The sequence below is a fragment of the Paenibacillus sp. FSL H8-0332 genome, from assembly GCF_037963835.1.
GTDB classification, from domain to species: domain Bacteria; phylum Bacillota; class Bacilli; order Paenibacillales; family Paenibacillaceae; genus Paenibacillus_AQ; species Paenibacillus_AQ rhizoplanae.
Window position 1 is genome coordinate 4,034,984 of sequence record NZ_CP150145.1, and the last position, 461,373, is coordinate 4,496,356.

Genomic DNA, 461,373 nt, shown 5'->3' on the forward strand with positions numbered 1-461,373 from the left:
GCGCGAACGGCGCGGTGCGGTCTGTATTCAGCAGCAGCTGCTGGCCTGTCAGCTGCTGCACCAGCTGGCCCGCGGCTTCCTTGACCGCGGGCGGAGCCTCGCTGCTGCCCAGCACCTGCAGCAGCACGCCCTTGAGCGTACCGGCGGCATCTTCTGTGCCGCCGGACGCTGCCTGCGCGGTGTGCGCCCCGCCGCCGCGCAGGATCTGCTGCTCGTGCTCCGCACCGAGCAGCTTCAAGATCCGCCCCACCCAGGGGTCTGTCCCCTGGGTGGCGGCGGGTTCCCCCTGCGGCTGCGCCGCCGCAGGGGCTGCACTGCCGCCCGCCGCGCCGGAGGCGGGCGGCGCTTCGGCGAGCTGCGGCAGACTGCCGCGCAGCTCGGAGAGCACGCCCTGCAGCTTCGCGAGCAGGGCAGGCCCCGCAGCGCTCTGCGCCTGCGCGGCTACGCCCGCGCCCTCACGCACTCCAGCTGCGGTCCCCGCACCTTCACGCATTCCAGCTGCGCTACCCCGCGCTCCCGCCGCGTTACCCGCACCTTCTCGCGCTCCCGCCGCGCTTCCCGCACCGTCACGTAATCCCGCTGCGCTTCCCGCGCCTTCACGCGTTCCCGTGGCGTTCCCAGCGCCGTCACGCGCTCCACCCATGTTTGCCGCGCCGTCACGAACTCCTGCCGCATTCTGCGCGCCTTCGCCACGCGTTCCCGCTACGGTACCCGCACCTTCTCGCGCTCCAGCTACGTTCCCCGTACCTTCGCCACGCATTCCCGATACGGCACCGGTACCTTCTCGCACTCCAGCCACGTTCCCCGCACCTTCTCGCGCTCCAGCCACGTTCCCCGCACCTTCTCGCGTTCCAGCTACGTTCCCCGCGCCTTCTCGCGCTCCAGCCACGTTCCCCGCACCTTCTCGCGTTCCAGCGGCGTTCCCCGCGCCGTCACGCACTCCTGCCACGTTCCCAGCACCTTCTCGCACTCCCGCCGCATTCCCGCTTCCCCCAAGTCCCTCATCTCCCGCTGGTACTAATGCAGCTTGTCCATTAGCACCGGTAGCCTGTGAAGTTCCCGCACTGCCGGTTTGCGCTGCCTGAGCGTTCGCCCCGTTAACTCCTCCCGGAAGAGCTCCGGCTGCTGGAGTATTGCCAGCCAGAGTCACATTCGCTCCGCCTGTCAGCAGCCCTGCCGCAGGTCTGCTATTCCCCACAGCTTGACCTGGTCCGTCGCCGTCCGCACCTTGCTGCACCCAGACGTCAAGCGCAGTCTCCAGCTTCGCCAGCAGATCATGCAGCTTCGGTCCGAATACAGCCTGCTGTAGCCCCTTCACCGTCTCAGCCGTTACAGGCAAGCCGCGTTTCACTGAGATTACAGCCGCCTCCAGCCACTCTGAAGCAGGCACACCGGGAGGTTTGGCATTCATGACTGCGTCCAGCTTCGCTGCAGTCTCTTTGGTGAAAGCCAGCCCTCCGGCCTGCATCGCCTGAACAATCTCCCGTCCCGCCTTGGAATTGGCAAGTCCAAGCGACTCCAGTGCCTCGCCCATACTCTGCGGCGAGACCATAGCCGCCTCCCCCAGAGAGACCGGCTTAAGCACCGGCAAGCCGCCTTCTCCTGGTGCACCCACCTGCAGGTTCAGCGTCTGACCGGCTGCCAGCGGTGTTTCCAGTTCAGCCCGTACCGGCGTTCCCTGAATCTGCACCACAGCTTCTTTTCCGGAATCGGATACGCTTAGCACAACGCCGCGAACAACCTGACCTTCCTTAAGCTCTACAGATTTGGCCTCCCCCGCCTTGCTGTCGCCAAGCAAACCGCGAACCAGTGATCCGATGTTCATGTTGTCCGCCTCCCTTCTTTCTATTTATATCGGTATTTCGCCTTCATTTGTGATTATCTCCATGACACTTAGAATAAAGATAGCTGTTCCTGCTCCGCAAGAATATTGCCAATGAAGCTGCGCCGGTGCATCGGAGTTACGCCCAGTGCCTTAATTTGTTCACGGTGCAGCTTGGTAGCATATCCCTTATGTACTTTGATCCCGTAATCCGGGTATAATTCCTCCCACAAGCCTTCACAGAGCCGGTCACGTGTCACCTTCGCTACAATGGAGGCGGCAGCAATCGACTGGCTGTTGGCATCCCCTTTAATGATGGCACGCTGCGGCAAGGGCAGGTCCACCTTCTCCGCATCAATCAGCATATAGTCCGGCTGCTGGCTTAATCCCTCTACCGCCAGGCGCATCGCCAGACGCGAAGCCTGCTTAATATTAATTTCATCAATCACCGCCGCCTCCACATGCCCTAAGCTTACCGCCAGCGCCTGGTCCATAATGGTCTCATACAGAGCATCTCGCTTTTTGGCCGTCAGCTTCTTGGAGTCATCCACACCCTCAATAATCAGCCCCGCCGGCAAAATTACCGCTGCAGCCACCACATCTCCGAACAAACAGCCCCGGCCCACTTCATCCACACCCGCGATGTGACGGAAGGATTGCTGCCAGCCTTCTTTTTCATACCCAAGCATATCTATCTCACTCACTGTCTCTCCACCTGCCCATTAAAATTAAAGTAAGCTACATCTATGATCTTCCTATGAATATATATGACATAACGTGAATTCCAAAGAGCTTCGAACTTGCACTCATTTCCAACCAATCCCAGTCTCCGAATCTTAAAATTCTGCACCAAATGCAACAATCCCTTCATTAATACTGCGCAAATCCAAAAAAGTTGTATGAACACGCAAAAAAGAGCCACCCACATTCACGGATGGCTCTTCCATTCCACACTACATTCTACTATTCAGGTGTCTCCAACGTGAAGCGTCCAAGCTTTCCTGCACGAAGCTCATGCAGTAGCGCGCGTGAAGCCTTCTCCAGATCTACACGGCCGCCGCTCATTAGACAACCGCGCTTACGTCCAACCGCTTCCATAACGGCCACGATTTCGTCCGGGTTCTCCAGATCCTCCGGCAGCTTGTCGATACCGAAGCGCTCCTGGAACCGGCTTCCGTAATCCTTCACCAGATATTTCACCGCATAATAAGCGACATCCTCAATATTCAGGATTTCTTCCTTGATCGCCCCGGTTACTGCCAGCTTATAGCCTACCGCCTGGTCCTCGAACTTCGGCCAGAGAATCCCCGGCGTATCCAGCAGCTCCAGATTACCTCCGGTCTTGATCCATTGCTGGCCCTTAGTTACCCCCGGCCGGTCACCGGTAATCGCAATACTTTTTCCTGCCATCCGGTTAATGAGAGTCGATTTGCCTACGTTAGGGATTCCCACGATCAATGCCCGCATAGCGCGCGGGTTAATGCCTCTGGAAATTTGCCGGTCAATCTTATCCTTCAGCAGCAGCTTAACCTGCTCCGGGATTTCCTTAATCCCAGTGCCAGTAGAAGCATCTACGGGATAAGCAATATGACCCTGCGCCTTGAAGTAAGCCAGCCACTTGCGTGTAGCTTCCGGATCGGCCAGATCCGCTTTGTTCAGAATAATCAGCCTTGGCTTGTCCCGCAAAATATCGTCAATCATCGGATTGCGGCTGGAAAGCGGCAAACGGGAGTCAAGCAGTTCTATTGCAACATCAATCAGCTTCAGCTTATCCTCGATTTGCCGCCTAGCCTTCGTCATATGACCAGGAAACCATTGAATGGCCAATGCCGTCACCTCCTTTGACTTCTGTCAACTTAATGTTAATTAATGATTTATTAATGAGATATTCTTCACCGGCCAGAAAATAAGGTCTGCACGGCCGACAATATCCCCTAGCGGCACATAACCGATCATCCGGCTGTCCGTACTGTCAGAGCGGTTATCCCCCATCACGAACACATGGCCTTCCGGCACCTTGTTGTCCGTAAACTGCTCATTTGGGAAGTTCTTATTGTTATACAAAATGTTGTTATTATGCGCATCATCAATGGCACCCTGGATATACGTTTCGTTCACGGGCTCTCCGTTCACCGTAACGACATCTCCTTCAACCTTGACGGTGTCGCCCGCCACACCTATGACACGTTTAATGAAGTCCCGGCCTTCTGAAGGCACATGGAACACAATGACTTCCCCGCGCTCCGGCTTACGGATATCGTAGAGAATTTCGTTAACAATTACACGTTCGCCGGTATGGAAGTTAGGCTTCATGGAAGGACCGTCTACGATAAACGGTTTGAACAAAAGCCAGCGTATTAGAATAACCAGAACCAATGCAATCGCAATCGCTTTAATCCATTCCAGGACTTCATTCTTTGGCTTCCGGGGGCTCTGGCCGTTAGACTCAATAACTTCACCTTGCCCTTGCTGCAAATCCTGCTGCATAGTTCACCGTCCTCTCCATCAATTGTTATCTCCACTATACAATACAAAAAAGCTCCTGCCAAAAACTCCCCCGCGAATACTCCTTCAGGAGGCCTTTTCGGAGAAGCTGTTCCTAAGGCACATATGTCTAAGTTCATTGATTTTCATAGAGATCAAAGAAATAAACGAAAGGGGCTTGAATTCAAGCCCCTTTCCCTTGTCACTATTCTAGCGACGAATTTCTTTAATTCTTGCAGCTTTACCGCGCAGGTCACGAAGATAATACAGCTTCGCACGACGCACTTTACCACGGCGAGCTACTTCGATTTTCTCGAGTTTAGGGGAGTTGACTGGGAATGTTCTTTCCACACCAACACCATAAGAGATTTTACGAACCGTAAAAGTCTCACCGATACCGCCGCCGCGACGTTTAATTACAACGCCTTCGAACAACTGGATACGCTCACGAGTTCCTTCGATAACTTTTACATGCACCTTCAAAGTGTCACCCGGGCGAAAACTCGGGATATCTGTACGAAGTTGCTCTTGTGTAATTGCTTGTAGGATATTCATTAAGGACTTCCTCCTTCCGTACAGGTGTTCTTGCCTCTTCCGGAGAGCCATTGCTCTCCCTCATTATCCGCAGAGGACCACCGTATTCCACACAACAAAAGTAATTTTATCACAAAGAATAGGCTAGTGCAACATATATTTATTCATTAAAGCGGCAGCATATCCCGTTTCTTCGCCTTCACCTTGCAATCCTTGCAGAGCCCGATCACACTTCCATCATCTTGTGCATAAAAGATCAGCTTGCCATTCTTCTTCTTGCAGGAAGAGCATAGCTGATCCGCAGCATTCTGCTTGGCCTTACGATGCCCTTCCATCGAGATCACATTGCTGGCCTTGCCCTGCTTCGGCGGGTCAGACTGTTCTTGGCTCATCCGGCTGCGGTACACGGTATAGACAACTGCACCCACCAACAAAATAATCAAGAATGCTGCATATTGCATTGGATTCATCCGCCCCTCTGACTTCTTCAGTCACAATAGTAACAGACCGAATTACGGTCTGCTTCCGTGCCGGCACTCTCCAGCTGTCAGAATTAATCTTTCCGGTCCTTATTATAAAGCTAGTGTAACATAATGGACTGTTGAAATGTAGTCACAGGCGTACTGGACTTTGGTCTAGTAGAACAACCCGCCGCCAGCCTGTTATCCAGTGTTTTCCCATAATATATAATACGTAGTATACATAAGCAAATGATCAAGCCTTTAGGAGGGCATATATAATGAAGAAACATCACAGCACAGCAATTATTGCAGCAATGGCCGTATTCTCTATTGCATTAGCCGGCTGCCGGGAGCTTCCAGGCAAGGAAGCGGCAGATAACCAATTGGAGCAGACGATCTCTGGCAGCTTCAAGCAGGGAGCGGCAGAAGCCGTGAAACAGAGTCTCAGCGATGCCAGTGCTGCTGTAGGTGACGTAATCCAGAACACAACGGGCATGATTGAAGAGCAAATGAACAGCAACGGAATCAGCCGGGAATTCTCCACCTCCCTGCCTGTTGATTCTGCTTCCGTCCTTAAGCTGGATAATGCGGTGGGAGAAGTTGTAGTAGTGCCCGCTTCAGGTGACAAAATCGAAGTCAAGGCTACCGTCATTGTTCACGAACAGACGGGCCACAAGCTGGTAGCCGGCGTGCTGGATCATGCGGAGGTATCTATCGAACATAAAGGGGACGCCCTGACCGTCACCACTCACAGCGCAGACAGCCCGAAGAAGAGTCTCTGGGACTGGGCCCAGAAAGAATACGGGGATTCCAATTTCAGCATAAATTATGTAATCGAGCTTCCGGATACGGTCAGCAGATTTGAGGTTGAGAATAATGTAGGAGCCGTTAAGCTTCGTGGACTCAAGGGAACGTTTGATATCGTCAGCAATGTCGGCAGCATCGTCCTTCAAGACACCACCTTCACAGGCAAGTCCAGTGTGGAGTCGAATACGGGAAGTATTGAGCTTGGGGTGGCTGGTATGAACCAGGGCAGCAGCCTTAAGGCCAAGAGCGATATCGGAAGAATCTCCGCCGATCTGTCAGCATCCACCGAATGTACGGTCAAAGCCCGCAGTGAACTCGGCCACATCTCCGGCGCTAACAACGGTAAATCGAAGGATTATAACGGCGGTGGACCGCTGGTGTCGTTAACCACGCAGATCGGAGCCATATCCGTTAACCAGTAGCTTCAGCCTTGAACGCATTTCACCCTTTAGCCAGATCAGTGGGCCCCCTGACTTCCAGGAGCCCACTTTTGTGTTGTTCAGGCAGTCGTCAGATTAGGGCGATCGCCAGAAGCGTAAACAGGCTTAAGGTCAGGATCTGGCTGCCGTAGCCATAATAGCCGCCATAGTAGTTCCCCGCACCGCCCGGATAGAATGCCGAGGTTTGCATTTTTCCATTGCCTTTTGTTTTCAGATACACATTATTCCGGTCCACATCCACAATAATTCCTTCATGGCGTTTGCCGTCAGTGGTCAAAATACGCACACGCTTTTCCTTGCAATGGAGACAATTATAATAAGCTTCCATCTGCTGTTTCCTCCTTAATCGTGTTTCTGTATCTTATGAGGGGAGGGATAAGCCGGTAACGGCTATAGTCACGCAGCAGCTGTCTATAATAAAAACAGTTGTGAAATGAAGAACTTGTGAACATTGTGTATCAATTTTATGTAAAAGGGGGTAATATTAAAGTAACAAAAACAATTAACCGCTTACGGTTGTGAACAATCTTCAACAATTCATAAGGAGGCAGGAATCATGAGTACAGCAAGCAGACGTTTCATTAATGAAGGAGTACTGCGGATCGCCTGGTTTATCATTTTCGCTTCGCTCACCTACACGGTGCGCAATTATACTTGGGCCATTGTATTGCTTATGGTTGTTGCCTTGTATTCACTGGTTACGGGAGTCATCATGCTTACCCGCCGGGATAGAGACAGGGGCAAGTTTTAGCTCAACAACACATGAGTCTCACCCTCCAAATAAAAACACTTCCTACAGAGCGTGATGCGCTGACGGAAGTGTTTTTGCGTTATATGAAAACGGAAATAATCGGAGTAACAGGATTTGAACCTGCGACCTCACCCACCCCAAGGGTGCGCGCTACCAGGCTGCGCTATACCCCGACAATTCAATCCATACCGCATCCCTACGATTAAGATACGTTCATCTAATGAATAATATGCCAGAAAGCGGTTACTTGCTGCTTATACTATAAATATACCTCACTATTGCAGCAGTTTCAAATAGAGTTTAGTATTTTTATTGAGTTCAATATTTTTTACACGTCATTAAAATTTAATGGATTTTCCGTAAAAGCTGTGCTATACTCTTGGCACAAGGAAAGGAGGTGCGTTCACATCAAGCATGACATGCTGAACGTATCCCTTACCCGGACCAACGGCTGAATGTTTTAGCCTTGGTGGCGCGGGATACGGAGCAAAGTTTCAAACTAGCGCCTCGGGTAGAGAGACCGTCTTCGGACGGTCTTTTTTTTGTTTGCCCGCACTCTTCGAACTCCAACAAACAAATAACCGCCCAAGCCTGCGAACCTGGGGTTCGTCTGTCTTCAGCGGTTATTTGTGGAATTTGCTGTATTACTGAGCCTATTGAACCTGCTTCCAGGGTCTAATTCATTTCTTGGATTATAAGATTACGATTTACGATTCTTATAAAAATCAATAATATCGTTTACCGTGCGGAGCGGCTCCGCCTCTTTGTGGACAGTGTCCACGGCTGGCTTGAATGGTTCATGCGTATTCGTAGTCACTTCAGTCATTCCTTTCGATAATTAAGCTAGCTGCGTCTATAGCTGCATGTCTACTTGCGGCGCCTCTATTCATTACCCTAGAAAAAGGGTATTGACGCACATCTGCTCGTATTTATTTTGCTGGCAAAACTTCTACTCTGCTATCCGTTCTAGTTCGCAATTCCTGTTCCCGGTTCTCAGTACACAGCAAAAAACGCCTCCCTAACGTAATATACGTTAAGAAGACGTCAGCTATGACTCTATTCAGGCCCAAATTTACAGTTAATTCTTCTGAAGGCTTGCCTGCTCCTGCAGCCGCTTCAGCGTCTGCTTGTCCTTCACCGTCAGCTCAGCCGTCTCCAGCAGATCCGGTCTGCGTTCAAGGGTACGCTGCAACGCCTGTTCACGCCGCCACACCTCGATATTGGCATGGTGTCCGCTGAGCAGCATGTCCGGGACCTTCCAGCCCCGGAACTCTGCCGGGCGGGTATAATGCGGGTACTCCAGCAGCCCGGTACTAAAGGAGTCGGAGATTGCGGAGGTCTCGTTACCCAGTGCCCCCGGCTGCAGCCGCACTACTGAATCAATAACGGTCAAGGCAGGCAGTTCACCGCCGGTCAGCACATAGTCGCCAATTGACAGCTCATCCGTCACCAGATGCTCACGGATTCGCTCGTCATAACCCTCATAGTGACCGCAGATGAAGATCAGATGCTGCTCCTGTGCCAGCTCTTCGGCGATCTGCTGGTTATACGTCCGGCCCTGGGGGCACATCAGAATAATGCGCGGCTTCATCGCCGCTGTGTCCTCAGCAGCGTTCCCCTGCTCGCCGCTATTACTACTCTGAGCCAGCACATGCTCCACCGCTGCGAAAATAGGGTCAGGCTTCAATACCATGCCTCCCCCTCCGCCGTAAGGCGTATCATCCACACTGTTATGCTTGTTGCCCGAGAAATCGCGGAAGTTCACTGTGTTCAGCGAAGCGATGCCTTTCTCACGGGCCTTACCGAGAATGCTCGTGCCGAAGACGCCTTCACACATGTCCGGGAACAGCGTCAGCACATCAATCCGGATCATGGAAGCAGCCCTTCCATGATATGCACGGTGATTTTTTTGGCCGCAATATTTACGTCCAACACTACATCGTTAATGACCGGAATCAGAATATCCTGACCCTTCGCCGGCTTTACGACCCAGACGTCATTGGCTCCGGGCTGCAGGATCTCCGTAATCATCCCCAGCGGCTGGCTGGCATCTTCATCCGTGTAGACTTCGCAGCCTACGATTTGGTGGAAGTAATATTCGTTCTCCGGCAGCTCGACCAGATCATCACTAGGCACCTTAAGCAGGCTGCCTTTGTATTTCTCAATCTCGTTAATATTCGTATACCCCTTGAGCTTGGCGATATACATCCCTTTATGCTCTTTCGCTGATTCTATCGTAACCTCGAATTTCGGGCTTCCGTCTGCGGGAATCAGCAGCAGCTTGTTGCCGGGTGCAAACCGCACTTCCGGGAAATCGGTATGCGACAGGATTTTGATTTCTCCGCGAATACCGTGCGTATTCGCCAGCCTGCCTACGGTTAACTCTTCAGTCATGTGTTCATCTCCTTCACCTTGGTCGCGTGTAGCTTATAAATTCTTATATTTTCAACAAAAAGGAGCCGGGATATACTATCCCTAGCCCCTCCTCGTGCGCATCCTTAAGATAAAATATCCACGGTAACGCGTTTATCACTTTTGACTGCTGCAGATGTGACTACGGTACGAAGCGCTTTGGCGATCCGCCCCTGCTTGCCGATGACCTTACCGACATCATCAGGATGCACGGAGAGCTCATAGACAATCAGGTGATCCTTCTCCACGGTCCGCACGGCCACATCCTCCGGATGATCCACTAAAGCCTTAGCAATAACACCAACTAATTCTTCCATAGAGGACCCTCGCAATCAGTCATTATTTCTGAAGCTTTGACTCATGGAACTTCTTCATCACGCCAGCTTTGGAAAGCAGGTTGCGGACGGTATCAGATGCTTGTGCACCTGTCTGAAGCCATTTAAGAGCCTTCTCTTCGTCAATCTTAACGACTGCCGGTACTTCGATCGGATTATAATAACCGATTTCCTCGATAAAACGGCCGTCACGAGGAGACCGGGAATCGGAAACCACTACACGGTAGAAAGGCGCTTTATGTGCTCCCATTCTTTTCAAACGAATACGTACTGCCACGAAATTCACCTCCTTAAAAGAATATCGTTTTCGATCCCTCCCAAACCCTCCCTTCCCCAAGGGAGGGCCCCAAGGGCTCTGCCCTCTGGACACCCGCTAAGTGCAACTGGCGTAGGCGTTCAGACTGGCGGGACTTGGAATGAGTTCGGGGGAAGACCGCTTTTCCTCCCTGCGGGATACGCTTGATTGGCGGCGTTCCCTGGCAACGGGGGGAAGAGATTTAAACATTAAGATCAAAAGATCAAGATCAAAAGAATAAAGTCAAAAGATTATTCGATCTTCTGATGTTGTACTATATCAGATCTATGGGTAAACCTTAAATCTTAGAGATTAAGATCAACGGAAGGGGAATTTCATTCCGCCTTTACCGGCAAGGCCCTTGAGCTGCTTCATGGCGTTCTTCTTACCGCCCTTGCCGCCTCCGCCGCCCATCATGCCAGAGAACTGCTTCATCATCTTGCGCATTTCATCGAATTGCTTGATGAGCCGGTTCACCTCAGCAACGTTGGTACCGCTGCCTGCTGCAATACGCTTGCGGCGGTTGTGGTTGATAATCTCTGGCTGGGCTTTCTCGGCCTTGGTCATGGAATGAACAATGGCTTCGACGCGGCCCATCTGCTTATCATCCACCTTCAGGTCCTTCATGCCCTTGGCCTTGTTCATGCCAGGCAGCATATCAAGAATCTGGTCGATCGGGCCAAGCTTCTTCACTTGATCCATCTGCTCCAGGAAATCATCGAACGTGAACTCTGCATTACGCATCTTACGTTCCATTTCCTTGGCCTTCTCGGTATCGATGTTGGCCTGAGCCTTCTCGATCAGCGACAGCATGTCGCCCATGCCGAGTATCCGTGAAGCCATCCGCTCCGGATGGAACGGCTCCAGTGCATCGATCTTCTCGCCGAGAGCAGCGAATTTGATTGGGCAGCCGGTAACCGCCTTGACGGATAACGCAGCACCCCCACGGGTGTCGCCGTCAAGCTTCGTAAGCACTACGCCGGTAAGCTCCAGCTGCTTGTTGAAGCTATCCGCCACATTCACGGCATCCTGACCGGTCATGGCATCGACTACCAGGAGCACTTCGTCCGGAGTTACCACGTTATGGATCTGCTTCAGCTCTTCCATCAGCTCTTCATCAATATGCAGGCGGCCTGCCGTATCGACGATGACATAATCCAGGTTGTTATCCTTCGCATGCTGAACACCTTGTCTGGCAATCTCTACCGGACTGATCTGATCACCCAGCGAGAAGACCGGAACCTTGATCTGTTCTCCCAGCACCTGCAGCTGCTTGATCGCAGCCGGACGATAGATATCGGCGGCTACGAGTAACGGGCGGTGATTACCCTTCTGAAGCAGCTTCGCCAGCTTACCAGAAGTGGTCGTCTTACCTGCGCCCTGCAGACCCGTCATCATAATGACCGTCGGCGGCTTGTTCGACTTAGCCAGCTTCGCCTGGCTTCCGCCCATCAGCTCGGTCAATTCCTTATTAACAATATCGATGATGACCATGCCTGGCGTAAAGCTGTCCATGACTTCCGTACCGATGGACTTCTCCTTCACCTTGGACACGAAGTCCTTGACGACCTTGAAGTTAACATCGGCTTCCAGAAGGGCCAGCCGCACTTCACGCATCGCTTCGTTTACGTCATCTTCGGATACTTTCCCTTTGCCGCGCAGTTTGCTGAACACATTCTGCAATCTTCCGGTTAATCCTTCAAATGCCATAGGCGGCTCGCTCCCTTCTTCCTACTCTAACCTCTGCAGCCGGTCCATGAGTTCCATGAACTGCTGTTTATATTGCTCAGGCAGCATTACCGTATCAGGCAGTCTGCGCAGTTCTTCTAAGTATTTGTTACGTTCTTCATGCTTGGACAGGAGTCCAAGCTTCTCTTCATAATTATCAAGCACTTGCTCCGCCCGCTTGATATGCTCGTACACAGCCTGGCGGCTAATTTCAAATTCCGCTGCGATCTCCCCCAGGGAGAAATCATCATGGAAATAATATTTGAGAAACGTCTGTTGCTTATCAGTAAGCAGCCGTTCATAGAAAGCAAATAACAGGTTGATCCGGTTGGTTTTCTCGAGCCTATTCTCCTGACTCATTAAGGGCACTCCCTTCGTCAAGGAAAAACACTTTACAGCTTCACAACGTCCCTTATGATACCGAAAACAAAGAAAGATGTCAAGTCTTTTTACTTGTCATCTTTCACTTTGCCCGAAACCGGCATTCCGGCGCTGAAATCCAGCACCATTCCCGCTTCATACCTCCACCATTAATGAATAGGCAGGATGTATAACAATACAACGAAGAAGTGCAGAATGGTTCCCGCAAGCACGAATAAATGCCAGATCGCATGATGATACGGGAAGCCGCGCCATACATAAAACACGGTGCCCAGAGTGTACAGCAGTCCGCCAATCATCAGCAGAGTCATCCCGCCGCTGGCGACGGCCTGGGACAGAGGGCTCCAGGCGATTACGATCATCCAGCCCATCGCAATGTAGAAGACGGTGGACATGAACAGGAATTTTTTGACGAAAAAAGCCTTGAAGAAAACACCGAATACCGCCACTCCCCAAGCGATACCGAATAACGTCCAGCCCAGCGGTCCGCGGATCGCCACCAGCATAAACGGGGTGTACGTTCCGGCAATGAATAAGTAAATCGAAGAGTGGTCAAGGAATTCAAAGAAGTCCTTCGCCTTGCCGTCTCTGAGACTATGCACCATCGTTGAATTAAAATACAGGATCAGCATAGTAGCGCCGTAAATGGAGAAACTGACTACATGCCAGGCTGTGCCGTTCTGAACAGCATATACGATCAGCAGAACCAGCGCAGCAATACTTAATAGAGCGCCGATCCCGTGTGTAACCGCATTTGCTACTTCTTCCTTACGGCTGTAAGTGTGAGTATTTGCCATACCATATTCCTTCCGTCTTGCGGTTTCCTTCTATTATAGCCGTTTCCCTGAAGTCCTTCCAGCTTACTTAAGCTGGTACAGCTCGGTATACTTCGCTTCCAGATAATCTGCCAGATAATCAGGATTCAGCGGTTCGCCTGTAACTTGCTCAATAATCTGCGAAGGGGTCAGGCTCTGGCCGTAGCGGTATACCTTGTCTGTAAGCCATTCCTTGATCGGCAGCAGGTTGCCCGCGGCAATCAGCTCTTCGAACTCCGGCAGTTCCTTACGCAGAGTGTTCAGCATCTGGGCCGCATACATGTTACCCAGAGAATAGGAAGCGAAATAGCCGAAGTCTCCACCGGACCAATGAACGTCCTGCAGTACGCCAAGCGCATCCGTAGGCGGTGTAATACCTAAGTATTCCTGATACTTCGCATTCCAGGTCTTAGGCAGATCCTTCACTTCAAGCCCTTCATTGAAAATCAGCTTCTCAATCTCATAGCGCACAATGATATGCAGGTTATACGTCAGCTCATCGGCTTCGATCCTAATGAAGGAATTGCCTACACTGTTGATCGCCCGGTAAAAGTCTTCCATCTCCACGTTCGCAAGCTGCTCCGGGAAATGCTGCTGCAGATCGCCGTAGTAACGCTGCCAGAAAGCCCGGCTGCGGCCGATCATATTCTCCCACAGTCTGGACTGGGATTCATGAATTCCCATGGAGGCGCCCTGTGCCAACGGTGTACCAATCAGCTCTTCCCCGAAATTCTGCTCGTACAGGGCATGTCCGCCCTCATGCAGTGAGCTGAAGATGGAGCTGGTCACATTATCGAGCAGATAGTTCGTTGTAATGCGGACATCGCCGGGGTTCAGCCCTGTAGCGAACGGATGCACACTCTCATCCAGACGTCCTGCCTCGAAATCATAGCCCATCTGTTCGAGTAAGAAGAGGCCGAATTTCTCCTGCTGCTCCTTAGGGAAGATCTGGCTCAGGAATTCGGTGTCCGGCTTGTTCGGCGAAGCATTGATCGCTTCAGCCAGCGGAACAAGACGGCTGCGCAGACGGGTGAAGATCGCATCCACCTTATCCACGGTCAAATCCGGCTCGTACATATCCAGCAGTGTGTCATATCGCGAGCCTTGTACACCCCAATAATCAATGAACTCTTGTTTGAAGGCCACAATCTTGCTCAGATAAGGCTCGAAGGAGGCAAAATCATTATCATCCTTAGCCTCTTCCCAGATCGTCTGCGCATGGGCGGTGAGAACAGAATACTCCTCGAAGGTCTTGGAGGGAATGCTTTTGCTGCGCTGGTACTCCTTGCGGGTATCCTTCACAATCTTATTCTGATTACTATCTAGCTGCTCCGCCACTTCCGGGCGGCTGAGATACTCTGTGAACGCCCCGATCTCCTCCGATACCTGGAGTCTGAATGCCTCTGCACTCAGCATACCCAGCGTGGCGGAACGGGTCTCTACGCCTTTGCGGGGCGCGCCTGTACGCAGATCCCAGCCCAGAAGTCCAATTGCTTCATAATAGCCTCTGATTTTGAATAATAGCTCGCTGAATTTATCCCATTGTTCCCGGACCTGCTGTTCCATGTCTGAGCACCTGCCTTGTCATTTTTTTCTACTCCTCTTGATGATACTTTTTATAATCGTTATAATCAAATTCGGGCTGTATCTCTTCAAATTTGAAGTAGTTAACGGCCCACAGGCGCGGAGACAGACTCTGCTTACATTTTGCAATATTTGATTACAGGAAGTCCTTTATGTTCGCGGCAAGACGCAGTACAATGGATTACAGTTTAATCTTAAGGAGGCACATGGCTTATGAGTCAGGTTACAGACATTATGGAGTTCAACAAGCATTTTGTAGAGGAAAAGGCATACGAGAGCTATCTGACCAGCCGCTTCCCGGATAAAAAAATGCTGATCATCACCTGTATGGACACACGGCTTGTTGAGCTTCTGCCCAAAGCAATGAATTTCAAGAATGGTGATGTCAAAATCATCAAAAATGCCGGAGCCATAATCTCCCAGCCGTTCGGAAGCGTCATGCGCAGCGTAATGGTTGCGCTATACGAACTGGACGCTGACGAAGTGATTGTCGTCGGCCATTATGAATGCGGCATGGCTTCCCTGAATGCTGACCATATGATTAACTCCATCAAGGAACGCGGCGTGTCCGAGGAAGTACTCAGTACTTTGGAGAATTCGGGGATTAAGCTGACCAAATGGCTGCGCGGGTTTGACAACGTAGAGGAAGGGGTAATTCAGACTGTGGAGCTGATTAAGCGCCATCCCTTACTCCCCCCAAACGTACCTATTCACGGCATGATCATCGATCCGGCTACCGGAGCGCTTGAGCTTGTCTCGGACGGATACGCGGACTAAGGCAACTCTCTGATACTGCTGTTTGCGCGGGTCCCGGACCCGCGCTTTTTTTGTGTCCGGGGGTCCGGGCCAATGCCGGATGATAACATTTATATTTGTGATTACAAGTGGAAACGGCTTTGCCGTCCTTTAAAGGACGGTACCGTTTCAGCGAGAAATAGAAGGATAAGTTATCGTGTGAAACATATAAATTCTTATATTTTAAAAATTGAAACCTTAGCCTCCGCTCTGCGTATTACCGGGCAACAGCCAGGTAAACTGGGTGTTACCAATACTTCTAGGAGGTTCTCGTACTCGATGAAACCAATGAAACGTGTAATGATGATCGTCATGGCCTTCACACTATTCTTCGCCGTCACTGTTCCTGACTTCGCAGATGCCCGCCGCGGCGGGGGCTTCAAATCAGGAAGCCGGGGATTCACAACGACCCCGAAGAAATCAACCACTGATAATGTGAAAAAAAGCGATAGCACCAAAAGCAACACCAACGGAACTGCAGCGAATGCGAACCGCGGCTTCTTTAGCGGCGGCGGACTGATGAAAGGCCTGATGATCGGCGGGATCGCCGGCTTCCTCTTCGGCGGAATGTTCGCCGGAATGGGCGCTTTAGGCAATATTATCGGATTCATGATTAACATGCTGGCCATCTACTTCGTCGTGATGCTGATTATGAACTTCTTCAAGCGCAGACAGGAACGACGCAGAATGCAGGAAAGAGACGGACGCTACTAATGGGTGTTACCGTACTCAGCATGGACGAGATTATCAATGCGATCTGCCTGCATATGGCGGAACGCAAGGCTGTACGGGTGGAGGAAGTCCAGGTGGAACTCAGCTGTGACGAGGACACCGGCTACACAGCAGAGGTCTGGATACAGGGACGCAGCCAGTTCCTGGTCGAGTCCAACATGATTGAGTCCATTCTTCGCTACGTGCACAGCGAATACGGCATCCGTGCCTACCGTGAAGATGTACGGCTGGAGTTGGACGAAGAGATTACAGCAGTTGTGAACACGTAAGTGTTGCAAGACTTGATCGAATAAAGGGATGACCCCGGGTAGCGGGGTCATCCCTTTTGTTTTCTCTACCTTTTATTGTCACTGCCTTATATTCACAAAATAACTTATCCTTCCGGCGTATGGAATCCGGCCAGCACATCGTCCCTGCCAACCCGCGCAGTGTCGCTGCTGTGCAGCTCAGCCCAAGGCACACGCTGCTGCCGCAACGTCGCCGCTGTTCCTTCCGATGTGTACTCCTCATACCTGACCGTCTGCTCATTGGCAGGCTGGCCCCAATGATCCCAGCCTTGGGGGTGGATGTGCTGGCCCATCCGGCAATCCACAAAGGCTGTCTTGGCATGCTCCCGCCATGGACGGCCCAGGAATACCGGCGCTGTGCCCGGCTCAGCGCTTAGATAACAATGACTGAACACGTAGCCGTAGGCCTGCCCTTCGGGAGTGGAGGCTGCCGTGATGTAGCCTGCATGGCCTCCGCTATTCCGCAGGCTGTGCAGCGTACAATGCTCGAAGTAGGCCGTTGCTCCGCCAAAGATATAATCTACGGTTCCCTCAATATAACAGTGCTGGTACAACTGGCGGTACTGCGCGTGATGCTCCCGCAGCGGAACGCCGCCGAACAGCAGGCGCTCTCTGGGGGCCGGCGGCAGCGGACCGGTGAACAGCGTGTCCTGATGGCCCTTGAATGTACAATTCCGGAATACCGTCTCATCACAATGGGCGTACACCGCCACTGCCTGCCCTACCTCACCGCCTTGTCCTGCTGTATTGGAGACAGTCAGATTCTCCAGCACCAGCTTCCTGCCGCCCAGGAACAGGGTGGGAGTGGCAAAGGTCCCGATCTCTTCCCCCTGCTCATCCAGCTCCCGGGCATAGCGGTTCATCGTGATCTCCACTTGTCCGATGCCGATGATACGGAGACAGGAGCGGTAGATCCGCACCTCCTCCTTATACACTCCCGGCATAATGTAGAGTGTTGCCTCTGTATCCGGGTCCAGCCGTTCCAGGGCATCGACTGCCGCCTGAATGGTAGAGTAATCACCTAAGCCCTCCTTGCCCACCAGCATCCCTTTTCCCATCCTCTCTCACGTAATGGCCTTCACTTAAAGCCTGCTTACTTACTTCTGTGTCAGTTTATATGCAGCTTCATATTCCTCGGTGATCTTGGTTCCGCCGGAATCCTTCCAGGTCTGCACGGCTTTCTTGAAGGCCGCCTCATCCGATTGGCCCATGATATATTTGAAGGTAGCATCTGTGATGATCTTTTGCAATTCCGTTCCCTGCTCATTATTGGTTGCCGAATCCAGCGGAACGGTTGGGTCAAGCACAGCGAACTTGTCATTCTCGCGGATCAGCTCATTAGCCAGCTGCTTCTCAGGGTTCGCATCCGGCACCAGCTCCATGCCCGGCTGCAGATCCTGCGCCAGTGTTCTCAGACTGGAGATGTCCACCATACCGGTATAGATCCCGGTCTTCCCCTGCGCGAATTGCTGCTGCTGATCCGTTTTGGCTGTAACTGCGAAATCCTGCGCCAGGTGTGTCCATATATTCCGGTGTATCGAATTCAGGGATGAACTTGCCGCTATAGTCTACTCAGATCATTGTGTTTCCCCTTTGATTTGATAGACTCTTTTAAATTATAGCGTTTTCATGAATGCGGTTCCATGATTATTTTCACGTGTGCAATTAGCAAAAGGGCTCTGTGAAGCCGTTCATCCCCCTCCTTCAGCGTAGTAGATCATGCAAAACAACCCCACAAAGTGGGGCTGTAGCTTCGATGATGACTCAGGCTATGAGCCTTGCCTAGAGTAACGAAATCGCCAGCAGCTCATACAAGACCAGCGGCAGAATAACGTTGCTATTCACTGTACCGGGATACGGATAGCCCGGGCCCGGATATCCCGGACCTGGATAGGGCTTGTAATACGGATTGTAATATCCGCGTCCCATCTCCATGGTTAGGGTTACGGCCAGGTACATATGCTTGCTGTCCATACCGGCAATCGTACCCTCATGCATCTGACCGTCAAGGGTCTGCACCTGCACTTTATGATTCAGATATGGCTTACAGGACTGGTGAAGCGAATCGCGGACCCCGTTCAGATGCTGAACCACCGCAGGGTCTGCCTGATAGATTACCGACGTTTGCGGGCCGGATGAAGTTGTCGACATAAGTGTAGGACCTCCGTGTAATTGGATTTGCTTCATACTATGCACCTGCCCAGTCCGGTGTGCCTAGCCTGCTCCCCGGCGCTCATTCGATCCGCATACGCAAGCCAAACAGCCGTACACCGGAAAGTCCGGTATACGGCTTAGTGATCACTTTTCTACAAGTGCTGTGCTCTCTGCTTAAAAAGCCACTCCAATCCCGCCCTGGCCGGCATAGGTTCCCATCACAGGTCCCATCGTGGACAGCAGAACCTCCTTGAAGGGATGCTTCTCCAGAATACGCCGCTTGATCTCCAGCGCCAGCGTCTCACAATTGCTATGGACAATGGCGATTACCGCCTGTTCATAATCATGCTGCTTCTGGTCCAGCTTGGCCAGCAGATGAGTCAGCGCCTTAGGCAGGCCGCGCGTCTTCTCGACCACTTCAACGACGCCCTCGTCGCTGATCTTCAGCAGCAGCTTGATGTTGAGCACGGAAGCCACAGCGCCGGAGATCCGGCTCAGCCGTCCGCCCTTGATCACATTCTCAAGGGTATCCAGCGTGAAGTATGCAGTCGTCTCTTCGACCTTGCTCAGCACTCTGTCCTTCAGTTCAGCCAGACTTGCGGCAGTAAGTGACCATTTGGCCGCCATGGCGACAATCAGGGTCAAGCCGCCTGAGAACAGCTTGGAATCTATAATTTCAATCGCATTCGGATGTCCTTCTTCCTCGTACATCTCCATGGCAATCATTGCGGTCTGATAAGTACTGCTAATATTAGAGGACATGCAGATGACCAGAATGTCAGTGCCTGCTTCCACTTGCTTGAAGCTGTCCAGGAAGGTCTGCGGACTCGGGCTTGCGGTAGTCGGCAATTCCTTCGATTGATGCATTCTGTCATAGAAATCCTTCGCATTCATATCATCCGGCATCAGCTCATGGCCGAAATGGACCGGCAAATGAACAATGGAGATGTCATACTGCTTCGTGTATTCAGGGGGTAGATCCGAACCGCTATCCGTAATTATCTTGATGGGCATCAGAATGCTCTCCTTTCAATTCTATACCATTATAGTTACCCTTTTTGGAGATCAATAGTACAATTTATAACTTGTCAAAATCGGGTTTTTGTGCTTAATCCCACTTGTGATATGGTTGAAGCATAAGCCTACAGAAATGGAGTGTACCTGATGAGCAAGAATAAAGTATGGAACCGGGGCAAGCACAATGGAGCCGGCCTGTCCAAAAAAGCCCCGGCGGCAGTAGAATCCGAGGTAGCTCCCGAAGCTGTTACGGCTGAGAATCTCAGCAGCGAGGTCATTAACGAACGGACGGATACAGTCAAGCCGATGAACCGCAGCAATTGGGTCACCCGGCCCGCCCGCGTGAAGCCGCAGAACCCGGAACGTAATAAGAAGTAACATAACCGCTGACATGCTATTGTATTCCATGGAAGCCAACACAAACGGCTACGCCGTCCTTAGGAGGACGGCGTAGCCGTTTGTGTTTGAACTGGACGGAGAACTTTTGTGAAGGTGAATTCCGGCTGGGTATCTGCTACAAGGATTCAGACAGACTATCCGGCACATACCGGTTCTCCCTCATCAGCGTCCGGATCGCCTTCAGCGTGTTCCTCTGAATCGGGACCCCGGTTGTCCGGTGCAGATGAAGCCAGCGCAGGGCGGCCAGTGCCTCGAATAGCTCCAGCTCTGCCGGGCTATAGCTGCTCTTAGCTTCAAAGGCTGACCGGTAGATGCTGGCATTCCGCTCCGCCAAATACACTCTAAAGAGCAGAATAGACCACGCAATATCATACCTCGGATCGCCAAGCTGGACATTGGTCCAATCGATGATGGTGAACGCCCCGGAGGCCTCCAGAATATTACCCAGATGATAATCACCATGAATGAGCTGATGAGCGGTTAGCTCGGCCTGCTCCGCCAACTCCTGCGCCAGTGTTCGGATCTCAGGCTGCTCCGCCCAGGCAGGGAAGAAATAATCTGCAAAATCATAAGCCGGTACCTTCAAGCCGCTGGACGAATCGATCTGCAGCTTATGTACATCGAGCAGGTTGGCTGCTATGGCTGTTAGGCTGTCTGGATTGACCTTCTTGACTGGCACACCATCGAAGCTGGTTAACAGCACCTGATGGTCCCCAGCATCTAGACCCCAGGCATACGGCCGTGAAACCGCGCAGCCCTGCCGGATCAGCTGCTCCAGCACTTGATACTGAATAGAGACATCCGGCCGGGAGTCGCGGTTCCATATTTTCAGCACAAGCTTCATATCCGGCAGTGTAATTCTGCATACCTCGGCTTCCAGTCCCCCCTTCATCCGGGTGATGGCCGCCTCTTCCAGCCTTGCCAGCAGCGCTTCACTCTCTGCACCCTGCTCTTGCCAGCGGATACCGCTCAGAATCTTATTCATAGTTATGATCCCCCTCTCCAAGGAACGATCTGCTGCTCAGTACGCTGCTGCGAATCCCTTAGACCATATTCTAGGCATTTTCCCTATTCCAATGAATAACATATTCCAACTATACAAATCAATAGAGAATTGAGGGATGCGAAATGGAACATTGGATTAGAGTAGAACCGAATGTGAAGGTGTATGTGAATGATCTTAACCCGCTTGGCAACAAAACGATACTCTTCATTCACGGCTGGCCAGCAAATCACCAGATGTTCGAATACCAGTACAATCAGCTAGTGCCCATGGGCTACCGCTGCATTGGAATGGATATGAGAGGCTTCGGCCGGTCTGACAAACCGCTTGGCGGTTACGACTACAACCGTCTCGCAGATGATATCCGCTGTGTGATCGGCGCCTTGGGACTGCACAATATTACACTCGGCGGGCACTCTACCGGTGGAGCTGTAGCGATCCGGTATATGGCCCGGCACAAGGGATATGGTGTCTCCAAGCTGGCCCTGTTCGCTTCGGCAGCCCCCAGTCTGATTCAGCGGCCGGGCTTCCCTTATGGCACGACCAGAGAAGCTATAGAGCAGATTATCCAGTCCACCTACAAGGACCGCCCCAAGATGCTGCATGATTTCGGCGATATTTTCTTCTATCAGCCGGTATCACAGCCGTTCTCGGACTGGTTCTTCCTGTTAGGGCTGGAGGCGGCAAGCTGGTCCACCATCGCGGTCTCCGAGGCTTGGCTGGCCGAAGAGTTGTTCAACGATCTCCCCCGGATACAGGTGCCTACCCTTATTCTGCACGGGGTTCATGATCAGGTGTGCTTCTTCCCGCTGGCCGAGGCGCAGCATCAAGGGATCAGGAATTCGGTCCTTATTCCCTTTGAGAACAGCGGCCACGGTTTATTCTATGACGAGCGGGACCGGTTCAACCGGGAGCTGGCGGGGTTCGCCGGGTAGATTTTCCGCACAGCCAGAACAGGACTGCCCGAGAAGAAATAGCTTCATGGGGCAGTCCTGTGTTGATTCGCAGGCGTAGGTGCGTGTGCGAATGAGAAGCTCTACAACTCCAGCGTCTCACCATATGCAAGTGCCGAGCCTCTGATCCCCGCCTCCTCCAGCGCCTGAACGAAGGCCCCGGCATCCTGCTTGATCGGCGGGAAGGTATTATAGTGAACCGGAAGCACCTGTCTTGCGCCCAGCCACTTCGCCGCGATAAGCGCATGCTCCGGTCCCATGGTGAAATGTCCGCCGATTGGCAGGATCGCGAGGTCGATCTCATACAGCTCCCCGAACATTTTCAAGTCACCGAACAGCCCTGTATCCCCTGCATGCAGCACCGTGTGTCCGTCCGCCTCAATAATGAAGCCCGCCGGGGTTCCGCCATAGATCCTCTGTCCATCCTCCAGCGTGATGCTTGAGGTGTGGAAGGCATGAATCATCGTCGCCTTGGCAAAACCAAGGTCCACCGTACCTCCAATGTTCATCCCGATGGTCTTTTTCGCTCCCTGGCCCCCCAGATGGCTCGCCAGTTCCACGTTGGCTACAACCACCGCCTGATTCTGCTCGGCAATCGGCAGAGCGTCCAGGATATGATCCATATGGGCATGAGTCAGCAGAACAGCATCTGTCTTAATATCCTCTACCTTCGTCACCGCCGCAGAGTTACCGCTAATGAATGGGTCGATGATCAGCGATTTGCCGTTCACCTCAATTTGAACACAGGAATGGCCGTGGTAGGTAATTTTCATAGAATTCCTCTCCTCTTCTTGATTAGATTTCAATAGATCCTAAGGAATGCATCGTGCAAAAACCCAAGGTTTACGATACAATGACACCAAGTTGCTCTAAATCAAAATCCAGCAGTGCGATTGACGAATATAACATAAATAATTACGTTCGTTGTTTTTTATGATATATATATTCCTGCCAGCTGTCAAGAGAGGTGTGAAGAAGTTGCTGTCCGTTGAGAAAACAATGCTGTTTCTGTTATCTAAGGTGAAGCAGATGGGCGCCCAGCAGATTGTCGAGATCTATGAACAAAGGGGGTACACCTCCACCTATATCCGCAATGCCCTGTCCCGCTTGAAAAAAGAGGGCTATATCGCATCCCCGGCACGCTCCTGGTATAACGTCACTGCCGAGGGGCTCGCCTACATTAAGGCGATTAACAGCAAGCCGGCCCGTTATCAGGAGCAGTGGGACCATACCTGGGATGTGGTGATGCTGGAGGTTCCCGAATCCGAACGCAAGAAGCGCGACCTGTTCCGCTCAGCACTCGGGCAGCTGGGTTACGGGCTTTTATATAACAGTGTGTACATCTCACCGTGGAACTATCAGGATGAAGTCGCAGCCCAGATCCAGAAGCTGGAGCTGGATGGCAAGGTGTCCATCCTGCAAGGCCAATTTCAGGAAGGTATGATTACACCGCTCAAAGCACAGGCCATCTGGCACCTGAACGACATCGAAGCCTTATACAGGAAGAAAGCAGTCTGGCTGAAGGAAGAATTCGCTCCGCGATTAGCAAATACCCTTCAGGCGGGGCAAGCGTTACAGCTGTTCCTGCTATATTTGCAAATGGGCGAGGAGTTAAGCGGACTGTTCATGGCCGACCCCTATCTCCCGGATGAGCTGCTGCCGGACCACTGGCCAGGCAAACAGGTCCTCTCAGACATGAGAGAATACATGGTTAAAGCCGCGCAGGCGATACCTGCGGATTCGTTCTATGCACCCTTCGTCCAATAAGGTATGGCAAAGAGCAGCCCGGACTCCGGGCTGCTCTTCGTATATAAACCTACTCCGAATGGCTGCCGGAAGCCAGCAGCTCCCGGACTGCTTCCTTATTCGTAAGCGGGGCACGGCAGGCGAAGTTGCGGCAGACATAGGCGGTGGCTTCACCGCGGATCGCCGGTTTGTCAGCCAGATGCGGCAGCAGGCGGAGCATCTCCCCGCTGTCCCCTTCCCAGTTAACGATGAGCGCTGCGTCCGGCAGATAGGTCTGCTGGACCTGAGCGAGCATGGCGTGCAGCGCGGGATCTTCTTTTTTGCCGGAGAGGACCCATTCTCTGCCGCCGGAGACCATCCCCAGATGGGCCTGCAAATACATCGCATATCCCGGCGGATACTCCGAAGCAGCGGAAGCAAGCACCGCAGCGGTGCGCTCCGCGATCTCTTTCAGCTCCATATCCTGCGTAATGACCGACAGCTTCCACAAGAGCTTCGCCGCCACCGAATTCCCGGAGGGAATCGCGCCGTCATACAATTCCTTCGAGCGGACCGGCAGCTTCTCCCCGTCATGCCCGGTGAAGAAGAACCCGCCTCCTTCGGTATCTAGGAACAGCTCCAGCATCCCATCCTTAAGCGTCAGCGCCCGCTCCAGATAGACCGCTTGACCTGTAGCTTCATATAATTCGCTGAGTCCCCAGATCAGGAAGGCATAATCATCCACATACGCCGGAATCGCCGACTCCCCGTCACGGTAACGGGCCAGCAGCCGCCCATCTTCACGCCGCAGCTTGTCCCAGATGAAGTCCGCTGCACGTTCGGCGGCCTTGGCATATTCCGGCTTCTGCAGGGCTTTGGCTCCCAGGGCCAGCGCAGCAATCATCAGCCCGTTCCACGAGGTCAGCACCTTGTCATCCTTAAGCGGATGAATGCGCTGCTCCCGGTACTCGAACAGCTTCGTACGCCATTCCTCCATCCGGGTCCGCAGACCAAGCGGATTCATGCCCATACGCTCCGCAATCTCTTCCGGCAGACCGTGAAGGAGATTCGGAATATTTTCCCCTTCGAAGTTGCCCTCCGGCGTAATCCCGTACACATTGCAGTAGGAATGCATATCCTCCAGCCCAAGCGCTTCCTCAATCTCCTCACGGGAGAAGACATAGAACTTGCCTTCCACCCCTTCGGAATCGGCATCCTCCGCAGAGTAGAAAGCGCCTTCCGGTGAAGTCATATCGCGCAGCACATACGTGAAGATCTGCTCGGCAATCTCCGCATACAGCGGCTTCCCCGTAAGCTGGAAGGCTTCCAGATAGACGTTGGCCAGGAGAGCGTTATCGTAGAGCATTTTCTCAAAATGCGGCACCAACCACTCCCGGTCAGTCGAATACCGCGCGAAGCCGAAGCCCACATGATCGTACATGCCGCCCTTATACATCGACTCCAGCGTATGCTCGACCATCCGCAACGCTTCCGGCTGATCATGCAGCTGGCTGTACGCCAGCAGGAAGGACAGATTATGCGGCGAAGGGAACTTCGGCGCATTGCCGAACCCGCCGTACTCCTCATCGAACTGCCGCCGGTAGAGCTCATACGCCTCATGCAGCAGTTCTGCACCAGGAATGCCGCCTGCGGCTTCAGGATTGTACGCATTCTTGCGGTCAAGCGTGTGCAGCTCAGCCAGCAGATCATCGCCCAGCTTATCCAGTGCTTCGCCATCCTGGTCCCACTTCGTGTGGATCTGCTCCAGTACATCCATCAGCCCAATCCGCCCGAACATCTGCCGCTTCGGGAAATACGTCCCCGCATAGAACGGCTTCTTCTCCGGCGTCAGCAGCACCGTCAGCGGCCACCCCCCGCTCCCCGTCAGCGCCTGACACACCGACATATACAGCGCATCAATATCCGGCCGCTCCTCGCGGTCTACTTTGATCGCTACGTAGTGATTATTGAGGAGCTGGGCGACTTCTACGTCTTCGAAGGATTCTCGTTCCATTACGTGGCACCAATGGCAAGTGGAATAGCCGACGGATAAGAAGATCGGTTTATTCTCGGCTTGCGCTTTGGCAAAGGCCTCGTCTCCCCATGGATACCAATCCACGGGGTTGTAGGCGTGTTGGAGCAGGTAGGGCGATTTTTCGTTCGCTAATCTATTGGGTGCGTTATGAGTCGTCACCAGGCGTCCCCTCATTTCGGATGATTTGGGTAAAGTGTTGTCTAGGGATAGTTTACCCAATTTGGTGGGGGAGGTCTCAGAGGAGGAATATCATACCTCCTATTTATAGACTCAGTCTTAAGTACAATAATCCTAAATTAACCTTTAAACATTTTCATACTTCTCAAAAATATCCAGAAGTTTTCGATCAACTAACTCTATAAGCTTTTTATTCAAACTAATAATACTTTTTAGTGTATTTTGTTTTTCTTTTATTCTTTTATCTTGATAAAATAAATCAATAAAGTCTTCATATGATGCAATATAGTATTCTGGGGGCAAATTCATTTCGCCATTTGAAATTCTTTTTGGAGAGTATTTTTTATTTCTATCCGCTAAAGCAAACTCGAACATCGTTAGTAAAGATTTATTATATAACTCCCCATCATACTCACAAAAATCATCTTGCTCCTTGAGTGCCCCAGAAATTAATATTTCATCATAGGCAATTAGTTTGATAAGCTCATACTCTTCCGGATAAACCTTTTCATAATAAATTAATTCATCATCATAATATATGGGGATTTCTCCTTCTATAATTTGACCATACAAATTTTCGAATCCTTTAATAAAAAACTTTATTATAATGTCACCACTTATATTATAAATATTAGGCACATTAAATAATTCCACTAGGTTTTTCAGTTCAATTAATTCACATAAAAAATTATTTGGAATTCTATGGTTATGTTGATTTTCTATTATTTCAAGTATGAAATCTATCTTTATCTTTTTAAACAAGTCATTTTCTCTACACACTAATTCTAAAATTTTCAATTCCTCTATAAGTGGAATATAAAGATTATTTTTTATTGCCATAACTACATTTACATTTAAACCTTCATCCCTTGCAATTCCTAAATACTTTTGTCTCAAGTCTTGATTATTTTTTTGATCTAAAGATCTCGCAATAGAATTATTAGTAATTAATTTAAATTGAATACTGTTTTCTTCGCATAACTTTTCACATTTAATCACTTCTTCAGGTTGGCGTTCTGAAGATACAAACGCGATACATAGAGCATTTTCTAAAACATCATCCATCATAAGTTTCTTTATGCTTTTCTCTAAATCTTCTAACATTTTCCCTTGCCTTGCATCTGCTGTAACTTGAATATATATGAAATTTCCTTTTTTTGTTTTCTTCCAAATATCAGGTGTTCCTTTTCTTGTTTGAGATGTACCTTCAACATTTCCACTATGTATCAATTCATCCCACTCATAATTCAAACGAGGAAGTAAAGATGCAGCTAATTGCTGCAACTGACCACCGCTCAAGCCACGTAGTATATACTCTGTTTGATTCATATTCCCCTCCCATTTTGTGCAACATTAATCATTTTCTTAGCAGATATCCTTTAAAAATCATATAGATGAACATGCACACCTGTCTCTATCATTTATTCTAGAAGGAATTTTTCTAATTATTTAAACGCAACGTTAATTAATCAATTATAAATCGTTTTTTCACTAAAAATTCAGGAAGTAAATAAGAAACTGAGTTGTTTTCACAATCGTATCTAAAATACCAACAAAATTTATAAATAATTAACTTTTTTTATATATTTAACAAGTTTATCTAATCCATTAAGGAGATCATCAATCATTGCATGATCAGGATGCGATATTATAGTGTTTTTTAGTAAATGTTTTACTTCAAAATTGTTATAAACAAATCTTGCAAGCTCATCTTTGTGTTTAACTGCACCACTATCTGTAGATATACTAGAAAGACCTCTGCTTTCCAATATACTTCCAGCTCCTTCTGTAGATGAATATACATTCCAGTCCTTAACAGATGCAGTACCAGTTATTTTAGAAGCATGATGCTGTTCTTTTTTTGAATAAAAAGCTTTCAATAAATCAGGGTGAGCATAATTTTCAAGTTCTCTACCAGCTAGAACCCAAAAATTTGGTATTTTATTGTATTGACTTTCTATGTCCTCATCGTCCAAAGTTTCATTTTTTAATAAAGTATGAGTTTTGTTCTGTCGGTTTAACTCCGATGAAATTCTTATAAATCGCTTGTATTTTTTCGTTGTTTTATTGACATTATCAGAATCAATCATAACAAAAGGATTAGGATTTACTTTAAGTACTTTTAAAAGAGTATCTTCTTCAATATCTTCAAGAGAGAATACATCTTCTTCAAATGAATAATGAGAAATGGTACTTCCACCAGTCATAAGCAAAGAATAATGAAGCCCCTCTAATAAATATGCATCTAATTTTTTTTCTGCAATCATATAATCGCAATAGGCCTTTATCCAAGCTCTTAACCAAAAAACTTCAGAAGGACCCTCCACCCATATAATGCTATTACTTAACAAAACGTCCCCAGGAAGTACACCTAACTCATTACAAACTTCCCTGGCAATTTTTGCTCCTGAAGAATCCGTTTCTATATGTTTGAAAAAGCCACTATATGAGCATACTCCAACGTTTTTTTGAGAACGATATAAATAATCATCTTCCGTCGCGGTTTCAATTGCAATAGGTGAGTGGGTAGAAATGATAAATTGAGCATAACCAATTTCCTTTATTATTTTCATTACTTCTCTAACAAGTCCTGGTTGTAAATGACTTTCAATTTCATCTATTATTATTAATTTCTTATCATTTCGAACTAATTCCATTAATAGAATATATAACATTGTATAACCAGTTCCAACCTCCTTAGACGATAGTTCTAAATTCCCCGTAAAAGTAAACCTCAGTTCTTTTTGGTTCACATCTGACGAAACTGCAACTGGTGAATCTAAATGAAGCTGTTTTTCAATATATTCCTGTACTTTTCCTTTTGCATTTCTTTTTTCAGAAGGGTGATCTTTTTCATTCAGCCAATTTACAAGTTCAAGGCCACTTACTGAAAGACTATCTTCTCCAGCACGATCAAACGCTCGAATAGGATCAAAGACAAGCACGCTTTCTTGCAATGCCTTATATAAGGTATTGGATATCTTTAAAACATCTTCATCTTTAACACTAAATTGATAAAAAAACTCTGAGTTAAACTGCACATCAAGTGCCAGATTGTTGTTTGAACACACATGAGAGTTCACACCATTTATACATAAGCTAATATTTCCTAAATATTGTTTATTGCACTTATGAATTTGTATTACCATATCAATTTCATTGAATCCAATTATCTTATTTATGTTGGGGTCATTATAATGGATCAGCATTTTCTTATCAATTGTAAAACCCATTATGATAGGTTTACCTGTATCTAAGTTGTAAAAATCATTATCTGTTATTTTTTCCGCCTCAAACCTCATAGTATTTCTAGACATGCCATCTATATTATACTGAAATATACGAATAAGCCGGGACAATAGAGATTTACCTGAGTTGTTAGGGCCAATGATAAATGTAGCATGATTAATCTTTGCCAATAAAATTTCTTGACGATTTTGCAGCCCTTTATAATGCTCAATAAAAATTTTCTTTATAAAATATGACATTATTTCACATCCCACCAGCGATGTATTGTGTCTTTAACTTTATAGTTAATCAGTCTCTTTTTCCAAACTGAACTAAATTTAACATCACTTGAATTAGGTTCTGGGAAGGGAGGATTAATAATAACTTTAGTTGGGATAGTTACACATTCTCCTGCAATTAAACACTCTCCATTTTGGAAAAAGGGAATCATGCTTGATAATGTATTTAAATGGTCTGGGAGTACTTGATTTATAAAAGATTGATCATTAGGATTAGTAACTCTCATAACAAAAAAATTCGAACACTGTGATATAATCGTTTCGCACAAATCTGATGGTCGCTGGCTTACTATTAACTGATTTATTCCATATTTGCGTCCTTCCTTTGCAATTCTGGATAAATATTTTTTAGGAAGTCGCGTAATAGAAGTCGTTTCTTTAGGTATGTAATTGTGTGCCTCTTCAAATACGAGATATAATGGTAGTTTTTTAGGATTAGAATCCCATAACTTGTACTCAAAACATATACGAGATATGACTCCGATAATAATGGGCAATACTTCTGAAGGGAGAGTTGATAAGTCAAATATTGTAAGTTGATTAGCCTTACCATCGGTTGGAACTGATAATAAGCTCTCCATAAATGAATAAAACAAAGTTGAATTTGCGTTATTCATTTCACTTGGGAATAAAAATTGATACCTCCGATCAGAGAATACGCTTTGCAGCTTTTCAATGATCTGATCTAGCTCACCATAATAATTTTTATCCTGATGAACCTTGTCATTTTTACCATCTCTATTAACATTAGTATTACCTGAGCTTGGCAAAAATCCACCTGTTTCAATATCTATGGCAGGTTCATTATCTGAACTCCAAATAGTTCGTTTATTTAGCTTAATTAAAACGGGCAACAAATCCTCATGAAAGGAGAAATAAAGCGGCGCATTAATATTCACTTTTGAAATTTCTCCGACAGCATTTTTCAACTCTTCTTGCTTGCTTTCTTTTAAAGTAACGATTACCTCTTTTAATATGCGAATACCATTACTATTTTTATTAGCATCAACTTCTCCAAGAAATATTGATTGAAATTCATCAAAGTTTAATAACCAATAAGGAATACTTAAATCATTTGCATTTATTTTATTAACTTTATAACTTCCTCTTTTGTTAGGAAAAGCGGTGTCATATTCATCATGAGGATCAAAAAAAACTATATGACTATATTGGTGAGTTTTTAAAACACTTTGCATAATACTTGCAACGGTAGAAGATTTGCCCGAGCCTGTTGAGCCTAAAATTACAGAATGTTTGCCTAAAAACTTATCAATATGAATAGAAACTTCCTCATCTTGAACTCCAGATGCTCTTCCAATTGCAATCCCAGCACCCTCATCTAAAGAAAAAAGTTGTTTTTTTTCTTCTGGAGTCAACAGATAACTTTTTGCGTTAAATTTTGGGTAATGCCCAACGCCCCGCATGAATTTAAGAGAATTTTTCTCTTGAAAATCCTGGTAACCAATAACTTTTGCAACCGCAATCGCCTTATTTTTATATTCATTGTTCGGATAATTATACGGATCTTGTTCAAATGTTGAAATAAGTTTTATTTCCTCAAAAATTCCGAAATGCATTACCTGATGAGTTGAAGTTCCACCTATAAGGAAGATATCACCAACCGTTCCTACATTGAGTTTAATATTTTCTCCAATCCCTAAAACTTTTTCTTGCTCTAAGTTATCTGCTAATACCGATTGATAAATTTCTATGGTTACACTCATTCCAGTGATTGAAACTATTTGGCCAAATGGCTTATCTTTCATCAAAATTTCCATACTTTCCCTCCTTTTGTTTTATGCTATGAGAAGTTAGATCAAGACAAAATATCTGAACTGGCATTATTTAATAATGCTTTCTTCATCTAACATTATTCGCCAAATAGCACCAAAATTCCTTTCTGTTAGCTAACTATATTAGCCTAGACCTTCAGACCTAGAAACTAATATATCTATCTCTACCTTCTCAATTCAAAACAAGATATAATTAGAGTCTTCAGTTCTCATAATTTGAGCCTTCAAATATTTCCTTAGAGACTTAACGTTTCGATAATTGGCATTCAATTATGCGATTTATATTCTATATAACAAACCACCAACTTCTTCAACGCCTGTTTTCTTCTATTCACTTGTTACCGCTCATCCCACAACTCCATAAATTACTCAATCCGCTCAACGATTTGCTCCATCGTAGGATTATTGCTTTCATACACTACCATCTTCCTAAAATCCTTCAACTCTTCAACCAATTTCTGAATCTGTCTAGTTCTAAATATTTTCCGCTCCATGAAGACCAGTTATGTAATAATGTCTTCTTCATAGGATTCATGTAGTTTATCTAGTGCTAGTTTATGCTTTTGCAGTTTCTGCTCCTTCACGGCAATCATTGACTTATGATCCATTCATATAAAGCATCAAAAGATTCTTCGTCCCCACCTCGCCCCTCTAATCACATTTGCTGACATTCTTATAATACTGATATTATAAACGCACCCATATTGGCCCTTTGTTTACTCTTCCTACTCTAAACTGCATTCTACAGCCGTAACACTCACAGTATAGTAGCCCCCGACAGAAGGGAATTTATTTTCTCTGGCTATTGGGATTCATAAGCCTGTTTTTCACTTTAAGTTCTTTGATTGCATCACGTTATTCCATTCTTCAATTTTTCATTTGTTTCCATGTCCTTGATATATTCTCCTTCAGGGAAATCTACAATTGGCCTGAGTAGAAGTTTAAGTATCTTGTTATCCGTTAACCGTATTGTAATATTCCAAGATTGATTAAACTCTATGGCCCGGTAAATTCTCTTTAAGAACCCAAACCCTAAGCAAATAAAAGAAGCCAATGCATAAATAAATATACGCAATGGCTTCTTTACCTCAAACTCCCGCTCCACTTTTTCCAACTGCTTTAAAGAATTCTCGAAAGAATACGGAAACTTACCTCTAAGTTCAATCAGTTTATCAACCTCTCCCAAAGCAATAGCTTCCCTAATGGCAGGAATCCACTTTTCTTGAACAGTGCCCCAACTTTCTGCCTGAAGAAGCTTGTCGATCAGCATAGGCAACTTAGAATTAAAAGTATCATAACTCTCTCTCCTATCCAACTTTATTGTTCAAAGATCAACTTCTTCTTAATATGTATAGTATTTACTTATGCTCCAATACTTCTACGAGCAGCGCCGCTCCCGTTCTGAATCCAAGAGTATAGGCAGAAGCGGATGAGATAGAGATCAGTAGACTGTTCAGATCCATTATTTCTTCCAGCATAGTGAAGTCTTCTGGAGACAACTTTGCTTGCAGGATGTTTATGCGTTCCGAGATCAGCTTAGAGTTCTGTGCATACTCGGGATCATTTAAACAGATTTGTTCATTTGGGCAGATTTTTCCGTAATATAGATCTTCTAAAAGACTCACTTATAACCCCTCCCAAATCATCTTCTTGATTATCTTAGTGAATTTTTCGCTAAAAATAAACAGCGAATAATTCGCTAAGATATGCTTGCGTTGGAGGTGTTCAAATATGTATCAACGTATCCGGGATTTACGCGAAGATAAGGATTTGACGCAAACTCAAATGGCGGAGTATTTGCAATGCAGCCAGCGGATTTATAGTAATTATGAACGCGGAGATGTCGATATTCCCACGGCGATTCTGATCAAGCTGGCAGATTTTCATATGACGAGTACTGACTATCTACTTAACCGAACGAACCAAAAGAAACCTTATCCCAAAAGTTAAACTAATCTTCGTAAGCGCCATAAACTAAGTTTATAGCGCTTACGAAAAACTCCGGAGGACTTAATGAAATGAAGAAACTTCTGTTTATTATATCTGTTTTCTTTCTTTTATTAGGATGCTCAAATGACAAGGTTACAAGCAACAATAATATGTCCAATAGCGATCCCGTCACTTGGCTCACAATTGGTGGAAACAAATACTACTACACCACTACTTATGACAGTATGGATGAGACCACACTAGTTGATACGGGAAACGTAACTGATGAGGAAGATGGAATTCAACTAGGCCTTAAAATCTACAAAAGCAATGTCTTTGAGGACCGTTACTTCATAAAAAGCCAAGATTATGAAAACGCATGGCGAGAGTATAAATTACGCGATTAACATTGTTCATATCAACACATGTTTTACACTTCTAACCCTAACCGCAAAGCCAAGCCCGCGCAGAATTCTTTTTGCGAATCCAGCTTCAGTTCGTTATGCACTTTAGTCATGCAAGCCTGTGCTTGTTCCATATCACCTGTTAAGCGATAGAGTGCTGTTAAGTGATGCGGGTTCTCGTATATTCCAGCTTTCTCCCTCAGCTTCATTACCCGAATGACATCTTCAACCTCTTCAAACTGCCGCAGGTGAGGAAGTATATACTCTGAAATGTCTTCCATTATTCTTCGTTTAAATTCCTCAACGTTTGAATCAGAGGTCAATTTGTACCAATTACCGTTCTTCGTCAGTTCAGTACCGCGTATCTGTAGAACTGAACTCACGACTGTTGGAAAAGCTGGTTTCGGGTATAAAAAAACTTTTCCGAATAATTCCTCCATATAGATTCCAGTATTGAAACAGAATTCAATCTCATCTTGTGTGTTCCACTTGGATGCCTGAATGTTCGCTGTCACCGAGAAGTTAGGTGTAATGCGTGCAAAATTATTGCCCCGCCTCATAAACCCTTCTCCTTTAAACAAAGGAGCAATGGCCTCTTTTATAACATCCTTAAGTACTTCCTGCATTCCCACTCCCCCATCCCCCAAAACAATTCAAATCCCCAAATTCTCATTCACATACAGCTCGCTAGGTTGAATTCGATGCTTACCTGTGTGCAACAGCTCTGGCAAACGCCCTACGCGCTCAGCCAAGCGGGATAGTTGTTGCTCGTGAAAATAAGATAAGCCCGTATGAATCCGGTCCTGGAAAGGGTCAAGCCATCTCGCTTCCAAGCTGTCCGGGCCGAAATACACCCCGAGCAGAGATCCAGCTGTTGCTCCGAAGCTGTCAGTATCGTTGCCTTGCATGACCTGCTTGCATATTCCGTCACCAACATTGTCAGCAAATCGAAATGTATTTATCAAGGTGCCGATTTCCTGATAAACCTGACAGTGGGAATGATTCGCGTACTTGTGATGAATGCTCTGATAAGCTTCCAGCCAGTTATCTGCATTCGCTACGATCTGGAGACAATCCGCAGTAATCTCATAGAATCGGCTCCTTCTAGGGACGAATTGCAGTGCAGTTCTTATGATTTCAAGCCGATCGCGCAGCACATGTGCGGCAGCAATTGCAGCGGCAATTGCAGCGGCAATGAACATCGTGGCATAGATTCCCGTCCGCCGATGTGTAAAACTCGCATCACGCCAAGCCAGCTCGGCCGCAAGAGCGGGTTGACCAGGACAGGCATAGCCGTAAGCATCTGCACGAATCGCCGCCCCGCATAATTCTGTATCTTGCACCAGGAAGTCGGGCCAAGCCTCTATTTCAGAAGGGCTGAATAGTTCCCTGTCATGCTCCAAATAGCTAATCCCCGACCGAATCAGGATGGCCCTCTCCGGCCCCCATGTTGTACTTATCGGAAGATGATTAATCCATAAATCTCTTAGGTTTCTTTTAGTAAAACCCTCACCGAATTGTTCTAAAGCCATCATTCCCATTAAGGTGTAGTTGATATCATCATCAGGTGCCACATAACGAATCCGCCCCCGAGTCGTCTCGAACCAGGACCAATGACGACGCTCCAACGCATGGAGAGCTTCTTCCGAGATATAATCATTCAGCGGCCATTCCCCTACAGAGGTAAATACTTGACGCAGTTCGGACAAGTTAGGATTAACCTCAATTGGCTTTCCCAGCATTGAACCACAGACTGAAGCGAGGAAGCCCGCCTCCACACGCTTGGAACTGTCCTTCAGATTCAAGACTCCGATCTGGCCTAAAGGTCTATTCGGGTCGCATTCCCGCCATATCTCATCCAACTCGTCCGGCTCATAGTAAGGCCAGTTGTCCCGCATTGGAATATCAGCCAAGCTATGGGCGAATTCCAGATAAGCATCATAGCTGGCTGGAAGCTGTTCCAATCGGGCTAAACAACCGGAGGTTTGGTGCCCCTGTGCAAATTTATTACGTAGAATTCCCTCTAATTGATGTTTCAGAAACGTTAGTGATGGCAGTATGTTATATCTCCTTTATTATGATTATCACAAAACCCCAACAAATTAGAAAAATAAACGGATTTCAAAAGTTCACTGTTTATCGCTTGAATCTCCTTAACAAATTCAATAATTCTAGTTCTTATCTCATTTATAAATTCACTTTTGTGTACTCTAATATTTGAGAATGACCCGTATGGTGCATCGATCAATAGGAACTTATCCGTTTGAATTAAATATCTATAGGGTATTTCATGATTTAACTCGCTTAAAATTAGAACCTCATCATCCACTTGTATTTCTAACCAGGTCCAGCAATTTTCAACATACTTCAAGGCTAAGTATTTATGCGAATTTAAGTAGTTGCAGGCATCAACAAGCAGATCTAAATTGGTTAGAATGAGTTCAGAATACAGATCTTTTGCTGATAAAGGCATGTCTGGAGGCGGATATGGAATGAATTCATGTCCATCTACAATCACGGTAAATGGCCCATAGATCTGATGCCACTCTTTATCAAATGTCGCTGTATCCACCGTCCTCAGTTCCTCTACCTGATCTTCAAGCAACTCATACTTGATCTCAAATACAGGGTGCTTAGACACTATTACTTTCACCTCTTCTAGGATTTCTCCCAATACTCTATCGTCACATCTGAATATTCATCTTCGCTCAGAACAAATTTTTTTAATACGCTCATACACTTTTCTACGAACTTCCTCAGATCTTTGATAATCAACGTAGTCCTTTCATTCACTCTAAACTACCCTCTTCACACCTGCTAAACATCACTTCAAAGTCACCGCTAGTTATAAAGTGTGCAATAACCTCTTCAATCCGTCTACGGCTGCATTCGTCCACAAGCACCATGTCACTTCCCCAAAGATACTTTCCGTGCAAGCACTCACCCGTTAGTTTATTCTTGTCAGCCAGTGTCTGAATGTTCTGGTATGTAAAAAATGAAGCCACCCACCTTGAGCTGTCTTCAAAGGTTACTATAGCATCCGTGTTACCATCAACGATGTTCCATTCCCCTTCAGCCCATTCTTCAGCTTCAATCCAAATAGAATACTTCATTCCATTCATCCGCTCCCTCCCCCGCTAATCCCTATCATACTTCTTCAAAATCCCAACAACATATGCCTTAAACCCCTCCCTGATCTCAGGCGGTCCCAGCACTTCACACTTATTTCCAAAAGTAAGCAGCCGGTCATAGCCATAGTCATTCGCAATAATGGGATACTTGGCCCAGCAGTGGTGTTCATCCACCCGCAGGATATGGTCGGCACCGAACCGTTCGATCACCCGATCCATGACGGAGCGGTCTAGCCGAATCGTAACCTCCACCCAGCCCTGACTTAGCCAATCTCCTCCGTCCATGGGGAGAGGGGTGAACGCTCTTGGAACGAACTGCTCCTTCGTCACTTGGAGACCGCTCATTCTGGCCAGCTTGAAGATGCGGTAGTCCTGCTTATCCAGACAATAGGCTTGCAAGTACCAGCTACTCTCCTTGAAAACCACCTGATACAGCTCCGCCCGCCGCTCACTAATCTGCCCCCGCGCATCCGTATACGCAAATGTGAGCACAGCGTGCTCATTCATCGCCGTCTCGATCATCCCGAACAGGCTGCGTAGCGATTCGTTCCCTTGATTCAAGGACAGATCCATGACGAACGGCGCACTCGGCTTGCGCTCTCCGTTGGCCGGGTAGAGAGCGTTCAACTTCTCCGCTGCATACACCATTTCCCGTCTCCCAAAAAGCTGCTTGTAGCTGTTCAATCCATTCTGCAGGTTCTGAATTTCTTGAGGGGTGAACAGGGTTTTGCCCACCTTGTAGGATTTCATCAGGCCGACACCGCCCCATGCTCCCATGAGTGTATAGATCGGCAGGCCGGCTCTATTCAGCGTTTCAATATCCCGGTAAATCGTTCGTCTGCTGACTTCGAGACGCTCTGCTAACTCGCGCGCACTAATCTGCTCATGCTCCAGCAGGATCATAATGAGCGCAATCAAGCGATCCATTTTCATGATGACCACCTCTAATCAAGTATGCCATACAGGTGTCACAGTTGGTAGATTATGCTTGCTTGGAATACACCAATCCCACTATCCAGGAGGTACATTGTCATGATTTCGACCAGAATTGAAACGAAGGAAGCATTCCGCATCATTGGGTTCAAGGCCACACTAAGTGAAGATGGAGCAGTGCACGATCCAGCGTATTCTCCGCTCAAAACGGCTTTTTTCAAAAGCACGCTGGAGAACGGCTCTATGGCCTCCCTGCGTCCTCTGTCCGAAAGCCCCTACGGCTTCGCCGCGATTACCCAGGAAGATGGAAAGATCCTGTATGTTGCAGGCGTTCAGTCGCCCAGGCCCCAGCCGGATGTAGCGGTTGAAGTACTTTTTCCGGGAGGAGAGTATTTGGTGTTGTCGGGTCAGGGCGGCTTGTCGCGTCTCGCGTTTGACCGGCTGGAGGATGAGGCATTCGATGCCATCCTGAACGATAACTATGAGTATGTGTACACCGGATACCCGATTGCGGAGGTACTGACCAATGGCAACCCTATAGATGCCGAAGTCGAAGTGTGGGTGCCGGTGAAGAAGCGGGATGCGGATTGAAGATTGTTTTTGAGGAAATAAGGTAGGGTATATGTAAAAGTGGCTTCGTTGCGTTGTAGCGCGTTGGATCAGCGGCACTCAGAGTTTGAGGTGTGGCTGATCCAGCGCTCAACCACCTGCTCATGTCTAGCGGCTTTCGCGCTGACCAGCCCAGTATGTTAAGGTACAGGCGTATAGGATGATAAAGGCTGTGATGATTAGGACAACGGGGATAACAAAATTAATGTTAAGCAGAGATATCATATTTAGCTGAACGACGGATAACAGGATAACGAACAAGAAGCTTGCTGTAATCATAAAATTCGACCAGGCACGGCGGTAAGTTAAGTCTTCCCTAACCTGCTGCTTCCCTCTGCGCATTCTCCAATATTCATATATGAACAGAAGGGTTCCTAACACCTGCATGATCGTAGGTATAAACACGATACTATAAGATTTATCTACATAGCGGTCTACGGTCCAACTGCCGTTGAAATGGACCGGAAGCTGGTCAGGCATCAGATCGTAGTTGCGCAGCACTGTTACAATACTAACCACAATAATAACAGCATGAATGAGGAACCAATGACTGGGCAGGCCAACATTTCCTTTCCGCAATCCAGGTTCCATCCCTATGACCGATGATTCGGGAGCAGAAGGCAGCATAGACAGTACACTTTTCATTTTCAAATGATACCTAAAGTTAATGACCAGGGAGATTACGAGCATGGCGAGTGAATAGAAGATAATGATCCAACTGACTTGCTTGGAATGTTCATCACTGTAGATTAGGCATAGGATGCCAACAATGAATAGGATGGTATGTAGAATAGCACTAATCCTGGCATATGACCTCCGCATCTGGCGCAGCGGCTCACTGAGGAATTGTACAGCGCTGACGGTGACTCCGAAACTAATCGTCTCTTTTGTTAAATACGGCATACTCACGATGAGTACAATAGAAGGTACAAACACTAAGATAAATATGATAACAGGCAGTATCGTCATATCATTCACCTCATTTTATATGTATCTTATTTTACATAATCCTGGAAATAGATCTTATACTCTGCATATTTTTCAGGATTACTTTTTTCAAATACTTTCAAAGAAGCAGGTTCCCGAAAATCTATATCATTGACTGAAAAATTGACACTCTTCATATCTCCATTCGCATTATTTTCAGTCTTGTATGGTTGTATTATTCTACCTTCCTGTATCATTTCAATGGCTAACATCTTAGCCCATCCACGCGTCACATAAGCAGAGAATGAAATATGATCATAGCTGATAAATCTCCACACTTCTTCTATAGATGACGTCCTATCATATTTTGCGTATTGATTACTTGAATGTATTGCCACATATCTGTAAGGTGTATTAATAAATACGTCCCTGTATTCAAATGTACTATCGTTGCTGGTCGATGATAATAAGGGTAATTTGAAGTCTTCACCGAAATATGCACCATCTTTTTTCCCTTCATTGATCGCCTTCATGATTTGATCATCCGTTAGACTATAGATATATCCGTAACCAGATTTTATTTTCGCTTCTATGACATCTTTATCTAGTAATGTCAATGAATCTGCTGCCATATTTGTTTTAGGTAAACTTGTGTTAGGTACATCAATAGAAGTTGAAATTGACTTATTGATACTCGAAATTGTACTTCCTTTCTCAACTAAATCATACTTCGATAATCCATAAAATATCACTACATTTAGTGCTAATGAAACGGACAATAATATAAATAAAATCTTAACCTTCATTATGTATGCCACCCTCAATTTCCGCGTAATGCAATAACCCTACCATATTATAGGTTATCTGTCACTTTGCTGCCCCTCCCCATTTAGACAAGCCTGTGCTACTTACTTCAGGAAAAAAAGGCTGTAACAAGTCACTCTTCCACTCCCCCGTCACAGCCCCTAGAATGTACCCTCATCATCAGAGCAATTCTTTAACCGAAACCTGATACAACATATCATCTGCACAGAACAGCACGCGATCTTCCCGAAAATCTTGCGTCACTGGTACAAGCGGCTCAGATTTTTCATTAAGGAACTGTATCTTATGCCCTTTGGTCAGGCTTGCTTGTTCATGTTTTTTGATATAATAGTCTCCGTGTTTGCCGTAACCGCCATCGAACAAGAAGTGACAACCATCCGTGCAGAACCCGGCCGAACCGGAAATCTCAGGATTCATAAATGTGACCTTGGGCTGAGTGGGTCCGCCTGAGATGCAGCCGAGCAAAAAGTCCGTATAATAATAAAACCAGACCTCCTCTTCACGGACAACATTCAATGCGTAACAATCGGCAATATCCGACACATGATCTTCGTATACTTTGTTGCCATGCTCATCCCAGGCCACAAGGCCGTGTGCACCGACAGGTTGATCCCACCCGTTATTCCCGAACACGCCTTCGTCAAAATAACTGGTCCAGATGGTGCCTTTCTCCGTCACTTGAACCTTCTGAATCCCGTCCCCAAGCAGGAACTCACGAACGGTACGTCCTTTATAATCACACACTTTGGCGTTCAGATCATATGTGCCTGCACCATAATACGAGCAGCGCGCTCCAACCAACAGCAGATGTCTGCGGAGCGGCTGAACATAATGATAATTAAAATGCTGATCCTCAATCAAAATCTCATCGATATAATGTTGACTTTCTATCATCAAAACCTTGTAAGTATGCGGTTGCTTCAAAGCCGGTTGGACGAACATTCCTCGTTTCCGTTCCGGGATCTGGTTAATCAGCAGGACATATACGCATCCATCTCCACCGAGTTGAGCCGAGACGATCTTGAACCCTTTAGTATACACCGAAATATCTGCAAAAGGCTGCAGCGTCACTGTTTTATGAAACATGCCTATTCCTCCTTAAGAGCTGATGTAAAACCATCCTCTGTTCTATTACCGTATTATGTCAGAGTAGATGGAACCAGAACATGGCGGAAGTATGGCGAAGGTAATCAGATCAGTATTTTTTATAAAAATAAGGTCCACTAAATGATTCATGAGTGTTAACATACGTCCATTGAAATTCCGTGTCGACGATATAAATATCGTCTTCATTTTTAAAATCATCCGCAACAATGTTCTTCGCATTCTCTATAGTTAATGCAAGATCAGAATGTTGGTAAAATACATACACGCGATTCTTTATTTCGTTATTAAAAGCAAGTTTTGCATGGTCCTTTTCGTAGGCATTTACTTTACTGTAGCTGAATAGATTCCATAAAAAGTCGTGCAAATATATTTTCCTTTTTTCATCACTGCTTATAGCCTCAGCAAATTCCTTCTCCCAGATGCCTCTAAGGTACTTCCCCCATTTACCAATCTCAGTATATTTAATATTTCGTTTATGAAGTATTTCTGTAAGCTTTGTCTTTGTCATCACGTATCATCACTTTCGCTACTATTTAGCATATAGTTGAATATTCATTTCGTAATTATATTGTATAGAAGGCTCGATGAAGCTGGCAGTGGGGATATTATTAATAATATTCAGAAATCCCCATCATAAAAGGAGATAGATGAACAGAACCAGATTCACAAAATTACTATTATTATTTTTGTTTGTACTTTTGATTAGTTCATGTCAATCCTCGACTGAACCTAGTACCGGAAACAATAGCAATACTGGAGATTGGCCTTCTTACACCTTTGAAGAATTGTTATCAAATTCAGACTTGGTTGTTTATGGAGAAATCACTGACACTAAAAATCTTGACGGTGACCCTCCTTCACAAGAATCAAATCTGAATGTTTTGAAAGTGTTGAAAGGTGACGAAACGAATAAAACAATATCCTTAAAACTAACAGACCCTTTATATTATGTTAGTTCTGATTCTAAGTATGTTATGTTCTTAGAGGATACCGGCTCTTACTATACACAAAAAACGTACAACTCCCTTTTAATCGAAAAAAATGGAGTCATCTCATCTAGTCTTCAAGGATTAAGCCGCGAATTTACAATAGATGAGGTTCAAAATCAGATTTCTAGTGTTATGGAAAAATGATTATTAATGAGTCTTAGAGGGGCAGTTTTTTTCTGCTCCTTTTTTTGGTTTAACCGATATGATACTAGGAGTAATGTGATGCACCCGACCGCCGTTCTATTCGGAGACTGGATAGGATTCGAGCAGATCAAAGTTCTCGTGATTCCCGTCAATAAACAGGGTGGTCCATGGTTTCTCAGTCAACCATTTTAGCCAAAAGCGATCCTCCGCATCATCTGCCCACAGCAAGCCGAAGTCCCCAACGATAATAACATAATCCTGCTTCGTCAGCGCCCTGCCTTCAGGAAAGTTCCCCTTTCAGTGAGCGCTTGATTGGATCGCAAAAGCATATTTCTTCTCCTGCTTCTCCCAGATTGCATTTATGATAAAACCTCTATATTCCTTTTTATCTTTTTCATAGTAAGAGCTTAAGGAAGAAGCGATGTGCGTTTCTAAATTGAAGCTATACACGCCTTTCTTTGTAACATAGGGAACGTCGGTTATTAATTTGGATGTATATAAATAATCTCCATTAGAATCAAGTAATCCATCGCTTATGGAAAGTGTGTCAGGCGGATTTGATCCAAAATCAATTGAAATCTCTTCGCCAATTTTCAAATATTGAATTTCCGAAGTGTTCTCTTCCTCGAATGCAAAAGAAAACGGTGAAGCTGTCTGATCGGATAAAGAAGCCTTTTGATCACTATTCAGATTCGCATATTTAATATTCTCTTTTCCGCCAACAATGGTAACACTACTCTTAGGACTACCATCACAGCCCGTAAATGCCACAATTGAACCTCCACACCCTTAAAAGGGTGGGATTCTTAGCTAGTTAGCGGGCGCATACGTTTCCGCTTTGCCCTACTGCTAAGTTAAGGGCGAGTTCATTCGCCCATCCTAGATCAGAGCTTATAGCTACCTAGGCTGGCAGACTGTTACCATCTGCCACAGGTTGACGCATGATGTTGATGGCACCGACCCGATCCCGATGTGCTGTATAACCGCAGTTGCAATGATACGTTCGATCCTTTGCTTTGTTCCGCTCTCCACAAGAGGGACAGCCTTGCGAGGTGTATGCCGGATTCACTTCAACCACTTGGATTCCAGCAAGTGTCGCCTTATATGCGATGAACATTTGCAACTGATAGAACGACCATTGATGCAGATTTTTAGCGTTTTTACGACTTGTTCTTGTCGTCTTACGAATATTCGTCAGTTTCTCTAGCTTGATGACAGACACCTTTTCTTGAATCGCCATATTCACGATCTGGCGGCTGATTTTGTGATTCTGATCTTTCATAAAACGACTTTCCTTGTCGGTCTGTTTACGGATCGCGGATAACTTTTTAAGCTTTCCTAATTTGCGGCGATAGCTGCTGTACTTACGGCGAACAAATTTGTTTTTACGTCCATTTCCGCAAAATTTTGTCTTGCCACTTGAGGTTACGGCAACAGCAGGCACTTTCAAGCCTAGATCAATCCCCATCACTTCATCACCATCGACTGGTTTGGTGGGGCGTTCGATTGAAATTTGAACAAACCATTTCGCTGATTTTTGAACCACGCGCAGAAGTCCAAGCTTCCCATTCGAAAGGTTGTCTCGCTCCCGATCCGAAAGAAGCGCAGGGACCACAAGACGTTGTACTTTTCCATCCAGGATCACGGGGAAAGAAATGTGGTTGCCCCAAATCGTATAATTTTGATTGTTCACGTAGTACACCCTCTTTTGGAGAAGAGGCCGTTTCTTCGTTTTCTTGAACCGCTGAAACAGGCTTTTGGCGTCTCGAATCACTTGATTCTTTACGGCAGAGGGTAGATTGGCATGGACGGTTTTTGAAGTTAATTTCGGAAACGTTCCAGACCTTTCGGCTTGCTCCGTTAATTCGTTGACGGTTCGAATGTATTCGTTCCCCATATTCACCAATACAGACGGACGGGGTGGAATCGTTACGGTTTGCAGGGTTTCACCCCCTTGTTTTTTGTTCCTCGACATATCGTTTGATCGTTTCGCTTGAAACGTTCCCTGCCGTACTGACCAAGTAGGCACGAGTCCAGAGGGAAGGCATGATAGTTAATTAATGATAAGGTAGTTTTGGTATTTCTGTAGAATTGTCAATTTTGACAGCATAAGGATGTCCCTTAAACAAAGACGATTCATCCCACCCCTAAAGGAGTGGGATTTCTCGACCAATTTCTGTAATTATAATTCACCAATAAAGGCCAGCCCAGCACGAATAGTAACAACAGCGCTCTGATTAGCAGGGTAACACGGGCCTTGATCTTTTGGCGGCGGATTCCCTTCTCTGTGGCAAAATCGCTTCTCCCTCCTGCCAGCCGGATGAGCTTAAACGCAATCCCAATCACAGTTAACACTACTAAAAGCGAACCTATCCCGTCCATTAGGATATAGGTGTCGTCATACTTTAAGGTCTTCATCGGCTGCCCTTGCATCTGGTCATAGATATTCTGAGCAATCAGCGTAGGTGCGGTAGAGTTCAGATTAGCCAGTACGAACACCCCCTCCTTACGTTCTGGATCGATGATCGCCTGGGAAGAATAATTCGGGTTGCTTCCACTATGACGGATCACCCTCGTCTCCCGGTCTTGGCTCCAGCCGAAGGCATAGAATAGATTTTCACTTTCATCTCCCGCTGTACTAAGGTCAGGCTTATGGGATTGTTGAATGGCCTTTCTTAGATTATCCGGGACCTCGCCGCTTCCAATCTGAGCGTTGACCCAGTGCTGCAAATCCTTCAGATTGGTCACCAGATACCCTGCGGCTATATTTCCGTAGTATCTGGGAGCATCGTAGGCTATGCTTTTGCCAAAAAACACCCGATACCCCTGCGCTAGCTGCTCCGGCTTCCGTTCCTGTCCTGTCGAGAAATAGCTGTCGTTCATCCCCAGCGGCTTAAGGATCTGCTCGGTCACATAATCCTGATAGCTCATCCCCGTAACCCGTTCAATAATCGCTGCCAGAATATCGTAATTCACTGTTGCATACTGATACGCATTGCCCGGCTGGGTATCCAGCGCAAGGCTGGACATTTTATGTATGGTCGCTGCAAGCTGCTCCTTATCTGAACCTTCGGGGATTAGGCGGATGCTCCATGACGGTATGCCGCTGGTATGTGATAGTAGCTGGTTAATTGCGATCTTAACCTTCTCCCCCTTATAGGTTGGAGCAAACTCTGGTAGATACTGCGAGACATCATCGGTATAAGCCAAAGCCCCCTGATCCTGTAATATAATCACAGCCAGAGCCGTAAAGGCCTTGGTCGTTGAGCCTAGTTCAAAAAGCGACTCCGCCGTAACCGGCCTTCGCTGCTCCTTATCGGCGTAGCCGTAGGTTTTGAATTCGGTCTTGCCCTTGCTAGCGGATAGAATCGCTACACCTGGAGTAGCTGTTTTGTCCATGATGCTCTGCACCATGCCGGACTCACTATCAATCTTCCCTGAAGCCAAAAGAGTTCCAATCTCATGCCAACATGCAGCCGTAGCAAGGATTACGATCAGCAGCATCGCAATGCCTTTTAGCAGCATTTCTTTTCTTCGCGTTGTTCTCTTCATGATTATGCTCCTTCAAGTTCGGTCATCTGGGTCAATTTACACTTATCTAGTATGACGGCTTGACGCAGCCGTTCCCTGCACAACGAAGGTAAATCCCAAAGCTTCTGAATAAAACGCTACTGCCATATTTAATTTCTCTCCCTGCCTTGACCTTGAAGTATACTTCAACCCTTATAGTGAAATATAGTTAATGGTACACTTAAAAACGGGCATATATGCTTATAACGAGAGAGGTATATTATGAGAAGTAAATTTAATGGAGAACTGCCGGGGATTCTGTTCCTGATTCTAGCACTTGGTGCTTCTGTATTTATCGGAAAAGAAATGTTGTTCGCTGTACTAGCAATAATCGTGCTATTGGCACAATTAGGTATTTATACTTTTCACCTCAAGAGAAGAGGTAAACTGTTTTGGGTCTATGCAGTTGCCCTGGTAACAGAGATTGTATTCTTAGTCACTAATGCGTTTTGGATATTCACACTTGCTAATCTACTGCTGATAGTAGCAGGGGTATGGAATGTGTTTTTTGCTGGTGGAGTGCGTAAGAGCGGCAAGGTCTTGCTAGTGGTTCGGAGAGTGTTGTTTGGTATTATCGCTTTAATTGCCACTGTGGTTTGGATCGTTAACATATATGTTCAGCCTATTACGAGGTCCGTTACTCTGCCAGCTGAATTGACTGCTGAAATCAACCATGACCAGCTTGATTCTCCAACCACCATGTTGGAAAATATTAAGAAAATGAATTCTTTTGGCAGCCGTACAACAGGATCTGAAGGTCACAATAAGTTCATTGCATGGTTACAGCAGCAGGTAACGGATATGGGCCTTACTGTGTACCGTGATAAGTATACTTTTGATCGCTGGGAAGAGAAGAAAAGCTCTGTGACCATCGATAACCAGGAAATTCATGTATCCTCTGCGTTTCCTTACTCAGGCGAGACCGATACAAATGGAGTTACCGGAGAGTTTGTCTACACCAAACCTGGTAAATATGAGGAAGCCAAGGGCAAAATAGCCGTCGTAGAAATCAAGAACTTTAAGAATTTTCCCCTGGCACTGGTTATGAATATACGTGAAAAAGTTGGGGCGCCGGGCGGTATTCCTTCAGATGAGGGCGATCTGGTCCTTACCACAGCTTTGAAGCACGCTAAATTGGAAGAAGCCAAGGAACAGGGCGTCAAAGCAGTCATTATCGTCTGGGATGGTGTTTCAGATGAAAAGGCTGAGAAGCAATACCTCCCCTTCACCGAGCATTATTTCGGAATTCCAGCAGTTTGGATCAATAAAACAGCAGGGCAAAAGGTAATCAACGCAGCTAAGGCACATAAGGCGGGCACAGTGATTTTAGAGGCAGAAACACAGGAACATGCACCGACCGAATCTTTTTATGTGAAAATTGAAGGAAAGAATAAAAAGGAATCGATCATTATAAATACGCATACCGATGGTGTGAATGTGGTAGAAGAAAACGGTGCGATTGGAATGCTCTCCATGATTCGTTACCTGCAGCAGCAGGAGCAGCCAGAACGGACTATGATCTTCACCTTTGTAACAGGACATTTCAGATTGCCCGAATTCAAAGGTACGTCGCAGGCAACCTCAACCTGGATGCAGGCTCATCCTGAGCTGTGGGATGGTAAAGATGGACACCTGAAAGCCGTGGCAGGACTCACTGTAGAGCATCTAGGCAGCTTAGAATGGAAGGACAATGCTTCTGGACAATATGGACCGACTGGCAAAATAAGCACAGAATTCACCTATGCAGGAAATGAAAGAATGGAAGCTATTTGGATGAAAGCTGTTGAAGATAGAAATAACACCCGGACAGTTATCTTGCGCGGACATAATAAGTTTCAATTCGGTGAGAGTCAGCCCCTGTTCAATGCCGGGATTCCAATGATTGGACTTATACCCATCCCAGACTATCTCCTGGTAGATAGCGCAGACAGAGAAATGGATAAATTCGATGTGAACCTGATGCACGAACAAGTCGGGTCTCTATTGAAAGCATTACAGCTTATGGATAGTACAGCGACTACTGAGTTGGGTACGGCAGATCGGTATTCGTTTTTCATTGGACGGACAAAGTAGTTGAATGATAGCAAAGAAAGAAGGTATACACATGAAACTTTGTGGAGTCTGTATCCTGACTGATAATGCGCCTCGCCTTGCTGCTTTTTATGAAATTGTACTCCAGGAGTCTCCGGTTGTTGAAGGACAGCATTACGGATTCGACAACGCCCAACTTGCGGTCTACAATCCGGGCCAAGTGAATGTGGTCAATGACAAAAATATGTCTCTAATGTTCTATGTCCATGATGTCTTGGCTGAATATGACCGTCTAATGCAAGCCATCCCCGGCATCGGGATTACCTCTCCTCCTGAGCGTAGACCATGGGGTGCCTATTCTTTCTGGTTCCTTGATCCGGACGGAAATACGGTGAGCTTCATCGAGAAGAAGGATCTTGAAAGCTAGATTATCCTCTCTGATTTCTTCAAAACTTATGGCGTACACAAGCAAATTCATTTTATATTTGGCTTTCGCTTAATTCGTAAAAGCTTTTCCATATCACAAAACAGGGAAGTGTCCTTCAATTCAAACATCATCCACTTCCCATCATGATAGGTGGTAGATTCATCGTATACCCGTTGTACTTCTAAGGAATAATTATTTCTATCTGCCTCAAATTTAACTCTTTCATCCTTACCGAAAATAATCAGGAATCCAAACGCATCTTCTTTTGCGTATAAGGTACATAAGGTTTTGCCACCCCTGCGATACTTATACTCATAAGTCCATCTTTTCCCTCCACTGTTCCAAAGATGTTCCATGTCGTATTTTGTTTCAACTAAATGGGTTAGCTTGGTCCATACATCGAATAATGATTGACCAAGTAAAGAAATCAATTCTTCATTGGTAGGTACCTTCACGGGCATTTTATTCCCTCCATGATCTCTTTTTTCTATACTGCGATATACCAGTACACGCCGTATTTATCGACAACTTCAGCACAGCAGGAACTCCATGGAAGGGCGCCCAACGAAAATAACACCGTGCCACCCTTCGCTAGCATTTCATATGCCTTTTCCACTTCTTCATCACGCTCAAAGTTAATCCCATAACTCATAGTTGGGCGTGATCCCTCTAGTGATGATGAGAGCATGATATTAATAAAGGTATCATTATGTGATTCACTGACAGCAAATATTTCTTGTCCGTCTCTAAGTAAAGATGCGTGCATAAATGTGCCATCCGGGAATTTCTCATGGTATCCCAGGGTAAGTCCAAAGGCTTCTGAATAGAATGCTACAGCTTCAGTGGTGTTCTTGATGTATAGGGTTGCTGCTAGTTTCATGGTGTAGACTCCTTATTATTATATTTAATTCCTTTCCCCGCCAAACACCTCAATAATCATTAACGCACCTATTTTGTAGCCTTGGATTGCCAACTACAATAATTTACCAATAGTCCTTACATATTCTATTATCCATGATGAATCCGTTTTTTTAGGTTCAAGCTCAGATGGCTATAACGTATAAATAATTCTTTTTCTCATAAATGCCCTTCTTTATCAATATGCACAATAATCCTTCGTTTAACTAATAGTAGTGAACCAATACATATCTCTGTTTAAGCCTCCTCTGATTATAATGATGGCGCTTGTAGGAAATCCATTAGAAAAATGAATATAAATGGTTTTAATATCATTCAACTTTCATCCATAAAGCATTCTGCCGATCATCAGTACTGGACAAAACTATCATTCCAGATTCATGACCTTCAGGGATTAAAAATCCAACCCAACCGTTAAATGGTTTCCCTTCAGATACACTGGGAGAATATTTGGGGAACATAAAAGAAGGAGTTCTCTTTAGAGTTACTGAATCAATATATTCAAACCTATAATTATTCATTGACAGCAATGCCCCCGGCTTTTCAGATGCTAAGATATGAAGGTTCACTTTTATAAGAACATAGGAATACCCGCTTGGAGCAGGTTCTTTTTTCTCCTGAAAGACTTTCAGAGCATCCTTTCCTTTGCTCGTTTCTTCAATGGAGACTGAACCAATGAATTTATTAAAATTTTCATTCATTTCAAAATATGCTTTTGAACCAGAATGTAATGGATTGGACTCAGTGTACCCGCCGTACATGCTTATGTCTCTTCTCAAAATACTGATTGTATTCGACTCCGGCATGACATGATATGACCCTTCCATCCCTTCAATAACTGTGCGCAAAGGTACATAAGTCACTCCATCAATAACCTTTGCTTCCCCTTTAATTGCAATCCCATTTACCCTTAAAGAGAATCCTGTAGTGGCCGCATAGACCGTAATAGATAGACATACTACTGAAAACATAATGAGAAAACTTGATATCACTAACTTTTTGTTCACTATTGACACACTCCTTGACCTGAATATATCTTTCTTTACCCTGAACTATCATGAACACACGCATACTCCATTCTCTTTTTAATATTCGACAAGGTACCCATCTCCCCTTCCAAAAGAACTAAATTTCTCCATGTGAAATAAACACTAGTGTTTTTCCAGAAGTTGTTCTATGACCTTAATCTACTATTAATACCACTCATAATTTCCGCACAAAAAAACCGAAACAAATTTACGCTTCGGTTCCTTTACTACTAAATTTATGTGCCTCTTTAAATGGAGCTTTTGTCCCCGCCAAAAACCTCAATCATAATCAATGCACCTATTTTGTAACCTTGGATAAAAGATGCTGCCGAATGCAGCGAGCAGGATTCACTATGTAGCTCCAGCAGTTCCTCAACCTGAACAAAATCTTCTTCGGGTAGTCTCTCTTTTAGCATCTGTAATGAATCAATAATCCGCTGATTAATCCTTCGCGATTCAGGATCGTTTGGTTTTATCCGCTCATTGGGACGTAAACTCCCATAATACAAATCCTCCAAAATAATAATCATCAGGCCTCCCTTTGTATGTGCCGCGATACTTGTAGACAATAGTGATCCTCCCAACCAAGTTTACTTGATAAAGTAGGTATATATTGTTTTTTATGCAGTATTCGCATAGGAGCTTAACCTCAACAAAAACAAGCTTATGTGGAGGCAGAAGTCTATAGAAAATAAAGTATTAGACTTGTGTGGACGCTTTACTAAGCTAACGGGCAGGATGGATAGCGCAATGACCTGGCCGCTTGGCTTCCCCAGGTTATGGTAAAATGTTAATAATAACTTCTGCATTTTGGGCAATTGTAAAATGGAGGGCAGCAAAATGAATAAAACTCATGGAATAATTTTGTTCGGGGCAAATGGAAGCGGAAAGACTACTCTTGGATGTAAACTGGCGCATATATTGAACTTTAAGCATATGGATCATGAGAATTACCACTTTAAAAAATCGGTAATTCCATATACCGCAGTCCGTCCTTATGAGGACTGTTTGAGTTTAATACTTTCCGACATTGAGAAATATCGTTCGTTTGTCCTCACCGCTGTCACGGGTGATTTTGGCGACACAATTCCTAAGTTTTACGACCTCGCTGTATTTATCTCAGCACCGATTGAACTGCGTATGGAACGTATAGAGCAACGTGCGTATAACGAACATGGAGAACGTATCCGCAAAGGCGGTGATATGTACGAGCAACATTTGAAATTCACAGATTTCGTGGCTTCGCGTTCGCTGTCAAGAATTGAACAATGGGCGCAAACCCTAACGTGTCCTGTAATACATATTGACGGTGCAATTGATTGGCACACGAATGCGACGAATATAGCAAAACGGTTTTATGAGATCGAATGGCAAAAACAATAAAACAGATAATAGTAGAAAGATATATTGAAATATTTGAAGTTATAAATTACCCATAAGACGCGACTGGGCAAACGGGAAACGCAAGTTGAACTTACCCAACCTTCTTCCAAAAACTAAACCGCGCCCCGCCCAGCTCCGAGCGGGAATAGGTCAGCTCCCCGTTCAGACGAGCCGCTATCTGGCGGCAGATGGCGAGGCCGAGGCCGGTCACTCCGTTCGCTCCGGTATAGAAACGCTCGAAGAAGGATTCCCGCTCCTCCACATCCAGTCCCGGACCGTTATCTTCAATCACGCGGCTCCCGGCACCTCCGGGTTCACCCGGATGACCACTTGATCTGTCGTATGCCTAACCGCATTCTGATCAAATACATGAACATCCTTATCCAGCCTTTCCGATCTTACTTCTCTAGAAAAGCCACGTTCGAGTGATTTGTCGTGATTGTCGTCGGCTTCATGCTGCGCGCCGACCATCTGGACGTTACTTCGGTGATTCGATATCTCTCGCTGAATCCCCAGTGTTACAAAACGCTCATTCATTTCTTCCATTAGTCGGGCTGGTCCCTTTCGTCGCTGCGGCAGAAGTGGCTCCAGATCGTGCGCCAGCATGCACCTCTCTTGGTGGTGAAGGATCGCGTTGTCCTGGTCGGAGATGGGATGAAACAAGCCAAGGAAGGCCGCCGGATGCCAGGGGTCAAGAAGCTCCACCAGGAATCGGAAAATGTCTCCAAGGATGACTATATCTTTGGTCATTTGTTCGGTGCCATCGGCATTCTCGTCGGCGATTCCCAGAAGTGGTCCTGCTTGCCCTTGTTCATTAATCTACAAGATAGCATCCAAACCATTCTGGGCTGGAAGAAGGCCGAGGGCGAAGCAGTGACACCTTTCCACGTTGTTCAGATGATTGAACAAGGCTTCGAAGCGGCCAAAGGCTTCGGTCAAGCGTTACTGCTCCTAAATCGGTACTTCTTGTCCGTTCCGGCCTTGGAGCGGATGTAGAACTTTTGACTTTCCAGTAAACCTATAACAGTCATTACTATTAACCATTTTATTTTCATTTCTATTCCTCTCAATATGCTATTCATACGACAACCGCCTGGAAGATACATGGGGTGAAATTACTCTTCCATCCCAAGTACCCGTTATCCCTAACTCATTGGGGGTGATTTTCTGATAGCCACCTTCCATTCCTTCTATCTCAATATTGCATTGGTCATCAATGGATATAATCGCCGATAATGGTTGGCTATGTAAGATAATATCTTTGAGAAATGGATATTTGTCGTGAATATCACGGGAATAGCAAAAGTGTTCTAATTCCGGACCAAACCATTTGTAAGATATGGAGTTAAGGGTGAGGTAATACGTTTTATTGATTTTTTCCATTGAATCGGTATGGTCGTGACCATTAACACAAAGTAATATTCTCTTGCCATTAGCTGTTGCTTGATTAATAATTTGTTGTACTTCTTCTCGGTTGGATACACCACGTTTTCTAAAGCTGTTCTCTAAGCTGTGATGCGATAATATAACGATGGGCAGCAAGCTTTCTGAGATTTCTCGTTGCAGCCAAATTAATTCGTAATCCGGTATGAAGGAATTGATAAAGGCTGTGTCGAGTACGATAAACTTTACATTTCCACATTCAAATGAATAGTACGTGTTCTCCATACCCAGCCAATGTTTACCCTCTTCTTTCGTACACAGGTCAGAATCATGATTGCCTATTACGTGGTAATGTGGCTTTTCAAATCCATTAAATAGGGATCGCAATTCTTCGTTCTTCTCGCATGGATGACAGAAATCCCCAAGCTCAATGATAAAATCGACCTCTGCTTCACGTGCCCTCGTTAAGAAATGATTTAATCGTTCTCCCCCATCTGGAATCACATCATGATGTAAATCTGCAAATAGTGCAAATTTCATACCACCCATTGGATGACCTACCTCCTGTCACGAATATAATTTTCCAAGAAAGCCTGCGCCAAGCTGTCCTTTTTAATATTCTCTCTGGCTTCTGCGATGGAAACCCACGTTGCCGCATCAACCTTTTCCGTTATTCCATCTAACCTCTCATCCAAAACCGTACAGATATAGTTAAAAATCAGTGTATTGCTTTTCTCGAAATACTGGCTACTGTTATACCTAAGATCTGAAACCTGCATCCCTAATTCTTCGATTTCACGCACCACGGCATGTTCCGCATTCTCGCCTGGACAGTCAAAAGTTCTTGTCGAAAAATAACTGCATAGAAAAATAACCCAATTGAGCGAAGGTCTGATATCTTTAAGTTCTCACACTAAAAGGAAGGACCGCCAAATGGGTTACAAGAAGCAGTTTACCCCATTTCCGAGCAATTGACCATAACTATGCTTATATACATGAACAACCTTACCCAGCCTTTCCGTTCTTGCTTCTCTAGAAAAGCCACGTTCGAGTGGTTCGTTGTGATTGTCGCCGGCTTCATGCTGCGCGCCGACCATCTGGGCGTTACTTCGGTGATTCGATATCTCTCGCTGAATCCCCGGTGTTACGAAACGCTCATTCATTTCTTCCATTCGTCGGGCTGGTCCCTTTCGTCGCTGCGGCAGAAGTGGCTCCAGGTCGTACGCCAGCATGCGCCTCTCTCGGTGGTCAAGCAGGCCACCTCGGGGCTGTTTTTCCGCTATCTGCGAACGCCCTCCCATGCCGTAGTCTCTGAAGCCAGTGTGGCCACCTATTTACGCAAGTCTATTTTTCACCTGTTTGCCCAAAATCCGCACATCCATTCTTACATATCCGCAGACTGACCGTCACAACATGTCTCACTCCTCAATAGTATAAAACTAAAGGGGGAGTGATTATGACTCGAAGGGTTAGCAGATTCCTCTCATTCCTACTGGCTGTTGAGGCTCTAACATTGGGCATCCATATAGCCGCAGCTTCTGCCGTCAGCAAAGTGTCCATTACATCCACGACTGTCACCAAATCCGGCATTGAGGTTCGGCCTTACACCAGCAACCCCGCATTATCCAAAGAAGATCAAGCAAAAGCCTATCGTGATTATAAAAATCTGACACGTGTCGTTATGGTAGAGAAGTATGTACTGTCCGGCGAAGGAGCCAAGACAAAGATAGGCATTGGTGCAGGCTTCATGTTACCTGGAGGATATATTGTCACTAATAATCACGTGGCCCCCACCAGCTATAATGGAAAGAAATTACGATTCCAAATCACCTTTTATGCGCAAAAATCGGACGGGTATCTGCTTGGCTCACTAGTGGCAACAGATCTTAAGGATGACCTCTCCCTGCTGAAGATTGACGCTAACAAAATCCCCAAGAGCTATCAGGACAGCTATTTCAAGGAGTTCAATCTTGTACCAACGGCCAACGAAAAGGTGACGGTCATCGGGCACCCTACTAAGCCAATAGGAAATTCAGACACTCTGACTACCAAGAGGTACACCTGGACACCGCTCTACGGAACATTCACCGCCGATGATGTGGCCGTTATCCGCAAATCGAAAAATGCATCAACACCCGATGTGTACACGCACTCCATGGAATTCAATGTGCAGACCTGGCCCGGAAATAGCGGCAGTGCAGTCATAGATTCGAGCGATAAAATAGTCGGCGTAATCTCCTCCACCATCCTTGGTAAACCACGGTCCTTTGCCACCAGTTCGAAGCTTATTTTACAGTTCATAGAGAACAACAATTTGTCTGAAGCCATTTTTGGACACGCCGCTGGCGGAGGTCAGAGTTAGTTAGATGTATAGAACAAAGGCGGGACTCTTTATGAGCCCCGCCTTCTGTATTATAAGTATGCTACTGCGGAAGTCTGCAATGAATGCATTATTTCTTCTTTGGTGTAATAATGATCTTCATAGAATGTGAACGGTGGCAACGTCCTTACCTGCCCACAGATTGAAGCTGTAGCCCGGTACCCACAAATGCCACGGTGCGGCGTCAACAAAAAAAGCCACATCCGCATAAGTATCCCAGGTACCCTCCACTTGACTTGTGATCCTGACCAATACGGTCCAGGTATCCCCATGCATGACCCCGTCAATGGCCTCCCCATAGTTTACAACAATGTCCCGTATCCATTCATTTCTTGAGAATTTGCTGGGGTCGCGGTGCCAGGTTATTAGAGCTTGTGCGTGTCTTATGTCGTTCATGGGGTTACCTCTTTTCTATTTGTTGTATAATAAATCAAGCAAACTAATTGGATGTGAGGTGGAATATGAGGAAATATTTATATATGGTGATCATTTATGCTTTAATTCTTACGATCGCAGGTTGTGCCAATGATGAGCAGGTTACATCCGATACGCTGGCGATCAGAGCAGCAACAACTGAATTAGGGATCAAACCTTCCACAAACCAAGTGGAGGATTTTCTTAATAAAAACCGGAAGTTCATCTCCAGCTATGACACGGATACTTGTTTTAACATTACCCCGGACTTTGTTGCGGAAAATTCTGAATTCTCTGTATTCAAATACTCTATTTCCTCAGGATCTTTTCTTCTATATGATGGCGAATTTTACTCTTTAGGTATGTTTGGCGGGTTGACTAGTGTAGCGCTTGCCGATCTGGATAGGGATAGCCGGTATGAATTATACTTTACCTCTGGATGGGGTTCCGGGATTTACCGCTCACAGATCGGCTACTTCAATCCTGCTACGAAAAAGGTCACTGTGTTTGATTTCCAGTACTTTGACCATGACATGATACTGACCACCGACGAGCCAGGAACTTCTCTATTCGTTAAGGAAGCAGCTATTGAATATGTATCACTAGTGGATTTAAAATTAAAATCCGACAATAAGCTAATTGCCACTATTGTTTCGGAAAAGGGTAAAATTAAATTAAGTTATTGGAAAACTCAATACAGCCCCAGACCGTTCATTACATAAGGACGAACATTGTCTACGAGCACTTCGGTTTGATTCTTATCCCCGGCATTTAACCAATAATGCGCAGCGCCATAGATCGCTGAACCTGTCATGGCCGCCATGATTTTGATATGATGAATGTCCATCCCAGGGTGGGTATTGCCTTTCAGAAAAATGCTTTCTATGGTTTGCTGCAGCATTTTCTTTATTTTGTCATCGACCAGCTTAGCCATCGGATTGGAATCTATTCTGCAGATCCGATAAAAATCCGTGATATATTGATGCGTCATTATGATCAACTGATCACATATATCGTCCGTGAACTCCTGTGCATTCACCACTAGCTCAGGAATCCTCTCATAAAACGCCATTTCTGTAACTTCGTCCAGCAAAGCATATTTATCTTCAAAATGAGCATAAAAGGTGGCACGGTTAATGGTGGCTTCCTGAGCGATATCTTTGATCGTGATTGCATCAAATCCTTTTCTCTGCAACAAATCTCTGAACGCTGTTCTAATTAACTGTCGAGTGCGCAATACCCTAGGATCTTCCTGATTTACCACTTCTATATCTCCTTCTTAAACATCAATGATTACAATGTGTTGCCTATGCAACGTTCCTCTAACTCTGCCGGTTGAACTCTCAAGTCCTCAATATTATTATCTTATCAAACAGATGTTGCTTAAACAATTAGTGTTCAATTTACGAGGAGGATCATCATGAAAGCTATTGCTTTGACAAGCTTTGGAATTCCCGAAGCGCTAGAAGAACTGGAAGTACCCGTTCCCACACTCACCGACACACAGGTTCTCGTCGAAATGCGCGCCTCATCCATCAATCCCGCAGATCATCTGTTTCGCAGCGGCGCAATTCTTCAGAGTCCGATGGCCGATAAATTCCCGGATCAATTTCAATTGCCGCTTGTTCTTGGTAATGAAGTAGCCGGCATCGTTAAAGAGGTTGGCGGGAACGTGAAACATTTCAAGCCGGGGGATCGTGTCATGGGTATGGTTCAGAGGGGCTCCTACATGGACTATGTTGCGGTGGAGGAGGATCTCCTTGCCGTCATTCCTGAGAGTCTGTCCTTCGAAGAGGCTGGCGCCGCGCCTACGGTTGCCCTGACCGCCTGGCAAGCGCTGTTTGAGCATGGCCATCTTCAACCGGGTCAACGTATTCTTGTTCAGGCAGGTGCAGGAGGCGTGGGACATGTGGCGGTCCAATTGGCCAAGCAGCATGGAGCATACGTTATCGCAACCGCGAGGGACTATAATCATGATTTTGTCAAAGGGCTCTGTGCAGACGAGGTAATCGATTATATGAAAGCCGACTTTGCCTCCCAAATCACAGAGCCTGTAGATATTGTTTTGGATTCTGCTATGGACCCATCCAGTTTCGGTACCGGGTTACCGGGAGAGATCGGACAGAAAAGCTACTCGGTCATCAAGGATGGCGGCACCTATATTTCAGTGGTGGCATTCGCGCTCAATCAATATCCGAAGGTCCGCGGCATTAACGCCTATTTCTTCCAGGCAAGACCTAACCGTAGCGATTTTGAATCCATCGTTCGCGAGATGAAAGAGAATAAACTGACTATCCATATCAATGAGGCTTACCCCTTTACTGCTCAAGGCCTGCTCAAAGCGTATCGCCAAAGCGAAGAGTCAACCAAACGGGGGAAAATCATCATATCGAAAAATCTTGGATAAATGCCATGACTGGTGGAATGGGAATGTGTAATCTGCATGAAGAAAGCTCTATCCCCTAAGGATTAGAGCTTTCATATCTCATCCATCGATCAATGATCGGCTGGCCGCTCAGGTGCAGCACGTCATGGTGATCTTCGCTGAGAAGCCATTGGTACTTTTTGGAGATCAGGTAATATTCATTGATGTGCCATACCTCAGGGATCACCTGGAGAATCGTCGCCGTCTTCCCCTCATAGAGCCACAGCTTATCATAACAGTCCTCTGCAATGAACCAAATGAGATCATCTTCAATCGGACAGATAGGGAATCCACATCTGCACCTTATTTCCAGCTACTCGGATGGACTTCACTAGCACTTTGACCTCCATTCTGTTATCCCTTCTCCCCTCTCATCTGAATCACCTTATATTTGAACAGCAGCGTAATCCCCAGATTCATCAGAAAATGGACAAGGATCGGGACCAGCAAATTATGCGTCTGCACATAGATCCAGCCGAAGACCAGACTTGGGATGGTGATGTTCAGCAGCATTAGCGGCTTGCTGTAGTACTGGACATGCATTCCCACAAACAGCACTGTGGTGATTCCGATGGCGAGCCAGGGCTGGGGAAGGTAGAGATTCAATACATTTTGTATAATTCCCCTGAACAACAGCTCCTCAAATAAAGCCCCTGCCAATGTAAAGCATACAATCGCAGCGAGTGAATAGTTCTGATAGCTCTTGTTCGTCTCGTCAATGTAGCTGGCAGGCGTAAGCAGGGTCAGGACATCGTAGATGACAAGGGCAAAGATAACGGCTGCACTGATCAGGGCGAAAACGAGGAAGACCAGAACAGCGTCTTTCGGCTTGAATTCCTTTTTGGCTTGTTGCGGGGTTTGGGTTGAATGATCCATGACTTCCTCTCTCCTCCTCTTCTTGAATGACTACGTAATTTACAATCTTCAAAAGCAAAGATAACATAACAGACATTATTACCACAAGAATGAGCCTGTTACGCGCCGTACAGAGGGCAATATCTTCAAGACTTATCATCTTCTTAAGCACAAAAAAGCTCCCGTGATCGCCACAGGAGCTCCCTTCATCTTTTTGCAGACCATGTTATCTGCCGCTTTACGCTGAATAGCTTATTGCATCCCCTGCATAATGGCATTGATAATGCCTTGCTGGGTGACGGTGTTGTTGTAGCGGTTGAACAGAGCGAAGCCGTGCTGGCCGTTATAGCCATTGTCCCAATAGACCGGTACGGCCTTGTACTTCTTGGCGGTTGCGATTACGGCTTTGGCATAGGCGGCGCGGTAGTTATTATTGCTGGAATCGTAGGATGATTTGTCAATCGAGCCGAATTCTCCGATCACTACAGGGTAGCCCTGGGTCGTGAATTTATTGTACATGGATTGGAGCTGCGAGTTCAGGTAATCCTCCTGTCCCCAGGTTGATTTCTTGGAAGGGTTTGTCGCTGACGCTCCCCACTGCGTGATATTCCCCGATTCCTCACCGGCAAAATCCCAAGGGGAATAGTAGTGGGCGGAGATCATGATTCTTTTTTCCGAGCCGGGTATGGCGGATGATCTGTAATTGTCAGTTGGGAGTACGAAGCCGTAATTGCCCGCTGTGTAGTCGATATTCGTGTTCCAGCCCGGAATCAGCAGCCATCTGGCGCTATTGTTGCCGCCTGTCTGTCTGACCGTATCCACGAAGATCTGATTGTAAGCATTCAGGTTGGCGTAGTAAGCGAGATTCGGGTTGTTGTAGTTGCCGTCAAACACCTCGTTCATCGACTCCAAAATAAGCCGCTCCCCATAACCAGCGAACTTATTCGCGATCTGCTGCCAGACCTTCTGGTACTTCTGCTTAATGGCCGTCTGGTTGCCGCTGTTCACTAACAGCCAGCTGCCTTGAACGGAATTAAAGCCGTCCCCGTGAATATTAATGACGACATACAAGCCTTCATTGTATGCATAGTCAACGACTGCCTTTACACGATCTAGCCATGCCGAGTTGATCGTATAGCCGGGAGCGTTCCCTATATAATTCAGGTAGGAGACCGGGATGCGGATGGTTTTGAAGCCTGCTGCTTTGACCTTCTGGATCAACTGCGGCGTAATGGTCGGGTTATTCCAGGCGGTCTCACTGGGGATCCCGTTCACCGAAGCTTCGAGCGAGTTGCCCAGATTCCATCCGGCCCCCATTTCGCTGACAATCTGCGAAGCCTGCAACGATCTGAAGTCCGAGGTCAGCGCAGCTGACGCCTCTTCCGCAGATGCGCGGGAACCCGAGCTGCCTAGCAAGGTGGATGCCAGTAATACTAGAGCAAGGCTGTAGGTTCCGTACTTTTTGATTTTGGCTAACATATTAGTACCTCCGTTCCTTAGATTGAATTCTAACTACAAGGCAACACACAAGCATCGCTATGGAAATCCCGAACATCAAAATGTATCCATTATAAAACAGAGTATTGGTATACTGATTAATCCAGCCGAAACGAAAGACTACGGAATCCTTACTATTTGTGAAGCCTTTTAAGTTTTGTTCTAATGCACTAATTTTGTTTAGTTCACCAAATATCATGAGTACTAAAGTGACAAGCGAAAGAAATGGAATAACTATCGTTGTGACTGTTGGGGGCAGCTTTCTAAGAGATTCAATAGATTTCAAAACCAAGAGTATGAGGAAGATGGCCAGCAATAGCAGACTAAGAATCAAAACTACTATGCCGGGATTTCCGTTACCTGATGTCCCTTTTCCAAGTCTATATTTAATAGTAGTAAGATCGGCCACAAAAATACAAAGTACATTTAACGCCAGCAGGATGATTGTTGACCCATACCTTCTTTTCAAAATAACACCTCCGGTATAATGTACTCCCCGCCAAATCACATCATTTCATGACTTAGCGGAGAATGGGTCAACAGCAACGGTTGAGGACGCTTAAGGCTCCATCCCCCACACCAGTTGCCCGTTCACATATGCTGTAACCTGCTCATGATCCGCAAACTGGGTGCTGACAGCGTTGAAGGAGTAGTCGTTCGCCTGATTGTAGCCCGACCAGTTGACCTTAGCGAAGCGGGTCTGGATCTCGGCGCTCTGGCCGGGGTTCAAGGTGCCCGCAGCACTGGTGAAGCCAATCTCCAGCGCATAATCGGCACCGGCGGCCGGAGTGTCCAGCTTCACGAAGGTCCCGGTGACGTTCGCATTTCCGATGCTGGCCCAGTCGGTCCAGAAGCTCTGCTGCTGCTCGCCGTCAATCGTGTAGTAGTACCGGAGCTTCACATTGCTGAGCTGGACCGGCGAATTCCCGGTGTTGACTACTTTGAACTTAGGTGCGATTCCGTTGGTCGAAGCACCGGTACTGCCGTTGTAGGCTTGGATGGTCAAGTCGCCCGAAGGCTGCGGAACGCTGCTATCCTCTACGTTCACAGTAAGCACAACCTCTGCGCCTCCGCTAAAATGAAAGGTGATCGCATTCTGGCCGAGCGGCAGCGTGGAGAGATAAGCTTTTCTCAGAACAACCGCAGTGTCAGTGGCCGTGTAGTCCTGACCGGGGACAAGCGTGTAATTGCCGCTCTTCAGGCTTGTCAGCTGATGCCCCTGTAAGGTAAGCGCTACAGAAATATCCTGTGCAAGATTCGCCGCCCGGTCAAACAGCGCATGGTCTGGTGAGATGGCAACGCCTGGTGTTGTATCGATGACTTTTACTTTTAACACGGGATCTTGGCCCTGATTGAAATCCAGGACGATAGAATGCTCGCCAACCGGCAGCGTTGCCAGGAACGCCTTAGTGAGCAGCAGGGTGTTCCCGCTTACTGTATAGTCCTCGTTCTCAGTCAAAATGGCGGTGCCAGAACGAAGGGCCGTTAACGTGTTGCCGTTCAGATTCATAGTGACGGTCTGGTCGGTCTGATGAGCCGGAGCTTTGTCAAATTCGACCATGGATGGTGTAATGGTTGCGCCCGGATGAGGATTATTCCCCTTCAGATCGGGCAGCTCGTCCAGCGTAATAACATAATCACTCTGGTACAGAGTGGTCAGCGTAGCCGGATAATTGAACGCCGTGCTCATCAGATGCTCTCCGTACCATGGGAGGAAGTAGAGCCAGCCCGCTTTTTCATCGGTCAGATTCTGCACGCTGGGAACGGTGTCGTTCTCGGTCATGGCTACCATCTTCTTGCCACCAGTTAAGTCCACCAGCTGATAAAAGGTCGAGCTAATCGCGTCCTCATTCGGCACGCCGGATAGTCCGTCATAGCGGTTGTAAATCGTGTTGTATTTATCGTAGCCGACAATATCCACCTGGTCATCCCCTGGATACCATGCGGGAGAAGTGCTGTACACATAGCTGTTATAGGTCCAGATCAGGTTGTGCAGGCCGTAAGTCTCCGTAAGCTCGGTGTAGAGCTGATCCCAGAGCTGCTTGTACACCTCCGCACCTGCCGAAGCCCACCAGAACCACGCCCCTTCCCCATTCAGCCCGCCGTTGCCCTCTGCCTCATGGTAAGGACGGAAGATCACGGGCACGTTGTTCTCCTGCAGAATCTGCAGCTGCTCCGCCAGATCCTGAATGGCCAGTTGCAGGTATTGGTATTCTTTCGTTCCCGGAATCACAGCATTTGCAGTATTGAAGTTAGTTTCGGTAGGCTTATAGGTAGCCTTCTTCCAATCCACAAATTCCCCTAACTGGTAGGCGGTGAAGTCACGGGGAACGGTAAGATGCCAGCTATTGGTCGCAATCCCGCCCTTGGTATTCACCCAGTCGATCATGCGGGCGGTAGTGCCGTCCTCCCAGCCATACAGCGGATTATAGTTCATAAGGTCAAACCCGCGGACTGCCGGAAGCTTGCCTGTCAGGTTGTGAATCCAGTCGAACTCCAGCTCGGAGTTGCCGTCATTCCCTCCGCCGTAGATCTCCTGCTGGCCCGAGAGCATATGCTTCCCGTACACCTCCGTCAAATAATTCATCAGGAGCTGCGTTTCGGGCGTGGCCTGAGCATCAGAGAGAACGGGCTGCACAACCAGGGGGTCCAGGTTCGCATGATCCACCGTGAAGGTGTCGAAATAAGCGAATCCCCAGCCTGCTTTTACCTGAATGGTATTGCTGCCTTGATTCAGCTTGTGGTAGCCGAAATTGAAATCCTTCCACGTAGTTGTGTAGGGCAGCATATACGAACCCTTGGCAGCACCGTTAACGATTAATGCCTGCTGTCTGCCATCCGGGCTCAGCTCCTGCATATAACGGGTGGAGATCGTATACATGCCGGTTTCCGGGACAGTTACGGTGTAAGTTAGTGTGCCGGAGTTCTGCATCCAGACAAAACCGCTTCCCGAATAGCCGGGCTTCGGCGTTCCGTAAATCTGGGTCGTCACTTGCAGATCCGGGGTGAGCTGGGCATCCTCGCTTTCGATGGTGATCAATGCAGGGTCAGCGTGGGCCACAGGCGGGGCGTTCATCCCTCCAAGCAGCAGCGTACAGGCCAGCAGCAATGTTCCTGTTCTTTTGAGCCATTTCTTCATTTTCTTCTTTCCTCCCCATGATAAAAATGGTAAAACCTTGGTTAACCTATCAGATCATGGTTGCGCTTTCATAGCAAAGATAACATGTATACCATAATTTGTAAATACAAATTAGCAAGTGTGCTCAACGGTATGAATTGCCGGAGGGTTGGAATGTTAAGTTCATCGTGCGGGGAGGGAATCTAGTGGAAAAAGTACAACTATTCGAGCACCGATGTGGTACTTGCGGGTAGCAGTTGGAGAAACAACACTTAATTTGTGCAAATTCCGCCGATTTCATAGAATCGTTAAAATTAAGTGCCTTTTTTCCAACTGCTGCTTGAAGCGGGGGTGGTTTGGCAGGAGCAGGTGTACTTTTTCCAACTATGTTCCCTTGTTGATTGGCCTCCAGACAGGAGTTTTCGTAAAATGCCTCTCCCGTAAGCCGATGCGATTCTATCAAAAGCTTGTCCCTACCAGAGTCAACTCCCTGCTCAAGGTGCAAAAACCTCCGGGTTGTCGCTCCGCCAAGCGCCGATGCAGCCGATTAGGCAGGCGGTATAGGTTCGTAGCACTCTACCTTCCCCGCTATACTCGTATTCTAATGCGATGTTTATGCCCTCGCCCCGCCAGGCGATAATGCGGCCGGAAAATCCGGGCCATTCACATTCTTCATCCAGCTGCGCAGGACCATAGGCAGCGATCGATTCCTCAGGCGAAGAGTTCATCGTAATGCCCTCAGGTAAAATAACGGGATAAGGCACTTCGATCCGGTCGCCCGAACCAGGGGGAAGAAAGTGGATGGCGCCGATGATCCATTCATCGGGATTCGTATACTGTAGTCCGGTCAGCTCATTGATTTTGGGTATACGGTAGAGATCCATCCTTAGAGATGCTTTTGTGCACGAGATCATGGTATCGTTGAAATAGCTCTTCGCCGCCGGCATGCGCTTAACGCCATAGGGCTTGAGCAAGGCTTGGACCCTCTTGGGATCATACGGCTGGCCCAGCATGGCAATAAGCTGAACGGCGGGTTCATTCATATTCATATCCAGGTTCATATTCAAATTCATATTCATGTCCTCCCCTTCGCCTGACTTGTAGTCTATTCATCCGCTCCCATTATAACAAAAACGCACTCCCCGATATATCTCAAGAAGTGCGTTAACGTTTCATTTTCTTTTCTTTAACGCCACAGCATCCGGTCAAGGGTTACTTGGTATTCTGGAACTTCAGGCCGTCGGCATTCAGCTCGAAGCCGTACTCTTCCTTAGAGCGTTGCCCTCGCGAGAGCTTCTGCCTATCATCAGTTGTACCGCGATCATAAGTACAGTGACCACAGCCATGCCGATCAGCGCGGGCTGGAATGAACCCGAGGCATCGTAGATACGGCCAACCGCGAGCGGTCCCAAAGCTCCGAGAAAATACCCGCCCCCCTGGTTAAGCGACGACCAGGAGCTGGCCTCTTCCGCCCGCTCTGTCATTAAGAGCGGCAGCATCAGAGCCAGCGGGAATAACCCGCCAGCACCAATACCGAGCAGCACTGCGCTCAGCAGCGGTGAGGCTGAGCCCAGAAGGAGCAGCAGTCCGCTTAGCTCGAACAGACTGCACAGCACAAGCCATAACGTGCGCCGCTGGAATCTGGCCACAAGGATGGGCACGAGGATGCTTACCGGAATCTGTATCAAAGTGAAAAGTGTGAGCAGATTGCCCGCTTCATGCTTGCTATACCCCATGGATGCGGCCATCGGGGCCAGCCAGGCAGTCAGCGAATAGAAGATGCTCGCCATAAGACCGAAGAACACGGTCAGCAGCCAGGCTCTGCCGTTAGACAAGGGCAGCCGGGCATGTGCAGCCTGCTCCTTCAGCGGTATGGACCGCGCCGCAATCCTCCACCAGACCGGGAGAGCGGCAAGCGACAAGACTGCCCATACCGCCAGGGACAGCTGCCAGGAATTCTCCAGCCAGGTATAGACCGGAACAGCCAGCCCGGCTGCGAGCGAAGCGCCCACCACCATTGAGGCGGAATACACGCTAACCATCGCTGAACGGCCGGGAAAATGACGCTTAATGAAGCCGGACAGCAGCGGTCCGGCAATTCCGATCCCTACGCCTGCTGCCAGTGCCGTCAGAATGAGTCCGGACGATGAAGACAGGAACCCGCGTGCGGCTGTCGCCGCCCCGATCAGTACCATGGCCCCGAAGATCGTGCGTTCCAGACCAAAGCGGCGGCTGATGCTCACGGCAAGGGGTGCGAATATCCCCATACACAGGACTGGCAGTGTTGTCATCAGGCTGGCCTGCAGGCTGTTCATCCCCAGATCACTCTGAATGTTACCCAGCAGCGGTGAGACCGAGGTGATTACCGGACGCATATTTAATGAGGCTGCCAGCAAGGCAACGAATAATAGTAAGAAAGGCATTTCCATCACTCCATATCTGTATTTTGTATATAACCTGAGTATACGGAGATGTCATATATTGATCAATACTATTGTTTATATTATTATAATAGCAATTGACTATGATCTTATCCCGAATGGAGTGAATTACATGGAAACCCGTCACCTGCACTATTTCATGGCCGTCTGCGAAGAACTGCATTTCACACGCGCCGCTGAGAGGCTGGGCATTAGCCAACCGACACTAAGCCAGCAGATTAAAGTGCTGGAAGGAGAAATGGGCATGCCCCTGTTCGACCGGATCGGCAAGAAAATCGCTCTTACCGAAGCGGGGGCCCTCCTGAAGGACTACGCAGCCCGGATGATTCAGAATGAGCAGAATGCCAAGGCAGCGATTAATGAGCTGCGCTCCGACAACCGCGGCATGATCCGGCTTGGGGTGCTACCCTCTGATCTGGACTACCGTCTAACGCCGATGCTGGTCAAATTCCATGCCGATTTTCCAAATATCCGGCTCCAGGTCTTCGCTTCAACGCTTATTCAACAGGAGGTGCTGGAGAACAAGCTGGACATCGGCATCTGCCTTCCGGGTCCACGTGATTCCATGCTGACTCAAGTGGACTTGGGCTGGGAGCCTTATCATCTGATTGTCCGCGAAGATCATCCTTATGCCGCGATGAGCCACATTGAGCTGTCCTCGCTTCAGCAGATCCAGCTTGTGATGTATCCGCGCACCTACATCGGTAGAGAGCTGGTGGAGAATACCTGCCGAGAAGCTGGCTTCGAGCTGGAACCGATCATGGAGACCGGATCAGCCACCTCGCTGCTTCAGCTGGTCAAGGCCGGGATTGGCGGCACCGTACAGCCGCGCGGACTGCTTGAAGGCATGGAGAACAGCGGACTTTGCTCCATTCCGATCCTGAATACCGCCCCCTGCCGCAACCTCAGACTGATCTACCGGGCAGACCGCTATATCAGCCACGCCACCCATACCTTCATCAGCAGCCTACGCCGGTTCCTGATCGACAATCTCCGGCTGGAGGACGGGGGATAAAGACGATCCACTGGACAAACAGAGCAGGAGATAAATTCTTTCAGAAAGTAAAGAATGCATCCTATGGGCGGGTGCTCCAAAATAAAGAGCTGTCCCAAGCAGCCATTTCATGACTTTTAGGACAGCCCCCTTCTATACAAAGGTTCAACATCAGTCATTCAAAACTTCAATCATCTGCCTAGTCTTCGCCAGCTGCTCCACAGTAAAATCATGCTGGGCAGAAGCATATACGCTAAAGACTATATCAAGCACGAATAATTGGGCAAATCTTGAGCTGGTTGCCGCACTGCGAAGTGTGGCTTCCGGGGCTCGTGATGTAAATAAAGAAACATCCGCCAGCTGGGAAAGCTTGTTATTTCCAGGACGGGTCAGGCTGATGGTTTTGATCCCATGCTCCTTGGCCCGTTTGGTTAACTGAATGACCTCGCCCGTCTCCCCGCTATACGAAATCCCCCAGAAGACAGCGTTCTCTGACTTCGTAGCCATAGCTGCCGCCAATAAATGACGGTCAGAAATAGCATATACATTTTTACCGAGCCGCAGCCATTTCTGTGCCGCATCCTCTGCAATAATGAAAGAAGCCCCTATCCCATACACATAAATAACCTCTGCCTGCTGTAACAGGCTCACGGCCTGCTCAATCGAATGCGCGTCCAGTTGACTGGCCGTATTCTGAAAGGTCAATATGGTATTCGACAACATTTTATCAATGATCGAATGCACCGTCTCATTGGATTCAACATCAAAGTAGCCCACATAACTCGTGTTCTCTACTTCAGCGGATAAACGGATTTTGAGCGCGGGGAAGCCCTCGATGCCCACGGACCGGCAAAAACGGACAACCGCCGCACTGCTTGCCACCGCTTTCGCCGCTAACTCATGTATAGACATATGCATCACTTCTTTAGCATTGGCGAGAATGTACTCGGCTACCTTTTTTTCTGACTCAGGCAGTTCATTTAAGACCAGTTCAATCTGAGAAATCATACTTCCTGCTGCCAAGTTCTAAACTCCTCTCCTCAGTCTATTCTTCTTATTGTAACAAAACAGAGGGGAGTAATCATTAAGTAGCAGCAGTGAAGCAGAAGCGCCTTCCGCCTTGTCTGACGTAGTCCAATAGAGGAAGGTCCTCTTCGATCACATGACCAATCACATTAACCGCTTCATGTGCCGGCAGATCTCTTAATGTGACCTGTAACTCATGTTCATAGCGGCCATATAAATTATTATCGACGGTAATCGTCCCTCTGGGCCGCTTGTTCGTATGCATAGGCGTAATACTTCGGGTCATTCCATAACGTTCCTGATCTGTCCGTGCACTCTCAGAGCGAATCACATCACGGGCCGCATCAAGCCGGTTCCGGTGGACCTTATCCCATAAGGCATAAGGCGATGCCTGGGTAACCCGCAAGGGAATAACCCCTTCCTCATACCGCTGAAATTGAATCTGTGACCCTTCTGAAAGGGTTAAATCGCCAACGAAAATTTTGTCCACGGCACAATCCTGCTCTAATTCCAGGTAGGCCAGAAAAGAAGATTGATTCCGGTGCTTCTCTAAGGTAGGCAGACTTTGAAATAACGGTTTTCTCTTCAGTCCGTCTCCCGGAATAAAGGCCATCGTCGTAATCCCTTCCGCTTGCAGCCACCTGTTCTTCGCGATGAACGATTCTTTCTCCAGACCTGTCTCCGGGCGGGGATAATAATTATGCCAGGCTTCAATGTTCTCAAGACAAATCGAATGCTCCTTCAATGCTGCTAAGAATTCCGGGGTTAAGGTACTGGCATTTAAGGCAATTGTCATTCTGTTGGAGTAGGCGGCAATGTCACGGGGCTCGAAGCCGAAATCCATCCGCAAACCTGTAACACCAGCCTCCAACAGAAAGGGCAACGAAAAGTTCTCCAGTGCCTTCCCGGAAATATCCGCCATCAGGTCCATTCCTAACCGCCGGGCAGTCTTTGCAATCTCCAGCAGTTTCTCCTTCAATACTCCAATATCATCTTCCGGCATATGAAGAGAGGTGAATATTTCGGTACAGCCTGCAGCCTTCATGTGTTCCATATACTTCACATTGTCTTCTAATGTGCGGTCCGCTACAAAAATTGAAATTCCGAGCACTGGAATCACCTCAATATCTCAGAGTCGCTTAATCCTGTTCTGCCATAGCCTCTTTAGGTGTACCGAACAGATAAGTGGCAATGAATCCGCCAGCGTATGCTGCGATTAAGCCTATTACATATTTCAGCCATAATCCATTTGCAATCAAGGGAATTAACGCAACCCCGGAAGGACCAATGGCAATGGCTCCAACGTTGCCGAATAAACCGATGACCGCACCACCAATCCCGCCGCCAATACAAGCTGTAACAAACGGACGGCCCAGCGGTAAAGTAACCCCGTAAATCAAGGGCTCGCCGATTCCCAGAATACCCACCGGAAGAGCGCCTTTAATCATGTTCGTCAGTGATTTGTTCTTCTTGCAGCGAATCCATAAGGCGATGGAAGCCCCAACCTGACCTGCCCCAGCCATAGCCAGCATCGGAAGCAGCAGCGTCATCCCTGAATCATTGATCATCTCAATGTGAATCGGTGTCAACACCTGATGCAGCCCTAACATCACCAGCGGCAGGAACGCTGTTCCTAATACAAAGCCTGAGAAGGCTCCGCCCACTTCTAACGTCCAGTTAATCGCTCCGATTAAATTACTGGAGATGAATCCGGCGAACGGCATGATGAAAAAGATGGTAATCAGCCCTACGGCCAGCAAGGCGATTGTAGGGGTAACGATAATATCAACCGCATCAGGAATCACTTTGCGCAAATATCTCTCCACGATGGACAGAATCCATACGGCGATGAGAACGCCGATCACTCCGCCTTGACCTGGTGTCAGAGGTGTACCCGTAAATATATTAGTTATGGTCAGGTCCGCTGTAACCCCTGTTAACAGCGTTACCCCGCCGATTACTCCCCCGAGAGCAGGCGTAGCTCCGAATTCTTTGGCGGCATTAATACCGACATAAATCACCAGGTAACTAAAAATCGCATTTTTAATGACATTTAAGATCGTCACATATTGCTGCCAGGTTGCTGTGTCTAAATTACCCGCTGTAATATTGTTTGTCAGAATCGAGCCAATACCGGCAATTAATCCAGCTCCTACGAATGCAGGGATAAGCGGGATGAATATATTTCCGATCTTCCGTAAAAAGTTTTTGAACGGAGTATCGTTCTTCTTTTTTAGCTGCGCTTTCATTTGTGCGCCTTTGGCCTGTAATTGTTCAGCCGAAGTGGAAGGATCGCCCTCAGGACCGCTTGCTTCCAACACTTTACCGAATTCTTCAGCTACTTTGGTTACAACTCCTGGTCCGAGAATGACTTGATAGGTTTCATCATCCACTACTCCCAGAACCCCGTCGATTTGCTTCAAGTCTGCTTCAGCGATTCGGCTGCGGTCCACAACGGTTACACGAAGACGAGTCATGCAATGGGTGTACTCGGTTACATTTGCACGGCCGCCGATAGCCCCTAATATGTTGACCGCTAAATCATGATATTTACTCATGTTGATTGCCCCCTTCTTCTGATCGTATTATTGAATCGCCTGACGGACGAAGCCTTGTGATTCTTCCAGCCGCTGCACAGCTTCTTCTTTCGTTAGCCCCGCAAGGATCATTACAATAGCAATCTTAGGCTTCTGATCTGCCTGCTTCAGAACACGCTCTGCCGTTTCAGCATCACATTCTGTCGCATCCATGACAATCCGTTTGGCACGTTCTACAAGCTTTTCATTGGTTAACTGTACATCCACCATTAGATTTCCATATACTTTGCCCGTACGAATCATTGAAGCTGTGGATAACATATTGCAGATTAATTTCTGCGAACTTCCGGCCTTCAAACGTGTTGACCCGGTTAACACCTCCGGTCCATTCACGACTTCGATCGCAATCCCGGCAATTCTGCCAATCGCTGAATCTTTGTTGCAGCTCACGGCTACAGTGGATGTTCCAATAGACTTGGCATATTCTAATCCGCCGATCACATAGGGTGTGCGTCCGCTGGCGGCAATGCCGACGACAACATCTGAGGCTGTCAGCTTAATATCCTGTAAATCCTGTACCCCTAATTGTTCATTGTCCTCTGCACCTTCGACTGCTTTGATGAACGCCCTCTCTCCCCCGGCAATTAGCCCAATGACCTCCTCAGGTGCTGTTCCAAAGGTTGGCGGACATTCAACAGCATCCAGCAGGCCGATACGTCCGCTTGTTCCAGCCCCCATGTAAATTAAGCGTCCGCCTTGTCTGATCGCCATTGTAATCACTTCCACGGCTTCGGCAATCTGCGGAATGACTTGTTTCACAGCTTGTGCGACCTTGTGATCTTCTTCATTCATCACTTCCAGAAGCTCCAGCGGCGTTAATTCATCCAGATTCATGGTGTTCTTATTGCGGGTCTCCGTTGTCAGATGCTCTAACATGATTTCCATCATCCTTTTCCGTTTATGAAATCGCTCTCTAAATGCAGAATACCATTACTGAAATATTATTTCAACATTATTATTATTTTATTGAAATTAAATATCATCAAAAAAATTGAACACATACAAAAACAAACCCCTGCGATGCACACAGGAGCTTGTTCATGTATCCTTCTTCTATATTCACCCTTCACGCCTCCATCACCCCCTCCTAACCGATAAGTAAAAGCCTTCTTCTCCTTCTTCCTACCGGTGAACTCAAACCGCAGTTCTGATTCCCCCTCACTACTCCTTGCGAATTTAAGGCTATCGGATTTAAATCTCTTCATATCCAACGGATCAATTCCGAATTCCTTGTAGAGGAGAACTGTTAGCTTAGCTGCTGTATCTATTAGCGTCAGCATTCCTTCCATCGAAGAACGGGCAATCAGATAGTTCTTGTTCGGTGAAAATATAGTATTAGACTGCCGCTGTGGTCGTTCAACTAACGTATCCCGTTAGCGCAACTTTTTATATGGTCGTGGAGTTAATTCAGGTTTCTCTTTTCTCCACCATTGTACGGTCTGAGTAAGTTGTTTTATCGAAACTACTCGGTAAATCTCTTGCAAAACAACTAATTAAAATACAGCCATCCCATTCAACAAAATGGCGTATTCATCGTTATTACTAGCCCCTGAAGGTTTGGTTTTAAGCAATAGTGTAGACATCGCTTCATTAGTTATCATGGTAACCTCCAAGGTAATTGAATGAATAAATGTATTGAACAAACGTTTCCTGTTAGTTGATCAATAAAACGTTACCTTGACATTAGCTTATTCGCGTTTATGATCTAGCCCTTTCCCAAAACAAGTCTTTTGAGGTAAATCCATATTGTTGTATGATTCGAGTAATTCAGAACGAATATCCAGTGTTTTAATAGTGAGTATATATCCATTTATCGTGTTAGCAATCAATTCAATTTCAGATAAATTGTATGAAGTTATATCCATTTTCGAAATGATCACTTGCTTACCAAGCACTTTTGATAAAGAAGAGGTGATTTGTTTCTTTAAATCGTCATTTAAACTTTCAAACTGGAGTACAAGGTTTTCAAGGTCATCCTTACTACCTTTCATCAAACTGTGGGATTGGATAGCACTCTGCTTTGGAGATGAAGACTTGATAGCATAAATCTCAATGATGTCATCCATTTTAAATTTAACGTTTATGCCTTCTTCTGTTTCAACGAATAGGTAGCCCTCATTTAGTTCTCTAGAAACACCACGGAAAAATTCATCTTGATTATTAACCTTAAATACTACAGAACGTCGTTCTTTAACTGTCATCTCAATAAATTGCCTCTTATTCATCATATCATGCAATGTGTTCCCCTCCCTTTTAGAGATAAAGTATTCTATATGAGGTGTGTTATTCCCTTGTCATTAAACTAACCTGCCCGTTAGCTTAATGAAGTATTGACAGTCTAATACTTTATTTTCTCAGGCTAGAACTTTATTATCTTTTGACAGTTCTCGCCTATGGCTTCGATAGCATAGGTATTATCTTGCCTTCTCCCAGCTTCGACAAATTCCAGTTTGGATTGGCGCAGAATCGCCCCTTTTGTCACAAACAGGTGGTATATCGACAGGTTCATTGCGGGTTCACCGTTAGAGTTCTGAATCGTCACCAGGTCCGCATCCTCAGCAATCTTCACCGAGCCTGCGTGCCCTTCACCACATTCAAGAAAACCGCATCCTTATCACTCATACCGTCTCCGACAAAATGAGGATAGCTGATGAACGCTTCACGCTTCTTAGCATTCCAGTCCAGTGAGAGCATCACGGTACCATTCATCAGTGTGGCCCCCCTTGCGGAGGTGGTAATCGGCGAGTTATTCAGATAGATTTGAATCGCGGGTAGCTGGGCGGTTTGAGTGGAACCGGAAGCTGCGATCATAAAGTGCCCTACTCTCTCAGAAAACACCATATTCCACATCATAGCTTAAAGCGGATGGAACAGCAGAATATTACATGGTAGACTGAGAAAAAAATGCCCGCATTCATCCGTTGGATGAAAAGCGGACTTGGGAGAGAGCTTCAAATGGCAAAATGGGATAATATGCTGGCTATGTTATGGATGCTGCGGTCCGGCAAAAAGCTCACTGCCGCACAGATTGCGGACAGTCTGGAGATCAGCGTCCGTACCGTGTACCGGTATATCGATGCGCTTGGTGCCAGTGGTGTGCCGGTGGTAGCCGAATCCGGACATGACGGCGGAGTGTATATTCTGGACAGCTTCAGCGAGACGCCCCTGTTCTTCAACGCGTTAGAGCTGAAGGCGCTTGTGGATGCTTATAAATTCGCGGTCGGTGCAGGCTATCCATATGCGAAGGAGCTGGAGAGCGCCCTCAAGAAGGTGGAGAACGGACTGCACGAAGAACAACGCCATGACTTGTCCCTGCAAACAAGCGGCCTCGATGTCATTGCCCCGTCCCGTGCGCCGTCTGTGGTTCCCTTGTTGCGGGAGCTGGAGCAGGCTGTGAAGGCGGGCCAGACGGTGCACCTCACATACCGTAAATTGAATACTGCACAGGCTGAGGAGCGGGAGGTCGATCCGTATGGTCTGGCTTACGACCGTTCGGAATGGTATATGGTTGGGTTCTGTCACCGGTCACAGGCCATGCGGACCTATCGTGTGGACCGCATTGTCAATCTTACGTTAACGGAAGCCAGCTTCCCTAAGCCGGAGCCCTTCTCGGTATCTGCCTATTTCCGCAGCCAACTGGAGCCAGAGCCGGAAGCAAATGCCCCTCTGCTCGTGATCCGTATCGAAGGGGATCCGGATGCGCTGAACAAGCTATGCGGCAACTGGCATCTGCGGCACTACCTGACGGAGCGGACCGACCGGGAGGCGCGGTTCCTGCTCGATGCTCCCTCCATGAACAAATACCTTCCCAAGTATCTGTTAAGCTTCGGCACTTCCATCCGTATTCTGGAGCCGCTGGAGCTGAAGGAGCAGATTCAGGAATTAGCCTGTGAGGTTACCAGACATTACATAAACGATGGGGATTGAACTTCACTGACAGCCTCTGTCAGTAAAGCTGTTATAAGATGGAGACAAGATTACTAAGCCAGACTGTATACATCTGGAGAGGAGAATTTACCCATGATTAAGCAGCCCTATGCCTTGTATGATTTCCATATTTGGGCCTATGCCCGGATATTCAACCATCTGGAGGAGTTACCGGAGGAAGTATTTCACGCGGAAGTAACAAGTGTGTTCCCGTCCGTGGCCCAAACCTTCGGACATCTGTATGTGTTCGAGCGGCTCTATCACTCTGTGCTGTCTGAGGTGCCTATTGAAGAGATTTTTCCGCATATTCCCGTCTGGACTGCAGAAGCGAAGGACATTCCGGTGGATGGCATGCGGAGATTATTTGCCGGTGCCGCTGAGGAGTTTCATGTTCTGATGGAGCATACCCCCGACCCGGACAAGGCCATGACTATTGTTCATCCGTCCTACGGCAGTCTGGATACCTGCTTCTCGGACATCCTGCGGCATGTGGTCAATCATGGCACCTACCACCGGGGCAATGTCACCGCCATGCTGCGGCAGCAGGGATATTCCGGCGTTCCGACGGATTATCTGTTTTTTTTGATGGAATGCAGCAAGAAATGACTAGGGTATTCTGCCCAATGAAGCAGCTCCTGCGGCATATTCGCTGCAGGAGCTGCTTTTTCACCTTGTACACTGAGGATTTATTGCAATTAAGCGCCTGCCAAGGCCGTGACCTGAACCTTAAGTTCATTGACCTGCTTGCGCATGTCTTGAGCTTCCTTCTGCTGCTTCTGGACTACCGTGGTCAGTACGCCGATGATGTCCATCAGCACTACAGACTTATGATCGGCAGTGGAGAAAATCTGCGGCACATCCTCGGCAATGAAGCCGATATTCTGCTTCTTGCCGTTCTCTGTCTTGTAGTTGAAGGTCACCGGCTTCAGCTTGTTCAGCAACTCCAGCGCCTTCTTCACCGGCAGGCTGGCGATGTTCTCCTTGTAGGTCCGGGAGGAGGTCTGCGCGAAGTTCGTTGCCCGCAGGTTGCCGTTCACATCCAGCTTGTAATTATCCGCGGGCGCTTTGCCAATGCCAATATTGCTGCTGGAATCTAGCGTTAATGCATCTGCCACCTGGACCAGTTCATCATAGACGGAATCCTGGCAGACCAGCTTCTGCATACTTCCCTCAATGCCCGCCTGCCATGCATTTGCCGTAGCATCCCAGAGAATCTGTGCCTTCTTATCCTTGCCCCTGTCAAGCTCGATCCCCCGGGTAACCGTCAGGCTTCCGCTGATTATGGCATCCTTCACGTTTAGTGTATCGCTGAGAGTCAGGTCCTTCGCTGACAGCGCGCCGCTGACTATGACGTCCTTAGCAGTGAACGATCCAGTCACTTCGGCATCTGCAGCCGTCAATAAGGTGTTGATTACAGCTTTCTTTGCATTCAACGTTCCGCTAACCGTAGCCTCCTTCACCTCGGCTGTGCCACTCAGCATTGCGTCCTTAGCGGTTAACGAACCGTTCACAACGGCGTCAGTGACCGTTAACTTCCCGGATACTAGGGCATTGCCGTTCACATCCAGCTTGGCGGCTGGTGCGGCGGTGCCGATTCCGATATTGCCGGAAGCCACCTTCAGCACAGCATTCAGATCCGTAAGCTCCTTATGCGTATGACCGCTGTAAGAGAGCTGCTTAAGGCTTCCAGCAAGTCCCATCTGCCATTCAGCCAGCGCTTCGTTCCATACAATCTGTGCCTTGGCGCCTGTGCCTCTACCCACATTAATACCTTGGCTAAGAGTAAGGCTGCCCGTAATTGCAGCGTCCTTCGCGGAGAACGTTCCGCTTACCTCGGCATCCGTAGCCGTTAATACGCCGCTGACGTTTGCGCGCTTAGACGTTAACGTTCCGCTTACAGCGGCGTCCATAACGGTTATCCCGCCGGATACCGCCGCATTGCCGTTCACCTCAAGCTTGGCCGTTGGCGCTGCGGTGCCAATTCCGACATTCCCGGAGGCGATCTTCAGCACTCCGGTCAGCTCCGACAGCTCCTGGTGCGTATGGCCGCTGTAGGAGAGCTGCTTCATGCTTCCTGCAATACCCGCCGTCCAGACATCCTGGACTTCATCCCAGAGCAGCTGTGCCTTCTGATCCATTCCCCTGTCCACTGTAATCCCATGGCCTAGCGTAAGACTTCCGGTGACGGTGGCGTCCTGTGCAGTGAAGCCTCCGCTGACGGTGGCATCCTGAGCAGTGAAACCTCCGCTAACCGTGACATCCTGTGCGGTGAAAGCTCCGCTGACCGTAACATCCTTAAGCGCAGCCAGGCCGCTGATCTTGGCACTTGCTGCTGCTAAGCCTCCGCTTAACGAAGCCTCTGTGACCGTCAATGATCCGCTGACCACGGCACTCCCTTTGACCTCCAGCTTAGCGGCTCGGGCATCCGTACCAATCCCGACATTGCCTTCGTCAACAGTGATCGCCCCCGACAGCGAAGCATACTCGGGGTGGGTATGGCCCTTGAACTCAATAGCCTTCAGGGTATTCGAGACTCCGGCCAGCCACTCATCGGCGTTCTCATCCCATAGCAGCTGGGCTGGAAGAGCGGTGCCGCCGCGGAATACCTCCAGACCGGCATTTTGAACAATCGGTGTCTTCTGAGGCGCATACTTGTTGACTCTTATGATGTTGTCTTCAACCTCAAGGGTAGCCGCATTAATCGTCACCATGTCGCCATTCACCGTCAGATTGCCGTTCACGGTCAGATCCTTGGATATGGCGGCGCTGACTGCGCTAAGTTCCCCGTTAATTGCCGCATTGCCTTGTACATCGAGCTTGGACTTAGGATTGAAGGTCCCTATACCGACCTCTCCGCTGTTGGTAACGCTGAAAGCACTGCTTCCTCCCGGTACCTGCACATCCAGCAGCGCCAGCGGAGTCGTTGTTCCGATACCGACATATCCCTTCGCATCCGAGAAGAGGGCAATCGTATTGCCGAGTGAATTGAACAGCTTGTTCTGGCCGCCCTTCCCGGTGCCGAATTCAGAGAAGGTGACCCCGTCGCCATAAAACCAGGCATTCTGCTCATTATTCCAGTAGATCCGGGCATTCTTCTGTGGGCTTCCGTCTTTGTTCAAGCCGCGCAGAGCTTCAAACCCCCCGGCAGTCACATTCCCGGACACCACCGCATGATTGCTAATCACGGCACCTGCTGCATTAATCCCTTTGTTAAAAGAAGCGGAGCCCTCGAATACAGCATCACTATGAGCGGTCAGCTTACCCGAGAAGGATGCCGCGCCAGAGAACTCTGTCTCCGTCCGGAAGACCGCTTTGCCTGCCACATCCAGCACTTCGGTAGGATTATCCGTGCCCACTCCCATCTTGCCGCTGCGGGTCAGGCTGAGTACCGTTCTGCCGGCAGTGCCCAGCTTCCAGCGGTCCTTAGCCCACTTGATCTGCGCGTTGGTCTCGGTGCCCTGCTGCACCTCAATGCCGTCTCCGACCGTCACTGTTCCCGCAATTGCTGCGCTGGCTGCAGTCACTGCTCCTGTAATCGCAGCACCCGCAGCCTTCAATATGCCGGAGGCCTGGACATTGCCGGACGAATCCACTACCAGCGCCGCACTATCCGCAGGTGTTGCAAGCTGCCACTGGTCCTTGACCTCATCCCAGGCAAGCTTGGCCGGATTCTGATCCGGGCCGCGATAGATCTCAATTCCGCCACCTGCAAGCGACTTGACTGTACCCGCATCCTTGTTGATGGTAATCCAGGGACTGCCGATATCCAGCTCATCTGTGGCGATTGTGGCAGAAGTTCCCCGGACCTCCAGATCTCCGGCTACCGTCAGGTTGCTGCCCACCGTCAGGTCATGGTGAACATCTACATCCCCTTCGGCGCTGGCGCTGAGTGCCAGGATGTCACTTTTCGGATTGTACAGCTGGCTATGAAGATGCAGAGCATCCGCACTCGCCATCTGCGTCAGCTTGTCCCAGGAGCTGCCGCTGGCGACATTCTCCAGTGAATTTCCGATACCCACCTTCCACTTCCGCTCGCTTTCGTTCCAGAACATTCTGGCTGGCGGCTGCGATTCTCCCCGGAAGACCTCAATGCCGCTCTCGGGGGCTGGCGGGGTATCCCCTGCGAATTTGTTGATCTCAATGACGTTATTGGTGACGACCAGATCTTCACGGTTAAGCGTGGTCGTGGTACCTTTGACGATCAGGTTGCCGTCTACCTTAACCAGGCCCTGAACCGCCAGACCGCCGCTGACTTCCGCCCCGTTGTTGACAGTTAGGGTACCCTGCACCTCTGCATCATTGATTATTTCAATATCAGCATCTGCAGTAACCTGGACAGCCGTGTTGCCCGCGCTATCGCTCAGGGAATTGTGCCGGTGCAGGCCATCGGCATCTGAGCTGACGCCTCCGGTCAACGCATCCCAATTGCTCCCGTAAGCAATATTGGACAGCTCATTGCCAAGGCCCAGCTTCCATCTGCCATCCGTCTCGTCCCAGAGCAGCCTGGCGCTCGGGTTCAGCTTGCCCCGGTAGACCTCAATGCTGCTCTGCTTCAGGGAGGAACTGTTCCCCTCGAATTTATTCAGCTCAATCCGGTTGCTGACCACCACCAGATCTTCCTTTTTGACGAAGGTCGTAGTTCCCTTGACCGTCAGATTGCCTTCAATCGTGGCCGATCCTCCCACATTCAGATCGGACTTCATCGTTGCACTGCCCTTGGCTAACAGCGTACCACCAAGCTCCATATTCCCGGATGCCGACAGCTTTCCCTGTCCGTCTGCCGACAGAATCGTTCCGCCGGACGGTGTGCTCAGTGTGCTGTGCTTATGGGAAGCATCCGCTACAGACCCGTTCGTCAGCGAGTCCCATTTGTTCCCGTAGGGAATGTCCGACATGCTGCCTTCAAGCCCGATTCTCCACTTGCGGTCTGTTTCATTCCACTCCATGCGTGCTGCCGGAAGCTGGCTGCCCCGGTAGACATCCAGCCCTCCCTTGTTACCCAGAGCTGTGTGGTCTTCCGCCTTATTGACCGTAAGGAAGCTGTCTGCTACCTCCTGCTCAATCTTCCGGATTACCACCTCTTCTTCCCGGACGATCAGCTTGTTCACGGTCAGGGTCTCGCCGACCATCAGCTCATGGGGGATATTCACATTGCCGTCCGCACCGATCTCCAGCGCAAGCAGGCTCTTGTCTTCGTTATGGAACTGCCTGTGGGTATGCAGAGCATCTGCGTTCCGGTTGCCGCCGGTCAGCTCCACCCACTGCTTCCCGTCAGGAATATTGGTCATATCCCCATTGGCGGTGCCGGTCTGCCAGGATTTCGCGGCTTCATTCCAGGCTATCTTAGCATTGGGCAGCGTGGCTCCCCGGAAGACCTCCAGGCCATCCTTCTGGGATACCAGTGTCCCGGATATGCTCATCCCCCGGTCAACCAGAATTGTGCCGGAGTTATCCGTACGAAGCACCGGTGTCCCGTCCGCAGCCTTCAGCTGGCTATGGCTATGCAGACTATCTGCATTCGCGCCGTGATGCAGCTGCTCCCAGTCTGCTCCGTAAGCAACCTTGAACATGCCGCTGGCCTTGTCACCCTCCAGCGCTTCGGTTCCGATCATCCAGCTCTCATTCTTCTCATCCCATTGCAGCTTGGCACTGGAATGATCCTTACGCAGGATCTCAAGGCCCATCCGGTCTTCTTCAGCGGCATTCTGATTCAGGGTAACCTTGCTTCCGCCGATGATAACCTGGGGAACATCCAGCACCGCCATTCCTCCGCTGACTTCAATCCCTTGCTTCGCGGAGAAGGGCCCCTCCATAGTCGACGCGCCGGAGACCTCCAGATCGCCGGACTCATTCACCTTGAACACCGCTGCGCTGCCCGAGGTTACAGATAGCGTGCCGTCTATATCCACCGCTCCATAAGTGCTGATGGCTCCTGCCTTGATATCGCCAGTGAACTCCGTCAGCGCAGCGTGAACATTGAGCCGGCTCCCTGCCTCACCGTCCAGTTCTTCCGAATTGCTAAGGAAGGGCGTCTCGGGCTTCTTCTCTTTGCCGATAATGATCTGATCTGCCTTAAGCACCGTCCCGCCTGCGGCCCTGGTCACCAGCTGAGACCCGTCTACATCCGTCTCATAGATCCCGCCGATCGTTAAGGACCCGTCCTGGGAATGCTTCAGATTCACCCGGGCCAGCAGGATGTTCTGGTGTACATCTGCGGGCTTCCGGGAGCTTATATCAATGTTCGCCTGCTCCAGCACATGGATGGGGTTGCCTCCGCCCTTGAGCAGATCTGTATCCGTCAGCTTTTCCTTATAGCTGATAGAAATATAGATCTGATCCGAAGTGCTGTACCCGGAGAGATTAATCACCCGATCCGGGTGAGCGTCACTGACCATAATTTCCTGGCTGATCTCCTCATTGTGCTCCGGGTCGGTGACACGGTTGAGGGCAAAGCCCGGAGCGATCTCAACGGTTATCCCGTCCCGCATGGTGACCTTAAGGCCATCCACGACTCCCCAATCATGAAAATGACGGTTGTGCAGCTGCCGCACACGCTTATGGTAATTCTGATCCAGCGTCAGATCCTCTTCCTTCAGCAGCAGCCCGTTGAAATAATTCATGCGTTTCATATCCTTTGGCACAATCCCACTCCTCCCAGCTCTTCATAGTTACAGCTAGCTTAGGCCTGAACGGACTCCTCTTCTGCGCCAGCCAGCTCCTCCAGCACCTGGATGGCCCCGCTGATGCGTGTTAAGGTATATCCCAGATTGGTACGCTTCTCGTCCAGCTCCTGGATCATCTGCCGCCCGGTTTCAAGCTCTGCCTTCAGTTCGTTCATGCGTGCTTCTAATTGTTCTTTCATGAGTTCATCCTCCTAAGGTTTAGGCACCCTGCAGGGTGTCGATTTGTTTTTGCATTCTTGTGATCGCTTTCTGCTGATCCTTCATCACGCTGGTCAGCACAGCAATGATATCCATCCCGCTGATCGCCCGCTGATCTGGATCGGCCAGAACGGCTGGCACTTCCTCTGCAATAAAGCCGAGTGTCTTTTGCTTAGTGCTTCCTTTGTATTTAAAAGAGACCGGGTTTAGCCCGTCCAGCAGCTGCTTCGCTTCCTTAACCGGAATGTCGGCAATATTGTCCTTCAGCTCGCGCGAAGACCACCAGTACATGCTGCCGTTGGCATAGACCCCGCCGCTGGCATGAAGATAGATACGGTCGCCGGCATCATTAGAGACTCCGATGTCCAGCACGCAGTTCTCCCCGCTGGAGGGATAGTACTTGATCCAGGCCGAATCGCCGCTGCCGCCCCCGGGATCGGACGGGAAGATAATCCCGTTGTTGCCGCTGCCCGCGCTCGGGATCAGGGCATTTCTCACTTCCAGGCTGCTGTGGACAGAAGCATAGGACCAGTCGTTGCCGTAATTGAGCACCAGATGGCTGCCGTTATCGACCAGCGCCCGGCCGGGTGCCCCGCGGCGTCCGGGATAGCCGATGTAGAAATCAGCGCAGCGTACAACGGCGGCGAATTCCTCAGCCACATCCAGTTTTTTGAATTTGCCGGCGAAGTTGAACACCTCTGTCTTGATGCTGCCTTTAATCTCAAGGTCGCCGCCAATATATGCCCCTCCCTTCACCTGCAGGGAGCCATTCACATCCAGGTTATCCCAGATGGAGACTCTGCGGGCTCCTGATTTCCCGTTTCCCGCGATCATCAATGAATTGTAGTTCGTAGTATCGTTACTGATCTCGGCATTGTTGGGCGATTGACCTGTGAAGCCTGTCCAGCCAGAGGTGAAGCGGACCGGATTCTGACCGCTCAGGATACGTAGCTCCCCTGCCACATCCAGCTTATCGGCAGGCTCCAGCGTTCCGATGCCCACGTTGCCGGATGCTATCAGGGAGATATGGTCACTCCTGTCATTGGAGGTGCCGATCTCCAGCGTGCAATCCTCGCCTGTACGGGGATAGTACTTGATCCACGCCTGGTCCGCTCCGCCTCCGCCCGGATTGGCCGGGAATATAATGCCGCTGTGCTCCCCGTTCCCCGCGCTTGGAATAATCTCCTGGGAGGCCTGCATGGTGCCGTTCACATACAGAAATCCGTTCACATCCAGCCGGTCCCAGATGGCGACCTTTCTCTTCTGCCCGGCAGAGTTATTGCCGACTATCATCAGCGCCTTGTAGTCTGTAGTATCGTTACAGATCTCCGCACCGTTCATCTGTTTGTCAGGAAAACCCGTCCAAGCGGAGGTGAAGCGGAGCGGATTCCGGCTGCTTAGCAGGCGCACACTACCCTCGACATCCAGCGAATCCTCCAGTACCTTCTGCGGTCCGATGCCGACATAGCCGTTCTTATTCCAGGAGAGCGCCTGCTTATCTGTATGGGAGCCATCAGCGTTAACCGTCCGGGTGCCTAGTGCCCCGCCGCTGCCGCCAAATAATACCGGACCATCCAACTCTGCCATCGCAAAGGGCTTTCCGGCTCCGAACCACCCCAGGCCATGCGAATGGTCAACCGTATCGGGGTTCGTCCCTTTCAGCAGCAGGATTCTGTCGTCCTGCAGGGCAAGATCAGCATCACTGTACAGCTTGCCTGCCCCGGTGAAGCCGAAGCTTTGGCCTGCTGATGAAGACAGCTTACTGTGCCGGTGCAGCAGATCAGCGAATTCAGACTTAATCAGGCTGTCCCACTCGTTGCCGTAGGCGATTTTCTTAAGATCGTTACCGAGCCCGGCCTTGAAGCATTTATCCTCCTCCACCCAGACAATCCGCGCATCCTGCTTGCCCCCGTCGCCCCGGTATACCTCCAGACCGCCATCACGCGCACCGGGGAATACATAGTTCGGGTCATCCGTGTTGGGGCTGTTCACCTCAACGAAGCTGTTCATAATCCGCATTTCGCTCTGGGCCTTGTCCTTGCTCTTCAGAATCAGCTCGCCCTCAATCGTCAGCGCTCCGGCAACGCTCATAGCCCCGGTGAAGCGGGTCTCAGGAGCTCTGATCTCCAGCACTTTACCGGCCTGCAGCGCAGACATGGACGGCATCGCTGCCAGAACCGCTTCATTCAGCCCCGCGCTGTCCATACTGTCTTCACTCTGAACCGGGATCACCAGCTTCTCTGTGACCAGCTTCTTGCCGGCGGCACCTGCATAGGTTCTTAAGGGCGTCCGGGCCGCATCGCTGTCGTAATCGTAAATACATGTACTGTCGATCGTAATACCCGCCCCATCTGTACGGGGAACCACCCGGGCAAGAAGGATCGTATCCGTACCCTCAGGCTTGGTGGTCCCGTGGCTGATTTTTCCCCGCTCCCAGATATGGATCTGCTTCCCTTGACCACGCTCAATGCTGTATTCGGCCCCCACCTCTTCATAGCTGACCCAGATGTAGATATTCTCGTTGGCGTTATACTCGGAGAGGTTGACCGGATTATCCGGATGCCCCTCATAGATCAGGATTTCCTGGCTGATGCTCTCATACTTGTCTCCGCTCTTGACCAGCACCAGATTCAGGGCCAGTCCCTCCGTAATGCTCACCTTCATGGATTCTCCCGGCTTCGCAGAGGGCAGAACCTTGAGCCCGCAGACAATCCCCCAGGTATGCAGATAACGGTTATGCAGCCGCTTCAGACGCAGGTGAAACTCCTGATCGAGCTTGTAATCCTCAGCGTTCAGGAAGAGCCCGTCAAAGTAGCTCATTCTTCTTAATTCTTTTCCCATGATTCGCTTGCCTCCCGATCTATAATCTCTATTGCTCTGTCATACCCCCGACTAAGGTCTCCATCCCCACACGCCCATAGACCCCCAGACGCATAGACGGAACTTCAATATTCAAGCTGGAATTGGTGTAAAAGGGCCGCTCCTTCCGGATCACCTCCTGCAGATTCCGCACCTTCTGCTGCAGCAGGCTCCGGCTGAACGCCGGGAGAATGATATGGACGGAGAAATAACTCGGCTCGGCCGCCCCAACCATCGTATTGATGCCTATACGCCGGGCATTACCGAGACGGACAGGCTCCTCGTAGCTATAGATATGGATGGCAGCCTCTTCACCGGCGTGAACCTGCAAATATTCTGCCAGACCGCCCAGGGTTCCGCGTTTCTTGTAGAGCTGGACGATGCTGCTGATCAGCTTGCGGTTAACGGTGCTGCGGGCGTCTGCCAGCGGAAGAATCTGCATGGGGGCAAGCGTGCGCTCCAGGTTATCCTCCACACCGTCATACTCTACGCCTTCGGCCAGTTGGAGTCCCACCCAGCCTGCAAGCCAGGGCAGAAACTGTGAGGGAGCCGTCTGCGGATCGAAATACTGATGCAAACCGTCCAGCAAGGCCTCCATTCCCACAGATTCCGCACCGGCCGTCCCCGTGTTGCCGGAGAGCATGGCTTCGAAGGCCTTCAGGAACCGTCCCAGAAAAAACTGTTCATCCGCCTCACCCGATTTCTGCTGGAACACCCGGGGGAGATACTGCACATAACTGTACCCGTCTGTCTTGCTCATGCTTCCACCTCAACCTTCAGTTCCTTCAGCTTAAATAACTGGAACGGCAGCAGGTCAGGCGAGTCCAGGTTCACGCTGGTCACATGATCAATTCCGGCGATCCCCTCCACCAGATGATACAGATCCGAGGCGTACAGCTTCCTCCCCGGATGCCAGCCCTGTCCGTGCTCCCCCCCGTTAACCGGGTCCAGGAACTGTACAATGCTGTCGTTCACGATGCTCCCGATGCTCTGATTCCCGGCGGCAACCGTCATCTCAATCACAACATCCCGGTAATCAGGCTCAACGACATGGACACGGGTCGTCAGCAGCTTGCTCTTCTCCAGGAAGGCCTTAACCTGCTGCTTAATCTCCGCCATGTCTCTGCGCAGATCCTGCTGATTCGCGGTCTGGAGCACCAGAACCACCGAGACATGCCCGAAGGCTTCTTTATTCCGCCCGGTGCCGTTCTCCATATCCGTATTAATCAGACAGAGCGTACGGACCGCAAGGTCGGGATAGGTGCTCCGAATCCCAGGGATATCCAGCAGGCACTGCCTCGCCAGCAGCTGGTAATCTTCTGCCGTCACAGCCCTGTAGCATTCGGAGAACTGCTTCGCCCCGCGGGATATTCCGCTCGCCAGCTCCTCCCCGTCCTCCAGGGTGATACCCAGCAGCTTGAGGAATTGCTCCTTGCTCTCATCGGTCACCTGGTCAAGCCTGTAGAGAACCATCTCCGTGAAATAGGCGAACAGCTCCACCAGCGTAATGCCGGGATCGGAGGGATTATAGTTCGTCCATTCCGGGTCGTAGAGCGGAATGAGCGCAGTGGCATCGGCCACAAGCTGGTCAAAGCCAAGATCATCCAGCTTCAATACTGGAAGCGGCATAGGTTCTTCCTCCTTTCTGTAGTTACGTCTCCAAGGCATTACAATGCGGACACCGCGCCACTGTGTCCGGTATCCCGGACAGCTCCGTCAGATACCTCCGCTCTTCCATGCGGATAGCCTCCAGCCCGCACGCTGCTGTGGTTGCGGTCAAATCATGCAGCAGGCCCGCACGCTTATCCATAAGATATGGAAAGGGATGCTCCTCCGGCTTGTTCACCAGATGCAACCCGCCGCAGATCAGCTCATCCTCTTCCAGATGAATATTGCCGCTGCCAATGGTGCGGATCTTGAGCGGTGTGGTGTTGATATATTCATCCGTCCGGCTCAGGAAGACAATATCCTTCTCCTTGAATACAGCGGTCTTCACCACAAAGGTTACCGACCCCGAATCCAGCCTATTGAGGATATACGTCCGGACCGTCAGATCATCGGTGACTTCAAATTCCAGATCGCTGCCCTCGGGATAGCTCTCTGCAAGCGGTTCTTCGTTCAGGGTCTGGCATTCGAGCATGTCACCGTCGATAGAGAGGACGATCAGCTCTACAGGCTCCCGGGATCTGTAGCGGAGCCTGATGATTCCGTTCTCCTTGAATCCTCTGAGCACCAGCGATTTCACTTCATCCCCGGCATCCACCGGCTCGGCAAGGGCAAATTGAAGCGCGTTGTCCTCAGAGCGGACCAGGCTGTATTTCGGATAGGCAGCGTGGGGCTTATACGGTCCGTTCTCAAGCGGCTCCAGCTTCAGCGTGAAGCATTGCACTGAAGCCTTGACGAGCACATCCGATACATAGTCAACACCCGGCGTATTCTTGATCACGGCATAGACCTCGGAGACATACAGGTTCTGTCCCAGATCCCAGCCCGTGTTCCCGTCTGCGCCCTTAAGCGGATGAAAGAACTGCTTCAGGTTGTCGATGATCCGTCCCTCCGCTACCTTCCGCTGGTCTGGAGAGTTGAATACTACGGTTGCCTCCACTGCAGTGCGGACGTAGTCCGGGCCAACCACCTCAATCCCCGGCTCGGCGGTGTTCAGGGGGGCCGAGATCCGTTCACACAGATAGGCTTCAATCTCACTGCGCAATTCCTGGCTCGGGACCGGCCTCGGCTCATCCGTCTCCGGCACCACGATCAGGGTAGCTCTACCCGGGGTGAATTTCAGCTCCCGGTTCATGTCGCTAAGACACTTCACCTTGGCAATCTGAGGCATCGCCTCACGCACCAGCCATTCCATATCCTCAGCAGTTACGCCCCTGTTCCAGCTCTTCAGCGTATGCGGTCCGCGAAGCTCGGCCTGCTCCGCCTCCTCCTGATCGAAGCCGCCGTCCGCCGCTACCGGATTGGTTACGGCATCCAGCCAGTTGTAGCTGTCCCATATCTTCGATACCGAGCCTGCGGCAACATTCCCGGACGCACCTCCGCCATGCTTGTAGTTACACAGGATGTTATCTATGCCCATAGGCGGAATCATTCCTCTCCGCCCATCCCCGAACATAATCATTCCGGTGCTTCTGTCCAGCATGTAGTGCCTTGAATCTGAACCGGATACGGAGAATGTGTCTACTTCCTCCCACGGTATCCATTCCCCCTGACCTGTGGATTCCCGGACCTTGAGAAGCTGGCCGGGCAGCACCGGTATCTTGGACAATTGAACTATCTGGCTCTCCTCACCATTGCTGGAGCCCAGAAGCTCTCCCGGGACGGTATTGGAATTGCGGGCCCAGACCGCGTTAGCGAGAATAGCATCCACCTGCGGGACAAACTCGAACCGGCCTTCATCCAGCCGGGCGCGGAGCCAGTACTGCTCCGTGCCGAACAGCGGGCGCTTCGCAATATCTCCCGGAACGGCAAACTGCAGAATCTCCCTGCGGGTGAAGCCTCTGATCTCATCATTCACGCTGAGCGTCAGCCATCTTCTGCCGTCCCAATACTCCCACGCAACTACCGGACGTCCCAGCTGTTCACCGGTTAGCGGGAAGAAGAGCGACACGGGCAGATCGCTGATATCACGATCAAAGCCCAGATAGAAGGTCGGCTCCGTCTCGGTGCACGGATAGAAGGGCTTGAAATACTCCCCCTCGTTCCGGCAGGCCGCCGACTTGTCGGCGAAGCTGAAGTTATTCTCTGTTAGCACGGTCTGCGGGTGAGCCTCCAGCGTGTAGCTGTAGGCAATGCTGAGCTTACGGATGGAGGGCGGGGCGTAGGTCGCTTGGGTCACCTTAAGCTTGGCTATATTGATGCTTCCTTCCCCCAGCTTGACCTCTTCATCCTGATATTCGTATTTCGCATCCTCCCCGTAATTCCCGCCGGTGATGCGGGCCCGGACCCAGTACTGCTCTTCACCGCCCAGCGTCAGCGGCCGGATACCCGGACAGACGAAGCTCAGCGTTCCACTGGCAGTAAGGCTGCTGACCGCATGGAGGGCAGCACCGCCTTCGTCCGCTCTCTCCTCAAGACTGGTGATCGCAAGCCATTCCTTGCCGTTCCAGTACTCCCAGCCAAGTCTCACATATGGCGTGTCCGGCAGCTTGCTGATCTCCGGTTCCGACAGCTCCACCCTCAGCGTGATCCGGGCACCCTGCTTCGAGAAGGCCTCCCCGCAGGCGATATAGAACGTGTCGTTGATTCTGGGCTTGTCCCCCAGCGGATAATAATCCTTGCCCATATCCAGCAGGTTCCCGTTGTACACCGTCACATCCGGCGGGAGCGGCTGCGGACTAACCACGTTAAGCTCCAGGCGGATATCTTCGATATCCGGCATTAGCGTACCGGCGGTTATAGGCTTCTTCAGCTCTGCGAAGATCCATTTGCCCGGCCATTCCCGCATCGCCCCGGACGGTCCGTACCCGGCCAGTGTCTTCATATGCACTCCAGGCAGCCGGTCGAACCGGACCACCGCCCTCCACAGAGCATCCTCTTCTTCTTCCGCCTCGGCTATAGAGGAAGGATACAACTGCACGGAGTTCCCTTCTTCATCGAAGCAGAACCAGTTCATATGGTTCAGCAGATCTCCGGTTCTGTCCTGCCCCGGTACGGCCTTGCTCAGCGCGGCTGCATCCGGCTTGTTGAAATATACCGACAAGCTGCTGCCCGCTTCCTGGAATCCGAGCAGCTCCGTATGTCCCAGATACAGTCTGTGAACCACTGTCGAATCGCCCCTGAATAATCGGGCAGGCTTGCCGGCAGGTCCCCCTGCAAGCAGAGCATCCTGATTGCTCCACTGGTCCTCTTCCGGATCGAGACTCACTGCCCGGACCGGCCGCGCCATAATGACAGTCAAATCCTTGTCCGTCTCAAAAATCACCTCTGCCCCATTCTCCGGCTGGGCAGATACCCGGGTTCCGGCCGGAACCGTGTTATAGCTGTCCGCGTCCGGCTTCAGCTTGAAGAGCAGCGGAACTTTGGCTGCGCGGGGCGGAGTAGGATGGATACCGATCAGATTCAGAAACGAGGTGAAGTTCTTCGCAGGCGCCTGGTTCAGCCGGCTGATCACTTTGCCCATCATCCCGGTGAAGATATGGACCAGCGCATCTGCCTTCTTGTCTGCCTCAAGCTCCGGCACATCCGTCCATTCCCGGCTGCAGTATTGCTGGATTAAGCGTCTTAGCTCGGGAACCAGCTGTTCCTGATCCCGTTTATCAATAATAGGCACTTGGTTTGGCATTATTTCCCCACGCTTTCAAGGAAGAATGGATAGACCAGATTATATTTGCTGTTGCTGGCCCTGATCGAATAGTCAATGGACACCTCAAGCTCGGAGCGGTCCGAGCGCGGGGTGACCGTAATGTCGTCCACTTCAATCCGCGGCTCCCAGTTCTGCAAGGCTTCTTCAATGAAGCTTCGCAGCAAGGTTGCGGTGCTCATGGTATTGGGCGAGAACACCAGCTCATTCAGTCTGCAGCCGAAATCCGGCCGCATGACCCGCTCGCCGCGGGCCGTGGACAGAATCAGAATGATCGATTCCCGGATGGAGTCTTCTCCACCGGAGGATCGGACGCTGCCCCGCTGGACAGCGAGCGGATACGTCCAGCCACGTCCCAAAAAATCTACAACTTCCATCACTCAGCCTCCTATTAAGACCGTTCCCGTAGCAGACACTTTCCCTGCCGGAAGGTCGGCCGGATCATTGCATGTCAGCGCCGGATCACCGTTTCTGGCAGCCTTTTTCCCGTTGATGAATACCGTCGTGCTTCCGGCGCTGATGGTCCCCTTATTGGTTGGAGGCTTCTGAAACGGGCCTCCCTGCGGAACATGGGCCGGTGTATTCGTGCCCGTAGAATCCATGGTGGCTGCCGGCTGCCCCATAATCTTGACATTCGTGCTCAGCGCACCATCCAGAATTCCCGTGAAGGGATGCGGCAACGGGGTGGGAACCAGACCCGCTCCGGCCGGAAGCATAACGATATGTGTATCAGTCGCCAGAATCCGGTCGCCTTTTTTCGCTGCAGGCTGTCCCATGAATGAAGCCCCTCTCTAATTGATGTTGACTGTAGCCCCTTTGATCGTCATACTGGCGGCGGCTTTGACCTCCATCCCGGCCGAAGCTTGGATGGCGGTGCCCGCCGATGATTTCATTTCAATGGATTTGGCGGACAGGGACAGCTTGCCTCCCGCCGAGATTTCTATATCCGCACCGGCGGATACCGATACCTTGTTCGCCTTGGTATCCAGGATGATCCGGTTCTTGCCTGATTTGTCGCTAATCCGGATCTGCTCCGCGCCGCCCTTGTCATCCAGCTTGATTACGTGACCCTTGGCGGAGGTAAGCGTGATGCTCTCTTCCCCCTTGGTGTCGGCGAATTGCAGAACATGCCCGCTGCGGGATTTGAACAGGCGGATATTATTCTTGCCGTCCTTGTTGGTCTCCGGCGGCAGGTCTTGTCCATTCCACAAGGAGCCCATGATATAGGGGCGGTTGACATCCCCGTTCTCAAAAGCTACCAGCACCTCATCATCCACCTCCGGCAGGCAAAACGCTCCCCGCTCCTTCCCGGCCATCCAGGACGCCATACGCGCCCAGTTGGATTCCGGCATCCCCATCAGCGGGATCTTCACCTTCACCCGTCCGGGCCCAGGCTTGTCCGCATGGTTCACAGAGTCATTATTGATGACAATCCCCACCATTACACCGAAGATTCGTCCCTCATTCATGATGCTGTCAACAAAATTGCTAATTCCGGGTCCTTCACTCATAGGCCAGTCCTCTTCACCTTGAACGTCGTGGTATAGCCCTTGCTGTCGATCTTGTGAACCGTAGCTACAATGTAATAAATGCCGCTGAAGCGCTCGCCCAGACCCATCAGCTTCACAGTCTGCCCCGCCCGGAGCTTCGGGTTCCCCCAGCACATGCCTTCACCGGCAATGAACTCGCGCAGACGGCTGTTGTAAGCGGCGGCGGCCAGCACCTTGGCTTCGTTCATATCCAGCAGATTCTCGGCCATAATGACAATCGGTGATTCCCCGACCGCTGCGGTGCTAATGGAGAAGCCGCCTTCCTTCCCGCCCATCCTGGTCGTCTCTTCTCCGCTCTTAGCGATAGCCTCAAGCTCCTTCTTCTCCTTCACATCCCAGCCCTTCAGCGTCACCTTACTCCCCCGGGTAAGAGCCCTCAGCTCCAGATTCAGCCGTTCAAAATCCTTCTTGAAGCTCATCTCCGGCAGCACCGGGGCCTTCACGGACCGCGACTTGACGAAATGCAGCTTCTTCTCTGCCGCGAACAGCTCATAATCGAGCAGGGCTGCCCGCTCCAGCAGAAATTCGTAGTTGCTCTGATTATTCTGGAAGAGGTAGGGATAGACCGTTCCGGTATCCTCCACCACAGGGGTCAATCCATGCTCCTTGGCGATTTCCGCAGCAATATCACTGTCCTTCTTCTTCAAAAATGCCTTGCTCCTCGTCCCCATACGCAGCCTGTGCAGCAGATCATATCCGCGTATATCCAGCACCGAGTGCTCCGCAAAGTTCAGATCCAGCGCGGTAATCTCCCCGCTGATCATCGGCTCCGGCTGGTCGAGTCCAAGAGAGAGCTTCAGCTGGTCGCCCGGCTTCAGGCTCGTCAGATCCGTTCCCCGCCACATGCCGCTTCCGGCATTCACCATATTCATCTGGATGGAAAATACCGCCGGCAGATTAAGCTCATCCTCCAGCGTGACCCCTTCCACTGCCGCTGTCAGTTCAGCGGACAGCTTGCTTCCGTTCAGCTCAATTTTGTAATTCGCTACACTGGTGCCCATGCAATCCCCGCCTTAATCCGGGATAACCAGAGTTCTCCCGATATCGTTTTTGCCAGGAAAGCCAACCGGATTGACGATCCTGTTCAGCTCGGCAATTCTGCGCCAGGCCAGCGACTCCTTCAGCGCCTCATTCGCAATGAGGTCGAGCCGGTCCCCGCTTTTGACCACCCACAGCTTCCGGCAGGCATTCAGACCCTGGCTGTCCTCCACCGACTTGTCCGGCTCATCTGTGATGAAGGTCACATCCAGCAGCGAGCGGACAGGCGTGCCGTTATCCATGAACATCGTGAACTTCTGCTCGATCTTGCTCAGCAGGCCACGGTAAGTGAAGCCGCCCCACACGAACATGCACACCGGCGGTTTTTTCGTGCTTTTGCCGCTAACTTTGGGATCAAGCAGCGAGGTCAGCTGCCGGGTCTTCTTGCGGACATCCTTGCGCTGCTCATAGGTATCGTAGAACAAGGAGACCTTGAACTCCGGTGTCTCTGTAATCTGGAATTGCTTGTTGTTCTTCTCCCCGGTATATTTGCCTTCAAAAGAAACGGTGTACTCATTGGGATTGAACATCACCTCAATGGCCCCAACGGGCATATCCAGAGGAATGATCTTCGCTTTCTCCGCCATTATCTTAGCCCCCTCCGATCCTTGCGTATTGCCATTCTCTTCTCCAGCACCTGATAGACCCGCTCAGCCAGCTGATTCAGCTCCGCTGCATTTATGGCCGGCGGTGGAGCGGCCTTGACGAAGGTCTGTGCATGAGGCTGGGCCGCGTGTTCCTGCAGCACCCGCTCCAGCTGCTGCTGCACGGGCTCCGGCAGAGCCGCGCGGGGCGCTTCAGGCTTCCGCAGCACCAGGCGGCTATGGCTGGCGCCAGGCTGAAGGTCCGCTTCATAACCAGGGCTTGTTCCCCTAAGCGGACTGCCCGGTCTTCTTCGCTGCGGGGCGGACGGAAGCTCTGCCCGGTCTGCAGCGTAGATCAGGCCAGCCTCCACCGGAGCCGCAGGCCCCGGCCCTCTTAGAGCTGCCCGGCCTCCGGCTGCGGCCATTCGCGCGGATGCCGCCTGCCTGGCCGCAGCTGGTGCACCTGACGCACCCCCAAGCGGCAGCAAGATATGCGGCTGCGCCAGCTGCAATGACTTCATCGGCTGCCTCTGATGAACCGTACTAACGGCTGCGAGCAGCGGGCTCAGAAGCTCCTGCCTGCTCTCTAACTGCTCAAGGGTTGCCGTCAGCTGCTGACCTAAGCCGAGTTGAAGACTTGCATTTACGCTTGAATCGGGAAGCCGCGGGTTACCGGGCTTGAAGCTTAGGGTTAGAGTCTTAAGCTGTGCTTCCACAGCGGTCCCGGCTGAGCCTGAGACGGCCTCCCGTATATGCTTCAATGCTTGTGCCGGTACCGGATGCCCGGACTTCTGCCTCAAGGGCTGCGCATCCGCTCCGCTCTCCACTTCTTGCTTAAGGCCATAGGTCCGCAGCAGCTGCATCACCTGCACCAGCTGCTCATGACGATGGACTGCATGGACCGGTCTGCCTGTAATCCAGTCTTGCTGCCCTGGAAGGACAGAAGCAGCCGGCAATTCGTCTCTGTTCTGCCGGTCTCCATAGCTTCTTTCGACTGTAGCGCCTGGAGGCTGCGGCTTCAGAACAGCCCCCCCGGACGGCGCAGAGACTTGCACCGTTCTTGATACGGCAGGCTGAGCAGTTACAGGTTCAGCCGGATGAAGCGCTGTATTTCGAATGCGATATTCCGTTGTTACCTGATGTTGATTGCTTCTATGCTTCCTGACCCTCTCTTGTAACACCTGCACGGAGCCAAGTCGCCCTGCCGCTGAATGTAGCCCGCTCCGCCTATCTGCTGATTGACCAGGGGAAGAAGTCGGATGACTAAATCCGGCCCTGCTGCCGCCTTGAGTAACCAGTAAGATGCGGCTGACCGCTTCCGAATGATCCTTGCCCGGCACTGCGGAATAATAGGATGAGTAATGGATATGGTTGATCACCATGTCCGTTCGCGGCAATGTTTCCGGTCCCGCAGCATATAGCGGATTGTGCCGCAGGATCAGGCTATTCAGCTTGCTCCGCCAACGGGTCAGGCCGTATTTTGCCAGAATCGAATGAATGAACTCGGTCTGCTTCTGATTCGCAGGAGCCGCTGTGCTCCGAATGCTCCGGCTCATTACCGGTACCTGTACAGACCGTTATGAGTCAGAACCAGACTCTCGACGGCTACCGCGCTGCTGCTGGCGTTGAACGCCGGCCCTTCCCATTTGATGGGGCAGGCTTCGATGAAGTTCCACCACACCTTGGGTGTGCCGGAATGATCCAAGAGACAGATGGACCCGCTGCGCCGCCGGATGACACCATTCACCACATTCTGATACCAGTTCCACAGATATTCATCATTCGTAACCCCGTTTTTCAGCGTCAGATCCGAGTATTTGGTCGGTCCCAGGAACACAAACTCCTTATGATTCTCGCCGCCGAAGGTTTTGCGCTCCACCTGTGTCTCCACGCTAAGGCCTGAGACCTCAGAGAATCCGGCCACGGAGATCCCGTCAATTTCCACGATGAAGTTAAAAGCAAGAAAGGGATCTTCCCGGTACCCGGGCACCCAGCTACTTTTCGCGCCGATATTTAGCATATTTGCCTTCATGTTATCCTCTCCTAAGCCTCAAAGAAGTTCTTCTGCTCTTCCCCGCCACTCAGCTTCTGGTTGATCCGGCTGACTTCACTGCACCAGCGGTCCCGTTCAGCGTGCTCCAGGTTCAGCACCGCCGTATAGTCCCAGTGCAGATAGTAGGTCAGAAAGGCTACCTCCTCGTAGAGGCGGTCAAGGGGGTAGCCGACTATTCCCCCGGCGGTTCCAGTTCAAGCTCAAAGCGCTGCTCGCACTTGGGGCACTGCGCATGAACCGCATTACTTCCGTTCTGGTTAATCCGGTTATACAGATCCTGCAGATAAGCGAAATCCGAGGTATACAACTCTTCGATGACTCTCGGTGTAATCATGCCCAGTCCGCCCAGTCCGGTGACCACTCTGGAGAGCAGAATGACTGTCAGATATGCAGGGTTCTGCTGAACCCGGGAATCCCGTAGCGGTGTAATCTCATCGGCTGCGGTAGCCAGACGCATGGTCCCCTGCTTATGCAGCGTGCCCGCTTCATCCACGTACCCTTTGGGCAGGGTGAAGCTGAATTCGGTTTGTAATAGTTCCATGATCTCCCTCACTTCCTCCTCTAGACCATCCTCATGTCTTCGCTTCCTTCCGGCATCCCCGGCCATGAATATGATGTCCATACCGGCCATCTCATGTTTTGGCGTAACGCATCACATCCACAGTGACGATGACGAAGAACGGGAAGCTATTTCACTCTGCGAACCCCTTCATGCACCAGCTCCATCGACTCGACAGAGACCTCGTTGCCTTTGGCGCTAAGAGCACTGACATCATACTTGATCGGCCAGGCTTCGAGGATATCCCACTGCGCCTTGTCATTGCCTTCTTCATCCACCAGGATGATAGACAAGCTCTTGCGGTTCTTCAGCGCGCCTTTATCCTCAATCGACTTGCGCCAGTTGTAGAGCTCCAGGGAGTCAGTCAGACCTTTTTTCAAAGTGATATTCCCGAATTTGGTCAAGCCCGACAGCTTGCGTGCATGCGGAGCATCGATGCCCTCCCGGTAGTCCACAGCCTCTGTGGATGTATCCGGTATCGTTGCGTCTGCGAAGGCTGCGGTCTGAATGCCGTCAATTACAACGCGGAAGCGGTAATTGCGGTAAGGGTCTAATCTTTTGCCGGTTGCCATAGGATAAATCTCCTCTCAATCTCTTATTTGGATAAGGTCTTCTGGCTGACCCGGATGACTACGAATTCAGCAGGTTTGACCGGGGCTACACCCACTTCGATAATCAGCTGGCCGGCATCCCGCACGGCAGGCGGGTTGTTCTCCTCGTCCACTTTGACGAAGAAGGCCTCTTCCTGCGTAGTTCCGTAGAGCGCACCGTCTCTCCATACCCGGGTCAGGAAGGCAGTAAGATTGCGTTTGACCTTGCCCCACAGGCTCGGATCATTCGGTTCAAACACGACCCACTGGCTGCCCTCATCCAGCGATTCTTCAATGTACATCATCAGCCGCCGGACGTTGACGTAACTCCATTCCGAATCGGCGGACAGCGTTCTGGCTCCCCAGACACAGATGCCTTCCGGCAAGGAGCGGATCACGTTGATGCCGCCTGGATTCAGCAGCTCCTGCTCCGCCTTGGTAATGATCTTCTCAATCCCGACTACGGAATCCAGATAGCCGTCGGTGGTGCCTGCCGGTGCTTTGTGGACACCACGAACGGCATCGACATAGGCATACGTGCCGGCAATCGCCCCGGACGGCGGCACAAGCTTCTGCTTCCCGGTCAGCGGATCGTTGATATAGACCCAAGGATAGTACAGGGCGCCGTAGGACGTATTGAATGAATTGCCCGAATAATCGCCCGCCCCCTCCTTGAAATCCTTGACCTCCAGCGGGCTTAAGCCATGCGGAGGATCTACGATGAAGATGCAGTCTTTTCTCAGCTTGCAGTAGTTCAGCATATCCAGGATGGTGCCCCGGCTGTACGCCATATCTGCAAGGTCTGGAGCTGCTACAATGTTGATGCCGTCAATCGTATCGAACGCGTGGATACCGGCCCGCTTGACCGCATCCCCCAGGAAGTCAATCGGGGACATCCCGTTCACACCGCCGCTGAGAGACAGGGCTGTTTCATTGAACGCCGGCGTTTTCTCCATATTCTCCAGAATGGTCAGGTCCACCAGCGGCTTGACACTGACGAAGGCGGATACCTGATTCACCTTCTCTTCAAAATTGATCAGCAGCATGTTGTCGAAGATTTCGACGATCTTGCCCTCTTCGTCTTCTCCGCTGTATTCATCATTGAAATCACTGTCCAGCAAATACTGCACAATCATCTTGAAGCCAAATTGCTGCTTGTTAGAGGACGGGCTGATCTTGACCGAAATCCGGTTGCCCCACTCCCCTTCCGAACGTGCAACTACTTTGAATAAATCCAGATTATCGGTATCGCGAACCGCAAGCGAAGCCGGCCGGATATCGGTGGATGCCGCTCTCACTACGTAGCAGGAGGTGCCTCCTTCCGCAAAAAAGTTATACACGGCATAAGCCAGATAGCCATTCGGAATAAACTGGCCGAACTCATTGACGAACTGGCTCCAGTTGGTGACCAGTACCGCTTTGCCGATGACCCCTTTTTCTGCGATTCCGACGAAGGCCCCGACTGAGGTGCCCACACCGGCAATCGGCTTGACCCCGCTTGAGACTTCCTCCACATACACGCCTGGCGATAAATAATTTGCCATCTCTTACCCTCCTAAAAAAGTTTAATTAGCTTCTGCTTCTGAGAGAAACCTTCGGCAAAACTGGCTAAGGAAGCATAAACATAGGTTGGTCAGCTTACACAATCCGGTTAGGCACAGCTGCCTTTGTCTGCGGAATATCCGCTTGAACGGGTGCCTTGCATGTCATTCCCTCCATGAATCACTCCCTTCACAGAAGCAGTCTCTCCCAGCCTGACTACAGGGGATGAACGCCCAGCTCTTTCACCTCAACCCGCGGGATCAGGATCGTCTTATCCGCAGGCAGCCGTACCGGCGACACCAGATAGGACAGGCTCACCTTAGCCGGCTTCCCGGGGAACACCTCCCACAGCTGCTTGATATCCTGAATCGTCAGGTTGTTATAGGAGATCCGGATTTTCTCATTGCCGCATTCAGCCAGGTTGCCCCGCAGATCGCTGCCGCTAAGCACCGGATGCTCATGGAACAGCTGAAAGATCCGGCCCAGGATCAGCTGCTCGGTCTCCCTGTCCTTGGCATAAGGCGTGAGCAGATAGTACAGATCCAGATAAGCCGGCGGATACATGAACTCGTTCGTGCCGCCGATCCCTTCCTTCTCACTGTTGCGCATACTTGGGCTATGGCTCAAATAATACAAACACATTGAGAGCTTCATCGTTGAGCTGTCAATGTCACTCGGAGAGCCGAAGCTGATGAAGCTGTCATCATTCAGCTCAGGCACATGGGCCTTCAGCAGCGACTTCAGGCTGGTGCTGACATCTCTAATTACCGTACCGGTATCCACGGCCATGCTTATTTCACCTCGATCAGTGTGTGATAGGGCGTATAATCCGATTGCAAAAAGGTTCTGCCCAGCTTCAGATACTCCCGCTTGGCCGCCAGCATGATCTGCTTCATCCCGATGGAACAGCCCTCATGCGCCGCATAAAAGGCCGCATTCAAGGCAATGTTCTTGATGTTGCCTCCGGCAAGAATGAACTTCTCCGCCATGAAATCGTAATCCAGGCCAGGATCAAGGGGCGCTCCCGCCGGGAACATTCCCCGCCAGATCCGGCCGCGCTGCTGCTGCTCCGGGAACGGGAATTCCAGCTTGAAGTGCAGCCTGCGGGCAAAGGCATCGTCCAGATTCTGATTCAGGTTGGTCGCCAGAATCACAATTCCCGTGTACTCCTCCATCTTCTGCAGCAGGTAGCTGATCTCCACATTCGCATACCGGTCATGCGCATCCTTGACCTCGGAGCGCTTGCCGAACAAGGCATCCGCTTCGTCGAAGAAGAGAATGGCGTTCGAGGTCTCCGCTTCATCAAAAATCCGTGAAAGATTCTTCTCGGTCTCCCCGATATACTTGCTCACGATCTGCGAGACATCAATCTTGTAGATTTCCAGGCTCAGCTCTGTCGCAATCACCTCGGCCGCCATCGTCTTCCCGGAGCCTGGCGGCCCCGAGAAGAGGATGTTCAGCCCTCTTCCGAGTGACAGCCGCCCTGCAAATCCCCACTCTCCATACACGAGTGCACGGTATTTCACCTGACGGCAGATTTCCTTCAGCTGATTCAGCTGCTCTTCGGGAAGCACCAGCATGTCCCAGGTATACATGGCCTGGACCTTCGAGGCCAGTGCCTGAATTCTGCGGCTGGACTGGAAGTAACAGGCTTGGTAGAGATCCTTCATGCTGATCCCGCTCTCCCTGGAGCCATTCCAGACGGCGATGTTCTCACCGCCGTTCAGCGCGGCCCGGATCTGGCTTGCCGTAAAGCGGAAGTTGCCGCTGACTTCATCCAGTTCCATCTGCGGAGACAGCTTATACTCCTTACCGAAGGCAGTCCAAGCGGCCTTGCGGGCCGCCGCATCCGGAAAGAGCAAGTCCATCTGCATGAAATTCAGCGGAATTCCGGTTAAGCTGATCCCCCACTGCGCTTCTCCAAGGATGAATGTCAGCGGTGCGCAGGCGGCCAGCATCTCCATGAGGAGCCGGATCTGCAGGCTGTAACGGTCATCCTCTGTCACCAGGCTGTCGAAGCCGGTGAAGCAGAGGGCCGTCTTCATCAGCAGCGCATGCCGTCCAAGCAGCTTCAGCATTTCGCTGAAATCAGCCTCAGGGCGCAGCAGCTTCTCCAGATCGGCAACCAGGACAGAGAGTCCCAGGGTGCCGCAGACCTCGCGAATACCGCCCAGCTTCACGGCCTCGTCCGGCCCGCTGACGTATAGCAGGCTGCGAGAGCTACCGGAGCTGCCAGCCCAGCTGCTGTTGTAATGCCTCACGAACCGCAGCAGCTTCTGCTCCAGCTCAGCCGGGAAACGGGATTGCTGCGGAAGGGGCACCGTGCTAAGATTCGCTGCCTTCGTCAGCCGCTCATCCAGCACCTCATAGCCGAGCAGCAGATTCACCGCCCAATCCTCCAGCTTCAGCGGCCGGGCGATTAGCGGAATGCGGCTGTCTCCGTACTCCCCTCTTCGCTCCAGCAGCAGCTTCATCAGCGGCGCATTCGCATCAAGCAGCAGACGAGCCGCCTGCCGCTCCTCCTCTACCCCGGCGAATACTTCCAGGACCCAACCAACCGAAGGGCGCTTATCCGACATATCATTCTGCAGGTAGGCATAGATTCTCCCGTACTTGCCGTACAGCTCAGGCGCCAGACAAGCCACCAGGATGCTTACCTCCAGCCCTGACAGGTTAAGTACAGAAGCCACCTCCGGGAGCATGAGTCTGGGTGCGGAACTGGATGGCTGCCCGGTAGATGGGTGGAAGCTTGCCTTAAGTCTGGCAGCGATCTGCCGTTCCAGATGAGCTATTTCCGCTGTTAAGAGATTGATGTAAAGCCGATCTTCAGGCTGGACATCCAGCAGACTGCGGATCTCCTCGTCCACAAGCTCCAGCTCTGCGTGCGGCTGCGGTCCCTCAAGGTACCTGAGCTTAAGCCGGAGCTCCAGCAGTTGCAGCTCTTCTGCGAGATGCTCTTGGTTGGAGTTGTAGGGCGGAGCGGGTTCGCCGCTCTCCTCTCGGGGAGCTGCTGCTCTGGAAATTGCTTCAGAAGCTGCTGCTTCGTGAGCGGAAGCGGAAGGAGTTGCAACGCCTGTGCCAATCTCGGCTGCTTCGACCCGTTCCATACTGTCAGCACCTTCCGCTGTTTCCTTTCGATAGCCTCTAGCCATTTTGTTGAATTTCATCGGCAATTCTGTCCTCACTCTATATTTTCTTGTTCATATATAAAGTAAGTTTTGGGAGGGGAATTACAACTGGGGAGTGGGGGAAATTTCATTTGAATTATTACTGTGAACAGTAGAGAAAAAGCCACCCTGTATCACATACCAGGATGGCTAAAATTATATTTTTTAATATATTAGTCTTCCTCCCAATTTTCTTTAGCATCATTAAGTCTTTGGATCATAAATTCATAAAAATTGTCTGCACGTTTTCCATTAAATCCTGATGTTCTATCCCAAGATATAACAGAACACTCCCCTATTGAGGTATCCGTAGTATCAAGACAATAGAAAAATTCATCACAATCCTCAATTACAATATAGTCATGTGGTAGTCCGAAATTTCTTAGTTTTTCTGTTCTTGTAACAACGGTAGGAGAAGATTTACCTTGTCCAAGAATGTCTACCCCAAACATCCCTCCCGAACCATAGTTTTCTAAGAACCATTTATAGCTTTGAGGGAGTTCAACTTTTAACATTGTTTCAACCGCTACTATTTTCTCTTTGGTAATTCCACCTGTAAAATCAGTCTCATCAGAATTCTCTTGAATAAAACTTTCTAGCTTCTCAAAAGTCACCTTTTATTCCTCCATTGTACAAGATTATTTTACATTGATTTCATAATTTCTTTTGCTCTACTTCTCCAATACTTAGCTCTAAAATTATTATACTGTTTATCTAAAATAGGATTATTTCGGAAACTACCTCCATTTTCAACGAGACCATGTAATATTTTAGTATATTCATCATGTAAACTAGCAGGTATTTCTACCATCGGACCTGGTTCCAATTGAATTGTATGGTGCAGTTCAATTTTGGTACCATCTTTCCAATACGGAGGTTTACCTTTTCTCATTAATTGAAGGTTAGTTAATCCAGTTTCTGGATCAACCTGCCTCCAATCTATATCACTTCTTTGGTATACTCGTCTACTAATGTCTCTTACTTGTCCATCAACCTTTGTGGTCCCACTAAACTCAACCGTTGTGTAGGAATTTCTAGTTTCTATTATATTATTTAGATCTATCTTACCGCCATTATCAACCGCATTTTTATAAACATCTGCTCTTTTTGCAAGTTCTAAGTTACTAAGCTTATCAATCTCTGAATCATGAAGCAGGATTGGTTTATTACTAGTTCCTTCAAGATGCTTTAATTCCTTCTCATCGATATCGCGAATCGTTCCGTCAGCCAGCAGCACCCAAGGATTAACCTCGCCATACAGACGGATATGCTTACCCTTGCGCACCAGCTTAAACTTCTTGAACTTGAACTTTTGCAGAATCCGGTCCAGCAGGCCCCGGAGATTTTTGGCCCCCTTCATAAGCCCTTTTTGCAGGCTCTTGATCACGATTTTACCATTACGTATGATCATGCTGCCGCTCCTGGAGGCCAGCTTGGCTCCGGATTTCAGCAGGCTCTTGATGCCTTTGGCTCCTGCGCCTACAACGTTCTTCACCCCGCTGGCTGCCGCTCCGACGCCCTTCTTGACAGCTTGTCCGGCTTTCTTGAGGTTGGCTCCGACAGCTTTGAAGCCACCCGCCATCGCCAGCTCAACCAGTCCCATCGCCAGTGCAGTAGCGAGCGCAATCGCGGCAGGTTCGATCATCTTCTGCCAGCCCTGGCTCAGGTAGGTGCCGATGTAGCCGGCGGCTTGCGCTAAGGCTTGCGCAATAGAAACAATTGCCTGAGCCTGCATCGCAACAGTGATAATATTAATAATAGGGGGAATAAGAACAGTAATGGCACCGCCACTGATGGCAAATGCAGCGCCCACAACAACTAATACTCCAGCTATGCCCGCAAGCAGCTGTAATCCATGGGCCTTCATCCATTTTATTACAAATGATTTAATTTGGTCAAACAACATTTTCGCATTGCCTGCGCGCAGCTTCGCACCGTCTGCGATCTTGCCGCCAAGGCTCTGCTTGGCAGCTCCGGTGTCGAATTCCGCCATAATGCTGTCCATTGTAGCCGGGTCGCGGCTGCCGGACAGCTCCTTCGTTTCTCCATCCTTCAGGTTCGCTTCCTGCACCAGCGCCGGGTCCATTTCGCCTTGCTCCACCGATTCCATCTCGATATCTTCAGGGGTCAGCTTCTCATCCGCTGCCGGACCCGCACCTTCCGTCTGCTCTACAGCTCCGCCTTCTGCTGCTCCAGCCCCCATTGGCTTGGAGATATCTACTCCGAGCAGATACTCCCACATCTTCCCTTCCAGATGGCTGAATGAACGCTTCGCCGCCTTCCCAAGCGCTCCGATACGGACAAGAACATCCAGGAAAGTCGCAATCAGCAGATTGCCGAGCGTTGAGATCAGCTTGGAATAGAAGTTCTGCACTGCTGCCAGTGCCTGATCCACTTTAGCGGCCAGGAAGTCCATAACTTGAGTGACCTTGGTCTTGAGCTTCTGGGCCAGCTGGTTGACCGCTTTAATGGCCTTGTTGACAACTCCGTCAATTTTGCTACATATCTTGGCGGCGATGCCGGGGAACTTGGCAAATACAACTGACACCAGCTTTTTAAGCAGCACACCCAGTCCCTTGATCAGGGTTGTAATCAGCTTGCGGCCCAGTTCAATGATGCCCAGTACAGCCTGCTTCGCTTTGTCAAAAATAAACTTAACCGCTTTGCGGAGACCCTCAAAAATGAAGTTGACTGCTTTCTTGACGAGTTCGACCACGGCTTCCAGCTTACCCTTCACCCAGCCGAGGAAGCCGCCCTTCTTCTCTTCTTTGGCCTTCTCCTGTTCATGCTTGCCGTCTGCTTCCTTCTTCGCTTTACTGTAGGCCTGCGTCGCTTCCCCCTCCGCTTCGGACTGCTTCTTCTGAGCTTCCCGCTCTTTGTCTGTGCGGACGCTGTTGATCTCCTGCTTCTTCTGCTGGGCGGCTGACCCGGCCTGTTTGGTATAGTCCGTCTCGGCAGCATCCAGCTCCTTTTTCCACTCGCCCTGCAATTGGGTGACTTCTGCTTTGGCTCCAGTCTGCTGGCTGATCTGCTTGTTCTTCGCCTCAGTCTCGGCCTGCCGGATTTGCGCCTGGCTGTCGGCTTTGGAGCCCAGCACTTTACTATCGAATTTCGCTTGCTCCTTCTTATATTCCGCCTGCTTGGCACCAAGCTGCTTCTTCATCTCTGGAGCCAGACTGCGGTTCAGTCCGGCAGTCATATCTGCAGGCAGCGCCAGCGCAGGCAGTTTTTTGGCCCCGGGCGCCTGACCGCCTTTCAGCCCAGCAGCAGCCTTCACCACGGTGCCATCCGGCTCAGGATAGATCTCATTCTCCCCGAACGGCTGCTTGATCTGGCCCATCTCCGCCTGCTTGGCTGCGCTCACCTGCTGGGAGGCCTCCTGATGAAAACCCTCCATCTGGGAGGGATCGGCCTCCCCGGTCATACTGATTCCCGGCGGCTGGGCGGCTGCGGAGCGAATTTCGCTGAGCATCGCCTCCGGATTGCTCCCGGAACCGGAAGCACTAATGTTCATTTTATCCAGCTTCCCTGTACTAACAGCCCCGCCGGTACGCTCGCTTTTGAAGCCTTCCTTCACCGTGTGCTTCAGCGCAGCCGGTTTCTTCCGGGCCTGCAGGACCTTCCCTTTCAAGCCGGTCGGCACTGGAACAGCAGGCAGCCCTTGCTTGGTCTTCTGCGTCTGCTTCGAGAATGCACCGGAGGATACATTCACAGCCTGGGCATAGGCATCCCCCAGCTCTGTGGGCTGAACCTGTGTCAGCTGATCCAGAATCTGCCCCGGATCTTCACCGCTGATCTTCACCGCCTTGCCCTTCGCCGGCTTCTCCTTCCCATCTCCCGCCAAGGCACTTAGTGCTGCTCCGAGCGATGGCTCCTTCGCTGCTTTCTTCGGTGCATCAGCGCCTTTGGAGACGGCGGACTTCTTGGCTGGCTCCGGCGCATCCCCTCCCTGAGCTGCTGCGGGCTCCTCCGCCTTCCCGGCATGTACCAGTCCCGCAGACGGCTCTTCCCTGGCCTCTTCTGCAGCCGGAGCAGCGGAATCTGGTTCTGCCGCTTCAGCTTGCACCTCTACAGCGGCCTCCACTCTCCCCTTTGGCCGGGCAGGCGCTGGCGTCTTCTTAACAGCCGCGGGACCTGAAGAACTGCCCCCACTAGCAGGCTTAGTTTGTGTGACAGACGCAGCAGCGCCTGCTGCCTGCCCTTCCGGCTCCTCCTTACTCTGCATCTTGGCTTCAGCCGGAGCGCTGGCTTGCTCTGCTTCTGCTGGCACCGGTTCCGGTGAAGCCGTATGCTCTTCCATCTGGGCTTCTGCGGCCACGCTCTTACTTGGTCCAGCCGCCTGGGTTCCATGATCTGCCTGCTCTTTCTTCTTCCCATCCTCCTTCAGACTCGATAACAATTGAACCACGGCCCGGTTGCCGAGTGTGCGCTGGAGCGCCAGCTTGTCTTCACGGCTTAAGGAAGCCGGATTCTGGCGGACACGCCGGATAATCTCTACCGGGTCCGGTTGTTTCGCGGCTGCCGGATGAATGAATACCTGTGGATTGCTGTATGGTTTATGGCCGCCGGATGCTTTCTCTTTGTCCTTACTCACGGTTGCTTGGGTCTGCAATGGAGTCCCCCCTCTGTAAAAAATCGATCCTATAGATAAAGTAAAATCCATAGCGCTTTTTACAGCCGGAGTCATAAATAAATCCATTTATTCAATTAATTATGTATATTTGTATGTCAAAAAGGCCGCCCGAAGGCAGCCTGTAACCCGTTCTGCGGATTAACGATTATTTGGGTCTGCCGCTTGACCCGAGGCTTTGCGCAGCTCATTCGCCAGACGGTGAAATTCTTTTCCAGACTCTGCATTACCCGCTGCCATATAAGCCGCTTGAAGAAAAGCAATGATCTTGCCCGCATCCTCTTTCTTCATCATATAGTCTTTCCCCTCTCCGTTTGCACTGCCTGGTGCAGGAACCGCAGCAGACTGCGTGCTCCACCAGCCGGCTTCTCCGCTGGACTGGTTGAGGTCCACATTCACCCCGTGAACCGGTTGACCTAGTCCCTTGGGGCCGTTGTCGTATTGATAAAGGTGGATACCTTCCGCTTTCCGGCCTTTACTCCAGGCATACGTCTGCCAAAAGCCGGTGCAGGCCTTAGCGGCCATTGCAGCTTCAATAACGGTCACGCTCCCGTAGACACCCGACTGGTAGTTCCGGGCGGCCTCTCCTGCTGCCGTAATATACCCGATCACCGTATCCATATGTTTCGCAGAGGCGTCGAAATCTACGGCGAAGTAGATCCGGCTCCCGGCAGGTTGTCCAACCGCAAGGGCCGTCTGTGCGGCAATCGCCCCGTCTGTCAGACCGGCTGCACGGCCTCCCAGCGCACGGCTGGCGGTCGTTTCATACACAGAGACAATTTGCAGCCCCGCAGCGCTGATCGCAACCGCCTCCGCCTGGGTTAATCTTTTCCAGCCGGAGGGCACGAGGTAACGGCATACGAATTCGTAACCATCCTCCTTGAATTTCTTAGCCAGTGTACGTGTTAGCGGTGCTGCGCAATCAAAGCCTTTGGCCATTCCCCCATCTCCTTCCTGTCTGCTACCCGATTAATATTTTCATCAAAAGTCCCGCTGCGGCAATACACATCCCCACGCTGCTAATGATCGTGCCCACCAGCCAGCGTTGATTCTCCCCTTGCCTGAGCTTCAATCTGGACAGCTCATCCCGCATCTCATCCATCCGCAAATGCGCCGATTTGCTGCTCTGCATGGCCTCAAGCGCAATATCCCTTGCACTGTTCATGATGTCGAGCTTGGTCTCTACCCGGGTCAACCGTTGAAGGATTTCATTCATGTCGTCTGGCATATCGTACCCCCGCTAATGGAGCTGGCTGATCTCCCGTTAATGAATAGCTCCAAGCTGCAGCCACTGATCCGGCAACAGCCTGGAAGCCGTGCATTGCTTACTTAGCCGCTTACGGTTCCATCCCAGCAATCAGATTGCCGGAGGAGTAGGCCGTAATTTTGCTGGTATCTGTAAAGCCTGTTGCCAGTCCATTGAAGGAATAATCATTGGTCTGATAATAATTAGAGAAATCCGATTTCCAGAATCTGCACTGAATTTCTACAGTTTCTCCAGGCTTCAGACTTCCGGCACCGTTGGTGAAGCCGATTTCCAGATAATAATCACTGCCGGTTTTGCTTGCTGTCTTCTGGAAGCTTCCCGTAACATAGGACTGAATCACCCTGGTATTCGAGCCTGATACTCTGGCATAATCCGTATAGAAGCTCTGGAATCTCTCTCCATCGACGGTGTAATAATATCTGAGCTTGATGCTGGAGAGCTGCAAGGTGGACTTACTAGTGTTCTCAAAGGATATTCTTGGGAAAATCGTATTCGTCACACTGCTTCTGCTCGCATTAAACGATTGAACCTTGAACGTCTGAGTGACGGTTACATTCTGCACCGCCGTCGATACATTACCGTTAACATCCGTGGCCGTCCAGGTGACCACTGTTTTCCCTAACGGGAAGCCGTCAGCCGGAGCATCATTCTTCAGCACTACCCCGAAGATATCGCTCGCTGTAGCTTGGCCCAGGTTCACAAGCGTCTTGGTTCCGGTTGCCGGAGCAGCAACATCTGCCGGAGCTTTCAGCACAGGCTTGGTGGTATCCACCACCGTAATCTTCTGCACGCCTGTGCTGACATTGCCGTTCGCATCCGTAGCGGTCCAAGTGACCTCAGTGGTTCCCAGCGCATAGCTCTCAGGGGCGTTGCTGGTTATTGTGACTTTGAAAATGTCCGTCCCTGTTGCTACGCCGATCTCCACCGGAGTTTTCAGCGCTGTTGCTTCCACCTTCTTGTCAGCCGGAAGCTTCAACACTGGCTTCGTGGTATCTACCACCGTAATCTTCTGCACGCCCGTGCTGACATTGCCGTTCGCATCCGTAGCGGTCCAAGTAACCTCAGTGGTTCCCAACTCATAGCTCTCAGGCGCATTGCTGGTTATTGTTACTTTGAAAATGTCCGTAGCCGTTGCCATGCCGATCTCCACCGGAGTTTTTAGCGCCGTTGCTTCCACCGTCTTGTTAGCCGGAAGCTTCAACACTGGCTTCGTGGTATCTACCACCGTAATCTTCTGCACGCCTGTGCTGACATTGCCGTTCGCATCCGTAGCGGTCCAAGTGACCTCAGTGGTTCCCAGCTCATAGCTCTCAGGCGCATTGCTGGTTATTATTACTTTGAAAATATCCATTGCCGCTGCCACGCCGATCTCCACCGGAGTTGTCAGCGCCGTTGCTTCCACCGTCTTGTCGGCCGGAAGCTTCAGCACCGGCTTGCTGGTATCCACCACCGTAATCTTCTGCACGCCTCTGCTGACATTGCCGTTCGCATCGGTTGCGGTCCAAGTGACCTCGGTGATTCCCAGCGCATAGCTCTCAGGGGCGTTGCTGGTTATTGTTACTTTAAAAATATCCGTAGCCGTTGCCACGCCGATCTCCACTGGAGTTTTCAGCGCTGTTGCTTCCACCTTCTTGTCAGCCGGAAGCTTCAACACTGGCTTCGTGGTATCTACCACCGTAATCTTCTGCACGCCCGTGCTGACATTGCCGTTCGCATCCGTAGCGGTCCAAGTGACCTCGGTGATTCCCAGCGCATAGCTCTCAGGCGCATTGCTGGTCACCGTGACTTTGAAAATATCTGTAGCCGTTGCTTCGCCGATCCCTACTGGCGTCTTTAGGGCTGATGCTTCTACCGTCTTGTTCGCTGGAAGCTTCAACACCGGCTTCGTGGTATCAACCACCGTAATCTTCTGCACGCCTGTGCTGACATTGCCGTTCGCATCCGTAGCGGTCCAAGTCACCTCAGTTGTTCCCAGCGCATAACTCTCAGGCGCATTGCTGGTCACCGTGACTTTGAAAATATCTGTAGCCGTTGCTTCGCCGATCTCTACTGGCGTCTTTAGGGCTGATGCTTCTAGAGTAATATCAGCCGGAAGCTTAAGAGCAGGCTTGACAGTATCGACAATAGTCACCTTCACGATGCCCACTGCGGAATTTCCGCTGCTATCTATAGCTGTCCATTTTACAATCGTAGTACCGATAGGGAAATTTGCGGTTAGGATCTCCTCTGAAGTAATCGCTCCATGCTCTCCCGGAGCATCTGTCGTTAGAGTGACCGGGAAGAAATCCAGCGCCGCTGGCACTTCCAGTTCTACCGGCGTTTCCAGAGCCGTTGCTTCCTTAGTAAGCTGCAGCGGTCCATCAAATTTCAGTAAGGGCTGTGTCGTATCCACTACGGTAATCCGCTGTACCCCGGTTACCTCGTTACCATTGATATCTTTGGCCTTCCAGGTAACTGTCGTTGTTCCCAGCGGATAAGCAGCCGGAGCATCCGATGTCACCGTCACCTTGAAGATATCCGTGGCCGCTGCCACACCGATCTCCACCGGAGTCTCTACGGCTGTCGCTTCTACCGTCAGACCTTCCGGTACAGTAAGTGTCGGCTTCGTCGTGTCCACGACCTTGATCTTTTGCACCTTCGTAGTCTCGTTGCCGTTCGCATCAGTTGCCGTCCACACTACTTCTGTTACGCCCAGCGGATATGCTTCAGGGGCATTATTCTTCACTGTCACCTTGAAGATATCCGTAGCAGACGCCTGCCCGATCTCCACCGTAGTCTCTACAGCCGTTGCTTCCACTGTCTGATCCTCCGGCACAATAAGTGTCGGCTTCGTTGTGTCCACAACCTTAATCTTTTGCACCTTCGTAGTCACGTTGCCGTTCCCATCGGTTGCTGTCCACATTACTTCCGTTATCCCAAGCGGATACGCTTCAGGGGCATTATTCTTCACTGTCACCTTGAAAATATCCTTGGCCACTGCCACACCTATCTCCACCGGAGTCTCTACAGCTGTCGCTTCTACCGTCAGATCCTCTGGCACAGTAAGTGTCGGCTTCGTCGTGTCCACTACCTTGATCTTTTGCACCTTCGTAGTCACGTTGCCGTTCGCATCGGTTGCCGTCCACATTACTTCCGTTATCCCAAGCGGATACGCTTCAGGGGCATTGTTCTTCACCGTCACCTTGAAAATATCCGTGGCCGCTGCCACGCCGATCTCCACTGGAGTCTCAACAGCCGTTGCTTCCACTGTCAGATCTTCCGGTACAGTAAGCACAGGCTTTGTGGTATCCAAGATAATAATCTTTTGCTTACGCGTGGATACGTTGCCGTTCACATCCTTCGCTGTCCAGGTGACTTCAGTCACGCCAAGCGGATAGGAAGCCGGAGCATTGCTGCTCACTGCGGCAATCCCGAAGATATCGGTGACCGCAGGCACCGGCAGCTTAATCTGCATCGTCTGTCCGGTAGCTTCTGCAATATAGTCAAGAATGTCAGCGATTACCGGGGCCGTTGTATCTTTTACCGTAATCGTCTGTGTTCCTGTGCTGAAGTTGCCGTTCGCATCGGTCGCCTTCCAGGTGACAATGGTCTTGCCGAGCGGGTAGCTGGCCGGAGCATTGCTGACCACTGTGACCGGGAACAGATCCGTAGCCGTAGCCTTGCCGATTTGAACCGGAGTATTCACAGCGGTAGCCTCCACACTGATATCCTGCGGAACCGTCAGGATGGGCAGCGTGGTATCTACTACGGTCACCTTTTGCTTGCCGGTGGTTACCAGACCGTTGGCATCCTTAGCCGTCCAGATTACCTCAGTAATGCCTACTGCATAATTCTCGGGAGCATTGCTGGTTACAGTGACCGGGAAAATATCCGTAGCTGTGGCCTCTCCAGTCATTACTGGAGTTCTAATCCCCGTAGCCTCAACCTTAACATCTGCCGGGATAGACAGCTTAGGCGCAGTCGTATCCACAACCGTCACCTTCTGCTTCGCGATTGCCACATTGCCGCTTGGATCACTGGCCATCCAGGTAACCAGTGTGGTGCCGACCGGGAAATCAACCGGAGCATCGTTAATGATCCCGGTCTCGAACAGATCGAAGACCACCGGCTCGCCCAGAGCGACCTTGGATCTGACCGCTGTGGCCTCTACCGTAAGATCCTCCGGCGCTGTAATGACCGGTTTGGTCGTATCTACGATCTTGACCTCTTGTGTTCCCTTAGTTGCATTGCCATGCTCGTCCGTTATCGTCCATGTTACTTTGGTGGTGCCAAGCGGAAATTCCGCCGGAGCATCATTCTTGACCGTCACGGCAAAAATTTCTGTAACCACCGGCTGGCCGATGTCTACCTTTGTTTTTGCTCCAGTGGCTTCTGCCGTTATACCGCCTGGCAGCGTAACCAGTGGCTTCGTCGTGTCTATGATCTTCACGGTCTGTGTTGTCTTGGTGGTATTGCCGTTCTCATCTGTAGCCGTCCAGGTAACGACTGTTGTCCCGAAGATGAAGCGTTCCGGGGCATTGTTGGTCACAGTAACACTGAAAATATCCTTGGCAGACGCTTCACCCAGCGCAACCGGGGTCTTAATGGCGGTTGCCTCGGCGGTGATGTCTTCAGGTACGGTTAACTGTGGAGGCGTTGTGTCTGTAACTGTAATCGTCTGCACTTTCTCAGTGACATTGCCATGCTCGTCTGTGGCAGTCCAGGTAACCTTGGTTACGCCCACCGGATAATCTGCCGGGGCATCCTTGGTTAATAGCACATCGAATAGATCGCTGGCTTCGGCTTGTCCAATATTCACCTTTGTCCGCTTCGCGGTTGCTTCAACGGTAATATCTGCCGGAATCGTCAGTTTCGGCTTGGTGGTATCCGTAATACGGATCACCTGATCTGCTGTAGAGATATTGCCATTCTCATCCTTGGCCGTCCAGCTCACCTTGGTTACGCCCACCGGGTAATCCTCAGGAGCATTATTCGTAATATTCACCTTGAAAATATCTGTGGCGGCGGCCTTCCCGGGATCTACCGCAGTTCTTCGGCCTACAGCTTCCTTCGTAATGTCGGCTGGAACCGTCAGTAACGGCTTTGTTCTGTCTACAATGGTGACCTTCTGTGTTGCTGTAGTTACATTGCTGTTGGCATCGGTTGCCGTCCAGGAGACGGTAGTCGGACCAATAGGGAATTCCTTCGGCGCGTCGTTCACCACAATGACCGGGAAGATATCCGTTGCCGACGCTCCGGTGACCACAAGCGGCGTCTGAACCGCTGTAGCTTCCACAACCATATCCCCCTGCACAGTTAGTACAGGCTTTGTGGTGTCTTTTACAGTAATTCTCTGCACCTGTGAGGAGGTGAGTCCTACCGGGTCCACCGCTGTCCATTTGACGGTAGTTGTCCCGATGAGATAGTCTGCAGGTGCATCATTCGTCAGGAGAACATCCGGGACCGAAATATCCTGAACGGAGGCTTGTCCAATATCGGCAGGGGTACGTACCGCTTTCGCTTCCATTGTAATATTCGCTGGAACAGTAATGACCGGGATCGTCTTGTCAATCTTCACTTCGGTCTTCTGTACAGCGGTCAGGTTACCTGCATGATCTTCAGCCCAGAACTCCAGAGGGATAATTCCCTCCACCGATACGTCAAAAGCAGCCGTGCTGCCTGCCAGAGTCTGTTCTTCGCCATCCGCTCCGAGTCTATAATGGATCTCCTTCACTCCGGAATGGACATCTGACGCGGTAATAGAGACCGTAACATCCGTGCTGTTCCAGCCCTTCTCATTCGCTTCCGGGCTTAGAATACTGGCGATCAGCGGACCGCTCTTGTCAATTTGCACCACTACCGTCCGGGGAGCTTCTGCATTCCCGGTTCTGTCCACCGCCCAGTAGCTGACAGTAGTCGCTCCTTCCTGTTCCAGCTCCAGCGCCGCGCTGGAGCCGGAAGTTCTGACCGCTGCATTCTCTCCCAGCTTGTAATACACAGCGTCCACACCGGAATATGGATCTTCAGCGGTAAAATGCAGTGCAACCTTCCCCCGGCTCCAGCTGCCGGATTCAGCGCCTGTTACAGTAACTTCTGTAACCGGGGCGCTTTTATCAATATGGATAGGACCGAAGGTTGCGATGGAATAATGGTTCTTATCCTCATCACTGGTAGCCGCACTGTCAACAGCCTTGCCTGTTGCCGTCTGGCCTGCTCCTTCAGCGGTGAATTTCTGATCCGGGGTCAGGGATTTGATCGCTGACAACGTATCCTCTGCCGTATAATGTACCGTCACGGAATGACTGGTCCAGGTCCCGGCAATGTAAGGAGTACCGTTATCCGTTACCGCCGTTGCCTTGATGGAAGGCGGCGTCGTATCGATCAGGTTAGAGCCTACGGCACCGACCTCTACCTTGAAGGTGACCGGCTGAAGACCGGGAACGGTAGCTTTGACCTCCATGGTCTTAATGACCCCGGTTCCCTTCGAATAGACCTGATAGCCTTCTCCTATATAACCTGTGTAATTGTTAGCCGCAGATGCATATCCGTTCGCATCCGACACAACTGTAATTCCAGTACTATTAAGCCCGCGCATGACCGCAGTAATTGTACTGTCCTCCGAGACGGTGAAAGTGACGGGAATACCCGGCAGCGGATTACCCGCCAGATCCTTGACAGCCACCACCTGCGGAAGCATGAAGCCGCGCCCCCCTGGAACCACCCCCGAGGCCTGCGACAACCGGATCTGCTGCAGCAGCGGCGACACCGGGCTCATCGACCCTTCGACATTACTTACAGCCATCAGGTTCATCTGATAGACTCCGTGGTTCAGAATCACTCCCAGGGTAGGGTCTATCTCATACACCGATTGATAGACGGAGCCATAGACCGAATTCTTAACCGTTGCCCCCTGATGAAGCTGTGGTATTGGCGGCTCATCCTCGTACACTGCCGCGGAGACAGTGTCCGCCTCAGGGCCCGGAAGAATGTTGTGGACTATTTTCCCCGACCCGAATACAGCGCCTGGCGCCAGCATCAGAATGAGAAGCGAGAGACACAGCCATCTGCTGATTATGCCTAACCGTCCTTGCTGCACAAGCTTGCATTTCCTTTTTGAATGTTTCATCATACATCCCCTAACTTTTTAGTAATGAGCATAGTGATCATGGTGAAGCCTGGACCTCCTTTACTAATCAAAGGGAAACCCGGACGGGTTTTTACAACTGTTTATTCCGGTTCACACAAACTTCGATTTTCGTCTCGAGCCATGCTTCGAGGTCGCCGATCACAAGACTCAGTTCCATCCGTGCGGTTTCTCCCAGGATCGCTATCGCCTTCTCTTTAGCCAGCAGAAAAGATTTCCTCATCGCCTCCGTGTCGAAACTGCCTTGTTGCTTGAGCGTCTCTACGAACGTCTGATTGACGGCAATTACGGCGGATTCAACAGCATCCCCCGCCCGCTGAAGCAGGCTGTTCACTGCCTCATTCTCGATTCTCTGCTCAAGCCCGGCAATTTCCCGCTTGATATAAGCAATTACAGACCTCGCCAGCAGCCCCAGCAGCGGAATAATCAGCACGGTCACCAGGGTGCTCATCATCTCAGGTGTTACATAGTCACTCATCGCCATCGCCTCCTAAATGGAAAATTCGACAATCTATTGTTCTGTATTCTCGTAATACTAGGTAATCCGGAAATAATTTTTACAACTTTCGCAAGAAAAATAGTATTCTTGTAAATTTTTGTTTTTGTCAGTTGTGGAATCTATGGAATATTTTACTTGTTATATGAGAGGATCAGCGATTGGTTAGGTCAGGCCTGGGGGAACAGGCTCCGCTGGACCCTGGAATGAAGGTACTACTGAACATGGGGAGGAAAATTCATGGTTACCTGTGATGACGAATTAGTTGAAACCTGCAGGAGATTGTTAAAACGCTCAGCATGGAGAATTCAGTACAAGACTCGCATTCAGCTGATACGGGAAAGTAATCCGCTCTACGATAATGAGTTCTACGACAACAGCTTTGAAAGTATGGTCGTTTCTGAGTTGTTCGTCGATGAGCTTCTGGATATGCTGCCTTGGGAAAAATGCAGATATATCATCAAAAAAACAGTCATAGAAGGAATGGCCGAACAAGAAGTAGCAGACGAGCTGCACATGACTCAACAGGGGGTTAGCAAATGGAAGCGCAAGGGACTGGAAGTCCTGAAGGAAAATCTTATCCATTCATCGAGACCGTAAAAAAGGCGCAAAGCGGAGATAAAGCGTCCATGGAGGATATCCTTAGCCTGTTCTCGGTGGACATCGATTATTTATCCCGGTTCATTATGCTGCCGCGGGAAGAAGCTATTCAGACTTTAAAGATTGAACTCATAAATATTGTTTATCAGGATTTGTAAATTCAGCAGGAGCACCGCTTGGACATACATATTTTTCAGAAACAGCTAATCCAACAGATTATTACGAAGCAGATCTTAGAAGGCATTCCGGGGATGACGCAGAACCCTTATGAATTCTATGAAGGTAATCCGGAAGACTCCGGCCTTCACTATCAGCGGCTGCAGCTCGTCCGCAGCGGACATTTCACAGCAGGTTGTTACATGAAGAACCCCCTATCCTTGATTAAGGACAGAGGGTTCTTCATCTACAGCTGGCTTACACCTTGAACAGAATAACAATCTCAGTAAGCAGAATCAGTCCAGCCGCCGAGACGCCCAGTGAATTAATAATAGTCAGCGCATCCGGGTAGTTCTCTTTACGGAATTGGGAGCAGAGTGACACCGTCCATAACACGCTGAAAAAAAGTCCGGTGCTCCCACAGCCCCTCTCGTTCAGAGCCCGCTTTCTACACCGAAAGAATCTGCCGAGCCCGGCAAAGGTTAGCACCATATAAATGATAAGCTCAGCGGATGAAATCACAATCACCTCACCTGCAGATAAGAGATGCATCAATGCATACTGAAGACTAAAACCGGTAAAGACAAGCATGTTAAAGGAAACCTTGTGGGTACTCAAGCCGTCTTCCTCCCTTTGCGTATAAATGAACACAAACATTAGATAACGCTTACATTATAATTGTAATCGTTTTCCTTTTCTGTGATTTATGACGCTTTCGGCCTATAGGAAGATATGCTTTGCGGGTCTTCCCGCCCCCAATATGCACGCAAAAGAACCGGGCTGCTTCGAGAATAGCCCGGTTTCTTCGCTGTATTACACCCATCCCTACTTCAGACTCATAAAGCATTCAGATAATCAATAACAGCCTGCGTGCGCTTATCACCATTCTTCTCTACAAGCAGCAGGAAATCATCCAGCTGGGTCAGCAGCTTGCTGCCCTCAATCTGCTCAGGCCCCGCCTCGGAAAGAGTATTCTCATACGCGATTGCCGCTTTTAGAAGAATGACCTGTGTCTTCTTGTCGAACAGCGGTGTGTTAGGACTTCCATTGAACACAAGTCTCTTCGAGACTTCAAAGGCTTGTTGCATGGCTACATTACGGTTAGAATTTTTGTACGTCTGCACAAAGGCTTCATATTGCACCGCCCGTTCCACAACCTCATACCAGTCCACCTGTAACGTTCTGTTGACTACAGCCGGTTGCTCCGACTCAGTGGCCATCAGGTCGATGTATACCTGCAGATCTTTGCTGAGGTACGGCTTGAACACCTTGAAACTCTTGTATTGAATGACCGGAACAAACCCGCCGTCCCTTCCCAGCTTGTAATCCATCGCCGCCAAGTCTTTCAGAACAATCCGTGACTCCGTCCGCTTCACCTTGGAGCGTGCCAACGCCATGGTCATGCCGGGGGTATCTATATTTTTGATATCCAATTGAATGACAGGCTCACTCATGCGTTTAGTAGCTGTAGGCAGGTAGGCCTTCAAAGCATTCTCCAGATGCAGAACCGCCAGATTAGCCTCCGACGGCGTCATCTGACTGATGCGGTTGACCAGGGTTCCTTGGGCCAGACTGAGTGAGGAAGGTTTCTTCACCCTCTGTTCAAATAAGCTGAAGGCTGGTGTAGGCTTCACAGCCGCTGCCGCTGCATTTTGCGGAACAGCGCCAAGGACGGTAATCCCGGCACTCGTCACCAGGAGCAGTGAGCCGAGAGCGGTTGCTATGCTTTTGGTAAATCTGGTTGGTCTCATATGCACACACCTTTCAGGGTTCATCGGAAGTTTTTATTATTTTACCATACATTAACAAAGCGTTCATAATCCTGAGCGCACTCTCTGCTGTGATGAACAGCAAGTTGTCGTCACCCTTTGGCGTAATGAGGTGCATTAATACCCTTCATTGGCAAGAATTATCACAGAGAATATCAATCCGATACAGGATAATGATTGCATGAAACCATTAAATCGGTATTTTACGGACAGGAGCGAACTGAATGAACTTATCTGAACCTTTTACAACCAACCGTCTCCACTTCCGCCTACTGAATCAGTCCGACATCACTGCGGTCTACAAACAATTCTCGGACCCGGACATGTGCAGATACTTCAGTGAGCCGCCCTGCGATTATAATGAAGCGATAGAGATCATTGAACATTACGCCCAGCCTGAAGGCAAAGGCCATCACCGCTATGGGATGTTTGACCGGGAGACCGGTTCCTTCATTGGCACCTGCGGCTATCATTATTGGGACGCAGAGCGGAAGCAGGTGGAGATCGGTTATGACATCTGGAAGGACTATTGGGGGCAAGGTTATATGTCAGAGGCCCTGCCCATTCTTCTCGATACGTGCTTCACACAGCTTGATGTGGATTGCATCTATATCCTGACTCATCCGCAGAACGCTGCTTCGATGGCAACGGTGCGAAAGTTTGGGTTTGAGCTGTGTGAGCCTTGCAGAGAAGTGGAGGAAGAGCCTCAGGTGTGTATGAAGCTGATGCGGAGTTAATTTTGCTTCACAATCATCAATCAGCATTGCATATTGCTCCCGCCGCCCTCAGCTTTTCCAGATAATCCGTCATTTGATAGGACATATACAGCCTCAGGACATGATCGATCTGGCGTAAATCAAGCTGAATCAATTCGTCGATCTGGCGTAAGCGGTACCGCAGGGTGTTGCGGTGGACGAATAGTTCATCGGCGGTCTTTTGCAGCTGCTGGTTGTTCTTCAAATAGGAATAGAGAGTATGGTACAGGTCCGCATGATGCTTCTCATCGAATTCACGGAGGACCGTTAGCGCCGGATGGCTGACATCCCGGGAATCATGCTGCGCATGCGGAGATAACAGGTCATACAGCTGCACATCTGCATACAAGATACGCGGCTCCGCAGGCCAGACGATCCGCCCGATCTCCAGCGCCTTGAGCGCTTGCAGATAATATTTGCGGCAGTCCGTGAGGTCGGTGAATTCCCGGCTGATCCCCAGGCGGATCTGATGGCTGACGAGAAATTCCCGCAAGCTTGGGTCATACTCTCTTGACCTGGACGATACAGTCTCACCTTCACTTACCCCCACCATATACTCATGGTAAAAGATCAGCCGCTCCTCCCTGAAATGCAGGTGCAGCTGATCTCTTAAATAACCAGTGTGTTTGCCGGAAGCTGAAGCATCATACCCCGCAAGATCCAGCACCAGAACGGACAATCTGCCCTTGGGCAGATGCATACCGCTCCGCAGGCTCTCCTGAATAAGTACCGGTCCGTTCTCCTCATTCTCCAGCAATCCATAGATCAGCTCTTCGTATTCCGCCTGGCTCGAATTCCGGTAAAAGCTGTTCTTCGCCAGCTCCGCTGCCACCAGCCCGGCCGTAAAACCCGCCAACTCACGATCCCTCGGCTCAATAGGGCGTGTGTCGCCCAGTACAATTACATTCCCGACAGGCTTGCTGCCGATCCTAATCTTGGCGACCAGCTTGGTCACCTGGCTTCCGCTACATTCCACTTCGTAAGCCTCCAGCGACTCTATGCTGTTCTGTACACTCTTCAGTTGGTGGACGGCAGCTATGAAATCATAGGAGCAATAGCCTTTGTGCAGATTATCGCTCCAGATGAGATCGGTAATCCCGCTACAATCCGAAGAAGCCAGAACCTTATAGCTTACATCGATGATAATGACCGGATTGCCCATCAGCTCCGCCGCAGCACAGACTATTACATCCAGTCCTTTGCCGGCGACACAGGCCTCAAGCATTCTGCCCTTGGCCTGCTCCCGTTCAGCCTCTTCCAGAAACAGCTCCCGGGTCCGATTATAGAGCTCGAATACATCTTCCTCTGCCCCGAATTCCATACGGTTCTGTCTGCTATACATCTGCTGATGTTCGCCTGACGCTGGCTCCACAGTATCATTAATCAGCATCAGGCTGGCCTGCTCCAACCCTTCTGCGTGATCCGGTAATCCGGACCGGTAGCCCACATAGATATATTCAGGTGTAAAATGCGTCAGGCTCTTCGTAATCAGCATCGTATCTGAATACGCTGTGGTTAATGCTTTGTTCCACTGGATATGTACGGCTTGCTCCGTAAAATGTCTGCTAATCTGTTCAAATGTAACACTCATCGCTCTCACCCCCTTGATTATTATAGTGCGCCGCGCACAAGATTCCCATTTATTTTTATATTTTCCATATATATAATCACTGGAATAGTCATGTTACATTATTCGTGACCCTATAACACAGGAGGAGATTCCGATGAGCAGCTTCGTAAAAGATGTGAATGAGATTACCAAAAGAATCAATACCCCTACGACCTTCTATAATGCCGAGACACTAACCGTCTATTGGGAGACTTCGCCCCAAGTGATCCGCAGAATCCTGCCCGCCCCGCTTACGCCGGGTCCAAGGCCGCTTGTGCACGCTTTTGTAGCCAACTATCCCCGCACCAGCTTCTGCGAGCCTTACCGGGAAGCTGCGGTCTTCGTTCTGGCATCGTACAATGGGCAACCGGGTACCTACTGCCTGTCCATGCCGATCAGCGATGATATTGCGATGGGCCTGGGGCGTGAGATTTATGGCTTCCCGAAGAAGATGGCCGACATCAGTCTCCAGAAGGAGGATCAGCATATAGCAGGCAGCGTCTCCCGGCGGGGCACTGAATTCTTCCACGTAGAGGCTGCGCTTAGCGGTAAAATGAATGCCGGAGACGGGCAGCGCATCATTACCGAGCATTATGGTGACGGACTGCCTGTCTTCAATATGAAGTATTCCAAGTCTCCGGATGGCCGCGGCTTCGATCTTGGACCTCTGCTGATCCGGCAGACAGCCTCTATGGATGTCAGCGTGCGCACAGCGGCAGAAGTAGAGATTCACCTGCATGACTCTCCGCATGATCCTTGGGCCGAGCTGGAAGTCGTTCGTATGCTGGGCGGCATCTACACAGTCAGCAATACCGTCCTTGAACGCGGTGAGGTCCTGACTGCTGTAGATCCTGTACAGTTCCTTCCTTACTCCAACTTACGCTGGGATTGGTGGAATTAGTGGAGGTGTGCCAGTGAGAAATCCATTTGATTTAAGCGGAAAAGTAGCGGTGGTGACAGGAGCAGCCGGGGGGATAGGCGCAGAATTGGCTCAAGCTCTGGCCGGGCAAGGCGCGGACGTTGCCCTGCTGGATGTAAGAGTGGACAAGCTGGAATCGGCGCGGCAACAGATTGAAACCCAGGGCCGCCGGGTGCTTCCGCTCCAATGTGACGTAACCCGCGGAATAGAGATTGAATCTGCGGTAGCAAGCATTCTGGAGCATTTCGGACGGCTAGATATCCTGGTGAATAATGCCGGTGTCGCCTCCGCAGGCTCTGTCGAGGAATTGGCGGAAGCGGAATGGGACCGGGTGATGGATACCAATGTGAAGAGTATTTATCTCATGTCCAAAGCTGTGATCCCGGCCATGAAGGAACGCAAGGCGGGCCGCATTATCAACCTTGCTTCCATCTGCGGTGTGAAGGGCAGCAAGCTGGCCGCCCTGCATGCCTATAATGCCTCCAAAGGCGCAGTCGTGAATCTGACACGCGGCATGGGCGCGACCCTCGCTCCTTACGGAATCACGGTGAATGCGATCGGACCGAGCCTGTTCCCCAGCGGGATGACACGCGCGCTCTATCAGGACCATTTCCTGGAGCAGTATAATACGCTATGCCCCATGGGACGTCCCGGCAACCCCGATGAATTGAACGGCGCTGTCCTCTATTTCGCCTCGGATGCTTCCAGCTACACGACAGGCCAGACGCTGTATGTGGACGGGGGCTGGACAGCCGTCTGATCCAACCGTACCACTGGTACGCTATCCCCTGCGTATCCGCCGCATTATCGCCGGAATTGAATAAGGAGTTGTCTTCAAAGCCATGAAATGGCTGTAAGACAACTCCAGCTTTTGCAAGAAGAGATCCACCTTTATCCAAGGGCCGCTTCAGAACAATTCCAGCAGCCCGTCCAGCCGGTCGATCACATAATCATAACTGCTCACTTCGCCGAATCCATAACTCGCGTATACAAAAGGAATCCCTGCGAACCCTGCCGCCTTCCTATCCCCTTCGATATCGCCCACATAGACAGGACTCATCAGATGATTGCGGTCCATGACCAGCCTGATGTTCTCTCCCTTAGATAGTCCGGTTCTCCCCGGATTCTCGTAGTCTGTGAAATACTTCTGCAACCCATGATACTCATAAAAAGCCTCGATGTACCCCGCCTGGCAGTTGCTTACGATGAACAGCTTATATTTAGCCGATAATGCCTGAAGCACCTCTTCCACCCGAGCATACAAACTTCCGCCTTGCTGTGACAGAACGAGACACTCCATATCACAACATTCATCCATAATCTTCTGCCGGGTATCCTCATCTGCATCAGGAAACAGCTTCCGGCCAACCTCCGGCACCGGCAGACCCATAATCCCTTGTAAATTGTCTATGGTTACCTCTTTGGCTGCTCCCTTATAGCTGCTAATCACTTGATTCCATCCACTCACTACGGTCTCCGTCGGGTCCCATAACGTACCGTCCAGATCAAAAATAATACTATCCATTTCGCATTCCCCTCACATTTTACTCAGACTTAATAAAGCTCAGAATACTATCAATTGTACTCCGATCAAGTCCCGATAACCAAGCAATCATATCATGCTCTTCTCTTGTAACGCCTGGCTATACAGTATATGGATACGAAATGGACAAAGCTAGTAACACTGGTAACTAAGCACAACGTGAAACAACGCCCCCTTTACAAAGTAGGGGCGTTGTTTTCTTGTCTAGTCCTCAAGGTTCGCAATTCCAGCATTCAAACTATATATAATATAAAAATGATTCCATTGCTGCGTAGTGACTATTTCTTCCCTACCGTCTTTCTTAAAAAAATAACCCGATCCCTCCTGTTGAGTATACCTCCACCCTTCTCGTTCCATGCGTGACTTTAACAGTTCCTGTGGATCACCCTCTTCTTTCGTAAGGTAGCGCTCTCGGCCAGGCATATCGCTATCTATCCGAATAACAGATTTACCGGTTGATTCTAAACGATACATGTGTTTCACATTATTATATCCAACGTTATTGACGTATAATGCTCCTAACACGACTAAAAGGACAATAGCCCCAATAAAGCTAAATAAAATGATCTTCCATTTCTTCTTCATCCGTTCCCCTTCCCCCTTGCGCCCGGCCCGAACCTCAAATATCTTACTAATGCCTACGGTCTTGCCCTCGTATCAGGTACGTGATCTCTTACCCTTCAGATCATAGTTGTTGTTCCTCAGGTCCCGCCCAGATCAAATGTACCATATTCAGCGAATAGCTCTCTGTTCTGCGGATCTGCATCCCCGACTCGCGGACCAGTCCGAGAATATCCCGGGTCTGGTGGCACCCGTATATACGATAGAACAGCGGATTCAGCGCCCGTTGCAGCGAAGTGACCATTAGGTTAGAACCGAGTCCATGCTCCAAGAGGAGGATGGTGCCATCCGGCTTACACCAGCGGTTCAGCTTCACCAGGAGGTTCAGCGGATTCTTATAACTGCATAAGGATAGCGTGGAGACAATCGTATCGAACGAATGCGCGGAAAAGCTCATGTCTTCGATATCTGCACATATACAATCGGCTTCCAGGCGGTACTGTCCGGCGGCCCGTCTGGCCTTCTCGACCATGGCTCCGCTGAAGTCCGCAGCCGTGATCTTGACGCCTTGAGGATAGAACGGGAAGTTCGCCCCGGCTCCGACGGCAAGCTCCAGCACCTCACCCTTCGCAGAACCGATTAGCTTCTGGCGCCAGCGCCGCTGCTTCGGATCTTCTCTTTTACGGTCATAGTCCGTGGCCTGCCTGTCAAAAATCCGTATCAGCTTCTCTGTATCCATCCCCGCTATTCACTCCCCTTCTTAATACAGCCGCTTCTCGTAGCTCTCTTCTATACCTCGCCGCACCACTTCTTCCGTGAACTCCGCTGCATTCACATGAGCGGCGATGATGGCCGGAGCAGACGGGAGCAAGGCTTCAGCAGGCCAGGTGCCGGAGTCCCAGACCTGCGATCTTTTGAAGGCCTTGGCACAATGCATATAACATTCCTCCACCTTCACCCCGATCCCCAGCGCAGGCCGCTTGCCTCTGGCTCGCATTCGATCCAGGATAGGCTCATCCTTAATGATATAGGCTTGCCCGTTAACCCGCAGGGTCTCTTCAAGCCCCGGGATAATAAAAATCAGACCGATATGCGGATTAGCCAGGATATTCAGCAAAGAGTCCAATCTGCGGTTCCCCGGACGTTCAGGAATGACCAAATGCCCTTCATCCAGCACCAGCACCGAACCGGGCGCATCCCCGCGCGGAGAGACATCGCATGAGCCGTGTTCATCTGCCGTAGACAGGAATAATAGAGGGGACATCGCTATATAATCTCGGCAGTGATGATCCAGCTGATGGATCGATTTGCGCTTCACCACTTCACTCGGATAGCCCAGAAGCTCTCTAAGCTCATTTTCCGACGTCAGCATTTCATGAAAAGGTTTGTTCATCCCGCATCCCCGTTTCTGATTATTATGTTGACTGTACTCCGCCTAACGCCAGACCTGCATCCGTTCATCCAGAGTGGAAGTATGCAGCTCCAGTTGAATCCCATCCGGGTCCAGGAAATTCACCGACCAGCCGGTTCCCCGCTGAACAGGTCCTCTGACGAACTCTATATGATGTTTGTTTAAAATAGCTACGGCTTCCTCGAAATCATCCTCTGCGATATAAAAAGCTACGTGGTCCATCCCGGCGAATCCGCTCGGCTGCTGCCCGGCTTCCGTCCGTTCCACCAGACATACCCAGGCGCTGCCCCACTCCAAATAAGCATCTATTCGGCCATGATGTCTAACGTTCATCCCCAGAATACCATGATAAAACTCCAGAGATGTCTTAAGATCGCGTACCTGGAGTGTGATGTGACTGAATCCGGTGACTTTCATTTGATCAGCTCCTCCTGTCGTGTATTACCTTGGTTACTTAGATCCACCTAACAAATTTCTTATGTACCACTTCGATCTGGTGCCGCTCCGCCCATTCCGTTAGCACCTTTATCCCTTGATCTTCCTGCTCGGGGAAGCGAAAACAGTATTTATAAGTAACCAGCAGATAGGCTCTGGGCTTAACTGCGATCACGGGCATGAAGTAGCCTTTGATGTAAATCCGCTTAATAGTAGAGGCTTCAATCTCTATATCCTTGATCTGCAGAGCTTCCGGCCTTATTTCTATGTTGAACCCCCGGTTAAAGGTCAGTAGACGATAGATCATAACTCCTATATGGACGATTAAGATCCCTATGACGAGATAGACCAAGATATGCTTCAGCAGAGTAGGTGTGTCGAACCGAAGGATCAAGCGAATCCAAATTAACATCGCGACAACCAAGCCTATGGTCGCCAGCAATTCAGCAGGACGCTTACCTTTGAACACGATCACCTTTTCCATCCCTTACCCCCTCCTCATTTATCCTGAAGAACAACTAGCTTCTTCTATCATACAGGGAAATGCTGGAATGAGGAAGGGAGGGGCACGGGGCAGCAGGAATAAGAAAAGGGAGCATCCGCCCACTGGACACTCCCGTAATTTCTATTTTTGCAAAGCATTGATCTCTTGCTCCGTTAATCCCGTGGCTTTTACAATCGTTTGCTATATCGATATCCATATCAAGCATATTTTTAGCCACTTTTTTAATTCCAGCCAACTCTGCACTGCCCAGCATAGAGGCTTCATCGTGTAAATACTTCTGTCTGGCTTCATACAACCGTCTGGCCTCTGAATCCTGACTTAGATATTGCAGAGTGTCCATCGCTTTTTCCAAACCCGGCTCATTCATCTTCAGCACCTCCCATTGTGATGTATCAGAACCCCTCCCGCAGATGAAACACATTATGATACTGATCGTTTTTCAAAAACAAATAGTTCAATATATTTATTGTCACGCATTCCTTCAACTCCATATACTTCTCGCCCTCATTGAGTTGACTTGCATAACGCTTACTCCAATAAAATAGTGTTCTACAACACATCCTTGTTATTCTCGCTGCCAAATATCCTTTTGAAAACAAAATCTACCCTCGGGTCCAGTAAATCCATCGGCATCAGCTCCATTCATGACTATTATATCATTTCCCAAGAGTTCTGAACCTTGCAAATAGTAATTGTGGAGCCTAGGTGCAATGGCACCTGCCAAAGATGCGAAATTATAAATTTAATCATTAAAATTTTTGACTATCCTGTAGCTACAAGATATTATGGATGGCATAAGGGCTGACATAGATCAGGAGGACGAACCATGGATGTGTTTGCAGAGTATCTGGCGAAGATCGATAATCCGGTCCATCAGGCAACAGTGGAGGAAGTACTCGCCTGGGTGTTGCAGGAGTTCCCGCAGCTCGAACCGAGAATTGGCTGGAATCAGCCGATGTTCACCGATCACGGAACATACATTATCGGCTTCAGTGTAGCCAAAGGGCATATGGCTGTCGCCCCGGAAAAAGCAGGCATGGATTATTTCGAAGAGCTCCTGAAGCAAGGCGGAGTAGATCACACCAAGCTGCTGATCCGCATGAAATGGACGAATCCGGTGGATTACGGCCTGCTAAGACAGTTAATCGAGTACAACATTGCCGACAAGGCGGATTGCACAAGCTTTTGGCGGGTATAGCTGCGTCTAGTCATCCGCTCCCGGATACAGAAAAGGACATGCGCGGGTAGCATGTCCTTCTTTTTTGTCACCAAATCACGCCACTGACAATCTTGCGGTGATCTGACACATACGCTCTGAATTTATGCTCCTGTGCAGCATCCTCGAACGATTGCTTCGCAACGAACCAATACTCCTGTGGCCCATTGAACAGCAGATAGTAGCTCTGGTTCTCCCATACCCGGGTGAAGGAGCCCCATGTCATGACGGACGCGTCCTTCTCCGGACTGAAATTGATCCCCTCTGCATCGAAAAGATATTCAAATTCCTTATTGTACCTTGTATCTGCCGACAATATCTTCGGTAAAAGCAAGGTTCGCATCACGATTGACATTCCCATGGTCAGAACCAGCGTAATCGATATGCCGAGCAGAATGACCGACTGGTTCTGAGTATAGAGAATCATGCACACCGCTATAAATACCGCTTGAACTCCAATGGACAGTATAGACTTCCACGAGTGGAAATATAAGGCCCGCGCCACCTTGGAAATATGCCGTCCATAATGAAAGCTGATTGTCTCCATCCTGCCACCCTCTATCTCTTCACTTCATCACTTATAGTAGTATAGCATCCAACGCGTAGAAAATCCTGCCCCGTTCACACTTCACGTGTCTGTTCAGGATGATACAGAATTCGCTGGTAATCCCAATCCTTCGTATCCATATCGCCCAGGTACATCCGTTCATGCTCCGGCACAAGCTCATATTTGATTCGAAGCTGCTCCCGGTAGTAATCACCCGGATTCTCCAGATAAGCGTAATAGGCAGCCCGGCACGCTTCGTGCGCCGTTTGCTCGCCATTTAACTGCTTGTGGAGGTTGTGCAGCTCTTTGAGCTTCTCTTCCGCATCAGCAGAGTATAGGGATTCGCCTAATGTAACCTCGCCCAAATGCAGAATCTGCACCTTAACAGGTGTATCCATTGTCGTGAAGAAGGTCTTATCTGCAAAAAGCGCGTCCAGTTCCTCCAACGTATATTCTGCTTCAGCAGGCAGGTTATAGACCGCTACCTTTCCGTCCTTGTATATCACAACATCGACCAGGTATACTGCGCCGCTATTCTTCATGAACAGATGGACGCTTTTGCCCTCCGTCGTCTGGTAGAACATTTCGCTGTTGACATAGAATTCCGTAGAGGAAGGTGAAAGCGCAATCCGGCGCGCTTCACTCTGCTCCTGCTCCCGGTCCGAAATCTCATAGATATTCGTATGGTCCGGATTCAGCAGACTCACTGTTTCCTGAATATGCTGGTAATAGCTTGCAGCGTTGTAAGTCCACTTCGCCGACTCTACCGTATACGCACCCAGTCCATGAATGGACAGCTGCTTCCCGGAGGGGACTGCCGGCGTTAACCAGCCTGAATTTATTTTGCCGGATAAGCCCTTAAGATCTGTAAGCTCCCAGCAGTTGACCATGCCGTCTTCGTACACATCTACATTAATATAGAAGTAACTTCCTCCGTTATGGATGATTCCGGGAATGGAAGTCCCTTCCACCGTTTTGGTTCTTCTAATCGCTCTCATGTGTAATCCCCCTTAGCTAGGACTTGGCAAGTGGTTCGACGACTGGCTCCGGTCCAAGTTTCACGCACAACGTGGCAATCAGGGCAATCAGGAACCCGGTGGTACATGCGATCAGGAAGCCGCCGAACCCGTCCCCCAGATAAGCAGGCAGCGTAGCCAGCCCCGGAAAAGCAAACGAGATCGCAGAGGAACCAAACGCTCCAACCATTCCCCCGCCGATAGAGCCAGCAATGCAGACGATGACCATCGGCTTACGCAAAGGCAGATTCACTCCGAACATGGCAGGCTCGGTGACCCCGAACAAGGCCGATATCGATGCAGACAGGCTTAGGGTACGGAACTGCTTGTCTTTGGCTTTGATGAATACTGCCAGCGCGGCTCCCGCCTGGGCAAAGGCAGCAGGACCCATCAGCGCGAGGATAGTATCAGAACCGCCTGTGCTGATGTTGTTGATCGCCAGCGGCACCAGACTCCAGTGCAGTCCGAAGATCACCATCGGCTGAATGATCGCCCCAAGCACCATACCGGCGCCGACTGAACTGAGATTATACACTGTACGGTATCCGTCTGCCAGGGCATCCCCGGCCAGCGCCCCCATCGGTCCGAATACCAGCAGCGTCACCGACGATACCACGACCACTGAGATCAGCGGGGTGAAGAAGCCGCGGATGACTTCCGGCAATATTTTGACACAGAATCGCTCGACATAGACCAGCAGGCCTACCGCCAGGATGATGGGAATAGCGCTTGCAGGATAATTCACCGGCTTGATGCTCATGCCCATAAACTCAATGATTTCGTTGTTCGCAAATAGTGTAGTCAGACTGGGATATAGCATAACCCCGCCTATAACGACCGCCGTAAAAGGATTGGCCCCGAATTTACGGGCTGCCGTAAACGCCAGAAGCAGCGGAAGGTAATGGAACAGGCTGTCCGCCATCGCATTCAGCACCGTATAGGTGCCTTCGGTCTTGCTGATGAGCTCCAGTGCAACCGCACCTGCGAGCAGCCCCTTCATGATTCCTGCCGCACTCAATATATTAACTATGGGAAGAAAAATACCAGAAATGCCGTCAATAATGATATTGACCAGACTGCGTTTGGATGGCTTCACGACTGTCTCCTCATTCACTACGTTCATAGGATCCCCCTGCGTTCTTACTCCACTCTTATGTAAATGACCCGTAAGAGTCACTTTTCGCAAAGTTCTCCTCCTACGGGTCAAGCTCTACACCGGCGTTATTGCCGGTTTTCTAGAAGACTTTGGTCGTCCATGATTCGCAGTTCCAGGTATCGGTCACGATATCGCGGTAAAATTCAGGCTCGTGGGAGATCAGCAGGATACTGCCTTTATACGCTTTGAGCGCACGCTGCAGCTCTTCCTTCGCATCTACGTCAAGATGGTTGGTAGGCTCATCGAGTACCAGCAGATTGCTCTCGCGGTTAATCAGCTTGCAGAGACGTACCTTGGCCTTCTCTCCGCCGCTGAGGACAGCAATTTTACTCTCAATATGCTTGGTGGTCAGGCCGCATTTCGCCAGCGCTGCCCGAATCTCGAATTGGGAGTAGGACGGGAATTCGTTCCAGATCTCCTCAATACAGGTGTTGTAATTCGATTCCTTCATTTCCTGCTCGAAATACCCGATCTCAAGCAGATCGCCAAGTCTGGCTGTACCCGAAATCGGCTGAATCTGGCCGAGGATACTGCGCAGCAGCGTGGTTTTACCGATACCGTTCGCACCGACGAGGGCAATCTTCTGACCCCGTTCCATACTGAGATCCAGCGGACGCGACAAGGGGGAATCATACCCGATGACCAGATCTTTGGTCTCAACAACCATTTTGCCGGAGGTCCGCCCCTGCTTGAAGTTGAACTGCGGCTTCGGCTTCTCCTTGGCAATCTCGATGACTTCCATCTTATCCAGCTTCTTCTGCCGGGACATCGCCATATTGCGGGTTGCTACACTGGCCTTGTTGCGGGCCACGAAGTCCTTCAGTTCGGAAATCTCCTGCTGCTGGCGCTTGAACGCGGATTCCAGCTGCGACTTCTTCGCTTCGTACACCTGCTGGAAATACTCATAATCGCCGACGTAACGCGACAGCGACTGGTTCTCCATATGGTAGATCAGGTTGATCACACTATTCAGGAACGGAATGTCATGCGAGATCAGAATGAAGGCATTCTCATAATCGAGCAAATAACGCTTCAGCCAGTTAATATGCTGTTCATCCAGATAGTTCGTAGGCTCATCCAGCAGCAGAATATCCGGCTTCTCCAGCAGCAGCTTTGCCAGCAAGACCTTGGTCCGCTGACCGCCGCTGAGATCGTTAACATCCTTGTCCAGACCGATGTCGGTCAGACCTAGCCCGCGGGCGGTTTCATCGATTTTGGCATCGATCATATAGAAATCCTGGCTGGTCAGCATGTCCTGAATCGTTCCGACATCCTCCAGCAGCTGCTCCAGCTCCTCAGGGGTCACATCCCCCATCTTGCCGTACATGTCGTTCATCTCTTGTTCCATATCGAACAGATATTGGAAGGCCCCGCGCAGCACATCCCGGATAGATTGCCCTTGCTGAAGCACTGCATGCTGATCCAGATAACCGGCGCGCATCCGCTTCGCCCACTCCACCTTGCCTTCGTCCGGCTGCAGCTTACCGGTAATGATGTTCATGAAGGTCGATTTCCCCTCACCATTGGCGCCGATCAGGCCGATATGCTCGCCCTTCAGCAGACGGAAGGAGACATCCGTGAAGATGGCCCGGTCGCCGAAGCCGTGACTAAGCTTTTCTACATTTAATATGCTCATGAAGTTACACCTTTTCCTTTATTCTATATTCTCGTCATATTATAAAGGCTAACGCGCCACAACTCCAGAAGGTTTCTGAAAAAAGTGCCTTCATTTACTCTTTCTCCTCATGTCCAGGTCATTTGGCGGAAAATCGTGTACCTCCGGTCCCTTTATATGCTTATACTCTACAAGCTCAACTTGCGAAGGTGAGATTCTATAAGTGAACAAATCCTCTCCCACACTGATATGCGGTCCCACTGTAGGGAAGGCTCTCAGTGTAATCTGAAAGTCAAAGCCACGGAAGCCGTTCAGCCGATCATTCATATAGGGCAGCAATTGCAGCACAAGCATGTCTTGCAGCTGTAGCTCCCTGGAGTCAGTTTGCGGATTCTGTAACTGTGATGGCGGTTCTGCTGCGGTACATGGAGCCGTTGCAAGCCCGTTGATAATAAGCGCGATAATTAGCAGCGTAGTCATAACTTGAAGTTTTCTTTTCACCAGATTCTCCCCTTGGTCAATAGGTATAGTATTAATTTGCCTAAAGGGGGAGGAAGTATGTGATAGCATATATTATATTGATTAGAGGGTATGCAAATAATCTAGTTGATATCAAAAAAGTGGCAATGAATAACGGGAGAGTAACCCAAGTTAGGGGAGGTAAGGATGGTAGAAATAAAGGGAATAGGAATAAGCTCAGTTAAATACGCACTCCTGAATTTCATTCTGGTTATAACAAACATATTATTATATGCTTCAGGACCAGATGGCGGAGGAACCGGGGACCGGGAGGAAGGGCTGATGTTCTATCAGATGTACTTGATCTACCTGCTTGCGGGATTTGTCATCTATGGAGTATGGTCCGTTACAGCAGGTAGAAATGAGAAAAAGACAAGAGGTCTAACTGCTATTCCTGTGTTAATATCCTCCGTTTGTATCACCAGTGTATTAATTTATGCTAACAGAATGTACAAGAATCTGTATGATGGTGCTCTCTTAAATGATGCAGGGTCGAAGGTCTTGGCCCTCTACGCCGACTTTTCCCTGTACCTGGTATACTTTTGCTGTTAGTGTTAACCGTGGACACCCGTTAAGAGAATAGAGATAATAAGTTTAACGAGGAGGTGTCCCCATGAGTGGAACACGGAGAAGCTACAATGAAGAATACAAAAGACAGACCGTCAAGTACATCCAGGAGCAGACGAAAACGGTGGCGGAACTGGCCCTGGAACTGGATGTCCCCGCCAAAACGTTGCATAAATGGCTAGGACAGTACCGGCAGTTTGAGAATGAGCCCATCGTTACTCCAGACAAATACAGAGAGCTGGAACGTCAACTGAAGGAGCCGGAGCAACAACTCGCAGAGCTGACAGAGGAGATGGCAATCCTAAAAAAAGCCGTGCACATCTTCAGCAATCCAAAGAACTGAGATTTCAGTTTATTGAAGATCATCGCTCCGAGTTCCGCGTGGAGAAGATGTGCAATGTCTTTCAGGTGTCCCGGAGCGGGTACTACAAATGGAGAACAGCAAAGCCCAGCCCTCAAGCCAGCCGCAAAGCCTTGTTGCTGAAGCGGATTGCCTATCATTTTCATGACTCTAAGGGTCGCTATGGCAGCCCCAAAATCAAGGTTCTCCTAGAGCGTGAAGGGCACCAGGTCAGTGAACGCACTGTAGGCAAGTATATGAAAGAACGGGGTCTGCGCTCTTGTGTCGCAAAGAGATTTCGCGTATGCACCACCGACTCCAACCATCCGTTACCCATTGCCCCCAACCTGTTAAACCAGCAATTTCACACGGAAAAGCCGAACCAGACGTGGGTGGCGGATATCACCTACATTCCCTGCCGGGAAGGACGAATGTACTTGGCGAGTGTGCTGGACCTGTGTACCCGGGAGATTGTCGGCTGGCGGCTTAGCGACCGGATGACCACTGACCTCGTACAAGGCGCTCTGGACGCTGCCTACAAGGCCAAACGCCCCGGGAAGGGCTTAATTCACCATTCGGATCGAGGCTCCCAGTACGCCTCTGAAGACTACCGGGAACGCCTAAAGACGTACCAGATGACCGCAAGCATGAGCCGCAAAGGGAACTGTTATGATAACGCCTGTATCGAATCTTTTCACAGCCTCTTAAAAAAAGAGTTGGTGTACTGGAATCGATTTAAAACGAAGCAACAGGCGTATGATGCCATTTTCCAGTACATTGAATTTTTCTACAACCGCAAACGAATCCATGGGGCGCTCGGTTACGTTTCTCCGGTTCAGTTTGCAGCCACATTTAAGCGAAAAACGATGTAGTTGCTGTCTACTTTCTTGACAGGAGTCCATTTCTTCTGCTGTTCGCTGTTTGCATCAGTATGCTTGGAATTGTTAAGCGGAACAAATTCTCTATATTGGGGCTGTTGCTGAATCTATCGCTGCTAATACTCTTAAACCTAATACAATTTGTATAAAACAATACTCTCCATTCTCGTGGAAATCATGGCATGCTACGATGAAGCTGTGCTGATCTAGAGTCATGGAGGTGTACAAAGTGTATATTGAACAAGGAAACTTGGTTATCCGGGATGCAACTGTGGCCGATGCAGAGCTGTTATGCAGCTGGTGGAACGATGGAGCAGTCATGGCGCATGCCGGATTTCCTAAGGGCTTAGGAATCACTGAACAAGAGGTGTTAACCCAATTGCAGACCGGGACAGACTCTGAACGGAAAGGACGTCTGATTCTGGAAATCGATGGTACTCCTGCTGGAGAAATGAGCTACAGTGCGGTTTCTGAACATGTGGCGGAGATTGGTATCAAAATCTGTGATTTCAACCAACAAAACAAAGCGGCAGGCACACGATGCTTAGGAATGCTGATCCGTTATTTGTTTGAAGCACAGGGGTTTCACAAGATCATACTGGATACGAATCTTAAGAACACCAGAGCACAGCATGTGTATGAGAAAGTCGGCTTCCGGAAAATAGCAGTGCCAAAGAATGCCTGGACAGTTCAGCATGGTGAATTACAGACTTTTATTGACTATGAGCTATCCCTTGCAGAATGGATTCAAGGTTCCTTACCGTGATTGGTCACATTGTATTCGGTTTTTCGCATACAAAAAAACGCCAACCGATGCATCCCTGCATTCGTTGACGTCTTAGTGAACCAGATTTACGTCCGCCGCATATACGCACGCACGGTAATTGGAGCGAAGACCGCCACAATCACAGCGGCTCCGATCAGGGAGTAGACCAGATCACTGCCTACCGTTCCATGGTTGACCAGTTCACGGACAGCAGTGACCAGATGCGAGATCGGATTGTTATTCACGAACCACTGAAGCCATTTCGGCATCGTATCAACCGGCACGAAGGCATTCGAGAGGAAGGTTAGCGGGAATAACACGATCATTGAAATCCCCTGTACACTGGAAGCCGTGCGGGCGATCACACCGAAAAAGGCAAAGATCCAGCTGATGGCCCAGGAGCATCCGATGACCAGAACCGCTGCCAGGGCTACCCCTCCGATGCCGCCTTCCGGCCGCAAGCCCATGATGTAACCCATTACGAAGGTGAGTACTGTAGCAATCGTGTAGCGTATCGTATCTGCTAACAATGCTCCTGCGAGAGGGGCAATCCGGGCAATCGGCAGCGATTTGAAGCGGTCGAACACCCCTTTCTCCATATCCTCCCGCAGCTGAACACCGGTGACGACAGAGGTCGTGATTACGGTCTGCACCAAGATTCCCGGAATGATTACCGGCAGATAACTTGCCACATCACCGGCAATCGCCCCGCCGAAAATATAAGTGAACATCAAGGTGAAAATAATCGGCTGAAACGTGACGTCAAACAATTGCTCCGGTGTACGCCGGATCTTGAGCAGTCCTCTGTAGGCCATCGTAAAGGAATTACGTACCACTTGGCCGAAGCTGGTATGGTTTTTTAATTTACGGTCTACACCCGGCTTAATTAAAGTACTCATGCTAATACCCCTCCTTCTTCTGTGTACTATCCGGGACAAGCCCCGCATCTTCCTTGACGCCATGACCGGTTAGGGTCAGGAATACTTCATCCAGCGTTGGCTTCTGCACACTCATCTCAAGCAGCGGTATGCTTGCTTCACGAAGTGCGATCAGCAGATCGGTTACCCGGTCCACGTTCCCCATCGGTGCGATAATTTTGGCTGCTTCTGCCGACAGGTTAGAGCGTACCTGAAGCACCTGCTCCACAATCTGCCGCGCCTTCAGTAACTGCTGCGGATGGACCACCTTCAGGTGAAGCGAGGAGTTGCCAACCGAGCTTTTGAGTTCATCAACTGTTCCCTCTGCGACCACCTTACCGGTATCAATCACGGCAATCCGGTCCGCCAGTTGATCCGCTTCTTCAAGATATTGGGTCGTCAGCAGGACCGTTGATCCCGTATTCACCAGCTTGCGGATCGTCTCCCACATCTGATTGCGCGTCCGGGGATCAAGCCCCGTTGTCGGCTCATCCAGGAAAATGAGCGGAGGCTGCGCAATTAGACTGGCCGCCAGATCCAGCCGCCGGCGCATCCCGCCGGAGAAATTCTTCAAAGGGCGCTTCGCTGCTTCCGTCAAGCCGAATTCCTCCAGCAGGTCAGAGGCCTTGCTGCGAGACTCCGCACGCCCCAGGCCATGCAGCCTGGAGAAGATGATCAGATTCTCAGTCGCGCTAAGCGACTCATCCACTGACGCATATTGACCCGTCACTCCGATTAACTGACGCACGATCTGCGGTTCTTTTGCCACATCATGTCCGAAGATACGCGCCGAACCTGCGTCAGGCCGAAGTAGGGTCGCCAGCATGCGAATTACGGTTGTCTTCCCGGCACCATTGGGACCCAGCACCCCATAGATCATTCCTGTGCCTACTTTGAGATCTACACCATCCACGGCCCGGTTGCTCCCGTAGATTTTGACCAATCCTTGCGCCTCAATGGCATAGCTGCCGCCCTGCCCTGCTGATTGTGTCTGCTTCATGCTTTATTCCTCCTTGATTGCTGAATCTATAAGGATAGTAACCGACATATTTAAACTGAATTTAAACCTCCTTCTACTCTGTCCGGTTGCTGTTTCCCTATCCCATTAAACCAAAAATCCGATCCCTTGGGATCGGACTTGCGGAGTACGCTTGCAGTCGTACCTCAATATGCAGTTCTCCTTAATCATAGCCGCCTTCAGCTTCGGGCAATGCCTGGTACTCTTCTTTACCGGCTGCGATCTCCGCGATGTAGGTCCGCAGCTCCAGCAACTGCTTTGCATCTTCCGTAAGTTCACAATTCTCGCCAGACCAGGACCAATTACGTGTGAACCCGTTCACCGTGATCCTCCAGCTGTCTTCCTGGTAAGGGACCACCGCACAGCTTTGCTTAAGGGGCACAAGCTCCAGCTTCCCCATAATACGGATGCCTCTCATCCTATCATAGATGCTGCGCATTTCATCTTCGGTCAACGTAATATCCGCTGTGGCCGTTCCGTTCACGATCAGATCTTTTACCACGGTATCCTGATACGTATTGATCTCATTCTTGGTGACCTCCCCATACCCGTACCGGACGAGAAAATCGAAATCAGCAGGCATGTCTTCAGGCATCTCTCCCAATACCTCCGGCTGCTCCGGAACGGGTTGCGCATCCTTATTCGTGCTACAGCCAGCTATGAGCAGTACGGCCAGCAGCAAGTAATATATGTGCCTCAGGTTGGTAACCTCCACAATGTGTATTTTCAAAAGGCTATGTTAAATTCTAGCCGCAACGAAATAATGATCCTAATCCGACAGTGCCCGCATGATGTTGGATTTCGCCTCTGCCGCAATCGCTTCATTCCCGTCATCGACCGCTTGCATTAAGATCAGCATGGGGATGTATACCGCGATCAGCCGCGCCAGCAGCTTCGTTTCTTCGTCCGCTCCTCCGTACGTTTCGAAAAACACGCCGCGGGCGTAAGGTGGTAAAAAGCTATAAGCAACGCTCAAATCGCAAGCCGGATGGCCTACGCTCAGATCGCCCCAATCAATGATGCCGGAAACGATCCCGTTCTCATTCACAAGCATATTTTTGAAATGAAGATCGCCATGTAGCAGTGCATTCACCGCCTCGACACGGTCCTTTTGCAGCTTGCTCATATACGCTTTGATCACACCGGACTCCTCCGGCGACAAATGTTCAGCCACCTTCGATAGAAAGCCCTCCATTTTCACTTTGCGCGATGCTATGTCCGTCAAGCTTCGATGATCTTGCTGAACTCCGCACTTCAGCGCCTCCTGCACCGGAAACTCATGCAATCTCCGCAAGAATTTCGCCAGCGTCTCTGCCGATAAAGCCCGGCGTTCTTCCGTCAAACCAATTGGGAAATCTCCTGGCACGTGGGCATAGCCAAGAAATGGTGCCGGGTATTCGTCACTTGCTTCGCCATAAAACAACGGTTTCGGATAGGGGATGGTCAAATATGCCGCAAGCTTCGGCAGCAGCTTCCCTTCCATACGAATCGCGCCAACTGCAAACGTTCTTCTTGGAAACCGGAACACGTACTCGTCACCGATAAGAAAAACCGTATTGTCCCAGCCCCAGCCCAATCGCTTCACTCGCTTCGATGACAGTTGAGGGAACTGTCTGCTGATCAGCGTCCGCGCCTGCTCTTCGTTAACCTCCCACTCCGCATCCCATACATTCGTTCCTCCCATGAGTTGTCTGCCTCCTCGTTCCTTACGTACTATAGTTGTAGGTGGCTAAATATTTCGCAATGACCTCCTTACTCTCATGCCACCACAGAATAGGGACTTCGCCTACCTTCACCAGACCTAACTTAGCGGCCAGATGATTGGAGCCAGTATTGCCGGTATCACAATCCCAATATGTTGTTAGCTGCCGCTGACGGCCAAGCGTTATGAATTCTTGACACAGTCTGAACGCCAACCCTTGATTGCGGTAATCCTTGTGTGTGATGATATCCGGTTCAATATAGCCGCCACCCACATAAAAAGTGTTGCACGCGCTTACAAATCCGCTCTCATTCAAATAACAATAACCAAAGGCCCTGTCCAGGTAGGTCTCAGCCGAAGTCCACAGTAATCGGTAACTATCGTCCATCTCCTGAATGTAGCGTCCAAACAACTGCTCATCAATTCTAGTTAAAATAAATTCTCCAGAGTCTTCCTGGATGTCAGCAGGAGCGTTAGCATTGCTGTCCATCTTATAATGTGTTCTACTGAGCTCCACTGTGTTGTCTTTCAACGGTTCTTTCAGCAGCGCAAGCCATTGACTGGAGGAGAAGTACAAATCATAGAAATTCGCGTGATTGGCCGGATTGGCTAAAAAATCAAGCAAGCTTCGATTGAACTGCTCATCATCTTCCTGCCCGAACAGATAATATTTCCCTCCTCGGCTTGTGACAAGCCCAGCCGTCGGCTGATCTAGCTTATTCACAAATATTCTGCCTGGCTGATTAAGATCTATCACCCCATGAACAAATACAAAGATGAACTCTCCTTCTCTATGCGGTAGAAGATGCTCGATCCTACTATACTCACTAGCCTGTAATTCAATCAATCTAATCCTTCCTCTCAGCTAATTACCTGTTATGTATAGCATGAAACATATAAATTCTATATTTCAAAAAAGCCGGGGCCACAGTCACCTGTGTCCGCCAGCCTAGTATATCATGCTCACCGCCAATTCTTCACCTCTACCCAATCGGCGTCCGGTCCGCTCCGTTCAAACGCTGTACCCACAACTCCTTTAAAAGGCTCCAGCAAGCTCGGGTCCCGGTCAATCAGATCATACACATTCATGATGGCCGTATTCTTCGGGTCGCTCAGATAAGCGTTATCTTCTTCTCCGGTGAACAGCCGCCAGCCGCTGTCTTCTTCACGGGTAGCGGCCTCCCGGTACATCCAGCGTACACCGCTGCCTGACGTCAGGCATTGCCTGGTGACCATAGCCGCCTTCTCTCCGGCTTCGACCCATGCAGGGTCTCCTTTTCGAAGGATGGTCTGCGCGATATGTCTGGGTTCGAATTCGACCGGATCTCCGAGCTGCAGCGACTGGATCACCCCGGGTGTATTGGTCAAAACGCCTGTGTACCGCCCGGTAACCGGATCTCTCCCGGTGATCTCCACCCACATCCGCTCCGCACGCGGCTGCCCTTCAGCCGGATGGGCCAGCATGAAGTGCAGCCGCACCATTCTCCCCGTGCCCTGCGCTTCCCGCTCCTGTCTTGCAGGAATAAAAAACGACTCAGGATGTAGCCTGCTCGTCTCTTCCACATCTTCCAAAGTCCACTCCATGAAGTATGCCTCCTAGTTAGTTATACTAGACTACCATTACCCGATTGTAGGAGGCACTATTCATTCTGATTGGAGACCGTGCTGCTCTGGATGGATACCTGCACCGTTAAGGGCGCTTTGCTTCCCGCACCGGAATCCATATTTCACTTTTAAAAGTTGGCGAACTGGTATCCTTGCTTTCATTCCACAGAAGCTCCGGCCCTTCGACCTGCTCGTAATTGGAAGAGGGGAACCATTCGGAGTAGATCCGGCCCCAGATATTCTGAAGTGTGTCCGGGAACGGCCCCACTGCTTCGAATACAGCCCACGTGGACGCAGGAACCTCAAGCTGGGCATAGGATAGCGGAGCTTCCAGCGTGGTGGCAACACCAATATAATGATCCAGCTCCCCGCGTTCATCCATCCGTCCTTCCGGGAAATTCACGGATGCGCCGATCATCCCGGCCGGAATGATATTCGACAGCCCCTTCAGCTCCCCTATCATCTCCATACTCAGACTCTGCCACATGGCAGCGATCTCCGGGTTCACCCCGCTGAACTGGATGGCTACCCTTTTCTTAAGTCCAACGATCCGAAAGGCCTCTTTCTCCTCAATGCGGTAATTCATTTCATTGCCTCCTCTAATGGTTAACTGAAAGGTCATTCGAGGAAAGGCCTTCAGGGGTGTCCCTGCCGTTCTTGCTTCTGAAGGCGTTACGCCATGAAGCTGCTGAAAGGCTTTTGTGAATGCATCCGGCGAAGTGTATCCGTACTCCAAGGCAACATCAATAATCCGGTGCTGGCTTCCCTGCAGCTTGAAGGCAGCCAGCGTAAGACGTCTGCGGCGGATATATTCCGAGAGCGGGATACCGGCCAGGAAGGAGAACATCCGTGTAAAATGATACTCCGAGCATAACGCGTAGCCCGCAGCCACTTTTACATCGATCTCGTCGTCCAGATGCTCTTCAATGTAGAAGAGTGCAGCATTCATATCTTCCAGCAGGTTCATCGTGTCCCTCCCTTTCCTCCCCATCAGAGTAACAGCTACGCAGGGAATGCATCCGACAGTTCCTGCACCATATTAACGGGTACATTCTTATTCAAGACAACCCGTAAATTCAGAGGCATAATGAAGCATAGAATATATACGAATAAGCTAGATAGGAAATCCCCATTACACGGTTAAAAAGGGAGGTTGCCATGAAGCTTGTCCCCAACTGCATCACACTCAGCCGGATCGGGCTTGCCCTTCTGCTGCTATATATGGTGCCGCTGGGCACGGGCTTCACTGTAGTCTATCTTCTGTGCGGAATTACCGATATGCTGGATGGTCCTATTGCCCGAATGACCGGTACGGTTAGCAGCCTCGGTGCCAAGCTCGATTCTGTGGCCGACATGACGCTGGTAGGCACCGCACTCTATACCTTGTATCCGTTCCTTGGTCTGACCCTCGGCCTCCTCCTGTGGATCATGCTGATTGCCGTCGTCCGGGGAGCCTCCATCCTGACCGCACTGCGCAAATTCAGCACCTACGGCAGCATTCATACCTACGGGAACAAGCTTGCCGGATTACTGCTATTCCTTACACCGTTGCTGCTTCCCTATGTGAATCAGGCGATCTGGACAATAGTTGTATGCTTAGTAGCCACTCTATCTGCAATTGAGGAACTTATCCTGCTTCTGATCTCAAGTGAGCTGCAGCTGGACCGCAAGGGGCTGTATGTGCGGCGTTGATCAGCATTCTGCGAAATGATGAAGCAACTCCTTGACCTGCCGCCTTGTATTTACGATCAGCACCTGCTGGTGAGCTCCAGTCTGCTTGAGCCTCCCCAGGGTGATAGCACGGCTTCGTGCCTTATAGTTCCAGACCCATTTCACAAAAGCCCAATCCAGCTTCTCCGGGCAGCCTTCGTTCATATCGGGCCGGGTCTGGTTATGGTACATGACACGACGCTTCACAATCCGGTACATACATAATATCCGGGGTAAATCCAGAAAAATAATGACATCCGCACGCTTGAGTCTGCTATCCATGGTCCTTGAATAATTACCATCTATAATCCATTGCTCCTGATTTGTATATTGGCGCACCAGTTCATCCCACTCTTCATCCGGCTTAGGGACCCAGCCAGGGTTCCAGAAATGGGCATCCAGATGTATAACCGGCAGATGAAGAAGAGCACCAAGCTGACGGGCCAGGGTAGACTTGCCTGAGCCTCCTGATCCGAGAATTAAGATCCGGTTCATAAGCTTCTCCTTGTGCATTTTGACATAGTGGTGATCCATCACTCCAGCCCCAAATATACCCTGATTCCATCTACAACAGCGGAGGCCACGCTCTCCTGGAACCCGGAGGTCCACATCTTCGCCTCGTCGCCGGGATTCGTTAAATAGCCCAGCTCCAGCAGCACCGACGGCATTACCGTATCGCGCAGGACGAAGAAATTCCCTTTTTTCACGCCGCGGTCTTTGAGGCCGGTAGCTTGAATGACATGCTTATGTATAGTCTCGGCCCAAGCCAAGGATTCTTCATGATAATAAAAGGTTTCCGTACCCGATGCCGACGCATCCTCATAGGTGTTGCCATGAATGGAGATGAACAGGTCTGCGGGCAGGTTGTTGGCGAACTGGGGCCGGAACAGCTCTTGTGAGGAGATAAAAGCATCCCCGGTCCGGGTAAGCAGGATCTCAAGCTGCGGGTCCTGCTCGACCGTGGCTACGATTTTCTCTGACAGACTCAGATTGAAGTCCTTCTCCAAGCGTCCGCTTACAGAGACTGCCCCGGGATCTTCCCCGCCGTGGCCCGGATCTACCACAACCTTATAGACCCTGCCCAGGTAGGGCTGGCTGCTGCTTTGCGGTTGACCCGTACTTCGGGGTACACGAATGGCCGAATCCTCAGCCGGGGCCGCACTTAGACCTGCATCGGCAATCTTCCCGCCTGAACCCTTCCCGGCGCCATCGCTACATGCCGCCAGCAGCAATAGGCTGAGCCATACGGCGGCTATCAGGTACATTTTCCTCATTCGGGCAACTCCTTCCCGCCCGCTTCAGAAGTGCTCTCCCGGCTGGTCTTATCCGGTGAATTCAGCAGCACCAGACCCCCGATAATGATCAGCAGACTGATGCCGGTGAGCAGATTGAACGGATCATTCCAGAGCAGGATGCCGATCAGTGCCGTCAGCGCTGTCCCCACGCCAGACCAGATGGCATAAGCCAGGCTCAGAGGTATGGTACGAAGACTGATCGATAAGCAGTAAAAAGCCAGGCCCATTCCAAGCACTACTCCGATCGACGGCAGCACACTGCTGAATCCATCGGAGAGCTTGAGCATCGTCGTACCGAAGATTTCCGACATAATAGCGATGCTTAGCGCGAAGTAACCTCTCATCTCTACACCCCCGTTGACAGCTTCAGCAGAACCACACCGCCAATGATGAGAATTAAGCCTGCTATTTTTCGCACATTCAGGCGTTCCTTATAGACCAGTACACCAACCAATGCAGTTAATGCCGTTCCCACGCCAGACCAGATGGCATAAGCTGTCCCGAGAGGGATCTCCTTCAATGCCAGTGACAGATTGAAGAACGCCAGGCCCATACCAGCGACTACCGCAATGGAGGGGAGTAACTTTTTGAACCCGTTCGATGCCTTAAGCATAGAGCTGCCGAAGACCTCACTCACAATGGCTAACGATAATAACACATAAGCATTCAATGGATTGCCTCCTAATTCATGACCCTGACAAAAGTCCCCGGATATAACCGCTTAACTCCCTTGCAGTCTGCTCGTGCGCCGGCAGGCCCGGATGGGTCCGTGCTCCCATCGTTTCATTCGTCACATTCGGCAGCTGGAACACTGACACGTTTTTGTCGCCCGTAGACCTCATGTATCCATCCACCGCACGGTAGATTGCCGGCATCAGGGAGAGGCCCAGCATTCCATACACCCAGAGAAGATGCGCCCCGGGGTTATAGCTTCTCAGCTTCGCCAGGAACCTCGTGACTGCGGTCTCGAAGGCGGCCAGATCCTCCTCATGATAGCTTCCGTCTTCATTCAGCCGCTGCTTATAGATACGCCCGGTGTCCTCATCCAGCCACTCGGGGGAGTTGAACGCGCCGTCATCATTGGTGCCCAGGTTGACTACAACCACATCCGGCTGCCAGGCCGTAAAATCATTCATCGCATGCGCCCCAAGCGCTTCATTACGGGGACCGGTCAGCAGACCGCAGACCTTCTCATAGATGTCAGGGATATTGCCCTTGGGGTTATTATCCCAGCTGGAGAGCACGCCCCATCCGCTCTGTGAGATCACCCGGAATTCAGCCTGCACGGCCTCGGCTGTTATCGCTGTATAGTTATGCACGCCGCTGAACCAGGCGGGAATCCAGTCCTCTTCCATCTTGGCACCGATGACGCCCTCACCTGATGTGATACTGTCACCGATGAACTCCAGCCGGTATGGCTTCGCTTCAACAGGCAGGAAGCTGCCGTCTGTGCGGACCGCATGGAACTGGAGATAAGCGCCGGGATCGCCGCTCATCGCCTGGACCTCTTTTACAATCCGGATATTCTTCACCTGCTCAGGGTTCATTCCTCTGAATACGCAGACCCAGTGCCTTCCGGCATTCACCATTTGTCTGCTGACGGGAACGGAGTTGATCAGCACACTGATCCAGGACTCGTGATAATCGTAACCGGACTCCACTTCAAGCCATAGCTCGGAGGCCTGGAGGTTCACCTCTATCGCACTGCCCGTCCAGAATAACGTCAGGGGGTTAAGCGCTCCAGTCGTTCTGCCATGAATCTTCAGATGCTCTACCTCTGCCAAGGGCTGTACATGTAACTGCAAATGGGAATGGCTGCTCATTCTAATCCCTCCTGTCTGGTGGCAATCGAGAAGCTGCGGACCTTCATCCACTTCCCGCCCACCCATTCGTCAACGGTGCCCTTACGCGTTCTAACACAGAACTTATGCGAGGTACCGCGGTCAAAGCCCGTTGCTTCATATATCAGGCCCTCGCCCTGCTGTCCCTTGAAATACACCTGCTTCAGGCCGAGTCTGTTCAATAGTTCCTGCTTCACACTGTCTGTATATTGGCGCGAGAATTCTTTTGTCATAATTGTTCCTCCTGCTTCGTTTATCAACGGCTCAACTTCCCGGATGCTTCTTAGAGAATAACGTATATGCGGCGAATTTTCACCTTTATTTTTCACCAAACCGCCCTTAAATCCGGTTGATTTTGAACTCGGCCCTGTAATAGAATTAATGGATTATATAGAAAAGGATGCGCATACGCAATGCCTTACAAGGAATCACGTTCGCTTCGAAAAAGGTCGATTCTGTTCTTCTCGCTGATCATGCTGGTGAAGAGTTATTTCGCCTGGTATTACTTATTCGAGGACGGTCCAACCTGGACCACCTGGCTTAAGGAAATCCCCTTCGTACTGCTGCTGTTCTGCCTCATCGAATGGTTCGCCACCAAGCATAAGGTCGCCATCTATCTGATCGTCAATCTGCTCATTACCGTCCTGTTCTTCTCTCTCATCGTCTATCATAATCATTTTGGTATGATTGCTACATCACAAGTCTTCGGTCAGGTCAAGCAGGTAGGCGCCGTCAAAAAAAGTATATTCGCCGTCGTGCATCCGCAATATATGCTTATCTTCGTAGACATCATTATCATCAGCCTGATCATGCTCAGACGCAAGAAAGCGCTGGCCTGGAAGCATTCCATGTCCCGTCCCAGCAACCGCAAGGCAGTGGCTATCCTGTTCTGCCTCTCGCTTACGCTGTGCATGATGAATATTTTCCCCAATAAAGCCAGTATGAATGAGAATGTCAAGGCAGAGCAAATGGGCATTCTCAATTATGAAGCCTACGCATTGCTGCGTGAACCCGCAGAGGAGCCTATGGACCCTGCGCAGATCTCCCAGGCCGGCATCGACATGACGAAGGGCATTCAGCAGAAGGCTGATCCGCTCCTGTTTGGGGCTGCCAAGGGCAAGAATCTGATCATCCTGCAAATGGAGTCTCTGCAGTCCTTCCTGATCAATCTGTCGGTGGACGGAACCGAAATCACGCCTAACCTGAATAAGCTGGCTGGCGAGAGCTACTATTTCCCCAGGTTCTTTCAGCAGGTAGGCCAGGGCAATACCTCGGATGCCGAATTCACCGTCAACACTTCCTATTATGTACCGCCGGACGGTCCGGCCACAGATAAGTATGCTCCGAAGGATCTGCCCAGTCTGCCGAAGCTGCTGGAGGCCCAGGGCTACGATACCGCGACTTTTCATACCAATAATGTGGAGTTCTGGAACCGCGGGGAGCTATACAAGGCACTGGGCTTCAATCAATATTACGACAAAACCTACTTCGGCGAAGAGGATGCAGTCTTCTATGGCGCCTCGGATGAAGTCCTGTACAGGAAGACCTCTGAAGAGCTTGCGCGGATGGATCAGCGTGAACAGCCCTTCTATGCCCATGTGATCTCGATGTCGTCGCATAATCCGTTCTCGATCCCGGAGAGCAAATACAAGATGACCTTGCCGGAACGCTACGAGGGAACGCTGGTCGGTGACTATATCCGGGCTGAGAACTATGCGGATTATGCGCTGGGCCAATTTCTTGATGAGCTTAAGAGCAGCGGTGTGTGGGATAACAGCGTGGTGGTCCTCTACGGCGATCACCGCGGGCTTCCGATTTTCTCGCTCAAGGAAGGGGATAAAGTCCTGCTGCAGGAAATCCTGGAGCATGAGTATAATGAGCGTGATCTGATTAATATTCCGCTCATCATCTCAGCAACCAGCGTTACCACACCGGCACTGAAGGAGCAGTTAGGCGGCCAGGTGGATATTCTGCCGACCGTTGCCAATCTGCTCGGGGTTCCGCTGGACTATCATATCCACTTCGGACAGGATCTGCTTAATCAGACAGCGTATAACCTGCTGCCGCAGCGTTATTATCTGCCTACAGGATCATTCGTTAATAATGAAGAACTGTTCCTGTCAGGCAGCGGGTTCGAGGACGGCCAGCATTACACCCTGTCCGGTAACGGAACAGATCTGCTTCAATCGACGGAGGATGAATTCACCCGGGCGCTGAAGCTGCTCCGTATGTCCGACAGCTATGTTAATCAGCTGCGTGACCGCCCGGTGGAAAAAACAGATGTGAGCGAGTAAATGTGCAAAGCCCGGTTCGGATTCCTTTTCCTGAACCGGACTTATTTATACTTGAGGTGCGGTTAGGGCTGCACCAATCCCGCCTTCTGATCATACACAGATAGAAAAGAAGGGCGGGATGCGGGATGACTAACCGGAGAGATGTAGAAGAGTGGGCAATTTTTCTGGCGGCTGTCTGCGGACAGACCTATACCCAATTTGCCAATGCGGAGGGTGTGTTTGTGGTACCGGCGGACTTCTCGGCTGTTCACAGCTTTCAAGCGAAATCCATGGGGAATGTCTGGGAGCTGTTCGGATTCATTCTGGAATCACCGCAGGAGATCGTTATTGCCTGGCGCGGAAGCATCTCCACCAATGATTGGCTCTCGAACATGAATGCCGCGCAAAAGAAATTCAAATACATTCAGGAGCCCTGCATGACCCACCGAGGGTTCACCGACATCTATGCATCCGCTCGGGATGCCATTCTCTCCGTACTTGGCACTCTGTCCCCGGAGAAGACGCTGTATGTAACAGGCCATAGCCTTGGCGGGGCACTGGCCACTCTGTGTGCGCTGGATGTTGCTGCCAACTCCGCCTTCACCGCCCCGCGGCTGTATACCTACGGGTCTCCGCGTGTCGGGGACCCGGATTTTGCCAAGGCCTTCAGCCGGTATGTGCGCAGCAGCTACCGCTATGCCAATCTTTTTGACGTCACAACGTATGTTCCGCCAACCGTCTACAAGCTGCCCAAGCAGAAGACCAAATACTATTACACCCATGTCCAGACCCTTAAATCCCTATCCTTCCAGAATGGCAGCCCCGAGCTGAACCATGTCATCCGTAGTTATTTCGCTGTACTGAGGGAGACCCGGCCGGAATTCACCGCAGCCTTGTGCGCCGCGAACCCCGGGTTCTGTCCGGTCCCGGAGCTGGTCACCTAGTTCGCCAGGATCTGATTAAGACTCTCCTCCAGCCGCTTAAGTCCTGCTTCGGGCTGTATCCGGTTGCGCACGATATGCTGCAGCTCCTCAGACATTGCAGTGAACAGAGCCGCATATTTATCCGTCTGCGGGGCGAACTTGACCTGATCTCTGGCTTGAATAAACCGCTCCCGGTAAGGCAGGTCCCGGTACATCCGGCTCTGTTCAACTGTAAGATTCGCCGGAACATGACCCGCCTCGCCCCAGATCATCCCGCCCACCTCCGAGAAATATTTCATGAAGTCCATGGCACCCGCCTGCTTCTCCCCGGTAGTGTAGGCAGGAATCACCAGGGTGTGGGAGCTTCCCCAATGGGCTGAGCTGCCGAAGATCGGCGGAAGAGGTATAATCCCGATATCCAGCGCCTTATTGTCCAGATGATGGCCCGCCTCCCATACCCCGCCGAACCACAGGCCTGCCTGTCCGTTATCAAAGGAATCCCAGGGTGTATTATCGCTCAAATCGCTTAATCCCTCGTCAAACAGCCGCTGATAAAAGGTCAGAACCTCCAGTGACTGCTCATTATTAATTGCCGTCCGCTTCATATCCCGGCTGAGCAGCTCTCCACCCGCCTGATAATACAGATCGAGAAAAGACTCCTGAAAATACGGGGTGTTCACCGCCATAGGCTGTACATCCGGTACCCGCGCAGCAATCTGCCGCAGCAGGCGGGTGAATCCCTCTGGCGTATTCTCCTCCAGCTGCGGCGTTCCGGCGGGAGACAATACGCCAGCCTTCGCCAGGATCTTTTTGTTGTAGTAGAGCATATGGAAATGTGTATCCAGAGGCACCGCATAATATTGCCCGGCATAGCTGACGCTCTGAAGGTTCTGTTCCCCGATCTGATTGAACTGGAATCCGCCATGCTCTGCCAGAGCATTGAGCGGTATGATTTGCTGCGCTTTGATGAACGGTGACAGACGGTCGGCATGGATGACTGCCACATCCGGTCCCTTACCGAAGGACAGCGCGGTGCGGAGTCTCGCATAATATTCGTTCGATTCCAATCTGAGCTGCTTGACGAACACTGCACTCTGCGAGGCATTATAGTCATGAATGATCCGCTCTACGAACTCGCCCTCACCCCCTCCGAACGGATTCCAGAAGGAGATCGTCACAGGCGTGCTGCGCTCCGGCGGCTCCGTATTCCTGGAAGAGAAATCCGCACAGCCCGTGAGCAGCAGCAGACACAGCAGCAGAACAGGCAGGATCAGCTTCATCTTCCTCCTCCTCCTTGAAGCTTAAAATCAATCTAACAGGCGAATGATGCAAGAATTTCCGCGTCCGTGCAGCTTGCAGGGTACCCCCTTGATTATCCTACCCTGTCCAAGCTACCTAATTATTGTAAGCGTTATCAATAAGTTCCGTCGAACGATTCCCTTACCCCTCCTTCCGGACCAGCGCACGATACTCGGAGGGAGATACGCCTGTGATTTTCTTAAATACCTTGGAGAAATACTTAGGGTCTTGAATGCCGACCAGACTGCCTATGTCGCCAGCCTTCAATTCGCCGGTCAGCAAGGTCTTCGCCTTCTCAATGCGGATGCGGGTCAGATACTCCAGGAAGCTCTCCCCAACTTCTTTTCGGAACAGATTGGCGAAATAGTTCTTGCTCAGATGGACCAGCCCGCTGATCGACTGCAGGGTAATCTCCTGGTGGTAATACTGCTGGATGTACTGAGTCGCCTTAATAATACTGTTACGGTCGCTATTATACATCTCTTTCATATGTGCAACAAGCGCCTGGAAGGCCTGCCGGAACCATCCCCGGCTCTCTTCCAGCGTCTCCAGCTTCGACAGTTCGTCGAAGTACTGCTTCTTCAGCTCAAGCACCTGCTCCGCATCCTTCGAGACATCCGGCCACAGAGTGGTCAGGATCATCAGCAGCTCCAGCGAGATAATCTGTACCAGCTCCGCATCCCTGCGCATGGCAAGCTGATCGAACAACCGCTCCAGATATTCCTCCAGCTCTCCCGACTGAAAAGCATAGACCATCGACTGAATCTGATGGCTGCTAATCTGAAGCGATGGCGTTAGTGTAGTCCCTGACTGTATCAATTGAAGCTGCGCTGCGTTAGACTGCGCCCCCTGCGCCAGCAGCTCATCGCTCCCGTGAACCAGCACACGGCCCGTTCCCATGAACAGCTTCATTCTTGCAGCGCCCGCAGCCTGGACATACGCATTTTTCAAATCCGCCCATTCCCTGACTTCTCCGCTAATGCCAATCGTTACAGTCCAGCAGTATTGGCGGGATAGCTGGAGAATCAGCTGTTCACTGGAGCTGCGCAAGCGGTCCCTAACCGCAGCCTTATCGGGCTGCACCATTACCTCTGAGGTTACAATTACATGCAGTACACCTTGTCTGTCACGAACCAGTTCATAGCCGAGAGCAGGATCATTTAGCCCAATCTCTTCGAGCAGGCTGCGGATTACCGCGGCTCCCTGCCCATACTCCGGCTCTGCTCTGCCCCCCGGCAGAATTTGCAGCACATAGAGCGGCCGCTTATCCGCAAGCCCTGCCAGCGTAAGTGTATCGCGTTCGATCCTGCCTTGAACCGCCCCGCGTTCCAACAGCCCGATCAGGAAGTTCTCCTTATGCACCGGCACAATATGAGCAGGCGCGGACTTTTCCTCCCAGGGCTTCTGCGCCCCTTCGAGGCTCTCCTTCAACTTAAGCAGTACCTGCTCGAAATCACGCGGCATCATATCCGACTTGATCATATAATCGGATACATTATGCTTAATCGCTTGCTTGGCATACTGGAAATCCTCCAGATTGCTGAGGATGATAATCTTCAGCTCCGCTGAGCGCTTCCGCACCTCGGCAATCAGTTCAATGCCGTCCATTACGGGCATCTTGATATCGGTAATCAGGATGTCGGGCAGTCCGGCTGCCATCAGCTCCAGCGCTTCCCGGCCGTTCGCGGCTTCCCCGGTCACCTCCAGTCCAATAGCCTCCCATTCGATCATCGACCGGATGCCATATCTCACGATAAATTCATCTTCTACGATAATGACCCGGTACATATCATCGGTTCCCCCTTATATCATTTGTCATGAGCGGCAGCTTGACCCGTATCGTCGTACCTGTGCCCGGCTCACTGTGAATTTCTATCCCGTACATTTTACCGCAAATCAGCTTCACCCGTTCATCCACATTCGCCAGCCCGATGCCCCCCGGCTTCTCCTCCTCCCGCGCTTGCCCGTCCAGCAGACTGCGCACCAGCGCAGGGTCCATTCCTTTGCCGTTATCCGTCACCTCGAACTCCACCTGATTGCCCGGCACCTTGCTGCAGGTGATGCGGATGATACCACCCGACTCCATCTCTCCAAAAGCATGGATGATCGCATTCTCCACAATCGGCTGGAGGATCAGCTTCGGTGTATGCAAGCGGCGTACCTCTTCATCCAGCTCAATCACAGTCTCAATATTGAAGTTGAACCGGAACTTCTGTATGCCGAGATAACATTGCACATGCTCAATCTCTTCCTCCACCGTCACCGTCTCTTCCCCCCGGCCCAGACTGATCCTGAGCAGACGCGACAACAAGCTGACCATCTCTGCCGCGTTGTTGGCCTTCTGAATGAGCGCCGTCCATTTAATAATATCCAGTGTGTTGTATAAAAAATGCGGGTTAATCTGCGCCTGCAACGCCTTCAGCTCCGCCATCCGTTTCTGCTCCTGCTCCACATATACCGCTTTCAGCAGTCCGTCGATCTGTACCACCATCGCGTTGAAATTGTCACCAAGGATATCGATCTCATCATGTCTGCTTTTCGCTTTATAGCGGACGCTGAGCTCGCCGGACATGACTTGGCGCATCAGCCGGATCATTTTCAGAATCGGGTTCGTAATCGAGTTCGCCAGCACCAGCGCCGCAATGACTGAGAAGATGATGCAGAGCAGCCCGACGAAAATAAAAATCTGCAGAAGACGGTTCGAATCCTGATACAGCGCGGCCTTGGAGATTACATTCACAACCACCCAGTCATTCGTATGCAGCTTCTTGGCATTCACGATTAGACTGTCTCCCTTGTAAGCGAGCGGGAACCTCGTTTCCTCCTGTCCGGTACGCACGAGCTGCTCATACCCTGCCTGTCCCAGCACCTCGCTCACGCTCCGGCCGATCAGCCCGCTGTCCGGGTACGAGACGAGCCTGCCTCCGCCGTCCATCACGAAGCTTTGCAGATCACGGTTGTTGCTGGACGCCTTCGAGACCAGCTCCTTAATCACATCCTCACGGATATCCAGCACCGCTACAATCTTCAGGGGACTGTCATCCGATATTTTATAGAGCTGCTTGGCGACTGAGAAGACATGGGTGCTCTGCGAATTGAGGCTGTCCACATAAGTTCCGTAGCGGGTCGGATACCAGCGGAAATTGCTGCCGCCCTTAAGGGTCGCAAGGAACGGCCCCACCTCGGCGGGCGTTCGCGTGCTCCAGCGGTAGATCCCTTTGATATAATGCTTATCCGAGACGAAGGAGATGGACTGCACATCCTGATTAATCGCCACAATCGTGGACAGCTTCGTCGTCAGAGACAGACTATCCACATCATAGCTGGCCGGACCGGTCCCATCAAGGGCCCGCAGCATCCCCACAATCTCATGATTGTTCAGCACCTGCATCAGCATATCCTTGTAGATGCCCAGGCGCGTATCGAGATTATCGGCGGTCTGATCCAGCAGATGCTCCGAATACTCGGTGGCCTTGTCGTTAATGGTTGATTTCGAGATGGAAAAAGAAATAATCCCCATGACCACCAGCGGTGTCAAGGAGAAGAGAACAAGCAGCAGCATCCACTTATAGCGCATGCTGCTCTTCATTTGTATGATCCAGGATATCAAGCGGAGCCGCAAGGACCTGGCAGAACTCTCAGGAGATGTACGCATGCTCTATATCCTTTCCCGTTATATGATCTGGTTCAGGCTAACCCTTGACCCCTGACATGGCTACGCCCTGGACAATCTGACGCTGGAGCAGGATAAAGACAACAATCGTCGGAATCGCCGCAATGGCGCTGGCTGTCATAATGAGATTGAGCGACATATTATTATTCGACAAAAAGGTGGGCAGCCCTGCCGACAGAATCATATTCTCCTCCGAGGTAATCGCCAGATAAGGCCACAGGAAGTTGTTCCACGAGAGGATGAAAAAGAAGATTCCCACCGACACCATCGCGGAGCGGGTCAGCGGCAGGCAGATACTCCACCAGAGCCGGAAGCTGCGGCTGCCGTCGATTTGAGCGGCTTCAATATAATCCTTAGGCACACCGTCCATGAACTGCTTCAGCAGCAGAATACCGATCGGGTTGGTCAATCCCGGCAGGATAATCGCCCAGATATTATCTATTAGCTCCAGATGCAGCGCGGTCTCATAGAGCGGAATCAGAATGGCTTCTGTCGGAATCAGCAGGCCCGAGACAATCAGCACATAGAAGATGCCCCGTGTGCGGAATGGCAGCTTGGAGAACGAGAAGGCCGCCAGCGAGCTAAGCAGAATGGAGATCAGGGTAGTAAGCACGCCGATCACCAGACTGTTCCAGGTCCAGAGCAGAATCTGCGAATCTCTAATGACTTTTACATAATTACCGGTATTCAGATCCGACCAATCCACCCAATCGGCCAGCGTATAGACGTTCACGCCATCGGGCTTCAGGGAGGTGAGAAACATCCAGATCAGCGGAAAAACAAACAGCAGGGCAAGCACCATAGCCACAGCATTTAAACCAAGCTTCTTCATGAATCTTCTCCTCTCCTATCCGTCCTTGCGGTCTGTAATTTTGAATTGAATCACGGCGATCAGCAGCATGATGAAGCAGAACACCATGGACTGCGCTGCAGCCATGCCGAACATATCCTTTTTGAACCCCGTGACATAGATGTAGCGGATCATCGTATTCGTGGAATCGCCCGGCCCGCCGCCGGTCATAATCTGTACCTGCCCGAACAGCTTGAGACAGTTGATAATCTGATAAAAGATCTGGATCTTCATCACGCTCGACAGCCCCGGCAGGGTAATGCTCCAGAATCGCTGCCAGGCATTCGCGCCGTCGATCTTCGCCGCTTCATAATGATCGGTCGGGATCTCCTGCAGCCCGGCCAGGAACAGAACCATGACGAACCCGACGCTCCACCAGTCGGTTGCAATCGTAATTGCCCACCACACAAACCGGTGATCTGTAAGCCAGTTAATGTCTGCGTTAATGCCAAGCATATGTAAGGCTGCATTCACCGGTCCGTTCTTCGCATCCAGCAGCCGCAGCCAGATGAAGCTGACTACAGAGACCGACAGGACATACGGCAGGAAGAACACCGAGCGGATCAGGGTCCGCAGCCAGATTCGCTGATTAATAATAAGGGCCAGCAGCAGCCCCAGAATGATCACCGTAGGCGCGCATAGCAGCACGAAATAGAACGAGTTCCACAGGTACGCATAGAAATCTGAATTCGTCAGAATTTTCGCATAGTTCGTTAGAGCCACATACTTCTGCATCCCTTGAATGCCCCACACATGCAGGCTCATCCAGGCTCCGCGGATCACCGGCCACAGATAGAACACCGTGAACGGAATCAGGAACGGGATCAGATAAAGAATAGCCTTCAGTTCAGTCAGCAGGTGTATAGGTTCTGCTCTGCGAAGAGCCGCAGCCGGCCTTTTCTCACTCAAGCTCCGCTCCATTGTTGTCTCTCTCCTTCAAATGAAATGAATCATGAGCCGGATTGGGGCTGACCTGCCTCCTGGCAGTAGTTCATCCCAATCCGGCCAGATAAGGCTAGTTCTCCAGCACCTCATTAATCTGCTTCTCCAGCTTAGCCAAGCCGTCCTCCGGCGTCTCGCTGCCGAAGATAATGTTCTGTAGCCCTTCAGAAACCGTAGTGATAATCGTCGTATATTTATCGGTCGGCGGCGCGAACTTCACCGTCTTCTGCGCCTCGATGAATTCGCTGCGGTAAGGCAGGCTCTTGTAGGCCTCGCTCTCCGTGATCTTGCTGTTCGCCGGCACATGGCCCGCCTGTCCCCAGATCTCCCCGCCCACTTCAGAGAAATACTTCATGAACTTGGCTGCGGCCTCTTGCTTCTCAGGAGTGACATATGACGGAATGACCAGCGTATGGGAGCTGCCCCAATGTGTCTGGCTGCCGAAGATCGGAGGCAATGGCATAGCGCCGATGTTCAGCGATTCATCCCCCAGCAGCAGACCTGCTTCCCAGACCCCGCCGAACCAGAAGGCGGCTTTCCCGTTATGGAAGGTATCCCATGGCGTCTTGTCATTGAGGTCGGCATATTTTTTATTGAAGACATCCTTATAGAAGTTCAGCACATCCAGTGCCTGCGGGTTGTTGATGCTCGCCTTGGTCATCTCCGGGTTCAGCAGCTCGCCGCCGGCTTCATAATACAGATTGAGGAACGGCTCCTGGAAATACGGCGTGTTCACCGCCATCGCCTGGACATCCGGCACCTTGGCTTGAATCTCAGAAAGCGTCTTCTCGAAGCCTGCCGGGGTCATATCGTCCAGCTTGGGCGTGCCGTCTTCATTCAGCAGGTTAGCCTGTTTCAGAATATCCTTATTGTAGTAGAACATATGGAAGTGGGTATCCAGCGGAACTGCATAGGGCTTGCCGTCATAAGATACGCTTTTGATATTCGAGTCCCAAATCTGCTTCAGGTCGAACCCTACCTTGGAGGCCAGTTCATCGACCGGCACAATCTGCTGAGCCTTCACGAACGGTGAGATGCGCTCCACGTGAGCTACTGCCACATCCGGGCCTTTGGAGGAAGACAGCGCTGTACCTAACTTCGCGTAATACTCATTGGATTCCAGCCGGAGCGGCTTAACGGTCACCTCTTGCTGTGAGTCGTTGAAGCCCTTGATAATCTGGTCCACGAACTCCCCTTCCCCGCCGCCGAACATATTCCAGAAGGAGATTTCCACCGGACTGTTCTCTGTGCTCCCCGTTGCCGCCGGTTCATTCGATGCCTTGGCCGCTCCGTTCTCTGTATTTCCGGAGGAGCATCCCTGCAGGACCAGAGCCAGCGCCAGCCCAGCCGTAACCACACTTGTTAAGCTTTTGTTCATCCTCATCTGTACAACCCTCTTCTCCGTAAAGTTTGTGCAAGGAAAGCCTTCACCGCTTGATGTAAGGGCTTTCTTATCTCTAACTCTACAGCGAACACCGCTGTGCTTGAACCGACAAACCGCCGCTCCTTGGTGAACAAACGACAGATGTTAACCGGGCTAAATTCGCAGGCAGGTAGACGATCTTACGGAGGGTAGAGAATCGACAGATAGAGAACAGGCTGCGCACGCAAAAAGGGACCTCTTGAGAGGCCCCCGTGAAATTCCAGTCAATCCACTGTAAAATTGTCAAAGCTGACGCTGTTGCCGAAGCCGCCGCGTACCCCGACCGTGCCTGAAGTGTATACAGCTTCATTGCGGTCAATCTTAGGCACGGTCATATCTCCGACATATACCTTGATGTTACCGTTATTGACCACAACCTTCATGTGATACCAGGTGTTCACGGCAATAGGGGTATTTACACTCTGGAGAGAGGTCCAGTTATTATTGAACCGTCCAAGCCAGACCTCACCGGCAGAGTCAATACCTGCTGCGTAACCCTTTTGCAGATCAGCCCCGGTTCCCGGACCGGTTACATTGAAGAGAAGACTGCCCTGGCCCGCATTATTCAACCGGATGTCGCCCTCCAGTGTGTAGTTCATTCTGGAAGGATACGGGGTGAGCAGCGATTTGTCGGCATTCACTGAATTCAGGTTATAGGCGCCCCCGCTCACCGCCCACGATCCGCCATAACGGGCCCAGCCGTTGTCATTCGCCGAGAAATCATTGCTGTACGCGCCGCTGAGCGTCCCGAACCGAACCTGAACATTATGCCCGCCGACGCTCCGGTCGACCGAATCCACGAAGGCGATCTCATTCCCGCCCGTCTGATACATCGCCGTCCACCATGAATTTCCAAAGGCCGGAATATCATTGTCCACCCAGGTGTTCCCGTAATCGTTGCTTAGGGACAGCACATTGGAGTTGGAGCTGAGCAGCAGACGCCCATCCGCCAGAGACAGGATATAAGGCCCGCCCTGCTGGTTAGTGGAGACCTGGGTGCCGATGCCGCTGGACCAGGTTTTGCCGTCAGCACTTTTTTTGGTGAAAATTCTGCAGTTCTGCGTCCCGCACACCTCAAAAGTCACAATATACTGCCCGTTTGCCATCTTGGTCCAGACCGGCATCCCCGGACGCGCGCCTGAATTGGACGGGTCCCAGGCTACATAAATCTCATTCCCCCAGCTGGCTCCCCCGTTGGTGGAGATCTTCTGGGAGATGATCTGGCTGTACGACGGATTCTCCGTCACATGCTTCTCGCTTGCATACATCACGGCGACCGAGCCGTCATTCAGGAGCTGCATATGCGGCTCGTACACGCCTTTGTCGGGATTCCCAAGCGCGCCGGGAGCGCCATTGTTCTCGTCGATGGTGCTGAGGAAGCTCCAGTTCGCGCCTCCGTTCACGCTTTTATACACTCTGAGCTTGTACGATTCCTGCCAGCGGACAGACCGCATCGCCAGCAAAATATCACCGTTCGTGAGCTGCACGAACTGCCCGTTGTCCAGGTCACGGCCATCCTCCCAAAGCGTGGACATCAGCGACCAGGTGCGGCAATTGTCTGTGCTGCGGAAGACCTGGAGCCGGGTACCGCCCCAAGACACCTTGGTATAGCCGTTGTTGTCGTAGATGGCGGTGACCGCCAGCCAGTCCCCGTTCGCCAGCTTGATCATCCGCGCATATTCGGCGCCGAAGGTTCCGGGCCTGATTCCGCGGGCATCGGGACCCGCATCGGTGAACGTGTTAATGTCAGTGATGGTGGACGAAGTCCCCCACACCACGGGACCATTTGCGGCCATGGCCGGAACAGCGGCAACAATCAGCAGCAGACACAGGGAAGCGGACAGCGAGATGAACAATTTTTTGAACACGTAAGCCCTCCTCTTAATCGTCATTGGTGAAGCCTGTTGAACGCACCCGAATGGATGTAAGTGCTTTCACCAAAGATTCTAAAGGGCATTTCATTGTCATTGAACCGATAATTCACCGCTATTTAGGCTACAATGTTACGATTATTCGCTCGGCTACCGGTTGATCTTACGAATCTCTTCCAGTGGAATCTTCGGTGTCCGGTCCGCCGCCAATAGTCCATTCACTTCCTGCTGTACATCCGTAACTTGGGTATAGCAATAACCGCAGATGTACGGGGTATCCTTAATCGCCTGAGTGATGTTGCGGAAACGTTCAATGAACGCCTCGGTACTGCCCACCTGCTCCCCATAGCCCCATCCCTCGCCAGTGTTGAAGGCAATGCCCCCGAATTCACTGACCATGACAGGCTGACCCCGGTATTCGTAGCCCTTAGCCATCGCGTATTTCCAGTTATTGAATGATGAGCTGCCGCCAAGCACACTATCGGCGTCTGCATAACGCTCCAGCAACGCAGCGCCGCTCTCTTCATAGTCATGCAGGGTAATAATATCGCTGATGGTATGCTCCCAGCCGTCGTTGACGATTACCGGACGATCCGGGTCCATCGCTTTGGTCAGGTGATAGATGCCCTCAGTGAACTGCTGCTGGCGCTTATTCGTATAGACCTGCGGGATACCCCAGGATTCATTAAAAGGCACCCAGGTAATCACCGAGGGATGATTATATTGCTGCCGGACAATCTCTGTCCACTCCTTCGTGAACTGCTCCACTGCCTCATCATTGAACTCATAGGTGGCCGCCATCTCCGACCAGACCAGCAGCCCCTTCACATCACACCAGTACAGGAAGCGAGCATCCTCAATCTTCATATGCTTGCGGACCCCGTTGTAGCCCATTGCGAGAATTGCGTCAATGTCAGCAATCAGCGCCTCCTCCGAAGGCGGGGTCAGATGGCTGTCCGGCCAATAGCCCTGATCCAGAATCAGCTTCTGATACACTGGCGTGTTATTGAGCAGCACCTTGCCCTGTTCGATGGAGATTTTGCGGAGTCCGAAGTAGGAGTAGACCCTGTCTATTACCTGCTCCGCCTGGTACAGAATGAACTCCACCTCGTACAGTACCGGTGCGGCAGGCGACCAGGACTGGAGCTTCCACGGCCCGTTTGCTTCATGCGTCAGCTCTACATCCAGCTGTAGCGAGGCCCGGTCTGCCTGCAGCGAGACCTGCTTGAAGGTCTTCTCCCCGGTGCTGATCCGCGTCTCCAGCCGGAGATCAGGGCTCGCCCCATGGGTATTGTATTCGAAACGGACCGAGCGGTTATCGAGATCCGGGGTGATTTTGACAGACCTCAGGTACGAAGGGGATACATACTCCAGCCACACACTCTGCCATATTCCCGTGGTCTGCACATAGAAGCACTCGAAATTCTCATCCACCCAGCGCTGCTTGCCCCGTGGTTGTGTACAGCTCTGGCTATCCTCAGCCTTGACGGTCAGACGGTTCACTGCTCCGGCTCCCGTGTTGAGATAATCGGTAATATCCAGTGTAAAAGCCGCGTACCCGCCTTGGTGTCCCCCGGCATAGCTGCCGTTCACCCACACCTTCGCGATGTAATCCACCGCCTGGAAATTCAGCAGCACCCGCTTGTTGCCCAAGCAATCAGGTAGTTGTACCTCCCGCTCATACCATACATACGGATGGAACGTGGTCTCGCCGATTCCACTCGCCACCGTCTCATACGTGAACGGAACCTGAATCTTCAGATCGCCGTGCAGCTCCTCATGCCATCTCTCCCGCTCCCCAGCGTTGTCATTGTCATACCGGAAATCCCATTCCCCGTTCAGGCTCTGCCAGTCGTCACGGACGAACTGCGGCCGCGGATAATCCTTGATATAGTGCCGGGTTGTCATGGTTATACGCACACTCCTTATAAACAATAATTTTGTTTTAATACAATAAATATGTACTAATTATTGCAGAATCTGCTGAAATGTCAATGGTGACGCAAAAAAGAACCTTCGCCGTAAGCGGCAGGTTCTTCTCCGCAAATAAAATACTTAGTTCAGTTTAATAATCGTCTAAGGCTCAATGCTATAAAAAATCTTCATCACCAGATCCTGCTCATAATCGCCGAACTTTTTGCCGAACAGGTTCATGCCGCCCTTGTATCTGGCATCCTCCTTGACCCCCAGCCGCAGATCCACGTGGTTCTGGCCGGTGAGCTTTAATTGCTCCAGATTAACAGCAGATAGCTCCTGATGGTCAATGGTGCTTCGTGTATTGTCTACGCTCCAGATCTTGAGTGCGCCGAACTGGGTTCCCGTATCGATCCACCACGAGGGATTCAGCTTCCCGCGTCTGCCACCGAAGTCACCGGGCGAGGTCCAAGTCCCTACCTCTACCTGGTTAATCCACAGTGTGATATCCGAAGGCCAGTCATTCTCGTAATTCGGTGCTTCCGAGCAGATCTCCATGGAGAACTGAATCCGGTGAAGCTCCGCCCCTTGCGGGATCTCCAGCGGATAGCGGTATTCCAGATAACCTTTGCGCAGCCAGAGCAGTTGGGCTTGTACCCTGTCCGGATGAAAAAATCCCGCCGGTGAATCCTCCGTAATAATCGGACCGTTCTCACTGACCATCCCGCAGGTAGGTGCCACTTCACAGGCTGTGAAATTGCCGATCGGCATAGATATCTCATAGCAATATTCACCTTGATCGGCTTGCAGGCGGCGCTGCGGAGCATTGATCGTGATCTTGATATCATCATAAATCCGGCTGCATACCTTCATCGCCCCGCGTGAAGCGGGCAGCAGCTCCGTCTCAATCAACCCTGCCTGCTCCAGCACCTTCACATTGGAAGCTGCCGTGGATACCGGAATCTCCAGCGCCTCCGCCAGCTCCGCCACATTCATTCTCCGGCTGTTAAGCAGCGCCAGCATTCGGAGTCTTAGCTCCGTAGAGAGCGCATGTGTCACCTTCACCAGCTCATCCGCATGTTCCATGGACAACTCCAGCATTTCGTTCACCTCAGTCCAACTTAGTTATCCAGCATCACAACCTGATCACAGAGCCGCACCTCTCCCGGAGTAACGACAGAAGCATAGACGCCGAACTGCTGCTTCAGCTCTTTGTAGACTTGCTTCAACAGGGAACTGTCCCGTTCGAGGGTATCCGGGTTCGTGGTAATCATCACGCAGCGCTCACAATAGCTATCCACTTGCAGCACCGTACTGCCAATCGACAGACGGCGGCCGAGCCACTCTTCCTCCCCGAGCGAGTCCTCACTCACTTCCACGAGGAAGTTACCCCGGAAGCGGCGCTGATCGACCGGCTTGCCCCATAGGGCTTCCAGCTTCTTCAGGCTTTTATCAGTCACCAGCAGAATACTAGCCCCATCTACCGATAACAGCTCCGGGTGCTTCTCCTCCGGGTGTGGTGCCTTGAACGCAGACATCGTAATTTCGGTGGAAGTCAGACTTTGAATTTCATCCAGCAGCTCCTGATCCCAGCCGAACACCCGGCCATCCGCAGCCGTCACACGGATATCTTCCCCCACATATTCCGCCTTATAGGACATCATCTTGGGAATCTTCCGGGCAGTGATATACTGGGACCAGTCTTTTTTGGTCATATCATAAAAGGAACAATACCGGTCCCCCTCCACTCCGTAAGATACAACCTTACAGGCCTCCAGCGCCTCCCCCGCAAAGGATTTCACCGGATAACGGTTAATCGACCTAATCTCCCCAACTGTAACTGACACGCCCCCACCTCTTCTGTCTATAATCTGATAGCTCTGCTACTTTTACTGTAACGGCTTTAACTTCTGAATCTCTTCTACGGAAAGCCCTGTTGCCGGGCGATAACATTTGGTCTGCTCCGTTTCGGTCTTATTATACCATTATCGCTGCCTGTTTTGCGTAAGGCAAGAGCTGAACCCTTATGAACTTGCAACAATATAATTACATACACGCAAAAAGAAAAGGACAGCCCCAAGGCTATCCTCAACATTACATATAATTACAGGGATTCCCGGATTACCCGCTTGTAATACAGGACGGACAGGAGGCCGAAGATTGAATACAGCACGGTGTACAGCCCCATCACTACGAACATCGGGGTCAACATCTCGGTCCCGAAGAAGAACCAACCGGATTTTACCGCAAAATAACTGTGACACAGGCCGACAATCAGCGGAATACCGAAATTGAACAGCTGCTTGAACCGGATGCCGCTCAGGAGATCCCCTTGGGTGAAGCCCAGCTTGCGCAGGATCGTATATCCTTCCCGCTCCTCCTCGCTCTCATCCATCTGCTTGAAGTAGAGAATACAGCCAGAGGTAATCAGGAACGTCAGGCCCAGGAAGCCGACAATGAACATAATGAGGCCCATATTGGTCCGCTGGTTGAACTCAAATTCATATTGCGAGAAGCTTTGCAGCTCCGGCTTTTGCTGCTTATAAATTTCGTACGCCTGCTTAGCCTGTGAGGATGAGCTAAGATTTATACCGTAATAGATTCCTGCACCACTCACTCTTTTCTGCTCATCCGGGTCTTTATGCTGGAGCAATTCCTGGAAGACAGAATCATCCACCACGAACACCCCCAGAATCCCTCCGCCAAAATAGTACGGCAGCACCGCCTCCTCTGATAAACCCACAAGTTGCTGCTTAATAACACCATTCTTGGTAGAGAAGTCGAGTTCCCCCTTATCCTTCAGCTTAAGCATGGTTTGTTTCGTAGTCGTGTACCCTATAATCCGTACCTCGCCCCGCTGCAAATCAATGTTTTCCAGACTGCTCTCACTGATCACGGTAGCCAATAGACTGGTGTCATTGTTGGGGAAATTTTTAGTATCCATGACCTCCTTAAGATCCACCTCTACCTGCACCGTTGGAATCTCCAGAGTGGTATAACCTATGCCGGCCTGATCCAGCCCCTCCCGGACTCCTGCCTCATCGGCCTTCTGAAGGAAGCCGTAATCATGCGGCGAGCTCTCGCGCGCGGAGGACTCCACCGAATAATAAGAGATATAGCTCAGAGAGAGCAAACCGATCGCCAGCGCGGATACCGTGGTGATGACCGTCAGCAGCAGGGCATTCGATTTCATCCGGAACATAATGGAAGAGAGCGATAATACCTCCCGAATGGACAGGTAACCCTTTTTGCTGCGGCGGATGAGATTGAAGAGGAAGCTGACTGAGCCTTTGTAGAACAGATAGGTTCCGATAATCACCAGGGCGAGGATGGCGATCATCGCAAACATCAATCCGTTCATGCCCGTGAATTTGCCGCTGAACAGCTCCCCGGAGATATAATATCCTCCGATGATACTTCCGATTCCGAGCACGCCCATCACAACCTCCCACAGAGACATTCTCTGAATACGCGTCTGGGAAGTGGCCGTAGCCTTGAACAGCGACAGAATGCTCTGGGCCCGGATGAAGGTGTAATTCATGATCATAATCAGCATATACACGGCGGCAAAAACCAGCACTGTCCGCTGCAGGGCCTCGGGGGAGAAGCGCAGCGCAGCGACCTGATCGACCTCCAGGATTTTGAACAGAATCATCAGGATCAGCCGTGACATCACGAACCCTGCACCGATCCCCGCGAACATCGATCCGAAATATAGAATCAGATTCTCGGCGCTCAGCAGCACGAAGATTCTGCTCTTGGTCAGCCCGATCAGCTGGAACAACCCGATCTCCTTGCTGCGGCGCTTGATGAAGATGGTGTTCGCATAGAGCAGGAAGATGGCCACAATCGCAACCAGCAGGACAGAGGATGCGCCGATGGCAGCCCCGCCTTTGATCGAACCGCTGACCTCCTGCATGGCCGGGTCGAACTGCAGCGTCACGAAGGAGAAGTACAGGGCCACACTGAAAATAAGCGCGAACACGTAGAGATAATAGTTCTTGATGTTCTTTTTGAGGTTCCGGAGGATAATGTAATTCAGACTCATTGCGTGACACCACCAAGTACGCCCTGGGTGCTGATAATATCATTAAAGAAGGATTGCCGCGACTCCTCCCCCTTGTTCAGCTGGGTATAGATTTGCCCGTCCCGGATGAAGACCACGCGGCTGCAGTAGCTTGCGGCAACAGCATCATGCGTAACCATGACAATGGTAGCTTCACGCTTGCTGTTCATGGCGGCCAGCTTGTTCAGCAGATCGGAGGCAGATTTGGAATCCAAGGCTCCTGTAGGCTCATCGGCAAAAATAATGCTCGGATCATGCACGAACGCCCGCGCCGCAGACGTACGCTGCTTCTGCCCGCCGGAGATCTCCGCCGGATATTTGTCCTTCAGCTCATAGATTCCCAGCTCGCCTGCTACCTGGTCGAATTTCTGATGCGCCTCCTTCTTGGACATGCCTGTAATCGACAGCGGCAGCATGATATTCTCCTTGACCGTCAAGGTATCGAGCAGATTATAATCCTGAAAAATGAACCCGAGATGATGCTTGCGGAACTCGGCGAGCTGCTTCTCCTTCATCCCGGTGAATTCCTTGCCCTCAATTTCTATCGTGCCCTTGCTTACCCGGTCAATCGAGGAGAGAACGTTCAGCAGCGTCGTTTTGCCGGACCCGGACGGACCCATGATTCCTACGAACTCGCCCTTGTCGACCTGAAGATCAATGCCCCTCAGAACTTCCTGTTTATTGAATTTGTTGCCATAGGTTTTATAGATTTTGTTAGCCTGCATGATAAGCATCTGTTCCCCACTCCTTTTCTATAGCTCTATCATAAGCTCGTGGAGGATCATTTTCCTGCGCTTCGCCGAACAAATGGAACAGGCATGTGACACTATTGTCACATACCTGTTAGGCGCTGAAAGTCATTTTCCCTTGGAAAAGTCAGCGTAAATACACTCCCCTGCCCAAGCACGGAAGCAGCGTGAAGTCTGATCTGCAGCGGTTCCGCAACCTGCCGGGTCAGGTACAGCCCCATGCCGGTAGCTGCCCCCTCCTGGCGGAAGCGCGATGAGGTGAAGCCCTTATCGTAGATGCGCGGCAGATCCCTGGGGTCCATCCCCTGGCCGCTGTCCTCAATGACAAGCACAACATGGCCGCCCTCTTCACGGCTCCGAATGACGATATCGGAGGCTTCGCTGTATTTCACAGCATTGGTCAGGAGCTGCCGAAGCATGAAGGCCAGCCATTTGCCGTCTGTAAGTACCGTTTCAGCTTCAAGCTCCACATCGAAGCCGATGCGTTTGGAGATACACCAGGATTTCAGTGCCCGGATCTCCTTATTAAGAATAGGAGCAAGACCGACCTTCTCAATGAACAGATCATTGCGGATGAAGGGAATCCGCTTCTGATGCAGCTGCTGGTCAAGCAGATGGTGGATGCGCAGCCATTCGTACATCATCTGTCTTTGCAGGGTCTCATCCGGCAGGCGTTCTATCATGAGCTGCATGGCTGTCAGCGGGGTCTTGACCTCATGTATCCAGGCCAGCAGTTCGTCCTTCTCCGATTCCAGCAGCCCGACATTCACGGAGGATTCGCGCTTGTAACGGTCCGTCTGGGCGCTGACCGCCTCATGGACCAGCCGCTCCATCGGACTACCCGGATCGAGGACCGCCTGCAGCTCATAGATCTGATCCCAGGAGGCAAGGCTCCTGTAGAACCGGGTCTCCCGGGAATACCGCAGGTAGACGAAGGCCAGACAGAGCATCGTATTCAACAGCACAATGTACAGGACCGGCAGCAGCGGGATTGCAGAATCAATATAGGCCACGAATATAATAATCAGCTGGAGGACGGCCAGCAGGAGCAGCCAGCTCCGCTTCTCGGTGATGTATTTCCTTATCATTCTTCCGCCTCTTCAGTCGCCATATACCCTTGCCCCACCTTAGTCTCTATGTAGGCATCCAGACCGAGCGGCTCCAGCTTCTTGCGCAGCCGGTTCACGTTCACAGTCAGCGTATTATCGCTGACAAAATGCTCGTTGTCCCACAGGCTGGTGATAATCTCCTCACGCTCCACAATGCTGTTTTTGCGCTCCAGCAGGATTTTGAGAATCAGCATCTCATTCTTCGTGAGCAGCGCCGCTCCCCCGCTCCCCGTAACCGTATTCTTCACGAACTCAATCGCCGCTCCGCGCCAGGTCTTCAGCTCCGTGCCTTCCTTGCTGTAATTATAGACCCGGCGGAGGATGGCCTGAATCTTGGCAATCAGCACCTCGAAGTGGAACGGCTTCTGAATGAAATCATCGGCCCCAAGCTGCATCGACATCACCATATCGCTCGGATGGTCCCGGGAGGAGAGGAAAATAATCGGCACCTTGGAGTGGCTGCGCAGAATCCGGCACCAGTGGAACCCGTCGAACTGCGGCAGCTGGATATCAATCACCACCAGGTCGGGCTTCACCTCCGAGAACTCCTGCAGTACCTTACCGAAATTTGTAATCCCGTAAACCTCATAGGACCATTGGGCAAGCCTCTCCTTAATCTCCCCGAACAGAGTGATATCATCTTCGATTAGCATTATTTTGAACACAAAGGACTCTCCTTCAGCAGTATTGCTATTCATTAATCCAATTGGATAATTATACTTCACATTGATGAATTGACAAAGGCTTGGGCAAGCTCTAGCCTTCACTCATACGGTCTGCCGCTCAATCAGGTTCAAATGAATCTCTTCATGGGCCTGGCTTCCGTCCACCGCCTGCAGCAAAGCCCTCCGTCCGATCTCCACCAGCGGGATCTCGAAGGTCGTGATATGCATCATTCTGGCGATCGGCTGATTGTCGAACCCTACAATGGCAAGCTGACCCGGCACCTCAAGCCCATTCTCCCGGCAAAAGGACAGAATTCCCGCCGCCACCTGATCACTGGTAACCAGCAGTGCAGTGGGAGGGTCGTCCATCTTCAGAATCCGCTGCATAATCCATTCCCCGTCTTCCAGCTGCACACAATCATAGAACATATAGTCATGGTTATAGGCTTCATTCCGGTTCATATAGAAGTCCCGGTAGGCCGCCTCCCTTAAATTGCTGTTAGGACTGGACTGTCTGGCCAGGCAATAGCCGATCTTATAATGACCTTTGCCCCGCAAATAGGTAAGCGCACGGGTAAAGCTCTGATAATGATCCATAAATATGGAGGACACCTGATGTCCCCTGCCGTCCTCCAGGACAATTATAGGTCCATACTGCACATACTCGTCAACAATCTCCCAGCTGCAGGTCCGCGAACAGATAATCAGCGCATCAATTTGCTTCAGCTTCAGCATCATCAGTGCATCCAGCTCCCGCTCTGCTTCATAGTTGGACTGAATCAGCACCAGCTTATAATTATCCTTGATAGCCTCATCCGCTATTCCTTCCACGACCATCCCGAAATACGGCCGCGTGATATAGGGAACGACCACCCCTATCAGATTCGTCCTGCCCCTGCTTAGATGTACTGCATTAATATTACGTTCATAATCAGCCGTCTCCATGGCCTGCAGAACGGCTTCCCTCTTAGCCTTGCTTACATAAGGATGGCCGTTAAGAACACGGGACACCGTTGTGACCGAGACTCCGGCCAGCTTCGCAATATCTTTGATATTCGCCATAATTCCACCTTCCCATGCTTGCTGCATACCTCCTGTACTCCTGTTAATCTTACCTCAAACCGCCGGAATGCGTTACATTCAGACCACAAATAAAGCGTTTGACATGGAAGGCGTTTCAGTGGTTCTGAAATAGGGCGGAATCAGGGCTAACTATTGTAAAAGAGGTGAATAGACGATGTACAACGAGGATGACGGGGCTGATCCAAAGAATCACTACCAGGACTTATGGGATACGTATGAGGCTCTGGCCGGATTCATGGGTGCACAGCTGATCGAATACCCTTTTCCGCAGACTATAGGGTCTCAGGTTTCGCTTGAGCTGCTGACCAAATTCCATACGTCATTGCTGGCAGAAAGCCTGCTGCTGAATTCAGGTTTCTGCCACGAGGCTTATTGCATACTGCGCCTGATGCTTGAATATACGATTACCTTGAAATTCATTCTGCTCCTGCCTGAAGTAAGGGCTGTGCTCTATTTGGATGACACCGCTGCAGCTTCCCGGCTGTTTGTTTTCGACATTCCGCTAATGGCAGTCGAGACCCGTATGCAGGAGTGGCTGCCTGTCATTGAAAATCCTCTTTCCGGCTGCTCCAGACCGTATGAAGCCGTTGATTTGCTGGCGAAATCCTGTGAGCTGACAGCACTTATGCTGGAAACCGGCCGGAATACATAAGAGCCGGGCAGGCAGATCAAGAGTTCATCCTGAATACTGCCTGGCCCGGCTCCATGTGGAAGCGGTACCTTGTGCTTAGTTCAAACCTGCTGTAATTTCTTCACTTGTCCGGATACGGCCTATTCTCGGGAAGATCGTCCGGCAGACATAATCATGCTCTTCCCGGGTACTTGCGGTCATTGCGTCCTCTGCGAATACTTGCTGATAGCCATGCTGATAGGCTTCTCTGGCTGTAGTATCCACGCCAATGTTGGTGGAGATGCCGCAGAGCACGATGCTCTGAATGCCACGGCGGCGCAGTTGCAGGTCAAGATCCGTGCCGTAAAAAGCTCCCCATTGCCGTTTCGTAATCGTGTACGTATGCTTGAATTCTGCAATGGCCGGTACAATGTGATCCCAGCCTTCCGGATAGTTCACATGTGGCGTCCCGGAATCAGTCACAGGTCTGACCATATCCTTCCCATCCAGGCTCGATACCTTGACCAGCACCACAAATGCCCCTTTCTGTGTAAAAGCATCCACTAGCTTTACCGCATTCTCTATGACCTGAGCAGCCGTATGAGGGGCGGCCTGAAGACCGCCTCCTGCGATGCCGTTCTGCAGGTCAATCACGACTAGTGCCGTTTTGGCTGTTTCAAGGGTTAATGCCGCGGTTTCCTGTAAGTCTTCCATCTTCTTCACTCCTGTTATTCTATAATTTTACTCCCCTGCTGGCAGTCTGATTGCATTCAGCTTCCGGTAGACTTTGAAATACACCCAGATCGCGTTAATCAGCAGCAAACCGCCAGTAACTATAAATACAACCCGTATGCCGAATGCCGCAGCCACTTGTCCGCCGAGTACAGAACCGCCGAAGACACCCAGATAGCCTGCCGACATATGGAGGCCGAACACTCTGCCGGTCAGTTCCGCCGGGGTGATCTTTTTGACCAGGATCGATACCGAGGGAACCAGCCCCCCTGCCGCCAAGCCCAGCAAAAAACGCAGACCCATCAGCTCCCAGGGACTCCGGACATAGGCTTGCGGGATAAAAATCAGTCCGGCTGCGATCAGGGCGAACAGGATCACCTTATAGGCCCCGATCCGGTCCGAGAGCCGGCCGAGCCTTGGTGCAGCTATTATATTGGCCAGCCCGGAAGCCGAGAAGGTAAGTCCGGCGATCAGCGCCACATGACTGGCAGTCCGGGACAGCTCGGTTACATAGACCGTCATGATCGGCTCTATTGAGTAGAGGGCTACCGTCAAGACGAAGAACGTTACGAACAAGGTAAGCGTCAGGCTTTTCTGCGGAACACTGGCCCATACTTCCTTCATACGTTGCGACTTTGAATGCTCACGGGTGAAGGATTCTTTCACGAAGGCTAGTGTCAGGGCAAAGACCATCAGCATTAGGGCGCCGGTCACAAAAAAAGTGTTCTGCACACCCAGATTCTCAGCGGTAAAGCCGCCGATGGTCGGACCCAGCAGGGAACCGGCAATATTCGCCGTGGACAAGGTGCCCAGTGCATACCCCGCTTGCTCCTTATCGGTCTGTGTGGCAATAAGTGTCGTGCAGGCGGTGCCGTAACCTGTGATTGCCCCCTGCAGCAGACGCAGTACGATTAGGACATACACATGATGCGCCAATCCCATGCAGCCGATGATCACCGCCATTCCGAGACTCGCCCGCAGCAGCATCGGCTTACGCCCCACCTTGTCGGCAGCCAGTCCCCAGATAGGTGAGAAGATAGCGGATAAGATATAGGTGATGCCAAAAGCAAACCCGGACAGCCGCGCAACGGAGCCCGCATCCCCTACTCCCAGCTGCTGGATATATAAGGGCAGTACCGGAGCAATCTGGCTCATTCCCACGCCCGTCACGAACATGCCGAACCAGCATACGATCAGATTTCTTCTCCATACCGGCATAACCATAAGCCTTCCTTCTGTTATGAATCCACTATTGTGTGTGCGCACCTCACAATAACATCCTCATTTTAACAGCCGAAATTCCCTCATACCATGCATTATCTTAAACTCCATGGACATTTTTGCTGTTGAATTCGGAAGGGCTGATGCCTTCCATCCGTTTGAAGATCCGGCTGAAGTAGAATTCATCGGTGTACCCAAGCTCCCCGGCGATCTCTTTCACTTTTTTGCCGCTGCCTTCGAGGATCAGCTCCTTGGCCTTGTCCATTTTGATTCTGCTGAAGAACTCTATAGGGGAGTAGCCGGTAATTTCCTTGAACGCTCTGGACAAATATGCAGGCGACAGCTGTACCAGCCCGGCCAGCTCCGGCAAGGTGACTGTGGAGCAGACATGCTCCTGCATGTAACCGATGATCTTCTCTACCTTCAGGGAGGTGGAGTAATTCTGGTTATGCCGCTTGTTGTTCTGGTAAATGGCAATCAGGAGCTGCTGCAGTGCTGTCTTCGCGGCAAATTCATAACCCGGCAGCTTGGCATTCCAGACCTCAACCAGTTTGCTGAAGATCTCTTCAATCTGATAATAATCCTTCAGATCCTGTGCAGTATGCAGCGGGAGCGGCTCCGGCTGTTCTCCCAGAGTCCACTGCCCCTCCATCAGAAGTACCTGCGCATAACTGAAATGTACAGCCAGGAAGCAGAGCGGTTCCTCCAGCTCGAACTCTATCGAATGAAATACACCCGGGCGGATGTAGAACAGCATCCCTGCCCTGAACTGAAGCTTCTTATGATCCACCGTCACACTGCCCCGTCCCCCCGTGACGAGGATCAGTTCATGATGCTCAAGAGTCCGGGAGATTCTGTTCGAATAGATCCGGGTATCCTTGAATCTTCTGAAATTGCAGTAATGGATATGAAAAAAAAGCTGGTTGATGTTCACGTTGTGAAACCTCCCCTAACCCAAGTAACGTATTAGATACTAACGGCTAAACATTTGAAACTTACTAAGGAGCTGGTTATCATCGGAACTTTTGCAGGAATCTTCTTCTTGCTATTTGGAATTGCAATCAACTTATTTGCCTTATATGTGCGCAGACACCCTACCTTCACCTGGCAGATGAGTGAGGGCTGGAAAACGAAAGGAGATAGTGAACCCAGTGACGCCTACATCAGCTCCATGCGCTTCAGAGGGGCAGTGGCCTTATGGATGGGGTCATTCGTCATGGTGATGGGGATATTGACAATATGGAGTGCTCTCGGCTAATGGAATAGCGAGCTGCAATAATGTACTATAGCCATTCCCGGTCCCGGTGTATATTCATGGAACTACTTACACCGGAGGTCATCATGAATATCCTTTCTTTTATCATCTATTGTGTTGTGGTTACCTTCACACCCGGCCCGACCAATATTGTAATCCTCTCCTCTGTGCAGCACTATGGGGCCAGAAAAACAATGGGATACGTCGGCGGAGCCACACTCGCGTTCGGACTGCTTCTTGCCGCATCCGCGCTGCTGAACCGCCTGCTGGCGGGCATTCTCCCGCAGCTTCTCGGCGTCATGCAGATCATCGGCAGCCTGTATATGCTCTACCTTGCTTATCAGGTGTACAGGATGGGCCGTTCTGAAGCCGTGGGCCGACCGGCCTCCGGCTTCCTCTCCGGGCTGCTGATGCAATTCGCCAACCCGAAGGTGCTGCTGTTCACGCTGACTGTGATCCCAAGTTATGTTATGCCCTATTATAGCTCACCCGCAGCAGCCTTCCTTTTCGTCATAGTTATTACTGTGATCGGTTTCCTGGCCTTTACCGCCTGGGTTGTATTCGGCTCCATATTCAAGAGCTTTCTGCAGCGGCATCAGCGGGTGATGAATAGTATGATGGCTCTGTTTCTAGTATACTCTGCTGTAATGGTATCCGGTATTATATAGAGCGGCGGTGATTCAAGTGGAGCAATTCAATTATAAAAAGTCAGCAGAGATCCTCGCCTTATCGGCCAGCATGACGGATTTCACCTACAAAAAGCATTGCCACGAAGAATACGCCGTCGGCGTTACCCTGCGCGGCATTCAGCAATATACACTGGACGGCAGCTTCCAGGCTTCCCACAGGAATGGGGTTATGCTGTTCAACCCGGAGCAGATTCATGACGGCAGCTCTTATGACCGGACAGGCATTGACTACGTCATGCTGTATATCAAGCCTGACCTGATGGCAGAGCTTCTGGGCCAACAGGAACTGCGCTTCACCACTCCGATCGTCTATGACAGGGAGCTGGCACATTGCATCTGTAACCTCAGTCACGCTGTCCAGAGCGGGGCCGACGAGTCACTTAGCAGCGAGCTGCTTATCCGGCTGGTCAACCGCTTGTCCCATACGGAAATACAGACGCCGCGGCGGATTAACAATGCTTTTGTCAACAAAGCCAAAGAAATGATGTACTGCAGCCTGGACCAGGTACTGAAGCTCGACGACCTCGCACGGGAGTTCAACCTATCCAAATACCAGTTCATCCGCGAGTTCAAAGCCCATACCGGAACCTCACCCTATCAATTCTTCCTGAACTGCAAGGTCGAACACGCCAAGCAATTCATCGAGAAGAACAGGGACATCTATTCCGCTGTAGCAGACTACGGCTTCACAGACCTGACCCATCTGAACCGTCATTTCAAAAGTGTCTTCGGCATCACGGCTTATGAATATATGTTGCAGTTGGGCTAACAGGCACGGTCATTTGATGCATTTCGTTATCTGTGATAGAAATACAAACAAGGAAGGGCCGCCCTCGTCATTCTCATGACTTGGACAGCCCTTCCTTTGTAAGCCTACTACTGTATACCTACTGCTTGATAATCATCTCGCCGTCTTCCGGCCGGCTTGTATAGCTGTGATCCCGAGAAGCTTCCTCAATCTGATGGAACGCCCAGTGGATCATCGGCACGTCGGACCATACTGGCACGGTCTCACCGTACAGCGGTCCTCTTTCCAGAATCCGGTTGAACACAGTAACTCCCTCGGCACGGGTCAAAGCCTTGTCCGGCTGGAAGCTGCCATTCAGCATCCCTTCCATATAACCGGCCTCTTTCGTTTGGCCGATTGCCTTCTCCGCCCAATGACCAAGAGCGTCGTTATAGCTGTGTTCTCCTGTACCTGAGAGTGCTTTCCAGCGCGCAATGATGACTGCCATTTCCGCTCTGGTAATGCTCTGCTCCGGTCTGAAGCTTCCGTCTGTCATGCCCTTCATCAGTCCGGCACCTGTGACCTGACGGATAGCTTCTGCTGCCCAGTGGCTGCCTGAGACATCCGAATATTGGGCTGCGTTTGCACCTTGCAGCGCCAGCACCCGGTATAGAATCATGGCTACCTGCGCTCTGGTCAGCGCGTTCTCCGGCTTAAACGTTCCGTCCGGCATACCGACCATATAAGCGCTATGGCTTCCGGCAGCTCCGTTGTCCAGATTAAGAATAGTGAAGGTGCTGAACTTCCCGATGGTGAAGGACAATCCCAGCTTGTTGTCACCATATGCTACAATTGCGGGCTTCACCAATTCCCGTTCTCCGTCGCTGTGCTCAATGAACACGGCCAGCTTCGACAGATAAGCTGCTTTTGCGCTTGCCTCTGCCGGTACATGACTGCTGTCGAGCGGCAGGGTGATTGTTACCGGGCGGCTTGTCATATTGGTTTCAATCGTTATTGGACGATCTACCACATAGACGTTGCCATTGTTCAGTGCCTTGCGGACAATCTGCTCCGTTCTGGCGCGTTCCTCTACCAGCTTGCGCTCGCTTTCCTGTTTGACAGGAATGAGGTGGAAATACAGATTCGGGTTCAGGCCGCTAAGCGAAGCATTCGGAATAGTAATCATTCCGTTGTCCGTATAGATTTCCAGGTTTAGACCTGCGTCTTGTACGGCCTTCACTGCCGCATCCGGCAGCTCCACCCGGACATCTTTTACAATGTCCTGTTTGTCCGGTATGAGAATACGCACGCTTGGCGAATGGGCTGCCAAGGTCTTTTCAACCGCTTCAAGTGCTTTGGCAGTTGTAAATGTCACTTTATCGCTTTTGCTGCCATCGTTATTCGTTGTTCTTTCAATCTCTGTTTTTGCAACAATTCCATAGCCAATGGCCTCAACATCTACTGTTATTCTCTCTATTACCGGTAGGGCCGGTGCAGGTGTATTAGAAGGGACATAAGGCGTCTGCGAAGGCTCACTAGGTACAAAAGGCGCGGATTGCCGTCTCACGGTAACCGTGTACGTTTTTTCGCTGCCGTCCTTTTCCAGAACTACGATGGTTACGGTATTATCGCCTACATTCAGTGTCACCGCAGCACTTGCTTGCCCGGTCCCGGCAGCCTGGCCGTTAACCGTAATGGCTGCGCCCGGATGAGCAGCTGCCAATGTCAGTTGAAGCTCGGAGACATTGTACTCCACGTTAAGACTGTATTCGTACACGCTCGCCGTCACATTGGGGTGAATTTCACCAGCCGATGGCGTAATGCTTGCCAGACCGCTCTTTGGAACCAATGCCCGATAAGCCGCCTGCAATGCTTCCAGTGCAGCGTCCACCTCCGCCTGCGTGGCAGTGGCGCTTGCCAGTACTGCTTGCGCGTCGGTCAGCTTGGACTCGTAGCTCGCCCAGCTTGCTGGCGTGTAGGTCTCCTTGTCCAGAATAGCGGACAAGTCCACTTCCGCTTGCAGCTTGCTCTTGTCCACCACTGGTACCACAGGCACTTCCACCAGCGCTTCACGCGCTACCGTCAGTTCTGCCAGTGCCGTGTCCACTTCGACTTGCGTAGCCGTCGCACTACCCAGCACCGCTTGCGCGGTGCTCAGCTTGGACGCATAACTCGTCCAGCTTCCAGACGTGTAGTCTTCCTCTTCCAGCGTGGAAGACTGATCCACTTCCGCTTGCAGCTTGCTCTTATCCACCACTGGTTTCAGCACCAGCGCTTCACGCGCTACCGTCAGTTCTGCCAGTGCTGCGTCCACTTCGGCCTGCGTGGCCGTGGCGTTACCCAGCACTGCTTGCGCCGTGGTCAGCTTGGACGCATAATCCGTCCAGCTTCCAGGTGTGTAGTCTTCCTCATACAATGTGGAAGACAAATCCACTTCCGCTTGCAGCTTGCTCTTGTCCACAACTGGCTTCAGCACCAGCGCTTCACGTGCTGCCGTCAGCTCCGCCAGTGCTGCGTCCACCTCGGCTTGCGTGGCCGTGGCGTTACCCAGCACCGCTTCCGCGGTAGTCAGCTTGGACGCATAATCCGTCCAGCTTCCCGTTGTGTAGTCTTCCTCGTCCAACGTGGAAGACAGGTCCACTTCCGCTTGCAGCTTGCTCTTGTCCACGACTGGCTTCAGCACCAGCGCTTCACGCGCTGTCGTCAGTTCTGCCAGCGCCGTGTCCACTTCGGCTTGCGTAGCCGTCGCACTTGCCAGCACCGCTTGCGCAGTGGTCAGCTTGGACTCATAACTCGTCCAGCTTCCCGTTGTGTAGTCTTCCTCAGCCAATGTGGAAGACAAATCCACTTCCGCTTGCAGCTTGCTCTTGTCTGGCTTCAGCACCAGCGCTTCACGCACTGCTGTCAGCTCTGCCAGCGCCGTGTCCACTTCTGCCTGCGTAGCCGTCGAGCTTCCCAGCACCACTTGCGCAGTGGTCAGCTTGGACTCATAACTCGTCCAGCTTCCATTTGTGTAGTCTTCCTCATCTAGCGTGGAAGACAAATCCACTTCCGCTTGCAGCTTGCTCTTGTCCACGACTGGCTTCAGCACCAGCGCTTCACGCGCTGCGGTTAGCTCCGCCAGAGCCGCGTCCACTTCTGTCTGCGTAGCCGTCGCGCTTGACAGCACTGCTTGCGCAGTGGTCAGCTTGGACGCATAATCCGTCCAGCTTCCAGTTGTGTAGTCTTCCTCATCCAGCGTGGAAGACAAATCCACTTCCGCTTGCAGCTTGCTCTTGTCTGGTTTCAGCACCAGCGCTTCCCGCGCTGCCGTCAGCTCCGCCAGTGCCGTGTCCACTTCCGCTTGCGTAGCAGTCGCACTGCCCAGCACCGCTTGCGCAGTGGTCAGCTTGGACGCATAGCTCGTCCAGCTTCCAGTTGTGTAGTCTTCCTCATCCAGCGTGGAAGACAAATCCACTTCCGCTTGCAGCTTGCTCTTGTCTGGTTTCAGCACCAGCGCTTCACGCGCTGTCGTCAGCTCCGCCAGTGCTGCGTCCACTTCGGCCTGCGTGGCAGTCGCGCTCGCCAGCACCGCTTGTGCGGTGGTCAGCTTGGACTCGTAACTCGTCCAGCTTCCAGTCGTGTAGTCTTCCTCGTTCAGCCCGGAAGACAAGTCCACTTCCGCTTGCAGCTTGCTCTTGTCTACTACAGAAATCGTTTTGGAGGCCATGTTGGTTTTTCCGTTTTTGGCCGAAGTCACTTCTACCGTGTATTTGCCATACGGCAGTGCCTCTTCCGGCTCAAAGCTCCAGGTACCATCGGCTTTTACAGTTACTGTCGGGGTTCCGATGGGTTTTCCGTCTTCATCTTTGATGATGGCCGTTACCGTAGCTCCGGGATCTGTCGTCCCCTGGAACTCCGGCGTGGTATCAGTTACCACCTCACCGCCAGGAGCTGTAATAACAAGTGTCGGCGCCGGAACGTTAACCGTGATTCCCTTGGATGCAACCGCAGACTTGCCCCCCTTGGTGGCTGTCGCCTCAATAGTGTACTCCCCATCTTGTAAGTTGGCGCCCGGGGTGAATGACCACTTCCCATCCGCTTCAACAACGGCATTTCCGCCTGCGCCAGTCACGATCTGTCCGTCCTTATCCTTGATTACAATTGCTACGGCAGAACCCTCTTCAGCCTCTCCTGTAATCTCAGGTTTAGGTACATTGACCGGACTCCCCACAGGCTGGGTGATCCTAAGTGAATCAATGAATTGATCCCTTGGACTCACCGTAAACGGCTTAGCAGGGGCTCCGTAAGTGCTCTTGAGCGAACCCGTGCCATCATAGGCTACGTTCACCGTTTTCCCTTTAACATCCGTTCCCTCAGGCAACGTCAAAATCAGCTTCTTAGGATCGGCAGGGTCCACTCTGTAGGAGATGCTCCCGATAGGTACGGCTGTGTCTGCGATCTGAACACTGAAGCCACTCAAATTACCCGTTGCCATCTCCTGGTCGAAAGTGAGTACGATCTCATGTCCACCCGCCGCAACTTGTTCGAGCAAGCCCTCTTGTAGTTCAGGAGCCTCCGCTGCAAAAGTGAAGAATTGTCCATCCTTCAACGTTACTTTCACAGCATAGTGAGGTACGTTGCCGAGTGTGATCGGACTTAATTCGTATTCAGTAGCTTGTGCGAAGTCGGTGTCCGTATCGCTCACCAGCAGCTTGACCGTTTCCGGGGCAGCCGTTGCCGGAATGGCAATCTCCACCTCTCCCACACTTCCGTTATTCTGAACCTTCCAGATCCGTTCGGCCTGATACCAATCCGTCGAGCCAAGCTGTCCGGTGAACTTAACCGGTTTGCCGTTATCCCCCCAGATCAGATATTGTCCGTTTGCAAGTACAGCTGTATTTCCACTGTTTGCTTCAGCAAGCCCAGCCAGACCAATCGCCACTTGTGTATCTTTATTAATGCTTCGGCTTTGCTTCTGGTCCAACTCTTCCAGATTGTCTTTGCCGAGCCCCGCCACATTGTGATGATACGCCGCATTGGCTGTTTTGTTCCACAAGAGAGCACCATCTGTACCGATATAATCATGGTTTAAGGTGATGCCGTATTTTACAGCAAGATATGTCTCAATCTTCGCTGCATCAGTGCTTGTAATGGTATCATATAGAATAATTTCCGCTACTTCCGCATTAAGCCCGGACCAGTTATACTGAGCGGACGCATTTGTAGCTCCAATAGACGGGGTGAAGGAGAAGGCTGGAAAAACACTCCTTGTAACAGTTGTATTTTTCCCGTCAATACTGGCGGTATGGCCCGGTGCTCCTATTTGATAATTTACAAGCTGGTGCCTGTCCCGAATCGTCGAAGCGACATAAGAGTATACATTTGCTTCACCCGGACCTGTACTTACACTATTACCGTAGCCGCCCATCACAATTACACCGTTAGAGGGCTTCTGGTCTGAGCTGCCAACGAGAGCCCCTGCACTTCCATCCTCCGGCCATTTATACACCGTATACCCTGACCGGAATGTAATCGCTTTGTCACCCAGTAGCTTCGCCGACGAATTATAATGATATGCGCTTAAAGGATTCGCAAATTTCACACTCGGATTGAAGTTCACTCCGCTTTCATTGTACTGCGGAACTTTTGCCCCATTCGGAAGATCGAGCGTGAACGCTACAGGGTTCGGAGAACGATCCTCCCAGCCTGTTAATCCTCCATTTGCAGCCGACGCGCCATCATCCGCCTTCAGCCATAATACCGGCTCCTGAACACTGCCTCCCGGAGCTCCGCTGGCAGCTTGTACCTTCGACGGTGCAACTGCTGCAGAGAAACCGCTGGCCACCAGTGTCAGCGACAGCAAGGCTTTCGCCGGCCTGCTCCACCAGCCTTTTCGTTTTGCATGAGATTCCATTTTTAACTTTCCGCCCCTTCTATAGTCCTTGTCTACAACTCGAGGAGCTAAAAGGCAGACGGTTCCTTTTGGTAAATCACCATCTCGAGTTCCAAACAGAACTCTTTGTAATAGAAATACAAGTCTGGCCATTCGAAATCTGCAAATTTCTGAATCCATATGCAAGCTATGCTATCTTCCGTCAACAACAGTGCTGTCCTCTTCACTACCAACACTCTAAGATCGCTCTCTGAGTCCCTCCTTTGGCTTGCCATATAAGAACTGCTGACAGTCTGTCAGACTGCTCAAGGGGAGAAAGCTGACGTTCAATCCCTGCATTCAACAGGCGCCAGTTCCCGGACCTAAGCTATCCTGGCACACAGAGTTGTGCCTCCAATCATGTTAATAAGCTCATGTGAACAAAATCTGAACATTTTCGACAAAACATTGGTTTTCTATGCCAAAATTTCATAGAATCCTATGAAATATGCGTTAAAACACCGGAAAATGATTATAAATATATTTTTGTCAGTTATTTTTATCACATCTGCCGGCAAAGCTTTTTTACAGACAAAAACTCCGGCAGTCCGCATAAATGCAGAGCCGGAGTCTTCGTCATTCTTCCATATTATCAATATCAGAGCTAACCACTCTGCGCCAATCCTACACTTGAATGGTTCACCTGCTTGAACCCATTGTCCCGCTCCCCCGGACATCTGTAATAACCTTGGTTGCAATAATCTTCCCGGCCTGATCCAGTCCTTCAATCTCGAACGGAACGCCCGCAGTTGCCGGCTGAAAAGCAAACCAGATCGTCCGGCCGGATGCCGCCGTAATCAGCTTCGCTTCGGATTTGTCCGTCCCGGCTTCCTTCTGCTTAACAATAATTTTCTCAATGGCCGGGTCCAGTACTTCTCCGAATACCATGGGAAACGGTGTGGAGACCTGCTCTATTTCAGGTACCCTCATATAATTCATAGCCGCAAGGGAAGGCTCTTCGCCGAGTCCATACCCTGCTCCCCAGACCCACTTCCATCCGAGCCAAGTTTTGCGGACATACTCTACCTGAAGATCGCCGCCTTCCTGCTGGCCTGACCGGGTAAGGAACACAAGCGCTCCCCTGCCGACAGTCTCCTCATGCACCACCGTCATGAAGTCAGACTCTCGGAACAACCGTACGGCTTCCTCCGGGCTGCCGCCAAGCGGAATCAGGAGGGTCTGCTCCAGTCCTAAAGCTTGCGACATCCGCCGGTCAGACCAGCCGCCTGGTTTTTCATACATATATAATAAGATATAGAGTACCGCTACTGAAGCAAGAATCACTCCGGCCGCAATCCCCCATCTACGGGTAGTTTTCATCTCTCCATACATCCCCAATCCCAAGTGTTTACGCTTACAATGGATTCCATCTAACTATAGAATATTTCCGGTCAGATTACAAAAGTACCCCTGCAGCAAGCTGTAAACATTTATTTCATGCAAAAAGCCAGCAGACAAGGCTCCAAGTGGGCCTTCATCTGCTGGCTTATGTCATTCACATCTATGCTATGAATTATATTATTTAACTTCAGTAGCTCCGGTTACTTTACCTTCAAGCACAGCCGTTGCCTTCACATCTTCGCTGGAGAAGTACAGGTTGCCGTCAATTGTAGCATCCTTGTACACGTTGAAGCCGTTAGCTTCTACATATACATCACCTTTGATTGTACCGCCTTGAACGCGGAAGTTCTCGCTCTGTACAGTTACTTTTGGTGCTGTAAGGGTGTAAGTAGCTGTAACTTTGTGGTCTGCATCCTGCGCGTACAGGGCTAGCTTACGGTAGATCGGCTTAGCTGTATCGTTCTTGTCGTGAAATTCACCTGCTACCACTACATCCTTGTCCACAGTCAGATCGTTCAGCACTGCAACAATCCAAGTTCCCTTGTCGCTTACTGCACTAATGAAAGAATCTGCCTGGTTCACGATCGAAGCGGAGGTTTTTGCATCTACCTGTTCTGTTGCTGGTGCAGTTGTCGCTGCTGCCCCTTTGTCTGCATTGTTTTTATCCGATCCACAACCCGACAACAAAGCTACCGATACCCCTGCTACTGCTAATACTTTAAATAATTTCATTTTAATTCCCCCTGTTTCTTTAAGTTAACTTTATTATATATTAAAATTTTATGAATACAACGTGATAATTTTCACGAATTTGTGTCTTTTTTCACAAACATTCATATTTACTCTCTCAACGTATCCTCCCACTCCTCTCTAAGCAGCCCGATCCGGATAGAATCATAGAATATTCCGTTATAATAGCGGCATTTTCTCAGCCTGGCCTCCATCGTCATGCCCAGCTTCATTCCTGCTTTCATCATGCGCTCATTGCCGGACCAGGTGGTGTAGCCGACACGGACTAGCGGAAGGCTAGTAAATAAATGACCGATCCACATACTCTTCCCAAGAGATACGCTTATGTTCATAATAAGGCGCATCCCATTTCTTCCATTCCGGCGCTTCCTCTTTATACACAAGTTCCCACAGCCTGGGCAGATCGCCTTCAGCTATTGGCCGAATCAGCAATTCATGATCCTGAACCATTGATACCCTCCGTCCAGCTAATATTTCACATACTGATATTATATTAACTGAAGTGCTGAAGCGGTTGCCGGTATTGAACAATTTTAATTAAGGAATACAGAATGTACAGGCTACTGTAAACTTTTCACGGAGCTTAGCGTTGTATAGGGGAAGGGGGCAAGACATGGCCAAAGAAACCATTGATCACTTTCTGCAGCAAGCGGGAACTTTGCTATACCGGTACTTGAGGAAACGCGGACTTGCCCGCGAGGACGCTGAAGATATCGTTCAGGACACTTGTTACAAATATCTGGTCTATCAGGACGGGATCGGCTCCAAGCAGGTTATGGGCTGGATGTTCCGTGTCGCGACGAATCAGTTCTATGACCTTAAGCGAAAAGACAAACGCCATCCTACGGTTGATGCTGACGATATTCAGCTTCTTTCCTTGACCCATCTGCCGGAGATCCAGCTGCTGAGGAGGGAAACCGCACAGACGATCCGCGACACACTGGCTCTGCTCTCTGAGCAGCATCAGGAGCTGCTAATCCTCAAATATGAGTTGAATCTGACCTACAAGGAGCTCTCCTCCCTCTACGGTATGAATGAGAATACGCTCAAGACACATGTCACACGCGCCAAAAACAAATTCATCAAACATTATAAGGAGGGCATTTAAATGGAACAGAATCAGGAGCAGGACCCGTTTATTCTCGGAGGGAAAAAGACTCAGCAGCTCATCAGAAAAGCCAGACTCCGTTCCACCCTGAAAACCATTGGAATCATTGTAGTTGTGACCCCGGTTATACTTGCCGTTATCTGGTATGGCCTCTACCACTTGAGACTGAACCAGGGAGACAAGGTACAATCTGAAATTCTCTGGAAAAACGAGATCAGCGCCCCTAATGTTCATCTCAGCAACCAGTCGTTGAAATTGGATAGCTTTGGAGGCGAAACCTACAACCAGACTTACAAATGGCTAGGAAATAAACCTTATATTTGGGAGACCATCGAGGAATCCTATAATTTATGGGGCCGCTCCACCGGAAGATACGGCGCATCTGGAGCAATTTCGCCGCCGGAAAAGCTGCGCCCTTCCTCCTCTTATCCCCGTTACAACTCTGCTACTGGTGACCGGGAAATGGTCTTTTATCATCCTGAGATCCAGTATGATTCGTATGAGGACAGCATCCGTCTGCTGAAGCAGCTCGGAGACGATACTTTGGTGGAGCTCGCCTTGTCTTTTGACCATGCCTATACGCTGGATGAGACGCAGAAGCTTCTGCCTGCCGGGGTACAGCCTGTCTGGTTCTGGGCGGATGCCTATACTCCCTCTTATAAAAAATACCTGAAAGAAACGCGCCAGACCATCGCAGCCGATTCGATGATCATCTACGGATTCCATGGAGAGCAGTTTGCTCCCTACGGCGGTGTAGACTCCTTCATTAACAGTGTCGAACAGCTGCGGAAGCAGGGCAAGAACTTCACCTGGGAAGCAGATCAAGTCCATGAGAGCCTGGCCGGTGATAATGATATTCTGGAACCAGGCGATATCACAATCATTGGTGTAGTTGTAACCGGAACCGCCAGACAGCTGGAAGCTCTGCAGAATCAGGCTTATATTAAAGGCTCCACCTTCGGTGTCGTCTCTAATGCAATAGTGCTTCCTAACTAAGCTGCGGCTAATAGAGATCTCTAGTCAAGGCGAAGCATGAATTGGACATCCTTGCATTAGATTGAGATAATACAGGGAAATCCATCAAAGGTGGTGTATGCAGATGCCGGCAACCTGGACATTTCATGCAAACAGAATCAGAGTATCCCCCTACTGTTAACTAATCATTTACAGGGGGAATGAATTTCTATTCTTCCGATGAGCATACGTTTGAATATAAACAGCTGGCTAATCCGCAGGACCATCCGGCTATTCTAAGGTATTTCGTAGACTGGGAATGGTATTTCCTCGGTCAAGGCAACGACAGGAATCAGTGGCTGGTCTCTGCGGCGGAGGAAAGCATCGAATTCATCCTGCTGGAGCTGCTGCAGATGGGTAACAGCAAGCCGATAATAGTCGATACGGATATAGCCCCGGAGTTCCTGAAGAGTATAGCCGATACTAGGCAGATCGTGTACTTATATGATGAAGCTGGAGTTGTTCATTCGGGCGTTTGGCAAGGCGTAACGGACTGAGGCGCACGTAATCCGAGTAAAAGTCACCCCTTGGGCAAAGGAACGGACCCCATGGAGCTTATTCTTGGAATTTCTACTCTTAAACCTCTCGTAGAGAGACGATAAGGTCCACTCGGTCCGTTAAACCGCAAAACGTGGTGTTTTCCGGGGAATAGGGTCTCTCAGGTCCATTAGGAGCAATCTCGGCCGGGCGGTATAGTTCCGTGGTTCGGAATCTCCGGGATTCAACCCTATTCACAGAATTAAATCTGATACTCTACAAGAACCGCACGGCCACCGCCCACGCGGTGGCCGTGTATATTACCGAAAGGATAATTCCTCTATGAACTTGTCCACACTATCGGCCTCGCTTGCGCCGCTGAAGCTGCGAAGCTGTCTGATTCAGCAGCAAGGCAAGCTGATCTTCGAGCATTACCGGGATCAGCAGACGGCCTCCGAGCTGGCGAAGATCAATTCCTGTACTAAAAGCATACTCTCCGCGCTAATCTGCATCGCCATGGACCAAGGTCGGCTTCCCGGCCCTGCGGCGCCGCTCCGCGATTTCTTCCCGCAGATCCGGCGCGATGCAGATCCGCGCAAGCAGGACATTACGCTCGAACAGTTGCTAACGATGTCCGCTGGCTTCCGCTGGAACGAGTTCGGCGGTGCCAACTCCTTCCCGAAGATGACCCGCACCCCACACTGGGTGAATTATGTGCTGGAGCAACCGCTGGCGGATGAGCCGGGCACCCGGATGGAATACAATTCAGGAATCTCGCAATTGCTGTCTTCCATTCTGGTACAAGCCACAGGACAGAGTACAGCCAGCTATGCCGAACAAGTTCTCTTCGGGCCGCTCGGCATCCGGGACTATGACTGGGAATCGGACCCCCAGGGTATCCATACCGGCGGCTTCGGGCTGAAGCTGCGGCCAGTGGACCTGCTGGATTTCGGACAGCTCTATTTGCAGCAGGGAGTATGGAAGGATTCGCAGATCATCTCCGGCAGATGGACTGCACGTTCGGTACAGCCAGTCATGCACACGGAGCCTCCCCGCCACGGAGGGTATGGCTGGCATTGGTGGACAGATGCCCTGTCCTGCAGCTCAGCAGCCGGAGAATCCAGTTTGGTAGACTACTATTACGCCCGCGGGTATGCCGGACAATTCATATATGTAGTGCCGGAGCTTCAGCTTGTCACTGTGCTGACCCAGGATAACAAGCGCGGGAAGAATAATCCTCCGGCAGATGTGTTCCGTGACTATATCGTACCTTTACTGGGATCTATTTAAGCTTGTGCCTGATTGATGTGGGACTCCCGGGCAAGTCCCGGGGGGCCATTATGTACATACGCACAAATCCCCGCTGCCTGATTGCTTAAGGCCCGGGGATTCATGTGTAGATTACGCTATTCAATTCAATCATTTCCTCCAAGTAACAAAAGCCATATCCCTGACATGGTGATTGTTCTCAATTTCATGTTTCCTTCATGCTTCCGTGTTGCCCGTTCGCTCCATTTCGGAGTGTTGCTCCATGTCATGCATATGGGGTGGATTCCCGCGTACACGATTTCACGAAAAACGTTTTCACGGACGTTTTCCCTACTGTGATGAATCGCAGTTGTACGCTTCGCTAACCTTTTTCATTGGAATCACGCTCTTTCTTCCGCAAGAACCTTCTCTTGCTTCAATAATTAGCTTCGTTCTTCTTCCAAATTTAAAGATTTGCTCCTTGGGTTCCCGCATACCCACGATCTGCCAGAAGATGTTATCATCCACCTTCTTCATCAGCAGCCGATTCCGGCATGCTTCGCTAACGCTAGTACATCGGGGCTCTCTCCTTTCCTTCATTCATTGCTAAATTTAGGAATGAGACCATCACCTGCGGTACCACTTGTAATGCTTGGGGCTCTTGTTGCTGTGGTTCCTGTGGTGATGTCTACATTATACCTGAGATATACTTAAATTTAAACTTTCAAAAACCTGCATATCCCCGCAGAATCTGCGATATTTCAGGAGGATTGCAAATAAAGTGCCTATCTCTAAAAATTGCTTCGTTTACGGATTATTTACTCCCGTTAGCTGCTTAATTTATTGTATGCGCTATCATTTCGCCGGAAAAATATCGGCCAGACTGAAGATTTCTACCCCAGACTGGCCGGTGTGTCTATAGGTTGAGACTATTATTTCTGTGCTTACGGATTAATACCATGAGCAGATAAATTCCATAGACGAGATACAGAATATTAAGAATAGAGACGATTAGTACCTCACGCTCCAGATTCTCAATGCTGACCATGGCCAGTGCATCGTAAATAAAGTGGAACGCGATCAGCGGAACAATATTTCGGCCTGTCTCTATCAGCAAAGCGAGCACACAGCCCAGCAGCAGCGCATTGATAACCTGGAGAAGCGTATGTATAAGATCATTTCCGCCAAAGGCGTTAGCCATATGCAGAACCCCAAAGAAGATGGACGAGAATACAATATAGAAGAACGGTCCTTTGAATCTCAGATAATTCCAGATCACTCCTCTAAAAATAGCCTCCTCGGTGTAGCCCACCAGCAGCGTCATAACGATGATGCTGATCACTTCAGGCGCCCCAAGCTCTACGTTGATTCCATTCATCAGCGGTTGGGCAACCGCAATAAGGAGGAGCGGGATGTAGAACAGCACCGCTCTGGACGGCTTGCTCTCCAGCTTGCGGAAGCCAAAGCTGACGAGCGAGGAATCCTTTCTTTTCATATAGAGGGTTACAATAATACCCATAACCAGGAAGGCGCAGGCTTGGGCATTCCGTATCCCCATGTCGCCGAACTCCATAATCGTGGCTACAGCGGAAGCAACGGATACAACCAGGGTCAGGACCACTCCCCATACCAGCGAGTAAACGAGCGGGCGTCCTTGTGCAGCAGTGTTTTTCATTTCAGATCTCCTTTATAGTAGGCTAACGTATTGCCGCTTCAGGACAATAATGGATTAATTGTATGTTATGATGCCAAATTATACGATATCTATATAATCTTCCAGTGGGCAATGTGGTCTGTACATGCTATAATCTCTGAATCCCGCAATGAGAATGGAACAACAACATGAACAGTCCTATCAAAATTTTCAAAGTGACCGTGCAGCTGGAAAAGGATACCTATGGCCTTGAGGTTAATCATTGGCGTCTGCTGGTGGAAACGAACCGCTATTACGAGATCAAGCCGGAGAGCGGACCGGTAAAACGGATCTACAAAGAAAAACTGAATACGGTAGTGGATGACACCAAATCCTATACAGACGGCTATCTGGCTTGTTCAGCGTTCTGTAACGAGGACCGTATAGATGATATGCATACCGAAATGCTGCATACGCTTCAGGTTAAGATCAAGGCGTATATGGCTGAGCTTCATTTGAACCAGCAGGCCATTGAGCTGCAGTTCAAGAGCCCAAGGTCTTTGAGAAACTGGAAGTAGACCTCTCTCTCTCACCTTCGACTAAAACCCAAAAAACCGGAAGGGCCGCAGACTGCTGCGACTTTTCCGGTTTTTTGGCCTAGCCTGCGGCAACGAGATGTAATCAATGGCTAACAAGATAGGAGGCATCCAAAATAAGGGCGACCCGGCCATTGCCCAGGATCGTTGCCCCGGACAGATGGTTCATCGTCCCCAGATACGCGCCCAAGGACTTGATGACTACCTCCTGATTGCCGATGATCTCATCGACTGCAAAGGCAGCGATCCGGTCAACAGACCTTACAATCACGAGCGGTATTGTCTTGGAGCGGCGCTCTGTGCGCGGATAATGCAGTTTGTCTCTGAGCCAGGAGAGCGGAACAATCCGCCCGTGGTTGATGATCGCCTGCTCCCCTTGAACGACCTGAATCTCTTCGGGGGAGATCCGCACAATCTCGGCCACATTATACATCGGGAGGATCAGCACACGCCCGGATACATTAACCAGCAGCCCCTTGATAATAGCGAGTGTAAGCGGCAGGCGGATCGTGAACAGAGTGCCTGCCCCCGGCTCGGTCTGGATATCTATGATTCCGTTGAGACGTCCGATCTGACTGCGGACGATGTCCATTCCCACACCCCGCCCTGACACTTCGCTGACTTCGGAGGCCGTGGAGAAGCCCGGCTCGAAGATCAGGCTGACGGCTTCCTGCGCGGTTAAGTACCCTGCCTGCTCTTCTGTGATGATGCCTTTACTGAGCGCAGAGGCTGTAATTCGGGCGGCATCGATGCCCTGTCCATCATCCTCCAGACGAATTACCACCTGATTCTCCTCATGAAAAGAAGTAAGCGTAATCCTGCCCTTCGGAGCTTTGCCCTGCTGCACCCGTACCTCCGGGCTCTCAATGCCGTGATCGGCGCTGTTGCGGATCAGATGGATTAGCGGATCACTCAGCTCTTCTATGATCATCCGGTCCAGCTCGGTCTCGCCTCCCTGAATCTGCAGTTCAATATCCTTGCCCAGCTTCTGGGCCAAATCCCTGACCAGCCGCGGAAAACGGTTAAACAGCTGATCCATCGGCAGCATCCGGGTCTTCATGACCCCTTCCTGAAGCTCTTTGATAATCCCGCCCATATGATCTGATATGGAGCCGATATCAGGCAGAACCTTTGCAGGATCATTCCGTTGTCCCGCAGTGCTCAGATCGGCCAGAGAGGTCTGCTCGATCAGCAGCTCTCCCACCAGGTTCATTAAATGGTCCAGCCGCTCTACACTCACCCGGACCGTTGACTGTACCTCATGGGACTTGCCCTTGCCCGGAGTAGAGGACGAAGATTCTGTCAGCACCGGTACTGACGTGGTCTGGATGTCAGTACCGGCAGCAGGTTCGGGCACGAACGGTGTAATGACAATACTCTCGACATCTGTCTCCCCTGCCAGCTGCTCGGACACCTGCCGGATCTCGCGTGGAGACGCTGCCACTACAGCAAACTGGCTGTAGCGTACATCTTCATCGGCTCCAGGCGCTGGCGACGGTGCTAATGCAGTAGCGATCACTGGCCCGCAGACCTCTTCTATACGCTGCAAAAGGATATAATGCCGGGCCGCCTTCATCTGGCAGTCCTCTCTCAGGGTAACTACAAGGGCCAGCAGCGAATAGCCCGCTGCCACGGCCTCTTCCGCCTGTAGCCGCTCCGCTGCATCTAAGACCGGAAGCCGGACCGGCTGCGCTTCGGCCGGCTTATTAATCAATGCCTTGATCTCCGCAACCACTGCGCTGCAATCTGTGAATTCCCCGCCGCTGACATATTGGCTGCGCAGCAGCTTCATGGCGTCCAGCGCCCGGAAAAGCGTGTCGATCAGAATGCCGGTAATCTCCGGCTTCTTCTCCCTCACCCATTCCAGCGCATATTCCACCTCATGCGTGAGATCGCTCATCTCGCGGAAGCCCATCGTCGATGCCGAGCCTTTGATCGTATGGGCTGCCCGGAATATCGTCTGAATCAGCTCCGCGGTGGGAGCATGCTCCAGAGCGAGCAGCGACTGGTCGATCCGCTCCAACTGCTCATTCAGCTCTTCTATAAATATATCGCGGTAGGCAGACAGTTCCATCATCATTGCTTGTTCCCCTTTTCACCCGCCCAATATTTCTTCGAGCTTCAAAATACCAACCAGCTGATCATCCCGTTGACCCACTCCGTGGAACACCGCATCACGTCCCCGGCTATGTCCGCCTGTGGGGGGATGAATTTCGGTATACGTAGTCACTTTGTTCACCTTGTCCACAATGAGTCCGACGAATTCCTGCCGGTAGTTGACAACAATAATTCTTGTATTCCGGGTGTATGGCTCATCAGCCATGCCGAGCAGATTGCGCAGGCTCATTACACAGACCACTTTCCCGCGCAGATTGACTACGCCCTTCACTTCATTCCGGCTGAAGGGGATATCTGTAATGCTGAGCATTTTGATAATCTCATGAATTTCTTCAATACGGATGGCACAGGTCTCGGCTCCTACAGCAAGCTCGATATATTGTTCCTTCTGTAAGGATGACATAACTTCACCTCAGTCTGTAGGATTAATGAGTCTTGAAGGCGGCTGCCGACTGGGCTAAGTCCTCAGATAACAGAGCCAGAGCCTGGCAGGTAGCTGCCGTCTCCTCAGAAGCCGCTGCAGACTCCTCGCTGGAGGCGGCAATGGATTGAACCGAGCTCATCACCTCAGCAGCCTGGGCGGATTCCTCTTCGCAGGCCGCAGCAATCTCATTAACCTTAAGCGAAGAATTGTTCACCATACTTATAATTTGTTCAAAAGCCTGGCTGGTCATCGAAGACTGCTCCACACTCTCCGCTACCGCCCGGACGCTCTGCTTCGTATTCTCCTGCATCACCTTGATGATCTTCGTAATCTCCTTCGTGGCATCGCTGCTGCGCTCGGCCAGCTTACGGACCTCATCCGCCACCACCGCGAAGCCTCGGCCTTGTTCTCCGGCACGCGCAGCCTCAATCGCTGCATTCAGGGCCAGGAGATTGGTCTGCTCGGCAATATCGTCGATGACCTCGATGATATCTCCGATTTTGCTGGAGTCGTCTTCCAGTTGCTTCATCTGCTGATTGACCGTCTGCATCCCCTGCAGCGAAGTCTCCACCACATATCCGCCTTCCCGGGCTGTGCGTACAGTCTCATTGGAGAGCTCTGCCGCTTCCTCTGCACTGGAGGCCACCGAGTCAATCGCCAGCGACAGCTCTTTGAACAGCTCGGTAATATTGGTAGCGGCTGCCGACTGGTTCGTACTGGTCCCGGCAATCTCCTGGGTGCTTGCTGAGATCTGTTCGGAAGAGGCGGCTACGCTCTGCGAGTTCATCACAATTCCGTTGATCAATTCCTTCAGGTTATCCACCATCCGGTTGAGTGCCGCCGCCAGCTGTCCTACCTCATCCTTAGTGCTAATATCCGATTGTATCGTCAGGTTGCCATTAGCCACCTCGGTGGTCACATATAGCATCTTCATCAGAGGTCTGGAGATCGACCTTGCGATCAGATAACCAATGATAATACTGAGGATGACAGCCGCTATGACCACTGATATCGTAAGGGTGAACGCTGAAGAATAGGCTGACTGTGAATGGTTGTTCGCTTCCTCCGCCAGTTCAACATTCGCCTTGATCAGACCATCCATATTACTGAGCACCTTCTCCCCCTGTACGCCCAGCTTTGTGGTCAGAAAGGTATTAAATGCCGCTACATCATCCTGACCCGCCAGAACCAGCGCCTCATCAAACATCTTTTCATAGATTTCATATTCTTTGTCAAAAGCAGCCAGCAGCTCTTGCTCCCGTACTGTAGTCGCAAGCGGCCGGTAGTTTTCCATCTTCTGTACAATATCCTGACGGCCAGACGCAATCTTGTCCCCATAATCGGCAATCTTGACGGCATCCGTGGTGTTGCTCATATCCCGCGTATAGACCCGGTTAAGCTGATAGCTGATCTCGGCAGCGGACAGATCTCTGACAGAGATCAGGTTATTGCTGTACATCTCCTTCATATTCTGGTTGCTGCTGCGCAGGGATAAGACCGAGTAGACTCCAAGTCCAGCCAGTATTAAAGAGACAATCAGAAAAGCAGAGACAATTTTTGTGGCTGTTTTCAAGTTTCCGAACCATTTCATGTGGCTTCCCCCTGTAGTTAACATCTTAGCGTCCTTCTGGTCGGCGTTATTCTTACACTCCCCCATCAGCCGACGGGACATCTTTAGCTATATTTCGACATTTTATGTGAATATATTAATATCACAATTCTGAATTTGCATATTTATTTCATTGACTCAAGTGAAATTCTCCCCTTCATCAATACGCACATTCGCCGCTTTACAGCAGCAGCCAGATTCTGCTTGACAGAACATAGAATTAAGTTATAAATAAACATAATTAGCAATGGATTCAATCCATCCGTTATTATCCTTAGCGAAAAGAGGCCTGCCATGTCAACAAAAGTACCTGTGGCCGAAAAACTGGTGTTCACAGGCGGTCTGCTGGGCCAGAATATGCTGTACAGCTTCATGTCGATGTACATATTGTTCTTCTATACGGATCTGCTGGGGATTCCGGCTACTACAGCCAGTGTCATTCTAGTGGTGGCGAGCATTGTGGATGCTTGTCTTGACCCGCTTATGGGCATGATTACCGACAAAACACGCTCCAGATGGGGCAAATTTCGGCCTTATCTGCTGTTTGCCCCGTTCCTTATCGCGCTGGCGACTATCGTCTGCTTCTGGGACTTCGGCGGATCTCCCATCCTGACACTGGTGATTGCCACCGTATCCTATCTGCTCTGGGGAATGCTGTACACGGTCTGTGACACACCACTTTGGGCCTTGTCGTCCGTAGTCTCCACCGATCCGGGTGAACGTACCTTATTTGTCACTTTAGGCAAAATCGGCGGAACGCTCGGCGCGGTCGTCATCACCGTTGGCGGAATCCAGCTTCTGCTCGCCTTCGGCGGTGAACGGACTACTGAGGCTTATCTGTATTCAGCAATCATTATCGGGGTCATTGCGGCGCTGTCGATCTTCCTGACCGGAATGCTCACCAAAGAACGGGTGGTTCCTTCCGCTGAGACCATTTCGTTCCGCCACAACCTGCAGACGGTGTACAAAAACAAGCCGCTGCTTACCCTGCTCGCCTCGCTGCTGATTATCAATCTGGTGAACGGCATCAGGCAGAGCATTCAGCTCTATTATGTGGTCTATGTCTGGGGGGATGCGGGGTATGCCACACAGGTCGGAATCGCCCTGGTGGTCGGTATGCTGCTGGGGATGATCGCTACGCCGCCGCTGTTGCGCCGCTTTTCCAAGAAGAAGGTGTTCATTGTCTCCTGCATCCTGGGAAGCATCGCCTGTATCCTGCCTTACCTGCTGGGTGACCATAACGTGCTGAATACGCTGGTGTTCTTCGCGGTCAGCTTCTTCTTCTCCGGCATGACTACCATTGTAAGTACTTCGATGCTGCTCGATACGATTGATTATTCGGAATGGAAGCTGGGCTTCCGGGGCGAGGGCATTGTGTTCTCCACGAACACCTTCATTACCAAGTTCAGCGGAGCAGTGTCGCGGATGATTATCGGAGCCAGTCTCGGCCTGCTCAGCTACGTGGAGAATCAGCCGGCTACGCCGAGACTCCAGCACGGCCTTAGCTTCGTGATGTTCCTGCTGCCCGCACTCTGCTTCCTGGCCGCTATTCTGCCGATTCTCTTCTATAATATAACGGAGAAGCAGCGGGTGCAGATCCTGAGCGATCTGAATCACAGCCGGTCATTGTAGAGGCTAGCGGGAGGATGGTAGCGGATGGAGGAGAGATGATGGGGGGGAGATGCTTTTCCCTGATTGAATCGTTCATGGTCAGGGGGCGGCTGGGTGTAACGGACTCAGTTGCGCTTATTTCTGCCAAAAGCTACGATTGGAGCAAGTTACGGACTCCACGGCCATTATTGCCGGATTTTCCGCGCCGTAACCTTGATTATAGAGCAAATAAGGGCGACTCAGTCCGCAAAGCAACGAAATAAGCTATCTTTTTGTAAATAACGACTCTCCTGTCCGTAAGGAGCAGGCCTGGTTGAGTAATTTCTCTTCATCTAACCTTGAGAGGGACAAACTGTACCCTTACCACAGATTAATAAGGAGGTATTTGGAATATGGATGTATCGACAATAGCAGCACTGATGGCGCCGCCCGACCTATCAGACTGCCGCAAGCTGTTATGTATTCAGCCGCACCCGGACGACAATGAGGTGGGTCTCGGCGGTACTATCGCCTCCTTCGCGGAGAAGGGGTGCGAGATACATTATTTAACGATCACGAACGGGGATTTGGGCGCGGTGAACGAGCAGGTGTCTTCCGCCGAGATCGCAGCGATCCGTGCACGTGAACTGGAAGCTGCCGGACGGTCGCTGGGAGCCACGGTGTTCCACCAACTGGACCATGGAGATGGTACACTGGAGCATATTCCGGCGCTGGCGGGAGAGATTGCTGAGGTCATCCGTACTGTGCGGCCGGATGTGATCTTCTGCCCTGATCCGTGGCTGAGCTATGAAGCGCATTATGATCATATCGTCACAGGCAGAGCCGCCGCCCAGGCGCTTCTGTCGTCCGGTCTCCCCCTCTATCCGAGGGGGACAAGCACCCGCCCCTGGCAGCCACAGGCGATTGGGTTCTACTTCACCTCCGAGCCGAACACGGTAATAGACATTACCGCCCACTTCGAGCAGAAGTTCGAGGCTATGGCTCTGCACCGCAGCCAATTCAACGAGGAGATTCTGGCCATGTACCGGATCTATTTCCGCGAGCAAGGCCGTCAGCTTGCCGAAGGCAGGGGCTTCGAGCTGGGGGAAGGCCTGAAGGTGTTGTCACCGCTGCACCTGCACTGCTTTGTGGATGCACGGCGGATTTGAGGCTTTCCCATGTAATGCAAAAGAGCAGCAATCACCCATCAATAGGGAGATGTGCTGCTCTTTGTTAAGCGGGAAGCTCGGACAAACGGTAGTAGGGTATGTTCAATAGCGGCTTGAAGCCCAGCTTCTGCGCAAGTCTGTAAGAGCCCACATTCTCCAGACGGCAGCCCCATACCGGCTCCAGTCCCTGCTCCAGACAGTAATCGATTAACTTACAGCACACTGAGAAGGCAAAATGCTTTCCCCGGTGCCCCGGTGCCGATTCAATTCCAATCTCCAGCTGATCCGTTGTCCGGTAAGCCGAGAATGCACTGGAGGCCTGCTCTCCCTCCCACAATAAAGTGTATCCTTTGCCTGAAGCCAGGAAGTGCTCCGCGTCACGCCAGAAATACCGGGGAATGACCGCACCCTCCTGCTCGCCGAATCCTTCACCGTTCATCTGGACAATCTCCGCATCCTGCCGGAACCCTTGCGCCTTCGCACGGTTATAGACCTCCGGGTCGAACGTGAAATTCACCCGGGTCTGTATGTACATTCTGCGTGAATCCTCCGCATCAAGCCGTGCATTATGCTCAGTAAGCATAGCTTCAATCAGCGAGTCCCAGCCCCCTGCGGGATCAGCCTGCAGCCATTCTGCTGAATGCCGGTGCCCCGTCTTGTTCGTAATATAGTCAGCTAAGCTGCGGTTAAACTCCTCATTGCCCGAATCCCCATAGACCAGCGACATCCCGTATTCATGAGCCACATAGAAGCTGCGGGGGTTATGTACAGAATCCACATACACACTGCCTGTCGTCTGCCCGCTCAGAACTCCTTCAGCGAACAGCGTGTTGATCTTGACTTCCTTTAACAGCGGCCAGGCAAGGGCGTAATCCCGGCTGTCTAGCTTCAGCATGTTTATCTCCTCTCCTCCCATTATATATTTTCTACTTATTATACCTTACTATGTCACCCATAGAGGAATGAATGTTATAATACACTCATTGTCATGCGAATGACTTGAATCCTGGCTCAACCTGAAAGGAAACGACCTATGATTAATACTATTCCCGAAGTGAATTTCAGTGCTTCCCCTTACTATAATCCCGGCCTCAAAAATGTAGTCATCCTCGCCACCGGCGGTACCATTGCCGGCAGCGGCGAAGCTCATAAAACCTTGAATTACGAGCCCGGCGCCCTGCCCGTGCAGGATCTGCTGGATAGTGTACCGCACCTGGAACGGCTGGCGAATTGCGCCGGGGTACAGGTCAGTAATCTGTGCAGCGCCGATATTACCAGCGAACACTGGCTTACCCTGGCAACGTACATTAACACGCTTGCCCTACGGGAGGATGTGCACGGATTCGTCATCACCCACGGCACCGACACCCTCGATGAGACGTCTTACTTCCTGAACCTGGTGATTAAGACCGACAAGCCGGTAATCATTACCGGATCTATGCGCCCGGCTACCGCAATCAGTGCCGATGGACCCCTGAATCTGTATCAGTCCGTAGCACTGGCGGCGAATCCCGAGGCTTCCGGCCAAGGCGTGATGGTTGTGTTTGCTGAGGGCATCTATAGCGGGCGGGATGTACAAAAGGTGAACACCTTCAAGGCCAACGCCTTCGATGAGCGCGATTTCGGCTGCCTGGGATATATGCGTGACAGCCATGCCTTCTTCTATACGCGCACCTTGAAGCGGCATACCACCGCAACCCAGTTCGATGTATCTGTTATGCAGGAGCTGCCGGAAGTATCCGTAGCTTATTTCCATGTGGATGCCAATCCCGGGATTCTGGATTATCTGGCCACGATCTCCAAGGGGATTGTGATTGCCGGTGCAGGCGGAGGCATCTACAGCAAGCCGTGGATTGATAAAGTCGGCGAGCTGAAGAATAATAATATCCCTGTTGTCCGCTGCTCGCGGATTTCCAGCGGAATTACACTCAAGGATTCCTACATTGATTTGTCCGCCAATTCCATTCCGTGCAACAGCCTGGTCCCGCAAAAAGCCAGAATCCTGCTCTCCCTGGCTCTGACGCAAACCACCGGCTACGATGAAATAGCCGCAATGTTCAACGAATATTAAACGTTACCCGCAGATGGTGGGAACTCAAAGGTGAAGACTGCGCCGCCCTCCGGACGGTTCCGGGCACTAAGCTCTCCGCCGCAGCGTTCCACAATAGCACGTGCGATGGCGAGTCCCAGCCCGGATTCGCCATTTTTCCCTTTGACGAACCTGTGAAACAGACTGGACAGCAGCTCCTGCGCAATACCCGGACCATCGTCAGCAACCGTTAATGTAATCCTTCCCCTGCTTGTATGCACCTCTACATCAATACGCTTCTCGGCATAACGGGCCGCATTGGATAATACGTTCAGCAGAGCTTGCAGCAGCTTATCCCGGTCCGCTCTTACCATCCCCCCATGGTCCCCGGAGACTGCCGGATGTAGCGACAGCAGCTTCCTTGCCGCCAGTAGCGGATTGACCCGCTCCACCGCCTCGCTCAGCAGCTCCTCCAGATCCGTATCCTCAGCCTGGTAAATATCCTCTTCACTGTCCAGCTTCGCCAGAAGGGTCATTTCGCTGACCAGATCACGTAAACGCCCGCTTTCACTCAGAATAATATCCAGTCCTTTACGGACGCCCTCTCCTTCAAATATCCCGTCCCTAATGCCCTCCGCATAACCGGCTATCGACATCAGCGGAGACTTCAGCTCATGCGAGGCATTCTGGAAAAACTGCTTCTGCACCCGGTTGAACCGGTGCAGCTCACCGGCCATCTCGTATACCGCCCTGGCGACAGAACCGATTTCACCTCCCGCCCGGATCAGATTCACCTCGGCAAACCGGCGGCTTTTCACTTTGTGGAGCTCCTGACGCAGGCTGATCAGCGGATCAATCAGCTTCCGCGTAATGAACAGGCTGAACAGGAGCATCGCTGCCGCTCCCGCAGCAAAGACAAGGATCAGCCGCTTCAGCAGCGACTGCTCGATGACCTTGATTCTGCTGACAGGCGTTAGCAGGGTGAGTTTGCCTTGGGGGAGCGTGTTGACTTGCACCAGATAACGCGGATCATTGCCGTCCCATAAGCTCTGCAGGCTCCCCTGCTCTATAGCTGTGATATCCACTGTTACTCCGGACTGCACGGGCAGGGCCGGGATACTTCCCGAGACCACATTCCCCTGCTGGTCGCTCACGATGGCCTGTACTCCGCTGTAGAGCGTAGGATATGGAGCCGTAAGCGGCTCGCTTTTTCCCACTGTGAATGCCCCTCCTTCCGTGAATGGAGCCCGCTGCAGACTCGCTGTAAGGGAAGCGCCAAGCGTCCTTAATCCCTCTTGCTCCTTGCCAATGAAATGGTCCATCAGCACATAATGGATCATCACTCCCGTGATAGACAGGACCAGCAGCAGAGACAGCCCAAAAGCAAAGTTGATCTGATGCACCAGCTTCAGCTTTTTCATCCGCTGGTTTAGCCTTTCCGCCATACTCTTCATTTCTGCACCTCTCTCATACGGTAGCCGTGTCCCCAGACCGATTCCAGCGGCAGGCCGTCCATTTTTTTGCGGATGCGCTTGATCAGATGGTCGACAGCGCGGTCGCTGCCGAAATAATCCTCTCCCCAGACATGGCCCAGCAGCTCTTCGCGCGTAAAGGCCCGGTTCGGACTTCCCGCAAAGACCATCAGCATCAGGAACTCCTTGCTGGTCAGCTCCACTTCAGCTCCCCGCCAGAAGGATCTTCTCTCCTCAGGATGCAGCAGCAGACTGCCCAGCTCTATCCCTGTATGCACAGCAGGCAGAACAGCAGCAGACTGGGAGGGGTGAAGACGTTCCCACCTTTTCAACTGGCGGTTGATCCGGGCTACCAGCTCACGGGGACTGAAGGGCTTGACCAGATAATCGTCGCTCCCAAGCTCCAGACCCAGGATTTTATCCACTTCACTATCTTTAGCAGAGATCATAATGATCGGCACCTCCGCTTCATCACGGATACGCCTGCACAGCTCATAGCCGTCCATTCCCGGAAGCATAATATCGAGCACCCACATGCCGGGAGGATCATTCTTCCATAAATCCCACGCCTCTTCGGCACTTCCAAGGCCAATCGTCCGGTAATTCTCTTTATGTAAATAAGCTTCCACCAGATTGCGTATATTCTCGTCATCGTCCACAACGGCAATGACCGTTTGATTGTTCATCGAGGTACCCTCCGTGATTTTCTCTTCACCATTATAGCAAGCGGCAGAGCGGGATAGGACTCTGCCATTGTTTTTCCACATTGCTGACCCTCTCCTGCCACAGAAGCCCGCTATAGTGAGAGCTGTAAGACAAACCACCTGAAGGAGTGTTCGTATATGAATCGTCTAATCGTGAAAAGAATGGCTCTATCCACCCTGCTGCTGTCCAGTATCGCCACCCCGGTCTTCGCGGATACGGAAATCGCACCGCACCCGGTACAGGGACCCACTGCCATTATAAGCACGGCCGCTGCAGCCACACCAGACAGTAAACTGCTCCCCATGCTTGAACCACAGGTTCTGAGCCTGGTGAACAGCTATGCACCGGAAACATCCCAGGACTGGCGGGATACGCTCAGCCGATTCCATGATTTTACAAGCACGAAGGCGCTTAACGTGGTTCTCACCACGCCAATGTCTGCCGCTCCATGGACAGAACAAACCGGCATTCTGGATGTGCAATTAGCCATGCCTGGAACATTGACGGACGCAGAAACGGTTCCGCTTGCCACTGTGCCGGAATACGGGACAACTGGGGGCAGTGTTAAGGCAGTTCCGTCCGCCTCAGCAGCTGCAAACCTCATATTAACGGTACCTGACTCTCTGGAATCCGGCAAGCTTGCCAATGTGGTAACCTTACATGCGGCGTATATCGACGGCCTTTTCAAAGCACAGGTTGCACTGGCAGAGGCTGCACAAGCCACAGATGCAACAGCAATTAAGCAGGCACTGTCCGAACTGCTGAGTCAATATAAGGACCTTAACCACAAGCTGGAAGAAGCGAAATAAACCACGCACACCCTGTATTCCATAGAAAAGCAGACCAAGGAATTTCTCCCTGGCCTGCTTTTTCTTTTCAGATCATTAATACAGCGTAGCCACCGCCTAGCGGCGCGGATACATCGGATAAGGATAGAATGCCGCCGCAGGCTGCTGGGCTGCGTAGGCGGGCATGCTTTTGGCGGGCGGGCCTATGTTCATTCCCCCGGCAGACCCTGCCACGGCGCAGCCCGGAGGCGGTCCGAGAATAATCGACTCCTTAAGCGGAGCCACGGCCTTGGCATACTCCTCTTCATTGATACAATACGCGCGCTGGATAACCTCTGCGGGAACAGCCCGCAGGAAGTCTGAACCATACACAATATCCGGTGTCGGCGCATCGAAGATCGTCAGGAAATGGGCTTGTTCGCTCTCAGCCAGAATCCAGTGGAACCAGCCCTTCGGGAAGACAGCGATTTGTCCGGCCTGCAGATGATAGGTCATCAGCTTCTGGGTGAACGGATCGAACACGGAGGTAATCAGCTCACCGCTAATCACGAAGACCATCTCCGTCACATTCGTGTGCCAGTGCGGCTGGACAATGAAGCCTTTGCTCATATGGGCATTGAAGAACCCGTTACGTATCGCCGGAAGCTGCTCGCCAAAAAGCTGCGTAATATAATTGTGCGCATCCCGCTTATAATTAAGCACCTGGTTAGAATCGGCGGCAAGCTTCAGGTCCGGTGCCTGCAATACTGGATCAAGCATGATTTGTTCCTCCTCAGACTGGATTATAGCCTTAAGTAACACTGGGCATTCGTCCAAATACTGTATGCAGGGGAGGAACTCTTTGACACTAGAGACAGGTGCGGATTAGATCAGACGAGCGATACTCTCAATCTCCACGGCGGAGGCTGCGAGCTGCTGCATCGAGGCGGTGATCTCCTCTGTGGCTGCGGCTTGACGTTCGCTTTGGGCCAGACAGTCCGTAAGCACGGCATCCATCTGGTTAATCTTCTGCTTGATCATCTGCAGAATGCCGGCAATATCCTTCGCCGATGAAGCACTGGATACGGACATTTTGCGGATCTCCTGGGCCACGATGCCGAAGCCCCGTCCATGCTCAGCCGCATGGGCCGCTTCAATCGCTGCATTCAGCCCCAGCAGATTGGAGTTGTCTGCCACCTTGCGGATGAAATCCAGAATCTCGTCCGTCTGCTGCAGATCCTCAACCACCTTCTGGCCCAGCTCCTTCAGATCCCCGACGGTATTCGCCAGATCCGAGGCCGTGCCCGCAATCTCTACCGAAGTCGAGCTGATCTCGTCAGAGGTCACCGCCAGCGCATTCGCTGCATCGCTGAGCGTTACCTGATTGCTGAGGCTGATTCCAATCGTAAATACGCCAATTACCGCCCCGTTCCGGTCACGGACCGGCATTGATGAGGACTTGAAGGGTATCCCGTAGACTTCTTTGGGAATAGTGGCGCTGACTTCTTCTCCACTCTCCAGCGCTGCCCGGATTCCCCCACTTGGCGGAATGGGACTCCCATCTCCGACCCGGGCATGGAGCTCTTTGCCCGGCAGATGATAGATGAACTTCTCCACATCGGTTAAGGCAAACATTACATCCAGTGGAAAGAGACGCTGCACCAGCGGCAGAGATATTTTTAGAGCCTCCAGCAACTGGTCCATTTCTGATTCTTTTTCTAATTCGTGATCGGTACTCATTGCTTCAACAGCTCCCTAATCCTATTTATTTATGTACATCTCTTATCGCTTGAATCTTATCGCTCGAACAATGTAACACAGTTGCGGCCTTCCGCCTTGGACTGATACAGCGCATCGTCGCCCAGCTTGTAGATATCCTCCTCGCGCAGCCCGTCCACAAGCACGGCGGCTACGCCGATAGAGACGGTAATTCTGCCGTATTCGGGACTGAGATCATGCTGTATCCCCAGCTCCGCGATGCTTCGTCTGATCAATTCGGCGAACACACGGGACTCTGGAGGGGTCAGTCCGGCGGCCACAATCCCGAATTCCTCCCCGCCCAGCCGGAACGCGGTTCCTTCCGCCTGTTCAGCCAGCTCCTTCAGTACCCCGCCTATTCTGCGCAGTACCGTATCGCCTTCATAATGCCCGTAGGTGTCATTGAATTTTTTGAAATAATCAATATCCAGCATCAGGTAGGTTAAATACCGTTTGCTGGCAGCAGCCTTGTCCACCTCATCCAGGAACAGCTTATTGAAGTATCTGCGGTTGTACAGCCCGGTTAATTCATCGGTGATCGAGATCTTTTCAATCAGCCCGATATATTTGCTCAGCTCCCCGTTGTTGAACTCCAGCTCCTTCGTCCGCTCCGCCACCAGCTCCTCCAGATGCTCCTTGTGGCGCCGCAGCTCCTCCTCCGCCTTCTTGCGCTCAGTTATATCCTTGATCGTTCCCTGAATCGCCGGCTTATTCTGATACATAATTCTGACGACCTTGTGAATGGCGATGACTTCAGGGGACTTATCCTTATGCAAAAGCCTTGTCTCGTACTCTTCCGGTGCCTGCTTGCCCTCGACTCGTCTGGCATAATAATGCATCACCTTCTCCCGCTCCGGGGGGGTAATGAAATTCCCGAAGGGCTGCTCCAGCATCTCGCCCGGCTGATAGCCGAGCATCTGCTCCAGCGCCTCATTAACATAGACACACCGCATATCCTGGACCACGAACACCCCGTCCTGCAGGTTGTTGACCAGTTGGCGGTACTTCTCCTCAGAGCGCTCAAGCTCATTATACAGACTGGCATTCTCAAGCGAGAAGACCATCTCTCTGGACAGCAGATTGATAATCTTCATCCGTTCCTCGGTGAATACGCCGGTCACCAGATTATTCTCCAGATAGATAATGGCAATCGTCTTATTCTGGTTAATCAGCGGCATGCAGACCATCGATTTCGGCTGCTGCCTCACAATATAGGGATCATTCACGAATGAAGTCTCGGAATAGGCATCATTGTAGATCAGGCTCTCCCGGCTCTTCTCCACTTGTCTGATGATGGCGACAGGCAGATTGTCCAGCTGATGCGACTCATGAATCGCCACGGAGATCCGGTCTGTGTCCGCTTTATATTCCCCTTCGACCAGAAGATTGGCCTTGGAGGTCATCAGGATACAGCCCCGCTGCGCCCCGGCATTCATGATTACAATCTCCATCAGCGCTTCCAGCAGGTGGTTCAGCTCAATTTCTTTGGAGATGGCCTGCGAAGCCAGAATGATGGAATTCAGATCAATGCTCTCGGTATAATCGGACACCGTCCTGCCGTGCATGAACTCCTTGGTGCTGATTTTCTGGGCAAGAGCGGGGTATCGCTCCTTGATGAACGCAATCTTCTCCTTGGCCCCCCAGACCGAATAATAGTATTCGGATTGTCTGAGCAAATAGGCGGCGAACTCGTTGAAGCCCTTGTCCATATAGAACCGGGCCGCCAGCTCGTTACAGAGTGCCTTATAGCGGACGAAGCTGCCCTGCTCGCTGGCCTCGATCGCCAGATCATAATAATAGCCTGCGCGCGTGCTGTTCCCGGAGATCCGGGCCCATTCGGCTCTCATCAGATATTCATGCTGCCGGAAGGTTCCCGGTGCATTGCTGGCCCATTTGCGTACCCGGCCGAGCTCCTTGCGCATTTTGGACCTGGCCTTCCGCTTGCCGTTCACACCCAAATCCCTGTAAGCATAAGCCAGATTCAGGAAGGTGTACAGCGCGAACTCCTCCATAAAAGCCGATCCGGCCAGCGTCCCGATAATCGGATACGCCCGCTCGATGTACTCCAGCGCTTCATCATGCTTCTCGTAGAGAAACAGCAGCTTCATTTTGTAAATATAATAGATCGCAATTCCCGAATAATATCTTGCTTCCTGCAATTCGTGCAGATAGACCTCTTCGCTGAAGGCTTCATTGTTGAATGAGGTACGCTCCGGCAGCTCTCCGGCAAGACTGAGATAATACTGGCGGGCCAGCTGTGCTGTGGCAAGCGACTCCTTGTACTTCGTGTTCTCGATCATAGAGATCGTACGGTCACTTTCCTGAAGCAAAGCCGGGATGTCCATCGACGGATTCCAGAGATTCACATAGAAGGCGGAATGGGCCAGGTAGAGCAGATCGCCTGTCCGCAGACTGGCTTCAATGGAGGTGCCGAACCAGTCCTGCAGCGTATCCCAAGGCTCGGTCCAGGCGTGGCTGAACAGCGTATACAGGACATGCGCCGCGCCTTTCCACTGCAGATCATTGAATTTGTCGTTAATTCTGATCCCGAGACGTCCATAAGCGAAGGCCCCCCGGGTATCCCCGAAGCCGGACAAGAGCATAGCATAGCCGATAAAAGCAAGCGCCGACTCCGGCGAATTCCCGTATTTCAGCGTCAAGCCCACCTTCTTCAGCACCACCAGACCAAACAACGAGGTCTCCCCGGAGATAAATGCAGGCGGTATAAAGTTAATCAGCAGCCGCATCACCAGCTTCATCTCCGGGTCCTGCATCTCCGGCAGTGCAAAAATCGTCTCCGGTGTTCTCCCCCGCAGCGCGGCCTTAACGACCAGCAGCTCCTTAAGGACGGCGGGCATTCCAACCTTGGACGGAATCTTAATGCCGAGCGCCTTCAGCCCCCGCCTCCCCGAAGCAATCGACTCGGGCATCATGCCCAGATACATATAGTGATTGGTCTGCATCTCATAGATTTCCGCAATAGCCATCCGCTCCGTAGTTTGCTCCAGCAGCAGACGGCAAGCCTGATCCCCCTGATCGATGTGATGGGTGAGATAGCTGCATTCCGCATACAGCCTGTAGATCTCCGCCGCCTGCCCCGGGTCTGTACTCCAGATCTGCTCCGGGAGCAACTCCATTGCCGCTTCAAGCAGTAGGAAGGCCGAATCATACCCGTATCCTGCTTTGGCCTTGTAGGCTGCCCGCAGATTCAGAGCGACGATCTCACGCGCCTCCGAGCTGTCAGTGATTAATTCCAGCCCTTTATTAATATGGGTTGCAATATCGACCAGCTTGTCCGCGATTTCCTCCTCTCCAAGATTCCGCAGCAACAGCCGGCCGATACTAAGATGAAGCCTCTTCCCCCGTTCAGGATCAAGCAGCTGGTAGAAGGCCTGCTGAATCCGGTCATGGGCAAATTTCAGCCGGATGCCAATCTGCGCAGCCTCGGGGCCGGATTCAGCAAGTGTAGCAGAGAATATGGCGTACTTGTGGTCGGCAGGGACGATATATTCTTCCTGGACCGCACGCGTAATCGCGGCGGCAATCACCTCCGGCGCTTCCTCGCCGATTAGTGTCAGCATCCCGTAGTCGAATACGCTGCCGGCCGCCGAGCTAAGCATCAGGATATGACGGACCTCCCCCGGCAGATGCTGCAGCTGTCCTACCAGGAAATCCACCACACTGTCATGGACCGGCAGTGCCTCCAGCTGCTCCAGGCTCCAGCTCCATTCCCCGTTCTGCTTGTCGAAAAAGATAATCCCGCGCCGGTGAAGATCCTTCAGCATTTCTGTCAGGAAAAAGGAATTCCCCTTCGACCGCTTGTATAAATGTCCGGTTATCCCTTCGACCCGTTCCATGCTGCTGTATAGCGTGTCAGCCACAAGGCTTTGCACATCCGTCTCTTGCAGCGGCTGAAGGTGAATACGTCCAACTTCACGATTTTTGCCGATCTTAACCATCGCGGAGAACAGCGGATGACCTTCGTGGATCTCATTCTGCCGGAAGGAGCAAATCACAAACATCCGCTGCAGATGGTTATCCAGCACCAGCTTCTCCACGAGCTGCAGGCTGGAGTAATCCGCCCACTGGACATCATCCAGGAAGAGGACGAGCGGCCGGTCCGGATGCGTCATGGCCTGCACGAACTTGGCAAAGGTCAGGAAGAACCGGTTCATCTCCTCGGCCGGACTCAGCGGTTCCGGCTCAGGCTGGGTCCCGGTCCAGACAGCAAGCTCAGGGATTAATCCCGTAATCACAGCGCCGTTGCCGTCAAGCAGCCGGGTCAGCGAGCGGCTGACCTCACTCTTGTAATCCTCATCCGGACTCTCCAGCAGCTGGCTGACCAGCCTGCGAAAGGCCTGTATGAGCGCACTGTAAGGAATATTCTTATTGTACTGGTCGAACTTCCCTTCCGCGAACAGCCCCTTCTCCCGGCTGATTGTCCGGTGCAGCTCATGAACCAGTGCCGTTTTGCCTGCACCTGCATCACCGGAGACCAGCATGACCTGTGAATTCCCGTTGACACTGCTGCGGAAGGCCGTCTCCAGGGTGGACAGCTCCTGCTGTCTGCCGACTACTTTTTGCGGAATGCGGAAGGTGTTCAGGAGATCCTCCGTTCCAATCACGAAATCCTCCTGCCCGGCCAGGCATTTCTTCAGATCGGCCTTGATGCCGTGCGCGCTGCGGTACCGGTCCTCCGACGACTTCTCCATCAGCTTCATAATGACCGCCGACAAGCCGCTGCTAACCCTGCCTCCGGTTGCATGGTAAGGGGAGACGGCTTCCTTTGCAATAATGGAATAGATCTGCTCCATCATCTCGGACGATGGATACGGCATGATGCCGGTCATCATCTCGTACAGGACCACACCTAGTGAATAGTAGTCACTCCGGTAATCTATATTCCGGTTCATCCGGCCGGTCTGTTCCGGTGAGATGTACAGCAGACTGCCCTCCAGCAAGCCGCTGTTCTGGAAATCCCGTCTCTCCTTGGACAGCTTCACTGCAAGGTCGAAATCAATCACCTGAACAATATCCCGCTCCCGGTTCCAGATGATATTCGACGGCTTGATATCCTTATGGATTACGTTCTGCTCATGAATGGAGCCCAGAATATCCACAACCTTGACCGCCAGCTTCAGTAAGGCCTCCTCTTCCGGCTGCTCTTCCGCCAGGATCCGCTTGAGCGAACGTCCGGCAATATCCTCAAGGACCATGACGTACAGACCGTTCTGCTCTTCGAGCCTCAGGGGACGGATAACCCCTTCTGCGCTGGTGCTGAGCTCTGTAAGCAGCTTATATTCCTGTTTGAAGCGCATTACGGCTTCGGTGCCGGCAAACTCCGATTTTAACACCTTGAGAATGACCGTTTCTGCGGAGGAAGCCTCTGTACACCGGTACACGGCTTTTATAGGATTATCTGAAATGGTCTCCAGGACCTGATAATGGTCATTAGCAATCATTGTACTCCACCTTTAGCCTTGTTCTCCCGTAACTTCAATATCGGCATCGAATTTAAATACATAGGCAGCGATCAGCCAGATAATCCAGCAATTCAGCCCAAAGAACAGATAACCGAAATAGCCCAGAACCGGCATCTCGGAGAAAATATGAAATTTGTCCAGATAAGGCACCGAGTATTTCCAGTAATTCGGATTGGTAGGAGCATCGTCATGGAACCACTCACTGCCAAAGTTCCAGAACTCCCAGAAGAAGCCGTTGAACACCGTAGCCAGCCCCACCAGAATGACCTTGGACCAGTCTCCGTTCTTCACCGGGGTGAAGGGGGTCCAGTAACCGGCAAGCGCCATCGCTGCGGACAGCATCGGAACCAGCGCAACCCACAGCACCCAGAACAGCAGATACGGATAATAGCCCATGCCGAAGGCCAGGATCAGCCCGAGAATATAATAGACGATCAGCCACATGCGTGACACCTTCAGCCTAGGCCCATGGCTATAACGGTTGCGGAACAGACGGAAGGTCTTGAGGAGTAAGTACCATTCGAAGATGGCCGGAAGAACCGTTGTATAGGATAAGGAGAACCAGAACACATTGCCGAAGTTAGAGAACACTTCATTATTGGGGTAATACCAATTCTCCAGGACGAAGAAATTCAGGTATTCAAAAGCAAACCAGCTGAAGCAGGACACCACCGCCAGCAGCTGCATCACATGGGGCTTGCGCGAGATGATCGAAGCTCCGTGATTTCTCCGGTAGACCAAACCGTCCAGGATCAGAATAAAGGACCACCAGAGGGGAACAAACGTGTAATGCTCCAGCGAGACAAACAGCTTCACCCGGGCCCACATTAGGAACCAGCTAAGCGCAAGCACCGGCAGGCTCCACCAGAACCAGATAGGGAAAGGGGTGGCCGCCCCCGATTTCCGGGGTGCCTCCTCCGTCTTCTTGAAGCCGAACCATCCGGGGAATACCAGGACCAGTGTGATGATCAGGGCCACAACGCAGGCAAGCGAGAAATACAGCAGGCTGAACCCGGGGTCAGCTTCGACCTTCTGGGCCGGGAAATCCCCGTAACCCGGGGGCATCCCCTTCCATTTCGCCAGACTTCCTAGTAACGGGAGCAGAAAGATCAGTCCGAAGGTAACGATCAAGAATACTGTCTTTTTCCATGTTTTCATTGCGCAAACCCCCGCGTATGTATGTAGTTGAAAGTCGAATTTTGTTGATAATCGCTAATATTCGATAACACTCCAGTTTATTCCTGCTGACTGCACACAAAAAAATGCCCCACCGTCCATTTCCATGACGTATGGAGCAACTGTGCGGGGCATAATGCAGGTGAAAACGGGCTTCCGGCGAATTCTATTACACCAATTATTAAATCCATAAAGTCTACTTAAATGAATGATATGCCTAACACTGTAACTAATACACCTGAATAGAGTGATGTATCTTATATAAAAGGAGGGGTTATATTGTCACAGCCTAATCTGCCCAATATCACGCCAACGATCACTTTATCTCGAGATGATGTGCTTAACCTATTATTTTCTTCCATCGCAATGGAAGAGTTGGGCTTAGCGCATGTTATTAATGCCCAAGGGGAAAACATCCAATTTGCCTTGGGCACACTTCCGGGGAGCACACCTGCTACGTTGGGTGAGGTTCTTCAGATAAACAGCAGTGCTCAATCGATGCTCGATTCCGTATTCCGCACCGAAATGATGTTGGATTCAAAACTCACCTCCGCTTCCGATATTCCATCATTAGTCGGACCCACAGGAGCCACGGGGGTAACCGGCGCTGCCGGTGCAGTAAACAGCGTCAATGGATTGACGGGCAATGTTGTGTTGAGTACAGAGGCTGGTGTCTTTCCAATCAGTAACGATGAACCATCAACCCAAGATTTGAACGGATTAATCAATGCCGGGGTGTATAGCTCGGGAAATCCAAATGGTGTAGGTCCGGAACATGGTCCACTGGGAGTTGACAATCCTCCGTCATGGACGATTTACGTCTCCCAGGTAGGGCCTTATATCCAGCAGTTGTATATTTCCAACCTAGCATTATATTACCGCAGTAGTACAAACAGTGGCCAGAACTGGTCAGATTGGCAAGAAATCGGTGCTCGTGGGCCAACCGGAACCACCGGTGATACTGGAGCCACCGGAGCCACCGGAGCCACCAGTGTCACCGGAGCTACCGGGGGGACGGGGGCTACGGGTGTGACGGGGGCTACTGGCGTCACCGGGGCTGCTGGATTGACAGGAGCTACCGGCGTTACCGGGGCTACCGGCGTTACCGGGGCTACCGGCGTTACCGGAGCCACGGGCGTCACCGGAGCCACCGGACTCACTGGAGCGACCGGTGACACCGGGGCTACTGGTTTAACTGGGGCTACCGGCGTCACTGGGGAGACCGGGGTGACGGGGGCTACCGGACTCACCGGAGCCACTGGACTCACCGGGGCTACTGGGGTCACTGGGGAGACCGGGCTCACTGGCGCTACTGGTTTGACAGGGGCTACCGGACTCACCGGGGAGACCGGGGTGACGGGGGCTACCGGACTCACCGGAGCCACTGGACTCACCGGGGCTACTGGCATCACTGGGGAGACCGGGCTCACTGGCGCTACTGGTTTGACAGGGGCCACTGGACTCACCGGAGCTACCGGCGTTACGGGGGCTACCGGCGTCACCGGGCCTATTATTGTAACTAACAATGCGATGTTTGAGCCCGCAACGGCTGCAGTACCTTCGACCTTAACACCTATTGTATTTCAAGAAATTTTTATTAATGGCAGCGGAATTGAACTTGGAACGCCCCCAAGCAATATCACGGTGCTCCCAAACAGCTTATATTATGTTTCGTTTACCATAACTATTGAGCTCTCTGCTGAAACAAACAATGTAACCAGTTCTGAAATGATAGTTAGATTGAACGGTAATGTCCAGCCTATAACGGTTACCGGACAAAAAAATGGCGGGATTGGAGCTACCGTGTATTTCTCTCTAGAAGGAAATGGTTTTCTTCAGACCGGCGCCACTGACAATACCATGACTCTCGATGCTACTTATAACCTAAGCGCCGGTACGGGAACTTATGTTACGGATCGGTCTAACCTGAGTATTATCCGGTTCCGTTAAACGAACAGATTCCGCTTTTTGAGGAGGATTAAGGGATGAGCAAGGGGGCAAGAGCCCCCTGCCCATTTTGTAGATAAGGAGGGAATCACTTGTCAAAACCGAACCTGCCCAATATCACCCCAACGATATCCATATCGCGGGACGATGTAATTAATCTATTATTTTCCTCTATTGCCATGGAGGAATTAGGACTGGCGCATATCCTCAATGCTGAAGGAGAGAAGATTCAGTATGCGGTCGGCACCCTTCCAGGAACCACTCCCGTTACACTTGCCGAATTAGGTCAGGTCAGTAGCAGTACTCAAGCTATGTTGAAAAAAATTATCCGCCATGAAATGATGCTGCAATCCAAGCTCCAGACAGCTGCAGATATTCGACCGGTTGTTGGTCCTGCTGGACCTATCGGAGCTCCGGGAGCAGAGGGTGGAGCACTTAGTGTCAATGGGTTAACCGGAGATGTGGCGCTCGGTGTAACAGCCGGTGTCTTTCCAATCAGCAATGATGAACCATCGACCAGCGATCTAGATGACATTCACTTTAGAACTGCCGGTGTATACAGCAGCTCGGGAGTACCCGCCGATCCGGCTGGCCCAGTGAATGGTCCTCCGGGAGTCGCACACCCGTCGGTATGGACGATTTATGTATCACGTGTCGGAGATTATGTACAACAGCTATATTTCTCCGATTCGGCTTTATACTATCGCAGCAGTCAGAATGGCGGGGTGACTTATCCCCAAGGGTGGCTCCAGGTTGGAGTGCAAGGTGCAACCGGGGTGACTGGGCCTGGTGTAACCGGAGCAACCGGCGTTACTGGCATGACCGGAGCGACGGGTGCCACGGGCATAACGGGCGCAACCTTGGACACAGGTGCCACGGGGATCACCGGCGCCACAGGCGTGACCGGTGCTACCGGAGTGACGGGTGCCACAGGAATCACTGGCGCTACCGGCGTCACTGGCGCTACCGGCGTAACCGGCGCTACCGGACTTACCGGTGACGTTACTGGTATGACGGGCTTGACGGGCTTGACGGGTGCCACAGGTCTAACGGGTGCTACCGGGGGTACCGGTGAGGTCACGGGCATGACAGGCGCGACCGGGCTTACCGGTGAGGCGACAGGCATGACGGGCTTAACAGGTGTGACGGGTGCCACGGGTGTAACGGGCGCGACCGGGCTTACCGGTGAGGTCACGGGCATGACGGGCTTAACCGGGGTAACTGGTGCGACAGGGGTTACCGGCGCGACAGGTTTAACCGGTGAGGTCACGGGTATGACGGGCTTAACCGGGCTTACCGGCGTGACGGGTGTAACCGGCGAGACAGGCGTAACCGGCGAGACGGGCCCAACCGGGCCAGTGGCCAACAATGCCAGTTTTCACCCTTCGGGTCCAGTAACAGCAACGCCTACGAATATTACATTTGTACAAAATTTTATTTTTGGCTCAGGTATCTCCCTTGTGAACGGCGGTCAAGGTATTCAATTACAACCCAATAGCTTCTACTTCGTTTCTTTTAATTTGAGAATTCGAATAACAAATGGGAGTATCCCCGTCGTTGCTTCGCAAATATTGGTTTTCCTCGACGGCGTTCAACAAAATATAAGCACTGGCACGCAGAGAAATGCAGCTGGTTCTGGTTTAGCCGCCTTCACCCAGGAATCCAGCGGTTTAATCCAGACTGGTGCCGGCCCTAATCCAACGTTAACCTTGACGGCTTCTATCACTCTTGCTTCGGGCACTGCCGAGTTTAATCCCCCTACTTGGTCGAATTTGAGCATTTATCAGGTCCTGTAATTCAAAGGTAATAAGGCAAGAGCAATAAAAGCTGATGTCCTTAGGTAACTCTCCTTTTCAAAAACGGCTCAGGATATGACGGTTCTTCCCTTGGAAGGACGGCATATCCTTTTTTCTGTATGGCCTCGTATCCGTAGTATCCGTTGCATAACCGCAACATCTCAAAGTTGTAACCTGATTTTTAATGCGCTTTCATCCTGTTCTATGTTTTAATTGTAATAACGTTATGTACTTCATGTAATTATATGCGGGGTGTATAGATGCAGCGATTTATGATAGGTCAATATGGGGGATTTGATCCTGGCAAGTTCCACAAGGATTTCAAAGCCGAATTCTATGGTATAGAGGCTTGTTCTTTCCCGTCCGATGAAGATTGTCAGACGCTGATTGAAGCAGCACAGAAGTACGGATTCCGCACAGGAGTCCATTATCCGCTCCGCGCCAATCCTGCCAGACTAAGAGATGCCCTATTTCTCTCGCCGGATGATTACGTGCGTTCTGAAGCATTCCAGCAGATCCAGGAAGAGCTGGATTATATGGTGAGTCTACAACCAGATTACGTATTATTTCATTATCCCAAGCCGGTTATCCTAGATCCTCAGGTAGACTGGAGCTCCTGGAGATTTGCTGACAGGAAGGAATATATTTATGAGAATGAACTCTCTCTGAATGAACTGATACAGCACAGTAAAGTTCTCTTCGACTGGCTTAGCCGAAAGGGCCGGGAGTACCGGTTCCAGCCCATTCTGGAGTTCGATGGACTGAACAGTTATGTCTACCAGCATGATTTTCTGGAACAGCTCTTGCTTGCCTATCCGGATATTAAGTTGTGTCTGGATACCGGCCGATTGTATCAGCAGGATAAGCTCGACCCTAATTTCGATGCCCGTACCCTTCTGAGAAAATACACCAGGTATGCGGCATTGATCCATCTGTCGAATGTTCAGATTAACGAAGCCATCCAGCACGGCCATTACCCGGTCCTGCCGGAACTAAGCACCGAGGAGGGCTGGGCCCCGATCGAAGACTATCTGGGCATCATCCGTGAGGAGAACAGCGGAGTGAAAATCATGTTCGAGCACCGCTCAGACCTCATCTCCGCGCAAGATCTGAACCGGTGTTATGCTTGGGTAGATCATATCCTTAACGGAGTCCCTGAGAATCCACCGTCTTCACCAGCACGGTGAAGGCACAGCCGCCCCGAATATTTGTGAATGCACAGGCACATGATACAATGGGACCGTAACGACCTTGCCTTAATTTAACACAAAAGGAGTGACAATTGTGGCAATCAATGTGTACCTGAATTTCAATGGTAATACCCGAGAGGCTGTAGAATATTACGCTGAAGTATTCGGAACCGAACCTCCGCATATCATGACCTTCGGCGAGGCTCCGCCTGATCCGTCCCATCCTGTACCGGAAGAAGCCAAACACCTCGTCATGCACGCCAATCTGATGATTGCCGGCAGCCCGGTCATGTTCTCTGACGTATTCCCCGGCATGCCGTTCACGGAAGGGAATAATATCAGTCTAACGGTGACAGATTCCGATGAAGAGAAGATTCGTCTCTGGTTCAACAAGCTGAAGGAAAGCGGAACTGTACACATGGAGCTGCAGGAGACCTTCTGGAGCAAGGCCTACGGGAACCTGAAGGACAAATTCGGCATCCACTGGCAGCTCAGCCACGACAACGGACAGAACGGCTGACTCTCTCAAGAAGTTTTCTTTTCACAAAAACGGCTCAGGATATGACGGTTCTTCCCTTGGAAGGACGGCATATCCTTTTTCTGTATGGCCTCGTATCCGTAGTATCCGTTGCATAACCGCAACATCTCAAAGTTGTAACCTGATTTTTAATGCGCTTTCATCCTGTTCTATGTTTTAATTGTAATAACGTTATGTACTTCATCCTACTGTAAAGGAGACTAACCTATGGAAATATCCTCATTTTTGCTGCCCAAGGATCAGGTTGCGTTCATTACTTCCTCGATCTCTATGCGGGAAGCGCTGGATCAGCTGGAGAATCATTATTATTCGGCCATTCCAATTATTGACGATGCCGGTAAATATGTTGGGACCTTGTCGGAGGGCGATCTGCTATGGAAGCTGAAGAACACCGACGGACTGAGCTTCGCGAATATGAACGAGGTGACCGTTGGCTCCATTCAGCGTCATGTGCATAACGAGAGCGTCGAGATCCACGCGCAGATGGAGGATATGCTGACTCTGGCAGCAGACCAGAACTTCGTTCCGGTAGTGGACGACAGCGGAATCTTCCTCGGCATCATCCGCCGCAAGGACATCATCGAGTATTACACGCGGAACATCACCGATTAGCAGGATGCGCCGCATTGCAGGATCAAGTGATTCAACCGAAAGCAACGGCAAAGGCAGGACCGTCCTGTGAAGGGCGGCCCTGCCTTTGTTCAAGTTAACAGGTCTATATGATTTCAAACACATGGGTCAGGCGGGTCAGCTCAAAAATCTTCCGTACATTGTCGTTCAGGCCCGTCAGCCTGATGGTGCCTCCCGCCTCTACACATTTCTTGTAGGAGCTGACAATCACTCCAAGACCGGTACTGTCAATGAAACGGCAGGTCCCGAAATCAAGCAGGAAGCTTGAATGTCCCCCAAGAATATAACCCCGTACTGTCTCCCTGAACTGACCGGCTTCCTCAACCGAGAACAGCTCCGGCATCTCAATGATCATCTCGCTCAAGCTACTCACCCCTGATTTTAAATTTCTCTACAAGAATCTCCAGCTCATTAGCCATGGCACTGATCTCCTGGGCGGAGGCTGCAAAATTATTGACCGTAGCCGCCTGTTCTTCTGTAGCGCTGGATACATTCTCTGTGTTTGCTGCCGCGAGTTCCGAGATCGTGCCCATAGAATCAATCAGCTTGATGATCTGGTCTGAGGTAGCTACTTCATCTCTGGTAATATCCAGAATCTCCTGCACATTATCCGTGATCATCTCAACAGACTGTATGATATGGACGAAGGCTCGGTCCGTCTCATTCACAATGCTCACGCCGCTCTCTACTGCTCCGGCCGCGCCTCTCATCGAATCTACGGCCTCGGTAATCCGCGAGATCATCTCGTTGACCAGATCCGTAATCTCACCGGCATTGGTGTGGGTCTCATCCGACAGCTTCCGGACTTCACCGGCCACCACACTGAAGCCTCGGCCGTTCTCTCCTGCTCTAGCGGCTTCAATTGCCGCATTCAGAGCCAGCAGATTCGTCTGCTCGGCAATCTTGTTGATGGTACCGGTAATTGCGGATACCTTCTCCGACAACCCGCTGACCGTATACAATAATGCTTCGGTCTCTTTGGTGCTGCTGTGAATGGTATTCATTGCTTCTACGGTATGAATGACTCTGGCTCTTCCTTCTTGTGCCGCCTGATGAGTAGTCTCCGCATTGCCGGAGGTAGCCGACGCCTTGCTCTGCGCCAGCTGCACCAGACTGGAGAGCTGAACGAGCACCTGGGAAGCATTGATGACCGACTGGTTGTTGTTCTCTGCGCCGGATGCAATCTCCTGGGTACTGGAGCTGATTTCCTGAATAGAGGCGCTGATCTCCTCTGAAGATGCCGCCATCTCCTCCGACATGGAGGTGAGGGACAGGGAACCCGCTCTCACTTTCTCAATAATCGCCTCCTGTTTGTCAATCATGGTGTTGAACGATTCACTTAGCAATTGGAGCTCATCCCCGGTTTGAATTGACGTATGAACGGTCAGGTCGCCGTCACCTGCCAGGCCCATGGCTCGCTCCAGCTTCCGGATCGGATTCACAATATTCCGGGTGGTGAAGAAATACGCTGCCACCATAGCAATGGCAATACAGACCAGGATGAGGATCAGCGTAGTGTTACGGATTTCGGCCGCCGGAGCCATGTAATCCTGCACATTGGCCGTTGTGGCTACAACCCAATGGGTTGCGGGCTGAAAAGAAACATATTTATGTACGCCTTCATAGGTGTAGAAGCCATGCGCGGTTTCTCCCGCCTTCATCCGCTGGACCAGCGCATTTAATTCAGCATTGCTGCCGCTGTCCAGCTTCTCCTTCAGGACCTTGTCCTGCTCCGGATGCGAGACGATGAGACCGGTACGGTCAAGCATATATCCGTATCCATGCTCTCCAATCTTCACCTCTGTCACCGGTGAGGCGATATTCTCAAACAAGGCGGTTCCGATCAGCACGCCGGTAATCTGATCCTTCACCCGCAGCGGTCTGGCGATCGCTACGATGTACTGATTCGTCTCCCGTGACAGGATAACCTCACTGACTGCGTCCTTGCCCTGCAGCGCTTCCTGGAAGTACGGACGGTCCTTCACATCAGGCCCCGTCTCCCCGGAGCTGCTAGTCATCAGCACCCTGCCGTTTGTATCTGCGATAATCAGCGATTCCAATAGCTTGGTGTTGTCTTTCTGCACACCGGAAATATAATAAAACGCTGTGCTTTTGAGGGACGCCACAGACGGATTCCCGGCAAAATCGGCCAATACGCTATTTTTGCTGGCGATTCCCAGATTCGTGCCAACTGCTTCAAGCTCGGCATCCACCGCTTTCGCAGCAGAAGCAGTGGTCCCTCTTAATTCCTCTTCAATCGTCTTCTGCAAGGCACCGGATGCCAGCTGATAGGATACGTAGCCGGATATGCCCAGCGGGATACTGATAATCAGAAACAACAGGATGCTCATTTTAACTATTAAACTTAATTTCACAGAACTCTCCCCTTCTTGACTCTATAAGGAACCGATACTCTTGCTGATGTACATCGTATGATGTATCATCTCAGCACTGTCCGAGAAGCAGCGGATCAGATACAAGCCCCGGCCCCCTTCATCCATCAATTCATGGTTCCCGATAGCCTCCGGGAACACCACCTTGCCGTCCCCGGCCCCCGAATCCTCAATCTGAAGCTTAAGCAGCTGATCCATAAGCAGATAACGGATGGTAATCGGCTTGCTGCAATCGCTGAGGTTCCCGTGATAATAGGCATTAGTTACCGCTTCGATCAGAATCAGGCGGATATCAAAAGCATGGGCTTCGAGGTCAAGCTCCCGAATGATTCCGTCAATGATCATCTGATGATGCTCCAGACCGTGAAGCATCACTTCCTTATGAATAGCTTCCATGGCCCACTCCTTAACAATTCTGAAATCTCCGTCCTGCTGATGTTGCCGCTGACACTTTGCCTTCTCTGCCTTGGCTCTACAACAGCGCTCCCCGGCCGTCACTTGATATTCAGACTGAGCCAGGTGCAGTCATCCTGCAGAGCAGCCCCGGCAAACCTCTCCAGAAGATAACTGTGCTCCCGCCCGAGCTCTTCTGTGCTGAACAGCAGCTCCATTCCGTCACTATAAAAGCAAAAACGGTCTCCGGACTCGAACGGGAGGGTCTTCTCCTCAAACTCACTGCTCTCAAACATGCCGAGCGGTGCCCCCTTAACGATGACCCTCTCCATGCCCCTGCCCCGGGGAACATAGAGAAATTCATTAATCCCGGCTCCGGCAGCCTTGAGCTGTCCTGTCTTGAAGTCGAGCAGGAAGCAGCAGCCGGCGACATAATCCTCACCCAGATGCTGCAGCGCTTTGGAATTCAGATCGTTCAACACCTGCACGGGGTCCTGTGTACAGGACAGGCTGTCCATGAAAAGTACCCGCAGGGCCGAGATATTCAGCGCGGCCGTAATCCCCTTCCCCGTCACATCACCGATGAAGCCGATGACCTGCTCTTCATTGACTTTATGGAAGATGAAGAAATCGCCGCTTAAGGTTCTTGCCGGAATGTAGAGCTTCTCCAGAACCGCCTTGCTGTAGAGCGGAAAGGATACCGCATGCCGGTGCTCCTGAAGCCGGACCGCCCGCTCCATCTCCCTCTTGCTCTCAGTGATATCCCTGAACACCAGCTGCAGCGCCTTGGACTCCTCATAAATAACCGGCACGCCGGAAATTTCAAGATCAAAGATGCGGTTGTCCTGCTGCCTGATCAGCCGCTGCTCAATACGGAAGCGTTCCTTCAGCAGACCTGTTGTCTGCAGCTTGTTATGCTCCGCACTCTGAAAGTACACTTCCTCGAAGAAATCCTCGATCCTCCTGCCGATCAGCTCCTGCCTCGGATTGCCGAACATCCGCTCAGTCTGCTTGTTGGCGAACAGGATCGTGCCCCCGCTGTAGACCAGAATGGGCTCGGGGCAGAGCTCGACCAGATCCCTGTACCGCTCCTCGCTTTCTCTGAGCCGCTGCTCCGAGCGGACCCGTTCACTGATATCATGAATTACGGTGTACACGCAATTCTTCCCCAGCATCGTCATCATGCCGGTATGAACCTCCACATCGATGGGCTCCCCGCGGGCCTGGATATGGCGGTCGATGAACACACGGTTCTTCCCGTCCATGCCTTCAGGCAGCGCCTTATCCACAAACTCCTGAACCCCCGAAGTCCGGTCAGCGGCCAGATCACAGATCCGGAGTTGCCTGAATTGCCGGATGCTGTAGCCGTAGAACTCACAGGCTGCCCGGTTCGCATCAGTAATACCGCCACTCTCCGGGTCCACCAGCAACGTAATGAGATGATTGTTCTCATAGATGCAGCCATAATGCTCCATACACTGCGCCGGGCTGGGAGAGCGATGCAGATTCTTACACGGTTTATCGGTTGCCATTACACAAGCCTCTATTCTATTCAGCATTAAAGTCTACCCATTATATGCAATAAAAAAGAAGCAAGCCGTGAATTCCGACACAGTTAGACAGAAAAACCCGGTCTGCGGCATGAAAACATGACCACAGTCCGGGTTAATCTTACAATCTGCATGAAGTTATCAGGCTGAAGCTTAGCCTTACAGCTCTGTCAGAATAATGGTCCCCTGCGGGGTGACCGCCAGCGTATGCTCATACTGGGCCGACAGGCCTCCGTCAATGGTGCGCGCAGTCCACCCGTCTGCATCCACCTTGGTCCGGTAGCTGCCTGTATTGAGCATGGGCTCAATGGTGAACACCATGCCTTCCTTAATCCGAGGGCCTTTGCCCGCCGGGCCGTAATGAGGCACTTCAGGGGCTTCATGCATCTCGGAGCCAATCCCGTGACCAATGAAATCCCTGACTACGGAATAGCCGTTAGATTCGGCGTATACCTGGATAGCATGCGCTACGTCCCCTATGCGGTTGCCGGCTACAGCCTGCTCGATGCCTTTGAACAGAGATTCTTTGGTCGTCGCCAGCAGCTTCTCCGCCTGCTCACTAATTGTACCCACCCCGTAGGACCAGGCCGAATCCGCCAGCCAGCCGTTCAGGTTGACTACCATATCAATCGTTACAATATCTCCATCCTTCAGCTCCTCATGCTTCGGGAAGCCATGGCAGATGACATCATTCACAGATGCGCAGGTGGCATACGGATAACCGTGATAGCCTTTTTGCTCCGGGGTTGCTCCTTGGGAGAGGATGAACTTCTCGGCAAACTGGTCGATCTCCCAGGTCGTAATTCCCGGCTTGATCAACCCGGCAATCTGCCGGTGGCATTCCGCCAGTATTTTACCGGCTGCCCGCATTTTCTCAATCTCTTCCATCGATTTCATAATGATCATTCAATTCGCCTCTTCTGTACAGAAACCATTACTCACTATATATAATGGCTCTTAGTTATAATGGTGTATTGCTACTCTATATTATGAAAGAAAACCGCCGAAAATCCAAATAAACAAACAAAATAAACCTGTCTCCCGCAAAAACACCAGAAAACAGGCTCATGATTTGCATTCCCGTGATGGCTAATCTGTACAAGTTATTGTTAACTACGGCATATGCAGACCGCCAGGCATTAGCCGTTAGTCGTGGAAATTGAGCCCCGAAGTAACGGCCTTGACATATCCGCTGCGGATCACATAATCGCCGAAGTGTTCACCAGCAGTGCGTTCCTTGGCATAACCATGAATAATCGGCTCTAGAGTGGCCAGAATCTCCTGCTCATCAATGTTCTCCTTGTACAGCTTGTTCAGCCGGTCTCCGGTAAAGCCTGCACCCAGGTACATATTATATCTGCCCGGACCTTTGCCGATAAAAGCAATCTCGCCCAGCGCCGGTCTGGCACAGCCGTTAGGGCAGCCGGTCATACGGATGATAATCTCTTCATTACGCAGCCCGGCTTCATCTATGATAACCTCCAGCTTATCCAGCAGGTGCGGCAAATATCGCTCCGCCTCCGCCATAGCCAGCCCGCAGGTCGGCAGGGCCACACAGGACATCGCACTTCTGCGCAGTGCAGAATGATGGGCACCGTCCGTCAGCCCGTACTGCTTGGCAAGCTCTGTAATCTTGCGTTTCTTCGCCTGGGTCACTCCGCCGATAATCAGATTCTGGTTCGGGGTCAGCCGGAAGTCTCCGCTATGAATCTTGGCAATCTCGCGCAGGCCGGTCATCAGCGGGTAGCCCTCCTGATCCTGAATCCGTCCGCTCTGGATATAGAGCGTCAGGTTCCATTTGCCGTCCATCCCCTTCACCCAGCCGTACCGGTCGCCATTATGATCGAAGTGATAGCCGCGCGCCGGCTCCAGCGTCCAGCCCAGCCGTTCGTGCAGCTCTCCCTTGAACCACTCCAGTCCGTGCCGGTCGATCGTGTACTTGAAGCGGGCATTCTTGCGGACCGAACGGTTGCCGTAATCACGCTGGATCGTAACCGTCTTCTCCGCCAGATCAATCATCTGCTCCGGACGGCAGAAGCCGATGATCCGCCCCAATTGGGGATACGTATTCGTATCGCCGTGCGTCATCCCCATGCCGCCGCCGACCGACACGTTGAAGCCGGCCAGCTTGCCGTCCTCCAAAATGGCGATGAAGCCCAGATCCTGGGAGAACACATCTACATCATTGGACGGAGGCACCGCCAGGCCAATTTTGAATTTGCGGGGCAGGTAGACCGGGCCGTAGATCGGCTCAACTACCTTGCTGTCCACAACCTTTTCGCCGTCCAGCCAGATCTCATGATACGCACGGGTACGCGGGGCAAGATGATCGCTGATTTTGTTGGCCCATTCCTGGACCTCGGCATGAACCTCGGATTGATAAGGGTTCGGGCTGCTCATCACGTTACGGTTAACATCACCGCAGGCCGCAAGTGTAGTCATCAGGGTGTCGTTAATCGTTCGGATCGTCTTCTTAAGGTTCCATTTCAGCACCCCATGCATCTGAAAAGCCTGCCGCGTCGTCAGACGCAGTGTCCCGTTGCCATACTTGTGAGCAAGCTCATCCATGACAAGCCACTGTGCAGCAGACGCCACGCCGCCGGGCGCTACTACCCGCAGCATGAACTGGAAAGCCGGCTCCAGCTTGGAGCGCTCCCGTTCACTGCGCAGATCGCGGTCATCCTGCATGTAGCTGCCGTGGAATTTCAGCAGCCGGTTGTCATCCTCCGGCAGACCTCCCGTAATCGGATTGCTGAGGGTCTCGACAAGCGCCCCGCGCAGATAATTGCTCTCCAGCTTAATATGTTCAACATCACTCGGCGGTCCGCCAATCGGCTTCACCGCTGGTTCATTGTTTGCCATTGCTGATTCTCTCCTCTTTCGCTTAAGTCCCGCTTAATAGACATCACGCTGGTAACGCTGCTCCTGCTGAAGGGTCTCCAGATAGGCGGCAGCCGCTTCCGGGCTGAGTCCGCCTTCCTCCTGGATCACTGTAAGCAGTGCGGAATGTACATCATGGGCCATATGCTTCTCATCGCCGCACACGTAGACATGCGCCCCTTCCTGCAGCCAGCGGTACAGCTCCTTGCTATGCTCCAGAATACGGTGCTGTACGTACACCTTCTCTTCAGTGTCGCGTGAGAAGGCCACATCCAGCCTGCTGAGGACACCGTCCTTCAGCATCCGCTGCCAGTCCGTCTGGTAGAGGAAGTCTGTAACGAAATGACGGTCGCCATAGAACAGCCAGGTTGGACCTTCTGACCCCTGCTCTTCACGCTCTTCCAGGAAGGAACGGAACGGGGCAACACCTGTACCCGGACCAATCATGATCACCGGTACACTGGAGTCAGCGGGCAACTTAAAGTTCGGATTGTTCTGGATATACACCGGCAAAGTGGCACCCGGCTGTACACGCTCAGCACAGTGTACCGAGCAGACGCCGTAGCGCTCACGGCCATGTGACTCATAACGTACAGCCCGCACGGTGAAGTGTACTTCATCCGGGTTCGCATTATAGCTGCTGGCTATGGAATACAAACGGGCCGGAAGCTTGCGCAGGATGGTCACGAAGATGCTGGCCGGAGCCTCCCAGGGTCCATAGTCTTGAATAAGATCCAGCAGATCCCGGCCCTGGATATATTCCTTCAGCTCCTGCTGCCGCCCGGGGGCCAGCAGTTCCTTCAGGGCAGGTGCGGAGGTAAGCCCGGCAGCCTGCTCCAGGAGCGGCTTCGTCAGCACCGTAATTTCGTAATGCCGCAGCAGCGCCTCCTGTAGCGTGCCTTCTTCGCCCTTCTTGTTCAGCGGAACACGTTCATCCGCAGTCCAGCCCATAGCGGCAATGATCTCTTCTACCAGCTGCGGGTGATTCTCGGGATAGACGCCAAGGGAATCCCCCGGCTCAAAGGTAATATTCGATCCGGCAAGCGACAGCTCCAGATGGCGGGTCTCACGGTCTGAGCCGCGGCCGTTCAGATTAAGATTCTCCAGTACTTCGGCATGGAACGGATGATTTCGTGAAAAGCCTGATTCCAGCGACTCTGCGCTCTCCGCAGCCTGAACCGCTGCATCCGCAATTCCTGCAGCATTCTGCGCGCCGTTAAGCGCGCTGATGACCTGGCCGAACCACTCGGCCACCGGCTCATCATAATCGAGGTCGCAATCTACACGCGGGCTTAACCTTTGTGCACCCAGTTCTTCCAGCTTCTGATCGAAGTCTTTGCCCGTCTGGCAGAAGAATTCATAGGAGGTATCGCCCAGCGCGAGTACCGAGAAGCGCAAGCCTGGAAGCTGCGGGGCTCTTTTGCTGTAGAGGAACTCATGGAAGGCACGGGCATTATCCGGCGGTTCCCCTTCGCCATGGGTGCTGACCAGCAGCAGCAGGTTCTCTGTCTTCTTCAGTCCGTTGGGCTTAAAGCTGTTCATCGCGCACACCGTGACCTTGAAGCCCTGCTCCTCCAGCTTGCGGGAGAGGCTTACCGCCAGCCGCTGGCAGTTGCCGGTCTGGGAGCCGAACAATACGGTCACTTCACGCGAGCTTTGCGGCGGAGCGGCTGTTGCCGACTCTACTACTACTGCTGGAGCAGCGGGGGATACAGCCAGAACACTTGATCCCTGGTTGCCCTGCAGCGACAGGGCAGATAAATACCCGCTCAACCATACCTGCTGTGAAGGTGTCAGCGTGGGCAGAAGCTGGTTCAGCAGCTCTGCCTGGTTCTCATTAAAAGGGCTGTTCGTAACTTGTAGTTGCAACAATATCGACCTCTCCTTAGCGTGCAATCTTCTTTCCTCTTAATATCATGAACTCAGGCTAACACAATACCGGCAAACGATCAACGAATCTTATAACAGCCATCATGTTCTTAAAAAGGTAAATATTATCATAAAATACACAAAACCCGGCTAAATCATAGTAAAATGCTCTGATTTAGCCGGGTTCATTACTTATTATGATAAGTTGCATTAGATAAAATGATAGACCGGAGTGCTATAAGGCTGGAATTTATAACGGTCTGCGGGCTGCTGGTTGCCGGAAATGGTCCACAAGCAGGTAGATTAGAATGAGAAGGCCTCCGGCATTGATCGCCAGATCGGCCAGATTCATAATCCCGCCCCGGTCCCCGAAGACCAGGAAATCTGTAACCTGGTGATAAAGTGCCCGGTCAATGGCATTACCGACAGCCCCGCCAACCAGGAAGCCGCTGGCTGCTTCGAGCAGGGGGCCGCGGATTTTACCCTGACGCCGGTAATAGAAGATTGCTGCTACAAAAATCACGGCAACAATCGCAAAATACTTGCCAAACCCCTGGAATGAGCTGAAGGCCGCCCCGCTGTTCTCATAGTATACAAACCGCAAATGCGGCGTCCAGGAAGGAAGCATCTCCCCAAGCTCCATATGCGTACGCACTATCCATTTCGTTGCCTGATCAAGCATCAGGACGAGGACAGCTATCAGATAAAATAGCATCGGCAGTTCCCCTATCTTCTCTAGTTGTTCAACTCATGATCAGGGTCATAGATATAGTTATAGTTATAGTCAAGGCCGTGGTCAAGGTCACTGTTTGTCACAGAATCAGTCTACCATATTCATCTGGATACTTACAAAAATATAGCCGGACCATCCCGTCAGGGACAGTCCGGCTGTTATTCTTCAGGTCATTACGTATCGTATATGCGCTACGGGATGGACAAGGTCCAAGGCTCTGCTTACCAGGCGTAGGCTTCCGGTGCCGGTTTGCCCGGTCCGGGGAAGATCTCGTCCAGCTTCTTCAGCGTTTCTTCATCCAGCGTGATCTCAGTTACCCGCAGCGAGTCCTCGAACTGCTCGATCGTACGCGGCCCGATAATCGGTGCAGTCACCGCCGGATTCGCCAGTACCCAGGCCAGAGCGACCTGATCCTCATGCTCGCCCAGCTCCTTGCAGAGCGCGGAGAACTGCTCCAGCTGGCTGCGGTGCTGCTCCAGCTTGGCCGAACGGGCGCTGCGAACTCCGGTCTTGGCGAGTGCATTGCGTCCCAGCAGGCCTCCGGCCAGCGGACTCCACGGAATGACACCCAGGCCCAGCTCCTGTGAGGCTGGCAGCACTTCGAGCTCCGGCGTCCGTTCCAGCAGATTGTAGAGATGCTGCTCGGAGACAAGGCCGAGGAAATGGCGCTCCTTAGCCTTCGCCTGGGCAGCAGCGATATGCCAGCCCGCGAAATTGCTGGAGCCGATATAATCGGCTTTGCCCTGGGACACCAGGATCTCGAACGCGCCCCACAGCTCGTCCCACGATACGTTCCGGTCGATATGATGCATCTGATATAGTTCAATATGATCCGTCTGCAGGCGCCGCAGCGAGCCTTCAAAATGTCGTCTGATCTTGTAAGCAGACAAGCCTGAGCCGGAGTTGGGACCGTCCTGCTCGTCCAACATGTCATTGTAGACCTTGGTGGCCAGCACTACCTTCTCGCGTCGTCCGCCGCCCTGCTGAAACCAGCGGCCGATAATTTCCTCCGTCCAGCCCCGCCGGTCCTGGCCGCCGTACACATTCGCCGTATCGAAGAAATTAATTCCCGCATCGAGGGCCGCATCCATAATTCTGAAGGCATCCTTCTCCTCCGTCTCCGGTCCGAAATTCATCGTCCCCAGACACAACTGGCTGACCTTCAACCCCGATTTACCCAAATAACTGTACTTCATCGCAATTCCTCCCTTTCACTCCTGCTAGATTGGCTGCTTCATATTCACTATAACCCTTAGAGCCCACTCTAAAGCAAGTTTTGCTGGGATTTCGCTCCCCCTCTTCCCCTTCCCCCACCCGAGAGAACCCCCAAATACACAAAAAAACAAGCCCCCCAAAAGAGACTTGTTCCTCCATATCTATAATCCATCATATTATTGCATTACCAATGTACCCACTAAGCAGATACTCAGCACTCACTCGATACTCACTCTAACTCTCCTCAACCACCGGCCCATGCCCGGCCTCACCGTTATCCGGGAACAGCACCTCGCCTGTCTTCAGCTGAATGTCCACTATCTCCTGAAGCGTACCCGACAGCTCGCCGGGCGGATAGGGTTTGGTCAGATATTTCTGCACGTTATCCATCATGCTCTTATCGTCCTTATCCAGCGCCGAGGAGATGACAATCGGCACCTTCTCAGTCCGGGGATCGTTCTTGAGCATGCGTATCAGATCCCAGCCGTCCAGATCATCACCCAGCATCAGATCCACAACGATCGCTACGAAGGGCGTTTTGACGGCCTGGTCAAAAGCTTTTTGCGGATGGTAGTGATGGGTGACCCGGAAGCCCTTGCCCTTCAGCTCCTCCGAGAGCAGCAGCGACAGGCTGTAATCATCCTCCACAATCATCACATCCGGCTTCTGCTCCTTGCCTGCGCTCCATCTAAGGGACGGTTCCTCCTCGGGGTGGCCGGTCTCTGCCTGCATCACCGGAAGACGGAACCACACCGTCGAGCCTTCACCTTCAACGGATTCAATCCCGATCGTTCCCTTCTGCTTCTCAATAATCTCCTTGCAGATCGCCAGGCCGAGCCCCGTACCGCCAATCCGCTTGGAGGCACTATTGTCCACTCTGCGGAATTTCTGGAACAGCTGCCCGATCTGATTCTTCGGAATCCCGAGTCCGTTGTCCTGAATCCGTACAGTAATGATGCCCGGTTCGTTATGAAGCATGACCTTAATTTCACCTGCGCCCGGCGAGAACTTGATCGCATTGCTCAGCAGGTTGGTCAGCACCTGGATAATTTTATCCTTGTCTACCTCAACCTCGGGATTCAGCGCCTCATCCTCCAGCAGAATATGGTGGGTACCGCTCAGCTTATACTGATCGATGACACTGAGGACTGTCTCGCTAAGGTTGACTTTCTCCACATTGTACAGCTGTGTACCGGACTCCATCCGTTGCAGGTCCAGGAAGTCGTTGATCAGCTCCGTCAGACGCTTGGCTTCCTTATGAATGGTCTCCAGATATTTCAGCTGCTTCTCCGGCTTCATCGTTTTGGACAGCAGCAGCTCTGTGAAGCCCAGTACACTCGACAGCGGCGTCCGCAGCTCATGGCTGACGGTACTGACCAGCTCCGACTTCATCAGATCCAGCTCATACTCGCGGGTAATGTCACGGTGGACGAACAGCGTCCCCACCCGGACCTCCCGGCGGAAGACCGGTATGGCATAGGCATCCACATGCTTCATATTTTCCTTGCCGATAGAATACTTCATCGCACTGGAGTCAACAGTATGCCCGGACATCGCCTTTTGGTAAAAGCGTTCCAGCTCTTCTGATTCATTCACCCGGGAGGTGAAATGCTCCATCCAGCGCTCCTGGGGAATCAGCATGCCTTCCGTCCAGTCCTCATAGCTGAACAATTGGCTCAGCGCCTTGTTAATGTGCTGAATGACGCCGTCTGTACCGACGAACTGGATGCCCTCATTGACGTTGTTCACAATATCCTGATTCAGCTTGCGGCCATTCTCAATCTCCTCGTACATGAACAGGCGTTCAATGGCCAGGGCGACCCGGTTCATCATCCCCTGAATTTCGCTGGTCTCTTCCTCCGTGAACGGATGCCCGATGCGCGTTCCGCAGAAGACCGCCAGAATCTCATCCTCAGCATTCACCACGGTCGTATAGTAATCGTAACAATACACCTCATTAGCGGATATCCCCTGCTCTCTGACCGAGCCCACCCGCTTCACCATATACGACTTCTCCACGCTCAGGCGGTACAGAATCTCTTCGCTGCCCTCACCGATGTACCGCTCCACATTCTCCGGCGGAACCCCCTTGACCACCGCAATCTTATCCTTGACCAGCAGGAAAAGACTGGAGTCAAACGAGTACAGACGGTTCATGAATGTGTTGAACTTGTCAGCGAACTCCTGCTTGTCCAGCGTATAGGTGATTTCATGATTCAGCTGATTGTTAAGCTCCAGCATCATGGACGTCTGCTCCGTGCTTGTCAGCGTCTCCGCCAGCTCCTGCTGCACATTCTTCATCGAGGTAATGTTATTGGCAATCAAAATATACTGGTAAATCTGGCCTTCATCGTTCAGATACGGCATGATTGTCAGCTGCAGCCAGAGCGGCGAACCTTCCTTGGCCCTCAGCTCCGTCTCTCCGCTCCACACTCCGCCGGTCGACAGCTTGCGGATCATCTGCTCTTCTTGTGATTCCGAAATATTATGCAGCTCAAACAGCCGGTAGGTGTACCCGATAACCTCGGAGCTCTTATACCCTGTGTAGACGCTCAGATTATCGTTCGCGTAAGTGAACACGCCTTTGTTCGAAAGAATGCCGACGGCAGAGGTCTGATTCAGCGCCTTCATCATGCTCTCGATTTCACTGAGTGACCGCTCCAGCCTGTACTGCTGATCCTGCAGCTCGTCCTGCTGGGCGTGCAGCTCTTCATTCTGCATCATCAGCTCTTCCTCTTTGTCCTGGATGCTATGGGCCATATTCAGGAAGGCGTCATAGAGCCGCCCGATCTCATCCTGCTTATGCAGCTTACCGAGCAGAACCGCATCACCCGCCGCCAGCGAATTCGTAGCTTCCTCCAGCTTCACAATCGGATCGATGATAATTTTGAGCATCCGCCAGATCAGCAGAGTGAAGAACAGCAGCAATAATGTACTAAGCAGAAAAGCAAACAAAGTGAACGTATCCGCCTGCCTGATCGAGCGGGAGTTCAGCTCATTCAGCAGCGCATCCGAATTGGCTTTGAATTGCTTGGTATAGTCCAGGTATTCGTTCACAGCCTTGGTGCTGCCGTTCTGCGACAAGCTCCGGATTCCCTCGTAATCATTATTTTTCACCAGACGCATCACTTCGGGCAAGGTCTGGCTTTTGTACTGTTCATAGAAATCCTTAAGGTCATCTCTGTACCGGACTTCTTCAGGTGACAGCTTCAGGGAGGAATACTGATCCAGAATGCCGTCAAGCCCCTTAAGCGCAGTGTTCAGCAGCGCAAGCTCATTCTCACTCTGGGTAGCCACATAACCTCTCGCCCGGAAAAAGACCTCGCTGAGCGTCACCGCCAGCTCGTTAATCGTCGCCGTCTTATATTGCAGCACATCACGTTTCTGATCCAGCTGTTCCTGCTGGGCATTGATATAGAAGACAAGCCCGATTCCTCCGGCCATAATGGCCACGAACAGCAGCAGAAGAATCCGGTAATATTTCGTTTTGATGCTCCGGTCTTTAAGCTTAAGGTTTCTCACTCAGAATGTCCTCCACGAGCTGCAGCAGCTCCATCGGGCTAAACGGCTTGGGCATGAAATAACGGGCTCCCGCCTCTCTGGCCCGGTTACGGTCCATCTCCTGTGCCTTCGCTGTCAGCATCATAATCGGCGTCCGGCTCTTCAGCTCCCCGTCCAGCTCGCTCAGCACTTCAATGCCGGTCATTACGGGCATCATGTAATCCAGAATCACCAGGTCGTAAGGGGCCTCCGCCAGCTTGGCTAGCGCCTCGCCCCCATTCTCGGCGGTATGAACCTCCACATTCTCCAAATCCTCCAGCGTATCCTCAATCAGCATGCGCAGAACCTCTTCATCATCTACAATCAGTACTTTTTGCACCATAGCTCACTCTCACCTTTCAGTCATCCCTGCTTGGGATGTATTGCATTTAGAACAGAAACCGGTGGGCCAGACGCTCAATGCGGGTCAGCAGCTCCGGCAGATGGAACGGCTTAATGACATAATCATCCGCCCCCATCTGCAGGGCATGGATAATATCCCGCTGATTATTGCGCCCGGTCAGCATAATCACGAGAATGTTCAGCTCAGGATAGCTGCTGCGGATCTTCTCCAGCACCTCCAGCCCGTCAAGCCCCGGCATAACGCCGTCCAGCAGAATAATATATTTCTCTTCAGAAGCATACCAGTCCGATTCGAGAAAAAGCGCGCCGTCCGCATAACTGGCAACCTTCACCCTGGCGGTGGTCCCCGGCTGCCATGCAGCGAAGTGGGTCGTCACAATTCTGCGGATGAGCGGATCATCATCCACAATAATAACGTTAAGCAGCGTCTCGCGCTGGCCCAGCAGCAGCTCCTGGCTGTACAGGGTGCTCTGGTTCCGGCCGTTATGCTTGCTGGCATAGAGCGCCAGATCCGCTTCCTCTACAAGTGTATCGGCATCCGGCACCTCTTGGGTGACCTCGGTCACCCCGCAGGAGAAGGTAACATGGAAGCTCTCGCGTTTGCCCTCGAATTCCCGGGCCGCGAAGACCTCCTGAATCCGCTCCATCACAAGCAGCGCTTGCGCCGCAGGGGTATTAGGCATGAACAAGGCAAACTCCTCACCGCCATAGCGGCAGAAGGTATCCTCCGTGCGGATGGACTGCTTCACCAGCTCCGAGAAGCTCTGCAGCACCTCGTCCCCCATCAGATGCCCGTAAGTATCGTTAATCTGCTTGAACAGATCGAGATCCAGCAGAGCGAGGGAGAAGGTCCGGCCTGTCCGTCTGAAATCGGCGATCAGCTGCTTCATCGTCTGGTTGAAATACTTGCGGTTGAACGCCCCGGTCAGCTCATCGACAATGATCGATTTCTGCCACTCCTTTTTCAGCTCAAAGCGGTTCTTGATCAGGACCAGGAACAAATCAATGTCCACCGGCTTCTGTATATAATCCATAACACCGAGCGAATAGGCATACTTCTGAACCTCTATGGAATGCTCGCCGCTGATAATAATGATTGGAATCCGCTCTTTTTTGGCTTTGCCGATAATCTGCTTCAGCACATCAATCCCGCTGCGGTCCGGCAGCAGAATATCAAGGAGGATCAAATCCGGCTTGGTCTCATAAAAAAGCTTCAGTCCGCGTCCTGCCGACAGCGCAATGCTGACATAATAAGACTTACGCTCCAGCGATTCCCGCAAAAAAGCAACCAGCTCCACATCATCGTCCACGATCAGAATTTCGTACTGCTGGTGGACATTGCCGTGGGACAATGAAATCCCCGGAGTCAGAGGGGGCAGCGCACCCACAGGTTTCGGCTCCTCAAACAGCTCCAGCAGCGGATAGATATAATCGCCCCACTCTGCTTCCGTCCAGCTTCTATGATTGTCATCCGAGAAATAGAGCAGCGCATTGCCGGAGAACGCCTCTACAGCATCAAGACCCACAGTACCCGAGGTACCCTTCAAATTATGCAGGAAACGATAAATATCCTTCTCCTCGACTACTGACTGTTCCGACCATTTCTGCAGCGTTTCTCTCGTGCGCTCTTCAACCAGCTCTTTATATTTTCTCGTTGTCATAATAGCTCCTTATGTCCAGCTTATCATTCAAAAATCCAATAAATCATATTTTACATCAAGTGTCAACATTATTATACCCTCAGGAAAATGCAAGCTCAAATCTCTGATCAGCCCGACACAAAAGCTTTGGTTGATAACCTAACCTTGATTTGACATAATAATTAAAATCGTTCATTCCATTAATGCGGCAATGAGCGAAGATTACAGACGATGGATAACGGGAGGCTTTTAAATTGAAGGGGATTATTACGGTACTCGGGAAAGACAAGGTAGGCATTATCGCCAAAGTGTGTACATACCTCGCAGAGCACAATCTGAACATTCTGGACATCTCCCAGACGATTGTGCAGGATTATTTCAACATGATGATGATTGTGGACATCTCTGCCCCCAGCAAGTCCTTCGAGGAGATTGTGGAGGAGCTTCAGCAGGTAGGGGAAGACATCGGTGTGGAAATCAAGCTGCAGCATGAGGATATCTTCAATATTATGCACCGGATTTAACCGGCGAAGAGAGGAGTGAGCGCTAGTGATCTCGATTGTAGAAGTTCAGGAGACGAATAAAATGATCCGGGAAATGAACCTGGATGTCCGCACCATTACGATGGGCATCAGCCTGATGGACTGCGCCCATACCGACATGAAGGTGTTCAACCAGAAGGTGTATGACAAAATTACCCGCTCCGCCGAGAAGCTCGTGAAGACCGGTGAGGATCTGGAGCGCCAATTCGGAGTGCCGATTGTCAACAAACGGATCTCCGTAACGCCGATTTCGATTGCTGCGGGGGCTGTACATACCGATACCTACGTGCCTGTCGCCCAGATTCTGGACAAGGCGGCCAAGGAGGTAGGCGTCAACTTCATCGGCGGATATTCCGCGCTGGTGCAGAAGGGCTGTACCAAGGGCGACCGGATTCTGATTGACAGTATCCCGGAAGCGCTGGCGGTGACCGAGAGAGTCTGCTCTTCCGTTAACGTCGGCTCCTCGCGCAGCGGCATCAACATGGACGCCGTGAAGCTGATGGGCGACATCATTCTTCAGACGGCTGAGCGCACCAAAGACCGCGACTCTATCGGCTGCGCCAAGCTGGTAGTCTTCTGCAATGCGGTGGAGGATAACCCGTTCATGGCCGGTGCCTTCCATGGGGTGGGCGAGCGGGAGTGTGTGATTAACGTTGGCGTAAGCGGCCCGGGTGTGATCAAGCGGGCGCTGGAAGAGGTGAAGGGGCAGGACTTCGAGACCCTGTGCGAGACAATCAAGCGTACAGCCTTCAAGGTTACCCGTGTCGGCCAGCTGGTCGCCCAGGAAGCCTCCAAGCGCCTGGATGTGCCCTTCGGCATCATCGACCTGTCGCTGGCCCCTACGCCTGAGATCGGCGATTCCATCGCTGAGATTTTCCAGGTCATGGGCCTGGAGGAAGCCGGTGCTCCCGGGACCACAGCTGCACTGGCCATCCTTAACGACAATGTCAAAAAAGGCGGAGTCATGGCCTCCTCCTATGTCGGCGGCTTAAGCGGCGCCTTCATCCCGGTCAGTGAAGACCACGGCATGATCCAGGCTGTACAGCGCGGGGCGCTGACTCTGGAGAAGCTCGAAGCTATGACTTGTGTCTGCTCGGTAGGCCTTGACATGATTGCCATTCCCGGCAGCACCAGCAAAGAGACCCTCGCAGGCATCATTGCCGATGAAGCTGCCATCGGGATGGTCAACAACAAGACTACGGCGGTCCGCGTCATTCCGGTCATCGGCAAGGACGTCGGTGAGATGGTCGAATTCGGCGGCTTGCTCGGATACGCTCCAGTCATGGCCGTCAACCCGTTCAGTTGTGCGGGCTTCGTCAACCGCGGCGGGCGGATTCCCGCACCGATCCACAGCTTCAAGAATTAAGTGAGCGTGCAGGCTATCCGGCTGAATATGTTCCCACACCCCTAACAACCAATAAAGACACGTTGCCTTCCCGCTCAGGGAGAGTAACGTGTCTTATTGGTTGTTGCCGGACATCAGCTCTGCGGCGGCTCCGGCGGTACGGTAATATGGGACAGCTTGACAGGGTCCATTAAGAGATACAGGTTCTGAATCCGTTCCCCGCTGGAATCCGTACTCAGGCAGAGCACACACTTCACGACTCCCTGATCGGTGAAGATCAGGCCCGGCTCACCGTTCAGCAGCCCGCAGGAAGGCTTCCACTCCCGCAAATAGTGCATAACCCGCTTCGAGGTCAGCAGTGCAGTAACTCCCCGGCGGCCGGTCATCGGCCGGAGAATGGTATGCACCTCGCGGCCCCCGCCGTCGGCAACCAGGACCGGATGCTCGCCCAGCAGCTCCAGCATGCCGCCCACATCATAGGAGGTGAACGCGGTAGTGAAGCGCACCAGCAGATTCTCGGTGACTGCTCCATATCGGAGCGAGGGTAACCGGGAAGCCGGCTCTGTCTGCAGGATACGCTTGGCCCGGCTGAAGATCTGCCGGCAGTTGCTGCCCGACTTGCCTACCATTCCGGCAATGGCTTCATAGTCGTATTCGAAGGCTTCCCGCAGTATGAATACCGCACGCTCCGTGGGAGACAGACGCTCCAGCAGCACCAGAAAAGCATACGACAGATTATCCTTGCGTTCTGCCGCCGCTTCCGGCCCATCGTATCTCTCGCTTACCGGCTCAGGCAGCCACTCCCCGATATAAGTCTCTCTCCGGCTTCGTGCCGAGTTCAGCATATTGAGGCAGCGGTTGGTCATACCTTTGGCCACATAGGCTTTGATATTCTGAATGCCGCTCCGGTCCCGGTGCTGCAGCTCAGCGAACATATCCTGCACCGCATCCTCCGCATCGGCAACCACGCCAAGCATCCGGTACGCAATGGAGAAGGCATAGCTTTTATAATTCTGATACAGCTCCTCCATACCTGGATTCTCCTCCGCAGGCGTCTCGGCCTGAGCCGTTATTTTACCCCTGTCCACTTCACGCAGCTCTCCTTCCTTACACTCCTGTCCTAATCCTTAGCCGAAGCAGCCCGGGAACATCCCGGTCGTAATGGCAATCCGGTTCCAGCTGTTGATCGTATTGATCGCCATAATCCAGTCTACCAGTTCCTCTTCGCTAAAGTGCGTAAGCATCTTATCGTACAGCTCCAGCGGAACTCCAGCTTCGCTGATCAGCGTGACCTGCTCGGCGAATTCCAGCAGCACACGTTCCTTCGCACTGAACAACGGCGCTTCGCGCCACACACTCAGCAGCAGAATATGATCGGCATAGTTGCCCAGCTTCATCAGATCCTTGCCATGCATATCCAGACAGAACGCACAGCCGTTGATCTGGGAGACCCGTATTTTAACCAGTTAATACAGCACTTTATCCTTGCTGCGGCTTCCTGCATGCTGCTCCAGCGCCATCATTGCCCGGAACGCCGGGCCGTTAACCTCACGATAATTCATTCGTAGACTCAAATTAGGTCGCCTCCATTATGATTGTATTGCTCTTCATAACTGTAGACAAGATGGGGACGGATGTTGTGACAAAACAAAAGCAGGACAGCGAAGTTCCGCAGCCCTGCTCTTTTATACACTTTATGCGCTCAGGCTCTTAGCCCTCCGCGAGGAGAACAGCCGCCAACCGGTAAGCAGCGCCGATAACAGGCAGATCCCGGACGAAGTCAGGAAGACTACATGCATTCCTGAGAGGAACAGCTCAGGACGTCCTTCCACCAGCCCGGTTACCCGGTAGCCGGCTTTGCTGCTCATTACATTGAACAGGATCGAGGTGGCTACGGTAATTCCGACGACCATCCCCACATTACGGACCAGCGAATTCACACTGCCTGCCGAGCCCAGCTGTGTTCGCGGCACTGTGGACATAATCAGCGAATTGTTCGGTGAGCCGAACATCCCGCTGCCGATGCCGAGCATGGCGATCCAGACGCCGACCAGCATAACCGGGCTGCCCTCATGCAGCCGGGCCAGCCCGAACTGGGCAACCACCATTACGATAAGCCCTGCAAAAGTGAGCAGCTCCGAGCCGATTTTATCGGACAACGCCCCGCTTAACGGTGCGACTATCACCATGCAGATCGGGTAGAGCATAAGCAGGAAGCCTGCATCGAAGGGGGACATGTTCAGCATATTCTGCGCATAAAACGGCGCGATAATATTGAAGCAGAAGTTCGAGACAAACACCAGAAAGGCACAGAATATGCTCAGTGAGAACAAGGGATTCTTGAACAGGGTCAGCTGAAGCAGCGGCCCAGCGCTGCGCTGCTCCACGATCAGGAAGACGATGAAGATAATAACCGCAGCGGTAAGAGCGGCAAGTATCCGGGTATCCCCGTATCCCAGCTGCTGGCCGAGCAGCAATCCGGCGAACAGAGAAACTATGAAGAGGGCAAACAGCAGGCTGCCAGGAACATCAATCCCTGACTTCACACGGACCAGATCCTTCGGCAGCACCTTCCAGCCCAGCGCAATCGCCAGAATTCCAATCGGCACATTCACCCAGAAAATATACTCCCAGCCCATCGACGATACGATAATTCCGCCAAGGCTTGGCCCCGCTATACTGCCGAGGGACACGAAGGTTCCGATCAAGCCCAGAGCCTTGCCGCGTTCCGTTGACGGGAAAATATCCGTAACAATGCCCTGGCTGTTCGCCATAGTCATCGACGCCCCGACCGCTTGAACTACACGCGAAGCAATGAGTAGCGGCAGGCTGTGGCTTAATCCGCAGAGCAGCGAGCCGATGGTGAAGACGATCATGCCCAGCTTGAACATCTTGATTTTACCGGCGATGTCACCCAGCTTCCCGAAGAACAGAATCACTGAACAGATCGCCATCAGATATCCCGTTGTTACCCACTCCACCTGGGCTACCGGCAGCCCCAGCTCCTTCACCAGCACTGGCAGCGCAATATTCACAATACTTCCGTCCAGTGTAGACATAAAAGTAAACAAATTAAGCACGATCAGAATCAGCCAGCGCTTCTTCTGTATCCCGGCATCCTCCTGATAGGTCGCCTCTAAGCTGCTCATCCGCTAACACCCTCTTGTATCCAATGTAATATAGTTGCACACGCAACAAACTAATCCTTCACAGTGTACTGCAAATTAGTTGCGTGCGCAACAAAATTACGGTAAGATCTGAGGCAGACGGTATTCCCTTGATAGGCTGCCGTTATCATCCTCAGCGAGGTGTCCATTGTGACTATAAATAAAGAACCGGTTAGTGAACCAGTCAGAGAACCGATCGGGAAGCTGATCTCTCATCTTCACCGTCAGAACCAAAAAATACTGGCCAAGGAGCTGCTTCCCTATGGCATCGGCAGCGGAGGCCAGCATAGCTTCTTAAAGCTGGTGCTGAGTCATCCGGGAATCACCCAGGATCAGATGACCAGCCGGATTAAATGCGATAAAGCGACAACCACCCGCTCCGTCAAGCTTTTGGAAGCCTCGGGATATATTGAGCGCCGGACGGACCCGACCGACCGCCGCTCCTTCCTGCTGTATCCAACCCCCCAGGCGCTCGACTTCGCCCCGGTCTTCCAGACGCTGCTGGACGATTTCAACCGCGAGCTGTCCATGGATCTCACCGAGCGCGAGCTGGATACGCTGATCGACCTGCTCCACAAGGTCACCCGCAACTCAGACCGGCTGAACGGACAGGGCTAACTGTATTGAATGGGGATGCCCGATGGCCGCGTATGACGGGTTACGGGACAGAGAGATCAGCAGCATGACAGGTAGCGCAGTTGCATGGCTCTCAGTCTGCGGCTAAACGCTCCGCCAGCCCTTCTGCGCGGTATTCACTCGGCAGCTTGCCGACATGCTCGCGGAACAGCTTGCTGAAATAACGGTCATCCCCGAAGCCGGACCGGCAGGCAATTTCACACACCGGGACGGGGGTCTCCAGCAGAAGTGATTTCGCCAGCTCCAGCCGCATGCCCCGCAGGCACTCCCCGAAAGTCTCACCGGCGAACCGGGCGAAACACCGGCTGAAATAGCCCCGGCTCATGTGGATGGCGGCGGCAACGTCGCCCTGATTAATTTTTTCTCCGGCATGGCTCTTCATATAACGCACGGCGGTGATCAGGCAGAACATCACCTCTTGGCTCAGGTTCAGCTCAATCATCCGGCGCTGCACATGCCCCGTGAACTGGTGCAGCCAGACTTGCCAGTGCCGCCAGGTCCGGTTGCCCTCTGCTGCCAGCGCAAGCTGCTGCGCATCCTCCGCTGTAAGCAGCAGCCGGCTCCAGCTCCGCAGCAGCTCCAGGCCAAAGTCCGCCACCGCAGCCGGGCCCGGCTGCTGGGACACAACCCCGCTGGTGAACAGGTCCCATTCTCTCCGCTCCAGCGTCCAGCGGAGATTCTGTCCCTGCACCAGCGCCGAAGGAGCGCCCGCCTCCGGCTGTTGCTGCGCGGCCAGCGTCTGCAGTTCACCATAGTGCAGCCTCGGGACCGCCTGGCCGCCTGCCGCATAGAACAGCGCCTGCCGCGCCGACTGTTCCACAACCGCAGCGATTCTCTTCAGCGGCTGACCGCGCACCCCCTCCAGCAGCGCCGCTGTCCAGCTTGTCCCAAGCACCGCGCCCAGCTCTCCTCCGATCCGCGCTGCATCCACAGGATACGGCAGCGGAGACAACCACATCCCCTGCACAGCATGTAGTGTGGAATTTCTCACCATAGAGAGCGCATACAACTGCTCTTCCTTCAGTTCCGGCGTAAGCGGCACATAGAGCAGCGCTTTGTCCTCAGCGATCACCCTCTGCTCTGCCTTTGCAGGGGTGCTTTTATTCCCGTCCTCCCACCTGATCCGCTCCACCAGTCTGCGGATGATTTCATCGGCATTCTCCGGCTCCAGCAGCGTTTTGACAATGTAATCCACCGCTCCCAGCCGCAGCGCCTCCTGCACATCATCGAATTCATGATGGCAGGCCAGCACCACGCAGCGTACTGCGGGATAACGCAGCCTCACCTCTCGGATCAGCTCGAACCCGGTCATCCCCGGCATCGAAAGATCCACGAACAGCAAATCCGTCTCCTGCTCGCGCAGCAGCTCCAGTGCCCCATGCCCGTCTCTGGCCTCTCCGGTAATCACCACCCCGAAGGACGGCCAATCCAGCAGTGAGATGAAACCCTGGCGCACCAGACGCTCATCGTCTACGACAACAGCCTTAATCATCGAAGTCCTCCTTGCTTTTGATAGGAATAATGATTGATATTGGGTTCCGCCTTTGTCACCGCTCTGCGTGGAAGCGTTTCAATATATAGATACAATACCATATTTTGTTTATTCTGAAAATAAAAAGGCGGGACAGTCACGCACACTCAGACCAGCACATCATCTCCTGCACATCAAAAAAAAGCTGCTCACAGGCAGAATATCCGCCGTATAAACAACTCCACTTCTGCTATTTGGTACTAGTGCAGGCAATCCGCCTGACTTATCTCCCGCTGTCCTGTCTCCCTAAAAAGCCGCCCGATTAGCCTCCCGGCCCCTCACTCCAGGCTTGAACCGAAACAATCCGCCCGCCTGCGGCCAGCGTTCCAGCTCTTCTGCACTCATGTATCCGCATGCCGTAGTGATGTACAGCTCGTCCAGATTCTCGCCGCCGAAAGTACAGGAGGTTACATAATGCGCCGGAACCTCGATTTTCTCCAATTGCTCGCCTGTATGGGGATTCCACCGTGAGATACAGCCCCCGCGCCAATGGGCGACCCAGAGCATGCCTTCGCTGTCGATCGTCATTCCATCCGGCCAGCCCTCGTCTTCCGCCAACCGGATGACCGTCCGGCGCCCGCTTACTGAGCCGTCTGCCAGCGAATAATCCATCACATCAATCCCCTTGGTCAACGTGTCAATATAATACATGACCCCCAAGCTGTCGTTCCAGGCCAAGCCGTTGGAGATGCCGATCCCACTCAATACCTGCCGGACCTCACCAGCGGATTCCATTACATACAGGCTGCCGTCTCTTCCCGCAAACCTTCTGTTCATCGAGCCGAACCACAACCGTCCACGGCTGTCGCATTTGGCATCATTCAGCCGGTTACCGGGAATTCCGGTCTCCACCGCTGCCAGCAGCTCCACAGGCTGATGCTCCATATATCTGTAGATCCCGTCCTCCATCGTCAGAATCCAGCCGCCGTGCTCCGCCGGTACGACTGCACTTACTTTTCGCTCAAAGGAATGAATATCATCCGTCCCCTTACCGGGGTCATAGAGATGTAGTTCATTACTGTCAACATCCATCCAATACAATCTGCCGTTCCTGTGATCCCAATAAGGACCTTCTCCGAGTGCCGCCTTCGCAGCAACCACGCATTCCATTGTTCCGCTCAACATAAACCCTCCTCGAATAGATACTCTTTCTATGTACTATTGCCCCTCCAGCCTCCAGCCTCCCGCCGCCAACCTGACATACACCTGTCCGGTTCGCATGTTATGCTGAATGCAGCACAATCCTATGAACTGAGGTGACCCGCATGAAGGTCGAATGGAGAAAACAAGACAAAGCCCTATACCTGCCCCCTGCCGAACCGGGGCTGATTCAGGTTCCCGCCCTCCCTTATTTCACCCTGCGGGGAGAAGGCAATCCCAACGGCAGCGCTTTCGCAGAAGCAGTCGCTGTGCTGTATTCCTTGTCCTATGCAGTTAAGATGCTGCCGAGAAAAGGACCCGCGCCCGAAGGCTACTACGACTACACCGTCTTCCCGCTGGAAGGAGTATGGGATCTCAGCGAAGCCGGACGCCGCTCTGCCGTTCTTGATAAGAACGAGCTAATATACACCTTAATGATCCGGCAGCCGGATTTCGTCACCCCGGCGCTGGCCGCTGAAGTACTGGAACAGGTCAAGCGCAGCAAGCCGCACCCGCTGCTGGACAAGGCTGTCTTCGTCCGCTGCGAAGACGGCCTGAGTGTACAAATGCTGCATCTCGGCCCTTATGATGATGAACCGCGCAGCTTCGCCAGAATGGAGCAATTCTGCTCTGCTCAGGGCCTGCTGCGGGAGTCTCACCTGCACCGCGAAATCTATATCTCGGATGCCCGGCGTGCCCGCCCGGAGAAGCTGCGAACCGTGCTGCGGTTCAAGGCCGTCCGGCAGGATTAACGTTACATTTTCACCGTGTTCCGTACTATCGAGCTCTTATGAACCTCCAGCAGCTCCCGGTACTCCACCGTCTCAATCTCGCAGCCGGGCCCGATTACAACGCTTCCGCCGCGGACGGTCTGCGCCTGCGTATGCTGAAGCTCGATCTGATCCCCCTCAATCAGCCGGGCCGCGAAGCTCATCTTCTTCCCGGGTCTCAGCAACGCGCCGGAACGGCTGCGCTTGATGGAGATGCTGCCGCCGCCGACCGTATCTGCACTACAGGGGCCGAATAACGTCAGGTCGAGCTTCTCCGCATTTAACAGTCCACTGACCTCCATAATTCCGGTAAGCTGCACCTGCTCTGCTTCACAGTCGCCGGTAACTATGATCCCGCCGGTGAGCTTGATATCCTCAATCCGCAGCCCGCCGCCTGCTGTAAGCTCTCCTTGTCCGCGCAGGCTGGCTGCGTCTACCCGGCCCTTCACCTTGCACTCCCCGGTGATTTTGATATCCTGTGCCCGAAGATTTCCTTCCACCGCCACCTCTCCGGTCTGTGCAAGCTTCACACAATCCACGTCCCCGCTAAAAGTACATTCTCCCGTCACCTTCACATCCTTAAAAACTCCGCCGACAGAGCTCGACGTCCCGAGTATCTTCAGGTCATGGCGTTCTAACGCTTCATTCACCGATCTTCTCCTCCTTTCCCACCTGAGCATCGGGATGTACAGTCAGTCCCGTTCTATATTCAACCCGGCCAATCGAGCAGCCCTGCCCGATAATGACCGTACCGCCCCTTACTACATCTGCACTCGTATATTCCAGATCTAGCATATCGCCCTCGATGAGCTTGGCCCGCAGCCCGATTTTGAGCTTGGGAATCATACCGCCTAACAGTCTGCCCCAGGCCGCGTTGCCTTTTTTGCGGATCACCAGGCTCTCTACGCCAATCTCTACCGCTTCCGAGTGACCCTGTAGCCCGAACTCGATCCGCCCCGCACTGAGCAGGCCCCCCACCGTGAATACCCCTGCACCGGTCAGTTCCTCAAGCTCACAATTGCCCTTCAGCTTCAGCATACCGTCCATTTCACAGCGCTCTCCCCGCAGACTGCCTTCCCCGTTCACTACCCCATTCAGCTTCATTCCGCCCACCTGCAGATTGCCCTTCAGATTGAGTGTTCCGTTCATCTCCAGCTCTTCCGCCGAGAGGTCACCGTTCTGCTTCATCACGCCGTCACAGCTGTAGGTATGTGCGCTGAGCGCTCCGTTAATCTTACTTACGCCGTTGATACTCACGCTGTGATACCTGCCTCCAGCAGCCGTGTTGACTCCATCCATCACCAGATCCGGCAGTTCATTCTTCTCCATGGTCCAGCCTCCTGTGATTTACTGTTCCTTACTCTATAAGCCGCCTTCACTCAATCGCCCCTTCAGCAGTTCCGCCAGATCGGCAGAGCGAAGCCTGCTCACCAGCCTTACCCCGTCATCCAAGGCCAGCCCGGCTCCCGGCAGAGCCATAATGAAGAAGCTGACCCCCATCTTCCGCACAAAAAACAGCTCCCACCCCTTCTCCCCGTACCCCGGTGCATGGCTCTCCAGCGTCTGATAGAGCTGGTCCGCTTCCTCCCAGTTGAGTTCCCCTTTGCTGAGCAGCCAATCTGCTGCGAATACATGAAGGATCTGTTCGAAGGCAAGCGATATGCCTTCAATCTCCGGTCTCCCGAACCGCTCCAGACTGCTAACCGAAACAATGTTACGTTCTTTTAACTGGGATAATGTCAACCTTATCTTGTAGGAAGATGCCGGCTCTGACAGCTTTCCCGCCAATTCATCCAGGGAGAGATCATCCTTCTTCTGTAAAATATGCTGAACCCGCCCCAATATCCGCGCACGCGGAAAAAAGGTCTCTTGTCCCGTAAAGGTAGATTTGCGGATGAACCATTCCTCAGGAATCAGCTGCTTCCGCTTCCAGCGGTACAATTGCCCGTAAGAGATACCCGTCTCATCGAGTAGCTCCTTCTTGGAGATTAAATCCTCTTCCATATCACCACTCCTTGCGATCATCGTAACATAACACTGTTACGTTGTAAACTGGTAAGCTACCTGAAGTGATCCCCTCCCGTTCACCAGTGCCACCTCCTATCCACCCCTGCATCAAAAAACGAGCAGACCCCAGCCCTTCCCCGGCTTCGGATCTGCCCTCTATACTCCATTCTACGAACGCACAACGCCCTTCTGCCGGGCTTCACGCAGCCATTTCGGGTACTCGTTGAAGAGCCGGTCATACAGGTCCTCATCGCTGACCTCGTCCAGATCATCCAGCGCGAAGAAATCAGCATTATCCACATAACGGCCCCGCAGATCGTCAAGCTCACGGAGCACGCCATAATCTGCATTGCCCAGCCCCACAAACTGCCAGAAGATATTATGCTTCGAGCTCTGGATCAGCAGCTTCGATATTTTGGGCGTCTCATAGATGCCCCCGTCGCTGAAGAACACTACATATACCGGCAGGTCGCCCGGCTCCTCCTTCGTGTATTTCTTGATCAGATCCGCCATAACCACCGGCTCATTGTTCCCGATGCCCAGTCCCCCGAACATCTTCGGTCCCGGATAGGTCCGCTTCACATAGTCCTCATAGCCGTGTTCATTCACACTCGGCATTCTTTTGCTCTTGGTAGCGAAGAACCAGACATCCAGCATCCCGTCATCATCCATCTTGGCCGCCACAGCCAGCACCCGTTCAAAAGCCCGCTGCACGACTCCCTTCGCATATAATTGCGCCATGGAGCCAGATGCATCGAACACCACGGCTACCCTCGCCTTCTCCTGGTCGAGATTCTTCTTGCGCAGTGAAATTCCTACCTGCTGCTTCAGAAGATCAATCTTCGTCAAATTCAGGGCAGGCCGGGGAGTCTCCTCCTGGACTGTGTCCTTAGGCGGTCCGCTGTATGTAGCCGCTGCTTCTGTATGACCTGACAGAGGTTGAGCCTCTGCTTCGCTGCCGTTCTCCGGCGCTTCGTCTTCCACCTCGACCCCATGCGCTTCCGCCAGCGGCTTCAGTCCGCCATGGAAGCCCCGGCCGACCGCGCGCAGCTTGAAGCCCGCGCCGTGGCGGTACAGCTCTGCCAGCACGAGCGAGGTCTCGGCATTGCCTTCCACAATCTCATACACCAGCTCCGTATCCTTCCCTGCCGCGCTGATTCTGCAGCCTCTGACATCAGCGAAGGTTCCGGGACCGTCCAGCGTAGCCGCGAAGACGCATTTATCAATGCCCGAGGCGCTGAGTGCGCGCAGATCAATGGCGAACTCCCCGCTGTATTTATCGATAGGATTGAATACGACCGTATGCTTGGGGTCAGCCGGCTGATTATAAAAGATAAAGAAATCATCAGACGGCACCTTCCCGTTCTCGCCCACCATGAAGCAGCTAATATCCAGAATGGCCGGAGAACTGCTGCAGGATATTTTCACAGTTGCCTGGGTGGAGGCCTCGTCCAGCTTCGCATTGGAGCCGCTTACCAGCTTGATTATATTAGGATTCATGAATGCACTCTCCTACTCTCTCACATGTAATTCCAGGATGTACCAGATTCCCGTTTTGCAAAAAAGAGCAGACAATTCCCTGATAAGGATATGTCTGCTCCCGGTTAATCTAAACACTATGACTCTCAGAATAGCCGTTATACACAGGCTGCCTGCGGGGTTCTAAGCTTACATAGGATTATTGAATGCAGCTTGGAATATCTTACTCTTCAGACTTCTCAGCTTCGGCTGCTTCCGGTGCGGCAGTAGCTTCATCAGCCGATTCTTCCATTACGAGCGGAGGCGAGATCCGCACAATCAGTGTGTCTTCAGGGGTAAGGATCTCCCAGCCTTCATGCTTCGGCAGATCGGATACCAGCAATTGATCACCGATCTCCATACCGCTGATATCTACTTCAAAGTTCGCTTCCACCTTATCCGGCAGGGTACGGATGTCCAGTTCATACAGCTCCACCTGCTGCACACCACCGCTCTTGACGCCGACAGGATCACCGATCAAGTGGAAGGCTACCTTAGTATCCAGCTCCGCCTTCATATCAATCTGCTGCAAATCTACATGAAGCAGCGTACGGGATAACGGCTGGCGCTGTACTTCCTGAATAACCGCATTCTTCGAGCCGGAGCCCGGGAATTCCACCTTCAGGATGGCACGCGGGTTTTTGCCGAGAATTTCATTAAGTGTTTTGGCCTCTGCTGAGAAGGACTGGGTATCTGAACCTGCACCGTAAACTACAACCGGTACAAAACCTTTGCTGCGCTGGGAAGAATTCGATCCGGATCTTTCAGTCAAGCGTACTGTGGTATTCATGATATTTCCTCCTAATAGTTTTTTGAGCGCTACGCCCTTCGTTCAGAAGCCGGCAAACTGCCCGGGGCGGCGTACGCCAAGTAGTGTCAGCATAGCTGCATTAAAAAACAAGACCAATTAGCTCTTATGTCTAATCAGTCTCTTATTAACCATATTTGCCTGCTGTGGAATCAGTATAGCACCGGGAAATAGACAAGTCAAAATAGGGTATTATGCATTACATATCCATATTAACTGAAATTATACTTTAATCCCATCAAGACAGTCATAGGAATATTGAAGACATCGCCGGAATCCCGGTATTGGTAAGAATCAATTATTTTTTAAAATCATTCCGCAGGATGGGCATGCTTAACAGTCAATCTGGCATTCAGGGAATGAAGCAAAACAGAGGCGACAGCATCCACATGCTCAGGGCCCATCATGGAGTAATGGTCGCCCTCTGTTCCAAACAGCTCTAATTCACCCTTGCAGTGTTGCTTCCAGCCCTTGCCTGATCCCTTCATAAACGGCTCAGGTACCAGCAGAATCACTGGAGATTTGACAGAACTATTCGGACGGTATGTCTGTTGCAGCATTATCCAATGCTGGATAACATGCAGTCTGTTCAGCCGCTGCCGCTGCGTCAACCATTCAAAATCAGTAATAAGCGGAATAGCTGCATCCGGGAATACCGTAATCCCTTCCTGGGCATCGGGCGCATGGCTCTCCAACTGGAGGATGTCCTCCTCAAAGCTATCATGGCCGTGAGTACCAGGAGGCAGTGTATCCACAAGGGCAAGTAAGGCTACCTTCCCATGCTGTTGCTCCCATTGCCGGACCATTTCGAACGCAATAGTGCCCCCCAGACTCCAGCCCGCCAAATAATATGGCCCATAGGGCTGTACCGCTTGCACCTGTGTCAGATATAGTCCGGCTGCCTCTTCAATTGTGCGGAGCTTACCAGCCAGGTCCGCTGACAGGTCCAGACTGATTCCCCGGCAAGTCCATCCGTCCAGCCGGTCTGCCAGTTCCCTGTAAGCACCGACTCCACCGCTGCCGTCATGGATGAAGAACAACTGCCGGTTCTCGTCTTCACCCTGCTTCAGCAGGATACATTTAGCTGGTGAAGCGGGGTGCTCCAGGCAGCTACCATATCCGTTGCCCAGTGCCAAAGTTGTCTCGCGGAGCAACAGGTGACTCTCCAATTCACTGATCCTCGCACCCAGTTCCCTGATCGTCGGATAATTGAAAATATCGGCTAACGAGGCTTTGACGTTTAGACGGGTATTGATCTCCCATACAAGGGAAGCCGCCAGCAAGGAGTGTCCGCCCACGGCAAAAAAATTATCATCCAGACCTACCTTGGCTGCTCCCAATAAACCCGACCAGATGACTTGTAACAGTTGTTCTAAGGGTGAGAGTGTAGCTAGGACGTCCGCTGAATTCCGTGACAGGGCAGTCTCCGGGGCAGGCAGCGCCTTTCGGTCCACCTTGCCGTTAGTATTCAGCGGCAGACTCTCCACCGGTATCAGATATGAGGGCATCATATATTCCGGCAGAGTCTTTGCTAGCTGCTTGCGGAGCAGTTCCACCGGGAGACTGCCCACGACATAGGCACACAGGCTTTTCGCCCCGGATGCATCCTTCTGGACGGTAACCACAGCTTCCCGGACGCCCTCTTGCTTCGTCATCTGTACGACGATTTCACCGAGCTCGACACGGTAGCCCCTGATTTTCACCTGGTGGTCGAAGCGTCCCAGATATTCCAGCATCCCTCCGGGCAGCCATCTGACCCTGTCTCCACTCCGGTACATTCTGCCGCCGGGGGTAAAGGGGTCACGGCCGAACTTCTCTGCCGTCAGCTCAGGCTGACCTAGATATCCGCGGGCCAAGCCGTCTCCGCCAATGCATAATTCGCCGGGAAGGCCGACAGGCTGAAGCATATCTTCCTTATCCAAAATATAAACACGGGTATTCGGTACAGGCTTACCGATAGAGATATTGTCGCCGTCAACCTCCGTAACCTTCTGGAACGAAGTATAAATTGTGCTCTCCGAGGGCCCGTACCCGTTAAGCAGCGTCAGTCCCGGCTGACTGTCAAGCAGCAGACGGATATGACGCGGCGACAGGCTCTCACCTCCCGTAATAATACAGCGCAGACCCGTAAATACCGTTACATCCATATCCACCAGCTGGTGGAGCAGAGGAGCTGTGAACCAGGAGACAGTGATGCCGTACTGGTTCATTCTGCGGCGCAATGCTTCAGTGTCCAGCAGCTCCTCTTTACGGAGCAGACAGAGGGTGGCGCCTTTAACAAGCGTACCCCAGATCTCATACACAGACACATCAAACGCCAGGGAGCAGGTCTGCAGCACCCGATCTTCGGGATAGACAACCAATTCTCCCGCATCCATAACGATCCGCGCCAGATTGCGGTGCTCCAACAAAACGCCCTTTGGCGTTCCGGTAGAACCGGAGGTATAGATTACATACATCAGATCATCCGGTCTTGCCCGTGGCAGCAAATTATCGGCGCTAAGTGAACCGCTAGCCATTACCGGCAGGAAGAGGATGCCTGATACAGGAATATCATCGTCCCTTTCCTGGGATAACAGACAGATCCTGGCCTTACTGTCCTCCAGCAAATACGCAATCCGATCAGAGGGATACTCCGGATCAATGGCTAAATAAGCAGCTCCAGCCTTCAGGATCGCTAAGATGGCGACAATCGTGTCGGGGGAGGTATGCGCCAGCACACACACAATCTCATTTCTCCCTACTCCCTTGTCAATAAGCACCCGGGCCAATTGATTAGCCTGCTTGTTTAATTCCCTGTAAGTCAGCCTGACTTCTCCATATTGAACTGCAATACGGTCCGGGCTCCGCTCGGCCTGTAGCTCGAACAGCCGGTGTATAGTGTGTTCCTGCGGATATTCTTGGCGGGAAGTATTGAATTCCACGAGAATTTGCTGCCTTTCCTCTTCCGTCAGCATCTCCAGCCGGCTGATCGGAAGATCAGGATCGGCGCATACAGATTCGAGAATCCGGCTGAAATGACGAAGCATGCGGTGTACCTCATCCTCTCTAAAGCAACTTCTCCGGTACTCAAACTCCATAATGATCTCGTCATCCGTCATATAAGCGAACAGACTGAGATCAAACTTTGCAATCCGATTCTCAAAGGCATGCGGTTCGAACCCTAGGCCTTGTAAGGGTCTTTCCGAAGCGGATTGACGGTTTTCCAGAGAAAAGCAGACATCAAACAGCGGATTTCTTCCGTTAATTCGTTCCGGGTTTATTTTTTCCACAAGCATTTCAAACGGATAATCCTGATTCTCCAAAGCCATAAAGGTATGGTCGGCTACTTCGTCCAGGTAGTCGGAAAACTTTTTGTTTCCGGCCGGTTTGTAACGCAGGGCAAGAGTATTCACGAACATTCCGACGATCCCTTCAAACTCAGCATGAGTTCGTCCGGCCACCGGCGTTCCGATCACCAAATCATCCTGCCCCGTATATTTGGCGAGCAACACCCCGTACACGGCCACCATCAAGATATATGGCGTTACATTGTAGCGCAGACAGAGCAAGCGGAATAAAACTGCGAGTTCAGGCGGTATAGCCAGGGATACGCAACGGCCCTCATAATTCGCCCGCTGACCGTTTCTGCTGAAGGGCAAGTCCAGTACAGGGACCCCATCCGCAAACTGGGAGAGCCAGAACTCCTCCTGCCTCTGGATGTTCACTTCCTTGAGCTGGTCGTTATGCCAAATTGCGTAATCTACGTATTGGAACTCCAAGGGTGCAAGCTCCTGCCCCTGATAGGAGGCCATCAGCTCAGCAAAGATGATTTCAATGGTCACGGCATCGGCAATAATATGATGTATATCGAACAAAAGCAGATGGCTGTCCTGTCCCAGACGGATAAGCTCCGCTCTCCAGAGCGGCGCTTGTTCCAGGTTGAAGGGGCGGAGAAATGCTTCCATATACCCGTCAACTAACTGCGTCCCGTAATCCCTGATGCTTAAAGCCGCGGTAAGTGTATGGTCAACCCGTTGAAGCACTTCCCCGTCATTCAGCACAAATGATGTGCGCAAACCCTCGTGGCGGTGCACAAGAGTCTGCAGAGCTTCTTTAAGCCTTTCAATATTGAGTGCTCCTTCAATTCTCCGGCAGCACGGCATATTGTATATGATATTGCTCCCCAGCATACCGTTGATCAGAAACAGTCTTTTTTGCGCCGAGGACGTTTCATACATTTGGTACTCCAAGTTAATCTCCCCTTCTTCTGCGCTCGCTTTTTTGAATTTTGACCGAAGACAGCGCATGGCTCTTGCCCGTCTTATCCGTTTTGTGGAGCTGCGCATTCCCAGCCAGGATGTTTCTGATATCCGTCTCGCCGGTCTCCAGGTATTCAATGGATAACGCAGGAGAATCGTGAATGTTCTGCACAATGACACCTTCAATCACCTCAAAGCTTGTTCTCAAGCTCTCATGCCGCCTTATAAGTCTGTTCAACGTGCGCTCAACCTTATTCCAATCCGGGCTTCCCCCCAGCAGTAGAGCGCCGGGCAGATTATAGCTTAAGTCCTCTCTGTTCAATTCATGAAGAATGAAGAGCCGGATTTGTGCTGAAGATGCCGGATAATACACGTTTACGGGTGCTTTAGGGATCGGAGCCGAGAATGCATTCGACTGTAAAGCGGCCAGCCCTTGTACCGGAAGCTCAGCGGAGTTCATTCGATCAGCCAGATACTCCGCCATACCTCGCAGTATCGGAAAACGGAAGAAATCCTGCAGCCTTATTTCTATTTCAAAACGTTGTTGAATCTGGAACGACAATCTGTAGGCCATCAGGGAATCACCGCCAAGCTCAAAGAAATGGTCTTCCGCTCCTATGGAGACTCCCCGGAACAGTTCTGTCCACAGCGAGGCTAGTTCCAGTTGGATGGCTCCCGACGGAGCCACAAATATTTGTCCTGAGGGCAGTTCTGTCCCCATACTGCGGATGGCTTTACGGTCTAGCTTGCCGCCGGAAGTGAACGGCACGTGCTCCAGCGAGAAGAACTTGGCCGGCACCATGTATTCCGGCAGATAACGCTTCAGAAATGTACGCAGCGCCTTAACGGTACAGTTCCCTTGGGTCAATAGATAAGCGGCAAGGTATTTATATCCCTGATCGTCTGTACAGTCGATGACCGCTGCCTGCCCGACGGCCGGATGCTGCAACAGATAATCCTCAATTTCCCCAGGCTCGATCCGGTATCCCTTAATTTTGACCATATTATCCGTCCGCCCCAGACACAGAATCGCCCCGCCGGGCAAGCGCTGTGCCAGGTCACCCGTCCGGTACAACCGCTCGCCCTCGGCAAACGGACTGGCGATAAACTTCTCCGCATTTAGCTCTTCACGGTTCCAATACCCTCTGGCCAGCTCCGGGCCGGACAGGCACAGCTCGCCTGTCTGGCCGTCCGGCACGATGCGGAGTGCATCGTCCAGAATATATGCCTGTGTGCTTCCCACCGGATATCCGATCGGAATCCGCTTATCCAGCTCATACGGAGAACATCTAAAGGCAGTGGCGAAAATACACGATTCGGTTGGACCATAGAGGTTGATCAGCGAAGCGCCCGGCACCTTGGCGAAGAATTCGCGGGCTTGCTCCTGCATCAATGGCTCTCCGCCAACCATCACAGAGTGGAGGGACGCCACTCTGCCGGACGTACCCGGCGACAATCCTGCTAAGAACATGGACATGGCTGTCGGCAGAAAGAACGTTGCCGTTACCTTGTTTTCTTCAATGGCTTCTATAATATGACGGGCGTCCTTCTCATAGCCCGCTTCCAATAGCACCAGCTTGCCACCGCATACAAATCCGCCGAATAGCTCCAGCAGCGATGCATCGAATGTGTACGACCCTTTACTCAATAGAGTATCGGTTCTGCTTAAAGCTAAATGCTTCCACACCCACACCACCCGGCTTGTGAACGCTCCATGCTCAATGAGCACCCCCTTCGGCTTACCCGTAGAGCCCGAAGTTGTAATCATATATGCCAGATCAACTGGCGCAATCTGCAGTCCAGGATTTGCGCAGTCCTGATCTTGTTCACAAAGGATGTCGATTTCCAGCACCCGAATCCTTTCATTCATCCATTCCCCCCGGCAGCTCCTGTGTGTCAATACCAGTTCGGCTCCGGTATCGGCCAGAAGCAACTGAATGCGTTCGGCCGGGTCCTCATGATGAATCGGCAGAAACGCCGCCCCCGCCTTCAGAATGCCCAGCATGCCGATCATGACCTCGAACGAACGTTTCATAACAATAGCAACGATTTGTTCTCTGCCGATGCCAAGTTCAAGCAAGGTATGGGCCACGAGATTAGATTTCCGGTTCAGTTCTTCGTAGGTCATTGATTGTCCGGCATATATCAGGGCCACATTCTCCGGCGTTGCCTCTGCCTGCTCTTCAAATAAGAGGTGTACAGGTTTATCCAAGGGAAGCTCCGGCTTATTCCAGTCCCATTCCATTACTGCAGCAGGTTCATGTTCATCCGCAGACGGAGAGATCCCTGTAGAATCCGCTGTACAGGGGGGCTCTACCCTTGCCTTAACCGAAGTTCCGGCTTCTGCAGCTACAGCGATTTCATTCACCTGGCCTTTATCCATAAGGATCTCACCAATTGTCAACGTTGGCTTGTAGAGTACAGCTTCCAGGACAGTCAGGAAATCCTGGCTAAGACTTTGCACCGTCTCCGCTTTAAACAGTTCGGTATCATATTGGAAAAGAAGCTCCAAATCCTCCTTCATCATGGTGGCAGCGACCGTTAAATCGAACTGCGCCCCCGTATACTCCGTCTCGCACGGGGCTATGCTTACGCCGGGTAGCTCAATGGCCGCGGCCATGGATTCGTTGGCGAACGAGAACATTGTATCAAAGAGCGGATTGCGGTCTGCCTCCCCCGAAACATTCAGCTTGCTGACAAGCTCTTCAAAGGGATAGTCCTGGTGGGTATATGCGAGCAGGAAGTGTTCCTTAACCTCGCGGACGAAATCAGTCGCAATCATTCCGCTCTTCGGCCTATTGCGGATGGCAAGCGTATTGACGAACATTCCAACAATCGGATTAAGACTGGCATGGCTTCTTCCTGAAACGGGTACGCCAACGACAATGTCTTCCTGACGGCTTATGTTGCCAAGCAGGATATTGTAAACGGCGAACAACACCATAAAGACGGTTGTGTCCTGTCCGATGGCAAAGTGTTTCAATCGGCTTGCGGTGTCAAAGCCAATACGAAGACTGACGGCTCTACCTTCGCCTTTGCGTCTTAAGGGACGGGGGGAGTCGAGCGGCAGCCGCAGCTCTGGAATCGGCTCTTCAAATTGGCTGAGCCAGAATTGTTCCTGCTCCCGGTACAGCTCTCCACCCGTCAGGCTGCGCTGCCAATTCGCATAATCTTTATACTGGAGCGGCAGCTCGGGCAGTTCTTTACCGGCGTACAGCTCGGCAAACTCGCTCATGATAATATTTTGAGACAGCCCGTCCGTAATGATGTGATGCAAATCCATATACAGCACATGCTGTCCTGCGCCTGTCTTGATGATCTTTACACGAAGCGGTGGCCCTTCGCGCAGATTGAACGGCGTGACCAACCCATTGAGGTGGTCCGAAGCTTCAGTTCCGGCTAAACCGCCGGTGTTCTCAATCCAAGCAGCCTGACCCTTTACCGTACTGGCCCTGAAAAAATCCCGCAAGCCCATCTCAACCTGCCATTCCTTATTAATCAAATGCAGCAGCTTCATGGCTAACAGGGATTGCCCGCCCAGCAGGAAGAAATCATCCGAAGTTCCGATTCCCTCCTTCTGCAGCGTCTCGGACCACAGCTGGACAAGCCGGTGCTCGGTTGGCGTTGAAGGTTCTACTGGATGTAGGCTTGCCGGACTCCTGCTGTCAGGCAAAGGGAGCTCCCTCCGGTTCACTTTGCCGTTTTCCGTCAACGGAAGGGCAGGCATACGTATATACACGCCGGGAAGCATATATTCCGGAAGCACGGTCTTAAGGAAGGCTTTCCATTCGGGAGCCGGGATCTCTCTGTCCGATACATAATAAGCTGCAAGCTCAATGGTTCCGGAAGGCCCGCTGTAGCCTGTTACAATACTGTCCGTGATTACGGGATGCCGCTGCAATGCCGCTTCGATCTCGCCGGGCTCAATCCGGTAGCCGCGCACTTTAAGCTGCTGATCCATCCGCCCCAGAAACTGGAGATTGCCACCTGGAAGATATCTGCCGAGATCTCCCGACTTATACAGGCGTTCCCCCGGTATCCAAGGGTGGGGAAGAAACTGCCGATTCGTTAAAGCGGGCTGATTCAAGTAACCTCTGGCCACTCCTCGTCCGGCAATGCAGATTTCACCAGGGACGCCCGGAGGTTGCAGCTCCAGGGAGGCATTCATAATATATACTGCTGTATTGGCGATAGGCCTGCCGATAGGCAGCGACCGGGACTGTACGGCCTCTACCCTGTAATACGCCGCGCAGACCGTGGCCTCTGTCGGTCCATAGGTGTTGTACACCTGAGCATATCGGACCAGGCTTGAGACGTAGTCCCCCTTCAGCACATCGCCTCCACTGATGAAGACGCGGACGGAATCAAGCGGCGGCAACTGGTTAAGCTCGTTCAACACAAAGGGCGACGTGCTTAGCAGCGTAACCCGGTGCTCCCTGATGAGCGTCTGAAGCCGCAGAATATCGAGCAGCTCCTCTTGCTGGACGATAACAATCCGGCCTCCGGCTGCCAGAACCGGAAAAATCTCCTCTACGGAGACATCGAAGGCATAAGAGGCCTGCTGCAGGATGACATCGCTGCCGGAAAGCGAGAATTCATGACGGAAAGACGATATATAATGAACGACATTCCGATGCTCCACCATCACCCCTTTCGGCTTACCTGTAGAACCTGATGTATACAGAATATAGGCCAGATTATGCGGTGCAGTATGACACCCCGGTTGCGATGCTTCCCCCGTATACAAGGTTTCGTCGGTAATATCAATTACCGGCCCCTTGTACGCGACGATTCCTGACAGATTGGATGAAGCCATCAGCAAGGACATGCCGCTGTCTTGGATGATGAATGCCAGACGCTCTTGTGGATATCCGGGCTCCATAGGCACGTATGCCGCGCCTGCCTTCATCACAGCCAGCATGGAAGCAATCCGGTCCACGGTACGCTCAACGAGGAGGCCGACCCTGTCGTCTGGCGACAGGCCGAACTTCCCCAATGCGCAGGCCAGATGATTGGCCCGTTCATTCAATTCCTTGTAAGTGAAGCTGCGTCCACCGCATATGACAGCTATATTTCCCGGAACAGCCGCGGCCTGCTGCTCGAACAACTGATGGATCAGCAAGTGCTGCTGCACGGGGATCGGGGCGCCGCTGTATTCGGTTATGAGTTGTTCCTGCTGCTTCCCGGATACCAGGGAGATTTGGCCGATCGGTCTGGAAGGATCGGAAATAATCTCATCCAGAAGATGCTCGAAATAACTGCCTAAGCGTGCAATCGTGCTCTCCGTGAACAACTGTGTGGCATACTCGAAGCGAAAACAGAGCCGGCCGGCCCGTTCGAACCAAATCAATGTCAAATCGACATGGACCGCTTCAACCTTCGCTTCCAAAGGCTCAAATTGCAACTGGTCTGCGCTCAGTGCCTCTCCGGTGAAATTCTGGGAGATGAATTGAACATCGAACAGCAGGTTCCGGCTGGAATCCCGCTCCAGATGAAGCTGTTGCAGCAGCATTCCATGAGGATAATCCGCATGCTCATAAGCCTCAAGGGCAAGCGTCTTGACCTCCTGAAGATAATCTTCAAACCTCTTGTCGCAAGAGGGCGTGCTACGGAGCGCAAGCGTATTAATGAAGAGGCCGATCAGCCGTTCGGTCTCTTTCTGTTCCCGGCCGGCGCTGGGCGTGCCGATCACGAGTTCTTCCTTGTTGGCATATTTGGACAAGAGCACCGCATAAGCGGCAAACAGAAGCATAAACAGCGTTACTCCGCTCCTGGAGGCTGCATTCTTAATTTTGGCCGTCACTTCTTCTCCCAGCTCCAGATTGTAGACATCACCCGCAAAATTCATTTCAGGCGGTCTTGGCGAATCCGTCGGAAGCTCCAGTACAGGCCATTCAGTACGAAACTGATTAAGCCAGTATTGCTCTTGACGGTTCAGTTCCGCTCCTTGAAGACGTTCATTTAACCAAAACGCATAATCGGTATACTGGACCGGGAGCCCCGGAAGATCTTGACCGGAGTACAGTTGAATGATGTCACTCAGCAATATTCCAATCGATGCGCCATCCGCAATAATATGATCCACATCAAGCATAAAGAGATGCCGTTCGGCGGATATCTTGACCAGCCTGGCCCTGAACAGAGGGGCAACGCCTAAGTCAAACGGCCGGACAAATTCGCTTATATAATCCTTGTATTCACGGTTATCGGCATCCGCGAACCCGAGCTCAAATTCTACTTCATTCCTCACCTTCTGGACCAGTTCCTCCCCCTGTAGTTCAAAGGAGGTTCGCAGCGAACTTTGACGCTGGATGACCCGCTGCAGGGCATTCTCCAGCCGCTCTACTTGAAGGGGACCGCTCAGAATCATCACGCTGCACAGATTGTTCAGTGTGCTCTCTCCGGCCATTTGCCGGATCAGGAAAAATTGCCGCTGTGCAGACGTAGCAGGATAATATTCACGGACGCCTGCAGGCCCCAGCACAGCCTCTTGTGCTGGCCCCCACATCTGCGGCAGGCCCGCCCCGGTAATCGGTCTGCTCCAGTCAGCCGCGCCTTCATCCACGTATTCCGCCAGCTCTTCAACCGTCAAGTACCGGAACAAATCACTGATCTCTGTCTTCTTGTCTAAGGTATTATTCATCATGGAGATTATTTTGCCAGCCAACAGTGAATCCCCGCCCAAATCATAAAAATTATCATAAAGATTCACCTGCTCATGTCCCAGCACCTCGGCCCAAATGCCGGCAATCGTCCGCTCCGAATCGCTGTATGTCCCCGATTCCCTGCCCCGGATGCTGAAGCTACGGCGCTGCATGGTGCCCGTCTTCTGTCCGGACCGGCGATAGCGGTACCGTCCCAAGGCGCTGCGAATCTCAGCTGACAGACCTGTTGGCATGGCAGCTTCAAGTCTGGCCGCCAGGGCATAATTCAGCCTGCCGACCATCATCCGCGGCGCCGGATGCTTCAGGATTTCCTCAAGGGCATCCAGCGCTTCACCTGTCCGCAGGCCCTTAAACCATGTAGAGCTCAGATCCAGATTATAGTCAACAGCCATTCCTGTCTCACTCCAGGAAGCCCACTCTATAGCAATGGTTTTCTTGCCTGAACGGTTACGAAGCTCTGCATAAGCGTCCATAAAGGCATTTGCTGCCGTATAGTCCGATTGCCCAGGCCCTCCAAATACGGAAGAGACCGAAGAAAATAACATCAGAAAATCCAGATTATCCTGCTCGGTTAGCTTGTCCAGAATACGTGTTCCTTGTATTTTAGGCAGTAGAAGCTTGCAGAATCCCTCATCCTCCTTCAGGGCAAAGACACCTGCACCGGCCTTGCCGGCCGCATGGATAACACCATGTATGCCTCCCCCCTGATACCGTAAATTCGTGAAGATACGGTTCATGCTTTGCTCATCTGAAATATCAGCCTGTATATAATCAACAACAGCCCCGTTGGCTTCCATGGCCAGAAAGGCCTTAATGCTTCTGAATGCACGTGGTGCTGTATCTGCGGCAACGGCAGTTGCCCATGCTTCCTTGGGCGGTAATGCGGTCTGGGCAATAAAAGCCAGATGTACCCCGGTCCGGGAGGCCAGCCACTTTCCAACCTCCAGTGCCAGTCCTCCGGTGCCCCCGGTGATGACGTATACTCCCCCGTCCCTGACGATGAGCTCTGTATCTACAGATTCGCCGGGGTCTGCCCATTGCAGTTCTTCGGCATACCCTTTTCCGTCCCGAAGCGCCAGCAGATACGGTCTGTCGACCATGGCCATAGCTGCGAGCACTTCCTCCGGCTCCGTCATCTCGTCCACATCAATGCAGCGGCAGTTCAGTCCGGCATCTTCCTGCCCTATAACCTTAGCCAACCCGTACAATGCCGCATGCTCCGGCATAATCAACATTTCCGTTCCAGTTACCTCATAGGCGGATCTGGCAACAACAACCAGGCTTGAATTCAGTTTGCCGGTCACCGCCTGAGCCAGATGCAAAAAGGTTAACAGCAGCGATTCATCGGACACACAGGGGTCCGCTCCCCATAGATAGAGGAGGAGTCCGGAATGCATACACTCCTCTTCTTCAAAAAGCCGGGCAAACTCCCCTTTGCTTCCGCCGCAAATATAGGTGTCGCTATCCAGGCGGGCGAATCGCCTGCCACGCTTGACTTCAATCACTCGCCGGTTCTCCCCGCGGAGACTACGGGCCATTGATTGGGCCAACGGGCTATTGTCTGTGAACATGATAATAGCTTGCTCCTGTGGCCATAGCTGAGCGGGTGACGAAGGTTTCGCTGCCCCTGAAGACCCCTCCACGCTGATCCAGGCAATTCGATGGTAGAGCCGTTCTTCTGCTGAAGGACCCGCTTGAACCTCTCCGGCACGAACCCTTTTAACGGTGTAATCCTCAATTTCGAGCAGCACTCTTCCTTGATCATCCAGAATCAGCACATCGACGGTTAACAATTCTCCGTTTTCCTTGGCCTCCTGTTTCTTGACGGCATAGCTGTAAAAGTGTTCCGGAAGGGAATCGTAGATCCGTAATCTACGATATGTAAGGGGCAGGAACAGCCCGGTTCCCAGGCTTTGACTAGTCACTCCCACCGCAGCATCCAGCAGTGCAGGATGCAGTTTGTATTGCTCCAGATCTGCATGGAACGGATGGCTCAGCGATAATTCCGCCAACACCCGGTCTTCTCCCGCTTCAATCTTCCGCAAAGAGTTCCAGCGCGGTCCAAAGTCGAAGGCGCCGGCTGTGTCTTCAGTGTTTTCTGCAACGGCTATCTCCTGCACCTGGCATTGAGACCGGAGCTTAGCCAAATCAACCGTGCGGCCGCCATCCGGTCCAAAAGAAGCTTTACCTTGGGCATGCCTGACCCAGCCCCGTTCCTCCTCCAGACCGGCAGGCTCTCCGCGGCTGAGCACCGCGAATTCAACCTCCTCCTCTTCCCAGCGGAGAACCGTCTGGACTTCTCGTATTTCGTCCGGTTCCACAATTAGCGGAGACACGAAGAGAATGTCCCTGAGTTCAAGAGCTTCCCCTGAATGGCCGCACGCCTGCAAAGCTGCCTGCACCATCTCCAGATATGCCGTTCCCGGAACAATGGAACGGCCGGCGACTACATGCTCGCTGAGTACCCAGTGCCGCTCAACCGAGAAGCTGGTGACAAAAATCGCCTGGTTCTCCGTTTCAGCCAGGCATTGATCAAGCAACGGATGCAAAGAAGCAGCTTGAACAGACTTTACGTTCTTGCCCGCAGCCGCTGCCTCATCGGGAACGACCCAACAGTGGTACCGTTCGAACGGATATACCGGTGCAGGTACCCTGAAGCAGGTTTCGTTCTCATGCAGTCTTTCCCAGGGGATATCCGCCCCGGCAACATACAAGCGGCTGGCCTGCATTAATTTCTGTTCATATTCCATCTGCTGCAGCAACACCGCTTCGCTCTTTCGGCTAAGCTCCCGCTGCTCATCCACGGTCAAATCGCCGGCTTCTTTTTCCTTGCGGGAAGAAATCATCCGGTGACAGCCATAAAATACGCCCGGAGCTATCTCGCCAGTGGGCATTCCGCCGCTGTGCAGGCTTTCCTGAAGCTGCGCCAGCTTTTGTCCAAGCTCTTCCCGGCTGCTGCACAGCACGGCTGCTCGGCAGGCATAATGTCCCCGGCCTGTATTAGCGGTATAACAGAGATCCCGCAGGGTGTAGCGGTTCTCCTCATGCAGATAGCTCTGGTAGGCCCCCAGATAAGCCGAGAGTGCTGCTTCGCTTCTGGCTGACAGGCTAAACAGCGCGAGCTCCCCCGTATCATCCGGCTCCGCGGCATTTAACACTGTATCCGCAGCATGTGGTGCCTCTTCAAGGACAACATGACAGTTGGTACCGCTCAAGCCGAATGAACTGACTCCGCACAAGCGGGGTCCCCCCCCGGACTCCCATACACGCAGTCTCTCATTGACGTATACCGGCGAATCCGGAAATGAAATCCGGGCATTGGGCGCCGTAAAATGCAGGCTGGCCGGAAGCTCACTATGCTTCAGACTCAGCACCGCTTTAAGGAAGCCGGCAATTCCCGCGCAGTGATCCAAGTGGCCGACATTGGTTTTGAGCGAGCCAATCCCGCAGAACTGCTTCCGGCTCGTATACCTCCCGAAGGCGTTGCGGAGGCCTTCGATTTCAACGGGATCACCCAGCTTCGTACCGGTCCCGTGGGCCTCGATATATTCAAGACGCTCCGGATGAATTCCCGCATCCGCCCAGGCTCTGGCCAGAACATCCTCCTGGGCCAGAGAATTGGGCGATGTAATCCCTGCAGAGGTGCCGTCATTGTTAACGGCGCTGCCTTTAACCAACGCATAGATATGGTCACGGTCCCGTACCGCCTGCTTCAGCGGCTTCAGCAGGATGGCAACAACGCCTTCGCCGCCTCCGGTGCCGTCGGAATGTTCATCAAAGGTTCGTGTGCGATCATCCGAAGAGCCTACCCCCAAGCCGCCGCCACTTCCCTGCTTTACCGGCAGAAGCGAGAGCTTGATTCCGCCCGCGAGGGCGAAGTCACATTCTCCTTGCCGCAGGGCGCGGCAGGCGAGATGAACGGCCACAAGAGAAGAAGAACATGCCGTATCCACCAGCATGCTTGGTCCCTTCAGATCCAGCAGATAAGCAATCCGGCTGGCAATCATCGAATGAATATTTCCGGGAATTGAGGCGTTAAGCGAAGCAGGTGACAATTCAGCGATCAGCCGTTTGTACTCTTCACCCATATCGCTTCCGAAGCCGACGTATACACCGGTGCTACTGCCCGCCAGACGCCCTCCTCCATAACCCGCATCTTCAATCGCCGTCCAGGCCGTCTGAAGAAACATCCGCTGGTTTGGGTCCATCAGATTCGCCTCGTTCGGGGATAAATGGAAAAAGGAATAATCGAAGACATCGACTTCGTCGAGATAGCCGCCGTCGAACATCGTAGTGGTGTCGTCTAAATAACCCGCACGATATAGCTCCTGCAGATTCTTTTTTCTGGAAGCCGGGAACGGACGGATGGCATCTTTTCCTTCCCTCAGACTCTCCCAGAACTGTCCGGCATCGCCGCTTCCGGCGATTTTACAGGCGATGCCGATAACGGCAATGTCCTCGTCGCGGAGTTGCTGCGGCCGGTTCGGGCCGCTGCCTGCGAAATCGGATTCACTTAGTTTCAAATCTGCTAGATTCAACTGCAAATTGGACATAGTATCCTCCTCCTTTCCCAATAATGAAGTTAACTGACCTGAAACGCCGGAAATAAATCTTGGGTATTGGTGGCATAGAGCATCCGCTCAAACCGTTCTTCCTGTTCCTCAAGCGGAGTGAATTTAGTGTTAAGAATGGACTTTAGCATGGTCAATGCAAATTGCATTTCCTCCAATGAAGGCTCGGAGCCGGTCTTTTCCAGCCGTTCCCGCAATTCCTGAATCCGCCGATAAGGCACAATTACGCCTTGCTCATACTGTCCATTGTCCCAATTGCGGTTCTGCGTAGTTACTGCTGCGGCAATACAGGCAACGATCAGCCCCAGGCCGTCAGGTCCCGCCTCCATTCCCGCCTTGCGAAGCTCCTGCAGATGGGAGACATGCTCCATTGAGAATGCACGGCTGCTGCCGGATATCGTCTTGATCAGCTTCATCAGCGCAGTCCGGGGACCCACTTCGATAAAGCTGCTAACATCCTGATTTAACAGATACTGCATACTCTTATACCATTGAACCGGGCGTGCCATTTGCTGCGTCAGATTAGGCACGATAAAGCGTTTATCCGCATAAGGTGTACCTGAAAGATTAGCTATAACCGGCCATTTGAACCTACCGTAGGCATAGCCTCTTAATTCCTGCCCGAACGCCTCCGAAGCCTTGGCCATTACCGCGGTGTGAAAAGGGGCACTGACCTTCAAGGGGATGGTTCCGGCACCCAGCTTCTCAATTTCATCCTTAGCTTTATCCAGGGCGGCCGTATGTCCGGAGATGACGATCTGTTCGGCAGAATTATAGTTTGCAATAGATACATAAGACTGAATGGACGACGTCCTTACACAAATATCAGCCAGAATCTCTTCGGACAACCCTGTGACGGCCAGCATTCCCCCGCTCTCAGAGCCGGCCGCCTCTTCCATAAGCTTCCCTCTGCAGCGAACCAAGGAAACGGCATCGGCAAAAGACAGCGCCCCACTGCAGGCCAGCGCGGTGAACTCGCCCAGACTATGTCCCGCAGCGTAGGCCGGCGCAGGCTTTATCTCCTGCATTAATACCCGGAATGCAGCTACACTAGCCGTCAGAATGGCGGGCTGGGCGTTAGAGGTACGGGACAACTGTTCTATATCCCCTTCGAAGCAAAGCGCCTTCAGGTCGAAGCTGAGAACGTCACAGGCCTCATCAAAGGTATCCCGCGCCGTTTGAAAGTTATCATATAAATCTTTTCCCATCCCCGTATATTGAGAGCCTTGTCCCGGGAACAACAAACCTAATTTACTCAAAGCAACCATCCTCCTTAGTCATTGACCCGCAATCTTATGCAGTAAATTGATATAGCCGTTCATGGTCCGCTCCATCCATATTTTATTCAGCCTGCGCTTCCTGCTCTCGCAGAAAAAGGATACTGTGCCCGACCGGATTTCCAGATGGAGGAGCAGATCGTAATCAGAATAGGCTCTGGAAGTTGTATCATTCACCCGGATGCCCAGATGTAAGGGCTCTGTACCTATTTGATTGGCAAGCACAGGCAAGCGGGGAATAGGATATCTATCCGTATCCGCCGCCTGCTGCCGTTGATGTGCAATGGCCAGTGTCAGAGCGCCCAGATCATTGCTCTCCGGCAGGCTTGTGCGCACCGGAAAGCTTTGAGCCTTCCTTACGCCGGTTCGGGCTGGCCATATTCCTGCCCCGCCTGCCTCCGCAATCAGCTCTGTGCTGCCCGTCTGCAGATGCAGCACATAGAAAAAGGAGGCTAGCAGCAGATCAGTTAAATCAAAGGGCTGTTCTTCCAAAGCCCGCAGCAGCGTGAGGTACACATGCTCAGGAAGGGTACCAGCAATTGAGCGCTGCGGTTCGTTCCGGCTGCCTGCGTCCATATCCCGTGTAAACGGAATAAATGGCAGCGGAGCAGCCAGCAGCTCTAGCCAATAGGCCTCCTGTTTGCGGTATTGTTCCTTGTCCTCCTCTGTACGGACCAGGCTTTCGGGCATTTCTTGTTCAAGGAATGCCGACAATCCGGCTACTGTAGGATGGGCCATGCAATCCATGATGGTAAGATGCGGGGAAAAAGCCTCCTGCAGGCGCATATGGAGCTGGATCAGGAGAATCGAGCTCCCTCCTAGTTCAAAAAAATTGTCGTTGCGCCCAATTCCTTCCCGCTTCAGCAGACCCTCCCATAAAAGTACAATTTCCTGCTCGGTGCCGGAGACCGGGGCGGCATAGCCGTCCTCGGGTTCCAGTCGGCGGGATTCAAGCTGCGGCAGGCGCTTGCGGTCGATTTTCCCGTTCGGCGTCAATGGTAAGGCTTCAACTACAATGAATTCTGACGGAAGCATATAAGCAGGGAGAAGCCCTTCCAGGTGGGCACGAAGTGCTCTTACCGTCAGTTCTGATTCACCAACATAATAAGCGCACAGCTCGGCAGTCTCCTGCTCCCCGCGTGCCACTACTACCGCTTCACGTATTGCACTATGGGTCTGAAGCTGATGTTCGATCTCTTCAAGCTCAACCCGATAGCCGCGGATTTTGATCTGATGGTCTTCTCTGCCGAGCACTTCAAGCTCACCGTCCGGCCGCCATCTGGCCAAATCTCCAGTACAGAAGATCCGCTCCTGCGGCCGGAATGGATTCCTGGCGAATTTCCGGGAAGTCAGCTCTGGACTACGGTGGTAGCCGGTCGCCACTCCTTTTCCGCCGATCCATAGCTGTCCGGTCACCCTATCGGGTTGCGGCTGCATATGATCATCCAGGACATACACCCGGGTATTGGCGATCGGGGTACCGATTGTCACCGGCTTATGCTCTGTTAACTCCTGGACCGTTGACCACACCGTAGTTTCCGTCGGACCGTACAAATTGTAGATCCTGCTGTTCGTCAAAACCCGGGCTTGGCTCAGCAACGATTCTGGAAACTGTTCGCCTCCTACCAGCAGAACCTGCAGGCGCTGCAACCTTTCTTCTGCCTTGGGGTGCATCAGCAGCAGCCGCAGTCTGGACGGCGTCGTCTGAAGAAATTCAGCTCCGGCATCCCACACTCTGTTGAGAAGCGCATCGGCTGAATGCTGTTCTTCCTCCGTGGCGAGCACTACACGCATTCCCTGCGTTAAAGGAAGCAGCGTCTCCATTAGAAAGATGTCGAAGGCTGCAGTCGTTACAGAGAACATCGTTTTCCCTTCGCTAAAGGGTATTCGGCCTGTTAATCCGTATATGAAATTCACGACCGCTTCTTGGGGAACGACAACACCCTTGGGATTACCGGTAGAACCGGAGGTGAAGATCATATAGGCCATGTCCTGAAGTGTCTGCAGCGGAAGCAGCGGGCTGGAATCGTTATCCCACTCCTCGTCATGTTCCATCCAGATCTGAACTCCAGAATAAGCACCAGCATCCAGCAGCCCCTCGTTTGTCAAAAGAATATCCGCCTGCCCGGCTTTCAGCATATATTCAACCCGTGCAGCAGGATAACCGGGGTCTAGAGGAACATAACCAGCTCCAGCTTTCAACACAGCCAGAATTGCCATTATCAGCTCTACCGAACGGCTCACTAAAATACCGACTACCATATTCGGCTTTACGCCTGTCTTCCTAAGTGTCCGGGCCAGCCGGTTGGAGAGAAGATCGAGCTGGCCGTAGCTGAGTACGGTACCTCCGCAAGCCACTGCCGCCGCCTCAGGCCTTCTCGCCGCTTGTTCCTCGAACATCTGGTGAACTAACAGTCCTTCGGCAAGCTTCACCTCCGGACCGCTTCTTACTTCTAGAATGTTGTATTCTTCCGCAGGGGTTAACATTTTGGCCAGGCAGAGTGGTCTATCCGGCTGCATCGCAAGATTCCCCGCGAGTTGGATCAAGTGACGAGCCATTTGCTCCGCCGACTGCTCAGTGAACAATTCAGTGCAATATTCCCATATACAGTGCAGCCCATCCGGCATCTCTGTTGCTGTCAGAACCAAATCTAACGGAACATAAGGGTTATCGAGAGGGAGTGGCGCCACCTGTATTCCTGGTATCACTCTTTCACCCTCCGTGAAATTCTGCAGCCTGAGCATGACATCGAACAGCGGATTCCGGCTGATGTCACGTTCCAGATTCAAGCGGTTGACCAAATGGTCAAATGGATAATCCTGATGCTCAAGGGCCTCCAGGCTAACCTGTTTCAATTCATCAAGGTATTGTCTGAAGGTCAACTCCGGCAGCGGATGACTGCGGAGCGCCAATGTATTAACGAACGTTCCGATCATCTTTCCGGTTTGAGCATTGGGCCTGCCTGCAACCGGTGTACCGACGATGATGTCATGTTGGCCGCTGTAGCGGCTGAGCCACACGCTGAACACCGCCAGAAGCCCCATAAATAAGGTAGCCTCTTGACCATTGCTTATGGTGCGAAGTCCGTTTAAGACTGGCAACGGCATAATGAAGCGGAGCGTTCCTCCTTTATAGCTCTTATGCTTCGGCCGGCTGTAATCCGCCGGAAGACTTAACAGCGGAATTTCTTTGCCGGTCAGCTTCTCGTCGAATTGTCCCAGCCAATAACGCTCATGTTCCTGGTATGCCGGTTCGTTCAGACGGATATTCTGCCAGGCGGCGAACTCTTTATACTGCACCCGCTGTCCTTCCAGAGAACGGCCTGCCAGCAGTTCTGTGAACTCATCCAGCAGAATTACAGCTGAAGTGCCATCATACACAATATGGTGAAAATCCAGCAGAAGTACGAACCCTTCCTCTTCCAGGGAAATCCATTTCGCTCTGAACAATGGCGGATGCTTCAAGTTAAACGGCCGCAGAAACTGGCGGACAATTACTGTCATATCCTCCCCGCCCGCTTCACCGGCTTCCAACTGCCAATCAATCTCCCCGTAAATGTGCTGGTACACATCATCTTCCAGCAGGGCAAACCCTGTCCGGAGTACCTCATGCCGCTGTATCAACGCCCTGAAGACTGCTTCAATCTGTTCGCGCTCAACATTACCTGAGAAGCGCCATGCCGAGAACACATGGTTGCTGAGGCTGTCCTGCTCGAGCTGCTCCAGAACATAGAGCCGTCTTTGTGCGGAGGATACTGCATAATAATCCTGATCCTCCAAAAGCTCAATGGGAGTATCCTGTTGACGGGATTTGCTTTTAATCAGAAGTGCCTGCGCCCGAATGGTCTGATGCTCGAACAATTCCCTGAAGGTCACTTCTGTATGGAACTGCTCCTGTATCAGATACATAGTCTTGGCCAGTTTGAGCGAATGGCCGCCAAGCTCGAAGAACGGGTCCAATACGCCTACTTGTCTAGTAAGCAGCACTTCCTGCCAAATGGTTGCCAGTGCTTCCTCAACCTCCCCGACGGGCGGAACATATTCATTAGCCTGATGAATCCGGCCTTCGGGCAGCGGCAGATTTCTTCGGTCGATTTTGCCGTGGGAAGTCAGCGGCATGGCCTGCAGCTCCAATAGCAGGGACGGCACCATATATTCAGGAAGCTGTTTCTTCAGGTACTCACGCAGTTCAGGGGATTCCAGACCTGGCGTAGTGGCGGTGTAGTAGCAGACAAGCGCCTTCGTGCCGGATTGCTCTTCGCGGGCTACAACTGCCGCTTCCGCCACACCGGGACAATGGGTAACGGCCCGTTCCACTTCCTTCAACTCCACCCGGAAGCCGCGAACCTGAACCTGATCATCCCTTCTGCCCAGGTACTCTAACATCCCGTCTGTTCTTAACCATCCAAGGTCTCCTGTCCGGTACAGCCGTTCTCCTGTCAGAGGATAGGTTGTGAAGGCTTGCGCAGTCAGTTCCGGCTTATTCCAGTACCCGCTGGCCAACCCGATACTGCCGATACAGATTTCTCCAGGAACCTGGAAGCCGGCTGGCTGACCTGCTGCATCCAGCACATAAACATGAGTATTAGCAATCGGCTGGCCTAGGGGAATTCTCAATTGATGCTGGCCTGGCTTATCCGTAATCAAGTAATTCGTGGCATAGATTGCGGATTCCGTCATTCCATATATGTTAGCAATCTTAGCCGTATGGAACCGTCCATACCATTCCCGCACCAGATTAGCGGGCAGTGCTTCGCCTCCGTTGAACACCCATTTCAGAGCATTTAAGGGGTTCGTATCCCCGATCTGACAGGCGGCAGAGAGAAACAGCGCCATTTGACCGGGAACAAATTGCGTAACACTGATCCTCCCCTCCTTCAAGCAGTGGTACAACTTAACCGGGTCCTTCACCGTTTCTCCGGGTATAACAGTCAATTTCGCTCCAGCCAGCAGGGGCCAAAAAAACTCCCAGACCGAATCGGTAAAGCTGGCCGACGTCTTCTGTGCAACTACATCTTCCGGGCTAAGTGTATATGTATCCTGCAGCCAGAGGAGTGTGTTAAGCACAGCCTTGTGGGAGATCATGACGCCCTTCGGATGTCCGGTAGACCCGGAGGTATAGATGATGTACGCCAAATCCCTAGCTCCGGCAATTGCAGGCAAATCTGTTGCCGGATAGCCGGCGTTGCTGCGGATGATCTGAAGCTTGTCCGGCAGCCCCGCAATGACCGGCTCTGCAGGACTATCCGTCCATACTGCTGAGCCGGCGGATAGTCCGGAAGGCTGCTCTCCTTCCAGACAGACAACAATATCGACGCTGTCCGGCAAATAGGCGGACAATTGTCCAAGGTAGCGCGGCTCGGTAATCAGCACGCGGCAGGCGCTGTCATGCAATAAATACCGGATGCGCAGCTCCGGGTACTCAGGATCAACAGGCACATATGCTCCGCCTGCCTTAAGCACACCCAGCACAGCACCAAGCAGATCGCTTCCACGATCCGCTAACACAGCAACTGGTTCATTCGGCACGACTCCGCATTGTCTTAATAAATGACCGATCCGATTAGACTCTTTATGCAGATCCGAATACGTTATGGTCTTACCTTGATGCTCAATTGCAATAGAGTCAGGCGTACACGCGGCTTGACGAGCGAATAGAGACGGAATCGTCTCCTCTTGCGGATACATCCGCCGGGTATCATTTACCGCTTGGAGTACACTTTGCTCCTCATCGGATAAGTAACCAATTTCCCATATCCGCTGCTCAGCATTGTCTGCAACCCCGGCAATAATCCGCCGGAGATTGTCTCCGATCCGCCGGACAGAAGCCGGGCAGAACAAATCGGTTCCATAGCATAAGGAAAGAATCATCCGGTCATCGACCGTCTCCACGATAACCGTCAAATCGAATTCATTATGCTCCGTACCCTCTCCGATCATCACTTTATTAAACCGGAGTTCACTTAAATTCTCCTCCGAACTGTAATCAGAAGCAAAATTAAGGAGAACATCAAAGAGCGGTGCCCTATTCAGACTGCGCGGTGCTTCAAGCAATTGCAGCAGCTCGTCAAAGGGGTAATCCTGATGCTCAAATGCCTCAATGCAGGTCTGCTTCATCTGTTGCAGCAATTCAGGGAATAGGCCCTCGACAGGAAGGCGGTTACGCAGCACCAATGTATTAACAAAGAATCCGATCAGATTCTTCACATGTCTATTATTTCTTCCGGCTATGGGAGTCCCTATGAGAATATCTTCCTGGTTGCACAGTCTTGCTAGAAGAACCTGAAGGCAGGCGGCAATGGACATGAACATCGTCGTCCCGTATCTCCGGTTCATCAGCTTCAGAGCCTCGCATACCGAAGATTCGATGACAACCTTCTCTATGCCCGCCGCTGCATTCCTGACCTGGGGCCGGGCATAATCCATGGGCAGGTGAAGACTGGGCAGCCCCCCACCCAGCTTCTTCTGCCAATACTCCTTCTGCTTGCGAAGTTTGCCTGAAGACAATAGTTGATTCTGCCAATTGGCGTAATCAATATACTGAATCGGCAGGTCGGGCAACCGGACGTCAGTACCTCGCTCTATGGACTGATATATCGTAAACAGCTCACGGAATAATACTTCCATCGACCATCCGTCTTCAATGATATGGTGCAAACAAATATAGAAAATGGTATCCTCAACGTCCAAATAATATAACCGTACACGGAACAACGGCCCCTCCGTTAAATTAAACAGCATTCCCGAATCGGCAAGCAGATCAGCATGGACAGCCTCCTGCCCGGCTTCCGCTCCAAGGCCAGAATAATCGGTAACGGGCAGGTTCACTTCCAAATGCTCCAGCACCATTTGCCGCGGCTCTCCGTCTACAGACAAAAATACGGTACGGAGCACAAAATGACGCTCAACAATTTGCTTCAGGGCTTGCCGCAACAATTCAGGGCTTATCCTACGGCCGATTCTGACAGCCATAGGCTGGTTCAGCTCGCCACTGCCCGGATTCAACTGGGATTGAATCCAAAACCGCTTTTGTCCGTGGGATAGCTCGTAGGTCGCCTTCTCTCCCATAGGCGCAGGCCTCCATCTGAAGTTATTTGTAGTACAAATTACCATCGCACCAGACATAGCCAGTGCCATTCCATTCCGTAGCCGAACGTACATCTGGAAAAAAACCGCTGCCGAGCAGATTGGCACTGGTATTGCAAAGAACTGGAATTCCGCTCAGTTTCTCATATTCGCACAGCAGGTCATAGATCACCGGATTATCGTCCTTGCTCACGGTCTGCAGCCTCGCACTTCCGTCCAGATGACGAATCGCCGGAATCAGCTCCGACCACGGCTCCCGGAGGATATGGTCAAACAGCATATAAGGATCGCGCGTTCCAGGTTCAAAGATCAGCGGTGCCCGTTCCTCTATACATATGGGAGATACCGGCCGGTAGAGCTCCCGCTGCTTGATGACATTTAGGCGGTCTTTCATATCCGGCTGAATGGCAGTCGCCAATATACTACGGTTGCCGAGTGCCCGCGGACCAAGCTCCGCTCTTCCATTCAGAACGACAACCGGTTCATTGGTTTCATGCAGCAGCCGGGCCAGCTCTTGTATGGAGAATGCCTTCTGCGACCAGCCTTCCGGAGGGTCATTGTGCACAGCAGACGGCCCGCTGTATACCGACCACTTCAAATGTAAATTTCCCGTCTGCCGATACATCTCACAACAAGCCGCACCGATAGCGCTGCCCGTATCGTTAGTGAACGGAGAGATAAACACCTCATCGAAAATACCGCTGCTTCTGATCGCACTGTTCCACTTAATATTCAGAGAACAGCCGCCGATAAAGCAGAAATTGCGACTTCTGTTCCCGTGTTTGCGAACGGCCGCATTAATCGAGTCTACAAGTAAGCGCTCCATATACAGATGGAATGAGGCCAGGGCATCAGCGTGAGAAATGTGATGTTCGTCTACGAAACGTTTGATTTCCCGTGAGAAGACCCAGTTGAACTCCATCGACGGCGAGAAATGCTCACGGTATATCCGCTCAAAACATCCCATTAATTCTTCCTTTACATTCCCGGTAGCAATATAGGCCATCACTTTGCCAGCAACAGATAGATCATCCACCCGCGGCCCAAGGTCTTTCTGAAAGAATGGCTCAAAGTGCAGGGCAAAGAGTGAATAGATATTCCCGATCAGCATAAAAATAGGGCCCAGATTCTCCATCATTCCTTGTTTATAATTAAAGTAGTACAGCCGCGGATACATGCCCCCATCATAAACCAGCAAGTAAGCATCTTCTCCGCGAAGCGCAAATGGACTTGCACAATACGTACTTAACAGATGAGTGGTGGAATGCAAATAACTCGTATATGCCCTTTCCTTACCACCCAGCTTCAGTCCCTTCCCCGGATATGGGAACAGCGAGTTAGCGGATAAAGCTGCCTCCCGGTAGGGAGCAACCATAAGTGTCAAGTCTTCTCCTTGGCAGCGGGTGATGACTTCACCGGTCTTTAACCCCGCCCAGCCGTCAATGGTATAATGTTCAACTTCCTCAGCGGTATATCCGTTAAGTGCAAGCGCTTCTTCCACGAAGGTCAGATCAGGAATTTCACTGTACCTTTTGTTATTGTTAAATTTCTCAACCTCATAGCTGAACAGCAGTGTATCATCCTGAATGACAGCGACACTGCCGTCATGCGTTAATTTCAATCCGCAAAATAGCATTGGTAACCCCCCACTGGATCGGACAAATTAGCCGGGGTCCTTAAGATCCCCATAAAAACGCGGCAACACAGGAATATCATCGGAGTCGTCTGCTTCCAGTTCTTCAGAATGCAGAAGCCATTGGCTCAATCCGGATACCGTAGGCTCCTGGTAAAAGATCTGGATTGGGATGTCAATTGACAGATCGTTTTTAATCCGGCTGATCACGCTCATTAGCATGAGCGAATCTCCATTCTCGAAGAAATCCGTGTGAACGCCGATTTCCTCAAGACCCAGTACCTCGCCCCAGATTTGACCCAGACGCCGCTCCATCTCTAAATAGTTATCATCTTCACCATCCTTAAGCTTAACAGCAAAGGTCCGGCCTGTAAGCTTCTGAGCCAACTGTGCAGGCGTATCAGACTGAAGGGCCGAGTACAAATGCTCCTCAAAGGATACAAATCGCGACCCCAGCTCCACATCCCGCTGAATTATATCCTGAATGGCGTCATTTTGTTGAAGCCATCGCTTCAGCTCCTGATAGGCATGAATCGTTTGCTGATATGCCTCCGGGCTTGCAGTACCGGTAAGTTCTGTCGGCTGCGTCAGCGCCGAGATCAATTCCGGAGCGAAATGCACCTTCAACAGCTTCAACGCCGTCTTAAGCTCATCCCCCCGAATCCTGGCTATGAGAGCCTGACTTGTCCGATACTGAAACAGTCTATCGAGAATAAGCGCAAAATCCCCGGCTGATACCGGCAGCGACAAGCTCCGAACTGCGGCAAGCTCAACAGCGGTCGCCCCCATCTCCAGAAACGACCAGTTAATGGACAACATCTCCGCACCCCGGCGGCTGTGATAATGAGCGAATTGGTCCATAAAGGCATTACCAGCGGCATATCCTCCAAGACCCACCCCGCCCAGAATGGAGGCTGCCGAAGAATACAGCAGAACAAAATCCGCGTTCTGCTCTTCAGCCAATTCCTGCAGCACCCACGCGCCGATGACTTTGGTATCCGCCGCACGCCTGAATCCGAATATATCCAGTTGCTCCAGACGTTCGTGCTCCAATTGCATGGCTGAATGAATAATACCGTGGACCGGACCGAGGCGGGCTTCTACATCCGCCATAACCGCCTTCATCGCGGTCAAATCTGTAATATCAGCTGCATAATAATGAACCTCGGCCCCCAGTTCCTCCAGTCGCAGCAGCTCGGCTATCCGGCTGGACACGGGAGTATCGGCACTATAGCCCGCCAGCCGTTCCCATTCCTGCCGTTTCGGCAATGGCGTGCGGTTGACGATAACTAGTCTGGCCCGGGTCTTTCCGGCCAGATATCTGCAGGTTTCCAGTCCTACAGCCCCCGCTCCGCCGGCAATCAGATAGACGCCATTTTCTCTCAGGCGGATATCCCTCTCCGGGAGGCTTTGCACCTTCATCCTGCCCAACTGCTGGGTATAACGTTTACCGTTGCGCCAAGCGGAGCCGTAGTCTTCTGCTGATTCTACATGTCTCAACTCCTGCATGATCTCCAGAGCTACATCACTACTTTTGCGGCCGATGGTCTCCACATCCATACAACTGCACCGGCACTCCATGTATTCCTGGGAGACCACTTTCATCAATCCCCACAGAGGCGCCTTCTCAGGAAAAAGGTATCCATCTTCCGGGGTAACCAGGTGAGCGTAATTGGAGACTGCTCTAATCTCGTGCGGAAAGGCGATGTTCTGCGCTTTAAAGCCTTTTAATAAATAAAGCAAGCTCTCTGCTCCCCTGATTTGGCTCTCGCGCAGCATTAACGGATTCCGCATTCCGCTGCGGATTTCCGTACAGGTCCATAGGTGTACAACTCCTCCTATCGGCTGGTGCCCGCCATCCGTTACCGCCACAATGAGCTGTTCGAAATGCCCGGGAGTCTCGGGGCACAGCTTATAGGAGTCCTCCTGCATCTTGGTAAAAGAATCACCCGCTTCCACAAGAACAGGCCGCAAGCCCGCCTGCTTCATGTGTTCGAACAAGAAAACACCCACGCCTGTATCATCAGTGAACAACAGCCAGGCTTCTCCGGCAGGTAACGCGGCCGCCTTGGCGGCATCCAGCTCCTTGGGCACCCATTGGAGTGAATAGAAGCAATCATCCATATTCCTGACCGCCGGCTGTTGCGGAACGGAAACGGTCTCTTGCTCCGGAATATAGTTGATCCAATGCCGTTTCCCCGAGAACGGATATACCGGAATCGGCACTCGTCTACCCTGATGCTTGCCGTACCAATCCTCCCACTGAATCTCGCTGCCGGTGGCATATTCATCCAGTAATCTGTTTAGATCCGTGTTAGGCTTCGCATTGTAAGACCTGTTCTTCCGTTGCTCGAGATAAGCATAATGAATCCCTGCCTTCTTCAGAAAAGCGCGGTCACTGTCTGCTGTATCCCGCAGCAGCAGCAGCTTACCAAGCAAATCGTCCAAGGAAGCTGCAGCTACTGCAAGTCGATAAGCATAATGCCCGCGTCCCGTATTGCTGGTAATACAAATGTCCCGCAGTGTATAAGGAGTATCTGGAAGGTAAAGGATGAACCGCTCCAGCAAGGCATCGAACGACCCCCTGCTCTTGGCCGACAGGGTCAATATACTTATCTCCGGCCCTTCCGGTATACCCGCGGCGGAGGGCGCATCCCCCTGGTATTCTTCCAGCACCACATGACAGTTCGTCCCGGCCAAGCCAAAGGCACTAACCCCAGCTCTTCGCGGCACTCCATTGCTGGTCGTCCAGGGCATCAGCTCGGTATTGACAAACACCGGAGAATTCATAAAATCAATATGCGGATTGGGATCGTGAAAATGCAGTGTTGCCGGAATGGCTTGATGCTTCAAGGCCAGCACCGTCTTCATGAATCCGGCCAATCCCGCCGCCGTATCCAAATGACCGATATTAGTCTTAACCGCTCCCAGAGCGCAAAATTGCTGATGGTCCGTTGAGCTGCGGATCGCGCCGGTAATTCCTTGCATTTCAATCGGATCCCCGAGTCTTGTCCCTGTACCGTGGGCTTCCAGATAGGTCATTGTCTCCAGTGGAATGCCCGCATTGCGCCACGCGGCTTGAATCAGTTCGGACTGGGCCCGGGCACTGGGTGCTGTAATCCCGTTCGATTTGCCATCCGAGTTCATCGCGCTGCCTTTAATGACGGCATAAATGTGATCCCTGTCTCTCTTGGCATTCTTCAGCTTCTTCAGGACCACTGTACAGAAGCCTTCACCCCAGACGGTTCCGTTGGCATCTGCATCAAAGGTACGGGCCTTATAATCAGTTGAGGCGATGCCAATATCAGCAAGACCTTCATCAATCGGAAATAAGGTTAGATTCAGCCCGCCGGCCAACGCCATTTCGCAATCGCCGGTAATCAGACCCTTGATGGCATGATGCACCGCAGCCAGGGATGCGGAGCAAGCCGTGTCAATAAGATGGCTTCCGCTGGCCAAATTCAGAATGTAGGCAAGCCGGCTGGCAACAATAGATATGGTATTGCCGGGCAAGGCATAGGGCTCCATCTCCTGAATCAGCTTGAGGTAGTCCGCATCTGTATCCCCGACATACACTCCGGTTCTGGAGCCGTTTAGCTCCTTCTCGGCATATCCCGCATCCTCCAACGCCTCCCAGGATACCTCCAGAAAAATACGCTGCAGCGGGTCCATGCATCTAGCTTCCGCCGGTGTAATATTAAAAAATTCGGCATCGAACAGATCAATCCGGTTCAAGTAAGCCCCGCGGCGATACTTAATCTCCGGCGCATTGCGCTTGTTTTTGAAATAATCCCGGATCGGAGCGTCAACATCCCGTTTGCGGCTATCCGGGAAATCGCCAATGCTGTCTACACCATGAATCAGGTTGCTCCAGAATTCCTCCGGCCCGCCGGCTTGGGGCAGCCGGCAGGCCATCCCGATAACCGCAATATCCTCCATCCTGGCGGAGTTGCCCTCTTGGTTGGACAATTCTTGTAACAGAGGCAAAGCTTCGGATTTAGACAGGGTTCTGGCTGCAACCTGGGACAATATATAGTTCTTGACCAGCTTCATCATGATCCCCCCTGGAGTTTGTCGAATACTTCGACAGAGCGTTCGACATCAATGGTGCCTTCTTCAACTTGTTCCAAAAGGTCCATAAGGTCGCGTGTTAACTGTGCCTCCTCATCTCCATCTGTATCCTTGCTGTTGCCACGGTTAACATAATGGTCCATCCATAACGCAATTGTCGGATAAGAAAATAATTCTGCCACAGTAATCTCGATCATAAGTGTCTGCTTGATCTTGCGGTGCAGTCTGACGATGGAGATGGAATTCCCTCCGATCTCCAAGAAGCTGTCATGAATTCCAATCTCTTCTTCTCCGGCACGCAGAATTTCAGCCCAAATCTTTACTAGAGTCTGCTCCGTTGCATTTCTTGGAGCGGTATACTCCCTGGTCCGGTTTATCTTGGTTTGCACATCGGGGAGTTTTCTGCGGTCGATCTTTCCGTTGGGAGTTAACGGCATTTCATTAAGCTCCATAAAATAGGCGGGAATCATATAGTTAGGCAAAAGCTCACGCATATGCTCGGCCAGCTCATCAACGTCAATACCCTTGTCATGGGTAGTGAAGTAGCACAGCAATTCGTTAGATCCCGCGCTATCCGGTCTGGAAATCACCGCATTTTCTTTCATCAGCCGGAATCCGGAGACCACACGCTCCACTTCCTTTAATTCCACACGATACCCGCGTACTTGAACCTGGTCATCCTTTCTGCCCAAATATTCAACGATGCCATCCGGTCTGAGCAAGCCCAAATCCCCCGTGCAATATAGTCTCTCACCGGTAACGGGATGATTCATAAACGCTCTCTGCGTCAATTCCGCTTTGTTCCAATATCCTGCAGCGATTCCCGGACCTCCAATGCAGATTTCCCCTTTGACATCGAAGGGGCAATGCCGGCCTTGCACGTCCATAATATAGATATGGGCATTGTTGATGGGTCTGCCGAGCGGAATGCTTAATATGCCGGCGTCCGGCGGCCCGTCGAGCAGATATTCCGTAGCATAGATTGCCGACTCGGTCATGCCGTAAAGATTCGCAATGCGGGCCTGCCCGAATACACCGTACCATTCCCGGGCAATGTTAACGGGCAGGGCCTCTCCCCCGTTAAATACCCACTTCAGATGCGGCAGGGAAGAGTCCTGCTCGCCTTTGACCACATCGAGGAACAGGCTCATCTGGGCTGGTACGAACTGCGTAATGCTTACCCGGTCTGCCTTAAGCTGACCATAGAGCTGCAGCGGGTCCTTTACCGCTTCTGCCGAAATAATGCTAAGCTGCGCACCCGCCATCAGCGGCCAGAAAAACTCCCATACCGAATCCGTGAAGCTGGCTGATGTCTTTTGGGCAATCACATCCTGCTCCGTCAATGCAAAGGTATCCTGCAGCCAGAACAAAGTGTTCATCGCCGCCCGGTGCGTAATCATAACGCCCTTCGGCTCCCCAGTAGAACCGGAAGTATAAATGACATACGCCAGATCATCTTCCGAATTGGCATTTACCCATCCATCAATTGGCATCTGTGCGATATCCTCCGGCCCAAAGACCGTCAGCGCATCCGGAAGATCATCCGTTTCATCCAGACAGATAATGGTCTCCAGGCTTTCAGGCAGATCGTCCCGCAGGCTCTGCAAGAAGGCGGATTCTGTCACAAGAATGCGGCAGGCAGTGTCATGGAGCATATAACGTATGCGTTTCTTCGGATAATCAGGATCGATAGGTACATAAGCAGCACCCGCCTTCAAAATGCCAAGGACAGAGGTGACCAAGGCCGTGCTGCGTCCGGCAGCTATGGCGATCAATGAATTGGGGGCTGCGCCTGCTTGAGCCAGCAGCCGGGCCAGCCGGTTTGACTGCTCTTCTAATTCCCTGTAAGTCAGAAGTCCGTTCTTCTCGGTAATGGCAGTCTGCTCCGGAGAAGCCGCACACCGGGCTGATATTACCCCATGAATCGTTGCTTCTGCCGGATACTCCCTTTCGGTCTGGTTAAGTTCCGCAATGATCCGTTCCTCGTCATCGGATAAAATATCAAATGATAAAAAATCCATAGGCATTCCCTACTTTACATAGTTTTCAAATCTTGAAATCAACCATTCGGACGGCAAATCCTGAAAGACCTGTTCATTCCAGTACATATCATTGACTTCACCGCCGACGATAGCAATCGCACCCAGTTCCTCAGCATGCAGGATTTGTGCATACAATTCCTCAATTAGCTGGGTATAGGATAGCCCGCTCGCTTTAACCGCCCGATACAGATAAGGCCGCAGTGTAGAGTTCAGTACCCGGAACAGCACTGCTGTCAGCGCAGAAGCCAAAATGAGCCGCTCCCTTGAGAACTCCCGAGTCTGATGGACGTAATGGGGAGCACTCAGGGAGTACTCCACTTCATAGCGCCTGCATACCTCTTCCATCTCCGAGCCGGGTAATATTTGCAGACGGTGAATATTCAGGATATGATCCGTTGCTTCGAAATAAGGCAATATAGTATTAAGACCCTCCAGGTAAGACTCATAGGTTTCAAACGGCAGTCCCAAAATCAGATCCACCTTAAGCACAACGTTATACTGCCGGGCTTGACTCATGAATTGATCCAGCTTCCTCGGAATCACTCCTACCCGGTGAACGGCCCGAAGTGACTCCTTGTTAAGTGATTGAAGCCCGATGCAATTAATGACCGTGTAATCCTCCAGCAGACTTGAGTAATGCTGCGCGACATCGGCAAAGTGCGGTTTGTAGGTATTCAGAATATTCTGTCTGTATTTCAGTTGAGCTGTAAGCTGAAAAAATTCTTCATCGACCCCGTTGTACATCAACTCCCAGTAGAGCAGATAGGGCAGCTGGACCCCATCTTCCTTCATCTGGATCAGATAACGGATAATGGCCTTCGCTCTTTCCAGGTCATTCGTAAAGATCGAATCAAAAATACGCAAAGAGAGAACCTGCTTCTTTTCAATTAAGTGATGGAGCTCGCGGAATACCCGGTTCAGTGAAAAAGAATACACCTTGTCCAGATTCTTGTGGTATACGCAATATTTACAGCGGTACCGGCAGCCGCGTTGGGTTTCCAGATACGCCTCTTGCCCTTCATACAGATCGTTCTCAATCACCTCATTCAGATAGATAGAGGGAATCTCATCAAGCTCGGCAATCTGGTTCTCCAGGAGAGGTTCCGTATATTGCAAAGCTCCGCCGGACCAGAAGGCCGCACCGGCTGGCCGCTCGCTTCCAAATCCCCGCAAATAATCGACAAGCTGCAGGAGTATTCTCTCTCCAGGCCCGATAACATAATAGTCCGAAGGGAATTGCCGGGAACGTCTGCCGATCCAATCCAGAGAAATTTCAGGCCCGCCCAGCACATAACAAGAATCTGTCCTGGGCTTGAGATGCTTCAGCAGCGCGCCAATCTTCTCGACATTCCATACATAACAACTGAATCCGACCACATCGGCCCGGCTTCTGATAATGTCGCTGGCCATCAGCGATGCATCGCTATCTGTGGAATAATTGCTCACTTCAACATCCAGATCCTCCGGCTGCATACTGTAAGCTTCCAGGTAGCCTTTGAGAACATAAGAAGATAATAAATACCCGCGCTCACTGTCTGAGGGGTACAGATTAACGAATAGAAGCTTCATCATCCTGTCGCTTTATTTGTAAAGAAATCTACCAGCCGGTCAATCCCTTCGTGGTAGCTGCTGCTTGAATACGAGAGCCGCAGCGTATACGGCAAGCCGAAATCAGAACCCGGGACGGTGGCTACATGTTTATATTTCATAATTTCCTCTGCCAGCTCCAGGCTGGTAGACAGCCCGTGCTCATCCATATAATCCTTGCAGTTCAAGGTGAAATAGAAGCTGCCCTTCGCTGGAATGGCTCTGACGAGCGGTACCTGTTCGAATTGCTCCACCGTATAATCCCGGCGGTCCCGGTACAGCCCGACCAGCTGCTCAATTTCCTCTGGATGCTGCAAGGCTTCCAGTGCGCCGAATTGCACAACCGGATCGGTCGTAAGCAGTGTATGATGCTGAATAACCGTCAGGGGTGTCACCAGCTCCTCCGGAACGATGCAGTAACCTACACGACGGCTGTACATTCTGTATCCTTTGGAGAACGCATTGGTTGTGATGAATATTGACTTAGTATCCTTCAGTTCCAATACTGAAGTACTCCGCTGATCAAAGCACACACTAGAGTAAATCTCATCATTGATGACAACCGCTCTGCCGCCGATGATCTCATCCATGGCATACAGCTCTTCTGGGGTCAGAATGTTACCGAGTGGATTTCCAGGTGAGTTAATGACCACGATTTTGGTTTTATCCGTGAAATTGGCCCGGAATGAGTCTATATCCAGCGATAAGGTATCGAGATCTATGTTGTAATAGCGTACCTTGGCCCCAACCAGTTGGGCGCAGAAATGATAGAGAGAATAGTAAGGGAGCGGCAGGAGCACCTCATCACCCTCCTTGGCCAAAAGATAGAACAGATTACGGAACAAAGCACTAGTTCCCACATTAATCACGATATTGCTAGGCTTGATATCAAGATCGTAATTATTCTTGTAATCCTCAGCCAGCGCTTCTCTTAATTCAGGTAGACCTCCAGGAAATACCAGCGTGCTCTTCTCAAAAGTATCCAACGCTTCCTTCATAGCTCCAATGATCTCAGGATGCAGCGGCAGCTCCGATTTCCCCAAGGTCATCCGAATCACATCATTGATCCCTTCCTGCTCAAAGTCATTAGCCATCTGGTCAAGCACAAACATTAAGAACCGGTTGTCATGAAATTCAATCGGCGATCTCATTTCCATCATTACTTATTCCTCCTTGGGATTAGTAACGCTCTGAGCAAGCGTTTCTATTATTTTGTGATATCTTTGGGCCATGGAACGGATATAGTCTGCTTCCAGCAGAGAATCATCCCAATAGAATGTACACTGCAACCCTTCATCGCTCTTGGCCACCGCCAGCTTAAGAAGCGCTTCCTCCGGCATATACTGATGGAATTCGGCAAGACGCAATCCCTCAGGCGCCAGGGGCCATTCTTCCTCCGCAAACAGCACTTGATACAAGGTCTCCTTGGATTCAGCTATCTTCCCGGCGTTCACCCATTGGAGATCATAGGGATAAAGCATGGATGATCTTCCCGCTTCAACCTCCTGCTTGACCTGCCCAAGCAGCGCACCGAATGAGGTGCTGTGTTGCAGAGACAGCCGCAACGGACTCAGTGTCTGGTAGATAAAGGGTAATCCGCTCTCACGAGTCTGGGCGCTGCCGTTCATCAGGGTACCTACCAGTATGTCCTCTGCCTGAGTAAGCTGCCGAAGCAGCATGATATAACACGATAGCAGCAGCACTGTCACATCTGCACCATAAGGAGCAGCATAGCTGTGAAGAAGACCTAGCGTCTTGGGAGGCAGGATAATGCCGGTATGGGACCATGATAATCTGGTACCGGCCTGCTCTTTCCCTCCGCGCTTCAGCCTGAATTCAAACCGCGGCAGGGGATGCCTCAGTGCTCTTGTCCAATAGGGCCGCTGCGGCTCCAGATAACCTTCGTGCAGCAGACTCTGCTGCCAGCTTGCAAAGCTCAAGGCATACGCCGTTTCCTGAATCTCTGTATCGCACGTCGTATCCCCTTCCTGCAGCTTCACCGGCAGATTAGCATTCAGCACATCCGTCGGTTCACGGTAGATGTGAAGGATGTCACTAAGCATTCTGCTTACAGCCAGGCATTCTGCAATGAATGGGTGAACCGTTAAGATGACATGGTTCAGCTCCTTACTGTCCTGGAGCATAGTGACCCGGTACAGCGGCCCGCTGGACAAATCAAAGCGGTGGCGGATTTCCTCCAGGAGCAGGACCGAAATGAGCTGGTCTACGTTACTGTCACCGGGTATAGGCGATATTGCAAGTCCTGGGGAACTTGACTCCAGAACAGCCTGTCTATGTCCCCTTTCGTCTTCTTGCAGTACGATTCTGGCACCTGGAGTCTTCCGGTGAAATATCTCCAGTGCCCTGGCAAGCGCATCCTGCTGAACCTCTCCATGGAGCAGTACATGAACAACAACATTGTTTATCGCCTCTCTGTTACGAACGATCATCCTTTGCCGGAGGGATAATGGACCTTTCCCGGAGGTCTTCACTCTCTCCAGCGGCGGGAGCTCAAATAGCCCATGCTTCACTTTTCTTTTGCGTTCAATAACTACAGCTTCCGCAAGAGTAAGAATCCGGTATTCTGACAGTCTCCGCTCCGGATCGTTCACAATCTGCTCAACCAGCGTCAAGAAGTGTCCGGCTAACTGGACAATCGACTCTTTGTGGAAAAGGCGCTTATAGAATTCAAAAGAACAATTGAGCTCACCCTGCGAGCCTTGAAACAGATCCAGCTTTAAATCCAGGGTACAGGCTGTACGCTCCCAATCCATCATTCCAATCTTAATAGAGTCCAGTTCAAAGCTTTGATTCCGGGTTCCCTGATTATGCAGTATCAGCATAGTATCAAAGATCGGATTGCGGGAAAGATCCCTCTTTTGCTTCAGCAAGTCGACCATTTGTTCAAACGGGTAATCCTGGTGATCATAAGCTTCAACCGTCTGCCTGACCACCGCTTTGAGCAGATCCTTGAACCTTAGGCTGCCGGCCGGAGAGCAGCGGAGCGGCAAATAATTCGTAAATAGACCGATCATCTGCTCGGAACCCTGGTAACGGCGCCCGGCCATTAACGAGCCGATTACCACCTCCTCTTGTCCTGTGTAGATGTGAAGCAGTGAACTGTAGACGGCAAGCATCATCATGTACAACGTTGCCCCGTGCTCCAGCGCCAGAGCCTTCAGCTTGTCCACCTGACTGGACGGAATCGTAACGCAGTGCACATCCCCCTCAAATGTCATAATCGGAGGACGGGGGAAGTCATGAGGCATATCGAGGACCGGAAGCTTGTCATGGTTATCCTCTGCCAACATGCGCCTCCAATAGGCTTCCTGAAGCCGCATATCATCACTGTGCATTTGCGCGGATTGCCAGAGAACATAATCTTTATACTGACTCTGCAAAGCGGGCAGAGAGTGACCCAAGTATAGCGCTGAGAATTCCTTCATCAGAATCTCCATGGATACCCCGTCGGAGATAATATGATGCATATCGAACAGGAACAGGTGAAGCTCACGGCCTCCTTCCTGCGGCCTAAGCCTGAATAATCCCACTCTCAGCAAGGGAGCCTCTTCAAGCTGAAAAGGCTGAATGAAATTCCTCAAGATATCCTCCGGCCTAACCGTTGCCGGCTCCGCGTCATATTGGACCCTAAAATCGGCATCAGGCAGTATACACTGGACAATCTCATCCTCTGTCACATCAAATACCGTCCGGAAGGATTCATGCCTGCGGATGAGCTGCGCAAATGTATCCTTGAAGCGCTGCACATCTATAGGACCGGTGATGATCGCAGCACCCGGCATATTGTAATTCAGACTTTGTCCTGCCAGTTGGTTGAGGACAAACAGTCTTCTCTGTGCATGGGAGAGCGGGTAGTATTCCCGCGCGGGTCCGGAAGCGGGGGCGTCTTCCTCCGGTGTAGCCGTGAGCAAACCAGCCAGCCCGCGAATGCTGGGGAATTGAAAGAACTGAGCCATGTTCACCACGGCACCGAACTCCCCCCTGATACGATTAATCAAATCTGTGGCCAACAGCGAATCTCCGCCAAGCTGAAAAAAATCGTCCGTTACATCCAGCCGTTCCAGCCCGAGCACCTTGCCCCACAGCTGGGCCATACGGTATTCTTCCTCCGTAGGAGGGAAGCCTCCGCCGTCGAAGAGTCGAACTTCGGTTGTTACCCGTAGATTCTCTTGTATATGGCGGCCGGGACGCCGGGTTGGTGCTTCGACCCAGTGCCTTGTGCGTTCCCACGCATAGGTAGGCAGGGGCCGTTTGGCATATTGGGCCTGCGGATAAAATTCCATCCATTGGATACTCCCTCCCTCCGCATAGGCCCGGGCAACCGCAGCACACTCATCTCCGCTGTCAGCCGTCCGCAGCGGATTTCCCGGCGGACAGAGCGATGAATACACCCCCTCTTGACGCAGATCCAGCCAATCCTTGGAGCCGAAGGCACAATAAGCCTGGCGGAGCTTGCCCAGCAGCTTCCCGGGATCTGCTGCCAGAATTGCCAGCCGGCAAGCATGATGCTCACGGCCAGTACTTAACACTGCACAGATTTCCTCCAGATTTGCGGGTTCTGCACAGTCGCTGATAAATTCAATATATTTACCGATGAGTCTCCGTAAAGAAGCTTCGTTGCGTGCAGAGAGTGGAAAGATGTATACAGGCCGCAGCGGCAGCGGCCGTCTACCGGTTTGACGAGGCTGGAACTCTTCCAGCACAACATGACAATTCGTTCCGCTGAGCCCAAATGAGCTCACCCCCGCCCGCAGCGGCTGGCCGTTTGGAGAACTCCATTCCTTCAGCCGGGTATTGATATAGACCGGGGACCGCTGCAGACTCATCAGCGGATTGGGTTCAACAAAGTGGATGGATGGCGGCAACAGCCTCTTTTGCATGGCCATTACCGTCTTAATTAATCCAGCTATGCCAGAAGCCGAATCCAAATGACCGATATTGCTCTTGACGGAGCCAACCCCGCAAAAGTGATTATTCAGCGAGAACTTCCGGAATGCATTGGTCAGACCCTTAATTTCTATGGGATCTCCGATCTTGGTGCCGGTCCCATGGGCTTCGATATAGCTGATGGTCAGCGGATCAATCCCCGCGCGGTTCCATGCTTTGACCAGCACCTCCTCTTGGGCTAAAGCATTGGGCGACGCCATACCGTTGGACGTTCCATCTTGGTTGATCGCACTCCCCTTGATAACTGCATAGACATAATCCCCGTCTGCTTCCGCCTGCTTCAGCGGCTTGATCAGCACCGCGCCACAGCCTTCGCCCCAGGCCGTACCATTTGCACTTGCATCAAAGCTGCGGGACTTGCCCTCAATGGACGTAATTCCCAAGCCGCTCCCGTTCTCCAGCTTAGCCGGCAGCGGTCCGATGGCTACCCCCCCAACCAGCGCCATTGAACAGTCTCCAGCATGCAATCCTTCACATGCCAGATGCAGAGCAACCAGTGAGGAAGAACAGGCTGTCGCTATACTTACTGCCGGACCCGACAGGTTCATGGCATAGGATAGTCTGCTTGCCACCACTGGCGGGAAGTTGCCCACAAATGCTGCGGGGACATCCTCGGATACCATATCCTTATATCTGGCTTCGCTGAAGCCCACATACACACCAGTATCGGCATTGCGGATACGTTCCCCGCCATAACCCGCATCCTCAATAGCCTCATAGCCCGTCTCCATAAAAATCCGCTGCTGCGGGTCCATATATTGGGCTTCCCCGGGAAGAATATTGAAGAATTCCGCATCGAAAAAATCAATCTCGTCCAAATAACCGGCTTGATAATAAGGGCCGCCGGAATCATCTTCACCCAGGAAGGGACGGATGCTCTCCATACGGGCGGACGGGAATGGCCGGATGCTGTTCATACCGCTGGCCACATTGTGCCAGAACTCCTCTTTATTGCCGGCTTGGGGGAACCGGCAGGAGATGCCGATAATGGCAATGTCTTTTGATTGATCACCTGTAACCGACTGGTGCGCCTTGATCAACGAATAAGCATTGTCTTCCGAGATTGCATCAATGGCAACAAGCTGCAAGATGGATTCTACAAACGAATTGCTCATAGCTCCTCAAATCCTTTCATGGCCTCACCGACAGAGATGCCATCATTCTTGACGCTCTTTATCAGCCGGCGCAAGGCATCATCCTCAGGGGCCGTTGATCCTGCCCAAGATGGTTGTTCCGGCGCAGCCTGCGGTACGGCTCGCTTATCTCCGATAAATTGCGCCAGCCTGGCAATAGTACCGTAGGAGAATAAGTCACCGGCTTCAACCTCTGCATCTACCTGCGCATTGACCAGGCTCAAGACCTTGAGGATCAGCAGAGAGTCACCACCGATATCAAAAAAGTTATCGTTAACGTCAAACTCCTCGTAACCCAGCACCTGTGCCCAAATCAGTGAAATCTGCTTTTCAAGCACTGTAAATTCTCCATCACTCCTACCGGTCAAGAGCACCTCCTTCAAGCTTTCCGCAGCAATTCCCGGAAGGGGCTCAGCCTTAACTGGGCGAATGCCCGAGGAAGTTCCGCGAATCACATCAGGTGCTAGCCGGATCTTCATCATTGGAGCCCACTCGGCCAGCACATGCGGGTCGAACTTGCCGATAACCACTTGATCCATCCGGCTGGATAGTCCAATGCGGAGAGCGGCCAAGGCATCTCCGGGAGGCATATATCCCATGCATCCGGGGTCGGTCAGTCCCTCCCATGCATACCAATTCACAGCCAGCGTATTCTTTCCACGTGCATTTCGGCTGGCACTGAAGGCATCCAAGAAGGCATTGGCCGCAGCGTAATCGGCTCCTCCGACCCCGCCCCAGAGGGAGGCGACCGAGGAGTAGACTACAAAGAAATCCAGTGGATCTTGAGCCAGCAGACTGTCAAGCACCAGCGTTCCCTGTATCTTGGGCCGCAGAACTTGCCGGAATTTCTCTTGGGTCTGGGTTTTCAGCGGTTGACTGCAGGCACCCGGTGCAGCCGCGCAATGGATCACCCCATGAACGCTGCCCGCTATTCTCCGTACTTGCGCCATAATCTCGCGCATGCGCTGCTCATCAGCAACATCTCCGGCAAAATAGTGAATCTCCGATCCGGTGTTATCCTCCAGTTCCAGAAGCGACGCCAGTTTATGCATATCCGAAGGATGTATACCTTCTGCCGGGTGCTCCAGACACTGTCTCCAGCGAAGCTTGTCAGGCAATACGGAGCGGCTGATAATGACCAGCTTGACAGGCTTCTCCCGGGATAAATACCTACAGATCTCCATTCCCAGCCTGCCCAATCCTCCGGTAACAATATAGATTCCATCCTCACGGACCCTGAATTCCTGCCGGGGATAATTCTTCGGATTGAACCGGGCTAACTCCTGAACCAATCGCTCCTGGCGGAAAGCGACCAGACCGTCATTCTTGTTCTCCGCCAGTTCCTTCATAATCAAAGCAGACACTTCTTCAGCGGAGTAAGCGCCGGTATCCACATCAAGCGCATAGCAGCGCAGCTTAGGATGCTCCTGGGAAATGACCTTGACAAGTCCCAGTATCGACGACTTCCCGGGAGAGACGGCTTGGTCTCCGGCGAGCATCACAGCATGGTCGGTCACGACCCGGATATCTGCCTCGTCATGAGTTCCGAAGTTCAACATAGCTCTTGTCAGGTATGTGACACTGTAGAGTCCTGCTTGCAGCAACAGATCTGCCGTACCGCTGTCGGGCACTTCCGCACAGGCTGTGCACGCCCAGAGGTGTATCACTCCGGAAATCTGCCGCCCCTGTTCAGCCAGAATGTTCATTAGACGGATATAATGGACCTCTTCTCCGGCATCTATTGTAAACCGGTTGCTGTGACGGAAGTTGAATTCACTTCCCTTGTCTACAGTAATAATGCTGCAGCCTAGCCGCATAAGCTGCCCGGACAAGTGCTCCCCGATCCCCAGCTCATCCCGGAAGATCAGCCAGACGCCCCCGGGCTGGCTGACCGGCTCCGCATCCGGTTTTTTGGGAAGCCAGCGCACCTCATACATCAGTTCTTCAGGCGGCAGGGCTAAGGTTTTGCCCATCGAACCGATAATAAGGGCCGTGCCGCTTTCCGTATCTGAAGTCCCCGCTAGTTCCAGGGAATAGCTACGGACATCCGCAAACTGTTCCTCATGCAGAAGTTTCTCCCAGGCCGGGGCGGACAGCAAGGGGGTAGCTTGCCGTATATCCGTATCTTCAAAGTGCCACCAGCCCTCGGTTAGACCCCAAACCAAGTTCTCACCGGGCTCGCTCAATACTTTTTCAATGAGATACAATACCCCGCCCGCCGCTATAATTTTCTTCAGTTGCGATAAAGCACATCTTAAATTCCGAGTGGCATGGATCACATTTAGTCCAACAATGATATCGAATTGGCCGGGCTTGAATCCTTGTATCAACGGATCTTCCTCAATGTTAAAAACCTGGTACTGCACAAATGGATACTCCTTGAATTGTTTACTGGCCTCCAGAACAATCGACCGCCCTATATCCGTAAAACAATATTCAACTTGCAGACCGGCTAGTCCGGAGAAAATCGCTTTGCCGATGGTCCCCGATCCCCCTCCCACTTCCAGAATCCGGACGGGCCGGTGAAGCTGGGCTAACACAGTGATATGCTGCTGCAAAGCATCTATTGCCAGAATTTCATGCAGATCCCCCAAAGTCCGCCTCCGATTGGCAAATGACTGCAGAAAATGAGAGGTTCCATCCGGAAAAAGTACGCTCAGCGGAGAACGTTTGCCCGATAGAACATCTGGATACGCCTGGAAGCAATGCTTAAGAATCTGGAAGCTGCCTGCAAGCTCCGGATATTGCCGGCAATATTCCGCACATAAATCCTTCACATCCAGGCTGGAATATACACCGGTTAAAGAATGAATATCCCCCTCGGAATGTAAACATCCCTTCTGATTCAGAAAGGACAGCATATAGCTGACCAACCGCTGATAGGGAGGGGCAATTCTCGTCTTATGCATAATTTCCTGCCCGGAATAGACATTTTGGTCGTTAAACAATCCGTAGCTGCGAAAAAATTGCAGAATGAGTTGAACCGCAAAATGATCCAGATTCGCTTTATATTCCGGTTCCCAGCCAAAGCTGCCTTCCGCTAGCAATTGTCCACCCATCCTGAATACCGCCCCGGGAATGTGCAAGAAATCCGAAGCCTTAACCACATCTGCCGCATACTCAGGCGTTACCGGAGCTGGTGCCTCCAGCAGTACTTTGGCCGGAGCCGTCCAGCATCGTTTCTGCTCAAAGGGATACGCTGGCAGCGGCACGCGTCTGCGGGCTTGCCCGCGATAACAGCTCCTCCAGTCAATTGCTACACCTTGCAGATAAGCTGCTGCAACCTCCCATAGAGATGCATTCGGCTTCAATTCAGCATGAGCACTCTCCATATCCGTTTTGGACAGTTGATTCCAAGAGATTTGATCTCTTTCCCCGGTGCCCAACGCATATTCATCCTGCAGATACGCGGTTCTAAAGATAACAAGCTTACGCTGCAGGTCCTGAACAGAATTCACAGTTACCGCTAACCGGTGGGTATAAGCTGAGCGGCTCAGGCTGGAGCAGTAACAGATGTCCGCCAGAGAAGCTGCGGTACCCGGAAGAAACTGCAGGAAACGATCCACATATCTCAGAAGCGCTTGCGCAGACCAGGCAGACAAAGTAAATAATTGCACGTCTTCAGCTGGAAACGGCTCAGGCTTAATAAAGTAGTCTTCCAGAATGGCATGGCAGTTGGTTCCACTCAGTCCGAAGGAACTGACACCCGCTCTGCGGACTCCGCATTCTGGACGCCATTCCTCGCCTGAATCCGCCACATATACCGGCATATCCGAAAAATCGATATGCGGATTAGGCAGAGTGAAGTGGAGTGACGCCGGGATGTAACCATGGAAGACAGCAAGCGCCGCTTTGATGAAGCCGGCAATGCCTGCCGCTGCGTCCAAATGGCCGATATTGGTCTTGACCGACCCCACTGCACAAAATTGCCTGCGCTCCGTATACTTACGAAATGCGGACGCGATGCCCTCCACTTCAACAGGATCCCCAAGCCTTGTTCCCGTACCATGCGCCTCAATGTACGTAACGGTCTCCGGGTCCAGTTCTGCCCTCCTCCAGGCTTCCTCAATGACAAGTGATTGGGCTGCAGCATTCGGTGCGGTAATTCCGCCAGACCTACCGTCCGAATTCACCGCGCTTGCCTTGATGACAGCATAAATGTGGTCCCCATCGGCTACAGCCTGCTGGAGTGGCTTCAGCAGTACAGCGCCTCCCCCCTCTCCACCACCGGTCCCATTGGCAGAATGGTCAAAGGTCTTAGCGCGCCCATCAGGAGAGGCTATTCCCATTTCGTAGATATTCTGATCCACCATCGACAAATAAAGATTAACTCCCCCGGCAATGGCCATATCGCAGCCGCCCAGAAGCAGTTCCTGAACGGCATGGTGCACGGCAACGAGTGAGGAAGAGCAAGCGGTATCAATCACTTCGGCCGGTCCCGTTAAATTAAAGGTATATGCAATTCTCCCGGCGATGGCAGCCTGCAGATTCCCCGGAATAGCTGACGGTTCGATTTGCTCCATAAGCTCGAGATATTTCGGCTTGCCCGTCCCGGCAAAAACCCCGGTCCGCGAGCCGAACACCTCCTTCTCCCCATAGCCCGCATCCTGAAAGGCCTCCCAGACCACCTGCAGGAACAGACGCTGTTGCGGGTCCATCATGGCTGCCTCGTTCGGCGATATTTGAAAAAATTGCGGATCGAAGGTGTCGATCCTCTCCAGATAAGCACCTCTTGGAAAGCTGGCCCCATACTCATCTGAAACAGCAATGCCCGGAAGAATATCCTGTAGACGCTGCTGCGGAATCACACCCACCGAATCTACGCCCCGACAAAGATTATCCCAGAATTCCTCCTGGGAAGCGGCATGGGGAAAGCGGCACGCTATTCCGATTACCGCAATATCATTATTTCCACTTAATCGGCTTCCGTTACTGTCCGCAACCCGCTCTGAATTCTGCACTTGTACAGCCCTTAGACCTTCCCTTTCTACATTTACCTTCTCCCTACCAGAAGACCGCAGCACTTCCGCCTGGCATGCAATCGTATGGTGCGTGAACAATTGGGAGATGGTCAACTTCACATCAAAGGCCTGGTTAATCCGGCTCTGCAGCCGGACTACGGACAGCGAGTTACCGCCGGATTCAAAGAAGCTGCTGTGTATGCCGAATTCCCCGCCGCCCAGCAGCTTTCGCCAAATCTCTATCAGCTTTTCTTCAACTGCATTTCGCGGACCGGCCAATCCGTTCATCCGCCGCGGCACCTTAAGCGCACTTTTGTCCGTTTTTCCGTTCACTGTCATAGGCATCCTTGCCAATTCAACGAAATGAACAGGAACCATGTACTCGGGTACAAAACGCCGGAGATGCGCAGTCAGGCTCTCTTGCGTAATGTCTGCAGCCGATTTGTCATTCGCAGAGAATCGGGTGTAAAAGGCCGCTAATTCCGTTGAATTAGCGGAAACGCCATGGACCAGCGCTACTTCTTTAATTCCCGGATATTCCCGCAGTACACTCTCAATCTCGCCCAGCTCGACCCGCATCCCGTTGATTTTGACCTGGTGATCAATTCGTCTGATAAACTGTAAGTGACCGTCAGGCAACCATCTCACTATATCCCCTGTACGGTATAATCGTGCTCCCGGTCTGAACGGATGAGCGATGAATGCCTTACTGGTCAGCTCCGGGCGGTTAATATAGCCGCGGGCTAAGCCGGCTCCGCCGATATACAGCTCACCTGAAGCCCCGTAGGGAAGCAACCGCTGCTCGGCATCCAATACATACACCTGATAATTGGTCAAGGGTTTGCCGATAGGTACAGTGCCATGATTGCTGCCCGAATGCCATTCATACAGAGTGGTATTGATCGTCGCTTCAGTAGGTCCGTAAATATTGAACAGGAAACGGATATCGAAACGTTGCTTCAGTCTGCAGGCTAATTCATGCGTAAAAGATTCACCCGCCATAATTACATAATCAAGCTGATGCGGAAGCCCGTCTGTCTGCTCCATCAGCACTTCCATCAGGGAAGGAACAGTATTAATGACATTGATCTTCTCTTCACATACCAGATCCCAGAAGCAATCCGGATCAGTGATTTGGGTTCTGGAAATAAGATATAACGTACCGCCAGTCGCCAAAGGAAGGAACACCTGTTGTACCGAAGGATCGAATGTATAAGGGGCCAGAAGTACATGACGCAGTGAAGCGTCAAACGAATAATGCAGCATTAAGCCTGCTATTTGATTAACGATGCTCCGGTGTTCAATCATGACTCCCTTCGGGCGGCCGGTTGAGCCGGAGGTGTACAGCACATAAGCCAAATGATGCGGTGCCGCTAACGTCGGCAGATTATCCGCCTCGCAGCCGGTAACAAAGGGAATGGTAATGTCAATTATCCTCCAGGGGCCAGCTAGCTCAGGCTGTGCTCCAATCGTCAGCACAAACTCTATACCGCTGTCTTCCATCATCTGCTGCAGCCTTTCCTGCGGGAGTTCCGGATCAAGCGGACAATAGGCACCCCCTGCCTTCAACACAGCGTTAATGGCGATAATCATCTCAATGGATTGCCGCACCACAATCCCCACAATCTGCTCAGGTCTTACACCATATTCCCTCAGTATTCCAGCCAGTCCGTTGGCTCTCCGGTTAAGTTCGCGGTAAGTCACCTTCCGGTCTTCCTGGACCAGCGCTGTCTGATCCGGCATTCTTGCGGCTTGCTCCTCCAGGAATTGGTGCAATAACCGAACACTGTTCCCCGTGTGAAAAGTGTTATTTAACGTTGTTAAGAGAATCTCACATTCGGTGGATGCAAGCATAGGGCATTCGCCGGCATCCAGAGATGCAAGAGGCTTCATCGTCAAAGCTCCCAGCACATGGACCAGGTTGGCGGCAAACGAACGAATAATAGCAGCATCGTACAAGTTCGGATCGAAGATAAACTGCAGTATTTGCCCTTGTGTGGAATCACTACACTTCCACTTTACCACCAGCGGGAAAAGCATGAGCCCCTCCGGAGAGGTCTGGAGTCCTTCATCAACAACGGCGATTTGCTGCAGCACCTCGGTACGGAAGCCCGGTAATGTAAGCAGTCTCTCCTTAACCTGCTCCAGCGGGAGCCCTCGATGATTGAACGAACGCGAGAGTTCGGCATGCATGGCTTCCAGCAGAGTCTTCCAGGGCTGGTCCTGCTCCACGCGATTTCTTAGATAGAGCACTTGACCGCCCTCTTGTCCGGACTGCCTTAATGTGGTTGTACCGATGAGCGACTCTCCATGCTCGTTGTAACGGCACAGTAGGCCCGAAACAGCAGTCAGCAGTACAATAAGCCTGGCCAGTTCTGATCCGCCGGACACCTGCTCCAGTTGCCTCAGGATTGTCACGGGTATTACCGCTTCCCAGCATTCTGTACCTTCTACAGAGCTCTCTGCTGAAGTATTTTGTGCCGGAAGCATCTCCTTGGGGAGCTGCGGTGACAGCTTCTTCATCCAATATTCATCAATGATCTTGCTCTTCAAATCAACATCATGCACCATTCACAGCCCCCTTTGTATACAATCCAAGCACCTGGACTAGTCGGCAGCCTTCCACTCATCCTCCAGAACAGCCAGGCGGGACTCAAAAGTTGGCGGCTCCTCCCGCAGTTCCGCTTCCCATTGCTGCCTGCAACTGCAATCCAGGCCGTCCAGTGCGGATATATCCAATGTTCGGTTATATTCCTTCAAGGCTGCGAGCACTCTGTCGCTGCATTCCGGACAATTATAGGGCACTCCCACCGGCGAAGGATAGAACTGGAACAACCCGACTATCAATTTTCCAAGGTGGGCTGTACGCTTGACGACCTCCAGGATACTCCACAACCAGGCCGTCTTGTATCCCTTGCGTTCACTCAGAACCTGGACCAGAGTATAGTCCTGGATGGTGCAGGTTTCCAGTGATACTGTCGTCCCTCCGACCCGGAAGGAATGTTCAACAGCCAGTACTGCTTGTTCAATAGCCTCCATCTCTGTCAAAAAAGGGGGCTTCAAAAGGACATACGTGCGCATATGCATCTCCCGGGTAATGATCTCTGCTGCTTTGTTATATTGTTTAAGCGTAAACCCCTTATTGATGCAAACATACCGCAGGAAATCGTCGACGAGTTCCAGTCCCATCGCTATTTCAATATGTTTATTTGGAAGGAGCCGCTTGATCTCCCTAATCTTCTCTTCGGTAACGAACTCGGGACGGGTCTCCACAACCAGCATTTTAATTTCAGGCGTTTCACCAATCATTTGCAGAATTCTCCACAAGGCCTCCGAAGGAATCTCTCGTTCATTGATAATGGATCCGTTATTATACACATTTAAGAGCGGAAACTGATCGAATGGAATACGCTTGAACTCGTTCTCAAACTGCGCAATATAATTATCCGCCGAGATCGCTGTATCCGACCGGGTCTGCTTCGCCAAATGACCACACATGGTACAGCCATTACCGTTCTTCAGCGCCCATTCACAGCCGTTAGACATCAGATACATAACGGCACGTTTGTATTGGATTCCCTGGAAATTCTCCTCCCGGATATCCGTCTCCGTGGCGACCGTATTCAGATGGAAATCCTGCTTGGGGATCTTAGCATGTATAGCCTCCATAGCCTTTGCAATCTGGCGGTAATACTTTACGGTTTCTTTGGAACCCGTCCAGGTGTAGGAGTCCATCCCGCCCCATTTGTTAAGATTACTCATAATGTCCTCCATTTCCTGATACCGGCTGAAGTTTGAATTCTACTTCCCAGAGCTGGTTCAGCTCCCGCTCCAGGTCGGTCAGACTACCCAATTGCCCCACCGGCTGCTGCAGATCCGCAAGCATAAGTCTTAACATTCCTACAAATCTTTCACGGAGCAAGGCAATGTCTTCCCTGTTGAAGATCTCTGTGTGATAGACAAAATGAAAAGCTGTCTGATGAATATCTGTAATGGAGAGCAATAAAGGATAGTTCGTAGAGCTGTGGCCAGAGAAATCCTCCAGTTGCAGATTCCCGAACGTTCGGATATTTAACGGGTAATTCTCAATAATCAGCAGTGTATCGAAAAGCTCCTTCCGGCTGCCGGCCTCCATCCACTCCTGCACATCGACTAGTGGAGTAATCTCATAAGGCTGTCTCCGCAGATTGGACTGCCGGATATTCAGCAGGACATCGATAACTCTGGATTCATGATTTGCGTGTACCCTCACCGGGACCGTATTCATGAGCAGCCCGGCAATCTGCTCTATCCCCGGCAGGTTGCCGCTGCGTCCGGATGCGGTGACCCCGAACACGACATCGTCCTGTCCCGAGTACTGTTGCAGCAAGAATCCCCATGCCGCCGTATAAATGTCACCCACCGTCACCCCAGTTGCCCGGGCCGCATGAATCAGGTCTTGTCTTAGCCCATCTTCGATCATGCAGGAATCGTATCCGGCTTCGTTGCTTCCGGCTGACATAGAACCGATATTCTGCGTGAGCAATGGACGAACCACATATCCCTGCAAATATTGCTGCCAGAATTCTTGCCTCCCGCCCGTGTCCTGTCCGTGCAGCCATTTCAGATACTCCCTGAAGCCGGGCTTATGTATCGTTTGGGGGCGCCTTCCGGCTTGAAATGCTTCGTAAGCCTCCATGAACTCGCCGAGAATAATTCCGTTGCTCCAGCCATCATACAGAATATGGTGATGGCTGACTGTCATGACAAACCGGTTATCATCCCACTCGGTGACCATGACCCGAAACAAAGGAAGTTCCTCCAGCTGAAACGGGTTGGAGCGGTCTGCCTGCAGAATTCCCTTCCAGGCTTCCTCCTTGTCCGCCTCATTGAGCAGCGTAAGATCATGCACGGTCATGGTAATCGGCCGGTGCTTGAGAATAATCTGAACCGGATGTTCGATATTCTCCCAGCGGAACACGGTCCGCAGCATCTCATTATGGCGTATCGTCCAATTCCAGGCTCTTACGCTGGCGGTAATATCCATTGGCCCGTGCAGGGAATAGCTGTATTGTTCGAAATATAAGCCGGAATCCGGTTGCCGCAGACAATGGTACAATAACCCTTCCTGCATGGAAGTAAGCTTAAGCATATCCTCTACCAGACTTTTTCGGATCGGACGGTGGTTGGTCATGACAGCTTCCTCCTCATCCCGTTAATTGTGAACAATTCCAATCCCGTAGGATAAGGACCTTCCATTCTGCTGGAAGCCCGACGGTTCCCGGCTCCCCTCGGGATCGGAAATCTCTGTGCAGGTGCTGCAGAGAAGCTTTACCTCATTCCAGTAAATTCCGACGTCGTATCCCCGGCCCCAAGTTTTGGGATGCAGGTGGATATCATGAAAGGCAATTATTCCTCCTTGCGATACCAGCTGGCGGTACATATGGTAGTCTGAACTAACTCCGCCATAGGAATGATCCCCGTCGATAAACAGCAGATCAATCTGCCTGTCCCCCAGGAGCCTGATTAAATCCTGCTTGGTGGAATGGTGGAATGAGCGGTCCCGGATAAAAGAGAGCTGTTGGCCCGGTGCGCCGAAGCCGGAGTACAACTGCACCTCGTACTCATCCTGTCCGCCTCCGTAAGGGCCTCCCGGATAATCAATGCTGATCAGGCGGGCATTAGCATCCGCCAGCTGACACAGGCTGTAGAATACGCCGCCTCCAGCTGTTCCGATTTCCACTACTGTCTTAGGCTTGCGCTTCTGGACCAGCTCCAGAAATTCCCTGAGCTCATAAGGGTTCTGAATTGCCGGAAACAGCGGCATCCGCTCAGGTACTCCTTCCAGAATGGCGCGTAGACGCCGTGATTCCGGATCGGTTACATCCAGCTTCAAGTTTTCCGGTGTCAGCCGTTCAAAGAGTCCCGGAATCAGCACCTTGTCCAGCAACCCGTCAATCAACCCGCTGCCGGTTGTATCCCGGAACCAGTCTTCCGGCAGAAGATCCAGTACAGCCGAGTCTGTCCTCCCTTCCTTCACCGACTGTTTAAGCTCTTCGGCTTGTCCGGCAGATAATGTTATGAATCCGGGCTTGGAATGATGAATAACCAGCACTTCCCCCTGGAAGTGAATATGGTCCAGCCCGAATTTGTGGACCCATGGCAGATTGTTATACCTTTTGTGAATATAATGCTTGAGCGGTTCCACAGGCAGGAACCTTAAACATTGCGCAATTGTAGTCATCGTTCCCTCCGGCTCAGCCAAGAATTTGTCGCAGATACTGCCCGGTATAAGAAGCTTCCACGGCGGCCACTTCCTCCACGGTGCCGGCAGCGACGATTTGTCCTCCACGGTTCCCGCCTTCGGGCCCGAGGTCAATAATGTAATCGAGTGTTTTGATCAACTGCAGGTTATGCTCAATGACAAGCACCGTATTCCCCTCGGCAACCAGCTCCTGAAAGATATTCAGCAGCCTCTGAATATCGGCGAAATGCAGCCCTGTTGTCGGTTCGTCCAGGATGTACAGCTTGCCGATGCCTTTCTTCGCACCGCCCAGCTCATCCACCAGCTTAATCCGTTGCGCTTCGCCGCCCGAGAGAGTGACAGCCGATTGTCCAAGAATGAGATAGCCCATGCCCAGACGGTTCATTAACGTCAGCTTGTGATGAATATGATGCTGGTCCCCGAAGAAGTCAACGGCCTCCGCTACGCTCATCTCCAGCACTTGAGCAATGTTTTTCCCGCGGTATGCAATGTCAAGAATTTCTTCCTTGAACCGTTGTCCTTTGCAGGCTTCACACACGACCTCGATATCCGACATAAACTGCATTTCGGTCACCAGTACACCAAGTCCGGAACATACCTCACAACGGCCGCCCGCTGTATTGAAGCTAAATGAATTTTCCTTTACCTTCGCCGCCTTCGCCTGTGCTGTTGCTGCGAATAGCCGGCGAATGTAGTCGAAGATTCCGATATAGGTTGCCGGGTTGGAACGCGAATTCCTGCCAATTGGCTGCTGGTTCATATAAACCACATCTTCGATCCATTCAATGCCTCTGATGTTAGGATCCGCAGGCAAACTTGAAGCCCGCCGCTCAAAACGGGTACGAAGATTCTTTACCAAGACTTGATTAACCAGCGTACTTTTTCCAGAGCCCGACACCCCTGTAATCCCGACAAAACAGCCCAAAGGAATCCGTACGTTGATATTCTTTAAGTTGTTCTCCCGTGCGCCAATAATCTCCAGACAGCGAATGTGGTCTGAATGGACATCCATCTTCTGCAGCCTGTGTCTCCGGGGCAATTCAATGACTCTCGCCCCTGACAGATATTGGCCTGTCAAGGATAACGGGCTGGATTTCAACTGCCCCACAGTTCCCTGTGCGACAACCTCTCCACCCTGAACTCCCGCCCCGGGACCGATCTCCACGATATGATCGGCTCCTGCGATGAATTCTTCATCATGCTCAATCACAAGAATTGTATTATTTAAGTCCCTAAGCCGTTGCAGCATGCGAAGCAGCTTCCCGCTGTCCCTGGAGTGCAGGCCGACAGTCGGCTCATCCAGAATATAAATCATCCCCATTAGCCCCGAGTTTAATTGTGTGGTCAGGCGGACCCGCTGGGATTCTCCCCCCGAGAGCATAGTCACTGGCCGGCTGAGACTTAAATATCCTAGGCCTATCTCAATTAAAAAGGTTAGCCGGGCAGCTATTTCCCGGAAAATAGGCTCAGCCACGGCTTCCTCCTGTCGGCTCAGCCCCATCCGATTCAGCCCCTGGCAGAATTCCCGCAGCTCCTGAATCGGCATCTCGGATAAGTCGTGAATGCTCTGCCCGTTAATCCGGTACAGCAGCCGCTGACTCTTCAGCCGCGTACCCGCACACTTTGGACAGAGCTGCTCCCGTATTACACTCTTGTCCTCACCCTTAATTTCACTCAGCTCATTCTTTGCATAGCTATTAAACCGCTCATACACGATGTTAATGATTCCTGCGAATCTCTCATTCATCGGCTTGCCGCCAATAGAGGGATTCTCAATCAGTATTCTCTCACCGTCCGTACCGTACAGCACAGCATTCAGCGCCTCTTCAGATAAATGCTCCACCGGGGTAAACAGATCAAAATGATACCGGTTCGCCAATGCTTCAAATATCTTCCGGTTCTTGGCGAACTTGTCCTGTTCACACTGCCAGCCGATTAGTTGTATAGCGCCGCCACCTATGCTTTTTGTCTTGTCCGGAATGACCAGGTCCGGGTCCACGTAATAATGTCTGCCCAGACCGGTGCACGTCGGACAGGCGCCCAAGGGTGTATTGAAGCTGAATGCACCGGCCGCCGCCTCATGGGCCACGATTCCGCAGTCACTGCAACCAAGTTCCGGGTCAAATGTCAGCATGCCATCCCGCTTCACACCAAGCTTCATGAAGCCCTCTCCAGCCTCCAGTTGGGTATTGATTATTGCTTCCAGCGATCTGTGCTGCTGAGGCTGTACAATAAACGTCTTGATAAGAACATCATCTAACGAATAGATCTCAAGCATCGTCCCCTCCGGGTACTCCATCAGCTGACGGATCAGGGTTCTCTTCTTATTGACCGGAATCTCACGCTGGCAGTGCGGACATACCGCTCTGCTCGCCCGGGAGAACAGCAGCCTCAGATAGGAGCCGATATCGGTCAATGTCCCGACTGTGGAACGGGGGTTGCGTGACACGGTCTTCTGCTCGATCGCTATGGCCGGGGAGAGACCCTCGATCAGATCGACCTCCGCTTCGTCTGTCTTGCGCAGACTGCCGCGTTCGTACGCGGACAATGATTCCATTAACCGGCGGCGCCCTTCGGCGTATATCGTATGGAATACCAGAGAGGACTTGCCTGAGCCGCTGACACCGGTGAAGACTACAAGCTTGTCCCGGGGAATATGAAGCGTAATATTCTTGAGATTGTTCTGTCTGGCGCCTTTGATATAGATCTGATTCTGCAGCAACATTATCCCACCTTATTCTTGAAATTGCCCAATTCCAGCAGTTGGCCTGCATCCATCTTAAAGAGACGGTCTGCCAGATCGAAGTAATGGTCGTCATGCGTAATGGCAATTACAATCTTGCCTTCCGCCCGCATCCCCTGTAACAACGTCAGATAGAAAAACTTGCGGAATTCGGGGTCCTGGTCTGCCGCCCACTCGTCAAAGAGATAGATTGGCCGGTCCTCCAGATAACAAATTAACAACGCCAGCCGTTTCCTCTGGCCGCCTGACAGCTTGAGCGTACTGAACCTGCCATTATCAATGCTGACCTTGCCGTCCAGATCCAGCATCTTCAAGTAACGGTCAATTTCATCCTGCTTCCCTTCGTAATCAATATCATAGATGCGGTCAAATAAATGAAAATCAGAAAATATTGCGGAAAAATACTCTCCTGCACTGCCCGCTTCAATGACATTGCCATTGATGGCGATATATCCCTCCTGAGAAGGGTATAGACCGGTAATCAGCTTGGCTAAGGTCGATTTGCCGCTGCCGTTACCGCCGGTGATAAATATGATTTGCCCCCGCTCTGCTTCAAAAGAGACAGGACCTACTGTAAAGCTTCGCTCTCCAACCGTATCAGCATAAGAGAATATCAGGTGATGGAAAGCAATACTCTCGATCCCGCCCTCTTCGGTGAGTGAGTTCCATTCATTGCCTTCGTCAAGGCTCCTATCAGGCATTTCCTGATTAAAAGCTTCAACTCTTCTCCATGACACCCTGATTTGCAGCATATCGGGAATCACCTGCATCAATCCATTAATTGGACCGATCAAGTAAAGGAATACGATAATGAACTTAATCAGAGTAAAGTCTTTGATATCCGGAAATATTTTGGGAAAGAAGAAGATGACTACGCCCAGAATTAAGATCAGCAGGGATTCACCGGTTACCAGTGCATTGGTGAATTTAATCCGCGATAGAATCCGCTTATCGCGGTATTGCTCACAGCTGTCCTGCACATCCCCGCGGAACTGTAGTTTTTTACGCTGGTGCAGACTAAGCTCCTTATATCCCTTCAACATGTTGTCGATAAGGCCCATAAATACATTTTGCGTATCTCTGGCCTCTTCCCAATAACGGTTAGCCATATTGCTGACAATCATATAAAGGCCGGCTATCGCAGCAATTACTACCAGGGAAATTATCGTTCCCCAGAAAGAAATCGTTCCAAGATATATGAAACAGCAGATAACGGTTAAGAGACTGGTTACGAATCCCACCAGCACATTGGCGGATAATCCTATGAGCTCGGTATCGTTATTTAAGGTGGCTATAACCCTGCCGCTGTCCATTTTCTCCAGATTGGGATATGAGGTATTCAGAATCCGGCGCAGCAGCTCCATTCTTCTCTGATAGATCAAATGATAGGTGAGCTTGATCAGCTTGGTTTCAATGATTTTTCGTCCAAAGATATATAGAGCCAGCGCCAGCAGGAAGTAATACAGCAAGTAGCGGAGCGGGATCTCGGAACCCACAGAGGAGTTGACAATGAAAATGACAACGGCATTCGCAACACCGCTTAACAGACCAAGCATGATTAATGCTGGAATGGGACGCTTGTTCTCATTAGCTTCCGGAAATACTGTAGACAAAATCAGATATACGCAGCTCAGGACTGCCGTTGCGGCCGCTGCTGCTGCTGCTGCCGGAAGACTGACTGGAGACCAGACTATGGCTGTGCTCCACGATACCCCCTGCATGGCCTTCGGAATTAAAAATACGGCGTACACAAACGGCGCCGAAGCGGCTATTAATGCAATTCCTGTAATCAGAGCCTTGCGCCCCGGCGCTTGCCAGGAACGCTTCTTCCGGAGGATGCCGGTAACCGTCCATCCCAGCAGCCCGGTAATGACCAGTACAAAGCCTGCAATAATGATGGCAATTACCGAATAGGCGTTATCCAGCTTCTGGTCAGGCTCATAGGGAGAGACAGGCTTCTTATCCCTTAGAATATCAAGGATTCCATGGCCCGTAATATATGTATTGGTCGTGCCATTGTTGGCCATTATGCCGACAGCAAGCTGATCTTCCGGCCGAAGCACCATGTACGCGGAGAAGTTAGGATTGAGTCCGGCTTTGGACAGTTCACCATTTCCGTGCTGGTAGTCTGCCCAGCCCATTGCATATGAAGAGTAGTCGAACTTGCTGGGCGGTACCGTGCGGTCAGGCTCATGGGTCTTCATAATCAGCGGAGTCAGCGGAGAGGTTACAGTTCCTAGTTGGTACATCAGCCATTTCGCCAGGTCCTCACTATCCATGATGATGTAACCCGCTGGCCGGTTACCGCGAAAGGTGGGTGAAGCATATTCTCTGGCTTGAAAGAATCCTGTTTTATAGCCGGTGGCAAGCGTTGAACCTGCCGTCTCCGGATATAAGGTTGTATGTTTAAGTCCGAGCGGCAGAAATACCTGGTCTCTCATATAATCTTCATAGAACTTGCCAGTCACCCGCTCAATAACCGCTCCAAGGATAGCATAATTGATCGTTGCATACTCAAACTGTTCACCGGGCTGATGATTAAGACGGACCCCGTCAATGTTACGTACGACTTCTTCTAAGGCATTGGGTTCATTGGAGACGGGAATATCGGTGATCGTGTACCAGGGAATACCGCTGGTATGATGCAGTAGCTGCCGAAGGGTAATGGGGAAGGAGCGGTTGTTATATTCTGCGTGAAACCAGGGGAAATACTTGGACACAGGGTCATCGAGTTTTAGTAACCCTTGAGCTTCTAATTGGAGAATAGCAAGGGCTGTAAACCCTTTGGAACACGAGGCAATTTCAAAACTAGTCTGGGGAGTAACAGGGGCCTTGCTCTTTATATTCGCATAACCGAAATTTTTCATATAGGAAATCTCTTTGCCCTGCACGATGACCACGGTCATTCCCGGTATTTTGCCCTCTTTCATTTTGGTTCGGACAAAAGTTTCAATTTCTCCGGCCTTCACACTGTCCAGTGCTGCATAAACCCTACTCTGGCCAACAAAGCATGCTAGTAAAAACATGCATAGGATTGACACCAGTCCTTTTGTGCAATTTCTTCTCTGTGCAAGCTCCATCTCCCGTTTCCAACTTTCTCTCAAAAATTTGAAATGATAAATACTTGAGATGCAAGATTGTGTATTATTTCACATATGCTCAAAACAAATTCTAACATATATTCTATTTTCAAACAATTGAATATTCTATGACCTTACATCGGTTGACAACTAGGCCAGCCCTTCCTGCCCCCGATTTTATTGATAATCTTCCCTACCAGAGACTCATTCTGCGGTTTGCCCGGATCACAATTCATCATGACGACAACACCGCTTCCTTCTGCAGGAAATGCATAAACCTTGCATTGGAAGCCGATACCCCAGCCTTGAGAGACCAGATATACTTGGCCCTTCGCATCACGGGGAACAAATACGCCAAGACCCGCTTCCTCACTGCAGCCGTGAGCGCTAAGCATCAGTCGGGCAAACTCCGGATTTAGAATAAAATCACGCCCGCCCGCTCCAGCAGCAAGCAGCCGAACCACGAATTCCGCCAGCTCACCGGGAGTAGACCATAAGCCTGCCGCAGCCGGATAGGGATAAAACGGATATTTCCCCTTCACCGTTGTGCCGTGCGGGTCATGCCCGGCAGAAGTCCCGCGCGGCTTCTTCACGTTATATATGTTCCAGAACAAAGACCGCTGCAGACCCAGCGGCTGTAACACCAGCCGGTTCATGGCTGTGCTAAAGGGCATCCCGGTCACTTCCTCGATCAAGTGGCCCACTAGACAATAGCCTGCATCCGAATATGAGAACCTGCTTCCCGGATTACAGGATGACTGCAACGGTTCCTGAAGGAATCGCGTCTGCCCAGACAGAATATCGTTCATTGCTGGCGGCTGTTCTTGCTTGCTGAGCACATCGAAGCTGCCTTCAGGATCAATGAATCCTGCCTGGTGTGACAGCAAATGAAGCAGTGTCACCTTCGTATCCGCTGTATATTCATTATCCTGCAGCTTCCAAGAACGCATATAGCCATTCACATCATCCTCCAGTCCCAGCCTGCCCTCCTGCACCAGTCTCAGAGCCCCCGCAGCGGTAAACATCTTGCTGATCGAACAGGCATGGAAAACAGTATTCACCTTTACTGGACGGGCCTTGCCCTTCTCCAACACACCAAAGCCCTTTTGCCAGATGATTTGCCCATGGCTGAAGACGGCAACTCCCATTCCCGGAACATTTTCCGATTTCATCTCGCGCTCTAAATCTATAAATATATCATTTTTTTTTGGCATCGGTATCCCCCGCAAAAAGTTCACCTATTATTTGGTTTTGAATCTTGAATATGTATTTCTGTTACGATAACATCAAATCAAATATATGGCAATGACTACATATCTATGAAGTTTTCTTATTTATTTCATCCTCATTCCACTAATCTGGAGGAACTATGATGCAGTATAAACTCACCCAGCCCCAAACGAGAATATGGAACAATGAAAAAATTCACGGCAATCCCGCTATGCACAATATTCTAGGCCTGGTGCGCATAAGGAAGAATCTCAGCTTGGAGAAGTTATCCCAAGCCATTGAACTGTTTATTGCCAATCATGCCGGTGTCACTCTCCAGATTAATGAGCAGAACGGTGAGCCCGTGCAGATTTTCAAACCATATGAGCCGGCACAGATCGACTTTTTCGATTTCAGCAGCACGGATAACCCTGCAGCCGGCTTCGAACAATGGATTGATCGTTTAAGACAGACCAGCTTCACCTTGTTGAACGGGCCGCTCTTTTATTTTGCCATGTTCAGAATCGGGAGCTTCGATATGGGCTATGTCGGAAAATTCCATCACATTATCGCCGACGGCTGGTCCCTGCAGATTGCCGGCGAATCCATCGCCCGCTATTACTCAGAGCTTGTAAATGAAATGCCATCAAGTGTTGAAGCAGTTCCATCGTATGTTGATGCTATAGAGCAGGAACAGATTTACTTACAGTCAGAGCGTTTTTTGAAGAACAGAAGCTTTTGGAATGAAAAATTTGCTATACTTCCCGAAACAATGGCAATGGCCAATCATTTGGAAACAGCCGCCTCCAGAAAGACTTGGACACTCGAGAGCGGCCTGTCTGCAGAGATCCGGACGTTTATAGCCGAACACCGGCTTTCACTTAATTCCCTGTTCATATCTTCCGTGCTCATCTATATGCATGTAGTTATGAACGAGGATGATGCCATTATCGGAACGCCGGTGCTTAACCGCTCAGGGAGGAAAGAGAAGCATACCTTCGGAATGTTCGCCAGTACTATGCCCTTCCGTAAAACTATTACGGAAACTGCAGAGATTGGTGTATTTCTAAAAGAAACGGCACGTGAGCTAATGGGCTGCTATGTCCACCAGAAGTATCCTTACAACCTGTTAGCCGGAGATCTGAATTTGCAGAAACATGGGCATGCAGCCCTCTTTGATCTTTGCGTCAATTATTACAGCATAAAATTCAGCCCGGAATTTGACGGAAGTCCCTATGAGAATACGGAAATATTCAATGGAAACCAGCCGTATAAGCTGCAGATTGTCATCAGGGATTGGGAAGAGAACGGTAAAATTGCTGTCGATCTCGATTACCGCATCCAGGAATACAGTGAAATCCAAGTGGATAAGCTCGGTGAGCAGCTATTGAATATTATCCGCTTTATAATTTCCCAGCCCCAAAGCCGGATCTGCGACATCCCTCTTCTTTCTCCCCTGGAATGCCATGAGCTAACCTATAACGTTAACGCCACTTTTTGCCCCTATCCTTCTGCTGATATTATCACCCGCCTATTTGAGGCACAAGCGGAGCGGGCCGGGCTGCAAACCGCATGCAGAATGGGCGATGCCGCCATAAGTTACAACACACTCAACGAGCAGGCGAACCGTTTAGCACGTTTTCTGCGCCGGATGCGAATCGGGCCTGGCTCGGTGGTCGGTATCGCCTCCCCTCATTCTTTTGAATTAATTACCGCTATACTGGCAGTGTTAAAAGCAGGCGGAGCTTTTTTACCCTTGGACCCCGAATCACCGGCGAGCCGCATCCGGTATATGCTGGAGGATTCCGGCGCTGTCCTGGTTCTGAGAGATGAAACGTTGACCGGCAGTTTCAGCTCGCCAGTTGAAGAATACATGCTGCAGGATGCAGCAATTTATGAAGCAGACGGCTCAAATCTGTCGCCCGTTAGCGGTCCGGGAGACCTTGCCTATATTATTTATACTTCCGGCTCCACAGGACAGCCCAAGGGCGTTATGGTGCACCATCAGGGGCTTGTCAATTACATCTGCTGGGCCAACAAGACCTACACGGATCAAGAACGGGAAGTGTTTGCTTTATACTCTTCAGTCGCGTTTGATTTGACCATCACCTCCATTTTCACGCCATTGATCGGAGGGCATCAAATCGTCATTTACAGGGATGACCGCTCTGAATTCGTGCTGGAGCGAATTATCCAGGATCAGGTGGCCAGCATTATCAAGCTCACCCCCGCCCATCTCTTGCTGCTCCAAGACATAAATTTCGATCGGACGAATGTCAGAACCTTTATTGTCGGAGGAGAGAACTTGAAGGTCAGCCTGGCAAAGAGCATCTATGAGAAATTCCGGAGAAACATCAACATCTATAATGAATACGGCCCTACCGAAACCGTCGTTGGTTGCATGATTCACCACTATGATTATGACCAAGACCAGCGCTCTTCTGTCCCTATCGGGCTTCCAGCAGACAATGTCATGATTTATATCCTGGACCGGTATTTAAGGCCGGCACCTGTGCTGACCAAGGGGGAACTTTATATATCAGGAGACGGAGTAGCTCTCGGCTACAGGAATAAACCGGAACTAACTGCCCAGAAATTCGTGGACAATCCCTTTATACCCGGCAAAAAGATGTACCGGACCGGAGATGCGGGGATGTGGCTCGAGAACGGGGTAATGGAATACAAGGGAAGAATGGATTCGCAGGTCAAAATAAGGGGTTATAGAATCGAGCTGGGAGAGATCGCGAATGTGCTCTCGGAGTATACCGGCATTCTTCAAACTGCCATCAAGCTTCTTGAACCAGACAACGGAAGTAAATATATATGTGCGTATTATCAATCGAATCAGGAGATCAACCAGGAAGACGTGGAGCATTACCTGTATTCCCGTCTGCCAGGGTACATGGTTCCCCATCACCTAATGCGTATCCCTTCATTCCCTTTGACTCCAAACGGGAAAATTGATGTAAAACAGCTGCCGGTTCCCTCCATCAACCAGCATTTAGATACGGCACCTGCAAAAGCGAGAGATCAACGGGAAACAATACTGGCCGCTGTCTGGAGGGAAGTACTGGAGCTGCCGGCTGTCGGAGTCTTTGACGACTTCTATACCTTGGGCGGTGATTCCATCAAAGCCATTCAGATTGCCTCCAGACTCAATCAGCAGGGCATTCAAATGTTAGCCAAAGATATTATGACATACCGTAATATTGCCAAGCTCGCGACTCATACCGTTACACCGAAGCCCTCCCCAGCTCACAGCGTCGCAGCGGGAGAAATCCGACTCACTCCCATCGTCTCCTGGTTCTTGAATCTGCAACTGACTGACCCCCACCGCTATACCCAATCTGTTCTGCTGCGGTTAACGGAACCAGCCACGGCCAGTATCCTTGAACAGTCTTTCCGTAAGCTGATCGCGCATCATGATATATTCAGGTTAAGCTATACACCGGAGAGAGGCTTGTTCTACAATGATGACCTCTCGCAGAAGCACTTCTGCCTGCATCTCCACACAAGCGGATTAAACGGTACCGCTTCGAAGGCAGATCAACGTCTTAACACATTCAATCAACTGGTCGGAGAGCTCAATATCTCAAAGCGGCTCCCCATTCAAGCCGCGTTAATTGAATATCCTGACCAGCGGCAGGAATTGTTGATTGTTGCGCATCATCTGGTGATCGACGGTGTCTCCTGGAGAATCATCTTGGAGGACCTGTTCAACACTTACCATTCGATGCAGGAGGGTAAAGACATTATGCTGCCTGATAAGAGCGACTCCTACCAGGAATACGCAGCGGCGGTCCAGGCACTGTCGGAATCAGAAAGCATCTATCAGGAAAGGGAGTACTGGCTTGAAGCCGCTGGTTACCGTACCAAGCTTCCTTTACCCTCCGGAATAAAGACATCAAGCTATGCCTCCCGGCAGACTATGACTGGTGAATTATCAGAAGGCGCTACAGAGGCGCTGCAGCGGGAAGGGGTCAGGGTCTTCCGGGCGGATGCCCAGGTCATGCTACTTGCCGCCCTGTCGGTAACGCTGAGCGATTGGGCGGGCCTTGATGATTTCACCTATGAAATCGAACATCACGGCCGGCACCTGGATGCACTGGATGTCTCAAGAACAGTCGGCTGGTTCACTACAATATATCCTTTAAGAATACGCGTACAGGGCACCTTCGAAGAGCTGATCCACCATGTGAAGACACAGATTCACAGCGTACCGAATTATGGAATGGGTTATGGCGTACTCAAATATTTGACCGGCGGGCTTCCCCGCGATAAAGAGCCCAGCCAGGTCCGGTTCAATTATTTGGGCAACTTTGACAGTCAACCTATGAACGATAATTATATTTATGTACATGATACAGTCCTTCCTGCTATGGGAGAGCAAGAAGCCTTGACTCCTGTGATTGAGCTCAATTGTATGATTGCAGAACATAAGCTTCATTATTCCATTCAATATAGCCGGGAGATCTATAACAGGGAGTCAATGGAAGAATTCAACAGGCTCTATTCCGCCAATTTGTTACGGCTGATTGACCTGGCGTCTTCTCAGACTTGTATCAGCTTTTCCCCGTCTGACTTTGAATGGGCCGGAATCAGCCAGCAGGACTTGGACAAGCTTTTTGAATAGTGATTCGGAACATTAATGTGATGGCATAAGGTTGCATGCCCCTTCTCGCTTTTTGCCGCACAGGGTAGTAAAATAAAACCACTATACCCGAATGGAGTGAAGATACATGGAACAGATTGCTAAGGGAGAAGGACGTTTCTATATCGCTGGTGACGGGAAGGACCTGGCCGAGATTACATACAAAGCGGACAAGACTACAGGTGATTTGGTGATTGACCATACCTTTGTCTCCGAGGATCTGCGCGGTCAGGGTGCGGGAGAGAAGCTTGTGCGGGCGGTCGTTGACCTGGCCCGTGAACAGAACGTGCACATTGTACCGGAGTGCCCGTATGCAGCGCATCAGTTCGAGAAGCATGCGGAGTACCGGGATGTGCTCAAATAGGAGGAAGCAAGATTGATTAAGGCTGATCTATTGAAACAAATTGAAGAGCTCCAGCAGCGCTGCGAGCAATATGAAGGGATCTCGCTGAAGCTGAATTGGGATATGCTGCGGCATCCGGGGGAAGCTGGCGGTGCAGAGTGGCTGCTAGCCTATGAGGGGGAGCTACTGACCGGATTCATCGGCCTGTACGGTATCGGCGGTGATATGGAGGTATGCGGCATGGTCCGGCCGGGCTACCGCCGCCGGGGGATCTTCAGTGGCCTCTGGAAGCAGGCAGAGACCATCATCCGGCAGGATAAAGTGAAGACACTGCTGCTTAACACCCCTGCGGCTTCAGCTTCAGGCAATGCCTATCTGAAAAACTTGCCGCTTACCTTCAGCCATTCGGAGTTTCAAATGAAATGGGATGGCGCAGGCAGCAAGGTTAAAGCCTCAGAGGCCAGCTCGGCTTCCGGCAATGTGTTGCTTCGGCCTGCACGCCCGGAGGAGACGCCTCTGCTCATCGCCTTCGACTGCGACGGGTTCCAGATGACTGAGGAGGACGCTGCTGAAATGTATGCGCAGCAGGAACAGGAAGCCTCCCAGGAGCATATCATCATCGAGCTTAGCGGCCAGCCCGCCGGGAAAATGCGCCTGTGGTCCGAGGACAACGAAACCTGGATCTACGGATTCACGGTGGATAAGAAGCTGCGCGGTCTCGGCATCGGCCGGAGTGCCCTGCAGCAGACAATCGAGCGTGAGCAGCGGAATTATAACGGAGTGAATCTGGAGGTTGCGCTGGATAACCCGAATGCGCTGAAGCTCTATGAGAGCTGCGGATTCGTCGTTCAGAGCCAGCAGGATTATTACACCCATCCTTTGAACAGCTAACCTGCCAACGAGTATTTCAAGAAACATACATTTCCTACAATTAAAAAGCATCCCTTCACAGTCAAATGACCCTGAAGGAGATGCTTTTCTTGTCTTCTCAAAGCCATCGTCTGCTTCTACATCAGCCCGTAGCCCCGCACCTGAGCTTCATCCCGGTCGCTGCGGCGGTTGCTGCATTTCACGCAGCCCTCCGCCTGTTCTTCCCGTTCCAGGAAGACAGACAGCAGGCGTACATAATCCAGCGATTCCTGCAGCGGCATGTCTGCTCCGTCATACAGCTGCCTGCGGCCATCCAGCAGCGAGTAGATGGCGATCGTCTCCGCCGGCTTCCCGTAAGCCTTATGGCAGAACACATTCGCCATATGCAGAAATCCGGTCATCACCTGCTGGTCAGCGTGTACCATGAATTTCTGGATATTCAGACTGCGCCCCGCCAGCTCCGAATTCCAGGCCAGCTGAAAAATCACCGCCAGCTCAATCTCAAGCTCCCGTACAGAAACATGCCACTGTTCAAACCGCATCACCGGAATCTCTCCGGTGTGACTGCCCGCGACAATCCGCATCAGCTCATCGGCCACTGCCTGCTTGACGTCCCAGTAATGCATCAGGGAAGGAAAAGCGTTGCCCTTCAGCGGCCAGCGGCGCTCCAGCAGAAACTGGACAGGCGTCTCCCGGCGTACCTCGGGCCGCAGACTGTAGAAGTCATTAAGCGTATGTCCGACTGCATATTGAACCTGCTGTCTCCAGCGGGGAAGCCCCGTAGCGGGAGCTCCGCTGCCGGTCACCTCCGCTCCGCCCAGCATAATATGCTCCATGCGGTAATCATTCAGACGTCTGTACCGGACAGCTTCAGCATCCGGCTTCGTTCCTGTGAAGTCTCCTGCCGCCGCGCCCATCCTTAAGAGACCGCCGCGCAGATCTCGATGAACTGGCGTCCATAAGTGCGGCAAGCTTCTTTCTCCGCTGCATTCGGACCGTATTCAATCTTCAGGCTGGGCTGCACAATCTCGGCCCCGCGCTCCTTCAGTTTCTCTTCAATCTGATCCACGGCCCCGCAGTAGATCTCATATCCGGTGTCTCCGCTTCCGAAGGCCGCCGCCTTACAGGAGCTTAGATCCAGCTGATCCAGCTCTTCATAGAAATCCAGGAATTCATCCGGCAGCTCGCCGTCTCCCCAGGTGTACGCACCCAGCAGTACAGCCTCATAAGCTTTTATCTCATCCGCATTGCAGTCCATGACCGATTTCAAAACGGCCTCTCCGCCTGCCGCGCGTATTCCTTCCACGATCAGTTCAGCGATTTCCTCCGTATTGCCCGTCAAGCTGGCATATGCCACTAGCACTTTAGCCATGACTTTTATCCTCCCAGGGTCCAAATGAAATGTATTCTCTATATCCGGCCTGCAGCCGGCCATGCCTTGCTGTGCTGTATTACCCTCATTCTATTTGATAATGATTATCATTGTCAATATATAAAAAAACAGCGCCACTCCAGGACATGACTTCTGCCCGGAGCTGACGCTGCTCGCTAATGTTATTGTTGATGCGAAATGTGAGGAATAATCAATATCCGCCTTCCAGCAAGGTAATTGCGTTGCCGTCGGGATCACGGAAATTCATCTCTTTACCGCCGTACTCCATGGTTGCCGGAGGCTGGCAATCCAGTCCTTTCGCCTTCAGCTGCTCGTACGTTTCGTCCAGACTGCCGCAGGAGAATACCAGATTAACGGTTCCTGTCGTAAGGTTCTCCCACTTGTCTGCATTCCATATAATGATGCCGGGCTGACTGGCGTCTATGGCAATTTTGGCCCCGCCTGCTTCTCCATAGCCCTCGAATGGAACCGGGATGCCCAGTACCTCCGAATAGAACGCTACCAGAGCTGCCGGGTCTTTACTATACAGATTGATGCCGTCAAAAGCTGTAATCATAATTGTATCCTTCCCTTCATTGCTTGTGATGTGATCGGGCTGGTCTCAGCCCTCTATCCTCATTGTACTTCTGCCTGAATAGCTTGTATTGCAAAAAAACGACATCAGCGCCGGGCATGACTCAGCGCATCCAGCGGGGTTCTGCCTGCAAATTTCTTGAAATTGTTGATCAAATGCGACTGGTGACTGTACCCGTAGGTAAAGACTATATCTTGCATTACACCCTTGGTCTGAGGAGCACGGTACAGGTCCCGCCAGACATTCTGGAAGCGGATCAGATCGGCCACCTTTTTGGGCGGAAGGCCGATATGCTGCCGGAACAGCCGTTCAAGCTGGCGGCTGCTTAGGCCGGAGCTGCTCTCCAGCGCCCCTGCCGTCATGCTGCCTCTCGATGTAAGCAGCCTGTGGACAGCGTTCATCATCCCGTCACTGCTGCGGTTTCCCCGTTCCAATCTCCGCAGAAGGAACGCTTCAGCAGCAGCGATGCGCTCAGTCATTGTACGGATATGCTGGAGCCTGTCCCCCAGCTCCTTACGGAAGGTCTGGAAATAATACTCCACCGGCACATGAACATTCAGCACCTCCGTCAGCGGCTCGTCTGCGAACAGATGAACGGCCCAGAAGTGAAACCGGATGGCGAACCGCTGTATGGACACAGGCTGAGCTGCTTGTCCTGTCTCGAACGGTGTGTCGTTAATTCCGCAAAAAACCCCGCCGGACTCCCCTGTCCGCTCATCCCATTCCCATATGATGTCCATGCAGCTGTCAGGTATGATTGTCTCCGTCAACTGCGGCTTCATGGGCAGTGCTCCTGATCCCCAGAAGCAGCGGATATACGGCTGAAGCAGCCTGCCCGGCAGATACTCGCCGCCCCCGGCCGGATTGGCCGTAATCGGATGATACAGCGCCGAAAGATTATACATCTGAGTGCAGCCTCCTTCCATTGCTGTAACCTTGTATTCAGATCATACACAATCCCTGTACGAAGCGCCAGAACGCCTCCTTTTCCGAGTGAAATGATCTGCCCTGCGTTTCCTGGTAATATTATACGCCTGCCGCTTGTTGGCTACACTGGAAATAGTCGCAAGCCTGCAACCATTTTGTTTGTAGATGCGTGCTTAAATGTTGTACAATAAAGGCTAAATGACTTTTTGAAGGATGGATTAATAATGTATATAGCCAGTGATTGGAAAGACTATGAAGTGATCGATACCGGGGGCGGGGAGAAGCTCGAACGCTGGGGCGATATTATCCTGCGCCGGCCGGACCCGCAGATCATCTGGCCGCTGGCCAGCGAGAGCGCCAAGTGGCGGGATGTGCACGGACATTATCACCGCAGCTCAGCCGGAGGCGGGCAGTGGGAGATGAAGAAGACGATACCGGAGGACTGGAAAATCAGCTACGGCAAGCTGAAGTTTCACCTCCGCCCGACGAACTTCAAGCATACCGGCCTGTTCCCGGAGCAGGCGGCCAACTGGCGCTGGATGATGGACAAGATCGCTGCGGCTAACCGGCCGATCTCCGTCCTCAACCTGTTCGCCTATACCGGCGGAGCCACTGTTGCGGCAGCAAGTGCCGGAGCATCCGTCGTGCATGTCGATGCGGCCAAAGGAATGGTGCAATGGGCCAAGGAGAATGTAGCCCTGTCCGGTCTTGCCGACAAGCCGCTCCGCTTCATTACCGATGATGTATTCAAGTTCGTCCAGCGCGAACAGCGCCGCGGCAGCAAATATGATGCAATTATTATGGACCCGCCGTCCTACGGAAGAGGGCCGGGCGGTGAAATGTGGAAGCTGGAAGCCAGTCTCTATCCGTTCCTGGAGAGCTGCATGGAGATTATGAGCGACCGTCCGCTATTCATGCTGATTAACTCCTACACGACCGGCATCTCGCCAACCGTACTGCGCAACATGCTGTCGATGACCATGGGTAAGCGCTATGGCGGCAAGCTGAATTCCGGTGAGATCGGCTTGCCGATTACAGCCTCCGGCATGAATCTGCCTTGCGGGATTCTGGGCCGCTGGGAGGCGTAAGCCATGACCGGAACGAATAACGCAGCAGCAGGAGAATCCGGCAGCAGCCCCTCGCGGTTCGAAATTTTATATGAGGACAACCATCTGCTCGGCGTTGTGAAGCCCGTGAATATTCCCGTTCAGGAGGATGCTACAGGCGACCCGGATCTGCTGACCCTGCTGAAGGAAGATGTGAAGGAACGCTACGCGAAGCCGGGTAACGTCTTCGTGGGCCTGGTTCACCGGTTGGACCGGCCTGTAGGCGGTGCAATGATTTTTGCCAAGACCTCGAAGGCGGCCTCCCGGCTATCCGAGAGTGTCCGTACCCACGCCTTCCAGAAGGTGTATCTGACGGTGGTGCATGGTCAGCCTCCTGGCGCAGAGGCCAGGCTTGAGCATACGCTGCTGAAGGACGCGAAGAGCAATACCGTCCAGGTGGTCCGCCGGGGAACACCGGGCGGTAAGGAGGCTATTCTCGATTATACGGTCATCGGCAGCGCAGAGGGGTATTCCTTGCTGAAGATTGACCTGCTGACCGGCCGCTCCCATCAGATCCGCGTACAGCTAAGCGCTATCGGCTGTCCGCTCTACGGAGATCAGAAGTACGGCGCGGCCGTGAACAGACCGGGACAGCAAATTGCATTATGGTCTGCACTCACCCGCTTCCCGCATCCGGTGACCAAAGAGGAAGTGGAGCTGCTCTCCCTGCCTCCCCGGTCCTATCCCTGGAATCTATGGACTCCACAAATTCAAAAGCAGGCTATCCTTTAACGGACAGCCTGCTTTTTTTGAAATATAATAATTCACAAGTTCACTCGATATCTTATTCTTCTATTTCCCGCTGAAGCGATTAGTGTTGTTGCTTATACGGACTGTACAGAAGCGGCGCTCTCCACCGCCGGGGTAACAGCCATCTTCCCCATGAGATAGAGCAGCAGCTGCTGGTTATGGGAGGAAATCGGGTCCAGGGCTTCGGCAAAAAAGTCACTGCGGACCTTCAGTCCGCGCAGCGTCTCCTGCTGGCCTGTCTCGGTGATGCTCACCCAGACAATTCTGCGGTCCGAGACATCGCGTTCACGGATAATCAGATTATGCTTCTCCATCCGGTCAAGCAGCATCGTCACAGCCGCCGGGCTGGTCGCCAGATGAGGAGCCAAATCAGAAGGCTTCATCGCGTCACGCTCCTGCAGCAATTCCAGTACGGTAAGCTGGGCATCAGTCAATGTAGGGGCAAGCTTGCTGTCCATATGTAACTTATAGTCTTTTAATATCTTATGCCAGATTTTACTGAATTCAGTGGAGTGCACACTTATTCCTTCCTTTCCTGCGTATCTCAAACTGGTATATTTACTTTTTCGCCAGAAAACTTCCATTTCCTTCAAGGGTTAAAAAATAAAATCTTAACTGCAACTGTTCGCCCTAAATTAAAAGCGCGGGCAGCCAGTTACTCCTGAGCTGCCCGCGCCGTTCTGAGCGGTCTATATTCTTACTTGATATTACTTTACAGCCTGAAAAAGAATGGAAATCTCGTCCTTCTTCTCGACGGCAACCAGTTGCTTGCCTGTAGAACGGCGCTCAGCAATCGGTGCTGATTCAGAGGAGAACGAATGCACAGCCCCGCTCTGGGTGATGACGGTCAGCTCCAGCGGCTGCTTGCAGTAGAATGCACCGACCAGCCTGCTGCCGTTCGGACGGACACGCTTGCCCTCCTTGAACTCGAACGTTGGCATCCCTTTGCCTCCACGGCTCTGGGAAGGATAATCCACCATCAGGGAACGCTTGGCATAGCCGATGTCCGAAATAGCCAGGATCTCACCTTCATCCTCACTGACCCAGAAGCAGGAGACGACCTCATCTCCTTCACGGAGCTGTATCCCCCTAACTCCTGTGGCCACCCGGCCCATAGGATTCACTTCATTCTCACGGAAACGGATGCTCATGCCCTCACGGGTAACGAGCACAATGTCCTTGTCGTTGCTGCTCAGGGCCACTGTAATGATCTCATCGCCTTCGGCCACCTTACAGGCGGCAACGGCTCCGGAACGGCTTGTAGAGTACTCCTTGAGCTCGGTACGCTTCACCTGGCCCTTACGGGTGATAAAGACTAGACTCGCCTGCGGGTCCTCCAGATTACCGACCGGCAGCATACTGACGACACCGTCTCCCTTCGCCAGTCCGATCACGTTCACGATGGCCGTCCCCGGCTCTTTCCATTTGAACTCCGGAATCTGGTGAACCGGAAGCAGGAAGTATTGGCCCTTCCGGGTGAAGACTAGCAGGCTCTCCCGGGTATTTAAATCCAGCAGCTTGACGATATGATCGCCTTCCTTGACGCCTGAAGAGTGACGCTCCCCGCCCGAGCGGGTGAAGGACAACATGCCGGTCCGCTTGATATAGCCGTCAGCAGAGAGTGCAACCAGTACATCCTCCGCATTCACCAGCACCTCCATGTTGACCTTAAGCTCCTCCACCTCTCCTTGAATCAGGGAACGGCGGTCGATTCCGTATTTGTCACGGATCTCCAGCAGCTCCTTGCGGATGACGGTAATCAGCTTCTTGTCGCTGTCCAGAATCCCCTGCAGAACAGCAATCCGGGCCATCATCTCATCCAGCTCCTTCTGAAGGGAGTGAATCTCAAGATTGGTCAAGCGGTAGAGCTGCAAGGTAAGGATAGAATCAGCCTGTCGTTCGCTGAAGCCGAACATCCATACCAGATTATTCTGGGCATCCTGACGGTTCTTCGAGGCCTTGATGGCAGCGATCACTTCATCCAGAATGTTCAGCGCCTTGACCAGTCCCTCCAGGACATGGGCACGGTCCTCCGCCCGTTCCAGATCGAACCGGGTACGGTTGCTGACCACTTCACGCTGATGAGCAATGTAGGCTTCAAGAATTGCTTTGAGTCCCAGCTGCTGCGGAGCCTTGTTGACGATGGCCACCATGTTGAAGTTGTAGGTGATTTGCAGGTCGGTTTTTTTGAGCAGGTAGGCTAAGACGCCCTGGGCATCCGCCTCCTTCTTCAGCTCCACCACAATGCGCAGGCCCTCACGGCCGCTCTCATCGCGGACCTCGGCGATCCCTTCGATCTTTTTCTCCAGACGGATGTTCTCCATGGCAGTCACGAGCCGCGACTTCACGATCTGAAAAGGCACCTCGGTAATCACGATCTGCTGCTTGCCGCCGCGCAGGTTCTCAATCTCCGTCTTGGAACGCAGATAGATACGGCCTTTGCCGGTTCGGTAAGCATCCATAATGCCGTCTCCGCCCATAATGGTTCCGCCTGTCGGGAAATCCGGCCCCTTGATGAAGGTCATGATATCCTCCAGGGCAATATCCGGCTTCTGCATCACAGCGATACAGGCGTCAATCACTTCCCGCAGGTTATGCGGCGGAATCTCGGTGGCGAATCCGGCAGAAATTCCGCTTGTCCCGTTCACCAGCAGATTCGGATAACGGGAGGGAACGACCACCGGCTCCTTGGCCGTATTATCGAAGTTGTCCTTGAAAAGAACGGTGCGCTTCTCAATATCGCGCATCATCTCCAAGGCAATCGGAGAAAGGCGGGCTTCGGTATAACGCATAGCCGCTGCCGGATCATCATCCATGGAACCCCAGTTGCCGTGTCCGTCCACCAGCACATGCCCCATCTTCCAAGGCTGTGCCATCCGCACCATCCCGTCGTAGATCGAGGAATCCCCGTGGGGATGGTAGTTACCCATGACATCACCGACGGTTTTGGCCGACTTGCGGTAGGGCTTATCCGGCGTATTGCCGGAATCGTACATGGCATACAGAATCCGGCGCTGCACGGGCTTCAGCCCGTCGCGTACATCCGGAATCGCCCGGTCCTGAATGATATATTTGGAATACCGGCCAAACCGGTCACCCACGACCTCTTCCAGAAAAGCCGGCAAAAATTGCTCTGATAAACTGCTCATTCTCTAATCACCTTCTGTTCCTCATTCTGTCCACGTTTTTAAAGATTGATGATCTGGCCGCTGCGCGCCTGAGATTCTCAATTCATTAGAACAAAATCGTAAATCGGATAGAAGGGATGACCGTAACTGCGGTGAGTTTTGGACTTTCGGCCGCTGTTGTCCCCAGATTTCTTGATTTAAAACCGCTGATCGCGGTAGAAATCCGGAGACAAAGGCGGTCGCTACCGCTCCTGCAGTTCCAAAATCCCCTCCGTTACTTCCCCTTCTATAATTTTTCACAATTTCAGTTCCAAACCCATTGAGAAAACATTCGCTATCGCTTAAACCGATCATCAAAAAATTAAAAACCGCGGAAGTAATCGTCACTTCCCATTACTCTTACTCCTACTCCACTATTTCGGTGAAGTCGACGTTCTCGACAATCCAGCGCTTGCGCGGATCGACTTTATCACCCATCAGGGTGGAGACGCGGCGCTCCGCCTTGGCGGCATCCTCAATCTGCACCTGCAGCAGCGTACGCGATTCGGGATTCATTGTGGTCTCCCACAGCTGGTCCGGGTTCATCTCACCCAGTCCCTTGTACCGCTGCAGCTCGAAGTTCTTGCCGAATTCCTTCAGATAATTCTGTAATTCCTCGTCGCTCCAGGCATAGCGGATAGTCTCCAGCTTACCCGATTTGCGCGTCAGCTTATACAGCGGCGGCTGAGCGATATAGACCTTGCCGGCATCGATCAGAGGCTTCATGTAGCGGTAGAAGAAGGTCAGCAGCAGCACCTGGATATGCGCTCCGTCCGTGTCGGCATCGGTCATAATGATAATCTTGGAATAATTGCTGTCCTCCACGGCAAAATCCGGCCCGATCCCCGCGCCGATTGCCGAAATAATCGCCTTGTATTCATCGTTCTTCAGGATGTCCAGCAGCTTGGCCTTCTCCGGGTTCATCGGCTTGCCCTTCAGCGGCAGAATAGCCTGAATCTTGGAATCCCGGCCCTGCTTCGCGGAGCCTCCGGCCGAATCGCCCTCCACGATGAAGATCTCGGTACGTGTAACGTCCTTGGACTGTGCAGGCGACAGCTTGCCGCCCAGGTTCGAGCTTTCGCTGCGTTTCTTGCCGCTGCGGATCTCATCACGGGCCTTACGGGCCGCTTCACGGGCCTTGGAGGCCTGAATCGATTTCTTCAGCAGACTCTGCGCGACCTGGGGATTCTCTTCCAGGAAGCGGGCCATTTTCTCCGAGACAATGAAGTCCACGGCGCTGCGGGCAGAAGCACTTCCCAGCTGATCCTTCGTCTGTCCGACAAATTCCACATCCGACATCTTGATGCTGATGACCGCCATCATGCCTTCGCGCAGATCATTGCCCTCCAGATTCTTGTCCTTCTCCTTGAGCAGCTGCGTCCGGCGGGCGTAATCATTCAGCACACGGGTATAGGCCGTCTTGAAGCCTGTCTCGTGCGTTCCCCCGCTGCGTGTAGGGATGGAGTTCACGAATGAAGCAATGGTCTCCGTATATCCCGCATTATACTGCAGCGCGATTTCCACCTCGATCTCGTCCTTCTCGGAGCTGAAATGGATCACATCATGCAGGACATCCTTGCCTTCATTGAGGAATTGCACGAACTGGCTGGCGCCGCCTTCATAAAAGAATTCATCCTGACGCCCGCTGCGCTCATCGCTCAGATTAATTCTGAGGCCTGAGTTCAGGAAGGCAATCTCCTGCACCCGTTCCGCCAGCGTATCATAGTTAAACGATATCCCTGCGGAGAAGACGCGAATATCCGGCTTGAAGGTGATCTTCGAACCGGTTTTATTCGTATTCCCCAGTATCTCAAGACCGGTTACAGGCTCACCGACATGCTCTTTGCCGTTCTTATCGACCCAGTATTCAAAGCGCTGGCGGTGAATTTTGCCTTCCCGGTAGATCTCCACTTCCAGCCACTCGGACAACGCGTTGGTTACCGAAGCCCCGACTCCATGCAGGCCGCCAGATTTCTTGTAGCCTGAGCCGCCGAATTTGCCGCCTGCATGCAGAATGGTGAATACCACCTGCGGTGTAGGGACTCCTGTCTTATGCATTCCGGTCGGTATTCCGCGTCCGTTGTCAATAACGGTCACCGATCCGTCTTTGCGCAGGGTAATATCAATCTTCGAGCAAAACTTCGCCAAATGCTCATCTACGGCATTATCCACTATTTCCCATACCAAATGGTGCAGACCCGAGGAACTCGTACTGCCAATATACATGCCGGGCCGTTTGCGGACCGCAACCAGACCTTCGAGCACCTGAATGTCGTCAGCATCGTATCCAGTCCGGGCTGCTTCGCCGTTCTTAGAGACTTTTGCAAACATATCGATCTGTTCGAGCATTCATGCTCCTCCTTCACTTGTCTTCCTATCTCTCTAAAAATGCAAACAAACGTTTTCGTTCACTTTGTACATTCTAATTCAAAATATCCCGTTTCGTAAAGACGGCGAATGAAATGATTACGGCCACAAGTCCCCAAATGCCCAGAACCGCCATCGAAAAGCCCAATGTCATGCCCTCAATCGGCGCGGGAGTGCCCGCTAAATAAGTAGTCAGTTCCATGTTGACCATAAATAAATATTTGGCCGCCGTCCAGGCGGAAGCCATGTTGGTCAGGATCGTTCCGGCAATCAGCGCTGCCATCATCACTACAATGCTCGCAGCCGTGCTGCGGACCAGAACCGATACCATGAAGGCCAGCAGGGCCACCACAATACTGACATACCAGATTAGCCCGCCCTGCATCAGCAGATACTTCCACTGCTCCACCGCATGAACCTTAGACATATCTACAGTATCACCGTTTAGCTGGAAGCCTGTGAAGACCGGAACATTGAACCCTTTATAGCCAAAAGCCAGCCCCGATATCAGATAGCTGATTACGAATACGGACAGGACAATCAGCGAGACGAACATCAGCAGCGCCGCCATTTTGCTGAACAGCACCTTCCAGCGTCTGACCGGGCGGGTCAGCAGCATTTTGATCGTGCCTGTCGTCCGCTCCCCGGAGACCAGGTCGGAAGCAACCGCCATGATCAGCAGCGGAATGAACAGCGAGACCGAATTATTGACAAACTCCCGGGTGAACGTCACTCCGCTCGGTTCGTTCGGATTCACATCATGATCCAGATAATACTGCAATTGCTGGAGAAAAATCCGCCGGTACGACTTCCATTCCTCCGGAATCCGGTCGCTGCCGAGCGAGTTCTGGTTGTCGGTAATTTGCTGCTGGATCTCCAGTCTCCAGTCAGAGTTAAATTTGTCACGGCTGCGCTCGGCTATGCGCATTTGAGCATAGGTAAACATTGGCACCAGCACGAGCAGGATGAGCAGGATGACATAGAAACGTTTCTTTTTAATAATCTTCAGGCACTCATTTCGGATGAGCGGCAGCAGGTTAGTCAATGGCTTCACCTTCCGTTAGCTTCAAGAATAGCTGTTCCAGTGTAGGGTTGATTTTATGCACAGCCCGGACTTCCACCTCTTGTGCAACCAGCACGGCAACAATCTCCGGGATCAGATCCTCGTCCATCGCCGTAACCAGGGAATTCACGCCCATGCCTGCGATGACCGAATCATCCAGAGTAACCTCATCCAGCTCCAGCAGCGCGATATCCGGCCGTATAGCCATGATATCTCTTGCCCGCTGAAGCGGCTCCAGCTCCCACAGGACATACGGTGAGTTACGGGCAACCAGCTCGTCTACAGCGCCAACAGCGAGTACACGGCCTTTGCTGATAATGGCTACCCGGTCGCACAGCAGCTGAATTTCGCTCAGCAGATGACTGGACACAAAGACCGCCAGCCCTTCGTCAGCCAGCTTACGGATGAATTCGCGCAGTTCCTTGATCCCCTTCGGGTCCAGGCCGTTGGTCGGCTCATCGAGAATCAGCAGCCGGGGACGGCCGAGCAGGGCTTGGGCAATACCGAGCCGCTGGCGCATACCAAGCGAATACGTGCTTACTTTATCCTGAATACGCTGATCGAGCCGCACGATAGCAACGACTTCGGCAATCCGCTGCTCATCCACACCAGGCTGCATCCGCGCGAAATGCTGCAGATTCTCCCAACCTGTAAGGTATGTATATACCTCGGGATTCTCGACGATAGAGCCGACGTATTGCAGCGCTTTTTCCGGATTCCGGTTCACATTGTAGCCGCAGACGGTAATCGTCCCTTCGCTCGGGCGGATCAGGTCCACCAGCATGCGGATGGTTGTGGTTTTGCCGGCTCCGTTCGGACCGAGAAAGCCGAAGATCTCCCCTTTTTTAACGTCAAACGTAACATCATCTATAATCCATTTGCGGCCGATTTTTTTGCGGACTCCCCGGGCAGACAGAACGACTTCTTCCCCCGGTGTCTCATGAATAGTTCTCGCCATCTTATACAGCTCCTTGCCACAGTCATTTCTGTTCCAAAAATTATTTTGTCAACGAACCGCTTGTACAATGCGCTCGCTCATCCGCTGATAACCGTCCCCGTTCGGGTGAAAATGATCGTTCGACAGGTATTTTGCCAAATGACGGTCAAACAGGTCAAAGGTCGGGACCAGTGTCATGTTCTGATGTCTGTTGATCATATCCATGGCCGCATTATTCCACGCCGTTACCGCCTGATTGCCGGGAATAAGCAGTCCCTCGATATCTCCGAAGGGATTATACAGTCCAATGTAATAGACCTGTGCCTGTGGATTCACCTTTGCAACCGTATCCAGTATGCTGCCCAGCCGTTTGGCGGCCCCAGGCAGAGCGGAGAGGAGCGATTCCGGGGTCAGATCACCCGCAGACGCGGTTGGAACCGGAGTAGTGCCTTCTACCTTGTTATTGGCAGGGGCTTCCGTGGTCTGTGGTGCTGCTTCCTCCGAAGGCTTCGCAGAGGCGGCTGCTTGTCCGCTGCTCCCGCCTGTGCCCAGAATATCCGAGCCCCGGAACAGGTCATTCCCGCCGATGGAGATCAGGATGACATTCGCCTGACGCAGCGCGTACTGCACTCCTTCCTCCTGAAGCTTGCTCTCCAAGGCGGCCGTGGTCAGTCCGTTAATACCCATATTCCCCAGCAGCTCTGCCTTTCCTCCATTGGCCGACAAGGCGTCCACGGTCCGTTTAACGAACCCTTGCCCGGAGTTGTCACCGGTCCCTTTGGCCAAAGAATCGCCAAGCGCCAGGATCTTGTATTCGTCACTTGCCGCGGCTGCCGGTGCAGCCGTCTCTTGCGGAAGGGAGGAGAGCAATGGCTCCCCCTTGGGGTTCAAAATATCGCTCACCGCATACACAAATCCTGTGATCAACAGTAAAGTTGCCAGGATGGACACCAGACTCACTGTCCTCCAGGTCCATTTGGAATCATTCAATGCTATCCCTCCATCTGCCGTACTCTTCTGTCTCGCCCTTTATTCACACCATTATTAACTATGTAGATAAACATAATTCTTCTTTGGAGAATTTGCAAACGAAAAGGGTTTGTTTAGGTGGGGGGCGCGGCTGCGGGGATTTTGGACTTACGGCCGCTGCCCAGTTTGGATTTCCTGATTTGAACCGCTCCTCGCGGTAGAAATCCAAACACAAAGGCGGACGCATTCGCTCCTACAGCTCCAAAATCCCCTCCGCCGCTTCACACCTAAACGGTGGAAGCAGTAAGGGCGGCACGATAGCGCTGCGCTGATCGTGCAAGACCGCGGACTGCGGCACGATAGCGCTGCGCTGATCGTGCAAGACCGCGGACTGCGGCACGATAGCGCTGCGCTGATCGTGCGAGAGCAATATTACTTCTATATCCTAAAAATCATAAAACCGCCCCCCGGCATTGCCGGAGGGCGGAGTTAACGTTACGTTACTTTGAGTTACTTTGATTACCTTATATTATTTACCGATAAATTCCTGGACCCAGTAGTTATTATCGAAACCAACGCCAATGTAGTTGAAATTCGCGCTCAGGATGTTAGCCTTATGACCCGGGCTGTTCATCCACGCCGTCATAACTTCCTGAGGGGTCTTCTGGCCCATAGCGATATTCTCGCCAGCCGCCTTATACGTAATGCCGAAGGCCGACATCATATCGAAAGGTGATCCGTAGGTCGGAGAAGTGTGTGAGAAATAGTTGTTCGAGCGCATGTCCGCTGCCTTCGCCGCAGCCACTTTGTTCAGGCTGTCCAGTGCGGAGACAGGGGCTAGTCCAGCTGCAGCGCGCTCTTTGTTCACCAGTGCGACTACTTGCTGTGTGTAGCTGGAGACGTTAGTACCAACCGCAGGAACTGTAGATGGAGCCGGGGCCGGGGTTACCACAGGTTTCGCAGTGGCCACGGGTGCAGGGGCTGGCTTGGCTGTTGCTACCGGTGCCGCTGTAGCCACTGGTGCTGCTGTGGCAACCGGCTTAGCCGGAGCTACCGGCTGTGCTGCCGGGGCAGCTGCAACTGGCGTTGTGTATACAAAGGTTTTAGTGACAGTGTACGTATTGCCATCAAGTACGAAAGTCTTCGAATTGTTCTGCGTGAAGTACTCCATGAACTGTGCGAAATTCATATCTGATCCGGCTGCCGCAGGGGCACCGGCTGCTGCGTTTGCTTGTAATGGAAGAGAAATGCCAAGCGCCATCACAGCGGCTACGCTTCCACCTATCACTCTTTTCAAAGTCTTGCTTTTCATTCTGCCATCTCCTTATTCTTTGTTGTGGTATCTCGTGCTGTCAGGGGTGTCGGTCCACAAATGTTACAAAGTTGTAATCTGTTCCTAAGTCATTGTAACACAAAACTATTAGCTGTGCACTTCTAAATTCTGTCATTTTATAGATTTTATAGATAGAAAGACTTGTCCCCTCCAGCAGCGGCAAATGAAAACAGCAATGCCGTCCTTTTCAGGACGGCTGTTGGTTCTACCCTATATATCGGCGCTTCTATCGCTCATTTTAATGAAAAGACTGCCAGAACTCCCCTTCGGTCGAAATCAGGCCCATAATCTCTGCATAGGGAATGCGGAAGGTTGGAAATCCTGCCGAGTACGGAGCAATCTCATAAGGGGCAAAGTACAGGTACAGCGCCTGCGCATCCACATAAAAAGGCTGATCGGCTGTAATGCCTTTATACGTATCAGGGAAAACGTAGGAATACTGCGGATCATTTGCAATCTGCTTGCCGACAATGTCACTGAGCTTCTGCACATATTTGCTGCCGGGCTTGAACAGATCGCTGAGCGTGTAGAATTTGCCGGTGCGCAGGTTGATATGCTCATAGATCCGGGTAGGCATACCATGTGCAGCGCCGAACGGGAAATGATAACCGCTGAGCTCCAGCACCAGCAGATTCTTGCGGAAGAAGGATACGGCGAAATCTCCCGTATAGCTGAAATCCTGCATGCCTCCCCCCGTCCCCGCCCCGTAAGCGAGCGACAGGTTGCGCAGCTTGTCATTCACCGCCTTCGAGATCTCGGCAACCGCAATCCCTTCCACTACCGGATAATAGACCAGATAATCCCGGTTCGGCTTGTATTTCTTCTCCAGCACAGAGTATGGCGGTCTGAGCGGAATGACCCCGTTTTGCCGCCAGACCTGCTTGCCTTTACGGTCATAATAAGAGGTACGCAGATCAATATCCGCGCGGATCAGGCTGCCGCTGAAGGACAGTGATCCTGAGCCTGCGATGACCGGGGGCTGGGCGGCTTTTTTACCGCTGGTGTCAATAAAATACGTATCCTTGGCATCATACACCGACGCGAGCCCGTGCTGATAATTGTTCACGCCCAGCAGCGGGTGGGTGCTGAGAATTCTTCCGGTCAGCGCATCGGCTATAACATAGCTGGAGCCTCTGTAGGGCTGATCCGCATACAGCGGGGTCCCCAGCGCCACACGGTTCTCTCCCAGCTGCTGCACCTCATAATAGACGGCGGGAATAATCATTTTCCCCTGCTTGTCGATTAGACCGTAGGCGTTGCCATAATCCGCAGCTGTGTTAATCACCGCCCGGCCCTCCGAGAACGGCAAGGCTGCCGTATACTGCGGCTGGATAGCAATCGTACCGTCTGTGTGCAGATAACCGTATTTTCCATCCGCCGTCGCCTGAAAGGCCAGCAGCCCATCCCCCGGATACCCGACAAAAGCATGTTTGTACGTATGCAGCACCACGCCATGAAGATCAATCAGCGCATATTCCCCTTCGGCCACTTTGACTAGTGCAGTCCCGTTCGAGAAATCCCCGGCGTCCAGATAGACGGCTGGCAGCACCTCTTTACCCTGGGCATCCAGATAACCGTACAGCGAGATCCCCCCGGTAGTATTCTGCTTGGAGAACAACGCGCGGCCTTCGTGCAGCGAATTCAGATAGTCATAGCGCGCGGACGTCACTTCTTTGCCTTTTTCATCAATAAAAGTGTAGCCCTTCGCATCCGATACCACGGCCCGCCCCTCGGAAAAAGGACCAATAAAATTATAGACCGGTTTGACCCGCTCCCGCCCGGAGCCGTCGATCAGACCGCTGACATTCCCGCGCTGCACCACCGCCAGTCCATTCTCCTGAAACTCCTCCGCATAATCATATCTCGGCTCAATCACGACCCGCCCGTCATTGTTGATGTATCCCCACAGCGTACCCTCTGTCAGCTTAAAAGGGGCCGGATGCAGCAGTTCTGCCCGCAGTCCTCCGCCGTCACCCGGAAGCACAATGAGCGCCTCCAGCGGCTTTTTGGAGTAGTCTACACGATATAACCCCGCCTCTGCGGGGATCGTCACGAACAGATCATCATCTGCGCGGATGAAATCCTCCTCCTGCTGCGGAATACCCTCGTTCCAGCCGATGCCGTCCCACCGCCATACCTCCGCCACAATCAGACCGTTGTCCGTTCCTTTTCCCAGCTCGTTCAGCTTAATCCTCAGCATGCTGTCGTTCTCCTTTACAAGGGCTTTTGCCTATAGAATATGAGGCGAGGGGGGAAAGGGTGTGTATGTGTCTGGGCGCGAAAATGAATTACGATGAAAGGGATATCGTAACTGCGGTGAGTTTTGGGCTTCCGGCCGCTGTTAGGTTTGGATTTCTTGATTTGGACCGCTGTTCGCGGTAGAAATCCAAACCTAAAGGCGGACGCTGCCGCTCCTCCAGCCCAAAATCCCCTCCGTTCCTTCTGCCTTTCTGTTGGTGGAAACACAAACACACCCTTTCGGAGGGTGTGTGCCGGGGATACAAGGGCTGCTGCGCCTGCCCTTGAAAAATAAGTCCATATGCATACGTGCCGAACCAGCCTGCAAAATGCTTGTCATCTGCTGGCTGCCATCAGACTGCTAACAGCTTGCCTCCTGCTGCCTACTGCCTATTCCCGGCCACCTGACTGCTAACTGTCTGCCACCTGGCCACTAACTGCTGCTGCCTACTGCCTACCGCCTACCCTCTACCGCCTCGGGAAAAGAAAAATTTACTCATAATTAGTCACGGGTAGCTGCGAAATCCTGCCCAAAATGCAACATTCGGCTTCCTCCACCGGCTTTAAACTAACATTGTTGTATGAAATGCAGCATTTGTCCGCCCACGAGCCAATTAGAAGAGGAAATGTTGTAATTCGTGCAGCAACTTTCCCCAGTCCCCCTGTTCAAGACGGCCGGAATTGCAATTATTGCAACAATTTACGATCACGCGATAGGAGTAGCGGAAGGGAGTTTGGAACTGAAGGAGCGGAAGCGTCCGGAGGTCCGATACTCACCACCGCAGGCACGTGTAATCCAATGATTTGTCGCAACGTTGCGACAAATCTGGGCAAGCCAAAAAGCGTTTGCGAGATACCGCAAACGCTTTTTGTCCTGCCTCCCCCACCCTTGGTGAGGTGATAGGAGTACCGGAGGGGATTTTGGAACTGGAGGAGCGAAGCGTACGCCTTTAGGTTTGGATTTCTACCGCGAACAGCGGTCCAAATCAGGAAATCCAAACCTAACAGCGGCCGGAAGTCCAAAATCCCGCAGGTACGGCTCATCACAGAAACCTATTTTTTCGATGAATATTTACGCATATCAAACGATACAGCCGCGATGATGATCAGGCCTTTGATGATCAGCTGGTAGTAAGGGCTGATGCCGATGAAGGTCAGGCCGTAGTTGATTAGGGTGAAGATGATAACCCCGACCAGGACGCCCGGCACGGTACCGATCCCGCCGGTGGTGGATACGCCGCCGACGACGCAGGCTGCGATGGCGTCAAGCTCGTACATGTTCCCGTAGTTGTTGGTAGCGCCGCCGGTTCTGGCTGCTTCAAGCACACCGGCCAGACCGTACAGGGCACCGGCGATGGCGTAGATGTAGATCAGGTTCTTGGAGACGTTGATCCCGGATACCTTGGCTGCCTGCATGTTGCCGCCAATGGCGTACATGTTTTTGCCCAGCTTGGTTTTGTTGAACAGCACCCAGACGATCGCCGCGACTCCGAGGGCTATGAGTACGATGTACGGAATGGAATATTGGCCGCTGCCGATGAAGCCGGAGCCGATATCCGTGAAGTCAGAACGCAGGCCGCCGATCGGCTGCGATTGGTTAGGGTCCATATCGAAGTACAGGGAGTTCAGGCCGTATACGATCAGCATAGTGCCTAGTGTGGCGATGAAAGGCGGAACATTCAGCTTGGAGACGATAATCCCGTTGACGAGCCCGCAGAGCAGACCGGCAACAATGGCGATCAGAATCGGCAGCCAGACCTGCACCTGTGGCAGATCGGGGAAGAAGCGGCGGGAGTAGTCTGGAATCTGCAGCATGGAAGCTGAGATAACAGCTGTGAAACCAACCACCCGGCCTGCCGACAAGTCGGTCCCGGCGGTGATCAGGATAAAGGCCACCCCGAGCGCAATAATCACGCGTGTGGAGGACTGAATCAGTACATCCCGCAAGGTGTTAATGGACATGAAGCTTGGCTCGTATATGATAATCCCCATGATCAGCAGTACCAGCACGATGTAGATAGCGTTTTGAGTCACGAAGGACTGCGCTCTTTTAATAGTCATAATTGTGTTCCTCCTTAATTGTTACGCGAAGTTTAAGCATTCGTTGCTAAGCTTCTTCAGCCTTGCAGCAGCCCTATGGTCTTCGCCGTCCTGTGAGTGTAGCTCCTGATTAATGCTGTGCAGCGAGACGCATCACTTCGGTTTCCGTAGCCTGCGCACCTTCGAGTATTCCTGTCAGCCGTCCTTCCGACATCACCATAACACGGTCAGACATCCCCAGCAGCTCGGGCATTTCCGAGGAGATCATGATGATGCTCTTCCCCTGCTTCGCCAGGTCGGCAATGATCGTATAGATTTCGAATTTCGCACCAACGTCAATCCCGCGTGTCGGCTCATCGAGCAGCAGCACCTCAGGCTCGGTCAGCAGCCATCTGGCCAGCAGCACCTTTTGCTGATTCCCGCCGGAGAGATTCATAATCTGCGTTTTGGTCGTAGGCGTCTTAGTGCGCAGCTTTTCAATCATTTTATCGACTTCAACCTTCTTCTTGCGGCCATTCAGCAGCAGATAAGGCGTCTTGTAGCGGTCAAGGTTGGCGATGGCGCCATTCTCATGCACAGACAGCACCGGGAAAATCCCCGTAGCGCGGCGCTCCTCGGTTAACAGGGCCAGCCCGTGTTTTTTGGCATCCTGCGGAGAGTTAATCTTCACCTTCTTACCGTCAATCGAGATGGAGCCGGATTTCACGGCGCGTAGTCCGAACAAGGCTTCAATCACCTCGGTCCGCTGTGCGCCTACCAGTCCGCCGATACCAAGAATCTCACCCCGTCTAAGCTCGAAGGAGACATCCTTGAAGGAACGCGGCTCCGGTGAAGTCAAGCCTTCCACTTTCATGAACACCTTACCTGGAACATTGGTGCGCTCCGGGAAACGGTTCGTCAGATCGCGTCCGACCATCTTGGAGATAATCAGGTCCGTGGTCAGCTCGGCCGAGGGCCAGGTGCCGATTTTTTTACCATCACGCATAATCGTCACTTCATCGGAGATCTCCAGGATTTCTTCCATTTTGTGAGATATATAGATAATAGCTACGCCTCTTTTTTGCAGGTCCCGGATGATCCGGAACAGATGCTCCACTTCCACGCTGGTTAAGGACGAGGTAGGCTCATCCATGACAATTACGCGGGAGTGAAAAGAGACTGCCTTCGCGATTTCGATAGATTGGATCTTGGATACGGACAGCTTGCCCACCAAAGTTTCGGGATTCAGATCGATATCCAGATCTTTAAATAAGTTTTCTGTGTCTGTGAACATTTTTTTGTGGTCAATGAACTGAATCGGCCCGATGCCCTTGGTCGGAAAACGTCCGAGCCAGATATTCTCCATCACGCTGCGGAAAGGTACAGGGTGCAGCTCCTGGTGGATCATCGAGATTCCATGCTTCAGTGCCTCGCTCGAATTCGAGATGGAGGCCTTCTGGCCATCCAGAAAGATCTCACCGGCATCCGGTGAATAGATTCCAAAGAGACATTTCATCAGTGTGGACTTGCCTGCCCCGTTCTCGCCCATAAGTGCATGAACCGAGCCCGGACGAACCTTAATGCTGACTCCATCCAGCGCCTTCACGCCGGGAAATTCTTTGGTAATGCCGTTCATTTCCAGCAAAAATTCCGTATTTGCCATGTTGTTACGCCCCCTACGCTTTTTTTCTTTTTCCATGAGAGGCACAGCGGTTCCATCCTGCTCCCTACCCGTAAGGAATTCCGGAGAGCGCGGCACAGCGCCCTCCGGGACTGGTATCCATGAAACGTATCTGTATCTGTATCCTTGCGCCTGTTAACGAATTATTTAGCGTCTGCTACGTTGTCTTTGGTGATCTTTTTGTAGGATATCCATACAAACTGGTTGTCTGTGATGTCGAAGCCTACGTTCTCTTTGGTTGGCGTTTCGCCTTTGGCCAGCAGAGCGGCCAGGGTAATCGCTGCTTTACCTTGGTTATTGGCATCGTTCAGTACGGTACCCAGCATCGTTCCATCCTGTAAAGCCTGAACCGCAGGAGCGGTTGCATCCACGCCTACAACCGGCATGTATTTGTCGCCGCTGAAGTAGCCTTGAGCCTTCAGAGCTTCGATTGCGCCGAGTGCCATGTCATCGTTGTTAGCAAGTACGGCTTCAATCTTGTCACCGTGGGAGCCGAGGAAGGCTGCCATTTTTTCCTGGCCTTTTACACGATCCCACATGGCGGTATCTTCAGCCAGCTTCTCTACCTTGATGCCTGCATCTTCGATCGCCTGAATGGAGAACGTGGTACGCAGCTCGGCATCCTGGTGTCCCGGTTCGCCCTTCAGCATGACATATTGCAGCACGCCGTCGCCGTTCTTGTCCGCTTCAGGGTGAGCCTTCCAGTAATCCACGATCAGCTGGCCGGACATGGTGCCGGACTCTTCGGCTTTCGCGCCTACATAGTAGACCTTATCCCATTTCTTCATATCTTCCGGCAGCGGCTCACGGTTCAGGAAGACCACCGGAATGTTCGCTGTCTTAGCCTTGTCAATGATGACCCCCGCAGCGGTACGGTCTACCGGGTTGATCAGCATGCCGTTATATTTCTTGGTGATGAACAGATCCACCTTATCGTTCTGTGTAGGCTGGGAGTTCTGGCTGTCTACGATGTCTACAGTGGCAATGCCCTTTGCAGCAGCGTCGATGGAATTACGGACACCCGTCATGAACGTGTCGTCGAATTTGTAGATCGCTACGCCGACCTTTGGAGTCTCAGTTGAACCGGAATTCGCTGTGTTAGCCGCAGTCCCTGTGTTAGCAGGGTCAGCCGCCTTGTTATTGTTGCCGCCGCAGCCCGCGAGAGCAGCACCCAGCAATGCACTGGCAAGTAAAACGGAAGTGATTTTTTTCATGTCTAATTGACCTCCTGAGGATATTTCTTTATTTGGATGATCCCGGTGTGTCCCGGGTACATCCTTATTATGCCCTACGTGAAAACGGTTGCGAATATAAAATCCTACTCATTTTCATGAAAATTCTACTGTCCAAGCAGAAACGGCTTACCGTCCTTCAAGGGCTACCGGACAAACGGGAACAGCAGCTTCTGATTCTCAGGCCACAGCATATTCTCCAGATCGATGAGCTTGGTGCCGGTATCTACGCGTTCGGGAATGTCCATACCTTCAAGGGCCTCCACTGCATATTTCACCGCCAGATACCCGTTGCTGAACGGATTCTGGATCACGGTCGCCTGCACAGTGCCATCCTGAAGCGATTCCATCATGGAGGGCGAGCTGTCAAAAGCAATCATTTTCACACTATCCCTCTTAAGGCCCTGAATCACCCTCGCCGCACCCTGTGACGCAATTTCATTCAGAGTGGCAATGCCGCGCAGCTTGGGATACTTATTCAGCATCTCCCGGGTCAGATTTTCGGCGTCGGAGGTGCTGGAGGAGGTGTAGGCGATTTGTACCACTTTGACGTTAGGGTAACGGGCGGCATAATTCAGAAAACCCTTTTCCCGCTCATCTGCATCCCGCGCACCATAGTCGATACTGCCAGTTTTGCCGGAGTCCGGGGTAAGCGACGAATTGGTGAAGTTAATGATCCCGATCTCGCCATAGCCCCCCAGCAGCTGAATCAGCCGCTCGGCGGACTTCTGTCCGGCCTCGTAGCCGTTCGAACCCACATAAGAACGAACCTTGGCCGAGCCGACCTCCGCATCGACTGAGATCACCGGAATTCTGGAATACGCCGCCTGGTCCACGACCTGCGCCAGTCCCATATAGCTGCTGGCCGCGAGTATAACCACATCCACCTTCTCCTTGATGGACTCCTCCACCATAACAACTTGCTCCTCAATATCACTCTCCGAATCCGGCGCCTTGAAGGTCAGATTGACATTGAATTCCTTCGCCGCAGCCTCTGCTCCGAGCTTCAGGGTGTTCCAGTAATCCCCTTTGTTCATCTTGACAATCAGGTGGATATTCCGCGTCTTGCTGGTGCTGATATAGGCCGGCGAGGCATTGAAGCAAGAGGACACAGAGATCCACAGCACTCCGCACAGCAGCACGGTGAGCCATACACGCAGGCTTTTCACAGGTTCATCTCCTCCTTCTGCTCATCCATAACCTCTCCCGCCGGGAGGGCCGGGAATACAATCGTAACAACCGTCCCCTCCTCCAGCTCACTCTGAAAAGCAAGCCCGTACTCCCGCCCGTAATACAGGCCGATCCGTTCGTGCACATTCCTGACACCGACTCCTGATCCGCTGGTGCTTTTGACGCTTCCGCTTAGAATGCCGTTCATCGTCTCCTTGGTCATTCCGAGGCCGTTGTCGCTGACCCGGAGGGTAACAAGCCCGTCCTGAAGCCCGGCGGTGATCGAGATCAGCCCCTCGTCCGGCAGCATTTCGATCCCGTGATAGAGCGCGTTCTCCACGATAGGCTGCAGAATCAGCTTGATCGTCTGACACTCTAGGACTTCCTCCTGCGCCGCGATCTCATAACGGAATTTATTCTTGAAGCGGAAGCTCTGAATCACCAGGTAATGGCGGATGTGGTCCAGCTCTTCCTGGATGGTGATAATGTTCTTGCCTTTGCTCAGGCTGATGCGGAAGAATTTCGAGAGCGACTGGATCATGGTGACGACTTCATCCGTTTTGCCGCGTTCTGCCAGCCGGATGACCGAATTCAGCGTATTGTACAGAAAATGCGGGTTGATCTGCGATTGCAGCACCTCAAGCTCGCCCTTACGCTTCGTCTCCTGCTCATAAATGATCTGCTCCATCAGCTGGCGGATACGCTGGAGCATCATATTGAAGCGCTTCGACAGCTGCTCTACCTCATAGGCTCCGCTGACGTTAATCGGCGTATTCAGATCCCCATCCGCGACCTGCTTCACGGTACGCTCCAGCTTGCGGATGGGGCTGGCAATCAGCCAGGACAGGAAGACCGACACCGCAATCACACAGACCAGCACCACCCCAAGAAACCACGCCAGGAACTGATTCAGATCGCGTTTGGTGGTGACAATCTCATCGTAATAAGCGACCCCGACGATCTTCCAGCCGGTCTGCGCCAGTGTACGCACGGTAATAAACCGCTTCTCTCCGGTCGATTCATCCAGATAGCTGCGGTAGGCATATTCCAGCACCGGCTCTACGTTCTCGTACTTCAGCCCGGCATAGATGAGCTGCTGCTGGGGATGGTAGACGATATTGCCGAGCGGATCGAGGATGTAGGCGTAGCCTCTTTTTCCCAGCTTGACCTGCTTGCTGAGCTGATCAATCGTTCTGAAGTTGAAATCCAGCAGCAGCACACCGGTTCTCAGCTCCCCGTTCTCCCTGTATTGAATCAGCTTGGAGATGGAGACCACCCAGGTATATCTGCCCTTGAACAGATTCTGGATATGCGGGGCGGAATAGGAGATCTCCGAGGTACGCTTGGCTGTGGTGAACCAGCTCTGGCTCTCCAGCTGAGTGTTCAGGCGCATCGTCTGCCCCGGCGTTCCTACGACATACTTCCCCTGCGGGGTAAAAACAGCCACGGACACCAGATCCTCACGGCTGCTCATCAGTGTATCCATCCGTTCATAGAGCAGCGGGGAATCAATGGAGGGCGTAGAGGTAATCTGCTTCTCGGCGGTCGCAAAAATACTGCCCATCCCCTTCACATACAGCTCCAGGTTATAGTTCACCTGCTCGATGATCTGCTGCATGTTGAGATTGGCATTCTCCTCCGCCGTGTTGGCGAACTTGCCGTACAGCAGCACACTGACGATCACGGCCACCGCCGCAGTCACCGCCATGAACGTCAGCGTAATAATCAGCTGAATACTCCGCAGCTTCGAGGACAGACGCAGCCTGCCGCTCTTGCGGGACCCCGGCCGCAACGGGAAGAAATAACCCTTGGGCTTGTTCATGGCTATTCTCCCCGTGCGCTGTTCTTATACTCTTTGGGGGATTGTCCGTATTTCTTGCGGAAGCAGAAGCTGAAATAGTTCGGGTCGGCAAACCCGATCCGCTCGGCGATCTCGAACGCCTTCAGCTCGGTTGCGCGCAGCAATTCCTTCGCAGCCTCCAGCCGGATCTGTAACAGATAGCTGACGAAGGTCATCTTCATTTCTTTTTTGAAAATGCTGCTGAAATAGCCTGTGCTGATATGCAGATGCTGGCATACCCTGCCGATGGACATATCGGATTCTTCATAGTGGCTGCGGATAAATTCCTTGGCCTGGTCTATGAGCTGCTTGTAGCTCGACTGGCGCTCCGAAGCGATGGAATCCATCAGCCGGCTGCATACGGTAATAATCCACTGCCGGGCTTCTTCCAGGTTGTTGAATTTGTTCATATCGCTTAGCGAGGTCAGGCCGGGTCCGATAAAATCATACGTTCCGCTCCCGGATTCCTTCGCCACCCGCAGAATGGAGGTGATGATCTCCAACAGGAAGATCTGATAATCCTGCGCCGAGACCTGCTCCGTATCCAGTCCCCGGAACAACTCGTCCACTACTTCGCGCAGCTCCTGGACGGTGCCCAGCTTGATCGTGCGGATCAGCGACTGTTGGGTCAGCTCGTCATAATCCAGCATCCGGCTGGACCGCGATTCCACATCCTCAATCCAGATGACCCGGTTGTTGCCGAGGATCAGCCGGTAATCAAGCGCTTGCAGCGCATCCCCGAAGGAATGGAACAGCATGGACGGTGCCTTACATACGGTTCCGGCCCCGGCGGTTACGGTAAGTTTCAGGAAGCGCTGCACATTCTGGCAGATCTCTTCGAGAATGGCGAAGGTACTGGCGGTAATGTCGCTCTCTTCTGGGCTCTGGCTGACCGAGAGCAGCACAACATCATCCCGGTGGATGAATACCTTACCGAAGCTATGCTTCTGGCAGATCTCCTCCGCTATGTTCAGCACAGCATAGAGCTGAAGATTACGGTCTCCGGTATCCCGCAGGGAGACGGGACGGCCCTCTTGAAGCCCGGACGAACGGTCCTGGCGGATATAATCGATGCTGATTACAGAGGACTGGAACAATTCACCGGTGAGGGGGATGCCGTACTCTGTGCTTTTCTCAGCGATCTCTGCGGAGCGCAGACGGCGGGACACCAAGGTGGAGAGGAACTGCTCGCGCAAGACTGGCAGGCTCTTACGGTAATGCTCGCTCAGCACGAACACATTCTCCTTCTCGGCAATCTCGGTCTCGATCGTGGCGCGAACCTTAAGCAGAACATCAATCAGCTCCCGGGACGAGAAAGGCTTCAGGATATATTCATCAATCTGCAGCTTAATCGCCTTCTGGGCGTATTCAAATTCATCATAGCCGGTCAGAATGATAATCTTCGTATTCGGATGGCGGCTGCGTATCCATTCTGCAAGCTGCAGGCCATTCATGAAGGGCATCTGGATATCGGTAACAACCACATCCGGCAGCAGCCGGTCGATCGCATCCGCCGCCTCCCGCCCGTTCTCGGCCTGTTCAACGACCTCGAAGCCGTACTGCTCCCAGTCAATCTGGGCGATAATGCCTTCTCTTACATCTTCCTCGTCTTCGGCGAGTATTAATTTGTACATGCGTCATCCCTCTTCGGATAGGATATGGAGTTTAACAGAACAATAATAGCTGATTCAAATGGCCCAATCTATGGTTAAATAGACAGGGCTGCGGATCACGGGGGGCACTATAGTGACAGAGATAGTGACACATATAGTGGCATTAATAGTGACTGATTTAGTGATAACTGTAGTGATATAGGAGCAATTTACTATATAGCGTGGCCTGATATAACGCAAGCGGAAATTATGTACATAGGTTAGGGCACTTAAGATTAGGACATTCAAGATTAGAACTCAAAGCTTGGTCGTCGCTGCGGTGAACATTTGGCCCTCCGGCCGCTGTCCCGTTTGGATTTCTTCATTTAAACCGCTTTTAGCGGTAGAAATCCAAACACAGCTTTTGCTTACGATGCGAGCTTTCCTTCGGAAAGCTTTCAGGCGGACGCTAAAATAAGTGCTACTTACTATAATCAACAAGTGGATTTTGTACACTTAATTTGATTATTTTAACCATTTAAGCTATTTTAAGTGGAAAAAATACATTTATTTCTGTGGATTTGCTCATAACACGGGGAATGTGGATGGATAAATGTACTTTTTCCAACTGCTAGTCTGGATACGGGAATTTCGGGTGAAATAGATGCTCTTTTTCCACTAAATTACGGGGGCAGCTTCGAAGGGAGAAGGCAGAGCGGGGTACATTCCAGACTAGTGGCTACGGGTTTGCCGCGCTATCTCAAAAAAAACCATCCCGATTACGCCGGGATGGGGATGTTCGGTTACACGTATAGGATTATAGCAGGGCTTTGTTGAAGCGGTAGCCTGTTGTCTTTTCAAAGCCGATATGGCGGTAAAACGCATGTGCAGGTGCACGTTCAACGCGGTTGCCGCTCCGCAAGAACAGCTGGCAGCAGCCCTGATGGCGAGCCCATTCTTCCGCTGCAGCTACGAGTCTTTTGCCAAGGCCTTGTCCTCTAAGCTCCTCAGATACGATCAGCGCGGTGATCTCCGTAATACAATCGGCATGCTTGTAGTAGGACTTCACCTGCCGTAAACCGATCATTCCCACAACTTCGTTATTGAGCTCTGCGACCAGGGTGCAGTGGAACGGATCATGCTCCATGCCTTCCATTCTCTCTTTCATCACGCTAAGCGTTGTCGGATAGCCGAATTCACGCAAAAGGGCTGTCACTCTCTCCAGATCATTCATGCCGCATTTGCGAATTTGCAGTACCTGCTCCTGAGTACTACTGTTCATCCTTGTATACCTCCACTTGTAGCTTAGACGCAGCCTGCTTGGCCGTCATCCGCGCGATTTCAACATCTTCCGCTGAACTGAGTGTTACTGCCATCCGCCGTCCAGGGCGGATCTCCGGCTTGCCGAATATCCGGACCTGCGTGCGGGGAAGGGCCAACGCCTCTTCAATCCCGGTCACAGCAAAAGCTTGTCCGGCTCCATCAGACTTCAGGGTGGCCGAAGCTCCCGGTGTCAACAAACGTACCGCTTCCAGCGGAAATCCAAGAATGGCTCTGACATGCAGAGCAAATTCCGACAAATCCTGCGTAATCATTGTAACCATACCTGTGTCATGCGGCCGGGGGGACACTTCACTGAACAGAACCCCATCGGCGGTGAGGAAGAGCTCCACACCAAAAATTCCATACCCGCCAAGCTGATCGGTAACCTTCCGGGCGATGGCCTCAGCCTCTTCCAGCTGCGCCCCGCTCATCTGATGCGGCTGCCAGGACTCCACATAATCGCCATCCTGCTGGATGTGGCCAATCGGCGGGCAGAACACGGTTCCGCTAACCGAACGGACAGTAAGCAGTGTGATCTCGCTCTCAAACGTGACAAAGGCTTCCACGATGACGCGTGTTCCTTTGGCACGTGCGCCTTCAAGCGCCGTATTCCAGCAGCCCTCCGCATCCTCAGGTGTCCTGCACACACTCTGGCCTTTGCCGGAAGAGCTCATGATCGGCTTAATGACACAAGGTGTTCCCAGCTCCAGCACGGCCTGGCGCAGTTCATCCAGACTGTCAGCGAACCGGTAGGCGGCTGTAGGCAAGCCCAGCTCTTCTGCTGCCAGACGGCGGATGCCTTCGCGGTCCATGGTCAGCCGTGCAGCGCGGGCAGTAGGTACTACATGAAACCCTTCTTCCTCGAGCTCCACGAGTGCCCCGGTAGCAATAGCTTCAATCTCCGGTACAATCAAATCGGGCTTCTCTGCACGGATAAGCTGCTTCAGTGCCTCTGCATCCAGCATGTCCAGTACATAAGAGCGGTGGGCCACGCCCATCGCGGGTGCCGCCTCATAACGATCCACAGCTACGGTCTCTACGCCAAGGCGCTGAGCTTCGATAATGACTTCCTTACCCAGTTCACCGCTGCCGAGCAGCAGCAGCTTTTTACTCCGGGCTGTTAAAGGAGCTCCCCACATTGTCGACTCCAACCTCTTTTCGCAAATTTGTCTGCTGACTTCTCTGTTTCTGTAAATTGTCGCAGTTTGATTGTAAATTTTCAGTCTTCTTTATTTTCATCCATCATCCACCAGATTGCAAGCATTCTTCGACATTTTCCTACAAACTTCACAGATGGCTGTTCAAAAGACAAGTGAAAACGGTTTATCAAGTGAAACCTATACATTATATTTCGACGAAAGCCTGCTCCTGCAGCCGTAATTCTTCGGCGATCCGGCCCCAATGCTGCGCACCATCACCCCCTTTCAGCAGCGCCGACATGGCTGCCTCCCGTTCGGACAGGCCTTCACGTAGCTGGTCTGCGGCATGGGATAAGGCCGCTGCGGCTGCATCGGTATAGAATGTCAACAGAGAGTCTTCCTGTCCTTGTACCGCGGCCGCCACCGCTTCTTTGAACCACGGCTCGGCAGCCGCGCGAATCTCTGCCCGGCCCGGTCCCTCGAAGAAGTGGCGGGGAGATCTGAAGCGGCTCCACAGTCCGGCCCATTCCAGCGGAGCCAGAACGCAGTCCAGCTTCGCCGGTGCCGGCCAGCGCTCATCCGGATTCTCCAGCAGCTGAAGCTCCTGATCCCGGATGGATAGCTCGGCTGCAGCCGCTGTAGCCGCCTGGGTCACGAATCTGCGTCCTGCCGACTCCAGCCGCAGGGTGGTCGCCCACAGCTCCTGCTCCAGTTCACGCAGAATACTGCGCTCCAGCTCCCGCCCGCAGGCGATGAAGATGTCCTTCAGGTTCCCTCCGTCTTCCCGGAGAATGGAAGGATGGAAGGACTCCTGGAAGGAACGCCCGAAGGAAAAGGCAATCCGCTGCCGGACATGATAGAGCAGCTCCGCACCTTCACGGCGCAGGTCCCGGAGCGGCCGGTCTTCCTGCTCAAGCGCGGCCAGCCGCAGATTTGCCGCTTCCCGGCGCTGCCGGAACTGCTTCATCCCTTCCTCCTGCTGGTTCGCCTCCATCAGCGCAAGGCGTTGCCATTCTTCGGCGCGCCCACGCACCGAGCTTAGACTGTCCTTGGCCGCTGCCAGGGACAATCCCGGCAGCTCCTCTCCGGCAAATTCAGAGAGTGCGGCTTCAAAGCCGCCGAACCCGGAGGCCTCATAGGCCTCCCGCGCTCCGCTTGATTTGCCCTCCAGCGCAAGCAGGCTGGACACACTGTAGATCCGCGGTGAGGTCAGGCCACCGGCCCGCAGATTTTGCGCCACATGCTGCTTCACCTCTTCAAGCTCCGCCTCATCCGCTGCGAGGTCTGAGGCGTTGATGATGAAGAACATTTTGTCAAGCGCGAAGCTGTCCTTGATTCTGCCCAGCTGGGCAAGCAGGCTGCGGTCAGCCTTGGAGAAGGCGTGGTTATAGTAGGTCACGAAGCAGATGGCATCGGCGTTCTTCATGTAGCCAAAGGTTACACCGGTGTGCCGGGCATGTAAGGAATCCGCACCTGGCGTGTCCACCAGTACAATCCCGCTCCGAGTCAGCGGACTGTCATAATACAGGTCCGTGCTCTGCACGAAGCAGGCGCGTTTCTCGTCTGCAACCAGGCTGCGGTACTCCGCCAGGCTGACCGTCCGCTCTGTTCCGAGCAGCGGACGGGATTCCTCCCATCCGGCGGCAGCTGCCCGCAGGAAGCCGGCATGCGGCAGCGCGGACGGATGGAGCCCTCCGGTCTGCAGCCGCGCCACGGCTGCGGTCCACGAGTCGTGCTGCGGCGGCGCCAGCTGCAGCACGCTGAAGGAATGGAGGATGTCCTCCCAGACCTCCTCCGCCCGCTTCATGGTGATGGACGCCGTCCCATGGGCGAAGCCGCCCTCCGGCGCCAGAATCCGCCCGACGGCAGCCGTTGCCGGATGCGGCGACACGGGCAGCACCTCTTCGCCCAGCAGGGCATTGGCGAAGGAGGATTTGCCGGCGCTGAACGCTCCGAACAGCGCCATCGTGAAGCGGCCGCCGGCGAGGTCCTCCGCCCGCGCCGCCAGGCTGCGCGCGGCCGAGGCCATGGCCGGCTCGCTCCGCAGCACCCCGGCCGCCGCGTGCAGCGCCGCTGCGGCCTGCGTCAGCCGGCGGCGCCCGCCCGCCGGCGTTGCCGTACCCGCCGCCCAGGCCGGGGCGGCGCCAGGGCTTGCCGCCGCTGCCACGCGCGGCGGCGGTTCCGGGCTGGCGGCGCTGAGCGCGCCAGCCGCCAGGGGCGGCACCCCCGGCAGCGCGCCGGGGGTGAGGGTGCGGCGCAGCGGCAGCAGCGCCGCCAGGCCGTCCGCGCGGGCGGCAGCCGCGCGGTCCAGGGCGGCCAGCGCGGCGAGCGCGTGCGCCTGCCGCTGCAGGGCCGCCCGGCGGCGCGTGAGCTCCGCGCGCCGCTCCTCCACCAGCGGCGGCAGCGCATCCAGCAGCGGCTCGCCGAAGGCCAGGACCGCGCGGCGGAACTGCGCCTTAATCTCTGCCGCAAGCGTGCGGCAGAAATTAAGCAGCGCCTCGCCCGAAGCCCCGGTTCCCGGCTTCACCTGATCCGCCAGCCACTGCTGGCTCACCGCCGGGAACGCCTGCTTCAGCAGCGGCTCCGCCTCCTCCTGCCACAGCTCCAGGCCTTCCGCCCATTCGCGCACCAGCTGAAGAGTGTGCCACTCCAGCTGGGCAGTGATCTCTCTCTGCTGAAGGCTGTGCCAGTGCTGCAGCCGCGCTCCCTGCTCCTTCTCCCGCTTCGCAGCGGTGAAGAGCAGGCCGCGCCGGAAGCCCGGCTGGAGGCTCTCGATGTATGCGCCCGCCGCATCCCGCAGATCAGCCAGCATCAGATTCGTGTTACCGAGCAGGGCGTCCAGCCTGCTACGCAGATCAAGCCGCGACTGCTCAGGCAGCTCCTCCAGCGACGCTTCCTGCTGCATCGTTGCCATGATCTCTGCTTCCACAGCTTCCGCTGCTGCACCGCCTGCCTCTTCCAGCAGCGCAGTCCGCTCCTCCTCCTGCTGCTCACGATAATCTGCCAGGACAGCATCCGCCGTATGATGCATGGAACGGGACAAGCTGTACTCCAGCAGTTCCTGCCGCTGCTCCAGCAGACCGGAGATCAGCGCCAGCAGATCCTTCCACTGATTCAGCGGATGCCCCTCCACTTTAAGCGAAGTGAACAACAGCCCCGCAGAATGAATCCCCCATTCCCGGAAAGCGCTTTCCACTTGCTGCCGGTATTCCTTCAGCGGGATTTCCTGTTCCCTGTGCTTGTCGATCTGATTGATGATCAGGTACAGCGGCTTTCCCCAGTCGCTAAGGCTTTTGGCAAACGCCAGATTATTCTCCGACTGCACATGATTGTAATCCATCACATAAAACACGGCATCCGCCAAATGCAGCGCCGAACGGGTCGCCGCCTGATGACCCTCATCTGTCGAATCTACGCCGGGAGTATCCATCAGCACCCCGTGCTCCCCAAGTACAGGGACATCCTCCCACACCTCTATCGTAGAATATTCAGTCCCTTGGCGGCAGTAATCCTGAAGCCGGTCGGGAGTAGTCTGGATCACCCCAAGATTCCCTCCGGAGCTTCCGTCCACCGGATGCAGCAGCACCTGCGGTGCTCCGCTGCGGATCGATACGATATTCGCACTGGTTGGAACCGGACCCGAAGGCAGCACGGCCTTACCGCAAAGCTTGTTAATCATGCTTGACTTGCCCGCCGAGAAATGTCCGCAGAACGCCAGCGTCAGCTCATCTGCCTGCTCCTTCACCTTTAGATCCGCTACGATCTGCGCACTCTTCTGTTCTCCCCATTGCCTTAGCCGCTCCTCCAGCAGCCTAAGCGCTGATGACCCCGCTGTAACCTGCCCCACTCTTTCCCGTTCTGCTCCCACAACATCCCCGCCTCCGCTGCGATCTATAGCTTCTTTCATAATTAGTACATTTGTATGATTTATTTCACTGCAAGAATAGAATAATTATATTTTATCATCAGATCGTCACAAATCAAATATCCACATTTACAAAATCAGCTATAAACCTTCACGAAAAACAAGATTTCGCAGATGGCTTATACCCCTTGACAGATAATACCATAATCATTTACTATATCCATGACGGATATATCCATAATGGATATAGCGATTCGATCTCAATATTTTTGATGGGAGGTATGGTATGCCTAAGAATACACCCTTGAAAAATGAGCAAATGTCCGATTCTGCCTACTACATCCTGCTCGCTTTACTCTTACCTAAGCATGGCTATGCAATTATGAAATACATCGAAGAGCTTACCGAAGGCGAGATCACCATGGGCCCTGCAACCCTATATACGCTGATAAAGAAGCTGCAGAAGTCCGGTTACATCCTTTTACACGAAGACGACGATGAACGGCGCAAGACCTATCAGCTTACTCAAGCGGGAACAGCTATGGTAGAAGCTGAGATCGAACGGCGGTTAAGAATGTCAAGACACGGGAGATTAGCACAGCTAAATGCGAAGGAGGAGCTAGAATGAGGGGAAACAATAAGCAGACACGCTATATTATGTCTTGGGGCTTGGCTTTTGCCGAGCAAGGGGAAATGGATAAGTTAAGCAGATTGTCGGAACAGGGCTGGATGCTGGAGCGTTTTTCCCGCTTAGGGTCTGGTTACATTGTCCGTAGAGGAACAGCCCGAAGACGGATTTATTGTCTGGATATCCAGCATGTGCTTCAGCAGGAGGTGCGGGAATACCATGAGCTTTTTGCCGACAGCGGCTGGGAATATGTATGTTCTGCTGGAAATATGCATATATTTGCAGCGGAACCCGGCACGGTTCCCCTTCATACTGACCGTTCTACTCTCTATGAGAAATACCGTACAATTACACAGACCAGTAAAATCATAGCTGGATCAGTCACCCTGCTGATGTTAATTACCTTTGTATTGAGATACCTGTCCACTCAGGTATGGAATCTTGAGCTTCTTCATCATCTGACGAGTGTGTCCATATTGCTATGCGCCTTGCTCTTTCTCCCTTCTATTATGGTCTATGTCGCGTATACTCTGAGACTTAGACATTACTCAGAATAATCGGCCAAGCCAAAACTTCGTGAAACGCAAAGAGAGCCGGCCCAAGGGCCGGCTCTCTGACTAACTCCAATCAAATTAAGCTGTTTCCAGCACAGGAAGCAGAATTTCAAAGACTTTGCCGTGCTGCAGAATGGTCAGACCACGGGATTTGTCTTTCATTACGACAACCTCTGGCTTCGCGGACATACGCTCCAGGTAGAACTCAGGCACATCGCCGGAATGGCTGATTGTGATGCCTTCCACTTCCTGCTCCTCGTTCTCTTCCATCGGGCTGTCCACTACGCGGTCAAAAATATCGGAAAATGCTTCAAAATTATCGGTGTATACAGAAATGCACTTCATCTCTATCCCATCCTCTTCTTCTCTAATTCTTTGTTTGGTTTCGTATGAACCTTAGCTTTCCTGATTACAGCGGTTTTCATACGTTTTTTGCCCTCCCTGCATACATCAAGCAGCGGGCAAATCTGGCACCCGGGATTCTGAGCCTTACAGTGATATCGTCCGAAAAAGATCAGCCGGTGGTGCGTCAGCGTCCATTCGTCACGCGGCACCGCCTTCATCAGCTTCTTCTCCACCTCAAGCACCGAATCTTTCCAGCCCGCAAGTGCGAGCCGTTTGGCTACCCGTTCTACATGAGTATCCACAGCAATCGCCGGAACTCCGAACGCATTGGACACGACCACATTGGCAGTCTTGCGTCCGACACCAGGCAGGGTTACCAGCAAATCATGGGCCTGGGGCACTTCTCCCCCATACTGCTCAATCAGGATCGCGCAGAGGTTCTGAATATGCTTGGCCTTATTGCGGAATAGACCTATCCGCCGGATGTCCAGCTCCAGCTCTTCGAGCGGTACTGAAATATAGTCGATCGGAGCCTTGTACTTCTGAAACAGGTCCTCGGTCACCTTGTTCACCGTTGCGTCTGTACATTGGGCTGAGAGCAGCACTGCTATTGTAAGCTCAAAAGCGTTACTGTGATTCAGCTCGCAATGTGCATCAGGGAACATGCCACCGATAGTGTCCAGGATGTGGCGGACCTCTGCAACTTTCATAGCGTCCCCTCCACGGAGAGCAGGTATGCCCGCAAGTCCACTTGCAGCCATATCTTCTCAGGGTCTGAAGAAATATAAGCAAAGATACATTATATCGTATACTTTCATAGCGTTCAAGCGAACACCGGCCTGCCCTTATATTTCAAAAAAAACGCCTTGATCCAGGGCAGAACCAGGGATCAAGACGGTGTTTCACACGGAAAATCACCAAAACGATTATTGTTTCACAATTTCTACAACCTTGCCGTTGTTGAAATACATTATAATATTATCATTTTCTTTGAGAGATTGCACGGGTAAAGTCGTGTCACCTTGATGAATATATACATTTGGAGCAAGCCCAAACTTATAATTGTCATTCAGCGTGGCGCGTTTGGTCAATATTTCATTTGTTGTGCTCTCATAACGGGCGAAGGTCCGGTTCAGCTGACTGAACACCGAGATGATCATTACACCGCTGGCATCCTTACGCGCCAATACCCGGTCTGCTGTGGTAAGACCGCTTAGAGCGCTCGTTGTAACACCGTCCCGGAGTATTCGCACTCCGCTGCCCGCAGTGAAAGGCTGGGAGGCTCCCGTGTAATCCTTCACCGTGAACGTACCTGCTGCGGCATCCACTGCGGTTACTTGTCCGGCAACCTGTTTCACCGACTGCAGGGACAGTGGTGTGGAACCGTCGAAGCTGAGGTTCACGAAATCTCCGGCCTTCAGCTCGGTCAGCGCGATCTTCTGGCCTGCTTCGTTGGTAAGCGGCACATTCACCAGGTTCAGCTCGCTGCTGTTGCTGCCACCCTCAAGCTTCACGGTCATTTTGTTAGTGCCCGCATTAATGGTAGCAATCTCGAACTGGGACGACCCGTTCACCCGCAGCACGGAGATGAGCTCCTGATTGCTGGCAAGCACTGCTGTAACCGGCACATTGAGCGGAACATCGGTGATAACTGCCCCGCTTTTGCCAAACATTTCAATCGCCTGTGGATAAGACATCGTCAGCAATTGTCCGTTGCCCAGCTTGAACACAATCGTTCTGGCTGAAGTATTGATAGCCGTCAGGGTACCGGAATATTTGGTCGTCAATTCAACAGACATTGCACGCTCATTAATGGAGGTCACATCAATCTTGCGGTTCTCAACCAGTCTGGACCCCATGGTGGTCAGCGAAGTGGTAATCAGTCCGCCGTACGACATCTTGGTTTTCTCATCCATTTTGACCACATGAGCTTTGCCGTTATTGTCCGTGAAGGTCAGGTACTGAGTCTTGGTGTTATAGTCCACAACGGTAGCAGCCGCATACTGTTCAATCTGGCGGCTGAGCACCTCAACCTTGATTACCTGATCACTGCTGTTCAGCGTAAGCTGCACATTGTCTCCGCCTGTTTTATCAGCAATCAGATCACCGATTACCGGACTTACGGCATTCGGAATCACAATGGCCGGGGTTGCAGCAAGCAGATTGACCTCACGGGTGCCATCGCTCTTCTGATAGACAATCGTTGAATCCGTCAGCTCATAGATGAAGCCTTTCACCACGCGTTCCACGCCAGAGGTTACTTCCACGGAACGGATCGTATTATCCTTAATGGTATAAGAAACGGCCGCACCGGCTTTCAGCTCTGCGGGCTGAATAATAGAACTCTGGGAGCTGAACAGCGTAGTCCCTTCTTCCCATTTGAAGGTTTCTACAGTGCCGTCGGCATTCTTGAACGCGATGCTCTTCGCAGCAGTGTCAACGCTTTGCACCGTGCCTTTAGCCGTCTTGTTGACAATACCGGAAGTGACCTGCACCTTCACAACCTTGCGGGAACCGGTGAAGGTTTCACGCAGCAGCGTAAGCTTGCTGCCGGCGGTGATGGAAGCGGGCTGAATAACCGTTCCGTTCACATCCAGGAAGGCCGTACCTGCATCATAAGGATACTGGTCGTAGCCGTTCGCGGAATCGACCCAGATAATACCCGGTGTAAGCTTCGTGAATACACCTTCCGCCTGCTCAACCTGAACTGCCGGATCTGTCAGCTCTACATAAGCTGCGCTATAGGTGGCTCCAATTACAGTCACCTTCGTATACGGCTGGATCTCATTCAAGGAGATGCGATTCTCGGACGTACTGGTGAAGTAAGCGGTATTGGCATTCAGAGTGAATTCCAGCGTGCTGCCGTTACTGTACAATCCCAGCTTGCCGTCCTTGAGTGAACTGACTGTTCCTTTGAACGTATTGTCATACTCAAGGGTATTATGCCCTTCAGCACGGCTGAAGAAGGTAGCCAGCTGCGCACGGGTCACAGCGCCTTGCGGATCGAAGCGGTTGCCGGTTAGGCCGTTAGCCAGTCCCAGCTCCACCGCTGTGTTAATGTAGCCGCGTTTGTTCGCGGACACCTTGGCATCATCGGCAAAGCCTGTCGGCCGGCTTGCCGCCGCAGAAGCCGATGCACTCTGGCCAAGCGCGCGGATCAGCAGCTCCGCGACCCACTCACGGCTGGCCTTGCGCTCGCCCCACGAGCTTTTGAGATTATCTGCAGCCATCTCTGTGGTCTTGTCCAGCAGTCCTTGCTGGAAGGCCAAGATTACATATGGCTTATAGTAGTTTGTAACCACAAAATCATTAGGCAGCGCAACTTCGGTACTGGTGTTCACATTCCCCTGCAGCTTCATGAAGCGCAGCGCCATCAGCACTGCTTCCTGCTGGGTCACGGAGTCGCCTGGACGGAAAAGGCCGTTATTGCCGACCACAATGCCCTGGGTTGCCAGCTTGTAGATATGCTTTTCGGCCCAGAAGCCCGTCTTGACATCACTGAAGATCCCGGATGCAGTTGCAGCCGTCTGAGGAGTTGCAGCAGCAACGGTTGCTCCGGTTGAAGAATTATCGGCAAAGGCAGCCCCTGCCCCGCCGAGCACCATCGCACCGGCCAGAACGGCAGATACCGCTTTTACAGAATAAGATTGAACCGTACGCTTTAATCGTTTTGGACCGGACAATTCGATATTCCCCTCTCTATGGCTTATCTGGATTTCTATGTTGGTAATTTCGTCAGCCATCCGGCTTATTCCTGCCTAATGCCTACAATCCGTTGTTCTCACGGGTGATGGGATGCACAAGATCCACATGCCCCATCAGGCTCTCCACCTGTTCTCCGTCTACCAGCACATCGATATTCTTCACTTCATCGAACTGGAAAAACATCTGGGACAATGCGCTGATCGCCAGAGACTCGCCGCCTGCGCCAAGCTGTGCCTCATCCGGCTTATGAATATCCAGCACAATCTGCCCGTTGGAGAATTCCAGTGACTTCAGTTCAATCTTGTTCCACAGCGGAATCTGGTCAGCCTTATCGCTCTTCTGGAGTGATTTGAAGGCTTCGGTATATTTCTCCTTCGCATCCTTGAAGGTGATCGAGACTTCTGCCGGTACCAAGTCGGTCTGTTGCAGGTCTGTATAATAAGTTTTGATCTTAAGGCTCTGCTTCTCAGGCACTGCCGGTGCTTCCGTAGCCGCCGGAGTCACTGTTGCTGTAGGCTCAGGCGTACTTGTAGCTGCCGGTGTGGCAGTAGGAGCGGGAGTGTCATTCCCGGCATTGTTTCCTTCAGCGCCGCTGGATACCGAGGTTGAATCCGGTCCGGACGCATCGGCTGGTGCAGCCGTTGGTTTATCACCGCAGCCCGAAATTACGAGAAGCAGCATCGCAGCGATCCCTGCATATGTCAATTTCTTGTTCATTTGATTAACCCCCTCAGATGAATATGGACAGGAGGGACCGCAAAGTCTTTGACCGCAATAAATGGGTCTACATCCGACTCTACGGCCCCTGCTGCCGCTTGTTGTTATTGGATCCCGAGATACTCTTTAATTCCGCTGACCATCGATGCGGCTACATTGTTCTGCAATGCTTCGGTGAATAGCAGAGCCTCATCTTTTTTGTTACTGAGATAGCCAACCTCAAGCAGTACCGCAGGCATCTTCGTCTCGCGTATCACATGGAAGTTGCCGTAACGCACTCCCCGGTCACTAAGTCCGGTGGCCTGCACAAGGTATTTGTGCATCACATTAGCCAGGGCTTTGCTGTCCCCGCGCTGATAGTAGGTCTCCGTTCCGCTCGCAGCCGCTGATCCACTGCTGTTGGCATGAACGGAAATGAACAAATCTGCACCAAGGTTGTTAGCGATTGCCGCCCTTTCCTTCAGTTCAAAGAAGGTATCATCGCTGCGGGTCAGCACCACATCAATCTTGTTCTCCTGTCTCAGCAGCGCCGCCGCCTTCAGAATCACGGCCAGATTGAAATTCTTCTCATACTTGCCGGTAATGCCTACAGCCCCTGAATCCTTGGCGCCATGTCCGGCATCCAGCACAACCAGCTTGCGCCCGCTGTTGCCAGGCTGAGTTGAAGTGTCCCCTGGAGTCTGCGCGTTCAGATCAATGACAATAAGCTTTGAGGAATCGCCCGATATCTCCACGCTATAATTTTTGGGGGTCTTGAGATCAATTACAAAACGGACGGTATACGGATTGGTGCTATACAGCGAATAGCGGATACCTGAGACATCCGGATAATCCGTAACTGCAAGGCTCCCGTTCAGGTCAGGATCAAGTATCTGTCCAGTCCCGAAAATATCCGAGAATGTAGCATTCGGCACATCGATGACGATTCGGTCTGGTCCGCTCATCTTGGTGACATTCGGCTGGGCATTGCCATCAAGGGCAATCGAGAACCGGTTCTCATTGAAGCTGATGCCGTTGATCATGCTCAGGCTGCTTGAAGGTTCACCCGGCGGCACTACAACCGTACCTCCGTCCCCATTGCTTTCTCCCGGTTCAATGTTAGGCTCGGGAATGGACGGGGTAATAAGATCTACGACCTTCTTCGTATTATCCCATTTGACCGTAAGCCCGAACTGCTCACCAATGAACCGGATCGGTACGAGTGTCGTGCCGTTCCGCAGGAGAGGCGCCGTAGTCAAGACCACTGTCTTGCCGTCAACGGAAGCCGCAGTCTGACCTACGATCAGCTGTAAGGCCTTTCCCTGCTGTTCAATCTTGATGGTCTTGCTTGTCTGATTCCAGTCCACCTTGTACCCAAGGTTCTCAGCGATCATTCTTAGCGGCACCATGATGGAGTTATTTACATTTTCCACCGGAACATCTTGTCCTGCATTCAGTTCCTGGCCATCCAGGAAAATCTTGTTCTGGCCAGCAGCAGCTTGTCCATGCCCTGGCAACACCACAACAAAGAGCAGCAACAACAGCATAAAAGCAAATTTCTTCATTCTTCACCTCTAAGACTCTAGTATTCCGCCCCCAATCGAGCGTTCTTGATGGCATGCCAACTGACAACCTTCGACATAGTTTAGACGCCCTTTGAACTTAAAAGTTGCGAATAAATCCCAACCAAAGTGGAAATGTCTGTGTATCCCTATAACATTACAAACCAAGATATTCCTTAATTCCTGCTACAATTTCGCGGGCCAGATTATTCTGCAGCTGTTCGCTGTACAGGCCTGCTTCATCCCCTGCATTGGTCAGATACCCCGCCTCCAGCAGAATCGCAGGCATCCGGGTCTCACGGGTAACATGCAGGCTCTTCGAACGGACCCCGTTGTTTTTGAAGCCGGTTCCCGCTACGAGATGCTTTTGCATAATTTCGGCAAGCGGCAGGCTCTCACTTCGGCTGTAGTACGTCTCACTGCCGTTGACTTTGTCGCGGTTAGGATATGCTGTATCAAGAGAATTGGCATGAAGGGATATGAACAGCGTAGCATTCGCCGCTTGGGCAATCTTCACACGATCCTGGAGACCCAGGGTGACATCCGAAGTACGGGTGTAGATGACATCGGCCCAGCCTTCCTGTGTCAAAATAGCTCCGGCTTTCAGGATGACGGCGAGATTGAAGGTTTTTTCCAGCTTGCCGGTCAGACTGACCGCACCTGATTGCTTGCCCCCATGTCCGGCATCCAGCGCAATAATCGGCCTTCCGGTGAATCCCGGATTCACGGGAGTTCCAGTGTCGCTACCCGTTACATTGAGATCTATTGTGACTAATCCTGTACTCTCATCCGTACTCACCTGATAATTCTGGTAGCCCGTAGTTTGGATTACGAACCTGACCGTAGAGGGATTGGTGCTGAACAGTGCATAGCGTATTTCAGACACAAGCGGGTAGCCGCTAACGTCCAGCTTGCCCTGCGGACTTCCTCCTGTGGACACCCCCGGGAAGCTCCCGCTGAAATCAGGGGCAAATGCCGCTCCGGCAAAATCCACCACAATCCGGTCGGGTCCGGTGACTCGTGTAACCGTAGCCTTGGCCCCGCCGGCAGCGGCTACAATCAGCCGGTTCTCGCTGAATACCGCCCCCTTCACTACAGGTGATGTAGCAGCAGGAGTCGGAGTAGCCATAATACTTCCGTTCACTTCCTCCGCCGTCTCTGTGCCCGTCTGAGGCGGAGTGGTCGGTGCAGGAGACTGAACAGCCTCCGGAGCCGCTCCGGTTGACACGGATGGAGCTACAGTGGCTGATGGCAGCGGATCTGAAGTGATTGGTGCAGCCTCCGTTACCCCACCGCTTAAGTAGACTGTCTTATCCGTATTGTCCCAACCGACGCTAAGACCGAATTGCTCGCTGACAAAGCGGATAGGTACCAGCACCGTCCCGCCGTTCTGCTTGGGTGCGGCATTGAGCGTCAGGTTAACCCCATCGGCTTGCGCGGTGGTGCTGCCTACTGCGAGCTGTACGGATTTACCGTCCTGCTGGACGGTTACCTTGCGGCTGCTCTGTTCCCACAGCACTTCGAAGCCCAGATTCTCAATCACCACGCGGATCGGGATCATAACGCTTCCATTCACGTTCTCGAGGATTACCCCCTTGGGCAGTGCAAGCTCCTTGCTGTCCATCACGATCTTTCCGGGGGTTGTCCCGGCTGCCGCAGCTTTGTGGCCGGCGAATGACAGTAGGAGCAGTGGCAGCAGCATTAGAAGCAACACCCGTTGTCCGGCTTTCTTCATCCTTTCCTCTCCTTTGGTCCATTGATAGATTTGCAGAATAAGATTAAGACGACAATAATCCCCAAAAGTTGCCTTCGCAGGCAATAATATCTCGATTATAGCAAAAAAACTTCTATTTCCGACACCCGGAAATAGAAGTTTTGTGTAAATTATTAGAATTTATAGGTTTCACCCGATAACTTATCCTTATCTCTTAGGCGAAAAGCTTGGCTGCATGGCGTTCTTCATACGCGGCAATCTCATCCGCATGCTGAAGCGTCAGACCAATATCGTCCAGCCCCTGCAGCAGGAACTGGCGGCGGTGCTCATCCAGCTCAAAGGTGATGGCCAGACCATAATCATCACTCAGCTTGTTGTTCTCCAGATCCACTGTAAGCGCGTAGCCCTCATGCTGCGCCGTGCGGCTGAACAGATCGTCTACCTGGGTCTCCGAGAGCTTGATCGGCAGAATGCCGTTCTTGAAGCAGTTATTATAGAAGATGTCGGCATAGGAAGGTGCGATAACCACTTTGAACCCGTAATCCATGATGGCCCAAGGAGCATGCTCCCGGGAGGAGCCGCAGCCGAAATTCGCGCGGGAGATCAGTACAGAAGCTCCCTCATAACGCGGTTTGTTCATCTCAAATGCCGGATTGTCATTTCCCGCTTCATCAAAACGCCATTCGTAAAAGAGAAATTGGCCAAAGCCTGTGCGCTCGATCCGTTTCAGAAACTGCTTGGGAATAATCGCATCCGTATCTACATTAACCCGGTCTACTGGGGCTACAATTCCTGTTAACTTCTTGAATTCTTCCATTTGCTGTATCCTCCTGCTCTCTCAATTATGAGTTGACGGCTTCCGTCTTGTAGTTCCAGTCACGCACATCGGTGAAGCGTCCTTTGATAGCTGCCGCTGCCGCCATAGCAGGAGAGACCAGATGTGTGCGTCCGCCGCGTCCCTGGCGTCCTTCAAAGTTACGGTTGGAGGTAGAGGCGCAGCGCTGTCCCGGCTGCAGAACATCCGGATTCATCGCCAGGCACATACTGCAGCCGGCTTCACGCCATTCAAAGCCCGCTTCGGTGAATACTTTGTCCAGACCTTCCTTCTCGGCCTGCATCTTCACGCGTCCGGAGCCTGGCACAACGATCGCTGTAACCTTGTCGGATACCTTATGGCCTTTGGCTACTTCAGCCGCGGCCCGCAGATCCTCAATCCGGCCGTTAGTGCAGGAGCCGATGAAGACATAATCAATTCCGATCTCGGAGATCGGCGTACCCGGAACCAGATCCATATATTCAAGCGCCTTCTCGGCGGCTTTGCGTTCATTCTCGGTAGTGAAATCAGCAGGGTTCGGTACGGTAGAGTTGATATCCGTTCCCATACCAGGGCTGGTGCCCCAGGTTACCTGCGGGATAAGTGTCTCTACATCGAATTCCACCACTGTATCATACTGGGCGCCTTCGTCACTTACAAGGCCTTTCCAGGTCTCAACGGCGGCATCATACGCTTCACCCTGCGGCACATATTGGCGTCCGCGCAGATAACTGAAGGTAGTCTCATCCGGTGCGATCAGGCCCGCTCTTGCTCCGCCTTCGATCGACATGTTGCAGACGGTCATGCGCTCTTCCATCGACAGCTCACGGATCGCTTCGCCGGTATATTCGATAACATAGCCAGTCGCAAAGTCCGTTCCGTATTTGGCAATTACGCCGAGAATCATATCCTTGGCGGTCACTCCCGGATTACGGCTGCCGGTGAAGCGAACCTCCATGGTCTTGGCCTTGGACTGCTGCAGGCACTGGGTTGCCAGTACATGCTCAACTTCGCTGGTGCCGATCCCGAAGGCCAATGCACCGAAGGCTCCGTGTGTGGAGGTATGGCTGTCTCCGCAGACAATCGTCTTGCCGGGATGGGTCAGGCCAATCTCAGGTCCCATTACGTGAACGACACCTTGGTCAATATCATTCAGGTCAAACAATCTTACGCCGAAATCACGGCAGTTCTGCGAGAGTGTATCAATCTGCTGCTTGGAGATCGGATCGGTAATATTGAAACGGTCCTTGGTAGGCACGTTATGATCCATTGTGGCAAAGGTAAGTCCCGGACGGCGGACCTTACGGCCGCTCAGGCGCAGTCCTTCAAACGCCTGCGGGGAAGTCACTTCATGAACCAGATGGAGATCGATATAAATAATGCTCGGCTTACTTTCTTCCTGATGAATAACGTGATTGTCCCAAATCTTCTCAAACATTGTCTTATTGCCCATGAATTTCACCTCATATAGTAGAATCGTTCCTATGAAGAGAGCGTGGAGTCTCTCTTGAATGTTCTAAATATAACATCGGTGCGTTTATAATTCCAAGATATGATTTCTATAGGGTTTATAGGTTATACTTATAAACAGATGATCTACACGTTAAAGGAGCTTATATATGGAACTCAGACAATTACAATATACGCTGCAGATTGCTGCAGAACGGAACTTCTCCCGCGCGGCCGAGAAGCTGCATATCGCCCAGCCCTCGCTGAGCCAGCAGCTGTCGAAGCTGGAGAAGGAGCTTGGTGTGCTGCTCTTCCAGCGTAATACCAGCTCGGTAGAGCTAACCTATGCCGGTGAGAAATTCGTAGAACAGGCTCAAGGGATCATCGATGCCGTTGAACTGCTGCGGCAGGAGATGTCCGATATCTCCCAGCTTCGCACAGGACGCGTAATGGTCGGCAGCATGCCGATCACCGGAGCGCATCTGCTCCCGCATGTGCTGCCTGTGTTCAAGAGCAAATATGCCGAGGTTGAAATTACCCTGCTGGAGGACTCGTCCATGAATCTGGAGAAGCTGACAGCCAGCGGCCAGACCGATCTCAGCCTGCTCTCCCTGCCGCTCGAAATTCCGACCCTGGCCTACGAGGTGCTCGGTGAGGAGCCGATCGATCTTGCCGTTCCGCCGGGGCATCTGCTGGCCGGCCGTGAACCTCAGGGCATACGCACCAGCTTGTCCGAGCTTAAGGATGAACCGTTTATCGTGCTTAAGGAAGGCCAGGGCTTCCGTAAAATGACCGTGGAATTATGTCGCGAAGCCGGATTCGAGCCACGGATTGTCTTCGAGAGCAACAATATGGAGACGGTCCAGTCGCTGGTTGCTGCCGGGATGGGCGTTACTCTGGTGCCCCACTTTATTGCACGCGCTGCCAGGAGTGAATTCGTACCGGTCTACCTTCCGCTGGCTGAGCCGGTGCCAAGCCGGACGCTGGTTATTGCCTACCGGCGCGGACGTTACTTGTCCCGTGCAGCCGAAGCTTTTATTGAGACCTTCAAGGATACCGTGGCGGGTCTGACCGGTAACTAACCTTAGTAAACATGCGGGCAGTGTTCTCATCCACAGGTCTCTGCCCAACAGGATAAACATAAATCGTGCTGCCTGCGCTGCCTGAAAAAATTTGTCTGCGGCTCTTTGCAAACCCTGCTGCCCCATGGTATCCTAAGTGACAAATAGTGAAACGTGCTGACGGGACCAGTAAGAATAGACGTATATTCGTGTGCAGAGAGTAAATTCCTGAAGGCTGGGAGAATTTACCGCGAAGGTCATTCTGAATCCTACCCCTGAGCGGCCTGCCATGCAGGACGGATACTCCCGTTATGAGAATGAAGTCGGATGAACCCTCATCAATGAAGGTGGTACCGCGGAAGTTAATCAAGCTTTCGTCCTTTGCTAAGTCTAAGGATGGGGGCTTTTTGTCATTTTCGGGCGTTACAGGCATTTCAATTCGAGAGGAAAGTGAAAGACAATGACGACAAGAATTGTGGTCAAAATCGGCAGCAGCTCGCTCACGGGTCCTGAAGGCGGCCTCAACCGTGAGGCGGTAGCCTTCTTTGCTGCTGAGATAGCAGCGCTCCGCAAGGACGGCTGTGAAGTGCTGCTGGTCACCTCAGGGGCGGTCGCAGCCGGATTCCGGGGCATCGGTTATGCCTCCCGCCCAAAGCTGCTGCATGAGAAGCAGGCAGCGGCGGCGGTAGGACAGGTTATGCTGATGCAGGCCTATCAGGAGGCCTTCGCAGTTCACGGCATTCCCACTGCTCAGATTCTCCTGACCCGTACAGACTTCTGCAGCCGCCGGGCCATGAACAACGCCATGATGACGGTTGAAGAATTACTCCGCCAAGGCGCAGTGCCCGTGTTCAACGAGAATGACACCGTATCGGTGGATGAGCTGAAGTTCGGTGACAACGATACCTTGTCGGCACTGGTCGCCAATCTTCTGAAGGCCTCGCATCTGCTGGTGCTGACCGATATGGACGGCGTCTACAGCGGCGATCCCCGCAAGCACCCGGATGCGGTGCGGTATCAGCACATTGAAGAGATTACGCCTGAGATCTATGCCATTGCAGGCGGTGCAGGCTCAAGCGTGGGCACCGGCGGCATGCGCTCCAAGATCGACGCGGCCAAGATCGCCACGCGGGGCGGCGTTCCGGTCTTCGTGGGCCGGGTTACGGAGCCCGGGGATTTGTCACAGGCCGCCGCCGGAACGGGCAAAGGCACTTATTTTGCCACCACACTGTCTTCTCTGCCGGTCAAAAAGCAATGGCTGGGCTTCATGTCCACCCCGCTTGGATCACTATATGTCGATGACGGGGCTGTTGAAGCGCTGCTCCACGGAGGGCATAGCCTGCTGCCAGTCGGGGTTAGACGCATTGAAGGCAGCTTCCATTCGGGAGATGTCGTCGAGGTGCTCGGCCCGGATGCGCAGCTGCTTGGACGGGGTATCGTCAATTATGATGACACCCAGCTCCGCAGCATTCAGGGACTTCCCAGCCGCGAGATTGTGCCCAAGCTGGGTGAAGTGCACCGGCTGGAGGTTATCCACCGGGACGAGTGGATCACGCTGCGTTAATTTTATACAACCTATTGTATTTCCATAGGCCAACATAACTTTTAGGAGGAATTGCCATGAGTGAAGTGGTTAACAAGACAACGCTGGCCAAAGCAACCACAGGGGTACTCGCAAGCTTGACTACCGCCCAGAAGAATGAAGCCCTGCTGGTAATGGCTGCCGCCCTGCGCGCCGAAGCGGACTACATTATCGCCGCCAACGCCGAAGACCTGGAACGCGGGCGGCTAAACGGGACACCGGAGTCGATGCTCGACCGGCTGGCCCTGGATGCGGGACGGATTGACAGTATAGCCGAAGGCTTGCAGCAGATTGCCGTGCTGCCTGATCCGGTTGGAGACAATCTGGAGACGATCGAACGGCCGAACGGTCTGCACATCGAGAAGGTACGGGTTCCGCTTGGGGTGATTGGCATTATCTATGAAGCACGCCCCAACGTCACCGTTGACGCTGCCGGATTGTGCCTTAAGACTGGCAATGCTGTGGTGCTGCGCGGCGGTTCCTCTGCCCTCTCCTCTAATCGCGCTATCATCGAGGTACTGCACCGCGCACTTGCGGGTACAGCCCTTCCGCCGGATGCCTTGCAGCTGATTGAAGATCCTAACCGCTCTTCTGTAGATGAAATGCTGAAGCTAAACGGACTGCTGGATGTCATCATTCCGCGCGGAGGAAGCTCTCTGATTCAGAATGTGGTTCTGAATGCCACCGTACCGGTTATTGAAACAGGAGCAGGCATATGCCATACTTATCTGGATGCAAGTGCCAATCCGGAAATGGCGCAGCGTATTAGCGTGAATGCGAAGGCCCAGCGGCCTTCGGTCTGCAATTCAATGGAGACGCTGCTGGTTCACCGCGCTTATGCCGAAGAGCATCTGGCCGCACTCGCTGAAGCCTTCCGCGAGGCCCGTGTGGAGCTGCGCGGCTGCCAGGATACCGTTGCTCTTATCCCTTGGGCTGTGCCTGCCACACCGGAAGACTTCGCTACAGAATACAACGATTATATTCTAAATATTCGTATCGTGGACACCCTAGAAGAGGCTCTCGGACATATCGCGGAGTTCGGCACCAAGCATTCCGAATGTATTGTGACAGAAGACGCGGCGAATGCTGCCCGCTTCCTGCAGGAGGTTGACGCGGCGGCGGTGTACCACAACGCATCTACCCGGTTCACGGACGGCTTTGAATTCGGCTTCGGCGCCGAGATCGGCATCAGCACCCAGAAGCTCCATGCACGCGGCCCTATGGGACTGCCCGCATTGACTTCAACCAAATATATGATTCACGGCTCCGGCCAAATCAGGGGTTAACTCACTCAACTTATAGGGGGACTGCCAGCCATGTGCCAGCAACCAGCAATTCCGCTCATCAATCATAATATCGTTTTTTATGGCGCAGGCTCGATGGCTGAGGCCATTGTGCGGGGAATAATCGCCCGCAATGTAGTGGAATCGGGCCGAATTATTATGCTGAACCGCAGCAGCAGTGAGCGTCTGGCCGAACTCCGCAGCCGTTATGGCGTGCTCGGCTACAATGCTCCCGAGTCCAAGCTTGAGGCTCTGCGCACTGCGCCGGTCATCGTTCTAGCCATGAAGCCCAAAGATGCTGCCGAAGCACTCCGTACCCTAGGCCCGCTGCTGTCGCCGGATCAGCTCGTGATCTCCGTGATTGCCGGGCTAACCATCCGTACGATGCAAGGCTTGCTGGGTAATCCGCAGCCTGTGGTCCGTTCTATGCCTAACACCTCAAGCTCCATCGGCCTCGGCGCTACCGGGATTGCCTTCTCCAAGGAGGTTGGCGAGGAGAGCCGCCGTACAGCCCTTAATATCTTCGAAGCGGTTGGCCTGACGGCGGTCATTGACGAGGAACGGATGGAGACCTTAACCGGGATTTCCGGCAGCGGACCGGCTTACATCTATTACATGATGGAAGCGATGATTGCCGCCGGCATCCGCGGAGGGCTGCCGCTGGAGCAGAGCCGTGAGCTGACCGTCCAGACCGTACTGGGTGCAGCCCGGATGGTGCAGCAGACCGGTGAAGAGCCTGCCGCCCTGCGCAAGAAGGTCACCTCGCCGAATGGATCTACCCAAGCGGCGATTGAAGTGCTGGAGCGCGGCGATTTCTTCGAGACTGTCATATCTGCCGTCAACCGCTGTGCGGAACGTTCCCGCGAGATGGGCTCGGCGCTGGAGAAGGAGCTGCACTAATTTTTCGGCCTAATTATTGATATTCTTACCACAACTTTCTTACTACAGCATAACAGCCCGCAGGTCCTTCCATGTGAAGGGACTGCGGGCTGTGTGCTGGGAGCTTTAGCACACTTTTCTTGAAATCAGGGGCACTTCTGCCCCTCACCCCCGCTCCCCGCCCACTTTCAGTCAACTCATAGAGCAGCAAACAAGTGGAAACGGCTTTGCCGTCCTTAAGAGGACGGCACCGTTTCAGCGAGAAATAGATAGAAGGATAAATTATCGTGTGCAACATATAAAATCTTATATTTATTAAAAAAAGATGCCCCATAAGCCACATACATGACTTAAGGGACACCTTAACCGGCCGGGCCTTGCCCTGAACCGGCATACACCTACTTCAATCCGCTCATCTGCCGCCGCCCCGGAATTTCTGGGAATAGGCTTTGACATCCTGGGCATTTTTCACCCGGTTGCGGGCCCATTCCAGCAGAATGCGGTCAATATACCGGAAATGAACCTTTCCTGCAAAGACCGACTCCTTCAGCGCGAGCAGAATCAGCTCCTCGGGATAGCGGTCTTCATCCACCCAGCCGGAGATGGATTCACATTCCATGGGGGACAGCGGACGCCCGAATTCCTTCTCGAAAATGCTGAACAGACTCCGTCCGCCCTCTGCTTCCTTGTCACCCGGCACCGCAAGGCGGCCATTGCCGCCGCCATCTGGTATCGGAGTCCCGGAGTGATGAGCCACCGCCCGTGCCCCCGGTTCCCTCCCGGCCTGACCGGGCTTCTCCTGTGCCTTCTCCCGCGAGACTTCCGCCAGATAAGCACCAAGCTTCGCGTATAAGCCGGAGAAGTTATAGCGCTCATAATGGATGTCCCTCAGCTCATCGTCGGCTCCGTCGATGCTGATGAACCCCTCCTTCATGAGCTTCTGCAGCTCTCCGGCAATCACCGGAATACTGCGCCCGGTTACAGCCTGCAGCTCCTCCAGGGAAGGGAAATCAATTCCCTCCACCTGCCGGAAAGAGAGCAGATGAATCAGCAGCATAGATTCGCTGCCGGTCAGATTCAGCTTGCGGTAATATTTCAAGAGTGCATAAGGAATGACGGCCATTCCGTTCTCCAGGCCGAAGGCTACGCCCTCGCCCCAGGTATTCCAACCTTTTCCGTCCATACTTAAGCCCCCTTTCCCTATTCTTAAGGGTAAAGACGGTACAGGGTACGAGGGAAGGCAATCGTCTCACGGACATGGTCCAGACCGCAGATCCAGGCTACTGTACGCTCCAGTCCCAGACCAAATCCGGAGTGCGGAACCGTGCCATAGGTGCGCAGATCCATATACCATTTGTAGGTGTCCATCGACAGGTTATGTTCTTTGAAGCGGGCCTCCAGCAGCGCCGGATCATCGATACGCTGTGATCCGCCGATGATCTCCCCGTAGCCTTCAGGAGCGATCATATCCGCGCACAGCACCACTTCAGGACGATCAGGATGCGGCTTCATATAGAAGGCCTTGAAGGCAGCCGGATAGTGGGTAATGAAGACCGGTCTGTCGCTCATTTCGGCAATCGCCGTTTCATGAGGAGCCCCGAAATCATCGCCCCAGGCAATTTCATAGCCCTTTTCGTTCAGGAACTTAATCGCATCGTCATAGCTGATACGCGGGAAGGGTGCTTTGATATTCTCCAGCTTCGAGACATCGCGGCCCACCGCTTCCAGCTCGGCGCGGCAATTCGCAAGTACGGATTGCACCACGAAGCTGATGAAATCCTCCTGCACACACAAGCTCTCTTCATGATCTGTGAAGGCCATTTCCGGCTCAATCATCCAGAACTCGATCAAGTGGCGTCGGGTTTTGGATTTCTCTGCACGGAAGGTAGGCCCGAACGAATAGACGCGTCCCAGAGCCATGGCTGCGGCTTCCATATACAGCTGTCCGCTTTGAGTCAGATAAGCATCCTCTTCAAAATACTTGGTGTGGAACAGGTTGGTTGTCCCTTCTGCTGACGTTGGCGTCAGAATCGGCGGATCAACCTTCGTGAAGCCGCGCTCATTGAAGAACTGTTGAACCGCGCGGATAATCTCCGCACGAATCACCATAACTGCCCGCTGCTTGGAGGAACGCAGCCAGAGATGACGGTGATCCATCAGGAAATCGACGCCATGCTCCTTGGGGGTAATCGGATAATTCTCGGTCAGATGAATAATCTCAATTCCCGTAACCGTCATCTCGAAGCCCGACTGGCTGCGGGGCTCTTCGCGGATAATCCCGGTTACATACAGCGAGCTTTCCTGGGTCAGGCGCTTGGCATCATCCCAGACCTGCTCAGAGACTTCCGATTTCACCACAACCCCCTGGATATAACCGGTACCGTCGCGAAGCTGCAGGAACTGAATTTTACCGCTGGAGCGCTTGTTGTTGACCCAAGATCCGATTACAACACTCTCTCCGACATGCTCATTCACGTTCTTGATTACACTATTATTAGCCATGCCTGTAATCTCTCCTCTAATTTAGCCGTTAATTCCCTGCACAAGGCGATAGGTATCGCGTGCAATCACCAGCTCTTCGTTCGTTGGAACCACAAGCACCTGTACCTTGGAATCAGCCTTAGAGATGCGACGCGGATCGCCGGAGCGGACCTTGTTGGCTTCAGCATCCAGTTCGATTCCGAGGAACGTAAGGTTGTTCAGTACTTTTTCTCGCAGCAGGGAAGCATTCTCGCCCACACCGGCAGTAAACACGATAACGTCTACGCCGTTCATGGCAGCTGCGTAAGAACCGATATATTTACGCAAACGGTACTCGTACATTTCAAAAGCAAGCGTAGAATTAGGCTCGCCTTTCTCTGCACCGTCAATAATATCACGCATGTCACTGCTAACGCCAGAAATAGCCAGGAGTCCGCTGTGCTTGTTCAGCATGGAATTCACTTCACCAACAGACAGCTCTTCTTTATTCATTACATAAGGAACAATTGCCGGGTCAAGGTCTCCACTGCGGGTACCCATCATCAGACCCTCCAGCGGTGTCATACCCATGGAAGTATCAACGGATATACCGCCATCTACTGCAGTTACACTTGCACCGTTACCGATGTGACAAGTGATAATCTTCAGCTCATTAAGCGGACGTTCCAGATAATCAGCCGCTGCTTTGCTGACGAAATCATGGGAAGTTCCGTGTGCACCATAACGGCGGACCTTGTATTTATTGTACAGCACTCTTGGAATGGCATACATATAAGCCTTCTCAGGCATCGTCTGATGGAAGGCAGTATCGAATACAACAACCTGCGGCACACCAGGCATGTTATTCTCAGATGCAACAATCCCCATCATGGCAGCCGGGTTATGCAACGGCGCGAGATCGAACAGCTGACGGATCTTAGTCTTCGCATCTGCATCTACAAGTGCGGAAGCTTTAAAGAATTCTCCTCCGTGTACTACACGGTGACCCACAGCATTGATCTCGTCAGTGGAGGCGATAACGCCGTGCTCTTTGTCTGTCAGACAGGCAAGAACTTTGCGGATGGCTGTATTGTGCTCCAGAATTTCGCTGACTTCAGTAACTTCCTGTTTGCCGGTCGGCTTGTGGTTCAGAATGGAAGAATCCATTCCGATACGTTCTACCAGGCCTTTGGCGAGTACAGATTCATCGGTCATATTATACAGCTGATATTTCAATGAGGAACTGCCGGAGTTAATAACTAAGATATTCATACACGGTCACCGTCCTTGTCATACTTGAAGAAGCCTTCGCCCGATTTTGCACCCAGTTGTCCCGCACGCACCATCTTTTTGAGAATGGTTGATGGACGGTACTTGAGCTCGCCGTATTCACGGAACATGTTCTCAAGCGCGGCAAGCACGGAATCCAGACCGAAGCGGTCTGCCATTTCAAGCGGCCCGTTCTGGAACTGGTAGCCGATGCGCATAGCGTCATCAATATCTTCAGGAGAGGCAACCCCTTCCTGCAGCACATGCATAGCCTCGTTAATGAACAGGCAAATGAGGCGCGAAGATACAAATCCGGGGGATTCGTAGATCATAACGCCCTTTTTCTCAACAATCTCATCGACAAAGGCTTTGGTATCTTCAAACGTGCTGTCCGAGGTCTTCAGTCCGCGCACGATTTCAACCAGATCCACCTTCCCTACAGGATGTATGAAGTGCATGCCGATCACACGTTCCGGGTACATTGTAGAGCTTGCAAGCTCCGTCAAGCTAAGGGTTGACGTATTGCTGGCAAGAATAATGTGACTTGGACACACCTGATCTAGCTGATTGAATACCTTTTGCTTCGCCTCCAGATCTTCAACGATGGTCTCAATGACCATATCGCAGGAGCTGAGTTCAGCGAAATGTGTCACTTTTTGGATGCGGGACAGAATCAGCTTCTTTTCCGCCTGGGTAATCGCCCATTTCTCCAGCTGTTTGTCGAGACTGGTCTCAATCATTTCGTAGGAGTAGTTCAGTCTTTCTGCAGTTTTTTCCACCAGCATAACATCCAGGCCCTTGGCTGCCAGCATTTCGGCAATCCCTTGTCCCATTGTGCCTCCGCCGATGACACCGATCTTTTTAAAATTCATGTAAAAGTCTCCATCCTTTCAGGTATCTATACTTCAGTATTGTACCTTGTCTGTCGTAAAAAATAAGTAGCCCGACATATAATGATATCTTAGCATGTCTGAAAAGTAAAAAAAAATAACCGGCATAAAGAATTATGCCGGTAAAAGGACACTGTCACGAAATTGACAACGAAATTGCTCTCCGGAGAGAACTTCTTCCTTCATTAAAATGTCAAGGGAGTAATCAAATACATTTCTTTGCTTCTCCAGCAGCTCTTTTGTACGAATCATCAGCTCATCCAGGATTTTACTATTCTCCTTCATCAGCTCTTCCGTGGTAACCATTTGCAGATTCGCAATTCCGAGTGAGGTAAGTCCTGACTTCATCATGGTCTCGACAATATTCAGGGCCTGGTCGAAATCTCCGCGGGAGCCGGTACTGCGTCCTCCGTAATACATCTCTTCGGCGGCAGCTCCGCCCAGGGCGATCATAATCTGATTCTCCAGATAATCCTTCGTATACAGATACTGCTCGGTCTGCGGATTATGCCGTACATAACCGAGGGCCTGCCCGCGCGGGGTCAGTGTAACCTGACTGACGCTTCCGGGGCGAAGCAGTTCAGCCATAATAGCATGTCCAAGTTCGTGAATCGCCACACGCTTCTTCTCTTCATGGTTGGTCTCGCGGTCGGTCTTCTCGCCCATCATCACTTTGTCAATCGCCATCGAGAGATGACGCTGCTCCACCTGGGTCAGATTCTCACGCATCATGTAGATCGCCGCTTCATTCATCACGCTCTCCAGCTGTGCACCTGAGAAGCCGTAGGCTTCTTCGGCAATTTTATCCAAGCTCACCGTCTCGTGCAGCGGTTTGTTCTTGGCATGGAGATCGAGAATCGACTTGCGGCCTTTCTTGTCAGGCATATCCACCTGAATATGCCGGTCAAAACGGCCCGGACGCAGCAATGCCGAGTCCAGCATCTCTTTGCGGTTCGTTGCGGCTACCAGCAGAATACGCGGGGTATCATTGTTATAAATCCCGTCCATCTCGGTCAGCAGCTGATTAAGTGTCTGGTCATATTCCCGTTGTTGTCCGCCTTCGCGTTTACCGCCGATGACGTCGATCTCATCTATGAAAATAATGGCACTTTGCTTATTCTCCTTGAGCGCGCGTGTGCGGGCATCCTTGAATAGATCGCGCACCCGTCCGGCACCGACGCCGACATACATCTCAACGAATTCACTGCCCGAAGCAGCTACAAACACAGAATCGGTATAATGCGCCGCAGCCTTGGCCATCAGCGTCTTCCCGGTTCCCGGAGGGCCGGTTAACAGAATTCCTTTGAGCGGACGAATCCCGAACTTGCTGATCTCTTCATGCCGGATCAGGAAGTCCAGCGCTTCACGCAGCTCCTGTTTAGCATTGTCCTGTCCGCCGATCTCTTCAAAAGTTAGCTTGGAGGGGCCGTTCTTCTTACGCTTCTTGTCCGCACCTGCATTGACGGCCAGACCGCCGCGGGCATGGGCTATGAACAGGAGTGCGGCAACCATGCCTAGCGCTATGATTACAGGGAAGATATTAATCCCGACAAAAGCCATAAAAATCAGCATGACCGGAATGAAACCGGCTACAACCTCTTTCCAGTACTTAGGCATTGTTCCACACTCCCATCTTCGCTGCTGCACGCGGCAGAATGATAAATTTGCTCTCTGTGCCGTTGCTCAGGCTTACATACACATTGTTGTCGTCAATCTCTGTGGTAGCTGTAACTCCGCTGTACTTACTGTCCTGCTCCTTCAGTCCGTCCAGCTTCGCTGGGATCAATGTATACTTCCGGCTCTCCATTGCTTCTGCTACAGAGAACATAGCTTTATCCCAGTACTCGTCCAGCAGCTCGCTTGGTTTCTGCTCCACATCCAGCTTCAAGGTCCGGCCATCAATGGCGGTGCTGCCTTCTCGCGATACATACTGCACCAGCTCACGTAATTTCGTGCCCGGCTGCAAATCCAGTTTCAAAGTGACTTCATTGCGTTTAATAGTAATATGGGAATCCTTCACTCCCTGGTAGGAAGATACCAGCTTCTGCAGCGGCTCCCGCACCGCGAATTGACGGTAAGAATACCAGCCACCAAACAATAATGCAGCAGACAGCAGAGACGTTAGCAGCACAGGCATAAGACGAAGTTTCAAGAAACGTCCTCCTCTCAATAATGACCAAGCTTAACTCTATAATAAAGACCAGCCAGCGTGTCTAGCGCCCATCCGAGACTGACATGCTCTTAAGCATGTCTTGATACAAGTAGTAGTATATCATAGGTGTATATACGATTTTACATAAAGTTGTGAATATATTTAAAATTTTTGATACTAATTTCTGGATGTTTCATGAACCTTGAAAAAACGGCAGCTCAGATTCAGATCCTGAAATGCCGCTGCTACATTCATATTCCGGCGTACACTACATCCGGCTAACGCTTAATTTCACCAGTCATATATTCCGCGAAATCAGTTAAAAGCTCCAGGTCATAGCCTTGGTCGCTAACCGCTCCTCTATACTCTTCCAGGCATCTTCTGAGCAGCCCGTGAAAGCGTTCCGGCAAATGCTGCAGTCCCCACTCTCCGCCTTCCTTCTTGGAAGAGATATAATCCTCCTGCAAATAGTAGAGCACTCTGCATAGATTCAGTGTGTAATAGACCGGAGATTTATTAATATTCTGCGGCGCATCTTCGACATCCCGGACAATGGAATCCAGATAGTACCTGCGGTCTACCGGCGCAAAGGCCTCGCGGATCGGCTCCCCGTACAAGATAAACCCACGATGGTAGACCACTGCAAAATGCGCCGCAAGATCAGCATCCTCAAAACCGCCGCACAGATAATTCTCATCGGTTCTATACCGCTCTAAATGAGCTTCCGAAAAGTGAAATTCAAACGGCGTAGGATACACAAAATTGCGCAGATATGTCTTCAGGACGATAGACAGTTCGATTCCGCGCTTATTCGGCAGACTGTCATGATAGGCTACGATAAGCCCGGCAAGTCTCTGACTGGCCTCTGCGGACAGCTTGTCCTGTATGACGATCAGCAGATCAATATCGCTTGAATCCGCTTGAAAACAGCCCATGGCCAGCGAGCCATGCAGGTAAACCCCCGACAGATTATCCCCCAGCTCCTCCTTGAACAAATCCACCGCCTGATCCAAATATGCTAATATCTCCAATTTCATCATCCTCCTTGATTGAACATATATGTAGGTTAGCGCTAGCAGACGAGGTATACACTCCGTATATCAATTGATGCACCTCAAACTTTTCAACATGATGGATAAAAAAACGGAGGAACAGATAATCTGTCCCCCCGTTTTTATTCTGCCGCTGAGCGCTTAGCTTAACGATTCGGCAGACTGTACCCCTCACCGATGGCGCTGCCATCCTTGAAACGGTAGAAGTTATAATAGAAGCGCCCGTCTTTTTTGTAAAATAGCTGCCAGGCATATTCCCCGTTATATACACCGGGCAGCAGCCGTTCGATCGTAATGTCCGGCAGCTGGGCGGTTATGATTCCGCGCATCTTCTCTTCTGAGGTTCCTTTGCTCAGCTCTTCGGCATACAGGCCGTTGTCGCCTCCGGCAGGCTTGCCCTCCAAGGTATAACGGACCCACACCATCAGCTCGGTACCCGCTTCATTTTTGCCGGTTAGCACCCAGTAGATCTCATTCTCATTCCAGACGGATTTCTGGGCCTTGGTAACCTCTGTTAGCCCGGCACGCGCCTGGGCCAGCTCCTTGGCCTCACTCCGCTCGTTCCACTGATCCTTCATAATGTAGGCATAGAACTGGCTTAGTCCGAACAGAAGGAGCAGCACCACGGTAATCCCCAGCCAGATCCATTTTCTCCTCTTCTTCTTCACCACGCTGCTTCCTTTCCCGTTCCCCTGAGTTACCGTTTAAGCAGGCTCTCGAACGTCTCCTGTGCTTTGTGACGGATGGCTTCTTCATCAAGTGTCAGGCATTGTCCATGCTTCACAACCTGCTGGCCGTTCACCCATACATGCTCCACATCCTTGGCGCTGGCCGAATATACAGCATGGGAGAGCAGATCGGTATGCGGCAGCATATGCGGCTGGTCAATATCAAGCGCGATGAAGTCAGCCTTCATCCCTGCTGCAAGGCGGCCTACACCGCTTAGGAAAATAGACTGCGCTCCGTACTCCGTAGCCATCAGAAGCGCCTCAGGAGCCGGTACCGCTGTTGGATCACCGCTTACGCCCTTGTGGATCAGCGCAGCCAGCCTCATCTCTTCGAACATATCCAGATTGTTGTTGCTTGCCGCGCTGTCCGTACCCAGGGAGACCTTAACCCCGGCTCTCAGCAGCTCCGGAACACGGGCAACACCGCTGGCCAGCTTCAGGTTACTGCCGGGGTTATGCGACACGCCAACGTTATGGCGGGCCAGAATCCCGATTTCCTCATCGTTCAGATGAACCCCGTGGGCAATAAGCGAAGGACGGGTAAACATCCCCAGCTTCTCCAGATGTGCGACCGGACGAAGGCCGTAGTCGGCCACGTTCTGCTCCACTTCATGGCGCGTCTCGGACATATGGGTATGCATCGGCAGATCCAGATCATGGGCAGCCTGCACAAACTTCATGAAAAACTCTGGAGGACAGGTGTACGGGGCGTGCGGCGAGAGCATGGTCGTAATTCTGCCGTCAGCCTTGCCATGCCAGTTACGGGCAAAAGCAATCGCCTCAGCGAGCTTGGATTGCTGTACATCTTCCGGGCACAGCCCAATTACGCCGCGCATCAGCACAGCACGAATACCGGACTGCTCGGTCACTTCCGCTACCCGGTCCATATGATCATACATATCGAGGAAGGTTGTTGTGCCGCCCTTCAGCATTTCCAGCACGGACAAAGAAGTTCCCCAATATACATCATCACCAGTGAATTTCTCTTCCATCGGCCACATCTTCTCTTGCAGCCAAGTCTGAAGCACCATATCGTCGCCGTATCCGCGCAGCAGTGACATGGCAGTATGTCCATGGGTATTGACCAGACCCGGCATGAACAGCAGACGGCTGCCGTCTACGACCTGAGCGCCATCCTCCACTGCCGGCTCAGCTTCACCTATGTAAGTAATCAGGTCATCATCCAGGGTCATATACCCGCTCAGCACTGGCTTATCGCTGCCGGGAACCAGAAAGTGCCCATTCTTGATTATCGTGATCTTACTGCTCATCTTCAGCCGCATCCTTTCCATCATGCAAATAATAGGCCAGGCTCTGCAGATCTGTAGTGAAATCAGCGGCGTGAATCCGGATATTGGCAGGCGTCTTGAGAATAACCGGTGCGAAGTTCAGAATCGCCTCAATGCCGGAATCCACAAGAATATCGGCTACATTCTGGGCTTCGCTGTCGGGCACAGTAATGATCCCGATCCGGATTCCCTGCGAGCGGATTGTACTGCTTAGCTCCTCCATCGGCTGCACAACCAGCGAGTTGATCTGCTGGCCCACCTTCGGCGGATAGGCATCGAAGATGGCAGTGATCTTCATCGTATCCTTCAAGTAAGCGTTGTAGTTAGACAAGGCATGACCGAGATTACCGGCTCCAACCAGTGCAACATTAATTTGCTGGTCAAGCTTCAGGATGTGACGAATCTTCTCAATCAGATAGGACACATCGTAGCCGATGCCTTTTCTGCCGAAATCACCGAAATAAGCCAGATCCTTGCGGATCTGGGCGGGGTTCAGATCTAGCTTTTGGCCAAGCTCCTGAGAAGAGACTGTGGAGATTTCACGTTTTTGGAGATCGTTCAGGAACCGCAGGTACACTGGAAGTCTGCGAACGACGGCCTCCGATATTTTATCCGATTTCATGTATTCTCCTCCTTAAAAGTTTTGTTAGACCCGTACAATTATAGCAACCGTACCCCGCCGCCTGCCGGAGTGGCAGAGGAGGCGGGAACGGATCATCAGGTTAATCATGACTTATTAATAATAGCAATAGCGGATGAATTAGGAAACCCCACCGTCTTCCAGCCATTCGGCGATTCTCGGAACCATCTGCTCGGTGAGCATATGCTCCATCTTGGGACCGGGGAGCGAGTACAGGAAGTACTTCCCGTAATAGGATTCAATCACTCTGGTGTCATAGACAATCACGATCCCCCGGTCCTTCGCCGTACGGACCAGCCGCCCGAAGCCCTGCTTGAAGCGGATAACGGCCTGCGGCACGGACAGCTTCATGAACGGGTTCTTCTTCTGTGCCTGAAGCAGCTCCGACTTCGCCTCAGCCAGCGGGTGATTCGGCGGCTGGAACGGCAGTCTGACAATCGCCAGGCAGGTCAATGCTTCTCCAGGAATATCAACCCCTTCCCAGAAACTGCTGGTACCAAGCAGGACGGAGGCCGGGGTGTCCTGGAAGCGGCGGATCAGCTTGCTCCGGCTGCCGCCCTCCACGCCTTGTCCCAGCACCGCGATATCCTGCGAGGCAAGTGCCTCCTTCAGCGGATCGTAGACCTGGCGCAGCATTTTGTAGGAGGTGAACAGCACCAGCATCCGTCCCCGTGTAGCTACAGCCGTCTCAGCAAGGGAGTGGACTAGCGTGTCCACGAATCGGGCATCCCCTATACTTCCCTTAACGCTCGGGAAGTCGCGGGGAATGACCAGCAGTGCCTGCTCACGGTACTTGAACGGCGACGGAAGCAGCGCAGTCATCAGACGCCCTTGCTCCGCAGCCTCACCAAGGCCCAGGTTATCCATCATGAACTGGAAGGATTTATCCACCGATAAGGTGGCCGAGGTCAGGATAATGCTCTTCTTCTTGTCGAAGAACAGCTCCCTGAGCTGGGTGCTGACATCTACGGGAACGGCATACATTTGCAGCGACTTGCCCTTATAATTGCCGCTTCCCTCCAGCCAATACACAATATTCTCATCATTCAGGCTCATGAAGAAGCGAATCTGCTCTCTAATGGATGCCAGGTCCTTGAACAAGCCGCCTATATCCGTCACAAGACTGTCCGAGGAGGACTGGCTGTCCGTGTCACGCATCTCACTGAGCATCTTGTCACCCTTGCGGATGATATCGCTCAGACTGAGGTTCAGTGTATTCTCAAGGGCAGCCAGCTCCTCCCAATCCTTGGGCTTCTTGCCCGGCTGCAGGCGCGCTACCAGCTGGCCTGCTTCACCGGCCCCGGCGTCACTGCGCTCGGGCAGCAGGCTAAAGAGCCTGTCGCTGAGCGCATCCCAGGATTCCTTCACGGTCAGCAGATCTGGATAGATCCTGTCGATCACGCCGCTCCATTCGGAAGCCTGCTCACTGCCGGAAGACTGCAGGCTCTGGCGGAGGGCAGGCAGCTGCCCGCTCCGGCTATCTTTGTAGAGACGGGTTAAGGTATGGGCGAATGTGAAATATTTCATCTGCATGCCAAGATGCTTGCCGGCAATATCCTCCAGATGATGAGCTTCGTCAATGACAAGATGCTCGTAGGCCGGAAGAAGCTGATGCCCGGCTTTGACATCTGCGAACAGCTTGGAGTGATTGGTGACCACCACATCGGAGATCCCCGCTTCATGCTTGGCCCGGTGGTAATAGCATTTGCGGAACCAGGGACAGGCGCGTCCCAGACAGGAGTCGGTATCACTGGCTACAGTCTCCCAGAAATCGCCGCCCCGTCCGCTTAAGTTAAGCTCCTCATCATCCCCGGTTGTCGTCTGGGTTAGCCAGACAAGCATTTGCGCAGCGGTAATTGCTTCTTCCCTTGGACTCGTAAAGTCCTTTTTGTTCATTCTATGTTCGAATTTGCGCAGACACAAATAGTGCCCTCTTCCCTTAAAGATGGAAGCCTTGAACGGGAACGGCACAACGCTGGTTAAGAGCGGAATATCCCGCTCCCGCAGCTGGTCCTGAAGGTTAATGGTATGGGTGCTGACCATCACCTTCTGATCACTCTTCACACTGTGGTAGATCGCCGGAAGCAGATAACCCAGCGATTTGCCGGTGCCTGTTCCCGCTTCAATCAGCAGATGCTTATCCTGCTCAAGCGCTGTAATGACCTCATGGATCATCAGCTCCTGGGCTTCACGGCTCTCATACTGGGGAAGCGCAGCCTTCAGCCGCTTGGTTACCTCATCCATATATTCCTCAAAGGTAATATTCTCCAGCGGATTGACGCTTCCTTCCTCCCGGGGCGTAGCCAGCTCTGCCCAATCCCCCACCGCCAGCGCAAGCTGACGGTAGAAGCTCAGCTCACCTTCCGGCTGGAAGGTCTCCATCTCCCGCTCCCGCAGCAGACCGTCGAAATACCAGGCCATATCACTGTCTTCGTCCGCGAACAGCTCATTCAGGCGCTGAATGGTCAGCAGCGGCAGACTGTGCAGCTCTTCCAGACATTTGAGCAGCACAATAGCCGTGGCAAGCGCATCGCTGTCCGCCTGATGGGGACGGTCATGCGTAATGCCGAAGTGGCTGCTTACCGCGCCTAACTGATAGGTGCTCAGCGAGGGAAAGCATATTTTGAGAAAATCGATCGTATCCAGAATCCGCCCCTGAAACGGCAGATAGCCGCAGCGGTCCAGCGCATTCTGCAAAAAATGAAAATCAAACGCAACATTGTGTCCGACGAGGACCACATCATCCAGCAGCGGCACCAGCTCCATCATCATCTCATCGAGCTCCGGCGCATCCTGTACATCACTGTCTGTAATTCCGGTCAGGCCCGTAATAAAAGGAGGGATTGGCGCTCCGGGCTTGACGTAGGAACCATACACCCGGGAGATCGTCCCGTCTTCTTCTATAATGGCAAGGCCAACCTGGATGATCTCTCCCACAGATTGGGTTCCCGTAGTTTCAAAATCAAGCACGGCAAATTTCATTATAAGTTCTATTCCCTTTCACTTGAGACTCTTTATCAGCATAACAGAAGTTACGAAAAAAGGCGATGCACACCCCCGGGAAGTGGGGCGCATCGCCTAAAGAAACCGAGGATAAGTTATAAAAGCGAAACCAGCTGATGGCCGAACTCCAGCTTCCCGCCCCGCCTGCGGCACACCTCCAGATTAACGCTCGGCTCCGGCAGATCAGGGTCATGCAGCAGCGACAGGCTGAACAGCTCACTGGCTTCTTTAAAACGTTCCTGGGAAGCCCGGATACAGCCCAGCGCATTATAGATCATCGCCTTCAGCTTCACCTCACGAATCAGGCCCAGCATGTGGTCCAGATGTCCCCAGGCAATCTCGCCTTCCCCCTCCTGGAGGTAAGCCATGGCCAGATACAGGCGGGCAGCGAGGCTGTCCGGATATTGTGCCGTAACCTCACGGAACTGTTCAATGCACTTGCGGTACATCAGCAGCTTGTAATAGCCCTGTCCCCTGACAAAAGCATCCATCCCAAGCTCAGGCGCTTCTTCCTCCGGCAGTTCCTCAGGCGGAGCCTGGAAATCCGCCTGTTCCCGGAACTCGCTCAGCTTCTCGGCAAAGACCAGCCACTCATCCATTACATTATCACTGATTCGGTGGAGCATATTATACTTGGATAAAAGATCGCTTCGGCGGGCACCCTCCGCAGTAGGGAAGTCGGTTTGGATCTCCTGCAGCATCTTGTTCATCTCAGCAAATAAATGTTGAAACACCGGACATCCCACCCTTACTGATAATGAAGTCAGCTTAAGCTTGCCTGCCTTCATTTTTCACAAGTACAGGTGTCTTCATCCCTGCCATTGATTACATGGCTCAAAGTAAGGAATTCAGGCAATTGTAGCGTGAATCTCATGATCCGCCAGCTTCACTGGCTTATTGCCCGCATCTACGAACACTACAGTCGGCTTGTGCGCCGCCAGCTCCTCGGAGGACATCATAGCGTAAGAAATAATAATCACGGTATCGCCGGGCTGTACCAGCCGCGCCGCCGCCCCGTTCAGACAGATGACGCCGCTGCCGCGCGGGCCGGGAATGACATAAGTCTCCAGACGGGAACCGTTATTATTGTCCACGATCTGCACCTTCTCGTTCTCCAGCAGGTCAGCGGCTTCCATCAGTTCCTCATCAATGGTAATACTGCCCACATAATTGAGATTGGCTTCAGTGACCGTTGCCCGGTGGATCTTGGATTTCATCATATGTCTAAACAAGAGCGTGTGCCTCCTTAGGAATAAATACATTATTATCAATCAGACGGGTTCTGCCGAACTTCACGGCCAGAGCTATTATAACCTCTCCGCCCGCATCCGTCAGCCTGCTGCCGCCTTCCAGCTCTTCCAGATCAGGGAAGGTTAGAATCTCAGCATAATCAATGACTGCAAGCGGCGATTCAGAAATGACCGAGACCAGCAGGCTCCGTGCTTCCTCTACCGTACGAATGCTGCCCTCTTCCATAGCCTGACGCACTTCGCGCAGGGAACGCGACAATACCAGCGCCTGTCTGCGCTCCTCGCTGCTCAGATAGACATTGCGGGAGCTAAGCGCCAGCCCGTCTTCCTCGCGCACAATAGGACAGGCGATAATGTCCACGTTCATGTTAAGGTCAGACACCATCCGGCGGAGAACGGCTACCTGCTGGGCATCCTTCAGTCCGAAGAAGGCGTAATCCGGCTGCACGATATGAAACAGCTTGCTGACCACTGTAGTTACTCCGTCAAAATGTCCCGGACGCGAAGCGCCGCAGAGCTGTGTGGTCAGCGAGGAGACCGTTACGCCTGTGCGGATCGGCTGCGGGTACATCTCTTCGACACTGGGGATGAACACCAGGTCCGCACCTTCACGTTCAGCCAGCTCCAAATCACGCTGTTCATCCCGTGGATAGGAAGCAAAATCCTCATTCGGGCCAAATTGCAGCGGATTGACAAAAATACTCATCACCACTGTGCCGCTCTTCTCCCCTGCTTTACGCAGCAGACTGGCATGTCCTTCGTGCAGATATCCCATGGTGGGCACAAAACCAACTGGGCCATGGCCCCCTTGACGCATATATTCAAGCGCTTCGCGCAGTTCAACAATTGTTCGGATGACTCTCATTTTATTTCGCTCCTTTGCCGGCATTGCCGTATAAAGATTCCAGGACGGTCTCATCCGCGCTAAACACATGCTCTTGCGCAGGGAACGAGCGGTCCTTCACTTCCTGAACGTAGCTGGTGATGCCTTCACGGATCAGAGAACCGACATCGGCGTAGGTTTTGACGAACTTTTTCTCCCGGTAAGGAGAGGCATACCGCAGGACATCATGGAATACCAGAACCTGTCCGTCACAGTAACGCCCGGCACCAATGCCTATGGTCGGTATGCTGACAGCCTTGGAGATGGCTTCTGCCACTTCCTCCGTGACCAGCTCCAGCACAATGCCGAAGGCCCCGGCCGCTTCCAGCGCCTTCGCTTCGTCCATCAGCCGCTGTGCATCCTTGGCATCCTTCCCCTGAATCCGGTAGCCGCCGATCATATTGACCGACTGCGGGGTCAGGCCGATATGGCCAAGGACCGGAACTCCGGCTGCTACAACAGAAGACACTGCAGAGCAGATTTCGAGGCCGCCTTCCATTTTGACCGCATGGGCCTGGCCTTCCTGCATCAGTCTGCGCACACCGCGCAAGGTCTCATCCACGCTTCCGTGGTAGGTCATGAACGGCATATCAGCCACTATAAAAGTATTAGGCGCTCCGCGCTTCACCGACCGGGTATGGTAGACCATATCCTCTATGGTAACCGGCAGCGTGGTATCATAACCAAGCACGACGTTCCCTAGGGAATCGCCGACCAGAATCAGGTCAATTCCTGCTTCCTCAGCCAGCAGGGCTGAAGGGTAATCATAAGCGGTGATCATGCTTAAGGGCACACCATCCGTTTTCATTTTTTTCATTTTGATAATATTCAGTGCGTGTTTGTCTGCCATTTGCTCTCATTCCCCTTTTCCATAAAATACGCGTTCTCCGCGCAAACAAAAAAACCCTTTAGCATTAGTCCGCTAAATAGGTCCGAAGGGCAAAAAAGAGTCACTCGCGATCGTCCCTTCTGTCTCGGTCCTTACGGCTCAGAGCAGAATCCAACGTAACCGTTACATCCAGTTATGAAGGTACATCCGGTAAACAATGTCCTGTTAAAAGATACAATTGCAGGAGTACAGCTCGCTGTGCGATGCCGCCTCTTGTTGACAGTATACCAAAAAAGGACAAAAATAAAAACCTTAAAATATGACATGGCCGCCCTCTTGGTTTTGAGGAGCGGCCTTGTTGACACACCTAGATCATTTCGATTTCACCGGACAGTACGCTCACTACCTCACCGGATTCGTTACGTAACAGCAGCCCGCCGTTATCACTCAGTCCGACAGCAGTAGCCTCGGTGCGGCCTTGGGGAGTGTTCACCCAAACCTGCCGCCCCAGTGTCACCGACATCGACTCCCACAGCTGCTTCACGGGCTGGAAGCCTTGCTCCAGATATACCCGGTATAGATATTCGAGCTCCTCCAGCACGGCTTCCGCAAGCCTCATGCGGTCTACAGGAATGCCCCCGCCTTCGATCAGCAGCGATGTACCGATCCTGCGTAGCTCCTCCGGGTAGTCCTCTTCGGTCAGATTGGCAGCAATGCCGATACCGGCGATACAATAATGCAGCCCGCCTTCCCGAAGCGAGGATTCCAGCAGGATTCCACAGATTTTGCGGCCGCCGGCCAGCAGGTCATTCGGCCACTTGATGCCGGCTGGCACTCCGGTAACCTCACGGATCGCTGTGCAGACAGCCACTCCGGCAAGCAGCGTCAGCTGCGGAGTCAAGGCAAGCGGCAGATTAGGACGCAGCACCAGGCTCATCCAGATTCCTTTGCCGTGGGGGGAGTGCCATTTACGGCCCATCCGCCCGCGCCCGCCGGTCTGCGCTTCGGCCATAACCGTCGTTCCCTCCGGGGCGCCGCCCTCGGCTAGTATTTTGGCTTCCTCCTGTGTGGAACCGACAGTATCCAGCCGCTGAATCCCCTTGGTCCAGCCGGGTACGAACGTCTCCCGCTTCAAGACGCCGGGACGCTGCGCATGACCGCTATTCATCTCTATCCATCCTTTGCGCTGCTTCCAGCAGTAATTGGTTGTCATTGGCAAGGTCACCCGCCGCGACAGCCAGAAGAAGCTGGTGCAGCAATACGCCCAGCCACGGGCCGGGACGCTTCTCCAGCACCGCTGTCACCTCATGTCCGCTCACCGCCAGCTCAGCGAGCGTGCGGATCGGCATCTCTGCGGTCCAGGACCGCAGGAGGCTGGTGGTGACAGGGGGGGTGGCGGGTGCGCCTACGTCACTGGCAGGGACGTCTACCGACGTGACGGGTGCGCCAGTGTCTGCAACAAGGACGCATGCGGTCGCGGCGGGTGCGACTGCGGCTGTGGCAGGGACGGCTGCGGCCGGGCTGGTCGCACCTGCGCCAGTCGCGGGCGCGGCGTCAGCCCCCGCCGCCTCAAGCAGCGTCAGCCACCCTTCGGCGGCTGACTGGCCATGGCCCAGCACGGCGGCGATCCACCGCCGCCGCAGCCGCTCCCCGGCGCCGGAATCCTCCGGCCGCGCCGAAGACAACGCCGCGTCCCAGGCTTCGCGGACGCGGAGCACGGCGACGACGCCAGTGCGCGTCGCCCCCGGGAACGTCCATGCCCGCAGGAGCTCATCGGCGGAAGCCGCCGATGAGCTCAGGGCATGCAGCAGGAGCGCCCAGCGCAGGCGGGCGCTCTCCAGGTTCCCGAGACCGGCGAGGCGGGCGGCGGCAGCCGCCAGGTCACGGCCGGTCCAAGGGAACGGCGCTTTGCCGCGCGGCAGCAGGCCGCTGCGCAGCAGGAGCCCCAGCCCGCGCTGCGGGTGCGGGCCTTCCAGGATGCGCTCCACCTCGGCGCGCACCCGCTCCACAGCAATATGCGCCAGCTTGTCACGCTGGCGCAGCAGACCGCGCCAGGTATTCTTCGCAATCGCGAAATCCAGCACAGAAGCAAAACGTACGCAGCGGAGCATCCGCAGCGCATCCTCTTCGAAGCGTTCCTCCGCTTCGCCTACACAGCGGATCATCCGGAGCTGAAGATCCTGCTCCCCGCCGAAAGGGTCAATCCGCTCGCCGTCAAGGCCGCAGCAGATGGCATTGATCGTGAAGTCACGGCGGCGGAGATCCTCCCGCACATCCCTGACGAATACGACATGCTCCGGACGCCGGTGATCGGCATAGCCGCTCTCCGTCCGGTAAGTCGTAACCTCTAAGCTGTAGCCCTCCTGCAGCACAGTGATCGTGCCATGCGCCAGTCCGGTAGGGACGCAGCGCGGAAACAGGGCCATTACCTCCTCCGGCAGCGCGGAGGTAGTGATGTCTATATCATGCACCGGACGGCCCAGCAGCTCATCGCGCAGGCAGCCGCCGACGAAATAAGCTTCATGACCGCCTGCCAGCAGGCCTGCAACAACAGTCCCGGCGGCTTCAGCCATGCCGGGTGGTGCCATTCTCCATTCCATAACGTACTCCTTACCCCAGGATCGGGTCTAACCCGGATACCTTGCGCCCGAGCACACGGTAATAGATATCTTCATATTGATTAGTGATCATATCTCTGCTGAAATCATTGCAGGACCGCTCCAGGCAGGCGTGCCGGAAGCTCTCAGCCATCGCCTCATCCGAGAGCAGCCGGACGGCATACTTTGCCATGGATTCCGTATCGCCGACCGGCGCAAGGAATCCGGTCTTGCCATGCTGGATCAGCTCCGGAATACCACCGGCCTGTGAGCCAATGGTCGGAACGCCGCAGGCCATAGCTTCCAGGGCAACAAGCCCGAAGCTCTCCTTCTCAGAAGGCAGCAGCAGCAGGTCCGCCAGGGAGATTACCTGGGCAATCTCGTCTTGCTTGCCCAGGAAGCGGACATGATCGTCGAGCCCCATCTCGCTGATCTTGGCTTGAATTTTCGGCAGGTCAGGTCCCTCTCCGACCAACAGCAGCTTGGAAGGTACCTGCCGGTTCACCTTGGCGAACACATCCACCACATCACTCACCCGCTTGACCGGACGGAAATTACTGATATGCATGAGAATCTTCTCATCCGGGGCCGCGAAGTCGCCGCGCAGATCCGTAACATCCCGGGGATAATAGACACGCTTATCTACGAAATTATAAGTCAGATCAATTTCACGCGTAATATCAAGCGCCTTGCGGGTCTCCTTAATCAGATCACGGGAGACGGCGGTCACCGCATCACTCTCGTTAATGCCCAGCCGGATCAGATCCTTCAGGGATTCGTCCTGGCCCAGCACTGTAATATCCGTACCATGCAGCGTGGTAACCACTTTGATATCATTACCTAGGATCTGCTTGGCCAGATAAGCACATACCGCATGCGGAACCGCATAATGCACATGGAACAGGTCCAGATTCTGCATTTTGGCTACCTGCGCCATCTTGGTCGCCAGCGCCAGATCATATGGCGGATAGCGGAACACATAATAATCGTTAACCTCTACCTCATGGTAGAAAATATTCTTCTGAAACGTTCCCAGCCGAAACGGGATGCTGTGGGTGATAAAGTGGACCTCATGACCTTTTTCGGCCAATAGCTTGCCCAGTTCAGTTGCCACCACGCCCGAGCCGCCAAGAGACGGATAACAGGTGATGCCTATCTTAAGCCGCTCCATAGCTCCGCCCCTTCATTTAAACTAAGTCTATTACTTCAAGTAACGTTATGAATTAATTATAGTTGTTTTCCGGGCAATGTCGAGTGACGCTTTATTTGCGGGCAGTACTAAACAGATCTACCGTATACGGAACCTTGCCGGCGAACCCTTCGGCATAACGAATGAGCCTCCGCTGGCCGAGCAGCATGTCTCTGGAACGGACGCGCTCGATATACCCTTCCGTCAATGGCGTTGCAACGGCATCTTCACCCGGAGCGAGTCCAAATTGGGAACGATAGCAGGACAATGCCTGCTCCTTCAGCGGATACTGCGCAGTCACATCGACGATCAGATCCGTCCGTCCAAGATCATTAATGAAGTAGAAATATAACTCGGGCTCAGGAATCGCAGGCTTGTCCGGCATATATCTGCGGAGCTTCGCATTAAATACCGCTTCCTCCACCAGCTTACTGCAGGCAATATGGTCGGGATGGCGGTCTTCCCAGTAAGGGGCAAATACCATGGACGGAGCATAACGGCGGATTTCCGCTGTGACAGCCGCCAGATGGTCCTCTGTCATATACAGTCCACGGTCAGGCAGTCCCAGATTGGTCCGCACCACCGCGCCCAGCACTGCGGCAGCCTGATGAGCCTCCTGTTCCCGAAGCTCCACCGTTCCGTTTGAGGACATCTCTGCCCGGGTCAGATCGCACATTCCCACTTTGAAGCCGGCGGCAGTATGCTTGGCAATTGTGCCTGCCATGCCGATCTCGGCATCATCCGCATGCGCCCCGAATACCAGGATGTCAAGCTTCATGACTCGTCCACACCCGGCTTGTATTTATGTACCAGCTCACGCCAGCCGAAATCTCCCCGGTCGATAGCCTTCACCAGAATTTCCGCTGTAGCAATATTCGTGGCCACCGGAATCCCGTACACATCACACAGACGAAGCAGCGCCGTAATATCCGGTTCATGCGGCTGGGCCATCAGCGGATCACGCAGGAAAATAATCAAATCCAGCTCATCCGTAGCGACCATCGAGCCAATCTGCTGGTCGCCGCCAAGCGGCCCGGACATGTAGCGGTGAATGGAGAGCTTGGTCACTTCCATGATACGCTGGCCCGTGGTTCCGGTGGAGAATAACTTATGCCCTTCAAAGACATGCTCATAAGCAGTTACGAAATTAACCATTTCATCTTTTTTGCGGTCATGTGCGATAAAAGCAATTTTCAACATTCTGTTTCTCTCCCCGTCTATTCTATAAAATGCTCAAAACCGTAAATCAAGCCGGTATAGCCCATCACCTTTTGAATCCCGAGCTTGACTCCAGGCATATAACCCGCACGCTCATAGGAGTCATGACGGATCTTCAGCGACTGTCCGAACCCGCCGAATACAACCTCCTCCTGGGCAAAAACGCCCGGAAGACGCACACTGTGAATACGGAAGCCGTTATAATACCCGCCGCGCGAGCCTTCAATCAGCTCTTCTTCTTCGGGATGTCCCTGGCGAAGCTCCTGCCGCGCCTCAGAGATCATCTCTGCCGTCTTAATCGCTGTTCCTGACGGAGCATCCAGCTTCTGGTCTCCGTGATATTCGATAATTTCGAGATGAGGGAAATACTTTGCGGCCTGGGCAGCGAATTTCATCAGCAGAATCGCGCCGATGGAGAAGTTAGGCGCAATCAGTCCGCCGATTCCCTGCTCCTGGCATTGCTTGTCCAGCCCCGCGATCTGCTCCGGCGTGAAGCCGGTGGTTCCGATAACCGGACGGACGCCGTACTTGACCGCCAGCGCAGTATTGCTGTATGCAGACTGTGGAATCGTAAAATCTACCATTACATCGGCAGCTGTATCTGTAAGCGCAGTCTCCAGATCCGAAGTTACAAGCACACCACAGTCCTCAAGGCCAACCAGACGGCCGGCATCACTGCCATGTGCAGAGCGGTCAACCGCTGCTGCCAGCTTGAGTTCATCATCCTGCAATACCAGCTTCACAACCTCTTTGCCCATTCTGCCTCCGGCTCCGGAAACAACAATCCTGATCTTGTCACTCAAATGAATTCTCCCCGCTTTCCCTGGCTCTGTTATTATTGTATATATTGTTGCAGCGATTTCTGCAGATCCTTCATTAGCAGACGTAGGCCGCTGTCATCCGGGTGCAGCGACATAACTTCTTTCAATACCGCAATCGCCTGCAGATGTTCATTCATCCGGCTGTGCGCAATCGCCAGCCATACATAAGCATCCCCGTAGAGAGGGTCAAGCGATACAGCTTCCTTCAGCAGCGTAATCGGATGGTACGGATTCACACTGTCCGCTGCTTCATCCTCCAGCAGCCGCTTCGCTTCCTGCACAAGCTTAAGAGCCTGCAGATGCTGCAGATGCAGCTGATAATCCGGTTTGGTCCCATCCAGCCGGCGTGCGGCTATAGCATGTTCAAGCGCTTTGTCCAGCATGCCGCTGCGGGCATAGGTAATAGAGCAGCGGTATCTGACTTCCGCATCGTCCGGACTAGCCGCAATGGCCGCTTCGAACAAGGTGATGGCCTCAGCAAAGTCACTGCGGAGTATCGAGCGGTAGGCCGCTTTTACATAATCATTATGATCCATATCCTCACCATCCTTACGGCTAAAACCCGTTCGTTTGGTACAGCATATGTAGCATAGGCCTAATCGGTGTTTTTGGGCGTCCAGCGCCCGGCATCACGCGTATTGAATTTGTGCATAACCTTATTATGCGCCTCTGTTAAGTCTATACCGAGGGAATTGGCGAAACAAACGGTAATAAAGAGAATGTCGCCCAGCTCCAGCTCAATCGAATTATCGGCTTCATCCGCTTTTTTCGGCTTCTCGCCGAATTGATGGTTGACTTCGCGCGCCAGCTCTCCGACTTCCTCGGACATCCGGGCCAGCATCGACAGCGGACTGAAGTAGCCTTCTTTAAACTGTGAGATGTAGGTATCTACCTCACGTTGTATGTCACCAAGACTTTTATCCATAAATTTCCCTTTCACCCCCGTGTGTTCTTGCCTTCTGTTTGCCCCTATGTTATCGTAAAGACGTTTTGAAGACAAATCTTTTTTGCAATGCCGCCTGGAGCTTACGTGCTCTCCGGGGGGATCATTACATATAAATTGCCCATTTAGAGGCGTAGGCGAGGGATTATATGAGTTCATCCATTAAAATCAGCACAGTCAGCAAAACAGTGGCCCCCATCATGCTGGGTACGGCCATCTACGCATTCGGACTACTGTATTTCATCATTCCCAACCAGCTGATGGAGGGCGGAGTTACCGGGATTACCATCCTGCTCAATTACGCCTTTGACATCCCTATCTTCTTAACGACACTGCTGCTCAACCTCCCGCTCTTTCTGCTCGGCTGGAAGGTGCTCGGGGCGAATCAGATCGTCTATACCGGACTCGGCATCGGCTCTCTGTCTTTCTTCCTCTGGTTATTTGAGCGGATGATCAAGGCGGGCTGGATTGTAACGTTCAGCACCGAGCATGATTTTATTCTTGCTTCATTATATGCAGGGGTCACTCTGGGTCTGGGTCTGGGGATTGTCTTCCGTTTCGGGGGCACCACCGGGGGTGTAGATATTGTTGCACGGATCCTTGGACGCAAGTTCGGCTGGAGTATGGGGCAGATTATTCTGGCTGTGGATATCATTATTATCGGGGCTTCCCTGCTCTACATTCCCCGCGAAAAAATATTATATACTCTCGTGGCAGTCTTCATCGCCTCACGTGTAATTGATTTCATTCAGGAAGGGGCCTACGCCGCCAGAGCCTTCACCATCATCAGCGACGAGGCGCCGCAGATTGCCGAGCTGATCACCGTAGAAATGGATCGCGGTGTTACCTTAATCCCGGCAATCGGTGCCTATTCGAAGCAGGCCAAGCACATGGTCTACTGCGTGGTCTCCAGACAGGAGATCCGCAGGCTCAGCCTGCTGGTAAAGTCGGTGGACCCGAAGGCCTTCGTCATTATCAGCGACGTTCATGACGTTCACGGCGAAGGCTTCCGGGAGACCTGATCTATACACACATAAGGGCGGACCCCACAAGCCGGCACTGGCTGCTTGTGGGGTCCGCCCTCTTTGTATCCTCTGTTACCTCTGCTCTACCCTACACGGTCTTCAAATCCCGCTTCTGGCCGCGGTACTTACGGTAAGCCGTATACGCCAGCACCGTAAGGATAAACGCGCCTGCCAGCAGAGCCCAGCCCCCGTATTGCTGCGGAGCCAGCGGCAGCGACAAGACCGGCTCGCTGCGGTCCTTGCCGAACATCACTCTTGCTGCATCCTGTCCATAGGACACAATCTCCAGCAGGCGGGCCCGTTCCACGGGTTGCTCCGAGCCTGCCACCCCTCCTGCGAAAGACAGCCAGGAATCAAAGGTGTTCACCGCCTCAGCAGGCCGGGAGATGATCACTGCAGGCCGGATATTCGCATACCGGCTCTGAAGTCTTGCCAGCGCCGCTGTCCAACCCTTCAGATCACCCGCGGCGGCGCTTTGCTCCATATCGTTCAAATCCTCACGGACCAGCTTGTAGTATTGCAGCCACATGGGCTGGCGGGGGTGATTCAGGCTGTTGGCGGCAAGCCGCAGCTTCGCCGCAGCCGCTTCCCATCTCTCCGGGGACGGCTGGGCCGCAGCCAGTGCCGACTTCATATCCAGAATGACGGACGAGAGTGCATTGACCCCCTCCACTGAGGTCATCCCTTCAAAGGACGAGGAGATGAAGATCTGTGAGATTTCCTCTGCTTCCTTGCGGGCCTTCAGCACATCGCCTTCGAGCACATAGCCGTACAGAGCTTCCGCAGCCTGCTCCAGCCGCTGCGCTCCGCTTCTGGCCGTGAGCGCAGCAGGATCACTGGGTACACTTCCGGGTGCTTCTATGTAAGCTGTACTTCCCTGGTCTGCAGCGGCATTCCCTGCTTCAGCCTGAACGCGGCCTCCGCCGATACCGGCGAGCAGGCAGCACAGCAGGATTGCTGACAGTATGAATACTTTTCTGCGCGGCATAAGACATCCCTCCCACCTTAATCTATGGCGGAAGGACAAGAGTTAGAACAGAGGTCAGCGCTTCACGGCAGTGCTGTCCGGAAGTGCCGGACGCCTTGTCCGGCCGCAGAACAGCCAGGCTGCGGCCGTACTGAACAGCGTAAGCCCCATGGTGGAGTACTGAACAGCGATAAGATCATCATCAAGCACCGAGGGCAGCCATGGATACACGCCTTGTGAATAATCCACTATATCGTTTGCGAACGTCCACGCAAGCGCCACAGGCAGCATCCTCTGGAAGGTGAAGAACCGGGCATAGATCAGGGCTTCCACAGCCATTCCGGTATGGGAGATCATCAGCATCCAGTCCTTCCAGGTTATCGAATCCCCCTGATAACCGCCGGCTACAATGATACTCACCGCCCATATTCCGTACTTCACAGAGGTTAGGACAGCCAACGCTTCAATCAGCTCACGCACCAGCGTTCCTGTAAGCCCTCTTGGCGGATAGAGTAACAGCAGCAATGCAGCTGTGAAGAACAGGCTGGCCGTAGGGCTGTCGGGAACAAACGGCAGGAGCCAGAGCGGTTCAGTCTGCGCTGTGAACGTGAGCTGGTTGCCATACCACATATATCCGTAGACCGTTCCGAGCAGATTCACGATAAACAGCAGCCATATTATTCTTCGGTCCCTAAATAACTTCTCAAACCAATGACCCGTCATACGAACAACTTCCCCCCGACTGTAGCAGCTTCATGACATAACAAAAACCTGAGCGCATACACGATCAGGTCCTGCGTTACTGTTATTTTACTGTCCGCTTTTTTGTTTGGCAAGCCAGCCGGCCAGCTCATCGATATCCTGCTCGGTCAGCCCTGCTCCCATAGCCGTCTCAACCATTGGCGGCATCTGGCCCTTGCCTTCTTTTATAATAGTAAGAATCGCCGCCTTATCATGACTGTCACCGACACCTCGCAGCGAGGGAATACTGCCGGAGCCCTTCATATCTACCGCATGGCAGGTTATACAGGTTGCTTGCTTATAGAGTGCCATCGCCGGATCATCCTTGTCCACAATGGCAATATCCTTCGGCTTGACGGCACTTGTGGTTGGCAAGCCTGCAGCCTTATTCTCGGCGGCCTTCTCTTCGCGCTGAACATCCTCTGGAATCTGGCCGGTCTCAGCCATCTCATGCTTGTATTCTGTCCAGGCTGTGTTGGTCAAGTAGACGATTGCTGCGAGGGACAGGAACATCAGCGAGGATGCAATCGGTCTGCGATAGAACCGCCGCTCCGGGCCGGTATCCAGGAAAGGCGCCAGCAGCAGCGCCCCGAAGGCCACCCCAGTCACACCAAGCGTTCCCAGCACGATATAGTCACCTGATGCGTAAGGGAGCTTCAAATACTGATAGAGGAAGAGAAAATACCAGTCAGGAATCGGAATTACCGTTGCTGCCGGATTGGCAGGGAACCCGAGTGGAGCCGGCTCCGAAAGGGTCAGAACCAGAATTCCCACCAGCACTACTACACCAACCATCCATTCCTTAAGCAGAAAGTTAGGGATAAAGGCTTCCGATTTGCCCGGATACGCCGTATAATCCGGCGGGGTTATGAATCCGTTTCCTCTGCGGACCCGGGAATCCCCGACGAATACCACCTTCTCTTTAGAGTCGTCTCCGTGTGCCATGACCGTGCCTCCTAAACGTTATTTTACAGCGGACCGGATATGCCTTGTCTGCGGATCATAATGAAGTGCCCGACAAGCAGTATAAGCAGAACCGCCGGGAGGAAGAATACATGTAAGGCGAAGAACCGGGTCAGTGTCTCGGCGCCGGCAATATTGCCTCCCTGCATCAGCTCCTTGAGCACCGGCCCCATGAACGGAACCGAATTGGCGATCTCCAGCGTAACCTTGGTGGCGAAGTACGCCTTATTATCCCACGGAAGCAGGTAACCGGTCAGTCCCAGTCCCAGCATGACGAAAAAAATCAGCATCCCCACTACCCAGTTCATCTCGCGTGGGGCCTTATACGAACCGGTGAAAAACACACGCATCGTATGAAGGAACATCATGACAATGACGAGGCTCGCGCCCCAGTGGTGCATGCCGCGGACGATTTTACCGAAGGCGACCTTGGTCTGCAGATATTCCACACTGGCGTAGGCATTAATGATATCCGGGACATAATACATGGTCAGAAACATCCCTGACAGAATCTGAATTACAGTGATGAAGAAGGTCAGTCCGCCGAAGCAGTAGACAAAGGCTGAAAAGTGGTGTGCGGGATTGACATGCTCGGGGACCTCGTGGTCGGCAACATCTCTCCAGATCGGTGTAATATCCAGACGTTCGTCAATCCAGTTATATACGTTTTTGAACACGCCGTTCACGCCTCCTTCGCCGAAACAGTATTAGGGACGATTTCACCGAGATATACCCAGCCTCCGTCAATCTTGGTGGTGTACTGGTCCAGCGGCTTGGCAGCCACGGCCAGTTGCCGGCCCTGCTTCGTATAACGGGCGCCATGGCAAGGGCAATGATATTCATCGGGATGCGCCTTGTTGTTATTCCAGCCTACGGTGCAGCCCAGATGCTTGCAGATCGGTGAAAGCGCATAAATATCTCCGTTCGCGTCTTTACGAATCCACGCCGTAAGCATAGCTGTACTGGCATACCATCCGTCCTGCTGCGGAAGCTCGAAGGTGAACTCCTGGGGCTCTTCTGTAATCTTGGACGCTTCCGCTACCTTGATGAATTCTCCCTCGCCTTTTTTCTGCAGAATCGGATCTACAGCAAACCGGACCATCGGCAAGATAACTCCGGCACCCATAAAGGCGGTAGCCCCTCCTAGTGTGTAGGTCAAAAACTGTCTGCGTGACATCTCGTTTCGGCTGGGCGGTTCTTGCGTAAGTGACTCTTCTTCTTCATTAAGGCTGCTCATACTGTATGTAACCCCCTTTTCAAAATGTGAGAAGGCACCTGCAGAGTTGTTGCATAGGTATTTTAGGTAAAAATTCCGTTTTCAATGAAATATATCACAGTTCATATAAGTTCATCCTAATCATAGCTTAGGGTCTAAAACCCGTCAAGAATATTGTCTAAATTGTGACAGGCGTTTAAGGCTGTTTTTTGAATAATTGTTGATTTTCCGTCACATTTAACTCATTTTCCATTCTGCCACAAGGCTTGGATTTCACCCCGCACATGCGCACTTACCGCAGCTCTGGAATCGGATGCTATCTCAGGCAGGCAAAGGAGTAAATCGCTTTCAAAAACCTCCTCCCTGCGCAGCTCCTCATTGGCAGACATCACAATCGCATACTGGAAGCCGCTGGATTTGACTTTTCGGCAAAGTTCATTCACAAGAGCTGTCATTCCGGGACCAGCATACTGTACCGCCGGATAAGTCACGACCCTCCCCTTGTACGGCTGTTCGGCCAATTCCAGGAAATCACGCTGCCGTTCAAGTAGCGCTACTGTCTCCGGCGGAGTCTCTGTGCCCTGAAGTCCGCTATACGGAATAATGCAGGTATCATAGTATGATCCATCGGTCTCCCAGGCTCTCCTGTCAAAATCACTGAATTTCATAGATTCGCCCCCTCTAGCCGCATCCCGCAGCAAGCATTCTTACTTTAAAAGCATCATAAACAAGTGTATACGGCTTGGCAATCTTTAATTCTGGATTAAAGGGGTCCACGGCTCACGCCAAGTCAAAAAAAAGAAATGCGCCAAGCGCATTTCCTATGCCAAACTTTTCAGTTCTTCAGTCAGATTTCGGAAAGCCGCCTCATCACCGGCAGCCAGCGCCGTGTCGATCTTCCGGTACAACATGTCGGTACGACGCTTTCTTAACGCTTCATCCCACACCATTTCCGCAGCCAGCCCCAGCATCACTTCATAAGTAGCCTTCATTTTGTCCATTCGATACACCTCCGCTGTTTAAGAAATTCCGTATTCTATTGCCTTTTTCACATAGCTTTCACTTGTGCGTGCCATCCTCAGCAGATCCTGCTCAGTCAATTCACGGATCACTTTGGCCGGTGTGCCCAAGGAGAGCGTGTACGGAGGAATGATTGTGTTCTCGGTTACAACGGAGCCGGCTCCTACTAAAGCATATTCACCAATCTCTGCTCCGTTCAGTACAATTGCACCCATTCCGATTAATGTGCCCTTGCCTATCCGGCAGCCGTGGATGATTGCTGAGTGCCCGACCGAGATGTCATCCTCCAGCACCAGCGGCAATCCTTCCGCCACATGGCCGACCACACCGTCCTGGATATTGCAGCGTTCCCCGATAATCACTGGCGCCAGGTCACCGCGAAGTACGGCGTTGAACCAGACACTGGATTGTTTGCTTATTCTTACATCGCCAACGAGCTTAGCGCCTTCCGCCACATAGACTGATTCGTCAAGCTGCGGTATGTAACTCCCATAGGCAATCCGCATCTCTCTCCCCCTTACCTGAGCAGATGCTTCGGCACAGCCGCCTCACATCCCCAGGGTGTCATCATGACTACTGTTCCTGCGGGTTCCTCACCAAGCTTAAGCATGCCCAGATGCAGCATCATCCGCAAGACGCGCTGTTCCAGAATGGAAGCGGCATCGTCGTAATAAAAGGGCTTGATCAGCCATCCGATTCCCTCTGACAGCGAGTCTGTGGTCACCCATCTGCCCGCACTTAGACTGATCCAGTAGACCAGCGAAGGCAAGTTGGGAATAGCCCCTTTATACAGTCTTAACCAAAAGGAGAATAACTGCATCAGCTTTTCCAATTTCCCCTCCGCCAGAAATTGCTCGCCTGCGGCTGTAAGCTGCAGCCTGTAGCCTTCCTCGGAGATCCAGCGGCGGTGGCGGGCATAATCGTACAGCAGGGCAAATCTCGGCGGATAATGCTCACAGGCCCTGCCGTAACCGAATCTCCAGCCTCCCTTGCCGAGCAAAGGCTCCGCGATCTGCAGCGCATTCATCACTCCCTGCTGATTGCGTTTATAGAGCGCACCTTCCTGGTTAAGCTCAGGCTCATTCTCCTTCACATACCTCAGGAACAGCAGCAGGTCTCCGGCCAGCAAATCCCCCTCCCCCCTGTACACTGCAGGCTCCGGGCTAGGAACAATCCATTCCTGCAAATGCTGGGCCATCTGTTCACGGAAGCGCTTCTTCAAATCCAGCGGCACCTGGAACTGATACCGGCTCTGCTGGGAAGCTCCGCTGAACAGCCAGCCGCTATTCTTAAGCCGGCTGACCAGCTCGCGGTAGTCCCCGCTTTTGCCGGGCGGAGCATCGAAGGAGGCTTGCCGGGCAGCGGCCAGCAGATCCTCCAGGCTGAAGTGGCTGCGTTCATCAAAGAGCAGACTGTTCAGCAAACGCAGCTCTCCCGGGGAACTCCCCTTTATATGGGACTCCATGAACTCCCGGCTGCCCAAGGTGATCAAGATACTCTGAATCAAATCATGTTTGGAATTCCGTTTGCACTCACACTGGTAGCGTCCCGCAATGGCGGTAAGCTGACTAATGTCTGCATAAGTGAGCATATCCGCCAGATTCATCTCTCATCGCCTCACTGTTTTACTACCATTATGGGAAATACAGCCCTTTTTATTCCTTTTGCCGCAAAAAAAATAACCCGAAGGGTCGGGTTAATGCTGTTTTTGTAAAATATGACGGGTACAGTTGTACAGTAACGGATTCCATTCCTGCTCGTTTTTCTCCAGAATCGTCAGTGAGAGATTGCCGAGCCGTTCCGAATATTTGTCTTTATAGAGTGCGGTGTAGAGCTGTGCAAGGAATCCTCCATGGGAGATGATCAGGACATTCTTACCCGGGAACCGGGCCGTAATATCCTCCAGGAACGCAAGCCCCCGGACCTGAAGCGCCTCATCGCTCTCCTGTCCCAGAGACAGCAGCTTCCAATCCTTACCCCACTTAGTTTCACGGGCTTCAGCCGTCATGCCCTCCACCTGGCCGTAGGCACGCTCACGGATACGGTCATCCGGCTCAAGTAATGGAACGCCCAGCTTGGCCGCTACAATCTTCCCGGTCTCTGCTGCACGGGACAGGCTGCTGGTAATACAGTAGTCCCAGCGGTAAGGCTCCTGCAGCAGCCGGTCGCCCAGCATCTCAGCCTGCCGCCTGCCTTCATCATTTAGCGGAATATCACTTTGTCCCTGAATTTTACCTACCGCATTCCAATCCGTCAGCCCATGGCGTATTAAGCCGATCAGCATCGCCTATCACCGTTCCCTTCCCTTTTATGTTTGCTTAATAATGTAACACGAATGAAAACAAATGTCTTCCTTTTTAACAAATATCAAAAACCCTCTTCTCCATACTCGGGAAGGGGGTTCTCATTGTCTGCGGTACCGGTTCAGGCGGACCAGCAGGAATATGGATAATCCGACGCCCAGCGTCGACAATACCATCCAGTACTGCGGATGTGCAGGGCCCATGTTGGCCACCAGCGGCTCAATGATCCCGCCGCCCTCAGATTCCACCGGATAAGAAGAAGACCAGTCCAGGGTTAAGCCTGCCACACCTGTCTCGACGATCCCGCTCTGTGCCGCCGTCGTATTCGAGGGGGTCTTGAACACGGTGAAATATAAGAAGCTGGAGATGAACACCGCTAGGAAACAGGCAATCCAGAGGCTTAAGCGATGCCGGAATACTGCCGAGCTTCCCGCAGACTTCCCGTCACCGGGCATAAGCCAGGGACTCTCCAGATAAATCCGCTCCATTACCTTGCTGTTGATCGCTTCTGCCCGCTCATCGCTGACATCGAATCTTGTATCCTGCATAAGCTCACTGGTCTCCTGCCACAGCGCCCATTCGGCACTGCAGTAGGAGCAGGTTGCGATATGTCTCTCAAGTCTAATCCGCCTGGGATCTGTGGGGGGAGCGTCCCATAAGTGTGGAATGGAATCCTGCGCTTCCCTGCAATTCATAGGCCTTACACCCTCTCAGCCTGCTCTTCAACATCAGGCTCATAGAAATAGGATTCGAGCTGTAGCTTGACGCTGCTCCTTGCCCGGAACAGCAGTGATTTGACCGAGCTGACACTCTGATCCAGAATCACGGCAATTTCCTGGTAATCCATCTGATCATATTCACGCAGAATCAGCGCGGAACGCTGCTTCTCCGGGAGATTGTTAATCGCTTCGCGGACGAGTTCCATCCGTTCCTTGCGTAATGCCGCCTGTTCCGGGGCAACATCAAGCGGTGCCACTGGTGTATATCCGCTCTCTTCAAGCGATACATTCCCGGCACGGTTCTTACGAAGTTCACTAAGTACTGTATTGCGGGCAATGGTGTACAGCCATGTGGAGAACGAAGCATCCACTTCACGGAAGGAATGAAGACTCCGGAAAGCTTTGTAGAAGGTCTCTGAACAGAGGTCTTCGGCAATCAGCTCCATATGGGAGTTCTTCAGCATGTGGTACACAAAAGCCAATATCTTGCGTTGATATCGTCGCATGAGTTCCGAGTATAATTCTGTATCGCCTTGCTTGATTAACTGGATCAACTGGGAATCCGTCATGGTGAGTCGGCCCTCCTCGCCCTTGCACGTGTAATCCCGTCCGGTCCGTATCTACTTATACCGGGCAGGTAACAAAAAGTTGCGGCATTACTTCAAATTTGCAGCACAAAAATCCAATACTTCCTATGTATATTCAACTCACCGTTATTTAAGGCTTCCAACTTTCAATTCCTTTTCAAATTAGAAGAATGGCAGCATTCTCCTTACAGGACAACACAGCCCGTCTCCTCTTGTCCAGCAAGCGGTTACCCAATACTTGGAAGGAATCTATAAACATACTTAACCCAGTATAGCATAGTTTCTAACAGGTGGAAATTAATAGACTATGAGAGAAGTGCAGGCCGGGTGATGAAAGCGGTGTTATTTTTCTTTAAATAAAGTATTGACAGAATGTAACCGTATACATATAATAAAAGTACAGTATGGTTTCTCTCCACTCCTATCCAAACACTACACGGTTCCAAGAAATTGTGAACTGTAACCGCTTATTATGTAAGCGGTCTTTTTTTTGCCCATTTTTACGAACATTTGGGTATTTAATGGCCTCTCACTGCCCCCCTTCTCCTCATCATGCAGGCAAAAACAAAATAAGAGCCGAGGCATCCGTCCCCGGCTCTACTTTTACATATACACGGTATAATCATTCTCCTGCAGCAGAATTCTGGCCCGCTCCATATCGTCCTCCTGGCGGAAGGACAAGCGCATGATCCCGGGAACATCCTCACGGCTCTCAATAATCTGCACGTTGCTAAGGTTGATGCCCTGGTCGCCCAGTTCCGTAGCAATACGGCCGATAATGCCGGGGTGATCGGGAACATCAATATGCAGATCAAACAGCGGAGTGATCATTCCCTTGCGCCGCTCAGGAAGCTGACTGCGGAATTGATTCGCCTCATGGAAGGCCGACTCGATGCCAGCGCCATCCCCGCTCTCCAGCAGATGGATGAACGAGGACACCTCATCGTTCCAATCCTTCAGCAGCCGCAGCATCACAGAACGGTTATTCAGCAGAATATCGCGCCAGATGATCGGATCGCTCGAAGCAATGCGGGTAATATCACGGAAGCCCCCCGCAGCCAGCGTGCTGTACAAGGAGTCCGAATGATCGTAAGCATGAATCTGATTCACCAGCGCTACCGCAATAATATGCGGCAGATGGCTGATCGCTCCAACAATCTCATCGTGGCGCTCCGGATCAAGCCGGACAATCTGTGCTCTCGTATATAGCAGGAGCGACTCCAGAGCCTGGTAGGCAGCTTCCGGTACGCCCGGCGGGGGCGTAAGCACGTAGTACGCATTCTCGAACAGTAAGGAGGAGGCTGCCTCTACGCCTGAACGCTCCGATCCGGCCATGGGATGGCCTCCGATGAAATGTACACCGGGAATATCCAGTGTAAGGGCACACGCGGCGATGCTGGCCTTGGTGCTGCCGACATCTGTAATGATGCAGCCCGGCTTCAGCGGCAGCTTGCTTAACCGCTGAAGATAGTCCTCAAGCATGCCAACCGGCACACACAGAAAAATATAATCCGCATCCAGTGCAGCTTCCTCAAGTGATAATGTAGCCTGATCAACCACACCTCTGCTCACATATTTAGCAGCAGATTCAGGGCGGTGGGCATGGCCTACAACGGTCAGGCCCTCCTTGCCTTTGAAGCAAAGGGCCAGTGAGCCGCCGATCAGGCCGACACCGAAAATTGCTATTTTTGTCGTCATGTTCTTAGTACTACCTGCCTTCTGTGGTATCGTCAATCCAGCTTCTGAGTCCTTACGGTTATGCGCGAACTTCCTGTTCCTTCAGCGACTGCTCCAGGGCAGCTACGAAGGCTGTGTTCTGCTCGGCGGAGCCGATGGTCACCCGCAGGTAGGTCGGATACCGGTGGAAGCCTGTTCTGACGATGATTCCTTGGCGCAGCAGCGTATCAAAGACTTCAGCGGCCGACTTGCGTACATCCACCATAATGAAGTTGCCGTGAGCCGGAAACGACGTAAGCCCGAGACGCGCGAATTCCGCCTCAAGCTGCACAATCCCGGCACTGTTGAGTGCACGGCACTGCTGTACATATTCCTGATCGGAGAGTGCTGCCACCGCCGCCACCTGAGCCAAACGTGTCGTATTAAACGGCTCACGCACCTGATTAATCAGGGAGATCACCTGCTGGCTGGCTACACCATAACCGATACGGAGCGCAGCAAGACCATAGATCTTGGAGAAGGTACGAAGGACTACCAGATTAGGATATTTGTCGATCAGCTTAATGCCGTCCGTGTAGCTCAGATCCGTCACATATTCATAATAAGCCTCATCCAAGACTACCATCACGCCGGCAGGTACCGCATCCAGGAATGTAATCAGGGCATCCTCAGGCACAATGGTGCCGGTTGGGTTGTTCGGATTACAGATCCAGACGATCTTGGTCCGGTCTGTAATCTTCGCCAGCATGGCATCCAGATCATGCGTTCCGTCCTTAAGCGGGACTTCTATCGTTACAGCCCCTTCTATATCGGCATTGCTCTTATATACAGAGAAGGTCTGATCCGCCATAATCGTCTCGTCACCGGGCAGGAAGAAGGCACGGGCAATCAGTGCAATAATCTCGTCAGATCCGCATCCGAAAATAATACGGTCACCTGCCACGCCCAGATGCTTAGCCAGCGTTGCCGTCAGCTCAGCGGCGGAGCCGTCCGGGTACAAATAGAGGTTCTCCAGCTCTGCTACAATAGCGGCCTTCGCACTTGGTGCAGCCCCGTAAGGGTTCTCGTTGGATGCCAGCTTAATGACTTCGCTTAAGCCCAGCTCCTTCTTGACTTCTTCAATCGGCTTCCCTGGCTTGTAGACAGGAAGGTCAACGATATTCGGTTTGGGATTCATGGGTGATCCTCGCTCTCCAAAAGTTAATTAGGTCTTAATTGTGCCACAAATTCACGAATTTGCAACAGTCCGGCGCTTCTCGTCTGCGGCTGGGACAGCAGGGGAATAACCTCCTCCACCTTGCGGACAATGGCGCTTCCGACTACAACACCATCACAGATCTTGGCAAAACGGGATACCTGTTCTCCAGTGGAGATCCCAAAGCCTACAGCGACAGGCAGGTCCGTAGCCCGGCGGACGGACGCAATGAACTCATCTACTCCACTGTGGAAGCTAGAGCGTTCCCCGGTTACACCGAGTGAGGATACGCAATAGACGAAGCCGCTCGCACCGGATACGATCCGGGCGATCCGTTCGCTGGAGGTCGGGGCCACGAGCGGAATGAGATTCACTCCGGCGGCGCGGCTGCGTACACGCAGGTCCTCCGATTCCTCAACCGGCACATCAGGAATGATCAGCCCGCTGATCTCATGGGCATTCAGCTCCGCAAAAAACGTATCCAGCCCCATCTGCATCACCGGATTGTAATAAGTGAACAGGATGAACGGCAGCTCACTGCCTGCCTGCCGCGCCTTCAGCGCCGTCTCCATGCAGGTGCGCAGATGAACCTTGCTGCGCAGCGCTCTTGCGGACGCCCGTTGGATGACCGGACCATCGGCGAGCGGATCAGAGTAAGGAACGCCAAGCTCCAGGATATCCGCTCCGGCTGCCTCCAGCTCGGCAATAATATCCAGTGTCGTCTCAAGATCAGGATCGCCTACGGTAAGGAACGGAATAAGGGCAGTACGGCCTTCCGCCTTCAGCCGGTTAAACGTCAGGTCCATCCGGTTTGTCGTTTCAGTTGTCATTGCTGCTCCGCCCCTTCCGTATAAGCCATAATGGATTCGACGTCCTTGTCGCCGCGGCCCGACAGGCAGATCACCACAATATCATCCTTGGTCAGCGTCTTGCCGAGCTTCACCACATGGGCAATAGCATGAGCCGATTCCAGGGCGGGAATAATCCCTTCCGTCACGCAGAGCAGCTTCAGCGCATCCAGCGCTTCCGCATCCGTCACCGGCACATACTGGGCACGGTGAATGTCCTTGAGATAGGAATGCTCCGGCCCCACGCCCGGATAATCAAGACCTGCCGATATGGAATGGGCCTCGATGACCTGTCCGTGCTCATCCTGCAGCAGATAGCTCAGCGAGCCCTGGAACACGCCATGGCTTCCCTTGCTCATGGTTGCTGCATGGAACGGAGTGTCTACGCCTTTACCGGCAGCTTCAACACCAATCATCGCCACCTGCTCATCCTCCATGAACGGATAGAACATGCCGATGGCATTGCTGCCTCCGCCTACAGCGGCAACCAGTAGATCCGGCAGACGCCCTTCCGCTTCGAGAATCTGGCGGCGGGTCTCATCCCCGATAATCCGCTGGAAGTTACGGACCATCATCGGATACGGATGGGGACCTACTGCAGAGCCAAGCACGTAGAACGTATCTTCGACATTGCTCACCCAGTAGCGGAGCGCCTCATTACCGGCATCCTTCAGCGTTCTGGAGCCGGAGGTCACCGGAATAACCTCTGCCCCTAGCAGCTTCATCCGGAAGACATTCAGCGCCTGACGGCGGGTATCCTCTTCGCCCATGAACACCTTGCATTCCATGCCGAGCAATGCGGCTACCGTAGCTGTCGCTACTCCGTGCTGGCCTGCGCCGGTTTCGGCAATCACCTTGGTTTTACCCATCATTTTGGCCAGGATGCCTTGTCCAATCGCGTTGTTGATCTTGTGGGCGCCCGTATGATTGAGGTCCTCCCGCTTCAGATAGATCTTGGCCTCGCCAAGCTCTTTACTTAGCCGCTCTGCATAATACAGCGGGGTCTCACGGCCCGAATATTGCTTGAGCAGATAATCTATTTCCTCCTGAAAAGCCGGGTCTGCCGAGAATTTATTGTAGGCTTCCTCCAGCTCAATCAGTGCAGTCATCAAGGTCTCAGGAACGAAGCGGCCTCCAAAAGAACCAAAACGTCCATTTTTGTCCGGTACTTGTATCATGATTGCTTCACCCTTTCTACGAAAGCTGTCATTTTGGCAATGTCCTTACTGCCGCTAGTCTCTACTCCGCTGGAGACATCCACGCCATAAGGGGCGTAGCCGTCCAGCAGTTCGTTCACATTGTCCGGATGCAAGCCTCCGGCTATAAATAAAGGCAGCGCATGCTTCGCCGCCGCTTGCTGGTATAAGGGAATCTGTTCCCAATCAAATGTACGGCCCGTACCGCCGCGCTCCCGCGGATCATAGGTATCCAGCAGCAGCGCATCAATGGTGCCTGCATAGCTGTCAAGCAGAGTATGAACCTCATCCCCTGCATCAGGATTGCGCCCGGCAACCGAAAGGGCCTTCCAGACCTTAACCTGGGGAAAAGCCGCCTTGACCTCCGCACAGAACTGCGGACTCTCCTGTCCATGAAGCTGCACGACATCCAGCGGTACAGTTCTCAGCAGCTCTGCCAGCTCAGAAAGGCCGGGATTAACGAATACGCCCACCGGACGGGGCGCAGGCTCCGACTTCCAGTTGCCCAGCTCTGCAATCAGCTCCGCAGCCACTCCCGCGGTAACCCTCCGGCGGCTGGGTGCAAACACCAGGCCTACATAATCGAGCGGCAAACTATTCATAGATTTTAGCACTTCAACGCCCTGAAGTCCACAGATTTTTACGAGGGGTTCAGTCATGCCGCACACGGTCCTTCCCGGCAGAAAGCGGACCGAGCAGCTGATGGACCGCCTGCTCTACATCCGGCTGGCGCATCAGGTATTCTCCGACCAGCACACCGGTTGCCCGTGTCTTGCGGAGATACGCAATATCCTCCGGCCCGGTAATCCCGCTCTCGCTGATTACCGGAAGACCGGCGGGTAGCAAGGCTGCCAGCTCCTCCGTAGCGGAGAGTGAGGTTTCGAACGTCTTGAGATTCCGGTTATTGATGCCCAGCAGAACCCCCGGATGTTCGGCCTTACCAGTAGACAATACCGTCTCCAGTTCAGTGCGGTCATGGACCTCAATCAGAATATCGAGTCCAAGTGCGGCAGCGGAGTCGGTGAACGCGGCGAGCTGCTGCGGGGTCAGAATGGCCGCAATCAGCAGAATGGCATCCGCACCAAGCAGGCGGGCCTCATAGATCTGCTTCTCATCAATGATGAAGTCCTTGCGCAGCAGCGGAAGCTGCACCGCCTCTCTTACCTGTTGAAGATACACGCCGCTGCCCTGAAAATAATCCTTGTCCGTCAGCACGGACAGGCAATCTGCTCCTCCCGCTTCATAGCCCCGGGCAATCGTCACCGGATCAAAATCGGCCCGGATCAGTCCCTTGGACGGCGAGGCCTTTTTCACCTCGGCGATCAGCCCCATCTCCCGGTTCCGGCGTTCAGTCAAGGCGCTGCGGAAGCCTCTGGTAGCAGGCAATGCGGCAATGGAGCGCTCCGCCGCGCCAAGCGAGAATTGCTGGCTTAACGCTTCTACCTCTTTCATTTTCGTGGCAACAATCCGGTCAAGATACATAATCAAGCTCCTTTGTCATCGCTTTTAACTGTTCCAGCTTGCGCAGGGCCGCCCCTGAATCCACAACCTCTCGGGCACGGTCCACGCCTTCCTTAAGTGTATCGGCAAGACCGGCGACATAGATGCAAGCCCCGGCATTTGCCAGTACGATGTCACGGTACGGATTGATATTACCCTCCAGCACTGTAGTGATAATCGCCGCATTCTCTGCGGCATCGCCGCCCATGACGTCCTCCAGCGGATGCTGGCTGAGGCCAAGCTCCTGCGGTGTAATTTCGTAGGTGGTGACTACGCCCTGCTTCAACTCAGAGACCTGAGTCGGTGCCGAGATGCTGATCTCATCCAAGCCATCGAGGCTGCTGACAATCATCGCCCGCTTGGAGCCGAGCTCACCCAGGACTTTGGCAACCGTCTCTGTCTTATTGCGGTCATAAATGCCCATCAGCTGCCGGTCTGCTCCGGCCGGATTGGTCAGCGGGCCCAGCATATTGAAGACCGTCCGCACACCCAGCTCACGGCGGGGAGCAGCGGCATGCTTCATGGACGGATGATAGATTTGAGCGAACAGGAAGCAGATGCCGATACTGTCCAGACATTGCCGCGCCTGCTCCGCATTCAGATGAATATTGACGCCGAGCGCCTCCAGCACATCTGCACTGCCCGCTCTGCCGGACGCCGAACGGTTGCCGTGCTTCGCCACTCTTACAGAAGCTGCGGAGGAAATGATCGCCGAAGCTGTGGAGATATTGAATTTATGAATGCCGGAGCCGCCCGTGCCGCAAGTATCCAGCAGCTGGCTTCGTTCTGTAAGCACCTGTGTGCCGAAACCGCGCATCGCCTCAGCGAAGCCGGTGATTTCTTCAACGGTCTCCCCTTTGATCCGCAGCGCGGTCAGCAGCGATCCGATCTGCGCCGGTGAAGCTGCACCTTCCATAATCGTGCCCATAATCTCCCGGGCCTGCGTACGGGTAAGATCCTTCCCCTCGATTAAACCGGCAATTCCTGATTGTAGTAACTGGCTTGCGTCCATAGTTGATGTCCTCCTAAAAGTTTTAAGTTTTATGGAGCAGTCTCTGCTCTTCTGATCTCGTCTCTGCTAATTCCCGGTTCACGGGGTATATTCATACATATAATCCTGGTTAATGACCTGCTTTTCCTTCACCTCGGTTGGGAACATGGCTTCCGCCATACGGATCGCTTTCAGCATCCCCTTCGCCTTGTTCACCGTCTCCTCATATTCCTTCTCCGGCACAGAATCCCAGACGATTCCTGCTCCGGCCTGCACATAAGCGCGGCCTTTGCGGAAGATAATCGTGCGGATCGTGATGCAGGAATCCATGTTCCCGGAGAAGCCGAGATATCCGATCGCTCCGGCATAAGCGCCGCGGGCTTCCCGCTCCAGCTCGGCGATAATCTCCATCGCCCGCAGCTTCGGCGCTCCCGATACCGTACCTGCTGGAAGGCAGGAGAGGAAGGCATCGAAGAAATCCTTATCCTCGGCCAGCGTTCCGGTCACATTCGAGACCAGATGCATGACATGCGAGTATTTCTCGATCTCCATGAATGTATTGCATTTCACGCTGCCGAATTTCGAGACCCGGCCCAGATCATTGCGGCCCAGGTCTACCAGCATCAGATGCTCCGCACGTTCCTTCTCATCCTCCAGCAGCTCTGCGGCCAGCTGATGATCTTCTGCAGGTGTTGCTCCGCGCGGCCGGGTTCCGGCAATCGGCCGGGTCTCCACCCGTCCGCCGTCTACCTTGACCAGCGCTTCCGGCGAGGTACCGACGATGATCTCCTCATCCATTTTCAGATAATACATATAGGGAGAAGGGTTCAGAATGCGCAGCATCCGGTACACATGCAGCGGAGAGACCTCGGTCTCGATATGCATCCGCTGCGACAGCACCACCTGGAAAATATCTCCGGCACGAATGTATTCTTTGGCCTGCTCTACGTTGTGGATGTACTGCTCCTTCGTGAGATTGGAGTGAACCTCTCCCAGTTCAATGTCCTGCGGAATACTGCGGCGGTTGACGTTCTCCTTCGGACCTTCCTTTTGCAGCTCCTCTGCCAGATTCACCAAGCGGCTGCTCAGCTCCTCATAGTTGGCCCGGATATCCGAATCCGTATCGCCATCCTTGATATGAAGATTACCCACCAGCAGGATCTGCTGCTTCACATGATCGAAGACGATAATGCGGTCACAGAACATAAAACGGATGTCATCCATATTCAGATCATCTACGGCATGTGCGGACAGCTTCTCGTAATATTGCAGCAGATCGTAACCGAAGAATCCGATGGCTCCGCCCGTAAACGGCGGCATGCCGTCCAGCTTGGGACTGCGATAGGAACGGAGCAGCGCTTTCAGCTCCTCGACAGGTTTGCCGGACAGCTGTTTTTTCTCGCCGCCGACCTCCACCTGGATCAGCCCCTTTTTGCCGGAGATCATCAGGAACGGATCACTGCCGATAAAAGAATAACGTGCCCATTGAATGCCGCCCTCTACACTCTCCAGCAAAAATGCGCGATCCTGCTCTGCAAACCGCTGGAACAGCCGGATCGGCGTTTCCATATCAGCCAGCAATCTTGTTACGACCGGGATCAGATTGTATTCACGCGACAGCGACACCACTTCTTCAATGCTCGGATTCGTCACTTGGGTAACCTCCTAGGGTGATAACGGATATTGTCCGAAATACAGAAAAACCTCTACCGGAGTAGAGGTTTGTTGATAGTCAGTATGTGAATAAGCGCCTCGGACCGGCATGAACCCAATCGAATGCATGAGAATCCTCCATGGCTACAGGGATAGCGCAGATGCAACTCATCATAAGTTACTGCTATACAGGTATGCCAAAAAAGATCACTGACAGTCAATGGTCTGCTCTACTAAAAGTCCTACACTCTGCTCAACTATACTCCACTCAACTCATTCTAAACTCTGCTTAACTCGGCTAACTTCACTATACATGATGACGGTAGTCATTGACAACCCCGGAACTATAATTTATTACTTGCTCTGTGAGAGATCCGGGCGAAGCCGCTGGGCTTCATTCAGATACACATGACGGATATCCCGCTGGGATTTGTCGGTGTTCACCTGCACCATCAGGCGGATGCAATTCGGCAGGCTGCCCTTCACAGGGATCTCCACGGAACACATCAGCGGAACCATCTCCCAGCCTTCAATCTCACGGATCGCCCGTGCCGGGAAGGTCGCATCCAGATCCGTAGTCATCGTAATCCACACACTGCAGATATCCTCTGCGATCACATCATTGCGCTCCACAATTTCCCTTAGCAGGATCACCGTTTCACGTAAAATTTCCGTCTCTTCATTCTGGGTTACGGTCGTTGCACCGCGTATGCCCCGGTTCACCATGGGCTCCCCTCCTTCTTAAGCTGAGCTATGACTTCTGTAACATCGCTTGCCTGCACATCACTGATGATACTAACTTCACCAATGGCCTCCGGCACGATAAAAGTCATTCGGCCTTCCTTGAATTTCTTGTCATGCATCATCGCTTCCATCAGCTCTTCCCTGCTATACTTCGAAGGAAGCCGGGTTGGCAGCGACAGGGCGGCGAGCATGGACACGGTATCCTCGTAGATCTGTCTGTCCCGGCCCAGCTTCGCGGCGAGCAGAGCAGATCCGGCCATGCCAATCGCAATCGCCTCTCCATGCAGGAAGGTGCCATAGCCCCCGACAGCTTCAATAGCATGTCCGATGGTATGCCCCAGATTCAGAATCGCACGCTGTCCGTGCTCTCGTTCATCACCGCCGATTACATCCGCCTTGATCGCACAACCGCGTTCCAGCGCATACCCCAGCGCCTCGGGGTCCAAAGCCAGCAGCTCATCCGCATGCTCACGGCACCAGTAAGCGAACTCACGGTCAAGGATCAGCCCGTGCTTGACCACCTCAGCCAGGCCTGAAGCGACCTGCCGGGGTGGAAGCGTCGCTAAGGTGTCCAGATCATATAACACCATCGACGGCTGATAAAAGGCGCCCAGCATATTCTTGGCCAGCGGATGGTTAACGGCTACCTTGCCGCCTACACTGCTGTCATGGGCGAGAATGGTCGTTGGAATCTGCATGAACCCGATTCCCCGCATATAAGATGCGGCAACGAAGCCGGCCAGATCGCCAACGACTCCCCCGCCAAGCGCAAGCACGGCTGAGCTGCGGTCCAGCCCGCCCTGGATGGCTGTGGTGATGACTTCTTCATAGACAGCTAGTGACTTCGAGGCTTCACCCGCCTGAATGACATGGCTGACCACCGTATATCCGCTGCTGCGGAGGGAGGCCTCCACCTGCTCCAGATAACGCGGCGCGACTTCCGTATCGCTGACCACCAGCAGCGGGCTGCGCTGTGCAAACCCGGCTTCGATGCAGCGTTCGCCAATGCTGCGCAGCAGACCGCTGCCGATATAAATCGGATATGAACGTTCGCCTAAGTCTACAGTAATGCTGCGCATCCTAATAGCTCTCCAGCTGGGCCAGGTAATTATTGTAGTTCGCACGGATCTCTTCCAGAGAATCCCCGCCGAATTTGTCCAGGAACGCCTTGGCAATCTCCCAGGCTACTACACTCTCCAGTACGACACAAGCCGCCGGAACGGCACAGGCGTCTGAGCGCTCCACCTGGGCAGTGAACGGCTCCTTCGTATCGATATCCACACTCTGCAGCGGTTTGTACAGCGTCGGGATCGGCTTCATTACCCCTCTGACGACCACCGGCATCCCATTGGTCATTCCGCCTTCGAACCCGCCCAGCCGGTTGCTCGCCCGGTAGTAACCCTGCGAGGCTTCATACATGATTTCGTCATGGACCTGTGAGCCGCGCAGCTTCCCGGCTTCGAAGCCGATGCCGATCTCCACGCCCTTGAAGGCATTGATCGACATCACGGCTCCGGCGATGGCACCGTCCAGCTTGCGGTCGGACTGTACATAACTGCCAAGGCCGATAGGCAGACCTTCGACAATACATTCCACAATCCCGCCGATGGAGTCGCCTTCTTCCTTGATCTTGTCTATGTAAGCCTCCATCTTCCGCTCAGTCTCCTTGTCCACTACGCGCACAGAGGATTCTTCAGTAAGAGCAATCAGCTCATCGATAGGCAGATCGTTAGCTGGTGCTTCGATCTCTCCGATGCGGATGACTTGTCCGGCAATTTTCACTCCGAAAGCTGCAAGCAGCTGACGGGCTACCGCGCCTACGGCTACTCTTGCTGCCGTCTCACGGGCGCTTGAGCGCTCCAGAACGTTGCGCAGATCGGTATGGTTATACTTAAGTCCGCCGTTCAGGTCCGCATGACCAGGACGCGGGCGGTTTACCCGGCGCTTCTCTTCGTCACTGCCCGGAATCGGTTCAATATTCATAATGTTCTTCCAGTGTGTCCAGTCCTTGTTCTCCACAATGAGCGCTACCGGAGCACCCGTGGTATAGCCATGACGCACACCGCCGGCGATCTGGGCAGTATCCTTCTCAATCTGCATCCGGCGTCCGCGGCCGTAGCCCTTCTGTCTCCGGTGCAACTGGAAATTAAGCTCTTCAAAGTCTAGTGTCAAATTACTGGGCAATCCCTCAATAATGGCTGTAAGCTGGGGGCCGTGTGTTTCCCCCGCTGTTAAGTAGCGTAAACTCATGCTGCGTTCCCCCTTCACACTTTTGGACTGTAAACCGCTAAAATGTTAAATGTCTTTGCTTATTATAGTATAGGCTCTCCGCTTTGACAAGAAAGCAATAGCCCAACACGCCGCTGCCTGCGTTACAAAACAAGCGCCGCTCCTGCTCTTTCGAGTAGAAGCGGCGCTGCTGTGCTGCCCCGTTCAGGAGCCTGTCTCCAGACTGTCGCAGTCTGGTGCCGGAAAGCGGCTGCCGGTTCTGCTCTCTTCCGCAGTAAGCAGGCTCTGCAGCTGCAGCTCCTCGATGCCGAGAATCTGCCCGCATTCGCGGACGGTGAGGAACCCCCGCCGGTAGGCGGTGATGACCTTGCTTTTGTCCATCTGGGTTAACGACCTTTCACTTGGCGTTAGGTTTCTTGCTACTTCCCAGTATCACTGAAAAGCGCCTAAAGTATACCCTACACCAAGGGAGATTCCAGCAGACTAATGCTATTTCTTGCGGTAAAAGAAGGTTTCGGTAGATTCGAAGCCATACTGCGCCGGTGTGAAGATCTGCTCCGTGCTGCCCACGAACAGATAGCCCCCGGGCCGCAGGCTGGCCGAGAATTTGTGATACAGCTTATTCTTGGCTTCTTCGGTGAAGTAGATCATGACATTGCGGCAGATAATCAGATCGAAACCTTCATCGAATTTATCCAGCAGCAGATTCTGCTTGCGGAAATCGATATTCTTCTTCAGTCCTTCACTGACCTTGAAGACCGGGCCTTCCGGTGTAAAATACCGGTCTGCGACATCTTTGGGCACATCCTTCAAGGAGCGCTCAAGATAGATCCCCTGCTTCGCCTTGGCCAGCGCCCCGTCATCAATATCTGTAGCCAGAATCCCGGTCTGGGCCAGAATATTCTTATCCGAGAGAATCATCGCCAGCGTATAAGGCTCTTCGCCTGTGGAACAGGCAGCACTCCATAGTTTCAGCCTGCGGCCGGAACGCTGAAGATCCGGCAGAATCACATCCCTCAGCACTTCCCAGCGGTTCGGATTCCGCCAGAATTCAGAGACATTGATCGTCATGCGGTCCAGGAACTCATAGAACAGAGCCTTGTCCTTCATCATGGCCGCATAGAATTCGTTAAAGGTATTGTAGCCGTTCTTCATCCGGAGCGTCGTCAGCCGACGCTTCATCTGTGCTTCCTTATACTGCGCAAGGTCAATGCCGGTGCTTTGTTTAATATTATGAATAAATCCGGTGTAATCAGGGTCCGGTGCTAATGAGGATTCGTCACGTTCAGCCATAATAATCTCCTGTCTCCTGCCCGGATCTTACATCCAGGCCGCGATGTCTTTATGATACTGTGCCAGCTCATCCGGAGCGAAGAAATTGGCGATCTCACGTGCTGCACTGTCCGGTGAATCCGATCCGTGGATCAGATTAAGCGGAGTATGGCTGGCATAATCCCCGCGGATGGTGCCCGGCAGGGCCTCACCGACTTTGGTCTTGCCGATCAGGAGCCTGGATAATGCGATGACATCATCGCCTTCCCATACCATGGCGAACACAGGACCGGAGGTAATGAAGCTTACCAGCTCCGGGAAAAAATCCTTGCCGTCATGCTCTGCATAATGCTTCTTGGCCTGCTCCTCTGTAACGGTAATCAGCTTGGCAGCCACCAGCTTGAACCCCTTGTCTTCCAGGCGGGCGACGATGCGTCCGATTAATCCGCGCTGTACACCATCCGGTTTGATCATCAGATACGTTTGTTCCATAGAGTCACTCTCCAATTTCCCTTATTCTAAATGAATGGCTGTTTATGGTCTGATATTATCAGAAACCCCGGCATCTGTGAACGTAAATTTACAGGTGAGTTCTTATATTTTCAATAAGCCCGGCCTGTCACGAAAAAGGCGATATCGCGCAAATTGCGCTTAGTCCGGTTGCTTGGCAGCTGATCCAGCGCTTCGAGCGCCTTGGCAATATAACAGGAAGCCAGCTCCTCCGCACGGGAAATCCCGTCGCCGGAGAGAATCAGATCAATAGCCCGGCCGACCCCGCTGTTCCCTTCACGAATCGCTTCAAGCTCTTCCAGCAGGCGGCTGCGGAGCCTGTCATCTTGCAGAGTGTAGATAACAGGCAGTGTAATATTCCCCTGCCGCATATCGCTTCCAGGCGGCTTGCCAATTTGCTTCTCCGTTCCGGAGAGATCGAGCAGATCATCACGGATTTGAAACGCCATTCCAACGTTATATCCGTAATTATAGAGGAGCCTGGCGGTTCCCGGCTCCGCATCTGCAGCCAGAGCGCCAAGCTGACAGCTGACGGCAATCAGCAGCGCTGTCTTGCGGCGGATTCTCCGCAGGTAATGGCGCACGCTCTGTCCGCTGTTGAAGAAGTCGCGGATCTGCTCCATCTCTCCGATGGACATCTCAACCATGGCTTTGGAGAGAATCTGATGAATCAGGGGATTTTTCAGCCCTGAAGTCATCACCAGGGCCTTCGCATAAATATAGTCGCCGGTGTACATGGCGATCTTGTCGCCCCATTTTGCCTTAACGGTAGGCTCACCCCGCCGGAGCTCCGCATCGTCAATGACATCATCATGAACCAGTGAGGCGCTGTGAATCAGCTCCAGCGGAATAGCGACGCGCTTCAGCTTATCGAGGTCATAAGTGCCGAATTTGCCGCCCATCAGGACGAATACCGGCCGAAGGCGCTTGCCCCCTGCCCTCAGCAGGTGCAGCGAGGTTTCGCTCAGCAGATCATCGTCTCCCTGGACACTGCGGTACAGCTCTTTCTCAATCTGATCCATATCTTTGTTCAGCAAGCCGAATATTTGCAGTCGCTTCATTCTTTCACCCGTGTCAGCAGATTGTGGCTCCAAATCTCCATCTTCACTTCCTGCGGCAGCAGGCCCAATTCATAGGCATAGCGGAAATAGAGGTTCAGACCTTCTTGCTGCCTTTCCCCAAAGTCATAACACAAATTACGGAAGTAATCATTCCAATAGGAGGCCATGCCCCCGATCGTGCGGCAGGCTTCATGAATTACCGGTCCCAGCTCATTCAGGCCGCGTCTCTTGCTCCGCTCGAAGGCTTCGGCGATCTCGGCAATAGCCTCCGGACTCCGGGCTGCAGCCTTACGGTTAACCGCCCATACGGCAAAGGTCATACAGTGGCCGGTCCATTCCTTCCACAGCTCGCCCAGATCCGTCACTTCATATCCCTGATCCTGCCAGGAAGCGCGGATGGCATGATCACCGATCAAGAGGCCGGCATCAGCCTGCTGCATCATAGCATTCAGATCGGGCTCGGCGCTGATGTACTCCGGGCTGGCTCCCAAGGCCTTATGCATCAGGATCTTCAGCAGATTAACCGAGGTAGCCGAGGTGTTCGTCACCGCGATCGTTCCGCTGCCAATATGCTGTAACGGCTTTTTGGAGAAAAGCAATATCGACCCCACCGGACCGTCCGCACTGACGGACAGACCAGGCAGCAGCAGCAGCCGGTCGCTGGCTGCGGCGTAAGCGAAGGAGGATAAGGCCCCTACATGAATATCTCCCGCTGCCATGCCCTGATTAAGGACAGCAGGCACTTCACTCACCATTTCAGCAGGAAAGCTTAAAGAAGAAGGATGGAAATGATGATAGACCGGCCATGAATTGGTATAGCTGATTTTGCCGATGACGGTGTGTTCTAGGTCTGTCACCCTTCATTCCCCCCATCTGCGAAATAAAGTATGCTCAATCCCGAAGCTGTCGAGCACCTTCCCCACCATGAAATTGATCAGATCATCCATAGTTGCAGGGCCGTAATAGAACGCCGGCATTGCCGGAATCAGCTTGACGCCCATCCGCGACAGCTTCAGCATATTCTCCAGGTGAATCGCATGCAGCGGTGTCTCCCGTGGCACCAGAACGAGCGGACGGCCTTCCTTCAGCATGACATCCGCAGCCCGCGTCAGCAGATTGTCCGAGCTGCCATGTGCTACAGCAGACAGTGTTCCCATCGAGCAAGGCATAATAATCATCCCCTCTGTCCGGAAGGAACCGCTGGCAATCGAAGCGCCGATATCCTGCACCGGGTGATACAGAAGAGAACCGGGATAGCTGCCGAACTGCTCGTTCAGGAATCCCTCCCGGTCTGATACGGCATAGCCCAGTTCCTCCTTGAAGACACGCCAGCCCGCATTACTTACAACCAGATGTACCGTGTAACCAAAGGAGAGAAGGGTCTCTGTCAGCCGGATGCCGTAGATCGCCCCGCTCGCGCCGGTAATGCCAACCACGAAGTTCTTAGGCTTAAGTTCGGTCATTTGTAGAACTGCACCACCAGGTCAATCAGAGTAAAGGAAAAGACAACAATGCTCAGCACACCGTTCATGGTGAAGAATGCAGTCTGCAGCTTGCTTAGATCACCCGGAGACACAATGTAGTGCTCATAGAACAGTATAATGTAGGCAAGCACCATGCCGGCTACATACCACCAGCTCAGCTCCGTGATGAACACCAGGGAGATGAAGCCGAGGGCGGTCAGCAGATGGAAGACCTTGGCAATCCCCAACGCACGGGCTACCCCGAAGCGCACCGGAATGGAATACAGCCCTTCCTTGCGGTCGAAGTCCACATCCTGGCAGGAGTAGATGATATCAAAGCCCGCTGTCCAGAATACGATCGTGAAATAGAAGATCATAGCAGTCAAGTCCACCGTTCCTGTAACCGCAACCCAGCCGCCGAGAGGGGCAAGGGCAATCGTAAGCCCTAGAATCAGGTGGCAGGCCCAGGTGAAGCGCTTGGTGAAGGAATAGAAGACCAGCAGAAAAACAGCAATCGGCAGCAGCTTCGCTGACAGCGGATTAAGCTTGAAGGCTGCCCAGAACAGCAAAAAGAACGAGAACGCAATGAACAGCGATACCTCTCCAACCTTCAGTAATCCAGCCGGAATGGCTCTTCCCGCTGTCCGGGGATTCTTCGCATCACTGATCCGGTCGATCAGCCGGTTAAGCCCCATGGCCGCGCTGCGTGCGCCGAACATAGCAACAACTACCCATCCGATCTGGCTCCAGGAGGGCAGTTCCCCAAACATAACTACTGAACCAAGCAAAGCACCCATAAATGCAAAGGGCAACGCAAAAACCGTGTGCTCGAATTTAATCATTTGTAGAAAAATTCCGATTTTCTTAAACATTACAGTTCTCCTTGAGCCCAAGATGTAACGCTGCGATGCCACCGTTCAAGGGGAACGATTCCACTTTTATAAGTCCGGTATCCCGGAAAATCTCTTCCAATTGCATCCTGTCCGGGAAGAGGGCCAGTGATTCTGGAAGCCATTTGTATTGCTCATAACGCTTGGCGAACAACCTGCCTAGCAGAGGAAGCACACGCTGGAAATAAAAATAATAAATACCTTTGAACGGCTGCTTCATCGGCTTCGACAGCTCCAGACATACCACCATTCCGCCCGGCTTCACCACGCGTTTCATCTCATTTAACACCTGAACGGGATCAGGCACATTACGGAGTCCAAAACCAATCGTCGCGTAATCGAAGGAATTGTCGCCGAACGGCAGCTCCATCGCATTGCCCTGAATCAGGGAGATACGGTCCTGCAGTCCGCGCGCCTCCACCTTGCGCCGTCCCACCTCCAGCATACCTGCGCTGAAGTCCAGCCCCATGACATTCCCGGACTCACTCGCGTCAGCGAGAGCAATACTCCAGTCGCAGGTACCGCAGCAGAGGTCCACTGCCGAGTCCCCGCGTTTCATGCCCATCTTGCGCATGGTGAACTTGCGCCAGGCCTTATGGCGGCGGAAGCTCAGAATATCATTCATCAGATCGTACTTGCCGGCAATGCTCTCAAATACCGAATGGACAAATTGCTCCTTCGGCTTCTCGCCTTGCTCACCTATTACGGTAGCTTTATCAACTGTCATTCTCTAACCCTCCACGGCAGCTTGTCCGGAAATTTTCATTTGCAGAAGCAGGCGGTCCAGTGCTGCTCTGAGCTGACCAGCCAGTTCCTCGTCCCTGATGCCCTGCAGTAACGCCTGAATGGACGCAAGTGAAGCATGCAGCTTGTCCGTCAGCAGCGTATCGCATTTGCACCTCAGCTTCAGCTTCTGCCAGTCCTTAGGGTCCAGGGTCTGGCCCTTAAGCTGCTGACGCTCCTCTTCGGTTGCCGCTTCCAGCACCTTCCAGTAAGCATAGCCCTCCAGCGCACTTGTTGGCGCTGCTCCCCGGCGCAATTCCTGGGCTGCAGTCTCACACTGGCTGAATTCTGCGAGCAGCTTCTGCCAGATGTCTCTTAACGGTTCTTCAATCATCGGTGTAAAAGAAAGGAACAGCCGCATATTGAGCTGTACCGTGTGCTTCAAGTATTGGTCGGCCGGGACAAGTCTTCCGCTCATCTTGCCGAAAAGATTGGCCTTCATCACATTGAAATCAGCGATAGCCGCGCTTAATGTGCCCAGCATTTCGATCTGTCCGTGCCTCGCGAGCAGATGGTAGAACCAGCTGCTGAAATAGTCACCGGCCAGAACCTTCAGCTGGCGGGTGCGCATAATATCGCCCCCGGGCTCTTCATGATTCCGGTCGATGCTCTCATGGGTATCCAGTCCAAGCTGGACGAGTCCGGTCACCAGGGTAAACAGCTCTCCCTGCTGGAAGTCCGCCTCCCGGCCTCTGCCGAGAAAAATATATAACAAATGACCCCGCCCGTCTGAGAACGGCGGCAGTTCCGTATGCCGCTGAATCATATCGTAGTCGGTGTAAGGTTTAGCCAGTTGCGGTATGCGGTACGGTTTCATTTTAGCCTCCGAAGCCATTGACGTTTGTCAAACTCTTTGCTCACAATCTTGTCTATTATATCACATGTTTTTTTGTCACGCACGGGTGAAGCCCTCTAGTTTCATTTACCCGGTTCAGGGATAAATGAACTGCTTTTTCCACAGCTCGCTTTCGCTAATGCGGAAGCCGTTCTTCAGCGAATCGGGAAGAGGGGAATTGCCTGCGTTCTGCAGCGCCTCCTGCAGGAGGGGCGTCCACTCACTCCGGCGGATATCCCCGGCAAGCAGCAGACGGCGGGTATCCAGCCATTGATCCTCAGCGACCACCCTCAGCAGCAGCTGGTCCACATTCGCAGTCTCCTGAATGGCGAACCCGATAGCCAGAGCCATGTTACGGTACAGCTCCTGCGGTTCGTGAACATCACCGTTCACCTTGAGATCCAGAGACAATACCCCATTCTCCCAGCCTGCCTTGTCAATCATCAGACTGAGCGGAATCTCACTTAGCGCATCTACCAGATTGTCATTCTCCAGGACCAGGCCGCCAGGGCCGATAGTCTGTACTGCGTTATAATTGCTCTGGGCAGTTAGAACGTTGCCGGCCAATTGCGGCAGCAGCAGGGTAGTAGCTGCACTGAGCAGCATCGCCGTTCCGATTAGCCAGCTCCGGTTCATGACAAGCCCCCTTACTCATAATTTCCGCTGCTCTGCAGGAATATACAGCACCGCAGAGCGGCCCATACCTAGTTATATTTTGAAAAAAAGCAGGCTATGCCTGCTTTTCAGCTTTCACTCTCTAATTGTCCGTGTTTGCTCCAGATTTCAGCCTTGCCGCGGATTTTCATTGCTGAGGTGTGATCGGTGAATTGGGCAATGAGCACCTCGCCTTTGTCCAGCTTCTCCGTATGGTGAAACCGTGTGTCCAGCCCTCTGGTCAGCCCGATGACCTGGACACCGTTCTCCTTGGCCTTGACTATGATATAGTCGCTGCCGGACGGTGCAGGATTCACATCATTCTTCTTCTCAGTCATTGTAATCCTCCTCAAAGTTTGTGAGCCTCTCTCAAAAACAAATGCCGCCTTGGAAGGCGGCATCGTTGTTATTCAAGGACTATGGGGCAGATATGTAGAAATCTTTATTTGATTCCGTCTTTCAGCGCTTTACCGGGTTTGAATGCCGGTACTTTGCTTGAAGGAATTTCGATTTCTTCACCAGTCTGCGGGTTGCGGCCTTTACGTGCGGAACGTTCGCGCACTTCAAAGTTTCCGAAGCCAACCAGCTGGACTTTATCGCCGCTTTGCAGTGCACCTGTGATCGCTTCAAAAACGGCATCTACCGCTTTCGTAGCATCTTTCTTGGGAAGTTCAGTTGCTTCTGTAACTACGTTGATCAAATCTGATTTATTCATGTCTTCTCACCTCCCTGATTAAAAGTTCCGGTATCATACACTCTTTCCGTTTCAACGTAAAATATACGTGATAATCCCGTTTATTACTAGATACTGGCACCTCTCTTCTAGAAGCGCAACAAACTTATAGTAATACAGCCCACCCATAATTTCAAGGCGTTCCTCAAAAAAGGAGCAGAAAGTATCATGTTTGCCTTCCTTCCGCTGCATCCGTGCAGTCTATTACTACCAATTATTCCGTAAATGCGGAGGCTTTCCAGGGAGAATCCCCCTTTTCCACTCTAGCAGCGAAAGGGCCCGGAAATCGCAAAAGAGCGGGATAAGCTCCCGCTCCAAAGATCACGCTTATTTCAGTTAGAGGATGATGGCGATCAGGCCGCCCGAGCCCTCGTTGATAATCCGGCCCAGCGTTTCCTGCAGCTTATAACGGGCGTTATCCGGCATCATCGCAATCTTGCCCTGAATACCCTCACGGACTATGGAATGCAGGGACCGGCCGAAGATATCCGATTCCCAGATCTTGATCGGGTCATTCTCAAAATCCTGCATCAGGTAACGAACCAGCTCTTCACTCTGCTTCTCCGTACCGATGATCGGCGAGAACTCCGACTCGACATCCACACGGATCATATGGATTGACGGTGCCGTTGCCTTCAGCCGGACTCCGAAGCGGGAGCCTTGGCGGATCAGCTCAGGCTCATCCAGCGCCATCTCGGCCAGAGAAGGTGCGGCAATGCCATACCCCGTGGTTTTGACCATCTCCAGCGCTTCCGAGAAGCGGTCATATTCGCGCTTGGCATGGGAGAAGTCCTGCATCAGCTGGAGCAGGTGATCCTTGCCGCGAATCTCAACACCGACTACCTCCATCAGCACCTGATCATACAGCTCTTCAGGAGCGTAGAGATCAATCTCAGCTACTCCCTGGCCCATGTTCATGCCACTGAGGCCTGCCCTGTCAATGAAATCATATTCTGTAAACTGGGAGACCAGGCGGTCCACATCACGCAGACGGCGGATATCCTTCACGGTATCGCGGACAGAATTCTCATAGCTGCTGCGCAGCCAGTGATTCTCGCCCAGCACCATCACCCAGCTTGGCAGGTTAACATTGACCTCATGTACAGGGAATTCATACAGGACTTCACGCAGCACACCGGTCACATCGTCCTCGGTCATATTCGCAGCGCTGAGCGTCATCACCGGAATATCGTATTTGAGGGCAAGCTCACTGCGGAGCTGCTGGACTTCCTCACTGCGCGGCCGGGTAGAGTTGATGACCAGCACGAACGGCTTGCCGACCTCCTTCAGCTCTGCGATAACACGTTCTTCGGAATCGACATACGAGCTCCGCGGAATCTCGGCAATCGTACCGTCGGTAGTTACTACTACACCCAGAGTAGAGTGCTCCTGAATGACCTTGCGTGTCCCGATTTCAGCCGCTTCCTGGAATGGAATCGGTTCCTCGAACCAAGGAGTCGAGATCATGCGCGGACCATTTTCATCCTCATACCCTTTTGCGCCTTCCACTGCATAGCCTACACAATCGACCAGCCGGACATTGACCTCCAGGCCTTCGGCCACCTTAATCTGCACCGCATTGTTGGGTACGAATTTAGGCTCGGTAGTCATAATAGTTTTGCCTGCCGCACTTTGCGGCAACTCATCGACCGCTCTTACCCGGTCTGCTTCACTTGTGATGTTCGGCAGAACAATCGTTTCCATGAAGCGCTTGATGAATGTCGATTTCCCCGTGCGAACCGCGCCGACGACGCCAAGATAAATGTCTCCGCCGGTACGCTCGGCAATGTCCTTGAAAATATCCACTTTTTCCAAAAGAGATCCCCTCCTCATATTACTCCGAAGAAAAAATGCCTGAAGAGCATCGACTTCGCGTTCCGCCGGCAAACTGACCCTTGCAGGACAACCACCGGACTAAGCTTTGCCCGCCCGAAGCCTAGCTTAATTGCCTGAGGCGAAGCAAGGTTGCCCCGCGCTAAACTCCGAATGCTCGGACATGCATTTGGACTAGTATCATCATATGTATCCGTAACGGATTTATGACCAGCGTCCTCGCATTTTGCAGCTGAAATTTCGTATATCCTATCTAGCTCACCAACGCGTCAAGACGCCCGCAAGTCTTCTCATCAAGTCTATGAGGGCGGCCTTCGGCCTAGAACTACTATTCTTACTGCGCTTCCCAGCAAAAAAAACAGCAATTCTCCCGTTTTCGAAGAACTGCTGCCCTAGATTACAATAGTGTATTGCTAGTCTTGCGGAGCCTGCGGGACCGGTTGGCCCTGGGCCCACAGATAAGGGAGTGACTTGACGGGGACATAGTACGAGGCCTGCTCAAGCTCCAGACGCAGGTCACGGTCTGCCGCAGGCACACTGCCGTTCTTATCGATTGCTGAAGCAATATCCGCGCTGTAATCTACATAGACTGTCCCGCTGCGATCCATCAGGAACCCGAGTGGCTGACCCGAATATACACTGCTTAGCTTGATCGTCCCGGTTCCTGCCCGTTTGGCGTCGATGGACGCAAGACCGGGATACAGCTCCTCCCCTGCCGGAAGCTTCCCGCCGTGCCCAGACTTGTAGAGATTCACCTTACGCTGGATATCGTTAACCTTCTGCACAGTCACCAGGTCCATCAATTTGACCTGAGGGTCCGTCTCCTCATTCAGCACCAGGAAATGGGCGCTGCCGCCCTTCTCGAACGCTGCCGCCGGGATTTCATCCAAGTACCCTTCCTGCTGCAGCTTATTCAGATCAATCACGAATTTCTCGTATCTGGGCGTGGTCTGATCGCTGGTCAAGATCGGCAGCAGCCCCTTCTGCTCCTGATAATCATCTACCGCCGCCTGCACCCGCTTCACACTCTCGCGGTATCCGCTGCCGGGCTGCTGTTGCTCCCCGGGATACATGCAGCCGCCTAGAGACATGACCAGCAAGACAAGTAAAGGCAGCAGCAGCGCCGACCTTTTCCGTCTCTGCCTGAGCTTCACCAGATGCATGGAGTCCATTCGCGGGGCTCCTCTCTGTTGTCTTATAGGTGCATACACACCGGGAGTGACCGTCACCATAAATCCTCCGCTTCGCCACGGCGCGCCGCTTCCAGTCTGCGGCGTACAGCAGCCTTCAGCGGGTCCTCGGGAATATGCACACGGACATCGCCCCATACGGCGGCCTGACAGGCCAGACGGACGCCTTCATCCAGCAGGCTGCCAAGCTTGCGCTTCTCTGCCTCTGCAGGAGGCCTAAGTGCTCCGGCATCTGCACTCTCCACGGATACTTTGCACATCATACATCCCGCCTTGCCCCCGCAGCGGGTCGGCAGCTTAATTCCGGCTTTACGCACAGCCTCCAGCAGCGAGACGCCATGCTTGACGGAGGCGCTGCAGTTGTCCGGAAGGAAAGTGACCGTTAGTTGCGATTTAGCATTCATCATACAGTCTCCTTCCTTGGATTCAGGTTAAATACGTATAGATTCGGATATTCCAAGCAGCTCGTCCAATCTCGTCTGCAGATCAGCTTCCAGCTGGTTCTCCTGAATGAGCTGCTCCAGAAGCGGCAGATGGACGGCTACATTCTGCTTGATCAGCTCCGCGATGGCCAGGCAGCGATCCTCCCTGCACCGCAGCAGATTGAAGATCAGCTCATGGACAAGCGGCATCAGGGCCAGCCGGCCGATCCCTTCGTAAATGCATTTCGGCGCATGGGGCTGCAGCAGACCGATATCCACTGTATATTGCCCGGAGCCGCTGCCGATTCTGAATCCGCCCACCAGCTCAACCTTCACCTCCCCGATGAAGTAGAGTCCGCGCAGGGAGTAACAGCCTCCGCTATCATCCTCTTCCGGCGCGCTGACTGTGTACCTCAGCAGTGCTTGATGAAGCCGCTGGGTATCCTCCAGATTACAATAAAGGTCAATATCGCGCGGAGCAGCACTCAGCCGAACCCCATGCAGCAGCAATCCGCAGCTCCCCCCCAGCAGCCATACCGGCGGCTTGCCCGGCCCGATACAATCTAGCTCTTCTGCTATGCTGCCAAGTGCACTCTCAAGCACATAGGGTATCCCTGAACCGGCCATCGATCAACACACGCCCCATTCCTGTAAAATCAATTAACGATTCTGTCAGAAATACGTCTGCCTTAGTCTAATGTAAATGCTTACATAATTGAAGCGGCCCCGCCCAAAACTCCAAGCAGCAGGATAACAAAGGCAATAATCGATAGTACAGCTCTAAGCAGGCCCTTCGTCTTGCTGCGTGCAAAAGTAATTAAAAAAACGGATAAGCCCATAATCAGTACCGCAATCAGGGACAGCCACATTTTTGTCATCGGGTCCATCGGTCATGCGCCTCCATTTCACTTTTCCCGGATTGCGACTATTATAGCGTGAATCCCGACATTTTTTAAGTATTAATTTACAGTTCAGCCCCAGCGAATGGTAAAATAACCCCACAAATATAAATTCTTATCTTTTAAAAAAAGGCATAAACCGCGGAATCAAGTTGCATTCCGGAGTCTATACCCAGTCTGAAAAGGGGCCATCCGCAAGGGATGGCCTTACTTAACGAATATGCTATTTTTTCAGCATCATTTTCATTAAGGACTCCATCGTACCGGAACCGGCGCCGCCTTTTTTAACAGCATTGACGATCTCCTGTACGGTAGTCTCGCTGACAGGCACTTTAGCCATCGCTGACACCTGCTTAATTAACTGGCGGAGCTGGGCTTCATTCTGCGTAGTGCCCGGCTTAACCGTACCGGCCAGCTTTTTGATGGCACCTTCCGAAATGTTTTTGCCCGTCTTCTTGTTGATGGCGTTCAAAGCATCCTTGGAAAAATCTTTGCTCACTGTTCATCCCTCCTCCGTCAATCCCCATTAACAACATATGAGATATTCCGGCAAAAGGTGAACGTGATCAGGAATGCCACTGCTCCCAGGTCTCCTGGGAAATGGCCTCCATCTCTGTCTTGCGGTCACGGCCCATCAGAGCTTCCACCGCATTACGCGGTGTTCTGCCCTTGAACAGCACATGATAGATCTGGTCGGTAATCGGCATCTGCACACCCAGCTTCAGCGAGATCGCATAAGCAACCTCCGTCGTCCGGATGCCTTCAACAACCATGCCCATCGAGTCCAGCACCTCATTCAGAGGCTGACCTTGACCCAGCATGGAGCCGGCGCGCCAGTTGCGGCTGTGCTGGCTTGTTGCCGTTACGACCAGGTCACCAAGTCCGGCAAGGCCGGAGAAGGTTAAGGGATTTGCACCCATCTCTACCCCGACCCGGGAGATCTCGGCCAGGCCGCGGGTAAGCAGCGCCGCCTTCGCGTTGTCCCCGAAGCCAAGTCCATCGGATAGTCCCGCACCCAGCGCGATTATATTCTTCAGTGCACCAGCCAGCTCTACCCCTAGCTGATCCCTGTTCGTATACACACGGAAGTCGTTGTTAATGAACAGCCCCTGCGCCGCCTTGGCACGACTCTCATCCGGCGAAGCCACGACGACCGTGGTCGGACAGAGCCGTACCACCTCCTCGGCATGGCTCGGCCCGGAGAGCACAACAATATCGCCTTCACCGCAGCCCAGCTCTTCCGAGATCACTGTGGACATCCGCTTCATGGTCTCGGTCTCGAAGCCCTTCGTGGCGTGAATACAGAGCATATCTTCCTTCCAGAACGGCTTAAGGCTATGTGCCACCTGGCGCATTCCGGAAGAAGGCGCCACAATGACTACCGCCTTCGAACCGGAGACGGCAGTCTCCATGTCCGTGGTGGCAATAATATTTCCAGGGAGCTTAATCCCCGGCAGGAAATGATGATTCGTATGTGCTTCATTGATCTCGGCAGCCTGCTCAGGCTTTCGCGTCCACAGATAAACCTCCGAGTGGTTAGCCGCCAGCACAGTAGCCAGCGCAGTTCCCCAACTGCCCGCGACCAGCACGGTTACTTTATCAGACAACGCGATTCCCCTCCTTGGCTTTGGAGCCGATTTTGTTCTCACGGCCCTGCGAGATCTTCACGATATTGCTGCGGTGACGCCAGAAGGCGAACACCACGATGATCAGACTTCCCCATAACTCTGGAGTCGTATGCACCGTGAACAACAGAAACACTGGAGTCAGAGCCACAAAAATCAGTGAGCCCAGCGAGACATAGCGGGTAAGAACAATAGCGAGAATAGCAACCGCACCGGCAATCAGCGCAGGCCAAAATACAAGCGTTGCCATCACGCCAATCGTTGTTGCAATCCCTTTGCCCCCGCGAAAGTGAAAATAGACCGGCCAGTTATGCCCGATGATGGCAGCGAGACCGCAGACCACGGCGACCCAGCTTCCCCATCCCCCGGCCCATGTGCCAAGCCAGACTGCGGCAATTCCCTTCAGTACGTCCAGAAACAGCACCAGTATGGCCGGTCCCTTCCCCATCACACGCAGCGTATTGGTCGCTCCCGCATTGCCGCTTCCATATTGGCGGATATCAATCCCCTTAAGCAGCCGGGCGAGCAATACACTGAAGCTGATGGAGCCAAGCAGATAGCTTATAACGATAACCAGAAGTTCAAACGCCACTACTCTTCTCCCCTAACCTTCGTTCTCGGATTTACGCCGTGTAAAGAGGCGAATCGGTGTCCCCTCGAAATTGAACGCTGCGCGCAGCTTGTTCTCCAGATAACGTTCGTAGGAGAAGTGCATCAGCGAAGGATCATTGACGAATACCACGATGGTCGGCGGCTTCGTTGCCACCTGGGTGACATAGTTAATGCGCAGACGACGGCCTTTGTCCGTAGGCGGAGGATTAATCGCCACAGCATCCGATACCACATCATTCACCAGGTGGGTCGTAATCCGCAGGGCGTGCTGTTGAGCCACATGCTGTACAACAGGCAGCAGCTTCTGCAGACGCTGTTTCGTAAGCGCAGACAGGAATACCACCGGAGCATAGCTCATGAACAGGAAGTGATCACGGATGTTGCGTTCGAAGTTCTGCATCGTTTTGTCATCTTTCTCAATCGCATCCCATTTGTTGACGACAAAAACCGAAGCCTTGCCAGCATCATGGGCATACCCGGCAATGTGCTTGTCCTGGTCGATGATGCCTTCTTCGCCGTTGATTACAACCAGTACAACATCAGCGCGCTCAATCGCCTTCATGGCTCTCATTACACTATATTTTTCCGTGTTCTCATAGACCTTGCCGCGTTTGCGCATACCCGCTGTATCGATCAGCACATAGCGCTGGCCATCCCGTTCAAACGGGGTATCGATCGCATCACGTGTAGTACCCGCAACATCGCTGACAATGACACGCTCTTCGCCTAGAATAGCATTCACCAGCGAGGATTTACCTACATTGGGACGACCGATCAAGGCCACACGGATCACATCTTCATCATATTCCTCATCTACCTTGTCCGGAAGACGTTCAACGACCGCATCCAGCAGATCTCCGATTCCGGTTCCGTGGCTTCCTGAAATTCCGATCGGGTCACCAATTCCAAGGGTGTAAAATTCATAAATATCTTCGGTGCGCTTCATATTATCCACTTTATTGATAGCCAGAACGATCGGCTTGCCGGAGCGGAATAGAATCTGCGCGACTTCCTCATCCGAACTCGTGAGTCCGCTCTTCGCTTCGCACATGAAGACGATCACATCCGCTTCCTCAATCGCCAGCTCCGCCTGAACGCGGATCGACTTCAGAATTGCGTCTTCCCCGTCAATCTCAATCCCGCCAGTATCAATGACACTGAAAGATTTGCCGTTCCAGTCGGAGACTCCATATATCCGGTCACGTGTAATCCCCGGTTTATCTTCTACGATGGCCAGTCTATCGCCAATCAGCCGGTTAAAGATCGTCGACTTTCCGACGTTAGGCCTGCCGACAATGGCCACTACGGGTCTTGCCATATTCATTCCTCCTGTCTTCCTTACGTTACTCATCATAGCAAAAAACAATACAATTGGCTAACCGTCTTATTGCTGCCTTACCGCTCTCGTGTACGCCTTGGAAAAGACAATCGGCGAACCCTCTGATCGAGGGCTCGCCGATTACTTTACCCGTTATGATGAGATAACAAAGGGATTAGTTGTTACCCTTGAATTTGTCGAGCTTGTCGCCGAAACGTTCAGCCAGTGTGAAGCTGAGGCCTTCGTTGCTGAGCGATACGTTAGGATTGTTCAGCACTTCCTTAGGCGCTCTGTCTCTGCTGTTGCTGCGTTCTGGTCTGGCCGAAGGAGCCGGAGCTTCTTCAGTTTCCTTGATGCTCAGGCTGACGCGCTTCTCGGATGGGTTGAAGTCAAGCACTTTCACTTGTACTTCCTGTCCTTCTTTGAGCACTTCATGCGGAGTACCAATGTGCTTATGGGAGATCTGGGAGATATGCACAAGGCCTTCAACGCCTGGCAGCAATTCAACGAATGCGCCGAAGTTTACAAGGCGTTTAACTTCGCCTGTAACCACATCGCCGATGTTGATCTTACCCGCTGCGGAATCCCAAGGACCTGGGGCAGCTGCTTTGATGCTGAGGCTGATTTTACCCTTCTCAGGATCAACCTTAAGTACTTTAACGCGAACCTTGTCGCCTTCGGATACTACATCGGATGGCTTCTCCACGTGGTTCCAAGCGATCTCGGATACGTGAACCAGTCCGTCTACGCCGCCAACATCAACGAATGCGCCGAATTGGGTCAGGCGTTGAACTGTACCTTCGATGATTTGACCTTCGGACAGCTCGGCCATAATCTTCTGCTTGTTCGCTTCGAATTCTTCCTCCAGAACTTCTTTGGCGGAGAGAATTACCTTGCTGTTCTCACGGTCAAGCTCTTTCACTTTGACACGCAGAGTGCGGCCTTTGTAATCGCTGAAATCTTCAACGAAGTGACGCTCAACCATGGAAGCCGGGATGAAGCCGCGCGCGCCAACATCAGCCACGAGACCGCCTTTGACAACGTCAGCAACAGTAACTTCAAAGGATTCCTGGGAAGCGAAATACTTCTCCAGATCTTCCCATGATTTCTCGCTGTCGATTGCACGCTTGGAAAGCACCAGGCTCTCCTTGTTGTCGTTGATGCTGACAACCTTGCATTCCACTTCCTGGCCAACTTCTACCGCTGCTGCGGCATTGTCCAGCTGTACGGAAGACAATTCGCGAATAGGAATTACGCCGTCGTATTTATATCCAATGCTTACATAAGCTTGGTTATCTTCGATTTTGACGATTGTTCCTTTCACGGTATCGCCTTTTTTCAGAGAAATGATTTCCAGACCTTCCTGGCTTGTCACTTCTTCTTCATTGCTGGCAACTGCTTCTGCAGACTCAGTTACAGCGGATTCCACAGCTTCTGCCCCTTCTACGGTCTCGTTATTCTCAACGTTATCCGCAGCTTCTTGATTCTTGATTTCTTCAGACATGTGATTACCCTCCTCGATTCAAAACCCCATTTATTTAAACCCGCGTAGAGCAGAGTTCAAAACAATCATTCATTGCTTCAGTTAAACATTTCACTTTGTAGATTAGTATGTTCCAAAAAATAGCGGTTATGCTGTAATTTATAAGCTATTCCCGGAACAACAGACTTAACTCCCGGTCTTACCGCGAACTGGGCTTGCCGGTGCTGATCATTTCATGGATGCGCCCCATAATTACATCGGTTACAGCTTCCAGAGAATCACTTCCCGCACCTTCAAAGGCACTAAGGTCTATGGGTGCCCCATATACAACAGTCATCCGGCGAAACGGCTTGTAGGACCCGATAATGGCTGCCGGTACAACGGCTGCGCCGCTGCGGAGCGCGAAGCTTGCCGCCCCCTTCTTGGCTGAACCGGAATCGGAGTTCCGCGTTCCTTCCGGAAAGATACCCATCATATGTCCGCTGCGAAGCGTATTGAGGGACGTCTTAATGGATTCTTTGCTTACGCCGCCACGTTTGACAGGAAATGCGCCCAATTGCTTAATGAGCCAGCCCAGCACAGGAACGTTGAACAATTCCGCCTTGGCCATATATCTTACCTGTCGTTTCAGCTTAATGCCGATCGTCATAGGATCAAGCAGGCTGATGTGATTCGCGCAGAGCAGGACTCCACCCTCCTTCGGCACATTCTCACTTCCCACAATCTTGAGCGGGAACAGTATGGCATAAATCATACGAAGCAGGGCAACGCAAAATGCATAAATCATAAATAATTTCTCTCCCCGTTAACATAGGTTCTGCAGTGGGAGACGATGGCTTCCACGGCCTGAAGGATATCCATATGCGTCGTATCCAGAAGAATAGCATCTTCGGCACGGCACAGCGGTGAAATCTCCCGGCCTTCATCAAGCCGGTCCCGCGCTGCAATATCCTGTTCAAGCTGCTGGAGAGTCACTGTTTCCGTATCCTTCAGTTCCTTATAACGACGGAGAGCACGCTCCTCCACACTTGCCGTCATGAAAATCTTCACTTCGGCATCCGGCAGTACGGTTGTACCGATATCCCGGCCGTCCATTACGACTCCCTTGCGGAGCGCCATCTGACGCTGCAATTGACTCAGCTTGGATCTTACACCCTCAATCTTCGAATACTGCGACACCTGGCCGCTGACCTGAAGACTGCGGATATGCGGGGTCATGTCTTCCCCATTAATCAGCACCTTCTGCACATCTTTCTCCGGCAGAAGCTCAATCGCCATATCATGGACTTTCCGGCCCACCAGCTCATGTTCTTCCGCAGCTATGCCTTCACGAAGCATATACCAGGTGATTGCCCGGTACATGGCACCCGTGTCCACATAAATGTAAGACAGCTCCCGTGCTACCAATCGGGCTACAGTGCTCTTGCCTGCCCCGGCAGGTCCGTCAATGGCGACGTTAATTCGGTCGTTAGTATGTGTATCCTGCCTGTCCAACGGGGCATTCCTCCTCAAACACTCTTCCACAAAAATATGCCTATCGACATATCTCTCTAGGAACTTGCTCATATTCTCAAGAAAAAAGCAGGCATTGCCTGCGACTTATAAAATTATACCACAGTTTGAACCCCAGTGCAAAATGACATTGAGGTTTTTTAGGGAGAAAAAAGCTGATTTAGGGCCACTTTAAAAATTTCTGCGCAGGGAATCAGCGGTTGCGGAAATCGAATTGGCGTTCAAAGCAGTACCGGATAATTTTTTGCCGTTCCGCATCGGAAATGGCAGAGAATTTAACCATGACCAGATTCCGCCCGGTCTCCAGCGGTTTGATCCGTACAATTTCGCCTTCGAAATTAACATGCTCCGTGCTTCCGTTACGGTAGGAAACGAGCAGCCAGCAGGCCAGCTTGTCGGCCACCTCCAAAGTGATTTTGGCATCGCTGAGAAATGACGTTCCGCCGCCGCCGATATCCTCGGTACGCACCAGGAACCGGCTGCCCAGGGCATCCTTAACGGCCAGCTCCAGCTCGGCATTGACGCGGAAGAAACTGCGGCGCTGCATTTTGAAGATGGATTCTACCGCAGGCTTCCGCAGCCGGACCATCCGGATAACCTCTTCCTTGAATCCGAGCACGTGAGTATTGAAGTAATTCTTGATGCCGCCCTCTGTGAGAAAATAGACCGACAGCTCGTCACCGACGAACAGCTTCTTAAGCCGCCCGTTGCTCTCATGCATAGGAATTTCTATCAGGAAGCTCTCGTCCTCCATATCAGCAATCCTTGCCCGGTACTGGATCTCAGACTCAGCCGCATCGCTGGATGCCACCTGGAGGTATAGATACTCATTGATTTTGGGATACAAACCTGTCACCGCCGCTTGAGTTAGTAATAAATGCTAAACCGATTATAGCATGCCCTTTCATAGCCGGTCAGAAATATTATTAGGCATGGAACCGTCCCCGTTACCCCCAGCGTGAAGCCTATCTATATTTCATTGCAAAAAAAAGACGCCTCCCGCTTCCGGAAATGCGTCTTCTCTATATAGCCGTATAGCCGTGCTTAGGCCGCCCCGGCGAATCCCGGCTATTTGTCCTGCGCTCCCGAGGAGGTGCGGATCTGTTCCACCGCTTCCTCATTGCCGTCTGCGGCATTCAGATAAATTCTGAACTGCGAGCCGTTGATTTTGCCGCCGAATTCATAAGTCAGCAGTTCCACAGCATCCTCATTCTCGATCCAGGCGAGCCTGTTATACAGCTCCTTGAACTCGGGGTTAAGCATCGCCCTGGCTTCAGCCAGAGACAGCTGCGGCTTAGGCAGCTCGCGCTTCTCCTTATGCTCATGAACATAGTCGCTGGCCTGGAACCCTGTAGCTTCACCGGTGTCCAGCCCGACGCGAACCGTCAATTTCTCGGGATAGATCAGCACGCCGTCCTGGCTGCTGACGAAGGTCAGATTGCCCAGGTTGTCATAACGATCCGCACTGACTGCGGTCATGCCGGGATATCCCTTCTTCTCCAGAAACTTGCCCGCCTTCTCCACCGCCTGCTTCATGGATACTTTGGCCGGCCCTACCTCACGGTTGTCGTTGTATGAGATCAACAGTCCGCCTTCCGCCGTGAAATCCATCGAGACCGGCTCCTTATGATCCGCGGAAGTCACATTGGCTGTGTAAGAAGCCCACTCGGTCCCCTTCCCGTTCTCCTGAATCTTCACTTGTGCCTTCCCGCCCAGTCCGGCGAATTTCAACGCCTTGGCCTTGATTTGCTCTCCGGTAACCGGCTTGCCGCCCAGCTTCTTCACCGACCGCTTGGCATAGATGCTTGCAACCGAGGGGCCATAGTCCAGCTCCGGATAAGCCGCCACGCGTTTGTCTACTGTTTTGAACCCGTCGATGATTGTGTTGTCTTCGGCCTTCTGCTCTGTAGCCAGCGCAGTCTCCACATCCATCCAGCGCAGCTTCTTGCCGATGACCTTGTCCTGAACCGTCTGCAGGTCCTTGGAGATTTCAGCCGAATTCTCGTAGAGCGTCTTCAGATTCGCCATCTCGCCCTCTGTCAACGGCTTCTTCGTGAAGTCACGTACCGCAGCCTTGTAGGAGAAATTAGCGATCTTGGAGAGGAACTCCTCCGTCTCACTGAACGGCAGCAGCGTCAGCGGCAGCTGGTTAATCTCGTTCTGCGCCTCGCTGGTAATCCGCCATACATTGACCAGTCCCTTGCGGTGCCTTCCGTTAGAGGTAGTGTTCACCGCAAGCGTATTTCCCAGTTCCCCGTGAAGCCGCTCCACATGAAAGGACAGATCATGGAACGCGCGCTGATACTGGTTCTCCGCCTTGATCAGAATCGAATTCTTCTCCTGATTCTCCTGATATCCCCAGACTAGCGCTCCGAGCAGCAAGAGTGCGGTAAGCGGGAACATTATGGCACTTAATCTTTTGTACATAGGTCCGCATAGCTCCTTTCAGTAGCTTATTGCCGTTAGTTTGACAATAACTGAGAAGTCTTATGCACTTTTTCAAGAATCCGGTCTTCAGGCCCGTTCCTCAATCTCAAAGCCGCTTACACAGCTGCACAGACATTGCTTGAAACCGGTCTGCACAACCCCCTGCTCCTTGTTCCCTCTTAATATGTAGGTTTCACCGCACTGCTTGCAGACAATCCGAACTTTTACTCGCAAAAAAAGACACCTCTCTCCTTCCTGGAATTCCTAGCCTTAAGGAACTGCCCTGTAGGATTAAGTGTGTCCATCTCGATTATAGGTTAACCTCTTCCTCACGCTTCAAAAAGCGAAACGGGGAACGGCTGTTGGCCCGCGCTACCTTCCCCATGCCTCCGTACCATAAAACAGCCATCAGGGGTACGATAAACCAGATCCAGTAGTTAGCTGTCGTGGCGAGCAGAAAATCATAAATTCCATGCCACAGCCAAGGCAGGAGCAATGAGATCAGCAGAATCTTGCGGGTCTTGACCCCGCCGGAGAACTTGGCTCTGCCCATATGGTAGCCCATAATTACGCCGAACATGGCATGTCCGGAGACCGGGAGCAGCGCCCTTAGGATCATGGTGCCGATTGAAGCATTGCTGTACCACGCATACATTACATTCTCTATCGTTGCGAAGCCGAGCGAGATCGCTACGGCATATAGTATTCCATCATAGGGCTCGTCAAATTCGGTATGATTGTAAATCATATGGTACAGCACAAACCACTTCAGGGCTTCTTCCACACCCGCTGAGATCAAAAAGGAATCCACATAGGGACCGCCGTCCAGCCCCAGCACAAGCCCCCTCTGGATAATCATCACCGGCAGCACGATCATCATGCCCAGCAAAAACACCTTCAGCACCATGAGAAGCGGCTCCTGGTCGTACTTGTCTTTCAGATAGAAAAAAGTCAGCAGCGCAAGTCCCGGTGCTACTGCTGACGTAATGACCGATAACAAAAGCACCGATTAGCCTCCCTTGCGCTTAACCTAATGTCTGCTGAAGCCCGTAAAGGCCGGACCGGCGCCTTCCCGTCTATCCCTTATTCCTGGCGTTTAAAATGATTGCACAGGGTCTGAATGGCATTCTCTGCCATAACCGTCTTGCCGTATTCGGCCAAAACAGCCTGAGTCACCGGAGATGAATCTCCGAATTCTGCAAGCACGCCTACCAGTCCTGACAGTGCGGCCTCTTCAAATTCCTTCGGATCGAAGTAGAGATACCATTTATCATTATAAGAATACAGTTGTCCTTGAGAAGTAATATTGCCGATGAGCACATGAGCCGCTTCCACCAGAACCTCGAAATCGCGGAATGCATACACAATGGAGTCGCTTTGTTCAAGCGTAACTTCCATTTCGTAAATCTCTTCAGGCAATTCATCTTCCCCGGCCCCACCGTACTGATGGTGATCATATTTCCCCCGGGTCACTATAACGACCATGCCTTGCGCGGGCAATGCGAACACTTCCACGGCAAGCGGACCTGTGGCGTCAAAACCTAATTCGCTGTACGCCTGATCCATCATTTCCGTAAAGAGGTCGTGCACCTTGGGAACCTCCTGCCACATATCTTCCTTCTGGATGCCCCGCTCGCTCAGGTCGTCAAAAGTGAGGAAAATCCGTATCTTATCTTGACTTAATCGCTCTATTCTCATGACAGGATCCTCCTTTGCAAGCTCATTTAATATTAATGTATGATGAGTCCCGAGTAATGAGCCAAAAATGGTTACTATGTAAGTATGTTATCATTTCGAAGCTACAAATGCACGTAAATAAATATAGATTTAGCCCATTTTGCTGCCCATTATATGTAAAGCCATATTAAAAAAGAACCACTTCAGCGATGCCAGCACCGCCAAAATGATTCTGCAATGGCCTGATCCGGTTACAAACCCGGTATGGCTGTATGAGTATCCTTGAGAATCTGCTCCACTTCATGCTTCACATCAGGGTTGCTGCGGATGAAATCCTTCAGCATGTTCAAATTTGATTCTTTGGACTTTAACAGGGAATCCTCTTTGTGATTGTCCCCGCCGGATGCATGAGAGCCAGAGTGGTCATGGCCGCTGCCCGCTGCCGTGCTGCCGAAGCCGGTCATGGCCATCCCCATAATTTTGTCCTTGGCTTTGTCACCCGCATTGTAGGAAGAACCGTTCGAGTGCAGCAACGCAGACATCATGGCGCTGCGTTTTTTGGACATAATCATACTGGCGGCTGCACCAATCAGCACCCCGCACAGAAATGACGAAGTATTCATATCTCCAACCTCCTTGTATGGTAAAATCATGCTTAGTGTTCGCGGAAAGGTAGCCGCTCATACAGCCAAACAACAAGAAAGCGAGATGAAAAAAGTGGGTAAAGCAACAATAACGCTGCTCCTGGCGGCTTGTCTGCTGTCAGCTTGCAGTAACAGCGGGAATACAGGCAGCCCGGCAGCGGAGAAGACGCCGCAGCCTGCGGCAACCCAGCCGGCTGCGGCAGCAACGGCAACAGCGGAGTCGATCGCATCGCCTGCACCTGATACGACAACATCACCGGAGGCCACTCCTGCCGCATCAAGCGGGACGGACAGTCCCGCAGCGCAGCCGACACCTGCGGCCAGCGATGCGGAGGTGCCGCTGCTGTACCATATGAACAAGAATTATGACATTGTCCCGAATGATCCGGCGACGAACAAGAAGGTAGTCCTGCTGACCTTCGATGACGGACCGAAGGAAGCGGATTTAATCAATCCGCTGATGGATACGCTGGACAAGCACAAGGCCAAGGCGATCTTCTTCGTCAACGGTTACCGGGTAAAGGAGCATCCCGAGCTGCTGGAGCTGATTCACAAACGGGGCGGCGTGCTCGGCAACCATAGCTGGGATCACATTGTGCTGAAGGATAAGCCGGAAGCCGAAGTCAAGAAGCAGATTGAAGATGTTCAAAAGATCGTCAAGGAAATTACCGGCGAGACCCCTCACTTCTTCCGCCCGCCGCATGGTGCCGGCGGTGACGTAGGCAAAAAAATTGCCGCTGCAAACGGCATGCTCTATATGACTTGGTCCAATGGCTCCCTCGACTGGGAAATGAAAGCCAAGGATACGGACAAGACCAGCAAGCTAATCAGCAATGTGACCGATCAGCTGCATTCCGGTAGCAATATCCTGATGCATGAGCTGCCTTGGACGGTAGAGGCGCTTGACACTCTGCTTACTACGCTTGAGGGCAAGGGCTACAGCTTTGTAGATCCGCGCAGCATTGAGCTGAAGATGCGCTAAGCTCTGAATTCGTCCATCGAACAAGCAAAAACGGCTGCCCCGCAAATGAGGGCAGCCGTTTTTTGTCGTGTTAAGTATCCCTCACATTATTCCCTAAGAACCGGAGCCCTGCTGTCCGCAGCGCAGGGTCAGCACATGCATCTCGGCCGGACTGCGCCAGCGCAGCGGCAGATGTGCCGTGCCGAACCCCCGGCTGATCAGCATCTTCAGCGGCGGGAGAGCCGCGCCATAGCTCCGGGGAATCTCATACATCCCCGCATTATACCTGCGGTAGAACTCGTCGGCATGCCGGTTCCCGATCAAAGGCAGTACAACCTGGCCTCCATGAGTATGCCCGGCCAGAATCAGGTCAGCAGGCACCTCATGCTGCCGGGACAGCCAGAGCGGATCATGCACGAGGATGATCCGGAAGGCTTCCGCATCCGCTTCAGCCACAGCAGGCAGAGGCCCGTAGGCCTTCTTGCCGCCTTGCCTCGGGAAATCCACCCCGGTCAGAATAAACTTCGCACCGTCCCGCTCAATGATGCAGTTCTCATCCACCAGAAGCCTGGCTCCGCTTCCCCGGATGATGTTATCCACAAGACTGATATTCGCCCGGTAATCATGATTGCCGTGAACGGCATACACAGGCGCAATGGAGGCGGCCAGTGTCATATTCTCCAGCAGGCGTTCTATGGAAGCGGCCTTCTCCGTCATATCACCGCCCAGGAAGACAGCGTCCACCTTCCCCCGCAGCGGGGTCAGCATCTCCTCCGGCAGACGGCGGCGGTGAATATCCGTAATGAGCAGTATCCGGTAGCCGTCGAACACGGCAGGTAGCCGCTCCAGTAAAATATCCTGATGATTCAACCGTTTTTTGAAGGCAGCAGCAACCATCAGGAGACCCATGATCCCTGCTCCCCCAAGACATACACCAAGTAGAATAAGCAGCACCGTCAACTCCATAGGCTCCCCAGATCCGGTGCCCCGTTAATTCCCCACCACAGGAGGAAGCCCAGCAGCATCAGAAATAAAACAATCAGCGAATTGATGAACATTTTACTGAACCGGATTCGTTCTGACGGATAGCTCTCTGCACGCGATGGAGTCTGTTCCCCTTCCTGCTGTGCCGCCTCACGCTCCGGCTTTCTGGAGGCACGGCGCCCCGACAAGCGCTCTTTTCTGGACAGGGTCCCTGCTACCGGTACCGGACTTCCCGCACGCTCTTCTGCTGCCCCGGAAGCAGGCTGACGCTTGTCTGCTCTGGCCGGAGGCTGTTGTTCTATCTTCTGCTGTTTCTGGCGGGATCTTACCCGGCTTAATTGTTCTGTCATGACACCCTCCTGTAACGAATAACCATACCGGAGAACAAATCTATAAGGAAATGGCACAATATAGGTGCCCACAGACTGCCCGAATGGATATAGATAAGCCCAAGACCGTAGCTGCTGAGGAAGACCCAGCCTGTAGGAATCCAGTGCCGCAGATAACGGACATGAATAACAGCGAACAGTATACTCGTCCAATACGGTCCAAGGGAATGCTGGATCGCTCCACGGAACAACAGCTCCTCACACACCGCAACCACTGCCGAAATAACAACGATATGCCACAAGGGCCGTTTGCCGAACAGCAGCTCATTAATCCCCCCGTCATCCATGCTGTCTTCAGGAACAATATGGGTCAGCAGGAAATCAACAACCAGCATAATGACTGCGAGGCCAAGGCCCCAATACACGAAATGTACACTATCCGGAAAATTTAATATGTGAATAGGATTTCTTTTCTGTAATAATATCCATATCAAACCGATAAACAAGGTAAGGCCCTGAGTAATATACAGATTAATGAGTAACAGCTTGTCTGTTAACTGCTGTGGATCGGCCTTTTTAATTTTGATGTCACCCAATTTGAATTTTTTCATTATAACCTGCCTGTTCTATAAATGTTTTTACATAAGATAATTCACCTATACGAAGGAGCACTTAATCATGAACAGCCGTACCTCCCGCACTCAAATGATGTACACACTAGGTTTTTTGTTTTTTCTAATATCCGCATTCGCTTCATTTTTTACGGGAGTAAAGGTTGGAGCTGACAAGACGGAGGCCAAGTATTCACAGCTGAACGGCCACCCAAGCGCCCAGGAATTCTCCGGCTCCTATCAGCAGCAGGATCTTGTCACCTTTTATCATAACGTATTTTTGCCTTACCGGGAATTCAAGCGCAATTGGAACGTTCAGGTAGACGGTCTTGCCCGCAGCACGGATGCACGCCAGAATGCGGCAACGCTGAAGAATCTGAGTATTCTGGCGGACAAGCAGTATGATAAAGTTACCCAGGATTCGCTCTTCACCAATTCGCCGATGCTCTATGAATCTCAGCTTAATATTCTTAAGAGTCTCACGCTCTTCTCCCAAGCCTCCGGCAAGGTGACTGCGAATGCTTCCGGCGCCGAAGCCGCCAAATTGCTGAGAAGCGACAACTTCACAAGCAGTGCCGTGAGATTCGGGCTGCTGGCCCAAAAGAACTTTTATGATTCCATGCTCAAATGGGGGTCGAAGACCAACGCTTCCATTCCGCAGCAGTCCGGTGAGCTGAAGACACTCTCATTCATTCAGTGGAAAAAAATGCCGCTGCTGCTCAAGAATGCTTCCATCGCTAATATAATGCTGAACCGCGGCATTTACGCCGGATATGATCCGCAGGATATCACTGCCAAGATTGATGACATGATCTACTCCGGGACCGCCAGCTCGCTGAAGCTGAATGATATTCAGTCTTCCGTCACCCTGCTCATCTCCACCGGTGCGGTGCAGGAGCAGGACTTCATCAAGTGGCGGGAACAATATTACGACAAGGAAATCATGCCGCAGCTCCCTTTCTTCTACGAGTAGGACCAGTTATTGCATCATAACGAAAATTACGGTCCACTTCAAGGCGGACCCCCGTCGAAGAATCCTATTGACACACTTGGCATCACCATGTTACATTATGACAAATTAATCAAGCAAAACCGATGATGGAACAAAGATTAGTTGCAGTCTTCAGAGAGCCGGTGGGTGGTGAGAACCGGTGGCGGACATTAATCTTTAGCGCTCCTGAGATATTGTATTGAACACAAGAGTAGATACAATCGGATCACTCCGTTACCAGTGTGGCCTTTGCAGGCCAATGAGGCTGTAGCTTAACCGCTACAGTGAATTAGGGTGGTACCACGACAACTCTCGTCCCTTACTACGGCAGTAGTATGGGGTTGGGAGTTTTTTTGTTGCCATACACCCGTGAATTCGGTATCTCTGCACGCTGATTCTTTTATACGACAACGCGTTACTTCAGTGTTAAGCTGTTCATTCTGCCTCTTGTAGGATTTGGTACTGCGGATTACCCTACCCGGTGATCCTTGGCATATATTAGCTTTCCCATTTGAAGGAGGACAAGAGACCATGTTTAAAGTATTAGTATCGGACCCGATCAGCGATTTGGGCATTCAGCAATTGATGGACGCAAGCGATGTGACTGTAGACAAGAAAACAGGACTAAGTGAAGATGAGCTAATTGCAATCATTGGCGAATATGACGGCTTACTCGTTCGCAGCCAGACTACCGTGACGGACAAAATTATCGCAGCCGGTACTAATCTCAAGGTTATCGGCCGTGCCGGAGTAGGCGTGGACAATATCAAGCTGGAGGCAGCCACCCAGCGCGGTGTAGTTGTTATCAATGCTCCGGACGGCAACACCATTACGACCTGTGAACATGCTTTTGCCATGATGATGGCCTTGGCCCGTCATATTCCTCAAGCCTATGCGAAGACAATTTCCGGCGTATGGGACAGAAAGACCTTCCTCGGCGTAGAGCTGCGCGGCAAAACACTGGGCGTACTCGGTATGGGCCGGATCGGCAGCGAGGTTGCCAAACGCGCCAAAGCCTTCGGCATGAGCATCCTTGCCTATGACCCGTTCCTGACGGCTGACCGTGCAGAGAAAATGGAAGTGACGCTTGCTTCGGTAGATGACATTGTCCGTGGTGCCGACTTCATTACTGTTCATACACCGCTTACCCCGGAGACCCGGCACATGATCTCCCGTCCGCAATTCGAAGTGATGAAAAAAGGTATGCGCATCATTAACTGTGCCCGTGGCGGTGTCATCGATGAAATGGCGCTGGTAGAAGCGATTGACAGCGGCATTGTAGCCGGTGCTGCCTTCGACGTCTTCGAGAAGGAGCCGCCTGAAGCGGACCACCCGTTCCTTACACATCCGAAGATTATCGTGACTCCGCATCTGGGTGCTTCGACGATTGAAGCCCAGGAGAACGTGGCCATCGATGTATCGGAGCAGGTCCTCCATATCCTGCGCAACGAACCATTCATCAACGCGGTGAACATTCCGCCGGTTGCGCCTAGCGTGATGAACAAGCTGCAGCCGTACTTCACCCTCGGCGAGAAGCTGGGCAGCTTCGCTACTCAGATTACGGACGGGGCGATCCGCGAGATCCATGTGGAGTATGCCGGCGATCTCTCGGATGTGGATACCCAGCCGCTTACCCGCTATGTCGTCAAGGGCGTACTCACCCGCCACTTCGCCGGAGATGTGAACATCGTCAACTCGATGCATCTGGCGAAGACGCGCGATGTGAACGTAGTGGTGACCAAGGCTTCCAAAACCAAAGGCTTCACCAATCTCATCACAGTAACACTCAAGGCTGAGCATGATGAAGAGCGTCTGGTTGCCGGCACCCTGCTGCAGGGCTACGGCGAACGGATTGTTAAGGTCAACAAATTCCCGGTCGATATTGCTCCAGAAGGCCACCAGCTTGTCATCTCGCATAATGATAAACCGGGTATCATCGGACTCGTCGGCACCCTGCTTGGCGAGAACGGCGTCAATATCGCATCCATGCAGGTTGGCCGTACTATCATCGGCGGAGCCGCCATTATGCTCCTGACCGTTGATAAGGGTGTGCCGAAGGAGGTCCTGGTGAAGCTGGCCGGACTGCCGGAGATCAACACCGCTGAGGAGATCATTCTGCTCTAATTTTTATTTCTCCACAATAAAACACTCTTCGGGAGTGCGGGCTTAAGCTGCGCACTTCCAAAGAGTGTTTTTTGCGTTTTACTATGAAATCCGGAATGCTGGCACCTGCCGGCCATCGGTGTCCGTAAAGCCGTATTTCCGTGCCAGGTCCCCTACCTTCTGGGGAGTACCCGTCATGGATATCACTTCAGGATCAGCAGCAAGCGCTGCAACTGCGCGTCCGACAAAGGCTGTTGACTCGGTCGTCCTTAGCCCCTCCTCCTCTGTCCAGTGCTCCTCATCTGTACCGAAGCTGTCCAGGACCAGCTCGGTCCGCATCCAGCCGGGAGAGACGGGGATCACCGCGATGCCATCCGCTGCCAGTTCGAGAGACAACCCGTAGGCCATGCGCACCAGCGCATTTTTGGACAAATCATAATAGAAGTTACCGGTGTACTTATACTCATCCCAGAAGGTCGTATGGACGATTAATTTACCCGCCCCCGCTCCTTCGCTGCGCATCAGCGGAATGGCATAATAATTGGTCATCAGCTGCGCCCTTACACCTGAAGTGAACATATTGTCCCAATGTTCCGTAGGCAGCTCCCAAAAAGGATTATTCCAGATCGGCAAATTGTTGCCTCCCCAGACATTGTTAATCAAGATATCCAGTCTGCCCTGCTCTGCGCTAATCTGCCGGATTACAGCTTCTGTCTCACTGTCATTGGTATGATCACAGCGGATCACGGCTCCGTCCCCGCCTGAACGGCGGATCTCAGCCAGCACACCTTCAAGCGTCCTCGCATGTTGCTCCTGCGGTGTACCTGCATTCCTGCCCGTAATGTACACATAGGCACCTGCCTTCGCCAGCTCCAGCGCAATGCCTCTGCCCGCTCCCCTGCTCCCTCCTGTAACCAATGCCACTTTCCCTTGCAGATTTGTCATTTAATCCGCTCCCTTTCATCTATCTTGCCCGGATTAGAAGATCATTTGCGCTAATCCGTACTCTTGTCTAATATAGACCTTATACATGACAACCACTGACATATATAATCAAATAATAAATTCAGGGAGGCCTCCGAATGAGAGCAGACCGTCTGATCACTATCGTTCAACTTTTACAGAGCCGCGGCAAAATCAGCTCCCGGGAGCTGGCACAAACGCTGGAGGTATCCGAACGTACAATCTTCCGGGATATGGAGGCACTTAGCTTCTCCGGCATCCCCGTGCTGGCGGAGCGAGGCCGGGAAGGCGGCTGGAAGCTGGCGGAAGGCTACCGGAATTCCCTGACCGGAATGAACACCAAGGAGATTGCTGCGCTGCTGGTACCCGCTGATCCGGCGATTCTGCGCGCTCTGGGTATTCAGGAGGAGTTCTCCTCGGCCGCCCGCAAGCTGCAAGCCGTCGCTACCAGGCAGCCCGTCACCCCCTTCAGCTTCCTCAGCCAGCGGATTCACATCGACGGAGCCGGGTGGCATCCTTCCGGGGAGACCTATCCCTCCCTATCCGCTTTGCAAGGAGCCTTATGGGAGAACCGCAAGGTGCGAATCACCTATCTGCGCGGGGAGGACACTGCCGAGCGGCTGGTTTCACCGCTGGGGCTGGTAGTCAAGCGCGGCGTCTGGTATTTGGTCGCGGGGCATGATGGCGAGCTGAGGACTTACCGGGTCTCCAGAATCACTGAGGCCAAAGTCACAGAGGAGTCTTTTGAGCAGCCGGAGGATTTCGACCTGCCACACTATTGGGAGGCCTCCACCGCCGCGTTCAAGTCTGCCTTGCCCAGGTACCCCGCCAGCCTGCTTGTCAGGGATCTCACGATGAAGGAGCTGCAGAAGGAGCGATACGTCACTCTGTTGCACCAGGAGCCTTCTGAAGCCCCGGGTTGGATCAGGGCCGAGGCCGAGTTCAACACGCCGGAATCTGCGTGCCGGATCATCCTGTCCCTGGGTCAGGGCATCAAGGTGACCGCACCGCCTGAGCTTGCGGATACGGTTGCTTCGGCTCTGCGTGAAGCGGCAGCATTATACGATTTTTAATAATAGACCAAATGCACTAGTATCCCCTATAATATTACAATACACATTATTATTTATAGGGGGAACTTTACATTATGGACTGGATGAACAAGCTGCCGTTGAAACAAAAAATCGTCACCGGATGTTACCTGGTTGCCGCTTTATTCGCTGTTCCTGTCTTAATCACGCTAATCCTTATGGACAGGCTGCTGATCGGCATTGTTCTTGTCGCAGTCCTGGCAGCACTGACTTACCCGCTTGCGCGCTTTATCGAGAGAACGCTTACATCTTCTTTCGAGGACATCTCCAATGTGACGCACACGATTGCCAAAGGCGACTTCACCAGCCGTGCCGACGAGAATGGCTCCATGGGCGACATTAGCCGCTCCTTCAACACCATGATTGACAAGCTCAAAAAAATTCTCACCGATGCCTCACAGATTACCCGTCAGGTTATGGACGCCAGCCGCGGGATTGAAGACAAGAATCAGAACCTGAAGTTTGTAATGGCACAGGTGGCCTCCTCCTCCAATGAACTGGCTCTCGGTGCTAACGAGATCTCGGTGGATATCGCTGATATGACCGAATCGATCAAGGATATCGAAATCAAAGTCTCCAATTATACGAATTCCACCAAGGAAATGAATAGAAGGTCTGTACATACGCTGGAATTGGTAGAACAAGGCCGGCAATCGGTGGATACCCAAGCCGAAGGCATGCGCAAGAACATCCAGGCTACCCAGAAGGTGGCGGATACGATCGAAGCCCTGTCGCAGAACGCGCGCGGCATTACGATGATTACCAAGACGATTACCGAAATTGCTGAACAGACCAACCTTCTGTCACTCAATGCCTCCATTGAAGCCGCCCGTGCAGGCGAGCATGGCCGTGGCTTCGCTGTCGTTGCCCAGGAGGTGCGCAAACTGGCCGAGGAATCCACCGCTTCAACCAAAGAGGTGTTCGGGCTGGTACGCAGCATTGAAGCGGATATCAAGCAGGCCATTGATAACATCGCCATCAACGAAGAGGTAGTCCAGGTACAGAATGAGATGATAACGGAGACGGCCAATATCTTTGCTCAAATTGTACATAGCGTCCAATACATAACCGAGCAGATCGCCTCCTTCTCCGCAGAGAGTGATCTTATGCTGGAGAGCGCGCTCAAGATCTCCGGGGCGATCGAGAATATCTCAGCCATCACCCAGGAGACCGCCGCAGGGACCGAAGAGGTATCCGCAGCGATGAACGAACAGATTCACGCGCTGCAATCCGTAGCTGAGGAGACAGAGAAGATGACCTCCGCAGTCTTCAATCTGCAAAAAACGATTCATATTTTCAAATTTTAGCCTCGGCACAAAGAGACACGCCTGCGGAATTTTCTGCGGGAGGTGTCTCTTTTTTTGGGCAAAACAAAGAATGTTATGTAATATTCACAAATTGTTGAAATTGTGCATAACACGAAGAATCCTGTTTTGCACTTCTTTACTTTAAATGTTCTAGTACCATAGCTTAACTAGTAGCAGACTCTCCAGCATGCCAATACTTAAGACCTATTAACAGATATTTCAATCCTGTATTTCTCATAAAATCATAACGTTTTGCAGCGAACCCGGGATGCAATGAGGCTTTGTGCTCACTTTACAAAATTATAGCCCTTAATATTCATTTGCATTTTAAGACTTTAGTCTTCCAGAGACAACCATTTTCAAAAGTTTGAAAATCCAAATATCTAGCGATTTTTACTCCTGAATATTCGCTAAATTCCGAGCTTCTTCTCACAAGGGTTATTGACAAAAGAGGAGCAAGGAATATATTGTAAAGGAAAATTCTCCTTTGCTTAATTTATAACCGCATACCGGCAAAATTCACCGAAAGGGAATGACGCAAAGCCATGGATCTACAGTCTCATTTCTGAAGTGGGATCATGACAGCCAGGTTGCTGAAAAACTGTGAACGCCTTAGGTTTCGCGTTTGATTATGGTGATTCGTGCAACAGGCCTGTGCTCCTATTTTTGAGTACAGGTTTTCTATTGCTGACGTATACAAATAACAACTTGCGGGGTGGATGTTCTGAAGACAGTTGCAGATTATATGGCGGAAGCATTACGTAATCTAGGAGTGACACATTCTTTTGGAATCATTGGCAAGTCTATTTGCCCCATCGCTTTGAAAATGGTTGACTATGGCATACAGTTTATTCCCGGCCGGCACGAATCCAGCTCCGGCTTCGCAGCCAGCGGTTATGCTCTGAAGACCGGCAGCCTCGGGGTAGCCTTCGGCACCTCCGGTCCGGGCGGAACGAACCTGCTCACCGCAGCAGCGCATGCCAAGGCCAATAATCTTCCCGTCCTCTTTATCACTGGCCACCAGTCCATCAAGGAGCTGGGCATTCCCCAATGTCAGGATTCCTCTTCCTATCTGGCTGATTTGGCGGATATGTTCCGGCCGGCCACCCTCTTCAGCAAGCTTGTTGAACGCGGCGATCACTTCAGCACGATTTTCAACCATGCCCTATCCATCGCCCTCGGTGACAAAAAAGGTCCGGTCCATCTCTGCATTCCGTTTGATGTGCAGACAGAGCGGCTCGCGGAATGCCGGATTGTTCTGCCGGAACGCGAAGGGCTGGTCAGCTACCAAAACTATGAACGGGTTATTTCGGCGATCAATGAATCCGCCCGACCTCTGATCATTGCCGGTAAAGGCGTCAACCGCTCGGGGGCCCATCAGGAACTGGTCCAGCTGGCCGAAACCTTCAACATTCCTGTAGTCACCTCTCCAGGCGGCAAAGGCGCCATAGCTTATGATCACCCGCTCTATCACGGTCCTGTCGGCGTTGGCGGCTCCTCGCACGGGGATGAATTACTGAACAATAGCGACCTGTTCATTGTTCTGGGCTCCCGTCTCAGCGATATGACCATCTGCAACCTCAAGCTGGAGAATCATCCCCAGCAGCTGATCCAGTTCGATGTAGATCCAACCTTTGTCGGCAAAATACTGTCCTCATCCACCATCGCTGTCGGCGGGGATTTGCGGGACAACCTGGCGCTGTATCTCCAGAAGCTGGACTCCTCTGCGGTTACCAAGCATGAAATCACAATCTCCAATGATTACAATGACGAGCTGCCCGTGCTGGACGGGCTCTCTCTGGCTTCGGTATTGAGCACGATGAGCGATCTGATTCCGTACAACAGCAGCGTGTTTGTAGATGACGGCAGCCATGGCTTCAATGCTGTGAAATGGTTCAATGTGCGCAGGCCCGGCAGCTTCATATTCGATGCCTACTTTGCCTGCATGGGCAATTCAATTGGCATGGCGATCGGCGCCAAGACCGCCTCACCCGGGGAGACTGTCTTCTGTATTACCGGGGACGGCTGTTTTATGATGCTCGGAGCTGAAATAAACACCGCCGTTTGCCAGGACATTCCGGTGATTTTCATCGTGGTGAACAATATGCAGCTGGATATGGCGCTCAAGGGCATGGAGAAAACTACCGGCCGGATTGACGGTACGATCTTCGAGGTTCCGATGGATGCCGTGAAATTCGCCGAATCTCTGGGTGCAGCCGGCTTTCGCTGTGAGACGCAGGAAGAGTTCGAAGCGGCAATCCGCGAAGCTGTAGCCCTTAACAAGGCAGCTGTCATTGAGCTGTTGACTGACCGAGATGAGATGCCTCCTACGGCCCACCGTACACTGGATCTTACGTAAGGAAGCCGTTTTCACACACCTTTTCCAACTTACTATCAGGAGGCCAAAGCGTGAACAAGAACATGAACAGCGGACTCGATCATTTCACTGATCTCTCAGGAGATTATGGGGCCAAGGCACTGGCTCCAATCAAAGAGCATTTTCCGGAATTAGCCGAATATATCATGGGCAATGCCTATGGCGATATTTTTCAACGGACCACGATTGGCTCTGACTGGAAAGAGATTGCGGTGATCTCGTCTCTGATTACGATGGGGCAATATGAGCAGTTAGGTGTTCATTATGTAATGGCGCTCCGTGTTGGCATGACCGTTGAGCAGATCAAGGGTGTGCTGCTGCATCTGGTTCCTTGTATCGGTGCCCCCCGGGTGATTTCGGCCTTTAATGTGCTGCTGGATACCCTGGAGGAGATCAGAGAAAAATCTTCATAATTCTACAATTTTCGACTTTCTGGTTGCGCATTTTAGACGGATCTGGTTATAATGGAGGTAAAATATCCCAAATTCAACTGCGGTTTGTCGAATAGAGTCGCAGGAACGATATTTTGGAGGTATTACAACTTACACATAGGGAGAGATCAACATGGGACAATTTATTTTGAAGACAGACACTGCGAAGAAAATAATCAATATTGAGCTGGAAGGAACCTTTTCTAACGAGGACGGACTCAAATCTATTCAGGCTTACCAGCAGACCATCAACCCGATTACCCCTGCTGAATATGCGCTGGATATCGACTGCCGCAAGCTGAATGTAACCGCTCCTGATGTTGTGCCGCTGCTTGAAGGCTGCTTCATCATGTTCAAGGCAGACGGCTTCCAGAAAGTAAGTCTTACCCTGGAGAATAACCCGATCCTCAAAATGCAGCTGGCCCGCCTGGGCCGCAAAGCCGGACTTGAGAACCTGGAGATCACTTCAACCGTACAAGCTTAGTTAATCTTTTTTAAACCAAAATCATCTGCTTGAAACTCACGGCTTAGTACACCCAATCCGCTTGACTGTTTATGATGCGAGTTTGCGGAATATATTCGAGGAAGTATAGCCAACAAAACTTTTGGGGGGTCTACACTATGGCTGGGATTCGTATTAAGGACATTGATATCTACCATCCAGGCAAAAGAATCGGCAATGACTTTTTCATTCAGCATTTTGACGACAAAGGTATTGATATCCGTGGACTGCTGGCTACTCTGGGCCGTGAGAACCGCTACAGCATCGACAGCCCGGATGAGAACTCTCTGACAATGGCTTTTGAAGCCGCAAGCAATGTTCTGGAGAAGACCGGTCTAACCGGCCCTGATATTGACCTGATCGCTTATGCAAGCCAGACCCCTGAATATATATTTCCAACGAACTCCTTGATGATTCACCGCCTGATTAACGGCGCTTCGCATACCATCTGTATTGACAGCAATGCCAACTGTGCCGGAATGACCGCTTCGGTTGAACAGGTCAGCCGCCAGATGATGGCGAACCCGAGAATCCGCCGTGCCCTGGTCATCGGCTCCGATTACGTAGCGCCGCATGCGGACAAGAATGATCCAGTGTATTATGCGAACTTCGGTGATGCCGCTGCCGCGCTCATCCTGGAACGCGATGAGCATTCGGTCGGCTTCATAGACTCTATCTATCAGACAGACACCTGTGTGTATGGCAACTCCCTTTTCCCGGCAGAAGGCCTGGCTCAGCTCGGACGCGCCGGTGTTGCTGTAGGAGAGTTCAATGTGAAGTTCATACCGTTCGATGATTCCATCTGTGTGGATGCCGCCTCCGAATCGATTAACACTCTGCTAAGCAACAACGGGATTGCCCCCGAGTCGGTCAAGGCTGCCTGCTTCTCACAGTTGTCTCTTCCGAACATCAAGGCGGTCTCCGGCAAAATAGGCATTGACCCTGAGGCCGCAGTCTACATAGGCGACGAGTTCGGTTATACCTCGACCAGCAGCCCGTTCATTGCCCTTCACAGAGCCGTCACTACAAGGCAGCTTGAACGCGGAGACAAGGTCCTGTTCTGGACCGTAGGTGCCGGATGGCAGAATGTCGCATTTGTAATGGAGTACTAATCTTACCGTTTATCGTGTGAAACATATAATTTCTTATATTTTCAATTAAAAAAACGGCCCGCAGCAGAGTTTCTGCCAGCGGGCCGTTTCTGTTCTATACCACTACTCTGCTCTAACGTCTGCCTCGTGCTTACCCTCATGCTTCTCCCAGCCCATCGTGCGCGACACAGCATCCTGCCAGGCGCCGTATCTGCGTTCCCGCTCCTCCGGCTCCATCTGCGGCGAGAAGACCTTCTCGGCGGTGTTGAAGCTCTCCAGCTGCTCACGGGTCCATACTCCGGAGGTGAGCCCGGCGAGCAGCGCAGCACCAAGTGCCGTAGTCTCCGCATAGGTTGTACGTGTCACTTCGCTGCCCAGAATATCAGCCTGGAACTGCATCAGCAGATTGTTGCGCACCGCACCGCCATCCACTCTTAGCCCGGTGAGCGGCATGCCGGCATCCTTCTGCATGGCGTCGATGACATCACGGGACTGGAAGGCCAGTGATTCCAGCGTCGCCCGTACCAGATGTGCGGAGGTGGTACCCCGCGTCAAGCCGAATATGGCACCCCGCGCATACATATCCCAGTAAGGCGCACCCAGTCCGGTAAAGGCCGGCACCACCACAACCCCTTCACTCTCGTCCACCTCGCTGGCCTTCTCTTCCGAGTCAGCGGGCGCGACGATCAGCCCCAGCCCCTCCTGCAGCCACTGCACTGCCGCTCCAGCCACAAACACACTGCCCTCCAGCGCATAATAGAGCTCATCACCCATGCCCCAGGCTACCGTGGTCAATAGGCCGTGACTGGATGCCACAGCTTCAGTGCCTGTATTCATAAGGATGAAGCAACCTGTTCCATAGGTATTCTTGGCACTGCCGGCTTCCAGACAGGTATGGCCAAAGAGTGCTGCCTGCTGGTCCCCCAGCACCGACCGGATAGGAATCTCCAGACCGAACCACTGCGGGTCACAGACACCGAAGTCTCCGCCCGACATCCTTACCCCCGGCAGTATGGACGGCGGAATACGCAGCGTGTCCATCAGCTCTTCATCCCACTGGCGCTCGTGCAGGTTATACAGCATCGTTCTTGAAGCATTGGTAACGTCTGTAGCGTGTACAGCGCCCCCGGTCAGCTTCCAGATCAGCCAGGTGTCTATCGTTCCCGCCAGGAGCTCTCCCTTGGCTGCCCGGTCTCTTGCTCCCGGCACATGATCCAGAATCCACGCCAGCTTGGTGGCCGAGAAATACGCGTCAATGACCAGCCCCGTCTTGTCCGCAATGACTCCGGCCATCCCGCGTGACTTCAGCTCCTCACATTGGTCTGCCGTCCGGCGGTCCTGCCAGACAATAGCCGGATAGATCGGCACTCCTGTGATTTTATCCCATATAAGTGCCGTCTCCCGCTGGTTGGTAATGCCGATAGCCGTTATGTGATCAGCCGGTACGGAGCTTGCTGCAATGGCATCTCTGGCTGCTGCAAGCTGACTTTCCCAGATCTGCTCCGGGTCATGCTCAACCCAGCCTGGGCGGGGAAAGGATTGCTTGATCTCATACTGCCCTTGTGAGATCATTTCCGCCTCTGCATCAAAGAGAATTGCCCGTGAGCTGGTAGTACCTTGGTCCAAGGATAAGATCATAATGCCCAGCCTCCTGTAAGCCTTAGCTTGAAATATGTTTCACGATGAACAATATTAATGTGGTGATTTCAACAAAAAGCACCTCTGCTCTCAGAGGCGCTGTCATGCATGGTCTTGGTTTACTGTTTTTCGACAGGAAGCCGCAGGGTAAACGTGGTGCCTTCTCCGAGCTTGCTGGAGGCATAAATGCTGCCGTGATGCGATTCGACGATATTCTTCACGATTGCCAGCCCCAGCCCCGTACCGCCCGACTCCCCGCGCAGACGCGCTTTATCGGCTTTGTAGAAGCGTTCGAAGATAAACGGCAGATCCTCGGGATTGATTCCAACCCCCTGGTCTCTGATCGCGATCTCCACCAGACTCCTGCCCTCCAGCACTACTGTACTTGCCAGAATGGAGATTCTCCGGTTAGCCGGGGTGTGGCGGAAGGCATTATCCAGCAGATTGGTCAGCACCTGCTCCAGCTTGTCTTCATCGGCAGCCCCCAGCAGCAGCTCCTGCTCGGGCCGCTTCAGTTCAAGCATAATATCCCGCTCCTTGGCTCTGACGGAGAACTTGCGGTATACCCGCTCCAGCAATTCTCCCACATCTACCTGAGCCTTAAGCATATCTGTATGTCCTGCTTCCATGCGCGCCAGGTCCAGCAGATCCTTCACCAGACGGCCCATACGCAAGGATTCATCATGAATAACCTGAACCAGCTCGCTGCTCTCCTCCGGTGAGGAGGCCATTCCGTCCAGCAGCGCTTCGCTGTAGCCCTGCATCATCGACAGCGGGGTGCGGATCTCATGCGATACATTGGCCACGAAATCACGCCGCATCTTCTCCAGACGTACCTCCTCCGTCACATCACGCAGAACGGCAACGGCTCCGCGCAGATGATCTTCGGAATATAGCGGTGCCATATGCACCGACCATACCCCCTGCCGGACATGAACATTGGAGCGCTGATCGCCCCCATCCTCAAGGGTGCTGAAGAACAATGGACACAGCGGCGGCGGCACCTCACTGGAAGTAGAGGCCTTCGGAACGGTTCCGTTATCTTCTTCCTCCTCCCAGGTAAGATCACTCCAGGTTTCGAGGAGGGTCTGGCCATGCGGATTGGTGAGGATGATCCGTCCTTCGATATCGAAGGTGATCACCGCATCGCTCATGCTCCGCAGGACACTGGATAAATGCCCTTTTTCATTATTCAGACTGCGTATATTCTCTTCCAGCTCTTCCGCCATATGGTTAAACGATGTGGCGAGCTGGCCGATCTCATCGCTCGTGACCAGGGTCAATCTTGTTCCATATTCGCCGCGGCGGATCGCATTCGCTGCTTCAATGACCTGCTGCATCGGTTGTGTGATCTTCGTGAACAGGAACAGGGCAAAGAAGGTGGTCAGCGAAAACCCGATCATGCACGTGTACAAGAACAGGCGCTTGATCGCCCCGGAATTGGTGAAATTACTGTCGATGTACGGCAGCAGAAACAGCCCGAGTGTAATAAGCACGACAGCAACCAGAAAGATGATCGTGATCCACAGCTTACCGACAAGGCTTCTCCAGAAGTTCACTTATTTAGGCACCTCAAGCTTATAGCCTACTCCCCATACCGTTGTAATCATCGCTGCCGATTCCGGGGATACCTTATTCAGTTTTTCACGCAGACGCTTGACATGGGTATCCACGGTACGCAGATCACCGAAGAACTCGTAATTCCATACATCCTTCAGCAGCTCCTCACGCGAGAATACCTTGTCCGGTGAGATGGCCAGATAATGCAGCAGCTCGTATTCCTTGGGCGTCAGACTTACCTCTTGGCCGCCTGCGCTTACGCGGTGTGCATCATGCTCAATAATCAGGAACGGGAACACGATATTGTTGCTTGAATTACTCTCTTTGGACAAAAATGCTGTTGCGGAAGAACGGCGCATGATCGCCTTGACCCGGTAGATCACCTCGCGCGGACTGAACGGCTTGACGACATAATCGTCTGCCCCCATCTCAAAGCCCTGCACCCGGTTGATCTCCTCACCCTTAGCGGTAAGCATCAGGACCGGTGTGGACTTCACCCCTCTGAGCCGGGTCAGCACTTCAATCCCGTCAATACCCGGCAGCATCACATCCAGCAGAATCAGACCGTAGTCATTGGCGGTTGCTTTGCGCAGGGCAATCTCCCCGTCCTCAGCCTCATCAATCTCATAGCCTTCTTTTTCAAGATACATTTTGAGCAGGCGGCGGATGCGTTCTTCGTCATCCACCACCAGAATTCTATTCAAGTGATCAGCCATTTACACAACAACCCCTTCATCAATTACAGTAGAACGTCACCCTGGATCATAAGCGTGCCCGGAGAAGCCCGGGCTTATCAGTCCGTTCCCGCATATGAATGAAGTCCGGCTATAACCAGGTTAACGCCGACCAGGGTAAACATTACGATTAGAAAGCCGAGTACAGCGAGCCAAGCGGATTTGCGCCCCTGCCATCCGCGGGCCAGCCGCAAATGGAGATACGCACTGTAGAACAGCCAGGTGACGAGTGCCCAGACTTCCTTGGGGTCCCATCCCCAGAATCTGCCCCAAGCCACCTCGGCCCATATCATTGCAAAAATCAAAGCCCCAAGTGTGAAAATCGGAAACCCGATGGCGATTGCCCTGTAGGTAATCTCATCCAGGTCATTCTCATCGATTCCATCAAGTACCGGATGAAGGGCCTTCCCCAGCGGCTTACGCACGGCCAGCCGAAGAATACCATACAGGAGCAGTCCGGACAGCAGTGACCAGATCACGGTGTTGAACTTGCGCCCGGCATTGACGCCATTCATCCAGGAAGGTGCTTGAAACAAAGGCTTCTGCAGCCCAAGAAACGGCTGGAAGCTCTCAATTTCGCTATGGTACGGTGCCACAATCGGCGGCATTTTATAACTTACTTTCTCTATTGTACTATCTTCCTGCCCGGAGCTGTCAATCGTAACGTTAGAACGGACAAAAACAGATTCATAGCCCGCGCCGCGGAAGGCAAATACAGATCCAAGAAACCCAATTATAACAATGATCGAGAACAGAGTAAATTCGACCAGCCGCTGCTGCTTGCGGTCACTGCGTTCCTTGCTGTCAAATTTCACTGTCCGCAGCAGATACATCAGTCCGGCGGCAAAGCCTACCGCGAAGAAGGACTCCCCGAGCGCAGCAAGCGTGACATGAATATTCAGATAGATTGATTTCAGTGACGGGATGAGCGGCTGAACCTCCTGCGGAAATACCGCAGCATAGGCCATTACAACAATCGAGATCGGAACCGCAAATACCCCGAGAATCATCTTGCGGTAGATGGCGAAGATCACCGTAAAGGCAACCATTACCATCATCGATAGGAAGGTCATGAACTCATACATATTGCTTACCGGAATATGACCGGCCCCGATCCAGCGGGTAATAAAGTAGGCCAGATGGCAGAGCAGTCCGAGTGAGGAGGTGATAAAAGCAATCCGGCCCCACCGTGCCGTATGCTCCTCCGGCTTCCTGCCTGACCATTTGCGGCCCATAATGGCAATGGTGAACAACATGAAGGCACCGCTGTATAAGAAAAATGCGGCTATAAAGACGTCACTGCTGAAATCGAGCAAGTTCATGCCATGCCTCCTCCGTTGTCCAATGATTTGTCATCGACTGTCATGTCTATCTGCTCCAGAATAGAAACGAGCTCACGGCGGAAGCCGAACCAGTTCTTGTTCGTATGGCCTCCAAGCACCAGCTGTCCGTCCTCAACGATCAGCCAGATGCGTCTGTGCTGCCAATAGAAGCCGAGAATCAGCCCCAGCATGACAATACCCGCACCAATCCAGACGAACGGCATGGCCCGGTCCACACGTATATTGAGATAGGTGGTGGATTCCGAGAAATCCACATCCGTCATACTGCCGACCTCAAGCTCCAGAAACCGTGTGCCGCCTCCAAGCTTGTCGTTGATGGCCACCTGCTGGAAGCGCTCCTTGTCCACCTGCTTCGGGAAATAGAAATATTGCTGCCCCTCTGCCGGCAGATCCGGTCCATGGATCAGGAAGAGAAACGCCGGAGCGTTCGGATAAGGGGAGGTGGAGACCGGACGGCCCTCCTCATTCAATCCGAAATCCATATACTTCTCCTTCAGCTCAAGCGTGTACGGTCCCGCCTTGAAGCTGCGCTGCGGATTCTTCATATCCAGTCTGAACTTGCCGTAGCTCTCACCGGTAGAAGCATTCACAAGATCAGGCTGCACGGAACGCAGTACAGGCGTAAGATCATAGTCAAACTGATACGCTTTCATTCCTTGGTAGCTCAGCGGAGAATTCACCTGAATGTTATGCCTGGCAACTTCCGCAAGCTGAGGCTCCTTGGAAGGATCGCTGCAGTCTGCCGTGCATTCATATAGAACCGCCTTCGTCTCGTAAAGCTTAGGGAGGGTCTTCTTGCCCCGGAATTCCTCGGGCATCTCTTCTTCACTATAGAATTCTACCGTGAACTTCTCATTCTTCAGGTACATGCTGGTGTCCGGTATCCTCACCGTCTCTCCCTGCGGGAAAGCAAGATGCTGATCCATATTCAGACCCGGCAGTCCCCTGGCAAGCACAGCAAGCAAAAATATAATCAGGCCAATATGTATTACATAAGGTCCCCAGCGGCTGAAACGGTGTTTCTCGGCCAGTAATGCGCCTCCCTCCGCCCGCACGCGGTACCCTTTCTTCTTAAGCGGCTGAACGATCCGGGCCACCCATTCCTCCGGCTCCCCCTCAACCTCTGTATTTAGCGTAAGCTTTTGACGGGTAAGGAACTGTCGGTGCTTGCGGATCTTCTGCCGGGTTAGTGCCTTGTAGAGCGGAAGCACGCGGTCCAGGCTGCAGATGACCAGAGAAGCTCCGATCATGACCAGCAGCGTCACGAACCACCAGGATTCATAGGTATGCGAAAGGCCGAGTCTATAATATATATTCCCGGCTGTTCCATACGTTTGTTCATAATAGGTTGAAGCGTCAATATTCAAAAAGGTGCCTTCTTGTGGAAAAATCGTACCGAGCATCGCACCCAGCAGCGTCAGCACAATCAGGTAGATAGCTATTTTGACGGAGGAAAAAAAGTTCCAGATCTTGTCGATCACTCCCGGACTTACCCGTTGTGAACGGCGGGCCACCCCATCGTAGCGCATCTCCAGGTTCCCCGAGGCGTTCTCTTCCTTCTCATCCAGCGGCTTGCCGCACGCTTCACAGAGAACCGTTCCTACAGGATTCTGGTGACCGCATTCGCATTTGGTGTTGCTGATCAGCGGCTCATGCTTACTCATGGTTCCACCAGCTTCCCGATTTGCTCGTCAAGCGAGCTCAGATCCAGCTGGCCGATATGAATGCTGTCCACCCTGCCCTTCGTATTAATGAAGAAGGTGGTAGGCAGCGGGGAGACCCCGTAGCTGCGGACCGCGTCGCGTCCCTTATCCATCACAACCGGAAAATCAATATCCACGAGCTTCACGAAATTGTCCACTGTCATCTGATCCTCGCCCACATTCACGCCCAAGACTACGACACCCTGGTACTTCCATTTCTCCCACTGTGCCTGGAGGGCAGGCATTTCCTTCACGCATGGTGCGCACCAGGAGCCCCAGAAGTTCAGTACAACCGACTTCCCTCTGAATTCCTCCAGCGTATGGGTTGCACCATCCAGCCCAAGCAATTCAAAATTCGGCGCTTTCCCACCTTCTTCAAGCTTGCCGTCTCCCCCGAACACAGAGGAGCTGATGGCATAACCCCCAAGCAGAACGATTAGAAATAGTATCACGATTTGGATTGGCTTCCTGGCTTTGCCCATACAGGGGTACCCCCTTCTGTGACGCAACTCATTACTTTAGTTGTAAGGTGTGAACATCCTATGAACATTATAACGAATATTGTCACAGTTTTAGGAGGGGGAATTGTGAACTTTATGTGTCTTTGCGTGTCTGATTGTCCCGAAGCATTCCCGCTTTGGCAATTTGCTGCAGATGATTGATCTCATCCTTGGTCAAATGGCGGTAGGAGCCGCGCTTGAGATTCTGTAGCATGATATCCCCGAAGGAAATCCGCTTCAGACGGATAACCGGATGCGACACAGCCTCGAACATCCGCCGGACTTGGCGGTTGCGGCCTTCATGGATCGTGATGCTGATTACCGCTTCTTTATTGGCTTCATCAATATCCTTGTATTCAACTTCCGCCGGAGCGGTCATGCCGTCTTCCAGCTTAATGCCGGCCTTCAGCTTGTCCAGCGCTGTGCCATGCGGTACACCCTTGACCGTGGCCAGATACGTCTTCGGCACATGATGCTTCGGATGCGTGAGCAGGTTGGCAAACTCACCGTCATTCGTCAGCAGCAGCAGCCCTTCCGTATCGTAGTCCAAGCGGCCTACAGGGTATACGCGCTCTGTGATTCCTTTCAGATAATCCGTTACTACCTTGCGGCCCTTGTCATCCGAGGCGCTTGTAATTACACCTTTGGGCTTGTTGAACATAATATAGATTTTATTCTCGCCCCGGACCAGTCTGCCCGAGACTTTAATAATATCGGTTGCGGGGTCCACCTTCGTGCCAAGCGTAGTTACGAGTTCCCCGTTGACTTCCACTTTACCGGCCAAAATCATTTCTTCACATTTGCGTCTGGACGCAACACCTGCTTGCGCCAATATTTTCTGTAATCTTTCCATTTTCGACTACTCACCTCAGGTTAATGATAACCATCAGAGGCATAAATCACAAGATCATTCCACGGAAAAAATGCTCCGGGGCAAGTTTCACTATGCGGCTCCACCGTAAGCGGCGACATTTGATAGCGCCCGGACAGCTCCAGTATAAGCTTCCCCGCCGCAAAAAGCTGCTGCTGGCGCTCCGGCAGGCCGGGCAGCTGCTCCTCCTCCCCGTAGTTGCCCTCAAGGCAAATATGAATATGCTCCGGGTCTGTCAGCAGCGGCGCCGCATAGACCGAGCCGTTCAGCCCGACCCAGAAGTCGAAGCCTTTGCCGTTAATAGACGGACAGCGGGAATGATGCAGAATAAAGCCTTTGTAGTCCACCCTTTGTCGTCCTCCCTCCGTATTGCTGAAATAGCATATGAAGTGGGGGGGCGGGCGGTGAGGAATGTTTGTTAAAATGTTTGGTGAGCGGGGCGGGAGCCAGGCGGGAGAGAATAAAAGCGTTGACTAATCGTAGCTCCGAGGAATGCTTGGACTTCCGGCCGCTGTTAAAGTTGGATTTCCTTGATTAGACTGCCCAGCGGCAGTAGAAATCCAACTTTAAAGGCGGTCGCTAGCGCTCCTCCAGTTCCAAGCTTCCTCTCCGCTACTCCGTCTACGCACGGGCAAACCTAATAACAAACAGTCCTCACCTCCCGGAAGGGGGTGAGGACTGTAGGGCAAGCGGCTGCGGGGCAGCGCTTGGAGATAGCACTACCTTCTGAACCCGCCTTGGTTTCTGGGGCGGTCTGCCCGGATAATCAGTTGCACTAATACCCTTCATTGGCTCTCGCCTAAAGGCAAGCAATTGGAGAAACGTATCTTAATTTATGAGTTTCGGGGAAATTGGTTGAAGCAAGTGGAAAAAGCGGTTCGGCCCCCTAATTATGGAGACATTCTGCTAAAAACTCGTGTTTTCGCAGGATCTTGTTTACAGCTTTATTTCTATCGGTTTTAGCTTGCCTGCTTTCCATGCGGCGTGGTATTGCTTGGGGCTCATGCGCTGCAAACTGCCATGAAAACGGCGCTCGTTGTAAAAATTAATATAAACTGCGACCGCTTCATAGGCTTCTTCAAACGTTTCAAAGTACCTTTTCGTGTACAAATCTCTCTCCAAAATACTGTGAAACGACTCAATGTAGGCGTTCATATTCGGCGTTTTTGGAGGAATCCGCTCATGCTCCAGAGGACGCTGCGTTTCCGCACACAGCTCGCCAAAGACGTCGCTTAGGAATTGCGGGCCGTTATCGGAACGGATCACCGGTGAGGGATCTCCAGGCTGTAAACGTCGGCCCAGCGCCTCCCTTAACGTGGCACAGACTTGCTTCGCTGTACAGCTCGCGCCCACGTGGTAGCCGACGATACAGCGGTCAAACACATCAATCATATCAAAGATAAAAAAGAAGCGGTCGTAGCCATGAATGTATCCATATTTAATGTCAATCTGCCAGAGTTGGTTGGGGCCGGTGACCACTCGATTTCGCGCTAAACGTCGAGGGTATTTTAGGTTCCTCACCGGCTTTTTCTGAAGCAATCCGAGCTTCTTGCACAGCCGGTACGCCTTCTTGTGGTTGAGGATTAAGCCCTGCTGGACCGATAGGGCATACGCCAGGTTCCGGTAGCCATAGCCGTTCTCCTCGCCCTCTACCAGCTCACTCAGCCACTCCTCGATCTGTAGGTCACTGACCCGCAGACCGCCGGTAGTGAGGGAATAGGCGGGGATCGGACGACCCGAAGTCACGACCGCATCCGGGGCACTCCAAAGCCCCAGGAAACGTTTTTTATGCGCATAATAGGTGGAAGGTTGAACCTCCACGATACGTAGAACCAGTGTAGCCGAATAACCCCGCTTTATCGCTTCGTCGGCCAGTTCGAGTTTGTCTTGTAAGCGGGGTTGGCTTTTTTTAAGAGTTCACGCAGCAGTTCGATTTCCAGATCCTTTTCACCCAATAACTTAATGGCCGTCTCCATCTTCGTCTCCAGATCTTGGACACGCTCCGCATCTTCAATCCGTTCTTGGACGGACGGAGTGGCCTCTTCTCCAAATCGTTCTTTGTAGAACTTCACCCAATTGGCAATGGTGCTGGGAGAGACGGAATACTTTCGGGCCAGGAAGGAAACCTTGGTTCCATTGATCGCTTCTTGGGCTACTTTGATCCGCTGTTCGTCATACAACTTGTTGCTTCTCATCGGCTCCACTCCCTCTTCTTAGTGTACCTCTTACATGTCAAGGTCTCCACTTTGATTAGGGGGCTTAAGAGAAAGGGCATTTAATTTGTTTAATTTCACCACATTAGTGATAACGTGTATAATTAAGTGTCGTTTTTCCAACTACTGTCTCAACAACGCTCATTCGTCTAGCAGCAAGTGGAGGAAATCCATCTATCAACCTATCCCCTCCACTCGCGCCCTCCTACCCGAACACCAGCAGACAAACAGCAATGGCAGCGATAAAGCCGACGATGTCCGAGAACAGGCCCACTTTCAGGGCATAGCGGCCGTTACGGATGCCCACGGCGCCGAAATACACAGTCAACACATACAGGGTGGTATCTGTGCTGCCCTGTATAGTAGAAGCAATCATACCGATGAGAGAGTCCGGGCCGTGGACGCGGATCAGGTCTGTGGTATAGGCAAGTGATCCAGTGCCCGTCAGCGGGCGCAGGAGACCGAGCGGAAGCACCTCTGACGGAATACCCAGTCCCTCCATCAGAGGGCTTACAAAGCCCATGAGGAAGTCCAGCGCACCGGAGGCACGGAACACACTGATCGCCACCAGCATGCCGACCAGATGGGGGATAATCGCAATGGCGGTACCGAACCCGTCCTTCGCCCCCTCCACGAAAGATTCATAGACCGGAACCTTGCGCGTGAAGGCATACAGCGGAATAAAGGTGACCATTACCGGAATCGCCCAGGCAGAGATCAGACTGATCAGTTGTAACACGGACGGTCACCCTTTCACCGAAGATTGTGGAAGCGCCCCGCTCCCGGTCGCCGGGCCTGTCCCGGTCTTCAGAACCGGCGGCGGTCCGGGCGGCCTGCGGAGCAGGGTCAGGCGGCGGAAAAGCCTGTCTGCAGCAATCGCTGCCAGGGTAGCCACCGCCGTCGCCGCCAGCGTGGTCCCGACGATGGCCGCCGGGTCCGCCGATCCGTAATTCAGCCGGATCGCAATCAGGGTCGCCGGAATCAGGGTGATGCTGGCAGTGTTCAGCGCAAGCAGTGTACACATCGCTGGTGTAGCCGTCTCCTTATCCGGGTTCAGTGTCTGGAGCTCCTGCATCGCCTTAATGCCCATTGGAGTGGCCGCATTCCCCAGCCCCAGCAGGTTGGCGCTCATATTGGAGAGGATGTAGCCGATTGCGGGATGCCCTTTGGGCACATCCGGGAATAGAAAGGAGACAACCGGACCCAGCACTCTGGAGATTTTCTTCAGCAGGTCGGCATCCTCCGCAATCCGCATAATTCCCAGCCAGAACACCAGCACGCTGATCAGCCCGAAGCTGACGGTCACTCCGCTCTTCGCACCATCGAATACGGCGGCGGTGAATTCGTTCATCCGTCCGTTAACCGCCGCAAAGCCAAACCCGATCAGAATCATCCCCAGCCAGATTCCATTTAACATGGTTATCCCCTCCCCCGCTTCATTCTTTATCCCCCCGTATGGAACAACGCCCGCAGCGCACTGCCGAACGCCTGCAGCCAGTTGCCCGCCGGATAGGCGGTGGCGCTCGCAGCGTTGTATTTTTCCACATACGGTGAGGTCTCCGGCGGAAGCTGGCTAGGCGTGTACACCGGAACCCGCCCAATCTCCTTATCTCCCAGCTGCAAAATAATCACACCTCTGAGCCCGAAGTTAAGATCACCCTCACTCCCACTGGCATTCACACTAGCCCTACCCGCACCTGCACTTACACTGGAGCCTACACCTGCACTCCCTGCACTCCCCGTACCCGCAGCACCGCCACCCGCAGAAGCCTGCGGATCTGCACTAAGCTCCAGCTTGTTGACGAGCCTGGCTTCCTCCCCCTGACCAAGCGGATACGCGAAAGCTTTGCCGGTCACCAGACTGTAGCCTTTGACGGCTTCACCCCGCTCGACCAGCGTCTTCAGAGGATAGTGGTTGAAGCCGAAGTCCAGCAGCGAGGCATGGTCGTTCCAGTCATTGCCGTCGTTCAGCGTAACCGCCACGAGCTGCTGCCCGTCCCTTGTAGCGGAGCTGACCAGGCACCGCAGCGCTTTTTTGGTATACCCCGTCTTCACCCCGTCCGCCCCTTCGTAGAGGCGCAGCATCTTGTTTTTGTTGCTCCACTTGTAGTCCCACTTCTCATAAGGATTGTCCGCCGTCTTCTCTTTGGTCGCTACAATCTCCTTGAATACCGGGTTATGCATCGCATAAGCGGTCAATACGGCCAGATCATTCGCACTGGAAAAGTGGCCTTCTGCATCTAATCCATGCGGATTGGCAAAATGCGTATTTTTCAAATTCAGCTCCTGCGCCTTGGCATTCATCAGGTAAACGAACCCCTGCTCCGAACCTCCGACATGCTCGGCAATTGCAGTTGCTGCATCATTACCGGAGCGCAGCATCAGCCCATAGAGCATATCCTTCAGCGTCATTTCCTCGCCCATTTTGAGGTACAGAGAGGAGCCCTCCTTGGCAAAAGCATTTTTACCTACCTTGACCTTCGACGTAATATCGCTGTTCTCTATCGCCACAAGAGCGGTCATAATTTTGGTCAGACTGGCAATAAGCATAGGTTCATCCCCGCGGCTGCTGTACAGAATTCTTCCGGATGTCACATCAATCAGCGCCGCCGCCCTGGCATGAGTGGAGATCGAACGGTTCTCTGCACTAACGGCAGACACCGGTACCAGCGCAAGCAACAGCGCACACAACAGTAAGGACAGCATAGATTTTCGGGTTAATATCTTCATGTTCATCCTCCGGCTTCTTATCCGTTCCTTACGCAACGGTTCATCAGTCTTGCCTGGTTGTACAAGTGTATGCGGTGCAGAGGGCAGGTATGTCCTATCCTCTATCATCCGGCAAAAAAGGGATACCACCCTCTAAGGTGATATCCCCGCTAATTTGTTATTTCCTTGTATCCTAATGTGTTGACGTACCCTAATGCGCTGACGAATGATCCGATGAGCCGGACCCGGTCTCCACAACGGTTTTGGTTACCTTCGAGCCGGGAATGTCTGAAGCTTCGGGAACCATGCCGGGCTGGAACATATTCTGGATTTTGTCGAGCAGGTTAGGCGTGGCATCAATGATTTTCTCGAACAGATGCGTCTGATTATCCAGCGGCACAATATGTACCCCTTCCCTGCCAACGACCAGAAAAGCGATTGGACGAATGGACACGCCGCCCCCGCTGCCGCCCCCGAAGGGAAGCATTTTGACACCGGACCCGCTGCTGTTCACGCCCGGAGCCTCATCCTCCACCCTGAAGTCACTGCCGCCTGCTGCGAAACCGAACGTCACCTTGCTAATCGGCAGAATGACTGTGCCATCGGGCGTTTCAACCGGATCTCCAACAATTGTATTTACATCAACCATGCCTTTAATATTTTCCATTGCGGTCTGCATTAGACCTTGAATCGGATGATCTGACATTGTTTGTCTCCTCCTTGAGTGTATATAAAAATGTACCTGCAGTATTTAGCTTGCCCACTATGGATTGGAGTATGTAGTTTTTTTAGGAATACTCACGGCTCAGCAATTTCTTCCACCGGCCCAGGCCGCCTTCCACCTTCGAGACACGGCGCAGCAGGAGTAGCCCCGCATAGAGCGCATATCCGGCTGACAGTTTACCGGCACAGACCGCTTCCGTTGCAAAAGACGGCTCATCCCGAAACACGGGAGCCACAAATATCCTCGGATTGTGCATCAGACGGACGAAGCAGGATACGGCTCCGATCATTGTCCATTTAAAACCCCATAAGGCCCCTACCGCCGTGGCGGTTGTTGCAGCATCCCCCAGGGAGAAGTCCGTAGACCAGTCGAATTGCGAAATTTTCACATGGGACAAGGTACCTCTCAGCCATTTTTTCAGCCCACGGGTGGCCTTAAGTGCAGTGCGTATGTTCTTTAGCCAATTCGTCACAGATTCCTTATCGACCTGTTGTTCCTTCTCGCTGTCCCGCTTCACCGGCGCCATTCCGCTTTTCTCCACCTTGAGCTTAATTCCCTGTTCGATACTCTGGAAGACCAGCGCGGGCACCTCATAATGAAATTTAACGAGGCCATATACAGCTTTGATATCGAATTCGATGCGGTCATCCTTGCCCAGCCTGCGTACATGGAAGTGAAAATGAATCGATGACGCCAGAACCAGCAGGAACAGCAGAATAACGAGCAGCAGCAGGATTAAGGGTATTGCTAACCATAACGTCACACGTTTAACCTCCAAGCAGCCTTTAGAATAATAAATGTGGAGCCTCTGGATTAGTATGGCAATTACGTCTGGATAACATTCGGTGATTTCGCAAAAATCTCCATTTTTTCATGAAAAAATGCCGCTGCCCCGGAGGGGACAACGGCATCTCTATCACAGCGGCAGTCCGCTGTGGTTATTCCGGCTCATCAAAAGTCATCTGGCTGTCCAGCTTGCTGAACAACAGCTGGGTCTCCTCTTCCAGACCCTCGGAGGTATCGAAACTCGACGGCTCCGGCAGCTCCTTCAGGCTGGCCAGCCCGAAGCTGTCCAGGAAGGACTTGGTCGTGCCGTACAGAATCGGACGCCCGACAGCCTCCGCCCGGCCTACCTCGTGGATCAGATCCTTGTTGCCCAGCGTATGGATGGCCCGTTCGGATTTGACGCCCCGGATCTCCTCGATCTCCACTCTCGTGATCGGCTGACGGTAAGCCACTATCGCGAGTGTCTCAAGCGCCGCCTGGGACAGGGATGATCTGGAGGGCGAATACGCCAGACGCTCGAAATACTGCGCATGCTCCGGGAGTGTCGCCAGCCGGTAATTACCGGCAATCTGCACCACCTGAAGCCCACGGCTCTGTGAGTGGTAATCTTCTCTTAAATCTTCCAGCGCCCTGGAAGCCAGATCGGGCCGCTGCTCGGTAATCTCGGCAATCTGCCGGACCGACAGACCTTCATCGCCTGACAGAAAGAGCAGGCCTTCAATAATTGATTTCAGCGTGTTGTAATCCATGGGTATCCTCTCCTCCTCTCCATTCCATGACAATATCCTCAAATAATTTCTCCTGGTAACAGACAATCGCCTTCATCTTCATCAGCTCCAGGATAGCCAGGAAGGTGACCACAATCTCATGCCGGGCCATCTCGTCGTGCAGCAGGGATGAGAACCGTACTCTGCCTCCGGTCCCTTTGCGCTGCAGGGCTTCCGATACCTCACGAATCCGGTCCTTGACCGAGATCTCATCCCGGGTGATGCGCTGGTATGAGGTGCGCCGGGCAGCCTTGCTTAGCGCCTTGCGGAACGCAGCGATCAGATCAGCGGTATGCAGACCCTTGAGTGTATTGTCCGTCTGCGCAGGAACGAAGGGGCCCAGGTCTTCCGGCTCCTTCGTAAAAATCAGGCTGCGCTCGCTCTCCATATCCAGCAGCTGCACCGCGATGCTTTTGAACTTGCGGTATTCAATCAGGCGCTGTACCAGCTCCGCACGCGGATCATAGCCGTCATCCTCATAATAATCGAAGTCCTCGATTTCAATGACGGGCGGCTTCGGCAGCAGCATTTTGCTCTTAATCGACAGGAGAGTGGCCGCCATCACCAGAAATTCACTGGTAATATCCAGCTCCAGCTCCTTCATTCCCTGTAGGAATTCCATATACTGCTCGGTGATCTCGCTGACCGGAATGTCCTGGATGTCGATTTCCGCCTTGTCAATCAGATGCAAGAGCAGATCGAGCGGACCTTCGAACGTCTCCAGCTTGTACAATACAGTCACGCGGTTTCCTCCAGCCCAAAAAAAGTAAAGTGCAGCGCCGCATGGACGCTACACAAGTAGAAAGATCTATGTTCATGCTTTCTTCTCATACTTATAAATAAGCACGACTTACGCTCTTTCGTCAAGAGGCGTATTATTTAAACAGCTTGTTCAGGTTCGCCATTTCGATGGCGGCAGTCGCTGCATCCCAGCCTTTATTGCCGGCTTTGGTCCCCGAGCGCTCAATGGCCTGTTCAATATTCTCCGTCGTAACCACACCGAAAATGGTCGGAACACCGGTCTTAAGATTAATCGCTGCCACACCTTTGGCAACTTCGTTGCACACATAATCATAGTGTGTTGTAGATCCGCGAATAACTGTACCCAGCGTGATTACAGCGTCGTACTTGCCGCTTTCAGCCATTTTTTGGGCAATCAGCGGAATTTCGAATACGCCCGGTACCCAGGCCACATCCACTTCATCATCGGCGGCGCCGTGGCGCTTGAAGGCATCGAGGGCCCCCGAGAGCAGCTTGCTGGTAATGAATTCATTGAAACGTCCTACAACAACCCCATATTTCAAGCCCTCAGATACTAAGTGTCCTTCAAAATAATTCGGCATGCTACTCATCAACCCTTCGTGTATAGGATAGGTAATCTATGATTAAATTTTGGAATCCTCATTCTGTTCGATATCGTCAAATTTCAGCAGATGGCCAAGCTTGGCCTGCTTCGTATGAAGATATTTGGTATTGTCCTTGTTCTCCGGCATCTGGATCGCTACGCGCTCTACCACCTCAAGACCATAGCCTTCCAGCCCCTTGATCTTGCGCGGGTTGTTGGTCAGCAGCCGGATCTGGCGGATGCCGAGATCTTTGAGAATCTGTGCCCCAATGCCATAATCCCGCAGATCTGCCGCGAAGCCCAGCTTCAAGTTGGCATCCACAGTGTCCAGCCCTTCTTCCTGCAGCTTGTAGGCGCGCAGCTTGTTGATCAGGCCAATTCCCCGGCCCTCCTGGCGCATATAGAGGAGTACACCCCTGCCCGCTTCTTCAATCTGGCGCAGCGCCGCTTCAAACTGTGGACCGCAGTCGCAGCGGTGCGAATGGAACACATCGCCGGTCAAGCACTCGGAATGCACACGGACGAGCACTGGCTCTTCCCCGGAGATATCGCCTTTGACCAGGGCAACATGCTCCTTGTCATCTACCTCGTTCGTATAGGCAATGGTCTGGAAATCACCGAAATCCGTTGGCAGATTCACCGCTACCTCACGGGTAACCAGATGCTCCTTCTCGTTACGGTAGTGAATAAGATCCTTGATGCTGATCAGCTTAAGATCATGCTTCTTGGAGATTTCAATCAGGTCAGGCAGGCGGGCCATAGTACCATCCACCTTCACTACTTCGCAGATCACGCCCGCCGGATAAGCCCCGCACATGCGGGCCAGATCGACTGCGGCTTCAGTGTGGCCGGAGCGCCGCAGAACTCCGCCTTTTTTGGCGATCAGCGGGAACATATGCCCCGGTCTGCGGAAGTCGGCCGGCTTGGCATTCGGGTCCAGCATGGCCTTAATCGTCTGGGACCGTTCACCGGCCGAGATGCCGGTAGTTGTATCCGCGTGGTCAATCGAAACCGTGAACGCCGTACCATGGTTATCGGTATTCTGGGACACCATCGGATGCAGGTCCAGCTCCTCTGCACGCTCCGCTGTGATCGGTACGCAGACCAGGCCTCTTCCTTCGGTAATCATGAAGTTAATCACTTCCGGGGTAGCCCGTTCCGCCAGAGCAATGAAGTCTCCTTCATTCTCTCGGTCCTCATCATCTACAACGATAACGACCTTACCGCGCATTAAGTCATAAATCGCATCTTCAATCGGGTCAAGAACACTGTCTTTGTCAGCTTGCTGGCTCATATTACTGTCCTCCTAATGGCTATACGCTTACCTGACGGCTTGCCGTATGCCTGTTCTATAGATTATACGAACCCGTTAGCCGCCAAAAAATCATGGCTGATCTTCGAGCTCCCTCCATCATCTTCATTGCCCGCGCGTGAACCGTAATGGAGCAGATGATCCACGTATTTACCGAGTACATCACATTCGATATTCACCCGGTCTCCCGCCCGCTTGTGGGCCAGCACCGTCTCTCCCAGCGTGTGCGGGATAATCGACACGGTGAAGGTTGCGGCTTCCGTCTTCACAACGGTAAGGCTGATGCCGTCTATCGTAATGGAGCCTTTGGGAATGATGAATTTGAACAGGGATTTGCGGTCCGGGGCAATCTCGAACACCACTGCATTCTGATCGCGCCTGACGCTGCGGATCTCTCCGGTTCCATCCACATGCCCCTGGACAATATGCCCTCCGAAGCGTCCGCCGGCAGCCATGGCGCGTTCCAGATTCATTTTTGATCCGGTGCGCAGCTCCTTGAGCGTACTGTTGCGGTAAGTCTCGGGCATGACGTCAACGGTAAAATGATGGTCCCCGAGTGAGGTTGCCGTGAGACAGACCCCATTGACTGCCACACTGTCGCCGATCTTCAGATCTCCCATAATAAGGGAGGCACCGATATTCAGCACCATCATCTCCCCGCCGCTGGTGACGCTGCGCAGAACTCCAATCTCTTCAATCAAGCCGGTAAACATACCATCCCTCCTTCCTGAATGTTCGAGTTAATGCTGAGGAACCGGGGTGCCGCTGATACACACATTATCCCCGAGCACTTCCACTTCCAATCCTTCAAGCTGGATGGCATCACGCATCAGCTCCACACCTGCGAAGTCGAAGGTTCCCGCTGATTCCGCGCCGCCGCCGACAATCTTGGGAGCGAAGAAGAGGACCACCCGGTTAACCAGTCCCTCCGCAAGCATCGCCCCATTCAGCGTCCCGCCGCCTTCCAGCAGAATAGACCCAATCTCCATTGCACCGAGCGCAGCCATAGCCGCCTGCAGATCCACACGCGGACCGCTGCCCGCAGCAATCACCTGTACCCCTGCTGCCAGCAGCGCTGCTTTGCGGTCAGGATCGGCTGCCTCTGTCGTTACGACCACCGTAGGCGCGAGTCCATCCTTGACCACAGCGCTGTCCAGCGGAAGGCGCAGCGAGGAGTCTATGATAATTCGCAGCGGATTCCGTCCGGGTACATTCAGTCTAGTCGTCAGCGAAGGGTTATCGGCAATCACCGTATTCACCCCGACCATAATCCCCTGATGGCGGTGACGCAGAGTATGTACTAACTCCCGTGCCTCAGCATTCGAGATCCACTTGCTGTCTCCGGTCCGGGTGGCAATTTTGCCGTCCAGCGTACTGGCGCTCTTGAGGGTCACGAACGGCTGCTTCGTCAAAATATACTTGATGAACTTCTCGTTCAGCCGCAGCGCCCGGCCCCGCAGCAGACCTACTTCAACATCAATTCCCTGCTCGCGCAGCATCGCAATTCCCCGGCCTGCCACCTGAGGATTGGGGTCCTCACAGGCGACAACCACCCTGGCCACGCCTTCGTCAATCAGACGCTGGCTGCAAGGAGGCGTAATACCGTAATGGCTGCAAGGCTCCAGCGTAACATAGGCCGTACTGCCTTGCGCTTTACCGGCTGCCATATTGAGCGCATGCACCTCGGCGTGCCCGGTTCCGCGCTGCAAATGGGTGCCAATCCCGATCATGGCGCCGTCCTTCACGACTACGCAGCCGACCACAGGATTAATTCCGGTCTGGCCCTGTGCCCGCTCCGCCATATCCAGCGCAAGGGACATGTAAAACTCATCGTTCATCTTATCCATGTCTTGCCTCCCATCCCAAGGCTGTATTCTTCATGTGTACCAAACCCTAAACAGAAAAACCCGTCTCAATCTCCAGGAGGAGTTCAAGACGGGATATACGAGAGGTGATCACAGCAAAGAATATATGCGTAAATAAACGCCGGACCTCCACCATTGTGAAAGTTCGCACATAATATCCGAAAACACTGCTGCTCGGCCGCCTGTTGCAAGCGCGGCGCGTGAATCTCTCCTTCTTCCATCCAGACTATACTGTCGGTCCCGGAATTACACCGGGTCCACCGTCCGTAGCAATATCATACGAAGCGGGTAGCGGACTAAGCGCCGGAACCAGCTATATTCAGCCAGCTCCAACAGCATCACCGCCGGTAGGGAATCACACCCTGCCCTGAAGGATTGATCTATTCAGTTCAATACCAAGTTACGCCTACAACAAAATTATCACTTCACTGCGGGAAATGCAAGTGTGTTTAGGAAATTTACTATATTTATGTAACTTAATTCCCTTATACACCCGACTCGCGCTGCTTGTCCGCTCTCAGCAGGTCGCGGATTTCTGTCAGCAGGAGGATGTCCGCTGCCGGAGCGGGTGTCTCCACCACCTCTACCTTGACCGTCTCCTTGCGTCTGAACCGGGTACTCAGCTTCACCACCATGAAGATGGAGAAGGAAATAATGAAGAAGTCGACCACGGTCTGCAGGAACATACCGTATTTCACCGCAGCTTCTCCCGTTCCGAAGCTTAGTTCCTTCAGATCAATCCCTCCGCTGATCAGACCGATAAGCGGCATAATGATGTCAGCCACCAGCGAGGTAACAATTTTGCCAAATGCCGCTCCAATGATTACGGCCACCGCCAGATCAAGTACATTACCTTTCATGGCGAAGCTTTTGAATTCCTTCCACATGACGAACCATCCCTCCGAAACTTTGAATTTGAAATTATTATAGCATTTATAGCAACACGTATAGCAACCTGCAAGCAGAAAAATGTATAAACGGAGTAGGATCAACGTATGCACATGGATGGACGCTCCGCAAACGGACCGTTGTTCCAATCGCTGTGCTCTCCAGATTTTTTTCATTCCCCTTAGCGGTGAAAATCCGGAGACCAAGGCGACCGCTATCGCTTTTACACAATCGTTCCGTCCGCTCCGCTGTTTAAGCGGGGTACGAAATACCTAATATTCTAAAAAGCTCAAAACCCATTCATCTCAAAAGAGCGATCTTAGTACGCTCAATTTTAGCATAAACCAACTGACTCTGAAATTACGGAATGCAGCCCAAATGAGCGAATGAAGTGCACAAGTACACTTGAATTCACCAGAAGCGAACTAGATGAGCAAAAAGGGGCTATTCCAAGAGCCATGAAATGGCTACTTGGGACAGTTCTTTATTGTGTAGTAGGATCAACGTGTGCACATGGATGGACGCTCATTTACGCGTACACTCAGCTTATCGCGCTGTATTTTGAGGTTGGTTGGCTTTCGCTCGCCCACAACCTGCTGAAGCAAGCTGCGAACGACCAGAAAAGCAAAGGAGCGGTCCTCCGATAACGGAGAATCGCTCCTTTTTTACGAGTTACGCTTATGGGACAGCCCCTGCTGTACCCCTATTCTGCTGCTCTAATTCTGCCTAGTCCTGCTTGCGTGTTCTGCGGAATACCCGGCTGAGGAGGAAGCCGCCCAGAATCAGGCCTGCACCCGTCAGGTAAATCGGCAGCGGACTGCTCTCTCCGGTCTGCGGCAATCTGCCGCTGCCGTCATTCGTACCCGAGACTGTCCCATGCGGAACCGGATCGTCTTCAACATCTACTTCCGGATTGCCAAGCGGGATATTATCGTCGATTGGCGTCACCACTTCAGGTGCTGCCGGTCCCGGAGTCACAGTTGGTGCCGGAGCTGATGGCTGCGCTGTTCCTTGCAAGCCTGGTCCTGCAGGAATCTGCGACTCATCGATAATGACTCCCGGTTCGAATGTTCCGGCTGGTGTTGGTACCGGAGTAAATACCGGTCCTCCAGCAGGTGATGTCGGAACAGGTGTAGCCTCTGGCCCCGTAGAATCTGTAGGCACCGGCGATGGAGCCGTAGTTGGAACTGTAGTCTCTACAGGTGTCTCGGTTGGCACCGGAGTTACAGTCGGCGTTGGTGTTACTGTCGGCGTTGGCTGCTCCGCCAGCTTATTATACAGGGTAAGATTCAGCACGGCCGATGAGCCGATCGTCACCGGATGCTCGGTAGAATCAAGTACATAGCCTTGCGGTGCAACTGTTTCAATCAGGACATAGCTGCCCAGCCACAGATTGTTGAACGCTGCGATGCCTGCTGCATCTGTAGTGCGGGTATTCACCAGCACCCGATCGCTTCCGTTCAGACGGTATAGCTCATAGGTAGCTCCCGCCAGCGGTTTTGCAACATTGCCTGCTTCCAGCTTGAAAACATTAAGCGTTCCTCTGACGCCGCTGCCTGTTCCCGAACCGCTGGACACTCCTACGATAATCTCCTTGGTCGTCTCCTTGGTGATAAGCTTGACGTTATTGCCGCTGAAGCTCACGGAGTTGACCAGCTTATCGCCAGTGTTCGCTACGATCAGCGACTGATATTCCAGCACATAAGCAGAATGGATGTCACCAGGGAAGCTTAAGACGAAGGACTGTCTGCCCTGTGCATCAGCGCTGATCGTTAAAGTGTAATCGGTATCCTTCACAAGTGCAGGACCGCTCTTCGTCACTTCGCCGTTCACGGCCGTAACCGTACGGTAGAGCTGGAAGCTGTCCGGCAGCAGGATCTGATTCGTGCTCGGCACATCGGTGATCACGGCATCTTTTACATGGGACTGGGTGCGGTTGATCGCAATGGTCCAGTTCAGCTTATCTCCATTCTGCGCGCCGTCTTTGAACACATATTCATCCCCGTGCGGGATATCTACCGTGGCCTTCAAATCCTTGGAGACCTTCTTCGTACCATCCAGCAGCTTCGCTGTATTGGCTACCTTAGTTCCAATTAACTGTCCGGCCAGGCTGGTTTTGAACACGATATAATAAGGCGAATTAATGGCTTTGTCAAAATCAACCCTCAACTCATTACCGCTTCCCACGCTATAGCTGAACTCATTGCCGTCCACCTCAGCGCCAGGACTATGCGTTCCATCCTTGGCAATATTCATCTTGTATACCTTAAGTGAGCCAGGCACCAGGGACTGTCCGTCACCCAGTATATCCGTCACTACAGGATCGGCAATGGATTTGCTGTTGTAATTGACGCCTACGGTCCAGGTCAGCTCCTTGGCAGAAGCATCATACGCCCCGGATTTGAACCCGTTGTTCTTCACCTCGGAATTAGGAATGAACTTCCCGCTGGCTTCTGTCCACTGTGACTTGTTCTGGCTGTCCTTCCAGTCAATCCGGGCCACGTTGATGAAATCATTCGTATTGCCGGTAAGCCAGTCATTGCTGAATTCCGTCTGATAACTAATGGTATGAGTACCTGTAACCGGTGCATTGAATTTCACCTTGAAGCCTTCATTAGGCTGAGCTGGTAAATTCACAATCAGAGTATAAGCCGAAGGAGGGATCACTGTGCCGGAAAGAGTACGGACCACCAGTGAACCTGAGATGTATTTCTGTCCTCCCTGCGGGAAGCTGTCTGTAACCACCACTTCGTTCATTGGGAAGTTGTCGCCGTTAAACGTGATTTTCCAGTCGGTGGTGTGTTTGTTGTAATTCACGCCGGACAGATTCTTATAGATAATAATAGGCCGGATCAGTTGAGTAGCGTTGCTGCTATAGGTGCTGTCAGAGACAGTATTAGTGATCTTCGTATCGCTGAACACACGGTCTGCGGCTTTGGTTGTATATTCGATCAGATAAGCTGATTTCACCGTATGCTTGAACTCCAGTCTGAATCCGTTGCCGGATTCACCGCTGACTGGCGTTAGCGTATAATCACTGCCTGCATTCAGAGCCGTGCCCTTGGCAGCTTCTCCGGCTGCATTCAGGGTAACCGGATAGATCCGCACCGAGTTCTCCAGGAGCACCTGGGAGCTGTTGAACACATCTGTCAACACCGCATTCTCCGGGGAGATCGTCCGGTTATTGTAGTTGTATTCGATAGCCCAGTTAATGGTCTGAGTGCCCCAGTCGTAACGGACGGCTTTTTTGTTAAGGCTGCCTCCGCGTTCAATAACCACTGTATCCGAAGCGCTTACCGGGTCACGACCATCCCCTGTGAAGGTTGCCGTGTTGGTAAAGCTCGACAAGTTGTCGCTTACTACCTGTGTTGTATACGCGATACGGTATGCCCCTGTAATCACAGGGTCCGTGAACTGAAGCTTCAGCGTCCCGCCGGAGACTCCGGCAGTATATTTGCTGCTGTCTACCAGCTGGCCTTGCGTAACTGTGCCATCAAGCTGAACATTCAGCTGGTAGACGGCAAGTGTAACCGTGCTGTCCAGTGCCAGCCCGGCAGGAATCGGGTCGGTCACAGCAGCGCCACTTACCGCCTCCAGTCTTTTGTTCACATCGACGGTCCAGTCAATATGATCCGCGTTG

Annotated in this window: 397 protein-coding genes, 1 tRNA gene, 4 pseudogenes, 2 riboswitches and 1 other annotated feature (2 of these 405 only partly in view); of the genes and pseudogenes, 80 read left to right on the top strand and 322 right to left on the bottom strand. The window is 52.1% G+C overall.

Annotation, left to right across the window (positions count from 1 at the left end; translation table 11 throughout):
- The 6 genes from NST43_RS17495 to NST43_RS17520 form a co-directional block, all read right to left on the bottom strand.
- On the bottom strand, nucleotides 1–1,825 hold the 5' portion of the coding sequence (locus tag NST43_RS17495; protein ID WP_339218325.1) for a hypothetical protein. The gene continues 389 nt to the left of window position 1, outside the view; only the first 1,825 of its 2,214 coding nucleotides appear in the window; its start codon is at nucleotides 1,823–1,825; its stop codon lies beyond the left edge, outside the window.
- A 68-nt stretch (nucleotides 1,826–1,893) separates the two neighbouring features.
- On the bottom strand, nucleotides 1,894–2,511 hold the full coding sequence (locus tag NST43_RS17500; protein WP_339225456.1) for a ribonuclease HII: 618 nt from the start codon (nucleotides 2,509–2,511) through the stop codon (nucleotides 1,894–1,896).
- A 274-nt stretch (nucleotides 2,512–2,785) separates the two neighbouring features.
- Nucleotides 2,786–3,649 carry a ribosome biogenesis GTPase YlqF gene (ylqF, locus tag NST43_RS17505; RefSeq protein ID WP_209992694.1) on the bottom strand — a complete coding sequence of 288 codons (864 nt, stop codon included), beginning with the start codon at nucleotides 3,647–3,649 and terminating at the stop codon, nucleotides 2,786–2,788.
- Nucleotides 3,650–3,688: 39 nt separating this feature from the next.
- Nucleotides 3,689–4,309: a signal peptidase I gene (gene lepB, locus NST43_RS17510; RefSeq protein WP_209992693.1), complete on the bottom strand. Its 621-nt coding sequence runs from the start codon at nucleotides 4,307–4,309 to the stop codon at nucleotides 3,689–3,691.
- 207 nt (nucleotides 4,310–4,516) lie between these two features.
- Complete coding sequence (gene rplS / locus NST43_RS17515; RefSeq protein ID WP_173133107.1) at nucleotides 4,517–4,861, bottom strand: 50S ribosomal protein L19; 345 nt, start codon at nucleotides 4,859–4,861, stop codon at nucleotides 4,517–4,519.
- Nucleotides 4,862–5,007: 146 nt separating this feature from the next.
- Nucleotides 5,008–5,283 carry a hypothetical protein gene (locus NST43_RS17520; RefSeq protein ID WP_209992692.1) on the bottom strand — a complete coding sequence of 92 codons (276 nt, stop codon included), beginning with the start codon at nucleotides 5,281–5,283 and terminating at the stop codon, nucleotides 5,008–5,010.
- A 296-nt stretch (nucleotides 5,284–5,579) separates the two neighbouring features.
- Between NST43_RS17520 and NST43_RS17525 the strand changes: the two genes are divergently transcribed.
- Nucleotides 5,580–6,530, top strand: coding sequence for a hypothetical protein (locus tag NST43_RS17525; RefSeq protein ID WP_339218327.1), 951 nt, complete (start codon nucleotides 5,580–5,582; stop codon nucleotides 6,528–6,530).
- A gap of 88 nt (nucleotides 6,531–6,618) precedes the next feature.
- Here NST43_RS17525 and NST43_RS17530 read toward each other — a convergent pair whose 3' ends face one another.
- The gene (locus NST43_RS17530; protein WP_209992690.1) at nucleotides 6,619–6,876 is read right to left on the bottom strand and encodes a hypothetical protein; all 258 of its coding nucleotides are present in this window, start codon (nucleotides 6,874–6,876) and stop codon (nucleotides 6,619–6,621) included.
- Nucleotides 6,877–7,104: 228 nt separating this feature from the next.
- On the opposite strand from NST43_RS17530, the gene NST43_RS17535 reads away from it, so the two are divergent.
- On the top strand, nucleotides 7,105–7,299 hold the full coding sequence (locus NST43_RS17535; RefSeq protein ID WP_209992689.1) for a hypothetical protein: 195 nt from the start codon (nucleotides 7,105–7,107) through the stop codon (nucleotides 7,297–7,299).
- 99 nt (nucleotides 7,300–7,398) lie between these two features.
- Here NST43_RS17535 and NST43_RS17540 read toward each other — a convergent pair.
- The 10 genes from NST43_RS17540 to NST43_RS17585 form a co-directional block, all read right to left on the bottom strand.
- Nucleotides 7,399–7,472 (bottom strand) — tRNA-Pro (locus NST43_RS17540).
- 527 nt (nucleotides 7,473–7,999) lie between these two features.
- Entirely contained in the window at nucleotides 8,000–8,125 is a 126-nt protein-coding gene (locus NST43_RS17545; RefSeq protein ID WP_339218328.1) for a hypothetical protein, read from the bottom strand.
- Nucleotides 8,126–8,377: 252 nt separating this feature from the next.
- A complete protein-coding gene (trmD, locus tag NST43_RS17550; RefSeq protein ID WP_339225457.1) occupies nucleotides 8,378–9,169 on the bottom strand; it encodes a tRNA (guanosine(37)-N1)-methyltransferase TrmD in 792 nt (263 codons plus the stop codon).
- Nucleotides 9,169–9,693: a ribosome maturation factor RimM gene (gene rimM / locus NST43_RS17555; protein WP_339218330.1), complete on the bottom strand. Its 525-nt coding sequence runs from the start codon at nucleotides 9,691–9,693 to the stop codon at nucleotides 9,169–9,171. Before rimM ends, trmD begins: the two co-directional genes overlap by 1 nt.
- Before the next feature lie 104 nt (nucleotides 9,694–9,797).
- Nucleotides 9,798–10,028: a KH domain-containing protein gene (locus tag NST43_RS17560; RefSeq protein WP_020432321.1), complete on the bottom strand. Its 231-nt coding sequence runs from the start codon at nucleotides 10,026–10,028 to the stop codon at nucleotides 9,798–9,800.
- 22 nt (nucleotides 10,029–10,050) lie between these two features.
- Nucleotides 10,051–10,323, bottom strand: coding sequence for a 30S ribosomal protein S16 (rpsP, locus tag NST43_RS17565; protein ID WP_036701203.1), 273 nt, complete (start codon nucleotides 10,321–10,323; stop codon nucleotides 10,051–10,053).
- A 336-nt stretch (nucleotides 10,324–10,659) separates the two neighbouring features.
- Complete coding sequence (gene ffh, locus NST43_RS17570; protein WP_209992687.1) at nucleotides 10,660–12,051, bottom strand: signal recognition particle protein; 1,392 nt, start codon at nucleotides 12,049–12,051, stop codon at nucleotides 10,660–10,662.
- 21 nt (nucleotides 12,052–12,072) lie between these two features.
- Nucleotides 12,073–12,429: a YlxM family DNA-binding protein gene (gene ylxM, locus NST43_RS17575; protein ID WP_209992686.1), complete on the bottom strand. Its 357-nt coding sequence runs from the start codon at nucleotides 12,427–12,429 to the stop codon at nucleotides 12,073–12,075.
- Between the two features lie 170 nt (nucleotides 12,430–12,599).
- Complete coding sequence (locus tag NST43_RS17580; protein WP_339218335.1) at nucleotides 12,600–13,247, bottom strand: hemolysin III family protein; 648 nt, start codon at nucleotides 13,245–13,247, stop codon at nucleotides 12,600–12,602.
- A gap of 63 nt (nucleotides 13,248–13,310) precedes the next feature.
- Complete coding sequence (locus NST43_RS17585; protein WP_339218337.1) at nucleotides 13,311–14,831, bottom strand: carboxypeptidase M32; 1,521 nt, start codon at nucleotides 14,829–14,831, stop codon at nucleotides 13,311–13,313.
- A 231-nt stretch (nucleotides 14,832–15,062) separates the two neighbouring features.
- On the opposite strand from NST43_RS17585, the gene NST43_RS17590 reads away from it, so the two are divergent.
- The 3 genes from NST43_RS17590 to NST43_RS17600 all read left to right on the top strand — a co-directional run bounded on the left by NST43_RS17590 (nucleotide 15,063) and on the right by NST43_RS17600 (nucleotide 16,645).
- A complete protein-coding gene (locus NST43_RS17590) occupies nucleotides 15,063–15,626 on the top strand; it encodes a carbonic anhydrase (protein WP_209992683.1) in 564 nt (187 codons plus the stop codon).
- Between the two features lie 297 nt (nucleotides 15,627–15,923).
- Nucleotides 15,924–16,358 carry a hypothetical protein gene (locus NST43_RS17595; RefSeq protein ID WP_209992682.1) on the top strand — a complete coding sequence of 145 codons (435 nt, stop codon included), beginning with the start codon at nucleotides 15,924–15,926 and terminating at the stop codon, nucleotides 16,356–16,358.
- Complete coding sequence (locus NST43_RS17600; RefSeq protein ID WP_339218339.1) at nucleotides 16,358–16,645, top strand: YxcD family protein; 288 nt, start codon at nucleotides 16,358–16,360, stop codon at nucleotides 16,643–16,645. The genes NST43_RS17595 and NST43_RS17600 overlap by 1 nt, the downstream gene beginning before the upstream one ends.
- Before the next feature lie 104 nt (nucleotides 16,646–16,749).
- On the opposite strand, the gene NST43_RS17605 is transcribed toward NST43_RS17600, so the two are convergent.
- The 4 genes from NST43_RS17605 to NST43_RS17620 form a co-directional block, all read right to left on the bottom strand.
- Entirely contained in the window at nucleotides 16,750–17,709 is a 960-nt protein-coding gene (locus tag NST43_RS17605; RefSeq protein WP_339225458.1) for a pectinesterase family protein, read from the bottom strand.
- 51 nt (nucleotides 17,710–17,760) lie between these two features.
- Entirely contained in the window at nucleotides 17,761–18,096 is a 336-nt protein-coding gene (locus NST43_RS17610) for a hypothetical protein (protein WP_339218340.1), read from the bottom strand.
- A 349-nt stretch (nucleotides 18,097–18,445) separates the two neighbouring features.
- Nucleotides 18,446–18,814, bottom strand: coding sequence for a hypothetical protein (locus tag NST43_RS17615; RefSeq protein ID WP_339218342.1), 369 nt, complete (start codon nucleotides 18,812–18,814; stop codon nucleotides 18,446–18,448).
- Nucleotides 18,815–18,991: 177 nt separating this feature from the next.
- Nucleotides 18,992–19,831, bottom strand: coding sequence for a DegV family protein (locus NST43_RS17620; protein WP_339218343.1), 840 nt, complete (start codon nucleotides 19,829–19,831; stop codon nucleotides 18,992–18,994).
- 150 nt (nucleotides 19,832–19,981) lie between these two features.
- On the opposite strand from NST43_RS17620, the gene NST43_RS17625 reads away from it, so the two are divergent.
- Nucleotides 19,982–20,212, top strand: coding sequence for a hypothetical protein (locus tag NST43_RS17625; protein WP_339218344.1), 231 nt, complete (start codon nucleotides 19,982–19,984; stop codon nucleotides 20,210–20,212).
- Nucleotides 20,213–20,348: 136 nt separating this feature from the next.
- On the opposite strand, the gene NST43_RS17630 is transcribed toward NST43_RS17625, so the two are convergent.
- On the bottom strand, nucleotides 20,349–21,218 hold the full coding sequence (locus tag NST43_RS17630) for a phosphotransferase (RefSeq protein ID WP_339218345.1): 870 nt from the start codon (nucleotides 21,216–21,218) through the stop codon (nucleotides 20,349–20,351).
- A gap of 143 nt (nucleotides 21,219–21,361) precedes the next feature.
- Between NST43_RS17630 and NST43_RS17635 the strand changes: the two genes are divergently transcribed.
- Nucleotides 21,362–22,171, top strand: coding sequence for an alpha/beta hydrolase (locus NST43_RS17635; RefSeq protein WP_339218346.1), 810 nt, complete (start codon nucleotides 21,362–21,364; stop codon nucleotides 22,169–22,171).
- A gap of 101 nt (nucleotides 22,172–22,272) precedes the next feature.
- Here NST43_RS17635 and NST43_RS17640 read toward each other — a convergent pair whose 3' ends face one another.
- Nucleotides 22,273–22,962: a metal-dependent hydrolase gene (locus NST43_RS17640; RefSeq protein WP_339218348.1), complete on the bottom strand. Its 690-nt coding sequence runs from the start codon at nucleotides 22,960–22,962 to the stop codon at nucleotides 22,273–22,275.
- Nucleotides 22,963–23,188: 226 nt separating this feature from the next.
- On the opposite strand from NST43_RS17640, the gene NST43_RS17645 reads away from it, so the two are divergent.
- Nucleotides 23,189–23,956: a PaaX family transcriptional regulator C-terminal domain-containing protein gene (locus tag NST43_RS17645; protein WP_339218349.1), complete on the top strand. Its 768-nt coding sequence runs from the start codon at nucleotides 23,189–23,191 to the stop codon at nucleotides 23,954–23,956.
- Nucleotides 23,957–24,005: 49 nt separating this feature from the next.
- Here the strand turns inward: NST43_RS17645 and NST43_RS17650 are convergent, their stop codons facing one another.
- The 6 genes from NST43_RS17650 to NST43_RS17675 all read right to left on the bottom strand — a co-directional run bounded on the left by NST43_RS17650 (nucleotide 24,006) and on the right by NST43_RS17675 (nucleotide 33,071).
- Nucleotides 24,006–26,123 (bottom strand): thioredoxin domain-containing protein, encoded by a 2,118-nt coding sequence (locus NST43_RS17650; protein WP_339218351.1) that lies wholly within the window; start codon nucleotides 26,121–26,123, stop codon nucleotides 24,006–24,008.
- A gap of 129 nt (nucleotides 26,124–26,252) precedes the next feature.
- Nucleotides 26,253–27,455 (bottom strand): hypothetical protein, encoded by a 1,203-nt coding sequence (locus NST43_RS17655; RefSeq protein ID WP_339218353.1) that lies wholly within the window; start codon nucleotides 27,453–27,455, stop codon nucleotides 26,253–26,255.
- 230 nt (nucleotides 27,456–27,685) lie between these two features.
- Nucleotides 27,686–29,614, bottom strand: coding sequence for an AAA family ATPase (locus tag NST43_RS17660; RefSeq protein ID WP_339218355.1), 1,929 nt, complete (start codon nucleotides 29,612–29,614; stop codon nucleotides 27,686–27,688).
- Entirely contained in the window at nucleotides 29,614–31,431 is a 1,818-nt protein-coding gene (locus tag NST43_RS17665) for an ATP-binding protein (protein WP_339218357.1), read from the bottom strand. The genes NST43_RS17660 and NST43_RS17665 overlap by 1 nt, the downstream gene beginning before the upstream one ends.
- An 865-nt stretch (nucleotides 31,432–32,296) precedes the next feature.
- Nucleotides 32,297–32,761, bottom strand: a complete 465-nt coding sequence (locus tag NST43_RS17670; RefSeq protein ID WP_339218359.1) for a hypothetical protein — start codon at nucleotides 32,759–32,761, stop codon at nucleotides 32,297–32,299.
- Nucleotides 32,762–32,804: 43 nt separating this feature from the next.
- Nucleotides 32,805–33,071: a DUF6809 family protein gene (locus NST43_RS17675; RefSeq protein ID WP_339218361.1), complete on the bottom strand. Its 267-nt coding sequence runs from the start codon at nucleotides 33,069–33,071 to the stop codon at nucleotides 32,805–32,807.
- A gap of 106 nt (nucleotides 33,072–33,177) precedes the next feature.
- Here NST43_RS17675 and NST43_RS17680 point away from each other — a divergent pair, with 106 nt between their 5' ends.
- Together NST43_RS17680 and NST43_RS17685 are read left to right on the top strand one after the other, a co-directional pair.
- Nucleotides 33,178–33,396 carry a helix-turn-helix transcriptional regulator gene (locus NST43_RS17680; protein ID WP_076160374.1) on the top strand — a complete coding sequence of 73 codons (219 nt, stop codon included), beginning with the start codon at nucleotides 33,178–33,180 and terminating at the stop codon, nucleotides 33,394–33,396.
- Between the two features lie 68 nt (nucleotides 33,397–33,464).
- The gene (locus NST43_RS17685) at nucleotides 33,465–33,782 is read left to right on the top strand and encodes a hypothetical protein (RefSeq protein ID WP_339218363.1); all 318 of its coding nucleotides are present in this window, start codon (nucleotides 33,465–33,467) and stop codon (nucleotides 33,780–33,782) included.
- Nucleotides 33,783–33,805: 23 nt separating this feature from the next.
- On the opposite strand, the gene NST43_RS17690 is transcribed toward NST43_RS17685, so the two are convergent.
- The 5 genes from NST43_RS17690 to NST43_RS17710 form a co-directional block, all read right to left on the bottom strand.
- Complete coding sequence (locus NST43_RS17690; RefSeq protein ID WP_339218364.1) at nucleotides 33,806–34,405, bottom strand: DUF4304 domain-containing protein; 600 nt, start codon at nucleotides 34,403–34,405, stop codon at nucleotides 33,806–33,808.
- 27 nt (nucleotides 34,406–34,432) lie between these two features.
- A complete protein-coding gene (locus NST43_RS17695) occupies nucleotides 34,433–35,743 on the bottom strand; it encodes an ADP-ribosylglycohydrolase family protein (protein ID WP_339218366.1) in 1,311 nt (436 codons plus the stop codon).
- Nucleotides 35,744–35,823: 80 nt separating this feature from the next.
- Nucleotides 35,824–36,432: a hypothetical protein gene (locus tag NST43_RS17700; RefSeq protein WP_339218368.1), complete on the bottom strand. Its 609-nt coding sequence runs from the start codon at nucleotides 36,430–36,432 to the stop codon at nucleotides 35,824–35,826.
- Between the two features lie 136 nt (nucleotides 36,433–36,568).
- Nucleotides 36,569–36,901: a hypothetical protein gene (locus NST43_RS17705; protein ID WP_339218369.1), complete on the bottom strand. Its 333-nt coding sequence runs from the start codon at nucleotides 36,899–36,901 to the stop codon at nucleotides 36,569–36,571.
- Between the two features lie 15 nt (nucleotides 36,902–36,916).
- A complete protein-coding gene (locus tag NST43_RS17710; RefSeq protein ID WP_339218370.1) occupies nucleotides 36,917–37,843 on the bottom strand; it encodes a YafY family protein in 927 nt (308 codons plus the stop codon).
- A 99-nt stretch (nucleotides 37,844–37,942) separates the two neighbouring features.
- Between NST43_RS17710 and NST43_RS17715 the strand changes: the two genes are divergently transcribed.
- A complete protein-coding gene (locus tag NST43_RS17715) occupies nucleotides 37,943–38,434 on the top strand; it encodes an effector binding domain-containing protein (RefSeq protein ID WP_339218371.1) in 492 nt (163 codons plus the stop codon).
- 126 nt (nucleotides 38,435–38,560) lie between these two features.
- Here NST43_RS17715 and NST43_RS17720 read toward each other — a convergent pair whose 3' ends face one another.
- The 4 genes from NST43_RS17720 to NST43_RS17735 all read right to left on the bottom strand — a co-directional run bounded on the left by NST43_RS17720 (nucleotide 38,561) and on the right by NST43_RS17735 (nucleotide 41,819).
- Nucleotides 38,561–39,421 (bottom strand): DUF1648 domain-containing protein, encoded by an 861-nt coding sequence (locus NST43_RS17720; protein ID WP_339218372.1) that lies wholly within the window; start codon nucleotides 39,419–39,421, stop codon nucleotides 38,561–38,563.
- Between the two features lie 26 nt (nucleotides 39,422–39,447).
- On the bottom strand, nucleotides 39,448–40,185 hold the full coding sequence (locus NST43_RS17725; protein WP_339218373.1) for a hypothetical protein: 738 nt from the start codon (nucleotides 40,183–40,185) through the stop codon (nucleotides 39,448–39,450).
- Between the two features lie 178 nt (nucleotides 40,186–40,363).
- Nucleotides 40,364–41,290 carry a hypothetical protein gene (locus NST43_RS17730; protein WP_339218374.1) on the bottom strand — a complete coding sequence of 309 codons (927 nt, stop codon included), beginning with the start codon at nucleotides 41,288–41,290 and terminating at the stop codon, nucleotides 40,364–40,366.
- Between the two features lie 109 nt (nucleotides 41,291–41,399).
- Nucleotides 41,400–41,819, bottom strand: a complete 420-nt coding sequence (locus tag NST43_RS17735) for a DUF4275 family protein (protein WP_339218375.1) — start codon at nucleotides 41,817–41,819, stop codon at nucleotides 41,400–41,402.
- Between the two features lie 139 nt (nucleotides 41,820–41,958).
- On the opposite strand from NST43_RS17735, the gene NST43_RS17740 reads away from it, so the two are divergent.
- Nucleotides 41,959–42,444, top strand: coding sequence for a hypothetical protein (locus NST43_RS17740; protein ID WP_339218377.1), 486 nt, complete (start codon nucleotides 41,959–41,961; stop codon nucleotides 42,442–42,444).
- A 297-nt stretch (nucleotides 42,445–42,741) separates the two neighbouring features.
- Here the strand turns inward: NST43_RS17740 and NST43_RS17745 are convergent, their stop codons facing one another.
- From NST43_RS17745 to NST43_RS17760, 4 genes and pseudogenes are all read right to left on the bottom strand, one after another.
- A complete protein-coding gene (locus tag NST43_RS17745) occupies nucleotides 42,742–43,215 on the bottom strand; it encodes a hypothetical protein (RefSeq protein WP_339218379.1) in 474 nt (157 codons plus the stop codon).
- A 130-nt stretch (nucleotides 43,216–43,345) separates the two neighbouring features.
- Nucleotides 43,346–44,419 (bottom strand): transposase, encoded by a 1,074-nt coding sequence (locus tag NST43_RS17750; RefSeq protein WP_339218380.1) that lies wholly within the window; start codon nucleotides 44,417–44,419, stop codon nucleotides 43,346–43,348.
- Nucleotides 44,391–44,483, bottom strand: a pseudogene (locus NST43_RS17755) (transposase); the annotation flags it as partial. The pseudogene NST43_RS17755 and the gene NST43_RS17750, both read right to left, overlap by 29 nt.
- 97 nt (nucleotides 44,484–44,580) lie before the next feature.
- Complete coding sequence (locus NST43_RS17760) at nucleotides 44,581–45,996, bottom strand: serine hydrolase domain-containing protein (RefSeq protein ID WP_339218382.1); 1,416 nt, start codon at nucleotides 45,994–45,996, stop codon at nucleotides 44,581–44,583.
- Between the two features lie 240 nt (nucleotides 45,997–46,236).
- Between NST43_RS17760 and NST43_RS17765 the strand changes: the two genes are divergently transcribed.
- Complete coding sequence (locus NST43_RS17765; RefSeq protein WP_339218383.1) at nucleotides 46,237–48,087, top strand: hypothetical protein; 1,851 nt, start codon at nucleotides 46,237–46,239, stop codon at nucleotides 48,085–48,087.
- Nucleotides 48,088–48,118: 31 nt separating this feature from the next.
- Complete coding sequence (locus tag NST43_RS17770) at nucleotides 48,119–48,472, top strand: VOC family protein (protein WP_339218384.1); 354 nt, start codon at nucleotides 48,119–48,121, stop codon at nucleotides 48,470–48,472.
- A gap of 47 nt (nucleotides 48,473–48,519) precedes the next feature.
- On the opposite strand, the gene NST43_RS17775 is transcribed toward NST43_RS17770, so the two are convergent.
- The 4 genes from NST43_RS17775 to NST43_RS17790 form a co-directional block, all read right to left on the bottom strand.
- Nucleotides 48,520–48,933: a DUF3788 domain-containing protein gene (locus tag NST43_RS17775; RefSeq protein WP_339218385.1), complete on the bottom strand. Its 414-nt coding sequence runs from the start codon at nucleotides 48,931–48,933 to the stop codon at nucleotides 48,520–48,522.
- A gap of 26 nt (nucleotides 48,934–48,959) precedes the next feature.
- Nucleotides 48,960–49,352: a VOC family protein gene (locus NST43_RS17780; protein WP_339218387.1), complete on the bottom strand. Its 393-nt coding sequence runs from the start codon at nucleotides 49,350–49,352 to the stop codon at nucleotides 48,960–48,962.
- A 349-nt stretch (nucleotides 49,353–49,701) separates the two neighbouring features.
- Nucleotides 49,702–50,397 (bottom strand): hypothetical protein, encoded by a 696-nt coding sequence (locus NST43_RS17785; protein WP_209992527.1) that lies wholly within the window; start codon nucleotides 50,395–50,397, stop codon nucleotides 49,702–49,704.
- A 269-nt stretch (nucleotides 50,398–50,666) separates the two neighbouring features.
- Complete coding sequence (locus tag NST43_RS17790) at nucleotides 50,667–50,987, bottom strand: DUF6809 family protein (protein WP_339218389.1); 321 nt, start codon at nucleotides 50,985–50,987, stop codon at nucleotides 50,667–50,669.
- A 271-nt stretch (nucleotides 50,988–51,258) separates the two neighbouring features.
- On the opposite strand from NST43_RS17790, the gene NST43_RS17795 reads away from it, so the two are divergent.
- Entirely contained in the window at nucleotides 51,259–51,801 is a 543-nt protein-coding gene (locus tag NST43_RS17795; protein WP_339218390.1) for an AAA family ATPase, read from the top strand.
- A gap of 91 nt (nucleotides 51,802–51,892) precedes the next feature.
- Here the strand turns inward: NST43_RS17795 and NST43_RS17800 are convergent, their stop codons facing one another.
- Nucleotides 51,893–52,093 carry an ATP-binding protein gene (locus NST43_RS17800; RefSeq protein ID WP_209992529.1) on the bottom strand — a complete coding sequence of 67 codons (201 nt, stop codon included), beginning with the start codon at nucleotides 52,091–52,093 and terminating at the stop codon, nucleotides 51,893–51,895.
- Nucleotides 52,090–52,347, bottom strand: a complete 258-nt coding sequence (locus tag NST43_RS17805; RefSeq protein ID WP_339218391.1) for a hypothetical protein — start codon at nucleotides 52,345–52,347, stop codon at nucleotides 52,090–52,092. Before NST43_RS17805 ends, NST43_RS17800 begins: the two co-directional genes overlap by 4 nt.
- A gap of 69 nt (nucleotides 52,348–52,416) precedes the next feature.
- On the opposite strand from NST43_RS17805, the gene NST43_RS17810 reads away from it, so the two are divergent.
- Nucleotides 52,417–52,797, top strand: a complete 381-nt coding sequence (locus tag NST43_RS17810) for a hypothetical protein (protein ID WP_339218393.1) — start codon at nucleotides 52,417–52,419, stop codon at nucleotides 52,795–52,797.
- A gap of 78 nt (nucleotides 52,798–52,875) precedes the next feature.
- Here the strand turns inward: NST43_RS17810 and NST43_RS17815 are convergent, their stop codons facing one another.
- A complete protein-coding gene (locus NST43_RS17815) occupies nucleotides 52,876–53,733 on the bottom strand; it encodes a metallophosphoesterase (protein ID WP_339218394.1) in 858 nt (285 codons plus the stop codon).
- A gap of 8 nt (nucleotides 53,734–53,741) precedes the next feature.
- Nucleotides 53,742–54,080 carry an NUDIX domain-containing protein gene (locus NST43_RS17820; RefSeq protein ID WP_339225460.1) on the bottom strand — a complete coding sequence of 113 codons (339 nt, stop codon included), beginning with the start codon at nucleotides 54,078–54,080 and terminating at the stop codon, nucleotides 53,742–53,744.
- A gap of 87 nt (nucleotides 54,081–54,167) precedes the next feature.
- Between NST43_RS17820 and NST43_RS17825 the strand changes: the two genes are divergently transcribed.
- Both NST43_RS17825 and NST43_RS17830 read left to right on the top strand, forming a co-directional pair.
- A complete protein-coding gene (locus NST43_RS17825) occupies nucleotides 54,168–54,587 on the top strand; it encodes a hypothetical protein (protein ID WP_339218396.1) in 420 nt (139 codons plus the stop codon).
- A 53-nt stretch (nucleotides 54,588–54,640) separates the two neighbouring features.
- On the top strand, nucleotides 54,641–55,546 hold the full coding sequence (locus NST43_RS17830; protein WP_339218397.1) for a serine protease: 906 nt from the start codon (nucleotides 54,641–54,643) through the stop codon (nucleotides 55,544–55,546).
- 117 nt (nucleotides 55,547–55,663) lie between these two features.
- Here the strand turns inward: NST43_RS17830 and NST43_RS17835 are convergent, their stop codons facing one another.
- Nucleotides 55,664–55,960, bottom strand: a complete 297-nt coding sequence (locus tag NST43_RS17835) for a hypothetical protein (RefSeq protein WP_339218399.1) — start codon at nucleotides 55,958–55,960, stop codon at nucleotides 55,664–55,666.
- Between the two features lie 83 nt (nucleotides 55,961–56,043).
- Between NST43_RS17835 and NST43_RS17840 the strand changes: the two genes are divergently transcribed.
- Nucleotides 56,044–56,700: a hypothetical protein gene (locus tag NST43_RS17840; RefSeq protein WP_339218401.1), complete on the top strand. Its 657-nt coding sequence runs from the start codon at nucleotides 56,044–56,046 to the stop codon at nucleotides 56,698–56,700.
- On the opposite strand, the gene NST43_RS17845 is transcribed toward NST43_RS17840, so the two are convergent.
- A complete protein-coding gene (locus NST43_RS17845; protein WP_339218402.1) occupies nucleotides 56,670–57,242 on the bottom strand; it encodes a TetR/AcrR family transcriptional regulator in 573 nt (190 codons plus the stop codon). The genes NST43_RS17840 and NST43_RS17845 overlap by 31 nt on opposite strands.
- A 156-nt stretch (nucleotides 57,243–57,398) precedes the next feature.
- Here NST43_RS17845 and NST43_RS17850 point away from each other — a divergent pair, with 156 nt between their 5' ends.
- The gene (locus tag NST43_RS17850) at nucleotides 57,399–58,385 is read left to right on the top strand and encodes an NADP-dependent oxidoreductase (protein WP_339218403.1); all 987 of its coding nucleotides are present in this window, start codon (nucleotides 57,399–57,401) and stop codon (nucleotides 58,383–58,385) included.
- Nucleotides 58,386–58,757: 372 nt separating this feature from the next.
- On the opposite strand, the gene NST43_RS17855 is transcribed toward NST43_RS17850, so the two are convergent.
- The 6 genes from NST43_RS17855 to NST43_RS17880 all read right to left on the bottom strand — a co-directional run bounded on the left by NST43_RS17855 (nucleotide 58,758) and on the right by NST43_RS17880 (nucleotide 66,296).
- Complete coding sequence (locus NST43_RS17855; RefSeq protein ID WP_339218404.1) at nucleotides 58,758–59,279, bottom strand: CPBP family intramembrane glutamic endopeptidase; 522 nt, start codon at nucleotides 59,277–59,279, stop codon at nucleotides 58,758–58,760.
- 231 nt (nucleotides 59,280–59,510) lie between these two features.
- Nucleotides 59,511–60,737 carry a glycoside hydrolase family 5 protein gene (locus NST43_RS17860; RefSeq protein ID WP_339218405.1) on the bottom strand — a complete coding sequence of 409 codons (1,227 nt, stop codon included), beginning with the start codon at nucleotides 60,735–60,737 and terminating at the stop codon, nucleotides 59,511–59,513.
- A 1-nt stretch (nucleotide 60,738) separates the two neighbouring features.
- Nucleotides 60,739–61,224: a hypothetical protein gene (locus NST43_RS17865; protein WP_339218406.1), complete on the bottom strand. Its 486-nt coding sequence runs from the start codon at nucleotides 61,222–61,224 to the stop codon at nucleotides 60,739–60,741.
- Between the two features lie 90 nt (nucleotides 61,225–61,314).
- Nucleotides 61,315–63,894, bottom strand: coding sequence for a glycosyl hydrolase (locus NST43_RS17870; RefSeq protein ID WP_339218408.1), 2,580 nt, complete (start codon nucleotides 63,892–63,894; stop codon nucleotides 61,315–61,317).
- A 473-nt stretch (nucleotides 63,895–64,367) separates the two neighbouring features.
- On the bottom strand, nucleotides 64,368–64,946 hold the full coding sequence (locus tag NST43_RS17875; protein WP_339218409.1) for a hypothetical protein: 579 nt from the start codon (nucleotides 64,944–64,946) through the stop codon (nucleotides 64,368–64,370).
- A gap of 174 nt (nucleotides 64,947–65,120) precedes the next feature.
- Nucleotides 65,121–66,296 (bottom strand): MFS transporter, encoded by a 1,176-nt coding sequence (locus tag NST43_RS17880; protein WP_339218411.1) that lies wholly within the window; start codon nucleotides 66,294–66,296, stop codon nucleotides 65,121–65,123.
- Between the two features lie 130 nt (nucleotides 66,297–66,426).
- Here NST43_RS17880 and NST43_RS17885 point away from each other — a divergent pair, with 130 nt between their 5' ends.
- On the top strand, nucleotides 66,427–67,329 hold the full coding sequence (locus tag NST43_RS17885) for a LysR family transcriptional regulator (protein ID WP_339218413.1): 903 nt from the start codon (nucleotides 66,427–66,429) through the stop codon (nucleotides 67,327–67,329).
- 150 nt (nucleotides 67,330–67,479) lie between these two features.
- Here NST43_RS17885 and NST43_RS17890 read toward each other — a convergent pair whose 3' ends face one another.
- The 7 genes from NST43_RS17890 to NST43_RS17920 all read right to left on the bottom strand — a co-directional run bounded on the left by NST43_RS17890 (nucleotide 67,480) and on the right by NST43_RS17920 (nucleotide 73,742).
- Nucleotides 67,480–68,331: a MurR/RpiR family transcriptional regulator gene (locus NST43_RS17890; protein ID WP_339218415.1), complete on the bottom strand. Its 852-nt coding sequence runs from the start codon at nucleotides 68,329–68,331 to the stop codon at nucleotides 67,480–67,482.
- Between the two features lie 61 nt (nucleotides 68,332–68,392).
- Nucleotides 68,393–69,454 carry a MupG family TIM beta-alpha barrel fold protein gene (locus NST43_RS17895; protein ID WP_339218417.1) on the bottom strand — a complete coding sequence of 354 codons (1,062 nt, stop codon included), beginning with the start codon at nucleotides 69,452–69,454 and terminating at the stop codon, nucleotides 68,393–68,395.
- 19 nt (nucleotides 69,455–69,473) lie between these two features.
- On the bottom strand, nucleotides 69,474–70,892 hold the full coding sequence (locus tag NST43_RS17900) for a PTS transporter subunit EIIC (RefSeq protein ID WP_209992549.1): 1,419 nt from the start codon (nucleotides 70,890–70,892) through the stop codon (nucleotides 69,474–69,476).
- A 27-nt stretch (nucleotides 70,893–70,919) separates the two neighbouring features.
- Entirely contained in the window at nucleotides 70,920–71,807 is an 888-nt protein-coding gene (gene murQ / locus NST43_RS17905) for an N-acetylmuramic acid 6-phosphate etherase (protein ID WP_209992550.1), read from the bottom strand.
- A gap of 65 nt (nucleotides 71,808–71,872) precedes the next feature.
- A complete protein-coding gene (locus tag NST43_RS17910; protein WP_339218420.1) occupies nucleotides 71,873–72,220 on the bottom strand; it encodes a hypothetical protein in 348 nt (115 codons plus the stop codon).
- Between the two features lie 399 nt (nucleotides 72,221–72,619).
- Nucleotides 72,620–73,168 carry a hypothetical protein gene (locus NST43_RS17915; protein ID WP_339218421.1) on the bottom strand — a complete coding sequence of 183 codons (549 nt, stop codon included), beginning with the start codon at nucleotides 73,166–73,168 and terminating at the stop codon, nucleotides 72,620–72,622.
- 328 nt (nucleotides 73,169–73,496) lie between these two features.
- The gene (locus NST43_RS17920; RefSeq protein WP_339218423.1) at nucleotides 73,497–73,742 is read right to left on the bottom strand and encodes a hypothetical protein; all 246 of its coding nucleotides are present in this window, start codon (nucleotides 73,740–73,742) and stop codon (nucleotides 73,497–73,499) included.
- 144 nt (nucleotides 73,743–73,886) lie between these two features.
- On the opposite strand from NST43_RS17920, the gene NST43_RS17925 reads away from it, so the two are divergent.
- Entirely contained in the window at nucleotides 73,887–74,858 is a 972-nt protein-coding gene (locus NST43_RS17925; RefSeq protein WP_339218425.1) for a YafY family protein, read from the top strand.
- A 93-nt stretch (nucleotides 74,859–74,951) separates the two neighbouring features.
- On the top strand, nucleotides 74,952–75,464 hold the full coding sequence (locus NST43_RS17930; RefSeq protein WP_339218426.1) for a DinB family protein: 513 nt from the start codon (nucleotides 74,952–74,954) through the stop codon (nucleotides 75,462–75,464).
- An 89-nt stretch (nucleotides 75,465–75,553) separates the two neighbouring features.
- On the opposite strand, the gene NST43_RS17935 is transcribed toward NST43_RS17930, so the two are convergent.
- The 25 genes from NST43_RS17935 to NST43_RS18055 form a co-directional block, all read right to left on the bottom strand.
- Nucleotides 75,554–81,499, bottom strand: a complete 5,946-nt coding sequence (locus NST43_RS17935) for a tail fiber domain-containing protein (RefSeq protein WP_339218428.1) — start codon at nucleotides 81,497–81,499, stop codon at nucleotides 75,554–75,556.
- Between the two features lie 38 nt (nucleotides 81,500–81,537).
- The gene (locus NST43_RS17940) at nucleotides 81,538–81,720 is read right to left on the bottom strand and encodes a hypothetical protein (RefSeq protein WP_209992557.1); all 183 of its coding nucleotides are present in this window, start codon (nucleotides 81,718–81,720) and stop codon (nucleotides 81,538–81,540) included.
- A gap of 19 nt (nucleotides 81,721–81,739) precedes the next feature.
- A complete protein-coding gene (locus tag NST43_RS17945; protein WP_339218431.1) occupies nucleotides 81,740–84,580 on the bottom strand; it encodes a tail fiber domain-containing protein in 2,841 nt (946 codons plus the stop codon).
- Nucleotides 84,581–84,608: 28 nt separating this feature from the next.
- Nucleotides 84,609–85,358 carry a phage tail protein gene (locus NST43_RS17950; RefSeq protein WP_339218433.1) on the bottom strand — a complete coding sequence of 250 codons (750 nt, stop codon included), beginning with the start codon at nucleotides 85,356–85,358 and terminating at the stop codon, nucleotides 84,609–84,611.
- A complete protein-coding gene (locus tag NST43_RS17955; RefSeq protein WP_339218434.1) occupies nucleotides 85,355–86,227 on the bottom strand; it encodes a hypothetical protein in 873 nt (290 codons plus the stop codon). The genes NST43_RS17950 and NST43_RS17955 overlap by 4 nt, the downstream gene beginning before the upstream one ends.
- Nucleotides 86,228–86,249: 22 nt before the next feature.
- Nucleotides 86,250–89,876: a putative baseplate assembly protein gene (locus NST43_RS17960; RefSeq protein ID WP_339218436.1), complete on the bottom strand. Its 3,627-nt coding sequence runs from the start codon at nucleotides 89,874–89,876 to the stop codon at nucleotides 86,250–86,252.
- 11 nt (nucleotides 89,877–89,887) lie between these two features.
- Nucleotides 89,888–90,283: a GPW/gp25 family protein gene (locus NST43_RS17965; protein WP_036701060.1), complete on the bottom strand. Its 396-nt coding sequence runs from the start codon at nucleotides 90,281–90,283 to the stop codon at nucleotides 89,888–89,890.
- 3 nt (nucleotides 90,284–90,286) lie between these two features.
- Nucleotides 90,287–90,682: a PAAR domain-containing protein gene (locus NST43_RS17970; RefSeq protein WP_339218438.1), complete on the bottom strand. Its 396-nt coding sequence runs from the start codon at nucleotides 90,680–90,682 to the stop codon at nucleotides 90,287–90,289.
- Between the two features lie 15 nt (nucleotides 90,683–90,697).
- Nucleotides 90,698–91,417 (bottom strand): phage baseplate assembly protein V, encoded by a 720-nt coding sequence (locus NST43_RS17975; RefSeq protein ID WP_339218440.1) that lies wholly within the window; start codon nucleotides 91,415–91,417, stop codon nucleotides 90,698–90,700.
- Complete coding sequence (locus tag NST43_RS17980; protein WP_339218441.1) at nucleotides 91,414–92,457, bottom strand: hypothetical protein; 1,044 nt, start codon at nucleotides 92,455–92,457, stop codon at nucleotides 91,414–91,416. Before NST43_RS17980 ends, NST43_RS17975 begins: the two co-directional genes overlap by 4 nt.
- 12 nt (nucleotides 92,458–92,469) lie before the next feature.
- On the bottom strand, nucleotides 92,470–93,081 hold the full coding sequence (locus NST43_RS17985) for a peptidoglycan-binding protein LysM (RefSeq protein ID WP_339218443.1): 612 nt from the start codon (nucleotides 93,079–93,081) through the stop codon (nucleotides 92,470–92,472).
- Nucleotides 93,081–94,634, bottom strand: a complete 1,554-nt coding sequence (locus NST43_RS17990; RefSeq protein ID WP_339218445.1) for a hypothetical protein — start codon at nucleotides 94,632–94,634, stop codon at nucleotides 93,081–93,083. Before NST43_RS17990 ends, NST43_RS17985 begins: the two co-directional genes overlap by 1 nt.
- Nucleotides 94,634–95,110 carry a phage tail protein gene (locus tag NST43_RS17995; protein WP_339218446.1) on the bottom strand — a complete coding sequence of 159 codons (477 nt, stop codon included), beginning with the start codon at nucleotides 95,108–95,110 and terminating at the stop codon, nucleotides 94,634–94,636. The genes NST43_RS17990 and NST43_RS17995 overlap by 1 nt, the downstream gene beginning before the upstream one ends.
- Nucleotides 95,111–95,121: 11 nt before the next feature.
- A complete protein-coding gene (locus NST43_RS18000; RefSeq protein WP_209992655.1) occupies nucleotides 95,122–95,307 on the bottom strand; it encodes a DUF6760 family protein in 186 nt (61 codons plus the stop codon).
- Nucleotides 95,304–95,672 (bottom strand): hypothetical protein, encoded by a 369-nt coding sequence (locus tag NST43_RS18005; protein WP_036701224.1) that lies wholly within the window; start codon nucleotides 95,670–95,672, stop codon nucleotides 95,304–95,306. Before NST43_RS18005 ends, NST43_RS18000 begins: the two co-directional genes overlap by 4 nt.
- Nucleotides 95,673–95,818: 146 nt before the next feature.
- Nucleotides 95,819–96,262 carry a phage tail protein gene (locus tag NST43_RS18010; RefSeq protein WP_019910188.1) on the bottom strand — a complete coding sequence of 148 codons (444 nt, stop codon included), beginning with the start codon at nucleotides 96,260–96,262 and terminating at the stop codon, nucleotides 95,819–95,821.
- A 23-nt stretch (nucleotides 96,263–96,285) separates the two neighbouring features.
- Entirely contained in the window at nucleotides 96,286–97,824 is a 1,539-nt protein-coding gene (locus NST43_RS18015; RefSeq protein ID WP_076083186.1) for a phage tail sheath C-terminal domain-containing protein, read from the bottom strand.
- A 214-nt stretch (nucleotides 97,825–98,038) separates the two neighbouring features.
- Nucleotides 98,039–98,611 carry a DUF4255 domain-containing protein gene (locus NST43_RS18020; RefSeq protein WP_339218450.1) on the bottom strand — a complete coding sequence of 191 codons (573 nt, stop codon included), beginning with the start codon at nucleotides 98,609–98,611 and terminating at the stop codon, nucleotides 98,039–98,041.
- 2 nt (nucleotides 98,612–98,613) lie between these two features.
- Entirely contained in the window at nucleotides 98,614–100,929 is a 2,316-nt protein-coding gene (locus tag NST43_RS18025) for an ATP-binding protein (protein ID WP_339218451.1), read from the bottom strand.
- A 233-nt stretch (nucleotides 100,930–101,162) separates the two neighbouring features.
- Entirely contained in the window at nucleotides 101,163–101,603 is a 441-nt protein-coding gene (locus NST43_RS18030; RefSeq protein ID WP_339218452.1) for an SMI1/KNR4 family protein, read from the bottom strand.
- A gap of 29 nt (nucleotides 101,604–101,632) precedes the next feature.
- Nucleotides 101,633–105,601: an HNH/ENDO VII family nuclease gene (locus NST43_RS18035; protein WP_339218453.1), complete on the bottom strand. Its 3,969-nt coding sequence runs from the start codon at nucleotides 105,599–105,601 to the stop codon at nucleotides 101,633–101,635.
- Nucleotides 105,602–105,760: 159 nt separating this feature from the next.
- On the bottom strand, nucleotides 105,761–106,558 hold the full coding sequence (locus tag NST43_RS18040; protein ID WP_339218454.1) for a DUF1906 domain-containing protein: 798 nt from the start codon (nucleotides 106,556–106,558) through the stop codon (nucleotides 105,761–105,763).
- Between the two features lie 22 nt (nucleotides 106,559–106,580).
- Nucleotides 106,581–106,847: a hypothetical protein gene (locus tag NST43_RS18045; protein ID WP_036700963.1), complete on the bottom strand. Its 267-nt coding sequence runs from the start codon at nucleotides 106,845–106,847 to the stop codon at nucleotides 106,581–106,583.
- Between the two features lie 109 nt (nucleotides 106,848–106,956).
- Nucleotides 106,957–113,961: an HYR domain-containing protein gene (locus NST43_RS18050; protein ID WP_339218456.1), complete on the bottom strand. Its 7,005-nt coding sequence runs from the start codon at nucleotides 113,959–113,961 to the stop codon at nucleotides 106,957–106,959.
- 121 nt (nucleotides 113,962–114,082) lie between these two features.
- Entirely contained in the window at nucleotides 114,083–114,487 is a 405-nt protein-coding gene (locus NST43_RS18055; RefSeq protein WP_339218458.1) for a hypothetical protein, read from the bottom strand.
- A 258-nt stretch (nucleotides 114,488–114,745) separates the two neighbouring features.
- On the opposite strand from NST43_RS18055, the gene NST43_RS18060 reads away from it, so the two are divergent.
- The 3 genes from NST43_RS18060 to NST43_RS18070 are packed head-to-tail and all read left to right on the top strand — an operon-like array spanning nucleotide 114,746 to nucleotide 115,530.
- Nucleotides 114,746–115,105 carry a sigma-70 family RNA polymerase sigma factor gene (locus NST43_RS18060; RefSeq protein WP_339218460.1) on the top strand — a complete coding sequence of 120 codons (360 nt, stop codon included), beginning with the start codon at nucleotides 114,746–114,748 and terminating at the stop codon, nucleotides 115,103–115,105.
- Nucleotides 115,106–115,134: 29 nt separating this feature from the next.
- Complete coding sequence (locus tag NST43_RS18065; RefSeq protein ID WP_339218462.1) at nucleotides 115,135–115,263, top strand: hypothetical protein; 129 nt, start codon at nucleotides 115,135–115,137, stop codon at nucleotides 115,261–115,263.
- Nucleotides 115,264–115,281: 18 nt separating this feature from the next.
- Nucleotides 115,282–115,530: a hypothetical protein gene (locus NST43_RS18070; protein ID WP_339218464.1), complete on the top strand. Its 249-nt coding sequence runs from the start codon at nucleotides 115,282–115,284 to the stop codon at nucleotides 115,528–115,530.
- On the opposite strand, the gene NST43_RS18075 is transcribed toward NST43_RS18070, so the two are convergent.
- Nucleotides 115,520–115,657, bottom strand: coding sequence for a hypothetical protein (locus NST43_RS18075; RefSeq protein WP_209992580.1), 138 nt, complete (start codon nucleotides 115,655–115,657; stop codon nucleotides 115,520–115,522). The genes NST43_RS18070 and NST43_RS18075 overlap by 11 nt on opposite strands.
- A gap of 440 nt (nucleotides 115,658–116,097) precedes the next feature.
- A complete protein-coding gene (locus NST43_RS18080; protein ID WP_339218465.1) occupies nucleotides 116,098–117,012 on the bottom strand; it encodes a hypothetical protein in 915 nt (304 codons plus the stop codon).
- A 242-nt stretch (nucleotides 117,013–117,254) separates the two neighbouring features.
- On the opposite strand from NST43_RS18080, the gene NST43_RS18085 reads away from it, so the two are divergent.
- Nucleotides 117,255–117,767 (top strand): GNAT family N-acetyltransferase, encoded by a 513-nt coding sequence (locus NST43_RS18085; protein ID WP_339218467.1) that lies wholly within the window; start codon nucleotides 117,255–117,257, stop codon nucleotides 117,765–117,767.
- Between the two features lie 16 nt (nucleotides 117,768–117,783).
- Here the strand turns inward: NST43_RS18085 and NST43_RS18090 are convergent, their stop codons facing one another.
- Complete coding sequence (locus NST43_RS18090) at nucleotides 117,784–119,376, bottom strand: helix-turn-helix domain-containing protein (protein ID WP_339218469.1); 1,593 nt, start codon at nucleotides 119,374–119,376, stop codon at nucleotides 117,784–117,786.
- A 133-nt stretch (nucleotides 119,377–119,509) separates the two neighbouring features.
- Here NST43_RS18090 and NST43_RS18095 point away from each other — a divergent pair, with 133 nt between their 5' ends.
- Together NST43_RS18095 and NST43_RS18100 are read left to right on the top strand one after the other, a co-directional pair.
- Nucleotides 119,510–120,295, top strand: coding sequence for an acetoacetate decarboxylase family protein (locus tag NST43_RS18095; protein ID WP_339218471.1), 786 nt, complete (start codon nucleotides 119,510–119,512; stop codon nucleotides 120,293–120,295).
- 13 nt (nucleotides 120,296–120,308) lie between these two features.
- Nucleotides 120,309–121,073: a glucose 1-dehydrogenase gene (locus tag NST43_RS18100; RefSeq protein WP_339218473.1), complete on the top strand. Its 765-nt coding sequence runs from the start codon at nucleotides 120,309–120,311 to the stop codon at nucleotides 121,071–121,073.
- Between the two features lie 147 nt (nucleotides 121,074–121,220).
- On the opposite strand, the gene NST43_RS18105 is transcribed toward NST43_RS18100, so the two are convergent.
- The 7 genes and pseudogenes from NST43_RS18105 to NST43_RS18135 all read right to left on the bottom strand — a co-directional run bounded on the left by NST43_RS18105 (nucleotide 121,221) and on the right by NST43_RS18135 (nucleotide 125,410).
- Nucleotides 121,221–121,838, bottom strand: coding sequence for an HAD family hydrolase (locus NST43_RS18105; protein ID WP_339218474.1), 618 nt, complete (start codon nucleotides 121,836–121,838; stop codon nucleotides 121,221–121,223).
- A 222-nt stretch (nucleotides 121,839–122,060) separates the two neighbouring features.
- The gene (locus tag NST43_RS18110; protein ID WP_209992588.1) at nucleotides 122,061–122,441 is read right to left on the bottom strand and encodes a hypothetical protein; all 381 of its coding nucleotides are present in this window, start codon (nucleotides 122,439–122,441) and stop codon (nucleotides 122,061–122,063) included.
- Between the two features lie 100 nt (nucleotides 122,442–122,541).
- Nucleotides 122,542–123,156, bottom strand: a complete 615-nt coding sequence (locus tag NST43_RS18115) for a class I SAM-dependent methyltransferase (protein WP_339218476.1) — start codon at nucleotides 123,154–123,156, stop codon at nucleotides 122,542–122,544.
- Between the two features lie 21 nt (nucleotides 123,157–123,177).
- Nucleotides 123,178–123,810, bottom strand: a complete 633-nt coding sequence (locus tag NST43_RS18120) for a pyridoxamine 5'-phosphate oxidase family protein (protein WP_076086074.1) — start codon at nucleotides 123,808–123,810, stop codon at nucleotides 123,178–123,180.
- Between the two features lie 42 nt (nucleotides 123,811–123,852).
- A complete protein-coding gene (locus NST43_RS18125) occupies nucleotides 123,853–124,245 on the bottom strand; it encodes a VOC family protein (RefSeq protein WP_339218479.1) in 393 nt (130 codons plus the stop codon).
- 37 nt (nucleotides 124,246–124,282) lie between these two features.
- Nucleotides 124,283–124,747 carry a hypothetical protein gene (locus tag NST43_RS18130; RefSeq protein ID WP_339218481.1) on the bottom strand — a complete coding sequence of 155 codons (465 nt, stop codon included), beginning with the start codon at nucleotides 124,745–124,747 and terminating at the stop codon, nucleotides 124,283–124,285.
- A 141-nt stretch (nucleotides 124,748–124,888) separates the two neighbouring features.
- Nucleotides 124,889–125,410 (bottom strand): annotated as a pseudogene (locus tag NST43_RS18135) (PD-(D/E)XK nuclease family transposase).
- 184 nt (nucleotides 125,411–125,594) lie between these two features.
- On the opposite strand from NST43_RS18135, the gene NST43_RS18140 reads away from it, so the two are divergent.
- Entirely contained in the window at nucleotides 125,595–125,966 is a 372-nt protein-coding gene (locus tag NST43_RS18140; RefSeq protein ID WP_339218483.1) for an iron chaperone, read from the top strand.
- Between the two features lie 67 nt (nucleotides 125,967–126,033).
- Here the strand turns inward: NST43_RS18140 and NST43_RS18145 are convergent, their stop codons facing one another.
- The 5 genes from NST43_RS18145 to NST43_RS18165 all read right to left on the bottom strand — a co-directional run bounded on the left by NST43_RS18145 (nucleotide 126,034) and on the right by NST43_RS18165 (nucleotide 130,819).
- Nucleotides 126,034–126,531, bottom strand: a complete 498-nt coding sequence (locus NST43_RS18145) for a YcxB family protein (RefSeq protein ID WP_209992592.1) — start codon at nucleotides 126,529–126,531, stop codon at nucleotides 126,034–126,036.
- Nucleotides 126,532–126,605: 74 nt separating this feature from the next.
- Entirely contained in the window at nucleotides 126,606–127,529 is a 924-nt protein-coding gene (locus tag NST43_RS18150) for a hypothetical protein (protein ID WP_339218486.1), read from the bottom strand.
- Nucleotides 127,530–127,545: 16 nt separating this feature from the next.
- On the bottom strand, nucleotides 127,546–128,670 hold the full coding sequence (locus NST43_RS18155) for a PTS transporter subunit EIIC (RefSeq protein ID WP_339218487.1): 1,125 nt from the start codon (nucleotides 128,668–128,670) through the stop codon (nucleotides 127,546–127,548).
- A gap of 112 nt (nucleotides 128,671–128,782) precedes the next feature.
- Nucleotides 128,783–130,339 (bottom strand): ABC-F family ATP-binding cassette domain-containing protein, encoded by a 1,557-nt coding sequence (locus tag NST43_RS18160; RefSeq protein ID WP_209992595.1) that lies wholly within the window; start codon nucleotides 130,337–130,339, stop codon nucleotides 128,783–128,785.
- Between the two features lie 90 nt (nucleotides 130,340–130,429).
- Nucleotides 130,430–130,819 (bottom strand): DUF3888 domain-containing protein, encoded by a 390-nt coding sequence (locus NST43_RS18165; protein WP_339218490.1) that lies wholly within the window; start codon nucleotides 130,817–130,819, stop codon nucleotides 130,430–130,432.
- Nucleotides 130,820–130,984: 165 nt separating this feature from the next.
- On the opposite strand from NST43_RS18165, the gene NST43_RS18170 reads away from it, so the two are divergent.
- From NST43_RS18170 to NST43_RS18185, 4 genes are all read left to right on the top strand, one after another.
- Nucleotides 130,985–131,389: a hypothetical protein gene (locus tag NST43_RS18170; protein ID WP_339218491.1), complete on the top strand. Its 405-nt coding sequence runs from the start codon at nucleotides 130,985–130,987 to the stop codon at nucleotides 131,387–131,389.
- A gap of 61 nt (nucleotides 131,390–131,450) precedes the next feature.
- Nucleotides 131,451–131,747: a transposase gene (locus NST43_RS18175; protein ID WP_339218493.1), complete on the top strand. Its 297-nt coding sequence runs from the start codon at nucleotides 131,451–131,453 to the stop codon at nucleotides 131,745–131,747.
- Between the two features lie 11 nt (nucleotides 131,748–131,758).
- Entirely contained in the window at nucleotides 131,759–132,616 is an 858-nt protein-coding gene (locus NST43_RS18180) for an IS3 family transposase (RefSeq protein ID WP_339225461.1), read from the top strand.
- A gap of 235 nt (nucleotides 132,617–132,851) precedes the next feature.
- The gene (locus NST43_RS18185) at nucleotides 132,852–133,388 is read left to right on the top strand and encodes a GNAT family protein (protein WP_339218495.1); all 537 of its coding nucleotides are present in this window, start codon (nucleotides 132,852–132,854) and stop codon (nucleotides 133,386–133,388) included.
- Between the two features lie 86 nt (nucleotides 133,389–133,474).
- Here the strand turns inward: NST43_RS18185 and NST43_RS18190 are convergent, their stop codons facing one another.
- From NST43_RS18190 to NST43_RS18220, 7 genes are all read right to left on the bottom strand, one after another.
- Nucleotides 133,475–134,287, bottom strand: a complete 813-nt coding sequence (locus tag NST43_RS18190; protein ID WP_339218496.1) for an ABC transporter permease — start codon at nucleotides 134,285–134,287, stop codon at nucleotides 133,475–133,477.
- A 1-nt stretch (nucleotide 134,288) separates the two neighbouring features.
- A complete protein-coding gene (locus NST43_RS18195; RefSeq protein ID WP_339218497.1) occupies nucleotides 134,289–135,305 on the bottom strand; it encodes an ATP-binding cassette domain-containing protein in 1,017 nt (338 codons plus the stop codon).
- 181 nt (nucleotides 135,306–135,486) lie between these two features.
- On the bottom strand, nucleotides 135,487–136,005 hold the full coding sequence (locus NST43_RS18200) for a hypothetical protein (protein WP_339218498.1): 519 nt from the start codon (nucleotides 136,003–136,005) through the stop codon (nucleotides 135,487–135,489).
- 87 nt (nucleotides 136,006–136,092) lie between these two features.
- Nucleotides 136,093–137,007 (bottom strand): phosphotransferase, encoded by a 915-nt coding sequence (locus tag NST43_RS18205; RefSeq protein WP_339218500.1) that lies wholly within the window; start codon nucleotides 137,005–137,007, stop codon nucleotides 136,093–136,095.
- A gap of 22 nt (nucleotides 137,008–137,029) precedes the next feature.
- Complete coding sequence (locus NST43_RS18210; RefSeq protein WP_339218502.1) at nucleotides 137,030–137,872, bottom strand: GNAT family N-acetyltransferase; 843 nt, start codon at nucleotides 137,870–137,872, stop codon at nucleotides 137,030–137,032.
- Between the two features lie 116 nt (nucleotides 137,873–137,988).
- Entirely contained in the window at nucleotides 137,989–138,609 is a 621-nt protein-coding gene (locus NST43_RS18215; protein ID WP_339218503.1) for a DUF2185 domain-containing protein, read from the bottom strand.
- Nucleotides 138,610–138,715: 106 nt separating this feature from the next.
- Entirely contained in the window at nucleotides 138,716–139,597 is an 882-nt protein-coding gene (locus NST43_RS18220; RefSeq protein ID WP_339218505.1) for an AraC family transcriptional regulator, read from the bottom strand.
- A gap of 191 nt (nucleotides 139,598–139,788) precedes the next feature.
- On the opposite strand from NST43_RS18220, the gene NST43_RS18225 reads away from it, so the two are divergent.
- On the top strand, nucleotides 139,789–140,322 hold the full coding sequence (locus tag NST43_RS18225) for a CDP-alcohol phosphatidyltransferase family protein (protein WP_339218507.1): 534 nt from the start codon (nucleotides 139,789–139,791) through the stop codon (nucleotides 140,320–140,322).
- Here the strand turns inward: NST43_RS18225 and NST43_RS18230 are convergent, their stop codons facing one another.
- The 6 genes from NST43_RS18230 to NST43_RS18255 are packed head-to-tail and all read right to left on the bottom strand — an operon-like array spanning nucleotide 140,323 to nucleotide 143,709.
- Nucleotides 140,323–140,835, bottom strand: coding sequence for a DNA topology modulation protein (locus NST43_RS18230; protein WP_339218509.1), 513 nt, complete (start codon nucleotides 140,833–140,835; stop codon nucleotides 140,323–140,325). It abuts the gene before it with no gap.
- 38 nt (nucleotides 140,836–140,873) lie between these two features.
- Nucleotides 140,874–141,614: an N-acetylmuramoyl-L-alanine amidase gene (locus tag NST43_RS18235; protein ID WP_339218511.1), complete on the bottom strand. Its 741-nt coding sequence runs from the start codon at nucleotides 141,612–141,614 to the stop codon at nucleotides 140,874–140,876.
- Nucleotides 141,611–141,979, bottom strand: a complete 369-nt coding sequence (locus NST43_RS18240) for a multidrug efflux SMR transporter (RefSeq protein WP_339218513.1) — start codon at nucleotides 141,977–141,979, stop codon at nucleotides 141,611–141,613. Before NST43_RS18240 ends, NST43_RS18235 begins: the two co-directional genes overlap by 4 nt.
- Nucleotides 141,980–141,981: 2 nt before the next feature.
- Nucleotides 141,982–142,305 (bottom strand): multidrug efflux SMR transporter, encoded by a 324-nt coding sequence (locus NST43_RS18245; RefSeq protein WP_036733186.1) that lies wholly within the window; start codon nucleotides 142,303–142,305, stop codon nucleotides 141,982–141,984.
- 16 nt (nucleotides 142,306–142,321) lie between these two features.
- Nucleotides 142,322–143,458 (bottom strand): SGNH/GDSL hydrolase family protein, encoded by a 1,137-nt coding sequence (locus tag NST43_RS18250; RefSeq protein WP_339218516.1) that lies wholly within the window; start codon nucleotides 143,456–143,458, stop codon nucleotides 142,322–142,324.
- Nucleotides 143,455–143,709, bottom strand: coding sequence for a hypothetical protein (locus NST43_RS18255; RefSeq protein WP_339218518.1), 255 nt, complete (start codon nucleotides 143,707–143,709; stop codon nucleotides 143,455–143,457). Before NST43_RS18255 ends, NST43_RS18250 begins: the two co-directional genes overlap by 4 nt.
- Before the next feature lie 180 nt (nucleotides 143,710–143,889).
- Here NST43_RS18255 and NST43_RS18260 point away from each other — a divergent pair, with 180 nt between their 5' ends.
- A complete protein-coding gene (locus NST43_RS18260; protein ID WP_339218520.1) occupies nucleotides 143,890–145,770 on the top strand; it encodes an LTA synthase family protein in 1,881 nt (626 codons plus the stop codon).
- Nucleotides 145,771–145,895: 125 nt separating this feature from the next.
- Complete coding sequence (locus NST43_RS18265; RefSeq protein WP_209992611.1) at nucleotides 145,896–146,693, top strand: lipase family protein; 798 nt, start codon at nucleotides 145,896–145,898, stop codon at nucleotides 146,691–146,693.
- Here NST43_RS18265 and NST43_RS18270 read toward each other — a convergent pair.
- The 15 genes from NST43_RS18270 to NST43_RS18340 form a co-directional block, all read right to left on the bottom strand.
- Entirely contained in the window at nucleotides 146,690–147,952 is a 1,263-nt protein-coding gene (locus NST43_RS18270) for an ABC transporter substrate-binding protein (RefSeq protein WP_339218523.1), read from the bottom strand. The two genes, NST43_RS18265 and NST43_RS18270, sit on opposite strands and share 4 nt — an antisense overlap.
- 160 nt (nucleotides 147,953–148,112) lie before the next feature.
- Nucleotides 148,113–149,759, bottom strand: coding sequence for a response regulator (locus NST43_RS18275; protein WP_339218524.1), 1,647 nt, complete (start codon nucleotides 149,757–149,759; stop codon nucleotides 148,113–148,115).
- A gap of 1 nt (nucleotide 149,760) precedes the next feature.
- Nucleotides 149,761–151,560, bottom strand: coding sequence for a sensor histidine kinase (locus NST43_RS18280; RefSeq protein ID WP_339218526.1), 1,800 nt, complete (start codon nucleotides 151,558–151,560; stop codon nucleotides 149,761–149,763).
- 103 nt (nucleotides 151,561–151,663) lie between these two features.
- Complete coding sequence (locus NST43_RS18285; protein ID WP_339218527.1) at nucleotides 151,664–152,476, bottom strand: carbohydrate ABC transporter permease; 813 nt, start codon at nucleotides 152,474–152,476, stop codon at nucleotides 151,664–151,666.
- Nucleotides 152,477–152,491: 15 nt separating this feature from the next.
- Nucleotides 152,492–153,415: a sugar ABC transporter permease gene (locus NST43_RS18290; protein ID WP_209992616.1), complete on the bottom strand. Its 924-nt coding sequence runs from the start codon at nucleotides 153,413–153,415 to the stop codon at nucleotides 152,492–152,494.
- Between the two features lie 94 nt (nucleotides 153,416–153,509).
- Nucleotides 153,510–154,820, bottom strand: coding sequence for an ABC transporter substrate-binding protein (locus tag NST43_RS18295; protein ID WP_339218529.1), 1,311 nt, complete (start codon nucleotides 154,818–154,820; stop codon nucleotides 153,510–153,512).
- 263 nt (nucleotides 154,821–155,083) lie between these two features.
- Complete coding sequence (locus tag NST43_RS18300) at nucleotides 155,084–156,727, bottom strand: family 16 glycoside hydrolase (protein WP_339218530.1); 1,644 nt, start codon at nucleotides 156,725–156,727, stop codon at nucleotides 155,084–155,086.
- Between the two features lie 153 nt (nucleotides 156,728–156,880).
- Nucleotides 156,881–158,638: a sugar-binding domain-containing protein gene (locus NST43_RS18305; protein ID WP_339218531.1), complete on the bottom strand. Its 1,758-nt coding sequence runs from the start codon at nucleotides 158,636–158,638 to the stop codon at nucleotides 156,881–156,883.
- Between the two features lie 168 nt (nucleotides 158,639–158,806).
- On the bottom strand, nucleotides 158,807–159,745 hold the full coding sequence (locus tag NST43_RS18310) for a helix-turn-helix domain-containing protein (RefSeq protein ID WP_339225462.1): 939 nt from the start codon (nucleotides 159,743–159,745) through the stop codon (nucleotides 158,807–158,809).
- A gap of 20 nt (nucleotides 159,746–159,765) precedes the next feature.
- Nucleotides 159,766–160,491, bottom strand: coding sequence for an MOSC N-terminal beta barrel domain-containing protein (locus NST43_RS18315; protein WP_339218533.1), 726 nt, complete (start codon nucleotides 160,489–160,491; stop codon nucleotides 159,766–159,768).
- Between the two features lie 257 nt (nucleotides 160,492–160,748).
- On the bottom strand, nucleotides 160,749–162,692 hold the full coding sequence (locus NST43_RS18320) for an ABC transporter permease (RefSeq protein ID WP_339218535.1): 1,944 nt from the start codon (nucleotides 162,690–162,692) through the stop codon (nucleotides 160,749–160,751).
- Complete coding sequence (locus tag NST43_RS18325) at nucleotides 162,689–163,444, bottom strand: ABC transporter ATP-binding protein (RefSeq protein ID WP_209992623.1); 756 nt, start codon at nucleotides 163,442–163,444, stop codon at nucleotides 162,689–162,691. The genes NST43_RS18320 and NST43_RS18325 overlap by 4 nt, the downstream gene beginning before the upstream one ends.
- Nucleotides 163,445–163,542: 98 nt before the next feature.
- Nucleotides 163,543–164,547 (bottom strand): sensor histidine kinase, encoded by a 1,005-nt coding sequence (locus NST43_RS18330; RefSeq protein ID WP_209992624.1) that lies wholly within the window; start codon nucleotides 164,545–164,547, stop codon nucleotides 163,543–163,545.
- Nucleotides 164,544–165,233 carry a response regulator transcription factor gene (locus tag NST43_RS18335; RefSeq protein WP_209992625.1) on the bottom strand — a complete coding sequence of 230 codons (690 nt, stop codon included), beginning with the start codon at nucleotides 165,231–165,233 and terminating at the stop codon, nucleotides 164,544–164,546. The genes NST43_RS18330 and NST43_RS18335 overlap by 4 nt, the downstream gene beginning before the upstream one ends.
- A gap of 102 nt (nucleotides 165,234–165,335) precedes the next feature.
- Nucleotides 165,336–166,322 carry a LacI family DNA-binding transcriptional regulator gene (locus tag NST43_RS18340; protein WP_339218538.1) on the bottom strand — a complete coding sequence of 329 codons (987 nt, stop codon included), beginning with the start codon at nucleotides 166,320–166,322 and terminating at the stop codon, nucleotides 165,336–165,338.
- A 148-nt stretch (nucleotides 166,323–166,470) separates the two neighbouring features.
- On the opposite strand from NST43_RS18340, the gene NST43_RS18345 reads away from it, so the two are divergent.
- On the top strand, nucleotides 166,471–166,968 hold the full coding sequence (locus tag NST43_RS18345) for a hypothetical protein (protein WP_339218540.1): 498 nt from the start codon (nucleotides 166,471–166,473) through the stop codon (nucleotides 166,966–166,968).
- A 75-nt stretch (nucleotides 166,969–167,043) separates the two neighbouring features.
- On the opposite strand, the gene NST43_RS18350 is transcribed toward NST43_RS18345, so the two are convergent.
- The 3 genes from NST43_RS18350 to NST43_RS18360 all read right to left on the bottom strand — a co-directional run bounded on the left by NST43_RS18350 (nucleotide 167,044) and on the right by NST43_RS18360 (nucleotide 169,813).
- Entirely contained in the window at nucleotides 167,044–167,640 is a 597-nt protein-coding gene (locus NST43_RS18350) for a hydrolase (protein WP_339218542.1), read from the bottom strand.
- A 27-nt stretch (nucleotides 167,641–167,667) separates the two neighbouring features.
- Nucleotides 167,668–168,882 carry a multidrug efflux MFS transporter gene (locus NST43_RS18355; protein ID WP_339218543.1) on the bottom strand — a complete coding sequence of 405 codons (1,215 nt, stop codon included), beginning with the start codon at nucleotides 168,880–168,882 and terminating at the stop codon, nucleotides 167,668–167,670.
- 97 nt (nucleotides 168,883–168,979) lie between these two features.
- Entirely contained in the window at nucleotides 168,980–169,813 is an 834-nt protein-coding gene (locus NST43_RS18360; protein WP_339218545.1) for an AraC family transcriptional regulator, read from the bottom strand.
- A 54-nt stretch (nucleotides 169,814–169,867) separates the two neighbouring features.
- Here NST43_RS18360 and NST43_RS18365 point away from each other — a divergent pair, with 54 nt between their 5' ends.
- From NST43_RS18365 to NST43_RS18375, 3 genes are all read left to right on the top strand, one after another.
- Nucleotides 169,868–170,137, top strand: coding sequence for a DUF6199 family natural product biosynthesis protein (locus tag NST43_RS18365; RefSeq protein ID WP_339218547.1), 270 nt, complete (start codon nucleotides 169,868–169,870; stop codon nucleotides 170,135–170,137).
- An 83-nt stretch (nucleotides 170,138–170,220) separates the two neighbouring features.
- Nucleotides 170,221–170,802 (top strand): LysE family translocator, encoded by a 582-nt coding sequence (locus NST43_RS18370; protein WP_339225463.1) that lies wholly within the window; start codon nucleotides 170,221–170,223, stop codon nucleotides 170,800–170,802.
- 16 nt (nucleotides 170,803–170,818) lie between these two features.
- Nucleotides 170,819–171,592, top strand: a complete 774-nt coding sequence (locus tag NST43_RS18375) for an AraC family transcriptional regulator (RefSeq protein ID WP_339218548.1) — start codon at nucleotides 170,819–170,821, stop codon at nucleotides 171,590–171,592.
- A 118-nt stretch (nucleotides 171,593–171,710) separates the two neighbouring features.
- On the opposite strand, the gene NST43_RS18380 is transcribed toward NST43_RS18375, so the two are convergent.
- The 4 genes and pseudogenes from NST43_RS18380 to NST43_RS18395 all read right to left on the bottom strand — a co-directional run bounded on the left by NST43_RS18380 (nucleotide 171,711) and on the right by NST43_RS18395 (nucleotide 180,005).
- Nucleotides 171,711–177,446, bottom strand: coding sequence for an S-layer homology domain-containing protein (locus NST43_RS18380; RefSeq protein ID WP_339218549.1), 5,736 nt, complete (start codon nucleotides 177,444–177,446; stop codon nucleotides 171,711–171,713).
- A 657-nt stretch (nucleotides 177,447–178,103) separates the two neighbouring features.
- Nucleotides 178,104–178,784 carry a hypothetical protein gene (locus NST43_RS18385; protein ID WP_339218551.1) on the bottom strand — a complete coding sequence of 227 codons (681 nt, stop codon included), beginning with the start codon at nucleotides 178,782–178,784 and terminating at the stop codon, nucleotides 178,104–178,106.
- Between the two features lie 198 nt (nucleotides 178,785–178,982).
- Nucleotides 178,983–179,537 carry a hypothetical protein gene (locus tag NST43_RS18390; protein ID WP_339218553.1) on the bottom strand — a complete coding sequence of 185 codons (555 nt, stop codon included), beginning with the start codon at nucleotides 179,535–179,537 and terminating at the stop codon, nucleotides 178,983–178,985.
- A 107-nt stretch (nucleotides 179,538–179,644) separates the two neighbouring features.
- Nucleotides 179,645–180,005 (bottom strand): annotated as a pseudogene (locus tag NST43_RS18395) (GNAT family protein).
- Between the two features lie 163 nt (nucleotides 180,006–180,168).
- On the opposite strand from NST43_RS18395, the gene NST43_RS18400 reads away from it, so the two are divergent.
- From NST43_RS18400 to NST43_RS18415, 4 genes are all read left to right on the top strand, one after another.
- Entirely contained in the window at nucleotides 180,169–180,663 is a 495-nt protein-coding gene (locus NST43_RS18400; RefSeq protein ID WP_339218555.1) for a sigma-70 family RNA polymerase sigma factor, read from the top strand.
- The gene (locus NST43_RS18405) at nucleotides 180,664–181,659 is read left to right on the top strand and encodes an anti sigma factor C-terminal domain-containing protein (RefSeq protein WP_339218557.1); all 996 of its coding nucleotides are present in this window, start codon (nucleotides 180,664–180,666) and stop codon (nucleotides 181,657–181,659) included.
- A 179-nt stretch (nucleotides 181,660–181,838) separates the two neighbouring features.
- Entirely contained in the window at nucleotides 181,839–182,174 is a 336-nt protein-coding gene (locus NST43_RS18410; protein WP_339218558.1) for a hypothetical protein, read from the top strand.
- Between the two features lie 322 nt (nucleotides 182,175–182,496).
- Complete coding sequence (locus NST43_RS18415; protein WP_339218559.1) at nucleotides 182,497–183,444, top strand: serine hydrolase; 948 nt, start codon at nucleotides 182,497–182,499, stop codon at nucleotides 183,442–183,444.
- A gap of 309 nt (nucleotides 183,445–183,753) precedes the next feature.
- Here NST43_RS18415 and NST43_RS18420 read toward each other — a convergent pair whose 3' ends face one another.
- Together NST43_RS18420 and NST43_RS18425 are read right to left on the bottom strand one after the other, a co-directional pair.
- Complete coding sequence (locus tag NST43_RS18420; protein ID WP_339218561.1) at nucleotides 183,754–183,939, bottom strand: hypothetical protein; 186 nt, start codon at nucleotides 183,937–183,939, stop codon at nucleotides 183,754–183,756.
- Between the two features lie 379 nt (nucleotides 183,940–184,318).
- Entirely contained in the window at nucleotides 184,319–185,077 is a 759-nt protein-coding gene (locus tag NST43_RS18425; RefSeq protein WP_339218563.1) for a CPBP family intramembrane glutamic endopeptidase, read from the bottom strand.
- A 167-nt stretch (nucleotides 185,078–185,244) separates the two neighbouring features.
- Here NST43_RS18425 and NST43_RS18430 point away from each other — a divergent pair, with 167 nt between their 5' ends.
- Nucleotides 185,245–185,613, top strand: a complete 369-nt coding sequence (locus tag NST43_RS18430) for a hypothetical protein (RefSeq protein WP_209992635.1) — start codon at nucleotides 185,245–185,247, stop codon at nucleotides 185,611–185,613.
- Between the two features lie 103 nt (nucleotides 185,614–185,716).
- On the opposite strand, the gene NST43_RS18435 is transcribed toward NST43_RS18430, so the two are convergent.
- The 3 genes from NST43_RS18435 to NST43_RS18445 are packed head-to-tail and all read right to left on the bottom strand — an operon-like array spanning nucleotide 185,717 to nucleotide 189,764.
- Nucleotides 185,717–187,711, bottom strand: a complete 1,995-nt coding sequence (locus NST43_RS18435; protein ID WP_339218565.1) for a chemotaxis protein CheA — start codon at nucleotides 187,709–187,711, stop codon at nucleotides 185,717–185,719.
- Between the two features lie 15 nt (nucleotides 187,712–187,726).
- Nucleotides 187,727–188,152, bottom strand: coding sequence for a chemotaxis protein CheW (locus NST43_RS18440; protein WP_209992636.1), 426 nt, complete (start codon nucleotides 188,150–188,152; stop codon nucleotides 187,727–187,729).
- 22 nt (nucleotides 188,153–188,174) lie between these two features.
- Nucleotides 188,175–189,764 carry a methyl-accepting chemotaxis protein gene (locus NST43_RS18445; protein WP_339218567.1) on the bottom strand — a complete coding sequence of 530 codons (1,590 nt, stop codon included), beginning with the start codon at nucleotides 189,762–189,764 and terminating at the stop codon, nucleotides 188,175–188,177.
- 312 nt (nucleotides 189,765–190,076) lie between these two features.
- On the opposite strand from NST43_RS18445, the gene NST43_RS18450 reads away from it, so the two are divergent.
- Together NST43_RS18450 and NST43_RS18455 are read left to right on the top strand one after the other, a co-directional pair.
- Nucleotides 190,077–191,414 (top strand): glycoside-pentoside-hexuronide (GPH):cation symporter, encoded by a 1,338-nt coding sequence (locus NST43_RS18450; RefSeq protein WP_339218569.1) that lies wholly within the window; start codon nucleotides 190,077–190,079, stop codon nucleotides 191,412–191,414.
- A gap of 371 nt (nucleotides 191,415–191,785) precedes the next feature.
- Complete coding sequence (locus NST43_RS18455) at nucleotides 191,786–192,541, top strand: PIG-L deacetylase family protein (protein ID WP_339218570.1); 756 nt, start codon at nucleotides 191,786–191,788, stop codon at nucleotides 192,539–192,541.
- A 64-nt stretch (nucleotides 192,542–192,605) separates the two neighbouring features.
- Here the strand turns inward: NST43_RS18455 and NST43_RS18460 are convergent, their stop codons facing one another.
- On the bottom strand, nucleotides 192,606–193,436 hold the full coding sequence (locus tag NST43_RS18460; RefSeq protein ID WP_339218572.1) for a GNAT family N-acetyltransferase: 831 nt from the start codon (nucleotides 193,434–193,436) through the stop codon (nucleotides 192,606–192,608).
- Between the two features lie 138 nt (nucleotides 193,437–193,574).
- Between NST43_RS18460 and NST43_RS18465 the strand changes: the two genes are divergently transcribed.
- Entirely contained in the window at nucleotides 193,575–194,612 is a 1,038-nt protein-coding gene (locus NST43_RS18465; protein WP_339218574.1) for an asparaginase, read from the top strand.
- On the opposite strand, the gene NST43_RS18470 is transcribed toward NST43_RS18465, so the two are convergent.
- Both NST43_RS18470 and NST43_RS18475 read right to left on the bottom strand, forming a co-directional pair.
- Nucleotides 194,609–195,991 (bottom strand): HAMP domain-containing sensor histidine kinase, encoded by a 1,383-nt coding sequence (locus NST43_RS18470; protein ID WP_339218576.1) that lies wholly within the window; start codon nucleotides 195,989–195,991, stop codon nucleotides 194,609–194,611. The genes NST43_RS18465 and NST43_RS18470 overlap by 4 nt on opposite strands.
- A 29-nt stretch (nucleotides 195,992–196,020) precedes the next feature.
- Nucleotides 196,021–196,728: a response regulator transcription factor gene (locus NST43_RS18475; RefSeq protein ID WP_339225464.1), complete on the bottom strand. Its 708-nt coding sequence runs from the start codon at nucleotides 196,726–196,728 to the stop codon at nucleotides 196,021–196,023.
- 156 nt (nucleotides 196,729–196,884) lie between these two features.
- On the opposite strand from NST43_RS18475, the gene NST43_RS18480 reads away from it, so the two are divergent.
- The gene (locus tag NST43_RS18480; protein WP_339218578.1) at nucleotides 196,885–197,556 is read left to right on the top strand and encodes a hypothetical protein; all 672 of its coding nucleotides are present in this window, start codon (nucleotides 196,885–196,887) and stop codon (nucleotides 197,554–197,556) included.
- Between the two features lie 96 nt (nucleotides 197,557–197,652).
- Here the strand turns inward: NST43_RS18480 and NST43_RS18485 are convergent, their stop codons facing one another.
- From NST43_RS18485 to NST43_RS18500, 4 genes are all read right to left on the bottom strand, one after another.
- Nucleotides 197,653–198,294, bottom strand: coding sequence for a cupin domain-containing protein (locus NST43_RS18485; RefSeq protein ID WP_339218580.1), 642 nt, complete (start codon nucleotides 198,292–198,294; stop codon nucleotides 197,653–197,655).
- Nucleotides 198,295–198,399: 105 nt separating this feature from the next.
- Nucleotides 198,400–199,254 (bottom strand): methyl-accepting chemotaxis protein, encoded by an 855-nt coding sequence (locus NST43_RS18490; protein WP_339218582.1) that lies wholly within the window; start codon nucleotides 199,252–199,254, stop codon nucleotides 198,400–198,402.
- Between the two features lie 56 nt (nucleotides 199,255–199,310).
- Nucleotides 199,311–204,734, bottom strand: coding sequence for a diguanylate cyclase (locus NST43_RS18495; protein WP_339218584.1), 5,424 nt, complete (start codon nucleotides 204,732–204,734; stop codon nucleotides 199,311–199,313).
- Nucleotides 204,735–204,746: 12 nt separating this feature from the next.
- Nucleotides 204,747–205,913, bottom strand: coding sequence for a small-conductance mechanosensitive channel (locus tag NST43_RS18500; RefSeq protein ID WP_339218586.1), 1,167 nt, complete (start codon nucleotides 205,911–205,913; stop codon nucleotides 204,747–204,749).
- Nucleotides 205,914–206,456: 543 nt separating this feature from the next.
- On the opposite strand from NST43_RS18500, the gene NST43_RS18505 reads away from it, so the two are divergent.
- The 5 genes from NST43_RS18505 (at nucleotide 206,457) to NST43_RS18525 (ending at nucleotide 212,014) form a co-directional block, all read left to right on the top strand.
- Nucleotides 206,457–207,881 carry a collagen-like protein gene (locus NST43_RS18505; protein WP_339218588.1) on the top strand — a complete coding sequence of 475 codons (1,425 nt, stop codon included), beginning with the start codon at nucleotides 206,457–206,459 and terminating at the stop codon, nucleotides 207,879–207,881.
- An 89-nt stretch (nucleotides 207,882–207,970) separates the two neighbouring features.
- Complete coding sequence (locus NST43_RS18510; RefSeq protein WP_339218590.1) at nucleotides 207,971–209,674, top strand: collagen-like protein; 1,704 nt, start codon at nucleotides 207,971–207,973, stop codon at nucleotides 209,672–209,674.
- Nucleotides 209,675–209,934: 260 nt separating this feature from the next.
- Complete coding sequence (locus tag NST43_RS18515) at nucleotides 209,935–210,861, top strand: TIM barrel protein (RefSeq protein WP_209992648.1); 927 nt, start codon at nucleotides 209,935–209,937, stop codon at nucleotides 210,859–210,861.
- 97 nt (nucleotides 210,862–210,958) lie between these two features.
- Nucleotides 210,959–211,384, top strand: coding sequence for a VOC family protein (locus tag NST43_RS18520; RefSeq protein WP_209992649.1), 426 nt, complete (start codon nucleotides 210,959–210,961; stop codon nucleotides 211,382–211,384).
- A 225-nt stretch (nucleotides 211,385–211,609) separates the two neighbouring features.
- Nucleotides 211,610–212,014, top strand: a complete 405-nt coding sequence (locus NST43_RS18525) for a CBS domain-containing protein (protein ID WP_036700824.1) — start codon at nucleotides 211,610–211,612, stop codon at nucleotides 212,012–212,014.
- A 103-nt stretch (nucleotides 212,015–212,117) separates the two neighbouring features.
- Here the strand turns inward: NST43_RS18525 and NST43_RS18530 are convergent, their stop codons facing one another.
- From NST43_RS18530 to NST43_RS18585, 12 genes are all read right to left on the bottom strand, one after another.
- A complete protein-coding gene (locus NST43_RS18530; protein WP_339225465.1) occupies nucleotides 212,118–212,387 on the bottom strand; it encodes an STAS domain-containing protein in 270 nt (89 codons plus the stop codon).
- Nucleotides 212,388–212,397: 10 nt separating this feature from the next.
- Nucleotides 212,398–214,407 (bottom strand): methyl-accepting chemotaxis protein, encoded by a 2,010-nt coding sequence (locus tag NST43_RS18535; protein WP_339218593.1) that lies wholly within the window; start codon nucleotides 214,405–214,407, stop codon nucleotides 212,398–212,400.
- A gap of 21 nt (nucleotides 214,408–214,428) precedes the next feature.
- A complete protein-coding gene (locus NST43_RS18540; protein ID WP_209993137.1) occupies nucleotides 214,429–214,821 on the bottom strand; it encodes an ATP-binding protein in 393 nt (130 codons plus the stop codon).
- 98 nt (nucleotides 214,822–214,919) lie between these two features.
- Nucleotides 214,920–216,350, bottom strand: a complete 1,431-nt coding sequence (locus NST43_RS18545) for a PAS domain S-box protein (RefSeq protein ID WP_209993136.1) — start codon at nucleotides 216,348–216,350, stop codon at nucleotides 214,920–214,922.
- Nucleotides 216,351–216,527: 177 nt separating this feature from the next.
- Nucleotides 216,528–217,274, bottom strand: a complete 747-nt coding sequence (map, locus tag NST43_RS18550; RefSeq protein ID WP_036733023.1) for a type I methionyl aminopeptidase — start codon at nucleotides 217,272–217,274, stop codon at nucleotides 216,528–216,530.
- A 240-nt stretch (nucleotides 217,275–217,514) separates the two neighbouring features.
- A complete protein-coding gene (gene cysI, locus NST43_RS18555; RefSeq protein ID WP_339218597.1) occupies nucleotides 217,515–219,230 on the bottom strand; it encodes an assimilatory sulfite reductase (NADPH) hemoprotein subunit in 1,716 nt (571 codons plus the stop codon).
- A 33-nt stretch (nucleotides 219,231–219,263) separates the two neighbouring features.
- A complete protein-coding gene (locus NST43_RS18560; RefSeq protein ID WP_339225466.1) occupies nucleotides 219,264–221,117 on the bottom strand; it encodes an assimilatory sulfite reductase (NADPH) flavoprotein subunit in 1,854 nt (617 codons plus the stop codon).
- A gap of 250 nt (nucleotides 221,118–221,367) precedes the next feature.
- The gene (gene lspA / locus NST43_RS18565; protein WP_339218599.1) at nucleotides 221,368–221,832 is read right to left on the bottom strand and encodes a signal peptidase II; all 465 of its coding nucleotides are present in this window, start codon (nucleotides 221,830–221,832) and stop codon (nucleotides 221,368–221,370) included.
- 239 nt (nucleotides 221,833–222,071) lie between these two features.
- A complete protein-coding gene (locus NST43_RS18570; RefSeq protein WP_339218601.1) occupies nucleotides 222,072–223,046 on the bottom strand; it encodes an aldo/keto reductase in 975 nt (324 codons plus the stop codon).
- Between the two features lie 253 nt (nucleotides 223,047–223,299).
- Entirely contained in the window at nucleotides 223,300–226,587 is a 3,288-nt protein-coding gene (locus tag NST43_RS18575; RefSeq protein ID WP_339218603.1) for an ATP-binding protein, read from the bottom strand.
- On the bottom strand, nucleotides 226,574–226,945 hold the full coding sequence (locus NST43_RS18580; protein WP_209993147.1) for a response regulator: 372 nt from the start codon (nucleotides 226,943–226,945) through the stop codon (nucleotides 226,574–226,576). Before NST43_RS18580 ends, NST43_RS18575 begins: the two co-directional genes overlap by 14 nt.
- A gap of 49 nt (nucleotides 226,946–226,994) precedes the next feature.
- The gene (locus NST43_RS18585) at nucleotides 226,995–228,629 is read right to left on the bottom strand and encodes a diguanylate cyclase (RefSeq protein ID WP_339218605.1); all 1,635 of its coding nucleotides are present in this window, start codon (nucleotides 228,627–228,629) and stop codon (nucleotides 226,995–226,997) included.
- A 233-nt stretch (nucleotides 228,630–228,862) separates the two neighbouring features.
- On the opposite strand from NST43_RS18585, the gene NST43_RS18590 reads away from it, so the two are divergent.
- Complete coding sequence (locus tag NST43_RS18590; RefSeq protein ID WP_036700808.1) at nucleotides 228,863–229,132, top strand: ACT domain-containing protein; 270 nt, start codon at nucleotides 228,863–228,865, stop codon at nucleotides 229,130–229,132.
- Nucleotides 229,133–229,160: 28 nt separating this feature from the next.
- The gene (locus NST43_RS18595) at nucleotides 229,161–230,516 is read left to right on the top strand and encodes a PFL family protein (protein ID WP_339225467.1); all 1,356 of its coding nucleotides are present in this window, start codon (nucleotides 229,161–229,163) and stop codon (nucleotides 230,514–230,516) included.
- 113 nt (nucleotides 230,517–230,629) lie between these two features.
- On the opposite strand, the gene NST43_RS18600 is transcribed toward NST43_RS18595, so the two are convergent.
- The 3 genes and pseudogenes from NST43_RS18600 to NST43_RS18610 all read right to left on the bottom strand — a co-directional run bounded on the left by NST43_RS18600 (nucleotide 230,630) and on the right by NST43_RS18610 (nucleotide 233,644).
- Complete coding sequence (locus NST43_RS18600; RefSeq protein WP_339225468.1) at nucleotides 230,630–231,592, bottom strand: sigma-70 family RNA polymerase sigma factor; 963 nt, start codon at nucleotides 231,590–231,592, stop codon at nucleotides 230,630–230,632.
- Nucleotides 231,593–231,622: 30 nt separating this feature from the next.
- Nucleotides 231,623–232,069: pseudogene (locus tag NST43_RS18605) on the bottom strand (carboxymuconolactone decarboxylase family protein).
- A 120-nt stretch (nucleotides 232,070–232,189) separates the two neighbouring features.
- Nucleotides 232,190–233,644 (bottom strand): DHA2 family efflux MFS transporter permease subunit, encoded by a 1,455-nt coding sequence (locus NST43_RS18610; protein ID WP_339218607.1) that lies wholly within the window; start codon nucleotides 233,642–233,644, stop codon nucleotides 232,190–232,192.
- Between the two features lie 168 nt (nucleotides 233,645–233,812).
- Here NST43_RS18610 and NST43_RS18615 point away from each other — a divergent pair, with 168 nt between their 5' ends.
- A complete protein-coding gene (locus NST43_RS18615; protein ID WP_339218608.1) occupies nucleotides 233,813–234,280 on the top strand; it encodes a MarR family transcriptional regulator in 468 nt (155 codons plus the stop codon).
- A gap of 91 nt (nucleotides 234,281–234,371) precedes the next feature.
- Here NST43_RS18615 and NST43_RS18620 read toward each other — a convergent pair whose 3' ends face one another.
- Nucleotides 234,372–235,790, bottom strand: a complete 1,419-nt coding sequence (locus tag NST43_RS18620; RefSeq protein ID WP_339218609.1) for a response regulator — start codon at nucleotides 235,788–235,790, stop codon at nucleotides 234,372–234,374.
- 285 nt (nucleotides 235,791–236,075) lie between these two features.
- Nucleotides 236,076–236,954: an SMP-30/gluconolactonase/LRE family protein gene (locus tag NST43_RS18625; RefSeq protein WP_339218611.1), complete on the bottom strand. Its 879-nt coding sequence runs from the start codon at nucleotides 236,952–236,954 to the stop codon at nucleotides 236,076–236,078.
- A 140-nt stretch (nucleotides 236,955–237,094) separates the two neighbouring features.
- Here NST43_RS18625 and NST43_RS18630 point away from each other — a divergent pair, with 140 nt between their 5' ends.
- On the top strand, nucleotides 237,095–237,721 hold the full coding sequence (locus tag NST43_RS18630) for a GyrI-like domain-containing protein (RefSeq protein WP_339218613.1): 627 nt from the start codon (nucleotides 237,095–237,097) through the stop codon (nucleotides 237,719–237,721).
- 2 nt (nucleotides 237,722–237,723) lie between these two features.
- Here NST43_RS18630 and NST43_RS18635 read toward each other — a convergent pair whose 3' ends face one another.
- The 22 genes from NST43_RS18635 to NST43_RS18740 form a co-directional block, all read right to left on the bottom strand.
- Nucleotides 237,724–238,389 carry a hypothetical protein gene (locus NST43_RS18635; protein WP_339218615.1) on the bottom strand — a complete coding sequence of 222 codons (666 nt, stop codon included), beginning with the start codon at nucleotides 238,387–238,389 and terminating at the stop codon, nucleotides 237,724–237,726.
- Complete coding sequence (locus tag NST43_RS18640; protein ID WP_209993123.1) at nucleotides 238,382–239,068, bottom strand: hypothetical protein; 687 nt, start codon at nucleotides 239,066–239,068, stop codon at nucleotides 238,382–238,384. The genes NST43_RS18635 and NST43_RS18640 overlap by 8 nt, the downstream gene beginning before the upstream one ends.
- Nucleotides 239,069–239,101: 33 nt before the next feature.
- Nucleotides 239,102–239,743 (bottom strand): DUF4004 family protein, encoded by a 642-nt coding sequence (locus NST43_RS18645; RefSeq protein ID WP_339218618.1) that lies wholly within the window; start codon nucleotides 239,741–239,743, stop codon nucleotides 239,102–239,104.
- Nucleotides 239,744–239,914: 171 nt separating this feature from the next.
- A complete protein-coding gene (locus tag NST43_RS18650) occupies nucleotides 239,915–241,246 on the bottom strand; it encodes a VWA domain-containing protein (protein WP_339218619.1) in 1,332 nt (443 codons plus the stop codon).
- A 202-nt stretch (nucleotides 241,247–241,448) separates the two neighbouring features.
- The gene (locus NST43_RS18655; RefSeq protein WP_209993120.1) at nucleotides 241,449–242,054 is read right to left on the bottom strand and encodes a 50S ribosomal protein L25; all 606 of its coding nucleotides are present in this window, start codon (nucleotides 242,052–242,054) and stop codon (nucleotides 241,449–241,451) included.
- A 329-nt stretch (nucleotides 242,055–242,383) separates the two neighbouring features.
- The gene (locus tag NST43_RS18660; protein ID WP_339218621.1) at nucleotides 242,384–246,292 is read right to left on the bottom strand and encodes an amino acid adenylation domain-containing protein; all 3,909 of its coding nucleotides are present in this window, start codon (nucleotides 246,290–246,292) and stop codon (nucleotides 242,384–242,386) included.
- 13 nt (nucleotides 246,293–246,305) lie between these two features.
- On the bottom strand, nucleotides 246,306–257,531 hold the full coding sequence (locus tag NST43_RS18665) for an amino acid adenylation domain-containing protein (RefSeq protein ID WP_339218623.1): 11,226 nt from the start codon (nucleotides 257,529–257,531) through the stop codon (nucleotides 246,306–246,308).
- Between the two features lie 29 nt (nucleotides 257,532–257,560).
- Nucleotides 257,561–258,808 (bottom strand): ACP S-malonyltransferase, encoded by a 1,248-nt coding sequence (gene fabD / locus NST43_RS18670; RefSeq protein ID WP_339218625.1) that lies wholly within the window; start codon nucleotides 258,806–258,808, stop codon nucleotides 257,561–257,563.
- 18 nt (nucleotides 258,809–258,826) lie between these two features.
- Nucleotides 258,827–265,894, bottom strand: coding sequence for an amino acid adenylation domain-containing protein (locus tag NST43_RS18675; RefSeq protein ID WP_339218627.1), 7,068 nt, complete (start codon nucleotides 265,892–265,894; stop codon nucleotides 258,827–258,829).
- A 22-nt stretch (nucleotides 265,895–265,916) separates the two neighbouring features.
- Nucleotides 265,917–267,548 (bottom strand): carbamoyltransferase N-terminal domain-containing protein, encoded by a 1,632-nt coding sequence (locus NST43_RS18680; protein WP_339218629.1) that lies wholly within the window; start codon nucleotides 267,546–267,548, stop codon nucleotides 265,917–265,919.
- A 27-nt stretch (nucleotides 267,549–267,575) separates the two neighbouring features.
- Nucleotides 267,576–271,601, bottom strand: a complete 4,026-nt coding sequence (locus tag NST43_RS18685) for an SDR family NAD(P)-dependent oxidoreductase (RefSeq protein ID WP_339218630.1) — start codon at nucleotides 271,599–271,601, stop codon at nucleotides 267,576–267,578.
- A complete protein-coding gene (locus tag NST43_RS18690; RefSeq protein WP_339218632.1) occupies nucleotides 271,598–273,637 on the bottom strand; it encodes a non-ribosomal peptide synthetase in 2,040 nt (679 codons plus the stop codon). The genes NST43_RS18685 and NST43_RS18690 overlap by 4 nt, the downstream gene beginning before the upstream one ends.
- Nucleotides 273,638–273,646: 9 nt before the next feature.
- A complete protein-coding gene (locus tag NST43_RS18695; protein ID WP_339218634.1) occupies nucleotides 273,647–275,230 on the bottom strand; it encodes a cobalamin-dependent protein in 1,584 nt (527 codons plus the stop codon).
- Nucleotides 275,227–276,405 carry an aminotransferase class I/II-fold pyridoxal phosphate-dependent enzyme gene (locus tag NST43_RS18700; RefSeq protein ID WP_339218636.1) on the bottom strand — a complete coding sequence of 393 codons (1,179 nt, stop codon included), beginning with the start codon at nucleotides 276,403–276,405 and terminating at the stop codon, nucleotides 275,227–275,229. The genes NST43_RS18695 and NST43_RS18700 overlap by 4 nt, the downstream gene beginning before the upstream one ends.
- 3 nt (nucleotides 276,406–276,408) lie before the next feature.
- Nucleotides 276,409–281,328, bottom strand: coding sequence for a condensation domain-containing protein (locus NST43_RS18705; protein WP_339218638.1), 4,920 nt, complete (start codon nucleotides 281,326–281,328; stop codon nucleotides 276,409–276,411).
- Nucleotides 281,325–288,878: an amino acid adenylation domain-containing protein gene (locus NST43_RS18710; RefSeq protein ID WP_339218639.1), complete on the bottom strand. Its 7,554-nt coding sequence runs from the start codon at nucleotides 288,876–288,878 to the stop codon at nucleotides 281,325–281,327. The genes NST43_RS18705 and NST43_RS18710 overlap by 4 nt, the downstream gene beginning before the upstream one ends.
- Before the next feature lie 36 nt (nucleotides 288,879–288,914).
- Nucleotides 288,915–290,069, bottom strand: coding sequence for an archaeosine biosynthesis radical SAM protein RaSEA (locus NST43_RS18715; RefSeq protein ID WP_209993104.1), 1,155 nt, complete (start codon nucleotides 290,067–290,069; stop codon nucleotides 288,915–288,917).
- Nucleotides 290,062–291,480: a condensation domain-containing protein gene (locus NST43_RS18720; protein WP_339218641.1), complete on the bottom strand. Its 1,419-nt coding sequence runs from the start codon at nucleotides 291,478–291,480 to the stop codon at nucleotides 290,062–290,064. Before NST43_RS18720 ends, NST43_RS18715 begins: the two co-directional genes overlap by 8 nt.
- Before the next feature lie 21 nt (nucleotides 291,481–291,501).
- Nucleotides 291,502–292,530: a CmcI family methyltransferase gene (locus NST43_RS18725; RefSeq protein ID WP_209993100.1), complete on the bottom strand. Its 1,029-nt coding sequence runs from the start codon at nucleotides 292,528–292,530 to the stop codon at nucleotides 291,502–291,504.
- Nucleotides 292,531–292,543: 13 nt separating this feature from the next.
- Nucleotides 292,544–295,276: an excinuclease ABC subunit UvrA gene (uvrA, locus tag NST43_RS18730; RefSeq protein ID WP_339218643.1), complete on the bottom strand. Its 2,733-nt coding sequence runs from the start codon at nucleotides 295,274–295,276 to the stop codon at nucleotides 292,544–292,546.
- On the bottom strand, nucleotides 295,276–298,374 hold the full coding sequence (locus tag NST43_RS18735; protein ID WP_339225469.1) for a cyclic peptide export ABC transporter: 3,099 nt from the start codon (nucleotides 298,372–298,374) through the stop codon (nucleotides 295,276–295,278). Before NST43_RS18735 ends, uvrA begins: the two co-directional genes overlap by 1 nt.
- A 134-nt stretch (nucleotides 298,375–298,508) precedes the next feature.
- Nucleotides 298,509–299,546 (bottom strand): serine hydrolase domain-containing protein, encoded by a 1,038-nt coding sequence (locus NST43_RS18740; RefSeq protein WP_339218644.1) that lies wholly within the window; start codon nucleotides 299,544–299,546, stop codon nucleotides 298,509–298,511.
- 200 nt (nucleotides 299,547–299,746) lie between these two features.
- On the opposite strand from NST43_RS18740, the gene NST43_RS18745 reads away from it, so the two are divergent.
- The 3 genes from NST43_RS18745 (at nucleotide 299,747) to NST43_RS18755 (ending at nucleotide 305,468) form a co-directional block, all read left to right on the top strand.
- A complete protein-coding gene (locus NST43_RS18745; RefSeq protein ID WP_339225470.1) occupies nucleotides 299,747–304,216 on the top strand; it encodes an amino acid adenylation domain-containing protein in 4,470 nt (1,489 codons plus the stop codon).
- A 106-nt stretch (nucleotides 304,217–304,322) separates the two neighbouring features.
- Nucleotides 304,323–304,598, top strand: coding sequence for a GNAT family N-acetyltransferase (locus tag NST43_RS18750; protein WP_209993095.1), 276 nt, complete (start codon nucleotides 304,323–304,325; stop codon nucleotides 304,596–304,598).
- Nucleotides 304,599–304,610: 12 nt separating this feature from the next.
- Nucleotides 304,611–305,468: a GNAT family N-acetyltransferase gene (locus NST43_RS18755; protein WP_209993093.1), complete on the top strand. Its 858-nt coding sequence runs from the start codon at nucleotides 304,611–304,613 to the stop codon at nucleotides 305,466–305,468.
- Nucleotides 305,469–305,584: 116 nt separating this feature from the next.
- On the opposite strand, the gene NST43_RS18760 is transcribed toward NST43_RS18755, so the two are convergent.
- The 4 genes from NST43_RS18760 to NST43_RS18775 form a co-directional block, all read right to left on the bottom strand.
- Complete coding sequence (locus NST43_RS18760; protein WP_209993092.1) at nucleotides 305,585–306,418, bottom strand: hypothetical protein; 834 nt, start codon at nucleotides 306,416–306,418, stop codon at nucleotides 305,585–305,587.
- Nucleotides 306,367–306,819, bottom strand: coding sequence for a flavodoxin (locus NST43_RS18765; protein ID WP_339218646.1), 453 nt, complete (start codon nucleotides 306,817–306,819; stop codon nucleotides 306,367–306,369). The genes NST43_RS18760 and NST43_RS18765 overlap by 52 nt, the downstream gene beginning before the upstream one ends.
- A 211-nt stretch (nucleotides 306,820–307,030) precedes the next feature.
- Entirely contained in the window at nucleotides 307,031–307,396 is a 366-nt protein-coding gene (locus tag NST43_RS18770) for a VOC family protein (protein WP_209993089.1), read from the bottom strand.
- A gap of 104 nt (nucleotides 307,397–307,500) precedes the next feature.
- Nucleotides 307,501–308,319 carry a helix-turn-helix domain-containing protein gene (locus tag NST43_RS18775; RefSeq protein WP_339218647.1) on the bottom strand — a complete coding sequence of 273 codons (819 nt, stop codon included), beginning with the start codon at nucleotides 308,317–308,319 and terminating at the stop codon, nucleotides 307,501–307,503.
- 246 nt (nucleotides 308,320–308,565) lie between these two features.
- Here NST43_RS18775 and NST43_RS18780 point away from each other — a divergent pair, with 246 nt between their 5' ends.
- Nucleotides 308,566–309,429 (top strand): class I SAM-dependent methyltransferase, encoded by an 864-nt coding sequence (locus tag NST43_RS18780; protein ID WP_209993087.1) that lies wholly within the window; start codon nucleotides 308,566–308,568, stop codon nucleotides 309,427–309,429.
- A 3-nt stretch (nucleotides 309,430–309,432) separates the two neighbouring features.
- Entirely contained in the window at nucleotides 309,433–310,179 is a 747-nt protein-coding gene (locus tag NST43_RS18785) for an RluA family pseudouridine synthase (protein ID WP_209993086.1), read from the top strand.
- A 92-nt stretch (nucleotides 310,180–310,271) separates the two neighbouring features.
- Here the strand turns inward: NST43_RS18785 and NST43_RS18790 are convergent, their stop codons facing one another.
- The 17 genes from NST43_RS18790 to NST43_RS18870 form a co-directional block, all read right to left on the bottom strand.
- Nucleotides 310,272–310,715, bottom strand: a complete 444-nt coding sequence (locus NST43_RS18790) for a MarR family transcriptional regulator (protein WP_209993085.1) — start codon at nucleotides 310,713–310,715, stop codon at nucleotides 310,272–310,274.
- Nucleotides 310,716–310,904: 189 nt separating this feature from the next.
- Nucleotides 310,905–313,346, bottom strand: a complete 2,442-nt coding sequence (gene gyrA / locus NST43_RS18795) for a DNA gyrase subunit A (RefSeq protein ID WP_339218650.1) — start codon at nucleotides 313,344–313,346, stop codon at nucleotides 310,905–310,907.
- Between the two features lie 384 nt (nucleotides 313,347–313,730).
- Nucleotides 313,731–315,713, bottom strand: a complete 1,983-nt coding sequence (gene parE / locus NST43_RS18800) for a DNA topoisomerase IV subunit B (RefSeq protein WP_209993082.1) — start codon at nucleotides 315,711–315,713, stop codon at nucleotides 313,731–313,733.
- A 73-nt stretch (nucleotides 315,714–315,786) separates the two neighbouring features.
- The gene (locus NST43_RS18805) at nucleotides 315,787–316,776 is read right to left on the bottom strand and encodes an ABC transporter permease (RefSeq protein WP_209993081.1); all 990 of its coding nucleotides are present in this window, start codon (nucleotides 316,774–316,776) and stop codon (nucleotides 315,787–315,789) included.
- On the bottom strand, nucleotides 316,769–317,752 hold the full coding sequence (locus NST43_RS18810; RefSeq protein ID WP_209993080.1) for an ABC transporter ATP-binding protein: 984 nt from the start codon (nucleotides 317,750–317,752) through the stop codon (nucleotides 316,769–316,771). Before NST43_RS18810 ends, NST43_RS18805 begins: the two co-directional genes overlap by 8 nt.
- 48 nt (nucleotides 317,753–317,800) lie before the next feature.
- A complete protein-coding gene (locus NST43_RS18815) occupies nucleotides 317,801–318,721 on the bottom strand; it encodes a GDSL-type esterase/lipase family protein (RefSeq protein WP_339218653.1) in 921 nt (306 codons plus the stop codon).
- Nucleotides 318,722–319,229: 508 nt separating this feature from the next.
- Nucleotides 319,230–320,012 carry a CAP domain-containing protein gene (locus NST43_RS18820; protein WP_339218655.1) on the bottom strand — a complete coding sequence of 261 codons (783 nt, stop codon included), beginning with the start codon at nucleotides 320,010–320,012 and terminating at the stop codon, nucleotides 319,230–319,232.
- 259 nt (nucleotides 320,013–320,271) lie between these two features.
- Nucleotides 320,272–322,233, bottom strand: coding sequence for a WG repeat-containing protein (locus NST43_RS18825; protein WP_339218657.1), 1,962 nt, complete (start codon nucleotides 322,231–322,233; stop codon nucleotides 320,272–320,274).
- A 1,091-nt stretch (nucleotides 322,234–323,324) separates the two neighbouring features.
- The gene (gene mglC / locus NST43_RS18830; protein ID WP_076079225.1) at nucleotides 323,325–324,332 is read right to left on the bottom strand and encodes a galactose/methyl galactoside ABC transporter permease MglC; all 1,008 of its coding nucleotides are present in this window, start codon (nucleotides 324,330–324,332) and stop codon (nucleotides 323,325–323,327) included.
- Nucleotides 324,333–324,441: 109 nt separating this feature from the next.
- Nucleotides 324,442–325,953 carry a sugar ABC transporter ATP-binding protein gene (locus NST43_RS18835; protein ID WP_339218660.1) on the bottom strand — a complete coding sequence of 504 codons (1,512 nt, stop codon included), beginning with the start codon at nucleotides 325,951–325,953 and terminating at the stop codon, nucleotides 324,442–324,444.
- Nucleotides 325,954–326,114: 161 nt separating this feature from the next.
- The gene (locus NST43_RS18840; RefSeq protein WP_339218661.1) at nucleotides 326,115–327,185 is read right to left on the bottom strand and encodes a galactose ABC transporter substrate-binding protein; all 1,071 of its coding nucleotides are present in this window, start codon (nucleotides 327,183–327,185) and stop codon (nucleotides 326,115–326,117) included.
- 164 nt (nucleotides 327,186–327,349) lie between these two features.
- Nucleotides 327,350–328,372 carry a substrate-binding domain-containing protein gene (locus NST43_RS18845; RefSeq protein WP_339218663.1) on the bottom strand — a complete coding sequence of 341 codons (1,023 nt, stop codon included), beginning with the start codon at nucleotides 328,370–328,372 and terminating at the stop codon, nucleotides 327,350–327,352.
- A complete protein-coding gene (locus tag NST43_RS18850; RefSeq protein ID WP_339218665.1) occupies nucleotides 328,369–330,195 on the bottom strand; it encodes a sensor histidine kinase in 1,827 nt (608 codons plus the stop codon). Before NST43_RS18850 ends, NST43_RS18845 begins: the two co-directional genes overlap by 4 nt.
- Before the next feature lie 2 nt (nucleotides 330,196–330,197).
- Entirely contained in the window at nucleotides 330,198–331,847 is a 1,650-nt protein-coding gene (locus NST43_RS18855) for a response regulator (protein ID WP_339218667.1), read from the bottom strand.
- 775 nt (nucleotides 331,848–332,622) lie between these two features.
- Nucleotides 332,623–333,087 carry a GNAT family N-acetyltransferase gene (locus NST43_RS18860; protein ID WP_209993071.1) on the bottom strand — a complete coding sequence of 155 codons (465 nt, stop codon included), beginning with the start codon at nucleotides 333,085–333,087 and terminating at the stop codon, nucleotides 332,623–332,625.
- On the bottom strand, nucleotides 333,077–334,267 hold the full coding sequence (purT, locus tag NST43_RS18865) for a formate-dependent phosphoribosylglycinamide formyltransferase (RefSeq protein WP_339225471.1): 1,191 nt from the start codon (nucleotides 334,265–334,267) through the stop codon (nucleotides 333,077–333,079). The genes NST43_RS18860 and purT overlap by 11 nt, the downstream gene beginning before the upstream one ends.
- 205 nt (nucleotides 334,268–334,472) lie before the next feature.
- The gene (locus tag NST43_RS18870; protein ID WP_339218670.1) at nucleotides 334,473–338,174 is read right to left on the bottom strand and encodes a dynamin family protein; all 3,702 of its coding nucleotides are present in this window, start codon (nucleotides 338,172–338,174) and stop codon (nucleotides 334,473–334,475) included.
- Between the two features lie 244 nt (nucleotides 338,175–338,418).
- Between NST43_RS18870 and NST43_RS18875 the strand changes: the two genes are divergently transcribed.
- A complete protein-coding gene (locus tag NST43_RS18875; protein ID WP_209993069.1) occupies nucleotides 338,419–338,760 on the top strand; it encodes a PadR family transcriptional regulator in 342 nt (113 codons plus the stop codon).
- Entirely contained in the window at nucleotides 338,757–339,317 is a 561-nt protein-coding gene (locus NST43_RS18880) for a DUF2812 domain-containing protein (RefSeq protein ID WP_339218673.1), read from the top strand. The genes NST43_RS18875 and NST43_RS18880 overlap by 4 nt, the downstream gene beginning before the upstream one ends.
- Before the next feature lie 75 nt (nucleotides 339,318–339,392).
- Here NST43_RS18880 and NST43_RS18885 read toward each other — a convergent pair whose 3' ends face one another.
- From NST43_RS18885 to leuC, 8 genes are all read right to left on the bottom strand, one after another.
- Nucleotides 339,393–339,659, bottom strand: a complete 267-nt coding sequence (locus NST43_RS18885) for a hypothetical protein (RefSeq protein WP_036697991.1) — start codon at nucleotides 339,657–339,659, stop codon at nucleotides 339,393–339,395.
- Nucleotides 339,660–339,661: 2 nt separating this feature from the next.
- Nucleotides 339,662–340,369: an endonuclease III gene (gene nth / locus NST43_RS18890; RefSeq protein WP_209993067.1), complete on the bottom strand. Its 708-nt coding sequence runs from the start codon at nucleotides 340,367–340,369 to the stop codon at nucleotides 339,662–339,664.
- Nucleotides 340,370–340,585: 216 nt separating this feature from the next.
- Entirely contained in the window at nucleotides 340,586–343,402 is a 2,817-nt protein-coding gene (locus NST43_RS18895) for an S-layer homology domain-containing protein (protein WP_339218676.1), read from the bottom strand.
- Nucleotides 343,403–343,424: 22 nt separating this feature from the next.
- Nucleotides 343,425–344,081 (bottom strand): GerMN domain-containing protein, encoded by a 657-nt coding sequence (locus NST43_RS18900; RefSeq protein WP_339218678.1) that lies wholly within the window; start codon nucleotides 344,079–344,081, stop codon nucleotides 343,425–343,427.
- 104 nt (nucleotides 344,082–344,185) lie between these two features.
- Nucleotides 344,186–345,625, bottom strand: a complete 1,440-nt coding sequence (locus tag NST43_RS18905) for an N-acetylmuramoyl-L-alanine amidase (protein WP_209993064.1) — start codon at nucleotides 345,623–345,625, stop codon at nucleotides 344,186–344,188.
- Between the two features lie 154 nt (nucleotides 345,626–345,779).
- Complete coding sequence (locus tag NST43_RS18910; protein WP_339218680.1) at nucleotides 345,780–347,357, bottom strand: N-acetylmuramoyl-L-alanine amidase; 1,578 nt, start codon at nucleotides 347,355–347,357, stop codon at nucleotides 345,780–345,782.
- Between the two features lie 193 nt (nucleotides 347,358–347,550).
- Nucleotides 347,551–348,153 (bottom strand): 3-isopropylmalate dehydratase small subunit, encoded by a 603-nt coding sequence (gene leuD, locus NST43_RS18915; protein WP_339218681.1) that lies wholly within the window; start codon nucleotides 348,151–348,153, stop codon nucleotides 347,551–347,553.
- Between the two features lie 25 nt (nucleotides 348,154–348,178).
- A complete protein-coding gene (gene leuC / locus NST43_RS18920; protein ID WP_209993061.1) occupies nucleotides 348,179–349,603 on the bottom strand; it encodes a 3-isopropylmalate dehydratase large subunit in 1,425 nt (474 codons plus the stop codon).
- A 166-nt stretch (nucleotides 349,604–349,769) separates the two neighbouring features.
- Between leuC and NST43_RS18925 the strand changes: the two genes are divergently transcribed.
- From NST43_RS18925 to proC, 4 genes are all read left to right on the top strand, one after another.
- A complete protein-coding gene (locus NST43_RS18925) occupies nucleotides 349,770–350,681 on the top strand; it encodes a LysR family transcriptional regulator (RefSeq protein ID WP_339218683.1) in 912 nt (303 codons plus the stop codon).
- A 439-nt stretch (nucleotides 350,682–351,120) separates the two neighbouring features.
- The gene (proB, locus tag NST43_RS18930; RefSeq protein ID WP_339218685.1) at nucleotides 351,121–352,224 is read left to right on the top strand and encodes a glutamate 5-kinase; all 1,104 of its coding nucleotides are present in this window, start codon (nucleotides 351,121–351,123) and stop codon (nucleotides 352,222–352,224) included.
- Nucleotides 352,225–352,280: 56 nt separating this feature from the next.
- A complete protein-coding gene (locus tag NST43_RS18935) occupies nucleotides 352,281–353,528 on the top strand; it encodes a glutamate-5-semialdehyde dehydrogenase (RefSeq protein ID WP_209993058.1) in 1,248 nt (415 codons plus the stop codon).
- 30 nt (nucleotides 353,529–353,558) lie between these two features.
- Nucleotides 353,559–354,425, top strand: a complete 867-nt coding sequence (gene proC, locus NST43_RS18940; RefSeq protein WP_339218687.1) for a pyrroline-5-carboxylate reductase — start codon at nucleotides 353,559–353,561, stop codon at nucleotides 354,423–354,425.
- Nucleotides 354,426–354,816: 391 nt separating this feature from the next.
- On the opposite strand, the gene NST43_RS18945 is transcribed toward proC, so the two are convergent.
- The 23 genes from NST43_RS18945 to NST43_RS19055 form a co-directional block, all read right to left on the bottom strand.
- The gene (locus NST43_RS18945; RefSeq protein WP_339218689.1) at nucleotides 354,817–355,587 is read right to left on the bottom strand and encodes a DnaD domain protein; all 771 of its coding nucleotides are present in this window, start codon (nucleotides 355,585–355,587) and stop codon (nucleotides 354,817–354,819) included.
- Nucleotides 355,588–355,610: 23 nt separating this feature from the next.
- Nucleotides 355,611–356,906: an asparagine--tRNA ligase gene (gene asnS / locus NST43_RS18950; protein WP_339218691.1), complete on the bottom strand. Its 1,296-nt coding sequence runs from the start codon at nucleotides 356,904–356,906 to the stop codon at nucleotides 355,611–355,613.
- 21 nt (nucleotides 356,907–356,927) lie between these two features.
- Nucleotides 356,928–358,136, bottom strand: a complete 1,209-nt coding sequence (locus tag NST43_RS18955; RefSeq protein WP_209993874.1) for an acetate kinase — start codon at nucleotides 358,134–358,136, stop codon at nucleotides 356,928–356,930.
- The gene (locus tag NST43_RS18960; RefSeq protein WP_076079207.1) at nucleotides 358,133–359,005 is read right to left on the bottom strand and encodes a 3-hydroxyacyl-CoA dehydrogenase NAD-binding domain-containing protein; all 873 of its coding nucleotides are present in this window, start codon (nucleotides 359,003–359,005) and stop codon (nucleotides 358,133–358,135) included. Before NST43_RS18960 ends, NST43_RS18955 begins: the two co-directional genes overlap by 4 nt.
- 132 nt (nucleotides 359,006–359,137) lie before the next feature.
- Nucleotides 359,138–360,640, bottom strand: coding sequence for an AAA family ATPase (locus NST43_RS18965; protein WP_209993875.1), 1,503 nt, complete (start codon nucleotides 360,638–360,640; stop codon nucleotides 359,138–359,140).
- Nucleotides 360,633–361,175 (bottom strand): hypothetical protein, encoded by a 543-nt coding sequence (locus NST43_RS18970; RefSeq protein ID WP_339218694.1) that lies wholly within the window; start codon nucleotides 361,173–361,175, stop codon nucleotides 360,633–360,635. Before NST43_RS18970 ends, NST43_RS18965 begins: the two co-directional genes overlap by 8 nt.
- 278 nt (nucleotides 361,176–361,453) lie before the next feature.
- Entirely contained in the window at nucleotides 361,454–362,206 is a 753-nt protein-coding gene (locus NST43_RS18975; protein ID WP_339218695.1) for an aminoglycoside adenylyltransferase domain-containing protein, read from the bottom strand.
- Nucleotides 362,207–362,373: 167 nt separating this feature from the next.
- Nucleotides 362,374–362,895 carry a DUF5590 domain-containing protein gene (locus NST43_RS18980; RefSeq protein ID WP_339218696.1) on the bottom strand — a complete coding sequence of 174 codons (522 nt, stop codon included), beginning with the start codon at nucleotides 362,893–362,895 and terminating at the stop codon, nucleotides 362,374–362,376.
- A gap of 29 nt (nucleotides 362,896–362,924) precedes the next feature.
- Nucleotides 362,925–364,226: an amidohydrolase gene (locus NST43_RS18985; RefSeq protein WP_339218697.1), complete on the bottom strand. Its 1,302-nt coding sequence runs from the start codon at nucleotides 364,224–364,226 to the stop codon at nucleotides 362,925–362,927.
- Nucleotides 364,216–364,866, bottom strand: a complete 651-nt coding sequence (locus NST43_RS18990) for a redox-sensing transcriptional repressor Rex (RefSeq protein WP_209993878.1) — start codon at nucleotides 364,864–364,866, stop codon at nucleotides 364,216–364,218. Before NST43_RS18990 ends, NST43_RS18985 begins: the two co-directional genes overlap by 11 nt.
- Nucleotides 364,867–365,004: 138 nt before the next feature.
- Nucleotides 365,005–367,866: an ATP-dependent DNA helicase DinG gene (gene dinG / locus NST43_RS18995; RefSeq protein WP_339218699.1), complete on the bottom strand. Its 2,862-nt coding sequence runs from the start codon at nucleotides 367,864–367,866 to the stop codon at nucleotides 365,005–365,007.
- 116 nt (nucleotides 367,867–367,982) lie between these two features.
- Nucleotides 367,983–368,621 (bottom strand): hypothetical protein, encoded by a 639-nt coding sequence (locus tag NST43_RS19000; protein WP_339218701.1) that lies wholly within the window; start codon nucleotides 368,619–368,621, stop codon nucleotides 367,983–367,985.
- Between the two features lie 114 nt (nucleotides 368,622–368,735).
- Nucleotides 368,736–369,119, bottom strand: coding sequence for an aspartate 1-decarboxylase (gene panD / locus NST43_RS19005; RefSeq protein ID WP_209993881.1), 384 nt, complete (start codon nucleotides 369,117–369,119; stop codon nucleotides 368,736–368,738).
- A complete protein-coding gene (gene panC / locus NST43_RS19010) occupies nucleotides 369,112–370,002 on the bottom strand; it encodes a pantoate--beta-alanine ligase (RefSeq protein WP_209993882.1) in 891 nt (296 codons plus the stop codon). Before panC ends, panD begins: the two co-directional genes overlap by 8 nt.
- A gap of 1 nt (nucleotide 370,003) precedes the next feature.
- On the bottom strand, nucleotides 370,004–370,870 hold the full coding sequence (panB, locus tag NST43_RS19015) for a 3-methyl-2-oxobutanoate hydroxymethyltransferase (protein ID WP_209993883.1): 867 nt from the start codon (nucleotides 370,868–370,870) through the stop codon (nucleotides 370,004–370,006).
- 346 nt (nucleotides 370,871–371,216) lie between these two features.
- On the bottom strand, nucleotides 371,217–372,017 hold the full coding sequence (locus NST43_RS19020) for a biotin--[acetyl-CoA-carboxylase] ligase (protein ID WP_339218704.1): 801 nt from the start codon (nucleotides 372,015–372,017) through the stop codon (nucleotides 371,217–371,219).
- Nucleotides 372,010–373,449 carry a CCA tRNA nucleotidyltransferase gene (locus tag NST43_RS19025; protein ID WP_339218705.1) on the bottom strand — a complete coding sequence of 480 codons (1,440 nt, stop codon included), beginning with the start codon at nucleotides 373,447–373,449 and terminating at the stop codon, nucleotides 372,010–372,012. Before NST43_RS19025 ends, NST43_RS19020 begins: the two co-directional genes overlap by 8 nt.
- Nucleotides 373,450–373,459: 10 nt before the next feature.
- Nucleotides 373,460–374,617, bottom strand: coding sequence for an N-acetyl-alpha-D-glucosaminyl L-malate synthase BshA (gene bshA, locus NST43_RS19030; RefSeq protein WP_209993886.1), 1,158 nt, complete (start codon nucleotides 374,615–374,617; stop codon nucleotides 373,460–373,462).
- Nucleotides 374,618–374,708: 91 nt separating this feature from the next.
- The gene (bshB1, locus tag NST43_RS19035; RefSeq protein ID WP_339218706.1) at nucleotides 374,709–375,413 is read right to left on the bottom strand and encodes a bacillithiol biosynthesis deacetylase BshB1; all 705 of its coding nucleotides are present in this window, start codon (nucleotides 375,411–375,413) and stop codon (nucleotides 374,709–374,711) included.
- Nucleotides 375,410–375,835 carry a methylglyoxal synthase gene (gene mgsA, locus NST43_RS19040; protein ID WP_036727258.1) on the bottom strand — a complete coding sequence of 142 codons (426 nt, stop codon included), beginning with the start codon at nucleotides 375,833–375,835 and terminating at the stop codon, nucleotides 375,410–375,412. The genes bshB1 and mgsA overlap by 4 nt, the downstream gene beginning before the upstream one ends.
- A gap of 17 nt (nucleotides 375,836–375,852) precedes the next feature.
- A complete protein-coding gene (dapB, locus tag NST43_RS19045; RefSeq protein ID WP_339218708.1) occupies nucleotides 375,853–376,656 on the bottom strand; it encodes a 4-hydroxy-tetrahydrodipicolinate reductase in 804 nt (267 codons plus the stop codon).
- Nucleotides 376,657–376,688: 32 nt separating this feature from the next.
- Nucleotides 376,689–377,210 (bottom strand): tetratricopeptide repeat protein, encoded by a 522-nt coding sequence (locus tag NST43_RS19050; protein ID WP_209993889.1) that lies wholly within the window; start codon nucleotides 377,208–377,210, stop codon nucleotides 376,689–376,691.
- Nucleotides 377,211–377,269: 59 nt separating this feature from the next.
- Complete coding sequence (locus tag NST43_RS19055) at nucleotides 377,270–377,599, bottom strand: nucleotide pyrophosphohydrolase (RefSeq protein ID WP_339218709.1); 330 nt, start codon at nucleotides 377,597–377,599, stop codon at nucleotides 377,270–377,272.
- Nucleotides 377,600–377,766: 167 nt separating this feature from the next.
- Here NST43_RS19055 and NST43_RS19060 point away from each other — a divergent pair, with 167 nt between their 5' ends.
- Nucleotides 377,767–378,639 carry a YitT family protein gene (locus tag NST43_RS19060; RefSeq protein WP_209993891.1) on the top strand — a complete coding sequence of 291 codons (873 nt, stop codon included), beginning with the start codon at nucleotides 377,767–377,769 and terminating at the stop codon, nucleotides 378,637–378,639.
- 91 nt (nucleotides 378,640–378,730) lie between these two features.
- Here the strand turns inward: NST43_RS19060 and NST43_RS19065 are convergent, their stop codons facing one another.
- The 52 genes from NST43_RS19065 to NST43_RS19320 all read right to left on the bottom strand — a co-directional run bounded on the left by NST43_RS19065 (nucleotide 378,731) and on the right by NST43_RS19320 (nucleotide 423,013).
- On the bottom strand, nucleotides 378,731–379,630 hold the full coding sequence (locus NST43_RS19065; protein ID WP_339218711.1) for a sporulation protein YpjB: 900 nt from the start codon (nucleotides 379,628–379,630) through the stop codon (nucleotides 378,731–378,733).
- 54 nt (nucleotides 379,631–379,684) lie between these two features.
- A complete protein-coding gene (locus NST43_RS19070) occupies nucleotides 379,685–380,332 on the bottom strand; it encodes a DUF1405 domain-containing protein (RefSeq protein WP_339218713.1) in 648 nt (215 codons plus the stop codon).
- Nucleotides 380,333–380,419: 87 nt separating this feature from the next.
- Nucleotides 380,420–381,295: a c-type cytochrome gene (locus NST43_RS19075; RefSeq protein WP_339218714.1), complete on the bottom strand. Its 876-nt coding sequence runs from the start codon at nucleotides 381,293–381,295 to the stop codon at nucleotides 380,420–380,422.
- Between the two features lie 23 nt (nucleotides 381,296–381,318).
- Nucleotides 381,319–381,990, bottom strand: coding sequence for a cytochrome b6 (locus NST43_RS19080; protein ID WP_036698729.1), 672 nt, complete (start codon nucleotides 381,988–381,990; stop codon nucleotides 381,319–381,321).
- 5 nt (nucleotides 381,991–381,995) lie between these two features.
- The gene (locus tag NST43_RS19085; RefSeq protein WP_339218717.1) at nucleotides 381,996–382,550 is read right to left on the bottom strand and encodes a ubiquinol-cytochrome c reductase iron-sulfur subunit; all 555 of its coding nucleotides are present in this window, start codon (nucleotides 382,548–382,550) and stop codon (nucleotides 381,996–381,998) included.
- Nucleotides 382,551–382,771: 221 nt separating this feature from the next.
- A complete protein-coding gene (locus NST43_RS19090; protein WP_339218719.1) occupies nucleotides 382,772–383,197 on the bottom strand; it encodes a DUF2487 family protein in 426 nt (141 codons plus the stop codon).
- Between the two features lie 153 nt (nucleotides 383,198–383,350).
- Nucleotides 383,351–383,530, bottom strand: coding sequence for an IDEAL domain-containing protein (locus NST43_RS19095; RefSeq protein WP_036698090.1), 180 nt, complete (start codon nucleotides 383,528–383,530; stop codon nucleotides 383,351–383,353).
- An 18-nt stretch (nucleotides 383,531–383,548) separates the two neighbouring features.
- Nucleotides 383,549–384,055 carry a gamma carbonic anhydrase family protein gene (locus NST43_RS19100; RefSeq protein WP_339218722.1) on the bottom strand — a complete coding sequence of 169 codons (507 nt, stop codon included), beginning with the start codon at nucleotides 384,053–384,055 and terminating at the stop codon, nucleotides 383,549–383,551.
- An 11-nt stretch (nucleotides 384,056–384,066) separates the two neighbouring features.
- On the bottom strand, nucleotides 384,067–385,155 hold the full coding sequence (locus NST43_RS19105) for a hypothetical protein (protein WP_339218724.1): 1,089 nt from the start codon (nucleotides 385,153–385,155) through the stop codon (nucleotides 384,067–384,069).
- A gap of 90 nt (nucleotides 385,156–385,245) precedes the next feature.
- Complete coding sequence (locus NST43_RS19110) at nucleotides 385,246–385,833, bottom strand: histidine phosphatase family protein (protein ID WP_339218726.1); 588 nt, start codon at nucleotides 385,831–385,833, stop codon at nucleotides 385,246–385,248.
- A 120-nt stretch (nucleotides 385,834–385,953) separates the two neighbouring features.
- A complete protein-coding gene (locus NST43_RS19115) occupies nucleotides 385,954–386,400 on the bottom strand; it encodes an anti-sigma factor (RefSeq protein WP_339218728.1) in 447 nt (148 codons plus the stop codon).
- Nucleotides 386,401–386,552: 152 nt separating this feature from the next.
- Entirely contained in the window at nucleotides 386,553–387,140 is a 588-nt protein-coding gene (locus NST43_RS19120; RefSeq protein WP_209993900.1) for a sigma-70 family RNA polymerase sigma factor, read from the bottom strand.
- A 621-nt stretch (nucleotides 387,141–387,761) separates the two neighbouring features.
- Nucleotides 387,762–388,856: a prephenate dehydrogenase gene (locus NST43_RS19125; RefSeq protein ID WP_209993901.1), complete on the bottom strand. Its 1,095-nt coding sequence runs from the start codon at nucleotides 388,854–388,856 to the stop codon at nucleotides 387,762–387,764.
- Nucleotides 388,857–388,914: 58 nt separating this feature from the next.
- Nucleotides 388,915–390,012: a histidinol-phosphate transaminase gene (gene hisC, locus NST43_RS19130; RefSeq protein ID WP_339218731.1), complete on the bottom strand. Its 1,098-nt coding sequence runs from the start codon at nucleotides 390,010–390,012 to the stop codon at nucleotides 388,915–388,917.
- 23 nt (nucleotides 390,013–390,035) lie between these two features.
- A complete protein-coding gene (gene trpA / locus NST43_RS19135) occupies nucleotides 390,036–390,860 on the bottom strand; it encodes a tryptophan synthase subunit alpha (protein WP_209993903.1) in 825 nt (274 codons plus the stop codon).
- On the bottom strand, nucleotides 390,857–392,056 hold the full coding sequence (trpB, locus tag NST43_RS19140) for a tryptophan synthase subunit beta (RefSeq protein ID WP_076079183.1): 1,200 nt from the start codon (nucleotides 392,054–392,056) through the stop codon (nucleotides 390,857–390,859). The genes trpA and trpB overlap by 4 nt, the downstream gene beginning before the upstream one ends.
- Nucleotides 392,053–392,733 carry a phosphoribosylanthranilate isomerase gene (locus tag NST43_RS19145; protein ID WP_339218735.1) on the bottom strand — a complete coding sequence of 227 codons (681 nt, stop codon included), beginning with the start codon at nucleotides 392,731–392,733 and terminating at the stop codon, nucleotides 392,053–392,055. Before NST43_RS19145 ends, trpB begins: the two co-directional genes overlap by 4 nt.
- Nucleotides 392,726–393,556, bottom strand: coding sequence for an indole-3-glycerol phosphate synthase TrpC (gene trpC, locus NST43_RS19150; protein ID WP_339218737.1), 831 nt, complete (start codon nucleotides 393,554–393,556; stop codon nucleotides 392,726–392,728). The genes NST43_RS19145 and trpC overlap by 8 nt, the downstream gene beginning before the upstream one ends.
- Nucleotides 393,546–394,586: an anthranilate phosphoribosyltransferase gene (gene trpD, locus NST43_RS19155; RefSeq protein ID WP_036727291.1), complete on the bottom strand. Its 1,041-nt coding sequence runs from the start codon at nucleotides 394,584–394,586 to the stop codon at nucleotides 393,546–393,548. The genes trpC and trpD overlap by 11 nt, the downstream gene beginning before the upstream one ends.
- 78 nt (nucleotides 394,587–394,664) lie before the next feature.
- The gene (trpE, locus tag NST43_RS19160) at nucleotides 394,665–396,218 is read right to left on the bottom strand and encodes an anthranilate synthase component I (protein WP_339218739.1); all 1,554 of its coding nucleotides are present in this window, start codon (nucleotides 396,216–396,218) and stop codon (nucleotides 394,665–394,667) included.
- 354 nt (nucleotides 396,219–396,572) lie between these two features.
- Nucleotides 396,573–396,944, bottom strand: a complete 372-nt coding sequence (aroH, locus tag NST43_RS19165; RefSeq protein ID WP_036698124.1) for a chorismate mutase — start codon at nucleotides 396,942–396,944, stop codon at nucleotides 396,573–396,575.
- Nucleotides 396,938–398,041 carry a 3-dehydroquinate synthase gene (gene aroB, locus NST43_RS19170; RefSeq protein ID WP_339218741.1) on the bottom strand — a complete coding sequence of 368 codons (1,104 nt, stop codon included), beginning with the start codon at nucleotides 398,039–398,041 and terminating at the stop codon, nucleotides 396,938–396,940. The genes aroH and aroB overlap by 7 nt, the downstream gene beginning before the upstream one ends.
- Before the next feature lies 1 nt (nucleotide 398,042).
- Nucleotides 398,043–399,212 (bottom strand): chorismate synthase, encoded by a 1,170-nt coding sequence (gene aroC, locus NST43_RS19175; RefSeq protein ID WP_339218743.1) that lies wholly within the window; start codon nucleotides 399,210–399,212, stop codon nucleotides 398,043–398,045.
- A gap of 183 nt (nucleotides 399,213–399,395) precedes the next feature.
- Nucleotides 399,396–399,572 carry a hypothetical protein gene (locus tag NST43_RS19180; RefSeq protein ID WP_339218745.1) on the bottom strand — a complete coding sequence of 59 codons (177 nt, stop codon included), beginning with the start codon at nucleotides 399,570–399,572 and terminating at the stop codon, nucleotides 399,396–399,398.
- Between the two features lie 108 nt (nucleotides 399,573–399,680).
- Complete coding sequence (locus tag NST43_RS19185; protein ID WP_339218746.1) at nucleotides 399,681–400,484, bottom strand: protein-glutamate O-methyltransferase CheR; 804 nt, start codon at nucleotides 400,482–400,484, stop codon at nucleotides 399,681–399,683.
- Between the two features lie 27 nt (nucleotides 400,485–400,511).
- On the bottom strand, nucleotides 400,512–400,955 hold the full coding sequence (gene ndk, locus NST43_RS19190) for a nucleoside-diphosphate kinase (RefSeq protein ID WP_036727303.1): 444 nt from the start codon (nucleotides 400,953–400,955) through the stop codon (nucleotides 400,512–400,514).
- A gap of 110 nt (nucleotides 400,956–401,065) precedes the next feature.
- On the bottom strand, nucleotides 401,066–402,034 hold the full coding sequence (locus NST43_RS19195; RefSeq protein WP_339218748.1) for a polyprenyl synthetase family protein: 969 nt from the start codon (nucleotides 402,032–402,034) through the stop codon (nucleotides 401,066–401,068).
- Nucleotides 402,031–402,891 carry a menaquinone biosynthesis protein gene (locus NST43_RS19200; RefSeq protein WP_339218750.1) on the bottom strand — a complete coding sequence of 287 codons (861 nt, stop codon included), beginning with the start codon at nucleotides 402,889–402,891 and terminating at the stop codon, nucleotides 402,031–402,033. The genes NST43_RS19195 and NST43_RS19200 overlap by 4 nt, the downstream gene beginning before the upstream one ends.
- A 3-nt stretch (nucleotides 402,892–402,894) precedes the next feature.
- The gene (locus NST43_RS19205; RefSeq protein ID WP_339218752.1) at nucleotides 402,895–403,497 is read right to left on the bottom strand and encodes a flavin prenyltransferase UbiX; all 603 of its coding nucleotides are present in this window, start codon (nucleotides 403,495–403,497) and stop codon (nucleotides 402,895–402,897) included.
- Nucleotides 403,494–404,369, bottom strand: coding sequence for a UbiA-like polyprenyltransferase (locus tag NST43_RS19210; protein ID WP_209993914.1), 876 nt, complete (start codon nucleotides 404,367–404,369; stop codon nucleotides 403,494–403,496). Before NST43_RS19210 ends, NST43_RS19205 begins: the two co-directional genes overlap by 4 nt.
- Entirely contained in the window at nucleotides 404,362–405,114 is a 753-nt protein-coding gene (locus NST43_RS19215; protein WP_339218754.1) for a demethylmenaquinone methyltransferase, read from the bottom strand. The genes NST43_RS19210 and NST43_RS19215 overlap by 8 nt, the downstream gene beginning before the upstream one ends.
- A 3-nt stretch (nucleotides 405,115–405,117) precedes the next feature.
- On the bottom strand, nucleotides 405,118–405,987 hold the full coding sequence (locus NST43_RS19220; protein ID WP_339218756.1) for a heptaprenyl diphosphate synthase component 1: 870 nt from the start codon (nucleotides 405,985–405,987) through the stop codon (nucleotides 405,118–405,120).
- A 114-nt stretch (nucleotides 405,988–406,101) separates the two neighbouring features.
- A complete protein-coding gene (locus NST43_RS19225) occupies nucleotides 406,102–406,641 on the bottom strand; it encodes a hypothetical protein (RefSeq protein ID WP_339218758.1) in 540 nt (179 codons plus the stop codon).
- Between the two features lie 107 nt (nucleotides 406,642–406,748).
- The gene (gene mtrB, locus NST43_RS19230) at nucleotides 406,749–406,997 is read right to left on the bottom strand and encodes a trp RNA-binding attenuation protein MtrB (RefSeq protein WP_209993918.1); all 249 of its coding nucleotides are present in this window, start codon (nucleotides 406,995–406,997) and stop codon (nucleotides 406,749–406,751) included.
- Between the two features lie 104 nt (nucleotides 406,998–407,101).
- Complete coding sequence (locus NST43_RS19235; protein ID WP_019909963.1) at nucleotides 407,102–407,374, bottom strand: HU family DNA-binding protein; 273 nt, start codon at nucleotides 407,372–407,374, stop codon at nucleotides 407,102–407,104.
- Nucleotides 407,375–407,728: 354 nt separating this feature from the next.
- Nucleotides 407,729–409,207: a stage IV sporulation protein A gene (gene spoIVA / locus NST43_RS19240; protein WP_036727319.1), complete on the bottom strand. Its 1,479-nt coding sequence runs from the start codon at nucleotides 409,205–409,207 to the stop codon at nucleotides 407,729–407,731.
- Nucleotides 409,208–409,638: 431 nt separating this feature from the next.
- Nucleotides 409,639–410,397 carry a DUF3939 domain-containing protein gene (locus NST43_RS19245; protein ID WP_209993920.1) on the bottom strand — a complete coding sequence of 253 codons (759 nt, stop codon included), beginning with the start codon at nucleotides 410,395–410,397 and terminating at the stop codon, nucleotides 409,639–409,641.
- A 53-nt stretch (nucleotides 410,398–410,450) separates the two neighbouring features.
- Nucleotides 410,451–410,822, bottom strand: a complete 372-nt coding sequence (locus NST43_RS19250) for a 2Fe-2S iron-sulfur cluster-binding protein (RefSeq protein WP_339218764.1) — start codon at nucleotides 410,820–410,822, stop codon at nucleotides 410,451–410,453.
- Between the two features lie 24 nt (nucleotides 410,823–410,846).
- Nucleotides 410,847–411,440 carry a hypothetical protein gene (locus NST43_RS19255; protein ID WP_339218766.1) on the bottom strand — a complete coding sequence of 198 codons (594 nt, stop codon included), beginning with the start codon at nucleotides 411,438–411,440 and terminating at the stop codon, nucleotides 410,847–410,849.
- Nucleotides 411,441–411,544: 104 nt separating this feature from the next.
- On the bottom strand, nucleotides 411,545–411,724 hold the full coding sequence (locus tag NST43_RS19260) for a DUF2768 family protein (RefSeq protein WP_209993922.1): 180 nt from the start codon (nucleotides 411,722–411,724) through the stop codon (nucleotides 411,545–411,547).
- Between the two features lie 235 nt (nucleotides 411,725–411,959).
- On the bottom strand, nucleotides 411,960–412,235 hold the full coding sequence (locus NST43_RS19265) for a stage VI sporulation protein F (RefSeq protein ID WP_209993923.1): 276 nt from the start codon (nucleotides 412,233–412,235) through the stop codon (nucleotides 411,960–411,962).
- 67 nt (nucleotides 412,236–412,302) lie between these two features.
- The gene (locus tag NST43_RS19270) at nucleotides 412,303–413,343 is read right to left on the bottom strand and encodes an NAD(P)H-dependent glycerol-3-phosphate dehydrogenase (protein ID WP_339218769.1); all 1,041 of its coding nucleotides are present in this window, start codon (nucleotides 413,341–413,343) and stop codon (nucleotides 412,303–412,305) included.
- Nucleotides 413,336–413,953: a glycerol-3-phosphate 1-O-acyltransferase PlsY gene (plsY, locus tag NST43_RS19275; protein WP_209993925.1), complete on the bottom strand. Its 618-nt coding sequence runs from the start codon at nucleotides 413,951–413,953 to the stop codon at nucleotides 413,336–413,338. The genes NST43_RS19270 and plsY overlap by 8 nt, the downstream gene beginning before the upstream one ends.
- 12 nt (nucleotides 413,954–413,965) lie before the next feature.
- Nucleotides 413,966–415,291, bottom strand: a complete 1,326-nt coding sequence (gene der, locus NST43_RS19280) for a ribosome biogenesis GTPase Der (protein ID WP_036698150.1) — start codon at nucleotides 415,289–415,291, stop codon at nucleotides 413,966–413,968.
- Nucleotides 415,292–415,466: 175 nt separating this feature from the next.
- Complete coding sequence (rpsA, locus tag NST43_RS19285) at nucleotides 415,467–416,795, bottom strand: 30S ribosomal protein S1 (RefSeq protein ID WP_209993926.1); 1,329 nt, start codon at nucleotides 416,793–416,795, stop codon at nucleotides 415,467–415,469.
- A 178-nt stretch (nucleotides 416,796–416,973) separates the two neighbouring features.
- On the bottom strand, nucleotides 416,974–417,561 hold the full coding sequence (locus tag NST43_RS19290; RefSeq protein ID WP_209993927.1) for a lysophospholipid acyltransferase family protein: 588 nt from the start codon (nucleotides 417,559–417,561) through the stop codon (nucleotides 416,974–416,976).
- Entirely contained in the window at nucleotides 417,558–418,268 is a 711-nt protein-coding gene (cmk, locus tag NST43_RS19295; protein WP_339218773.1) for a (d)CMP kinase, read from the bottom strand. Before cmk ends, NST43_RS19290 begins: the two co-directional genes overlap by 4 nt.
- 211 nt (nucleotides 418,269–418,479) lie before the next feature.
- Nucleotides 418,480–419,133 carry a flagellar brake domain-containing protein gene (locus NST43_RS19300; protein ID WP_339225472.1) on the bottom strand — a complete coding sequence of 218 codons (654 nt, stop codon included), beginning with the start codon at nucleotides 419,131–419,133 and terminating at the stop codon, nucleotides 418,480–418,482.
- Nucleotides 419,134–419,354: 221 nt separating this feature from the next.
- Nucleotides 419,355–420,713 (bottom strand): germination protein YpeB, encoded by a 1,359-nt coding sequence (gene ypeB, locus NST43_RS19305; protein WP_339218775.1) that lies wholly within the window; start codon nucleotides 420,711–420,713, stop codon nucleotides 419,355–419,357.
- Nucleotides 420,714–421,023: 310 nt separating this feature from the next.
- Entirely contained in the window at nucleotides 421,024–421,719 is a 696-nt protein-coding gene (prsW, locus tag NST43_RS19310; RefSeq protein WP_209993931.1) for a glutamic-type intramembrane protease PrsW, read from the bottom strand.
- 77 nt (nucleotides 421,720–421,796) lie between these two features.
- A complete protein-coding gene (locus NST43_RS19315) occupies nucleotides 421,797–422,411 on the bottom strand; it encodes a genetic competence negative regulator (RefSeq protein WP_036698160.1) in 615 nt (204 codons plus the stop codon).
- A gap of 230 nt (nucleotides 422,412–422,641) precedes the next feature.
- Nucleotides 422,642–423,013, bottom strand: coding sequence for a hypothetical protein (locus NST43_RS19320; RefSeq protein ID WP_339218777.1), 372 nt, complete (start codon nucleotides 423,011–423,013; stop codon nucleotides 422,642–422,644).
- A gap of 85 nt (nucleotides 423,014–423,098) precedes the next feature.
- On the opposite strand from NST43_RS19320, the gene NST43_RS19325 reads away from it, so the two are divergent.
- Nucleotides 423,099–424,016 carry a polysaccharide deacetylase family protein gene (locus tag NST43_RS19325; protein ID WP_339218779.1) on the top strand — a complete coding sequence of 306 codons (918 nt, stop codon included), beginning with the start codon at nucleotides 423,099–423,101 and terminating at the stop codon, nucleotides 424,014–424,016.
- A 93-nt stretch (nucleotides 424,017–424,109) separates the two neighbouring features.
- Here the strand turns inward: NST43_RS19325 and NST43_RS19330 are convergent, their stop codons facing one another.
- From NST43_RS19330 to NST43_RS19340, 3 genes are read right to left on the bottom strand one after another with little or no spacing between them, the layout of a single operon-like run.
- Entirely contained in the window at nucleotides 424,110–424,949 is an 840-nt protein-coding gene (locus NST43_RS19330; RefSeq protein ID WP_339225473.1) for a metallophosphoesterase family protein, read from the bottom strand.
- A 2-nt stretch (nucleotides 424,950–424,951) separates the two neighbouring features.
- Nucleotides 424,952–425,329 (bottom strand): hypothetical protein, encoded by a 378-nt coding sequence (locus NST43_RS19335; RefSeq protein ID WP_339218780.1) that lies wholly within the window; start codon nucleotides 425,327–425,329, stop codon nucleotides 424,952–424,954.
- On the bottom strand, nucleotides 425,326–425,919 hold the full coding sequence (locus NST43_RS19340) for a CPBP family intramembrane glutamic endopeptidase (RefSeq protein ID WP_209993935.1): 594 nt from the start codon (nucleotides 425,917–425,919) through the stop codon (nucleotides 425,326–425,328). Before NST43_RS19340 ends, NST43_RS19335 begins: the two co-directional genes overlap by 4 nt.
- Before the next feature lie 67 nt (nucleotides 425,920–425,986).
- On the opposite strand from NST43_RS19340, the gene NST43_RS19345 reads away from it, so the two are divergent.
- Complete coding sequence (locus NST43_RS19345; protein WP_209993936.1) at nucleotides 425,987–426,892, top strand: hypothetical protein; 906 nt, start codon at nucleotides 425,987–425,989, stop codon at nucleotides 426,890–426,892.
- 113 nt (nucleotides 426,893–427,005) lie between these two features.
- Nucleotides 427,006–427,233, top strand: a binding site (T-box leader).
- A 208-nt stretch (nucleotides 427,234–427,441) separates the two neighbouring features.
- Nucleotides 427,442–429,034, top strand: a complete 1,593-nt coding sequence (gene serA / locus NST43_RS19350; protein WP_339218782.1) for a phosphoglycerate dehydrogenase — start codon at nucleotides 427,442–427,444, stop codon at nucleotides 429,032–429,034.
- An 81-nt stretch (nucleotides 429,035–429,115) separates the two neighbouring features.
- Here serA and NST43_RS19355 read toward each other — a convergent pair whose 3' ends face one another.
- The gene (locus NST43_RS19355) at nucleotides 429,116–429,958 is read right to left on the bottom strand and encodes an SDR family NAD(P)-dependent oxidoreductase (protein WP_339218784.1); all 843 of its coding nucleotides are present in this window, start codon (nucleotides 429,956–429,958) and stop codon (nucleotides 429,116–429,118) included.
- A gap of 137 nt (nucleotides 429,959–430,095) precedes the next feature.
- Here NST43_RS19355 and NST43_RS19360 point away from each other — a divergent pair, with 137 nt between their 5' ends.
- From NST43_RS19360 to NST43_RS19385, 6 genes are all read left to right on the top strand, one after another.
- The gene (locus NST43_RS19360) at nucleotides 430,096–431,049 is read left to right on the top strand and encodes a YafY family protein (protein ID WP_339218786.1); all 954 of its coding nucleotides are present in this window, start codon (nucleotides 430,096–430,098) and stop codon (nucleotides 431,047–431,049) included.
- A gap of 74 nt (nucleotides 431,050–431,123) precedes the next feature.
- Nucleotides 431,124–432,374, top strand: a complete 1,251-nt coding sequence (locus tag NST43_RS19365; protein WP_339218787.1) for a methyl-accepting chemotaxis protein — start codon at nucleotides 431,124–431,126, stop codon at nucleotides 432,372–432,374.
- Between the two features lie 501 nt (nucleotides 432,375–432,875).
- Nucleotides 432,876–432,972, top strand: a riboswitch (cyclic di-GMP riboswitch).
- A gap of 117 nt (nucleotides 432,973–433,089) precedes the next feature.
- Entirely contained in the window at nucleotides 433,090–434,733 is a 1,644-nt protein-coding gene (locus NST43_RS19370; protein WP_339218789.1) for a thiamine pyrophosphate-binding protein, read from the top strand.
- 50 nt (nucleotides 434,734–434,783) lie between these two features.
- Nucleotides 434,784–435,164, top strand: coding sequence for a carboxymuconolactone decarboxylase family protein (locus NST43_RS19375; protein ID WP_339218790.1), 381 nt, complete (start codon nucleotides 434,784–434,786; stop codon nucleotides 435,162–435,164).
- 151 nt (nucleotides 435,165–435,315) lie between these two features.
- The gene (locus NST43_RS19380) at nucleotides 435,316–435,666 is read left to right on the top strand and encodes a hypothetical protein (protein WP_209993943.1); all 351 of its coding nucleotides are present in this window, start codon (nucleotides 435,316–435,318) and stop codon (nucleotides 435,664–435,666) included.
- Nucleotides 435,667–435,803: 137 nt separating this feature from the next.
- Entirely contained in the window at nucleotides 435,804–436,796 is a 993-nt protein-coding gene (locus NST43_RS19385) for a 3-oxoacyl-[acyl-carrier-protein] synthase III C-terminal domain-containing protein (protein ID WP_339218791.1), read from the top strand.
- A gap of 102 nt (nucleotides 436,797–436,898) precedes the next feature.
- Here the strand turns inward: NST43_RS19385 and glpK are convergent, their stop codons facing one another.
- The 23 genes from glpK to NST43_RS19500 form a co-directional block, all read right to left on the bottom strand.
- On the bottom strand, nucleotides 436,899–438,413 hold the full coding sequence (gene glpK, locus NST43_RS19390; protein ID WP_339218793.1) for a glycerol kinase GlpK: 1,515 nt from the start codon (nucleotides 438,411–438,413) through the stop codon (nucleotides 436,899–436,901).
- Between the two features lie 119 nt (nucleotides 438,414–438,532).
- The gene (locus NST43_RS19395) at nucleotides 438,533–439,972 is read right to left on the bottom strand and encodes an ATP-binding protein (RefSeq protein WP_339218795.1); all 1,440 of its coding nucleotides are present in this window, start codon (nucleotides 439,970–439,972) and stop codon (nucleotides 438,533–438,535) included.
- A complete protein-coding gene (locus NST43_RS19400) occupies nucleotides 439,973–440,689 on the bottom strand; it encodes a response regulator transcription factor (protein ID WP_036698191.1) in 717 nt (238 codons plus the stop codon). It abuts the gene before it with no gap.
- 77 nt (nucleotides 440,690–440,766) lie between these two features.
- Nucleotides 440,767–442,029, bottom strand: coding sequence for a cytochrome c biogenesis protein CcsA (gene ccsA / locus NST43_RS19405; protein WP_209993947.1), 1,263 nt, complete (start codon nucleotides 442,027–442,029; stop codon nucleotides 440,767–440,769).
- Nucleotides 442,026–443,714 (bottom strand): cytochrome c biogenesis protein ResB, encoded by a 1,689-nt coding sequence (locus NST43_RS19410; protein WP_339218797.1) that lies wholly within the window; start codon nucleotides 443,712–443,714, stop codon nucleotides 442,026–442,028. Before NST43_RS19410 ends, ccsA begins: the two co-directional genes overlap by 4 nt.
- Nucleotides 443,711–444,235, bottom strand: a complete 525-nt coding sequence (gene resA, locus NST43_RS19415) for a thiol-disulfide oxidoreductase ResA (protein ID WP_339218799.1) — start codon at nucleotides 444,233–444,235, stop codon at nucleotides 443,711–443,713. Before resA ends, NST43_RS19410 begins: the two co-directional genes overlap by 4 nt.
- Nucleotides 444,236–444,347: 112 nt before the next feature.
- Nucleotides 444,348–445,106: a pseudouridine synthase gene (locus NST43_RS19420; RefSeq protein ID WP_209993949.1), complete on the bottom strand. Its 759-nt coding sequence runs from the start codon at nucleotides 445,104–445,106 to the stop codon at nucleotides 444,348–444,350.
- Between the two features lie 20 nt (nucleotides 445,107–445,126).
- Complete coding sequence (locus NST43_RS19425) at nucleotides 445,127–445,471, bottom strand: N-acetylmuramoyl-L-alanine amidase (protein WP_339218802.1); 345 nt, start codon at nucleotides 445,469–445,471, stop codon at nucleotides 445,127–445,129.
- Nucleotides 445,472–446,060: 589 nt separating this feature from the next.
- Nucleotides 446,061–446,999 carry an IS3 family transposase gene (locus tag NST43_RS19430; RefSeq protein ID WP_339225308.1) on the bottom strand — a complete coding sequence of 313 codons (939 nt, stop codon included), beginning with the start codon at nucleotides 446,997–446,999 and terminating at the stop codon, nucleotides 446,061–446,063.
- On the bottom strand, nucleotides 446,981–447,319 hold the full coding sequence (locus NST43_RS19435) for a helix-turn-helix domain-containing protein (protein ID WP_039310863.1): 339 nt from the start codon (nucleotides 447,317–447,319) through the stop codon (nucleotides 446,981–446,983). The genes NST43_RS19430 and NST43_RS19435 overlap by 19 nt, the downstream gene beginning before the upstream one ends.
- 223 nt (nucleotides 447,320–447,542) lie before the next feature.
- Nucleotides 447,543–448,076 (bottom strand): spore maturation protein, encoded by a 534-nt coding sequence (locus NST43_RS19440; RefSeq protein WP_339218805.1) that lies wholly within the window; start codon nucleotides 448,074–448,076, stop codon nucleotides 447,543–447,545.
- 6 nt (nucleotides 448,077–448,082) lie between these two features.
- The gene (locus NST43_RS19445; protein WP_209984105.1) at nucleotides 448,083–448,754 is read right to left on the bottom strand and encodes a nucleoside recognition domain-containing protein; all 672 of its coding nucleotides are present in this window, start codon (nucleotides 448,752–448,754) and stop codon (nucleotides 448,083–448,085) included.
- A gap of 26 nt (nucleotides 448,755–448,780) precedes the next feature.
- Nucleotides 448,781–450,073, bottom strand: coding sequence for a D-alanyl-D-alanine carboxypeptidase family protein (locus NST43_RS19450; RefSeq protein ID WP_339218806.1), 1,293 nt, complete (start codon nucleotides 450,071–450,073; stop codon nucleotides 448,781–448,783).
- Nucleotides 450,074–450,257: 184 nt separating this feature from the next.
- Complete coding sequence (gene ytfJ / locus NST43_RS19455) at nucleotides 450,258–450,752, bottom strand: GerW family sporulation protein (protein WP_209984111.1); 495 nt, start codon at nucleotides 450,750–450,752, stop codon at nucleotides 450,258–450,260.
- A gap of 82 nt (nucleotides 450,753–450,834) precedes the next feature.
- Nucleotides 450,835–451,533, bottom strand: coding sequence for a DUF2953 domain-containing protein (locus NST43_RS19460; RefSeq protein WP_339218809.1), 699 nt, complete (start codon nucleotides 451,531–451,533; stop codon nucleotides 450,835–450,837).
- 175 nt (nucleotides 451,534–451,708) lie between these two features.
- Nucleotides 451,709–452,305 (bottom strand): SMC-Scp complex subunit ScpB, encoded by a 597-nt coding sequence (scpB, locus tag NST43_RS19465; RefSeq protein WP_209984117.1) that lies wholly within the window; start codon nucleotides 452,303–452,305, stop codon nucleotides 451,709–451,711.
- Nucleotides 452,274–453,065 carry a segregation/condensation protein A gene (locus NST43_RS19470; RefSeq protein ID WP_209984119.1) on the bottom strand — a complete coding sequence of 264 codons (792 nt, stop codon included), beginning with the start codon at nucleotides 453,063–453,065 and terminating at the stop codon, nucleotides 452,274–452,276. The genes scpB and NST43_RS19470 overlap by 32 nt, the downstream gene beginning before the upstream one ends.
- 133 nt (nucleotides 453,066–453,198) lie before the next feature.
- Complete coding sequence (gene ribE / locus NST43_RS19475) at nucleotides 453,199–453,666, bottom strand: 6,7-dimethyl-8-ribityllumazine synthase (protein WP_036698212.1); 468 nt, start codon at nucleotides 453,664–453,666, stop codon at nucleotides 453,199–453,201.
- A gap of 42 nt (nucleotides 453,667–453,708) precedes the next feature.
- Nucleotides 453,709–454,962, bottom strand: coding sequence for a bifunctional 3,4-dihydroxy-2-butanone-4-phosphate synthase/GTP cyclohydrolase II (locus NST43_RS19480; protein ID WP_339218811.1), 1,254 nt, complete (start codon nucleotides 454,960–454,962; stop codon nucleotides 453,709–453,711).
- 62 nt (nucleotides 454,963–455,024) lie between these two features.
- On the bottom strand, nucleotides 455,025–455,693 hold the full coding sequence (gene ribE / locus NST43_RS19485; protein WP_339218813.1) for a riboflavin synthase: 669 nt from the start codon (nucleotides 455,691–455,693) through the stop codon (nucleotides 455,025–455,027).
- Between the two features lie 27 nt (nucleotides 455,694–455,720).
- Nucleotides 455,721–456,827: a bifunctional diaminohydroxyphosphoribosylaminopyrimidine deaminase/5-amino-6-(5-phosphoribosylamino)uracil reductase RibD gene (ribD, locus tag NST43_RS19490; protein WP_339218814.1), complete on the bottom strand. Its 1,107-nt coding sequence runs from the start codon at nucleotides 456,825–456,827 to the stop codon at nucleotides 455,721–455,723.
- A 223-nt stretch (nucleotides 456,828–457,050) separates the two neighbouring features.
- Nucleotides 457,051–457,224: riboswitch (FMN riboswitch) on the bottom strand.
- A 106-nt stretch (nucleotides 457,225–457,330) separates the two neighbouring features.
- Nucleotides 457,331–457,732 (bottom strand): large conductance mechanosensitive channel protein MscL, encoded by a 402-nt coding sequence (mscL, locus tag NST43_RS19495; RefSeq protein WP_339218815.1) that lies wholly within the window; start codon nucleotides 457,730–457,732, stop codon nucleotides 457,331–457,333.
- Nucleotides 457,733–458,459: 727 nt separating this feature from the next.
- Nucleotides 458,460–461,373, bottom strand: partial view of a collagen binding domain-containing protein gene (locus NST43_RS19500; RefSeq protein ID WP_339218816.1) — the 3' portion only. 578 nt of this gene lie beyond the right edge of the window; the window shows 2,914 of its 3,492 coding nt (coding positions 579–3,492); its start codon lies off the right edge, out of view — the gene reads right to left on this strand; its stop codon occupies nucleotides 458,460–458,462.

Excerpts from the sequence above, each read along its gene's own strand:
- NST43_RS17500 (WP_339225456.1), bottom strand. The coding sequence starts at position 2,511 with ATGCTTGGGTATGAAAAAGAAGGCTGGCAGCAATCCTTCCGTCACATC.
- lepB (WP_209992693.1), bottom strand. The coding sequence starts at position 4,309 with ATGCAGCAGGATTTGCAGCAAGGGCAAGGTGAAGTTATTGAGTCTAAC.
- rplS (WP_173133107.1), bottom strand. The coding sequence starts at position 4,861 with ATGAATATCCTACAAGCAATTACACAAGAGCAACTTCGTACAGATATC.
- NST43_RS17525 (WP_339218327.1), top strand. The coding sequence starts at position 5,580 with ATGAAGAAACATCACAGCACAGCAATTATTGCAGCAATGGCCGTATTC.
- NST43_RS17530 (WP_209992690.1), bottom strand. The coding sequence starts at position 6,876 with ATGGAAGCTTATTATAATTGTCTCCATTGCAAGGAAAAGCGTGTGCGT.
- NST43_RS17535 (WP_209992689.1), top strand. The coding sequence starts at position 7,105 with ATGAGTACAGCAAGCAGACGTTTCATTAATGAAGGAGTACTGCGGATC.
- NST43_RS17545 (WP_339218328.1), bottom strand. The coding sequence starts at position 8,125 with ATGACTGAAGTGACTACGAATACGCATGAACCATTCAAGCCAGCCGTG.
- rimM (WP_339218330.1), bottom strand. The coding sequence starts at position 9,693 with ATGACTGAAGAGTTAACCGTAGGCAGGCTGGCGAATACGCACGGTATT.
- NST43_RS17560 (WP_020432321.1), bottom strand. The coding sequence starts at position 10,028 with ATGGAAGAATTAGTTGGTGTTATTGCTAAGGCTTTAGTGGATCATCCG.
- ffh (WP_209992687.1), bottom strand. The coding sequence starts at position 12,051 with ATGGCATTTGAAGGATTAACCGGAAGATTGCAGAATGTGTTCAGCAAA.
- ylxM (WP_209992686.1), bottom strand. The coding sequence starts at position 12,429 with ATGAGTCAGGAGAATAGGCTCGAGAAAACCAACCGGATCAACCTGTTA.
- NST43_RS17580 (WP_339218335.1), bottom strand. The coding sequence starts at position 13,247 with ATGGCAAATACTCACACTTACAGCCGTAAGGAAGAAGTAGCAAATGCG.
- NST43_RS17585 (WP_339218337.1), bottom strand. The coding sequence starts at position 14,831 with ATGGAACAGCAGGTCCGGGAACAATGGGATAAATTCAGCGAGCTATTA.
- NST43_RS17590 (WP_209992683.1), top strand. The coding sequence starts at position 15,063 with ATGAGTCAGGTTACAGACATTATGGAGTTCAACAAGCATTTTGTAGAG.
- NST43_RS17595 (WP_209992682.1), top strand. The coding sequence starts at position 15,924 with ATGAAACCAATGAAACGTGTAATGATGATCGTCATGGCCTTCACACTA.
- NST43_RS17600 (WP_339218339.1), top strand. The coding sequence starts at position 16,358 with ATGGGTGTTACCGTACTCAGCATGGACGAGATTATCAATGCGATCTGC.
- NST43_RS17605 (WP_339225458.1), bottom strand. The coding sequence starts at position 17,709 with ATGCTGGTGGGCAAGGAGGGCTTAGGTGATTACTCTACCATTCAGGCG.
- NST43_RS17610 (WP_339218340.1), bottom strand. The coding sequence starts at position 18,096 with ATGGTGGACATCTCCAGTCTGAGAACACTGGCGCAGGATCTGCAGCCG.
- NST43_RS17615 (WP_339218342.1), bottom strand. The coding sequence starts at position 18,814 with ATGTCGACAACTTCATCCGGCCCGCAAACGTCGGTAATCTATCAGGCA.
- NST43_RS17620 (WP_339218343.1), bottom strand. The coding sequence starts at position 19,831 with ATGCCCATCAAGATAATTACGGATAGCGGTTCGGATCTACCCCCTGAA.
- NST43_RS17625 (WP_339218344.1), top strand. The coding sequence starts at position 19,982 with ATGAGCAAGAATAAAGTATGGAACCGGGGCAAGCACAATGGAGCCGGC.
- NST43_RS17630 (WP_339218345.1), bottom strand. The coding sequence starts at position 21,218 with ATGAATAAGATTCTGAGCGGTATCCGCTGGCAAGAGCAGGGTGCAGAG.
- NST43_RS17635 (WP_339218346.1), top strand. The coding sequence starts at position 21,362 with ATGGAACATTGGATTAGAGTAGAACCGAATGTGAAGGTGTATGTGAAT.
- NST43_RS17640 (WP_339218348.1), bottom strand. The coding sequence starts at position 22,962 with ATGAAAATTACCTACCACGGCCATTCCTGTGTTCAAATTGAGGTGAAC.
- NST43_RS17645 (WP_339218349.1), top strand. The coding sequence starts at position 23,189 with ATGCTGTTTCTGTTATCTAAGGTGAAGCAGATGGGCGCCCAGCAGATT.
- NST43_RS17650 (WP_339218351.1), bottom strand. The coding sequence starts at position 26,123 with ATGAGGGGACGCCTGGTGACGACTCATAACGCACCCAATAGATTAGCG.
- NST43_RS17655 (WP_339218353.1), bottom strand. The coding sequence starts at position 27,455 with ATGAATCAAACAGAGTATATACTACGTGGCTTGAGCGGTGGTCAGTTG.
- NST43_RS17660 (WP_339218355.1), bottom strand. The coding sequence starts at position 29,614 with ATGTCATATTTTATAAAGAAAATTTTTATTGAGCATTATAAAGGGCTG.
- NST43_RS17665 (WP_339218357.1), bottom strand. The coding sequence starts at position 31,431 with ATGGAAATTTTGATGAAAGATAAGCCATTTGGCCAAATAGTTTCAATC.
- NST43_RS17680 (WP_076160374.1), top strand. The coding sequence starts at position 33,178 with ATGTATCAACGTATCCGGGATTTACGCGAAGATAAGGATTTGACGCAA.
- NST43_RS17685 (WP_339218363.1), top strand. The coding sequence starts at position 33,465 with ATGAAGAAACTTCTGTTTATTATATCTGTTTTCTTTCTTTTATTAGGA.
- NST43_RS17690 (WP_339218364.1), bottom strand. The coding sequence starts at position 34,405 with ATGCAGGAAGTACTTAAGGATGTTATAAAAGAGGCCATTGCTCCTTTG.
- NST43_RS17705 (WP_339218369.1), bottom strand. The coding sequence starts at position 36,901 with ATGAATGGAATGAAGTATTCTATTTGGATTGAAGCTGAAGAATGGGCT.
- NST43_RS17710 (WP_339218370.1), bottom strand. The coding sequence starts at position 37,843 with ATGAAAATGGATCGCTTGATTGCGCTCATTATGATCCTGCTGGAGCAT.
- NST43_RS17715 (WP_339218371.1), top strand. The coding sequence starts at position 37,943 with ATGATTTCGACCAGAATTGAAACGAAGGAAGCATTCCGCATCATTGGG.
- NST43_RS17720 (WP_339218372.1), bottom strand. The coding sequence starts at position 39,421 with ATGACGATACTGCCTGTTATCATATTTATCTTAGTGTTTGTACCTTCT.
- NST43_RS17725 (WP_339218373.1), bottom strand. The coding sequence starts at position 40,185 with ATGAAGGTTAAGATTTTATTTATATTATTGTCCGTTTCATTAGCACTA.
- NST43_RS17730 (WP_339218374.1), bottom strand. The coding sequence starts at position 41,290 with ATGTTTCATAAAACAGTGACGCTGCAGCCTTTTGCAGATATTTCGGTG.
- NST43_RS17735 (WP_339218375.1), bottom strand. The coding sequence starts at position 41,819 with ATGACAAAGACAAAGCTTACAGAAATACTTCATAAACGAAATATTAAA.
- NST43_RS17740 (WP_339218377.1), top strand. The coding sequence starts at position 41,959 with ATGAACAGAACCAGATTCACAAAATTACTATTATTATTTTTGTTTGTA.
- NST43_RS17750 (WP_339218380.1), bottom strand. The coding sequence starts at position 44,419 with ATGTCGAGGAACAAAAAACAAGGGGGTGAAACCCTGCAAACCGTAACG.
- NST43_RS17760 (WP_339218382.1), bottom strand. The coding sequence starts at position 45,996 with ATGAAGAGAACAACGCGAAGAAAAGAAATGCTGCTAAAAGGCATTGCG.
- NST43_RS17765 (WP_339218383.1), top strand. The coding sequence starts at position 46,237 with ATGAGAAGTAAATTTAATGGAGAACTGCCGGGGATTCTGTTCCTGATT.
- NST43_RS17770 (WP_339218384.1), top strand. The coding sequence starts at position 48,119 with ATGAAACTTTGTGGAGTCTGTATCCTGACTGATAATGCGCCTCGCCTT.
- NST43_RS17775 (WP_339218385.1), bottom strand. The coding sequence starts at position 48,933 with ATGCCCGTGAAGGTACCTACCAATGAAGAATTGATTTCTTTACTTGGT.
- NST43_RS17780 (WP_339218387.1), bottom strand. The coding sequence starts at position 49,352 with ATGAAACTAGCAGCAACCCTATACATCAAGAACACCACTGAAGCTGTA.
- NST43_RS17795 (WP_339218390.1), top strand. The coding sequence starts at position 51,259 with ATGAATAAAACTCATGGAATAATTTTGTTCGGGGCAAATGGAAGCGGA.
- NST43_RS17805 (WP_339218391.1), bottom strand. The coding sequence starts at position 52,347 with ATGGAAGAAATGAATGAGCGTTTTGTAACACTGGGGATTCAGCGAGAG.
- NST43_RS17815 (WP_339218394.1), bottom strand. The coding sequence starts at position 53,733 with ATGGGTGGTATGAAATTTGCACTATTTGCAGATTTACATCATGATGTG.
- NST43_RS17825 (WP_339218396.1), top strand. The coding sequence starts at position 54,168 with ATGCTTATATACATGAACAACCTTACCCAGCCTTTCCGTTCTTGCTTC.
- NST43_RS17830 (WP_339218397.1), top strand. The coding sequence starts at position 54,641 with ATGACTCGAAGGGTTAGCAGATTCCTCTCATTCCTACTGGCTGTTGAG.
- NST43_RS17835 (WP_339218399.1), bottom strand. The coding sequence starts at position 55,960 with ATGAACGACATAAGACACGCACAAGCTCTAATAACCTGGCACCGCGAC.
- NST43_RS17840 (WP_339218401.1), top strand. The coding sequence starts at position 56,044 with ATGGTGATCATTTATGCTTTAATTCTTACGATCGCAGGTTGTGCCAAT.
- NST43_RS17850 (WP_339218403.1), top strand. The coding sequence starts at position 57,399 with ATGAAAGCTATTGCTTTGACAAGCTTTGGAATTCCCGAAGCGCTAGAA.
- NST43_RS17855 (WP_339218404.1), bottom strand. The coding sequence starts at position 59,279 with ATGGATCATTCAACCCAAACCCCGCAACAAGCCAAAAAGGAATTCAAG.
- NST43_RS17860 (WP_339218405.1), bottom strand. The coding sequence starts at position 60,737 with ATGTTAGCCAAAATCAAAAAGTACGGAACCTACAGCCTTGCTCTAGTA.
- NST43_RS17870 (WP_339218408.1), bottom strand. The coding sequence starts at position 63,894 with ATGAAGAAATGGCTCAAAAGAACAGGAACATTGCTGCTGGCCTGTACG.
- NST43_RS17875 (WP_339218409.1), bottom strand. The coding sequence starts at position 64,946 with ATGAATTTGAATATGAACCTGGATATGAATATGAATGAACCCGCCGTT.
- NST43_RS17880 (WP_339218411.1), bottom strand. The coding sequence starts at position 66,296 with ATGCCTTTCTTACTATTATTCGTTGCCTTGCTGGCAGCCTCATTAAAT.
- NST43_RS17885 (WP_339218413.1), top strand. The coding sequence starts at position 66,427 with ATGGAAACCCGTCACCTGCACTATTTCATGGCCGTCTGCGAAGAACTG.
- NST43_RS17900 (WP_209992549.1), bottom strand. The coding sequence starts at position 70,892 with ATGAGTAAATATCATGATTTAGCGGTCAACATATTAGGGGCTATCGGC.
- murQ (WP_209992550.1), bottom strand. The coding sequence starts at position 71,807 with ATGTTAGAGCATCTGACAACGGAGACCCGCAATAAGAACACCATGAAT.
- NST43_RS17910 (WP_339218420.1), bottom strand. The coding sequence starts at position 72,220 with ATGGAAGGAATGCTGACGCTAATAGATACAGCAGCTAAGCTAACAGTT.
- NST43_RS17920 (WP_339218423.1), bottom strand. The coding sequence starts at position 73,742 with ATGATCGCAGCTTCCGGTTCCACTCAAACCGCCCAGCTACCCGCGATT.
- NST43_RS17925 (WP_339218425.1), top strand. The coding sequence starts at position 73,887 with ATGGCAAAATGGGATAATATGCTGGCTATGTTATGGATGCTGCGGTCC.
- NST43_RS17930 (WP_339218426.1), top strand. The coding sequence starts at position 74,952 with ATGATTAAGCAGCCCTATGCCTTGTATGATTTCCATATTTGGGCCTAT.
- NST43_RS17940 (WP_209992557.1), bottom strand. The coding sequence starts at position 81,720 with ATGAAAGAACAATTAGAAGCACGCATGAACGAACTGAAGGCAGAGCTT.
- NST43_RS17945 (WP_339218431.1), bottom strand. The coding sequence starts at position 84,580 with ATGGGAAAAGAATTAAGAAGAATGAGCTACTTTGACGGGCTCTTCCTG.
- NST43_RS17950 (WP_339218433.1), bottom strand. The coding sequence starts at position 85,358 with ATGAGCAAGACAGACGGGTACAGTTATGTGCAGTATCTCCCCCGGGTG.
- NST43_RS17955 (WP_339218434.1), bottom strand. The coding sequence starts at position 86,227 with ATGCCGCTTCCAGTATTGAAGCTGGATGATCTTGGCTTTGACCAGCTT.
- NST43_RS17965 (WP_036701060.1), bottom strand. The coding sequence starts at position 90,283 with ATGGAAGTTGTAGATTTTTTGGGACGTGGCTGGACGTATCCGCTCGCT.
- NST43_RS17970 (WP_339218438.1), bottom strand. The coding sequence starts at position 90,682 with ATGGGACAGCCTGCAGCGAAAAAAGGCGACCGGATTCTGGCGACTGAT.
- NST43_RS17975 (WP_339218440.1), bottom strand. The coding sequence starts at position 91,417 with ATGAGTGAAGGACCCGGAATTAGCAATTTTGTTGACAGCATCATGAAT.
- NST43_RS17980 (WP_339218441.1), bottom strand. The coding sequence starts at position 92,457 with ATGGGCACCAGTGTAGCGAATTACAAAATTGAGCTGAACGGAAGCAAG.
- NST43_RS17985 (WP_339218443.1), bottom strand. The coding sequence starts at position 93,081 with ATGGCGGAGAAAGCGAAGATCATTCCTCTGGATATGCCCGTTGGGGCC.
- NST43_RS17990 (WP_339218445.1), bottom strand. The coding sequence starts at position 94,634 with ATGAGCCGGAGCATTCGGAGCACAGCGGCTCCTGCGAATCAGAAGCAG.
- NST43_RS17995 (WP_339218446.1), bottom strand. The coding sequence starts at position 95,110 with ATGAAGGCAAATATGCTAAATATCGGCGCGAAAAGTAGCTGGGTGCCC.
- NST43_RS18005 (WP_036701224.1), bottom strand. The coding sequence starts at position 95,672 with ATGGAACTATTACAAACCGAATTCAGCTTCACCCTGCCCAAAGGGTAC.
- NST43_RS18010 (WP_019910188.1), bottom strand. The coding sequence starts at position 96,262 with ATGGCAACCGGCAAAAGATTAGACCCTTACCGCAATTACCGCTTCCGC.
- NST43_RS18015 (WP_076083186.1), bottom strand. The coding sequence starts at position 97,824 with ATGGCAAATTATTTATCGCCAGGCGTGTATGTGGAGGAAGTCTCAAGC.
- NST43_RS18020 (WP_339218450.1), bottom strand. The coding sequence starts at position 98,611 with ATGGCCGTGGATACCGGTACGGTAATTAGAGATGTCAGCACCAGCCTG.
- NST43_RS18025 (WP_339218451.1), bottom strand. The coding sequence starts at position 100,929 with ATGGAACGGGTCGAAGCAGCCGAGATTGGCACAGGCGTTGCAACTCCT.
- NST43_RS18040 (WP_339218454.1), bottom strand. The coding sequence starts at position 106,558 with ATGGCCAAAGGCTTTGATTGCGCAGCACCGCTAACACGTACACTGGCT.
- NST43_RS18045 (WP_036700963.1), bottom strand. The coding sequence starts at position 106,847 with ATGCCAGACGACATGAATGAAATCCTTCAACGGTTGACCCGGGTAGAG.
- NST43_RS18055 (WP_339218458.1), bottom strand. The coding sequence starts at position 114,487 with ATGAGTGACTATGTAACACCTGAGATGATGAGCACCCTGGTGACCGTG.
- NST43_RS18060 (WP_339218460.1), top strand. The coding sequence starts at position 114,746 with ATGGTTACCTGTGATGACGAATTAGTTGAAACCTGCAGGAGATTGTTA.
- NST43_RS18065 (WP_339218462.1), top strand. The coding sequence starts at position 115,135 with ATGGAGGATATCCTTAGCCTGTTCTCGGTGGACATCGATTATTTATCC.
- NST43_RS18080 (WP_339218465.1), bottom strand. The coding sequence starts at position 117,012 with ATGAGACCAACCAGATTTACCAAAAGCATAGCAACCGCTCTCGGCTCA.
- NST43_RS18085 (WP_339218467.1), top strand. The coding sequence starts at position 117,255 with ATGAACTTATCTGAACCTTTTACAACCAACCGTCTCCACTTCCGCCTA.
- NST43_RS18090 (WP_339218469.1), bottom strand. The coding sequence starts at position 119,376 with ATGAGTGTTACATTTGAACAGATTAGCAGACATTTTACGGAGCAAGCC.
- NST43_RS18095 (WP_339218471.1), top strand. The coding sequence starts at position 119,510 with ATGAGCAGCTTCGTAAAAGATGTGAATGAGATTACCAAAAGAATCAAT.
- NST43_RS18105 (WP_339218474.1), bottom strand. The coding sequence starts at position 121,838 with ATGGATAGTATTATTTTTGATCTGGACGGTACGTTATGGGACCCGACG.
- NST43_RS18110 (WP_209992588.1), bottom strand. The coding sequence starts at position 122,441 with ATGAAGAAGAAATGGAAGATCATTTTATTTAGCTTTATTGGGGCTATT.
- NST43_RS18115 (WP_339218476.1), bottom strand. The coding sequence starts at position 123,156 with ATGGATACAGAGAAGCTGATACGGATTTTTGACAGGCAGGCCACGGAC.
- NST43_RS18120 (WP_076086074.1), bottom strand. The coding sequence starts at position 123,810 with ATGAACAAACCTTTTCATGAAATGCTGACGTCGGAAAATGAGCTTAGA.
- NST43_RS18125 (WP_339218479.1), bottom strand. The coding sequence starts at position 124,245 with ATGAAAGTCACCGGATTCAGTCACATCACACTCCAGGTACGCGATCTT.
- NST43_RS18130 (WP_339218481.1), bottom strand. The coding sequence starts at position 124,747 with ATGGAAAAGGTGATCGTGTTCAAAGGTAAGCGTCCTGCTGAATTGCTG.
- NST43_RS18140 (WP_339218483.1), top strand. The coding sequence starts at position 125,595 with ATGGATGTGTTTGCAGAGTATCTGGCGAAGATCGATAATCCGGTCCAT.
- NST43_RS18145 (WP_209992592.1), bottom strand. The coding sequence starts at position 126,531 with ATGGAGACAATCAGCTTTCATTATGGACGGCATATTTCCAAGGTGGCG.
- NST43_RS18150 (WP_339218486.1), bottom strand. The coding sequence starts at position 127,529 with ATGAGAGCGATTAGAAGAACCAAAACGGTGGAAGGGACTTCCATTCCC.
- NST43_RS18155 (WP_339218487.1), bottom strand. The coding sequence starts at position 128,670 with ATGAACGTAGTGAATGAGGAGACAGTCGTGAAGCCATCCAAACGCAGT.
- NST43_RS18160 (WP_209992595.1), bottom strand. The coding sequence starts at position 130,339 with ATGAGCATATTAAATGTAGAAAAGCTTAGTCACGGCTTCGGCGACCGG.
- NST43_RS18170 (WP_339218491.1), top strand. The coding sequence starts at position 130,985 with ATGGTAGAAATAAAGGGAATAGGAATAAGCTCAGTTAAATACGCACTC.
- NST43_RS18175 (WP_339218493.1), top strand. The coding sequence starts at position 131,451 with ATGAGTGGAACACGGAGAAGCTACAATGAAGAATACAAAAGACAGACC.
- NST43_RS18190 (WP_339218496.1), bottom strand. The coding sequence starts at position 134,287 with ATGAGTACTTTAATTAAGCCGGGTGTAGACCGTAAATTAAAAAACCAT.
- NST43_RS18195 (WP_339218497.1), bottom strand. The coding sequence starts at position 135,305 with ATGAAGCAGACACAATCAGCAGGGCAGGGCGGCAGCTATGCCATTGAG.
- NST43_RS18205 (WP_339218500.1), bottom strand. The coding sequence starts at position 137,007 with ATGGGAGGAACGAATGTATGGGATGCGGAGTGGGAGGTTAACGAAGAG.
- NST43_RS18215 (WP_339218503.1), bottom strand. The coding sequence starts at position 138,609 with ATGGAGTGGACTTTGGAAGATGTGGAAGAGACGAGCAGGCTACATCCT.
- NST43_RS18220 (WP_339218505.1), bottom strand. The coding sequence starts at position 139,597 with ATGAACCTGCTGGAAGATATGAATGCTGCACTCTTCTACATTGAAGAG.
- NST43_RS18225 (WP_339218507.1), top strand. The coding sequence starts at position 139,789 with ATGAAGCTTGTCCCCAACTGCATCACACTCAGCCGGATCGGGCTTGCC.
- NST43_RS18230 (WP_339218509.1), bottom strand. The coding sequence starts at position 140,835 with ATGAACCGGATCTTAATTCTCGGATCAGGAGGCTCAGGCAAGTCTACC.
- NST43_RS18235 (WP_339218511.1), bottom strand. The coding sequence starts at position 141,614 with ATGAGGAAAATGTACCTGATAGCCGCCGTATGGCTCAGCCTATTGCTG.
- NST43_RS18240 (WP_339218513.1), bottom strand. The coding sequence starts at position 141,979 with ATGAGAGGTTACTTCGCGCTAAGCATCGCTATTATGTCGGAAATCTTC.
- NST43_RS18250 (WP_339218516.1), bottom strand. The coding sequence starts at position 143,458 with ATGAGCAGCCATTCCCATTTGCAGTTACATGTACAGCCCTTGGCAGAG.
- NST43_RS18255 (WP_339218518.1), bottom strand. The coding sequence starts at position 143,709 with ATGACAAAAGAATTCTCGCGCCAATATACAGACAGTGTGAAGCAGGAA.
- NST43_RS18260 (WP_339218520.1), top strand. The coding sequence starts at position 143,890 with ATGCCTTACAAGGAATCACGTTCGCTTCGAAAAAGGTCGATTCTGTTC.
- NST43_RS18265 (WP_209992611.1), top strand. The coding sequence starts at position 145,896 with ATGACTAACCGGAGAGATGTAGAAGAGTGGGCAATTTTTCTGGCGGCT.
- NST43_RS18270 (WP_339218523.1), bottom strand. The coding sequence starts at position 147,952 with ATGAAGCTGATCCTGCCTGTTCTGCTGCTGTGTCTGCTGCTGCTCACG.
- NST43_RS18275 (WP_339218524.1), bottom strand. The coding sequence starts at position 149,759 with ATGTACCGGGTCATTATCGTAGAAGATGAATTTATCGTGAGATATGGC.
- NST43_RS18280 (WP_339218526.1), bottom strand. The coding sequence starts at position 151,560 with ATGAAGAGCAGCATGCGCTATAAGTGGATGCTGCTGCTTGTTCTCTTC.
- NST43_RS18285 (WP_339218527.1), bottom strand. The coding sequence starts at position 152,476 with ATGAAGAAGCTTGGTTTAAATGCTGTGGCTATGGTGCTTGCCCTGCTG.
- NST43_RS18290 (WP_209992616.1), bottom strand. The coding sequence starts at position 153,415 with ATGGAGCGGAGCTTGAGTGAGAAAAGGCCGGCTGCGGCTCTTCGCAGA.
- NST43_RS18295 (WP_339218529.1), bottom strand. The coding sequence starts at position 154,820 with ATGAGGATGAACAAAAGCTTAACAAGTGTGGTTACGGCTGGGCTGGCG.
- NST43_RS18305 (WP_339218531.1), bottom strand. The coding sequence starts at position 158,638 with ATGACAACCCGGCACTATATCAAGGATTATCCGCGGCCGCAGTTCGTC.
- NST43_RS18310 (WP_339225462.1), bottom strand. The coding sequence starts at position 159,745 with ATGCTGGAGTTGTCCATGGAACATGCGGATGAGCTGGTGAAGGTGACA.
- NST43_RS18320 (WP_339218535.1), bottom strand. The coding sequence starts at position 162,692 with ATGAGTCTGAATTACATTATCCTCCGGAACCTCAAAAAGAACATCAAG.
- NST43_RS18325 (WP_209992623.1), bottom strand. The coding sequence starts at position 163,444 with ATGCTTATCATGCAGGCTAACAAAATCTATAAAACCTATGGCAACAAA.
- NST43_RS18330 (WP_209992624.1), bottom strand. The coding sequence starts at position 164,547 with ATGATAAGGAAATACATCACCGAGAAGCGGAGCTGGCTGCTCCTGCTG.
- NST43_RS18340 (WP_339218538.1), bottom strand. The coding sequence starts at position 166,322 with ATGCAGCAAGCATGGGAAGGTGGAATTATGGCGAATATCAAAGATATT.
- NST43_RS18345 (WP_339218540.1), top strand. The coding sequence starts at position 166,471 with ATGTACAACGAGGATGACGGGGCTGATCCAAAGAATCACTACCAGGAC.
- NST43_RS18350 (WP_339218542.1), bottom strand. The coding sequence starts at position 167,640 with ATGGAAGACTTACAGGAAACCGCGGCATTAACCCTTGAAACAGCCAAA.
- NST43_RS18355 (WP_339218543.1), bottom strand. The coding sequence starts at position 168,882 with ATGGTTATGCCGGTATGGAGAAGAAATCTGATCGTATGCTGGTTCGGC.
- NST43_RS18370 (WP_339225463.1), top strand. The coding sequence starts at position 170,221 with ATGAATATCCTTTCTTTTATCATCTATTGTGTTGTGGTTACCTTCACA.
- NST43_RS18380 (WP_339218549.1), bottom strand. The coding sequence starts at position 177,446 with ATGGAATCTCATGCAAAACGAAAAGGCTGGTGGAGCAGGCCGGCGAAA.
- NST43_RS18385 (WP_339218551.1), bottom strand. The coding sequence starts at position 178,784 with ATGAAAACTACCCGTAGATGGGGGATTGCGGCCGGAGTGATTCTTGCT.
- NST43_RS18390 (WP_339218553.1), bottom strand. The coding sequence starts at position 179,537 with ATGAAATTATTTAAAGTATTAGCAGTAGCAGGGGTATCGGTAGCTTTG.
- NST43_RS18400 (WP_339218555.1), top strand. The coding sequence starts at position 180,169 with ATGGCCAAAGAAACCATTGATCACTTTCTGCAGCAAGCGGGAACTTTG.
- NST43_RS18405 (WP_339218557.1), top strand. The coding sequence starts at position 180,664 with ATGGAACAGAATCAGGAGCAGGACCCGTTTATTCTCGGAGGGAAAAAG.
- NST43_RS18410 (WP_339218558.1), top strand. The coding sequence starts at position 181,839 with ATGAATTTCTATTCTTCCGATGAGCATACGTTTGAATATAAACAGCTG.
- NST43_RS18415 (WP_339218559.1), top strand. The coding sequence starts at position 182,497 with ATGAACTTGTCCACACTATCGGCCTCGCTTGCGCCGCTGAAGCTGCGA.
- NST43_RS18420 (WP_339218561.1), bottom strand. The coding sequence starts at position 183,939 with ATGAAGAAGGTGGATGATAACATCTTCTGGCAGATCGTGGGTATGCGG.
- NST43_RS18425 (WP_339218563.1), bottom strand. The coding sequence starts at position 185,077 with ATGAAAAACACTGCTGCACAAGGACGCCCGCTCGTTTACTCGCTGGTA.
- NST43_RS18430 (WP_209992635.1), top strand. The coding sequence starts at position 185,245 with ATGAACAGTCCTATCAAAATTTTCAAAGTGACCGTGCAGCTGGAAAAG.
- NST43_RS18435 (WP_339218565.1), bottom strand. The coding sequence starts at position 187,711 with ATGATGATGGAACTGTCTGCCTACCGCGATATATTTATAGAAGAGCTG.
- NST43_RS18440 (WP_209992636.1), bottom strand. The coding sequence starts at position 188,152 with ATGTCATCCTTACAGAAGGAACAATATATCGAGCTTGCTGTAGGAGCC.
- NST43_RS18445 (WP_339218567.1), bottom strand. The coding sequence starts at position 189,764 with ATGAAATGGTTCGGAAACTTGAAAACAGCCACAAAAATTGTCTCTGCT.
- NST43_RS18450 (WP_339218569.1), top strand. The coding sequence starts at position 190,077 with ATGTCAACAAAAGTACCTGTGGCCGAAAAACTGGTGTTCACAGGCGGT.
- NST43_RS18455 (WP_339218570.1), top strand. The coding sequence starts at position 191,786 with ATGGATGTATCGACAATAGCAGCACTGATGGCGCCGCCCGACCTATCA.
- NST43_RS18460 (WP_339218572.1), bottom strand. The coding sequence starts at position 193,436 with ATGCTGAAGCTAGACAGCCGGGATTACGCCCTTGCCTGGCCGCTGTTA.
- NST43_RS18465 (WP_339218574.1), top strand. The coding sequence starts at position 193,575 with ATGATTAATACTATTCCCGAAGTGAATTTCAGTGCTTCCCCTTACTAT.
- NST43_RS18470 (WP_339218576.1), bottom strand. The coding sequence starts at position 195,991 with ATGAAAAAGCTGAAGCTGGTGCATCAGATCAACTTTGCTTTTGGGCTG.
- NST43_RS18475 (WP_339225464.1), bottom strand. The coding sequence starts at position 196,728 with ATGAACAATCAAACGGTCATTGCCGTTGTGGACGATGACGAGAATATA.
- NST43_RS18480 (WP_339218578.1), top strand. The coding sequence starts at position 196,885 with ATGAATCGTCTAATCGTGAAAAGAATGGCTCTATCCACCCTGCTGCTG.
- NST43_RS18485 (WP_339218580.1), bottom strand. The coding sequence starts at position 198,294 with ATGCTTGATCCAGTATTGCAGGCACCGGACCTGAAGCTTGCCGCCGAT.
- NST43_RS18490 (WP_339218582.1), bottom strand. The coding sequence starts at position 199,254 with ATGAGTACCGATCACGAATTAGAAAAAGAATCAGAAATGGACCAGTTG.
- NST43_RS18495 (WP_339218584.1), bottom strand. The coding sequence starts at position 204,734 with ATGATTGCTAATGACCATTATCAGGTCCTGGAGACCATTTCAGATAAT.
- NST43_RS18500 (WP_339218586.1), bottom strand. The coding sequence starts at position 205,913 with ATGAAAACATGGAAAAAGACAGTATTCTTGATCGTTACCTTCGGACTG.
- NST43_RS18505 (WP_339218588.1), top strand. The coding sequence starts at position 206,457 with ATGATGTTGGATTCAAAACTCACCTCCGCTTCCGATATTCCATCATTA.
- NST43_RS18515 (WP_209992648.1), top strand. The coding sequence starts at position 209,935 with ATGCAGCGATTTATGATAGGTCAATATGGGGGATTTGATCCTGGCAAG.
- NST43_RS18525 (WP_036700824.1), top strand. The coding sequence starts at position 211,610 with ATGGAAATATCCTCATTTTTGCTGCCCAAGGATCAGGTTGCGTTCATT.
- NST43_RS18530 (WP_339225465.1), bottom strand. The coding sequence starts at position 212,387 with ATGATCATTGAGATGCCGGAGCTGTTCTCGGTTGAGGAAGCCGGTCAG.
- NST43_RS18540 (WP_209993137.1), bottom strand. The coding sequence starts at position 214,821 with ATGGAAGCTATTCATAAGGAAGTGATGCTTCACGGTCTGGAGCATCAT.
- NST43_RS18545 (WP_209993136.1), bottom strand. The coding sequence starts at position 216,350 with ATGGCAACCGATAAACCGTGTAAGAATCTGCATCGCTCTCCCAGCCCG.
- map (WP_036733023.1), bottom strand. The coding sequence starts at position 217,274 with ATGATCATTATGAAATCGATGGAAGAGATTGAGAAAATGCGGGCAGCC.
- cysI (WP_339218597.1), bottom strand. The coding sequence starts at position 219,230 with ATGGCAAACAATGAACCAGCGGTGAAGCCGATTGGCGGACCGCCGAGT.
- lspA (WP_339218599.1), bottom strand. The coding sequence starts at position 221,832 with ATGCTATTTTATCTGATAGCTGTCCTCGTCCTGATGCTTGATCAGGCA.
- NST43_RS18570 (WP_339218601.1), bottom strand. The coding sequence starts at position 223,046 with ATGAAGTACAGTTATTTGGGTAAATCGGGGTTGAAGGTCAGCCAGTTG.
- NST43_RS18585 (WP_339218605.1), bottom strand. The coding sequence starts at position 228,629 with ATGACAACGAGAAAATATAAAGAGCTGGTTGAAGAGCGCACGAGAGAA.
- NST43_RS18610 (WP_339218607.1), bottom strand. The coding sequence starts at position 233,644 with ATGAGCAGCTTAGAGGCGACCTATCAGGAGGATGCCGGGATACAGAAG.
- NST43_RS18620 (WP_339218609.1), bottom strand. The coding sequence starts at position 235,790 with ATGATTAAGGCTGTTGTCGTAGACGATGAGCGTCTGGTGCGCCAGGGT.
- NST43_RS18625 (WP_339218611.1), bottom strand. The coding sequence starts at position 236,954 with ATGTTGAGCGGAACAATGGAATGCGTGGTTGCTGCGAAGGCGGCACTC.
- NST43_RS18630 (WP_339218613.1), top strand. The coding sequence starts at position 237,095 with ATGAAGGTCGAATGGAGAAAACAAGACAAAGCCCTATACCTGCCCCCT.
- NST43_RS18640 (WP_209993123.1), bottom strand. The coding sequence starts at position 239,068 with ATGGAGAAGAATGAACTGCCGGATCTGGTGATGGATGGAGTCAACACG.
- NST43_RS18645 (WP_339218618.1), bottom strand. The coding sequence starts at position 239,743 with ATGGAAGAGGATTTAATCTCCAAGAAGGAGCTACTCGATGAGACGGGT.
- NST43_RS18650 (WP_339218619.1), bottom strand. The coding sequence starts at position 241,246 with ATGAATCCTAATATAATCAAGCTGGTAAGCGGCTCCAATGCGAAGCTG.
- NST43_RS18655 (WP_209993120.1), bottom strand. The coding sequence starts at position 242,054 with ATGAATACCACAGTACGCTTGACTGAAAGATCCGGATCGAATTCTTCC.
- NST43_RS18660 (WP_339218621.1), bottom strand. The coding sequence starts at position 246,292 with ATGTATGAAACGTCCTCGGCGCAAAAAAGACTGTTTCTGATCAACGGT.
- NST43_RS18665 (WP_339218623.1), bottom strand. The coding sequence starts at position 257,531 with ATGTCCAATTTGCAGTTGAATCTAGCAGATTTGAAACTAAGTGAATCC.
- NST43_RS18675 (WP_339218627.1), bottom strand. The coding sequence starts at position 265,894 with ATGGGAGAGAAGGCGACCTACGAGCTATCCCACGGACAAAAGCGGTTT.
- NST43_RS18680 (WP_339218629.1), bottom strand. The coding sequence starts at position 267,548 with ATGCTATTTTGCGGATTGAAATTAACGCATGACGGCAGTGTCGCTGTC.
- NST43_RS18685 (WP_339218630.1), bottom strand. The coding sequence starts at position 271,601 with ATGATGAAGCTGGTCAAGAACTATATATTGTCCCAGGTTGCAGCCAGA.
- NST43_RS18690 (WP_339218632.1), bottom strand. The coding sequence starts at position 273,637 with ATGGATTTTTTATCATTTGATATTTTATCCGATGACGAGGAACGGATC.
- NST43_RS18695 (WP_339218634.1), bottom strand. The coding sequence starts at position 275,230 with ATGATGAAGCTTCTATTCGTTAATCTGTACCCCTCAGACAGTGAGCGC.
- NST43_RS18700 (WP_339218636.1), bottom strand. The coding sequence starts at position 276,405 with ATGATGGAAATGAGATCGCCGATTGAATTTCATGACAACCGGTTCTTA.
- NST43_RS18705 (WP_339218638.1), bottom strand. The coding sequence starts at position 281,328 with ATGAGCAATTCGTTTGTAGAATCCATCTTGCAGCTTGTTGCCATTGAT.
- NST43_RS18710 (WP_339218639.1), bottom strand. The coding sequence starts at position 288,878 with ATGGTGCATGATGTTGATTTGAAGAGCAAGATCATTGATGAATATTGG.
- NST43_RS18715 (WP_209993104.1), bottom strand. The coding sequence starts at position 290,069 with ATGAGTAATCTTAACAAATGGGGCGGGATGGACTCCTACACCTGGACG.
- NST43_RS18720 (WP_339218641.1), bottom strand. The coding sequence starts at position 291,480 with ATGACCAACCACCGTCCGATCCGAAAAAGTCTGGTAGAGGATATGCTT.
- NST43_RS18725 (WP_209993100.1), bottom strand. The coding sequence starts at position 292,530 with ATGACTACAATTGCGCAATGTTTAAGGTTCCTGCCTGTGGAACCGCTC.
- uvrA (WP_339218643.1), bottom strand. The coding sequence starts at position 295,276 with ATGTTGCTGCAGAATCAGATCTATATCAAAGGCGCCAGACAGAACAAT.
- NST43_RS18735 (WP_339225469.1), bottom strand. The coding sequence starts at position 298,374 with ATGGAGCTTGCACAGAGAAGAAATTGCACAAAAGGACTGGTGTCAATC.
- NST43_RS18740 (WP_339218644.1), bottom strand. The coding sequence starts at position 299,546 with ATGAAATCGGAAAATGTTCCGGGAATGGGAGTTGCCGTCTTCAGCCAT.
- NST43_RS18745 (WP_339225470.1), top strand. The coding sequence starts at position 299,747 with ATGCAGTATAAACTCACCCAGCCCCAAACGAGAATATGGAACAATGAA.
- NST43_RS18750 (WP_209993095.1), top strand. The coding sequence starts at position 304,323 with ATGGAACAGATTGCTAAGGGAGAAGGACGTTTCTATATCGCTGGTGAC.
- NST43_RS18765 (WP_339218646.1), bottom strand. The coding sequence starts at position 306,819 with ATGGCTAAAGTGCTAGTGGCATATGCCAGCTTGACGGGCAATACGGAG.
- NST43_RS18770 (WP_209993089.1), bottom strand. The coding sequence starts at position 307,396 with ATGATTACAGCTTTTGACGGCATCAATCTGTATAGTAAAGACCCGGCA.
- NST43_RS18775 (WP_339218647.1), bottom strand. The coding sequence starts at position 308,319 with ATGTATAATCTTTCGGCGCTGTATCATCCGATTACGGCCAATCCGGCC.
- NST43_RS18780 (WP_209993087.1), top strand. The coding sequence starts at position 308,566 with ATGTATATAGCCAGTGATTGGAAAGACTATGAAGTGATCGATACCGGG.
- NST43_RS18785 (WP_209993086.1), top strand. The coding sequence starts at position 309,433 with ATGACCGGAACGAATAACGCAGCAGCAGGAGAATCCGGCAGCAGCCCC.
- gyrA (WP_339218650.1), bottom strand. The coding sequence starts at position 313,346 with ATGAGCAGTTTATCAGAGCAATTTTTGCCGGCTTTTCTGGAAGAGGTC.
- parE (WP_209993082.1), bottom strand. The coding sequence starts at position 315,713 with ATGCTCGAACAGATCGATATGTTTGCAAAAGTCTCTAAGAACGGCGAA.
- NST43_RS18810 (WP_209993080.1), bottom strand. The coding sequence starts at position 317,752 with ATGGCGAGAACTATTCATGAGACACCGGGGGAAGAAGTCGTTCTGTCT.
- NST43_RS18820 (WP_339218655.1), bottom strand. The coding sequence starts at position 320,012 with ATGAAAAGCAAGACTTTGAAAAGAGTGATAGGTGGAAGCGTAGCCGCT.
- NST43_RS18825 (WP_339218657.1), bottom strand. The coding sequence starts at position 322,233 with ATGCTGAGGATTAAGCTGAACGAGCTGGGAAAAGGAACGGACAACGGT.
- mglC (WP_076079225.1), bottom strand. The coding sequence starts at position 324,332 with ATGACTATTAAAAGAGCGCAGTCCTTCGTGACTCAAAACGCTATCTAC.
- NST43_RS18835 (WP_339218660.1), bottom strand. The coding sequence starts at position 325,953 with ATGGCAAATACGGAATTTTTGCTGGAAATGAACGGCATTACCAAAGAA.
- NST43_RS18840 (WP_339218661.1), bottom strand. The coding sequence starts at position 327,185 with ATGAAAAAAATCACTTCCGTTTTACTTGCCAGTGCATTGCTGGGTGCT.
- NST43_RS18850 (WP_339218665.1), bottom strand. The coding sequence starts at position 330,195 with ATGAACAAGCCCAAGGGTTATTTCTTCCCGTTGCGGCCGGGGTCCCGC.
- NST43_RS18855 (WP_339218667.1), bottom strand. The coding sequence starts at position 331,847 with ATGTACAAATTAATACTCGCCGAAGACGAGGAAGATGTAAGAGAAGGC.
- NST43_RS18860 (WP_209993071.1), bottom strand. The coding sequence starts at position 333,087 with ATGAACAGTAGTACTCAGGAGCAGGTACTGCAAATTCGCAAATGCGGC.
- purT (WP_339225471.1), bottom strand. The coding sequence starts at position 334,267 with ATGTGGGGAGCTCCTTTAACAGCCCGGAGTAAAAAGCTGCTGCTGCTC.
- NST43_RS18870 (WP_339218670.1), bottom strand. The coding sequence starts at position 338,174 with ATGAAAGAAGCTATAGATCGCAGCGGAGGCGGGGATGTTGTGGGAGCA.
- NST43_RS18875 (WP_209993069.1), top strand. The coding sequence starts at position 338,419 with ATGCCTAAGAATACACCCTTGAAAAATGAGCAAATGTCCGATTCTGCC.
- NST43_RS18880 (WP_339218673.1), top strand. The coding sequence starts at position 338,757 with ATGAGGGGAAACAATAAGCAGACACGCTATATTATGTCTTGGGGCTTG.
- NST43_RS18885 (WP_036697991.1), bottom strand. The coding sequence starts at position 339,659 with ATGAAGTGCATTTCTGTATACACCGATAATTTTGAAGCATTTTCCGAT.
- nth (WP_209993067.1), bottom strand. The coding sequence starts at position 340,369 with ATGAAAGTTGCAGAGGTCCGCCACATCCTGGACACTATCGGTGGCATG.
- NST43_RS18895 (WP_339218676.1), bottom strand. The coding sequence starts at position 343,402 with ATGGCTGACGAAATTACCAACATAGAAATCCAGATAAGCCATAGAGAG.
- NST43_RS18900 (WP_339218678.1), bottom strand. The coding sequence starts at position 344,081 with ATGAACAAGAAATTGACATATGCAGGGATCGCTGCGATGCTGCTTCTC.
- NST43_RS18905 (WP_209993064.1), bottom strand. The coding sequence starts at position 345,625 with ATGAAGAAATTTGCTTTTATGCTGTTGTTGCTGCTCTTTGTTGTGGTG.
- NST43_RS18910 (WP_339218680.1), bottom strand. The coding sequence starts at position 347,357 with ATGAAGAAAGCCGGACAACGGGTGTTGCTTCTAATGCTGCTGCCACTG.
- leuD (WP_339218681.1), bottom strand. The coding sequence starts at position 348,153 with ATGGAAGAATTCAAGAAGTTAACAGGAATTGTAGCCCCAGTAGACCGG.
- leuC (WP_209993061.1), bottom strand. The coding sequence starts at position 349,603 with ATGGGCAATAAGACAATGTTTGAGAAGATTTGGGACAATCACGTTATT.
- NST43_RS18925 (WP_339218683.1), top strand. The coding sequence starts at position 349,770 with ATGGAACTCAGACAATTACAATATACGCTGCAGATTGCTGCAGAACGG.
- proB (WP_339218685.1), top strand. The coding sequence starts at position 351,121 with ATGACGACAAGAATTGTGGTCAAAATCGGCAGCAGCTCGCTCACGGGT.
- NST43_RS18935 (WP_209993058.1), top strand. The coding sequence starts at position 352,281 with ATGAGTGAAGTGGTTAACAAGACAACGCTGGCCAAAGCAACCACAGGG.
- proC (WP_339218687.1), top strand. The coding sequence starts at position 353,559 with ATGTGCCAGCAACCAGCAATTCCGCTCATCAATCATAATATCGTTTTT.
- NST43_RS18945 (WP_339218689.1), bottom strand. The coding sequence starts at position 355,587 with ATGGACGGAAAAGGTTGGAATACCTGGGGCGAGGGCGTAGCCTTCGGC.
- asnS (WP_339218691.1), bottom strand. The coding sequence starts at position 356,906 with ATGGCTAATAATAGTGTAATCAAGAACGTGAATGAGCATGTCGGAGAG.
- NST43_RS18955 (WP_209993874.1), bottom strand. The coding sequence starts at position 358,136 with ATGAATATCTTAGTTATTAACTCCGGCAGTTCCTCATTGAAATATCAG.
- NST43_RS18960 (WP_076079207.1), bottom strand. The coding sequence starts at position 359,005 with ATGAATTTTAAAAAGATCGGTGTCATCGGCGGAGGCACAATGGGACAA.
- NST43_RS18965 (WP_209993875.1), bottom strand. The coding sequence starts at position 360,640 with ATGCCTAAGTACTGGAAAGAGGTTGTAGCCGGTTTCATTCCGGTCATG.
- NST43_RS18985 (WP_339218697.1), bottom strand. The coding sequence starts at position 364,226 with ATGAGCAGTAAGATCACGATAATCAAGAATGGGCACTTTCTGGTTCCC.
- NST43_RS18990 (WP_209993878.1), bottom strand. The coding sequence starts at position 364,866 with ATGAAATCGGATAAAATATCGGAGGCCGTCGTTCGCAGACTTCCAGTG.
- dinG (WP_339218699.1), bottom strand. The coding sequence starts at position 367,866 with ATGAAATTTGCCGTGCTTGATTTTGAAACTACGGGAACCCAATCTGTG.
- panC (WP_209993882.1), bottom strand. The coding sequence starts at position 370,002 with ATGAGAGTCATCCGAACAATTGTTGAACTGCGCGAAGCGCTTGAATAT.
- panB (WP_209993883.1), bottom strand. The coding sequence starts at position 370,870 with ATGGCAGACAAACACGCACTGAATATTATCAAAATGAAAAAAATGAAA.
- NST43_RS19020 (WP_339218704.1), bottom strand. The coding sequence starts at position 372,017 with ATGAATAGCGGTCATGCGCAGCGTCCCGGCGTCTTGAAGCGGGAGACG.
- NST43_RS19025 (WP_339218705.1), bottom strand. The coding sequence starts at position 373,449 with ATGGAATGGAGAATGGCACCACCCGGCATGGCTGAAGCCGCCGGGACT.
- bshA (WP_209993886.1), bottom strand. The coding sequence starts at position 374,617 with ATGGAGCGGCTTAAGATAGGCATCACCTGTTATCCGTCTCTTGGCGGC.
- bshB1 (WP_339218706.1), bottom strand. The coding sequence starts at position 375,413 with ATGAAGCTTGACATCCTGGTATTCGGGGCGCATGCGGATGATGCCGAG.
- mgsA (WP_036727258.1), bottom strand. The coding sequence starts at position 375,835 with ATGTTGAAAATTGCTTTTATCGCACATGACCGCAAAAAAGATGAAATG.
- NST43_RS19050 (WP_209993889.1), bottom strand. The coding sequence starts at position 377,210 with ATGGATCATAATGATTATGTAAAAGCGGCCTACCGCTCGATACTCCGC.
- NST43_RS19055 (WP_339218709.1), bottom strand. The coding sequence starts at position 377,599 with ATGGATAAAAGTCTTGGTGACATACAACGTGAGGTAGATACCTACATC.
- NST43_RS19060 (WP_209993891.1), top strand. The coding sequence starts at position 377,767 with ATGAGTTCATCCATTAAAATCAGCACAGTCAGCAAAACAGTGGCCCCC.
- NST43_RS19065 (WP_339218711.1), bottom strand. The coding sequence starts at position 379,630 with ATGCCGCGCAGAAAAGTATTCATACTGTCAGCAATCCTGCTGTGCTGC.
- NST43_RS19070 (WP_339218713.1), bottom strand. The coding sequence starts at position 380,332 with ATGACGGGTCATTGGTTTGAGAAGTTATTTAGGGACCGAAGAATAATA.
- NST43_RS19075 (WP_339218714.1), bottom strand. The coding sequence starts at position 381,295 with ATGGCACACGGAGACGACTCTAAAGAGAAGGTGGTATTCGTCGGGGAT.
- NST43_RS19085 (WP_339218717.1), bottom strand. The coding sequence starts at position 382,550 with ATGAGCAGCCTTAATGAAGAAGAAGAGTCACTTACGCAAGAACCGCCC.
- NST43_RS19090 (WP_339218719.1), bottom strand. The coding sequence starts at position 383,197 with ATGAAATTCAGTGATTTTGACAGGAGAGCCTGGGAGACCGATGGATCA.
- NST43_RS19095 (WP_036698090.1), bottom strand. The coding sequence starts at position 383,530 with ATGGACAAAATGAAGGCTACTTATGAAGTGATGCTGGGGCTGGCTGCG.
- NST43_RS19100 (WP_339218722.1), bottom strand. The coding sequence starts at position 384,055 with ATGCGGATTGCCTATGGGAGTTACATACCGCAGCTTGACGAATCAGTC.
- NST43_RS19105 (WP_339218724.1), bottom strand. The coding sequence starts at position 385,155 with ATGAATCTGGCGGATATGCTCACTTATGCAGACATTAGTCAGCTTACC.
- NST43_RS19110 (WP_339218726.1), bottom strand. The coding sequence starts at position 385,833 with ATGCTGATCGGCTTAATACGCCATGGGCTGACGGATTGGAATGCGGTA.
- NST43_RS19115 (WP_339218728.1), bottom strand. The coding sequence starts at position 386,400 with ATGCAGGATACAAGATTCGATGTCAGCGATGAGCGGGCAGAAGCGATC.
- NST43_RS19120 (WP_209993900.1), bottom strand. The coding sequence starts at position 387,140 with ATGACGGATTCCCAGTTGATCCAGTTAATCAAGCAAGGCGATACAGAA.
- NST43_RS19125 (WP_209993901.1), bottom strand. The coding sequence starts at position 388,856 with ATGACGACAAAAATAGCAATTTTCGGTGTCGGCCTGATCGGCGGCTCA.
- hisC (WP_339218731.1), bottom strand. The coding sequence starts at position 390,012 with ATGAATCCCAAACCGAATATCGTTGACCTTCCTGTCTACAAGCCAGGG.
- trpA (WP_209993903.1), bottom strand. The coding sequence starts at position 390,860 with ATGACAACTGAAACGACAAACCGGATGGACCTGACGTTTAACCGGCTG.
- trpB (WP_076079183.1), bottom strand. The coding sequence starts at position 392,056 with ATGATACAAGTACCGGACAAAAATGGACGTTTTGGTTCTTTTGGAGGC.
- NST43_RS19145 (WP_339218735.1), bottom strand. The coding sequence starts at position 392,733 with ATGACTGAACCCCTCGTAAAAATCTGTGGACTTCAGGGCGTTGAAGTG.
- trpC (WP_339218737.1), bottom strand. The coding sequence starts at position 393,556 with ATGTATCTTGACCGGATTGTTGCCACGAAAATGAAAGAGGTAGAAGCG.
- trpD (WP_036727291.1), bottom strand. The coding sequence starts at position 394,586 with ATGGACGCAAGCCAGTTACTACAATCAGGAATTGCCGGTTTAATCGAG.
- aroH (WP_036698124.1), bottom strand. The coding sequence starts at position 396,944 with ATGGTGAACCGGGGCATACGCGGTGCAACGACCGTAACCCAGAATGAA.
- aroB (WP_339218741.1), bottom strand. The coding sequence starts at position 398,041 with ATGCGCAGCATTACTGTAGACTTAGGCGAACGTTCATATCCGATTTAT.
- aroC (WP_339218743.1), bottom strand. The coding sequence starts at position 399,212 with ATGAGTTTACGCTACTTAACAGCGGGGGAAACACACGGCCCCCAGCTT.
- NST43_RS19180 (WP_339218745.1), bottom strand. The coding sequence starts at position 399,572 with ATGGACAAAAGCAAGGTCATCACCGCCTACCGGCGGGGGTTCCTCACC.
- NST43_RS19185 (WP_339218746.1), bottom strand. The coding sequence starts at position 400,484 with ATGGCTGAACGTGACGAATCCTCATTAGCACCGGACCCTGATTACACC.
- ndk (WP_036727303.1), bottom strand. The coding sequence starts at position 400,955 with ATGGAACAAACGTATCTGATGATCAAACCGGATGGTGTACAGCGCGGA.
- NST43_RS19195 (WP_339218748.1), bottom strand. The coding sequence starts at position 402,034 with ATGAAGCGACTGCAAATATTCGGCTTGCTGAACAAAGATATGGATCAG.
- NST43_RS19205 (WP_339218752.1), bottom strand. The coding sequence starts at position 403,497 with ATGACCGAACTTAAGCCTAAGAACTTCGTGGTTGGCATTACCGGCGCG.
- NST43_RS19210 (WP_209993914.1), bottom strand. The coding sequence starts at position 404,369 with ATGTTTAAGAAAATCGGAATTTTTCTACAAATGATTAAATTCGAGCAC.
- NST43_RS19215 (WP_339218754.1), bottom strand. The coding sequence starts at position 405,114 with ATGACAGTTGATAAAGCTACCGTAATAGGTGAGCAAGGCGAGAAGCCG.
- NST43_RS19220 (WP_339218756.1), bottom strand. The coding sequence starts at position 405,987 with ATGAAACCGTACCGCATACCGCAACTGGCTAAACCTTACACCGACTAC.
- NST43_RS19225 (WP_339218758.1), bottom strand. The coding sequence starts at position 406,641 with ATGAACCGGAGCTGGCTAATCGGAACGGCGATGCTGCTCAGTGCAGCT.
- mtrB (WP_209993918.1), bottom strand. The coding sequence starts at position 406,997 with ATGACTGAGAAGAAGAATGATGTGAATCCTGCACCGTCCGGCAGCGAC.
- NST43_RS19235 (WP_019909963.1), bottom strand. The coding sequence starts at position 407,374 with ATGAATAAATCAGATTTGATCAACGTAGTTACAGAAGCAACTGAACTT.
- NST43_RS19245 (WP_209993920.1), bottom strand. The coding sequence starts at position 410,397 with ATGGACTCCATGCATCTGGTGAAGCTCAGGCAGAGACGGAAAAGGTCG.
- NST43_RS19250 (WP_339218764.1), bottom strand. The coding sequence starts at position 410,822 with ATGATGAATGCTAAATCGCAACTAACGGTCACTTTCCTTCCGGACAAC.
- NST43_RS19260 (WP_209993922.1), bottom strand. The coding sequence starts at position 411,724 with ATGGACCCGATGACAAAAATGTGGCTGTCCCTGATTGCGGTACTGATT.
- der (WP_036698150.1), bottom strand. The coding sequence starts at position 415,291 with ATGGCAAGACCCGTAGTGGCCATTGTCGGCAGGCCTAACGTCGGAAAG.
- rpsA (WP_209993926.1), bottom strand. The coding sequence starts at position 416,795 with ATGTCTGAAGAAATCAAGAATCAAGAAGCTGCGGATAACGTTGAGAAT.
- NST43_RS19290 (WP_209993927.1), bottom strand. The coding sequence starts at position 417,561 with ATGATTTATGCATTTTGCGTTGCCCTGCTTCGTATGATTTATGCCATA.
- ypeB (WP_339218775.1), bottom strand. The coding sequence starts at position 420,713 with ATGTACAAAAGATTAAGTGCCATAATGTTCCCGCTTACCGCACTCTTG.
- NST43_RS19315 (WP_036698160.1), bottom strand. The coding sequence starts at position 422,411 with ATGAGAATAGAGCGATTAAGTCAAGATAAGATACGGATTTTCCTCACT.
- NST43_RS19320 (WP_339218777.1), bottom strand. The coding sequence starts at position 423,013 with ATGAATACTTCGTCATTTCTGTGCGGGGTGCTGATTGGTGCAGCCGCC.
- NST43_RS19325 (WP_339218779.1), top strand. The coding sequence starts at position 423,099 with ATGAAAAAAGTGGGTAAAGCAACAATAACGCTGCTCCTGGCGGCTTGT.
- NST43_RS19335 (WP_339218780.1), bottom strand. The coding sequence starts at position 425,329 with ATGACAGAACAATTAAGCCGGGTAAGATCCCGCCAGAAACAGCAGAAG.
- NST43_RS19340 (WP_209993935.1), bottom strand. The coding sequence starts at position 425,919 with ATGAAAAAATTCAAATTGGGTGACATCAAAATTAAAAAGGCCGATCCA.
- NST43_RS19345 (WP_209993936.1), top strand. The coding sequence starts at position 425,987 with ATGAACAGCCGTACCTCCCGCACTCAAATGATGTACACACTAGGTTTT.
- serA (WP_339218782.1), top strand. The coding sequence starts at position 427,442 with ATGTTTAAAGTATTAGTATCGGACCCGATCAGCGATTTGGGCATTCAG.
- NST43_RS19355 (WP_339218784.1), bottom strand. The coding sequence starts at position 429,958 with ATGACAAATCTGCAAGGGAAAGTGGCATTGGTTACAGGAGGGAGCAGG.
- NST43_RS19360 (WP_339218786.1), top strand. The coding sequence starts at position 430,096 with ATGAGAGCAGACCGTCTGATCACTATCGTTCAACTTTTACAGAGCCGC.
- NST43_RS19365 (WP_339218787.1), top strand. The coding sequence starts at position 431,124 with ATGGACTGGATGAACAAGCTGCCGTTGAAACAAAAAATCGTCACCGGA.
- NST43_RS19380 (WP_209993943.1), top strand. The coding sequence starts at position 435,316 with ATGGGACAATTTATTTTGAAGACAGACACTGCGAAGAAAATAATCAAT.
- NST43_RS19385 (WP_339218791.1), top strand. The coding sequence starts at position 435,804 with ATGGCTGGGATTCGTATTAAGGACATTGATATCTACCATCCAGGCAAA.
- glpK (WP_339218793.1), bottom strand. The coding sequence starts at position 438,413 with ATGATCTTATCCTTGGACCAAGGTACTACCAGCTCACGGGCAATTCTC.
- NST43_RS19400 (WP_036698191.1), bottom strand. The coding sequence starts at position 440,689 with ATGGCTGATCACTTGAATAGAATTCTGGTGGTGGATGACGAAGAACGC.
- ccsA (WP_209993947.1), bottom strand. The coding sequence starts at position 442,029 with ATGAACTTGCTCGATTTCAGCAGTGACGTCTTTATAGCCGCATTTTTC.
- NST43_RS19410 (WP_339218797.1), bottom strand. The coding sequence starts at position 443,714 with ATGAGTAAGCATGAGCCGCTGATCAGCAACACCAAATGCGAATGCGGT.
- resA (WP_339218799.1), bottom strand. The coding sequence starts at position 444,235 with ATGGGCAAAGCCAGGAAGCCAATCCAAATCGTGATACTATTTCTAATC.
- NST43_RS19420 (WP_209993949.1), bottom strand. The coding sequence starts at position 445,106 with ATGGAAAGATTACAGAAAATATTGGCGCAAGCAGGTGTTGCGTCCAGA.
- NST43_RS19435 (WP_039310863.1), bottom strand. The coding sequence starts at position 447,319 with ATGAGAAGCAACAAGTTGTATGACGAACAGCGGATCAAAGTAGCCCAA.
- NST43_RS19445 (WP_209984105.1), bottom strand. The coding sequence starts at position 448,754 with ATGTTAAATGGAATCTGGCTGGGGATGATTCTGATCGGGTTTGGCTTT.
- NST43_RS19450 (WP_339218806.1), bottom strand. The coding sequence starts at position 450,073 with ATGAACATGAAGATATTAACCCGAAAATCTATGCTGTCCTTACTGTTG.
- ytfJ (WP_209984111.1), bottom strand. The coding sequence starts at position 450,752 with ATGTCAGATCATCCGATTCAAGGTCTAATGCAGACCGCAATGGAAAAT.
- scpB (WP_209984117.1), bottom strand. The coding sequence starts at position 452,305 with ATGGATTACAACACGCTGAAATCAATTATTGAAGGCCTGCTCTTTCTG.
- ribE (WP_036698212.1), bottom strand. The coding sequence starts at position 453,666 with ATGCCGAATTATTTTGAAGGACACTTAGTATCTGAGGGCTTGAAATAT.
- NST43_RS19480 (WP_339218811.1), bottom strand. The coding sequence starts at position 454,962 with ATGAGCCAGCAAGCTGACAAAGACAGTGTTCTTGACCCGATTGAAGAT.
- ribE (WP_339218813.1), bottom strand. The coding sequence starts at position 455,693 with ATGTTTACCGGCTTGATTGAAGAGATTGGAGTTCTGCGCAGCGTCACC.
- ribD (WP_339218814.1), bottom strand. The coding sequence starts at position 456,827 with ATGGATAAGATGAACGATGAGTTTTACATGTCCCTTGCGCTGGATATG.
- mscL (WP_339218815.1), bottom strand. The coding sequence starts at position 457,732 with ATGTGGAAGGAATTCAAAAGCTTCGCCATGAAAGGTAATGTACTTGAT.